Source organism: Psychrobacillus syltrankelensis (assembly GCF_055454035.1).
In genome coordinates, this window is the sequence record NZ_CM144227.1 from 2017995 (window position 1) to 2457500 (window position 439506).

Annotated in this window: 397 protein-coding genes, 7 tRNA genes, 5 rRNA genes, 1 other RNA gene, 10 pseudogenes, 8 riboswitches and 1 other annotated feature (1 of these 429 cut by a window edge); of the genes and pseudogenes, 151 read left to right on the top strand and 269 right to left on the bottom strand. The window is 35.9% G+C overall.

Annotated elements, in window-relative coordinates; translation table 11 throughout:
• Positions 1-100: 100 nt before the first annotated feature.
• The 4 genes from ACTSKG_RS09745 to ACTSKG_RS09760 form a co-directional block, all read right to left on the bottom strand.
• Complete coding sequence (locus tag ACTSKG_RS09745) at positions 101-967, bottom strand: GNAT family N-acetyltransferase (protein ID WP_464754409.1); 867 nt, start codon at positions 965-967, stop codon at positions 101-103.
• 9 nt (positions 968-976) lie between these two features.
• Entirely contained in the window at positions 977-2800 is a 1824-nt protein-coding gene (locus tag ACTSKG_RS09750) for an ABC transporter ATP-binding protein (protein ID WP_464754410.1), read from the bottom strand.
• Positions 2781-4517 (bottom strand): ABC transporter ATP-binding protein, encoded by a 1737-nt coding sequence (locus tag ACTSKG_RS09755; RefSeq protein ID WP_464754411.1) that lies wholly within the window; start codon positions 4515-4517, stop codon positions 2781-2783. Before ACTSKG_RS09755 ends, ACTSKG_RS09750 begins: the two co-directional genes overlap by 20 nt.
• Positions 4518-5695: 1178 nt before the next feature.
• Complete coding sequence (locus tag ACTSKG_RS09760; protein WP_464754412.1) at positions 5696-6622, bottom strand: DMT family transporter; 927 nt, start codon at positions 6620-6622, stop codon at positions 5696-5698.
• Between the two features lie 201 nt (positions 6623-6823).
• Between ACTSKG_RS09760 and ACTSKG_RS09765 the strand changes: the two genes are divergently transcribed.
• Positions 6824-8866: an EAL domain-containing protein gene (locus ACTSKG_RS09765; protein WP_464754413.1), complete on the top strand. Its 2043-nt coding sequence runs from the start codon at positions 6824-6826 to the stop codon at positions 8864-8866.
• Between the two features lie 5 nt (positions 8867-8871).
• Here the strand turns inward: ACTSKG_RS09765 and ACTSKG_RS09770 are convergent, their stop codons facing one another.
• Entirely contained in the window at positions 8872-9321 is a 450-nt protein-coding gene (locus ACTSKG_RS09770; RefSeq protein ID WP_464754414.1) for a threonine/serine exporter family protein, read from the bottom strand.
• An 11-nt stretch (positions 9322-9332) separates the two neighbouring features.
• The gene (locus tag ACTSKG_RS09775) at positions 9333-10085 is read right to left on the bottom strand and encodes a threonine/serine exporter family protein (RefSeq protein WP_464754415.1); all 753 of its coding nucleotides are present in this window, start codon (positions 10083-10085) and stop codon (positions 9333-9335) included.
• A 225-nt stretch (positions 10086-10310) separates the two neighbouring features.
• Here ACTSKG_RS09775 and ACTSKG_RS09780 point away from each other — a divergent pair, with 225 nt between their 5' ends.
• The gene (locus tag ACTSKG_RS09780; protein ID WP_464754416.1) at positions 10311-11771 is read left to right on the top strand and encodes a polysaccharide deacetylase family protein; all 1461 of its coding nucleotides are present in this window, start codon (positions 10311-10313) and stop codon (positions 11769-11771) included.
• A gap of 132 nt (positions 11772-11903) precedes the next feature.
• Here ACTSKG_RS09780 and ACTSKG_RS09785 read toward each other — a convergent pair whose 3' ends face one another.
• The 4 genes from ACTSKG_RS09785 to ACTSKG_RS09800 all read right to left on the bottom strand — a co-directional run bounded on the left by ACTSKG_RS09785 (position 11904) and on the right by ACTSKG_RS09800 (position 18080).
• A complete protein-coding gene (locus tag ACTSKG_RS09785) occupies positions 11904-14012 on the bottom strand; it encodes a beta-propeller domain-containing protein (protein WP_464754417.1) in 2109 nt (702 codons plus the stop codon).
• 220 nt (positions 14013-14232) lie between these two features.
• Entirely contained in the window at positions 14233-15426 is a 1194-nt protein-coding gene (locus ACTSKG_RS09790) for an acyl-CoA dehydrogenase family protein (protein ID WP_464754418.1), read from the bottom strand.
• Positions 15423-16586 carry a saccharopine dehydrogenase family protein gene (locus ACTSKG_RS09795; RefSeq protein ID WP_464754419.1) on the bottom strand — a complete coding sequence of 388 codons (1164 nt, stop codon included), beginning with the start codon at positions 16584-16586 and terminating at the stop codon, positions 15423-15425. Before ACTSKG_RS09795 ends, ACTSKG_RS09790 begins: the two co-directional genes overlap by 4 nt.
• Positions 16587-16601: 15 nt before the next feature.
• Positions 16602-18080: an aldehyde dehydrogenase family protein gene (locus ACTSKG_RS09800; protein WP_464754420.1), complete on the bottom strand. Its 1479-nt coding sequence runs from the start codon at positions 18078-18080 to the stop codon at positions 16602-16604.
• Positions 18081-18248: 168 nt separating this feature from the next.
• On the opposite strand from ACTSKG_RS09800, the gene ACTSKG_RS09805 reads away from it, so the two are divergent.
• The 4 genes from ACTSKG_RS09805 (at position 18249) to metC (ending at position 22309) form a co-directional block, all read left to right on the top strand.
• The gene (locus tag ACTSKG_RS09805) at positions 18249-19046 is read left to right on the top strand and encodes a TIGR00266 family protein (protein ID WP_464754421.1); all 798 of its coding nucleotides are present in this window, start codon (positions 18249-18251) and stop codon (positions 19044-19046) included.
• A gap of 288 nt (positions 19047-19334) precedes the next feature.
• On the top strand, positions 19335-19532 hold the full coding sequence (locus ACTSKG_RS09810) for a hypothetical protein (RefSeq protein ID WP_464754422.1): 198 nt from the start codon (positions 19335-19337) through the stop codon (positions 19530-19532).
• 247 nt (positions 19533-19779) lie between these two features.
• Positions 19780-19885: riboswitch (SAM riboswitch) on the top strand.
• 118 nt (positions 19886-20003) lie between these two features.
• Complete coding sequence (locus ACTSKG_RS09815; RefSeq protein ID WP_464754423.1) at positions 20004-21122, top strand: methionine biosynthesis PLP-dependent protein; 1119 nt, start codon at positions 20004-20006, stop codon at positions 21120-21122.
• The gene (gene metC, locus ACTSKG_RS09820; RefSeq protein WP_464754424.1) at positions 21122-22309 is read left to right on the top strand and encodes a cystathionine beta-lyase; all 1188 of its coding nucleotides are present in this window, start codon (positions 21122-21124) and stop codon (positions 22307-22309) included. The genes ACTSKG_RS09815 and metC overlap by 1 nt, the downstream gene beginning before the upstream one ends.
• Positions 22310-22566: 257 nt before the next feature.
• Here metC and ACTSKG_RS09825 read toward each other — a convergent pair whose 3' ends face one another.
• From ACTSKG_RS09825 to ACTSKG_RS09835, 3 genes are read right to left on the bottom strand one after another with little or no spacing between them, the layout of a single operon-like run.
• Positions 22567-23166, bottom strand: a complete 600-nt coding sequence (locus tag ACTSKG_RS09825; protein WP_464754425.1) for a class D sortase — start codon at positions 23164-23166, stop codon at positions 22567-22569.
• A 15-nt stretch (positions 23167-23181) separates the two neighbouring features.
• Entirely contained in the window at positions 23182-24762 is a 1581-nt protein-coding gene (locus tag ACTSKG_RS09830; RefSeq protein WP_464754426.1) for a hypothetical protein, read from the bottom strand.
• 30 nt (positions 24763-24792) lie between these two features.
• Positions 24793-25848 carry a hypothetical protein gene (locus ACTSKG_RS09835; RefSeq protein ID WP_464754428.1) on the bottom strand — a complete coding sequence of 352 codons (1056 nt, stop codon included), beginning with the start codon at positions 25846-25848 and terminating at the stop codon, positions 24793-24795.
• A 235-nt stretch (positions 25849-26083) separates the two neighbouring features.
• Here ACTSKG_RS09835 and ACTSKG_RS09840 point away from each other — a divergent pair, with 235 nt between their 5' ends.
• Positions 26084-26389, top strand: a complete 306-nt coding sequence (locus tag ACTSKG_RS09840; protein WP_464754430.1) for a hypothetical protein — start codon at positions 26084-26086, stop codon at positions 26387-26389.
• Between the two features lie 61 nt (positions 26390-26450).
• Here the strand turns inward: ACTSKG_RS09840 and ACTSKG_RS09845 are convergent, their stop codons facing one another.
• From ACTSKG_RS09845 to ACTSKG_RS09870, 6 genes and pseudogenes are all read right to left on the bottom strand, one after another.
• Positions 26451-26798, bottom strand: a complete 348-nt coding sequence (locus ACTSKG_RS09845) for a DUF3147 family protein (protein WP_464754431.1) — start codon at positions 26796-26798, stop codon at positions 26451-26453.
• Entirely contained in the window at positions 26786-27208 is a 423-nt protein-coding gene (locus ACTSKG_RS09850) for a MarR family winged helix-turn-helix transcriptional regulator (protein ID WP_464754433.1), read from the bottom strand. The genes ACTSKG_RS09845 and ACTSKG_RS09850 overlap by 13 nt, the downstream gene beginning before the upstream one ends.
• A gap of 143 nt (positions 27209-27351) precedes the next feature.
• Positions 27352-28500 carry an acyl-CoA dehydrogenase family protein gene (locus tag ACTSKG_RS09855; RefSeq protein WP_464754436.1) on the bottom strand — a complete coding sequence of 383 codons (1149 nt, stop codon included), beginning with the start codon at positions 28498-28500 and terminating at the stop codon, positions 27352-27354.
• A 12-nt stretch (positions 28501-28512) separates the two neighbouring features.
• Positions 28513-28777 (bottom strand): annotated as a pseudogene (locus ACTSKG_RS09860) (steroid 3-ketoacyl-CoA thiolase); the annotation flags it as partial.
• A 214-nt stretch (positions 28778-28991) separates the two neighbouring features.
• Positions 28992-29261, bottom strand: a pseudogene (locus ACTSKG_RS09865) (NADPH-dependent oxidoreductase); the annotation flags it as partial.
• A 163-nt stretch (positions 29262-29424) separates the two neighbouring features.
• Positions 29425-30216: a DUF2935 domain-containing protein gene (locus ACTSKG_RS09870; RefSeq protein ID WP_464754438.1), complete on the bottom strand. Its 792-nt coding sequence runs from the start codon at positions 30214-30216 to the stop codon at positions 29425-29427.
• 170 nt (positions 30217-30386) lie between these two features.
• Between ACTSKG_RS09870 and ACTSKG_RS09875 the strand changes: the two genes are divergently transcribed.
• The 4 genes from ACTSKG_RS09875 (at position 30387) to ACTSKG_RS09890 (ending at position 32524) form a co-directional block, all read left to right on the top strand.
• Positions 30387-30605: a spore coat associated protein CotJA gene (locus ACTSKG_RS09875; RefSeq protein ID WP_464754440.1), complete on the top strand. Its 219-nt coding sequence runs from the start codon at positions 30387-30389 to the stop codon at positions 30603-30605.
• The gene (locus ACTSKG_RS09880; RefSeq protein ID WP_464754442.1) at positions 30602-30868 is read left to right on the top strand and encodes a spore coat protein CotJB; all 267 of its coding nucleotides are present in this window, start codon (positions 30602-30604) and stop codon (positions 30866-30868) included. The genes ACTSKG_RS09875 and ACTSKG_RS09880 overlap by 4 nt, the downstream gene beginning before the upstream one ends.
• Positions 30869-30883: 15 nt before the next feature.
• Positions 30884-31453, top strand: coding sequence for a manganese catalase family protein (locus ACTSKG_RS09885; protein WP_464754444.1), 570 nt, complete (start codon positions 30884-30886; stop codon positions 31451-31453).
• Positions 31454-31780: 327 nt separating this feature from the next.
• Positions 31781-32524, top strand: a complete 744-nt coding sequence (locus tag ACTSKG_RS09890; RefSeq protein ID WP_464754445.1) for a polysaccharide deacetylase family protein — start codon at positions 31781-31783, stop codon at positions 32522-32524.
• A gap of 50 nt (positions 32525-32574) precedes the next feature.
• Here the strand turns inward: ACTSKG_RS09890 and ACTSKG_RS09895 are convergent, their stop codons facing one another.
• The 4 genes from ACTSKG_RS09895 to dacB form a co-directional block, all read right to left on the bottom strand.
• A complete protein-coding gene (locus tag ACTSKG_RS09895; protein ID WP_464754447.1) occupies positions 32575-34314 on the bottom strand; it encodes a methyl-accepting chemotaxis protein in 1740 nt (579 codons plus the stop codon).
• Between the two features lie 631 nt (positions 34315-34945).
• The gene (locus tag ACTSKG_RS09900; RefSeq protein ID WP_464754449.1) at positions 34946-37039 is read right to left on the bottom strand and encodes an MMPL family transporter; all 2094 of its coding nucleotides are present in this window, start codon (positions 37037-37039) and stop codon (positions 34946-34948) included.
• A 98-nt stretch (positions 37040-37137) separates the two neighbouring features.
• The gene (locus ACTSKG_RS09905; protein ID WP_464754451.1) at positions 37138-37713 is read right to left on the bottom strand and encodes a TetR/AcrR family transcriptional regulator; all 576 of its coding nucleotides are present in this window, start codon (positions 37711-37713) and stop codon (positions 37138-37140) included.
• Positions 37714-37834: 121 nt separating this feature from the next.
• Positions 37835-39319, bottom strand: a complete 1485-nt coding sequence (gene dacB, locus ACTSKG_RS09910) for a D-alanyl-D-alanine carboxypeptidase/D-alanyl-D-alanine endopeptidase (RefSeq protein ID WP_464754453.1) — start codon at positions 39317-39319, stop codon at positions 37835-37837.
• A gap of 168 nt (positions 39320-39487) precedes the next feature.
• On the opposite strand from dacB, the gene ACTSKG_RS09915 reads away from it, so the two are divergent.
• Entirely contained in the window at positions 39488-40303 is an 816-nt protein-coding gene (locus ACTSKG_RS09915) for a DUF2785 domain-containing protein (protein ID WP_464754455.1), read from the top strand.
• A gap of 43 nt (positions 40304-40346) precedes the next feature.
• On the opposite strand, the gene ACTSKG_RS09920 is transcribed toward ACTSKG_RS09915, so the two are convergent.
• Positions 40347-41597, bottom strand: coding sequence for an erythromycin esterase family protein (locus tag ACTSKG_RS09920; protein WP_464758009.1), 1251 nt, complete (start codon positions 41595-41597; stop codon positions 40347-40349).
• A gap of 178 nt (positions 41598-41775) precedes the next feature.
• Complete coding sequence (locus ACTSKG_RS09925) at positions 41776-42507, bottom strand: class I SAM-dependent DNA methyltransferase (protein ID WP_464754457.1); 732 nt, start codon at positions 42505-42507, stop codon at positions 41776-41778.
• Positions 42508-43244: 737 nt separating this feature from the next.
• Here ACTSKG_RS09925 and ACTSKG_RS09930 point away from each other — a divergent pair.
• On the top strand, positions 43245-43922 hold the full coding sequence (locus ACTSKG_RS09930) for a TVP38/TMEM64 family protein (protein ID WP_464754459.1): 678 nt from the start codon (positions 43245-43247) through the stop codon (positions 43920-43922).
• A gap of 25 nt (positions 43923-43947) precedes the next feature.
• Positions 43948-44685 (top strand): metallophosphoesterase family protein, encoded by a 738-nt coding sequence (locus tag ACTSKG_RS09935; RefSeq protein ID WP_464754461.1) that lies wholly within the window; start codon positions 43948-43950, stop codon positions 44683-44685.
• Between the two features lie 30 nt (positions 44686-44715).
• On the opposite strand, the gene ACTSKG_RS09940 is transcribed toward ACTSKG_RS09935, so the two are convergent.
• The 6 genes from ACTSKG_RS09940 to ACTSKG_RS09965 form a co-directional block, all read right to left on the bottom strand.
• Complete coding sequence (locus ACTSKG_RS09940; RefSeq protein WP_464754463.1) at positions 44716-46095, bottom strand: sensor histidine kinase; 1380 nt, start codon at positions 46093-46095, stop codon at positions 44716-44718.
• Positions 46092-46763: a response regulator transcription factor gene (locus tag ACTSKG_RS09945; RefSeq protein ID WP_464754465.1), complete on the bottom strand. Its 672-nt coding sequence runs from the start codon at positions 46761-46763 to the stop codon at positions 46092-46094. The genes ACTSKG_RS09940 and ACTSKG_RS09945 overlap by 4 nt, the downstream gene beginning before the upstream one ends.
• Positions 46764-46829: 66 nt before the next feature.
• Positions 46830-47354, bottom strand: coding sequence for a hypothetical protein (locus ACTSKG_RS09950; RefSeq protein ID WP_464754467.1), 525 nt, complete (start codon positions 47352-47354; stop codon positions 46830-46832).
• 1 nt (position 47355) lies between these two features.
• Positions 47356-48114, bottom strand: a complete 759-nt coding sequence (locus ACTSKG_RS09955) for an ABC transporter permease (RefSeq protein ID WP_464754469.1) — start codon at positions 48112-48114, stop codon at positions 47356-47358.
• The gene (locus tag ACTSKG_RS09960; RefSeq protein ID WP_464754471.1) at positions 48111-48878 is read right to left on the bottom strand and encodes an ABC transporter ATP-binding protein; all 768 of its coding nucleotides are present in this window, start codon (positions 48876-48878) and stop codon (positions 48111-48113) included. Before ACTSKG_RS09960 ends, ACTSKG_RS09955 begins: the two co-directional genes overlap by 4 nt.
• A 79-nt stretch (positions 48879-48957) precedes the next feature.
• Positions 48958-49614, bottom strand: a complete 657-nt coding sequence (locus ACTSKG_RS09965) for a PepSY domain-containing protein (protein WP_464754473.1) — start codon at positions 49612-49614, stop codon at positions 48958-48960.
• A gap of 196 nt (positions 49615-49810) precedes the next feature.
• Between ACTSKG_RS09965 and ACTSKG_RS09970 the strand changes: the two genes are divergently transcribed.
• Entirely contained in the window at positions 49811-50050 is a 240-nt protein-coding gene (locus ACTSKG_RS09970; RefSeq protein ID WP_464754475.1) for a hypothetical protein, read from the top strand.
• A gap of 62 nt (positions 50051-50112) precedes the next feature.
• Here ACTSKG_RS09970 and ACTSKG_RS09975 read toward each other — a convergent pair whose 3' ends face one another.
• Positions 50113-50610, bottom strand: a complete 498-nt coding sequence (locus ACTSKG_RS09975) for a flavin reductase family protein (protein ID WP_464754477.1) — start codon at positions 50608-50610, stop codon at positions 50113-50115.
• Positions 50611-50760: 150 nt separating this feature from the next.
• Here ACTSKG_RS09975 and ACTSKG_RS09980 point away from each other — a divergent pair, with 150 nt between their 5' ends.
• The gene (locus ACTSKG_RS09980) at positions 50761-51081 is read left to right on the top strand and encodes a YflT domain-containing protein (protein WP_464754479.1); all 321 of its coding nucleotides are present in this window, start codon (positions 50761-50763) and stop codon (positions 51079-51081) included.
• A 174-nt stretch (positions 51082-51255) separates the two neighbouring features.
• Positions 51256-53403, top strand: coding sequence for a type IA DNA topoisomerase (locus tag ACTSKG_RS09985; RefSeq protein ID WP_464754481.1), 2148 nt, complete (start codon positions 51256-51258; stop codon positions 53401-53403).
• Positions 53404-53596: 193 nt separating this feature from the next.
• Here ACTSKG_RS09985 and ACTSKG_RS09990 read toward each other — a convergent pair whose 3' ends face one another.
• Together ACTSKG_RS09990 and ACTSKG_RS09995 are read right to left on the bottom strand one after the other, a co-directional pair.
• Positions 53597-54655, bottom strand: a complete 1059-nt coding sequence (locus ACTSKG_RS09990) for a DmpA family aminopeptidase (protein ID WP_464754483.1) — start codon at positions 54653-54655, stop codon at positions 53597-53599.
• On the bottom strand, positions 54652-56046 hold the full coding sequence (locus tag ACTSKG_RS09995) for a bifunctional metallophosphatase/5'-nucleotidase (protein ID WP_464754484.1): 1395 nt from the start codon (positions 56044-56046) through the stop codon (positions 54652-54654). The genes ACTSKG_RS09990 and ACTSKG_RS09995 overlap by 4 nt, the downstream gene beginning before the upstream one ends.
• Before the next feature lie 371 nt (positions 56047-56417).
• Here ACTSKG_RS09995 and ACTSKG_RS10000 point away from each other — a divergent pair, with 371 nt between their 5' ends.
• Positions 56418-60140, top strand: a complete 3723-nt coding sequence (locus tag ACTSKG_RS10000; protein ID WP_464754485.1) for a DUF6359 domain-containing protein — start codon at positions 56418-56420, stop codon at positions 60138-60140.
• A 69-nt stretch (positions 60141-60209) separates the two neighbouring features.
• Here ACTSKG_RS10000 and ACTSKG_RS10005 read toward each other — a convergent pair whose 3' ends face one another.
• The 3 genes from ACTSKG_RS10005 to ACTSKG_RS10015 all read right to left on the bottom strand — a co-directional run bounded on the left by ACTSKG_RS10005 (position 60210) and on the right by ACTSKG_RS10015 (position 62614).
• Positions 60210-61052 carry a DUF1028 domain-containing protein gene (locus ACTSKG_RS10005; protein WP_464754486.1) on the bottom strand — a complete coding sequence of 281 codons (843 nt, stop codon included), beginning with the start codon at positions 61050-61052 and terminating at the stop codon, positions 60210-60212.
• A gap of 110 nt (positions 61053-61162) precedes the next feature.
• Entirely contained in the window at positions 61163-62017 is an 855-nt protein-coding gene (locus ACTSKG_RS10010) for an MBL fold metallo-hydrolase (protein WP_464754487.1), read from the bottom strand.
• 126 nt (positions 62018-62143) lie between these two features.
• The gene (locus ACTSKG_RS10015; protein WP_464754489.1) at positions 62144-62614 is read right to left on the bottom strand and encodes a DUF2231 domain-containing protein; all 471 of its coding nucleotides are present in this window, start codon (positions 62612-62614) and stop codon (positions 62144-62146) included.
• A 285-nt stretch (positions 62615-62899) separates the two neighbouring features.
• Positions 62900-63124: a binding site (T-box leader), on the top strand.
• A 40-nt stretch (positions 63125-63164) separates the two neighbouring features.
• On the opposite strand from ACTSKG_RS10015, the pseudogene argS reads away from it, so the two are divergent.
• Positions 63165-64828 (top strand): annotated as a pseudogene (argS, locus tag ACTSKG_RS10020) (arginine--tRNA ligase).
• Positions 64829-64992: 164 nt separating this feature from the next.
• Here argS and ACTSKG_RS10025 read toward each other — a convergent pair.
• The 7 genes from ACTSKG_RS10025 to mprF all read right to left on the bottom strand — a co-directional run bounded on the left by ACTSKG_RS10025 (position 64993) and on the right by mprF (position 72131).
• The gene (locus tag ACTSKG_RS10025) at positions 64993-65913 is read right to left on the bottom strand and encodes an exonuclease domain-containing protein (RefSeq protein WP_464754491.1); all 921 of its coding nucleotides are present in this window, start codon (positions 65911-65913) and stop codon (positions 64993-64995) included.
• 115 nt (positions 65914-66028) lie between these two features.
• Entirely contained in the window at positions 66029-66853 is an 825-nt protein-coding gene (locus ACTSKG_RS10030; protein WP_464754493.1) for a YflT domain-containing protein, read from the bottom strand.
• Positions 66854-67281: 428 nt separating this feature from the next.
• The gene (locus tag ACTSKG_RS10035; RefSeq protein ID WP_464754495.1) at positions 67282-68268 is read right to left on the bottom strand and encodes an HAAS signaling domain-containing protein; all 987 of its coding nucleotides are present in this window, start codon (positions 68266-68268) and stop codon (positions 67282-67284) included.
• Positions 68255-68602: a PadR family transcriptional regulator gene (locus ACTSKG_RS10040; RefSeq protein ID WP_464754496.1), complete on the bottom strand. Its 348-nt coding sequence runs from the start codon at positions 68600-68602 to the stop codon at positions 68255-68257. Before ACTSKG_RS10040 ends, ACTSKG_RS10035 begins: the two co-directional genes overlap by 14 nt.
• Before the next feature lie 135 nt (positions 68603-68737).
• Positions 68738-69178: a YusW family protein gene (locus ACTSKG_RS10045; protein ID WP_464754497.1), complete on the bottom strand. Its 441-nt coding sequence runs from the start codon at positions 69176-69178 to the stop codon at positions 68738-68740.
• 72 nt (positions 69179-69250) lie between these two features.
• Positions 69251-69478 (bottom strand): hypothetical protein, encoded by a 228-nt coding sequence (locus tag ACTSKG_RS10050; protein ID WP_464754498.1) that lies wholly within the window; start codon positions 69476-69478, stop codon positions 69251-69253.
• A gap of 76 nt (positions 69479-69554) precedes the next feature.
• A complete protein-coding gene (gene mprF / locus ACTSKG_RS10055) occupies positions 69555-72131 on the bottom strand; it encodes a bifunctional lysylphosphatidylglycerol flippase/synthetase MprF (protein ID WP_464754499.1) in 2577 nt (858 codons plus the stop codon).
• A 137-nt stretch (positions 72132-72268) separates the two neighbouring features.
• Here mprF and ACTSKG_RS10060 point away from each other — a divergent pair, with 137 nt between their 5' ends.
• Positions 72269-72439, top strand: a complete 171-nt coding sequence (locus ACTSKG_RS10060) for a hypothetical protein (protein WP_464754500.1) — start codon at positions 72269-72271, stop codon at positions 72437-72439.
• An 87-nt stretch (positions 72440-72526) separates the two neighbouring features.
• On the opposite strand, the gene ACTSKG_RS10065 is transcribed toward ACTSKG_RS10060, so the two are convergent.
• From ACTSKG_RS10065 to ACTSKG_RS10075, 3 genes are all read right to left on the bottom strand, one after another.
• On the bottom strand, positions 72527-73525 hold the full coding sequence (locus ACTSKG_RS10065) for a YecA family protein (RefSeq protein WP_464754501.1): 999 nt from the start codon (positions 73523-73525) through the stop codon (positions 72527-72529).
• Positions 73526-73790: 265 nt separating this feature from the next.
• Positions 73791-74555, bottom strand: a complete 765-nt coding sequence (locus ACTSKG_RS10070; RefSeq protein ID WP_464754502.1) for a 3-hydroxybutyrate dehydrogenase — start codon at positions 74553-74555, stop codon at positions 73791-73793.
• A 134-nt stretch (positions 74556-74689) separates the two neighbouring features.
• A complete protein-coding gene (locus tag ACTSKG_RS10075; protein ID WP_464754503.1) occupies positions 74690-75064 on the bottom strand; it encodes a hypothetical protein in 375 nt (124 codons plus the stop codon).
• Between the two features lie 324 nt (positions 75065-75388).
• Between ACTSKG_RS10075 and ACTSKG_RS10080 the strand changes: the two genes are divergently transcribed.
• The 6 genes from ACTSKG_RS10080 (at position 75389) to ACTSKG_RS10105 (ending at position 81000) form a co-directional block, all read left to right on the top strand.
• A complete protein-coding gene (locus ACTSKG_RS10080; protein WP_464754504.1) occupies positions 75389-75742 on the top strand; it encodes a hypothetical protein in 354 nt (117 codons plus the stop codon).
• Positions 75743-75842: 100 nt separating this feature from the next.
• Positions 75843-76739, top strand: coding sequence for a DMT family transporter (locus tag ACTSKG_RS10085; RefSeq protein WP_464754505.1), 897 nt, complete (start codon positions 75843-75845; stop codon positions 76737-76739).
• A 75-nt stretch (positions 76740-76814) separates the two neighbouring features.
• On the top strand, positions 76815-77660 hold the full coding sequence (locus tag ACTSKG_RS10090; protein WP_464754506.1) for a class I SAM-dependent methyltransferase: 846 nt from the start codon (positions 76815-76817) through the stop codon (positions 77658-77660).
• Positions 77661-77670: 10 nt separating this feature from the next.
• Positions 77671-77976, top strand: coding sequence for a nucleotide pyrophosphohydrolase (locus ACTSKG_RS10095; protein ID WP_464754507.1), 306 nt, complete (start codon positions 77671-77673; stop codon positions 77974-77976).
• A 158-nt stretch (positions 77977-78134) separates the two neighbouring features.
• Entirely contained in the window at positions 78135-79217 is a 1083-nt protein-coding gene (locus ACTSKG_RS10100) for a hypothetical protein (protein ID WP_464754508.1), read from the top strand.
• Positions 79218-79623: 406 nt separating this feature from the next.
• On the top strand, positions 79624-81000 hold the full coding sequence (locus ACTSKG_RS10105) for a DL-endopeptidase inhibitor IseA family protein (RefSeq protein ID WP_464754509.1): 1377 nt from the start codon (positions 79624-79626) through the stop codon (positions 80998-81000).
• 387 nt (positions 81001-81387) lie between these two features.
• Here the strand turns inward: ACTSKG_RS10105 and ACTSKG_RS10110 are convergent, their stop codons facing one another.
• Together ACTSKG_RS10110 and ACTSKG_RS10115 are read right to left on the bottom strand one after the other, a co-directional pair.
• Positions 81388-82794, bottom strand: coding sequence for a DUF4179 domain-containing protein (locus ACTSKG_RS10110; RefSeq protein ID WP_464754510.1), 1407 nt, complete (start codon positions 82792-82794; stop codon positions 81388-81390).
• A complete protein-coding gene (locus ACTSKG_RS10115) occupies positions 82787-83308 on the bottom strand; it encodes a sigma-70 family RNA polymerase sigma factor (RefSeq protein ID WP_464754511.1) in 522 nt (173 codons plus the stop codon). Before ACTSKG_RS10115 ends, ACTSKG_RS10110 begins: the two co-directional genes overlap by 8 nt.
• A 552-nt stretch (positions 83309-83860) precedes the next feature.
• Between ACTSKG_RS10115 and ACTSKG_RS10120 the strand changes: the two genes are divergently transcribed.
• The 4 genes from ACTSKG_RS10120 (at position 83861) to ACTSKG_RS10135 (ending at position 87778) form a co-directional block, all read left to right on the top strand.
• Positions 83861-84295 (top strand): hypothetical protein, encoded by a 435-nt coding sequence (locus ACTSKG_RS10120; RefSeq protein WP_464754512.1) that lies wholly within the window; start codon positions 83861-83863, stop codon positions 84293-84295.
• Positions 84296-84448: 153 nt separating this feature from the next.
• Entirely contained in the window at positions 84449-85666 is a 1218-nt protein-coding gene (locus ACTSKG_RS10125; RefSeq protein WP_464754513.1) for a histidine kinase dimerization/phospho-acceptor domain-containing protein, read from the top strand.
• A 135-nt stretch (positions 85667-85801) separates the two neighbouring features.
• Entirely contained in the window at positions 85802-87094 is a 1293-nt protein-coding gene (locus tag ACTSKG_RS10130) for an ATP-binding protein (RefSeq protein WP_464754514.1), read from the top strand.
• A gap of 528 nt (positions 87095-87622) precedes the next feature.
• Entirely contained in the window at positions 87623-87778 is a 156-nt protein-coding gene (locus ACTSKG_RS10135) for a YfhD family protein (RefSeq protein WP_464754515.1), read from the top strand.
• 51 nt (positions 87779-87829) lie between these two features.
• Here ACTSKG_RS10135 and ptsP read toward each other — a convergent pair whose 3' ends face one another.
• The 7 genes from ptsP to ACTSKG_RS10170 form a co-directional block, all read right to left on the bottom strand.
• On the bottom strand, positions 87830-89557 hold the full coding sequence (gene ptsP / locus ACTSKG_RS10140; protein WP_464754516.1) for a phosphoenolpyruvate--protein phosphotransferase: 1728 nt from the start codon (positions 89555-89557) through the stop codon (positions 87830-87832).
• Positions 89554-89823 carry a phosphocarrier protein HPr gene (locus ACTSKG_RS10145; protein WP_464754517.1) on the bottom strand — a complete coding sequence of 90 codons (270 nt, stop codon included), beginning with the start codon at positions 89821-89823 and terminating at the stop codon, positions 89554-89556. The genes ptsP and ACTSKG_RS10145 overlap by 4 nt, the downstream gene beginning before the upstream one ends.
• Before the next feature lie 41 nt (positions 89824-89864).
• Entirely contained in the window at positions 89865-91019 is a 1155-nt protein-coding gene (locus ACTSKG_RS10150) for a mannitol-1-phosphate 5-dehydrogenase (protein ID WP_464754518.1), read from the bottom strand.
• A 1-nt stretch (position 91020) separates the two neighbouring features.
• Entirely contained in the window at positions 91021-91458 is a 438-nt protein-coding gene (locus ACTSKG_RS10155; protein WP_464754519.1) for a PTS sugar transporter subunit IIA, read from the bottom strand.
• Between the two features lie 16 nt (positions 91459-91474).
• Positions 91475-93583: a BglG family transcription antiterminator gene (locus ACTSKG_RS10160; RefSeq protein ID WP_464754520.1), complete on the bottom strand. Its 2109-nt coding sequence runs from the start codon at positions 93581-93583 to the stop codon at positions 91475-91477.
• 71 nt (positions 93584-93654) lie between these two features.
• Positions 93655-95019 carry a PTS mannitol transporter subunit IICB gene (locus ACTSKG_RS10165; RefSeq protein WP_464758010.1) on the bottom strand — a complete coding sequence of 455 codons (1365 nt, stop codon included), beginning with the start codon at positions 95017-95019 and terminating at the stop codon, positions 93655-93657.
• 1192 nt (positions 95020-96211) lie between these two features.
• The gene (locus ACTSKG_RS10170) at positions 96212-97198 is read right to left on the bottom strand and encodes a phosphotransferase enzyme family protein (protein ID WP_464754521.1); all 987 of its coding nucleotides are present in this window, start codon (positions 97196-97198) and stop codon (positions 96212-96214) included.
• Positions 97199-97458: 260 nt separating this feature from the next.
• On the opposite strand from ACTSKG_RS10170, the gene ACTSKG_RS10175 reads away from it, so the two are divergent.
• Entirely contained in the window at positions 97459-98382 is a 924-nt protein-coding gene (locus ACTSKG_RS10175) for a S66 peptidase family protein (RefSeq protein ID WP_464754522.1), read from the top strand.
• Positions 98383-99099: 717 nt separating this feature from the next.
• Here ACTSKG_RS10175 and ACTSKG_RS10180 read toward each other — a convergent pair.
• Together ACTSKG_RS10180 and ACTSKG_RS10185 are read right to left on the bottom strand one after the other, a co-directional pair.
• Positions 99100-99519: a pyridoxamine 5'-phosphate oxidase family protein gene (locus ACTSKG_RS10180; protein ID WP_464754523.1), complete on the bottom strand. Its 420-nt coding sequence runs from the start codon at positions 99517-99519 to the stop codon at positions 99100-99102.
• Positions 99520-99597: 78 nt separating this feature from the next.
• Positions 99598-100470: a patatin-like phospholipase family protein gene (locus ACTSKG_RS10185; RefSeq protein WP_464754524.1), complete on the bottom strand. Its 873-nt coding sequence runs from the start codon at positions 100468-100470 to the stop codon at positions 99598-99600.
• A 201-nt stretch (positions 100471-100671) separates the two neighbouring features.
• A riboswitch (cyclic di-AMP (ydaO/yuaA leader) is annotated at positions 100672-100830 on the top strand.
• 6 nt (positions 100831-100836) lie between these two features.
• Between ACTSKG_RS10185 and ACTSKG_RS10190 the strand changes: the two genes are divergently transcribed.
• A complete protein-coding gene (locus tag ACTSKG_RS10190; RefSeq protein ID WP_464754525.1) occupies positions 100837-102663 on the top strand; it encodes an APC family permease in 1827 nt (608 codons plus the stop codon).
• Between the two features lie 148 nt (positions 102664-102811).
• Here the strand turns inward: ACTSKG_RS10190 and ACTSKG_RS10195 are convergent, their stop codons facing one another.
• The 3 genes from ACTSKG_RS10195 to ACTSKG_RS10205 all read right to left on the bottom strand — a co-directional run bounded on the left by ACTSKG_RS10195 (position 102812) and on the right by ACTSKG_RS10205 (position 105087).
• Positions 102812-102991 (bottom strand): hypothetical protein, encoded by a 180-nt coding sequence (locus ACTSKG_RS10195; RefSeq protein ID WP_464754526.1) that lies wholly within the window; start codon positions 102989-102991, stop codon positions 102812-102814.
• A 195-nt stretch (positions 102992-103186) separates the two neighbouring features.
• Entirely contained in the window at positions 103187-104281 is a 1095-nt protein-coding gene (locus ACTSKG_RS10200) for a threonine aldolase family protein (protein ID WP_464754527.1), read from the bottom strand.
• Positions 104282-104373: 92 nt separating this feature from the next.
• Positions 104374-105087, bottom strand: a complete 714-nt coding sequence (locus tag ACTSKG_RS10205; protein ID WP_464754528.1) for a gamma-glutamyl-gamma-aminobutyrate hydrolase family protein — start codon at positions 105085-105087, stop codon at positions 104374-104376.
• A gap of 159 nt (positions 105088-105246) precedes the next feature.
• Here ACTSKG_RS10205 and ACTSKG_RS10210 point away from each other — a divergent pair, with 159 nt between their 5' ends.
• On the top strand, positions 105247-106128 hold the full coding sequence (locus ACTSKG_RS10210) for an SDR family oxidoreductase (RefSeq protein ID WP_464754529.1): 882 nt from the start codon (positions 105247-105249) through the stop codon (positions 106126-106128).
• 35 nt (positions 106129-106163) lie between these two features.
• Here ACTSKG_RS10210 and ACTSKG_RS10215 read toward each other — a convergent pair whose 3' ends face one another.
• From ACTSKG_RS10215 to ACTSKG_RS10230, 4 genes are all read right to left on the bottom strand, one after another.
• On the bottom strand, positions 106164-106763 hold the full coding sequence (locus ACTSKG_RS10215; RefSeq protein ID WP_464754530.1) for a transposase: 600 nt from the start codon (positions 106761-106763) through the stop codon (positions 106164-106166).
• Positions 106764-106943: 180 nt separating this feature from the next.
• Positions 106944-108335, bottom strand: a complete 1392-nt coding sequence (locus ACTSKG_RS10220) for a SpoVR family protein (protein WP_464754532.1) — start codon at positions 108333-108335, stop codon at positions 106944-106946.
• A gap of 18 nt (positions 108336-108353) precedes the next feature.
• Complete coding sequence (gene yhbH / locus ACTSKG_RS10225) at positions 108354-109508, bottom strand: sporulation protein YhbH (RefSeq protein WP_464754533.1); 1155 nt, start codon at positions 109506-109508, stop codon at positions 108354-108356.
• 685 nt (positions 109509-110193) lie between these two features.
• Positions 110194-112089, bottom strand: coding sequence for a PrkA family serine protein kinase (locus tag ACTSKG_RS10230; RefSeq protein ID WP_464754534.1), 1896 nt, complete (start codon positions 112087-112089; stop codon positions 110194-110196).
• 209 nt (positions 112090-112298) lie between these two features.
• Here ACTSKG_RS10230 and ACTSKG_RS10235 point away from each other — a divergent pair, with 209 nt between their 5' ends.
• Positions 112299-112472, top strand: coding sequence for a hypothetical protein (locus ACTSKG_RS10235; protein WP_464754535.1), 174 nt, complete (start codon positions 112299-112301; stop codon positions 112470-112472).
• Positions 112473-113110: 638 nt separating this feature from the next.
• Here ACTSKG_RS10235 and ACTSKG_RS10240 read toward each other — a convergent pair.
• Complete coding sequence (locus ACTSKG_RS10240; RefSeq protein WP_464754536.1) at positions 113111-113998, bottom strand: DUF4349 domain-containing protein; 888 nt, start codon at positions 113996-113998, stop codon at positions 113111-113113.
• Positions 113999-114201: 203 nt separating this feature from the next.
• On the opposite strand from ACTSKG_RS10240, the gene hutU reads away from it, so the two are divergent.
• The 7 genes from hutU to ACTSKG_RS10275 all read left to right on the top strand — a co-directional run bounded on the left by hutU (position 114202) and on the right by ACTSKG_RS10275 (position 121066).
• Complete coding sequence (hutU, locus tag ACTSKG_RS10245) at positions 114202-115869, top strand: urocanate hydratase (protein WP_464754537.1); 1668 nt, start codon at positions 114202-114204, stop codon at positions 115867-115869.
• Between the two features lie 6 nt (positions 115870-115875).
• The gene (gene hutI, locus ACTSKG_RS10250) at positions 115876-117135 is read left to right on the top strand and encodes an imidazolonepropionase (RefSeq protein ID WP_464754538.1); all 1260 of its coding nucleotides are present in this window, start codon (positions 115876-115878) and stop codon (positions 117133-117135) included.
• Positions 117136-117213: 78 nt separating this feature from the next.
• Positions 117214-118722, top strand: a complete 1509-nt coding sequence (gene hutH / locus ACTSKG_RS10255; protein WP_464754539.1) for a histidine ammonia-lyase — start codon at positions 117214-117216, stop codon at positions 118720-118722.
• Between the two features lie 447 nt (positions 118723-119169).
• On the top strand, positions 119170-119505 hold the full coding sequence (locus tag ACTSKG_RS10260) for a L,D-transpeptidase (protein WP_464754540.1): 336 nt from the start codon (positions 119170-119172) through the stop codon (positions 119503-119505).
• 543 nt (positions 119506-120048) lie between these two features.
• A complete protein-coding gene (gene sda, locus ACTSKG_RS10265) occupies positions 120049-120189 on the top strand; it encodes a sporulation histidine kinase inhibitor Sda (RefSeq protein WP_387581315.1) in 141 nt (46 codons plus the stop codon).
• 155 nt (positions 120190-120344) lie between these two features.
• Entirely contained in the window at positions 120345-120788 is a 444-nt protein-coding gene (locus tag ACTSKG_RS10270) for a hypothetical protein (RefSeq protein ID WP_464754541.1), read from the top strand.
• Positions 120776-121066: a DUF2653 family protein gene (locus ACTSKG_RS10275; protein ID WP_464754542.1), complete on the top strand. Its 291-nt coding sequence runs from the start codon at positions 120776-120778 to the stop codon at positions 121064-121066. Before ACTSKG_RS10270 ends, ACTSKG_RS10275 begins: the two co-directional genes overlap by 13 nt.
• 122 nt (positions 121067-121188) lie before the next feature.
• Here the strand turns inward: ACTSKG_RS10275 and ACTSKG_RS10280 are convergent, their stop codons facing one another.
• The 3 genes from ACTSKG_RS10280 to ACTSKG_RS10290 form a co-directional block, all read right to left on the bottom strand.
• On the bottom strand, positions 121189-121395 hold the full coding sequence (locus ACTSKG_RS10280; RefSeq protein ID WP_464754543.1) for a small, acid-soluble spore protein, alpha/beta type: 207 nt from the start codon (positions 121393-121395) through the stop codon (positions 121189-121191).
• Between the two features lie 162 nt (positions 121396-121557).
• Positions 121558-122352 (bottom strand): VLRF1 family aeRF1-type release factor, encoded by a 795-nt coding sequence (locus ACTSKG_RS10285; protein ID WP_464754544.1) that lies wholly within the window; start codon positions 122350-122352, stop codon positions 121558-121560.
• Positions 122353-123706: 1354 nt separating this feature from the next.
• A complete protein-coding gene (locus tag ACTSKG_RS10290) occupies positions 123707-125743 on the bottom strand; it encodes a Na+/H+ antiporter (protein ID WP_464754545.1) in 2037 nt (678 codons plus the stop codon).
• 155 nt (positions 125744-125898) lie between these two features.
• Between ACTSKG_RS10290 and ACTSKG_RS10295 the strand changes: the two genes are divergently transcribed.
• Positions 125899-126261 carry a collagen-like protein gene (locus ACTSKG_RS10295; RefSeq protein ID WP_464754546.1) on the top strand — a complete coding sequence of 121 codons (363 nt, stop codon included), beginning with the start codon at positions 125899-125901 and terminating at the stop codon, positions 126259-126261.
• Positions 126262-127129: 868 nt separating this feature from the next.
• Here the strand turns inward: ACTSKG_RS10295 and cax are convergent.
• The gene (cax, locus tag ACTSKG_RS10300) at positions 127130-128182 is read right to left on the bottom strand and encodes a calcium/proton exchanger (RefSeq protein ID WP_464754547.1); all 1053 of its coding nucleotides are present in this window, start codon (positions 128180-128182) and stop codon (positions 127130-127132) included.
• 127 nt (positions 128183-128309) lie between these two features.
• Here cax and ACTSKG_RS10305 point away from each other — a divergent pair, with 127 nt between their 5' ends.
• The 4 genes from ACTSKG_RS10305 to ACTSKG_RS10320 all read left to right on the top strand — a co-directional run bounded on the left by ACTSKG_RS10305 (position 128310) and on the right by ACTSKG_RS10320 (position 132982).
• Positions 128310-128612, top strand: coding sequence for a YunC family protein (locus tag ACTSKG_RS10305; protein ID WP_464754548.1), 303 nt, complete (start codon positions 128310-128312; stop codon positions 128610-128612).
• 377 nt (positions 128613-128989) lie between these two features.
• Complete coding sequence (locus tag ACTSKG_RS10310; protein ID WP_464754549.1) at positions 128990-129400, top strand: MarR family winged helix-turn-helix transcriptional regulator; 411 nt, start codon at positions 128990-128992, stop codon at positions 129398-129400.
• On the top strand, positions 129393-131117 hold the full coding sequence (locus tag ACTSKG_RS10315; protein ID WP_464754550.1) for an ABC transporter ATP-binding protein: 1725 nt from the start codon (positions 129393-129395) through the stop codon (positions 131115-131117). The genes ACTSKG_RS10310 and ACTSKG_RS10315 overlap by 8 nt, the downstream gene beginning before the upstream one ends.
• A complete protein-coding gene (locus ACTSKG_RS10320) occupies positions 131114-132982 on the top strand; it encodes an ABC transporter ATP-binding protein (RefSeq protein ID WP_464754551.1) in 1869 nt (622 codons plus the stop codon). Before ACTSKG_RS10315 ends, ACTSKG_RS10320 begins: the two co-directional genes overlap by 4 nt.
• Positions 132983-133159: 177 nt before the next feature.
• On the opposite strand, the gene ACTSKG_RS10325 is transcribed toward ACTSKG_RS10320, so the two are convergent.
• The 6 genes and pseudogenes from ACTSKG_RS10325 to shc all read right to left on the bottom strand — a co-directional run bounded on the left by ACTSKG_RS10325 (position 133160) and on the right by shc (position 138367).
• On the bottom strand, positions 133160-134095 hold the full coding sequence (locus tag ACTSKG_RS10325; protein WP_464754552.1) for an SDR family NAD(P)-dependent oxidoreductase: 936 nt from the start codon (positions 134093-134095) through the stop codon (positions 133160-133162).
• A 90-nt stretch (positions 134096-134185) separates the two neighbouring features.
• A complete protein-coding gene (locus ACTSKG_RS10330) occupies positions 134186-134755 on the bottom strand; it encodes a TetR/AcrR family transcriptional regulator (protein WP_464754553.1) in 570 nt (189 codons plus the stop codon).
• Between the two features lie 298 nt (positions 134756-135053).
• Positions 135054-135242 carry a hypothetical protein gene (locus ACTSKG_RS10335; protein ID WP_464754554.1) on the bottom strand — a complete coding sequence of 63 codons (189 nt, stop codon included), beginning with the start codon at positions 135240-135242 and terminating at the stop codon, positions 135054-135056.
• Positions 135243-135389: 147 nt separating this feature from the next.
• Positions 135390-136112 carry a hypothetical protein gene (locus tag ACTSKG_RS10340; RefSeq protein WP_464754555.1) on the bottom strand — a complete coding sequence of 241 codons (723 nt, stop codon included), beginning with the start codon at positions 136110-136112 and terminating at the stop codon, positions 135390-135392.
• A 44-nt stretch (positions 136113-136156) separates the two neighbouring features.
• Positions 136157-136374, bottom strand: a pseudogene (locus ACTSKG_RS10345) (hypothetical protein); the annotation flags it as partial.
• A 70-nt stretch (positions 136375-136444) separates the two neighbouring features.
• Positions 136445-138367, bottom strand: coding sequence for a squalene--hopene cyclase (gene shc, locus ACTSKG_RS10350; protein WP_464754556.1), 1923 nt, complete (start codon positions 138365-138367; stop codon positions 136445-136447).
• A gap of 507 nt (positions 138368-138874) precedes the next feature.
• On the opposite strand from shc, the gene ACTSKG_RS10355 reads away from it, so the two are divergent.
• Positions 138875-139243, top strand: coding sequence for a hypothetical protein (locus tag ACTSKG_RS10355; RefSeq protein ID WP_464754557.1), 369 nt, complete (start codon positions 138875-138877; stop codon positions 139241-139243).
• A gap of 60 nt (positions 139244-139303) precedes the next feature.
• Here the strand turns inward: ACTSKG_RS10355 and ACTSKG_RS10360 are convergent, their stop codons facing one another.
• Positions 139304-139564 (bottom strand): hypothetical protein, encoded by a 261-nt coding sequence (locus ACTSKG_RS10360; RefSeq protein WP_464754558.1) that lies wholly within the window; start codon positions 139562-139564, stop codon positions 139304-139306.
• A gap of 141 nt (positions 139565-139705) precedes the next feature.
• Between ACTSKG_RS10360 and ACTSKG_RS10365 the strand changes: the two genes are divergently transcribed.
• Positions 139706-139927, top strand: coding sequence for a small, acid-soluble spore protein tlp (locus ACTSKG_RS10365; RefSeq protein WP_464754559.1), 222 nt, complete (start codon positions 139706-139708; stop codon positions 139925-139927).
• A 65-nt stretch (positions 139928-139992) separates the two neighbouring features.
• Here the strand turns inward: ACTSKG_RS10365 and ACTSKG_RS10370 are convergent, their stop codons facing one another.
• From ACTSKG_RS10370 to ACTSKG_RS10385, 4 genes are read right to left on the bottom strand one after another with little or no spacing between them, the layout of a single operon-like run.
• Positions 139993-140553, bottom strand: coding sequence for a hypothetical protein (locus ACTSKG_RS10370; RefSeq protein WP_464754560.1), 561 nt, complete (start codon positions 140551-140553; stop codon positions 139993-139995).
• Between the two features lie 37 nt (positions 140554-140590).
• Complete coding sequence (locus ACTSKG_RS10375; protein ID WP_464754561.1) at positions 140591-140896, bottom strand: hypothetical protein; 306 nt, start codon at positions 140894-140896, stop codon at positions 140591-140593.
• Entirely contained in the window at positions 140896-141141 is a 246-nt protein-coding gene (locus ACTSKG_RS10380) for a serine hydrolase (RefSeq protein WP_464754562.1), read from the bottom strand. Before ACTSKG_RS10380 ends, ACTSKG_RS10375 begins: the two co-directional genes overlap by 1 nt.
• 3 nt (positions 141142-141144) lie before the next feature.
• Positions 141145-141519 (bottom strand): hypothetical protein, encoded by a 375-nt coding sequence (locus tag ACTSKG_RS10385; protein ID WP_464754563.1) that lies wholly within the window; start codon positions 141517-141519, stop codon positions 141145-141147.
• Positions 141520-141714: 195 nt separating this feature from the next.
• Here ACTSKG_RS10385 and ACTSKG_RS10390 point away from each other — a divergent pair, with 195 nt between their 5' ends.
• Positions 141715-143880, top strand: a complete 2166-nt coding sequence (locus tag ACTSKG_RS10390; protein WP_464754564.1) for a YhgE/Pip domain-containing protein — start codon at positions 141715-141717, stop codon at positions 143878-143880.
• A gap of 119 nt (positions 143881-143999) precedes the next feature.
• On the opposite strand, the gene ACTSKG_RS10395 is transcribed toward ACTSKG_RS10390, so the two are convergent.
• The gene (locus ACTSKG_RS10395) at positions 144000-144377 is read right to left on the bottom strand and encodes a PH domain-containing protein (RefSeq protein WP_464754565.1); all 378 of its coding nucleotides are present in this window, start codon (positions 144375-144377) and stop codon (positions 144000-144002) included.
• A 705-nt stretch (positions 144378-145082) separates the two neighbouring features.
• On the opposite strand from ACTSKG_RS10395, the gene ACTSKG_RS10400 reads away from it, so the two are divergent.
• Positions 145083-145751 carry a hypothetical protein gene (locus ACTSKG_RS10400; protein ID WP_464758011.1) on the top strand — a complete coding sequence of 223 codons (669 nt, stop codon included), beginning with the start codon at positions 145083-145085 and terminating at the stop codon, positions 145749-145751.
• A gap of 304 nt (positions 145752-146055) precedes the next feature.
• On the opposite strand, the gene ACTSKG_RS10405 is transcribed toward ACTSKG_RS10400, so the two are convergent.
• On the bottom strand, positions 146056-146595 hold the full coding sequence (locus tag ACTSKG_RS10405) for a GNAT family N-acetyltransferase (RefSeq protein WP_464754566.1): 540 nt from the start codon (positions 146593-146595) through the stop codon (positions 146056-146058).
• A 167-nt stretch (positions 146596-146762) separates the two neighbouring features.
• Between ACTSKG_RS10405 and ACTSKG_RS10410 the strand changes: the two genes are divergently transcribed.
• Positions 146763-148256, top strand: coding sequence for an MDR family MFS transporter (locus ACTSKG_RS10410; protein WP_464754567.1), 1494 nt, complete (start codon positions 146763-146765; stop codon positions 148254-148256).
• 55 nt (positions 148257-148311) lie between these two features.
• Here ACTSKG_RS10410 and ACTSKG_RS10415 read toward each other — a convergent pair whose 3' ends face one another.
• A complete protein-coding gene (locus ACTSKG_RS10415; RefSeq protein ID WP_464754568.1) occupies positions 148312-149028 on the bottom strand; it encodes a YqjF family protein in 717 nt (238 codons plus the stop codon).
• Between the two features lie 346 nt (positions 149029-149374).
• Here ACTSKG_RS10415 and qoxA point away from each other — a divergent pair, with 346 nt between their 5' ends.
• The 4 genes from qoxA to qoxD all read left to right on the top strand — a co-directional run bounded on the left by qoxA (position 149375) and on the right by qoxD (position 153226).
• The gene (qoxA, locus tag ACTSKG_RS10420; RefSeq protein ID WP_464754569.1) at positions 149375-150325 is read left to right on the top strand and encodes a cytochrome aa3 quinol oxidase subunit II; all 951 of its coding nucleotides are present in this window, start codon (positions 149375-149377) and stop codon (positions 150323-150325) included.
• 74 nt (positions 150326-150399) lie between these two features.
• On the top strand, positions 150400-152349 hold the full coding sequence (qoxB, locus tag ACTSKG_RS10425) for a cytochrome aa3 quinol oxidase subunit I (RefSeq protein WP_464754570.1): 1950 nt from the start codon (positions 150400-150402) through the stop codon (positions 152347-152349).
• Positions 152346-152942 carry a cytochrome aa3 quinol oxidase subunit III gene (gene qoxC / locus ACTSKG_RS10430; RefSeq protein ID WP_464754571.1) on the top strand — a complete coding sequence of 199 codons (597 nt, stop codon included), beginning with the start codon at positions 152346-152348 and terminating at the stop codon, positions 152940-152942. Before qoxB ends, qoxC begins: the two co-directional genes overlap by 4 nt.
• Before the next feature lie 2 nt (positions 152943-152944).
• Complete coding sequence (qoxD, locus tag ACTSKG_RS10435) at positions 152945-153226, top strand: cytochrome aa3 quinol oxidase subunit IV (protein WP_464754572.1); 282 nt, start codon at positions 152945-152947, stop codon at positions 153224-153226.
• Positions 153227-153270: 44 nt separating this feature from the next.
• Here the strand turns inward: qoxD and ACTSKG_RS10440 are convergent, their stop codons facing one another.
• The 3 genes and pseudogenes from ACTSKG_RS10440 to ACTSKG_RS10450 form a co-directional block, all read right to left on the bottom strand.
• The gene (locus tag ACTSKG_RS10440; protein ID WP_464754573.1) at positions 153271-153486 is read right to left on the bottom strand and encodes a hypothetical protein; all 216 of its coding nucleotides are present in this window, start codon (positions 153484-153486) and stop codon (positions 153271-153273) included.
• A gap of 782 nt (positions 153487-154268) precedes the next feature.
• Positions 154269-154469: pseudogene (locus tag ACTSKG_RS10445) on the bottom strand (hypothetical protein); the annotation flags it as partial.
• Positions 154409-154711, bottom strand: a complete 303-nt coding sequence (locus ACTSKG_RS10450; RefSeq protein ID WP_464758073.1) for a hypothetical protein — start codon at positions 154709-154711, stop codon at positions 154409-154411. The pseudogene ACTSKG_RS10445 and the gene ACTSKG_RS10450, both read right to left, overlap by 61 nt.
• Before the next feature lie 172 nt (positions 154712-154883).
• Here ACTSKG_RS10450 and ACTSKG_RS10455 point away from each other — a divergent pair, with 172 nt between their 5' ends.
• The 3 genes from ACTSKG_RS10455 (at position 154884) to ACTSKG_RS10465 (ending at position 156468) form a co-directional block, all read left to right on the top strand.
• Positions 154884-155261 (top strand): SLAP domain-containing protein, encoded by a 378-nt coding sequence (locus ACTSKG_RS10455; RefSeq protein WP_464754574.1) that lies wholly within the window; start codon positions 154884-154886, stop codon positions 155259-155261.
• Between the two features lie 84 nt (positions 155262-155345).
• On the top strand, positions 155346-155522 hold the full coding sequence (locus tag ACTSKG_RS10460) for a hypothetical protein (protein ID WP_464754575.1): 177 nt from the start codon (positions 155346-155348) through the stop codon (positions 155520-155522).
• A gap of 133 nt (positions 155523-155655) precedes the next feature.
• A complete protein-coding gene (locus ACTSKG_RS10465; RefSeq protein ID WP_464754576.1) occupies positions 155656-156468 on the top strand; it encodes a S1C family serine protease in 813 nt (270 codons plus the stop codon).
• Between the two features lie 295 nt (positions 156469-156763).
• On the opposite strand, the gene rrf (ACTSKG_RS10470) is transcribed toward ACTSKG_RS10465, so the two are convergent.
• The 4 genes from rrf (ACTSKG_RS10470) to ACTSKG_RS10485 all read right to left on the bottom strand — a co-directional run bounded on the left by rrf (ACTSKG_RS10470) (position 156764) and on the right by ACTSKG_RS10485 (position 162553).
• Positions 156764-156879, bottom strand: a 5S ribosomal RNA gene (rrf, locus tag ACTSKG_RS10470).
• Positions 156880-157065: 186 nt separating this feature from the next.
• A 23S ribosomal RNA gene (locus ACTSKG_RS10475) occupies positions 157066-159992 on the bottom strand.
• Between the two features lie 231 nt (positions 159993-160223).
• A 16S ribosomal RNA gene (locus ACTSKG_RS10480) occupies positions 160224-161776 on the bottom strand.
• The 16S, 23S and 5S rRNA genes sit together here, the layout of an rRNA operon.
• Positions 161777-162274: 498 nt before the next feature.
• Positions 162275-162553, bottom strand: a complete 279-nt coding sequence (locus ACTSKG_RS10485) for a hypothetical protein (RefSeq protein WP_464754577.1) — start codon at positions 162551-162553, stop codon at positions 162275-162277.
• A gap of 352 nt (positions 162554-162905) precedes the next feature.
• On the opposite strand from ACTSKG_RS10485, the pseudogene hpaB (ACTSKG_RS10490) reads away from it, so the two are divergent.
• Positions 162906-164361, top strand: a pseudogene (gene hpaB / locus ACTSKG_RS10490) (4-hydroxyphenylacetate 3-monooxygenase, oxygenase component).
• 249 nt (positions 164362-164610) lie between these two features.
• Here the strand turns inward: hpaB (ACTSKG_RS10490) and ACTSKG_RS10495 are convergent.
• From ACTSKG_RS10495 to ACTSKG_RS10510, 4 genes are all read right to left on the bottom strand, one after another.
• Complete coding sequence (locus tag ACTSKG_RS10495; protein ID WP_464754578.1) at positions 164611-165024, bottom strand: VOC family protein; 414 nt, start codon at positions 165022-165024, stop codon at positions 164611-164613.
• Between the two features lie 142 nt (positions 165025-165166).
• Positions 165167-165604, bottom strand: coding sequence for a YybH family protein (locus ACTSKG_RS10500; RefSeq protein WP_464754579.1), 438 nt, complete (start codon positions 165602-165604; stop codon positions 165167-165169).
• Between the two features lie 337 nt (positions 165605-165941).
• Positions 165942-166694 carry a hypothetical protein gene (locus ACTSKG_RS10505; RefSeq protein ID WP_464754580.1) on the bottom strand — a complete coding sequence of 251 codons (753 nt, stop codon included), beginning with the start codon at positions 166692-166694 and terminating at the stop codon, positions 165942-165944.
• 4 nt (positions 166695-166698) lie between these two features.
• Complete coding sequence (locus ACTSKG_RS10510) at positions 166699-170514, bottom strand: AAA domain-containing protein (RefSeq protein WP_464754581.1); 3816 nt, start codon at positions 170512-170514, stop codon at positions 166699-166701.
• Positions 170515-170866: 352 nt separating this feature from the next.
• Here ACTSKG_RS10510 and ACTSKG_RS10515 point away from each other — a divergent pair, with 352 nt between their 5' ends.
• Complete coding sequence (locus tag ACTSKG_RS10515) at positions 170867-171274, top strand: DUF485 domain-containing protein (protein WP_464754582.1); 408 nt, start codon at positions 170867-170869, stop codon at positions 171272-171274.
• Positions 171271-172794 carry a solute symporter family protein gene (locus ACTSKG_RS10520; protein WP_464754583.1) on the top strand — a complete coding sequence of 508 codons (1524 nt, stop codon included), beginning with the start codon at positions 171271-171273 and terminating at the stop codon, positions 172792-172794. Before ACTSKG_RS10515 ends, ACTSKG_RS10520 begins: the two co-directional genes overlap by 4 nt.
• A gap of 40 nt (positions 172795-172834) precedes the next feature.
• Here ACTSKG_RS10520 and gltS read toward each other — a convergent pair whose 3' ends face one another.
• Positions 172835-174022, bottom strand: coding sequence for a sodium/glutamate symporter (gltS, locus tag ACTSKG_RS10525; protein ID WP_464754584.1), 1188 nt, complete (start codon positions 174020-174022; stop codon positions 172835-172837).
• Positions 174019-174990, bottom strand: coding sequence for a formimidoylglutamase (hutG, locus tag ACTSKG_RS10530; protein ID WP_464754585.1), 972 nt, complete (start codon positions 174988-174990; stop codon positions 174019-174021). Before hutG ends, gltS begins: the two co-directional genes overlap by 4 nt.
• Before the next feature lie 119 nt (positions 174991-175109).
• Here hutG and ACTSKG_RS10535 point away from each other — a divergent pair, with 119 nt between their 5' ends.
• Positions 175110-175991, top strand: a complete 882-nt coding sequence (locus ACTSKG_RS10535; protein ID WP_464754586.1) for a LysR family transcriptional regulator — start codon at positions 175110-175112, stop codon at positions 175989-175991.
• 533 nt (positions 175992-176524) lie between these two features.
• Here the strand turns inward: ACTSKG_RS10535 and ssrS are convergent.
• A non-coding RNA gene (gene ssrS, locus ACTSKG_RS10540) (6S RNA) lies at positions 176525-176719 on the bottom strand.
• Positions 176720-176783: 64 nt separating this feature from the next.
• Positions 176784-177311: a YhcN/YlaJ family sporulation lipoprotein gene (locus ACTSKG_RS10545; protein WP_464754587.1), complete on the bottom strand. Its 528-nt coding sequence runs from the start codon at positions 177309-177311 to the stop codon at positions 176784-176786.
• 235 nt (positions 177312-177546) lie between these two features.
• Between ACTSKG_RS10545 and ACTSKG_RS10550 the strand changes: the two genes are divergently transcribed.
• Positions 177547-178479, top strand: coding sequence for an NlpC/P60 family protein (locus tag ACTSKG_RS10550; RefSeq protein WP_464754588.1), 933 nt, complete (start codon positions 177547-177549; stop codon positions 178477-178479).
• Positions 178480-178566: 87 nt separating this feature from the next.
• On the opposite strand, the gene ACTSKG_RS10555 is transcribed toward ACTSKG_RS10550, so the two are convergent.
• The 5 genes from ACTSKG_RS10555 to ACTSKG_RS10575 form a co-directional block, all read right to left on the bottom strand.
• Positions 178567-179955, bottom strand: coding sequence for a UDP-N-acetylmuramoyl-tripeptide--D-alanyl-D-alanine ligase (locus ACTSKG_RS10555; protein ID WP_464754589.1), 1389 nt, complete (start codon positions 179953-179955; stop codon positions 178567-178569).
• A gap of 48 nt (positions 179956-180003) precedes the next feature.
• A complete protein-coding gene (locus tag ACTSKG_RS10560) occupies positions 180004-180774 on the bottom strand; it encodes a YheC/YheD family protein (protein ID WP_464754590.1) in 771 nt (256 codons plus the stop codon).
• Between the two features lie 85 nt (positions 180775-180859).
• Positions 180860-182134, bottom strand: coding sequence for a YheC/YheD family protein (locus tag ACTSKG_RS10565; protein ID WP_464754591.1), 1275 nt, complete (start codon positions 182132-182134; stop codon positions 180860-180862).
• A 119-nt stretch (positions 182135-182253) separates the two neighbouring features.
• On the bottom strand, positions 182254-182439 hold the full coding sequence (locus ACTSKG_RS10570; protein WP_464754592.1) for a hypothetical protein: 186 nt from the start codon (positions 182437-182439) through the stop codon (positions 182254-182256).
• A gap of 381 nt (positions 182440-182820) precedes the next feature.
• Positions 182821-184200, bottom strand: a complete 1380-nt coding sequence (locus ACTSKG_RS10575; protein ID WP_464754593.1) for a Mur ligase family protein — start codon at positions 184198-184200, stop codon at positions 182821-182823.
• A 221-nt stretch (positions 184201-184421) separates the two neighbouring features.
• On the opposite strand from ACTSKG_RS10575, the gene ACTSKG_RS10580 reads away from it, so the two are divergent.
• On the top strand, positions 184422-185648 hold the full coding sequence (locus tag ACTSKG_RS10580) for an ATP-grasp domain-containing protein (RefSeq protein WP_464754594.1): 1227 nt from the start codon (positions 184422-184424) through the stop codon (positions 185646-185648).
• Between the two features lie 95 nt (positions 185649-185743).
• Here the strand turns inward: ACTSKG_RS10580 and ACTSKG_RS10585 are convergent, their stop codons facing one another.
• From ACTSKG_RS10585 to ACTSKG_RS10640, 12 genes are all read right to left on the bottom strand, one after another.
• Positions 185744-187912, bottom strand: coding sequence for a YheC/YheD family protein (locus tag ACTSKG_RS10585; protein WP_464754595.1), 2169 nt, complete (start codon positions 187910-187912; stop codon positions 185744-185746).
• Between the two features lie 859 nt (positions 187913-188771).
• Positions 188772-189215, bottom strand: coding sequence for a hypothetical protein (locus ACTSKG_RS10590; RefSeq protein WP_464754596.1), 444 nt, complete (start codon positions 189213-189215; stop codon positions 188772-188774).
• 84 nt (positions 189216-189299) lie between these two features.
• Complete coding sequence (locus ACTSKG_RS10595) at positions 189300-190523, bottom strand: ATP-grasp domain-containing protein (RefSeq protein WP_464754597.1); 1224 nt, start codon at positions 190521-190523, stop codon at positions 189300-189302.
• Positions 190524-191110: 587 nt separating this feature from the next.
• On the bottom strand, positions 191111-191749 hold the full coding sequence (locus ACTSKG_RS10600) for a hypothetical protein (RefSeq protein WP_464754598.1): 639 nt from the start codon (positions 191747-191749) through the stop codon (positions 191111-191113).
• A 67-nt stretch (positions 191750-191816) separates the two neighbouring features.
• The gene (locus tag ACTSKG_RS10605) at positions 191817-192593 is read right to left on the bottom strand and encodes a sulfite exporter TauE/SafE family protein (protein WP_464754599.1); all 777 of its coding nucleotides are present in this window, start codon (positions 192591-192593) and stop codon (positions 191817-191819) included.
• A gap of 124 nt (positions 192594-192717) precedes the next feature.
• The gene (locus ACTSKG_RS10610; protein WP_464754600.1) at positions 192718-192945 is read right to left on the bottom strand and encodes a sulfurtransferase TusA family protein; all 228 of its coding nucleotides are present in this window, start codon (positions 192943-192945) and stop codon (positions 192718-192720) included.
• A 33-nt stretch (positions 192946-192978) separates the two neighbouring features.
• The gene (locus ACTSKG_RS10615; protein WP_464754601.1) at positions 192979-194106 is read right to left on the bottom strand and encodes an MBL fold metallo-hydrolase; all 1128 of its coding nucleotides are present in this window, start codon (positions 194104-194106) and stop codon (positions 192979-192981) included.
• A gap of 68 nt (positions 194107-194174) precedes the next feature.
• Positions 194175-194570: a DsrE/DsrF/DrsH-like family protein gene (locus ACTSKG_RS10620; RefSeq protein WP_464754602.1), complete on the bottom strand. Its 396-nt coding sequence runs from the start codon at positions 194568-194570 to the stop codon at positions 194175-194177.
• Between the two features lie 17 nt (positions 194571-194587).
• On the bottom strand, positions 194588-195151 hold the full coding sequence (locus ACTSKG_RS10625; protein ID WP_464754603.1) for a sulfurtransferase TusA family protein: 564 nt from the start codon (positions 195149-195151) through the stop codon (positions 194588-194590).
• A 50-nt stretch (positions 195152-195201) separates the two neighbouring features.
• Positions 195202-195498, bottom strand: coding sequence for a rhodanese-like domain-containing protein (locus tag ACTSKG_RS10630; RefSeq protein WP_464754604.1), 297 nt, complete (start codon positions 195496-195498; stop codon positions 195202-195204).
• A 16-nt stretch (positions 195499-195514) separates the two neighbouring features.
• On the bottom strand, positions 195515-195850 hold the full coding sequence (locus ACTSKG_RS10635; RefSeq protein WP_464754605.1) for a rhodanese-like domain-containing protein: 336 nt from the start codon (positions 195848-195850) through the stop codon (positions 195515-195517).
• Positions 195851-195916: 66 nt separating this feature from the next.
• Positions 195917-196174 carry a metal-sensitive transcriptional regulator gene (locus ACTSKG_RS10640; protein ID WP_464754606.1) on the bottom strand — a complete coding sequence of 86 codons (258 nt, stop codon included), beginning with the start codon at positions 196172-196174 and terminating at the stop codon, positions 195917-195919.
• A 262-nt stretch (positions 196175-196436) separates the two neighbouring features.
• Between ACTSKG_RS10640 and ACTSKG_RS10645 the strand changes: the two genes are divergently transcribed.
• Positions 196437-197339, top strand: a complete 903-nt coding sequence (locus tag ACTSKG_RS10645; RefSeq protein ID WP_464754607.1) for a DMT family transporter — start codon at positions 196437-196439, stop codon at positions 197337-197339.
• Positions 197340-197358: 19 nt separating this feature from the next.
• Here the strand turns inward: ACTSKG_RS10645 and ACTSKG_RS10650 are convergent, their stop codons facing one another.
• Positions 197359-197592 carry a hypothetical protein gene (locus tag ACTSKG_RS10650; protein ID WP_464754608.1) on the bottom strand — a complete coding sequence of 78 codons (234 nt, stop codon included), beginning with the start codon at positions 197590-197592 and terminating at the stop codon, positions 197359-197361.
• Positions 197593-197711: 119 nt separating this feature from the next.
• On the opposite strand from ACTSKG_RS10650, the gene ACTSKG_RS10655 reads away from it, so the two are divergent.
• Entirely contained in the window at positions 197712-198341 is a 630-nt protein-coding gene (locus ACTSKG_RS10655; RefSeq protein WP_464754609.1) for an alpha/beta hydrolase, read from the top strand.
• Positions 198342-198629: 288 nt separating this feature from the next.
• Here the strand turns inward: ACTSKG_RS10655 and ACTSKG_RS10660 are convergent, their stop codons facing one another.
• The 7 genes from ACTSKG_RS10660 to ACTSKG_RS10690 form a co-directional block, all read right to left on the bottom strand.
• Positions 198630-199832, bottom strand: coding sequence for an MFS transporter (locus ACTSKG_RS10660; protein ID WP_464754610.1), 1203 nt, complete (start codon positions 199830-199832; stop codon positions 198630-198632).
• A gap of 829 nt (positions 199833-200661) precedes the next feature.
• The gene (locus ACTSKG_RS10665; RefSeq protein ID WP_464754611.1) at positions 200662-201357 is read right to left on the bottom strand and encodes a Type 1 glutamine amidotransferase-like domain-containing protein; all 696 of its coding nucleotides are present in this window, start codon (positions 201355-201357) and stop codon (positions 200662-200664) included.
• Positions 201354-201761, bottom strand: a complete 408-nt coding sequence (locus ACTSKG_RS10670) for a group-specific protein (protein ID WP_464754612.1) — start codon at positions 201759-201761, stop codon at positions 201354-201356. Before ACTSKG_RS10670 ends, ACTSKG_RS10665 begins: the two co-directional genes overlap by 4 nt.
• A 361-nt stretch (positions 201762-202122) precedes the next feature.
• Positions 202123-203544, bottom strand: coding sequence for an NAD-dependent succinate-semialdehyde dehydrogenase (locus tag ACTSKG_RS10675; protein ID WP_464754613.1), 1422 nt, complete (start codon positions 203542-203544; stop codon positions 202123-202125).
• A gap of 35 nt (positions 203545-203579) precedes the next feature.
• The gene (gene mnmH, locus ACTSKG_RS10680) at positions 203580-204617 is read right to left on the bottom strand and encodes a tRNA 2-selenouridine(34) synthase MnmH (protein WP_464754614.1); all 1038 of its coding nucleotides are present in this window, start codon (positions 204615-204617) and stop codon (positions 203580-203582) included.
• 26 nt (positions 204618-204643) lie between these two features.
• Complete coding sequence (gene selD / locus ACTSKG_RS10685) at positions 204644-205693, bottom strand: selenide, water dikinase SelD (RefSeq protein WP_464754615.1); 1050 nt, start codon at positions 205691-205693, stop codon at positions 204644-204646.
• 58 nt (positions 205694-205751) lie between these two features.
• Positions 205752-206792: an AI-2E family transporter gene (locus ACTSKG_RS10690; RefSeq protein WP_464754616.1), complete on the bottom strand. Its 1041-nt coding sequence runs from the start codon at positions 206790-206792 to the stop codon at positions 205752-205754.
• A 283-nt stretch (positions 206793-207075) separates the two neighbouring features.
• Positions 207076-207241, top strand: a riboswitch (M-box (ykoK) riboswitch).
• Between the two features lie 304 nt (positions 207242-207545).
• Between ACTSKG_RS10690 and mgtE the strand changes: the two genes are divergently transcribed.
• Positions 207546-208889 carry a magnesium transporter gene (mgtE, locus tag ACTSKG_RS10695; protein ID WP_464754617.1) on the top strand — a complete coding sequence of 448 codons (1344 nt, stop codon included), beginning with the start codon at positions 207546-207548 and terminating at the stop codon, positions 208887-208889.
• Positions 208890-209158: 269 nt separating this feature from the next.
• Here mgtE and ACTSKG_RS10700 read toward each other — a convergent pair whose 3' ends face one another.
• Together ACTSKG_RS10700 and ACTSKG_RS10705 are read right to left on the bottom strand one after the other, a co-directional pair.
• Positions 209159-209290 (bottom strand): hypothetical protein, encoded by a 132-nt coding sequence (locus tag ACTSKG_RS10700; protein WP_464754618.1) that lies wholly within the window; start codon positions 209288-209290, stop codon positions 209159-209161.
• Positions 209291-209507: 217 nt separating this feature from the next.
• Positions 209508-210164: a YIP1 family protein gene (locus ACTSKG_RS10705; RefSeq protein WP_464754619.1), complete on the bottom strand. Its 657-nt coding sequence runs from the start codon at positions 210162-210164 to the stop codon at positions 209508-209510.
• Positions 210165-210392: 228 nt separating this feature from the next.
• Here ACTSKG_RS10705 and ACTSKG_RS10710 point away from each other — a divergent pair, with 228 nt between their 5' ends.
• Positions 210393-211001, top strand: a complete 609-nt coding sequence (locus tag ACTSKG_RS10710; RefSeq protein WP_464754620.1) for a LysE/ArgO family amino acid transporter — start codon at positions 210393-210395, stop codon at positions 210999-211001.
• A 338-nt stretch (positions 211002-211339) separates the two neighbouring features.
• Here ACTSKG_RS10710 and ACTSKG_RS10715 read toward each other — a convergent pair whose 3' ends face one another.
• The 3 genes from ACTSKG_RS10715 to ACTSKG_RS10725 form a co-directional block, all read right to left on the bottom strand.
• Positions 211340-211597, bottom strand: a complete 258-nt coding sequence (locus ACTSKG_RS10715; RefSeq protein ID WP_464754621.1) for a hypothetical protein — start codon at positions 211595-211597, stop codon at positions 211340-211342.
• Positions 211598-211664: 67 nt separating this feature from the next.
• Positions 211665-212501 carry a TIGR03943 family putative permease subunit gene (locus ACTSKG_RS10720; RefSeq protein WP_464754622.1) on the bottom strand — a complete coding sequence of 279 codons (837 nt, stop codon included), beginning with the start codon at positions 212499-212501 and terminating at the stop codon, positions 211665-211667.
• Between the two features lie 18 nt (positions 212502-212519).
• Positions 212520-213401 (bottom strand): permease, encoded by an 882-nt coding sequence (locus ACTSKG_RS10725; protein ID WP_464754623.1) that lies wholly within the window; start codon positions 213399-213401, stop codon positions 212520-212522.
• A 329-nt stretch (positions 213402-213730) separates the two neighbouring features.
• Here ACTSKG_RS10725 and ACTSKG_RS10730 point away from each other — a divergent pair, with 329 nt between their 5' ends.
• Positions 213731-214990 carry a glycosyl hydrolase family 18 protein gene (locus ACTSKG_RS10730; protein WP_464754624.1) on the top strand — a complete coding sequence of 420 codons (1260 nt, stop codon included), beginning with the start codon at positions 213731-213733 and terminating at the stop codon, positions 214988-214990.
• 266 nt (positions 214991-215256) lie between these two features.
• On the top strand, positions 215257-215856 hold the full coding sequence (locus ACTSKG_RS10735) for a hypothetical protein (protein WP_464754625.1): 600 nt from the start codon (positions 215257-215259) through the stop codon (positions 215854-215856).
• A gap of 764 nt (positions 215857-216620) precedes the next feature.
• On the opposite strand, the gene ACTSKG_RS10740 is transcribed toward ACTSKG_RS10735, so the two are convergent.
• Together ACTSKG_RS10740 and ACTSKG_RS10745 are read right to left on the bottom strand one after the other, a co-directional pair.
• The gene (locus ACTSKG_RS10740; protein ID WP_464754626.1) at positions 216621-218258 is read right to left on the bottom strand and encodes a thiamine pyrophosphate-binding protein; all 1638 of its coding nucleotides are present in this window, start codon (positions 218256-218258) and stop codon (positions 216621-216623) included.
• 30 nt (positions 218259-218288) lie between these two features.
• Positions 218289-221054, bottom strand: a complete 2766-nt coding sequence (locus ACTSKG_RS10745; RefSeq protein ID WP_464754627.1) for a sensor domain-containing phosphodiesterase — start codon at positions 221052-221054, stop codon at positions 218289-218291.
• 481 nt (positions 221055-221535) lie between these two features.
• Here ACTSKG_RS10745 and ACTSKG_RS10750 point away from each other — a divergent pair, with 481 nt between their 5' ends.
• The gene (locus ACTSKG_RS10750) at positions 221536-222189 is read left to right on the top strand and encodes a hypothetical protein (protein WP_464754628.1); all 654 of its coding nucleotides are present in this window, start codon (positions 221536-221538) and stop codon (positions 222187-222189) included.
• A gap of 135 nt (positions 222190-222324) precedes the next feature.
• Here ACTSKG_RS10750 and ACTSKG_RS10755 read toward each other — a convergent pair whose 3' ends face one another.
• The 5 genes from ACTSKG_RS10755 to ACTSKG_RS10775 all read right to left on the bottom strand — a co-directional run bounded on the left by ACTSKG_RS10755 (position 222325) and on the right by ACTSKG_RS10775 (position 225609).
• Positions 222325-222966 carry an SIMPL domain-containing protein gene (locus ACTSKG_RS10755; protein WP_464754629.1) on the bottom strand — a complete coding sequence of 214 codons (642 nt, stop codon included), beginning with the start codon at positions 222964-222966 and terminating at the stop codon, positions 222325-222327.
• Between the two features lie 28 nt (positions 222967-222994).
• Positions 222995-223498, bottom strand: coding sequence for a DMT family transporter (locus ACTSKG_RS10760; RefSeq protein ID WP_464754630.1), 504 nt, complete (start codon positions 223496-223498; stop codon positions 222995-222997).
• A gap of 15 nt (positions 223499-223513) precedes the next feature.
• Positions 223514-224212, bottom strand: a complete 699-nt coding sequence (locus ACTSKG_RS10765) for a Crp/Fnr family transcriptional regulator (RefSeq protein ID WP_464754631.1) — start codon at positions 224210-224212, stop codon at positions 223514-223516.
• A 24-nt stretch (positions 224213-224236) separates the two neighbouring features.
• Positions 224237-224662 (bottom strand): DMT family transporter, encoded by a 426-nt coding sequence (locus ACTSKG_RS10770; RefSeq protein ID WP_464754632.1) that lies wholly within the window; start codon positions 224660-224662, stop codon positions 224237-224239.
• Positions 224663-224826: 164 nt separating this feature from the next.
• Entirely contained in the window at positions 224827-225609 is a 783-nt protein-coding gene (locus ACTSKG_RS10775) for a 3D domain-containing protein (protein ID WP_464754633.1), read from the bottom strand.
• Between the two features lie 220 nt (positions 225610-225829).
• On the opposite strand from ACTSKG_RS10775, the gene ACTSKG_RS10780 reads away from it, so the two are divergent.
• Positions 225830-226195: a DUF2188 domain-containing protein gene (locus ACTSKG_RS10780; RefSeq protein WP_464754634.1), complete on the top strand. Its 366-nt coding sequence runs from the start codon at positions 225830-225832 to the stop codon at positions 226193-226195.
• Positions 226196-226346: 151 nt separating this feature from the next.
• Here the strand turns inward: ACTSKG_RS10780 and ACTSKG_RS10785 are convergent, their stop codons facing one another.
• Both ACTSKG_RS10785 and ACTSKG_RS10790 read right to left on the bottom strand, forming a co-directional pair.
• Entirely contained in the window at positions 226347-227066 is a 720-nt protein-coding gene (locus tag ACTSKG_RS10785; RefSeq protein ID WP_464754635.1) for an alpha/beta fold hydrolase, read from the bottom strand.
• 6 nt (positions 227067-227072) lie between these two features.
• Complete coding sequence (locus ACTSKG_RS10790; RefSeq protein ID WP_464758012.1) at positions 227073-227672, bottom strand: histidine phosphatase family protein; 600 nt, start codon at positions 227670-227672, stop codon at positions 227073-227075.
• 299 nt (positions 227673-227971) lie between these two features.
• On the opposite strand from ACTSKG_RS10790, the pseudogene ACTSKG_RS10795 reads away from it, so the two are divergent.
• A pseudogene (locus tag ACTSKG_RS10795) lies at positions 227972-228238 on the top strand (guanine deaminase); the annotation flags it as partial.
• A complete protein-coding gene (locus ACTSKG_RS10800) occupies positions 228220-228540 on the top strand; it encodes a solute carrier family 23 protein (protein WP_464754636.1) in 321 nt (106 codons plus the stop codon). The pseudogene ACTSKG_RS10795 and the gene ACTSKG_RS10800, both read left to right, overlap by 19 nt.
• A 207-nt stretch (positions 228541-228747) precedes the next feature.
• Here the strand turns inward: ACTSKG_RS10800 and ACTSKG_RS10805 are convergent, their stop codons facing one another.
• The 3 genes from ACTSKG_RS10805 to tlp all read right to left on the bottom strand — a co-directional run bounded on the left by ACTSKG_RS10805 (position 228748) and on the right by tlp (position 231692).
• Positions 228748-229527, bottom strand: a complete 780-nt coding sequence (locus ACTSKG_RS10805) for a YqhG family protein (protein WP_464754637.1) — start codon at positions 229525-229527, stop codon at positions 228748-228750.
• Positions 229528-229538: 11 nt separating this feature from the next.
• Positions 229539-231071, bottom strand: a complete 1533-nt coding sequence (locus ACTSKG_RS10810; RefSeq protein ID WP_464754638.1) for a DEAD/DEAH box helicase — start codon at positions 231069-231071, stop codon at positions 229539-229541.
• A gap of 378 nt (positions 231072-231449) precedes the next feature.
• Entirely contained in the window at positions 231450-231692 is a 243-nt protein-coding gene (tlp, locus tag ACTSKG_RS10815; protein WP_464754639.1) for a small acid-soluble spore protein Tlp, read from the bottom strand.
• Between the two features lie 165 nt (positions 231693-231857).
• On the opposite strand from tlp, the gene ACTSKG_RS10820 reads away from it, so the two are divergent.
• The 10 genes from ACTSKG_RS10820 (at position 231858) to ACTSKG_RS10865 (ending at position 236277) form a co-directional block, all read left to right on the top strand.
• Complete coding sequence (locus ACTSKG_RS10820; RefSeq protein WP_464758013.1) at positions 231858-232496, top strand: hypothetical protein; 639 nt, start codon at positions 231858-231860, stop codon at positions 232494-232496.
• 590 nt (positions 232497-233086) lie between these two features.
• Positions 233087-233179: transfer RNA gene (locus ACTSKG_RS10825), tRNA-Ser, on the top strand.
• 197 nt (positions 233180-233376) lie between these two features.
• Positions 233377-233453 (top strand) — tRNA-Met (locus ACTSKG_RS10830).
• A 3-nt stretch (positions 233454-233456) separates the two neighbouring features.
• A tRNA-Asp gene (locus ACTSKG_RS10835) sits at positions 233457-233532 on the top strand.
• A 255-nt stretch (positions 233533-233787) separates the two neighbouring features.
• Positions 233788-233863 (top strand) — tRNA-Phe (locus ACTSKG_RS10840).
• Positions 233864-233870: 7 nt separating this feature from the next.
• Positions 233871-233941 (top strand) — tRNA-Gly (locus ACTSKG_RS10845).
• Between the two features lie 52 nt (positions 233942-233993).
• A tRNA-Ser gene (locus ACTSKG_RS10850) sits at positions 233994-234084 on the top strand.
• 7 nt (positions 234085-234091) lie between these two features.
• Positions 234092-234163, top strand: a tRNA-Glu gene (locus tag ACTSKG_RS10855).
• 267 nt (positions 234164-234430) lie between these two features.
• The gene (locus ACTSKG_RS10860) at positions 234431-235243 is read left to right on the top strand and encodes an aldo/keto reductase (RefSeq protein WP_464754640.1); all 813 of its coding nucleotides are present in this window, start codon (positions 234431-234433) and stop codon (positions 235241-235243) included.
• A gap of 158 nt (positions 235244-235401) precedes the next feature.
• Positions 235402-236277: a radical SAM/SPASM domain-containing protein gene (locus tag ACTSKG_RS10865; RefSeq protein ID WP_464754641.1), complete on the top strand. Its 876-nt coding sequence runs from the start codon at positions 235402-235404 to the stop codon at positions 236275-236277.
• Between the two features lie 260 nt (positions 236278-236537).
• Here the strand turns inward: ACTSKG_RS10865 and ACTSKG_RS10870 are convergent, their stop codons facing one another.
• Complete coding sequence (locus ACTSKG_RS10870) at positions 236538-236909, bottom strand: hypothetical protein (protein ID WP_464754642.1); 372 nt, start codon at positions 236907-236909, stop codon at positions 236538-236540.
• Between the two features lie 168 nt (positions 236910-237077).
• Between ACTSKG_RS10870 and ACTSKG_RS10875 the strand changes: the two genes are divergently transcribed.
• Positions 237078-237896, top strand: coding sequence for a purine-nucleoside phosphorylase (locus ACTSKG_RS10875; RefSeq protein ID WP_464754643.1), 819 nt, complete (start codon positions 237078-237080; stop codon positions 237894-237896).
• Between the two features lie 234 nt (positions 237897-238130).
• On the opposite strand, the gene ACTSKG_RS10880 is transcribed toward ACTSKG_RS10875, so the two are convergent.
• The 8 genes from ACTSKG_RS10880 to queF all read right to left on the bottom strand — a co-directional run bounded on the left by ACTSKG_RS10880 (position 238131) and on the right by queF (position 245875).
• Complete coding sequence (locus tag ACTSKG_RS10880; protein ID WP_464754644.1) at positions 238131-240278, bottom strand: CocE/NonD family hydrolase; 2148 nt, start codon at positions 240276-240278, stop codon at positions 238131-238133.
• The gene (locus ACTSKG_RS10885; protein ID WP_464754645.1) at positions 240271-241446 is read right to left on the bottom strand and encodes a dipeptidase; all 1176 of its coding nucleotides are present in this window, start codon (positions 241444-241446) and stop codon (positions 240271-240273) included. Before ACTSKG_RS10885 ends, ACTSKG_RS10880 begins: the two co-directional genes overlap by 8 nt.
• Positions 241439-242398 carry an ornithine cyclodeaminase family protein gene (locus ACTSKG_RS10890; protein ID WP_464754646.1) on the bottom strand — a complete coding sequence of 320 codons (960 nt, stop codon included), beginning with the start codon at positions 242396-242398 and terminating at the stop codon, positions 241439-241441. Before ACTSKG_RS10890 ends, ACTSKG_RS10885 begins: the two co-directional genes overlap by 8 nt.
• A 409-nt stretch (positions 242399-242807) precedes the next feature.
• Entirely contained in the window at positions 242808-243347 is a 540-nt protein-coding gene (locus ACTSKG_RS10895; RefSeq protein ID WP_464754647.1) for a VUT family protein, read from the bottom strand.
• A gap of 45 nt (positions 243348-243392) precedes the next feature.
• A complete protein-coding gene (queE, locus tag ACTSKG_RS10900; RefSeq protein WP_464754648.1) occupies positions 243393-244121 on the bottom strand; it encodes a 7-carboxy-7-deazaguanine synthase QueE in 729 nt (242 codons plus the stop codon).
• Positions 244114-244587: a 6-carboxytetrahydropterin synthase QueD gene (gene queD, locus ACTSKG_RS10905; protein ID WP_464754649.1), complete on the bottom strand. Its 474-nt coding sequence runs from the start codon at positions 244585-244587 to the stop codon at positions 244114-244116. The genes queE and queD overlap by 8 nt, the downstream gene beginning before the upstream one ends.
• A gap of 3 nt (positions 244588-244590) precedes the next feature.
• Positions 244591-245250, bottom strand: coding sequence for a 7-cyano-7-deazaguanine synthase QueC (gene queC / locus ACTSKG_RS10910; protein ID WP_464754650.1), 660 nt, complete (start codon positions 245248-245250; stop codon positions 244591-244593).
• A 124-nt stretch (positions 245251-245374) separates the two neighbouring features.
• Positions 245375-245875, bottom strand: coding sequence for a preQ(1) synthase (queF, locus tag ACTSKG_RS10915; RefSeq protein ID WP_387583522.1), 501 nt, complete (start codon positions 245873-245875; stop codon positions 245375-245377).
• A gap of 127 nt (positions 245876-246002) precedes the next feature.
• A riboswitch (PreQ1 riboswitch) is annotated at positions 246003-246049 on the bottom strand.
• A 228-nt stretch (positions 246050-246277) separates the two neighbouring features.
• Here queF and ACTSKG_RS10920 point away from each other — a divergent pair.
• Both ACTSKG_RS10920 and ACTSKG_RS10925 read left to right on the top strand, forming a co-directional pair.
• On the top strand, positions 246278-246400 hold the full coding sequence (locus ACTSKG_RS10920) for a hypothetical protein (RefSeq protein WP_464754651.1): 123 nt from the start codon (positions 246278-246280) through the stop codon (positions 246398-246400).
• A gap of 343 nt (positions 246401-246743) precedes the next feature.
• Positions 246744-247646 carry a DUF899 family protein gene (locus ACTSKG_RS10925; RefSeq protein WP_464754652.1) on the top strand — a complete coding sequence of 301 codons (903 nt, stop codon included), beginning with the start codon at positions 246744-246746 and terminating at the stop codon, positions 247644-247646.
• 56 nt (positions 247647-247702) lie between these two features.
• Here the strand turns inward: ACTSKG_RS10925 and ACTSKG_RS10930 are convergent, their stop codons facing one another.
• From ACTSKG_RS10930 to ACTSKG_RS10945, 4 genes are all read right to left on the bottom strand, one after another.
• Positions 247703-248020 carry an antibiotic biosynthesis monooxygenase family protein gene (locus ACTSKG_RS10930; RefSeq protein WP_464754653.1) on the bottom strand — a complete coding sequence of 106 codons (318 nt, stop codon included), beginning with the start codon at positions 248018-248020 and terminating at the stop codon, positions 247703-247705.
• A gap of 310 nt (positions 248021-248330) precedes the next feature.
• Entirely contained in the window at positions 248331-249980 is a 1650-nt protein-coding gene (locus ACTSKG_RS10935; protein ID WP_464754654.1) for a methyl-accepting chemotaxis protein, read from the bottom strand.
• 19 nt (positions 249981-249999) lie between these two features.
• On the bottom strand, positions 250000-250977 hold the full coding sequence (locus ACTSKG_RS10940) for a BMP family lipoprotein (protein WP_464754655.1): 978 nt from the start codon (positions 250975-250977) through the stop codon (positions 250000-250002).
• A 505-nt stretch (positions 250978-251482) separates the two neighbouring features.
• A complete protein-coding gene (locus ACTSKG_RS10945; protein ID WP_464754656.1) occupies positions 251483-252508 on the bottom strand; it encodes a threonine aldolase family protein in 1026 nt (341 codons plus the stop codon).
• Between the two features lie 410 nt (positions 252509-252918).
• On the opposite strand from ACTSKG_RS10945, the gene ACTSKG_RS10950 reads away from it, so the two are divergent.
• Both ACTSKG_RS10950 and ACTSKG_RS10955 read left to right on the top strand, forming a co-directional pair.
• The gene (locus ACTSKG_RS10950; protein WP_464754657.1) at positions 252919-253065 is read left to right on the top strand and encodes a hypothetical protein; all 147 of its coding nucleotides are present in this window, start codon (positions 252919-252921) and stop codon (positions 253063-253065) included.
• A gap of 242 nt (positions 253066-253307) precedes the next feature.
• Positions 253308-253571 carry a hypothetical protein gene (locus ACTSKG_RS10955; protein ID WP_464754658.1) on the top strand — a complete coding sequence of 88 codons (264 nt, stop codon included), beginning with the start codon at positions 253308-253310 and terminating at the stop codon, positions 253569-253571.
• Positions 253572-254089: 518 nt separating this feature from the next.
• On the opposite strand, the gene ACTSKG_RS10960 is transcribed toward ACTSKG_RS10955, so the two are convergent.
• Positions 254090-255502, bottom strand: coding sequence for a M20 family metallopeptidase (locus tag ACTSKG_RS10960; protein ID WP_464754659.1), 1413 nt, complete (start codon positions 255500-255502; stop codon positions 254090-254092).
• Between the two features lie 74 nt (positions 255503-255576).
• Complete coding sequence (locus tag ACTSKG_RS10965) at positions 255577-257004, bottom strand: YfcC family protein (RefSeq protein ID WP_464754660.1); 1428 nt, start codon at positions 257002-257004, stop codon at positions 255577-255579.
• A gap of 298 nt (positions 257005-257302) precedes the next feature.
• Between ACTSKG_RS10965 and ACTSKG_RS10970 the strand changes: the two genes are divergently transcribed.
• A complete protein-coding gene (locus tag ACTSKG_RS10970; protein WP_464754661.1) occupies positions 257303-258178 on the top strand; it encodes a LysR family transcriptional regulator in 876 nt (291 codons plus the stop codon).
• A 319-nt stretch (positions 258179-258497) separates the two neighbouring features.
• On the opposite strand, the gene ACTSKG_RS10975 is transcribed toward ACTSKG_RS10970, so the two are convergent.
• Positions 258498-258827, bottom strand: a complete 330-nt coding sequence (locus ACTSKG_RS10975; protein WP_464754662.1) for a hypothetical protein — start codon at positions 258825-258827, stop codon at positions 258498-258500.
• 329 nt (positions 258828-259156) lie between these two features.
• Between ACTSKG_RS10975 and ACTSKG_RS10980 the strand changes: the two genes are divergently transcribed.
• A complete protein-coding gene (locus ACTSKG_RS10980) occupies positions 259157-259939 on the top strand; it encodes a hypothetical protein (protein WP_464754663.1) in 783 nt (260 codons plus the stop codon).
• A gap of 438 nt (positions 259940-260377) precedes the next feature.
• Here ACTSKG_RS10980 and ACTSKG_RS10985 read toward each other — a convergent pair whose 3' ends face one another.
• From ACTSKG_RS10985 to ACTSKG_RS10995, 3 genes are read right to left on the bottom strand one after another with little or no spacing between them, the layout of a single operon-like run.
• Entirely contained in the window at positions 260378-260962 is a 585-nt protein-coding gene (locus tag ACTSKG_RS10985; protein ID WP_464754664.1) for a hypothetical protein, read from the bottom strand.
• Entirely contained in the window at positions 260943-261734 is a 792-nt protein-coding gene (locus ACTSKG_RS10990; protein ID WP_464754665.1) for a hypothetical protein, read from the bottom strand. Before ACTSKG_RS10990 ends, ACTSKG_RS10985 begins: the two co-directional genes overlap by 20 nt.
• Before the next feature lie 48 nt (positions 261735-261782).
• Complete coding sequence (locus ACTSKG_RS10995) at positions 261783-262076, bottom strand: hypothetical protein (protein ID WP_464754666.1); 294 nt, start codon at positions 262074-262076, stop codon at positions 261783-261785.
• 289 nt (positions 262077-262365) lie between these two features.
• Between ACTSKG_RS10995 and ACTSKG_RS11000 the strand changes: the two genes are divergently transcribed.
• Entirely contained in the window at positions 262366-262761 is a 396-nt protein-coding gene (locus tag ACTSKG_RS11000) for a (deoxy)nucleoside triphosphate pyrophosphohydrolase (protein ID WP_464754667.1), read from the top strand.
• Positions 262762-262797: 36 nt separating this feature from the next.
• Positions 262798-265683: a DEAD/DEAH box helicase gene (locus ACTSKG_RS11005; protein ID WP_464754668.1), complete on the top strand. Its 2886-nt coding sequence runs from the start codon at positions 262798-262800 to the stop codon at positions 265681-265683.
• Positions 265684-266192: 509 nt separating this feature from the next.
• Here ACTSKG_RS11005 and ACTSKG_RS11010 read toward each other — a convergent pair.
• Entirely contained in the window at positions 266193-267845 is a 1653-nt protein-coding gene (locus ACTSKG_RS11010) for a restriction endonuclease (RefSeq protein ID WP_464754669.1), read from the bottom strand.
• A gap of 616 nt (positions 267846-268461) precedes the next feature.
• Positions 268462-268782 carry a hypothetical protein gene (locus ACTSKG_RS11015; protein WP_464754670.1) on the bottom strand — a complete coding sequence of 107 codons (321 nt, stop codon included), beginning with the start codon at positions 268780-268782 and terminating at the stop codon, positions 268462-268464.
• 299 nt (positions 268783-269081) lie between these two features.
• Here ACTSKG_RS11015 and ACTSKG_RS11020 point away from each other — a divergent pair, with 299 nt between their 5' ends.
• Positions 269082-270629, top strand: coding sequence for a thermonuclease family protein (locus tag ACTSKG_RS11020; RefSeq protein WP_464754671.1), 1548 nt, complete (start codon positions 269082-269084; stop codon positions 270627-270629).
• A gap of 590 nt (positions 270630-271219) precedes the next feature.
• Here ACTSKG_RS11020 and ACTSKG_RS11025 read toward each other — a convergent pair.
• The gene (locus ACTSKG_RS11025) at positions 271220-274381 is read right to left on the bottom strand and encodes a DEAD/DEAH box helicase (protein WP_464754672.1); all 3162 of its coding nucleotides are present in this window, start codon (positions 274379-274381) and stop codon (positions 271220-271222) included.
• Positions 274382-274866: 485 nt separating this feature from the next.
• A complete protein-coding gene (locus tag ACTSKG_RS11030) occupies positions 274867-275859 on the bottom strand; it encodes a VanW family protein (RefSeq protein ID WP_464758014.1) in 993 nt (330 codons plus the stop codon).
• A 189-nt stretch (positions 275860-276048) separates the two neighbouring features.
• On the opposite strand from ACTSKG_RS11030, the gene ACTSKG_RS11035 reads away from it, so the two are divergent.
• Complete coding sequence (locus tag ACTSKG_RS11035; protein WP_464754673.1) at positions 276049-276636, top strand: DUF421 domain-containing protein; 588 nt, start codon at positions 276049-276051, stop codon at positions 276634-276636.
• Positions 276637-277659: 1023 nt separating this feature from the next.
• The gene (locus ACTSKG_RS11040; RefSeq protein ID WP_464754674.1) at positions 277660-278850 is read left to right on the top strand and encodes an MFS transporter; all 1191 of its coding nucleotides are present in this window, start codon (positions 277660-277662) and stop codon (positions 278848-278850) included.
• A gap of 210 nt (positions 278851-279060) precedes the next feature.
• Here the strand turns inward: ACTSKG_RS11040 and ACTSKG_RS11045 are convergent, their stop codons facing one another.
• Positions 279061-282228, bottom strand: a complete 3168-nt coding sequence (locus tag ACTSKG_RS11045) for an ATP-binding cassette domain-containing protein (protein ID WP_464754675.1) — start codon at positions 282226-282228, stop codon at positions 279061-279063.
• Positions 282229-282390: 162 nt separating this feature from the next.
• Positions 282391-283353 (bottom strand): helix-turn-helix transcriptional regulator, encoded by a 963-nt coding sequence (locus tag ACTSKG_RS11050; RefSeq protein WP_464754676.1) that lies wholly within the window; start codon positions 283351-283353, stop codon positions 282391-282393.
• Between the two features lie 110 nt (positions 283354-283463).
• On the opposite strand from ACTSKG_RS11050, the gene ACTSKG_RS11055 reads away from it, so the two are divergent.
• Together ACTSKG_RS11055 and ACTSKG_RS11060 are read left to right on the top strand one after the other, a co-directional pair.
• Positions 283464-283943, top strand: a complete 480-nt coding sequence (locus tag ACTSKG_RS11055; RefSeq protein ID WP_464754677.1) for a GyrI-like domain-containing protein — start codon at positions 283464-283466, stop codon at positions 283941-283943.
• Positions 283930-284427 carry a phage tail protein gene (locus ACTSKG_RS11060; RefSeq protein WP_464754678.1) on the top strand — a complete coding sequence of 166 codons (498 nt, stop codon included), beginning with the start codon at positions 283930-283932 and terminating at the stop codon, positions 284425-284427. Before ACTSKG_RS11055 ends, ACTSKG_RS11060 begins: the two co-directional genes overlap by 14 nt.
• Before the next feature lie 269 nt (positions 284428-284696).
• Here the strand turns inward: ACTSKG_RS11060 and asnB are convergent, their stop codons facing one another.
• The 6 genes from asnB to ACTSKG_RS11090 all read right to left on the bottom strand — a co-directional run bounded on the left by asnB (position 284697) and on the right by ACTSKG_RS11090 (position 293517).
• Entirely contained in the window at positions 284697-286547 is a 1851-nt protein-coding gene (gene asnB, locus ACTSKG_RS11065) for an asparagine synthase (glutamine-hydrolyzing) (protein WP_464754679.1), read from the bottom strand.
• A 48-nt stretch (positions 286548-286595) separates the two neighbouring features.
• Positions 286596-287921 (bottom strand): type I glutamate--ammonia ligase, encoded by a 1326-nt coding sequence (glnA, locus tag ACTSKG_RS11070; RefSeq protein WP_464754680.1) that lies wholly within the window; start codon positions 287919-287921, stop codon positions 286596-286598.
• 36 nt (positions 287922-287957) lie between these two features.
• Entirely contained in the window at positions 287958-288833 is an 876-nt protein-coding gene (gene dapF, locus ACTSKG_RS11075; RefSeq protein ID WP_464754681.1) for a diaminopimelate epimerase, read from the bottom strand.
• Between the two features lie 14 nt (positions 288834-288847).
• On the bottom strand, positions 288848-290089 hold the full coding sequence (locus tag ACTSKG_RS11080) for an LL-diaminopimelate aminotransferase (protein ID WP_464754682.1): 1242 nt from the start codon (positions 290087-290089) through the stop codon (positions 288848-288850).
• A 177-nt stretch (positions 290090-290266) separates the two neighbouring features.
• The gene (locus tag ACTSKG_RS11085) at positions 290267-291055 is read right to left on the bottom strand and encodes an AraC family transcriptional regulator (protein WP_464754683.1); all 789 of its coding nucleotides are present in this window, start codon (positions 291053-291055) and stop codon (positions 290267-290269) included.
• A gap of 413 nt (positions 291056-291468) precedes the next feature.
• Positions 291469-293517, bottom strand: a complete 2049-nt coding sequence (locus ACTSKG_RS11090) for a GAF domain-containing sensor histidine kinase (protein ID WP_464754684.1) — start codon at positions 293515-293517, stop codon at positions 291469-291471.
• Positions 293518-293948: 431 nt separating this feature from the next.
• Between ACTSKG_RS11090 and ACTSKG_RS11095 the strand changes: the two genes are divergently transcribed.
• Complete coding sequence (locus ACTSKG_RS11095) at positions 293949-295313, top strand: TrkH family potassium uptake protein (RefSeq protein ID WP_464758015.1); 1365 nt, start codon at positions 293949-293951, stop codon at positions 295311-295313.
• An 80-nt stretch (positions 295314-295393) separates the two neighbouring features.
• Here ACTSKG_RS11095 and hpaB (ACTSKG_RS11100) read toward each other — a convergent pair whose 3' ends face one another.
• The 11 genes from hpaB (ACTSKG_RS11100) to ACTSKG_RS11150 all read right to left on the bottom strand — a co-directional run bounded on the left by hpaB (ACTSKG_RS11100) (position 295394) and on the right by ACTSKG_RS11150 (position 308032).
• A complete protein-coding gene (gene hpaB, locus ACTSKG_RS11100; protein WP_464754685.1) occupies positions 295394-296827 on the bottom strand; it encodes a 4-hydroxyphenylacetate 3-monooxygenase, oxygenase component in 1434 nt (477 codons plus the stop codon).
• Between the two features lie 118 nt (positions 296828-296945).
• On the bottom strand, positions 296946-297512 hold the full coding sequence (locus ACTSKG_RS11105; RefSeq protein WP_464754686.1) for a permease: 567 nt from the start codon (positions 297510-297512) through the stop codon (positions 296946-296948).
• A 643-nt stretch (positions 297513-298155) separates the two neighbouring features.
• Positions 298156-298833 carry an MBL fold metallo-hydrolase gene (locus tag ACTSKG_RS11110; RefSeq protein WP_464754687.1) on the bottom strand — a complete coding sequence of 226 codons (678 nt, stop codon included), beginning with the start codon at positions 298831-298833 and terminating at the stop codon, positions 298156-298158.
• A gap of 2 nt (positions 298834-298835) precedes the next feature.
• Positions 298836-299465, bottom strand: a complete 630-nt coding sequence (locus ACTSKG_RS11115; RefSeq protein ID WP_464754688.1) for a TetR/AcrR family transcriptional regulator — start codon at positions 299463-299465, stop codon at positions 298836-298838.
• Positions 299466-299581: 116 nt separating this feature from the next.
• Positions 299582-300325 (bottom strand): hypothetical protein, encoded by a 744-nt coding sequence (locus tag ACTSKG_RS11120; RefSeq protein ID WP_464754689.1) that lies wholly within the window; start codon positions 300323-300325, stop codon positions 299582-299584.
• Positions 300326-301030 (bottom strand): hypothetical protein, encoded by a 705-nt coding sequence (locus tag ACTSKG_RS11125; RefSeq protein ID WP_464754690.1) that lies wholly within the window; start codon positions 301028-301030, stop codon positions 300326-300328.
• A 170-nt stretch (positions 301031-301200) separates the two neighbouring features.
• A complete protein-coding gene (locus ACTSKG_RS11130; protein WP_464754691.1) occupies positions 301201-302805 on the bottom strand; it encodes an ABC transporter permease in 1605 nt (534 codons plus the stop codon).
• Positions 302805-303698, bottom strand: coding sequence for an ABC transporter ATP-binding protein (locus ACTSKG_RS11135; protein WP_464754692.1), 894 nt, complete (start codon positions 303696-303698; stop codon positions 302805-302807). The genes ACTSKG_RS11130 and ACTSKG_RS11135 overlap by 1 nt, the downstream gene beginning before the upstream one ends.
• Before the next feature lie 16 nt (positions 303699-303714).
• Positions 303715-304338: a TetR/AcrR family transcriptional regulator gene (locus ACTSKG_RS11140; protein ID WP_464754693.1), complete on the bottom strand. Its 624-nt coding sequence runs from the start codon at positions 304336-304338 to the stop codon at positions 303715-303717.
• Positions 304339-305152: 814 nt separating this feature from the next.
• Positions 305153-306235, bottom strand: coding sequence for a carboxypeptidase-like regulatory domain-containing protein (locus tag ACTSKG_RS11145; RefSeq protein WP_464754694.1), 1083 nt, complete (start codon positions 306233-306235; stop codon positions 305153-305155).
• Positions 306236-306322: 87 nt separating this feature from the next.
• Positions 306323-308032, bottom strand: a complete 1710-nt coding sequence (locus ACTSKG_RS11150) for an outer membrane protein assembly factor BamB family protein (RefSeq protein WP_464754695.1) — start codon at positions 308030-308032, stop codon at positions 306323-306325.
• 195 nt (positions 308033-308227) lie between these two features.
• On the opposite strand from ACTSKG_RS11150, the gene ACTSKG_RS11155 reads away from it, so the two are divergent.
• Together ACTSKG_RS11155 and ACTSKG_RS11160 are read left to right on the top strand one after the other, a co-directional pair.
• Positions 308228-308647, top strand: coding sequence for a cupredoxin domain-containing protein (locus ACTSKG_RS11155; RefSeq protein WP_464754696.1), 420 nt, complete (start codon positions 308228-308230; stop codon positions 308645-308647).
• A 301-nt stretch (positions 308648-308948) separates the two neighbouring features.
• Positions 308949-309428 (top strand): methylated-DNA--[protein]-cysteine S-methyltransferase, encoded by a 480-nt coding sequence (locus ACTSKG_RS11160; RefSeq protein WP_464754697.1) that lies wholly within the window; start codon positions 308949-308951, stop codon positions 309426-309428.
• 292 nt (positions 309429-309720) lie between these two features.
• On the opposite strand, the gene ACTSKG_RS11165 is transcribed toward ACTSKG_RS11160, so the two are convergent.
• The 5 genes from ACTSKG_RS11165 to ACTSKG_RS11185 all read right to left on the bottom strand — a co-directional run bounded on the left by ACTSKG_RS11165 (position 309721) and on the right by ACTSKG_RS11185 (position 316444).
• Positions 309721-311775: a bifunctional diguanylate cyclase/phosphodiesterase gene (locus ACTSKG_RS11165; RefSeq protein WP_464754698.1), complete on the bottom strand. Its 2055-nt coding sequence runs from the start codon at positions 311773-311775 to the stop codon at positions 309721-309723.
• Between the two features lie 283 nt (positions 311776-312058).
• Positions 312059-313285, bottom strand: a complete 1227-nt coding sequence (locus ACTSKG_RS11170; protein ID WP_464754699.1) for a quaternary amine ABC transporter ATP-binding protein — start codon at positions 313283-313285, stop codon at positions 312059-312061.
• Complete coding sequence (locus ACTSKG_RS11175; protein ID WP_464754700.1) at positions 313282-314100, bottom strand: ABC transporter permease; 819 nt, start codon at positions 314098-314100, stop codon at positions 313282-313284. The genes ACTSKG_RS11170 and ACTSKG_RS11175 overlap by 4 nt, the downstream gene beginning before the upstream one ends.
• A 117-nt stretch (positions 314101-314217) precedes the next feature.
• Positions 314218-315213: an ABC transporter substrate-binding protein gene (locus tag ACTSKG_RS11180; protein WP_464754701.1), complete on the bottom strand. Its 996-nt coding sequence runs from the start codon at positions 315211-315213 to the stop codon at positions 314218-314220.
• Positions 315214-315448: 235 nt separating this feature from the next.
• A complete protein-coding gene (locus ACTSKG_RS11185) occupies positions 315449-316444 on the bottom strand; it encodes a 2-hydroxyacid dehydrogenase (RefSeq protein ID WP_464754702.1) in 996 nt (331 codons plus the stop codon).
• Between the two features lie 113 nt (positions 316445-316557).
• Positions 316558-316665, top strand: a riboswitch (TPP riboswitch).
• A 76-nt stretch (positions 316666-316741) separates the two neighbouring features.
• On the opposite strand from ACTSKG_RS11185, the gene ACTSKG_RS11190 reads away from it, so the two are divergent.
• The 6 genes from ACTSKG_RS11190 (at position 316742) to ACTSKG_RS11215 (ending at position 321355) form a co-directional block, all read left to right on the top strand.
• A complete protein-coding gene (locus tag ACTSKG_RS11190) occupies positions 316742-317323 on the top strand; it encodes a YkoF family thiamine/hydroxymethylpyrimidine-binding protein (RefSeq protein ID WP_464754703.1) in 582 nt (193 codons plus the stop codon).
• A 1-nt stretch (position 317324) separates the two neighbouring features.
• Positions 317325-317906 carry an ECF transporter S component gene (locus ACTSKG_RS11195; RefSeq protein WP_464754704.1) on the top strand — a complete coding sequence of 194 codons (582 nt, stop codon included), beginning with the start codon at positions 317325-317327 and terminating at the stop codon, positions 317904-317906.
• Entirely contained in the window at positions 317893-319269 is a 1377-nt protein-coding gene (locus ACTSKG_RS11200) for an ABC transporter ATP-binding protein (RefSeq protein ID WP_464754705.1), read from the top strand. The genes ACTSKG_RS11195 and ACTSKG_RS11200 overlap by 14 nt, the downstream gene beginning before the upstream one ends.
• Positions 319250-320005: an energy-coupling factor transporter transmembrane component T family protein gene (locus ACTSKG_RS11205; protein ID WP_464754706.1), complete on the top strand. Its 756-nt coding sequence runs from the start codon at positions 319250-319252 to the stop codon at positions 320003-320005. Before ACTSKG_RS11200 ends, ACTSKG_RS11205 begins: the two co-directional genes overlap by 20 nt.
• A gap of 35 nt (positions 320006-320040) precedes the next feature.
• The gene (locus ACTSKG_RS11210; RefSeq protein ID WP_464754707.1) at positions 320041-320541 is read left to right on the top strand and encodes a DUF1697 domain-containing protein; all 501 of its coding nucleotides are present in this window, start codon (positions 320041-320043) and stop codon (positions 320539-320541) included.
• A gap of 445 nt (positions 320542-320986) precedes the next feature.
• Complete coding sequence (locus tag ACTSKG_RS11215; protein WP_464754708.1) at positions 320987-321355, top strand: VOC family protein; 369 nt, start codon at positions 320987-320989, stop codon at positions 321353-321355.
• 204 nt (positions 321356-321559) lie between these two features.
• Here ACTSKG_RS11215 and ACTSKG_RS11220 read toward each other — a convergent pair whose 3' ends face one another.
• From ACTSKG_RS11220 to ACTSKG_RS11240, 5 genes are all read right to left on the bottom strand, one after another.
• The gene (locus ACTSKG_RS11220) at positions 321560-322597 is read right to left on the bottom strand and encodes a ribonucleotide-diphosphate reductase subunit beta (protein ID WP_464754709.1); all 1038 of its coding nucleotides are present in this window, start codon (positions 322595-322597) and stop codon (positions 321560-321562) included.
• A gap of 13 nt (positions 322598-322610) precedes the next feature.
• Positions 322611-324836 carry a ribonucleoside-diphosphate reductase subunit alpha gene (locus ACTSKG_RS11225; protein WP_464754710.1) on the bottom strand — a complete coding sequence of 742 codons (2226 nt, stop codon included), beginning with the start codon at positions 324834-324836 and terminating at the stop codon, positions 322611-322613.
• A 278-nt stretch (positions 324837-325114) separates the two neighbouring features.
• Positions 325115-325292, bottom strand: a riboswitch (cobalamin riboswitch).
• Positions 325293-325406: 114 nt separating this feature from the next.
• Positions 325407-326234, bottom strand: coding sequence for an undecaprenyl-diphosphate phosphatase (locus ACTSKG_RS11230; protein ID WP_464754711.1), 828 nt, complete (start codon positions 326232-326234; stop codon positions 325407-325409).
• Between the two features lie 9 nt (positions 326235-326243).
• A complete protein-coding gene (locus ACTSKG_RS11235) occupies positions 326244-326846 on the bottom strand; it encodes a DedA family protein (protein WP_464754712.1) in 603 nt (200 codons plus the stop codon).
• Positions 326846-327934, bottom strand: a complete 1089-nt coding sequence (locus tag ACTSKG_RS11240; RefSeq protein ID WP_464754713.1) for a metallophosphoesterase — start codon at positions 327932-327934, stop codon at positions 326846-326848. Before ACTSKG_RS11240 ends, ACTSKG_RS11235 begins: the two co-directional genes overlap by 1 nt.
• Positions 327935-328096: 162 nt before the next feature.
• Here ACTSKG_RS11240 and ACTSKG_RS11245 point away from each other — a divergent pair, with 162 nt between their 5' ends.
• The 5 genes from ACTSKG_RS11245 (at position 328097) to ACTSKG_RS11265 (ending at position 331566) form a co-directional block, all read left to right on the top strand.
• Entirely contained in the window at positions 328097-328450 is a 354-nt protein-coding gene (locus ACTSKG_RS11245) for a lmo0954 family membrane protein (RefSeq protein WP_464754714.1), read from the top strand.
• A 13-nt stretch (positions 328451-328463) separates the two neighbouring features.
• Entirely contained in the window at positions 328464-329102 is a 639-nt protein-coding gene (locus ACTSKG_RS11250) for a PspA/IM30 family protein (RefSeq protein WP_464754715.1), read from the top strand.
• A gap of 85 nt (positions 329103-329187) precedes the next feature.
• Positions 329188-329889, top strand: a complete 702-nt coding sequence (gene liaF, locus ACTSKG_RS11255) for a cell wall-active antibiotics response protein LiaF (RefSeq protein ID WP_464754716.1) — start codon at positions 329188-329190, stop codon at positions 329887-329889.
• A complete protein-coding gene (locus ACTSKG_RS11260; protein WP_464754717.1) occupies positions 329886-330950 on the top strand; it encodes a sensor histidine kinase in 1065 nt (354 codons plus the stop codon). The genes liaF and ACTSKG_RS11260 overlap by 4 nt, the downstream gene beginning before the upstream one ends.
• Positions 330925-331566, top strand: coding sequence for a response regulator (locus tag ACTSKG_RS11265; RefSeq protein ID WP_464754718.1), 642 nt, complete (start codon positions 330925-330927; stop codon positions 331564-331566). The genes ACTSKG_RS11260 and ACTSKG_RS11265 overlap by 26 nt, the downstream gene beginning before the upstream one ends.
• Positions 331567-331690: 124 nt before the next feature.
• Here ACTSKG_RS11265 and ACTSKG_RS11270 read toward each other — a convergent pair.
• Positions 331691-332149, bottom strand: a pseudogene (locus ACTSKG_RS11270) (M1 family aminopeptidase); the annotation flags it as partial.
• 232 nt (positions 332150-332381) lie between these two features.
• Here ACTSKG_RS11270 and ACTSKG_RS11275 point away from each other — a divergent pair.
• Positions 332382-332645 (top strand): hypothetical protein, encoded by a 264-nt coding sequence (locus tag ACTSKG_RS11275; RefSeq protein ID WP_464754719.1) that lies wholly within the window; start codon positions 332382-332384, stop codon positions 332643-332645.
• A gap of 219 nt (positions 332646-332864) precedes the next feature.
• On the opposite strand, the gene ACTSKG_RS11280 is transcribed toward ACTSKG_RS11275, so the two are convergent.
• On the bottom strand, positions 332865-333374 hold the full coding sequence (locus ACTSKG_RS11280; protein WP_464754720.1) for a shikimate kinase: 510 nt from the start codon (positions 333372-333374) through the stop codon (positions 332865-332867).
• Positions 333375-333377: 3 nt separating this feature from the next.
• The gene (locus tag ACTSKG_RS11285; RefSeq protein ID WP_464754721.1) at positions 333378-333842 is read right to left on the bottom strand and encodes a DinB family protein; all 465 of its coding nucleotides are present in this window, start codon (positions 333840-333842) and stop codon (positions 333378-333380) included.
• 235 nt (positions 333843-334077) lie between these two features.
• On the opposite strand from ACTSKG_RS11285, the gene ACTSKG_RS11290 reads away from it, so the two are divergent.
• Complete coding sequence (locus ACTSKG_RS11290; protein ID WP_464754722.1) at positions 334078-334992, top strand: nuclease-related domain-containing protein; 915 nt, start codon at positions 334078-334080, stop codon at positions 334990-334992.
• Between the two features lie 185 nt (positions 334993-335177).
• Here the strand turns inward: ACTSKG_RS11290 and ACTSKG_RS11295 are convergent, their stop codons facing one another.
• Complete coding sequence (locus ACTSKG_RS11295; protein ID WP_464754723.1) at positions 335178-337289, bottom strand: histidine kinase dimerization/phospho-acceptor domain-containing protein; 2112 nt, start codon at positions 337287-337289, stop codon at positions 335178-335180.
• Positions 337290-337430: 141 nt separating this feature from the next.
• Positions 337431-338123 carry a response regulator transcription factor gene (locus ACTSKG_RS11300; protein ID WP_464754724.1) on the bottom strand — a complete coding sequence of 231 codons (693 nt, stop codon included), beginning with the start codon at positions 338121-338123 and terminating at the stop codon, positions 337431-337433.
• A gap of 286 nt (positions 338124-338409) precedes the next feature.
• Between ACTSKG_RS11300 and ACTSKG_RS11305 the strand changes: the two genes are divergently transcribed.
• A complete protein-coding gene (locus ACTSKG_RS11305) occupies positions 338410-339105 on the top strand; it encodes a BsuPI-related putative proteinase inhibitor (protein WP_464754725.1) in 696 nt (231 codons plus the stop codon).
• Between the two features lie 65 nt (positions 339106-339170).
• Here ACTSKG_RS11305 and ACTSKG_RS11310 read toward each other — a convergent pair whose 3' ends face one another.
• On the bottom strand, positions 339171-340043 hold the full coding sequence (locus ACTSKG_RS11310) for a DMT family transporter (RefSeq protein WP_464754726.1): 873 nt from the start codon (positions 340041-340043) through the stop codon (positions 339171-339173).
• A 103-nt stretch (positions 340044-340146) separates the two neighbouring features.
• On the opposite strand from ACTSKG_RS11310, the gene ACTSKG_RS11315 reads away from it, so the two are divergent.
• Entirely contained in the window at positions 340147-340377 is a 231-nt protein-coding gene (locus ACTSKG_RS11315; protein WP_464754727.1) for an excisionase family DNA-binding protein, read from the top strand.
• A gap of 48 nt (positions 340378-340425) precedes the next feature.
• Here the strand turns inward: ACTSKG_RS11315 and ACTSKG_RS11320 are convergent, their stop codons facing one another.
• Together ACTSKG_RS11320 and ACTSKG_RS11325 are read right to left on the bottom strand one after the other, a co-directional pair.
• Positions 340426-341412, bottom strand: a complete 987-nt coding sequence (locus ACTSKG_RS11320; protein ID WP_464754728.1) for a homoserine dehydrogenase — start codon at positions 341410-341412, stop codon at positions 340426-340428.
• A gap of 129 nt (positions 341413-341541) precedes the next feature.
• Entirely contained in the window at positions 341542-342834 is a 1293-nt protein-coding gene (locus ACTSKG_RS11325) for an O-acetylhomoserine aminocarboxypropyltransferase/cysteine synthase family protein (protein ID WP_464754729.1), read from the bottom strand.
• 119 nt (positions 342835-342953) lie between these two features.
• Positions 342954-343069, bottom strand: a riboswitch (SAM riboswitch).
• A 138-nt stretch (positions 343070-343207) separates the two neighbouring features.
• On the opposite strand from ACTSKG_RS11325, the gene ACTSKG_RS11330 reads away from it, so the two are divergent.
• On the top strand, positions 343208-343852 hold the full coding sequence (locus ACTSKG_RS11330; protein WP_464754730.1) for a glycerol-3-phosphate acyltransferase: 645 nt from the start codon (positions 343208-343210) through the stop codon (positions 343850-343852).
• A 14-nt stretch (positions 343853-343866) separates the two neighbouring features.
• Complete coding sequence (locus tag ACTSKG_RS11335) at positions 343867-344454, top strand: YdcF family protein (RefSeq protein WP_464754731.1); 588 nt, start codon at positions 343867-343869, stop codon at positions 344452-344454.
• 761 nt (positions 344455-345215) lie between these two features.
• Here the strand turns inward: ACTSKG_RS11335 and ACTSKG_RS11340 are convergent.
• From ACTSKG_RS11340 to ACTSKG_RS11350, 3 genes and pseudogenes are all read right to left on the bottom strand, one after another.
• Positions 345216-345569: a GIY-YIG nuclease family protein gene (locus tag ACTSKG_RS11340; RefSeq protein WP_464754732.1), complete on the bottom strand. Its 354-nt coding sequence runs from the start codon at positions 345567-345569 to the stop codon at positions 345216-345218.
• 64 nt (positions 345570-345633) lie between these two features.
• Positions 345634-345921, bottom strand: a pseudogene (locus ACTSKG_RS11345) (DUF2087 domain-containing protein); the annotation flags it as partial.
• A gap of 27 nt (positions 345922-345948) precedes the next feature.
• Positions 345949-346746, bottom strand: coding sequence for a DUF2087 domain-containing protein (locus ACTSKG_RS11350; RefSeq protein WP_464754733.1), 798 nt, complete (start codon positions 346744-346746; stop codon positions 345949-345951).
• Between the two features lie 121 nt (positions 346747-346867).
• Here ACTSKG_RS11350 and ACTSKG_RS11355 point away from each other — a divergent pair, with 121 nt between their 5' ends.
• The 5 genes from ACTSKG_RS11355 to ACTSKG_RS11375 all read left to right on the top strand — a co-directional run bounded on the left by ACTSKG_RS11355 (position 346868) and on the right by ACTSKG_RS11375 (position 351991).
• Positions 346868-348565 carry a M3 family oligoendopeptidase gene (locus ACTSKG_RS11355; RefSeq protein WP_464754734.1) on the top strand — a complete coding sequence of 566 codons (1698 nt, stop codon included), beginning with the start codon at positions 346868-346870 and terminating at the stop codon, positions 348563-348565.
• 17 nt (positions 348566-348582) lie between these two features.
• Positions 348583-348990 (top strand): RDD family protein, encoded by a 408-nt coding sequence (locus tag ACTSKG_RS11360; protein ID WP_464754735.1) that lies wholly within the window; start codon positions 348583-348585, stop codon positions 348988-348990.
• Positions 348991-349108: 118 nt separating this feature from the next.
• Positions 349109-349762: a lysoplasmalogenase gene (locus ACTSKG_RS11365; protein ID WP_464754736.1), complete on the top strand. Its 654-nt coding sequence runs from the start codon at positions 349109-349111 to the stop codon at positions 349760-349762.
• Between the two features lie 36 nt (positions 349763-349798).
• Complete coding sequence (pepT, locus tag ACTSKG_RS11370) at positions 349799-351025, top strand: peptidase T (RefSeq protein WP_464754737.1); 1227 nt, start codon at positions 349799-349801, stop codon at positions 351023-351025.
• A gap of 12 nt (positions 351026-351037) precedes the next feature.
• Positions 351038-351991, top strand: a complete 954-nt coding sequence (locus tag ACTSKG_RS11375; protein WP_464754738.1) for a DMT family transporter — start codon at positions 351038-351040, stop codon at positions 351989-351991.
• A gap of 38 nt (positions 351992-352029) precedes the next feature.
• Here ACTSKG_RS11375 and ACTSKG_RS11380 read toward each other — a convergent pair whose 3' ends face one another.
• Positions 352030-352368 (bottom strand): DUF6054 family protein, encoded by a 339-nt coding sequence (locus tag ACTSKG_RS11380; protein ID WP_464754739.1) that lies wholly within the window; start codon positions 352366-352368, stop codon positions 352030-352032.
• A 115-nt stretch (positions 352369-352483) separates the two neighbouring features.
• On the bottom strand, positions 352484-353677 hold the full coding sequence (locus ACTSKG_RS11385) for an NAD(P)-dependent malic enzyme (protein WP_464754740.1): 1194 nt from the start codon (positions 353675-353677) through the stop codon (positions 352484-352486).
• A gap of 493 nt (positions 353678-354170) precedes the next feature.
• On the opposite strand from ACTSKG_RS11385, the gene ACTSKG_RS11390 reads away from it, so the two are divergent.
• From ACTSKG_RS11390 to ACTSKG_RS11400, 3 genes are all read left to right on the top strand, one after another.
• Complete coding sequence (locus ACTSKG_RS11390; RefSeq protein WP_464754741.1) at positions 354171-354857, top strand: hypothetical protein; 687 nt, start codon at positions 354171-354173, stop codon at positions 354855-354857.
• A gap of 79 nt (positions 354858-354936) precedes the next feature.
• Positions 354937-355251 carry a DUF3243 family protein gene (locus ACTSKG_RS11395; RefSeq protein WP_464754742.1) on the top strand — a complete coding sequence of 105 codons (315 nt, stop codon included), beginning with the start codon at positions 354937-354939 and terminating at the stop codon, positions 355249-355251.
• The gene (locus tag ACTSKG_RS11400) at positions 355241-355450 is read left to right on the top strand and encodes a hypothetical protein (RefSeq protein ID WP_464754743.1); all 210 of its coding nucleotides are present in this window, start codon (positions 355241-355243) and stop codon (positions 355448-355450) included. The genes ACTSKG_RS11395 and ACTSKG_RS11400 overlap by 11 nt, the downstream gene beginning before the upstream one ends.
• A 38-nt stretch (positions 355451-355488) precedes the next feature.
• Here ACTSKG_RS11400 and ACTSKG_RS11405 read toward each other — a convergent pair whose 3' ends face one another.
• From ACTSKG_RS11405 to ACTSKG_RS11425, 5 genes are all read right to left on the bottom strand, one after another.
• Positions 355489-356028 (bottom strand): biotin transporter BioY, encoded by a 540-nt coding sequence (locus tag ACTSKG_RS11405; RefSeq protein WP_464754744.1) that lies wholly within the window; start codon positions 356026-356028, stop codon positions 355489-355491.
• Between the two features lie 63 nt (positions 356029-356091).
• On the bottom strand, positions 356092-356478 hold the full coding sequence (locus ACTSKG_RS11410; protein ID WP_464754745.1) for a DnaJ family domain-containing protein: 387 nt from the start codon (positions 356476-356478) through the stop codon (positions 356092-356094).
• A gap of 12 nt (positions 356479-356490) precedes the next feature.
• Positions 356491-356943, bottom strand: coding sequence for a PH domain-containing protein (locus tag ACTSKG_RS11415; protein ID WP_464754746.1), 453 nt, complete (start codon positions 356941-356943; stop codon positions 356491-356493).
• A 16-nt stretch (positions 356944-356959) separates the two neighbouring features.
• Positions 356960-358048, bottom strand: a complete 1089-nt coding sequence (locus tag ACTSKG_RS11420) for an AI-2E family transporter (RefSeq protein ID WP_464754747.1) — start codon at positions 358046-358048, stop codon at positions 356960-356962.
• A gap of 229 nt (positions 358049-358277) precedes the next feature.
• Complete coding sequence (locus ACTSKG_RS11425) at positions 358278-359714, bottom strand: DEAD/DEAH box helicase (protein ID WP_464754748.1); 1437 nt, start codon at positions 359712-359714, stop codon at positions 358278-358280.
• 173 nt (positions 359715-359887) lie between these two features.
• Between ACTSKG_RS11425 and ACTSKG_RS11430 the strand changes: the two genes are divergently transcribed.
• Positions 359888-360109 carry a DUF2187 family protein gene (locus tag ACTSKG_RS11430; RefSeq protein ID WP_151698452.1) on the top strand — a complete coding sequence of 74 codons (222 nt, stop codon included), beginning with the start codon at positions 359888-359890 and terminating at the stop codon, positions 360107-360109.
• Here the strand turns inward: ACTSKG_RS11430 and recQ are convergent.
• Entirely contained in the window at positions 360094-361860 is a 1767-nt protein-coding gene (recQ, locus tag ACTSKG_RS11435) for a DNA helicase RecQ (RefSeq protein ID WP_464754749.1), read from the bottom strand. The genes ACTSKG_RS11430 and recQ overlap by 16 nt on opposite strands.
• Positions 361861-361898: 38 nt before the next feature.
• Complete coding sequence (locus tag ACTSKG_RS11440; protein WP_464754750.1) at positions 361899-362135, bottom strand: hypothetical protein; 237 nt, start codon at positions 362133-362135, stop codon at positions 361899-361901.
• Between the two features lie 74 nt (positions 362136-362209).
• Between ACTSKG_RS11440 and ACTSKG_RS11445 the strand changes: the two genes are divergently transcribed.
• From ACTSKG_RS11445 to ACTSKG_RS11460, 4 genes are all read left to right on the top strand, one after another.
• Positions 362210-362332, top strand: a complete 123-nt coding sequence (locus ACTSKG_RS11445) for a hypothetical protein (RefSeq protein WP_464754751.1) — start codon at positions 362210-362212, stop codon at positions 362330-362332.
• A 56-nt stretch (positions 362333-362388) separates the two neighbouring features.
• The gene (locus ACTSKG_RS11450; protein ID WP_464758017.1) at positions 362389-363579 is read left to right on the top strand and encodes a class I SAM-dependent rRNA methyltransferase; all 1191 of its coding nucleotides are present in this window, start codon (positions 362389-362391) and stop codon (positions 363577-363579) included.
• A 20-nt stretch (positions 363580-363599) separates the two neighbouring features.
• Positions 363600-363998 (top strand): hypothetical protein, encoded by a 399-nt coding sequence (locus tag ACTSKG_RS11455; RefSeq protein ID WP_464754752.1) that lies wholly within the window; start codon positions 363600-363602, stop codon positions 363996-363998.
• 189 nt (positions 363999-364187) lie between these two features.
• Positions 364188-364529, top strand: a complete 342-nt coding sequence (locus tag ACTSKG_RS11460; protein ID WP_464754753.1) for a zinc ribbon domain-containing protein YjdM — start codon at positions 364188-364190, stop codon at positions 364527-364529.
• Between the two features lie 88 nt (positions 364530-364617).
• On the opposite strand, the gene ACTSKG_RS11465 is transcribed toward ACTSKG_RS11460, so the two are convergent.
• From ACTSKG_RS11465 to ACTSKG_RS11575, 23 genes are all read right to left on the bottom strand, one after another.
• Positions 364618-364926: a CHY zinc finger protein gene (locus tag ACTSKG_RS11465; RefSeq protein ID WP_464754754.1), complete on the bottom strand. Its 309-nt coding sequence runs from the start codon at positions 364924-364926 to the stop codon at positions 364618-364620.
• Positions 364927-365730, bottom strand: coding sequence for an energy-coupling factor transporter transmembrane component T family protein (locus ACTSKG_RS11470; RefSeq protein WP_464754755.1), 804 nt, complete (start codon positions 365728-365730; stop codon positions 364927-364929).
• On the bottom strand, positions 365723-366580 hold the full coding sequence (locus ACTSKG_RS11475; RefSeq protein ID WP_464754756.1) for an ATP-binding cassette domain-containing protein: 858 nt from the start codon (positions 366578-366580) through the stop codon (positions 365723-365725). The genes ACTSKG_RS11470 and ACTSKG_RS11475 overlap by 8 nt, the downstream gene beginning before the upstream one ends.
• Positions 366565-367365 (bottom strand): energy-coupling factor transporter ATPase, encoded by an 801-nt coding sequence (locus tag ACTSKG_RS11480; RefSeq protein WP_464754757.1) that lies wholly within the window; start codon positions 367363-367365, stop codon positions 366565-366567. The genes ACTSKG_RS11475 and ACTSKG_RS11480 overlap by 16 nt, the downstream gene beginning before the upstream one ends.
• 4 nt (positions 367366-367369) lie before the next feature.
• Complete coding sequence (locus ACTSKG_RS11485) at positions 367370-368188, bottom strand: SDR family NAD(P)-dependent oxidoreductase (protein ID WP_464754758.1); 819 nt, start codon at positions 368186-368188, stop codon at positions 367370-367372.
• The gene (locus tag ACTSKG_RS11490; protein ID WP_464754759.1) at positions 368185-368529 is read right to left on the bottom strand and encodes a MaoC family dehydratase; all 345 of its coding nucleotides are present in this window, start codon (positions 368527-368529) and stop codon (positions 368185-368187) included. Before ACTSKG_RS11490 ends, ACTSKG_RS11485 begins: the two co-directional genes overlap by 4 nt.
• Positions 368522-368905 carry an FAS1-like dehydratase domain-containing protein gene (locus tag ACTSKG_RS11495; RefSeq protein WP_464754760.1) on the bottom strand — a complete coding sequence of 128 codons (384 nt, stop codon included), beginning with the start codon at positions 368903-368905 and terminating at the stop codon, positions 368522-368524. Before ACTSKG_RS11495 ends, ACTSKG_RS11490 begins: the two co-directional genes overlap by 8 nt.
• Complete coding sequence (locus tag ACTSKG_RS11500) at positions 368902-370053, bottom strand: thiolase family protein (RefSeq protein WP_464754761.1); 1152 nt, start codon at positions 370051-370053, stop codon at positions 368902-368904. The genes ACTSKG_RS11495 and ACTSKG_RS11500 overlap by 4 nt, the downstream gene beginning before the upstream one ends.
• On the bottom strand, positions 370050-371531 hold the full coding sequence (locus tag ACTSKG_RS11505) for an AMP-binding protein (protein ID WP_464754762.1): 1482 nt from the start codon (positions 371529-371531) through the stop codon (positions 370050-370052). Before ACTSKG_RS11505 ends, ACTSKG_RS11500 begins: the two co-directional genes overlap by 4 nt.
• Positions 371532-371563: 32 nt before the next feature.
• Complete coding sequence (locus ACTSKG_RS11510) at positions 371564-372115, bottom strand: biotin transporter BioY (RefSeq protein ID WP_464754763.1); 552 nt, start codon at positions 372113-372115, stop codon at positions 371564-371566.
• 1322 nt (positions 372116-373437) lie between these two features.
• Positions 373438-374262 (bottom strand): squalene/phytoene synthase family protein, encoded by an 825-nt coding sequence (locus ACTSKG_RS11515; protein ID WP_464754764.1) that lies wholly within the window; start codon positions 374260-374262, stop codon positions 373438-373440.
• A gap of 76 nt (positions 374263-374338) precedes the next feature.
• On the bottom strand, positions 374339-375070 hold the full coding sequence (locus tag ACTSKG_RS11520; RefSeq protein WP_464754765.1) for an SDR family NAD(P)-dependent oxidoreductase: 732 nt from the start codon (positions 375068-375070) through the stop codon (positions 374339-374341).
• 15 nt (positions 375071-375085) lie between these two features.
• Positions 375086-376264: an MFS transporter gene (locus ACTSKG_RS11525; protein WP_464754766.1), complete on the bottom strand. Its 1179-nt coding sequence runs from the start codon at positions 376262-376264 to the stop codon at positions 375086-375088.
• Positions 376265-376330: 66 nt separating this feature from the next.
• Positions 376331-377167, bottom strand: coding sequence for a MerR family transcriptional regulator (locus ACTSKG_RS11530; RefSeq protein WP_464754767.1), 837 nt, complete (start codon positions 377165-377167; stop codon positions 376331-376333).
• A 76-nt stretch (positions 377168-377243) separates the two neighbouring features.
• The gene (locus ACTSKG_RS11535) at positions 377244-378908 is read right to left on the bottom strand and encodes a hypothetical protein (RefSeq protein WP_464754768.1); all 1665 of its coding nucleotides are present in this window, start codon (positions 378906-378908) and stop codon (positions 377244-377246) included.
• 483 nt (positions 378909-379391) lie between these two features.
• Positions 379392-379706 carry a DMT family transporter gene (locus tag ACTSKG_RS11540; protein ID WP_464754769.1) on the bottom strand — a complete coding sequence of 105 codons (315 nt, stop codon included), beginning with the start codon at positions 379704-379706 and terminating at the stop codon, positions 379392-379394.
• On the bottom strand, positions 379706-380047 hold the full coding sequence (locus tag ACTSKG_RS11545; RefSeq protein WP_464754770.1) for a DMT family transporter: 342 nt from the start codon (positions 380045-380047) through the stop codon (positions 379706-379708). Before ACTSKG_RS11545 ends, ACTSKG_RS11540 begins: the two co-directional genes overlap by 1 nt.
• 65 nt (positions 380048-380112) lie before the next feature.
• Positions 380113-380211: riboswitch (guanidine-I (ykkC/yxkD leader) on the bottom strand.
• A 68-nt stretch (positions 380212-380279) separates the two neighbouring features.
• Positions 380280-381506 carry an MFS transporter gene (locus ACTSKG_RS11550; protein WP_464754771.1) on the bottom strand — a complete coding sequence of 409 codons (1227 nt, stop codon included), beginning with the start codon at positions 381504-381506 and terminating at the stop codon, positions 380280-380282.
• Positions 381507-381978: 472 nt separating this feature from the next.
• Positions 381979-383679, bottom strand: coding sequence for a methyl-accepting chemotaxis protein (locus tag ACTSKG_RS11555; RefSeq protein WP_464754772.1), 1701 nt, complete (start codon positions 383677-383679; stop codon positions 381979-381981).
• The gene (locus ACTSKG_RS11560; protein ID WP_464754773.1) at positions 383666-385306 is read right to left on the bottom strand and encodes a pyridoxal phosphate-dependent decarboxylase family protein; all 1641 of its coding nucleotides are present in this window, start codon (positions 385304-385306) and stop codon (positions 383666-383668) included. The genes ACTSKG_RS11555 and ACTSKG_RS11560 overlap by 14 nt, the downstream gene beginning before the upstream one ends.
• Positions 385307-385667: 361 nt before the next feature.
• Entirely contained in the window at positions 385668-386102 is a 435-nt protein-coding gene (locus ACTSKG_RS11565) for a BclA C-terminal domain-containing protein (protein WP_464754774.1), read from the bottom strand.
• 218 nt (positions 386103-386320) lie between these two features.
• Positions 386321-387010, bottom strand: a complete 690-nt coding sequence (locus ACTSKG_RS11570; RefSeq protein ID WP_464754775.1) for a GNAT family N-acetyltransferase — start codon at positions 387008-387010, stop codon at positions 386321-386323.
• 11 nt (positions 387011-387021) lie between these two features.
• A complete protein-coding gene (locus ACTSKG_RS11575; RefSeq protein WP_464754776.1) occupies positions 387022-388134 on the bottom strand; it encodes a mandelate racemase/muconate lactonizing enzyme family protein in 1113 nt (370 codons plus the stop codon).
• A 90-nt stretch (positions 388135-388224) separates the two neighbouring features.
• Between ACTSKG_RS11575 and ACTSKG_RS11580 the strand changes: the two genes are divergently transcribed.
• Positions 388225-389469 (top strand): transcriptional regulator, encoded by a 1245-nt coding sequence (locus ACTSKG_RS11580; protein WP_464754777.1) that lies wholly within the window; start codon positions 388225-388227, stop codon positions 389467-389469.
• A 601-nt stretch (positions 389470-390070) separates the two neighbouring features.
• On the opposite strand, the gene nhaC is transcribed toward ACTSKG_RS11580, so the two are convergent.
• The 4 genes from nhaC to ACTSKG_RS11600 all read right to left on the bottom strand — a co-directional run bounded on the left by nhaC (position 390071) and on the right by ACTSKG_RS11600 (position 395045).
• Entirely contained in the window at positions 390071-391513 is a 1443-nt protein-coding gene (nhaC, locus tag ACTSKG_RS11585) for a Na+/H+ antiporter NhaC (RefSeq protein WP_464754778.1), read from the bottom strand.
• An 88-nt stretch (positions 391514-391601) separates the two neighbouring features.
• A complete protein-coding gene (locus ACTSKG_RS11590; RefSeq protein ID WP_464754779.1) occupies positions 391602-392705 on the bottom strand; it encodes an amidohydrolase in 1104 nt (367 codons plus the stop codon).
• Positions 392706-392729: 24 nt separating this feature from the next.
• A complete protein-coding gene (locus ACTSKG_RS11595) occupies positions 392730-392924 on the bottom strand; it encodes a YwbE family protein (RefSeq protein ID WP_464754780.1) in 195 nt (64 codons plus the stop codon).
• 540 nt (positions 392925-393464) lie between these two features.
• A complete protein-coding gene (locus ACTSKG_RS11600; protein ID WP_464754781.1) occupies positions 393465-395045 on the bottom strand; it encodes a PhoX family protein in 1581 nt (526 codons plus the stop codon).
• 635 nt (positions 395046-395680) lie between these two features.
• Here ACTSKG_RS11600 and ACTSKG_RS11605 point away from each other — a divergent pair.
• The 3 genes from ACTSKG_RS11605 (at position 395681) to ACTSKG_RS11615 (ending at position 397611) form a co-directional block, all read left to right on the top strand.
• The gene (locus ACTSKG_RS11605) at positions 395681-396121 is read left to right on the top strand and encodes a peptidylprolyl isomerase (protein ID WP_464754782.1); all 441 of its coding nucleotides are present in this window, start codon (positions 395681-395683) and stop codon (positions 396119-396121) included.
• A gap of 478 nt (positions 396122-396599) precedes the next feature.
• Positions 396600-396923, top strand: a complete 324-nt coding sequence (locus ACTSKG_RS11610) for a metalloregulator ArsR/SmtB family transcription factor (RefSeq protein ID WP_464754783.1) — start codon at positions 396600-396602, stop codon at positions 396921-396923.
• Positions 396907-397611 (top strand): SRPBCC family protein, encoded by a 705-nt coding sequence (locus ACTSKG_RS11615; protein ID WP_464754784.1) that lies wholly within the window; start codon positions 396907-396909, stop codon positions 397609-397611. Before ACTSKG_RS11610 ends, ACTSKG_RS11615 begins: the two co-directional genes overlap by 17 nt.
• 79 nt (positions 397612-397690) lie before the next feature.
• Here the strand turns inward: ACTSKG_RS11615 and ACTSKG_RS11620 are convergent, their stop codons facing one another.
• The 8 genes from ACTSKG_RS11620 to ACTSKG_RS11655 form a co-directional block, all read right to left on the bottom strand.
• Positions 397691-397924, bottom strand: coding sequence for a hypothetical protein (locus ACTSKG_RS11620; protein WP_464754785.1), 234 nt, complete (start codon positions 397922-397924; stop codon positions 397691-397693).
• Positions 397924-398244, bottom strand: a complete 321-nt coding sequence (locus tag ACTSKG_RS11625) for a YbjQ family protein (RefSeq protein WP_391206314.1) — start codon at positions 398242-398244, stop codon at positions 397924-397926. The genes ACTSKG_RS11620 and ACTSKG_RS11625 overlap by 1 nt, the downstream gene beginning before the upstream one ends.
• Before the next feature lie 105 nt (positions 398245-398349).
• Entirely contained in the window at positions 398350-399456 is a 1107-nt protein-coding gene (locus tag ACTSKG_RS11630) for a DUF1648 domain-containing protein (protein WP_464754786.1), read from the bottom strand.
• The gene (locus ACTSKG_RS11635; protein ID WP_464754787.1) at positions 399453-399842 is read right to left on the bottom strand and encodes a GntR family transcriptional regulator; all 390 of its coding nucleotides are present in this window, start codon (positions 399840-399842) and stop codon (positions 399453-399455) included. Before ACTSKG_RS11635 ends, ACTSKG_RS11630 begins: the two co-directional genes overlap by 4 nt.
• Before the next feature lie 146 nt (positions 399843-399988).
• Positions 399989-400678: an N-acetylmuramoyl-L-alanine amidase family protein gene (locus ACTSKG_RS11640; protein ID WP_464754788.1), complete on the bottom strand. Its 690-nt coding sequence runs from the start codon at positions 400676-400678 to the stop codon at positions 399989-399991.
• A 206-nt stretch (positions 400679-400884) separates the two neighbouring features.
• Complete coding sequence (locus ACTSKG_RS11645) at positions 400885-401364, bottom strand: phage holin family protein (RefSeq protein ID WP_464754789.1); 480 nt, start codon at positions 401362-401364, stop codon at positions 400885-400887.
• A gap of 389 nt (positions 401365-401753) precedes the next feature.
• Positions 401754-402230, bottom strand: a complete 477-nt coding sequence (locus ACTSKG_RS11650) for a sigma-70 family RNA polymerase sigma factor (protein ID WP_464754790.1) — start codon at positions 402228-402230, stop codon at positions 401754-401756.
• Between the two features lie 124 nt (positions 402231-402354).
• Positions 402355-402552 (bottom strand): XtrA/YqaO family protein, encoded by a 198-nt coding sequence (locus tag ACTSKG_RS11655; RefSeq protein ID WP_464754791.1) that lies wholly within the window; start codon positions 402550-402552, stop codon positions 402355-402357.
• 254 nt (positions 402553-402806) lie between these two features.
• Between ACTSKG_RS11655 and ACTSKG_RS11660 the strand changes: the two genes are divergently transcribed.
• From ACTSKG_RS11660 to ACTSKG_RS11675, 4 genes are all read left to right on the top strand, one after another.
• Positions 402807-403151, top strand: coding sequence for a helix-turn-helix domain-containing protein (locus ACTSKG_RS11660; protein WP_464754792.1), 345 nt, complete (start codon positions 402807-402809; stop codon positions 403149-403151).
• 12 nt (positions 403152-403163) lie between these two features.
• Positions 403164-403610 carry an ImmA/IrrE family metallo-endopeptidase gene (locus ACTSKG_RS11665; protein WP_464754793.1) on the top strand — a complete coding sequence of 149 codons (447 nt, stop codon included), beginning with the start codon at positions 403164-403166 and terminating at the stop codon, positions 403608-403610.
• Between the two features lie 305 nt (positions 403611-403915).
• The gene (locus ACTSKG_RS11670) at positions 403916-404149 is read left to right on the top strand and encodes a hypothetical protein (protein WP_464754794.1); all 234 of its coding nucleotides are present in this window, start codon (positions 403916-403918) and stop codon (positions 404147-404149) included.
• Positions 404142-404345: a hypothetical protein gene (locus ACTSKG_RS11675; protein WP_464754795.1), complete on the top strand. Its 204-nt coding sequence runs from the start codon at positions 404142-404144 to the stop codon at positions 404343-404345. Before ACTSKG_RS11670 ends, ACTSKG_RS11675 begins: the two co-directional genes overlap by 8 nt.
• Here the strand turns inward: ACTSKG_RS11675 and ACTSKG_RS11680 are convergent.
• The 3 genes from ACTSKG_RS11680 to trhO all read right to left on the bottom strand — a co-directional run bounded on the left by ACTSKG_RS11680 (position 404335) and on the right by trhO (position 407346).
• A complete protein-coding gene (locus ACTSKG_RS11680; RefSeq protein WP_464754796.1) occupies positions 404335-405639 on the bottom strand; it encodes a D-serine ammonia-lyase in 1305 nt (434 codons plus the stop codon). The genes ACTSKG_RS11675 and ACTSKG_RS11680 overlap by 11 nt on opposite strands.
• Before the next feature lie 16 nt (positions 405640-405655).
• Entirely contained in the window at positions 405656-406102 is a 447-nt protein-coding gene (locus ACTSKG_RS11685; RefSeq protein WP_464754797.1) for a GNAT family N-acetyltransferase, read from the bottom strand.
• 287 nt (positions 406103-406389) lie between these two features.
• Positions 406390-407346: an oxygen-dependent tRNA uridine(34) hydroxylase TrhO gene (trhO, locus tag ACTSKG_RS11690; RefSeq protein WP_464754798.1), complete on the bottom strand. Its 957-nt coding sequence runs from the start codon at positions 407344-407346 to the stop codon at positions 406390-406392.
• Positions 407347-407502: 156 nt separating this feature from the next.
• Here trhO and ACTSKG_RS11695 point away from each other — a divergent pair, with 156 nt between their 5' ends.
• The gene (locus ACTSKG_RS11695; RefSeq protein ID WP_464754799.1) at positions 407503-408372 is read left to right on the top strand and encodes a glycerophosphodiester phosphodiesterase family protein; all 870 of its coding nucleotides are present in this window, start codon (positions 407503-407505) and stop codon (positions 408370-408372) included.
• A 2-nt stretch (positions 408373-408374) separates the two neighbouring features.
• Here the strand turns inward: ACTSKG_RS11695 and ACTSKG_RS11700 are convergent, their stop codons facing one another.
• The 4 genes from ACTSKG_RS11700 to ACTSKG_RS11715 all read right to left on the bottom strand — a co-directional run bounded on the left by ACTSKG_RS11700 (position 408375) and on the right by ACTSKG_RS11715 (position 411613).
• Complete coding sequence (locus tag ACTSKG_RS11700) at positions 408375-408821, bottom strand: YaiI/YqxD family protein (RefSeq protein WP_464754800.1); 447 nt, start codon at positions 408819-408821, stop codon at positions 408375-408377.
• A gap of 88 nt (positions 408822-408909) precedes the next feature.
• Positions 408910-409995 carry an ABC transporter substrate-binding protein gene (locus ACTSKG_RS11705; RefSeq protein ID WP_464754801.1) on the bottom strand — a complete coding sequence of 362 codons (1086 nt, stop codon included), beginning with the start codon at positions 409993-409995 and terminating at the stop codon, positions 408910-408912.
• Positions 409996-410007: 12 nt separating this feature from the next.
• A complete protein-coding gene (locus tag ACTSKG_RS11710; protein WP_464754802.1) occupies positions 410008-410787 on the bottom strand; it encodes an ABC transporter ATP-binding protein in 780 nt (259 codons plus the stop codon).
• Positions 410788-410791: 4 nt separating this feature from the next.
• Positions 410792-411613 (bottom strand): ABC transporter permease, encoded by an 822-nt coding sequence (locus ACTSKG_RS11715; protein WP_464754803.1) that lies wholly within the window; start codon positions 411611-411613, stop codon positions 410792-410794.
• A gap of 129 nt (positions 411614-411742) precedes the next feature.
• Here ACTSKG_RS11715 and ACTSKG_RS11720 point away from each other — a divergent pair, with 129 nt between their 5' ends.
• The 3 genes and pseudogenes from ACTSKG_RS11720 to ACTSKG_RS11730 form a co-directional block, all read left to right on the top strand.
• Positions 411743-413068, top strand: a complete 1326-nt coding sequence (locus tag ACTSKG_RS11720) for a M48 family metallopeptidase (protein ID WP_464754804.1) — start codon at positions 411743-411745, stop codon at positions 413066-413068.
• A 706-nt stretch (positions 413069-413774) separates the two neighbouring features.
• Positions 413775-414446, top strand: coding sequence for a 5'-methylthioadenosine/S-adenosylhomocysteine nucleosidase family protein (locus ACTSKG_RS11725; protein WP_464754805.1), 672 nt, complete (start codon positions 413775-413777; stop codon positions 414444-414446).
• Positions 414447-415408: 962 nt separating this feature from the next.
• A pseudogene (locus tag ACTSKG_RS11730) lies at positions 415409-415609 on the top strand (IS110 family RNA-guided transposase); the annotation flags it as partial.
• Between the two features lie 498 nt (positions 415610-416107).
• On the opposite strand, the gene ACTSKG_RS11735 reads toward ACTSKG_RS11730, so the two are convergent.
• Together ACTSKG_RS11735 and ACTSKG_RS11740 are read right to left on the bottom strand one after the other, a co-directional pair.
• The gene (locus ACTSKG_RS11735) at positions 416108-419188 is read right to left on the bottom strand and encodes an SbcC/MukB-like Walker B domain-containing protein (protein WP_464754806.1); all 3081 of its coding nucleotides are present in this window, start codon (positions 419186-419188) and stop codon (positions 416108-416110) included.
• Positions 419185-420351, bottom strand: a complete 1167-nt coding sequence (locus tag ACTSKG_RS11740) for an exonuclease SbcCD subunit D (RefSeq protein WP_464754807.1) — start codon at positions 420349-420351, stop codon at positions 419185-419187. The genes ACTSKG_RS11735 and ACTSKG_RS11740 overlap by 4 nt, the downstream gene beginning before the upstream one ends.
• Positions 420352-420480: 129 nt before the next feature.
• Here ACTSKG_RS11740 and putP point away from each other — a divergent pair, with 129 nt between their 5' ends.
• The 6 genes from putP (at position 420481) to ACTSKG_RS11770 (ending at position 426833) form a co-directional block, all read left to right on the top strand.
• On the top strand, positions 420481-421965 hold the full coding sequence (gene putP / locus ACTSKG_RS11745) for a sodium/proline symporter PutP (protein WP_464754808.1): 1485 nt from the start codon (positions 420481-420483) through the stop codon (positions 421963-421965).
• 989 nt (positions 421966-422954) lie between these two features.
• Positions 422955-424007 (top strand): Delta(5) desaturase DesA, encoded by a 1053-nt coding sequence (gene desA / locus ACTSKG_RS11750; RefSeq protein ID WP_464754809.1) that lies wholly within the window; start codon positions 422955-422957, stop codon positions 424005-424007.
• Positions 424008-424097: 90 nt separating this feature from the next.
• On the top strand, positions 424098-425228 hold the full coding sequence (locus ACTSKG_RS11755; RefSeq protein WP_464754810.1) for a sensor histidine kinase: 1131 nt from the start codon (positions 424098-424100) through the stop codon (positions 425226-425228).
• A gap of 3 nt (positions 425229-425231) precedes the next feature.
• Positions 425232-425831, top strand: coding sequence for a response regulator (locus ACTSKG_RS11760; protein ID WP_464754811.1), 600 nt, complete (start codon positions 425232-425234; stop codon positions 425829-425831).
• A 121-nt stretch (positions 425832-425952) separates the two neighbouring features.
• Positions 425953-426582, top strand: a complete 630-nt coding sequence (locus ACTSKG_RS11765) for a hypothetical protein (RefSeq protein ID WP_464754812.1) — start codon at positions 425953-425955, stop codon at positions 426580-426582.
• A gap of 62 nt (positions 426583-426644) precedes the next feature.
• Positions 426645-426833 (top strand): CsbD family protein, encoded by a 189-nt coding sequence (locus ACTSKG_RS11770; RefSeq protein ID WP_464754813.1) that lies wholly within the window; start codon positions 426645-426647, stop codon positions 426831-426833.
• A 505-nt stretch (positions 426834-427338) separates the two neighbouring features.
• On the opposite strand, the gene ACTSKG_RS11775 is transcribed toward ACTSKG_RS11770, so the two are convergent.
• From ACTSKG_RS11775 to ACTSKG_RS11805, 7 genes are all read right to left on the bottom strand, one after another.
• Positions 427339-428136, bottom strand: coding sequence for a metallophosphoesterase (locus ACTSKG_RS11775; protein WP_464754814.1), 798 nt, complete (start codon positions 428134-428136; stop codon positions 427339-427341).
• 24 nt (positions 428137-428160) lie between these two features.
• Positions 428161-428784: an NAD(P)-dependent oxidoreductase gene (locus ACTSKG_RS11780; protein WP_464754815.1), complete on the bottom strand. Its 624-nt coding sequence runs from the start codon at positions 428782-428784 to the stop codon at positions 428161-428163.
• 133 nt (positions 428785-428917) lie between these two features.
• Positions 428918-429193 (bottom strand): hypothetical protein, encoded by a 276-nt coding sequence (locus tag ACTSKG_RS11785; RefSeq protein WP_464754816.1) that lies wholly within the window; start codon positions 429191-429193, stop codon positions 428918-428920.
• An 87-nt stretch (positions 429194-429280) separates the two neighbouring features.
• Positions 429281-429985 (bottom strand): CBS domain-containing protein, encoded by a 705-nt coding sequence (locus ACTSKG_RS11790; RefSeq protein WP_464754817.1) that lies wholly within the window; start codon positions 429983-429985, stop codon positions 429281-429283.
• A 93-nt stretch (positions 429986-430078) separates the two neighbouring features.
• The gene (locus tag ACTSKG_RS11795; protein WP_464754818.1) at positions 430079-430861 is read right to left on the bottom strand and encodes an ABC transporter permease; all 783 of its coding nucleotides are present in this window, start codon (positions 430859-430861) and stop codon (positions 430079-430081) included.
• Positions 430858-431760, bottom strand: coding sequence for an ABC transporter ATP-binding protein (locus ACTSKG_RS11800; RefSeq protein ID WP_464754819.1), 903 nt, complete (start codon positions 431758-431760; stop codon positions 430858-430860). The genes ACTSKG_RS11795 and ACTSKG_RS11800 overlap by 4 nt, the downstream gene beginning before the upstream one ends.
• Entirely contained in the window at positions 431757-431954 is a 198-nt protein-coding gene (locus tag ACTSKG_RS11805) for a PLDc N-terminal domain-containing protein (protein ID WP_464754820.1), read from the bottom strand. Before ACTSKG_RS11805 ends, ACTSKG_RS11800 begins: the two co-directional genes overlap by 4 nt.
• Before the next feature lie 160 nt (positions 431955-432114).
• On the opposite strand from ACTSKG_RS11805, the gene ACTSKG_RS11810 reads away from it, so the two are divergent.
• Positions 432115-432687 (top strand): GNAT family N-acetyltransferase, encoded by a 573-nt coding sequence (locus ACTSKG_RS11810; RefSeq protein WP_464754821.1) that lies wholly within the window; start codon positions 432115-432117, stop codon positions 432685-432687.
• 12 nt (positions 432688-432699) lie between these two features.
• Complete coding sequence (locus ACTSKG_RS11815) at positions 432700-433608, top strand: EamA family transporter (protein WP_464754822.1); 909 nt, start codon at positions 432700-432702, stop codon at positions 433606-433608.
• Positions 433609-433965: 357 nt separating this feature from the next.
• On the opposite strand, the gene ACTSKG_RS11820 is transcribed toward ACTSKG_RS11815, so the two are convergent.
• From ACTSKG_RS11820 to ACTSKG_RS11840, 5 genes are all read right to left on the bottom strand, one after another.
• Complete coding sequence (locus tag ACTSKG_RS11820; protein WP_464754823.1) at positions 433966-434865, bottom strand: phosphotransferase enzyme family protein; 900 nt, start codon at positions 434863-434865, stop codon at positions 433966-433968.
• Positions 434866-435242: 377 nt separating this feature from the next.
• Complete coding sequence (locus ACTSKG_RS11825; protein ID WP_464754824.1) at positions 435243-436622, bottom strand: sensor histidine kinase; 1380 nt, start codon at positions 436620-436622, stop codon at positions 435243-435245.
• Positions 436619-437296: a response regulator transcription factor gene (locus ACTSKG_RS11830; protein WP_464754825.1), complete on the bottom strand. Its 678-nt coding sequence runs from the start codon at positions 437294-437296 to the stop codon at positions 436619-436621. The genes ACTSKG_RS11825 and ACTSKG_RS11830 overlap by 4 nt, the downstream gene beginning before the upstream one ends.
• Before the next feature lie 347 nt (positions 437297-437643).
• Positions 437644-437759, bottom strand: a 5S ribosomal RNA gene (gene rrf / locus ACTSKG_RS11835).
• A gap of 95 nt (positions 437760-437854) precedes the next feature.
• A 23S ribosomal RNA gene (locus tag ACTSKG_RS11840) occupies positions 437855-439506 on the bottom strand (it continues 1275 nt past the right edge of the window).

Sequence of the window (439506 nt, forward strand, 5' to 3'; positions counted from 1 at the left end):
AGGAAAGCGGTATGATGCTTGCCCGATAAGCGTTCTCCTAAAGTGGAAATCAACCTGTTCATGCATTCTATAAAATAGTGAAAAGGATGACCACAACTGGTCATCCTTTTCTATAGAAATTCGTATGATTGATCTTCCTAAATCCTGCTTTTTTATAAACAGATAATGCATTTTCATTGTCTGTTTCCACATCTAGATAAACATCCGTCTTGCCTAAATGATGTGCTTCATTTTTCGACCAATTTAATAGACTAGTTGCTATTCCACGACCTCGAGCTTTCTTATGCACTGCTAGTCCCGTCACCCATAATTTATCGGAATCATCCACGATAGCTACGGTACCTACAACTTCGCTGTCTACCTTAACGAGTATTAGCCTTCGATTGGGAGTTTCTGTATTAAAAGCAATCATCTCACTTGCTTCCTCTTCTGTGTCTCCAAATGCGCTTACCAGCACCTCAATCAACTCTGTATCCTGTCCATTATATGGGATGATTTCTTCCTTAGCAAAAGTTTCATTTGCCTCTGCATTTGCATACATTGTTATTTCTGAAAAGTCATGTATATAACCAAATTTCTTTAATAACTGTTGACCCGCTTCCGAATTTTCATATACCATCGCTAGATCTGATTCCGCTCCTCTAAGCTTTAAATTTTTCTCAAGCTCCTTCACTAGCTGTTCACCAATACCTTGCTTTCGAACCTTTGGTAATACAACCGAACTCCATTCGAAATCTAATGTAGCAATTCGATCAATAGCAGTTAACACTCCAACTAGTTTATCTGTTTCATCCTCGTATGCTAATACACAAAATCCTTTTAAATAATATTCGGAAAGTTCATCGATACTTAGTAGTGATGTGTAATTTGCTTTGTCTTCTAAAAATGTTTCTTGCATTAATCCGTTTATTTCATCCATCGTAACTACGTCTAATGGAATTGAAACCGTCATATAAGAAATATGCATAAGTCCTCCTTAAATCCTTGCATTCGTCATCATTTTAAAATATCGACCTTTTTGTTTTAATAAAGCTTCTTGTGAACCCGATTCAATAAGTTTTCCATTCTCCATGACAAAAACAATATCCGCTTTACGAACGGTATTTAATCGATGGGCAATTACAAAGCTCGTTCTACCTTCCATTAATCGTTCGAGTGCTTCCTGAATTTTCAGTTCTGTGACTGTATCAATACTAGACGTTGCCTCATCTAACAAAAGAATTGCAGGATCTGCTACTAGTGCCCGAGCAATCGATAATAACTGTTTTTGACCTTGGCTAATTTCTCCTCCGTCAGCTGTTAATACTGTATCATATCCGTTAGGTAGCTTCATAATAAAGTCATGAGCATTTGCTTCTTTCGCAGCATATAACACTTCGTCATCTGTTGCATTTAATTTCCCATAACGAATATTCTCTCTAACAGTCATTTCAAAGAGAAAAGGATCCTGTAATACGAACGCTGTTTGACTTCTTAATGTATTTCTCGGCATATTATCCATTGGAATACCATCAATTAGTATACGCCCTTCGTTTACTTCATAAAAACGGGCAAGTAGTTGCATTATAGTTGTTTTTCCTGCACCAGTTGCACCGACTAGTGCAGCTGTCTTCCCTGCTTCTACATGGAAGGAAACATGCTGAATTGTTGGACTCTCCTCTTCTTGATTGTATTTAAATGTTACATCCTCAAACGTGACATTCCCTTTAAGTTTATAGTCTTTGTTATCCACTGCTTCATCTAATTCTATTGTTTCATCCATAATTGCAAAAACACGCTCTGCTCCTGCGATTGCTGAGAGTACAGTATTAAATTGGTTGGCTAAGTCATTTAGAGGTCGAGTAAATTGACGGGCATACTCTGTGAATATCACAATTTCCCCAATGGACACCTTACCATAATACGCCAACACACCTCCTCCAGCTGCGACAAAGGTAAAACTTACATTATTTAGCATGTTCATTACTTTGGGAATAAAACCCGAGTAAATAAGTGCCCAAAATCCCGTTCTTTTTAGCCGTTCGCTTTTTACGGAAAACTCTTCCAACATACGACTCTCTTGGGAGAATGCTTTAACAATTCTTTGACCAGAGATCGTTTCTTCAATCATGCCATTTAGTTCACCTACCGCTTGCTGCTGCTCCTTAAACAATTTCGACGTTCGTCTTGTAATCCAACGCATTGCAAAATACATAAATGGAACAATTATAAGCGTGATAGCTGTCAATAATGGACTTAAAAGAAGCATCACTACAGTGGTCCCAACTAACGTTAATATACTTGAAAATACTTGTATAAATGATGAATTCAACGTTTGGCTGACGTTTTCAATATCATTAGTCATCCTACTCATTAGTTCGCCGTGCTGTCTTTTATCAAAGAAAGCTACCGGTAATTTTTGAAGTTTGTTAAATAGACCAGTTCTCAAGCGATAAATTGTCTGTTGCGATATCCCTATCATCCAATAACTTTGTAAATACATTGAAACCGACAAAAAAACATATACCACTACTAGTATTTCGATCATATTCAACAGCCCTGCAAATTGTTCTTTCGTAATATAATTGTCAATTATTATTCCAATCATATAAGGACCAAGTAAGGATAACGCAGAACTTACAACTACTAATAATAGAACAATGATTAATAAAAGTCGTTGCTCGTCTACTAATTTCCAAATACGTGCAAGTACCCCTTTCCAGTCAGAGGCTTTTTCCACTTTCTTCTTAGTACTTTTCTTTAAGTCGTTCTTTGTTACAATAGGTTCATATCCAAAAGGTTTACGAATGAAGTTCAACATGATGGTCACCCTCCTGCTGTGATTCTGCGATTTCTCTATACAAATAAGAGCTCTCCATCAACTCATCGTGTGTGCCATAAGCGGAAACTTGCCCTTCTTCCAGTAAAAGAATTTGGTCCGCTCCCTTAGCAGTTCTAATTTTTTGTGTAATGACAAGCATCGTTGCTTTTTCATTTTCTAACGCTTCCCACAATGCATTTTCTGTAGAAACATCTAGCGCACTTGTACTATCATCTAACAATAAAATCTCCGGCTTACGGACTAATGCTCGCGCAATTGATAGTCTTTGCTTTTGTCCACCCGATAAATTAACACCTTTTTGGCCAACCCTAGTATCATATTGATCTGGGAATTGCTCAATAGAATTGTGTATTTGTGCCTGCTTAGCAGCTTCTTTTAATAATTCTTCCGTTGCAGTTGAGTCACCCCAACCTAAATTTTCTTCAATACTACCTGTAAAAAGGATGGATTGTTGTGGCACAAGTCCTATCACTTGTCTAAGTTCTTTTAATGGCCAATCCTTTACTTCAACCCCGTCTATAAAAATGTTACCTTCCGTTGCATCAAAGAATCGTGGGATTAAGTTAAGCAGTGTAGATTTCCCAGAACCTGTCGCACCCATTATAGCGAGTTTCGAACCAGGTTTAACAGTAAAGGATATATCTTTTAAAACAGGCGCATCTGTTGATGGATATTGAAATGAAACATGTTGAAACTCAATTTCACCTACTCTAGGAATAATACCTGCTGTATTTGTATTTATTTCTTCTATCCCCTCTTCAACTATCAATACTTCCTCCATACGCTCAGCAGAAGCTTTTGCTCGAGAGAAAAAGACGATAATAAAGGAAAACATTGAAAAAGCACCTGTCATACGCATTGCGTAATTAACAATTGCCACAAGTTGCCCCATTTGTGCTCCTCCAGCTTGTATTTCCTTAGCACCAAACCAAAGTACTGCCAATAAACTTACGTTCATTACAAATAGAAGGACAGGTAATATTAACTCCATAATTCTAAATGCCTTCACATTATCCATTTTCAGTACATCCGCGACTCCGGCAAATCTGCTCGACTCAAAGTTGCCACGTAAATACGCTTTTATTAAGCGAACCGCTTGCAAGTTTTCTTGAACTTTTCGAGTTACTCGGTCTACACTTTTTTGTACTTTAGCGAAAAGCTTCATCCCTTTTCTACTCATAAAGTATAGAAATATGACTAAAAAAGGTGCACCAATTACTAAAAACAATGCTAAATATGCATTTACAAAAAAGGACATGATAATACTTCCAACAACTACTAACGGAGCTCGTAACATAATGCGAAGGCCCATGAAAAATAAGTTTTGTGTTATTGTTACATCATTTGTTAATCTTGTTATTAAACTTGCGGATGGAAACTTTAGAAAAGTTGCCATCGTAAACGATTGAATTTTTTTAAAAAGTACTTGGCGTATGTCATATCCATAGCTTTGTACAACATGCGAAGCGATATATGTATTAATAACCCCTGCTAAAAATGCCATCACGGAACAGCCTAGCATAATACTTCCCCAAAAAATAATCGTTTGCTGGTTCTTCGCCAAAATTCCATCATCGATAATTGTTGCTATTAATAATGGCTGAATTAGCTCTACAGAAAGTTCAATAAGCATAAATAATAATGCTATAATGACTAGCCGCTTATATGGTGATAAATAAGCAAAAACTGTTTTCACGTTTATAACACCCCTAGATTCTTCGTGACTCGAATTAATTATTGTTAAACCTATTATGCCATAATTATCCGAAAACTTATAGAAAAAGATGACCCATTGTTTAGGTCATCTCAGATATAGACAATCTTGAAAAGCGTGGAGACAAGGTGCAATAGGTTTGGATAATGATAGAATAATTCCTTTCCTATTCTTTTAAAAGCGGACGAAGATACAATTTCGTCCGCTCAAGACTTCTTTATCATTGGATCCTGTCTATTTTTCTCAAATTACACAGGATTACTGGTATTATTAAGTTTACATGCTCCACTAAAAAGTTAAAAACTGTCATAGAGCGACTAAATGTAAGATGAAAGCTACCAGATTCTACACTGAAAGCAACAAATGCCTTGAAGAAAGCAACCAATTTTATCGTGAGAGCAACCATTTCTCTATGTAAAGAGTTAACTTTATGTGAGATGGCACAAATTAGCGTTAGAAATCCTGTGAAACTAAAAACACAATGAACACGATATTTCAAATACAATCTTTAAGAAAAACCGGGCAAAAAGACTCCCAGTCCTTTCAAGAAGAGTAACATATGAATGTCGTTGCTTTCCGCTAAGGCGGACGCTTTTCGCGGGCAAGGCTTCAGTCTCCTCAGGCCAACACTATGTTGGTCACAAAGGCGTTGCCACACGAGGTGGCGTTCTTAGCCTTTGTTCCTTTGTGCGTTCCTGCGAGGCCATCCGCTTCAATCTACTTGTATACTATTGAAGATGGTTAGTGGCCAGAAGAGATAAAACAACTGTTCAAAAGGAATTAGCTTCCGATGTTTGCAGCGTAGAAAAAAGCCATCTCCGCTTCTTTATCCGTGGATGCAATCTATTTTTTCTCTACTTCCACTTGCCCTATTGATTATTACAAAGGAAATACTAGTTCCTTATTTCGAGAAAGCATCTTCCCTTTCTTATTGCACTGTTGATTGGAGCGGAAGGCGGCGACTCCTAAGGGATTAGCAAGCAAATCAAGACCCTGGACTGAGCAAAGCGAAGGAAGCAGCTTGATGCTTGCCCCTTGGAAAGCGCCCACCTGCAGCGGAAATCAACCTGTTAATGGCATAAAAAGGTTTCGGGAATTTTGACATTCACGAAACCTTTTCTCGTTATTTATTAATTCATCAATAATCATTCAAACTACTATTAACTTATTTTTTTCACAAAAATTATCTTTTTCCACTTAATCTCTCCGGCAATGGAAAGCCATGTTACAAAAGCTAGCATAACAATTACCCCAAAATATTGCCATACTCCAAGTATTTGTCCAAACCAAATCACAGAAATAATCATTGCTGTTAAAGGCTCCATACTGGAAAGAACACTAGTTTCTACTGCTGTTATGTATTTCATACTTGATAAAAAGAGCACAAATGCAATTGTACCGATTAGGATAATGAAACCAATCATCAAATTCACTGGGAACTCTGCCAAGTAACTCCATTCATCTGTTCGCCAAGACTGGGTAACTATTGCTAGAACTACACCACCGACTAACATTCCCCATCCAACAACAATTAGTACTCCCCATTCTTTCATAAGTTTAGCTGGATACACTGTATAAATAGCAAACGTTATACCAACACCCAAACCCCATAGCAATGCTTTAGAACTTATTAATAACTCGTCTATTCTAGCATTAGTCAATAAAAAAAACAGGCCAATAAGTGTACCAATAATCCCGATTACTTGATACTTAGGTGGGAACATCTTACTTTTCCATGATACATACAAAATAATATAGATTGGCCCTACAAATTGTAATAACGTCGCAATGGAAGCATTACTTGCCTCAATTGTGGCTACAAATGTATATTGTGCTCCTAGCATACCAAAAACCCCAAAGACTATTAATTGCTTCCACCAACTTGGTTCTTTCCAAATAGTAAAAATCTTCTTTCCACTCAACTTTAGAAATATTAATATGGATATACCAGCGATTGTTAAACGGATTGTCAAAAAAAATGGGACCGATAACCCACTATTGCTTAATACCCATTCCATCATGGGACCTGACGCACCCCAAAGCATGGCACCTACTATTATTAGTATAATACCTTTCCAGCGTTCCACTTAATATTCACCTCATTCTCATTATTCTAATTTTAACTTAATTAGTATGTAATTCAACGTAAAAAAGACCTTGTTAACACTAAAAATAGTAGATATTTATAACTATTAACATAAAAAAAGTGAATATATTGTTCTATTGTAATGACTAAATTCTCTCTATTCTATATAATTAGTAGAATAATAATGAAAGGGGTCATAGAGATGCATTCTATTGAAGCATTACTAGATTCATGCAGCACTATTTTCAGCCATTTACCTTATCCTACCTTTTTAACAAATAAAGAAGGGGAAATAGTCTGGTGGAGTAGGGAAGCTGAAAAACATTTCGGATATACCTTTGATGATGCAAAATCAGAGCATCCCCCTTTGTTTGATAATAGTCTACAAGGCCATTTTTCTTCCATTTTAGAAAACCAATTACATAACGTGGAGCCTATTCGATATGATTCCGTACTACTTAATCATTCAAACGGTGAACAATCCATGGCTTCTGTTTTAGCAAAGTCATTTACTTTCGAGCATGACCGTTATGTTTTATTTGTTATTGAAACAGATTATATTTCTAATTCAGAAGCAACCTCATTTTTAGAGTTGCAGTTATTGAAAAAAAATCTATCCGAATCATTTATGATTCTTTATTTAGATAAAGAAGGTTTAATTACACATGCAAATTCACATTTTTTAAAGAAAAGTAACTGGACCCCTAAAAGAATTTTAGGAAAATCTTTCTGGCAACTATTTCCGAATACACCTGAGAGTACAATAGTAGCTGACAATATTATGAAAGCCCTTACTAGAGGCGAAAGATTCCATGGTGCAGTGGAGAAAATTACAAAAGACGGAACAAACTACTGGGTAAATCTACTCGCCATTCCTATAACTGACAAGAAAAATAATGCGCTTTATTATTTATTATTGGAAGAGGAAATTACGGAAAAGAAATTATTTCAGTCCCGTTTAGAACAAATAGCTTATGTAGATATGGAAACAGGACTTATGAGCAGACACCGCTTAGAAGGCGTCGTACAAGAATATATTTCAGAAAAAAGGAACTTTTCTTTTGTTTTTATTACAATCGATCAGTTTTATACATTGAAAGAGATATTCAATGATCAAACGGAAGCCGAATTATTAATTGAATTTACTAAAAGATTAAAAGTTTATTTTGAAGAGACAACCATTGCTCGAGTTGGTAGGGATGAATTTGCCCTTCTGACTCCTTTAAGTGATTGGTATATTCAAGGGTTTACAAATTATTTAAAGCAACATCCAATTTATTTAAACAATAAAATCGTTCCAATTACAATTAGTGGAGCAATTACTAAGTATCCAGAAGACCAACAATCCTATATTCACTTAATAAAGGCTTCAAATGCCACTGTTCAGAAGGTTAAGCAAGGTGGTGGTGGCTCTATTGTAAGTCTTTCTCAATCTGATCAAAATAGACTCAGTCGAACGATACAGATTGAAAAACGATTATTAGAAGCTTTAAATCATCAGGATCTTCATGTAATGTACTTACCACAAAAAGATGTACAGACAGGCAAAATCACTTCTGTTGAGGCTCTCGTTCGTTGGGAAGATGAAGTACTAGGTGTAATTTCTCCAGAAGAGCTAATTCCGATAGCCGAAGAAACTGGATTGATTAATGAGATAGGTAATTTTATGCTAGAAAAGTGTTGTGAGCAGGCATCTGTCTGGCAAAGCAAAGGCTTTCCTATTAAGGTTAGCTTCAACTCATCTATACGAGAATTTCGAGATAAAAATATGGTTAAAACAGTACGTAAAATGTTACAGAAATATAATTGTTCGCCAGATACTTTAATAATAGAAATTACAGAAAAATTCGCATTAGAAGCAGAAGCAGAGAAGTCAATTATCCAACAAATGCAAACGTTACAGACGGATGGTGTATCATTTGTGCTCGATGATTTTGGCACTGGCTATGCATCTTTAAGATATTTACAACTTTTGCCGATCAGCCAATTAAAAGTAGACAAATCGTTTATTAACTCCCTGTTGCAACAAGAAAAGTTACAAAGTCTAGTTAAAGGTTTAATACAATTTGGACACTCCTTGAATATTGGAGTAGTGGCAGAGGGAGTTGAAACAGAAGAACAATACACGGTATTAAAGCAAATGGGTTGTGATTCGATTCAAGGTTATTATGTGAGCAAACCTGTTTCAGCAAATGAAATTGAATTCCTATTAAATAAAGAAACAAAAACCGTGAAAAACATTTAAGTTTTTCACGGTTTTAATTTCGGCCTTTTTATCGCCATTAATAGTAACTTCATAATTATTTCAGCAAATACTAAGCCAATTGCTATAGCTCCTGATATCATTAATGCTCGCGATGCATATTGAATAGCTAATCCATAATCTTCTTCCACAATATGACGCATTGCATTATATGCAACCCCGCCTGGAACTAAAGGAATAATTCCGGCTACACTAAAAATAATCATTGGCATTTTAATCCGTTTTGCCATTAAATGAGCAACAAATGCAATTGTAAACGCTCCAGCAAAAGACGATTTGACAGGATCATTTGATAAGTGATCTGTAAAAGAATAGATTAGCCACCCTGTCATTCCAACAAGGCCACAATAAAAAAGGGAGTTTTTCGGAGCATTGAAAACTATTCCAAACGCCGTTGCAGCAATAAAGCTTAATATTCCTTGAAATAGATATGACATAAGTTTCCTCCTTACAATGATAAAATAATTGCAACTCCTGCGCCTATCGCAGATGCTGTAAGAAATGCTTCCGCTCCTTTTGATAACCCTGATACAAAATGCCCTGCCATCAAGTCCCGCACAGCATTTGTAATAAGAAGACCCGGAACAAGCGGCATGACAGATCCAATAATTATTTTGTCTACTTCATTGCCAATTCCATATGCCACAGAGAATGTCGCAATACTACTAATAACTAAAGCGGCTAAAAATTCCGCGAAAAACTTTACTTTTGTTCTTAACTCTAACTTATCGGCTATTGCATAGCCAATCCCCCCCGCAATCATAGCAGTTGGAATATCTAACAGCTTAGCACCAAACAATATTAGAAAAGCCCCTGAGGCAATTGAAGCAGCAATAATTTGAATCCAAAATGGGTACATTTTATGTTCTTCATCAATTTTATTTAACTCTATATATGCAGACTCTAATGATATTTCATCATTAGCCAACTTTCTTGAAACTGCATTTACAAGTGCAATCTTCCCTAAATCTGTGGTTCTATTGTTAACCCTTACTAATCTGGTAGGAAGTGCTCTATTTCCACTGAAAATAATTCCAGTAGGCGTTACAAAGCTTTGCGATTCCGTCAACTTCTGTGATTGAGCCATACGATCCATTGTATCTTCTGCACGGTATGTTTCCGCTCCACTTTCCATCATTAATCGACCTGCGAGTAAGCAGCATTCTACTGCTAAATCATAGTTTGGCGTCAGTTGGAACACCTTCCTTCCTCTGTGTACGATAATCTTATCGAACGCTAGAAATAAAAACAATATAAACTAAAACTTTTTCATACATTCATCCGTCTAATCTTATATAATATAATAAGAAAAACACCAGGCCCTATTTTCCCCAGTTCGAAACGAGCTTTAGGAGGTTTTTACGCCGAGTAACAGGAGTTCCAGGCTCCTGGTTATATTTTCTTGTTTTAAAGAAGGAGAATTACCATGTCCACAAATCCAAGATCCAGAAAAAGAAGTCACTGGATCGACATTATGTTTATTGTTTCTATCATCTTATTAAGTAGTTTAACAGCATTCCTTCTTTTGGTACCTACCTCTTCTGAGAAAGAAAGTAAAGTTTCAGCTAGCCATTCCCCTAAGGCACAGGAAGAAGTAAGCGAAAGCGATTCGGTCTATCCAGGGATTCGTATCATCACGGAAACATCTAACGATATAAATACACCTTTTGCAATTCAATATCCCCAAAGTGATGTTCCAAGTTTCAACAAAATTGTGAAGGGATATACCCAAAATTTAAAAACACTATATTTGGAAGATACAAATTATTTAAGCGAAACAAAAAAGCATACTAAAGGTGAGCTAAATATATCATTTGAAGTTTTCCAAAACACTACTGGTTATTACTCATTTGTCATCCATTCAAGAATATACACGGGAGGAACAAACGGGAGATCCGAAACAAAGATTATTCACTTACATAATCAATCAGGTCACATGCTAACGATAGAGGATCTTCTTGCAAAAAACGAGCAATCGCTAGAGAAGCTTTCCAGTAAAGTGAGGAAGGCAATAACTTCCGATAAACAATTAAGTCCCTATTTACTATTAGAACAATTTGATGAAAAAACAGCTCCAAAATGGGAGAATTTTAATAACTTTGTATTAAATACGGATTCACTTGATTTTTATTATAGTGAATATGCAATAGCATCAGGAGCTGCTGGGGCATCAACAATTTCCATCCCACTCTCTGATTTAGATGATATATTAACTGATGAATATAAACTTCCAGTCGTTAAGGGGAATTCAACACCTACTAATAATGCTCCTGAAAAACAAACTTCTGTTGAAACGGAAACACCAAAAGATGAAGTAACAAAAACACCTTCACCTGGTAAAGTAGTAGCCTTAACATTTGATGATGGGCCTAATCCAGAAACAACAAGAAAAATTTTAGAAACCTTAAAAAAGTATAATGCAAAAGCTACATTTTTTATGCTAGGGAGTAGAGTTTCATTTTACCCTGAGGTAGTGAAAGAAATAAAAGATGCCGGTCATGAATTGGGAAATCATACATGGACACACTCCGATTTAACAAAAGCTACTGTCGGAAAAATAGCATCTGAGATTAATAATACAAGCAATGCAATAGAAAAAGCATCTGGCAGTAAACCTACTGTGTTCCGACCCCCGTATGGAGCTGTTAACAAAACTGTTCGTAGCCAGTCTTCCCTTCCTGTCATTCTGTGGGATGTAGACACATTAGATTGGAAATATAAGGATGCCAAACACTTGCTAGAACATGTGAAAACACATGTAAAAGATGGTTCGATTGTTTTAATGCATGATATCCACGCTTCAACGGCAGATGGCTTGGACGATGTGCTTGCTTATCTACAAGGTGAGGGTTATACGTTTGTGACTGTTTCTGAGTTGAAAAAATAAGTCAGCCAGTAAATTTAAGTGCATCTTGTCTTTACTATTTCCAGGGTGCTTTAGACGAAACACTGACCTACACTATTACCATTCTATTAAAAAAGGATGAGGTCAACTTAAAGGTTGATCTCATCCTTTTTACTAATACGTCAGTTTTCCTATTTTTTCGAAGTTACGTAAGTTGTAACTTGTTATTTCTTTCATGGATATTGTGTAAAGAGAATCCCCAACATAAATCATACGCTGAATGCTAGTTTCCCAATCTTCATATAACTGAGCTGGATTTTTAGATTTTAATAAATTACCTTTTAAAGCAATTCCCTTTTCAGGAGTAATTTCATAAATTAATGAACCTTCTTGTTTAAATTGAGAATATTCTTGTCCGGCACCCTTTTCATATATCGAAACGGGAAAACCATAAAGATTTTTTTCTTCATGTTGGAATAATGCATGGTGATCATACTGAATAGGTGAGTAAGTTCCTTGACCACCAATTACTTTTGCATCCAATTCCTTTGGATTTTTAAGGTCAGTTACATCAAACAACGAGATTTTCATGCCTTCTGTCATAATAAGCGGTTCCTTGCTATCTACTTGTGGTACCGTTTTCGTTTCATATCCAAATCCGATTAGATGGTTTTCATCTAACGGATGTAAATAGTTACTAAAACCAGGAACTTTTAATTCTCCTAATACTTTGGGAGCCGTTGGATTCACTACATCTATGACAAATAATGGATCCGTTTGTTTGAATGTAACCATATATACTTTATCACCCATAAATCTTGCAGAATATACTCTTTCTTTTTTTGCAAGACCTGTTAAAGAACCTACAGTTTTCATTCCATCATCTAGGATAAAAAGATTGTTTTCAGAAGGTTCTTTTTCGTCCCAGGTGTTCCCTTTTGTTGTAACTAAACGGAAATAACCATTATGCTCATCCATTGAAAACTGATTTAATATCGTACCCGTTACTCTACTTGATGCTACAAATTGAATGTTTGTATTATTTAACTCAAATTTAAATACTTTTGTATCCATTTTTCCAGGGTTCCAAATAAATTTTTTCGCAGTCGGTGTAGCATTTTCGTATAAAGTAGAAGTTAAATATAAATTATCTTTAGACATGTATAATTGTTCACTTCCACCTAAGAAACCTTTAGTATTTACTTTATTTCCAGCTGGATTCGTTAAATCTATTGCGGAAACAATACTGTAGCTCCCTTCTAAAGTGTTTGGAAGAATAGAGATACTATTGTAATTCATAGGTCTAGGCTCTTTATCTATTTTAGAGTCATAGATGAACGGACGTAGCTCCGAGTCACTCTTCTCTTCCATCATCCAATACCTTGGATAAACAGATGTAACATAGTAGAGTGTATTATCCGTTAATCTTGCACCGTTCATATAGCCTTCTGTTCCAATCTCTCTTAACAGTTTTGGTGATTTGGGATTTGAAATGTCATATAAGTACACAGTTGTCATCTGATTCCTAGGAGGTAGCGCTATCCTCGCCATGTCTTGAGTACTTTTCAAATCTAACGACTGATATATATTTTTTTGCCCCATAATAATCAATGTTCGATCTGACAATAAAAGCTGAGTAGGATAAAAGTCATCCCCAAATTTTATTTTACTCTCTTCTTTCATATTCTTTGAATCTTCCACATTAATTATCGCTACATTGTTTTCATTAATAGTAAATATACGGGATCCATCTGTTTTTACACTATCCGCTTCATCGACACCTTCCACTTGGTTGTTTGTCGTAGAATAATCACTACTTTTAGCATTTGAAGAGACTCTTTCACTTAAAGTCATTATGTCTTCTGAGACAAATCCGACTCTATCCCCTTGTACTTTTTTCACTAACTGAAAATATGCAGTTAACTCTTCTTTCGATTTGACGGATTGAATCTCTTTAAACACTTTAATAGGAAACTTTGTTTTACCAAATTGATTTTTTACATGTAGGATGTACGATCCTTCTTCAAGTCCTGTTACCACTACAGATTTACCGTCTTTCGAAATACTATGCTTTACATTTACTTTCGTTCCTTGTTGATTAGTTACATACATATCCCCTTTTTCCCACGCATTTTTACTAACAGCCGAAGATAACTTTACTACTAATGGTTGATGTGTCATTATCACTTCTTGTGCACTTACTATCGTTTTTGTTGAAACCAATACACTTACAAAACCGATAATTAAAACTATAGTAATTAGCCAAATACCGCTCTTTTTCATGGTGATCACCCTCTCTATTTCTTTGTTAATCCATTAGACTTAAATTTCTCCAATTGGTTTCACTGCTTCCAGTATTTATTTATATGATTAAGAATTTTCAGTTTTCTAACTATCTTGTAATGTTTTTTTAAATAAAAAATTTAAGCTCTCTTTTCACCTAACTTTAAAAGCTAAACAAGAAAAGGTTTTCCTGAGTTCATACTCTAGGAAAACCTTTTTCTTATTCTTCAAATGGCCATTTCGGTAGCATATGAGAGAGTGTTTTATCTTCTCGATAGCCAAGAACATATTCCGCTTGCATAATTGTATGGATTTCTCTTGTTCCTTCGTAAATCACTGGAGCTTTGGAATTGCGCAAGTATCTTGCTACTGGATATTCGTCTGAATAGCCATAAGCACCGTGTATTTGTACTGCATCATCAGCAGCCTTGTTGGCAAAGTCACAAGCCTGCCATTTTGCTAGAGACGTTTCTCGTGTATTGCGAACTCCTTTATTTTTCAATTCACCGACTCGGTAAACGAGTAATCGGCTCATTTGAAGACCAGCTTCCATCTTTGCAATCATTTGCTGCACAAGTTGGTGTTTACCAATTTCCTTACCGAATGTTTCTCGTTCATGACAGTACTTCACACTTGCCTCTAAGCAAGCTAATGAAAGACCTACTGCCCCAGCTGCTACAGTGAATCGACCATTGTCTAGAGCAGACATAGCAATTTTAAAACCCTCGCCTTCTTTTCCAAGAAGGTTTTCTTTTGGCACTCGCATATTTTCAAAAAATATTTCACCCGTATTTCCTGATTTAATGCCATACTTCCCTTTTATTGCTTTTGAAGAGAAGCCCTCCATTGTACGATCTACAATGAATGCACTGATACCGTGATGTTTTTTCGATTTGTCTGTATAAGCAAACACAAGGAAATGATCAGCAGCATCACATAGTGAAATCCAAGTTTTTTGCCCAGTAATCACATATTCTTCTCCATCAAGCAGGGCCACTGTCGACATAGCAGCCACATCGGATCCTGCTCCTGGTTCCGTTAAGCCAAAAGCTCCTATCTTCTCTCCCTTTGCTTGGGGTATTAAATATTTTTGTTTTTGTTCTTCTGTTCCCCATTGCATAAGAGTCATTGAATTTAGTCCGGTATGCACAGAAACAGCCGTACGAAAAGCAGTGTCTCCTCTTTCGAGCTCCTCACATACAATCGCAAGGGCATTATAGTCCATACCACTTCCGCCGTATTTTTCAGGTACACAAACACCCATCAAACCAAGGTCGGCTAATTGCTTCCAAATACCCTTATCAAATGCGCCTTGTTCTTCCCATTTTGCTATATGCGGAATAATTTCATTATCTACAAACTGCCGAACTGTTTTACGAAGAAGTTTCTGTTCCTCTGTAAATTCAAAGTTCATACGTTAACACCTCTCATAACTGACTCCATAATATTTACTCCTCGAGCGGCCATTTCTTTGATATATAATTCTCCAGGAACTATAAGTTCTGGTGGGAATACCCCTCGTTTGGAGATGACATTATTGCCAATCATTTGTGCTACAACTGAAATGGTGTTGGCTGTTGCTCTTGCCATTGCTGTTGTACCCGAAAGTTTGTCTTTTTTTGTGGCCAATTCGTAATTATACGTTGTATTTTCACCGTCTTTAGTACCAGTTACGATTACTCTCAATAAAACTACGTCTTCTTTATCACCAAGTAATAATTGAGGTGTCAATACTTCTTTTATTACATCGCGGGCTTTAACCATGTTTCCATTTACATTTACTATTGTATTTTTATTTGTTAGTCCTAAATCGACAAGCAATTTAAACTTTTCTGCGTGCCCTTTATAACGAATGGTTTTGTACTCCAGCGTATCAATATTCGGAAAAGATTTTGTTAAGGTAGATGTACCGCCAGCGGTATGAAATGCCTCTAATTCACCATACTCTTCAAAATAAATAGGTTCAATTTCTGATAAAGATTTCACTTCTTGTAATTTCCCATCTCGTATAACATGGGAAGGATCGGTATAATGGTCAAACACTCCTTCTAATGAGAAGACGATATTATATCCAAATATTCCCTCCGGAACAGCGGGAATTCCACCTACATATAAATGAATACCAGAAACGTTATCTAATTTACTTGCGCCGTAACCTGCGAGAATATTAATCATTCCAGGTGCCACTCCTAAATCTGGAATAAGGGTAACACCTTTATCCTTTGCTCTTTTATCGAGTGAGAGCACTGCATCTGTTGCTCCGCCTATATGCCCCCCTAAATCGATGGAATGCACGCCAGCTTCCACTGCAAGCCTAGCAACCTTTTCATTAAACGTATAAAACAAAGCATTAATAACAACATCTACTTTTTGCATTATTTGTAGTATATTCTCATCATCATTTGCATCTAATCTTAAAACTTCCACCTTGGAATTTTGTAACCTCTCTTTAAACAAATTAGCTTGTCCCACATCTAAATCACATAATAAAACTTTTTCCACATTTGGGCTTAATACTAAATCACGAGCTGCTTCTTTCCCCATTAATCCTGCTCCTAATACAGCAACCTTCATGTTGTCATCCCCCTATTATTCTGTGTCTATTTGTGCACGTTGCAGTTTTCCACTGAAGTCTACATAAATGCTCTTCCACTCGGTATATACATCTAGAGCTGCTACTCCACTATCACGGTGTCCATTTCCAGTCCCTTTCGTCCCTCCGAAAGGTAAATGAATTTCTGCTCCTGTTGTACCTGCATTAACATAAACAATTCCTGTGTCCAAATCCCTTTGAGCTCGGAAAATTTTATTTACGTCCCTTGAAAAAATAGAACTTGAAAGACCGAATTTCACACCGTTATTCACCTCTATTGCTTCCTCTAGAGAACTTACCTCTATTAGTGAAACTACTGGCCCAAAAATCTCTTCCTGTGCTATACGCATATTTGGCGTTACATCTGTAAATAGAGTTGGAGCATAATAATTCCCTTCTGCAAGCTTCCCTTCCTCTAATATTTCTCCACCAACAAGTAATTTTGCTCCTTCATCTTGCCCAATCTTTGTGTAAGAATGAATTTTTTCTAATGCATTTTTATTAATTACTGGACCTATCTTTACCGTTTCGTCCAGACCATCTCCAATTGTTAGTTGTTCCATTTGAGTTAGAAGTAAATTCTCTAACTCTTTCTTTACATCTTTATGCACGATTACACGACTACATGCGGTACAACGCTGACCAGCTGTTCCAAATGCACTCCATAAAATCCCTTCAACTGCAAGAGACAAATCTGCATCGTCCATTACAATCACAGCATTTTTCCCACCCATTTCAAGAGATACCTTCTTTAGATGTCGACCGCCAAGCTCCGCAACTTTACGACCTGTTTCTGTTGAACCGGTGAAAGAAATAACTTTTACGTCGGGATGCTCTATCATAGCTGTTCCAACATCGGAACCAGAGCCAAATACAACGTTTGCAACCCCAGCTGGCAATCCTGCTTCTTGAAAGATTTTCGCCATTTCATATGCCATCATTGGTGTTTCAGTTGCCGGCTTCCAAATGAATGTATTTCCTGCAACTATAGCCGGGAATGACTTCCATGTAGCAATCGCAACAGGAAAATTCCAAGGAGTGATTAAACCAACCACTCCAATAGGTGCACGAACACTCATTGCAAATTTATCGGCAAGCTCTGAAGGTGTTGTTTCTCCGAATAAACGACGTCCTTCTCCTGCCATGTAAAATGCCATGTCAATTCCTTCTTGCACCTCTCCACGGCCTTCTTCAATGACTTTACCCATTTCTTTTGTTAACACTTGCGCTAAGTGTTCCTTCTTTTCTTTCATCAATCTACCAATTTCATATAAGTAATCTGCCCGTTTTGGTGCCGGTACTAGTGCCCATTTCTTTTGCGCTTTCACTGCAGCAGCAACCGCTTGATCTACATCGTTTTTAGTTGACATCCGAACTTCCGCCAAATGTTGACCATTTGCAGGATTTACAACAGCTGTGTAATTTACTTCCCCAACTTCTTGCCAATTACCATCGATAAAATTAGTTAACTTCATTTCCCTACCTCTTTTCTATATAGGTGAAAATGCTTCCTTTTTAACTACATTCTCTATTTATTTAATAAAACCCTTTTTAAAAATAGAAAAATTTGAATTTTCAATTTGAAACTTTTTATTACTTTTCTCGTATTATTAAATAAATATTAATTAGGGAGGAAAATATACATGAATAATCATGAAATTGATTTCAAATTACATGGAGATGATATGCAGTTTGTAGAGATTGAATTAGACCCAGGAGAAACTGTAGTTGCTGAAGCAGGTAGCTTAATGATGATGGAAGATGACATTACTATGGAAGCCATTTTTGGTGACGGCTCAAGTTCATTTGATACTGGACTAATGGGAAAATTAATGGGTGCAGGCAAACGTATGTTAACAGGCGAAAGTTTATTTATGACTACATTTACGAATGCCGGTAATGGAAAAAAACATGCTTATTTTGCCTCTCCTTATCCCGGAAAAATAATTCCTATAGATTTAAGTGAATATCGCGGTAAGGTTATTTGTCAAAAAGAAGCTTTTTTAGCTGCAGCAAAAGGTGTTTCTGTTGGAATCGAATTTCAACGTAAGTTAGGTACTGGTTTTTTTGGTGGAGAAGGATTTATCATGCAAAAACTTGAAGGCGACGGTCTTGCTTTTATTCATGCGGGGGGAACTATTCATAAAAAAGAACTACAGCCTGGTGAAGTTTTAAGGGTAGACACTGGTTGTTTAGTAGCGATGACTTCTGACGTAAATTACAATATCGAAATGGTAAAAGGAGTGAAAACTGCTCTTTTTGGAGGAGAAGGTTTGTTTTTCGCTACTCTTCGTGGACCAGGTACTGTATGGATTCAATCGTTACCATTTAGCCGCTTAGCGAGCCGTGTTTTTGCAGCTGCTCCTCAAACACTAGGTAGAGGCTCAAAGGATGAAGGAAGTATCGCTGGTGGATTATTTGACCTTTTAGGAGGAAAATAAATAGTTGTTTAGTGCCACTTTTTATTTACTTCTTAAGAAAAGCCCAAACGTCCTTTAAGTACAAAACCTATTTTCAATCATTTCCGGAGTGCCTTGGATAGTCTTGAGATATATTACTCAGCAAATCTGTTCATGGTCTTAATTTTTTTTGTTTTCTGTAAAAAACTCTTTTATTCTACTTTATTCCGCAAATTGTTTATAAAGAATCGACCTCCTCTTCATATACTAGTGGAAGAACATTTTTCTATGAAAATATTGTTCTTAAGTATAGGAAAGGAGGTGTTAGTAATGAAAGCTTCTTTAGGTATGTGGATTGGTTGGATTGGAATTGTATTAGCAATTGTGGGGTTCTTTTATTATCCTATGATACTTGGTGCTGGTGCGGTTGTCTTAGGATTAGTTGGTTTAACTTCCCCACAAAAATTCCTTGCTTGGATTTCTATAGTACTTGGAGCAATTGCATTCTTCCTTCCGATGCTCCATTAGCTAAATGTTGACTAATAAATCCGCGGCATGTTCGGGACATTTACCGCACATGCCTTTTTTTATATTTCAAGCCTTACCAAAGGACAACCATCTATCTTGACTTATCCCCTTTCCGTCCTTTTCTATTTTGCTCACAGAATGAGTTAATACTTTGAACAAAAATACTTATTAATTTGTCACCTTGTGTTATTATCCATCCCGTGATAAACTATTTTAAATTTAACATTTAGAAAATTTAATATTTTATTTCTTATCAAGAGAGACGGAGGGATTGGCCCGAGGATGTCTCAGCAACCAGCCAAAAGTGGTGTGGTGCTAATTCCAAAAGACGGTCATCGTCTTGAAGATAAGAAGACTAACTTCAGTATTTTTTTGAGGATTCTCTTCTTATTAGAGAATCCTCTTTTTATTTGGGAAGTTTCAGTCCCTGTACGCTTGCGTAATTATTTTAATAGAAGAGGATGAATCTGTATGTCAAAAAATAGTTTAGAAACCCAATTAGCTCAATTAGGAAACCACAGCGATTCGATAACAGGTGCCGTTAACCCGCCAATTTATTTGTCAACTGCTTACATCCATGGTGGTATTGGCCAATCAACAGGATATGATTACACTCGTACTAAAAATCCTACCCGCGCTATTTTAGAAGAAGGTATCGCTAAATTAGAAAGTGGAGATGCAGGTTTTGCCTGTAGCTCTGGTATGGCTGCAATTCAATTAGTATTATCTCTTTTCCGATCTGGTGACGAATTGATTGCTCCAGAAGACCTTTACGGGGGAACGTACCGACTATTTAATCAGTACTCAGTTTCTTACAATATTCATACTACATATGCGAAATTTTCATCCGTAGATGAAGTAAAATCACTTATTACCAAGAACACAAAAGCAATCTTTATTGAAACACCGACAAATCCTTTAATGCAGGAGATCGATATTCAGAAATATGCGGAATTAGCTAAAGAGCATCGATTACTATTAATTGTGGATAATACTTTTTTAACTCCTTACTTTCAACGCCCTATTGAGCTTGGTGCACATATCGTCATTCATAGTGGAACCAAATATATTGGAGGTCATAATGACGTGCTTGCTGGTCTTGTTATAGCAAAAGGGACAGAATTAAGTGAAAAATTATATGCAAATCATAATGCATCTGGCGCAGTGCTTTCCCCATTCGATTCATGGCTACTAATCAGAGGATTAAAGACACTTCATTTACGAATGAACCAGCACGATATAAATGCGAAAAAGATAGTAGAATTTTTGCAAAACGAATCTGCAGTAAAGAATGTATTATATCCCGGAAAAGGCGGTATGCTTTCATTTCGATTACAAAAAAGCGAGTGGGTAGGGCCTTTCCTTGAAAAACTCCAATTAATTGTTTTCGCAGAAAGTCTTGGTGGAGTGGAAAGTTTCATTACATATCCCTCTACTCAAACGCATGCAGATATACCGGAAGAAGAGCGCATAGCCCGTGGTGTAGATAATAGCCTTTTACGTTTCTCAGTTGGTGTTGAAGAAGTCGAGGACTTAATTGCAGACTTGAGACAAGTATTTAATGAACTAGAAAGTGATGTGAGTGAATAATGATCTATTCTAACGAACAGCTAGAGACTAGTTTAATAACAGCTTCCACGAGAGGTTGGTCAGCGAGTAAAATTGGTGCAGTCAATGTTCCTATTTACTTATCTTCTACTTTCCATCAAGGAAATTTTGACGAATTTGGACCATATGATTATAGCCGTTCTGGTAATCCAACAAGAGATGCTTTAGAACGAACTATTGCAGAACTTGAAGACGGAACTCGCGGATTAGCATTTGCTTCCGGCATTGCAGCAATTTCTTCTGCTTTCATGCTTTTATCATCAGGTGATCATATTGTCATTACAGAAGATGTATATGATGGAACTTTTCGATTTGTAACAGAAGTATTGCCCCGTTTTGGAATTGAACATACTTTTGCTGATTTTACAGATGTAAAATCCGTTTCAAATGCCATTCGTTCAAATACTAAATTGATTTATATTGAAACACCATCAAATCCATGTCTTGGAATTACTGATATCGCCAGCATTGTAGCGCTTGCTAAAGCGAATGATTGTCTTACTTTTTTGGACAACACTTTCATGACTCCACTTTATCAACGTCCACTTAATATTGGTGTAGATGTAGTACTACATAGTGCTACCAAGTTTTTATCAGGACATAGTGATATTATCGCAGGTCTTGCTGTAACGAAAGATGAAGAACTAGGAAAACGATTAGCCTACATTCAAAACTCGTTCGGAGCAGTTTTAGGTGCTCAAGATTCCTTTTCATTAATTCAAGGTATCAAAACGTTAGGCGTACGACTTGAAAAATCCTCAGAATCTGCACAGAAAATTGCTACCTATTTAACGCAACATTCCTTAGTAGAAGAAGTTTTTTATCCCGGTTTATCTACACATCCTGGTTGCGAAATTCATGTGAAGCAAGCGAAAAGCCCCGGAGCTGTTCTTTCGTTCCGATTACCTAATCGGGCAGTTGCCAAAGCATTTGTAGAAAGCGTAAAAATACCTGTTTTTGCTGTAAGTCTTGGTGGTGTTGAATCCATCCTATCCCACCCTGCCCAAATGTCACATGCAGCAATGCCGAAAAAAGAACGTGAAAAACGGGGAATTACTGATGGACTACTTCGATTCTCCGTCGGATTAGAGAATGTGGATGATTTGATTGCTGATTTCGACCAAGCTCTTACAATAGCAGAGAAACAAACTTTCCTAAGCCAGCATTAGCATTCTGAAATCTATTAATGGAAAAGAAATTGGCTATAATATGCCATAAATTAGGAATGATGTTAAGGGATAAGTGTATTTCAATGAGAGCAATAAATAGTTTTGGAATTGTTATATATTAAAAGTTGTTAAATGATGGAGCGAGACCAAACTTTGCATCGGAGACCAATTCTATCCTACCCGAAACTAATATCAATAAAAAGTGTGCTCCTCATGAAAGAGTGCACACTTTTTCTTTTCGATTTCCAAAATTCCAATTAATTCTCCACTTTTTTCGCTTGTATGACGAGACGAAACTTATTGGACCTTTTTGGATAGCATGTGACTAAAGAGAGCAAAGAAATTCCCTTTTGTCTTTCTAAAATATCTACATTCTCTGGTTTTACTATTTGAATATTAAATACTTCAAATTGCAAAGTAGTAGTTCTTTTCTCCAATTCAAAGCGATCCCCTATTTGAAGCTCGTTTAACCGATTAAAAAATTGGCCGAAAATATGAGATTGATGGCCTGCGATAGCGGCACTTCCATTTAGTTTCCCTGGTTCATCGAGTCCTGCAATCATACCTAATGCTCGATTTAAATTTTCAGGAGTTGCACCTTCTAGAACTGGTGATTCCAATTGGATAGAGGGAATCTTTAAGATACCTACAACTTCAGTGCTTGATTTTTTCAGTTGTTCCACTTCGACTGAGTTTGCTCCGACATACATTTTTTCACTAGCTGCTTCTGTTTTAATGGATGTAAAGGAGTCCATTAATTCTTTTTGATTTTGCTCATTTCCTATTACTCCATAACTTACGATAAAGAAAATGAGCAACCCTATTCCAATCAGCGAATTGCCTACGTATTTTTTCATTTAAGTAGGCCCCCTTTACGCAAATTTACGTATAGTTACTCCACCCACAAGTAGACATACCGCTAATAGTAACAGCATTATACTATTGAGAAATCCACCTGTTTTCGGTAATGAAGATCCGGTGAAAATTCCAGTATTACTTAATGAATTATTTCCAGATAGACCATTTGAGTTAGCACTGAAACCAACTAAACTATTTTCTTCTTCCGTAGCGCCTACTTCGTTAGTAGTTTCGTCGAAAGTTCCAGTTTTTCCATCATTGGTAGAGTCATTCATATCATCTGTTCCTTGATTCCCTTCGGTGCTCCCTTCTTTATTGTCATCAACCGCCACTGGCCCTTCATTGTTATTTCCTTCTGAAGTTTCATCCGTGCTTTCATCGGGATCATTGTTTGGAGTACTTGGGTTTATTATTGGTGGGGCGGTTAAGTATGATTCTCGTGGAAGAATATTTATACCCACGCTCCCCAATACATTATCTAGTCCTAGAGAAATCGTTTTGTCTTTTTCAGTAGTACCTCCGCTATCTGTGTAACCTTTATTAGTCAATACATCCGCATCAAGCCTACCTATTACATCAGAAATAACGTCTAATTGGAGAACACCTTTCGAAAAGGATTTTGCCTTCTCACTACTCTGACTGTGACGATCTAATATGCCAAGATGAACTTCATTTAGTACCGGTAATTCATTACTTACTAATTCGATAACACCGCTATCATATTTTGTAAAATATCCTTCTTTAATGGATTCTGACAATAAAACATTTATAGCTGTATTACCTAACACTTGATCCGCTAGTTCTGCACCAACAACAGATGATTTATGTTTTTCGAAAGCATCATTTTTCATATTGTTGTTCTCTAGAACATTAAGTTCCAAACCGTCTAAGATAGCATTCTTGGTAGAAAATGCATTCTCAAGTCCTATAGTGAGGAGTTTCGAATTATCAACATATTCCTCATTTGCTTCTTTCTTTTCGCTTTCAAGAATTCCCACATGTAAAGTACCAAGAACAGGTAAATCAGTGATTTTTGCATGTACTCCCTGGTCCTCATGAGAAGAAGTTGTCCCTTCTTGAACCTGTTCCTGTTTTAGTACTCCGATCTCTACATCTTTGACTATTGCTAAATTTTCAAGCTCGATTTCTACAACAGCTTCTTTACTAATTTTTTCTGTGTCTGTCAATGTTTCTTGCTGGTTCATCATATCTACATTGACTTCATCAACTATTAACGAATCTTCTGTAACCATATCAACTAACGCTTTTTCACTTGCAGTCTTAGTTTCAGATTGTGAAAGTACGCTTACTTCCGTATCACCAATTTCTTCATCAATCACAGATGCAGTTACTAGTGCTTCCTTCTTTTCCCCTTCATTTGGAATTTTAATATTAATACTTTCTATTCCAAGTAAATTGTTCACTTCAACGTCCACAATATCAGCCTTATCTGGATTATTATCCAATAGATTCACTTCAATTTGTAATGGAAGATGGGAACCATTACCTTCTGCCGTTACAAAAGATGGTGCTAGAAATAGCATTGTCAAAAAACCAAGAACGGTACAAGTAACATTTTTGCTAATAGTTTTCATTATTTTCTCTCCTTTTTCTTATGATTTTAATCACATATGAAAAAGGAGTGCTTCTGGTGGTTTCCTCAGTGGTGTATGAATCCACTGGATAATTGCATAGCTATTTTTGTGATACCATTTCTTTCTTGCCAATTCTTTTAACATTTCATGAGAAGTCAACAATACAATCGGCATGTCGCCTCCCAAAAGAAAAGACACTCCACTTAATGTTACATTGGAACTTCCAGGAGTAACTGCACTACTTGTAACTACTGCCGTTTGATCCGGTCCTACTGGAAATGTTGTATTAGCAACATTTATCATTTTTTTTGCTTCTACTAATTTTATGAAAGTATTTATTATCTCATTGGTCTTTACCGCATCATTGGAAATATTAACTTCTGAATTTACTGCGTTTTTCTTGGTCAACTTTTCCAGTTTTCTCTCTATCTCAGGTGATTCTGTATTTTCAAAATGAGCTTCAGTCACTTTTGATGCCTTATTATTCTCCCCATCGGGATTCTTTATATGTGAGAAAGTAGGCTCTGATTCAACTAAATATACATTGTTCGATTGTTTCGTTGGAGTCGGTGTTAAAGGAAGTTTCGTGATATTTATTTCTTCAGAAAGAGTATTGTCTAGTTTCTTCTCTTTTACTTTTTCTGCTATATCAATTACAGCTTTGCCTCCCGTATTAACTGTTTTTTGTACCTCCGTAGTTACTTTTCCCACTCTTTTTACAGTTACTTTCAATTCAGAAGTTACAATAGGTACTTTAGGTAGGTTTTCTACTGACTCCTCTACTACATTGACTAAGTTGTTAACGGTGGTATCCGTTGTATTGCTCACTTCTGAAACCACGTGCTCGATAAATGGAATATTTTGCTCTTCAACTTCTGTTACAGGATTTAAACTAGATTGTGAGGGAATAGTTTGATTTATATTCGTTTTAACAGTATCAACAACTTCTTCTGTTGCACTAACAAGTTGAATAATAGTCTCACCTAACAATCCCCGATTACGATCCTTCTCTTCTCCCTTCACTTGAAAAGGAAGCGCCACCAAAAAAATAGTACTAACTATACATGCAATAAAACCTTTCTTCACTTTTTCACCTCCTGTCCATCTATAAATTTTATTTTATTACTTCTATTATCCTATTTTTCTGAATATTAAACTTATTTAACATAGAACTACTTCTCGTCAGTTTCGATCATCAAGTGTTTTAGTGTTGAAATTTTCTTTTAAATTTTTTAAATGTTTTGTTTTGTTTTGTTTTGTTTTGTTTTGTTCTTCAAGGGGAAATAAGGATAGTGAGTAACAATCAAAGGAGGACTACATAATGACAAATCGACAGTATGAACACTCAACAGACGATGTAGTAAAAGAAAATGGAGAATATACTTGCGAAGCTGGAATTACGAAAAAATTATATGAGGGTGATAAATTCCCTTCTTGTCCTGAATCGGAAGTGGCTACTTATTGGAAACATGCAGAAGGACATCATCATAATTCCGGCGAAAAGGTACCCGAATCCGGAAAATATAAGGATAAAGATGGAGATGTAATAGAATTAGAAGCGGGAGCATTATTCCCTAATTGCCCTAAGTCTGGTAATCCAACAACATGGAAACACGATGGAAACTAACACTCACATAGAAAGGTAGGCTCTAGTTAAAATAGACGTGAGCCCGCCTTTACTTTTTTCTCTAAAAGAAATTCCTAACATAGGTAACCGCATAATCTTGTGCAAATAAAAAAATTAACCATCCACAAGTCCCTAATATAATCGATACAAATAGATGAACAGAATTTTGTAATGCGAAATAAATGACTAGTAACATTACAGCTGTAGCTGGAAATCCCCAAAGTACCCCTAATGCAAATTTGCTTAACACCACCGTTTTTTCTCCTTGGACAAATAACCATATAATACTGAGTAGACTTACTAAAGGAAGTGCAGCAATAACTCCACCATAAGACGGAAATCTTCTCGCAACTTCTGTCACAATTCCTATAATAATAGCTGAAATTGCTATCTTCATTAATACATACATTTCTTCGCACCCTCACTTAATAATTCTAATGCCTTTTCTACGATTACTATTTCTTGATCTGATAATTGATCTAACACTGTTTTCAGTTTATTTTCATCTAGACTCGTATTCCTATGTAATATGTTTTTTCCCGATTCCGTTAAACATATAATCACTTTTCTTTGGTCCTCTGGATTCTTTTCTTTAAAGATATATTTTTTAGCCAATAATCTTTTCATATGTTCCGATGCAGTGTTATGTGAAATATGTAAATAGGAAGCCACTTCATTCACTCCAACGTATTGTTTTTTTTCAATAAGCTGAAGTATTCGTACAGCTTGATGGGTTATTTTATCCTCATGTGGGTAATGTAAATTAAAATAAATATCTGTCCAATAATGATTTAGTTTACCTATTAATTGTTCATTCATAGTGCACTCTCCTTTATGTTTTCATTATATCGTATAATACGATATAAATTCAAAAAATTAATCGTAGTTTCGATTTTGTAACAAAAAGACCCCTTTTCCATGTCTTTTAGACAACGAAAAGAGGTCTTACTCTATTTATTCACTTACAATCCTAAATTTTTCGCAATAATCACTTTCATAATTTCATTTGTTCCAGCATATATGGATGCGACGGGAATGTCTCTATATCTTCTGGCAATTTTGTACTCTTCCATATAACCGTATCCACCATGTAATTGCATACACTCTATGGAAACTTCACGAGCAGTTTCTGTCAGCCAATACTTTGCCATCGACACTTTCGTGACAACATCCTTCCCACTAAGATGGTCTTCAATAAGTGACTCAAGAAATGATTTTCCAAGCTCTACTTTTGTCGCCATTTCCGCAATTTTAAATTGTGTATTTTGAAAAGTTGATATGGACTTCCCAAAAGCTTTACGAGATTTTGCATATTCTATTGTTGTTTCAAGCATATCCTCTGATGCAATTTGCGCTGCAAGAGCAACAACTAGTCTTTCTTGTTGCAACTTTTCCATTAAATAACCGAAGCCATGTCCTTCTTCCCCTATTAAATTTGAAGCATGAACACGACAATCTTCAAAATATAATTCTGCTGTGTCTTGAGCATGGAGTCCAACTTTGTCGAGCTTTCTTCCCTTAGTAAAACCAGGTGTACCTTCCTCAACCATTATTAAACTAATTCCTTTATGCTTTGGTTTTATACTCGAATCCGTTTTTACGACAACGAGAAATAGATTTCCATTAATACCATTTGTAATGAATGTCTTTTGGCCATTCACCACATAATAATCACCATCGCGGATAGCGGTCGCTTTAATATTGGCTAAATCAGAACCGGTACCTGGTTCCGTCATCGCAATTGCTGTGATGGTATGGCCAGTCACACAATTTGGGAGCCACCTATGCTTCTGTTCTTTTGAGCAAAACGATTCAATATACGGTACGACAATATCATTGTGCAAGCTAACCCCAACTAAACTAGTACCTACTCTTTCTAATTCTTCAGAAATAATAACATTAAAACTAAAATCTAAACCCAAACCGCCATACTTCTCTTCTACCTGAGGACAAAGGAATCCCATATCCGCAAGCTTCTTCCAAAAAGAAATAGGAATGATCCTTTCTTTTTCCCATGTATGATAATATGGCACTGCTTCTTTTTGAAGAAATTTCCGAAGCGAATCTCGAAACATCTCATGCTCATCTGTTTCAAATCTATACCTTCCCAATGTATATCACTCCTATTCTATTCGTTCAATTATAGTAGCGCACGCCATACCCATTACTTCACATATAGCAAGTAGTCCATATCGACCTCCTGTAAGTTCTAGTCTAATCATCATCGTAACTAGTAATTTCCTTCCGGTTGCACCCAGTGGATGACCAAGTGCAATTGCTCCCCCATCTGGATTCAGCTTTTCCGGATCAGCTCCTATTTCTCTTAGCCCAGGCAAGCGGTACTTTTGCAAATGCTTCATTTACTTCATATGTGTTTATATCAGCAATTATAATTTGCAAATATTCCTTTTCTACGTCCTACCGCTGTTCGATTATATATCCACCACTAAGTAATTATCCTCTCTGGACAGGTCATTTACTGACCTAATTCTTCTTCTAACCTTGATTTTCCTTCTTCAAGAAAAACATCTCCCTCTAAAATCAATGCAAAAAAATGCCTAGATGAACAAAAATTCACCTTGGCATATTCTTATAATTATATTTAAATTTTATTAACTGATTGTTGTTTTAATGCTCCGCCCCAAGCTTTAAGCATAGCCTTTGCATTTGCTGCATGATATTCAGCTGGTTAGAAAACGCTCATATTTTCAAAATCAGTCATAAGGGAGAATGTTAAAGCAGTTCGTACGTCCGCCACCGAAAGCTCTCCGAAGATTAAACGTAGATTTTCATGTGCTTTAGTACCAACTAGGCTACCGCATCCTACAATACCAGCTACTTTATTTGCAACTTCGGGTTTTAAGTAAATCAAGTGCATTTGCGTTTTGCTGCAAAGTCCATCCAGTTAGTAACCTCTTCCGCATTTCGTCTTTGATGTATTCATGATTATTAGCTAGCCACTATGCTTCACATTTAAAATATATTTTAAATACCTGAATTAATTGTAGTAAGGTTTAATTGAAGGTTATAATCATTTACCTTATTTTTTGTAAATAATACGTTTCCTCTCTTGCCATATGATCAGCCATTAAAGGGGTAAAGGTCCCTAACGCTTCCTTTTTAATTCTCATTTCTTCCAATTCCTTTAAAAATACTTTAAAAATCACCATTTCCAATTCAATATCTTCATGGAATTTATCTAATGCTGGAAATCTCTCTACATTCGCACGTAAAAAACCCGCTAGTTCAACTGCTTTTAAATAGAAATCTTCCCAGTCTTTCATAAATTGCTGTCCTTTGTCTTTCAGTTTTTTTTCTACTCTGTCTAAATCTGCATCAATAGCACCCGCATGGCCCGCCGCATCTAGCAGCCAAAGCAAATCATGATGTAAAGGGTGTATTACTGGAACTTCTTGCCCTTGCTCTAAGTAGGTAAACACTCGGATAGCCTCTTCCACTTCGTTCACCATATGACTGATAAAGGATGGTGGTAAGGATATTTTAATATCTCCAATTAAATGATCTTTTATAAGATACAATTTAAACACACGAATTTCTTCACTTGCTATTTTTGCCCGCTGGACTAGCAAGATAAGTTCATCTGTATTTAATGGCTGTTTTGAAGTCATTAATAATTGATCAAAAAGATTAGTAAAAGAACTTGCAGCTTCAATCTTTTCCGTTTCACTAGGAGCTAATGAATCATGAATAAATCTTCCGTGATCTCCTAACACTTGTAACCAAAAATGAAGTTCATACAATGCGGATTCCTGAAATGTTTTTTCCAGTAAAACCCCTCCTTTTCTCTCACTAAAATATATATGCATCCACCTTTAAATTTGTGAAATGGAATAGGCGATTGTATTATACATTTGAATTGTATTGGGCTTTATTTATCAGCTAACATTTTTTTATTTCAATTTATATTATTCCAGTCTGTCCACTTGGTCTCATTTGTGCCCATCCTTCATAGGATAGTCTGAAGGAGTGATTTCAATTGGATCCATCATTGTATCGAGGAAGTTATAAACCTTTTGTATCACCATTGGACCCTTGCCCACCTATTCTAGTGAAGCCTTTTGTTTTACCACCTCAACTCTTTACAAATTTTCAAGCTCCAGGCCTACCGCAAAATTCTCCTGAAGAAGCACTATGGCAAGGTTCTCTTTGGCCACAATTTGTGGATGGATTTTTCCGAGAGGAAGGAATTTCATGAATGCATATGAAGAAAGATTAGACTTGTTAAAAAAAGTACAACAAATGGACTTTGTAGTAGTTGAGTTAACTTTATACACAGATACTCACCAAGATGATTTAGATGCTTTGGAACAATGGAGAGAAGCAATAAAAGAGGCTGCAAGGGTACGAAAACATTATGAAAGCAAATTTGGACCTTTATCATTAATGTCTGCCCCCTCCAAACAAGCAATAGATGTAGGCTGGCGCTGGAATCAATCGCCATGGCCATGGCAACTATGAGAAAGGAGAAATGCAATGTGGGTTTATGAAAAAAAACTGCTCTATCCGGTAGAAGTAACCACTTGTAATCCGATGCTCGCGAGATACATTATGGAACAATACGGTGGTGCGGACGGAGAACTAGCTGCTGCCCTACGATATATGAATCAACGCTACACTGTTCCTGATAAAGTAATTGGCCTTCTTACAGACATATCGACAGAAGAATTCTCTCATCTAGAAATGCTCGCTACAATGATTTATAAGTTAACAAAAGATGCTACACCAGAACAATTACAAAAAGCAGGTTTAGGAGCCCATTTTGTCAACCATGGTCATTCCCTCTTCTATGAAAATGCTAGTGGTGTTCCTTTTACCACCACATATATTCAGTCAAAAGGAGATCCGATCGCCGATCTTTACGAGGATATAGCAGCTGAAGAAAAAGCACGTGCAACCTATCAATGGTTAATAGACATCTCAGATGACCCTGGTATAAACGATGCATTAAGATTTTTAAGAGAAAGAGAAAATATTCACTCCCTCCGATTCCGCGAAGCAGTCGAGCTACTAAAAGACGAAAGGGACCGCAAAAAAATCTTCTAAACGAACCCCAAAAAATAATCCATAAAAAAATCGCATAAACATTACAATAGTGTTACTGGTGCCTGGCACCAGTAACACTATTGTAATAAAAAACGCTTGGTAAGGTGATTATTCCCTATACCGAGCGTTCTTTATTTTTTGGTACATAATTACTCCATTTAAAACTATAAGTACGATACGAGCTTAAAATAATTTTATCCTTAAAAAAACTTTTTTAAAAATAGTATTTGTATATTTTATTGCTCATCAGTGAACAATAACTTCTAAGTTAAAAAGTAAAAAAAAGCCTTCCGCCAAAATAGTAAGGCCAGGGGGAATCAGTCATTCATGAAGTCTTTAAGTATAAAAATTGGAGTATTTCTTATCATATTTTTTTGTATAGCCTACGCTTCTTCTGCAATGGATAGAGGGAGACCTTATTACGAAAAGAAGGGATATGTTCTTTGGGGTATTAAAACGGAGGAAAAAGTCATTGCTCTTACATTCGATGATGGGCCACATTCCGTCTACACTAGGCAAATACTGGATTTACTTGAAGAATACGAGGCAAAAGCTACGTTCTTTGTCATCGGTGAGAGAGCATTAACCTATCCAGACCTCATTCTTCAAATAGGCCATGGCGGCCACGAATTAGCTAACCACACTTATACCCACCCTTATAAAATTACACCTGAAGAGCTCAAAGAGGAATTAAAAAAGACTAATGAAATAATCCACGATATTACCGGTACTTATCCGTTATATTACCGCCCTGTAGGGGGAACATATAATGATCGCATTATTAATACTGCAGTACAAAATGGATACAAAGTAATAATGTGGTCGTGGCATCAAGATACAGAAGATTGGAAAACACCAGGAGTTAAAAAAATCGTATCAAAAGTATTATCTGGGGCTAAACCAGGTGATATCGTATTATTTCATGATGCAGGCGGCGATCGTTCACAAACAGTTAAAGCACTAGAAGAGATTCTTCCAGAACTTAAAAAGCAAGGATACAAATTTGTAACAGTATCCGAACTTTTAGAAATAAATAATATGAACATAAAAAATAGTAGAATAAACCATTAGCTGGTCTAAACTACTATTTTTTAACGCTAACTATATAAAAAGATGGATACCTATTTAAAACGATGAATTAATTCACTTAAGGAGTGTGCTACTTTTTGAAGGTCGCCACTCATTTCTTCCAATGAACCCATTGCAATTGTTTGATCTTCTGTTGAGCTTGCTACTTCCATTGTTTGATTAGTAGCATCACTCGCAAACCCTTTAATATTTTCAAATGCCGCAAGAATTTCCTCAGAACCCGCTGACATTTCTTCCGTAATAGCAGAGGTATCTTGAATCTCTAAATTTATTTGACTAATTGTACTTACAACATGCTCAAGCATTTCTCCAATTTTTTGGACTGCTTCTGTTCCTTCTGTAACTTTGGTAGATGTTGCAATCATCACATGACTAACATCATTAGTAATCTGTTCAAAGTTATCAATAAGTGTTCTAATTTCTTCTGCTGAATTCCTGGATTGTTCAGCTAATTTCTTTACTTCATCTGCTACTACTGCAAACCCTTTTCCTGACTCACCTGCACGCGCTGCTTCAATTGCAGCATTTAGTGCAAGTAAATTGGTTTGTTCAGCTATGCCCGTCATAACATTTGTTATTTCCTGAATTTGTTTGGATTGGCTACCTAGCTCCTCCACTTTTCCTCCAGTTTGATGGACCATTTTTTGAACATCTTTGATTTGCTCCACGACTTTCTTCGATTCTTCATGACCATCTCTAATAAAGATGGTTACGTCATTGGATGTATTAGACATTTCATTTCCAGAGTCAGCAATTTTTTGAATTCCTATGGACATCTGTTCTAGTGCAGTAACGGATTCTTCACTATGATGTAATGACTTTGCACTTCCTGCCGCCAATTCTGCCATACTTTTATTAATTATACGATTAGTATCCATTGTTTTTTCAATGGTCTCAAAGAGTTGAGTTGATGATAATAAAACTTGTGAAGAATGAGTATTCATCACATTCATGACCGAGCTCAATTGCTCATGAGAAGCAATAAACGATTTTGCCAATGCAGATATTTCATTTTCTGAGCGAAACTTAATTCCACTAACTTTTTTGGCAGCTAAACTCCATTTCCCTTCTGCAAAGTCTCCCAAAGCATCACTCACAACAGTCAGAGGAGCCAATGTTCGTTTTGTATATATATAAAATATGGTTGTAAGAACAAGAATAATGACAAGAAATATTACCGCAACAAGCGGGATAGTAGTTTTAAGAAGATTGCTCTGAATTCCTGCGACGTTTTCAGCGTCGATATCAACCGCCAAAATTCCTACAATATCTCCTTTACTATCTCTAATTGGAGAAAACGCAGATAAGTATCTCCCAAACTCAGGATCATTAATAACTTTTGTACTAACCGAATTACCTTTTAAAACGGAACTCACATCTTCAAATGTTGTTCCTGTCGTTTTTTGTCCAATAGTTGCTGCACCTTCTGCTCCTTTTGGATAACCATCGATCATTATTTCAACCGAATTTGCATCTGCTTTTAACGTATATAGATAAAGTACACCTGTGCTATCCAATGCATTAACAAACTGATTTCTTAACTCCCAATATGTATCACTTTCCACTGGTTCATCCATAAACCTCTTATAATTATCTCCATCTACTTTGCTAGCCAAATAATCTGCAGTTGTTACCGCTTGACTTCTAATTGAGTCTTCAACCGTTCTAAGTGTGCTAAAAGTAAACAATGCGGAAACTGCTACAAACAAACATAACATGACAATAATAAGTATTAATGACATCTTTGTACTTAATGATTTTCTCCTCATCATACTAACCCTTCTCTCTAAAAATTCCCCACAATAACTCATCAAATAAATATCTACAGTTTATTATCGGCATATATTATATATTTTTTGAGTTATCAAAATAAAATATTTTTTTAACTTTAACTAGTTACACATAAGAATAGCGCAAGCGTCCTTTAAGTGTTTCTTGTCTTCTCTAATTCCAGAGTACTTTGGACGTAACATTGGCTACACTATTACCGGTGGATTTTGAGGATTTGGAAGTAACTACGTCCCATCCAAATCTCATTTTCAGTCATCTTTTGGCGAATGTTTGTCCGTCGCTCTCTTGGAATTTGTGAGGACATGGTGCGTTCGGTATAGATAATGAAAGATAATATCCTGTCCTACTCTTTTAAATGCGAACGAAGATACAATTTCGTTCGCGACTCGCTACTTTATTGGTATATACTACCTATTTTTTCTCTGGTTCCGCTTGTCCTATAGATAAGCTTGCCCCACTTGCAAGCGTCCGCCTGCAGCAGAAATTACCCTGGTCATCGCATTCCAATTCATATATATTCTCTTAAAATAAGTTACGGGTGCCAGGCACCCGTAACACTTCTGTAACAAAATAGCATGGTACTGGGTTTTTACCCTGGTACCATGCTATTTCTTACTTTTTATCTTTTTCAAATAGGACGATTAAGGAAGGTAGTAGTATCCCTCGAATTAAGAATGTATCTAGGATAATCCCTACCGCTACGATGAATCCAAACACAAACAGTAATTGGATTGGTTGTGTCATAAGTACTGCAAAGGTTGCTGCAAGTAAAATACCTGCTGACGAAATAACCCCACCCGTATTAGCAACCGCAATTTGAACCGCTTCTTTTACAGTGTGCTTTTTACGCTCCTCCAAAAATCTAGAGATTAATATAATATTATAATCAATTCCAAGTGCTACTAAGAAAACAAATGAATACAGTGGTACTCGATTACTTATCGTATCGATGTCAAATAATAAATTAGTTAAGAACATGCCAAGTCCAACTGCTGCTAAGAAAGATAGTAAAATCGTTCCCATCATGTATATTGGCATTTTAAGAGACTTCGTTAAAAAAATTAGCATAATAAAAATTAATATTGTTTCCAACAAAACTATCACGATTAAATCACGATCATTTACCGATCGATCATCCACTTTCGTCGCTGTTTCACCTGCAAAGTAAAGTTTTCCTTTTATATTACTTTCTTGCATAATGTTTTCCGCGTTCTCAACTATATTCTCTAATGCATTCATGGATTCAACCGAATAAGGATTTTCTTCAAAAGTTAATTGATATTGAATAGCATGAACGTCTTCTGAAATTCCTGCTACACGAACTCTATTTACTAAAGCTTGTTTAGAAAGCTTTTCCATTAAATTCTCTTGTTCCTCAGGTGTTATTTCATTCGTTGATTCAAATAGAATCGTCGTTGGAGCTAAATCCCCTTTTTCAAACTTCGCTTCAATGACTTCATATCCTACTCGAGAAGGCATGTCGCTTGGGAAAGATTTGATTGTATCAAATTCATATTTCATATTGAACATATTGAAAGCAGATAGTACTAGAATGACTAATATTGATAGTGCTGCAACAATAGGTTTATTAACAACAAATGTACCAATTTTACTCCACAGCGTATTTGTTTTTATTTCTATATCTCCAAATTTCGGAACTTTTGGCCAAAATGATTTTCTGCCGAAAAGTGTAAACAATGCAGGTACTAACGTAATCGATGCAATCATAACAACAAACATGGTCGTGCCGAATATTGGAGCAAAGTTTCGATAATCACCAAACTTTGAAAAAAACAGGACGAGCATCGCTGCAAGTACGGTTCCGCCTGCATAAAATACAGGTATTCCTGTTTCACGCATCGCCCACTTCATTGCATCATATTTACTTTCATAGTTCTTCAGTTCTTCCCGATATCGAGAAAAAACAAATAACGAATAATCAATAGTTGCAGCAAATAATAAAATAGACATGATGGATGTAGACTGAGTCGCTAATTCTAATCCACCTTTTCCAAACAGACCAAGAATTTGGTTGACTACTTCATATACAAATGCCGTTGCTAACAACGGAATTAATGCTAATAGCGGAGAACGATAAATTACGATTAATAAAATCAACACAATTCCAACTGTAGATAACAGCAATACAATATCTGCTCTTGAAAATAAATTTAATGTATCTACAGCAATTCCCGCTGGACCCGTCATATAAATAGTCATTTTTGTTTGATCTTGGACAATTGTTTTTACCTTCTCTATACCTGCTTCTAGATCTTTTGTATCTAAGGAAGGATCAAAACTTAGCGGAATCACGGCTGTCTTTTTATCTTCTGAGAAAAAGCCAGCAAGAGCTTGCGGTGGAAGACTACTAAAAGGTATCATCTCTTTTAATCCCTGAATATTAGCATCTCTCACTTTATCTAAAGCCTCACCAAGGAGTTCTGTATTTATTTCTCTGTTGTCCGATTGAAGAACGAGAATACCTGGAATATTTTCTGCATCTTTAAAGTGTTCATCTATCTTCTGTTGAGCAATGACAGATTGGGCATCTGCTGGTAAGGAAGCAACACCTGATACTTTGTATTCACTTGCGCTAGGTGCAAACAGCGCTAACAATATAGTAATGGCTACCCATACCCCTAGTGTAATCCACATTCCTTTTTTGGAAGTTACAAAATCTGTTACAAGGCGAATAATCTTCTGCATAATTCACTCTCCTTATTTTTTAAGTGACACTATTGTCACTTTGAACAAAAAAACATAACTGTCTCTTATATTATGTTCAAAAGTGACAGTTATGTCAATTACTCAATCTGGAACATTCCATGACATAATATTTCTTTTATAGAAGCAATCCATTCCTCCTTTGGAATACCGAAATGGTTGGGTATAGCAATTGTTTGAAATATCATTCCTAATATAATTGCTGTAGGTAAATGACTTTTAATCTTTTTTTCTTCTCTACCCAAATCGATTAAACCTTGGAATTGCTTATACATATCCACATGGTATTCGCCTAATTTCAATTTGTTTCCTTCTACTCTTTTTGTCGTGTTGGATGGAATTTGATTTATTATCTCCATTACTTGATGAATATTATTATGTTGGAAAATGAAATCAATCAATAAATCAAATTGAGTTTGAAAATCACCTTCTTTATTGAGTGCATTAATTTCAGTTAGGAAACGATTCATCTCGTACATTAAAAACTCAGAAATTAATTCATCTTTATTTTCGTAATATTTATATATGCTACCTCTCGATACATTTAGAATGGCAGCCAAACGACTGAAGGTAAAAGATTCATACCCTTCATTAACAATCATTGCTTTGGTTGCATTGAATAATTCCTCGTCTGTAAACTTTCTTTCCCTTCCCACTGCGCTCACCTCACTAATTACTTAAGTATAGTACATGCAAACAAATACTTAAACTATCCTTAACAAGCTAAAAATTACAAAAGTGTTACGGGTGCCTGGCACCCGAAACACTCCTGTAATATTACTTGAAATTTGTGATGGCTGTTGCGATTTGGTCGATGACTGGAATAGTGCTCGTTTTTGCATTTTCCGTTAATATCGTAAAAATAAGCGTTTCTCCATCTTTTGTTTTTGCATAACCGGCAAGTGATTTTATATTTTCTAAACTACCTGTTTTAGCTATAATATTCCCTTTTGCTGGAGCCATTTTCAATCTATTTCTTAGTGTTCCTCCTATAAATCGATCAGATTCACCAGCTATTGGAAGGCTTTTCATATACGTGTTATACCAAGGTTCAAAACGGACAACATATAGTAGTTGAGATAATTGATTTGAAGTAGTTTTGTTGGAATAGGACATTCCTGATGCATCTTCAAAATTCCAATAATCGCTATCTAGCCCTATAGCATCTGCATAATCCCGCATCACTTTAAGGCCTGCATCCCAACTCCCTTCTCCGTATTTAACTTTACCCATCTCTTTTGCTAACATTTCCGCATGAGTATTGTTACTTAACTTCATAAAAGGAATAATTAATTCTTTTAGCGGCATAGATTTTCTAGACAATAGTACATGCGCCTTTTCTGGAGTTTTACCTTGAACAACTTTCGAGGAAGTGGCAAACGTAATTCCTTTTTCCGTTAATGATTTTTTAAAAACATCGAGTGCATAGAGAGTTGGATTAGTTACAGAAATCCATTCTTTTGTGCCCAAAGTTCCTATCGGTGAATTCCCTGATACAACAACCTTATTCGTTCCAACTTGCCGAGTTATTTTCAACGTGTTTTTGTTGCCTTTGGGAACTGTTTTAGAATTATTGACTACTTGTAATACACTGGTTATAGGAGTTAACGTTACCTTCGTAGCTTTTCCATTTACTGAAGGTATCGCTTCAACGATAACAGAGCCAGCATCAAAATCATCATTTGGTGAAAGTGTCAATGCAGATATCGGTGCAGCGTAATAGTAAGGCTCATCCTCTGCTAAAATACCAGCAGACAAACGAACCGAGTCAAACCATGTATCATCCCCGACTAAATTTCCTGATACACGTTTTACTCCTTGCTTCACTAATCCTTCTGCAAAATTATCGAACTGTGATTTCAAAAGAGTTGGGTCCCCTTGACCTCTTAGATACAAATTACCATTTAATGTTCCATTTTTCACTTTCCCATTTGTTAAAACAGATGTAGAAAAACGATAATTTTCACCTAGCGTATCTAAGGCAGCTGCTCCAGTTAATAATTTTAGTGAGGATGCTGGAGTAATCTCTTTATCTGCATAATGCTGATACACTACTTCCCCAGTAGAGGCTTTTCGAATAGTCACACTGGTAGAGGCATTCCTCATTCTACTATCCATCATAATATTATTTATCGTATTTTTTAAGTTCGAATAGGAAGCAGCAGCTTCAACGCTAGAATCAACTGTTACAGGTATAAACAGTGCTCCACTTACCATAAAAATAGTAACTATAATTACTAAAAATTTGCGCCAAAATTTCACTTTATACCTCCCATATTACAAAATTAATTAATACTAGTTTAACACGAAATTATTAGATAATACTGTCACTTTAGACAAATTTACAATTTATAACCCAAATTTTAGTTGACCTTTCTTAATTTTTCTTTCATCATTAATACCAATAAATTCATTTTAAGGGAGAAAAATATGTCCAATTTCAAAGACATTCTACAAAGCATTATTTCAGGAGACTTGAAAATTGTTTCATCGGAAGTTTTGAATGAAATGATGATAAATATCGGTTCTACAGACCCAATATTGAGGGATAAACTTATTTACAGCGCTTTTTGGACATTAGTAACAGGAGATCATCTCAGTGAAGAGCAATTGGAATACATAATAAACACACTACTAGAGAACAACTTATTAAAATTAGATTTAAATACTTCCATGAGTGATTCTGTATTCACTCGGTCGTTTACTACACTTTTTTATGCCGCAATATTAGAATACGATTCTACTAAACAAATAATTAGTAAAGATTTAGTACGAAAAGTTATTGATGCAACTCATGAATATATGGGAAAAGAATCAGACTTACGGGGATATGTAGAGAAAAAGGGATGGGCTCATGCTGTTGCACATGGCGCTGACTTATTAGATTCCATTATTAAACATCCAAATGCAACCGAAGATGATGCCGTAAAGATTTTGCACCATATCGAACGTTTTCTTACCATTGCTCATGGCTATCAAGATGATGAAGAAGAACGGTTGGCTCGTGCATTTGTAACACTAACTAAATATCACCTCAGTGAAGATTTCATAGTATCTTGGCTAAAACAATTAGAACAGTTACTTGCAGATAATCGTGCTGCTTCAAATGGTGATTTACAACCGTATTATGCTCAACTAGCATTTAAGAATTTCTTGAAATCCTCTTACTTTTTACTAGAAAAAGAAGCCATTCAGAATAGGATGAAGGAAACAATAAAACGTTTAGTTGTTCAAATGATTTATTAACAATTAAGGCTGCTCCAACATAATTTGAGCAGCCTTTACATTTTTATTCGTCTGTTCCTAAAGGTGAAAGCGCTTTTGTTTGATCGATATAAATAAAAGCATCGTATCGCGACGCTATTTTAGAGGGTACATAATTGCCATATGCTTCATAATCAGGATGATATACGACCCCAATTGCGCGATGACCAATCAACTCATTAAACATTGAACGATTTTTTTCATTAAAAATCAATAGCTTATCAAATGCCCCAGCAGCATATAATGCATCTTCCCAAGAGTCTTTTTTCGCAGGGGGTACATCCATCTGTTTATATGGAGCATCCCATTCATTCGCCGCGATAACAGTACCTCTATGCGTTCCAAATCCAACAGCAAAAACATCTTCAATTTTATTTTGCGATCGAAGAATTTGCCCGACATTCACCATACCTGAAGCAGCCATATCGGTTGCTGAAGCATCTCCTATATGCGTATTATGTTCCCAAATGATTATTTTCGTTTTTTTCCCATGGTAGTCCATTATTTCATTAATCGCCTCTACCATATGCTCATCTCGAATATTCCAGGACAACTCATCACTTCGAACCATTGCGCGATAATATTCTTCCGCATTCCTAGCAACCAGAGCATTTATTTTTAAATTTAAGTCTGCCTCTTTTATGTCACTATAATTTTCCTCTTTAGTACGAATGGTAGTCAGTAGTTTTGACACCTCATCTACACATGCTTCAGAAATGTTAATTGAAGAAATGGCATAAGTTTCGGGATGACGGTTATATGGTTCAAAACAAGAGAATGCTTTTTTAGCATACTCCAATTCAATTCCTTTTGGATTTGTATTACTTAAATATGTAATCACTTCATCTAAGGATTCCCACAAACTATATACATCGATTCCATAGAATCCAACTTTCTCTTTCGTCTCATTTTGTCCATTATGCATCTTTAACCATGTAATAAATTCTGCTATTTCTTCATTTGCCCACATCCAAGTCGGCCACCGCTTAAATGCTTTTAGCACTTCTTCCGCGTTGGTTTGTTCATCCGTGTAGCCTTTAATATATCTATTTATATGCTGCGTCGAAGGCCAATCTCCCTCCACACCAATAAGCGTAAATTCCTTTTCTTCTATTAAACGTTTTGATAATTCTGCACGAACTTTGTAAAACTCAGATGTGCCGTGACTCGCTTCCCCCAAAAGGACAATTTTAGCATCACCAATAGCTTCTATTAAGGTTGTTAAATCTTGTTTTGTTTTGAAAGGTTGAGCATACTTTTTTATAGATTCTTCCATTAAACTCAATGAAAACACTCCTTTTCAATACAGTTTGAGTATTTTTATCCTCATTCATTCAACAATCTCAAATAGATGTAAAAAAGTGATGTCCTGTTTTAAAAAGACTGTAGACAACTCATTTTATAGAGTTTGCCTACAGTCTGATGAAATGATTGTTAAAATCATAGCAATTTCTCTATTTCACACAAGAAAAAGCCAGGACAACGGGAATTCTTTGTCTTCTTTTGAATTCCTCTTCACTGCTAAAATGTTCACGTTTTGGGGTACCTTCCCGTAATTCTACTACTTGGAATCCCACCATTTTTAGAGCACTAAAATAGTGTTCTATTGTACGATGGTGCTTGACAACCACTTCATCTATCCATGGTTCGTTTCGTTCTCCTTCGATAAAATAATCATCCACTACCCAGTTTTCACGTCTTTCCCCTGATTGTTTACTAACAAAACTAGAAGTTGTAAGCGGGTGTTGAACACTAAAAACGAACTTACCATTTTCTTTTAATGCATTATACACATTCGTAAATAATTTTTGGACATCCTCTACGTAATGGATTGCAAAACGTGAGGTTACAATATCAAATTTATTTTTTGGAAAATGAAAAGTCTCCATTGTGTTTAAATGTATTGTTCCATTCATACCCGAGAGATGCTTTTTTGCTGCATCCACCATTTGTTTCGAACCTTCTACACCGTGGTAATACTTTGCACCTTTCACCAATAATTCCTTCCCAAAAGTGGCATCACCACAACCTAAATCTAGAACGTACTGTTCTTGAAAGTTTCCAATAAGTTCATACATAATTGGTCCTTCAATAGCGTTATTAGGACTGTCTTCCCTGCTCCTTCTTTTCATATAATTTGCAAAGAACTCCGATTGGTCATAAACACTTGATCCTCTATATTCCATTATTTTCCCTCTTTTCTTCTATACAAGTCCTTGCTCTATCCAAGAATTAATGCACCTCAAGTAGTCTTCATTCTTGTGTGTATCTTCGTCTTACACATCGTGTACCTGGAGTTAGGAAAAGTAATTTCTCATTCTGTTCCAAATACTTTATAATATCTTCAACAATATTTATGCAATCATCTACACATTGACTTCTCGGAGTACCTACTTTAATTTTCCCAAGCCGATCATATCTTCTCGCTCAATATACTTTTGGATAAGCAATGTAGATAACCATTTTTCACAGTTAATTTTATATTTGAATAAATTTCATAAATAGCATTTAATATTAAATAATTCCTAATTGATTGATTTATTGTTTGGAGCGACAGGCGGCGACTCAAGCGGGATGAGTGATACAGATGAGACTTATACGACGGTGATGGCTCATCGCTCCACCCGTAGCGTACGCCTATAGCGGAAATCATGTTAATTTGTGAAGAACGTTTCATGCTCTAAATTTGAATTTTAAAATAATCCTCTAGATTAAATACAAATATAATGACAAGATCAGATTTATTCTCTTGGAATTATCTAATATTAATTCGTCAAATCACTTTCCAAAATTTTATCAAGTTTAATTTTTCAATAATTGTTCTTTTCAATTTCATTTCGTTTTTTCCTTTCATATGCAATTTTATAGGATTGAATAAACAGCCTTGATATATAATAGTATAAATGGAAAGTACAGGTGACGCATGAAAAAAATTATAAACAATCTCACAAAGAAGCAATGGTTAATATGGGTTGGATTATTACTTTTCGTTCTGTTTATCTTATTAAATAAAGACCTAATTAAATTACTTTTCAACGGAGATTTAGATGCAGTTCAAATTTTTTTAAAGAAAAACATGGGGTATGCACTATTCTTTTTATTTTTAGTTATGTTAATTCAAAATTCTATTACCATATTTCCGTTAATACTTGTTATTACACTTAATATATCGTTGTTTGGTTTTATCAATGGGTTTTTATGGAGCTGGCTTACAAGCATTCTTGCCTCTATCATTGTCTATTGTTGTGTACGCTATATTTTTCAAGAAACAATTAAAGAAAAGTTTCATCCTAAGTTACTCGAAAAATTAGATGCTAATGGTTTTGCTTATGTATTCCAAGCGAGGATCTTCCCCTTTGTCCCAACAAGTTTGGTCAACATTTTAGCTGGGCTAAGTACCATCCGAATTCTTCCCTATTTGCTTGCAACTACAATTGGAAACTTTCTTTATTTTTTTGTGTTGTCTTTAATTCCCGCTGGTATATTTTTTGCCGACTGGAATGAATACGTTATTTGGATAATTATAGTGGTCGCGATCGTACTATATTATTTACTTAAAAAGAAAAAGAAATCTATTAAAAACATGGATACCGCAGATTAGCTGCAACTTTTAGGAGTGGAAACATATGAAACTTGCTATCATCACAGACGTTCACGGCAACGAAATAGCATTAAAAGCAGTTCTTCATGAAATTGATAAGCTTCATGATATTGAAGAGGTGTGGTGTCTTGGGGACATGATTGCGATGGGTCCAGATACAAACGAAGTGCTCAATTTACTGTTTGCACGTCCAGATATTCGTATGATTACGGGCAATCATGATGAAGCTATTTTATCGCTCATTACAGGAGAAGGTCATCCTGATAGTTATAAACATACTCGTGAACATCACAAATGGATTGCTGAACGATTATCCACAGACAATTTTAAGAATCTAAAACAACTACCACGAATGGTAGAAAAACAAATAAATGGTACTCGTATTATGGGAATTCATTATCATATAGAATTAGCTAAGCGCGATGCCCATATAAAGGATGAACCTTTTTACAGTATAATGGAACCATCCTTAGAGAATATGGAGAAAATGTACGCTAATTATCCAGCTGATATTATTTGTTTTGGGCATCATCATCCAGAGCATTTATTTTCCAACGAACACCAAACTTACTTAAATCCTGGTGCACTAGGAGTGTCTAAAGAAAATACTGCTCCTTATGCAATTATTGACTTCTCGCAAATAAAACCAAAAATTAATATTTATCATGCTTCCTACGACAAAAATGCTTTCCTTAAAAAGTTTGATACTTTAAAGGTTCCACAAAGAGAAATCTTGTTTAAGCTTTTTTATGTTGGCGAATAAAATAAAACGAACTACTAAAAGTTTAATCTTCTAGTAGTTCGTTTTTTGATGTAGTTTTGGAAATGTAAGGGTAACAGAGGTACCTTGACCTAACTGACTTTCAATCACTAAACTACCTTTATAAGAATCCATTAACTTTTGAGCAATAGAGAGCCCAATACCATATCCACCTTTTTTCCGATTGCGCGACTTTTCCACTCGATAAAATCGATCTGTAACTTTGGGAACATTCTCTTCTGAAATTCCGATTCCAAAATCTTGAACACTCAATTTCCGCTGACGATAATTTATGTTCACTCTTTTATCATCCTTTGAATACTTTATCGCGTTATCGATTAATATTGTAAGCAGTTGTTCTAAGTGTCCCTCTTTTATTGCTAGAGGGGTGTCATCATATAATTGAAAAGAAAAACCGAACTCAGAGTGTGTAATTTCAAAGTCATTTACAACTTTTTCAATAACCTTTTTTGGATTAATCAAAGGAATCTCAGTATTTATTGTTTTCTCAGAATCGAGTCTAGATAGCTCTAATAAATCTTTCACCAATTTATCCATGCGATCCACTTCTTTCAAGGAAGACGCTAATGATTTATTTAACACTTCCACCTCTTCTTTTCCCCACCTGTTCAACATCATTAAGTTTCCATTCAATACAGATAAAGGGGTTCTTAATTCATGAGAAGCATCTTCCACAAATTGTTTTTGCTGGTTGAAAGAAGTTTCTAATTGATCCATTAGCTCATTAAAGTGGATCGCTAATTCAGAAATTTCGTCTTGTGTAGGTTGAACCTTTACTCTTTCTTCTAAACCGAATTTTTTAATTCTTGCAAGTGTTTTGGAAATATCCTGAATTGGACTAACTATTTGTTTGGAAAGAAAAAGTGCTCCTATTAAACTTAAGAAAACTGCACCAATCCCTGACAAAAACATTACAAATCCAAATTGACTTAAAAGACCATCGAAAATCTCCATGTTTCGTACAATTTCAATTGTCCCTACGAAACTCGTACCAACTAATGGTTCTCGGTAAATAAGCAGACGGTCATCACCCGATTTGATCAACTCAAACTGTTCATTTTGGACTAAATGTGAAGGTATTTGCAATAATTCTTCTTCACTCACCGCCACAATGCTATTCCCGTCTTTATCCAAAATTCGAATTGTCTCTGACTTCTCATTAATGGATTTAACAAACGTTTCATTTTCCTTAATAAGCTGGATAGATAGTTTCTGATTGGAATAGTAGTTTTGAATAGTAGTCATCTTTTTTTCGATAGATTGCTCTTCATAATGAATCATCCAACTGTTTATAACAAAGTACTGCAATATATTATAAGAAACAAACAAACCAATCATAAGCGCAGTTGCCCATAAAACAATCTTCCACTTTAGCTTTAACTTTTTCATCATTTCATCACATAACCTACTCCACGGATAGAGTGGATATAGTTGTTATCATCTATATTAATTTTGTTTCGCAAATATCTTACATACACATCTACCACATTCGTTTCTACCTCTGTTTCATATCCCCATATTTTCTCGAGAATTAGTTCACGCGGAAGGACACGATTTACATTTTTTAAAAATATTAAAAGAAGTTCATATTCTCTCTTTGTCAATGGAATCTCTTCATTACCTTTCATAACTGTTCGTGAAATAGTATCGACTTCAATTTCCTTGAATTTCAAATATTTCACTACATCTTCTTCATGCCGTTCATTTCGGCGAAAAATTACTCGCATCCTTGCTAATAGTTCTTCAATGGAAAAAGGCTTTGACATATAATCGTCTGCTCCAACATCTAAACCCATGACACGGTCCATTACGCTATCTCTTGCAGTAAGCATGATAATCGGTGTTTCTTTCGCCACTCGAATTCTTCTACAAACTTCTATTCCATTTAAGTGAGGAAGCATTAAATCTAAAAGAATAAGATCAAAATGTTGAATTAATGCAGCTTCTAATCCATCTCTACCATCATGTATAACCGTTACATCAAAGCCTTCGTGTTTAAGTTCGAGCTCTAGAAACTCTGTAATACTTTCCTCATCTTCAATAATTAATACTTTTTTCAATGTGAACCCTCCCACGAATTAGGTTATCTACATGTTATCGAACAATGGTAGAACAGACAAATTTCTTTATTTTTTTTTTCTTGTTCTTGCGAAAAATAATAAGAGGAGCAATATTGCTGGCATCGCGATCGATACAATTTGCACAATAAGTGGATCAATTTTCGTATTTCCTAAAATATGCACGGGTATTGACTTACTAGAATGTATTTGTTGATCATCGTCACTACTTACCGTTACATACAACTTATATTTACTTGTATACACAAAACGAATTGGTAATTCAGCTTTTACAGATTGCTGTGGCTTTAAAGTATCCAGTAAAACGGGTACATCTGCACCGTAGTCCTCTAAATTTACTGTCATATGTTTCCCAATATCTGCCATTGTAATGTAAGCCATCGCATTCTTCAGTTCTTTGTTCGACAGATTGGTAATTTCGACTTGCACTGTCGTTTCAAGACCTGGATAATTTTCCACTGCATCGGGTGAAAGGATTTTAATATCAACTGTATCTGATGCAGATACGACTCCACTTGTTTGCATTACTAAAAAAGAGAAGAGGAATGCCAAAGAAATGCATATTTTTTTCATTCTATTCTCCTCCTTTGAGCGTGATTTTATTGTTTGCAAACAACAATATCGCAATACTTATTACTAAGAAGATGATTACCGGTAGTAGATCTACCATCAATACCATGAAGCCGAGGCGATTTACAAAGTAATCCTTTAACGTAAGCATGGATCGTGATAATGGACTAATTGTGTCAACGATATGCGCAAATCCACTTTTTTTCATCGTTGTTGATAAGAACATTGGAATTGCCGTAACTAAAAATAAGACAAACGCTAAAAGTGTAGAACTCTTAGTAGATGAGAGAATTGCAGAAAAGCCTAGAGATAATGCTGAAAATCCAATGACTAATGGAAAACAAATGAAATAGAGAAAGATAATTGCTTTCAAAAATATATCTGTACCCATAGCTAGTGCATAAAAGTATGGAAGAGATAGTAAAGAAATAATGAACCAAAATAAGAGCAAACCGACTAATTTTCCAAAAGTAATTTGCGCTTTAGACAATGGGGATAATAAGAGACTTTCAAGCGTCTCTCTTTCTCTTTCACCTGCATACATATTCGATCCAATAATGATTGTTACTAAAATACTAATACCTAAAACTACTTTCATGAAAGTCATATTTACTTCTACTTGAGCAAGTAAACTTAGTTCTTTCACAGAGACAAAACTTAATGCAAGACCACTAAACAAAATAGTCACAGCAAAATATATCCATAAGCTTTTTTTAGAAAAGACATTTTCTTTTATTTCTTTCCGGATAAGCGCCGTTATCATAGATGCATCTCCTTATCTTCCTGTTCTGTAAGGTAAAAGAATACCTCTTCCAAAGTAATTGGTTCCGTAGTGTCTGCTTTCAATGGTCCATATTTGTTCAAAAGTGAATCTAAATAATCTTCTTCTATTAGATTCCCTTCTTTTACAATAGCCACACGATTACATATTTCGGAGATTTCTTTGAGTAAATGAGAAGTGATGAATATCGTAACTCCATGTTTTTTGTTTAAATCATGTAAAATCATTTGAATATCTTTTTGTCCTTGAGGATCTAAACCAAGTGTAGGTTCGTCTAAAAAAATAAGAACGGGCTCATGAATAATGGTCTTTGCAATACCAATTCGTTGTCGCATCCCTCGAGAATATTGTCCAATAGGAATATTTGCTTTACTTGTCATACCAACTTGATGAAGTACTGTTTCTACTCGCTCTTTTTGTTTACTTTTATCCACTCCATACAGTTGTGCAAAGAATAGTAAATACTCTGCTCCTGTCATCCAGTTATAGTATCCATGTGACTCCGGTAATACACCTATCATTTTTCTAATTTCCCGTTCATTCCGAATAACACTTTTCCCTTGAATTAGAACTTCCCCCGATGTTGGCTTTAATAGACCATCTAGCATACGAATAGTTGTTGTTTTACCAGCACCATTTGGTCCTAAAAAACCATAAATATCTCCTTCTTTTACATGTAAACTTAATCGATTAACCGCGGTGAACCCATTTGGGTATTCCATTGTTAAATCCTTCGTTTGAATCATGTTGTACCTCCTTCTAATTAGTAATTAAAGAAGAAAAGGAAAGGATGGGTCCAACCCACCCTTTCCTAAATAAATAAGATTATTCGTTATCTTCTTGACCTTCGTCTTCATTATCCGCTTCCACTTTTACAATTTTTCCTGAAGCAGCATCCACTTTCACGTCTTTCACATCACCAGAAGCTGTTTTTACTTCAAATCCATAAACTACTACACCATCTTCATCTTCTAGTTCAGATTTATTAACAGTTCCAGGTACTTCTTTTAATGCAATTACTTGTGCCTCATCTGAAGTCAGTTTTGCTTTAGCTTGAAGATCTGCGATATTATCGTCATTTTCTTCACCATCATTTCCTTCTTCAGTACCATTTTCTTCGTCTTTTGCATCATTTTCGACTTTAACAATGTTGCCATTTTCTGCATTAACTTTTACATCATTTACGTCACCAGCGGCTGTTTTAATTTCAAAGCTATAAACTACTACGCCGTCTTCATCTTCTAACTCAGAGTCTTTTACAGTACCTGCCACTTTGTTTAGTGCGATTACTTGTGCCTCATCTAAAGTTAATTTTGCTTTTGCTTGAAGTTCAGTAATATTGTCATCGTCTTTTTGATCTTCCACTTGGTTCGTTACTGGTGCTTTTCCACTCGCAAAAGCAGTAGAAAATAGGCTATTACCTGCAACTGCTCCTCCAATCAGTGTTGCTGCTAAAGCAGGGATAATCATTTTCTTTTTCATCTGTATTCCTCCTAAAAATTATTGTGAAGCTTTCTTACAATCTCTATTTTGACAGGTGCTTATGAAAAGTTACCGAAGCTTTTTTAAGAAATTCATGAAAGTTTAATGAGGAATTTCTCATTTTCTTTTTTTATCCCAGTCCATCTGCCCTCTTTTACATATGCTACTTGGAATGATAAAAAAGGAGTGAAGAAGAATGGTTCAACCATTTCAAGGAGGACAAATGCAACAGGGATATCCTATGCCTTACGGACAACAAGGATATCCGATGTATCAACAACCATACTATCAACAAGGTTATCATGGGTACCCAGTCCAAAATATGACTTATGGTCATTATGGATATCCTGGGCACCATGGTCATCACTGGCAACAAGGCGGCTATCCGGGATATCACGGATATCCTGGGTATCATGGATACCCAATGCCTCGCTAAATCGATTTACAATAATTTAAATGCAAAAAGGATATCTCATGTGGATATCCTTTTTTGATATATTAATTATAAAATTCTTCGGGGATGGCACCAATATTTCTTCTATGATATAACAGAGGATCTTTATCTTCATTTTGAATATCTAGAACTTCACCAATCAAAATTGTATGATCCCCAGCTTCAATTTGTTTAAACACTTTACATTGCAAAGCTGCAAGTGAATTCGTGAGCACAGGCAAATTCAATGACGATTCCTTCCAATCGCATTGACTGAATCGATCCTCTACCTTACTTGAAAATAACGTACATAAATCTCCTTGATCAGCCGACAAAATATTAACGGTGAATTTATCTACTTTTAAAAAATCATTATAAGAATATACTCTTTTGTCAATAGACCATAAGATGAGCAAAGGTTCTAGCGAAACCGATGCGAAGGAATTAACCGTCAATCCCATTGGTTTTCCGTCTTTATTAAAAGCAGTTACAACAGTAACACCTGTGGGATAATTGCCCAGTGCTGCTTTAAATCTTGCTATTTGTTCCATTTTATTTTCCATTTATTCAACTTCCAATCTTTTTTCTTTTAAGCATATCAAAATCATTATATTCTTTCACACTTTTGAATTCTCCTACCATCATTTTGTTTAAATCTTCACAAGGCGGGTAAAGATAGTTAGAACACAAAAAAGAAAAATGGAGGAATTTTAATGACACTCAAATTAACTGTAGAAAATGCCGTACAAGCAAAACAAGAAATAGAGAAACTTGAGACACAGGGATATTCACGAGACAACATTCATATTTTCGCCCATTTCAAAGAAAGATCCGACGATATTAACGACGCTTTAGATACGAAAGACGTTGGTATTAAAGAACAAGGCTTCCTTGATTCCATGAAAAATTTATTTACATCTCGTGGTGATGAACTAAGAAGCAAAATGGAAGCAACTGGTTTATCAAAAGAAGAAGCTGCCGAGGCTGAAAAAGAACTAGATAAGGGCAAATTAGTTATTATTGCTCATAAATGATTTATATTAGATCCCATTCCCAATCTCTAAAGGGAATGGGATTTTTATTTGCGTTTGCTACAATTTTTGCAACAAGCTTAAAAATGCTCTCACATTTATTATTTGATAAATATTAAGAAGTATTGCATGATAATAAGAACGAATGTTTTATTATCACAAAAGAGGTGAAATTTCTTGAAACCAGTAATACTAGCTGAAAAGCCAAGCCAAGCAAAGGCATATGCAGATGCTTTTTCAGTCAAGAAATATGAAGGATACTTGGAAATTAATCCATGTCCAACTTTCCCCGAAGGTGCTTATATAACTTGGGGAATCGGCCATCTTGTTGAGTTAAAAGAACCTAAAGCATACGACCCGAAGTGGGATAAATGGTCCCTTAATAGTTTACCTATTTTGCCAGACCGATATGAATTCCAAGTTACCAAGGGAAAATTCAAACAGTTCACTATTGTGAAAAGGCTAATGAAATCAACTGATACGGTTATAAACGCATGCGACGTGGATCGCGAAGGTTCTAATATTTTCTATAGTATATACAATCAGTCTGGAGCAAGAGGTCAAAAAATTAAACGATTATGGATTAATTCACTTGAAGTAGACGAAGTACGAAAAGGATTTGCTAATTTACAAGATAATCGTAAAGACCTTCTACTATATGAGGAAGCAAAGGCTCGTCAAATAAGTGATTGGTTAGTCGGAATGAATGGTTCTCGCCTTTATTCTCTTTTATTGCAATCACAAGGAATTAAAGATGTTTTTCCGATTGGGCGAGTACAATCACCAACTATTTATTTGATTTATCAACGGCAAATGGAGATTGAGAACTTTGTTTCGGAGCCATTTTATGAAATCGAGGCTACATTTAATGCAGAAAAAGGAACGTATAAGGGGAAAGCAAAGGCAAAGGAACCGAAAAAAGAAATTATTGAAGAACTTCTTTCTAAACATGCTATTCAACCAAATTCGCCAGGAATTATTACTTCCATAGAGAAACAGGATAAGCGCATACCACCACCGCAACTCCATTCCCTATCAACATTGCAAGCAACAGCAAATCGGTTATGGAAAATTAGTCCAGCAAATGTCTTGAAAACAATGCAGGTTCTCTACGAAAAGAAACTTGTTACGTACCCTCGGACGGATTCACGTTACATTACACCTAGTGAGTTCTCTTATCTTGCTGCCAAAGTGACAGACTATCAGCTGCTTATCGGACAGTCGTTTCCTATCAGTTCGCTCACTCCAAAGAAGCGATATGTGGACAGTTCAAAAGTACAAGAGCATTACGCCATCATACCGACGAAAAAGATTCCGTCACAAGCCGTAATTGCTAAATTGTCCAGTATGGAAAGAAACTTATACGAGGAAATCGTCTGCACAACGCTCGCAATGTTTCATAACGACTATTTATATACAGAAACAAAAGTGACTACGGATGTAAATGGATTACCCTTCTTTACAACAGGAAAAACGGAGCGGGATAAAGGTTGGAAAGCATTGTTCGTTCGTTCCTCTAAAGAAAACGAGAAAGAAGAACCAACGTTGCCTTCTTTATGTGAACAGGAAAAGGTAGCGAGTGATATTGCAATAAAAGAAGGTAAGACTATTCCTCCTAAACCTTATACAGAAGGACAACTAATTGCCATGATGAAAACTTGTGGAAAACTTGTGGAGGACAAAGAGGAGACGGAAATTTTAAAAGAAGTAGAAGGTCTTGGAACAGAAGCAACGAGAAGTGGAATTATTGAAACAATTAAACGACATAGCTATATTAATGTAACGAAAAATATTGTATCAATTACTGATAAAGGACGAGTCCTTTGCCAAGCAATTGAAGGGAATCTTCTAGCAAGCCCCTCTATGACAGCAAAATGGGAAACGTATTTGCGAAAGATCGGTAATGGAGAAGGATCACAAGAACGTTTTTTGGGGAGCATTGCTAAATTCATTCATAGCTTATTACAAGAAGTTCCGAATCAATTAAAATTGAAAAATATTGATATAAAACTTATCCCTACTAAAACTTCTAACTCTAAGTATTCCTCATATAAGCAGGAACCAATTGTACCTTGCCCAAAATGTAAGGAGGGTTCAATCGTTGCCCGAAAAGGTTTTTATGGATGCACTAATTATAAAAAAGGTTGTACACAAACCTTTAATGGTTTCTTTTTGAAAAAGAAAATCACTCCTAGTCAGATTAAGCTTCTTTGTACAAAAGGAAAAACAAATGAAATAAAAGGATTCGTTGCAGAAAATGGGCAAACATTTAATGCTAGTCTTTCATTTGTAGAGGGTAAATTAAAGTTAGAGTTTAAAGCATAAGTTTCAATTTACTTTCAAATAAATGGCTAAGAGAGATTAAATATAGTGTAACAGCAACCAAGTAGGTCATGAGAGCAACTAAATAATTTGGAAGAGCAACAGATTTTCCTTTTAAAGCAACCAATGGAAGAACGCAAGAAGAAAATTTCTTCTTGCGTTTTATTCAAGGGATTTATAAGTCAGTTCCGCTTTTTCATTCAAACGGATAAGCATATGCGATATTGCCCATGCGTCCTATAGTTGTTATTGCTTGTGACAAGGAATTTAAAATTGCTTCCTCTGTAGCTTCCACTGCTCCTAGAAAAAGATCATTCATAATCGGATGATCATCCCTTAGTTGCTGCCTTGTTTCAACACTTCCCTCTGAAAAATGCGAAACAAATTGTGCTGTAGAAAAAGCAATGACTATATCTCCGCTGCCATTACTAAAATGACTTCCTGTTCTTCCTAGCCCGATTCCACACCTCTTTGCCAACCGCTTTAACTGTCTACTACTAAGGGGCGCATTCGTCGCGAGAACAATCATAATGGATCCATCTGCTGGCTTTGGAAAAGTTGGGACGTTTGACTTTTCTTTCATTTTATAAAGTGCGGTTAAGAAGTCTTCTTTTCTTCCAAAATTACTTAGAACTAAGCAACCTAATGTATAAGTTACATCCCTATCCTGAACTAGACGCGAAGCGGAACCAATTCCACCTTTGTAACCAAAACAAATCATCCCTTTTCCTGCTCCAACCGCACCTTCTGAGGAGGGATTTGTGGAAGCCTTTTGAATACATTCAATCGCATGCTCAGGTTTAATGACCAGTTTACGAATCGAGTTTAATCTACTGTCATTACATTCTCCTACAACTAAATTGACCGTTCCAGTAGATTCACCAATCTCTACGTTTTGCTCTAACATATACTCCAATGTGCCTTGCGTGACTGCAGGAATTGCAAATGTATTTGTTAGCATAATTGGCGATTCAATTAAACCTAATTCATCCACTTGTACAAGCCCAGTTGTTTTACCAAATCCATTTAATACATAACTTGCACCAACTACTTTTTGCTGAAACAAATTACCGCCATGTGGTAAAATTGCCGTTACACCAGTGCATACATATTCTCCATCTTCTAAAGGATGGTCTAATGTAACATGTCCTACTTTGACACCTTCAACATCGGTAATACAATTCTTTTCTCCAACTGGTAGACGCCCTATTATAATTCCTCTTTGTCTAATTTTTTGCGGTTCATGTTCTTTCATTGAACCACTCCCTCTATAGATGATTCTTTCCATCTATTCACATATGCTTTTTCAAAAAAATCTTTTTTATTAGCATATAGACGAATAACATCTTTTATTTCTTCTGCTAGATATTTTTCATTTCGATTGTTTGCAAGACTTTCATATCCTGAGCCTCTTTGTAAATAATCGGAGCTTGCCACTGTATACCATGTTTCATCTTCTAACAGATTTTCATTCACATAAATTGCTCGTATATGTTTTCCATCATGAACAACTTCTGCTCCTGCTATATGCAATCGACCAACAAATTTCCCTCTGAAGCCCGGTCCTCTTCCATCTGCCAAGCAAATCTGAGAATCTAAGGATTGTTCAATCGCTACCTTTATGTATTTGCCTTTGATTTCAAAAGAAGTAGGATTTAAAGGTGATGGGCATACTTCAATCAATTTTTTCTTAGTCATTTCTTGAAATATTCCTGCATTACAAATTCCACTATTGATAAGTCCTATATCGCAATTCAGCATATCCTTTAAACCATCTGCAATTAAATTAGTTAATGGATTTTCTTCGATAACATCATGCCATAAAGGCTGCTTGAGTGAATAGATTGGTTGGCTAAGTACTTCAATTGCTTTTTCTTTATTTGTTTTTAGTAATTCTAATATGTGCTCGTCTTTTTCCGCATCCTTTGATGAAATTGTTTCTGAATGGAGCAGTTTTACTTCACCTTCTTTAATTTCAAGTTCAAGAATCCCTAAATGTTCCCCGTAATTTCCAGCACTGTTCATGATTATTTTATTAATTACTTTTGCTTCGCTAAAAAGTTTATGATCATGTGCTGAAATAATAATATCAATTTCGGGAATTTCCAATGCGATAGGTTCATCAGCAAATGTTCCAACGTGACTTAAAAGAATACAAATATCATAATTCCCTGCATTTCTTTTTATTTCTTCCACAATGGATTCTTTATAATCCGTCATGTGAATTCCAATACCGTCATTAAACTCACCCATATTAGGAGAAGATCCAGTGATTAATATCCGAAGTCCATTTTTATTCAATATTACGCTTTTGAACACACCATTAATCTGTGTTTTGTCTTTTTTAAATAGATTGTTGCTAATGAAAGGAAAAGAACTATTACTAGCCATATGTTCAAGTGTATCTACCCCATTGAACATTTCATTGTTTCCAATAGTAAGAGCATCATAACCAACAGCTTCTAATAATTCAATTGCAGCAATACCCCGTGTTCCTTGCAACTCAATACTTTTAAAATCAGCAAAATCTCCACCATCTAGTATTAACGTGTGCTCGTCCTTAAATTGCCTAATGAGTGTTGCAACTCTAGAGAAGTTTTCAAAGTTACTATGTACATCGTTCGTATGCAAAATTTTTAGTTTCATCATAATCCTCCAAACATACATTTTTCCATATTATAACACAAACATTACAACCACATTACGGGTGCCAGGCACCCGTAATATGGTTGTAATACGTTGTGATGAAAATTGAGGTTTATGCCATACAAGCCTAAAGAACTATTACATGACCAATTACCTTGTCTTATTTAATTTTTTAAAGATTAATAATTTCATTTGCATTCTTTGTATTCATTCCACTGTAATTATTTTTTCATAGCAGAAAAGTGAAGACCAACTACTTCTTACCTGTTTTTATTTAAATTTTAAAAATTTTACAATTCCTTATTAAAACGGTAATTTTCTTTTGCTATAATCGACAGGCAATATAAAACATAAATCGAGGAGTGTATTAAATGACCAAGAATTGGAAACATGCAATCTGTAAGATAGCTCTATCTTTATTATTAGTAATGTCAGTATTTTTACCTTTTGTTACTGTATCAAATGTACAAGCTGCTGAGCCTATAACGGTTGCCGAGGCAATTGCGAATAATTCTGGTACCTCAACAGTTAAAGGATTCATTGTGGGTACAGCAAGCTCTGGAACTTCCTACGATCAAGAAGCACCTTTTACAGTAAATACAAATATCGGTCTTGCTGATTCTCCTAATGAAACCGATCCGTCAAAAATTTTACCTGTACAATTGCCAACTGGTTCTGTTCGAACAGGTTTAAATTTGGTGGATAATCCTAATTTATTTAAAAGTAAAGTGGCAATCACTGGTGCACTTTCTGCTTATTTCTCGGTGCCAGGCTTAAAAAATGCTAGTGCATTTACAATCATTTCTGAAGGTGAAACACCACCTCCTGCTTCTGAATCTGAAGTAATGGATAATATCGCTGCAGCTCGTGAAGTATCAGATCCAAATAAATTAATAAAAATTAAAGGGACTGTAACAACTGGCACTGGATTCTGGGGAGGGAAAGCATTTTACCTCCAAGACAATACAGCTGGGATTTATGCATTTACATCTAACGCAGATGTAGCTCCTGGAGATATAGTTGAGCTTGAAGGAAAAGTAAGTCCATACGGCGGGGAGCTTCAAATTCAGCCAACTAAAATTACTAAAATTTCTTCAGGAAATGAACTCCCTAAAATACAAGTAATCACGCCTGCAGGAGTAAATGAAGAGACGCAAGGTGAACGAATTCAATTAAACAATGTAAAAATAACAAACCTAATCAAAACAAATGACTTCGGAACATTTGAATTCACTGCAACTCATGAAAACGGTGAATCGGTTATTATTCGGAACGACAACCGAAATGGACTAGATTTCGTTACCTTTGCAAAACTTTATAAAGAAGGTGATTCAGTTAATGTATCTGGTATCTCTTCTAAGTTCAACACAACATACCAAGTAAAAACTCTTGGACTCGAAAGCTTTGACTTAGTAAACAAACCTGCAGTTTATACTGATATCTTACCTGGAACAGTATCTGAAGGAACACAAATCAAATTAATTACACCAATTGAAAATGCTAAAATCTTTTACACACTGGATGGTTCAACTCCGACACCAACAAGTACTAAATACACAGCACCAATAAACTTAATAAAAGATACAACGATTAAAGCAATTGCAGTAAGTGATACCACTTCAGAAGTTTTCTCATTCACTTATAGCGTGCTTAAATCACATGACTTGGTAATAAGAGACATTCAAGGACGAGGACACTTCTCAGAGTACGAAGGAGCAACTGTTCAGAATATAACGGGAGTTGTAACTCACCTTTACAATTCGGCAAACTTTGTTATCCAAGATATCCATCCGGATAATGACAATACAACTTCTGAAGCGATAATTGTCAATAAAGCCGCTAACGGATTCAAAGTTGGTGACTTAGTTACTGTAGCAGGTACGGTGGAAGAATGGTATTACGCAGGGTATTCAGATATGAAAGAAAATGACCTTCCAATCACACGAATTCGTGCAACCTCTGCTGTAAAGACTGGAATCGCAGAACTACCTGCTCCATTAGTAATTGGACAAGATATTTTCCCACCAACTGAAATTATTGACAATGACGGTTTAACATCATTTGATCCACATGAAGATGGTATTGATTTCTGGGAGTCCGTTGAATTAATGAGAATTGCCGTACCAAATGCTAAGGTCGTTGGACCACAAGGGCATGGCGAGATTGTTGTAGTAGCGGAAAACTCTCCAAAGACAACATTCAATGTTCTAGGAGGAATTAATATTTCTCCAAATGATTACAACCCAGAAAGAGTTACGATAGATATTGGCAATGACAAATACGATGCAAAATCTGGCGATTATTTTACTGGAAATATTGTGGGAGTAATGGGCTTTAGTTTCGGAAACTTCAAATTATGGACGAATGAAGCGTCACTTCCTCCAATCACTCGTATCGAAAAGCCAATAGTTGTAACTGATATTAAACCTACCGATGATAAACTAACAGTAGCTTCATACAATATTGAAAATTTCTCTACAAACAAAGAAAATACTCCTGATGAAAAAGTAGAGAAAATCGCGAAATCTTTTGTGGATAACATGAAATCTCCGGACATTATTACATTAGTAGAAGTTCAAGATAATGACGGTCCTATAGAGTCTGGAAAAACAGATGCATCCGCTAGTTATGAGCGCTTAATTGCGGCAATTACCGCTGCTGGTGGACCAGTCTACAAATGGACAGATATTGCTCCTGAGTATAACCAAGACGGTGGACAACCTGGTGGGAACATTCGAGTGGGATACTTATATAATCCACAACGCGTTACATTAGTAGAAGGAACAAAAGGAAGTTCCACAGACAAAGTGGCTTGGGACGAAGAAGGTAATTTAACTTTAAATCCTGGACGCATTCTTGATTTACCACAATCAAACACACGTAAACCGCTTGCAGCCCAATTTGATTTCCAAGGGGAAAAAGTAGTTGTAATCGGAGCACATCTAAACTCTAAGGGTGGAGACCAGCCTTTATTTGGAAAACATCAACCTCCGTTTTTAGGTTCGGAAGCGCAGCGTATTGAACTAGCAACTATGATCAACAACTTTATTAAAAAAGGACAAGCAAAAGATCCTAATCTTAAAATAATTGTTGCTGGAGATATGAATGATTATGAATTCACCCCAACACTTGCCGCTTTAAAAGGTGGAATTTTAACTAATATGGTAGAAAAAGTACCTGCGGGGGAACGTTTCTCTTATTACTATCAAGGAAACAACCAAGTGTTAGATCATATTTTGGTAACAAATAACTTAGCAGATCATACGAAAGTAGACATGATTCATATCAACGCAAACTATATGGACATTCACGGTCGTGCATCTGACCATGATCCAGTTCTGATTCAAGTGGAGTTTAACAAACCTAATACGTATACACTTTCTACTAATAAAACATCGTTGGTATTAGAAGCAGGTCAATCTGAAACTATTAAGCTAACTGAAACAACAACAAAACACGATGGCTCTACTTCCATTAAAGACGTGACATCCGAAGCAACTTATAGTGGATTTGATACAAAAATCCTTTCAGTAGAAAAAGGCATTATTACAGCTAAAGCAGATGGAAAAACCGTAATAACTGCAACTTATGGAGACAGTAAAGCTTCTATCGAAGTTTCTGTGCAATCAGCAAAAGCTGGCGAAGTAATCATAACTTCTGATGCAGTGGATACCTCTAAAGCTGTAATTACGGTAGATGGAGCTGTACTACATGATGCTGGAAACGTTTATATTCGTTTCACAGAAGATGCTGTAAGTAAAATTGATAAGGTAAATAAAGATGTAGTAATTAAACTAATGAATGGTTCATTCACGATTACCGCTGAAAACTTTGATACCCTTGCTACACATGGTGAATTTACACTCCACCTAAATTATCATGTTCCACCTGGATTATTAAAAGAAAAAAATAAGGACAAAATAAAAGACGACCTAAAACTAGAGGATATTGCTTTTCTTGATGGAAACAATAAACAGATAACATCAACTTTTAAAGATTATTTCGTTATCGTTACAGAAGGCAAAAAACAGTCGGTTGAAGGTGCATATTATGATTCAAAATCAAAGAAATGGAAGTTTAAGAATCTAAAATAAGACAAACCCAATTACTACATGAAACAAGATCTGACCGTTTTTAGATGTCAGATCTTGTTTTTAATACATTTATTTTATTCGCATATACTCCACTACTTTTGTATCAATAAAACCTCTTGTTTGTACTCGTTCATCAAAGTTTTCAATAAGGTGGTATGATTGAACTGCATCTAACAAATCATCATGTTCTGTTAACTCACGATTCAAATGACCGTTTTCATATAATAGGTTCTGAAGTTCTATTGCTAGCTCACCTTCTATTGCCACTATATCTTCCGACAATGTTGTCTCAAAATATAGCTGGTGCAATTTTAGCAGTCTGGCTAATTCTTGCACCGGTTCTTCGTGATCGTCCACTCTCAAGTCTATATAACGATCATTATATCCACCATAGCTACCGTTCTCTTTTACGATCAATAATGCGGCAGACTGTTTTCCTCTGCTATCACCACCGGCAATATCTCCTGCATGTAGTGCAGCTAGTAAACGTTCCGCTAAAGATCCTTCTGTTTGTTTAAACGTTGTTTTCATAGCCTCCACAGTATGTTGATCTACTAATATATTTCCTTGAGCAGCAAAGTTCTCTCCTGCAAAGCCACCGGCCCAGTCAAAACAATCCTCGCCAGTGAACGTAATACTCTGCCCACTTGCATCAACAATTCCTACTTGCCTTGAACCAGACTTATCATCATTTTCAACAAGTTCTTTGAGAACATCCTCGGGGGACATTCCTTTTTCCAACATTTGCAGTCCATTTTTCCCATAATCCAAATTTGCCCATGATTGAGTCGCTATTGCCCCTACTCCCGCTTTTGCAAATGGCACAACCGCTCCAACACTTAAAAATTTTGATGCTACCGCTACCCCTAATTCTTTTGTTTGTGGATCAAATCCAACAATAGAAAATGTCATAAACATACCCCTTTCATTTTCATAACTCTACTAATCTATATTGTATCTTTATATTCTGAAAATTAAAAGAAAGGATTCCATTCCTTTTATAAGAATGGAATCCTTAATGGTTAGTTATTTTCTTTCACGTATTTCCCAAAACTAGGCTTGGCGATACGATCAAACTCATTTGCTAATTTATGCAAACTATCCGATAACAAATCTCCAGACATTGGTAAACCATGCCCTGTAATTGCTACTGTTGGATGTAGTTTTTCTAGTGTTTTCACTGAAACCTTTGCTGCCTCCCAGTCTGTTGTAAGATATCTCGGAGGTCCGCTTATTTCTTGCTCTTGCGTTAACACTTTATATAAATATTCTTGTTTTACTGTAACAAATGCATCCCCTGCAATTAGTACTTTATCTTCTTCTCTAAAAAGTGAAACATGCCCTGGTGAGTGACCTGGAGTATGAATCCATCTAAAGCCAGACATATGAGGAATCGAACCATCAGATGGTAAGGCTTGTACATAATTACCTAAATTTATTGGGTCATTCGGAAACATAGAAGAGATTTTAGCGACAAAGCCCCCTTCAACTGTTGGATCAGGTTCAGGATAACTTTTTGCGCCAGTTAAAAAAGGTAATTCTAAATTATGTGCATAAACTTGTATATTCCACTTCTTTACTAATTCAATAATTGCACCAACATGATCAAAGTGACCATGTGTTAAAATAATCGCACTAGGTTTTTTATTTCGACCAAAGCGTTCTTCAATTACTGATATTATTTCATCACTAGAGTGAGGCATGCCAGCATCAACTAAAACGAATTCATTAGAATCAGGATGCCCTACCAAACAAATGTTGACAATTTGTATTGTGTAACTATATACATCCGGCAGTATTTCGATTCCCATACCACTTGCAATCGAAGTAGCAGGAATAAACTTATAATCATCTCCATAAGTAAAAGAATTATCCATAAAACTCCTCTTTTCATTCATCATTATGAATAGCTTCTCACTCTAGAAAAAATTTATACCAAACTTGAAAAAGTAATAGAAAAAGACTTCCTAATATTTAGTAACTAATGGAAGTCTCATCATATTTTACTTTGTAGTTTTATTTGTTATCGTTTGATTTTCATAAACAATTTTTCCGCCTAGATGACCTGTAGTAGCTAATGTAGTTATACCTACAATACTTAATACCACAATTAGAACGGTTATTAACCCATTTCTCACAGCCATGTTTTTAAAAATGTGAAATTTTGTATTTGGATGTTTAAATAAAATTTTTATTACTGCTAACAACCCAAAAGTAATAACTGAAATATTTGCTAGTAATGAATGCAACTCGACGGTATCGTGTAGGGACCTTCCCCAATGTTCAAACGCAAATCCTTCTGCTCCATCTCCTGTAAGTAAACTGAAAACTCCAGTAATCACTCCGATTATAATTAAAAATGTACCAACCTTGTTCCAAAAATCGCTTTTTAGAATTACATTCACAATTTCAATGATGCCGCCTAGAACGAGAAGAGCAATTGGAAAATGAACAATTAAAGGATGTAAAGGCATAAAATCAAGCTCCTTTTAAAAGATATGGCTCTGTTAAACGATAATGCATATAGGCGCTGTGCCAATAGCCTTTCTCAGCTGTAAAAAATAGATGCTTCTACAAAACAACAACCTAATTTTACAGAGCAAAAAAGATATAAGTTCATTATAAAAGACAAAACTGAAATTTTAATGAAAATAGAGTTAAAATGCAGTTTACCACTCTCTTTTGTAAAAAAACAGTTTTTAGGCACTGAAATTAACTAAATTTATTGACAATTGTATTTCTATTTGATAAATTCAAGTACAATATCTTAGATAAAGAGAGTAACAACATCGGGTTATTAAGCGAGCTAGGGATGGTGAGAGCCTAGTTAGGAAGAAGTTGTGAACCGCACTTTAGAGATGCTTTATATGAGATGTATTTATTAATACTTTTCATATAGCCGGTGACTCACCGTTATGGAGAAAGTGGCCTAAAAAATAGGCAATTTGAGTGGTACCGCGGAAGTGCAAGCTTTCGTCTCATTTTTTTGAGACGAAAGCTTTTTTATTTTTAGGAGGCGTTCAGATGAAACAGAAAGTAATAAGTATTCTTCAAAATTTCACCACTGAGTTAATCGAGGAGCATATGATCGAAGTACCTGTATATGATCATTTAGGAGATTACTCTTTACCTTGCTTTTCGTTTGCTAAAAAACAAAAAAAGTCACCATTGTTAATTGCACAAGAACTGGCATCTCAAATTTATGATGAGAACATCGAAAAAGTACAAGCGACGAATGGATACGTAAATATTTTCTTCAAAAGAACATCATTTACTGATACCATCATAAATACAATTCGCAAAGCAGGAAAACAATACGGTTCTACAAATTTAGGAGCAGGCGATGTTGTAACAATTGATATGTCCTCTCCAAACATTGCAAAGCCATTTTCTATGGGCCATTTGAGATCCACAGTAATTGGAAACTCTATTGCATTACTTCTAGAAAAAAGTGGATACCAACCCGTTAAAATCAATCACCTTGGAGACTGGGGTACTCAGTTCGGAAAATTACTTGTAGCTTATCGATTATGGGGAGACAAAACGAAAGTTCAAGATGCTCCCATCCAAACATTATTAGCACTTTATATTCGCTTTCATGAGGAAGCGGATAAGGATGATTCTTTAAATGACCAAGGTAGAGCAGCTTTTAAATCATTAGAAGATGGTGAGGAAGACGCGTTGGAGCTTTGGGAATGGTTTCGAACAGAATCCTTACATGAATTCCATAAAATTTATGACCTACTTGGCGTAACATTTGACTCCTTTCAAGGAGAGGCATATTTCAATGACAAAATGGATCCTATTGTTGAAGATTTATTAAATAAAAACCTGTTAATAGAGTCGGATGGTGCACTGGTAGTTGATGTCGGTGAGAACATTCCGCCATGTTTAATAAAAAAGTCGGATGGCGCAACACTATATGCAACAAGAGATATTACTGCTGCAATTCATCGCAAAAAAAATTATCATTTTAAAAAATCTTTATATATTGTAGGAAATGAACAGAGCTTGCACTTCGTTCAGTTAAAGAGTGTATTGAATAGAATGGGATATGAATGGTCGGAAACTCTTCAACACATTCCTTTCGGATTAATATTAAAAGATGGTAAAAAATTATCAACTAGGAAAGGCAAGATTGTCTTATTAGAAGAAGTGTTGAATGAAGCAATTAAACTAGCGGAGACAATAATAGAAGATAAGAACCCCTCTTTAATAAATAAAAAAGAAGTTGCTAAAAAGTAGGGGTCGGTGCCATTATTTTTAGTGATTTAAAACAACATCGAAAGCATAACATTGATTTTGATTTGAAGAAAATGCTCCAAACAGAAGGAGAAACAGCACCTTATGTTCAATATACTTATGCAAGAGCATGTTCTATTTTAAGAAAAGTTCAAGATGTCAATATCATAGATGTTACTGCGGTAAATGATTTTGAATGGAAAATAATTAAATCACTTCAACAATTCCCTAGCATCGTTAGACGAGCTACAGATGAGTACGATCCTTCGATAGTTGCAAAGTACTCAATAGATTTAGCGCAATTATTTAACTCTTTCTACGGAAATGTTCACATAGTAAACAGTACAAGTGAATTGTCATATCGCATTGCGCTTGTACAGTCTGTAGCTATAGTATTAGAAGAAGCTTTACGACTTTTAGGAATTAAAGCACCAAGTGAAATGTAGCATTTTAATTGTCTACCTGTAAATATCATGTATCTTAACAGAAAAAACGCGAGACACCATTTATTCCCGAGTGCTCTGGACGAAACATTTGCTCTCGTTAGAAAAGAAGACTTCCTATTCGTCTCATAAGAATAGGAAGTCTTTAACTTTATTTAACTAAAATATTAGGAATTGTATCGAACTAATCTTAAAAAGTCTTGTTCTCCGACGATTTCAATTGGTAATCCATGACTAATCATTTCTTCTACTTTCTTCATTTTTGTACTTTTTATACCCTGTACATACTTTACTAAATCATTGTCTCCAACTACTAAAACGTTTGTAGTACTATCAACATTACCCTTACATTGGGCTCCACAATTAACCGCTAGTTGAGCTGCTTGAATCCTAGTCATTGAAACCATTCTCCCCGTGAACACAATATTAGCTCCGTAAAATGGATGCTTTGTATTCGTCATTTTCACTTCGGTTTCTAGAAATTGCATAGATGTATCTTCTTTATTTTGTTTTGAGTGGGTAAGTTGTTTTTTCGTAGGATTTGGGCTACCTATTTTTAGTTTGTGTAGGTTTAATAGTTCTTGTACAGAATTTGTTCTCGTTTTCTGCATAGCCCCTAATGTTATTAAAGCCGCTGCTCGAGCATCTTCCAGAGCATCATGATGCCTTAGGCTAATGCCTAAATAATTCGCCACAGTAGAAAGTTTGTGATTATACAAATTTGTCCAAACTTTCTTTGCGATTTGATAAGAACAACCAAATTGGAAATTAGGGTAAGGTTCATGAAAGTTGGTTAATGATGCACGTAAAACGCTAATATCGAAACTAGCATTATGTGCAATGATTGTTTGATTTTCGACGAACCCTTTAAAATCTGGCCAAAATTCTTCAAATGTTGGAGCACTCATAACCATATCTTCTGTAATACCATGAATTTTTGTATTGTAGTAATGAAACTCACTTAATGGATTAATCAACGTATGTATCTCTTCTTTAATCTTTCCGTCTTTTACTTGCACAATTCCAATGGAGCATACACTCGTCCGTAAACTATTGGCTGTTTCAAAATCAATTGCAATAAAGTCCATTTGTGCTCCTCCTCTTCAATTACTTAGACTTAGATTATCTCATATTCTATCAAACACTCAAAACCCCTTGCAGCTTTTTAATGCTACAAGGGGGTTGTCCATTATATCAGTAAGTTTAATACAGTCTATTCATAGGATTGATATCATCCAGTTGTCTTTCTCTTTCTCGTTTTTCCTCGTATTGCTCCGAAGTTTGGCTTTCTTCCTCCAAAACTTCACTTCCAAATGCAGCTGGCCCTAAGTTAGGATCTATACCTGGAGACTGCGCACCATATTTTTTATCTTCCTCGGTAATACTTTCATCGATTGTCGGTCGATGTTCTTTTACAATCTTATCTTCTTGCGTAGAAAATCCAATATGGTTTTCCTCTTTTGCTAGGTAAGGATCCGTGGCAAATGTCTCTCCTCGAACAAAACGATCTTGTGGTTCATCCAATCTCCCATCTGTTTCATTGACAAATTCATTAGTAGAAGGAGTAAATCCTTGTTCTTTTGAATAGTCACTCAGCAGTTCTTCCTCTCCAGAAAATCGAGATTGGATAACATCTGTTCCAACAGTATTCGTATATTCAATATCATTTTGCTTCTTTCCAAAATTATTATCCGAATGAGTTAAAACATCTGTGTATAGAACGATACTTCCATTTGAAACTTCTTTTGAATATCGTTCTGTTTCCTGATCATTTAAATCTAATTTCCGTAAACCTTCTGTAACTGCATCTTCGCCAGTAAACCAGGATTTAAATGTATCCATAAAAGACCCAGCTTCATGGGTAGAGACATCTGAATGACGATTAAGTGTGTGTAAGTGTGCATTTTCCTTAGATATAACATGAATATCGCTTTCCGCGTATCCTTGCTCTTGCAGGAGTTCCAATTTTTCATACATCTCTTCCTCTGTACGAGCTAACTCAATTCGTCGATTTGATTCAATGTTCATGGTGATTCCTCCTCTTTTCTGTCTTATTTACTGTTTACCCTTGTAAGAACGCTGAAAACCCTTTATATCATTTTTTAATATTTTTGTAATAAATAGATTTAAGAAATAAGCGCCATTTAAGGGCATCTTATCTTCACTAATTCCTAAGTGCTTTGGACGAAACATTGGCTACACTATTACCAGTTTTGGATCGTGAACTGGGTCACTTCATGATCCATTTTTCGTTAACCTTGTGACTGATGTTTGTCCGTGGCCCCTCTTGGAATTTGTGAGGACATGATGCGTTTGGTTTGGATAATTAGAGAAAAAATACTTTCCATTTTTTTAAAAGCTTCCGAAGGTACCATTAATACCGGTTGAATGCAGAAATTATTTTCACGGTAGCTTTCATGAAATATGCGCCAGAAGAGTTGCATCCGCATCTCCTCTTAACTACTAATATTCGCTTTTCTAAAACCTTTAATTACATCAATAAACGCAAATGCTATGAATAGGAAAATAAGTCCTACTGTAAATGAATTTCTCATTTCAAAAGAAGTATTAAACATGCCTTCCAAATAAGCTATAAAATCTAGATTTATCAAACTAGAATTACCCAATAAAACAATTAAAACGATAGAAGATATTACATGTCTAATTAAGTTAAATATTGCTATTCTCATAGTCCATTGACCTGCAATGAATTTATAGCATACTAAAGTAACTTCTACACCGATTGCTACGACGACTATAAACCAATAAGATTGTAAAACTTCTTGATTGAAGGAAGGTAATGTCATTTGTAATTTACCGTGAATATTTTCATATACACCGAGTAACCGTACTGCATTAAAATAAACAGCTGTAAAGATTCCTATTTCCAATAAACTTCCGAATATACTAGATTTAGATATTTTTTTCTCTTTCAAAATAGGAGAAATATTTTTCAAGTCGTCTGGTGTCCACTTTTTTAATGGCAATTCATCTTTTGAAGTATCGGTACGTTCCAAGATTGCAAAGACAAGAGTAATCCAAAAGAATGTCTGTACCGAAGTACTTAGAATTTCAAGTATACCTTTGCCAATAGTAGCAAGAATTATATTGATCTCTGTTTCATTTGCGTTATACGTGAATACACTCTCCGAAAACGAAACTATGAGAGCAATAGTAGCTGCAATCGGTAATATCATTTTCAATAAAGTTACATATACCTCGAAATAACGTGGTCCTATCAAATGCATTGGTCTATCTAAATAGCCGCCCGCAAGAGTAACTGGGCTGCCAAGATTAACAAGTGCTTCTCTCACATCTTCCTCCGAATAATTTTCTGGTAGCATATCCTCAATTGTCGACTGTAACTCAAGTGCAATATCCTTTCTATTCTTTTCAGGAAGTCTACGAGTTACTTCGTGGATATAAATATCAATTAGGTGCATCGCCTTCATCTCCTTTCATTAATGTATAAAGTTCTTTTGACGTTTTTTCCCATTCAGCTTTCAACTGCTCGAAAATTTTAATTCCATATTCGCTCAATACATAATACTTCCGAGGTCTGCTTTCGGTTGTATCCCAGTTGCTTACCACTAGCTCTTGTTTTTCTAATCTTCGAAGCAACGGATATAAAGTACTTTGATCAATTTTAACTTCAGATTTTTCCAACAATTGAACAAGTGAATAGCCGTATTGTGGAGTACGCAACTGGCTGAGTACCGCTAAAGTCAACGTCCCACGTCTTAACTCTGTTACTAGTGAATTTAATAATTTTGTCATTTTCCACCTCGCAATTTATACTATATGACGTACACTATACTTTATACTATGCATCATACACTATTGTTGTTCCTACATCAATTAATTTCATAACAAAAAAGCCAAGTCATGTAATTTAAACACGACTTGGCTGACTTATTTCTTTTTTTTATCTTTATATACTTTGTGTTTTCCATCTGAAAATTCAACCTCTAAGTCGAATTTTGTGTAATCTTCCACATCAAATGCTTTGGATACCTTCTTTAAGACATCGTCTTTGCTCATATCTTTTGATAATTCTATTTTTTTTAACATTGGTTTCATCTCTTCGTATGCTTTATCGCCCTTTAACTTCTTTGGTTCAATTCGATTCACATATTCAGCCTCTATTGTCGAACCTTTTATCTCCATAGAAGCTTCAATTGCATCTTTATGATCTGCTGTATCTACATCTAGATCGAAAGATCGAAAACCAAATTCACTCTTTTCGTCTGCTATTGACGCACTTTTCACTTTTTCTTTATCTCCACAAGCGCCCAGTAATAATGCGATAACTAATAAAGTACATCCATATATCGAGTATTTTTTCATTTTCATGATATCCCCTCGTTGTGTTGTTTTATTGCTAACTAAGGTATATCCATAAAAATAGTTTCGTAAACGATATGATTAATCGGGATAACGTTCTTCACTTGACGAAGTTGATTTTGTTTCACGCTTATGTTCTTCATCTTTTACTTTTTCATTTAACTCTTCTACAGGAATTGGATCGACAGTTTGCATCTCTTCATCTTTATCAAAAATACTTTCCTTTTCCGTTTTTACCAAATCAGGATTATCCAATATTCGTCCTTTTATGTCTTGACGCTCGCGATCTTCCGACGACTTATCCATCATAATTATCGCTCCTTTTCCTATTGTTATCCTTTATTTAACCTCTTTCCTAGACGTTAAACCTCTTTGCAACAATTAGTTAATAAAATCTTGTAAACATAGACCACCATTTTTTTCTTTGGACAGGTCCTGAACGTGCTATGAGCAAAGAGACTTGTGCCATCGTTATTGGCAAGGATGACTTTTTTCGAAGTGCCAAATATTTAGGTTCCCAATGATTTGCATATTTTTCTTTAAACATCTTTAACCCTTTAAAGTGGTAGACTACCTGACCGTATAAGAAAATCTGATAAGCAATTTTCTCAGTTAAGAAAGAATATTTAGATAAACCTACGTTCGCTAAAGGAGCCATTCCTAAATTAAACTTGGAATAATTCTCTTCTTTGTACCATTCAAATAATTTGATAAACAAATAATCCATTGTGGCATTTGGAGCATTCTTTCCATATCTCATCAAATCAACGGAAACCATTTTTCCGCCATCGTATGCAGGCATTATATTACAAAAAGCTATGGTTTTCCCTTCAATATCAGTTACTAAAGCAATTGGAATAGATTTTAGATAGGAGGGATTAAACCATCCTAGAGAAAATCCTTTTTCTTTTCGCCCATCCAACCACTCATCTGAAATTGGTTTTAAACTGGCAATAAACTCATCTGAATGCGGGGGTTGAATTACTTTAAGTTGATACCCTTCCCTCTCCAGTTTATTTTTATTGGCACGCAAATTTTTCATTTTCTTTCCAGCCAACTCAAAGTTAGGAAGATTAACAAAAGCTTCTTCTCCAAGTTTAAAAAACTCATAACCATTTTCATGAAGATAAGGGAACATTTTAGAAGTAACTTGATAATAAACCGGTGTATAGCCATATAAGTTAGCACGATCATAAAATTCTTCCATTGTCCGAAGAATATCTTTTTTCTCCCCTATTAGATCACCTAAAACGATAAGTTTATCAGAATATTTCTGAAAAGTAAGCATCACGGTTTTAGATTTATTCCAATATATATACTTATCATGAAGAAAAATTAAATGCGATAGCACGGTACCACCATATTTTTCGAGATGTTCTTTAATTTCACTTTCATATGTTGTAGATTTTTCAAAAGGAAAATGCCGTGGTTTATTAAGTAAGTATCCTAAGGACATGTAAAGGATTGCAAGAATGATCCCTATAATCGCACTAGTAAATAAATCCGTTGAATCTGTTATGACGTATGGCTGCAATTTTACTGGAATTGTAATAATTGATGACGGTAAGTTAACATACCCAATAAACAAGAATATCCCTAAAATAATTGTAATTCCAATAATATCTACAATTGATTTTCCCCAAGTAGGTACAAAATTTTCTCTATAGAAACGTTTCTTAGACATAAGAAGTATGAGGAAAACAACTAATACAAATGTTGCATCTTCGTAGTCAAACCATTTGGATAAAGAAAAAACTGCTGCAACTACTAAAGCAACTAGGGTTAAATCGTACGCCCATTTCACTCGATATTGAATTCCTCTAGTTAACATTAAGAGAGAAATCCCTAAACCAACCGTAAACTTATGAGAGAAATTCATCACAGGTAAAGCTAAAATTTCGTTTGCCAACTTTACTCTTTCAAGTGCTGCGGGAACTGCTGCAGATAATAATAAAAGAATTCCAGCCAATAAAACAAAAATAGTAACAAACCAATGGCTAATATTTTGCAAAATAATTGTTGGTATTCGATTTAACTTTTGATTTAGTTCTCCCCAGAAATAAAGTAATAATGTAACTGCTCCAAGTAAAGCAGGAATGATAAAATAACTAATTCTATATAAAAGCAATATCAAAAGAGTTGTTTCCGTCGGAACACCAAGTCCTTCCATTCCAAGCAAATACATGAGATCAAAGGAACCTATTCCACCCGGCAACATACTTATAATACCCGCGAAGGATGCCACAATAAAAGTTGCAAACATACTAGTAACCGATACTGAAACCCCTAGAAATTCAGAGATAAGATAAATCAGTAGAAAAGCAAAACTCCACTCCATAAGAGAAATAACAGCTAAAGAAATAATGCTCTGTTTACTAATACGTTCCGGCGCTAAAGTATCCTTCTTCCGTTTTATACTAATTAGTAGGATTGGAAAATATAAAGCAATTCCTACAAGGGCAATGTGTATCCATTTAATTTGAATAAAAATAGGTGTATGAATAATTCCAAGTAATGGTAGCCAGCTTAATATGGACATACCAGATAAGTAAAAGAGAGTAATTAATCCTATTCCTTTTACAAGTGCTTTTTTCTCATAGCCGTGTTGGCCATAAAAAAAAGTTCGAATCATCATTCCTGCGATTCCACCAAAACCTATGAAGTTAGATACAGTGTTAGCCGTCCAAGAATATACTATTGTCTTTTTTATTGGTACATTCATCTTTAAATGTCTTCGCAAAACAAAGTCATATAGAACCATTGGTAACACCGCAAATATTCCTGCAAAAACAATAATAAAAATGTGATTTAAAGATAACTTATTAAAATTATTTTTTAAAAGGGAAAAGTTTAAATTTTTTAATGCTTGATTTGATTCAAAGTAGAATACAACTAGTATTAAAAATGGAAGAATTATTTTAATTAGTCGGGAAAACCACGGAAGCTTCCAAAATTGTCTCATTGTTTATCAACTCGTTTCTATCATATCATTTCCAATTAAGTTTATTTTATCATTAATCTAGTTGTATTGTTTCATTTGAAGTTTATTTTACAACAAACAGGGTAACATACATAACAATAAGAAAGGAGCGATCAATGATGAAAAACAAGCTAGCATTAACAGCTCTTGGGCTAGGCGCAGCATACTTAATGCGAAACAAAGAAGCACGGGAAAAACTGTCTAAGCAATTTGATAATTTTGTCAATACCCCAATAAGAGGGATGAAAGAGGAATATTCATCTGAGCACTTCACACAAAAAAAGAATTAAGTAGTCTAAATTAAAGTATTGCATGAACTGCAAATATAATTCATACAAAAACGCCAAGGAGAAGTTTTCACCTTGGCGTTAATTATTTTATAAAACAACTTTCGTACGGTCATAGTACATAATTAGTTCATTGTAATATTTATTTAAAGATGAAGTGGATACATTAAAATTCTCTGCAATTTCTTTCACTGTCAATTCAAGTGGTTCAAAAAGACCTTTTTCTTGCCCAAAGCGAACTGCCCCAGCAGCTATTGCAACTTCCTTCCGTGCATTTGGTTGTTGTTCGAATAGGTAGTCTTCCACTATTTCTATTAAGTCATTATAGGTACGATTATGTTTTACTAAGAAATCCATAGCAACTTGAAGAACACCAGCTTCAAAGAAAGTATACTCCCCACCTTCATAGCCATTTTCCCCAAGTATGCGCCAAAAATCTATCCCGTTTTCCTTTACAAATTCTTCAACTGATTGCTCATTTTGTGACTTAAATCGTTTTGCAAAATTAGCAAACAATTCTTTATGGTCAGTTGGGAAAAATACTAAGCTAGAAATAGCTAAATAATGTTTTTCTATAAATGTTCCATCAGGTAATATGAAACAATACACATGCATACCAACAGGGATTGGCTTTTCACTTTCACGTCTAAGTTGAATAATCTCATCAGTCAAAATATGCTTTACTGTCATATATGTATCTTCTACGTCAACGACTTCACCGATAAAAACACGTGGTTCATTCCATTGTTCTAATACATTTAGAGTAGAAGGGCGAACTAATTTCTTGCGTTGTTTTTCTAAATAGCCTTCCCAAATCTCTTTTTTATGATGAAAAAAGAATTCATCCATTACAATTGCTTCAACCATTTCTTGATCTAAGTATTGTTTTAAAGGTTTACTCCATATTTTCACTAAGTCCAGATAATCAGATAGGTCTACTCTTTCAGGATACTCATCATAGAAAGTTTGCAATATACGTTCCAACTCTTCTGATTGAACTTCTTCTATTGTAATTACCTCTTTGAATTCACAACATTTCTTAAATTTTTTTCCACTACCGCATGGACAAGGATCATTTCGTCCTACCATTTAAACACGTCCTTTTAATAATAAAGATATCGTTTTAGTCTACCATATATAAATCAGACTTTTAAGGACCGAACGACTTGGTGCATACTTCATAATTTGGCTTTTCTTTATTCCAACTATAAACTTTAACTTTTCAACTAAGAGCTACTAAATTTCAACTAAACCGCACATTTTTCCAACTAAATCTATAGTTAGGCTTCCACCCAATCCATTAAAAAATGCGCTGAAGTCGCTTTATCTCGACAACTGCGCATTTTACATTTTATTATTGAGCTGTATAACCGCCGTCCAAAATAATCGCTTGTCCAGTCATACCTCTTGCAGAATCACTTGCCATGTATAGAGCCAAATCAGTAATCTCCGAAATATCGAGTAATCGCTTTTGCGGTACTAGCGGGTATAAAACCTCTTCCAATACTTGTTCCACTTGAATATTACGAGTTTTTGCTAAATCCTCAAATTGATTTCGTACGAGTGCTGTGTCTACATAACCTGGACAAATTGCATTTACTGTAATACCATCATTTGCAGATTCCAAAGCAGCTACCTTAGTTAATCCTATGACACCATGTTTAGCTGAATTGTAAGCTGCCTTGCCAGCAAATCCAATAACTCCATTAATTGAAGCCATATTAATAATTCTTCCAAAACCTTGGCTCTTCATATAAGGAAATGCATATTTGATGGCAATAAAAGGTGCAGTAAGCATGATTTTCACTAATAACTCAAACTTCTCTGTAGGAAAATCTTCAATCATCGATACATGCTGCATACCTGCATTATTCACGAGAATGTCTATTCTTCCAAAAGTTTCTACAGTGAACTTAATCGCTCTTTGAATGTCCGCTTCTCTCGTTACATCACATACAATTCCTTTAACATTTCCGTTTATTTTAACAATTGCTTTATCAATCACTTCTTGAGACAAGTCGGATATCACTACTTGTGCTCCTGCATTAGAAAATGCCTTTGCAATATCAAATCCGATACCTCGTGCTGCCCCAGTAATAAACAAAACCTTTCCTTCCATTAATAGAACCCTCCTCAAATTTACAAACGAATATGTTGCACACTTTTTTAGTGTATGTGCCTCAATAATCATTGCTTATTCCAACATAATGTTACATCTATTTCCATCTGCAATAGGATTTAGCGCTACAGGCTTTAAAGCCCTCTTTCAATGGAAGAACTACTTTTGAAATATAATAGAAATCTTATCCAAATCGTTTGCAATGATGTTAAACCACTAAATAGCGACACACTAATCAACCAACCAGCTATAATCGAATAAGGCAATAATCTGGAAATTTTACGCTTTGAAAAAATGATGATTAACATGACAGGAATAGAAGCAGCATAAAGATGCCCGTAGAAAAAAAGGAAATCAAGCAAACTAAATCTCGCAAAATGTGTCACAATTAAAAGAAAGATCAATAACAAACCCGAGAATATATACGATTCTTTCCTCATTTGCTGATCAGTCATCGAGATCATGGTTTTTAGCAAACAATAAGTAGAGATGATATAGTCGAATACCATTGTAAACTTTGAAAGCTCCTTCTTTTATGAAAAAGTACAATGGAATAAACATGATTGCAGCAAAAAATACCTTCAAATCTTTGTATCCATTTCATACCACCTAGCCTTGCTATTACAAAGCAACACAAGATGAAAAATAGAGAAACTATAAACGGTATTTTAAATAACAAATCAAATAAGATGGCTGCTCCAACGGCTGTTTTGTTAAGTAGTCATTGACACCTATTCGCAAGAAAGATTGAGCATTTCAAATGATTGATAAGCTGTAACCATAATTATGTTCATTTTATAATTTTACTTCTTTTACCAACTATAATCTAGAGCATGAAATTATCGATATGCACGGAATGCTTTGATATCAATCGAGTAATTCCACCAATTGATCTGTTAGATGCCCATGGAGTAAAAGTTCACTTCGGTTGTGACGGTTTTTATGACTCATGGAGCCCATATGGAACTGGTGATGTATTAGAAAAAGTCACTCGCTATTGCGAGCTGACACGGAAAATTGATGAGAAATCATTGAGAAATGCACTTAAATGGGTAACTGGTGGAGTAGTTGCTTTAAATGAGGACGGAAAAAAGTTTGGCCAGAAGTTCAAGATGATGCAAGTTTTGTATTCTTTGATGCAGCTTCGTCCGCTGAAGTGGTTGCTAGAAAACCGAAAAAACGTATAATAATGGTTAAAGGTGAACTAATTTAGAGTGAAAAGAGAAAGGGTTTATTCCTCTTTCTCTTTTAATTTTTATTTATTGAAAGGAAGATATAAACATAAATATGAAGAAGCAATTGTTTACTTATTTAATACTTATACTCTGTGTCATAGCTTGGGGTAGCAACTTTGTCTTTGGATCAATTTTAGTTGCTATATTTGATCCAAGCATAATTGCATTTTTTAGACTGATATTTATCCTCATTTTCTTGTTTTTCATGACCTATAGAAATATTAACTTTCGGGAATTAACTTTACACAATTACATATGGTTAGGTGTAGCCGGTTTAGTAGGTGTATCGTTGAACCAATGGAGCTTTTACGCAAGCCTACAATATACTGAACCTGTCACAGCAGCACTAATCCTCGCTTTATCGCCAATAGTTACCGCATTACTCTCCTCTTATTACTTTAAGGAAAGAAAGACTTTTCCATTTTGGATTGGCTCATTAATCGCTTTGCTTGGAGTTTGGTTAGTTATAACAAAAGGATCATTACTTATTCCGAGCTTTGGTAGAGGTGAGCTATTAATAAGTATAACAATGCTATCCTTTTCAGTTTTCTTAGTTTTTGTTCAACATTTATCTAAATCGATACATCCTTCTACCATTACCTTATTCAGCAATATTTTTGGACTAATTGGTATACTTCCATTTGTACCTTGGAATAAAACCTACCTTGTCTGGTCTGTTCCATTGTCCTATTGGCTATTACTCATCATAACTGCGATTATTATGCATGGATTATGCACGTTCTTATGGAATAGCTCTATTCAAAAAGTCGGAGCTTCAAAAGCAGCACTTTTATTAAACCTTGAGCCATTTGTTGCAATGATTTTCGGACTTCTGTTGCTAGGAATTACAATTCAACCATTACAACTGGTTGGTGCTTTTGTTATTGTTATCGGTGTTTCTATTTCGCTTCGGACAAAATCAAGTAATTCTCTTTCTTTTTCAGAATAATTTATTATAGTTTTCAAACAACTTATGTAAAAGATCCTTTGCTCAGTGTAAAATAATTTTATAAGGGGTGAAGGAATGACTACTCGAATTATTGAAGAGATTGTTAAGTGCATGCCGCCAAATGAATATGATTCTACTATTCAAAGAGTACAAACAGAACATCGGCTAAAGTTAGTCGATTTTTGGGGTATAAGTGTTGGAAGTAAAGTACTCGAAATCGGTTGTGGTCAAGGCGATACAACGGCCGTATTGGCATATATAGTAGGAGATGAGGGTTTTGTACACGGGATAGATATAGCTTCCCCGGATTACGGGAGTCCTGTTACTATAGGGGATTCTATTAACTTTTTGAAAAACTCATCTTTGGGTAATCGTGTAAAAGTAGATTTTAATGTAAATGTTCTCTCCTCTGAAGTGGATTTTCCCGAAAAGTATTTTGATTTTGTCGTCCTGTCTCATTGCTCTTGGTACTTGAAGTCACCTGAAGAACTCCATGATATATTGAGGAAGATAAAAAAATGGGGAAGTTCATTATGCTTTGCCGAATGGGACACTAGAGTCCAGACAAAAGAACAACTTCCTCACTTCTTGTCAGTTCTGATTCAAGCGCAATATGAGTGTTTTAAAGAAAGTAGCTTATCCAATATTCGAACACTCTTCACGCCAATGGATATAAAAACATTTGCAGAAAGTGCTGGATGGCAAATAGTAGCTGAAAATACCATTGACTCTTCTCAACTACAAGATGGACAATGGGAAATGGAATATGTATTAGCTGATTATAAAAATGAGCTTGAGTGCGCAGAACATTTACCTACAAAATTTAAAGCTTTAATTCAATCGGAGATTCATTTATTAGAAGCTGCAAGCAACCAAGGCAATATTAAATCAATGTCTACTTATACTTTTTTAGCAAAGTGAGGAGAATTTTATGAAAGAACTAACAGAAGAAATACTTAAATTCAATAGTGATCGAGGCTGGGGAAGAAATCACGACGCTCGTAGTCTTGCTATTTCTGTATCTTTAGAAGCAAGTGAACTATTAGAGCACTTTCAATGGGTTTCAGCTGAGGAAGCTATTGAAAAGGATAAACAAGCAATAGTTGACGAAGCAGCTGACGTATTTATTTACCTTCTACAACTTGCAAATGTGTTAAATATTGATTTAAAAGAAGCAGCACAGCAAAAAATGAATAAGAATGGGATAAAATATCCACTAGCTAAACAAATAACGTAATATATGATGGAAAAGTGGTTTAATTTTGTAAAATTTAAAAACAAAATATGTATATTAGTCCAGTTATTATTACTATCTTTAAACAAAAAAATACAATATTCTTAATAAGGCTTACTTAATAAATTATTGTAGGACTAATGAATTTTAGGGGAATCCGTATGAAAAAATTATTGACTATATTGCTGGTATCCGGAATAGTAGGAGCTAGTATTTTTACTCCATCTATCGTGGAAGCAGCCTCTATTTCACAAGCAGAATCGCTCGTAAAAATAGCTGAACAAAATGCTGGTGCCTTGAAATGGCAAATTTCGTATGAACTGACGAAAGAAATAAAAAATCCCGATATGAAAGTATTTAACGCAACAAAGAATTCTTATTTAAAAGCACAGCAAGAAATTGCTAAGCTGAGCGCTAAAGATAAAGTAAAATTAGAAAAACGATTGGAAGATAATGTAGGCATTCATTATCAGCGCGCAATGGGCTATATTGATGCAATCACTTCTGGGAAAAAAATTGTGGATAAAGCAACCCAATTTAATACCCTATATGGAAAGAATCCAACTTCCGATTTAACAGAAAAAAGTTATCACGAATTATCTAGCGAGATTCGAAAACAAGCAACATTACTTTACCGTGTTTACGGGAAATCAACACGAGATGCAATATTAACTAAATATAAGACCCCTGGCGAAAAGGCTCTTCAATCTTCCAAATATGTAATCACAGCGAAGATGCATTTAGATAAATTGGACGATTTGATTACTAAAAAAGCAAACCAAAAAACTGTTGAAGCCTATGTTTCAAATTTCTTTGATTTACTAGATACAATAGACGACGAAGCAATCATAGATGATTTATACGATAAATACCAACAAAGTATTAGAAAGGATTCACACTTCCTTGCGCAAGAAAAAGAAATTGTTGAGTTCTTTAAAAAATCGGACGAATATGTAAACGCTAAAGATCTAGATGCAACATTTAATCTATATAACAAGGAATACCCTGATTATGATTCACTTAAGGAAATGATAGGGTCTGCTTTCAAAGATTACGATGTAAAATACGAGACTTTAAACTTAGAAGTTCATTATATTATAGACGGTATTGCTCTAGTTACACAAAATCAAAAAGCAATTATCGATGAAAAACATACTCTTAAATATACGACTATTTTCCTTTTGGAAAAAGATGAAGCTGGTGACTGGAAATACCTGGACTCATTAGATTTATCTGATATGTAAAACATAGAAGAATATCTACTAACTGCAGTAATACTTGTAGAAATACGGGTAGCTGCAGTTTTTTTATTGCCCATTACCTTCATCCAATAAATCAGAAAATCTTTGAAATAACTCACTTTCCCCCGCAGTAGTATCGTTTTTTAATTATTTTCCAGAAATTATAAAGTAAAGCCTGAATTATTATTAAAGTTCCCCTCTATTTTTTTGTCTTATAGTGTAGCAGTAGTATAAGAAGAAGTCTTGAACGACGTAGGATTGGCACTTTATCTCTTTTAATGAATAATTCTTACCTGTGTTTACTATTTATAAGGGAAGGAAAAAAGATTTTTTTAGTTGTAACGTCAATGTAATTAACGACGTCTAATAAAATATTAGTAATTAAAACAATTTATGGAGGGATTATTGGATGGTTGGAAGTAGTAAAAGGTTTTTGATAACAGGTTTGACTATTATCATGTTGGGCCTCCCCTTTTCGCAAAATGCAGTAGTTTTAGCGAAAGAACAATCGAAAGTTGAACAAACCTCAAAACAAAAAAAGGAATTAACACCAAAACAAGCTCTAAATCTAGCTGTAGAATTTAATAAAGTATCCAATTATATACAGCGTGGTGGAGACTATAAAAAAGATGAATATAGAACATTTTCTTATAATAATAAAACATACCGCTACTTATCTAGCTCAATCGATACGAAAAAAAAGTTAAAAAGCTACTTAGAAAAGGTTTTAGTCCCTTCAGAAGCAGAGCAATTTATTAAAAGTAGAGGAATTATTGAGTATAAAGGCAAATTAGCTCAAGTAGAAGCAGATGGTGGCTCCCTATTACAATGGGAAAAGGCAACAGCTAAATATGTGAAAACCGAAAAGAACTCTATTTATTATCGATTAACCATTCCTGTGTGGAATACTAATGAAAAGCAAGATTTCATCGTTGAATATCAATATTTAAACAATATAGGATGGAAAATTAGTAAAGAGCCTAAACAAGAGAAAAATACAGCTACGACAATTTCTTCAAAATTAGCTGTCGAAATGGCCACAAAATTTAAAGTAGCTTCAAGCTATGTGCAAGCCGGTGGGGAATATGGACCTGGCGAATACAAAACGTTCTTTTTCAACGGAAATACGTATCGTTACTTATCAAGTAAAATTGATACAAAAAATAAATTAAATAACTACTTAACACAATCGATGACACAGTCTGCAGCTGATCAGTTTATAAAAGATCGAGGAATTATTGAATACAATGGAAAGCTTGCACAGATTGAAGCGGATGGTGGTTCTTTAGAGGAATGGACAAAAGCATCTGCAGAGTTCATTAAGACCGATAAAAATACAACATTTTATCGAGTAACTGTTCCTTTCGGAGAGATGAAAGAAAAGCAAATGTATATTGTTGAATATCAATATGTTGAAAAAACTGGTTGGCGAGTTAGCAAGGAGCCATATTGGGATTTGGATATTCCAGGAAATATAAATCCAATTTCAATTCTTTTCAATTACTTACTTGTTGACTCAAAGGTTGCACAAAATCAGTTTTTTCCCTACTCTTCTTTTAATGTAACTGAATTTAAAAAAGGCATTAAAAAAGTCGAATTCATTAAGTTAACAGAAGTCGGAAGAAGTGGTTCCCAAGTAGAATATATCGCATCTATTAATGTGGAGCTTGAAAATAATTATTATGGGCCTCTTATGAGTGGTGAAAATAAGATGTATTTCACTGTTCAACCAACCGGATATATGGAATTTAAAATAGATCAGGTCGGCATTGTGAATATGTATTAAGAAAAACGCAAGTTTCTTTTAAGTGCATTTTGTCTTTACTATTTCCAGGGTGCTTTGGACGAAACATTGGCTACACTATTACTGTAAGAATTTGGCTCGTGAAGTGACTGTGTCACTTCACGAGCCATTTTTTTCGGTAATCTTATGGTGAATGTTTGCCCGTCGCCTTCTTGAAATTTGTAAAGGTATATTGCATTTGTTTTGGATAATTAGAGAATAAATCCTTTCCTATTCTTTTAAAAGCGGACGAAGATGGAATTTCGTCCGCTTAGCGCTTCTTTATGAATGGATACTATCTATTTTTCTATAAGTCCACCAGCTATAATCATATTCACACTGAATCAGTTAAGCCCTAAATCATTATTATCACTGACTCTTATGGAGGATTTAGAAATGACTGTCCGACTTCCAGATTCTCCTTTTCAGAGAATCTTCTGGTATTATTTTTACCTCTACATCCTCTTCAATTCGGGAAGGGTATATATCTAGATCGAATCGTAGTGGATTTGTAAAAGATTCGAATGGAAGTTCGAATTCAAGTTTCTTTTCCATATTAGAAATTTTAGTCAATGAGCCTATTACATAACTCTTAAGATATGGTCTAAGTCCACGTTCGAATATTAAAAATTCTTTTCCATCTGCATCTGAGAATTTTGGGAAAAATGTCAAATCATCATTACTTCGTATCGAAAAACTAACTTTCCCATCCTTCACCTGTAGGTCAGAGAAAATCGATTCAGAAGGTTGTTTCAAAATTTCCTTTGTTTCCGTATCTATTAAAATATAAGCGTCCTCTTTTTCCATTGCTGCAACTTTTCCAAAAGTTAATGTTAATTCCTTTGGATTATGGAAATAAAAACTCTCCATAAGAGGAACTTCCCACTGGTTTCCCTTCGGTAATATTTTAAAAGAATTTCCAGGCATAGCTGACCAAGATCTACCCATTTCGTCAACAAGTTTTAAATTATCAAATGCTCTCGAAAGAAGTTTCATTGAATTATTTGGATCTTCCTCTAACACAACCGTAGTTCTTACTGGATCTACAAATAAATATTTTACCTTTATAAGTTGGCCATCTATTATTACGTCTTTATCCACAACTATATTTTTATCTTCCACATTCATTATTTTGTAGGAAAACGGAATTTTAAAATGTTCAATCTTATCCCCGTTTTTTATTCCTAAACCCCAAGAAGGATCCTTTGAGAATGCTACTCTTTCTATAGTCTCCACTGAACTATAAAAGTCTGTTCCTTCTTTTGGAGTCAAATTCAAAATGTAATTATTTAAATTTACACTATATCGAGGGCTAATTCCTGATGATAATTGAAGATACTTTAATTCTAGAGAGCTCAAATCAATTTCTTTTGAATGTACGGAGTAAAAAATAACCATTCCTTTATCATCTGCAATTACACCATCGAGGGTTACCGTAATACCGTTCTTTTCTTGTGACTTATTTATTGGTTGATAAAAGTCATTTTCTATCGCCGCAGTTAAGCCCCTATCTTGCTGTATGAGCGCAACAACCCGATCCAATCCAGGTATCGATGCAACTTTATTAGCGAAAGCGGGGGAAACACTGATCGATGTGATAAATGAGATGAGAAGAATAGCAGCAATCACTATTGACCACGAACTCCGTTTTATTATTTTCATTCTTTTTAAAGTTCGTTCTTTTTTCGCTTTTTCGAATCCACTTTGAACCGCAATATGGATTTTGTCCATTGGCACATCTACTTTATCGATCGTTTTTTTTCTTTGCTCTAATTTCTTTTCTTCCTCCTCAAACACGTTTAACCTCCCCTTTCTCTTCAAAGTTGTTCCTAAATGCGCGTAATGCCTTATGTAGCCTCGTTTTGATTGTTCCTTCTGGTGTATTCCACATAACGGCAATATCTTTTATTTTGATATCTTCAAAATACTTCAAGTGCAATAATTCTCTTTCGTAATCAGTTAGATTTAGAAGAGCTTCCTCCACTTCTAAAAAAGTGAAATCTTCATTTACTTCTTGCATGCCAATTATTCTTTCCTCCAACACTTCTCTTTTACTTTTCTTAATGACATCCTGGCAATAGTTCATCATAATCCGAATCAGCCATGTTTTAAAATAAGCAGGCTCCTTAACTGTTTTTATACTTCGATATGCCCTATATGTCACCTCTTGGACACCCTCTAGTGCCTCTCCCTCATTTTTTAAATAAGATATAGCTGTTCGGTACAATACTTCCTCATATGAATGAATTAATTCTAAAAATGCACTTTCATCGCCCTTAATTGCTTTTTGTACCAGTTTCTTTTCGTTCAATATTTCACCCCATTTCAATTGCCTCTATCTATTAGACATAAAACTTAAAGAAAAGTTTTAAGAAGATAAAATACATCCACTCTTTCTGCTAATGATGTCAATGCAGTAAAAAACCAGATTCTATTGTCAGAACCTGGTTTTTCTATAAAATCAATCATTAAATCTTCTGCTAGCTTTTCTAAATGTTGGACACTGTTAAAACTCTTGCCGCTTCGATTGCTGCATTAAGCTCTAGCATCTGTTATACAACACAAATATTAAATAAATTATACATAGCACAAATTAAAATAGCTATAGATTAATCTGTTATAAAATATCTCTGTAGAGACAAACTCATTAAAAACAAGATATCCATCAACATAAAAAAATAGAAACAGGATAGGTTACATGCGAATGTTATATGTTTTCTCTATCAAATCTTTTAAAATCTACACTTACCATGGTTAGATTCCACTTAATTATTAAGAAAATATTGCCAAAATTGAAGATATTAAATACAAGTTAGGGTATACTTATAGTATGAGTCCGTGTAAACGTAAAGGAGGTATTCATATGTCAGTCGCTAGCGCAGCATCACAAGTGAACCTAGATTTTCTTATAAATGATTTAGGTCTCCGTCAAGTATCCAATACTTCGGTATTTCGTAAAGGGAATATTTTTGTTATATCACCATCTGTTCAAAACAAATCCAACACATTTGAACTAGGAGAGTCTCTTATAAAAAAATATAATCACGAAGAAGATGAAGGGTATTTACTTATTCGTGTAAAAGATAAGTTCCTAATGGCAAAGCTACATCCTTTCCAAAAAAAAATGATGACTTCTGAAACAGAAAAAAGCACAAAGAGCAAACCTTCTTTTTGGAAATTTAATGTTATTGAGTCCATTATTCCACGAATAGAAAATAATGCAGATCGAGAGTTAATGTATAGAATTCAATCCCCTACTACAAAACAGCTAATTTCTTTTTTCAATAAAGTCGATTAATCCAAAAACACCCCTCTTATTTAAAAATAAGACGGGGTGTTTTTTATCGCTTTTTATAATAGAATATTCAAAATAATTACTTAAAAAAAGATTGTGTATTTCTCCTACTATAGTTACTATTAATTTATAAACATTAGTAGAAGAGGTATAAACTTGGGATTTATAACAAAGCATTTTCTATTTAATCTAACCTTATTAATCATTTTATTTTTCCTTTGTTTTTCGTTATTTAAGAGATTTGATAGCATCCGTTTACACCGGCGAACTGCTCAATTTTATTTTGTAGCTTCTATAATACTGTGTTTCTTATTTCCGTATCATCTAAATGATGAAATAGTGTTAGATTTACGAATTGTTCCTTTTTTGATAGGCAGTCTTTATCTGAGGCTAAGTCCTTTACTTGCTCTTTTACTCATCGCTTGTCGAGCATTCTATGGAATTAATTTTGGGTTCTTTTTAGGACTTATTATTTATCCAAGTCTAAGTATTATTTTTTGGCTCGTATCTCCTTGGTTTTTAAAGCTTCCTGCTACATACCGCATTCTGTTTTCTACAGGAATTACTCTATTAATAAATGCTGGTATTTTAGGTGCTGTGTTATTCCTAACCTCTTCTGGACATACGCTAGATTTGATAGTTGCTCATATTATTATACCCTCACTTGGAGTTGCCATGATTGCTTATATAATTGAAATGGCCGAAAAAAATATTCTGATGCAACAAGAGCTGGTTAGAGCTGAAAAACTAGATGCTATTGAACAAATGGGAGCTGCTATATCACACGAAATTAGGAACCCTTTAACAACTGCTATTGGGTTTGTAGAACTTCTTGATAAAGATTCTCTTGATCATCAAAAAAGGAATCAGTACCTCTCCATTTTAAAAAATGAACTGGATGCTGCCGAAAGAATTATACAAGATTATTTAACTTACTCCAAACCGAAAACTTCAACCATAGAAGCATTAAATATACAGGAAGAACTAACTCATGTTATAAATTTATTGCAGCCTTTAGCTAACTATAATTCAGTAAAAATATCCATGAATTTAATCCCGACAAAGTTAATTGAAGGTGACTATTCAAAATTTCACCAATGTTTTATTAATATAATTAAATATTTTATAGAATGTATGCCAAACGGTGGTGGATTACTAATAGAAACAGTAGATATCGGTACAAACATTATTATTTCCATACAAAATACAGGAAACAGGAAGAACATAAAACAACTACAAAGTACGAGCCATGCAATCACTGTCGCATTTAAAATAGTTCGGACGATGAAAGGTACAATTGATGTTAAAAATAAAATTGGAAATGAGACTGTTATTCAATTTTCCTTTAAGCCAATTAAACCTCATTTAAAGTAAAAAAGATCACATAGGTTTTTGAGATGAAGATAAATAATTTATCTCTTACTGAGATTTTTAGTGCAGTTTTTAAGCTGGCAGCATATAAGGCTAGCCCAAATTAAGTCAATTTTGTTGATGAAAAGAGGTAATCCTTTGGAATTAACTATGCACTTTTTTTTCAACCTATCTTTGTTAGTAGTGTTACTTTTTTTAAGTTTACTATGGGCTGAAAGATTAAATAATATTGGATCTATTCAAGTAGTAGCAACCTTGTATTTTGTCGTTAGTTTCTTTATCAGTTATGCCTTTAGTTACCCTATACACGAAGGTTTCTTATTCGATTTAAAGAACATTCCAATAATCGTTAGCGGACTCTATATGGGATTAGGCCCTTTGTTGGGATTACTTACCATTTGCATAAGGGGATTCTATGGTTTCGACACAGGTTTTTGGGTGACGGCGACACTTTATGGGGTTATTTCTTTTACGTTATGGCGACTATCTCCATCATTTTTAAACCAATCTTCGAATCTTCGAATCCTATTTTCAGTGGCAATAACATTTTTTTTTAGTTTTATACAAACAATCTTGGAATTTATTCATTTACCTTATCCTTCTTATGACTTGTATTTTGCGTTTCTAGTTATCCAGCCATTAGGGGTTGGTATGATTACATATTTTATCGAGGAAATTACCAAAACTATTCAGCTACGCCATCAACTATTAAATACCAAAAGGCTAGAGGCAGTTGAACAAATGGGTGCAGCTATTTCTCATGAGATCCGCAACCCACTAACAGCTGCTATTGGTTTTGTTCAACTCTTGCAACTAGAAAACATATCAGTAGAAAACCGTGTTCAATATCTTTCTATTATAAAAAAAGAACTCAAATCAGCTGAAAAGGTGATTCAAGATTACTTAACTTTTTCCAAGCAAGAAACCCTATTAACTGAATCTCTTATTGTTCATGAAGAACTACAGCAAGCGATTGAACTATTACAACCTAATGCAAATCGAAATTCTGTTCAAATAGTTTCAATCTTTTCAAATGACATTATTATTAATGGTGATAGGCAAAAGTTCCATCAATTTTTAGTAAATATTATAAAAAACGCGATAGAAGCAATGCCTGAAGGAGGTATATTAACTGTTGAAATGGAGTGTGCTCCAACAAATGTTAGTATTCTTATAAAGGATACTGGAGATGGTATGACTTCTGAACAATTGAAACATTTAGGAGAGCCATACTACTCTACAAAAGGAAAAAAAGGTACAGGGCTTGGTATGATGGTTGTGTATAGCATTGTACGTGCCATGAATGGAACGATACATGTAGAAAGCGAAGTTGGAGTTGGCACTACCTTTAAATTCACTTTTAATTCCTCACTAATAATGCCTGAACAAAAAGATGCGGATGAATTTAAAAGAGAGTTTGTAATGAATTGAATCAATTTCATAGTTTAAAATTAGAGCATAAAACACGAACAATATTTAAGTGAAATGTTAAACATGTATCATATACTCTTCATAGATCAGCATGATTTCCGCTATCGGCGGACGCTTTCCGCGGGGTGAGCGATGAGCCATCACCCCCGCATTCGCGTCGTTTGCGATGTCTCATCTGTCTTTAGAGGAACGAAGGCTAAGAGCGCCACATCGTGTGGCAACGCCTTCGTGACCCACATCCTGTTGGCCTCCGTCCGGAGTCGCCGCCTGTCGCTCCAATCAACAAATAATCATTGTTCGTGTTTTAATAATTACATGCTATTTATGAAATTAACTCAATTACACTTTTGTATTATTGTGCCAAGTTGCTTATCGAGCTTGCTCATAGACTCACAAATTTATGTTACTTAAAAATTTGTGAGTAAAATTAATATAAACACAATCGCACTGAGGATTAATCTCGGTGCTTTTTTATGAGTAAAATCTAGTTTTTGCGACATATTAAAAATATGCGAAAGGAGGATTCACATGGGTAGAGATAATAAGCAAGGTAAAAGCAAAAACAAAGATTCACTTCCTCAAACACCGAAAAATCAAAAAATCAAACCAAATGAAGTTCAAGAAGAATTTTCAAGAGAGTTTGCTGAACTTGGGGAAAATGGAACGAAGAAAAAACGCAAATAAATATTAAATCCCACTGGACTACATTTCAGTGGGATTCTTTTTACTTCTCTATTAATCTAATTTCATATTTAACTCTTGTATAACGTATTTCCTAACTTGTTCGGATGTCTGCATATTTAATGCTCTCTCAACAAGTTTTTTCATTTCACTTTGTTTTAATTGATTAATTTGACTTCTAGCTTTTAGCATGGATGGAACACTCATGGAAAACTCATCTAACCCTAGCCCAACTAATAATGGAATTGCAATTGCATCGCCCGCCATTTCACCGCACATACCTACCCACTTTCCTTTTGCATGTGCTGCATCTATAACCATTTTAACTAATCGTAAAATAGCAGGATTATATGGTTGGTATAAATATGAAACTCGTTCGTTCATTCTATCAGCAGCCATTGTATATTGTATTAAATCATTCGTCCCGATACTGAAAAAGTCAACTTCTTGTGCAAATTGATCTGCAAGTACTGCGGTCGAAGGAATTTCTACCATAATACCAATCTCTATATTATCTGCCACAGCAAATCCTTGCTCCTGCATAGATTGTTTTTCTTCTAGCAATAGATGTTTTGCTTCTCGGAATTCTTCTAAAGTTGCAACCATTGGAAACATTATTTTCAAATTTCCAAAACTACTCGCTTTTAATAAGGCACGTAGTTGGGTACGAAATAGGTCTTGTTCAGCTAAACACAGTCGTATCGCTCGATATCCTAGAAATGGATTCATCTCTTCTGGAAGATTTAAATATGGAAGTTGTTTATCTCCACCAATGTCTAAAGTTCGTACGACAACAGGTTTGTTCCCCATACTTTCTAACACTTGTTTATAAGCTCGGAACTGTTCTTCCTCAGAAGGAATGGATTCTCTTTCCATATAAAGAAATTCAGTTCGGTAGAGACCTACCCCTTCCCCTCCATTTTCAATGACACTTTCGACGTCACGTGGTGTTCCAATGTTTGCAGCTATTTCAACCCGTTTACCATCCAATGTGATAGTTTGTTCATTTTTCAGAAACGCCAATTTTTTCTTTTGGTCTTCTAGCTGACTGCGTTTTTCCTCATAAAATGAAATCACATCTTTAGAAGGATTAATTAAAACCTCTCCATTGTCTCCATCAACAATAATAATATCCCCGTTCCTAATTGTTGATGTTGCTTTTGATGTTCCAACAACTGCAGGAATCTCTAGCGTACGGGCCATAATTGCAGAATGGGAAGTACGTCCTCCCATATCTGTTGTAAAACCTTTAGCAAATTGCTTGTTCAATTGTGCCGTTTCCGAAGGAGCTAAGTCCTCCGAAATAATTATTACTTCTTCGTCTATCATTGCAACGTTAGGAATATTAACTCCTAAAAGCTTTGCTATTACTCGCTTTGTTACATCTTGTATATCAGCTGCTCGTTCCCGCATATATTCATTATCTAGCTGTTGAAACATTTCGATTAAAGTATCTGCTGTTTCTTGCAAAGCAGCTTCTGCATTTATCGCTTCTACTTGTATTTTATTTTCTACAGAACTTAGAAGTTCCGGGTCATTTAATACAAGGATATGTGCGTCAAAAATTGAGGCATTTTCTGCTCCTAGATCATTAGCAGCATGTTTTCGTATTTCTTTCAATTCTTGTTCAGCTTCCGTTAATGCTAAGTGAAACCTTGTTATTTCATCTGCGCTGTTGGTAATTGACCTTTTAATGACAGTCAATTTTGGTTCAACTAGCAAAAATGCTTTACCTATTGCTATGCCACTTGAGGCAGCAATTCCTACTATTAGATCATTCATGATTCTATAATTCCTTCGTTTTTAAGAAATTCATCAATATTATTGAGCGCATCCTCTTCGTCTATTCCTTCAGTTATTATTGAAATGGAACCACCTCTAGGAATACCAAGAGACATGACTCCTAAAATAGATTTTAAGTTTACTTTTTTCTCTTTATATTCGATAAAGATATCAGAAGAAAATTTCGTTGCAACTTTCACGAGTCCCGTTGCAGGTCTTGCATGGATCCCAGATTCAGCTACTACCATATACGTATTTGTTTTCAAAATAATCGTCTCCCTTATAATCTAACTCGAAGATAGTTTTTTTATTTCTTAGCGATTTGTTTATATTGTTCGTACACTGCTTCAAATAAATCTGTACCAGCTTTTAATCCTGTAAACGTTTCTATTGCAAACTCTATTCCTTTTTGTTGAATCGTCTCTTGAATTTCTTTTGCTTCTGGGTCTTCCTGATAATCATAATGTAATGCAGAGGCAATACCCCTTGCTAAATAAACAGGTATTTCTCTAAACATATCAACATATTGTGTTGCTGGACGTACAAGCCGATCATTACTTTTAAGCTTGCGCATTGGTGAACGTGCTACCCTTGTAGTATCATCCGATATAAATGGATTTGCAAAGCGACCAATTATTTTTTGAACGTATTTTTCATGTGCTTGTTCATCAAATGAATATTTTGTAGTAAGATACTTGCTTGTTTCTCTTAATACATTTTCAGTCAGTTTTCTAATCTCTACATTCTCAAGTGCCTCGTGCATACTTCTTATACCGGCTAGATAACCAAAATATGCAACAACAGCATGCCCTGTATTTACAGTAAATAACTTCCGTTCTATAAAGGGTTGTAAATCCTGTACAAATGTTATACCTTTCACAGGTGGATTTTCACCTTTTATTTCTGATTCATCTACAACCCACTCATAAAAAGGTTCTACCGTAACGGCTAATTTATCTATGTTTGTTTGGTTTGGAACAATTCGATCTACTGCTGCATTTGGGAAACTAAAATGTACATCAAATAGAGATTTCTCCTCTTCACTTAGCTGTTCATATACTTTTTCTTTTAAAAAAGAACTACCACCAATCATGTTTTCACAAGCGATAATGGTTAGTGGCTCTTTGGATAGTGTAAGTCGTTTTTTTAGTCCGTTTGCTATTAATCCTGCAATAAGCGGAAGTATGTTTGGACCAACTGCTGCGGTTACAAGGTCAGCATTAGCAATTGCTTCTACGACAAGTTCAGGATCCCTTAGGCTGTTTATTGCATGTACATTTTTTACAAGTAACTCTTCGTGATTCTTCTCTGCAAGTTGAACGGTATATTGATTCTTTTCGTTCAGTAAGTCAACAATCTCTCTATTTACATCTACAAAACAAGTGTTATATCCAGACTCATACAATAAACATCCAATAAAACCTCTTCCAATATTCCCAGCCCCAAAATGAACAGCATTCATCTTAGTTCACTCCTTCAAAAAATGAAAGCACTTCTTCTTGTGAAGTAGCATGAACAATTTTTTCGACATTTTCTATTTCGGATACAGCGATTGCAATATTTGATAGAATCTCCAAGTGGTCGTCACCTTTACCAGCAATACCAAAAACTAATTTAACGATATTCCCATCACCAAAATCCACCCCATCTGGAATTTGAATAATGACAATTCCAGATTCTTTTACGTCTTTTTTAGCTTCATCCGTACCATGTGGAATAGCGACAAAGTTTCCCATATACGTTGAAGTTATTTCTTCTCGCTCTAACATTTTTTCTTTATATTCTGGATTAACGTATCCACGGTCTACTAGCATTTGTCCTGCTAACTGGATTGCCTCTTCCTTTGTTGTAAGTTGATGATTTAACATGATGTTTTCCTCTGATAAAATTGGCAATACCATAATCATAACGCCTCCATTATTTTAAATTTCCATCGATAAAATGCTCGAACTTTTCGGCTAAATAAGCTTGTATTCGCAATCCATCTTCGGCTTCAAATAGTTTAATACTCTGTTCATTTTCAATAATAATTGTACTAATTAGGCTAAGTACTTCCAAACCTGGTTCATGAAAAGGTTGTGGTGATAGCAATAGTAATAATGTGTGCACTTCCATCTCACTTCCATCCATCCCTTTCACGATGACAGGCTGTTCCAGTTTATGGATTGTAAAAGATGGTCTGCAAACTTGTTCGATACGAGTGTGATATAAAGCAAGCTTTGTTTCTGGGATACCAATACCACCAAGCGCTTCTCGTGCAAATAATGCTTCCACCACTACAGGAGCTTCTTGAATTATCTGTTGTTCTGCTAACAAATTACATGCATCTACAATACATTCTTTTGTTGAGATTTGATTTTTTGGAGAAGTGAGATGAAAGTTTGTTAAAACTTCCGCTATCGTTCCTGAGAATTGATGAATCTTCTCCATTTTTTTCTTTAACACTTCAACAGTAGAGTAGCTTTCTTTCATAGCGGGAACTGGCTTTTTTATTAACATTTGCCTTCTTGCGTATAATTGTACTTGAGTAATTTCATCTCTTGTCATAAAAGGGCTAACCATCATATACTCCCTAGGAAACGCTTGTAAATAAATCGTTGATATTACCAAATCTCTTTCCGATAAAGAAAGTTCATTTAACTCAAAAATAGAAACATTGATAACTTCTGCAATTTCAGGTATCTCTCGCTGTAACCTAGATGCAAGTAATTTAGAGGTTCCGATACCACTAGAACAAATAATATAAGCTTTTAAATCTCCTTTTCCCAACAAGCCAAGCAGCGCAGATCCAAAATGCATGACTAAGTATCCAATTTCTTCATCAGGAATTACTATAGTTGGAAAGACTTTTTCAGTTGCAACTTTCACTTGTTCAAACAACTCTTCGTAATCTTTTTGAATATTTTTTAATAGTGGATTAAATATACCCATGTTTTGACGAATCCGATAAATTGCTGGCTTTAGGTGAGTAACAAGCCCTTCTAAAAGGGATTCATTATTCATTAACTGATAACCTGTAGCTTTTTCCATCAGCTGAACTAATTTCTTCGCTTGCATATAGGTTTCTAAGTTAGAGGCTTCATGTAAAATACCATCTTGTTGACGGAGCTTTGCACCTTGAAGATGCATCGTTATATAACCTACTTCCGCTTCAGGTATATCAACTTGAAAACTGTCCATTAGCTTATCAATAATTTTCTTGGCAATTGGATATTCCGGTTCAAGTGCTATTTGTTTTAAATACATTTCTTCTATTTGAATGTTTTCTCCTTGCAAAATACGTTCAATCGCTAATGCAAGATGTACTATAAGTCCAACGTAAGAGTTGTCTGTCATAGAAAACGATAGATTCGGATCTAAGTCCTTCATCACGTTTTCTATCTTCACTAATTTTTTACGGTCGACAAGATGCATTAGTCGTTCAGAAATGGGATCATCATGTTTTCCTGATTGTTGATGAATTTGTTCTTTTATAAGGGAAAATAAGCCCTCTTCCTTTAATGTCTTTGCAATCGCATAACTGATTGCCCTACGCTTCGCTTCCTCTGTTCCAGATAGCTCAACACCATATCCTCTTTTTTTCAAAATGGAAAGTTGGAAAGGCTTTAATTGCTCTTCCAGTTTCATCAAATCTGCACTTACGGTTGAGATAGAAACCCCAAGATCTTTTGAAAGCGTAAAAAGTTTAACAGGTTCAGATGATTCATACAACATGGATAGAATCATCGTTTGCCTTTCATCTAATGTGTATTCCCTAAAAGTAAACTCTTCAAGCTGTTTTATTAATTCGAGTTTACCTTTTTCCTGTCCAATAATTTGAACTCCAACCCCTGATTTTCTTATCAATTTAAGCTGATAGGAATTTAAGAGCTCTTCTATTTTGTTCAAATCACGATGAATTGTACGAGAACTCACATCAATTTTCCTTGATAGCTCTTTAATCGTTACTTCATCCAGTTCTACGATTAATGTTTCAATAATCATTTTTTCACGTGCTGAAATATACATGTTAAACACCTCATTCATAACGTTCCAAAATCATTGGCAAAACTCAGCCTATGTTTCGTTTGAAATAGGCCGAGTTCCGTAAGTTTCCATTATTTTTTTAATTGGTTAATTAGCTCATCATATTTCGGGCTATTTAAAAAGTTCTCTACCGAAATATGTTTCGCATGTGGTGATTTTTCTTTTGCACGGTTCGTCAAGTCTTTATGAGTAATAATAACCTCTGCATCCTTTGGAAGGTTACTAATAGAAGTATTTGTTACAGAAATATCTAGACCTGCTTGTTTCATTTTATTTTTTAATATGGAAGCTCCCATTGCACTTGACCCCATGCCTGCATCACATGCAAATATTATATGCTTTACAGCTGATAGTGAATCGTCATGTACTGAGTCTAGACCTTTTGTAGGTTGAATAAACTCAGCTGCTCTACTTTCTTTTCCTTTTAAAGCAGAAGTTTTTTCTGTCGCTTTCGCTAAATCATCTTCACCTGTATCTTTAGAAGATTTTAGAATAATAGAAGCAACAATGAACGACACTGCCGTTGCAACTAGTACTCCAAGTATTACTCCTAAATAATTCCCCTTCGGCGTTAATAGCATAATTGATATAATACTACCTGGTGATGGTGCAGCTGTTAAACCTGCTCCAAATAGTTGTAGTGTAAATACTCCAGATGCTCCCCCTGCGATTGCCGCAACTAATAATAGTGGTCTCATTAAAATGTAAGGGAAGTAAATCTCATGAATTCCGCCTAAGAAATGAATAATTACTGCTCCAGGTGCGGTTTGCTTCGCTATTCCTTTTCCAAAAATCATGTAAGCAAGTAGAATTCCAAGTCCTGGCCCTGGATTTGCTTCTAGTAAAAATAGAATAGATTTACCCGCGCTTGCGGCTTGATCAATTCCTAATGGTCCTAAAATACCATGATTAATCGCATTATTTAAGAACAACACTTTGGCTGGTTCTATGAAAATACTTGCTAATGGTAATAGATTTGCATCAACAATGAATTGAACACCTGATGCAAGCCAGTCCGTAAGTGCATTAACAGCAGGCCCTATCAACTTGTAGGCAACTAATGTTAGTCCTCCACCAATAATTCCTGCTGAAAAGTTATTCACTAGCATTTCAAAGCCTGGTTTAATTTTTCCTTCAATTAAATTATCGAACCATTTTATTGCTATACCACCTAATGGTCCAACAATCATCGCGCCAAGGAACATTGGTATACCGGCCCCAACGATTACCCCCATCGTTACGGTTGCACCAACTACTCCACCTCGTAAACCATGAATTAGACGTCCTCCTGTAAACCCGATTAAGATAGGTAGTAAATATGTAATCATTGGTCCAACTAATTCCGCTAAACTATCATTTGGAATCCAGCCGGTTGGTATAAATAATGCCGTTATAAGACCCCATGCGATGAATGCACCGATATTCGGCATAATCATCCCACTTAGAAAACTACCAACCCGTTGTACTTTTACTTTAAACCCTGAACTTTCCCTCTGCTCATTTGTCACCTTACAATCCCCCTTTTTTGAATGTAAAATAATCGCTTGTTAATGTAATAGTAAAGCGTTTACATTTTATATTCAATTAAATGAAAACGCTATCATGTCTTCTTCATTGTTGCCAAATATACACTTGTTTACGTGCATATGCTTATAAGTCTTTTCATATGATGTTTCTTTTGTTTTTAATACGATAACTCAGAAAACTCTAGCGTCCTTTAAGTGCATCTTGTTTTTACTATTTCCGGAGTGCTTTGGACGAAACATTGACTACACTATTACCGTGGGAATTTTTGTGGATCGTGAAGTGACTGCGTCACTTCACGATCCATTTTTTCAGTAATCTTGTGGCGGGTGTTTGTCCGTCGCCCTCTTGAAATATGTAGAGACATGGTACACTAGACTTGGTTAATGAGAGAATAAATTCTTTCCTATTCTTTTAAAAGCAGACGAAGATGCAATTTCGTCTGCTAAAGCCTTCTTTATCAATGAATACTGCCTATTTTTTTCAAATTTCACAGGATTACTGGTACGATTAAGTTTACATGTTCAACTAAAAAGTTAAAAACTGTCATAGAGCGATAATTGTAAGGTGAAGGCTACAGATTCTACTCTGATAGCAACAAAACCCTTGAAGAAAGCAACCAATCTTCTCGTGAGAGCAACCATTTCTCTATGTAAAGAGTTAACTTTATGTGAGATGGCTCAATTCAGCGTTATACAATCCTGTGAAACAAAAAAAACATGAACACGCTATATCATATACTTTCTTAATCTTTAAGAAAAACGCAAACGTACTTTAAGCACCTGGTCTTTTCTATTTCTCGAGTGCTTTAGACTAAACCTCAACTACACTTTTTTCGGTAATCTTGTAGCGGATGTTTGTCCGTCACCCTCTTAGAATATCTAGAGACACGGCGCCTTAGGTTTGGTTAATGAGAGATTAGATACTTTCCTATGCTTATACGAAGATACAATTTCGTCCGCTAAAGCCTTCTTTATCAATGGATACTATCTATTTTTGCTTTGGTTCCGCTCGTTCCTTATCTTATAAAAAAAACCGCACTGGTAGATGAATCCTCTACCAGTACGATTTTTATTTTTAAACAGAAAAAATCCTTACTATTTATTATTCAAAATTTCCAAAATTTTTTCTAATTTCATCCGTTTTAATTATTATCTTTTCCCGAAGATTTCTCAGCCATGCTGGATAATCCTCCGCACTTCTTTTCTCAGTTGCCCGTAATAGTCTGGCAAATTGATATAGTTTTGCGAATTTAATAAACATAGGAAATTGACTTACAAGTTCTTCATTCAAATCATTTGCAGATCGATATCCTTCTAAAAAAGCTTGAACTCTCCTTTTGGATATTGGATCTTCGCTTTCCAATTCATCCATTAAAGCCGTCACCACGTCTTGAGCAAACCAATGGTACATAGAATCGTCAAAATCGATGACCTCAAAAGTCGAATTCTTTTCATCATAAAATAGATTGTCCAATTGAAAATCATAATGGATTAAACCATACGTATTTTGAGAAAATGGAAGTGTTCGAAAAAAGTTCGAGATGAAATGAAACTCATTAAAAGCGTCTTTTTCTTGTGGATGATGGTCAAGCACATTTTCAATAAATAATAATGTATCCTGCCAACTATTCCTCTTATTATTACTAGGTTCATAATTCATAGACAAGTTATGAAGGATGGCTAATGATCGGCCCCATCGCTCTATTTGAGAGTCAAGTAAGTCTTCCTCATCATCTAATTGAATTCCATTAGCTTTACTGAAAACTACTCCAAAATAAACACCTTCCAAAGTCTCAACAGTTTCAATAAAATTATTATTTAGAGAAGCGACAGGAGATACACAAGGATAACTATTGCTTTTCAAGTATTCCATAAAGTTAAGTTCTGCCTTAATTTGTTCTAAATTATTTTCTTTTTCGAAACTAAAACGCAAAAAGTACTTTTCTCCTTGTCTTTCGAAAGCACAAATAAAGTTTGAACTAGCTCGCCAAAACGTAAGGGTTCCTTCATCATGTTCCCAATTCTGTAGAAGACTTTCTGCTACCTTTAAAGAAGAGAAGCCCGCCTTCATCGTACTCAATTCCATCATTTTTTCTTTTCCTCCCGTTGCTTAGAGAGGAATAAACTTGTTAAGAAACAAGCCCTCTCATTTGCAGTTTATTTTGTAATAGAAGTTCTAACAAAATAAAGTCACCCCTTCCCCATCTCGGCAAAAATGCCTTACTAAATATAACATTACCATAATATTCCGAACTATTTTTATTATATTTTTTATTTGGTCATGCCTTTCAACTCGAAGGAGTAAAATGAAGTATATGAGTACGTTTTAATAGGGAGGAGCAACAAAATTTGGCGACGAAACCAGGTCAATTGAAAGCAGGGGATACTGTTGGAATTGTCACTTTAGGAAGCCCATTAGGTGCAAGTGTCATAAACGAAGGAATTACGACTCTTCGAAATATGGGTTTTAATGTGATACTAGGAGATTATGTATATTCATCGAATGGATTTCTTGCAGGAACAGCTCGACAGAGGGCCTCCGATTTAATGAGAATGTTCATGAATAAGGACGTAAAATGGATCTTACCTACTAGGGGAGGTGTTGGGGTAGCAGACATATTGCCTTTTCTAGATTTTTCAATCATTGCGCGCAATCCAAAAATCATCTCAGGTTATAGTGATATTACAGTGCTACAAAATGTCTTGTACGAATACGCTTCTTTAATCTCTTTCCAGAGTCTCCTACTCCTTGACTTTAATTTAAAAACTCCGGCCTATAATTTTAACCAATTTTTCGCTGCCACATCAACATTAAGTGCTCCTTGGGCAATTAGAAATCCTCCTGAGATCCAATTAGTAAGTAAAGTACCAGGAAACGTTACAGGTCCCATTGTTGGCGGTAATTTAACATCTTTTATAGGTACTTTAGGAACGTCTTATGAAATCAATACAGCGGGAAAAATTTTGGTATTAGAAGAGACTCATGAACCTACCAACACCATTTACAGATATTTACAACATCTTTTTTTAGCTAAGAAGTTCGATGATTGTGTTGGCATCATCATGGGGGATTGTACAAAATGCGTGGATGCTTATGGAAAAACTTATGAGGATTTAATAAATGAGTTCTTAGTTCCTTTAGGAAAACCTTTAATGACTAATCTTGCAACTGCACACGGGAAATATAAAGCTACTATCCCGTTAGGTGCAACACTAAATTTAAATACATATAACAATACATTAACTGTAATGGAACCTGTAGTTAGTCTATGAAAATTGAGTTAGGGTAATAAGAAAAACGCAAGCGCCCTTTAAGTGTATCTTGTCTTACTACTTCCAGAGTGCTTTGGAATACACTTTTTTCGGTAATCTTGTGGCTGATGTTTGTACGTCGCCCTCTTGGTATTTATGAGGACATAATGCGTTTGGTATGGCTAATTAGAGAAAAAATACTCCCCTACTCTTCTAAAAGCTTCCGAAGATACAATCGGGAGCTCTTCACTTCTTTATTAGGAGATGCAACCTACTTTTTCTCTGCTTCCACTTGCCATAGTAGAAACAAAGGAAAATGCCAGTTGATTAATTAGACGAAGCAAATTCTTTCCTTTTTTGGACTGTGGATTGGAACGGCCGTCGTTGACTCTTAGGAGATTAGGAAGCAATTCACTTTTTTAAAAAAAGTTAAAAACTGTCATAGAGCAACTAATTACAAAGTGAAAGCTACAGATTCTATACTAACAGCAACCATTTCTCCATCTATCAAGTTAACTTATAAGAGATAAGAGCAAATCCTTTTACGATTCAATAGAAAGTATTACAAAACACCAGGAAAAGTTGATTATTTTCATACCATTAAAACACACCTCACTGGTGACTGAAGCCAGTGAGGTGTGTTTATGTGCGCAATACACTACATGAAAAGTAAATTAAGTTATACAATGAAGAAAGAATGTTGTTGGATATGTCCTAATCAGTAAAAAATATCCCGTATTAGATTTCTACAACTTGAGGTTCTCCGCCACTTGTGTTCATCACTCGAATTTGTGTTGGGGTTATTTTCAAAATGATTAGATCAGGGTCATCTGGTCCTGTAAACCACCCCTTTAACGCTTTATTCCATACTTTTTCTTTTAAACTTTCCTCATCTGATTCTTCCACTATGCCCTCAATTTCCAAAAAAGAGTCACCCAATCCTTTACCATCATAGCCTAAAAGAATATGGGTGTTCGGATTTTGTTCAACTTCTTCTACTTTATGCGTCTTTTTACTTGTTGCTGTATACATGATGAAATCTTCATTAAAGAAGGTCATATATCGTGAATGCGGTTTATTTTGCTGAATCGTTGCCATCGTTCCGATCATGTTATCATTCAAAATTTTAAGTGCTAACTCTTTTGCTGTTATCGCCATTTTTATTTCTCTCCTTTTGTAACCCTCTTTCTTATTATTCCTTTGCTAAGGCAAAATAAACATTTGCTCTTTGAAAACTTACCATGTTTTTAAAAATTGAATGGCGCACTCTCTTCCTTTTTGAAGTAATGCATTTTTTTCCTCTTGATTTAAATCAAATTGCGTAGCACCATAGTCGTCCACTGGAATAAAAATTATATTTTTTTCATGTCTTCTAGAAATATATCTTTCATCATGTGCATTCTTCATTGTCGAAAAAAGTGCTTCAAATAACTGTAATCCGTTATCTATTTGGAACCCTGGAAGATCCTCGGAACTTGCACTTAACTTGAAACCAAGGACTGGCCGCTCTTTGTTTCCATTATCAAACATCCACATTGGAAAATTACTCAATACTCCACCGTCAACAACAATCGTATCACCAGATCCAACTTTCAATCTAACGGGTTCAAAGAAAAATGGTATACTACAGCTCATTCGTAAAGCTCGAGCTATCGGAAAGCTTGCTTCTGAAATTCCATACTTTCCAAGGTCATCAGGAAGAACAATCATCTTGCCATTCGTTAAATCTGAAGCTACGACCTTCAAAGCTCCTGGCTGTAAATCTGAAAAAGAATATACCCCTTTTAATGCCAATTTTTCTAAGAACCAGTTTTCTAGAACTTTACCTTGGTATAATCCTAGTCGCCAATAAAGACTGATCCACTTCATGAATGGAATCGGAAGTATGGATTTACGTTGATCGAGAAAAGTCATAGCATCTAATTCATCTAGCATTTCTTTTATTTCCTTACTTGAAAATCCGGCCGCAATGAAGGCTGCAAGAATGGCACCTGCACTGGTACCGGCAACACGCTTAAATCGATATCCCTTTTCTTCCAACACTTGATACGCACCTACTAACGCGTAACCTTTTAATCCACCTCCCGAAAACACCCCATCTATTAACATATAAACCTCTCCCTTTTTTCTGTCTCTATTACACTTTAAGAAGGAAGAAAGGTAATTAGAACATAAGTCGACAAACTAATAATTATAGTCAAAAAGCCCATTAACTTTGGGAGCTTAAACGGAATATTCAACTAATCCTAGATTTTTAATTTTGTTATTTACAAGTTGAAATTACAGGAGTATTATTGGGCTCAGTTTTAATTTGCTACATCGCTTAATCCTTATGGAACGGGGAAACCAATCATATGTGATTTGAATGTATTTATGTATCACATGGGGTGAATCCTACAATCGTAGGTAGGGATAATCTTTTGTCCCAAATCCGACAGCTAACCTCGTAAGTGTAAAAAGAAAGGGAGAGAAAGAATGTTATCAGCTGTCAAAAGGTTTTTAATAGGTCGTCCATTAAAATCCTCAGAACTAGGTGAACAAAAGCTTAATAAAACAAAGGCTTTAGCCATACTGTCTTCGGATGCACTTTCGTCCGTTGCATACGGTCCAGAACAGATTTTACTTGTTTTAATGACAGTGAGTACAATTGCCTTTTGGTATTCTATCCCAATAGCCGCAGGAGTGCTTATCTTACTATTCGCGCTAATTTTGTCTTATAGACAAATCATATTTGCCTATCCACATGGTGGAGGTGCTTACATTGTTTCGAAGGAAAACCTTGGTGAGAATGCAGGATTGGTTGCAGGTGGATCTTTATTGGTCGATTACATCTTGACTGTGGCGGTTAGTGTCTCAGCGGGCACAGATGCCATTACTTCTGCAATTCCAAGCTTACATGAGCATAATGTTGTTATCGCAAGTGTGCTCGTTGTGCTCATTACAATATTAAATTTAAGAGGTTTAACCGAGTCCGCTTCGATTCTTGCCTACCCAGTCTATTTATTTGTATTGGCATTGTTTATATTAATTGGAGTTGGATTTTACCATATAATAACTGGAAATGTCTCTCCTGAGTTGCATGCTCCCTTAGGAACTCCAGTTGCGGGTATTAGCTTATTCTTGTTACTTAGAGCCTTTGCATCGGGTAGCTCCGCTTTAACAGGAGTTGAAGCAATTTCTAATGCAATCCCTAACTTTAATCACCCTGCTCCAAACAATGCTGCAAAAACCCTAGCCTTTATGGGCTCTCTACTCGCAGTCATGTTAGTCGGCATAGTCTTTTTGGCTTATTATTATGGTATTTCACCTAAAGTGGAGGAAACTGTGGTTTCACAAATTGCTTCTGTAACTTTTGGAAGAAATTTTATGTATTATTTTATACAGGGAACAACAGCATTAATTCTTGTGCTCGCTGCTAATACAGGGTATTCAGCTTTTCCTCTATTAGCTTTTAACCTTTCTAAGGATCAATATATTCCAAGCATGTTTAAAATGAGAGGAGACCGATTGGGATATTCTAATGGAATTATTACGCTTGGGATCACTTCTATTCTTCTCATTATTATTTTTAAAGGTCAGACCGAACAACTCATTCCACTTTATGCAGTAGGTGTATTTATTCCATTCACCTTATCTCAAACGGGAATGCTTGTGAAATGGTTTCGCGAAAAGCCAAAGAACTGGATTGGAAAATTATTGATTAACTTTATTGGGGCAATTATTAGTTTTACAGTTATGATGATTTTCTTTATTACTAAGTTTGGGCAAGTATGGGCAGTGTTAATATTCGTACCTGTATTGATTTTTATTTTTCACAAAATAAAAAATCACTATAATTCCGTTGGTGAACAATTGAGCATAACTAATAATTGTTCCATAAAACCTATTGAAGGAAATGTAATTATTGTTCCTATCGCAGGGATTACTTACGTAGTCGAGAACTCATTGAATTATGCCAAGTCATTAAACCCAAAACAAATTATTGCCGTTAATGTTTCTTTTGATCGTGAGGAAGAGAAAAGGCTAGTAGAGAAATGGAGTAAATGGCAACCTGATATTAGGCTAGTAACTTTATATTCACAGTACAGAAGCATTAATTACCCATTGGCTAAATTTATCAGTAAAGTGGAGAATAAAGCGTATGAATCTAACTATACAGTAACCGTTTTAATACCCCAATTTATACCAAAAAAAGGTTGGCACAATATTCTTCATAACCAGTCAAGTTTACTTATAAGAACAATTCTTCTTTACAGAAAAGATGTAATTGTAACAACAGTACCTTATCATTTTAAAAAGTAAATTTTAGGTCGATAAACTCTTTTTTGAGTTGGCATTAAAAATCTACAGAATGAGCAGTAAAAAACAAAAGGTTTCTGGAAGATTTTACATCCTTGAAACCTTTTGTTTTTAATTTACTAATAGGATAATGCTCGATGGGTATAAGATTCTATTGATTTAATCGAGATTGATTATTTTGATTCGTGGGTTTATCTTTATTTTCATTATCATTGTTTTTCTTTGCTTTGTTATTTTGACCCTTTACCTCTAGATCATCAGGGCTAAGATCATATCCAAATCCATATTCCTCACGATCCAGTGAATTTTTCTTATTTTTATCTTTCACCATGAGCTTTCACCTCCATGGAGAATAAGTTGTGCAATTAGATAGTTTTTATTCATCGTTGTTTTGAAATACTAATTGGCTTTTCTTTTGTACTCTCGAACCTAGGAATAACTAATAATTATAATCTGAATGAAGATTGTCTGCTGTTAGATTTAATATTGTATACGCTTTTTCCATTGCATATGACTGTCCAGTATATTACTTTAAACTCTTAATCTTTTCATTTAGTAATTGAAATACTTGTTTCACTTTTTCTTTTGGGAGAGTCGCATATTGATCACCTACACTTACTTCGTAACTACATGTTCCCTCTATTGATTCTCTTAAATAACTAGTTAAGCCAACTCCTGTTGAATCATATATTTTAACTAGAATAGACTCCAATTGCTCTTTTGGTATATGAAAATGGACATGAAACATATTAGAAACTGGTTCTAGTGGCATTGTTGAAACTGCATGACATGAATTGAAAAGTTTAGCAAGCTCCTTCGCGTCTTCGAAGTATTGTCTCATTTTTGGTATTCTTTTATCAAAATAATAATCTGAACTTAAAATATAAGGATATAAGCTGATTAAATCCCCACCATGGCGTCTTTTCCACACTTTCGATTCTTCGGTAAAGGATTTATCGCCAGCTAGAATCGCTCCTGCAATTCCACCAATCCCTTTGTAAAAAGATAAATATACACTATCAAAAAGACTGCATACTTCGGCTGCGGACTTTTGATAAAATGGAAGAATTTCAGGTAGTCGTGCACCATCTAAGTGCAGCTTTATTCCTCTATTACGACAGAAATTGGATATTTCTTCAAGCGTTTCGTAATCTGGCAACTGTCCTCCAATCTCACGTTGAGGCAATTCGAGCAACAAACATGCCACTTCATCTTTCATATTCAACACATCATCTAATTCTATTAATCTATTTTGTTCTGCTAACAATACAGGCTCGATCTGATGTAATTGTTTTAATCCATCTTCCTCATGAATCTCTAAATGACATAATGGATGATATGCAACTTTCTTTATACCTTTCTCATCACACCAAATGCGTAATGCGATTTGCTGAGCCATTGTTCCACTTGGGAAAAAGACAGCTGTTTCTTTTCCTAAATAAGATGCAATCTTCGCTTGGAAATCGTCGATAATCTTTCCGTTACCATATACATCACTTTCAATCTGTCCTTCAACCTCTTGTAAAGCATCTTTTAGTATCTGAATATTTCTTTTCCCATGACCCGATATTTGATATGTTGTTTGTTTAAATGCTTGTAATAAAGTATTTGCTTCGCTCATTCCCTCTGTCCCCCGCCATTTTTCTAATAATTACAATAAATCTAATTGTATCGTACAAGAGCAATTTAGAATAGTTTTGGAGCTAAAATTCTTTACTCTTTTCTCTTCAAAGCAGCTTCTATATATGCTTTAAATATACGTTTAGAGGCACTGTCACCATCTATTGCAAACTCTTCCGGATGCCATTGAAAGCCAAATACAAATGAGTGTTTCGTGCTTTCGAGACATTCAATTATTCCATCTGTTGCTGTTGCAGCTACTAGTAGATCTTTCCCTACTTCATTCACAGCTTGGTGATGAAACGAGTTTACTTTAAACTCATCTTCTTTTAGTAATTCAAATAAGCGACTTTCTTTTTCTACCTTAACAGGATGTGATCTATGTACACGTTCTGCATTTTGTAAGTGTTGCATGACAGCCTCTTTACGCTGGGAATGTATGGACTGAAAAAGTGATCCGCCAGTCGCCACATTTAGCATATGTAGACCACGGCAAACACCTAAATATGGTTTATCCATCTCTAGTATTTTTTGTACGAGCATAAACTCCATTTTATCTAGCTTTGGTGTTATTCTTCCGAGTTGTATATGTGGCTCTGTATCGTAATAAGATGGATCGATATCTTCTCCCCCCGTAACAAATAATCCATCAATTTGTTTACATAACGCATCAATATCTTGCTCTGGTATAAGTGGAATTAAGACCGGAATTCCACCTGCCTGAGTAATCGCTTTTCCATAAACAGAAGGCATAAAATAGCTTCCATCCTCTTTAACTTCTACTGTTATACCAATAATCGGTTTCATGTAAATTCTCCGTTCTCATTTTAAGTACATTCAAACTGATATACCCTTTTCTTTTAAAAGAAAAACGAAACTAAAAGTTCCGACAAAAACTTTTTCATAAGTTTGTTTTTGATTAGGAAGGGAACTATATCATTAATGAATATTTAAAGGAGGATCACTATGTCAACAGATAAATATGAAAAAATACACCTAGAGGTTTCTGGTCAGACGCAAAATCAACAACCTGGTATCGAAGAAGAGATGAATCCCGCTCCTATTTTTGACGACAAAAACTATAAAGGATCAGGAAAATTAAATGGAAAAGTAGCACTTATTACAGGTGGAGATAGTGGGATTGGCCGAGCTGTTTCAATTGCTTTTGCTAAAGAAGGGGCAAATGTCGCCTTTGTTTATTTGGATGAAAATGAAGACAAAGATGCAGAAAAAACAGTGAAACTAATAGAAAATTATGGAGTTAAGGCATTGAAAATAAAAACAGACATAAGCGACGATGAAAATTGTCAAAATGTAGTGGACCAAGTCATTGAATCATTTGGGCAAATAAATATATTAGTAAATAATGCAGGTAAACAGTTTCCGACAAAGGATTTTTTGAAAATTACACCTGATCAGTTACAGGAAACGTTTTCGACAAATATTTATTCTATGTTTTACTTAACTCAAGCCGCATTGCCTCATATGAAAAAGGGGGATACCATTGTAAACACTTCTTCTGTTACTGCATATAACGGTTCGCCTGAGCTTATTGACTATTCAGCAACAAAAGGTGCCATTACTACTTTTACTCGATCCCTCGCTCTAAATCTAGCGGAAAAAGGAATTCGAGTGAACGCTGTTGCACCGGGTCCTATATGGACTCCACTTATCCCTGCAACATTCGATAAACAAAAAGTAAAAGAACACGGGGATAATACTCCTGTAGGCAGACGTGGTCAACCCGCGGAAAACGCTCCTGCTTATGTATTTTTAGCATCTCCGGATTCCAGTTATATGACTGGACAAACGATTCATGTGGATGGTGGGGACTTTGTTGGGTCTTGAATAGTGTCCCTTCCCTGTGATACAAGCGGAATTGTTTACTTCACAGGGATGATTTCGGAGTTAGAATCATCCTTCACTTCTTGTTTATGCTCTAGGCAATATCGGCAGTAGCTAGAATTCGTTGGCTCGTAGAATGAGGGCAAAAGATTTTTAAGTACCCCTCTATCTAAAAAAGGAGGAGCGGGTTTTGAATCGTCCCAATAATACGGAAATGAGCTGTATGGGTATTGTTCTAAGTGGTTGATCATAGTTTTTTTAGTGTCGATAGGATTTCTGTGGATGTAGCTGCTAACATTCAATAAACCACGGGGAGAGTTGACTTTTTTGGCAAAAAATCGTTTCTGATAAATTCGACCAATATGGTTATATCGCTTTGAGTAGGAGGTGCTGTATCTTTTATTGATTAGCCCCATAATTTTACTAAGCGATGTTCCTTCTGTTTTTATCAGAATATGATAGTGATTTGTCATAAAACAAAAAGCTAAAATACGGAAAGGGAATCTACTATGAACATGTAGAAATGCACGCATAAGTTCAATCATATCTGTTTTTGCATTTAAAATATTTTGTCTGTTGTTCCATCTCATGATTACATGGTAGTAAGCATTTGGTTGAAAGTTTCTTTTTTTTGTCACAGTTATTTCTTTCTCCTTTCTTCTTTTATTTTCCTTTCAATCAATCTAAACGATTTATATCAAAATGTAAAATGTTGGAAAAATGGAACAATGGCGTTTTGGATAGGAAAAACTAAGTCCCTGTGATACAAACAATTCTGAATTGTTTGTGTCACAGGGACAGTTTAGGATGTTTGGTAGTTACATAATACCTTTAGTAATCTTTTTCCCATCAAATGAATAGAGAGTTAATTTGCCATCTATAATGGTCTCTAAATGCACTGGACGTCCCCATAGTTGATAAATATAAGGTAGCACATTTTCTAGATAGCGCGTATCGAGTTCGGTCCCCTCATAGCCATGTTTTAAATAAAGTTCTCCGTTTCGAGAATAGTCGCCATCTTCCACAACTATATATGGAAAACTTCCATTAACCCTCATAGAAACGAGTTGATCACGTACATTCTCATAATCTTTATCGGTTATTTGATAGTTTCCATTCTTTTTTTCAAACAAATATAGATCCTCAATCTTCACCAAATCTTTTGTTAAATAGTTTCGTAAAAAAGATATATCTGATTCAATTTCTCTCACTTCAAACATTTTCTCCCTACCCGAGTTAGGCTTTACTCCTAGTTTTTTTAGCTCTTCCGTCGGCTGATCATATCTTCTCTCGATGTCCTCAAAAATCTTTAATCCTAAATAATATGGATTGATACTTGTCTGAGAAGGCTGAACAACATTTGCGTTTAATTTTGCGAACTCTACCGTTTCATCAGAGGTTAAATTCATTTCTCTCAAAATACGTTGATGCCAATATGATGCCCAACCTTCATTCATAATCTTTGTCTCTAATTGCGGCCAAAAATACAACATTTCTTCTCGCATCATTGTTAAAATATCACGTTGCCAGTCTTCCAGCTCTCGACTGTATTCTTGAATGAATAACAATAAGTCTTTTTCAGGACTTGGGGGGAACTTCTTTTTCTTAGGGACAACTAATTTCTTTTCCTTTGTTACTTGATCCACACTCCATAAATCATCATATGGTGTTTTACGTAGTGCTTCCACCACTTCTTCTATATCATAGTCAAGTTTAGGTTTAATAATGGAAGGATCAATATGCTCTTGAATAGCGAGTACTGCATCTAAAAAGGTTTCGACCTCTTCTTTTCCATGTATCATTTCATAATCCGCAATTCTTTCTGCAGTTGCGGTCATACTTTCAACCATATCTCTTCTTGTATTTGAAAAGCGTACATTATTTTTAAAAAAGTCACAGTGAGCAAGCACATGTGCAATAATAAGCTTATTTTGAATAAGACTGTTTGTATCCAGTAAAAATGCATAACATGGATTTGAATTAATAACGAGCTCATATATTTGACTTAGGCCAAAGTCATACTGTACCTTCATTTTGTGAAATTGCTTCCCGAAACTCCAGTGCGTGAAGCGTGTCGGCATGCCATATGCACCAAAAGTATAAATAATATCAGCGGGGCAAATTTCATAACGCATTGGATAGTAATCAAGTCCGAAGGCAGATGCAATTTCGGTAATTTCAGCGATTGCATGATGAAGCTTCGTCTCCATTAAATGATTCCCCTCCATTTAATTTGGCACTCTAAAAAGGCTTTTCAATGCTTCATATACGTCTCTATTTTCTTTTAATACATAATAACGAAACTTAGGATTATTTAATTTGTTATACGTGTTCATTAGAGTAGAATATCTACTATGAGCATTAACTTCCCCATATCCAAACATGCTGGAAACTTCCATTAATTCATTAACAAGCTTTATGCATTTCTCATTATCGCTTGTCATATTTTCTCCATCTGAAAAGTGAACAGGATAAATATTGAAACGTGCAGGATTGTACTTTCCATCGATAAGTTCTAATGCTTTTTGATAAGCAGACGAACAAATAGTTCCACCGCTTTCACCTTTCGAAAAAAATGCCTCTTCTGTTACAACTTTTGCTTCTGTATGATGGGCAATGAATTCAATATCCACCTTCTCATATTTGGATCGTAAAAATCTAGTCATCCAGAAAAAGAAACTTCTTGCACAATACTTTTCAAACGCTCCCATAGAACCACTAGTGTCCATCATGGCGAGTACAACTGCTTTTGATTCAGGTTTCGTCACTTCGTCCCACGTTTTGAAACGCAAGTCATCGTTATGGAGTGGTGAAATTTCCGCTTTACCTTTCATTGCATTTCGTTTAATTGCTGTAATAATTGTTCTCTTTTTATCAATATTTCCCATTAGTCCTTTTTTCCGAATATCATTAAATTCTACTTTATCGGTTATAATTTCAGCTTGTTCCTTTTGTTGTAAATTTGGTAATTCCATTTCTTTGAAAAGAATATTTTCTAATTCAGCTATAGTTACTTCTGCTTCATAATAATCTGTCCCTGCCTGATCCCCAGCCTGCTTACCCTTCCCGGGACCACTTTGACCTTCACCTGAATTCCGTGCTAGAACATCTCCTACTTGACTATCGCCATCCCCTTGACCAACATGTTTTGTTTTATCGTAGTTATAACGAATTTTATATTCATCTAATGAACGGATAGGTATTTTAATTACTTGTCGTCCATTCGACATTATAATGCTTTCTTCACTGATCAAATCTGGCAAATTCTCTTTTATCGCTTCTTTTACTTTATCCATATGACGCTGCTGATCTTGATAACCTTTTCTGTGCAAAGACCAATTTTCCTGTGAGATGACATAATGATTTTCATGGTTTTCATTCATTTTCATCAACACCTACCTATTTTTTATCATATGCCAGTAAGACAAAGTTATTGCCAATCTATACAGAAAAACAGACCCATGAAAAATAATTAGTCTTTGCAATTTTGAAGACAAAAAGTTTCGGCAATGTCGAAAATCCATCCAATATTTTGATTTTTTTCTGCTTATTCTTTAGATTTTTGATATCATCGCACTACCCTCTTTTATAAAAATGATGCGAGATCCTTCACGTAGCTTGAAGGAAGGTAAAGGGAGGTTCGTCCTCGGAAAAACGAGTGTCTTTTCCAAACTCGATTTTTTTACATCTATTTGAATCAATTTCATAATTCAAATTTAGAGCATAATAACGAACAATATTGAAGTCAAAAGTATGAATATGTATAATATACTCTTCATAAATCAGCATGATTTCCGCTATAGGCGGACGCTTTCCGCGGGGTGAGCGATGAGCATTACCGCCGCATCCGCGTCGTTTGTAATGGCTCATCTGTCTCACTCATCCCGCTGGAGTCGCCGCCTGTCGCTCCAATCAATAAATTGAGTATTGTTCGTGTTTTAATAATTAAATGCTATTTATGAAATTAACTCATTTGATAAAAAAATGACTGTAGGCAAACTCGATTTTTTCGAGTCTGTCTACAGTCTGACAAAACGGATGAAAAATAATTAGTCTTGTTTTAAATATTTATCTATTTAAAAGGCTACCAACGTAACGCAATAATTCATTAGCTGAAGTGGAATTATATCCGTGTTCATCTATTAATCTAGCAACTACCTCATTCACTTTTTTAAGATGTGCTTCATCCGGTGTTTTGGAAGAAGTCGTAATTTTAACAACGTCTTTTAAATCAGCGAAAAGTTTCTTTTGTATCGCTTCACGTAATCGTTCATGAGAATTATATTCAAATCGCTTTCCTTTTCTAGCGTACGCTGAAAGCCGAATAAGAATTTCCTCTCTAAATGCTTTCTTAGCATTTTCTGAAATTCCTATTTGTTCTTCAATCGATCTCATTAATTTTTCATCTGGATTCATTTCTTCCCCTGTAAGTGGGTCTCTCATTTTATTTTTGTTACAATATGCCTCAACATTATCCAAATAGTTATTCATTAATGATATTGCTGACTCTTCGTAAGAATAAACAAAAGCTTTTTGAACTTCTTTTTTCGCAATTTCATCGTATTCTTTTCTAGCAATCGCTATATAATTCATATATTTTTCGCGATCCTCTTGAGAAATAGATGCGTGTTGATCAAGTCCTTCCTTGAGTGCACGTAAAACATCCAATGCATTAATGGATGGTACGTCTTTACGAATAATAGCGGATGAAATTCTATTGATTACATATCGGGGATCAATCCCATTCATTCCTTCGTTTAAGGATTCTTTCTTTAATTCTGCTACATCAATTTCGTTAAATCCTTCTACATTCTCACCGTCATACAATCTCATCTTCTTCACAATATCAATGCCTTGTTTTTTAGGTACTTCTAATCTTGTTAGGATGGAGAAGATTGCAGCGGCTCTTAGTGCATGCGGTGCAATATGAACATGAGTCATATCACTTTCCTTAATCATTTTTTCATATATCCGTTCCTCTTGACTCACTTTCAGGTTGTAAGGAATTGGCATGACAATAATTCGCGAGTGTAATGCCTCGTTCTTTTTATTGGAAATAAAGGAACGATACTCTGTTTCGTTTGTATGTGCAACAATCAGTTCATCAGCACTAATTAGTGCAAATCTTCCTGCTTTAAAATTCCCCTCCTGAGTTAGAGATAATAAATGCCAAAGAAATTTTTCATCTAATTTGAGCATTTCCTGAAATTCCATTATCCCACGATTCGCTTTATTTAGTTCTCCATCAAAGCGATACGCTCGTGGATCCGATTCTGATCCAAATTCAGCAATAGTTGAAAAATCGATACTACCTGTTAGATCCGCAATATCTTGTGACTTTGGATCAGATGGTGTAAAAGTTCCGATTCCTACTCGTTTGTCTTCTGAAAAAAAGATACGTTCAATCATTACATGTTCTATTCGGCCATCGTATTCTTTTTCAAGTCGCATCGAATTAAGTGGAGATAAACTACCTTCGATTCGAATTCCATACTCCTCTGTAAAATCATTTCGTAAATGATGTGGAATTAAGTGCAAAGGATCCTCATGCATCGGACAACCTTTTATAGCATAAACCGCTCCTTCATCAGTACGCGAGTATTGCTCAAGACCGCGTTTTAACAACGTAACAATGGATGATTTCCCTCCGCTTACAGGTCCCATTAATAAAAGAATTCGCTTGCGAACGTCCAGTCTTTTGGCAGCTGGATGAAAATATTCTTGCACTAATCGTTCAATCGCCATTTCCAGTCCAAATATTTCATTTCCAAAGAAATGGTACATTTTTAGCCCATCTCTCTCCGTTAACCCAGAACTATTAATCATATTATAAACGCGCGAATGTGCCGTTTGGGCAACTTCTGGTCTATCCTTCACAATGGCTAAATACTCCTCGAACGTGCCTTCCCATTTCAGTTTATTCTCTTCTTCACGGTAGCTTTTGACCTTGTTCAAAATATCCATCTTTTCCCTCCATTCAGGGGCGTTGTTTATACATAGTATGAAAGGAGAGAATTTATGATACCTATTACTGCTCGGAAACGCATGCAATCTCCTAGTTTTATTTATTTTAATTTTCTAATAGGTTAAATGTTTATTTATGTCTACATTTGGGGTAAGTATAACTTAAGTAAGAAGAAATGTAAATTTTAACAAAATTGGATGAAATTAAAATGACAATGAAAACATTAGTAGAAGAAAAATGGTGGAAAATCGGAGCAGCAGCAGTTCTTTCGGTAGGTTTATTGGCAGGATGCGGCGATGGTAAAGATGATCCAAATGTAGATGACAATATGAAGCCCGATGTAGACCAACATCTCGATGAAGAGAATAATGACTCTAATTAGTTTTATGAAAAGCTTTTAAGAAAACCGGGCAAAAAGACGCCCGGCCTTTTTAGAAGAGTAACTTAGAAATACCGTTGATCTCCGCTATGGCGGACGCTTTTCGCGGGCATGGCTTCAGTCTCCTCGTCACTGCGTTCCTGTGGGGCCTTCCGCTCATGTACCTGCCGCTTCGCTTTCGGTGCAGAAAACATCTGCTATTCCCGCAGAAGTCGCCGCCTCCGCTTCAATCTACTTAAGTACTACTGGTGATGGAGAGATTTTGTCAGAAGAAATAACAACTGTTCAAAAGGAAATAGCTTCAGATGTTTGCATCGTAAAAAAAAGCCATATCAGCTTCTTTATCCGTGGATGCAACCTATTTTTCTCTATTTCCACTTGCACTATTGATAAACAAAAAAAGTACCAGTTCATTATTTCGACGAAGCATATTATCTTTCTTATTTGCACTGTTGATTGGAGCGGAAGGCGGCGACTCCAAGGGGATTAGCAAGCAAATCAAGACCCTGGACGGAGCGTAGCGAAGGAAGCGGCTTGATGCTTGCCCCCTGGAAAGTGTCCGCCTGAAGAGGAAATCAACCTGTTCTTGGCATAATAATTTATATAATTTCTTATTCTGTAAAAAAGGGGTCTGAACAAGTTCAGAGCCCCTCTTTTTTATTTACACTTCGTCTTCTTCTTTTAATAAACCAATATACCGCAAGCCCGATAACAACTAATAATAGGAGTACTGGTAAATTTCCGACAAGAAACACAATAATTCCAGAGCCAGCAGCTAAAAGCGCATTAGTACTTGTCACAAATTGTTTCTTTGTTTTGTCCCATGTATTTAAATCTTTATTGTCTATTTCAGGAATAATTACACGATTTTCATACATAGTTATCTCTACAGTAGAAAAGGAAGTCTGATTTTCAAGGTATTTTATCTTACCAACTATAACTTCTATCTCTTCTTGAACTGATGCAAGATCAGATGAAATTTTTAATAGATCCTCGGTTTTTTCTGCTTTTTTCATGAACTCAAGCAAACGTTCTTCAACTACTCGTTTCGATTTGATACGAGATGTTAAATCGACATATTGCTCCGTGACGTCTTGCCCAGTTACATTCCGTTCTAAAACTTTGGACGCTACTTCTTCTGCATCTGATAAAATTGTTTCAAAATGCTTTTCTGGAATTCGTACAATCATATTGCTCCTACTCGTCTTATCATCTACCTGGTACACATTCGACTCCACAATATAGCCGCCATATTTCTTCACTTTCTGTTCAATGTTGTTTTGTGCATTCGCTAGATTTTTCACGTTCGTACTTAATATCGCTTTATGAATAATCATTCTCTCAGAGGAAGTTTCTACGCTTTCCTGTTCTGTTATATCTGCCGTACTTTTCGATTCTTCAACCGAGTAGCCTAAAGAGTCGCTCGCTTCCTCTGTTTTGTATTCCTTTCCTATTTCTTTATTTTCACTACAAGCTGTTACTAATCCTAATAAACTGAAAAGAAGTAAATAGAAAATAGGTTTCTTCATTTCCAATTGCCTCCTGTCTTTGAATAAATAGACGATTGAACAAAATAATAGTTACAAAAATCAGAAAGTTCATATGTTATTACTCTACTAGGCTAATGAGTTGTCAAGTTAGCATATGAGAAATTTTTACTTTTTTCACAAAAACACTTAAATATTTTTATAATTCAGTTAGAATAGAAGTAGAATTTAAGGAGGGGTTTTACATGGGGAAAGCAAGCGAGAAAGTTATTCGATACCGTGGGAAAGAATTAAATACGAAAGGCTGGCTTCAAGAAGCAGCACTTAGAATGCTCATGAACAACTTAGATGCGGAAGTAGCGGAACACCCAGATGAACTAGTCGTGTACGGAGGAATTGGAAAGGCTGCGCGGAACTGGGATGCTTTTGACGCAATTGTTGGCTCACTAAAAGAATTAGAAAATGATGAGACATTACTTGTGCAATCCGGTAAACCGGTTGCGGTTTTTAAATCTCATGTAGATGCACCTCGTGTACTTATTGCAAACTCGAACCTAGTTCCTGCTTTTGCAACTTGGGATCATTTTCACGAGCTCGATAAAAAAGGATTAATGATGTATGGACAAATGACTGCTGGTAGTTGGATTTATATTGGCTCACAAGGAATTGTTCAAGGAACATATGAAACTTTCGCAGAACTGGCGAAGCAACACTTTAATGGTTCTTTAAAACACACGATTACACTTACAGCTGGTCTTGGTGGTATGGGAGCTGCTCAACCACTTGCAGTAACTATGAATGGCGGAGTTTGTATCGGCATTGATGTGGACGAGACACGTATTGATCGTCGCATTGAAACTCGTTATACAGATGTGAAAACACATTCTTTAGACGAGGCGATTCAATTAGCGGAAGAAGCAAAGAAAGACGGCAAACCACTATCTATTGGACTAGTTGGGAATGCATCTGATATATTACCAGAAATGATTACACGTGGTTTTATTCCAGATGTTCTAACAGATCAAACTTCTGCACATGACCCGTTAAATGGTTATATCCCTTCACAAATGTCATTGGAAGAAGCTGCTGATTTACGCAATAACGACCCGCTAGAATATGTTAAACGCTCTAAGGCGTCAATGACCACACATGTTCGTGCAATGGTTGACATGATGGATAAAGGTGCAGTGACATTTGACTATGGTAATAATATTCGTCAAGTAGCTAAAGATGAAGGATTTGACCGAGCATTCGACTTCCCTGGATTTGTTCCAGCTTATATTCGCCCTCAGTTCTGTGAAGGTAAAGGTCCATTCCGTTGGGTAGCACTATCGGGTGATCCAGAAGATATTTATAAAACAGACGAAGTTATTTTACGAGAGTTCAGCTATAACACACATTTATGCAACTGGATTAAAATGGCACGTGAAAAAATTCAATTTCAAGGTCTTCCTTCTCGTATATGTTGGTTGGGTTATGGCGAGCGTGCACGTTTCGGAAAAATTATTAATGATATGGTCGCTTCCGGTGAATTAAGTGCACCAATCGTAATTGGTCGTGATCATCTTGATTCTGGATCAGTTGCTTCTCCTAACCGCGAAACAGAAGCAATGAAGGATGGGTCTGATGCAGTAGCTGACTGGCCGATTTTAAATGCGATGATAAACGCAGTCGGTGGCGCAACATGGGTTTCTGTTCACCATGGTGGTGGGGTTGGAATGGGATACTCCCTTCATGCAGGAATGGTAATCGTAGCAGACGGTACGAAAGAAGCAGAAGCAAGATTGGAACGCGTGCTTACTTCCGATCCTGGAATGGGAGTTGTGCGCCACTTCGACGCTGGTTATGAACTTGCAGAAAAAACAGCGCGTGACAAGGGTATCCACATTCCGATGATGAAACAGGAGGACTGAGGAGCAATGACAAAACCTATTTGGATTAAACATGCTTCCCAACTGGTGACACTTGCAAATGAATCTCTTGGTCCACGGGTAAAGGAAGCCATGAGTGAATTATCAATTATTGAGGATGGTAGTATCTGGATTGAAAATGGTATCATCCAAGCGGTTGGAACGACAGATGAACTCCAAGCTAATTATTTTGACCGTATAGATGGAGCTCAAATTGTCGATGCTTCAGGTCATCTCGTAACACCAGGTTTAGTGGATCCACATACACATGTGGCATTTGGTGGAAGTCGCGAGCGCGAGTTTGAAATGCGTCTAGAAGGTTCTACATATATGGATATCATGAATGCCGGTGGTGGAATTCATGCAACAACTAGGATGACACGCGAGGCTACTGAAAATGAACTCGTTGAGCAAACTGCAAAACGATTGGATTCGTTTTTGGCACATGGCGTAACAACCGTAGAAGGCAAAAGTGGATACGGATTGGATCTCGAAACGGAACTCAAACAACTTCGTGTGATGAAAAGGCTACAAGCCGAACATCCAATAGATATCGTTCCTACGTTTATGGGTGCTCACGCTGTTCCAACAGAATTTAAAAATCGTGAGGATGAATACGTTGATTTGATTATTAACGAAATGCTCCCTATCGTTGCTAAGGAAAAACTTGCTCAATTTAATGATGTTTTCTGCGAAGTAGGAGTTTTCACTCCTGAACAATCAGAACGTATTTTAGAGGCAGGAAAACTATATGGACTTATTCCGAAAATACATGCCGATGAAATTGAACCATACCAAGGAGCAGAGCTTGCTGCGAAAGTTGGCGCCATTTCAGCAGAGCATTTGTTGAAAGCATCAGAAGATGGAATACGAGCGATGGCTGAACAAGGCGTTATAGCTTGTTTATTGCCTGCAACAGCACTGTATTTAAGAGAGTCTGCCGCTAAAGGGCGTGCCATGATTGATGCAGGTGTTCCTGTCGCTATTTCTACGGATTGTAATCCTGGCTCTTCTCCAACGACATCGATGCCGCTTGTCATGAATTTGGCTTGTATTTCCATGCGATTAACTCCCGCCGAAAGCCTATGTGCCGCAACTTATAACGCAGCATGCGCGATTCAAATGGAGGATAAGGTTGGATCGTTAGAAGTTGGAAAACAAGCGGATATTGTTTTGTGGAACGTAAAAAATTATCAGGAACTGCAATATTTGTTTGGTGTAAATCATGTAAACACTGTTTGGAAAAAAGGCATTAAAGTAATTGGATAAGATGAAATATTTACAACTTCAATGGCAGATGGATTTCAATAATTTAATTAATTCAAAATAGAAAGAACGTGAATAGAAATGATTTGTTTAAAAGGACATGGACTTACGCTTGAAGATATGCGCGCCATTTTATATCAAAACGAAGAAGTAATGCTGGAAGACAAAGCAGTGGATGCTGTTGAAAAAAGTCGTAAAGCAGTTGAAAAGATAGTTAGAGAACAACGTACAGTTTATGGTATTAATACAGGATTCGGAAAGTTTAGTGATGTTAGTATTGAGGAATCGGATGTTCATGCACTTCAACTTCATCTTATTCGTTCTCATGCATGTGGTATCGGTCAACCTTTTGAAGAAACCGTGTCACGTGCCATGGTTGTTCTTCGATTGAATGCATTGTTAAAAGGATTTTCTGGTATTCGTCTTGAGGTACTTGAAAGACTTGCATACATGGTTAATAACCGAATTCATCCAGTGATTCCACAACAAGGATCATTAGGAGCATCAGGCGACTTAGCTCCTCTCTCCCATTTAGCACTAGTTCTTATCGGTGAAGGTCTTGTTTGGGAAGGAGAAAAACATATTTCTTCTCAAGAAGTATGGGAGAAACATAAGTTAGAGCCGATTGTTCTAGAAGCAAAAGAAGGTCTCGCTCTTATTAACGGTACACAAGCAATGACCGCTCAGGGTGTAGTAAATTGGTTAGAATCAGAAACACTTGCATATCAAAGTGAGTGGATTGCCTCTATGACAATGGAAGCTTTACATGGAATTACGGACGCATTTCATCCCGCTATTCATGAAGCTCGAGGTTATCCAGAGCAAGTGGAAGTGGCGAAACGCATACTTGGTTGGCTTGAGGGAAGTAAACTTATTACGAAACAAGGCGAGAAACGGGTACAAGATGCTTATTCATTACGTTGTATTCCGCAAATTCACGGGGCTAGCTGGCAGGTGTTAGCCTACGTTAAAGAAAAGCTAGAAATTGAAATGAACGCCGCAACCGATAACCCTCTCATTGTTGAAGATGGTGAGCTTGTAATATCTGGCGGAAACTTCCATGGCCAACCAATTGCATTCGCAATGGACTTCTTAAAAATTGGAATAGCCGAACTAGCAAACGTTTCTGAGCGAAGAATCGAGCGATTAGTCAATCCACAATTAAACGAAGGTCTTCCACCATTTTTGAGCCCACAACCAGGGCTACAATCGGGGGCAATGATTTTACAGTATGCAGCAGCAAGCTTAGTATCAGAAAATAAAACACTTGCACATCCAGCATCTGTTGATTCAATACCTTCTTCTGCTAATCAAGAAGACCATGTAAGTATGGGAACAATTGGAGCAAGACATGCCAATCAAATTCTTCAAAATGCACGTCGCGTAATTGCAATCGAAGCACTCTGTGCTATGCAAGGTGTAGAATATCGCGGAATCGATTTAATGTCACCTGCCCTATCTGAGAAGTGGCATAATATGAGGAAATTCATACCATCTATTACTGAAGACCGTGTCTTTAGTATAGACGTCGAGAAATTAAATACTTATCTAAAAGAAGAAACTGCTATTAAAAGAGGGATACACGCATAATATAGAGTTGTCCAACTTGTCCCCATCGGCAAGAGGACAACTCTTTTTATTACAGAGGTGTTACTAGTGCCTGGCACCAGTAACACCTCTGTAATAATTTTTTTGCCTCATAATAAATGTTCCATTGCCGCTAATAACCGCATAACCCCCCTCCGCAGTGACTTCATTTTTTCACAGAAAAAACCGCCAATTCGGCGGTTTTTTATTTACCACATTTGCATGTTCCTGATCCGTTTTTTTTACAATGTTTACATTTCTTATTTGCCAATCACATCGCTCCCTTAGTCGTTTTTAAAGAATATGAGACTACGTGATTGTCCTATACCCCACAAACATACAAGTTTTTCTGAATTCTAGCACCTGTTTTTTTTCTTTTTGAAAGACAACTGGCAAGTGCTTAAGTTTTTCCATATAAATATGACAAGAAAATTATTAGGAGATGTTATTGTGACCCTTTGGATAGATATTTCGGTAAATACTTTTAAACTAAGACTGTATAATGCCAGTGTACTCTTAAAGACTTATCCAATATCAATTGGAAAAGTTTTGACTCCTACTCCGATAGGGAATTATATCATCATTAACAAAGAATTAAACCCAGGCGGACCTTTTGGTGCATTGTGGATGGGTCTTTCCAAACCACATTACGGGATACATGGTACCAACAATCCAGCTTCTATTGGAAAAAAAGTTTCACACGGTTGTATTAGAATGTATAACCATGATGTTCTTGAGCTTTCTTCTTTCGTTCCTACTAGTACCAATGTATATATTCATAAATGAAAATAATCACACTTTCGACAGATTTCACTTACTTTCTACTTGTGGATAAAGTTATGCACATAAAGGAAGCCGTTAAATAAAGAATTGCCTTCAATAAATATACTTTATTCACACATTATCCACTGCTTTTGTTGATAACTATGTAACTTTACTAAATAATTTGTGAGATTAGTTTTTTAGTGAGATAAAAATTTCTATAACATACTTACACCTGTGTAGAAATTCTTCTTTTGATTGCTGAAAATTCTTTTATAAATCAGAATCCACTTTTTTTGTATATGTTTTCAAAAAATGTTTCGACAATTTTTGCAATATCTCTCTCTTGTGGATAACTTTATGCACATTATCCCAAGTGACCTATAGCCATTTAGCTATTTTATAAACAAGTTAATCACATGTTATCCACTAAACACTGTGGATAAACGAACGGTTGTTCCAAACGTAACTATTTGATAGATTAAGATTAGGTTAATAAACTATCAATTTGTTAAATTTGCTTCAAAAAATAAAAATACTTTTGAGAAAGCGGGAGGTGAATTACAGATGAGTAAAATGTCAGATGAATTGTTAATTGAATCCTATGTCACAGCGAAAGAATTAAACCTTTCTCCAGAATTTATTACGTTACTAGAAGATGAAATTCACCGACGCTCTCTTGCTCTTGAACAATATATTCTACAATAAATATTATTAGACAACTTTTAGCCATAAGTATATGAAAAACGAGAATATACGAATACTAAGCGAAACTATTTTAACGTTGTTTCGTATATACTTTATGTAGGAGAGCAATCTCTTATTTAATCTCATCTCATATTACATAATGGAGGGTATATAAAGTGAAAAAATTAGTAGCAGCTTTACTTACAGCAACACTTATATTTTCATCAGTTGGAAGTTTTGTTTTTAACGATCATTCAACGACTGCAGAGGCTAAATCTTATAAGTCCGGAAAGAGAAGTTTTAACACGAATAAAAATAACACTATCAACAATTCGAATATCCAAAAGAAGAAACAACAGGATACTGAATCATCCACAAATAAAACAACAACTAGTAAAGGTGGCTTCACTTCCGGTGGTCTAATGAGAGGATTATTTGTAGGTGGAATTGCCGGTTTATTATTTGGAAGCATGTTTGGAAGTATGGGTGCTTTAGGTTCACTTCTTGGATTTGCTATCAATGCAGCAGCGATTATTTTTATTTTTATTATCATTCGAAAGATATTTAATATCTTTGATAATAAAAAGAAAAAAGAGGAAGCTAACTCATGGAGAAGCTAATCATTCCTGAACAAAACATAATTAATGCAGTTTGTGTCTATATATCACGTTTAAAGCAAACAGAGCCAGAAAACGTTGAGGTAGAACTACTTTATGATGATGACAATGGTTTTACGGCAGAAGCCTATATAAACGGACAAAAAGAGGAATTAAACACATTAAACTTAATTAAAGCCCTTCGCCTTAGTATGGAGGAATTCTTGAATATAGATCCGATTTCCACAGGAGTCGAGCTTTTATTAGACGATGAAGAAGGTATTATCGCAGCAGTTTATTAATTTAAAGTATTTAACCGAGGAAAAAACCTCGGTTTTTTTTATTGAAAATTAGAAAACGTAATGAGACGAACGTAATTATCTACAATTAAATAACCGGTGGCATTTGCCACCGGCCGGATATATTATTGTTGTTGGTTATTTTGATATCCACTCATTTGTGATTGGGCTTGAGCTACTAAACGCTTTGTAATTTCTCCGCCAACGGAACCGTTAGCACGCGCTGTAGCGTCTGCTCCAAGTTGAACACCGAATTCTTGAGCAATTTCATATTTCATTTGGTCAAGTGCTTGTTGAACTCCTGGTACTAAAAGTTGATTGTTATTCGGCATGTCTCTCACCTCCTTGTGAAATTAGAATGCACCATTTTAAACGGTTTATACAAAATAATCATAGGTGAAGTTTGACAATGATTAAAAAGTAAGGTAGGTACTTTGAATTTTGCTTCAAAAATGCGCTGAGCAAGAATTATCTCACTCAGCATTATATACAATTTATTTTTCTAACACTTGATGAACTACTTCATTAGGTTTACTTTTATTTAGATTTTTGTAAATACAACTAGAAGGAAGATCCCTTAAACTCTCAGCAAACGCGTTTGCCATTTCTGCCTCTCCTGCCACATGCAGTTCTCTCCAACCACGCTTTTTCTTTAATTGTTCAATGGTTGTACTCATCCCTTTAAAGAAACTACTTTTATTCACTTTGTACCGTGGATCCAAAACATCGCTTTTACTATCAACTACTGTACGTTTACCTTTTGCATCCACTTTTTTCTTTTCACCCCAAACCTCGGACATCGGATCGTATTTGAAAGTTATGTCATCTCTTACAAAGCCTAATGCTGTATCCAATATGCGTACTTCTCCAAAGCTTGGCATGATAATGCCTGCTTCTGGATATGCTTTATACATGTACTCAAATTGTTCAGTTACCGGATGATCTTCCCAATAGAAGTTTGTCTTTACTGGAACCTGCACATAATGAACAGACCACAATTCGTCATTGGCACTTGCAAAAATAACGACTCCTTTACGAAGTTCTGTTTGATTTTTTTCTTCTAGTTCATTCATAACTTTTTTCTTCATACTATTGAATGCTTCGATTTCATTTTCATCAGAAGCTTCTAAATACTCTCCTATGCGCTTTAATCCGCTTTTTAAATGGATTTTCCAACCACCGTTTAACTGCTCTGAATCACCTGGGTTCGTGTTTAAATACACACTTAATACGGATCTGTCGCTAGAGGTATACTCCTTTAAAACTGTAAGTTCATCGTTTATTTTCATCCTATAACCTCCTTTTTTTCGTACATTTTTAGCATTCCCCCGAATGAAATGGATAGACTTTTTTTAAAAATAAAAAATCAACCAATCCAAAATTGGGAACTTTTCTTGTATATTTTTAAATTATTGCTTTAGCAGCATGTTTATCTATAGAAAATCAATTTTATAATTTAAATTTAGAGCATTATTAAAGTGAAATGTATGATTATGTATAAAATCCTCTTTATAAATCAGCATGATTTCCGCTATAGGCGGACGCTTTCCGCGGGGTGAGCGATGAGCCATTACCGCCGCATTCGCGTCGTTTGTAATGGCTCATCTGTCTCACTCATCCCGCCGGAGTCGCCGCCTGTCGCTTCAATCAATAAATTAAGTATTATTCGTGTTTTAATAATTAAATGCTATTTATGGGTAATCATTTTTTAAGTAATTGAATCATGTTTATTATTCAAATTTAGAGCATAATTAAATTGAAATTTATGACTTTAAATCAGCATGATTTCCGCTATAGGCGGACGCTTTCCGCGGGGTGAGCGATGAGTCATTGCCGCTGCATTCGCGTCGTTTGTAATGGCTCATCTGTCTCACTCATCCCGCCGGAGTCGCCGCCTGTCGCTTCAATCAATAAATTAAGTATTATTCGTGTTTTAATAATTAAATGCTATTTATGGGTAATCATTTTTTAAGTAATTGAATCATGTTTATTATTCTAATTTAGAGCATAATTAAAGTGAAATTTATGACTTTAAATCAGCATGATTTCCGCTTTAGGCGGACGCTTTCCGCGGGGTGAGCGATGAGTCATTACCGCCGCATTCGCGTCGTTTGTAATGGCTCATCTGTCTCACTAATCCCGCCGGAGTCGCCGCCTGTCGCTTCAATCAATAAATTAAGTATTGTTCAAATTTAGAGAATAATTAAAGCAAAATGTATGAAAAATATACTCTTTATTACATTAGCATGATTTCCGCTATAGGCGGACGCTTTCCGCGGGGTGAGCGATGAGCCATTACCGCCGCATTCGCGTCGTTTGTAATGGCTCATCTGTCTCACTCATCCCGCCGGAGTCGCCGCCTGTCGCTTCAATCAATAAATTATTCGTGTTTTAATAATTAGATTCTATTTATGGAATTAACTGATTAAGTTGGAACTTAGAAATATTAAACCAATTTTTAAACCTATTTATCCGAAGTTGGTATGGAGTAATGTCTTTTCCCAAATGAGGTATTAGAAATACGTGAAGGAGCATTACAAAAGACAAAAAACAGTAGCATCAGTACTCTAGCATCTTTAAACAAGATTTGCTTTCTTATCTAAAAAAAGAACTTATCTGAGTATAAAACCCAGATAAGTTTATTTAATGTTTCTGTAAACTAGTTTTTTCCATCCAATATGCTTCTCTAATATTAATCTGTTTACGAAGTGTCCTTGTAACATCCGTTGTGATCTCACCATTTTCGAAAAGGATTTGAACTTCATCTCGTTCAGCCTGAAAAGCTTTATCCTGTAAATCTCTTTTCATTTGAGCATGCTGCTTAGTCTCAGAGGCTTTTTCAGCTAACTTAAAAATCGTAATCATTTCATTATATTCTCCGATAAGCAGTAACGAAACTTCCTCATTTTCTGAGGTCATATTGCTTCTTAAATATTGGATGGCGGCTTTGGCCATATCAACTTTATATTGGATTATTTTTTTATTTATTTCTAAGTGATGTTTATACTTTTTTTTGTTCTTTGGTACGTAAAATTGTGCTAAATTATGCAAACTTCTTCTTGCTATTGTCCAAAAGAATAAGCCTCTATACTGCATTCGATTTGTTACAGCAATACTCATCCGATGAATATGCTCATCCATCAAATAACTAATATCCTTGTCAATTTGACCAGATTCTTTTAATTTTTCGATATAGTTAGCTTCCTCCGAAAGTGCCTTCATTCGTATGTTTGTTTCTATTACTTTCAAACGCTCTGAGTCTGCATTATTTATATATTTAAGCCGATTGCGTATTTGGTTGTACGAAGCAATAACCGATACTGCCGCCACTCGATTTTCATCATTCATTAATTCGCTAATAGCTTTAATGGCAGCATCAACCGTACGAAGTTTTGCAACCCGTACCATTTCTTCTTTCAAAGCTTCTGTATTCCCTTTTTCAGCTACAGCAAGTAGAGGCAAGAATACACTTGCAACTACTAATGTGACCAATATAACTCCAGCTGCAATAAAAATAATAAGTGCTCGATCAGGGAATGGATTCCCATTAGCTAAGAAGTACGGGATAGTAAAGGCACCGGCTAATGTAACTGCTCCCCGAACTCCAGAAATAGTCAGAATGGAAATGAATCTCAGCGTAGGTTTTGGAAGTTGCTGTTTATTCAACCATCCTCCCCACCATGATACATATACCCATATGAATCTAAGGAATAAAAGAGCAGCAGTAATAATCAAGATTAACTTGATCACTTCAAAATTATTAAACAAAGGACTTTCAAATATTTCATTCATGACATTAGGAATTTGTAATCCTAATAACACAAATACTAAACCATTTAAAATATAAATAAGAATAGTCCAGGTACTTCTGGAAACAACTTGAAGCTGCATGGAAGGAGATTGTTCACGATCTCGGTAAATCGCATGAACAATTCCTGCAGCTACTACAGATAATATCCCAGAAAGATGAAAATGTTCGGTAATGTAAAAGATAACAAATGGGGTAAGAAGCTGAATGAGCATATGAAGTGTTACATCTTCCATTCCTAGACGTCTAATAAAAATCTTCAGTCGAATAAAAAGATAAGCTAGAAATGCTCCCCCCACAAATCCCCCAATTGCGATAACTAAAAAGCTCCAACTTGCCTCAGCAAATGAAAAAACACCAGTCACAGTAGCTGCCACAGCAAATTTAAACGCAACTAAACCTGATGCATCATTCATAAGACCTTCGCCTTCGAGTACATGCATAATTGTTTTCGGCATTTTTACTCGACTAGAAATGGCTCCAACTGCGACAACATCCGTTGGCGATAAGATTGCCGCCAGCGCAAAAGCTGCTGATAAGGGAATTGACGGTATAAGCCAATGAATTAAGTATCCAATAACAAATACAGTTAAGAACACTAAACCGAGAGCAAGCATTAGTATCGGTTTTTTTAATTTCCATAAATCATGCCTCGAAACATTTTTTCCATCATAAAATAATAAAGGAGCAATAAATAAAATGAAAAATAACTCCGGATCTATAGGTATGTGAATTCCTAATGGAAGTCCAGCAAGCAAAACTGCTAGTGCAATTTGAATAATCGGTGCAGGTATGTATGGCATAAAATGATTAATGAAATTAGAGAGCCCAATGATTGTTAACAAAAGTAATATGGTTAAAAAAAACTCCATCTTGTATCTCCTTTCATCTCTATCTCTTTAAGTCTAAAGGGATTACATTCTAATTACAAATGAGGCGAATTGAATTTAATAATTTTTATTGACCAAACAATAAGGCATGTTTTACATATACTATTTGGAGTGTGAAATAAAAGGAGGTGCTCATATTGACAAATCACCCATTTTCCTTACCGTATAATCCCGATAATTCTAATCTTCCTTTTGGACAGCCACACTTTCCACTAAGCCAGGTTGAATCCCAAAATACAGAACAAGGCGGTGCACCAACTAGTCCTCCACCTTCTAATATACCTACTAATGGTAAGTCGGGAAATTTTGCTGTTGAACCAGAAGCCTTCAAAAACTGTTTATATCATGATACCTATATTCAACTGGTAAACCGTAATTCATTTTGGTTTCACCCCACTTACATTGACCCCTATGTTACTTCAGGATTTAGATGGAATGGTAATACATGGATTCCTTGGGGAATAGACTTGAATCGAATCGTATCCTTTCAATGTGTTTGATTTTAGAAGCAGAAACGTGCTTTATACTAAACATCTAATACATTATTACTGTTAGATTTAGAGGAGTTGGAAGTGACTGCATCACTTCCAACTCCTCTATTTTCGGTCATCTTGTGGCGGATATTTGTCCGTCGCTCTCTTGCAAATGAATGGACATGGTGTATTGGATTTAAATACTTTCCTATATCCGAAGATACAATTTCGGACGCTACCATGTTCTTTATCAATCTAATCTACCTATTTCCCCTCAATTTCCACTGTTTATTGGAGCGAAGGTAGCTACTCCTAGGGGATTAGCAAGCAAATCAAAACCCTAGACGGAGCTTAGCGAAATTATTTTTTTCGACGAGCTTGCGCAGGAGCAAAATCTTTTCTGCGACGAGCTTTGCGCAGGAGCAAAGTCTTTTCTGCGACGAGCTTTGCGCAGGAGCAAAGGTAGCGGCTTGATGCTTGCCCGACTTACAAGCGTCCACCTTCAGCGGAAATCAACCTGTTCATTATAGAAAAATTTATATACTCGAGTTAATTTCTTAAATAGCATTTAATTATTAAAACATGAACAATACTTAATTTATTGATTGGAGCAACAGGCGGCGACTCCAGACGGAGGCCAACAGGATGTTGGTCACGAAGGCGTTGCCACACGATGTGGCGCTCTTAGCATTCGTTCCTCGGAGACAGATGAGCCATTACAAACGACGCGAATGCGGCGGTGATGGCTCATCGCTCACCCCGCGGAAAGCGTCCGCCTATAGCGGAAATCATGCTGATTTGTGAACAATATATTATACATATTCATACATTTCACATAATATTGTTCGTGTTTTATGTACTAAATTTAAATTATGAAATTGATTCCCTTATTCTTTTAAAAAAGATAAAATCCTATTCCCATTATTAAGTATGCAGCAAAAAGCGTCAGTCCTTCAAACCAGTTAGATTCACCATCATTTGATAAATTAATTACAAGAAGAGCAGCAGTTATCATTGCAACCAATTCAGGTAAAGTGAATACGAGCGCCATCGATTGTGGCATAAACAATGAAATAATAACTAGAACTGGAGCAACGAACATCGCAACTTGCAACGTAGAGCCTACCGCAATCTCTACTGATATATCCATTTTGTCTTTGACCGCCATTGTAATTGCGGAAACATGTTCTGCTGCATTCCCAACAATCGCCACGATAATAACTCCAATGAATAGCTCAGTCCAACCAAACTTTGCACCAAGCATTTCAAACGTATGAACCAATTGCTCAGAGACAAAAGCAACTACTACTGTAGCTAGCAGAAGAATTAAAATAGATTTACCTTTTGTCCATTCTGGTACTTCCGTTTCTATTTTCGGTTGATCAGAAGAAGAAAATATTCCACGATGCGTAACTAATTTAAAAAAGAGGCCCGCAAGGTAAAGAGCGATTAAAACGATTGCAATTCCAACACTTAAACTTAATGTGTCTTGAGGTGTCATTGTCATTGAAAATACTTCCGGAATAACGAACGCCACGATAATAGCGAATATAAGTAAGCCAGAATTGTATCTTGCAGCATGGACACTAAACTTTTGACGTTTAAACTTAATTCCTCCCGCAAAAAAAGAAAGCCCTAACACAAGCAATAAGTTACCTAAAACAGAACCAGTAAGTGAAGCAAGAACAATCCCAATCATTCCTGCCTTCAATGTGAAAATGGAAATAATAAGTTCAACTGCATTTCCAAAAGTTGCATTTAACAATCCGCCAACTCTCGGACCACTAACAATTGCAAGGCTTTCCGTAGCTCGTCCTATATATCCTGAAAGTCCAATAATACTTGCACAACAGAGCAAGAACATGATCATGTCCGACCAATTTAAAAATGCTCCAGCAATAACTAAAGGAACTCCTACAAAAACGAGAATGGCAAACAATTTATTCATAAAACCACCTCACTAAAAAATATACTCTTCCTTATCTTCCCCTTTTCTATAGTAAAAAATCAATTTAACACGTATTTCCTTCTACTTACATAAATTGTAGGGAAAAGAAAAGGAGTGGAGTTGTAAAATGATTCAGATGCAACCTATTTTTATTGATGACCATACTTTTGTTGCCGTTTCGGTTGAGTTACCTAAAACAAACTTGCTTACTGTATCTAATGATACAGGCTACATTATGTGCGGAGCACTAGACGTAGCACTTCTAAACGAAAAATTAAAAGATCGTAAAGTAATTGCAGGTAGAGCTGTTGGCGTTAAGACCATTCAGCAACTTTTAGATGCACCACTAGAGTCAGTCACCTATGAAGCGGAGGAACGAGGAATTACAAAAGGAATGATAGGAAGAGAAGCACTTTTAAAAATGATTTAAGAAATTTTGTGCATTTGGTCTGCACATCCTGAAACATTATTACATTGAAAATTAACCGGAGAGGCAAGTGAATCATCACTTGCCTCTCCTCTTTCCGGTAATGTACATAGTTTTAGATAGTTAGTGACATTAATGTACCCTACGCTTCTAATTCCACTGGACAAAATATTCATATAAAGAGACTCCCTCTAGCTAAATCTCTATCTTCTTGCTTGACTCTACTTCCAAGAAAGAGTAAATTTAAAACACCGTAATTGAACTGTTCCATTTGGAACTATTTTAAATAGGACGAGGTGAGAAAAGTAAATATAAATAGGAAATACAGTGCTAAATCATCGGATTTTTTACATTTGTTTCGACGTGTAAATAGGGAATTGATGCAGTTTGTACATAAAACTGCTTTAGAACATGGCTTAACTGTTCCACAATATTCCCTGCTTATGACAATCGCACCGAATAAGGAAATAACACAAAAAAAATTAGGAGAGATTGTACAAATACCAAAAAGTACTTTGAGTCAATCAGTTGATGGTTTGGTTCAAGCTGGATGGATTGAGCGTGATCCTGTTCCTGATAACAGACGAGAAATGCAACTAATACTTAGTGAAAAAGGGAAAATTTTATATGAAACGATTGCTCAAAAAAAAGGGACCATTCACCAAGTAATTGATTCCGTTTTAAATACACTTACGGAAAAACAATTTGAAGAAATTCAAGCAACCCTTCTCCATATTGCCGATTCTTTAGAAAAAGAAACTAGTACAAAGGGGAACACTCAGAATGATTAAGCTTTTAAAACATCTTACCTTCTATAAGTGGATTATTATTGCAGTTTTTGGTTTAGTTTTTATCCAATCCATGTCAGATCTTTATTTACCGACTTTAATGGCAGATATTATAGATAATGGCGTTGTCGTTGGTGATACACCTTATATTTGGAAAATAGGCGGCTTAATGCTTTTAGTTGCCGCATTTGGAGCAATCGCATCGGTTGTTGCAAGTTTTTATTCGTCCAAAGCAGCAATGGGCCTTGGAAGGGATATTCGACGTAAAGTATTTAAACATGTAGAGCAATTTTCTTTGCAAGACTTTGATGAGTTCGGAACAGCATCTCTTATAACAAGAACTACGAATGATATTACCCAAGTTCAGCAAGTAGTTATTATGATGTTACGAATGGTAATAAGTGCGCCAATCATGTTTGTTGGAGGACTAATTATGGCTGTTTCCAAAGATGCCAAATTGTCTCTCACGCTTGTACTAACTATGCCTATATTAATAGGTGCTGTTTTATTAATACTTTATAAAGGTGTACCACTCTTCAAGATTGTTCAAAAACGACTAGATCGTTTAAATCTTGTATTACGAGAAAACTTAACTGGTATTCGAGTAATTCGAGCGTTCAATCGAGAAAAACAAGAAAAATCACGTCTTCAAGTTGCTAACAAGGAATTGACGGATGTATCCATTAAAGTAAACAAAGTGATGGCATTTTTAATGCCGGTCATGATGCTTGTGATGAATTTAACAGTTGTTGCTGTAATTTGGTTTGGTGGAATTCGCATTGATAGTGCTGCCATGCAAATCGGCGATTTAATGGCATATATACAATACGTTATGCAAATAATGTTCGCACTTGTAATGGCATCTATGATGTTCGTTATGGTCCCTCGTGCCGCAGTATCTGCAAACCGTATTAATGAAGTACTAAACAAAATACCGACTTCTTTAAACGAAGGGTCTAAAAAAGCAAATAAAGAACGAGGAACGCTTGAATTTGATCATGTATCATTTAGCTATCCAGGAGCAGAAGAACCTGCTTTGTCGAATATAAACTTTCAAGCCAAGTCTGGGGAAATTACGGCAATCATTGGGGGTACTGGTGCTGGTAAAACTACACTTGTCAACTTGATTCCCCGTTTTTACGATGTGGCAAGCGGGACAATTCGTGTAAATGGTGTCGATGTTCGTGAATCTTCGCAAGACGAAATACGATCGAAAATTGGTTTTGTTCCACAAAAAGCTCTTCTGTTTTCTGGAACAATTAAAGAAAATATTCGTTTTGGAAAGCAAGATGCTACACAGGAAGAAATCGAACATGCAGCTCGAATTGCTCAGGCGGAAGACTTTATTAGTAGAATGGACGAAGGATTTGATTCTGTCATTGCACAAGGTGGTTCGAATGTATCTGGAGGACAAAAACAACGCTTATCTATTGCAAGAGCTCTTGTCCGAAAGCCTGATATTTACATTTTCGATGATAGCTTTTCAGCACTCGATTTTAAAACAGATGCCAAATTAAGAGCAGCATTGAAAGACGAAACAAAAAATTCGACGGTTGTAATTGTTGCACAACGTGTAAGTACTGTTGTTGACGCCGATCAAATCATCGTACTTGATAAAGGTGAAATTGCAGGAATAGGGACTCATAAAGAACTTCTTGAAAACAATCGGGTATATCGAGAAATCGTTGAATCACAGCTCTCAGAGGAGGAAATCGCATGAGTAAGCATAAGAATTCGCGTCCTCAAGGCGGAAGTCCAATGGGACATGGTGGACCTGGCGGTGGGAACTTAATGATGGGTGGTCAGAAGGCTAAAAATTTTAAAGGGACATTAAAACGTCTTCTTACTTATTTAATGCCCCGTCGTAATCAATTAATTGCTGTTTTTATCGCCGCTATTTTAAGTACGATTTTTTCTATTGTAGGACCCAAAATAATGGGGAATGCGATTACCGAATTATTTAAAGGTGCATACGCAAAAATGACCAAAGTTCCTGGTGCTGCAATCGACTTTACTACAATTGGGAAACTTCTACTTCTATTAGTAGCTTTATATGTTATAAGTAGTTTATTTAGCTATATTCAACAATATATAATGTCGAGTGTTGCGCAGAAAACGGTTTATGATTTACGTGAAGAAGTAAACAATAAACTCGAAAAACTACCGCTTAAATATTATGATGGTCGACCAAACGGTGAAACGTTAAGCCGTGTAACCAATGATATTGATACGATTGGAAGTACACTTCAACAAAGTTTGACGCAGTTTATCACTTCCGTTGTTACCATTGTCGGTATTATTGTAATGATGCTCACGATTAGCCCAATACTTACTTTAATCTCTATTGTGAGTTTGCCATTATCCATGTTTGTGATCCAACCAATATTGAAGAGATCACAAAAACATTTTGCTGACCAACAAAGAACGCTTGGACAGTTAAACGGACACATCGAAGAAATGTATACCGGACATCAAGTGGTTAAAGTTTTTGGACATGAGAAAAAAGCGGTTGCTGAATTTGATGACGTGAATGAGAAGCTGTACGATGCTGGACGAAGAGCACAATTTATATCAGGTATTATAATGCCAATGATGTCTTTCATTGGAAACTTAAGTTATGTCGTGATAAGCGTGGTCGGAGGAATATTAGTTACTCAAAGTGCCATTCTTATCGGTGACATTCAAGCATTTATAACATATACTCGCCAATTTACTCAACCAGTTATGCAAACAGCTAATATTGCTAACATTATACAATCTACAGTAGCCGCAGCAGAACGAGTCTTTGAATTACTTGATGAGCAGGAAGAAGTAGAAGAAGTTACGACAGAACATTTAGCAAGAGCAAAAGGTGCCGTGACTTTTGAGCAGGTTGACTTTGGTTATGAAAATGACTTATTAATCGAAAATATGAATATTAATGTGTTACCAGGTCAAACGGTGGCTATTGTAGGACCAACTGGCGCTGGGAAAACTACGTTAATCAATTTATTGATGAGATTTTACGAACTAAATGGTGGTAAGATCACTATAGATGGTCACGACACTCGAAAAATGTCACGCACGGATCTACGAACAACATTTGGTATGGTTCTTCAAGATACATGGCTCTTTAACGGGACTATTAAAGATAATATCGCATTCGGAAAAGATGGAGCAACAGATAAAGAAATATTTGATGCAGCTAAAACAGCACGCGCAGATCATTTTATCCGTACTTTACCAGAAGGATATGATACCGTCTTAAATGAAGAAGCATCCAATATTTCACAAGGACAAAAACAACTTATCACAATTGCTAGAGCTATTCTTGCAAATCCACCTATTATGATTTTAGATGAAGCTACATCTAGTGTAGATACACGAACGGAATTGCTAATCCAACAAGCGATGAATCGTTTGATGGAAGGACGAACAAGCTTCGTCATCGCTCATCGACTTTCTACTATTAGAGATGCAGACTTAATACTAGTGATGAACCAAGGAAAAGTAATTGAACAAGGAACACATTCGGAACTCCTTGAAGAAAACGGATTCTATGCTGATCTTTATAACAGTCAATTTTCAACAAAAACAGCGATTTAAATACTAAGCTCTGTTAAACAATAATGTTAATATGAAGAAAACAAGACCATCACAATTTGATGGTCTTGTTCAATTAAAAGCCCCTCGTTAGTTTAGGTTCACAATTTCACAAAATCCTTACAAACTAATTATTTGAAATTATAAATCTTCCATGAATTCAAAAGAAAGACAATGCTATTATTGCCTTTTCTTCATCCAAGAAATTGTTTCTTGTATTCCTTTTCTATATGAAGTACGAGGTAAATAGTTAATTTCTTTTTCATACTTCTCTCCACTTAATTGGACTGGATTTTCTGTTAAATACATCATTTCAACCACTTCCTTCATAAAAGGTGAAAAGACTCCCATGAAGCGAATCATTATTTTTGAAACCTTCCGTACCCCTTTTTTGTACCCAGTTATATCACGTATAATGGTAATCAGCTCTTCACCTGTAATAGGGTGAGTTGATGGAATATTCCAGTTCTGATTAAATGTATCCGGTCGTTGAGCTAATTCAACCATAGCTTTTGCACCGTCAAACGTATAGAGAAACTCCCTATTTATTTTAGTGTTACCAACAAAATTTGCTTTTTTATTCTGTATTACGTTTTTTAGAGTTTCGTGGAGCATTGTATTTTCTGCATTTGGTCCATATAAATCAGGCATATGAACTACTAACGCAGGAACATCACTTTCCTTCAATTTATTTTCCATTGCTAGGCGAATTTTCCCCTTTTTAGTGTGTGGCTCCTTTCTCGACTTTTCTGTCACAATCGGCTCAGATTGCCTTCCGTAAGCGTAAATGTTATCTACAAGAGCAATTTTTGCCTGATAATTTTTTGCAACCTTTATCATTATTTCTAGACAGGTAGGATGCATTTTATGCCATTCTTGATAAGGAAAACTGACTGCATGAAATATCACCTCCACCCCTCTTGCTGCCTCCAGCATCTCACTTTCGTTTAATGCATCCCCCGGAAAGATTGTCACATTGGAGTGAGTTTTAAATAGCGATTCTAACTTTTCCTTACTTCTAGAGAAGGCAATAACATGCACATTCCTAGAAACTAATTCACAAACTAATGCATAGCCCATACCACCTGATGCCCCTACTACTAATGCTTTTTTCACCCTTAAATTCCCTCCCTTTAATTAACCAATGGTCAATAAAAACAAATTTTTTTTGCTCTAAATCAAAATATTGACTTAGAGCTTTGATACTTAAGTTAGAGCTTTGAGTATAAAATCTACGTGTACATGAGCAGCCTCTTTTGCTTCCTCAAAACTAAATACATATCCCCGATAATGAGAGACAAAGCCATGTAAGGCTATAAATGCAGAATAAATATCTTTTATCAACAATTTCTTGCTAGATAAAGATTGAACAGACTGAGCAAAATTTTGGTAGCTACGATTGGCAGTTTCCTGAGATAACCCATCTACTTCAGTGTTTCTTATCATAAACATGACTTCATACTGACTTTGGTGGTTTAAACCAAATTCAATAAAACGAAGAAAAATATTATAAAGTTTAGTTGAATTATCCTCATGGCCATTAACAGTATCCTCTAAAACGTTATTCAATTCCAAAAAATATTCCTCTACAATAACATAAAATAATTCTGCTTTATTTTTAAAATGATAATAGATTGCCCCATGACTACAACCGAGTTCTTTAGCGATACTCCGCATAGTTACTTGATGAAATCCCTTTCCGATAAATTGATTTCGTGCTTCATTTATAATCATTTCTCTAGTAAGTTCGTGGGATGTTGGTTTGCGTGGCAACATTGTCTCCTCCATTATTTAACCATTGGTTAATTAAAGTATATGCAAATATTTTAAATGTTGCAACTACTGTAGATTGGAATTTTTTTCTTTTGTTTTAATTATTGAAATTCACTCTTTTTTAAAAATCTTTTCTTAATCAACTAACCTTCCGCATTAGTTTAATAAAGAAAAAGAGCCACCTATGCAGCTCCATGACCTTCAAGTAATTTCAAGTAATGCCTCGTTAGTGAAAGAAGCTGCTGCTGCTGCTCTTGTTGTGCACTCGCTCCTATTTATATAAATAATGTCATAACAATTATTACGATAAAAACCAACGTGAAGAATTTACCTTACCTCTTGTTATAAGAGAGCGCCTTACAAATGCCTCATCTACTTTAGGTTCCTCTAAACATGCTGGTTGAAACCATAAACGAATAGCCTTTTTTGTCCAAATCGAAATAGTATAGAATGCAATGACTACGATAATAAATAAAATTGTTTGAAACATATAATCCCCCTCCTGCCGCGTTAGTCAAAAAGGTTCAAAAAAGTGCGTTTATCCTTCTTGGATCAACGCACCCTTTAGTACTTAAAATCGTTCATTTCCATTCACTAGATCCTTAAATCAGATTAAGTGAATGAATATGAAAAATTACTACTCAGTAGCTCTAAATTCTACTTTCCATCTAGGAATAAAATTAATCTTTTCAGCTTGATACATATTATCTTTGAACATATAAGTAATATGAATTTCACCTAAAGATCCCCCAGCAGGTGCTATTGAAGCATCTACTATAGCTACTAATTTATTTTCAATAACTTTAAACTTAAAAATACTTCCAAAAGCTACATTTTCAAATAGGTGTGATGGAACAATTCCTAGCTCCTCAACGTTAATTTTGGTTGTATTGTTACCAATAGTAATGGTCGCTTCTGTTTTGCTTGCTTTAGTTTTTACATTCTTATTAAGAATAGCCATCGGGTTATCGACAAGTATCTCTAATAAATCTCCATTATTTTCATGAAACACATGAACTTCTTGTATTACTATTCCACTTCCTGTATCTGTTGTTAAAACAATAATTATTTCTTTTTTGCCATCATTATTAATATCACTGTAATAGAGTCCTGGGTAATATGTTGGATTAGTTACATTCAACCATCTTGGAAAAAAGTAGGTATTTCCTTTCACTTTGAGTTTAAAGTTTGTTAAATCAGTTGTTAAATCACCATCTTTTTTTTCAGAAGCATGTAATGTAAGATCAGCTTCCGGTAATTGTCCAACAACCTTTTCTCCTGTAATGGCATCGGTCACCATAGCCATTGAAACTAATATTATTAATAATATTGGCGTCAATTTTATCAAAAAGCTTTTCATAATATTCCTCCACTTTTTGAATAGTATGATAGAAGCTTCTATTGTTATTCATGGATATCCAGTTCTGAAGTATAAAGAAAAAGCTGCCCAAATAAGGCAGCCGGTTCTTCAAATAAATCAACGGTTAGGTTTGTTAGAACACTTGGTCCTAACTTATTTGTTTTGGAATTTGAGAGACGCACATGAACTTCGACATTCTTCATTTCTGCTGTAATTAATCAATTCGTCCAACCCAACTTGATACATTCTCCTCTGGGGTTGGAATACTATCACATTTAGAAGTCTTTAATATATACCGTTTGAACCATAGAATGGTATGTCACCGTTCATACCTATTCGTTCTTGAGAGTGAAGAGGCTTTCATTCGGAAATTTTTTTTGATAATGCGCAAGAGCAAGTAGAGGGAAAATATATCGATAACTATGATAATGAATATAGAAACTTCCAGCCATTCCCTGTCCTTTTGGATAAGATGTTGTCCAGTCATCCTTATCATTATTTTCTAAAATATATTTGATGCCAGATATTATTTCTGGTGTTAGTTCATTTTCAGCAGCAATAAGCGCATCCACTGCCCAGGCTGTATGAGTTAACGTACTGTTTCCTAATGGAACGTACGTTTTCATTTTATCGCTATTACAAGACTCTCCCCATCCGCCATCCGGATTTTGAATATCACGAAGCCATTTGACTGATTTTAGAATAGAAGGATGGTCCGATGATATTCCTGATGCATCAAGCCCGGTTATAGCAGCCCAAGCACCGTAAATATAACATATGCCCCATCGGCCATACCACGATCCATTCGGTTCTTGATGATTGAATAACCAATTTACTCCTAACTTTATAGAGTCGTGACTCTTCTTTAAGTTAGTGAAATTCCCGAAAAACTCCAATGTTCTTCCTGTTAAATCTGCACTTGATGGATCTGCGAGTAAATATTCAGCATCTTCAATTGGAATCATAGACAAAATGCTACTATTCACCCCTTTTTCGAATGATGGCCATCCTCCATCATCATTTTGCATTGTAAATAACCATTGGATTCCTCTTGCCCAAGATGTTTGGAACTTGGTTTTTTTATTAACAGTTTTGCTTATTGACCTTAAGGATGCCGTAGTATCATCAATATCTGGGTTCAGAGTATTTACAATTGAGAAACCCCATCCCCCTGGAAGACTATCTGGATTATGTATGACCCAGTCCCCATATTTATCATGCTGTCGTGTTAATAAAAAATGGTTTGCTTTTTTAATAACGGGATCTAATTCGGAAACACCTGCTTCTTGCATGGCATAACTAATTAAGGAAGTATTCCAAACCGTTGCTGTTGTAAATTGCATATGAGTCTTCCCGTCAATTTTGCATTTCATAGATTTTAATCCATTTACCGCATGAATGATTGTTGGATGATCTTTCTTATATCCAAGGGAAAGCAACGAGAAAATTAGCAGAAATGTCGAGCTAAAGTAACTGTATAAAGTGCCATCTGGTTCAATTCGATCCAGCATATACTGTTTTGTCTTTTCTATCGCAAGTTCCTTAATTGGCTTTGACAAACCAATTAGATCCCCAATTCTCTTTTCAATGGATAAAAGAAAAGGTCTCCATTCATTTGAGAGTGTACTAAATAAATAATCGTTATCCCACGGGTTGTGGTTCATAATATATAAATCTGAAATGTTTGGGCTTTTATTTGTTTTAATTATGTATTTCTTATCAGCGAGAATCATGAGTGGAGCGATATTCGCTCTACCAAAGACAGACAGGTCGAAAAAATTCATTGGAAATACGTGTGGTAGTAGAACAAATTCTGTCGGGATAGTAAAAATTTTTGCCCATGAAAATTGTCCAGTTACTGCCAGCATAACTTTTGTTAGCAAATTACTTTTTTCTATTCCCCCATTTGATAAAATAAACTGCCTTGCTTTTTGTATTCGTACATCATCTTGAGAACAATAGCCGGAATATAGAAGGGCGTAATAAGCTTCAATCGTGGCAGCTACATTACCGTCATCTTCTTCATCATAAAACAGCTTCCAAGCCCCACTATCTTGCTGTTCGCTTAAAATCCGATCTACTAGTTCCGTTATTAATTCTTCATCATCAATAGTTAATGAACGCAATAAAATAATCATATAGGCATCCGTTGTAATACCTGTTTCAAAAGGATAATCCCAAGTTCCTATCTCAGATTGGTCCTTCTGCAAGATGCATATAATTCGTTTAATTTCATCTGATAGTGTACCATTCACAAAACTCGCCCTTCCTATAGCATAATTTCAGTACATCTAAACATATTCGGTTAGTTTTTAAAAAATGCGAGGGTTAATTAAGTATCTATCAAGCTACTTTAGTTATCTAGTTCGACACATGAGAAGTATTCCGACAAGAAGATCTGTTCAGTTATGATTTTAATAAAACATACAAATGAGCCCAAATTCGAATATGAATTGGGATCAGTTTGTTTTTGTTAGGTTGGAAAGCGAAACACAAGAGGTCGGACAATGAAAAAGTAGATTTTGAAATGTAAATTTTCTCTTCTTTATCTTATATTGGTCAGAATAGCGTCCGCTAAACTCCTGCTGGAAAGCGGACTGAACAACGCCTTCAAGTACAATTGGGCCAGGAGGTTCGATGGTTCGTCCGCGGAAACGAGTGTCTTTTTCTAGACTTATCACTGACACTCTTTTTTGTTGTGTATAAACTTTTCATTCTATTTATATACTAAGAAGAAATAGATTCGGTATGGAGGGATGACTTTGAATAAAGTAGAATTTAAACAGTATTTTGATATTGGATATAAAGAAATGATTTTCAAAGCAAATAATGATGAAACAATTATCTGTATAAAAAATACGTACTCAGTGCCTTCCTCGATGATTTCATCTTTTATAATTCATATAAATGGAACATTATTTGAAGAATCAAGATGGGCTTTCTTCTTTAAAGATTTAGTAGAAACTAGAACAAACATTAGAGAAAATGTCTATATTGCGCTAGATAGGTATGAAGTAGATCCAGAATATTTTGATGAAGAAGAATTTATTCAACACTTAATTGATGAGACAACCGAAAAAATAGCAGAAACAGATTTAAATACTACTTTAAATGAAATGGAAGTTTATTAAACTATGTACCAAGACCCATTTCGTTATTAATGAGTCTTTGTATGAAATCTATAGATGAATTTAATGGACCATATTTAATCTTTCTTTATCTTCCTTTAGCTGTTGCTGAAGTGACATGATAGGGTCCAAATCTCCTCTTGTTTGGATGGCCATTTGGACCGATCTTTCTGCGTGTTCAATCATGTCCTGTGCATTTTGAATAAACTGTTCTGTTGGGTTCGTTAGAGCTTGCCCTACAGCAAATGTTACATTATCCACGGAATTGTGCAACCTGGAAATAACATTATCTTCTTTCCAGCTCATTTGAGTATGATCTACCATTGGAATTCCTCCTTAAAATCAATTGTTCGTCTTTACTATGGCAATATCACCTCGTTTTTATTCATTCAAATTTCCCTTAATAGTTTTTATAGTTCTGGGAATAATACTTCTTGCAAGACTTTTTATGAAGGAGGAAACAAAGTGCCAAATACTAGCCAAAGACCAAATGATTTAGCGAACAATAAAGAAAGACTAAAAAAAACAATTAATAATATGGAAGCAGCTGAAGAAGCAATGAATTTTGCAGAAGGAAAAGAACTATCTGCAATCAAAGAGAAAAACGAACGTCGTAAGGATAGCATTGACGTTTTACAGAGAGAAGTAAAAGCTGAAGAGAAATCAAAAATTAATGGTTATATTTAATTTATAAAAAAATACAAAATACCCCATTAGTTCATACAACTCCTGGGGTATTTTCCATCCTTCATTTATTCTTCCACATAAACAAGAGGTATGCTCAATCCCCTTACTTTAGAATTTAAACTTCCTTGAATATTCTTAACAAAACTATTTTGTTTCATCGTTAGCATTTCCCCATCTTTAAATAGAAATTCATAATACGATGTTTCTTTATCCTCTGGTAACTTCTCATAATAAAGTAACTTATCGAGCTCTTTCCAATCATATACCTGATTTTCCCTAGAAAAAAGTGTTCGATAAGAAATTTCATCGTCTGATAAAGTTACATACGATAACGAAGCAATGTAAAAAGTTAAGCTACAAAGAATAAAACAAAGAATTCCAACACTAACTGTCCACTTTCGCACATCATATAACCATAGCAACCCACATCCAAGAACTAGGAAAAACACCCCAACACCAAATGCCACATAATTCTCCCCAGGAACATAAGAAAGCCAAATTCCTCTCTTATCATATAGTGTATAAACAACTGCTAAAGGTACTATTATCAAAAAAACGGGTGACAATAAAGCTATACAAGCTCCTATTGCCATAAAAATATGCCTTGTATCATATCTTCTATACACACCAAAACCACCTTTCTACTCAACTACTCCAAATAATCTATATAATTTCTATAAAATTTTGTATTATTTTTAAAGGTAGTAAACTATTTTCATATATTTCACTCGTGATAATTATGACCATTTCTTTTCTTGGAAAAACAATAATATACTGTCCTCCAAAACCTAGAGCAAAATAATATGTATTTTTCACGGAAAACTCTTGGGCTTTGTCTAACTTATTAACCCACCAATGCATCCCATAATGCCCAATTGACTCATAAGTCTTCAAATTGGGTGTTGTGGACTCATTTATCCAGTCTTCCGAAATAATTCTTTTATTGTTATAGATTCCTTTTTGTAACATTAATCGACCTTTTTCATCATATCTTCCGCTTTTAGGACGAGTCCATCAGCTCCTTTGTTAATCCTCATATTATCTGTGTACCAATGAAATGCATGAATGCCTAACGGTTTAAACAAATATTCATTTGCAAATTCTTCTGTTTTCATATTTGTCGCTCGTTGCAAAACAGCAGACAAAATATGGGAACTACCTGAATTATAGTTCATATGAGTTCCAACGGGGTGTATCAATGGACGATCTAACACAAATTACATTATATTAGGATGAAAAATCATAGGAGAAAAACATTTCCACTCTCCAAATTCAGGAAAATCTAACCCATCAGTCATCGTTATAAGATGATAAAGACTCAGATCCATCTTTCGCTTGTCTGACTGCCACTTAAAAATCTCCGAAAAAAAAGAATGGACAGGCAGATGAATAGATTCTAAATATTGTTTTTCCAATGCAATCCCTATAAGAATAGAAAGCACGCTTTTTGTACAAGAATTAATCTTATGCAATTTATCCCGTTGCTTATTATTTTTATAGTATTCAAAAACATTTTTACCGTGTTGATTTACAAGAAAAGCATTAATCTTTTCCTTCTTCAATTCTTTCAGTAACAATTCAAACTCTATCATATAAAATACCTCTTCTTATACTTTCATTAGATAAGTAAATTTTACACAATTCAAAAAATTCCTCTTTTAATTATATACGGTAATATTTGGGTATTCAACCTTTTTCGATTAGTACCTATTTGTTGGGGTATACTGTGAAATAATTATTCAATATCAATCTTTCTTTCTCGGAGGTGAACCGATATTAAAAACAGTTTGAGTATCTTTAGGACTGACCTTCAAAACATTTGTAGGAACTGGGTAGCCGCTATACTTATCGGTGGTTTAGTTTTTTTACCTTCCCTATATGCATGGCTTAATATTTATGCTTCCTGGGATCCTTATTCTCATACTGATCAACTCCCAGTTGCTATTGTAAATGAGGACATAGGGGCAACAGTTCGCGGAGAAAAATTAAACGTAGGAAATGAACTAGTGAACACATTGAGAAGTAATCACGACATGAAATGGTCCTTCACCTCTCGAAAAATAGCTATTGAAAAAGTAGAATACGGCGATTATTTCGCAGTCCTAATTATTCCTTCCAATTTTTCAGAAAAACTAGCCTCTGTCGCATCTGATAATCCCGAAAAAGCAAATATTGAATACTATGTGAATGAAAAAATTAACTCCATTGCTCCGAAAATAACTGAAAAAGGTGCAAGTGTGATTGTAGAGAAAGTTAGTAGTCAATTCATCTCAACAATCAATGGTATCATTTTTACTCTCTTCAATAATTTAGGAATTGAAATTGGGAAAGACTTGCCCGATATAAGAAAATTTGAAAATTATGTGCTGGAAGTACAAAAAAAATTACCTCATATACATGAATTGCTTACAAGCGCTCAAAATGATTTGGCATCCTCCCAAACCATTATCAAAACAGCACAATCTTTTATGCCACAAGTTAATGAAGTCACAGCTGAGGGTATTAAAACGATTGAAAGTTCCCTAACCTTATTATCCAAAGCACAAAAACGTTTAAACAGTATTGCTCCAGTAATAGAAAATGATTTAGAGAAAATATCAAACATAGCAAAAAATACGAATGAATTTCTTCAGGCAGTCCAAACTGTCAAACCAAATTTTGCAGAGTTGGACAACCTACAGAAGAATCTCGACAATAAGATGAGGATCTCTATTCAAACCATCAATTCCATAGAAGAAGACCTCAATTGGTTAAATAATATAAACTATCCAGAAACCCAAACCTCTATACCAAAAGAACAACAAGAAAAACTGACAGATGCAATCCATAAAACAGCTGATTTAAAAGCATTCTTAAAAGAAATGCAAACGAATACAGGTGCACTAAATGAACTTTTAAAAACTAAAGAGCAACTACCACCAAATACCTTGCTTGACTTACAAGAAATAGCAGAGAACACCTCTATCCAATTAGATGCTTTCATACAAGAATACAAAAAGACCATTGAGCCAACCATTCTAATAGAAATAAATTATGCGAAAAATACATTACTAAACGCAAAAGGTCTTCTTACAAATATCCAGGCCACTTTACCCCAAGTAGAACGAATTTTAGGAAGTACAGATGCCCATTTAAAAGACGGGGAAAAAACTTTAAACCATGTGATTTCACAGTATCCATATATAAGTGATGAAGTGAATAAGTTAGCGGAGAGAATAAGGAAAGTTCAGGGAGAAACTGATATTAATGAAATTGTACGGTTACTTCGAAATAATCCAGAAGCAGAACGTAGTTTTTTTGAGGAACCTATCGTTTTAAATGAAAAAAAGCTTTTTCCTATTGCAAACTATGGCACAGGAATGACCCCTTTCTACACAGTACTTGCTATTTGGGTTGGTTGTTTACTCCTTATTTCACTACTTGCTACAGATGTTAATCTGAAAATTATAAGCAAACGTGAAATGTATTTTGGACGGCTACTAACATTTTCAGCGATTGGTATTCTTCAAGCATTGATTGTGACTGTCGGAGATATTGTCCTATTAGGCGTGGTCATCAAAAATCCATACTGGTTTGTGCTGTTCGGATTCCTAATTAGCTTTGTTTTTATGTCCATTGTATACACACTTGTCTCAGTATTTGGAGATGTGGGAAAAGCTTTTGCAATAGTTATGCTCGTTTTGCAGATTGCAGGATCTGGCGGGACTTACCCAGTAGTATTATTACCTAAGTTTTTTCAATTGATTAATCCATTCTTACCTTTCACTTATGCCGTTAGCTTAATGCGAGAAGCAGTAGGTGGTATGGTTGCGCAGCGAGTCATACAAGATATTTTATTTCTCTTATTAACTGGAATTGTATTTATATTATTTGGCATTTTCCTAAAAGAAAAAGTGAATCGAAAAACAAGAGATTTGCTAAATAAATCAAGAGAATCAGGCTTATTTCATTGAGAGTAACACGCTTTTTAAGCGTCCCTTGTCTACACTATTACCTGGAATTTTGAATCATGAAGTGACTGAGTTACTTCATGATCCATTTTTCCACATAGTATTGTGGAGAATGTTTTTAGTTACTTCAACACATACTGTGCCAGTACACTTTGTACTTTGTATATGTTCAGTGATTTATTGAACTTCTTTTGCACGGGGGTTGGGCTTCCTGAAAGCCAGACTTTTAACTCTGCGTCAAGATCAAATGTTCCTGCAGTTTCAATAGAGAAGTGAACAATACTTTTATAAGGTATGGAATGATACTCCACTTTCTTGCCACTCATTCCTTGTTTATCAATTAATAGTAATCTTTTATCCGTGAAAACAATTAAATCCCGAATAAGTTTATATGCATGCTCTACCTTTTCACTAGTAGCCAGCAGTTCCACCAATTCTTTCTCCACTTTATCTAATTCTAACTCTGAGGCATTTCCCATTAATCCATCAAATAGTCCCATTGTAATTCCTCCTTTTAGTAGACAAAATATTCCGATTAATATACGAGCAATTATACATATTAAATGATGAAACATCCAATTATTTAAGAATAGTGCAATCTCCATTTAAATACAAAACCTATTCCCAATCCTTTCCGGAGGGCTTTGGATAGTCTTGAGCTACATCATTACCGAAAAGAGAGGCAGGTCGTGACTGCCGTCACGACCTGCCTCTCTTTTCGGTAATCTTATGGCTATCGTCTGTCCATCGCTCTCCTCCAAGTTTAGGAATAAGTTTAAACCCTTTTTGGATAATGAAAGAAAAGATTCTTTCTTACTCATACAGGAAACTCCCGAAGATACAATTTCGGGAGTTATTTTAATTCTTTATTTGATGTATGCTTCTTATTTTTCACCAGCGTATTCCTACATAGAAGTTTACCTTTAGTTGATTGGAGTGGAAGGCGACGAATCCTAGGGGATTAACAAGCAAATCAAGACCCTGGACTGAGCACGCGAGGGAGTCGGATTGCCCCCTGTAAAACGTCCACCTGCAGTGGAAATCAACCTGTTTGTGGCCTTATATGCTTTCTTATTCTGTTAAATAAGTATAATCGGTAAGTTTCATATGCATTTTAATCACAATTTTGATTGACTCTGAGTATTCTATCTTATACCCCATTTATGCCAGGGAAATTAGATAAAATAGTAGGAGTGAATAAAAAAGTGTATCCTTACTCAAATATATATTCCCAATCTCCTCATGTAATTGGTTATAGGATTCCATACTCTCAATATACCGCTCCAGTTAGATACTTGTTACAAAAAATGCCATACTCTTATAATAACTACTATATAAGCAAGGCCAGCGTAGATTTTATAAGTATGAATCGACTTCTTTGGATGGAGCATGTCAACTGGACGAGAATGACGATTACAAGCATTGTGTTCCACTTGCCTGATTTACAATTTGTTCAGGAACGACTCTTAAGAAACGCAACCGATTTGGGAAATTGTATCCGCCCATATTATGGCGATAAAATTGCAGATCAATACGCTGCTTTAATAAAGGAGCATCTAGTGTTAGCAGCAGAATTAGTAACAGCTGCCGTTAAAGGAGATACTAAGCAGGCGGATGAAAAAGAAAAGGCCTGGTATAAAAATGCGGATGAAATTTCTACATTTTTAAGCAATATTAACCCTTACTTAGGAATAGAAGATGTTAGAAAAATGTTTTATACCCATTTGGACCTAACAAAATTAGAAGCTGTTTGTATGATTCAGAAAAACTATAAAGAAGATATTGAGGTTTTCGATAAGATTGAAGCGGAAGCCTTAGAAATGTCAGATATGATATCAGAAGGGATTATCATGCAATTCCCTCATAAGTTCTGATGAAAAAGGAGACCAAAATCAATTTCTTGAAACCCCATGTAGGCACTTCGTATAGAAGAACCTACATTTTTTTATCTATGTTAAGTTAGCTAATGTTCATCAGGTCCATAACTTCTTATTTCAAGAATTTACACAATAATTGGATCTACAAGCTTACTATATACCTCTTGATAGGCTGATATACTAAGTAAAACTCACTCTTTCAAGTGGTTGATGTTTGTTAAATGTGAATGATTAGCTCTTGATCATTCGGTATATATGACTAGATTCCAACGCTAGTAGTCAGTATTACGTTCCCTTCTTCTTAACGCATTAATTGATAAACTATCATACAAAATTCCTTATTGTTAGTATAACCTTGTTCATTCACTCTACCTATTTCCACAAAATTGCACTTCTCTAATAGAGAGATAGATGGCCTATTATTCTCCTCCGTATAAGCTTGTATCTTCTCTAAGTTCATAAGTTTAAAACCATATTCAATTACACTTAATAATGATTCTCTCATCAACCCTCGACCTTGATATTCAGGATTAATTCCATAACCTAGTTCCCCACTTTTTTCTTCCTTGTTTAGGTTCCAAATGCTTATAGTTCCCATCACCTTTTTTAATTGTTTATGTTCAAGTGCCCAAACTATCCATTTCTTTTCATTGATACCTTGATCCATCTTTTTCATATAGGCAATGGTATCATCAATATTTCCATCTACTTTTGTATCGGTAAATGTATGCATTTTGGAATCTTTTCTCATGGCATACAAATCATGCGCATCATTTTGCTCTATTCTTCTTAATATAAGATTCTTCGTTTCCAAAATAGGAAAGGATTCGAAATTCATCATATAGACACCGTCTTTCTTAGGTATTATCGGTTAAAATAAGTTAATGCCTCTTCCTTTTCTTTACATTTATTTTATCGGCTTTTCTCCTTACTTTCTTTACTCAGCTATTTAACGGTGGTAAACTACAAAATAGGAATTTAGTACCGTAAAGGGGTGGAGAGTAAAGTATGAAGAATGAAACAAAGGTAAAGCCTGTTATGGCGGCACTATTGTTAGGAATATTTATGGCTTCTTTGGATAACACCATTGTCGCTACAAGTATGGGTTCAATTATTGGCGATTTAGGTGGTATGGACAAATATGTATGGGTTACATCCGCTTACCTAGTTGCAGAGATGGCAGGAATGCCGATATTCGGAAAACTATCCGATATGTACGGTCGAAAGAAATTTTTTATCTTCGGAATAATGTTATTTTTAATCGGCTCGATACTGTGTGGGACTGCCCAATCTATGGTTCAATTGTGTATTTTCCGTGCTATTCAAGGAATTGGTGGTAGTGCACTAATGCCAATTGCTTTCACTATAATTTGGGATGTTGTCCCTAGTGAGTCACGAGGAAAGATGAGTGGGTTATTTGGAGCGGTGTTCGGGTTATCCAGTATAGCAGGGCCTTTATTAGGCTCATTTATTACAGATCATATTCATTGGCGTTGGATTTTTTACATTAACATCCCTATAGGTCTCCTTGCTTTAGGTCTTATCACTTTATTTTACAATGAGTCTAAAACACATACTCGTCAAATTATTGACTGGGCTGGTGCCATATTCCTTGTAAGCTTTTCTGTATCTCTTATGTTCGCACTTGAATTAGGAGGAGATACGTATAGCTGGAGCTCGTGGCAAATTATTTCGTTATTTGCTATATCCGCTGTTTGTTTTGTTGCATTTTTAATCATAGAAAAATACGCGAAAGATCCCATTTTACCATTTGATTTATTTAAAGAACGTTTATATACTACTAGTGTTTTAACCGGAATGTTCTATGGTGGCGTATTTATGGTTTCTACTATTTATATACCGCTCTATATTCAAGGTGTAACAGGTGGAAGTGCTACGAACTCAGGCTTATTACTGTTACCGATGATGGTAACATCTAGTGTAGGAGCAGCCACAGGTGGTGCTTTGGCTAATAAGTTTAGCTATCGATCTATTATGATCATTTCGAGTATTCTCCTTGGAGCTGGGGCAATTTTACTTGGAACTTTAGAGCCTTCCACCCCTCGTTGGATGTTAACTATCTATATGATGATAGTAGGACTTGGTGTTGGTCCTTCCTTTTCGATTCTTGGTATGTCTGCTATTCAAAAAGCTCTTCCTCAACAAAGAGGTAGCGCCAGTTCAACGAGTAGTTTCTTACGCGCTTTAGGAATGACACTTGGAATTACTATTTTTGGCGTAATACAAAGAAATAGTTTTATTTCAGGATTACCAGAGTCATTTAAACAGAATGTTGTTGGCGGAAATAGTCGTGCAATTTTATCTCCTGAATTACGTGCTAAAATTCCTGCAGACGTTTTAAATAGAATTACAGAAGTTTTATCTGACTCTCTTACTACTACATTTTTATGGACACTCGTTCCTCTTGCAGTTGCGTTTGTTTTTATAATCTTAATGAGTAAAGAGAAATTATCTGATTCACAGATGTTTCAGGATAAATAAATTCATCTAAAAACTTAAAAGGTTCCAGAACAAGATTAATTTGTTCTGGAACCTTTTAATTGTTCTCCCTATTTTCCTTTACTGGCGGAAAAAATCTTGCTTTCTTCATGTTAGAATAGTGAGCGATCGGACCATTCACTTTGTAATTACTGTTTAAAAACGATGCCATTGAATTCTTAAATATTGTGCAGGTAACGTTTTGCAAAATCCAAGGTGAATGACTAATATAGACACGAAACAAATGATCTTTCGTTTTAGTCCACAAATAGTACCGCTCCGTCAGCCACCGCTCGAAGGGATTACTTTCAATCGTACCAGGTATGGGTTTAAATGATGTAACAAGTACTTCAAGTACTTCCGGAACTGATTCTCCGTCTCTATATCTACTATGAACTGTAAATGTATTCTTGTCTCGCCTTAAACTTATCTCCGCATAGCGAAAAGGTAAAAATCCTCCCATTCTTGTCAATTTAACAATCAAGGGATTATTCGCATCTAAACTAAAGAAGTATACTCCGACTCTCCCTTGAAATGTGACGTACGTACGAAAGTTAAGCTCTAAAAAAGAACTAAATCCGAGTATAGGAGGAGTGAGTCTTGGCCGATTCCCTTTTACTTTGAAAAATACTAACCCAATCCATGCACTTCCATTATAAAGGTCCAATTCTAGTTCCGAGGGAATATGTTCAAGCAAATCGTCCGGAGAAACTGGCCAATGGAGAAATAAGATATTATTCCATTCTTGCGTCATTATCCACTGTTTGTTATACATAGTTTTCCTTCTTCCTTAAGGATACTGCTAAAAGTATCTCCACTAGATAGCAACTTCAAACTTTCTAGAGATATCCACCATATGGTTTCGAAATACACCTCTTTTTAAAAATCCAAATAATTCCATCTAATATATTTTTAACTATTTTCATGTCAATCTTTCAAACTTATTTACAATTTGGTTAACAAACGTTGAACTTTTGTACATATCTTCATGAACTTTTTGTGAAAGCAGTTTCTTTCCATGGTTTTTAAAAAGATGTGGGAATAAGATAGAGGCAGATTATAAATCATTTGGCTTTCTATTAAATACAACTTTATTAAAATAATTCGAGAGGGGTACAACTATGAGATTAAAAATGAAATGGGCTATATTTACAATGATTCTCACTATAGCCACAGTGCTAACTGGTTGTGAACCATTATTAGTATTAGATCCGAAAGGTCCACAGGCACAAGCACAAGCAGATGACATTATGCTATCTATTTGGATGATGTCTGGTATCGTAATTGTTGTTTTCGCGATATTAATATTTATTCTAATTAAATATCGTGCTTCTAAACAAAGTGAAGATTATGAACCACCACATATTGAAGGAAATCATATTGTGGAAGCAATTTGTGTTGGAATTCCAATTATTATCGTTATTTTTCTGTCCATCGTTTCTGTTAGAAGTAACTATGAAGTAGAGGCAACTCCAATAAAATATGCGGATCAAAAACCATTAGTTGTTTATGCTTCATCTTCCAATTGGAAGTGGCACTTTAGTTATCCAGAAGAGAATATCGAGACTGTTAACTATCTATATATTCCAGCGAACCGTCCTATTGAATTTAAACTTTACTCATATGGACCAATCACTAGCTTCTGGATTCCACAACTTGGTGGTCAAAAATATGCAATGTCAGACATGGTTACTACTTTACACTTAGCAGCTGACGTGGAAGGCGAATTTGATGGACGTAATGCGAACTTCAGTGGTGAAGGATTTGCAAAAAATACTTTCCAGGTTACATCAATGTCCCAAGCTGACTTTGACGACTGGGTAAAAGAAGTGCACGAAACAGCTAAACCACTGACAAAAGAAAAATTTGATGAATTATTAAAACCTGGTCATTTGGGGCGTTCCACATATAATGGAACTCACTTAGAATTCTCACCTGCCCCAGAACACAACCATGGCATGTCTGATATGTCCGATATGTCCGATATGTCCGATTCACATGATCAAGAATCACATAATGAACACAACGAATCAAGTATTTATAGTGAGAAATCCGAACATTCTCACCACTAAATCCTAGTTTACAAGTTTGGCTTTAGCTCATTTTTATGAGTAGCACTATATTTCCCGAAAGGAGTTTCAAAAGTATGGATTTCTTTAAACAATTTGCAGTACCACATCCAAGCTTTTTAATATACGCATCCATGGTCGGCATTGGACTTACTATGGTTGCAATAGTTATAGGAATTACCTATTTTAAAAAATGGGGGTACCTTTGGAGAGAATGGTTAACAACTGTTGACCATAAACGAATTGGTATTATGTATTTGTTATCTGCTCTGTTAATGCTATTCCGAGGCGGCGTAGATGCTATCATGATGCGCGCTCAACTAGCATTACCTGATAACACCCTGCTAGATTCTGAACATTATAACGAAATTTTTACGACACACGGGGTTGTTATGATCCTGTTTATGGCAATGCCGTTTATAATGTTCTTCTTTAATTTCCTAGTTCCATTACAAATCGGGGCTCGTGACGTAGCGTTTCCACGCTTAAATGCAATTAGCTTTTGGTTATTCTTTATGGGGATGGGATTATTCAATCTATCCTTCATTATAGGGGGTTCACCTGACGCGGGATGGACATCTTATTTCCCGCTAGCAGGAAATGAGTTCAGTACATCTGTAGGAACCAACTATTATATGATTGCAATACAAATAGCCGGTCTCGGTACATTAATGACTGGTATTAACTTTATGACGACGATTCTAAAAATGAGAGCACCTGGTATGTCTTTAATGAAAATGCCAATGTTCACATGGTCTGCGTTTATCGCCAATGTCATAATTGTTTTCGCTTTCCCTGTATTAACAGTAGCACTTGCAATGGGAACGATGGATCGACTATTCGGAACAAACTTCTTTACAACCACTAACGGTGGTATGGATATGATGTGGGCTAACTTGTTCTGGGTTTGGGGTCATCCTGAAGTGTATATCTTAATTTTGCCTGCATTTGGTCTTTATAGTGAAATTATATCCACTTTTGCACGCCGTAATTTATATGGTTATAAATCTATGGTTGCATCAATGGTTATTATCTCTCTATTATCATTTTTTGTATGGGCTCACCATTTCTTTACAATGGGTCAAGGTCCAGTATCAAATAGTATTTTCTCGATTACCACAATGGCCATTGCCGTTCCTACCGGAGTTAAGATATTTAACTGGCTATTTACGCTTTGGAAAGGAAAAATTGTATTTACTACCCCAATGCTTTACTCTGTACTCTTCATTCCTTTGTTCACATTAGGTGGAGTTACAGGAGTTATGCTTGCAATGTCTGCAGCTGACTATCAATATCATAATACGATGTTTTTAGTAGCTCACTTCCACAATGTAATCATTCCGGGGGTAGTGTATGCAATGCTCGCAGGTCTCACTTACTATTGGCCAAAATTGTTTGGCTTTATGTTGAATGAAAAAATCGGTAAATGGACAGTTTGGTTACTTTCCATCGGCTTTGTCTTAGCATTTATACCAATGTATATTACTGGTTTAGATGGTCAAGCACGTCGTATGTATACGTATTCCGAATCAACAGGATTTGGTCCGTTGAATATGGTTGCATTTGTTGGTGCGGGCTTGATGGCGGTAGGTTTTGTTTTACTTGTATACAATATTTACTATAGTACGCGCTATGCTTCAAGAAATATTAGTAATGACCCTTGGGATGCACGCTCACTTGAATGGGCAACGCATACACCAGTACCAGAGTATAACTTTGCGATTACACCAAAAGTTAATTCTACTCAAGCATTTTGGGATTCTAAGAAAAATGGTCATGAATTATTTCCAGGTAAACTAGAAAAAATTCATATGCCAAATAATAGTGGATTACCATTCATTATGGGCTGTTTCTTCTTTGTCTTTGGATTTGCAATGGTATTCAGCATCTGGCCAATTGTCATTATTTCGTTAATCGGACTATTAGCTTGTCTAGCTTACCGATCATTTGAGAAAGATCACGGACGATACATCTCCGTAGAAGAAATTGAAGAAACCGAAACAAAATTGCGAGGTGCTAAAAAATGAAGGTAGATAACTCGCTTCCACTGGAATATAGTACGGAAGAAAATAGCTTAAAAGTCTTAGGCTTTTGGATTTTCCTAGGTGCGGAAATAATGCTCTTTGCAACACTTTTCGCAACCTATTTTACAATGGTTCATCGAACAGGCAATGGTCCTACTGGAGCTGAAATCTTTGAAATTACACCTGTATTAATGGAAACAATCTTACTATTAACTAGTAGTTTTACGATCGGCCTTGGAATTCATGCCATGCGTATCGGCAACAAAAAAGCGACGATGGCATTCTTTTTAATCACACTTCTTCTTGGTGCAGGATTTTTAAGCTTCGAAGTCTCTGAGTTTATTCACTACGTTCATGTAGGTGCAACACTACAAACTAGCGGATTTACTGCTATCTTACTAACTACACTAGGAACACATGGATTGCACGTAACATTTGGTTTCTTCTGGGGATTATTTATCCTATTACAGATTAAAAAACGTGGTTTAACTCCTGAAACAGCCAATAAGTCATTTATCTTCTCACTTTATTGGCATTTCTTAGATGTAGTTTGGATTTTCATCTTTAGCTTCATCTACTTGAAAGGAATGATGTAAATATGAAAGAATTATTCCCTTTTAAACAAGTAATGGGCTTTGTCGCTTCGTTAGTTCTTACTGCAGTGGCACTTTTAGTTTACTTTACTAATATGTCATTTGCAGTAGGTATGACAGTTCTTCTCCTAACAGCATTTATACAGGCCGGTCTTCAGCTGGTTGTATTTATGCATGCGGGTGAGACGAATGATAAAAAATCTATCTATGCAAACGTATATTACGGTTTACTTATTGCGCTAGTTACCATTTTCGGAACATTAATGGCAATGGTTTGGGATATGTAAACAGGAACACTAAAAGAGGGCGTCTTTTTAGGCGCTCTCTTTTTTCATTTTCTGGAGTTTGTCACCATTTCTTCTGAAGCAATTAGAAATAAACCAATTAAGAAAATAAAAACAGCTCCCATTACCGTTCCAATACCCACGCCTACAACAGCCTTATAATCGCTTACAAAAACTCCGTACAAGAAGATAGCTATTCCTACAGATAGTAATGTGGCGCCTGCAAATCTTGTAGCATTTAACATATTCTTATATTTTTCCACTTAGACCATCCTCCTTTTTATATATTATTCATCTTGTTCACAAAATTGTCAAATACTCTTTATATTTATATGTATTTTTCTTTGCACACGCAAAAGTAATGGATAATTCAAACTCTTTCAAAAGAATTCTTTTATCTTCATTCGGAGGTTTTTTGACACTATCGTATTGCACCTTTATTAAAATTTAGAAAAAAGATCCAAGACCTTGCATCAAGCGTGTGAGGATAATTATAAATAAACAGGTAAAAAGATGCTCGGTCCTTTTAAGAGGAGTAACTCAGAAATACCGTTGATTTCCGCTGGCGGACGCTTTTCACGAGCATGGCTTCAGTTCAGTCTCCTAGGCCAACAGAATGTTGGTCTTGAAGGCGTTGCCTCTTGGAAGAGGCGTCTTTAGCCTTCCTGTGGGGCCTTCCACTCATGCACCTGCCGCTTCGATTTCGGTACAGAAAACATTTGCTTCGTAAGCTATTTCCTGTTGAACAGTTGTATTCCTTTTCACCAATTTATCAATCTCCAGCAGAGTACTTGTTGAATTGAAGCAGAGGAGGTGTCGAATTCTGCGGGAATAGCTTGATTTGAACGAAAGGTGGCGACTCCTTGCGAAATTAAGATCAGGCCGTGCGCATTGAAGTATGCCGCTTCCTCCACTGTAAAGCCCTGCCTGTAGCGGAAATTAGCTTTTTTCATGATAGATGGTGGTTTTGTGAAAAGTGCACCATGGTAGTTTCTTATCTCAAAAAAAAATTGCTGCATTGTCTATGACTTTGTAGCAACTTCTTTTATTTTCCTGGCGGTAAATCCTCCCCAAAGATGGATATATTTTGTCTATCAGATACAAACTCATGGCCGTTCCACTTTAGTACATTTTCTACGTATCCTAATCCATCTGCATGGTATCTTCCAGCGATTTCTTGAAAAGCTATAAGTTCGTAAGTTCCTTTCCCTGCAAAGTCAATTGGATAAAGATTAGTACTGCCATTAAATCTGTTACACCGTATCCATTTCCTCTTATATGAATGAAAGGGTGCCATTGATTATTCATTATTTTTAAACCCAATAAATAGTTTTGTTCTTTATATGTATATGCTCCAATTAATTCTTCTATATTATCTCCGTCCATATCTGTTACCAATATGGCCGGTCTCTTTTGAGGATGCTGCAATTCCAGTATAATTGCTTCATGAGGTAAAAAGGTCTTTATCATATTCACATATTCTATCATTGTACACCCCTTTAAAAATAGCATATGCTTTGAAAAGAAGGACTACACATAAATTGCAAAATAAGCTTTCTTCCCATACTTTTTTGGTTTATTACCTTTAACAAAGGGACTACGAAACATTACAATACATGTAATTTGAGATGACTTTTTATATTCTGAAGGAGGTTTAACTTTGCAAAAGCTTGATTTTGAACCGTCATGGGATAAAACCTTATCTAGTAAAGATAGAGAAGAAATTAAGAAGATTTTTCTTGAAACAAATAGAGTGGATTTTTCTAATGTTCTGCTTGTTCCAATTAGACAAGCTTTAAATCATAAAAAAGAATTATTAATTACAGTGCTAATCCATAATTTTACTGAAAAAATTATTATTTTTAATAAAAAAAGATTGGCATATGTAGAAAACAGTGAGATCATTGCGGAAAATACTTTCACACTTCCCACTCTTTTTATTCAACCTAAAACTAGTATGCCATGGACTTTTATATTTCCAGTGGACTGTTTTAAGAAGAATTTAACGCTTGAAAATGGTCGTTTAGAGATAATGTAGTTTTTTTATAGTTTGCATACATTAATAATTATTTTCGAACCATGTTAAAAAGGCACCAAAATAGTTTAGATGGGAGGTTATATTTTGACAAGAGATAATCATCAGGGAGCTAGCAATAATAGAGGCTCTATGGCTAAAAATCCAAGTAGTAAGAAAGAAGAGATTTCTCTCGAATTAGCTGAGTTAGGTAATTTAAAACCAAAACGAGGAAAGATGACTCCAAACCAAAGAGAGAAAAGTGAAGAAGAAAAATCATACTAAATTAAACTTTATCAGGTTTGGGCACAATTTCTGTGCCCAAGCCTACATCATTAAAATAATACCAAAACCCAGTACCTATCCAATTGTGTATAATACATGTAGAGAATGTGTTTTACAGTTAGGATGTGTGCGAATGGATCTAAATGAAAAACAGCATAAGGATAAATGGAATTACGAAAATATTGATGAAGAAATAGATGAAGAGTTTTTAGAGTTTGTGTTAGAAGCTCAACGAGAAGCACTTCTTAAAGACGCTCAAGAAAAAACGAGAAGCAAATCTAAACGACCATTTCCAAAATGGATATTCTATTTTATGGCTACCATACTGTTCGTTAATACATTTGCGGCTATCTTTTCAATATATTCAATTCCAGCCATAGAATTCTTAAAGACTTCTGCTAAATTATCATCTCAGGAAGATATTACAAGTTATAAAAAGGCCGTTGTCGTTGTTTTAACAGATGACAGCAAAGGAACCGGCTTTTCCATTTCAAGTGAAGGAAAAATCTTAACAAATTATCATGTCGTAGAAGGACATAAGACCGTGACAGTTGGTTTTCCAGATGATCGTCGTTACAAGGCTAAAGTGGTAGACACATATCCTTCCGTTGATCTTGCGGTATTAGATATAAATGGTGAAGATTTGCCTTATTTAAATTTAGCCGAACAAACGATTTTTGAAGAAGGAGATACCGTTAACTTTATAGGCAATCCACTAAGCTTCACGGGTATCGCAAATGAAGGAAAAATTATAGATTATATCCAGTTAAGCGATTGGGAAGAGCCTGTCGTTATGATGAAAGCCCCAGTTTATCGTGGAAATAGTGGCAGCCCCGTGTTGAATACAAGTGGGAAAGTCATAGGAATAATTTTTGCTACATTGGATCATGATACGTTTGGTAGAGTAGGTTTATTTATACCGATTGACGAATATTACAAACAGTAAAAAGGTACCAATTAAAGCTATGTAAATGACCGCAAGCAGCTCTTTTAGCGGTCATTTTAGGTTTCTATTACCGATGATCTAACAAGCTTTCACCGGGGAAATTCAAGAAAAGTTGAGCAAATAAACAACTTTTTATAAACTTGTCAGAGAGTATGAAGAATCATTATATTTAAAGAATTAACTAAAGTTGTTTAAGGTACAGCGGATTTTTCTTCACCGGAGCATTGACGTAGAACTTAATTTCCTAAACAACAAAAAAGCCGCTACCGATAACTCGGTAACGACTTTTTATAGTGCCTAGCGACGTCCTACTCTCACAGGGGGAAACCCCCAACTACCATCGGCGCTGAAGAGCTTAACTTCCGTGTTCGGTATGGGAACGAGTGTGACCTCTTCGCCATCATCACTAGACTGTTCGGCTTTCAATACACATCGTACTTCTTCGTCAACTTCATTCGTTCGGTCAGTCACGTACTTGAGTACGCTCCTTTCCTCTCTCAATCGTTTCCTCGAATTAATCGTGTCTTGAAACCCTTCTACTAGAGTGCTTGTTCACTCAAAACTGGATAAAAGACATTGATGAATTCAAATTCATATTTGGTTAAGTCCTCGATCGATTAGTATTCGTCAGCTGCACGTGTCGCCACGCTTCCACCCCGAACCTATCTACCTCATCGTCTTTGAGGGATCTTACTTACTTGCGTAATGGGAAATCTCATCTTGAGGGGGGCTTCGTGCTTAGATGCTTTCAGCACTTATCCCGTCCACACATAGCTACCCAGCGATGCTCTTGGCAGAACAACTGGTACACCAGCGGTGTGTCCATCCCGGTCCTCTCGTACTAAGGACAGCTCCTCTCAAATTTCCTACGCCCACGACGGATAGGGACCGAACTGTCTCACGACGTTCTGAACCCAGCTCGCGTACCGCTTTAATGGGCGAACAGCCCAACCCTTGGGACCGACTACAGCCCCAGGATGCGATGAGCCGACATCGAGGTGCCAAACCTCCCCGTCGATGTGGACTCTTGGGGGAGATAAGCCTGTTATCCCCGGGGTAGCTTTTATCCGTTGAGCGATGGCCCTTCCATGCGGAACCACCGGATCACTAAGCCCGTCTTTCGACCCTGCTCGACTTGTAGGTCTCGCAGTCAAGCTCCCTTCTGCCTTTACACTCTTCGAATGATTTCCAACCATTCTGAGGGAACCTTTGGGCGCCTCCGTTACACTTTAGGAGGCGACCGCCCCAGTCAAACTACCCGCCTGACACTGTCTCCTACCCGGGTTACGGGTATGGGTTAGAATTTCAATACAACCAGGGCAGTATCCCACCGACGCCTCCTCCGAAGCTGGCGCTCCGGGCTCTAAGGCTCCTGCCTATCCTGTACAAGTTGCACCAAAATTCAATATCAAGCTATAGTAAAGCTCCACGGGGTCTTTCCGTCCTGTCGCGGGTAACCTGCATCTTCACAGGTACTATAATTTCACCGAGTCTCTCGTTGAGACAGTGCCCAGATCGTTACGCCTTTCGTGCGGGTCGGAACTTACCCGACAAGGAATTTCGCTACCTTAGGACCGTTATAGTTACGGCCGCCGTTTACTGGGGCTTCAATTCGCACCTTCGCTTGCGCTAAGCACTCCTCTTAACCTTCCAGCACCGGGCAGGCGTCAGCCCCTATACTTCACCTTACGGTTTTGCAGAGACCTGTGTTTTTGCTAAACAGTCGCCTGGGCCTATTCACTGCGGCTCTTCTAGGCTATACACCCAAAAGAGCACCCCTTCTCCCGAAGTTACGGGGTCATTTTGCCGAGTTCCTTAACGAGAGTTCTCTCGCTCACCTTAGGATTCTCTCCTCGACTACCTGTGTCGGTTTGCGGTACGGGCACCTATCACCTCGCTAGAGGCTTTTCTTGGCAGTGTGAAATCAGGAACTTCGGACTAAGTCCTCGCCATCACAGCTCAATGTTACAGAGTGCGGATTTGCCTACACTCACACCTTACTGCTTGGACGTGCATAACCAACAGCACGCTTACCCTATCCTTCTGCGTCCCCCATTACTCAAACGGTGGTTTGGTGGTACAGGAATATCAACCTGTTGTCCATCGTCTACGCCTATCGGCCTCGACTTAGGTCCCGACTAACCCTGAGCGGACGAGCCTTCCTCAGGAAACCTTAGTCATACGGTGGATGGGATTCTCACCCATCTTTCGCTACTCATACCGGCATTCTCACTTCTAAGCGCTCCACCAGTCCTTCCGGTCTGACTTCAACGCCCTTAGAACGCTCTCCTACCACTGATACCATAGGTATCAATCCACAGCTTCGGTGATTTGTTTAGCCCCGATACATTTTCGGCGCAGCGTCACTCGACCAGTGAGCTATTACGCACTCTTTAAATGATGGCTGCTTCTAAGCCAACATCCTGGTTGTCTAAGCAACGCCACATCCTTTTCCACTTAACAAATACTTTGGGACCTTAGCTGGTGGTCTGGGCTGTTTCCCTCTTGACTACGGATCTTATCACTCGCAGTCTGACTCCCAAACATAAATCATTGGCATTCGGAGTTTGTCTGAATTCGGTAACCCGGGATGGGCCCCTAGTCCAAACAGTGCTCTACCTCCAAGATTCTAACGTTTGAGGCTAGCCCTAAAGCTATTTCGGAGAGAACCAGCTATCTCCAGGTTCGATTGGAATTTCTCCGCTACCCACACCTCATCCCCGCACTTTTCAACGTGCGTGGGTTCGGACCTCCAGTAAGTGTTACCTTACCTTCATCCTGGACATGGGTAGATCACCTGGTTTCGGGTCTACGACCACATACTCATTCGCCCTATTCAGACTCGCTTTCGCTGCGGCTCCGTCTTCTCAACTTAACCTTGCATGTAATCGTAACTCGCCGGTTCATTCTACAAAAGGCACGCCATCACCCATTAACGGGCTCTGACTACTTGTAGGCACACGGTTTCAGGATCTATTTCACTCCCCTTCCGGGGTGCTTTTCACCTTTCCCTCACGGTACTGGTTCACTATCGGTCACTAGGTAGTATTTAGCCTTGGGAGATGGTCCTCCCAGATTCCGACGGAATTTCACGTGTTCCGCCGTACTCAGGATACACTCAAGAGAGAATGAACTTTTGACTACGGGGCTTTTACCCTATCCTGCGGACCTTTCCAGATCGCTTCGTCTAGCTCATTCCTTTGTAACTCTATATAGAGTGTCCTACAACCCCAAGAGGCAAGCCTCTTGGTTTGGGCTCTTCCCGTTTCGCTCGCCGCTACTCAGGGAATCGATTTTTCTTTCTCTTCCTCCAGGTACTTAGATGTTTCAGTTCCCTGGGTTTGCCACAGATGCGCTATGTATTCACGCAAATGTACTGCTCCATTACGAACAGTGGGTTTCCCCATTCGGAAATCTCCGGATCAAAGCTCACTTACAGCTCCCCGAAGCATATCGGTGTTAGTGCCGTCCTTCTTCGGCTCCTAGTGCCAAGGCATTCACCGTGCGCCCTTATTAACTTAACCTAATTTGGTCCTCCGTGAAAACACGGACTTCCTATAGTAGTTAAAAGTACTACACAAAAAATAATCACAAATGTGATTACAAATTGAATTTCTTGAATTTGTTTCTTTCAATGTCGTTTTATCCAGTTTTCAAAGAACAAGAGTTGAATCTTCATATAAAATGAACATTCAAAACTGAACTGCAAAACGTTAAGATACAGATAAAAATCTGTATTCCGATATTATCCTTAGAAAGGAGGTGATCCAGCCGCACCTTCCGATACGGCTACCTTGTTACGACTTCACCCCAATCATCTGTCCCACCTTCGGCGGCTGGCTCCCGTAAGGGTTACCCCACCGACTTCGGGTGTTACAAACTCTCGTGGTGTGACGGGCGGTGTGTACAAGGCCCGGGAACGTATTCACCGTGGCATGCTGATCCACGATTACTAGCGATTCCGGCTTCATGTAGGCGAGTTGCAGCCTACAATCCGAACTGAGAACGGTTTTATGGGATTAGCTCACCCTCGCGGGGTTGCGACCCTCTGTACCGTCCATTGTAGCACGTGTGTAGCCCAGGTCATAAGGGGCATGATGATTTGACGTCATCCCCACCTTCCTCCGGTTTATCACCGGCAGTCACCTTAGAGTGCCCAACTGAATGCTGGCAACTAAGATCAAGGGTTGCGCTCGTTGCGGGACTTAACCCAACATCTCACGACACGAGCTGACGACAACCATGCACCACCTGTCACCGCTGTCCCCGAAGGGAAAGATCTATCTCTAGAACGGTCAGCGGGATGTCAAGACCTGGTAAGGTTCTTCGCGTTGCTTCGAATTAAACCACATGCTCCACCGCTTGTGCGGGCCCCGTCAATTCCTTTGAGTTTCAGTCTTGCGACCGTACTCCCCAGGCGGAGTGCTTAATGCGTTAGCTGCAGCACTAAGGGGCGGAAACCCCCTAACACTTAGCACTCATCGTTTACGGCGTGGACTACCAGGGTATCTAATCCTGTTTGCTCCCCACGCTTTCGCGCCTCAGCGTCAGTTACAGACCAGAAAGCCGCCTTCGCCACTGGTGTTCCTCCAAATCTCTACGCATTTCACCGCTACACTTGGAATTCCGCTTTCCTCTTCTGTACTCAAGTCCCCCAGTTTCCAATGACCTTCCACGGTTGAGCCGTGGGATTTCACATCAGACTTAAAGGACCGCCTGCGCGCGCTTTACGCCCAATAATTCCGGACAACGCTTGCCACCTACGTATTACCGCGGCTGCTGGCACGTAGTTAGCCGTGGCTTTCTAATGAGGTACCGTCAAGGTACGAGCAGTTACTCTCGTACTTGTTCTTCCCTCACAACAGAGTTTTACGATCCGAAAACCTTCTTCACTCACGCGGCATTGCTCCATCAGACTTTCGTCCATTGTGGAAGATTCCCTACTGCTGCCTCCCGTAGGAGTCTGGGCCGTGTCTCAGTCCCAGTGTGGCCGATCACCCTCTCAGGTCGGCTACGCATCGTCGCCTTGGTGAGCCGTTACCTCACCAACTAGCTAATGCGCCGCGGGCCCATCCTGTAGTGACAGCCGAGACCGTCTTTTAACATTTCCACATGTGAGGAAATGGATTATTCGGTATTAGCCCCGGTTTCCCGGAGTTATCCCAATCTACAGGGCAGGTTGCCCACGTGTTACTCACCCGTCCGCCGCTAAATCAGAAGAAGCAAGCTTCTTCATCATTCGCTCGACTTGCATGTATTAGGCATGCCGCCAGCGTTCGTCCTGAGCCAGGATCAAACTCTCCATAATAGAGAACTTAAAAAGCTCACTTGCACACGAAGTGCTGGCATCGACGTCGCCACACGGATGTGGCGCTTTTAGTCGATGTACTTACTTGCTGGCATCATCATTAAATGATGTCATTTTTGTTTTGCTATCAAACTAACAAGTTAGTCTTTCAAGCTGTATGTCTTAACGTTTTGCATGTTCAGTTTTCAATGTTCATGTAGTGTTTTTTGTCATGTCGTTTTAGCGACTTTATTATCATAACAAACCTCGTTATCGATGTCAACTATTTTTTTGTTTCTTTTTTAAAAAGAAAGTAATTCGAATGACAGGTTATTACTATAACACCCAAAAAACATTATAGCAAGTCTTTTATCGAAATTACTAAAAAAATGTAAGATAATCGTTTCCAAAAACTCGCATTATATAGTAGAAACTCATTTCACTTATTTCTCTCTTATCCGTAACTATAAACTCCCACTCATGTATTTTTTCTCTTCTCTTATCAAATTTCTCTCAAAATTAATAGACTTTCAAGTCAATTTTTTCTTCATATTCCCCAGTTTCAGTCTGCCATTGAATTTCAATATAAGTATGATTTAACTCAGTAACTACTTCGTCTTTAGTTGGAGGATGGTTAGTTGCACCCATCCCAAACGATATAGCGGTTTGGTTTTCTTGAGGATAGCGTTCCCCGCCCTGCCCGCCGAGGTCAGTAATTATCTTATAAGTGACATAGATAAGTTCCTCATCTCCTGTATATTCAATTCCTACTCTATTGTAGAGTTCCCCGCTTTCCAATATTGCCCTTCACCAGTAGCTTAACTGTTTCCTGTCTGGAACAACCTGTTAATAATATGAAGAGTATTAAATATAATAAATTTATTCTATACATGAAATCCTCCTTTCTACTGCACAGTTCCTCATAATATTCCAACTAAATTATTGGGTTATTTTCTATTAATTGTAGCAAAAGTTCCATCCTAACACTCTTTCCTTATTAAACTAACCGCTCTGTTAAAGCAGGAATATTAGCATGCTCTAGTTTCAAAGATTATTTTAGACAGGAGTAATAAATATTGACCTACTTAACTTTTGAACAGCTTAATTGAATATTTATAAATAAATATCAATTGAAATTGGGGAGTGAAACATGGGGGCTATTAATGGAAAAGATTATATTAACCGATTAAATCAACTGAATAATGAAATTTGGTACGACGGTGAAAAAATTGAGGGGTTGCTCTCTGAACACCCTGCCTTCAAGGGACTTATTCAGTCAAAAGCGGCTCTTTATGATTTGCAACATGACCCAAAACTAAAAGATGAGATGACTTTTATTTCCCCAGCATCCGGAGAACTTATCGGCCTTTCCTATTTGCAACCAAAAACGAAAGTTGACTTGAGAAGAAGAAGAAAGATGAGTGAACATTGGGCTAGGTATTCGGGTGGCATCATGGGAAGAAGTCCAGATTATTTGAATACGGTTTTAATGAGCTTTGCCTCTACAGCGCCCTTTTTAAAAAATAAAGATAAATGTTTTCCAAATAACCTGCAAGCATTTTATGAATTGGCAAGGGAAAATGACCTATCGTTTACTCATACCTTTATTTCTCCACAAGTGAATCGTTCTTATATCTATTTTGAAGATAACGATGAGCCAATTGCAGCAAGAGTTATCGGTAAAAATGAAGAAGGAATCATAATTAAAGGCGCCCGTCTTCTCGCTACTCAAGGGGGGTTAGGTTAACAGATGAAGTATTAGTATTTAGCGTTGGTAAATTTCTATTTAACGAAAATGAAGCTTTTGCTTTTTCGATTCCTTCTAATACAAAAGGAATAAAGTTTATTTGTAGGGACACATTCATAGGAGGACAATCCTCTTTTAATCATCCATTAAGCTCGCGTTTCGAAGAAATGGATTCTATCGTTGTCTTTGACAATGTATTAGTACCTTGGAATAGGGTATTTTATTACAACAATGCGGAAGTGGCAGAAACTTTCCCAATTCAAAGCTCTTTCCATCCCTTTACTAAGCACCAAGTATTGAATAGACAAATTGTAAAAACAGAGTTCGTCTTAGGTATCGCTGAGCTTCTTATCGAACGATTAATATTAGTGAGTATCAACATATTCAAGAAAAGATGTCGGAAATTATAATTGGTCTAGAAACAATGAAAGCCTTGTTAGAAAAATCGGAGAATAACGCAAAATTAGATGAATGGGGATATATACGGCCAGAAATTTTCCCGCTTCAAGTTGCCGGTAACATCTTCCCTAAAATATATCCTCGTTTCACTGAAATTATCCAGTTAATCGGAGCTAGTGGAATGATTACATTGCCAACCGAAAAAGCATTTCAATCTATTATTAGAAATGACTTAGATTTCTATCTTCAAGGAGCAACTAAGAACGCAGAGGAACGTGTAAGAATATTTCGTTTAGCATGGGATCTAACAATGAGTTCATTCGGAGCAAGACAAACCCAATATGAGCGATACTTTTTTGGTGACCCGATTCGATTATCAAGCGATTTATATAAGAAATATCCTAAAAATGAATATGTAAAGATAATTAGTAATTTCTTAAATCTAAATAAGGAAGAGTAACGGAAGTTAATTTTTGCTTACTAAATAAAGGTTCGATAATTCCTTTAAAGTCAAAATACTACGCTCAATCTTTTGATATATTGAACGTTATGTTAATTCTATAAGTTCAACCAAAAGGAATGTTATTCCTTCTTGATCAACCACTAGGTTAGTTGAATAAGAAAAGGATTTATACCAAGAATACTTTTCCGTAACAAAAAAGGATCGCCGTAGCAACCCTTTTGAAACTTAAGAACCTGTTATCCTATTTCATTCTTTCGGCATCTTGCTCATATCCATATACAACACATTCCACCGATGACCATCCAAATCAGTAAAACCACATCCATACATCCATCCTTGTATCTCTGAAGGCTTTCCAAACATTGTACCACCAGCTTCTACTGCGTTCTTTGCCATTATGTCTACTTCTTCTCTACTGTCAGCATCAACGGATAGTAATACTTCCGTAGCTTGATTTGTATCAACAATTGCATGACTAGTAAAGCTTTTGAAAGTAGACTCTGGAAAAAGCATGACAGTAGCGTTACTATCCCCGATGATTAACTGTGCTTGATCGCCATTGCCATGTTGTTCATTAACAGAAAATCCAACTTTTCTGTAAAATTCTTTTGATTTATTGATGTCTTTCACTGGCAAGTTAATCCAAAATTGTTTTGGCATCGTTATTTCTCCTTTTTTAGTTCTTTTTTTGTAAGGCTATTGAAATATTTTTTAACAGCATTGTATTACAGTTACTACAAAATATTGGGTTCACTTCTTCTTAGACCAACGCTCTTGTTAGTGAAGCAGGATGGGATCATTCTTACTTTAGGTTAAAAATACCCTTTCCAGTTTCTATATTTATAGGTAATGATGAATGTTCATGAACGATGGACCAAGACTCATTTACTTTTTTTAAACAAAACGTGAATCTATTTGTCATCTGACGAATTACTTCCCCTGATTTGTTTTGAGCGGCAAACTTAACACCACCGTGAACAAAAGCCATATTTGAACTTTCCTCCACATCTAAGTCTATAAAATCTATTTGGAGTAAAACTCCTTCCTCATCTAATTCTGTAAACCATTCATTCACCATTCCCCTCCATTTGGATATACCGATGCTTTCCCAGTTTTCCCAGCAATCGTAAATATGTGTATCAGGCGCGTAGGATGATAAAAATCTCTCAACATCCTTCTCGTAAATGGCAGACTTGTAATTTTCCAAAACCTCTTGAACTTCACTAAATCTAGTCGTCATTAATTCATCCCCTTTATTGTAATCCAAAGTTTATATATATTATTACCTTACTATTCTGTACCTACAACATTTTTCCTTCTTCAACTACTAACTTTTTCTTTTTGTAAATTGCTTGTTCTAACCTCAAATAGTTATTTCATAGTGTTTATCTAAGCGGTTCGGTGCTAGGAAAACTTGATCTATCCTATAAAAAAAGCCTGGAGACAACTCTTTTTTTAGAGTTTGTCAACAGTCTGGTGTGATTTGCAGTGTTTGCACATCTACTTTTGAAATTAATAGAAATCGGTCTCGGTTACCTGTAATTGGTCTCACTCTGCCATTTAGGTAAGTTGAATAGCTAACTAACTAAATAAGTTTTTCGCCATTCTAGACGTTCCTTTTCATTTAATTGGTTTTCCAGTTTTTCGTCCCATCGATCTAACAAGGTATTCCATACTCTAGCGTAGATGATGTCTTCATCTTTGTTATAGAGTATAAATTCTATACAAGGCACATCTTCTATAAACAAATCGGTTGTCGAGACAATTTCTGAAATAACTGTTTGGACGTCTCCCTTTTCCAAATCGTCTGCTTGCAGAACATGAATGATAGACTCGTTTTCAAAAGTTGGTTCTTCATCTAAATAACCTTCTTTTACGTAACGATAAATATCGTACTGTTCCTCGGGAGCATCCTTTAATTCGCCTTTCAAAAATGTTTCATGGCAAGAACTGTATAGCACATTCTGTGTTTCTGCTTCTTGCTCTTCTTCAAATACTCCATCTTTTAATTGTTGGAATCCTTTATCGGTTAATCTATATACGTTCTCACTTTTTTCGATTAGTCGTGTTTTCAACATGATCTCTATTAAATCTTGAATAAAGAGCTGCTCCACTAGTAATAGTTCACTTAGTTTCTCTGCTTTTGCAATTTCCATTTTTTGAAAAGCAATTAGCATCATTTTCATCAGCACATCCATTTTCATCCTTTTCACCGTTGTAAATTCTACCTCCACAGAGTGAATAGGTATACTCCATGTAGCGGAATGCATGATTTTCGCCTTGATGTTTTGTTGTAGTTCTTTTTTTAATCGATTTTCCAAATTACGCATTTTGTTATACCCCTAAACAGACTTTATTAGTTCGTAAACCGTTTTTATTTTTTACAATATTTAGCAATCTAGAATACATTTCTCTTGAGTCTTTTCTTTTTGTACGCTCTGTAAACATGTGGGAACTTCCTACAAGAACTAACAACTCCCTTGCTCGAGAAAGAGCTACATTTAAACGCCGATAATCATTTGCAAATCCAATATCCCCATTGCTGTCCTTGTTATTCCGAACCATACTCAACAAGATGACATCCATCTCCATTCCTTGGAACTTATCAACAGTTCCAGTTCTGAAAGTTAAATGCTGCAAGTTCAGTTCTTGTTGAATCAATCTATCAATTCTCTTTACTTGTTCACCATAAAAACTAATAACTCCTATGCTTTTTCTTTCTTCCTGTTTCATTCTTCCTTCATTTTTAGCAGTTTCTGTTGCTTTATCTAAGTCAATTAATACTTCACGAATTGTATTTAGTTCTGCTTGGTTAAAACGACTTTTTCCGTCTTTGACTTTTTCTTCAAAATAAGAGGGTTCGTTCGGCATATCGATCCATAGAAGATGATCACCTCTTTTTACATAAGTAGAATCTAGTAAATGGTCACGCACAGAATCAGAATCTACTAAACCACATTGCAGGCGATAATTTTCTTCCTCATAAAACGGTGTAATTGTTTCCATAATACTTTCATGCATTCGATATTGAATGGCCAGCATAGTTTTATTGCTTTGTGGTAGATTTTTAAATAGACGTTCAAATAAAGATTCTTTTAATAGCTTTTTCAATTCATCTTTTTCCTCGAAACTATCACTCTCTTCTAAAATTGCTTTGAGTGTTTCATCGAGCGTATCTTCTCCAACTAGAGGAGGAAGCTGATGATGATCTCCTACTAAAATAATCTTCTTCCCTTTTAACATTGGCAAAAGTAATTCAGGTGGCGTGGCTTTCGATACTTCATCAATAATGACGACATCGAAAGTAGGATAATTGTCCATAAACTCTTTTCTAGCGGATGCCACACAAGTTGTCCCAATTACGTTAGCATGTCTCACATAAAGTTTTCGAATTTCATCCAAATCATGATCGTTTGCCTCTTTTAATAAGAAAAACCATTCTTTTTGAAGAGAATGCGTAATCGGTAACAGGTCTATTTCGCGTTTAAGAGACTCTAGCTTTTTTGAGGTAACTTTTAATTCAATTGATGTTTTTTCATGTTCTTCTTCCAGGTTCTGCTCTAATATTTCTTCTAGTAATTTAACTTGTCTTTCCTGCTCTAGACCTTCTGTATTTAATCTTTTGCTTTCCTGTTCTTTTTCTTGAAGTGCCTTTATATTCGTCTCCATTTGTTGAGCAGTTATTTCCGCCTCATCTTTTTTAAACGCTAGTCTGTTTACATATTGTTTAATCGTTTCTTCTGTTTTTTTTAAGCAATTATTTGTATTTTCTTTTTGCTGTATTTCCAATTGTAGACTATGTAGTGGTGGAATATTCTCTACCGCTCCTATTTGTCTCTGAATCTCAACGCTTCTCTCTACTAACAAATCAAGCTTTTCTTTTTGGGTACCGCCATTATCTTTTAGTTCATTTTTGTCTCGTTCCAACTGTAAAAAGGTTTTCTTGATTTGCTCTGCCAGTTCAACTTTAATCGTTTGAAACTTTTTAGTAGATTCTGACTTTGCATTATTCAAAATAATCCCTTGCTTCCAAACAAATTTCTTTCTTACATTCAAACCTTCCAAATATACTTCTAATTTTTCTATGTTTATTTCTCCAGAAGTTAGTAATCGTTTCATACTATCGATGAATTGATGTATTTCTTTCACTGAATAAGAAGAATCAAAAATGACCCCTTGACTACTCACATTATTTTTTACATTTTCTAAAGGTATATGATTCTTTTTTAATAAACCTTCCATGTATCCAATAGCTGATAAAAGTCGTTTATTTAGTTCATCCCAATCCTTAAAAGAACGAATTGTTTCTATTAATCGGTCCAACTCTGTTATTTGTCGTTCTAACATAGGAGATGGAGCTATTTCTTTTTGGTTCATAATACTTTTCAAAGAATCTAATTTGCGAATGGAAGGAATTTCATTATAAAACTGTTCTAAGCAATTTATTTTCATTTGAACTGCTTGATATTCTTGTCTTGTTACATCTACTATAGATTCTAAAGCTCTAATTTCCTCTATAGTTTGCTGATAAAATAACTGAACCCTATTCGTTTCAATTTCTAAAGCTAATTGATTCATTTTTTCTATTAATTCTGTTCTGGGAGGATTAGAGCTGATGAAATGTTCCATCTTGCTAATTTCCATCGTTGTCTCTTCGAAAGTTTTTTCTACAGTCTTTTGTGTATTTTCAAGCTCTTCTCGTTCTTTTTTCAGAAGAACTAAACTTTTTTTAAGGTTTTTTATCTCTTCCATTCTTGAAACGTATTCAAGCTTTGCTGCTTCTTTTTGCTTCACTTTTTCTTCTAATGAAATTAGTTCTTTTTGAAGTGACTGCAATAATTCTTCACAGTTAACTCTTTCATCTTCAAGCTGCTTTGATTGAGTGGATTGAGATTCTATTTCACCATGTAATTCACTTAACGTTTGATTTTTCCAATATTGTCCTACATTTTCTTCTATGAATTTCTTTCCTTCTTCTTCTATACTCTCTGTTCGACCGAACCTTAAAATACGTATGTCTTTATTCGAAAGTAATCTACTGAGGGCATTATCTACAGCTAAATTAGATTGGGAAGCTACTAAGGTACGTAATCCTGCTTTTGCATTCTGTTGGCATATTTCTGAAATTACAGTTGTCTTCCCAGTACCAGGAGGACCTTGAATAACATATAAATCTTTAGCGGACATAGCCCCTATTACAGCTTCTTGTTGGAACTCATTTAACTGATTATGGAATTCTAATTCTTCACGGTTATTGGTTAAACGTATAGTAGGTCGATCCTCAAATAGAATCTTCTCGAGATTAGCATTTGCTGCCAGGCCATTTTGAAGATCTTCAAACCCTTTTCGAAGTCTTCTAATTTGGCTAAGTGTAGCAAAGTTACTAAACACCGCTTCTTTCGATTGGGGGCTGAACTGATTTCTTCTCGCCATTTCCCGAAACCTTGGTTTAAGCTCGATTTCCACAATTCTCTTATTCCGATCAACTTTTAAAACATCACCAATGTCATTTTGAAAACCCTTCAAGGTTACACTAAGACTCTTTATCTTATTCCACTCGTTTCCATTTAAATTGCACCCCACAAGTGTCATTCGATTAAAGTCTTCATTTAAGATTATTTTTGAGTAAGCAGTTGTAATGTCTGCAATATCCGCATTACGCTCTTGAATCTTCAAATACCCTTCCCAACTAGAGATACGTTTCTTTACATATTCAGATCGTTCCTCTGCAATAGGTAATTCACGAATCTTTGTATGTAACTGGATAGGAAAACCTGCCCCATTATTCCGCGCAGTTATGAATTTCAAATTTACCGGTAGACGTCTATTTGTCTGAACTGGAACCTTTGAACCTCTTATGTAAAAGCCCGTTGCAAGCAACCCATCGTTTTGTAGAACGCATTCCATTACCGCAACCTTACCGCTTAACTTTTCTGTTAGTCTCTCATTCTTTTCATTATCAAAGTAAAGGGAAAGAGATATATTCCCATGAGAATTAACCGGACGCTTTTCTATATATATATGAAATGATTCTTCTATTTTAAAAAAGGCATGCTCATCTTTGGACCACTCTAGAATTCCTTTGCGAGCCTTATTTGTAATGATTAGATTGCAACGCATCGTTTCTAAATGGCTTAATTCTTTTCTCATAGACATGCCTCTCCTTAATTTTATATTTTGTTCAACTTATCTATGGTAGCATTTTTCAAGTAAATCTTGAATGTAGAAGTTTTCCACATAAATTTTAATATATTTTAATCAATTCCAAATGCTCAAAATCCGTGACAGGCTCACGCGTTCCGAGAGCGAGGCAGAGCTCCTCGTCACTTCGCTTCCACCAGGTCTCGTCTTTCTCGCTTTTATGAAATAAATTAATTTCCATAAAATATGAATATTTAGTTAATTTAATATTGATATTTCATCCATAGTTTCATATGATTAACATACAGTCAGGAACAGAATATTCCAAATACTGATACAATTTGTAATGGAGGAATGGAAAATGGCTAATAATTTAGAAAGCGTTTTCAACACAGCTAGTCCTCGGGACCTAAAAACTCTTTCAAAGGATGAAGAAGTAAACATTTATCCAAATTCAACTACCGGGATAAATTACAGTGCTATTGCACAAAGTCCCGAGTTCAAAGAATTAAAAAGAAAAAAGAATAGATTTATTTTACCTATCTCCATATTCTTTTTATTATGCTATATTTCCCTCCCCATATTGACCTCATACACTACTGTATTGAATAACAATGCATTCGGTGACGTGGCATGGGTTTGGATTTATGCAATTTCTCTTTTCGTTATGACTTGGGTGCTATGTATGATTTACGTTAGCAAAGCAAATGGCTTTGATAAAGAAGCCAACCAAATTGTTGAGAAGGAAAAGGCTGGTGGCTACGAATGAGTGGAATAGGTTTATCGTTCTTTGTAGGAATTGTGGCATTGACTTTATTTGTAACTTATATAGCTTCTAAACGAACAAACTCTGCAAGTGAGTTTTACACTGCTGGTGGTGGTTTGTCTGGTTGGCAAAACGGTATTGCTATTGCTGGTGATTACCTATCTGCAGCTTCATTTTTAGGAATTGCTGGTGCAATTGCACTTTTCGGATTTGATGGTTTCTTCTATAGTATTGGTTATTTAGTAGCTTACTTGGTTGTGTTATATATTGTGGCAGAACCTTTACGAAACTTAGGTCGCTATACATTAGCAGATATGATTACCGCTCGATTCAATCAAAAGAAAATTCGTGGAGCAGCAGCTATTAGTACAATAACAATTGTTTTGTTCTACATGATTGCGCAACTTGTTGGCGCTGGTGCACTTATACAATTATTATTAGGTATCGATTATTGGATTGCTGTATTAATTGTTGGAGTTATGATGACCATCTATGTTTTATGGGGTGGTATGGCAGCAACTAGTTGGGTACAAATTATTAAAGCTGTACTATTAATGATTGGAACAGTCATTATCTCTTTCTTAGTTTTATGGAAATTCAACTTCAATATCTTGGGTATGTTCACAGAAATGAAGGGTGCAACAGCACACGGTGAAGCTTATTTACATCCTGGTGTTAAATACACGAATGGTTTAGACACTTTATCGATAATGATCGCTTTAGTGTTAGGTACTGCTGGATTGCCACATATATTAATGCGATTCTTTACCGTGAAAGATGCAAAAACGGCACGTAGCTCGGTTGTTTATGCAACATGGATTGTAGGAATTTTCTACGTTTTGACTATTTTCTTAGGTTTTGGTGCAGCAGCATTTGTAAAACCTGAAACAATTATTGCAGCTAATCCAGCTGGAAACATGGCCGCTCCCCTTCTTGCGCAAGCACTAGGTGGTGACATTCTCATGTCGTTCGTGTCAGCTGTTGCTTTCGCAACCATCCTTGCTGTAGTTGCGGGACTAGTATTATCTGGAGCATCTGCATTTGCGCACGATCTTTATGGACAAATCTTCAAAAAAGGAAAAGTAACAGATAAAGAACAAATGAGAGCTGCTCGTGTTGCTGCTGTCGCTGTATCTATATTTTCCATAATCTTAGCATTAGGTGCACAAAGTATGAACGTAGCATTTTTAGTTTCTCTTGCTTTCTGTATTGCTGCAAGCGCGAATTTACCAGTTATAATTTATACAATTTATTGGAAAAATTTCAATACAACTGGAGCTTTAACAGCAATTATTGGTGGTCTTGTTACCGCGCTTGTACTAGTAGTATTAAGCCCAAATTTATGGTCTACCAATGGAGCAATGCTATTTACAGGAGAAGCAATATTCCCATTAACAAATCCTGCGATCATTTCTGTACCAGCTGGGTTCATAGGAGGATGGGTAGGTTCTCTCATCGGCGCTCGTGCTGATCAGAAAAAGTATGCGGAAGTAGATGTCAAAGCAAATATAGGTCTAAAATAAAAATAAGCGAAGAGCTTCGTTAGCTCTTCGCTTTTGTTAATTATTGAAACAAATTAATCGTAGTTATAATGATTGGCATCGCAAACACATCGATAAGGAACGCTCCTACTATCGGAACTACTAAATATGCCTTTTTAGATGGACCAAATCTATCGGTTACAGCTGCCATGTTAGCCATTGCATTTGGTGTTGCACCTAAACCATGACCCGTAAAACCAGCCACCATTACTGCAGCGTCATAATTTTTACCCAACAAACGGAATAAAACAAAAATGCCAAATAGAATAATGAAAATAACTTGAACAAAAACAATTGCAAGAAGTGGTAGTGCTAAATTAGCAACTTCCCAAAGTTTAATACTCATTAAAGCCATCGATAGAAAAATACCTAAAGTAATATCCCCAACTAATCCAATGCTTTGCATATCTACTATTTTAGGGTTTATTTTATCTACAATGTTTCGGACGATCACCGCAACAAACATTGCCCCAACATATCCCGGAAGAACAAATCCTGTTGCCGCAGAGAATAGACTCCCTAAATAAGTTCCGAGTGCCATACAGAAAGTTATAAGTAGTAATTGTGTAAAGAATGTATTTGTTTGGATTGGTTTTTCATTTTCCAAAGGATTAACTACACCCTCATCAGTTTCTGTAGGTTTCAAATCATATTTAGAAATAAGAAATTTCACAACAGGTCCACCTATAAGTCCACCTGCTACCAGACCGAATGTTGCAGCAGCGACCCCGATGGAAAGAGCTGAATTTATTCCAAGGTCTTCAACAGTTTGACCAAAAGCAGTTGCTGCTCCGTGACCACCTTCCATAGAAACGGCACCAGCCATCATACCAATTAGTGGATGCAAGTCGAATAAATAGGCCATTGATACACCAATTGCATTTTGTGCTAGAGCTAAAAATCCGCAAGCTAACCAATAGATTACGAGTAGTTTCCCACCTAATTTAACTAATTTAAAACTAGCACCTAAACCAATTGTCGTGAAAAACGTAAGCATAAATATTCCTTGCAAAGATGTATCTAGTGTTATTTGTAACCACCCCAACGATTTTGCGATTGTAGCGAATACTGCAAATAATAGCCCGCCTACAACAGGAGCAGGAATACAAAATTTATTTAAAAAACCAATTTTTTTCACTAAGTATGTCCCTAGTACTAATAGTGCGATAGACAGAAATATTGTAGTTACTTGATCAAGAGCTAGTGTCATTTAATATTCCTCCCTAAAAATGATGTAATTGCTTCGTTTATTAGATATGCACCAAGCTTTACAGTACGGTTATTTTCATCCATGGAAGGATTAACTTCAGAGATGTCGAAGGATAGTGTCTTTTTATTCGTAGTTACATTTCGGATAATGGATCGTACAACACTTGGATCTAATCCAAATGGAGATGAAGCGCTTACACCTGGCGCAAAAGCAGCATTAAGCACATCTGTGCATAAAGTAATCATTATATAATCTTGTTGGCTAATAAAATCATTGATTCTTGCGTTCACATTATCCATTTCACTTTTATGCATACTTTCTTCCAGAATATAAGTAGCTCCCAATTCATCTGCACGATCAAATAATTCTTGTGTATTTCCGTAACGTTGAATGCCAACTATGAAATAGCTACTATTTTCATCCTGATCTAGTATTTGTTTAAACATCGTGCCAGAAGAAGTTTGCTCATCGTATGAACGCAAGTCAAAATGGGCATCTATATTAATAATCCCTAACTTTGCTTCTTGGCCAATATAATTTCGCACACCAACATAATGTCCGTAAGCGGTTTCATGTCCGCCACCAAGAATAATAGGAGTCATTTTTTCACTCAAAACTTTAGTTACAACTTCTCCCAGCTGTTCTTGTGCTTTTTCTAAATTTTCATCGTTGCATGCAACCGTTCCAATATCTGCAAGATGCTTATCTTCAGGCAATTTCCATGGTAATTTAGCCAATTCTGAACGGAGAGCATTAGGAGCTTTTGCCGCACCTATATTTCCTTTATTTCTACGGACACCTTCTTCACTTTCAAAACCAATAATGACACATGTTTCTCCATTAGTCTTGTAATCCTCTATTTTGGGTAACTGTACTATTTGGTGATATCGAAAACTCGATCTATTTATAAGATGATCAGTACGTCCCGACCAAATACCATCTTTAACTTCGTTTATCAAGCTACTCATCCTTTCTGAACTATTAGAATTTATATTTTCTAAATTATATAGGAACATATTTATAATTTCTAATATATAATTAATATAAAACCATAGTTTTAAACTATAAATGATATGAGGTAATATTTTTGGATCTAAAACAACTTTCATATTTTGTAACGATTGTCGATCAAATGAGTTTTTCTAAAGCAGCTCAAATACTTCACATTTCTCAGCCATCGCTAAGTAATGCAATAAAAAGTTTGGAAAGCGAATTAGGTTTTCAAATTCTTGAACGCAACACAAGAAAAATAGGGATAACAGAAGCAGGACAGATATTATATAAAAGAGCAGTACATCTCTTATTGGAAATGGATATTGTAAAAAAAGAAATGGTTGAAGTAAAACATATTGGAAACGGAGAGTTACAAATTGGAATGATCGAGTCGGTAAAACATTGGATTCCAAAAGTAATTCTTCAATACATTCAGGAATTTCCCGAAGTTTGTATAAAATTGACGGAGGTTTTAAGTGGGAGCGACGTTAAAAACTCTTTAAGAAACTATGAAACACATATGATTATTACAAACCAGTACATTCAAGAAAATGATATAACAACGATTCCTTTGTATCATGAAAAGCTCGTTTTGCTACTACATGTTGACCACCCACTCGTAAATCGCGAATCAATAACATTGAATGATTTGACTGAAGAACCGTTCATTATTAGTAATGAGGGGTTCCAAACGAGGCAAGATGTTCTAAAGGCATTTGAGATGGAAGGAATTAAACCTAACATAAAATATGAGATTGAGCGATTCGAAACGGCTTTAAGTTTGGTACGGGAAAACATTGGTATTACTTTAATACCCGAAAATTATCTACAGGGAACTCAAGATAAATCTATAGTTAAACGATCTATTGATTCAAACGGGGTAGATCGAATTGTGTATTTGACTTTCTTAAAAAATCGTTATGTATCCCCATCAATTCATGCTTTTATTAATAAAACAAATGCATATTTTAGTTAAGTTTGCAAGACTTCTAATGTTTCCATAAGAAAAGCACAAGCGTCCTTTAAGTGCACCTGGTCAGCAACAATTCCCGAGTGCTTTGGACTTAACATTGGCTACACTATTAACGAAGAATCTTATGGAGGATCTGAAGTGACTGCGTCACTTCAGATCCTCTTTTTCGGTAATCTTGTAGCGGATGTTTGTCCGTCGCCCTCTTGAAATATTTAGAGTAATGGTGCATTAGGTCTGGTTAATGAGAAAATAAATCCCTTCCCATTCTTTTAAAAGCGGACGAAGATGCAATTTCGTCCGCTTAAGCCTTCTTTACCTATAGATGCTATCTATATTTTTAGGTTCCGCTTGCCCTCTAGATAAACAATGGAAAGTACTAGTTTATTATTTCTAAGAAGCATAATTTCTTTCTTACTTGCACCGTTGATTAGCAAGAACTCAAGACGAATTGCATTATTCCTTCTGCAGCGGAAATCAACCTTCTAACAGCAAAAAGACCGGCTTCCAATGGAAACCGGTCGTTTATTATTAGTTTTAGGTAAGCCGCCTTTGCCGTACTCTAATAAGAAAGTTTTAAACCACCACTCCTCAAAGTGGGTGTTCGCAAAAGTTATCCTGCTTGTCCTCATTGTCAAAAGAGAATGAAGCATGTCATTCCAACTTCTATATAAAACTCCCTGTTACAGCATAAAGGTTAAAACTTAATATCCATACGTACAATGCAGCCTATGTGAATATAATATACCCATTTTAGCTATTTATCAACGGTAATTGCTTCCACATTGGGAAACATAATTAATGAGCGTCAGGGAATACTCTTTTTATTGTATCGGAGAACTCTTTAAAAAACCCTGCTACTGGTTCATGTGCTCTAATTTTTTGTCCATAATCTTTAAATTGTTTTGCAAGGTCTGGGTTTGTTGACACATATACATTGTTAAAATTAGCATTTGTAGCCCTAGCTTGATCCGCAATCTTAGTATTCAACGCCTCACTATCATTAACGCCTTTTTTAAGTGTCACAGCAACATAGGCATTTTTGTTAGTTACAATAACATTTGCACTTTCCACTTCTTTCATTTCTGTAATTTTGGTAGCAACGTCATCCGCCAATTCCAACTTGTCCGTGTTATTTGGATTTACACCCGTAGTCGTTGCTTCATTAGTGGTTGTAGTTGTTTCATTAGTGCTTGGGGCTGTAGTATTAGATGAACCAACGGGTGTTTCTGTAGTAGGGGTATTATTTGCAGTCTTGTGTGTTCCACACCCCACTAGTGAACTAATTAGAAGCAAAGTAATAGAAATTTGTAGTATTTTACTCAATGAAAAATCCTCCTTTTATCTCAATGAGATTAGCATGACCTATTTTGTCATTTTTATTCATAGGTAAGCTGTAATATTTGTAATCAAACTGTAAATTACATCTTTGAACCTAATAACGCCAAGGACTTAGGTCATCTTAGGTTGTTCAGTGGAATAACTTTCCTCCGAGTTCTTCTACTTTTACATGCTAAAATCGGTGCAAGTAACAAATAAAAAAACTTATTGGAGGTACTCGATGAAAAAACGTTTCGTTGCAACTACATTATCAGTCGTTATCGGTTTTAGTGCGCTAGGGGTTACTCCTTCAGCTATTCATCCCATAAAAGCCTCTGCTGCAACAATTAATATACAAAATAATCAACAAGCAGTAGAAACAAAGGCAAATCAATTAATACAAACTGGGAAAAGTTTAATAGGAAAGTCTACTTACAGCAATTCAGTGTACAAGCCAACTTACCCTTACAAATTTTCATGCGCAAGTTTTCTTATGTACATTTTCGAGAAAAATGGAGTAGATCTTGGGACATACAATGAAGATTATATGATGAAACAAGGTTCTTATGTACCTAGAAGTCAACTACAAAAAGGGGATTTAGTCTTCTTTAGAAGCAAAACAACGGGCACAGATCCAGATCATGTTGCTATGTACATTGGAGACAATAAAGTAATACACATGGCTGACTCTAAACAAAATATTGTCATCTCAGATTTAAATAGCAAACCTTATTACACAGACAATTATGTTACAGCACGTAGAGTATTACCAACTCTACTCCCTTCTAATCCAGCAACTAAAGGGGATAAGGTTGTTACGAAAGCATATAGTTTAATTAATAAAGTTAAAATGGGTAGTGTCAATAATGCATCGTCATTAAATTTTACTGCAACTGGTTTTGTCGACTACGTGTATAAAACAAATGGGGTAAATTTAGGCACATCCAATTTGAAAGATCTAATGAACAAGGGGACAACTGTTTCGCGCGCAAATTTAAAGAAGGGTGATCTGATCTTTTTTAATAGTGTCAAAGGATCAAAAACACCATCGATGGTAGCAATTTATGCTGGCGATTACCGAATCATCATTCCAAATTCAAGTGGAGTTCTATCCAGAGTTTTATTTGTTGATTATTATAACCAACACTATATGACTGCAAAACGTGTTTTGTAAGTTAGTGTTTTATTAAAGTTTCCTAGAATTTAGTCACTTAAAAAGAAGCATTCCTCGTATGTTACGAGAATGCTTCTTTTTCATGTATCAACTATTTTCTTTTAACTTATTTGCAAAGTCAATCATGGAGCGGCTGGACATGGGTCCCTTAATAAGTAAAACTGCTTGGTTGTCTAGCTTTGGTTTTAGAATTTCCATTACACCATTTACATCTTTAAACATATGAACATCCGCTTTCGTTCCATCTTTTATTGCTGTCTTTGCTATTTCTTCTGCCTTACTTCCGATTGTAATCAAAGTATGAATATTTCTTTTTGCAATCAGACTACCGATTTCAGCATGATATTTTTTTTCAAAGTTTCCTAATCTATTAATATCTCCTAGAACTAGAATGACGTTTTTACTTGCACCAATTGAATCTAGTACCTTTAACGCAGCCTCAACAGAAGTTGGATTATTTGTCCACGTATCATCAATAATAGTACTTCCACCTTTTCCAGTAGAAAATTCTAAGTGTCTACCCATATTTTTAAATGTTGCTAGACGTGAGATGGCTCTAGAAATATCCATCCCCATTTCATTTACTGCAGCGATTGCAGCAAGTGCATTGTATACTTGATGTTCTCCATATCCAGGTATAAAGGCTTTATACTCTTTATTTAAATAATTAATATGAAACTTCATGCCATTTTCAGTGAATTGAATATCGGATGCCATAAAATCAGATTTTGAAGTCTTACCGATATAGATGATTTTTCCTTTAAATGAGTGCAAAGGAACTTTTTTAGTATTCGCATCATCTGCATTTATGATTAATGTTCCATCTTTTGTTATACCATCGACTATTTCTGATTTTGCTTTTATATAACCTTCTAGATTTCCACACCCATCTAAATGATGAACACCAATATTAGTGATGATTCCGATGGTTGGCTGATAGATCATACACTGGTGCTTAATATTACCAGTATTACCTAATCCGAGTTCAAACACTGCAGCATTTGTTTTTTCATTGATTCCCATCAAGTATGGAAATGATTGACGAGGCTCATTTTTACTACTGAAGGATGCTTGCACATTCCAATCTTTGCTTAAGATATGTTTTATTATCTCTTTTGTAGTTGTTTTACCACAAGTTCCCGTTATTGCAACAACTGGTATTTGAAACAAATTTCGATAATAATCCATGAATTTCCAATATGCTTGCACTAGACTTTTCACTTTTATGACTGTAGTATCTGATAGAGCATTTTTAAGCTCAGAAGAAGGTTTATCCGAAATTACAAGAGAAGGTCCCTTGTGATTTATTTCATTCCAGTTAACTTCGTCACTTCTGCTAACAAACAGTAACGTGTTTCGCTTTGTAAAATCATGCCGTTTATAATAAATTGCCTCCCTCACATCCCATTGTTCAGAACCACTAATTAATTCACCTTGAAGAAGATTTCGAATATCTTTCACCCATAGTGATTTCATTATTACTCCTCCTTCCTTCCGATTATACAAAGAAAACAAAATGATAAGTTATTCACCATTTTGTAATTTCCTATTTTTAACAATTCTTTTCCAAATGGCTTTATTTTCAAGGCCAGCAAATGCGCTGATACCTGGCGTTGTATTCACTTCGAATAAAATTGGTTTTTTTTCTGTATTTAACCCTAAGTCGATGCCATATTCCCTATTAGGATATTGTGAAGCTATAACTTTAGCAGCTGAAATAGATACTTTTTCTATGCATCCGAGGATTTCTTTCTTTTTCTTCTTATCCATTTGGCAATGTAACGATAATAATTCATCAATTGTTATTATTGTACTGTCTCGATGGTAATTCAGAATACCATTATCAGTAGCTAGCTGTGACCCGATATTTGCATACATGCCACCAATAACCCATTTTCCTTTTAGAAGTTGAACATGAACTCGAATGCTATGAGGGCGTCCATTTGGAGTAAAACTTTGAATACCTTCTTGAACAATATAATTCTCTTGTCTACCAAGCCTCTCAAATGGATGTAGCATTTTGTGAAAATCTTCAATTTTTGTAACGCATTTTGCGATTGGTTCACCTTGTATGGAATAACCGTTAAAACAGTAAGAGTCCCCTTTTTCTTTGTAAACTTTAAAAATTGCTCTACCTTGCCCGGTTCTCTCATGCTTTACATATGCGTAATCATAAGAACTTATAAAGTTCAAAAGATTGATTAGATTGTATTTTTTCGTCTGAGGAATACTCTGTTTTGTGTAGGGATCTTTGCTCAACAACAAATATTGCTCCCATTTTCCTAATTGTTTCATTATATTCACCTCATTTGTTTTTATATTTCTCTAGTTAATTACTTTGCACAAGAGAAGAGATTAATTTTTTCTATTTTTAAGTTTCTCAATCATTATTTTTTTCTTTTTGTTCTTTGAACATAGTTAGATCTGGGACATAATTTCCTTCAATAATCCATACTTTTCCTTTATTTGTTATACCTATATCGAAGCCTATTATTGTTAGTTCTGCATTGCATTTCTCAAGCTGGTTGGCCGCCAATAGACAAATTTTATCTATTTTGGCTTCAATCTTTTCGTTATTTATATTAGAGATAGTTGAATCCTGAATGGCATTTTCTAAAGGTAATAGTTTCTGAGCTGCGTTCGTAACGATAAAATTTTCCCCAGCTACTTTGACTATTTTGTCAGTAACAATCCATTTGGATTCAATCTTACGCGTAATTACCCTTACGTCCATTGGGCACTTATCTATCGTAGCCAATTGTACTTTTTGTTGCACAATATAATCCTTCTTAGAGAGAAAGATATCTTCAATATAACTATAGGTTTCATATGGATTTGTTTTAGTTATATTCCTTATTCCTGAATGAATTTCATAATTGGAAGGATTTTTCCTAGTAATTTGTACAATTCCTAATCCATGCTGCCCATTACAGGGCTTCACAATAATTTCATTAAATCTATTCAAATAATCTCTAAAGGTTACTTCCGTGAGTAAGTTCGTCATTGGCAAAAAAGGTAAAATTGTCTTATTTGCTCTAAGTGTTTGATATTGGTCCCACTTACTTATTGGCGAATGAAGGATTGTATCAGAAATCCATAAGCCCATTTTAGAGTCGAACAAAATTTCAATTACAATCGTATTGTAATTTGGGAATGATTCTCCAAGTTTTTTTGCTGCAATAATGGATGTACTCCTAAATTTCTTTAAATAATACCTATGATAAAACTGACTAAAAACAGAGAAGTCTTCATCATATGATATTGAAACTATGCGCCACTTGGCTAAAGAAGTCTTTCGATGAACTGTAACGATGGATCGATATGGTATAGGGGATTGGCTAGAGGCAGGTTTTCGTGGTTGGATTACATAATATTGTTGGTGTATTTCATAACTATTTATATACTCATAAACTTCTTCCTCAGTAATAACCGTAATTATTTTCTTTAGCGTTCTAATTTTATATTTATTATTTTCGAAAGAAATGATAAATTCACCAGGACCAAAAGATGGTTTTATTACTATAGCTTTATATTTTTCTAAAAAGCAGAATAATGATTTCTTCGAGAAGAGCACTGTTTCAACTAGATAATTACTTATTTTTATTTCTTCCTGCAATATTTTATATTGACTATGCCTACCTCTACTGTACTTCAATCTATACACCTCCTTTAAATATTCATTTTATATATTATTCAGTAAAACAAACTCTCTTTGGTTACTTTTTGAGTTTTATTAAAAGATTTCGGTTGTTACTACCGAGAGTTTCGTTGCTGTCACAGTGACTGACATCTAAAAGCATTAATGGAAATTTGTGCGACAGGAGATGTCGTTTTGAACAAGGAACCAGTTATTACAAAGCTTTGTACATTGTCATTTGCCGCTGAAGCAACTTGATCTTTAAAGACTGCTTCAAATAGAAATTGAACACCATTGATAAGCCCAGTACCTGTAATTGTCACTACACAATTCTGGCCTTCCCTTTTGCAAACAACTGAAGTTATCGCGTTTGCTATAAAAGTGAAGTTATTTATATTTGAAGGTTTCTATCCCTTTATAAATTGTAAGGAAAGAGTTGAAGCTGCAAGTGTCGTAATACACACTTCTTTCAACTTGGTTAGATTGCCTTGAACCGTTCCTGTCTCACCGTCAAATTATTTTCAGTGAAAGCATTTACAGATACTCCACAAGGACATATAGTACCCATTTATATACCACCTTTTCATTAGATTTCTATAAAGTATTACGAAACTTAGTATTGTGTCACATTGTTTGTCCATTTGATTCGTAAAAAAAATATTTTTTATTCCAATGGAACATATTCTCCTTTTTTGTAATAGAAATTACTTCTTCTTTCGCAACTTTGAAGCTAATTCGGTTATGTGTTTGCTGTACATATCGCCTTTTATTAAAATTATTGTATTGGAATCTACTATTTCATTTAATAGATCATAGACGAGAATTGTATTTTTAAATGTATAAACAGGAGAACTTAATCCCATTTTAACCGCATGGTTCGCCATGATACTCGCATGCTCGCCTATCGTTATAAGAACATCTACGCCAATCTGTTGTATTAATTCACCTGCCTGTTCATGAATAATGTATCCCCATGAACCTAAATCTGTAATGGTGCCAATTATCGCTATTTTTTTCTTTTCTTTTCCAATCTCATTTAGTACCTTTAAAGCGGCTTCCAATGAAGTCGTTGTAAGGCTCCATGTATCATCTAAAATGATAGATTCGTTTATACCTTCAATTACTTGAAGCTGCTTACTAAATTTTTTAAATGTCTTTAACTGAATTGCTGCCTCTGGTATTGTAACTCCCATTTCATAGACAGCAGCAACTGCTGCAAGAGCATTGTACACTTGATGTTCTCCAAGTCCTGGTACGAAAACCTGATAATTATCCTGTTCATGCTGAACACTAAAATTCATGCCACCTTGGCTATATTGAATATTACAAGCTCTAAAATCGCAAGAACTATGAGTACCAACTTTGATGATTTTACCCAGAAATTTAGTAGTATCAATTTGCCGTGTATTAATATCTTCTGCATTTATAATAAGTACGCCCATAGGATCAATGATTTTTACCATTTCACCTTTTGCCTGGATATAACCTTCTAGAGTTTTACAATAGTTGAGGTGATGTGCTCCGATGTTCGTAATTATTCCTATTGTCGGTTTAAAATACTCACCTGCATTTAATACGTCTCCCGGAGAACCTACGGCTGTTTCAAAAATAGCAGCTTCCGTGTCTTCTTCTATACTCAGTAGATATTGTAAACAGGCTGTTCGGGAATTATTAGTAAGATTTGTGGAAGCAACTTTTTTATTTGAGGAAAGAATATGTTTAATCATTTCTTTTGTGGTTGTTTTTCCAGAAGTACCTGTAATCGCAACGATCGGGATTTTAAACTGACTGCGATAATAATGAACAAATTTCCAATATGCTTCTTCTAAATTCTCTACTTTGATGACGGTTAGATTTTCTGGTAATTCTCCTTGACTAAAACTCCTATCGGTTGCAAGAACTAAAGGAAAAAATTTTTTTAAACTTTTCCAATCAGTAATTCTTTTGTTTGTAAAAAGGATCGTATTACTGTTCTTTATTTGTTTTAATCGGTAAGCTCCATAATGAATTATTATTTCATCCGAACCTTGTATTAAGTCTCCGGAAATAATTGCTCTAATCTCTCCGACTGTGTGTGGTTTCATTGTAATAATCACACTCCTCTCATAGTTTATAATATGCTTTTTAGCAAAAAGTTGATTGGATAAAATAATATTAAATTTAACTTTTATAGCACTTATAAAAGTGTAGAGATTTTAGAAAGAATTAGGAGCAGCCTCGTGATACATAACCATGTCAAAGCCAAAGCCTGTCATACATATAGAAGGAGTCGTATTTATTTGATTAACATTAAGGAGTGAACCGATTGAAAGCAATTATTTTTATTAGTACGAATAAATCTGGATCCAGCAGAGAAGCCATTAAAGCCGCCGAACGTTTGGGTTACTATACCATTCTCTTTACTAATAAAGAGAAACAAATTCAACAAAGGGAAGCATACACAGAAGTTCATAAGATGATTTTTATAAATACACATAATTTGGAAGATATGAGAGAAGAAGTTTCCAAGTTACTGTTACAAGGTGTTCTTATAAAAAATATTGTCAGTTTTGTAGATCCGTTTGTCCACATTGCATCCGTTCTTTGCGATGAATTCTGCGATAATATTACCTCCTCAAAGGCGATTGAAATAATGGAAGACAAAGAGGAGACAAGAACATTTCTAAAAGATAAAAAATATACACCTAAGTTTTTGTCCATTAAATCGAACGAATCTATTCCTACTGAGAAGATATGCGAGCAATTCCATTTCCCAATTATTGTAAAGTCTCCATTATCAACAGGATCCAAGGACGTTCTTTTAGCTAGAGGAAAAGAACAACTAGAAAAACACATTGAAGATCTTCGGAATAAGAATCCGGACGAAACAATTATGGTTGAAGAATTTATAGACGGAGATCAATATTTAGTTGAGGCACTAGTTTATAATAACAAGCCGTATATTGTTGCAATTATTGAACAAGAAATTACAAAAGGTAAGAGATTCATTATTACAGGATATGGTGTGCTTGCGGATATTCCTCCCACAATCCAATCTGAAATTGAAGAAGTCCTACATTCGATTATCACAGCGTTTGAAATTACGAACGGGGCGTTGCATCTTGAAATCCGACTAAGTAAAAAAGGGTGGAAACTCATTGAGATCAACCCAAGGATTTCCGGAGGTGCCATGAATAAAATGATTCAAGCAGCATTTGGATTTAATTTAGTACTAGAAACATTAAAATTATTTTTAGGAGAGAAGCCAGAAATTTTACCTAGACATAAAAAATATGTTTTTACCAAATACGTTATAGCCACAAAGAAGGGTATATTAGAAAAAGTAACTGGAAAAAAAAGGTCGAAAAATTCACCAGGAGTTGTCGAAGTATATGTAAAACCTAAAAAAGGATCCACTTTAATCCCTCCTTTATCTATGGGACATAGATATGCTTATGTCATTGCAGTCGGGAGCAGTTTGGAAGAGGCCAAAGCCTGTGCTAATAATGCGGCTGGGGAGATTAAGTTCCACATAAAAGATGAAAAAAACTAAGAACACCTTGTTGGTGCTCTTTTTTTATTTTTTCTTTTAAATAAAATAAACCCGAATAAAACCCTAAAAGGGCTTGTTATTCGGGCTTTACATAATTACTCTTTAAAAGTCTGGTCTAAAAACTGGACTGTATCAAACATATTTGTTTTACTTGCCCCTTTAACTAAAATTGTGTCGTCTTTCTTCACAATCTCTTTCAATAATTCATGTAATTCTTCTTTCTTGATGAAATGATAGACATTTTTAGCAGGAAACCCTTTTATTTTTGCTTGATTACCAATTTCTTCTGTTCTATATCCATATGTGATTAATAGATCAATACCTTTTTCATAAACGTATTCTCCTACTTTACGATATTCCTGTTCTCTCAAATCCCCTAATTCTCTCATTTGGCCAACAATTGCTATTTTTCGATGTTTCCCTATGTTGGATAGGACGTCTAATGCAGCCCTTACGCCTTGAGGATGGGAGTGAACGGTATCATCAATTACTGTAATATTATCGCTGCAATTATAAATAGTTAATCGTCTTGGTGGTTTTCTAAATATAAGTCCGGCTTTAATTTCCATTGGTGTGAATCCTAAGTAATCAGCTACAGCAATTGCATTTAAAGCATTATATACATGATGTTCGCCTAAAATAGGAATAAACAAAGTAATTTCTTGTCCTTGGAGTTTCATCTTGAAACTCATTCCGTTTTCTACATACTGAACACCATATGCTCTATAGTTAGCTGGTGATTTTATACCCACAGTCATTATTTTCCCTTTGAAATTCTGAGTCTCCAAATATTTCGAATTATCATCATCTTTATTTATGATAAGAATCCCTTTTTGATCCATTCCATGAATTAATTCTGATTTTGCATGCGCCACTCCTTTTATATCACTATCAAAGTTTCCGACGTGCGCAAGTCCGATATTTGTCACAATACTAATAGTTGGTTTTATGATACTACAATGTTCCGTAATGACTCCAGGATAAGCCATCCCATACTCTAATACTACTGCTTCATGAGTATCATTAATTTCTGCTGCATGTTTTTTCGTGTGCTCTGTTGTATTCCAATAGTCTTTAGACTCAAAAACGTTCCATTTCTTCGATAATATCGATGCTAGGAATGCTTTTGAGGTCGTTTTACCAGCACTTCCTGTTATTGCAATAATCGGTATATTTCCTTTTTCCGTATTTATCCCCTTTTTCATAGTACTAATGGCATTTTTAATTTTTCTTTGGTTTTCTGCTATATACTTTGCATATTGAATAGAATGGATTACTACATCTAGTTCCAAATAAAAAGCTGGAGGACACCCAGGGCGCCAATTTACTTCATAAATCCATATTTTTAAATTCTCATCTAAACCCACATCTATACCAATTTCGTCAATGACCTCTCCATATTTTACCATTTGTAATTTATCTAAATGATTTGCAAGTGACAAAGAAAAATGTTCCAGCATCCGTCTAATATCAAATGCTTCTCCTTTAAATTCTTGTTCTAAAAATGGATCTAAATAAATCGTGAAACCACCGTTATTAATATTTGGAATAATTGAACCGTTTGGAGCAATTCTCGGATAAATAGTGGTGATCACCCATTTTCCTTCCCCATTTTTTTGTACATGTAACCTAAAGTCATAAACTTGACCCGATTTAGTAATGGATTGTATATAGGGCTGAATGATAAAAGTTCCTGATGATAGCTTTTCTTTTAAAAACTCATCTAACTGTTGTTTTGAGTAATATTCACTATCGGCATTCTCCTTGACTTCATAACCTTCTTTGATTTTAGAAATAAAGAAAATTCCTTTTCCTTTTCTACCATCGATTGGCTTAAGTACAACTTTCTGAAAAGAGAATATAAATTTATAGAATGCCTCCACATTCTGCACAACTTCAGAAGGTATTAAAAAGTTTGAAAACTCCTTTCCCTCCTTCAGTCGTTCATTAATGTTCCATTTGTTTCCTATTGAATTTGTTGTAAAGGGAATTTCCTTTTTTAATTTATCCAACGTAGCTTTTGATTTTGCTAATTTTTCAGGACTTCCTGCATTATAGATAACATCCGGAAAGGGCATAACCTTCTCTTTCCAACTTCCATTTTCATAAACTTTGCCTCTAATAGTTCGATTGACGAAATTAACTGTTCCTGGTGAAAAATAAAAAAAGTCGACCCCTTCTGCCTTAGCAACAGCTGCATATGCATAAGACTTGATGACAGTTGTGGGATCTCTACGATGATGTAACATTCCTATTATTGTCATTTAATAATCTCCTTTAATATTTAAACAATTATATAAGTATTAAATTCATTCATTTAGTTTTGAATATGGACAAATGTTCAGTTTTATAAAATTTCAAGTAATTCTTAGGGAATGTCTACATCTTAGACGATTTGTTTCTTTAGCGAGGGGGGACCTTTAAATACATCTTGTCTTCATCGTTTCCAGAGTGCTTTGAACTAAGCATTAGCTCACTATTAACGCTTTAATTTGGCTCTAGAAGTGAATGTGTCACTTCTAGAGCCATTTTCTCGGTTATCATGTGGCGGATGTATATCCGTCGCCTACTTGGAATTTGCGAAGACATGATACGTTTGGTTCGGATAATGAGTGAAATAATACCTTTTCTACTCTTTTTTCCGAAGATACCATTTAGGAAACTCTTCCCTTCAATACCTTTAGATACTACCTATTTTTTTGTTTCCACTTGCCAACTTGCCATATGGATAAATAAAAAAGCATCAGTTTAATTTCGATCAATCATTTTATCTCTCTTGTTTACACTTGTGGATTGTAGTTTAAGTAGTGACTCCGGTTGGGTGAGTGAGAGGGCACTGAAAAAGTCACATTTTTAAAAAAGTAAAAATGAAAAGCAATATTTTCATCACTTTTTAGAGTGTTTGTGGGGATATTAGTCCGATTTGGTAGTAATTAAATCTTCTAAGTTTGACCTTTCATTGGGCTTATAAGTGAGACAGATGAGTTATCACGCGACACGAAAGAACAGTGATGGCTCATCGGGCGGAACGCGTCCAACTGAAACGGAAATCAACCCGTTCATGGTAAAAAAAATTTTAATACTTATTCTGTAAAACTCTATGAATAATTTGGGTGATGCTCCTTACCATTTAGGTTCGATAATTATTTTTCTTTTTAATAACTCCGTGTCTAAAGGTTGAATTGCACCTATCAAAGATAAATCTATTACTTTTCTTGCAGTTGTTTTTTCCAGTCTAACCACATCGTAAATTGATTTTGTATAATTCCCTTCAACATCTAAAGGTCGTAGTAACGTAATTGTTATGCGGCAATTTTTACTATCAATAGACTCGATTCGAAAATACTTTGTTTCAAGATCCCCACCTGTATCTAATTGACTTAAATGGACTCCTTTTTTCGTTACTAAGAAGAAAGGGATTGTATCACTGCCAATTATTTTTTCAAGTAAATTACCAAAGTATTTCGAATGTGAATTTTTTAATAAGTCCTGAAATGATTTTAATTCTATAAGTGCATCACATAAGATGTGTTTACTTTCTTTGTTGCCACCCAATTTACTTTTCAACTCCCTCCTTACTCCTTTGTTCTTATCATATTAAGATTGATGAACTTAGTACGGGTTAAAGACTTGACCACTTCACCCATAGTTTTAAGCTGGTACTAAATAAAATTTTATTTCTTTTGCTGCCGCCAATGCTATAGCCTCTGCCTGCTCCTCTGATTCCGATGCAGCAATGATGCAAGCATAACGATTTCCCATAGAATATGGACTGGTTAGGATTTTACCTTTTAGAGGCTTAATATAAACGTATTTGACCCCATCATGCATTAACGCTAGCTCTTTACCGGTGACTTTGAGTAGTCTGCCTCTTGACCCTATCGTTAGATATCTAGCATACACATGGAATTGTCTTGTTTGTGTAAACGTAGGCTCCTCTCCTAGATACATTTTTAATATTTCTTTTACTAGGTTAATTCCCGTTCCTTCTTCAATGATTCGATTCATTGCGCCTCCTGACATTCGAGGATTAATTTCAATTAGTTTCCATTCACCTTGAACGAGTTTCATCTCTATATGACAAGAGCCATTAGTAAGTCCTATTTGTTCAATGATACTTAAAATAGAAACATATAGTTTTTCATAGTTTTTTGCATTTACTTTTGCAGGAAACTTATAACCATTCACAATAAATCTTCCATTGTACATAACTTCCTGCTCCACTATCCCAACGATTCTAACTTCATTGTTGTAAACAATAATTTCAATTAGATACTGTGGTCCTATTAAAAATTCTTCTATTAATATGGAGCTTTTTGGATGTTTTTTTTGTATAAGCATGATGGCATCCTCAAACATATCCATGGTATCAACAAACAATACATCCTTTGATCCATTTGAATTAGGAGGCTTTATAATTAAAGGGGAAAATGTTTTATACTTTTTTACGAATTCATTTAGGGAATCGTCATTTTTAAAAATTGTATAAGAAGGGGTAATAGGGAGATTTGTTAACTTTTCTCTAACCTTGATTTTATCTTCCATTAAGTATAATGAATCTACGGAAATCTGTGCCAAACATAAGTGATTAGCTATTTTAGCAGCATACGAAACAAATGGATCTACAAAACTAACACATGCACAAATTTGTTTTCCATCTATCTTTAACTTTTCTATCTGGTCAATTACTTCTTTTTCATCCATTAGTTTTTCCATCAAAATAATCTGATTTACTTCTGATAATTCGAGGTTAAACGTAATGAACTTTCTTTTATCTGTTAATAAAACAACCCAGTATCCCATTTCTTTTGCAATAGTAAGAGCTTCTCTACTTGTCCCAAACTCATTACTTCCTATAAAGACGATTGTTTTCATTCCAGTATCCATCCATTCATCTAAATACTCTAATCTCTATAAAATATGCATGTTAAAGCGATTTGCCAATTAATAACGCCTAACATAAGAAAACCTCCAGCGTTTTAAGTGCATCTTGTCCTTTGCATTCTTGAGTACTTTTGGACTAAACATCCACTACACTATTACCGTTAAATTTAGAGGAGTTGGAAGTAACTGTGTCACTTCCAACTCCTCTATTTTCGGTTATCTTAAGGCGGATGTTTGTCCGTCGCTCTCTTGGAATTTGTATGGACATGGTGCATTTTGTTTGGATAATGAGAGATAAAATTCTTTCCTACTCTTTTAAAGGCGTCCGAAGATACAATTTCGGACGCAGCTTCGCTTCTTTATAAGTTGTTACTATCTATATCTTTTTAGTGCAACTAGATTACTTGCTAGTAGGAAGTGAGGTGGCTATGGCAATCTCCCTGTAAAGGAAAGTGAGCCGTTTCATCGATTTCCTCGCTTATTGGAAGCTCCATCTATCACAGTCAAAATATATGGACTTTTTCAGTATCCTCGATACAATTTAGAACGCTCTATTCTTATTATTTAATTAACCGTTCCTATTTTTTCATTAATTCCACTGCTGATTTATAATCAAATCCCCTTCTAAATAAAATGAGAACAGCTCCAAATATGAAAGCTGTAATCATAGTCGTACTAAAAATAGTTTCACGAAGTATTAAATGCAAAATGCAATAAACAAGTAAAAAAGATAAAACTAAATGGATTGTTCCGCTATAATTCAACATAAATAAGGCCATTAGTATAGCAACAATTAATACGAGGACAGTGTCTAGAATGGAAGATTGATTTAATAAAACAATGAGTACTGCAAAACTACTATAAAAACTTATATAAGCTAAAGCTAATGCTCCATTCGAAGGTAACGATTTATGTTTTATTTGACGATAAAATAAATTGAGAATAATCCCCATGACCCCTATATATACACCCGTTCTCCCCCCCGAAAAGTAAAGAATCATCCACGGATGTTTGATGATACTTGAGAATTCAGTAAATACAACGCTTAATTTCCATACTAAAATAAACATAAAAACAAGATCGACTAATTGACTAGAAGTTTCTTTATTAAAATTAATATAAATGACTATTCCTGTTATTACTGCCGCTAAAATAAAAGCAAGCCAAGTTGAAGGAATCGTCAACGAGAATATTCTGTACCATTCCGTTGCACCCAAATTCTCTCTCCACCCCTTTCAATTTAAAATAGCAACCTGAAGCACTGACTACTTCAAGTTGCCACTATTATAGAATATCCATCCAAATTTTTATTGCTGTGAACAAAATAAGCACCGCTAAAATCATTTGAAGTATTTTTGTATTCAAGTGTTTATTCATTTTCACTCCAAGCGGGGCTGCAATTAAACTTGCGATAATTAAAATTACAGCTGGCAAATATTCAACTTGCCCCGTAGTTACCTTTCCAATCGTAGCACCAATGGAAGAAAAAAAGGTAACCGCTAGACTTGTTGCAATCGTCATCCTTGTTGGAATTCTTAATACAACTAGCATAATTGGTACTAATAAGAAGCCACCTCCAGCTCCTACAATTCCTGAGCCAATACCGACAATAAACGCCAAAATCGCAGCAAGCAGTTTATTAAACGTCACTTGTTCTATCGGAACATCATCAACTTTCTTCTTAGGGACAAACATCATAATGGCAGCGATAAGGGCAAGCACACCATAAACGATATTCACACTAGCTTCCGATAAAGCATGTGAGCTGAAGCTACCTACAAAGCTACCTGTTAAAATAGCTGCTCCCATATAAATAATAAGGGATTTATTTAAATAATTGCCTTTTCGGTATGCCCATACACCAGAAACGGATGCAAATAATACTTGAAGTGCACTAATACCAGAAACTTCATGTGCAGTGAAAGCAGTAAATCCTAACAATGGAGGAACGTACAACAGCATCGGGAAATTAATAATTGCTCCACCAATACCAAGCAAACCCGATATAAATGAGCCTACAAAGCCAAGTAAAAAGATGGTGATAATCCATGCTATATCCATAATTTTAAGCTCCTATCTAGGGAAATGGGCAGAAAATCATTGAAACTGCTCCCTTTCTGCGGAAGTGTCACCTATTTCAACGATTTTCTAGTCCTAGCATCCATTTCATATACTCTCTCAATTTTTATGCTTTTTGAATCCAAAATGTTATAACTTCATCTTCTTCAGTATGTTTCAAAATAGTATGACCACCTGAAGCAGCCCAAGCTGGTATGTCAGCTAATGCACCTTTATCTGTAACTTGAACCTCTAATACTTCACCAGATTTAATTCTATCCATCGCCTTTTTCGTATGAACGATTGGCATTGGACAAGCTAATCCTGTAGCATCTATTGCTTTAGTTATTTTCATATTTTACTCTCCTTCATCTTAGATTTTTGACAATTACCGTACTGCACAACGATTTGGCCCTATTTCCATTTCTGTTTGTACTTCTATTGATGGTGCTAATTTCCCCATATTCACTTGACGAATTTCTTGATATGCATTTGGTTGAGGTGGTAAATTGTCTGTTACAATACTACGGAATTCTCCTTCATCATCTATATTTAAACCATGATTTTCAGCGAACAAATCACCTAATCGTTTCGCTACTGTTCCATCCTCATTTAATTCATCAATCATCATAAAGTGTGCAGGTAAAACGATTAACTCTTTTGAGAGCTCACGATATTTACCGTAAAGTGTTTCACGAAGATCCCCAACCCAGTCCTCTGCAAGACCTGCTAGGTCAGGACGTCCAATCGAATCAATAAACAAAATGTCACCTGTTAATAAAAATTTCTCATCTACGATAAAAGACGTTGAGCCAATAGTATGACCTGGTGAATACAACGCTTGGATTGCAATCGTTGTGTTCCCAATTTTTACTACTGTTCCATCTATCAAAGGTGTGTAATCAAACACAACTTCCTCCGCATCTTTTGGAGGTAAATAGTATGTTGCACCTGTTTGTACCGCAATACGACGACCACCTGAAATATGGTCTGCATGTAAATGTGTATCAAATACTTGTGTAATCTCCACTTGTTTACTTGCTGCAAATTTAGTATATACATCAACCATGCGTGTGGCATCAATAACTACTGCTTCCCCATTGGAAATGACCATATACGAAAGACAACCTTTACCTAAACGAACAAATTGATAAAGCTCCCCGCCATTTTCAAGATCACTTATTTTCGCTGGTTCTAAATATTCACTCCAAGATTTCATTCCTCCTTGAAGATATGCAGCTTCTAGTCCCGCTTCGGACAACATTTCTGCTACCATGATGGATGATCCTTCTTTTGCACAGACCACTAGTAAAGGTTTCTCTACTGGAATTTGCAGAAGAATCTCCTCTACCCCATCCAAAAGTTCAAAGTAAGGAATATTTAAATACTCAAATTTATGTCCTTCAATCTTCCACTCTGCAAAAGCATCCACGTTTCGCACATCTAAAATGAATAATTCTTCATTATTAATCACTTTCTTTGCAACTTGTTCTGCTGTCCATTTATTTAAACTCACTTTATTTTACCCCCACAGGTATTATTTTTTCGGTTTTTTTAGAGGGGAATGATTCCCCTCTAAATTGGTTAGAACGTCAGTGTTGGCGATGCATCTTTTGCAAATTCTAAAAATGTAACTGCTCCACCAACTTCAATTCCATCAACGAAATCTTCCTTAGTTAAGCCCATTACATCCATCGTCATTTGACAACCAATAAACTTCACACCTAATTCTTGCGCCATCTCTACTAATTCTGGAATACTTGGAACATTAGCTTTAGCAAATCCTTCTGCAATCGCCTCGCGTCCTTCAGGCATCGGAAGTGCATGAATCCCTTGTTTATGAATTAGATTTAATCCTTCGAATGTGAAAAAGATAGTTACTTCTTTATCGGTTGCTGCTGCTGCTGTTGCGATATTAAATACTTTATACGCGTCAAAAAGGCCACCATTACTTGCGATAATTGCTACTTTGTTTGTCATTGTTTATTCCTCCAAGTTTAGATTGATTTTTTAACTTCACCTGTCCATTGTGTCATGCCAGGTATCACGTTCCATACTTTTGTAAAACCGCTACTCGTTAGCTTTTGCGCTGCTAAATCACTGCGTTTTCCTGTTCGGCAAATTACATAGGTTGCTTGATCTTTTTCTAATTCGTTCATTCGAACTTCCAGCTCACCCATTGGAATAGACTTAGCCCCTTCAATATGTCCAAAAGCATATTCTGCTGCTTCGCGTACATCTAAAATAATGCCGCCTTCTATAGCTTTTGTTGACAATTCTTCTAGTTGAATGATTTGTTCATATAGATTTTCAACAATTTCATCATTAGAACATTTACGGATATAATGCTTTAATACATCTCCTTCTTCAGTTGTCCCAATATATTGATGACCTACTGATTCAGACCATGCTTCAAGATCAGCTTTAGATCCTTTATCTTTCGCTTCTACTTCTAAAATTTGTCCATCTATCAGATTGTTCATTGCTTTTTTGGTTTTCACAATCGGCATCGGACAAGCGAGGCCCTTTGCATCTAACGTAAAATCTGTTTTTAAACTCATTTTCATTCTCCTTTTATACCATCTAGGGTATTATTTAACCGAAAAATTTTTTAGTGGACTTTGCCTTCCCACGCAAGCATACCACCAGTCATATTCGTTACATCAAAACCTTGATCTGCTAAAAATTGTGTAGCTCTTCCGCTTCTACCGCCTGAACGACATACCATAATATAAGGTTTGGTTTTAGACAATTCATTCATTCGAAATTCTAATAAACCTAGCGGGATATGTGTTATACCAGGGATTTTACCGGCAGCTACTTCATCCACTTCACGTACATCAATTATTTGAAAAGCATCTCCATTTGCTAGCTTTTGTTCTACTTCTTTTGCTGTAATTTCTTTCATCTTCTTTGTCCTCCTTTTAATTCCATGCACTCATGCCACCACGGACATTTGTTACATGTTCAAAACCTAATTTTTTTAACTGTTTGCAAGCATTGTTACTGCGCATCCCACTTTGACAAATAACAACGATTTCTTTGTCCTTCGGTAATTTACTAAAGGAAGAACCTAGTGGTATGTTTTTAAACTGTCTAATATTTCGGGATTTATATTCAGCGGGAGTTCTTACATCTACAAATACTTTATCTTGATCGCTCAATATATTTTTTAATTCTGTTGTCGTAATCGTTTTAACACCTTTTGAAGGCATCATCTTCCAAACGAAGAAAGCTACGATTACTACGATAAAAATCATTCCAATTAAATTCCCTCTTCCAAAATACCTGTACAGGTATTATTTTTTCTAAATAGAAAAGCCGTATTAGCGGCTCTTTACAACCAAATTCATTGCTTCTTGGATAGCTGAATTCACCTTCTCTGAATTACCTTCTGCGTTTTGTACGCACTCTAAAAGATTATTACTCACAATCACACCAATAGTACGGTCCGCAGCAGAACGAACTGCCGAGAGCTGTGTAACCACTTCCTTACAATCTTTCCCCTCTTCCATCATACGTAAAATCCCTCGTAATTGCCCTTCTATACGTTTGACACGGTTAATTGTTTTTGCATCATACATCTTGGATGACCTCCTTTCAAAAAGGTTATGGACTTGAAAGTGAACTTACAAGGAACATAATATACCCACGTGGGTATATTGTCAATAAATAAAATTGTTAAGATTACTAAAGTCAATTTCTTTCTACGTTCAATATCTCTATTTGATAGCTGGAATCTGAGTATGATTTTATCAATATATTGTATTCTACTAATTTTTGTTGTAAGATTAGTTGTTTTTATTATGTTTCAAAGTAGTAGAAAGTATGGTGGGAATATTGAATTTGAAAGCATTAATTTTAGCATCTATAACCGTAGTCATTTGGGGATCCACTTTTACCGCTATTAGTTCAGGTTTACATGGTGGATATTCTGCAGGTCATTTAGTATTAGTTCGTTTTATTATCGCATCCTTCCTATTTGGAGTGACAGCTTTGTTACCAGGCGGAAAAATTTCTTTGCCGAAAAAGGAAGATATATTAAAGATTTTACTAATTGGATGGATTGGAATTAGTGTTTATCATATAAGTATTACTTTTGGGCAACTTACTGTTTCTGCAGGAACAACTGGAATGCTAATTGGTTCAGCCCCAATATTTACGACAATCATTGCCGTAATCGTACTAAAAGAACGCTTAGGCACAATAGGTTGGGTTGGTTTAAGTTTGGGATTTATCGGTATTTTGATGATTGCTCTAGGAACCGGTAATTCATCTTCTGGAATTTCAAAAGGTGTATTTTTAGTTCTTCTTGCGGCATTTTCAACAGCTATATTTTTTGTGTTTCAAAAGCCTTTATTGAAAAAATACAATCCAATTGAGTTAACTGCATATTTTACATGGGCTGGTACGTTACCATTTCTCATTTTTATGCCAGGTCTTCTGCAAGAAATTCAACAAGCATCGTTAGAAGCAAGCTTCTCAGCAATTTATTTAGGTATTTTCCCAACTGCTATCGCTTATATTACATGGGCGTCAGCTCTTTCGCTTGGGAATGCGAGTACAGTATCCAACATGTTATACATTGAACCAGTTGTCGCCATTATCGTATCTTGGATATGGCTTCATGAGTTACCTGCACCTATCTCCATTGTCGGAGGGGTTGTTGCTATTTCAAGTGTAATACTTGTAAATATTTATGGAAAAAGAGAAAATATATTAATCAAAAAAAGAATTCAACATCCATAATTAAAGGTACCAGCGTACATTAGTCGTTGGTACCTTTTTTGCTTTTAATAATTCTATGGTATTCGGATATTTGAATTACTCGAACATCTCTTGTATTTAATTCATGATAAATTTCTCTACTATCTCGAAATGAAATATAACTATCTCGTTCACTTTGAATTAGCTCTTCTGCTTTTTCTTGAGATTCCACAAAGATAAACCTTCTAATATAATAATTTTCATCGTAGAAATAAGTCACCTTGAATTCTTTCACAACTTCAATCTCCTAACACATCCATTTTTGTTAGGGTATCCAAAAACTTTCCTTTTATCAGGCATCTCTATTACTTATGATAAAATGAACTTACATAAATTCTGAAAGGAAGAGTATAAATGAAATCACCTTTTACATATAAGCATACAGCGCCGCAAATGGAGGGAGAGCGACCACCTGCCATCTTTTTATTACATGGTATGGGAAGCAATGAAGATGATTTGCCACAACTCGTTAAAGAATTCGAGAAAACCCACCATATTTTTAGTTTACGTGGACCTATTGTTTTTAAACCCGGTTATGCTTTTTTCACAACTGATGCGGATGATAAACCAGATCGTGACGTATTTGATAAAGTGGTCACCTATATTCAATCTTTTATATATGAGGCAATTGAAGAATACAAGCTTAATCCGGACCATTTATACGTACTCGGCTTTAGTCAAGGTGCGATTTTAGCACAAACTTTAGCATTAACGATGGGTAGTGTAATTAGTGGAGTTGTAGCGTTAAGTGGTTATTTACCTGACTTTGTGAAAGCTGAATATAGTAAGCATCCTGTCGAGCATTTAAATATTTTTATTTCACATGGAGAATATGACTACGTGATTCCATCTCAATTAGGATTGGAAAGCAAAAATTACTTTGAGGCACATGGCGCAAATGTGGTGTTCAAAACATATGAAGACGGTCATGGGGTAACATCGGAGAATCTTCAAGATTTGGTTGTATTTTTGAAAGAGAATTAATACATGGCTTGGGACTTTTTATAAGTCCCTTTTTTATTTCGCAAATTCCATTAAATGGTGAATAGAGACAGTTTTATGTCCCTAAGCAAGCGAGCTATCAAAAGAAATGGATTCCGTTTCCAACAAATGGCTAAGGGAGACCAACTAGCATCTCCAAGCAACCAATTTATCACGAGCGCAACCAATTTTACTTCGAAAACAACTAGATTCCCGTGAGAGCAACCAAGCCCAATAGATAATTGATTTCTTCATATGAAAAAAACTCAACCCGTTAGAGAATACGACATTTTATCGTTGATCTTCATTCATTTTTGGAAATCCTTTTAGACAAAGAGCAAGAGTAACTGCTCCCAATAGAAAGAAAGATATTAATCCAATAACACCGTTCCAACCAAATTTTGACCAGAAAACACCACCGGCAGTCCCACCGATACTGGAGCCAAAGTAATAAAAAAACAAATAAAGCGATGAAGCTTGCGCTTTATCATGCTGCGCTCTTTTGCTTACCCACCCACTTGAAATGGAGTGAGCTCCGAAAAATCCAAATGTAAAAACTATAATACCAATAATTTTAATAACTAAACTAATATTAAGCGTAATAAGTGCACCAACATACATAATGCCGATTCCAACAAGCAACATCTTTTGTCTTCCATATCGATCAGCGAGGCTACCTAGCCACGCTGAGCTGAATGTCCCTACTAAATAAATTATAAAAATCCAGCCGACAATCGTCGTACTAAGGGAGTAAGGAGGTCCGAGCAATTTAAAACTAATGTAGTTATATAATGAAACAAAACTCGCCATTAACGTAAAACCAATAACGTACAGACTAAGCATACCTGAATCTTTTAAATGGGCAAGAAGCGAGCTGGTTAGAGCACGTATTTGTAAAGTTCTTGGCTCAAAATGACGGGATCTTGGCAATGCGATTACAAAATAAATGCTAATCGTTAGACTTAATATACCAAGAAAAATCATACCGACTTTCCAACTAAATAAATCCGTCATCGTTCCCATAATAATGCGGCCAGCGAGTCCACCTACAGAGTTTCCACTAATATAAAGTCCCATTGCAATCCCAAGACTCTTTGGCTCTACTTCTTCCCCTAAATAAGCCATTGCAATAGCAGGGAGCCCGGCAAACGTGACTCCCTGCATAACCCGCAAAACAAGAATAACTTCAAAACTAGGAGAAAAAGCAATGAATAGCGTTAATACGGAAGCAGAAAAAATTGAAATAGTCATCAGTCTTTTGCGCCCCCATGCTTCGGAAAGAGATCCAAATATTACAAGGCTTATAGCTAGCGCAAAAGTCGTGAGGGATAACGATAAACTTGCTACAGTAGGGGAAATATGAAATTCTCTCGCAAACTCAGGCAATACCGGCTGTGTGAGATATAAATTAGCAAATGTAATAAACCCAGCAGCAAATAATGCAAAATTTACTTTTTTAAATTCATTTGTTCCTTTTTGAATATACTCCTTCACTAGATCGCCTCTTTATATAAGTAAATGAATGTTTTAGTAATTTTCATTATACCCTTTTCGTCTTAAGAATATAAAAAGTGACTGGAGTAGATGTTACTTTTACTCCAACCAAAGTTAGAGCATAAAACACGAACAATATTAAAGCGAAATGTGAGAATATGTATAATAAACTCTTCATAAATCTGCATGATTCCCACTATCGGCGGACGCTTTCCGCGTTGTGAGCGATGAGCCATCACCGCAGCATTCGCGTCGTTTGTGATTTCTCATCTGTCTCACTCATACCGCTGGAGTCGCCGCCTGTTGCTCAATCAATAAATTAATAATTGTTCTTTTTTTAATAATTAAATGCTATTTGTATCAATTTCATAATTCAAAGTTAGAGCATAAAACACGAACAATATTAAAATGAAATGTAAGAATATGTATCATATACTCTTCATAAATCAGCATGATTTCCGCTATCGGCGGACGCTTTCCGCGGGGTGAGCGATGAGCCATCACCGCCGCATTCGCGTCGTTTGCGATGTCTCATCTGTCTCACAGAGGAACAAAGGCTAAGAGCGCCACATCGTGTGGCAACGCCTTCGTGACCAACATCCTGTTGGCCTCCCGCTGGAGTCACCGCCTGTCGCTCCAATCATAAAATAATCATTGTTCGTGTTTTAATAAATAAATGCTATTTATGAAATTAACTCATTTATAAACGGAACTTCGAAATTTCTTGATTCCTCTCTTGCATAAATACTTATTGTTTTCTCACTTCTAGGTTCAATTCTTCAGTATTCCAAAATTGCTCACGTAATTATACGCTTTTCTCTACACACTGTTAATAAACATTTGAACCTAAATATGTTGTGGATAACTTTACTTCTTGTCCTTTATCCACACGATATCCACTTACTTGTGGACGAGAACTTACCACTGTATGTAATTTTTCATCGATAAAATGTAGAGCAACTCCATCATCTGCAGCATATCCAGCTCCTATAACTTCCTCTTGAATAAGACGTTTATAAGCAGGGCGATAATTTCCCTCTCCATTATAATGTGGACAATGACTCCCCTCTAATAACCCAAGACACTTAATAGGCTCAATCCCATCACCATAGGAATCTGTCACACCTTCTTCAAACCAACAAAGTGAACCCGCACTGAGGCCTGACAAAATTGTTCCGTTTTCATAAGCTGCTCGAATAGCTTTATCCAGTTCCCATTCCTTCCAAAGCGACATCAAGTTCTTCGTGTTTCCCCCACCTACATATAAGATGTCTTGTTCCATTAAAAATCCCTTAATATCCCGAGTATGCGGTTTAAATAACGATAGATGTACTGGCTCACAACCTTCCTTTTGAAAGAAATTATAAAAACGCTCAATATATCCTTCTGCATCGCCACTAGCCGTACCTATAAAGCAGATTTTTGGTCTTTCACTTTTTGATTGCTTCAAAATATACCGATCTAATAAAGGATTTTCAGGCTCCATCGAAAAGCCACCGCCGCCCATACCAATGATTTGTCTCATCTATTATTTACCTCCAATTGGCTATTTTCCTGTATTGCTGAAATAAGTTCGTCAATTGTTCCTGTACAAATGTTCACTTGTGGTAAGTGATAGAACGTACTTGTCGTTTCCATATCCATCGCTTCTCCATGTGGTGAGTAAAGAAATATTTGTTTCTCCAATGCGATAGCCATTCCTAATTCAATATGACTTCCTTTACCACCAGGTAATAAAATAATGGTATAATCAGCGTCTTTTATCGCCTCTTTTTCAAGTGTTCCAATTAGCATTAAATCTTCAAGGTTATTTGCTCGTTCATTTTGTGTCCAGTCATACGTTTGGTTCCACCCTATGACCTGAAGCTTCCTCGCTACTTCTCTCACCTGGTCTTTATTTTGAAAACCTGACCCTACATAAAATTTCATGAATAATCACCTTACTTTTCTCTCTTTTTGTTTATCATAACATGAAAAAAAGACTTGCGATTCAACTATTCTAAATAGTTTGAATGCAAGTCAACAATTTCATGATGGAGACAGAAGCATGCGTTTCTCCAGTTTACTTTTGCCCATCTAGATGCTAAATACTTTGCTGTGGACTAATAAAATTAAGTGAATATGGTAAATCGATCAATCATGTGGATTAATCGATCAATCTCTCGCTAAAATCGATCAATCTCTTGGTCGAATCGATCAATCTCTCGGCAAAATCGATCAATCTTACTTAATCGCTTAAGAAAATACACCGCAAACAGATAGTTCATCTGTGAGCGGTGTATTTACTTACCTATAGACCAAGGGAAACGTATTTTATTTCTAAATATTCATCCATCCCATGGTGGCCACCTTCTCGCCCAAGACCACTTTGCTTAAACCCTCCAAACGGTGCTTGCGGAGTTGATGGAAGACCGTCATTTAATCCAATAATACCGTACTCTAATTTTTCTGTAATACGAATTCCTCTTGATATATTTTCTGTAAAAACATATGCGGCAAGTCCGTATATAGAATTGTTTGCACGAATTATTGCTTCTTCTTCATCCTTGAATGTACTAATTGGAATAACTGGACCAAATGTTTCTTCTTGCATGCATAGCATATCATCCGTTACATTCGTCAAAATGGTTGGTTCAAAGAATAGACCGTCTTTTCTTTTTCCACCCAATATTACTTCTGCTCCTTTTGATGTTGCATCCTCTACATGCTCTTGCGCTTTCCGAACGGCGGATTCATCAATTAGCGGCCCTATTGCCACTCCTGCTTCCAGGCCATTTCCTATTTTCAACTGTTTCGCCTTTTCCGTAAGTAATTCAGTAAATTTATCTGCAATAGATTCCTGAACATACACTCGATTAATACATACACATGTTTGACCAGCATTTCGGAACTTAGCAGCAAGCACATTTTCTGCAGCTTTCTCTAAGTTACAATCTTCCATGATAATCGATGGAGCATGCCCTCCAAGTTCAAGAGATACTTTTTTAACTGTATCTGCTGCACCCTTCATAAGTAACTTCCCTACTTCAGTGGAACCTGTAAATGTCAGCTTTCGAACACGCGTATCTTCAAGCCAAGTATCTCCTATAGCTTTAGAATCTCCTGTAATTACATTTATGACTCCATCGGGAATTCCCGCTTCTTTTGCGAGTTGCACTAGTTTAATAGCAGTGAGAGGTGTTTGCCCCGCTGGTTTAATTACTACAGTACACCCTGCAGCTAGTGCTGGTCCTACTTTTCTAGTAATCATCGCTGCCGGAAAGTTCCAAGGCGTTATCACTGCAACAACTCCTACTGGTTGTTTATGCACAAAAAGTCGTTTATTTTGTTGAGTAGCAGGAATTATTTCTCCATAAATTCGCTTACCCTCTTCTGCATACCAGGATATAAAACCATTTGCATAATTGATTTCCCCACGAGCTTCTGCCAGAGGTTTCCCTTGCTCCTCTGTCATCGTTTTGGCAAGGTCTTCCGTATGTTTCTTAATCAAAATATGCCAATTTTGTATTAACTCACTTCGTTCATAAGCAGACAAAACAGACCATTCCCCATAGGCTTCATATGCCGCTTCAACAGCTTTCACTGCTTCTTTGGTTCCTCCTTTTGGTACAGTCGCAAGTATTTCCCCTGTTGCAGGATTAATCACTTCTAAAACAGATAGATCTTTTCCAATATCTTCTCCATTAATAATCATGTAATATGGCTTTGACATGTAATCACCCTTCCTTTATTACTATATTATTTAATCTAAACTTTTAAAAACTTCATCTCATATAGTATTTTTTGAAAAGCGTCCTCTACATCTAACGCATCGATTATTCGTTTTTGCTGTTCTAGAAAGTGACTTCCTGAATGTTCATATTTTGAATCATAGTAGTACTCGAGTAAAAGCTGAGTTGCAAGAGAAAAATCCTCGTTATCCAAATTACTCTCAATTTGTTTGGCTACTGGTGTGTGAATACGTTTTTTTATTAACTGAAAAGCTTCTTTAAATTTCTCTGGAGATTCCCATGGTCGATAGTCTTCTAATATATTTTGAACCCTTACCTCAATAGGAAGATTAATAAATAATTGCAATCCTTGTTCCTTTTTATCATATAGAAATTGCGGTATACTGACGTTGCCAATTCGTTTACTTTCCCCTTCTATAAAGACGTAGGGTTCATCTCTATAACGTAATACTTCAGTAAGAAGCAGAGAGTCAAATTTTGTCTGGTTGCTTGGATTGAGACCAATTTGACCGAAGATAGATCCTCTATGTCCAGCCATTTCCTCTAGATTAATAACTGGAAATCCATTTTGAGATAATTGTTTTAAAATTGTCGTTTTACCCGATCCTGTGTATCCATTTAATACAATTAGTTTTGGCGTAAATTCTTCCTTCTCTAATTCATGCGCGACCCATTGGCGGTAGGTACGAATACCCCCAGTTAAGCGGTTTACACGAAATCCCATTAAATCTAGTACAGTGGCTGCTGTTTTGCTACGCATTCCTCCACGCCAACAAAAGACAGTAAAAGGGTCTTCTATTCCTTTAAACTCTGCAATAAAAGCTGGTAACTTCTGAGAAAAAATAGATAGTCCTCTTTCACTTGCCTCTTTCGCTCCTACTTGCTTGTAAATTGTTCCTACTTCTGCACGTTCTTCATCGTTAAAAACAGGAATATTAATACTTCCAGGAATGGTAGATTCATTAAATTCCTTAGGTGAGCGCACATCAACTATTAGATGATTTTCTTTTTTGGGAAAAGCTAATATATCAGTTAATGGAATTTCATGAAACAACACTGTCACCTACCTAAACCATTTTTTCACTCTACTATAATACATCCTAAATTATTGTCTATTACTTCACCTATGATTTGTGCATGGACACCTTTTCCTTGAAGTTCTTTAACGAGAAAATTTGCTTCATCGCTAGCAATTGAAATCAAAAGACCACCTGATGTAACTGCATCGCATAAAATCCAGCGATCTATTTGATCAAATGATTCAGAATAACTGACAACCTCTGCTAAATGCATAAAGTTATTTTTCGTTCCACCAGGTACAGAACCAAGTGCCGCCAGTTCTTTCACTCGCGGCAAAATTGGCACTTGATTATAAAAAATTCTTAAGCCAACTCTACTCCCTTTAGCCATTTCCGAAGCATGTCCAAGTAGTCCGAAGCCGGTTATATCAGTGACTGCATGAACATCATAACCCGACATTACTTCTGCGGCCGTCTTATTAAGTGTGGTCATAACCTTTGTCACCTGAGTAATTTCTTCTTCAGACAACAAATTATTTTTAAGCGCGGTTGTGCAAATACCAACGCCAATCGGCTTTGTTAAAATTAGTTGGTCCCCTACTTGTGCACCTGCATTCGTTCTAATTTTATCTGGATGTACAATGCCGGTTACTGCAAGGCCAAATTTCGGTTCCTTGTCATCAATAGAGTGCCCACCTACTAAGGTTACACCCGCTTCTTTAAGTTTGTCTCCAGCACCACGTAGTATTTCTCCTAGAATCCCTTTATCTAACGTCGAAATCGGAAATGCAACGATATTAAGTGCAGTTATCGGCGTTCCGCCCATTGCGTATACATCACTTATAGCATTGGTAGCTGCAATCTGCCCAAAATCATACGGATTATCAACAATTGGAGTGAAAAAGTCAACAGTCTGAACAATTGCTGTTGTATCATTTAGTCGGTAAACACCTGCATCGTCACTCGTATCCAGCCCAACTAACAAGTTGGGATCAGAAATGGAAGTCGGTAAAGAACGTAGTACTTCCTCCAAATCTGCTGGCCCAATTTTACAACCGCAACCTCCTTTTGAACTTAGAGAAGTTAGCTTCACTGAATCGTATTTATTCATATCCAATCATCCTTTCTAAGGTATCTCTAAATAGAAACAAAACGAAAATTAAATACAATTAATCCTTATTTATTTTAGGTGTAGTAACAGGATTTACGATCTCCTTATTTGTCACCTCCAGTACATCTAGTAAAAAAACAAACACTGGTATTCCAACAATTAATCCCCATACACCAAAGTAGTTTTGCGAAAAAAGGAGCACTACGAAAGTATAAAAGACCGGCAAATCTGTTTTTGAAGACATCAGTTTAGGATTCAAAAAATATGCTTCAATAGCATGAATAATTGCAATCGCTATAATCACATAAATAACTTTTATGAATCCTCCAATAGTATAAGCCACTAAACAAAGAGGAATTAGTGAAATAATCACCCCGGCAACCGGAATAAGCCCTAAAAAGAAGACCATAATTGACAATCCAAATATTTGAGGGAACCCTAAAATTATCATTGCAATTAAAGACAAAATGCCGTTGATAATTGCGATAATAAACTGAGCCTCGATTACCTTTCCAAACGTACGGGTAAATTTCTTGCAAAAAAATTCAATCTCATTATAAAAAGGGGCAATCTTGCTATCCTTAAACTTGGCAGTGAATTCTTTTAAACGTGGCTTTTCCAATAAAAAAAATAAACTTAATATCAGCGCTATCAGCACTTGAACGCTAATTTTACTGATATCTGTAAAAGATTTCAGCAGAAAAGAAAAACCATTTTCTAAATAGGCGGTAATCTTATTGGCCGAAATAAAAGTAACTATATAGTTAATCAAAACGCTATCATGTGGCTTTGTATAGAAGGCTGTAACTCGTTTCACAAGTTGACTTACTTCTATTGTGATAATAGGTAAATATTTCACAAGTCCTAATACTAGCAAGCCAACAATCAATGTATACATCAAAGTAACAAGTAGTACTCGTTTCAACCTTACACGTTTCGCCACAAATTCTACGAGTTGATTCATTAAAAACGTAAAAATAAACGTAAGTAAAATTAAATTTATCATACTTTTCACGCTAAACAGGAGTAATACAATTAAACCCAAAATAATAACTCTTTTAACTTCCTTTTTTTGAAAAAATTCTGTAATTCCAGACATTTTGTACATTACTCCCTAATAAATATTTTGATTTAAATCCTTATATTTTTAGTATCACCCCATAGGAAACAGATTACAAGAAATAAAGGGGATTTATAGCATAATTAGTTCTTTATTTTGTTTTTAACCATTTTATTGTATGTTCATATGGACTTGGTAGATAAGTTTCGTTTTCAATTTTCAATGCTTTCAGTGATAAATATAAAGGTACTTTTTGAAATCAAAAACGTTGTTTGACATTTTCAATAAAGTAGCATATATTCAATCTAGTTAAATATCGCTTTAAGTATTCTGTTAGGTGAGGCTCCTGTATAGAGAAACGCTTCTGCCCAAAAATGTCGAAAGACGCCAATGGGTCAACAAGAAAGATCGGATTAAGGTCTTTTTTAACGTAGCTGGTAATAAGTACCTATGCTATACAGTGCTAAAACTCAACGAGGGAAACTGGTGAACACAATATATTGCTGTGCTGTATTATTTTTTTGTATTGAGCAGCTTATACTGTTTTTTTGATATGCAAATCAAGCCTTTATTTCTTCTTGTTGAGAAATAAAGGCTTTTCTTTTGTTTAACGAATATATATAAGTGATAAACATTTATGGAGGTGATGAAGATGGACGAAGAACCGAGTTCGAATAACTTAACTAAATTAAGTAAAACCGGGAAAGGAATAACTTTCAGTCTTCGGCTATCCAGTCACTGAAAATTCCTGTCCTTTCCCGTTTTACTTTAGAGCGAACGGAGGTAAGGGACATGAACCAAAACATGATTCAGGAAATGAAAGATATTTTAAATGATCAAAATAAAGACTTTTTAATAGAGTATGTATCAAGATTTCAGCCTTTTGATATTGCAGAAATATTAAGTGAACTGGAACTTGACGAACAATTAATATTTATTATTACAATTCCTATTCCAATAGGGACAGAAATTCTTGAATATCTGGAGCCAGAATTGCAATATAAAATTTTACATCGTATGAAAGACGGTTTTGCTTCATCATTATTATTAGAAATGTCCAGTGATTCGGTTGTAAACTTGCTATTATCAATTCATCCTCATCAAGCAAAAAAAATGATGGCATTTTTGCCCGATAACTATAGAGAGAAAATTAATACCCTTATGAATTATGAACCAGATACTGCAGGAAGATTAGCAACAGTCGATTATATTGCAGCTCGCATTAACTGGACTGTTGACCAAACTTTGTACCACGTTCGAAAAGTAGGACATGATGCGGAGATAACTTCTTATATTTACGTGTTAGGAAGTCGAGGAGAGTTAACTGGTGTTGTATCTCTAAAAGAAATTATTTTAGCCAAACCAGGAACAAAGTTAGAGGAAATATTGCAAGGAGAGACCATTTCGGTTTCCGTTGATATGCATCAACAAGAAGCAGCTGCTGTTCTATCGAAATACAATTTTGTAGCTATTCCTGTTGTAGCCCTAGACAATAGGATGATTGGAATTATTACTGTTGATGATCTAATCGATGTTATTCATGAAGAAGCAACAGAGGACATTCAAAAGTTAGGCGGAAGTCAACCATTAAACGAGCCTTATTTTAAGAATTCTGTAGGAACTCTTTTTAGAAAAAGAATTGGGTGGTTATTAATCTTGTTCGTTGCGGAAGCATATACAAGCAGCGTATTGAAGCACTATGAGGACACATTGTCTGAGCAAATTGCTTTATCTTTTTTTATACCACTTCTTATTGGAACTGGTGGAAATACAGGCTCACAAACAGTAACAACACTAGTGCGAGCTTTGGCTGTTGGAGAAGTACAGTTCCAGGATATGTTCAAAGTTTTTAAAAAGGAAGTATCAACAGGATTTTTCTTAGGTATTACAATGGCATCTGTTGCGATAGTACGTGCTTTCATTCTAGGAGTTAGCATGAACATAGGTTCAGTTGTTGCCTTATCTGCCTTATTTATTGTTATTTGGGCATCAGTAGTGGCTGCTATTTTACCGATGGTGCTGCATAAATTAAAAATCGATCCAGCCGTTGTATCTGGACCTTTTATTACAACTTTTGTTGATGGAACGGGTCTTATTATTTACTTTACATTGGCAAAGATCATACTTCATCTTTAAAGGACACATGGCCTTCACTATTACCAATATGATATTCTCCTATAAAATCGCTCCTTGGCATAAATAATATGCCGAGGAGCGATTTTTTGTCTAAGTTACAGTAGAGATAGTAATTATATCTTTTACTGTGACATAATAGATTTCATATGCATACCAATCTGCTGTTCTTCGGATTTGCCCGTCTTTTCAAGCGCTTCTACAACACGTTCCACGCGTGGTTTTGACTTAACTTAGCCAACGACACCCAAATAGGTACTGCATCTTTGGTTTCATACCAAGAAGGAGAGATGTAACAATAGGTCCTTGGAAAACAACCAGTACCTGTTGCCAATAATATCTATCCATTGTTTATTTACTTTGGAAAGGTGACCGACCAATTCAGTTCCACCATGATTTAACAAAAGCGGTAAATGCGTTGTATATGGGTTTCCTGATGAGTCGAGTATAAAGTAGCAAACCCGGATTGTGGATAACTTCTTTCATTTCTTCTCATTTTTTTATTTCAAAGTATTTCGGTAAGAACATACTTCTCTCTTGCTTGTAATCACTGTTCTTAGTATAAAAATCTTGTAAAAAAGCTAGCAATTAAAAGCAAAATAAAATCAAACTTCTATATTTTTAGTAAGTAGTCGTTGAAATTATAGAAAATCCAATAATTAACACAACGATAAATACAACGATTCCTATTGTAATAGAAGGAATGATTAATGTTGCAAATCCTTTCCCACTTGAGAACTGATGCACTTCTCCTATTGCTTTGCTTTGAATGACAATCATCCATATAGAGGTAGTTATAGTTATTAATATGGAAATTAAAACCCAAATAATAGACCCTGAATTAAATTCCCACGGATTCATGACAAATAGATTATTTCGAACAAAAATAAATGATAAAATCCAGTACGGTGTCAACCAAATGCTTGGAATTACAACAATACCCATCGTTTGAGCCATCTCTTTATATGTTCCATATCCACCTAGCCATTTTCCTACCCATGTGTAAATAACAGTCGTAAATCCTAAACCGACTAAACCAAGTATTGGGCCAAGCACAATGATACCTATTAATAGTAGCCACAACGAAATATCATAATTCTTACTCCATTCGCCAGCTGCACTTATACCATTCGGAATTCCAGCAATTGCAGCTAATGTAAGAGAATATTTTAAACTTTTGTGATTCAACACATAGCGCACCGTTTTTCTTGTAGAAAGCCAAATAGAAAAAAACGGATTTAATTTTTCTATTTCTTCATATTTCATTTCTTGAGTCACTTTATCCCTCCCGCCTCTTACTAGTTTATTTGACAAACAAAAAAGTATGTTAGAATATTAGATTTTTAAGTATCCAATATAATAATAAGTTACCAAACCAAAAGCACAGAATGATAATATAAGAAGGTAACTCATTAAAAAACACTTATAATTGCTAATTCGACATTTAATGCATTTTTCCCTTTCGAAGATCATTTTTACTAAATAAATTGAAAGAGGTTTTTTTGTATGGAACCTTTTATACATGGTTTATTACTAGCCTTAGGGTTGATATTACCATTAGGCGTTCAGAATCTATTTGTTTTTACTCAAGGAGCTATTCAACCATCCTTTAAAAAAGCATTACCGGCATCCATAACGGCTTCTATCTGTGATACATTGTTAATACTTTTAGCGATTTTAGGTGTGTCTGTTATTGTTATGCAATATGATTGGTTGCGTATTACTTTAATTGGAATCGGTGTTGTTTTTTTAATTTATATGGGGATTGTCACTTGGTTTACCAAATCCACTACATCAACGGATTCGCAAACTGTCCAAATGTCTATTAAAAAGCAAATCTTATTTGCTTTGTCTGTGTCATTGCTAAACCCTCATGCCATTTTAGATACAATTGGCGTCATCGGTTCAAGTTCACTTGTTTACATAGGGACAGAAAAAATTGTATTTACTGTCACATGCATAATTGTGTCCTGGAGCTGGTTTCACGGATTATGTCTTGCTGGTAGGATGATGAAAAAAATAGATACCTCTGGTAAGTTTCTTGGAATATTAAACAAAATTTCTGCAATTATCATTTGGGTTACAGCTTTATATATGGGGTTAACTATAATCTAAGAAAAGCGCAATTGCCCTTTAAGTGCATCTGATCTTCACCAATTCCAGAGTGCTTTGGACGAAACATTAGCTACACTATTACCGAGGGAATTTTTGTGAATGGAGAAGTGACTTCGTCACTTCTCCATTCACTTTTTTCGGTAATCTTGTAGCGGATGTTTGGCCGTCGCCCTCTAAGAATTTGTTAGCACATGATGCGTTTGGTTTGGATAATTAAAGAAAATATATTTTCCTACTCTTTTAAAAGCTTCCGAAGATACAATTTCGGAAGCTATCACTTATTTATCCGTAGATACCACCTATTTTTTTCAGTTTCCACTTCGATAAAAAAAAACGTATTATTTTGACTGTAGCAATTGTTTACAATGTGCATTTATCTGTTCATCATCTAACCCCATACAGTTGTCGAGAGTTTTCGAATTCAATAAAACCTTTTCCACGAAGAATACCGCTAGGAAGCTAATTAATCCATTTTCAAAACGTTTTTTGTTGAAGTGTGGTAAATCCTCTAATTTAATTGCTTGTAAAGTGGAGTGATGATGAGTTACATCCGGTTGCTCCCCTATCGAGATTGATTGAAAACGTTTCTCGAACAATACTTCTTTCAGGTATACAGGAATACTAGTTCCATAAAAATCTCTCCCATCAATACCTAACTACTAATTAATAGCTTCTATATACGTAAGGTTCTTCAGGTTCTTTTATTTTCTCTACCCTATCCATTTTTAAAATAGGAATTGTTTTTTTAAACGGTTGGTAGTATATAGTATCCATCTTACCTTGCACGTCAATCCAATCATCGTTTTGGAACGTTGTACCTTTCGGAAGTTCTAACAGCATTCCGAATACTCCGGAATCCGCAACGCAATGTATAATTCCAAATCGAAATAAAAAGACATCTCCTGTTTCCTTATCTACATAAGTAAAGCCTCTGAAACCAATTGTTTTATCCGTAAAGTAACCTGGGTTTTTGTAGATTGTTTCCATGCCATATAGAAAATCTTCATCCTTTAAAATGATACTGTCTTTGTTTGTATACTTACCAAGCGCCTCTTCATTTATCTCATCATATCCTCCTTGACCATAGAACACGCTACTATCGGGTTCAAGAAATTGATGGACTCCGTATTCGTCCTTACCGTTATACACCTCAAAGTTAAACCCCTTTGCTGCAACAATATTTGAATCTAACGTTGCAATTGGAAGAAATAATGCGGTCAAAATAGGAAAAAGAAAAATCGGGTAGCTAATCCATGATTTCCATCTCTTTCCTTCTTTAGAATGATCTATACCACAATCACATATAGGATCAAAATCTTCTTCATCTTTACCCTCTTTCAAAGTGAAATACATTTGAATGAGCATAAAGAAAAAGAAGATGAAAATAGCGACGAAAGAAAAGGTTGAATATTTTAGATTAATATATTTCGATATATTTCCAGTTGCATGTAAATGTAAAAAAAGAAATGAAAATCCGAGTAAAATCCAACAACGAAGCATTATTAAAGTCCTCCTTTCTTATAAGTTCGTAATAATTATTGATCCTAGGAATACCAAAACGGCTGTATAAATGAATAAGAAAAAAACGAACTTTGTTTTGAATACACCTAGCATCATTAATGTATTTTTAATATCAAACTTAGCACCGAAAACCAAGAAAGCAACTAATGCTCCTGTCGAAAATGTACTTCTAAAAGAAGCTGCTACAAAAGCATCGGCAGAAGAACATAAGGACATAATGTATGCTAATCCCATCATCACAAGTGAAGAAGAATATTCACCGTGTCCTATGGAAGTTAAGACTGATGTCTTCATATAGGTTTGTACAGCCGCCGCTATTAAAGCACCTACTATTAAATATTTTCCTACTGTGAAAAACTCATCCACCATATGCTTCAAAGAACCTAACACTTTTCTTTTCATTGGGATATTTTGCTGCGGAACTTGGTATGTTAACATATGTTTTAATTGCGACTCCTTAAACTGATAAGAGAGAATTACACCCACAACTAAAGCCACGATAAACGATAAACCACCTCTATACAGCACCATTTTCCAACTGTTACCAAAGGCAACATATGTAGAGAACAGCACAACAGGGTTTATGACGGGTCCTGTCAACATAAACGCGATTGCCGCATGGAGAGGAACTCCCTTCGCCATTAATCTCCTTGCAATAGGTATTATCCCACATTCACAAGCAGGGAAAACTGCTCCGAGCGCACTTGCTGATAGCACAGAAAGAAATTTATTTTTTGGAATCACTTTAGCTAGCATTTCATCTGTTACAAAGACTTGTATTAAAGCAGATACAATCACTGCTAACATGATAAAAGGCAATGATTCTATTAATATACTAATGAATATAGTATTAAACTGTAAAAACAATTGACTGTTCATTTTCATTACTCCTATTAAAAACTTGAATATAGATATACTAGTATAGTACGTTCTTTTTTACAATTAATTGTAGGTGGGGAGCGAACCAAATTTATGTTAGTTTGAAAACTCCCTCCACATAACCAAACACTTAGACGTTCGTTAGAGTTTCATGTTCCTGTTTAATATTAAATTCAATTACCGGAGAACAAAATCCACTTTTGTCACCTCGTGTGTCCATTCATCCATCTTCTATCGTTTTTATTTGGATTTTATCGAAAAATTGGTTATGAAGCTATTAAGAATTACATATGTATAAGTGAATAACTAATGGGGAAAGAGGGAGTTCTATGTTTATTTATGTTGTAATAAAGGGGGATTCCTTATTCTCGATTGCAGCAAAATTTCAAATAACAATGGATAGCATTCGTATAATGAATGGATTAAGTACAGATAGCTTGGTACCAGGACAGGATCTGCTTATTCCAACAAATATGTATACAGTTCAACCAGGTGATTCGCTCTATTCTATTGCCCAAATGAGTTTCACTTCTGTCGAAACGTTACGTCTCATAAACGGTCTACATTCAGATACATTAATGGTTGGTACGAAGTTGTATTTACCACCAAGACCTAAATATGGAGCAGTAAATCTTAGTTACATACTGCCCTCAACACCTACTAAAAACAAAGAAATCATACAGAGAGACGCCCCTATAAATACTTTTTTCGGAGTATTTGAGTACCATGTCCTTGCAGATGGAAGTTTAAGCTCTTTGGATGATCGACAACTTATTCGAGTAGCAAGAGAGAATAAAGTAGCACCACTTGCAGTTATTACTAATCTAACATCAACAGGGTTTAGTACCGACATAGCAAATCGTGTTTTAAGTTCACCTGAAACAAAAGCACGATTAATTAATAATATCTACAATCTAATCAAGAACAAAAACTATGCTGGTGTAAACATCGATTTCGAATTGTTACAAGAAGGACAAAGAGATTTATATACTAGTTTTCTGCGTTCATTAAGAGAAAAACTGAAGCCGGAAGGATACTATACCACTGTCGCTATACCAGCTAAAATTAATGATAAACTCCCTTATTTGAAGGCTTATGATTATGGAGGAATTGGCGCCGCTGTTGATATTGTCTTTATTATGGCCTATGATTTTCACGAAGCAACAAGTCTGCCAGGACCTATCGCCCCCATAAAACAGGTAAGACAAACAATCGAATATGCTCTTAAACATATGAAAGCAAATAAAATAATTCTCGGAGTCCAACGTTATGGTTATGATTGGAAGATGCGTGATAGTACCGTCATAGATGCACATGCCGTTTCAGTTTCTTTGGCTATAGAAACAGCCATGAAACATCAAGTTCCAATTCAATATTCTAAAGAATCCCAACAACCTTTTTATCAATATCGAGATGAAACAGGAAAGAAACATATTGTATGGTTTGAAGATTCAAGAGCCAGAGCTCAGAAACTTAAACTGGTCACTGACTACCATTTAAAAGGGATTGGCGAATGGCAGTTGGCGTTCAAGTTTGCACAATCTTATCTCTTAGTAAGTGAATTTTTAAATACCCAAAAAGTACTCTGATATTTGCAATTAACAAAAGTGTGAGATATTCAACTACTCATTAGTTGAATATCTCACTTTTCATTTATAGCTAACTTTCCCCAGTTGTTTACCGCAGCTTATTCCAGTCCCATACCGCTGCGGAAACAGAGCCTATAAACGATTTTCTTACTTATTTACTTTCCTATATCCGTTTTCAAAATTATTAGTTTTTACAAAACCCTTTATGGTACAATTATATTAAACAAGAAAAATTTTCTAAAATTTAAAAGGGGGTATTATTTTTTATGTTAACATCAGAATCGCTTTCAAAAATAGAACAAATGGATAACCACCTTAACTCTTTAGGAAAACAAATTACAGTTTTGGATATTTGTAAGGCTGTAGATCTTTTTTTCGGAATTCCCTTAAAAGGAGTTCCCATTATAAATAAAAGCTTTGTAAACTTAACACCTGAAACTGCAATGGAAAGGTACATGGATCAATACGAACATGAGATGAGTAGTATGGAAATACGTAATATGCTAAATCACATTTTCGGTATAAATTTAGAAGGAATTGATTCATTATCAAAACTTAGAATTTCCTTGTATTCCAAAGGGCAGTGGATTGTTCAAAATGAAAAAGATTTATTTATTATCCATACTGGAAAAAATGATGTGGATGTAAAGGTAATACCTTCGGAATATTTTGCAAAACAAACTGGATCATCCGTGCTACCAAAAGATTTAAAAGATTCATTAGCTAGCCTTGGATTCGACTACGATGATAATATAAAAGGTTCCTATTACTTAAATCCCAATAATGAATCAGTCTCCAATGAATTTAAAAAACAAACAATCGGTTTTATCGTCGGAGTAATTCAAAAACATTATTCTCATCTATAAATAAGAAACCCGCAAGCGTCCTTTAAGTGCATTTTGTCTTCACCGTTTAGTACTTTGGATGAAACATTGGCTACATCATTACCGCTATAATTTGGCTCGGTAATCTTGTAGTGGATGTTTATCCGTCGCCCACTTGGAATTTGCAAAGAAATAGTGCATTTATTTTGGTTAATGAGAGAATAAAGGCTTTCCTATACTTTTAAAAGCGGACGAAGATGCAATTTCGTCCGCTCAGCGCTTCTTTATCAATAGATACTGCCTATTTATAAAGAAGGGAAAAGTTAAAAACTGTCATAGAGCGACTAATTGTAAGGTGAAAGCTACAGATTCTACAGTGACAGCAACCAATCTCGAGACGAAAGCAACCAATTTTATCTTGAAAGCAACCATTTCTACATATAAAGAGTTAACTTTGTGTGAGATAGCGCAAATCAGTGTTAAGAAAAAAACTGTGCTACTAAACACTATGAATACAGGATTTTCAGTAGTCCAATTTTATATACTTATCTTTTAAGAAACCCGCAAGCGTCCTTTAAGTGCATCATGTCTTAACTTTTTTCAGAGTGCTTTGGACAAAACTTCAACTACATTATTACCGTTGGAATTTTTGTGGATCGTGAAGTGCCTGCGTCACTTCACGATCCATTTTTTTCGGTACTCTTGTGGTGGATGTTTGTCCGTTGCCCTCCGGAAATGTGTAGAGACAAGGTACATAAGGTAAAATCCCCTTTTCTATTAGACGAAAAGGGGATTTTTCATTCATATTATTTTCCGAAAGATGACAAGAACTTTACTCGGTCACCCATTGGAGGTACGTTGTTATCAATTAAAGCCACTTCTAAAATAGAAGGTCCATTGTAATTCATTAAGTTACTAACAACTTCTTGAGATAGATCTTCCATTCGATTGATTCTAAAACTCGGAATATTCATAGCTGTAGCCATTGCTGCAATATCGATCGGTTCTTGTTCAAAAGATGGATGTGTACGATTATATTGCAAAGAATGTCCGTGATATACCATTCCTAGACGTGCATTATTCATTACCACAAATAATACAGGGATATTATATTCTTTGGCAGTTAGTATTTCCATCCCATGCATGAAGAAGCAACCATCTCCTGTAATAGCTACGGAAGGACGTTCCGGTTCGGCAAGTTTCGAACCTATTGCTGATCCAATTCCACTACCCATTGCTCCAAAATGTACATTAATATCAAATGTATTGGACTCTAGAACATCCATATGATGAATAACATAAGCCATGAATTCTCCAATATCAATTGAGTATCTAGTGGACTTGGGTAAATATTCTTGTAATTTGAATAATATGTTTTTCGTGTTATATTCTTCGGTATTCCTGTTATTATCTTCCACTTTCTTTTGTGGTGTAATTTTCCTAGAGAATTCATATGTTCTTAATTCTTCTATTAAATAATTTAAGCTCAATTGAATATCTCCTAAAACTGGGATATCAATTGGATATTTTCGATTGAACACAGTCTTATCAAAGTCCATTTGTACAGTAAAACGACCTTTCGTAAGATGCTCATTATAGTTACTTGTTGCTGTTTCGCCTAAGCTTGATCCGACAATTAATAATGATTTAGCATCGCCTTCACTTATTAAACTAGATGCATTTTCATGTGCTGCAAAACCGAATACTCCTGCTAGAAGAGGATGTTCGGTCGGAATTAGCCCTTTAGCTTGTGGTGTTGTAATAATAGGCCAATCCAGTATTTCTGCTAACTCGATTAACTGCTCAACAGAATTCCTAGCTCCTTGCCCTACAAGAATATAGCCGCTTTCTTTTTCCACTAGATTTTTAGCTACTTCCTTAATGACATTCAAATTAGGAATTATCTCTTCTTTGTTTATGAATGAAGGTATTTCAGCCTGTCCACCATCTCCGTGTTGAACATCTATCGGCATTGCAATATGCACAGGTCCTGGTACTCCAGACATCGCAATTTCAGTTGCCTTCACCACTTCATTTAGTAAATCTTTTGAATCTGTCACCGTTACACTATACTTCGTAACTGATTTAAATATCGGATCTGCATCTAGTTCTTGAGAAGCATTTAAACCCATTGTGCTTACAGGAACGCCACCCGTGAAAAATAGGATAGGCAAATGCTCACGCATTGCATTAGCTGCTCCTGTCACTAAATTTGTTCCACCAGGTCCACTACTTCCTATACATACACTAATCTGGTTAGTATATTTAGCATAAGAAGCTGCCATATAGGATGCTGCTCCTTCATGTTTTGTAACAATTGGTGTGATCTCGGGCATGTCATAAAGTTCATTAAAAAATGCATTTACAGAACCTGCTGGAATACCAAAAACATGTTTTACTCCAATACCTTTTAAATACTCTAAAACAGAACGAACAGCCTTCATTAAATTTCCCTCCAGTTATCTAACGATTTACTAGTATTTGTGTAAATATTTCTTAGCAAGCTCATGGGCATCTATTGGCTTACTAAAGTAATAACCTTGCATGATAGAACAGTCTTTTGATAATAGAAATTTTAATTGTTCTTTTGTCTCGACGCCTTCCGCAATCACATTTAAATTCAAATTTTGAGCCAAAGAAATAATGGTATTCGTAATAGCGGCGTCATCATCATCTTTTTCTAAATCTTGAATAAAAGATTTATCAATTTTCAGTGCATCAATTGGAAAGTTTTTCAAATAACCTAATGAAGAATATCCTGTACCAAAATCGTCAATGGCTATTTTCACCCCTAGATCTTTCAATTGCTTCATTTTTTTTATAGTTACTTCTGTATTTTTAATAATTTGGTTTTCTGTTAGTTCTATATGTAAACATTTTGGTGTAAGATCTAATTCTACTAATATATTTTTAATCATTGAAACTAAGTTATCCTCTTCAAACTGACGTCCTGACAAGTTAACGGACATACTCATATACGAATGCCCTTGCATATGCCATTCTTTCAACTGTTTACATGCATGGATTAAAACCCATTTTCCAATAGGAACGATTAACCCGGTTTCTTCAGCAATTGGTATAAAATCTACAGGTGAAATCATACCTTCTGTTGGATGATTCCATCTTAACAATGCTTCCGCTCCAATAATTGCATTCTTTTTACTATCAATTTGAGGCTGATAATAGATAACCAGCTCATCCTTATCTAATGCTTTATATAATGCATTTTCTAACTTAATACTTTCTAGCGTTCGATTATTCATTTCGTTCTCAAAAAAATGAAAATAAGTGCCTGATCTCTCTTTTGATTTATACATAGCGGCATCTGCATTCTTTATCAAATCTTCTGCATTATCTCCATTATCAGGAAACAAACTAATACCAATACTCGTTTTAATATATACTTCATTATCTTTTAAAGTAAACGGCTTGAAAAAGGAATCAGTAACTTGTTTTACTGCTTTAAGGACGTCTTTCTTACTATTAATATTTGGTAAGACAATTGTAAATTCATCGCCACCTTGTCGTGATACGGTAGCTCCTTTTGGAATACTAGCCCTTAATCGATCTGATACACCTCGTAATAGAAGGTCTCCGTAACTATGTCCTAAACTATCATTAATTAATTTGAAACGATCTAAATCTAAATACAATACTGCAACCTTTTTATTATTTGTCTGTGCATCCAGTAGTGCTTGTTTTAGAGTTTCATTTAATCGAATTCTATTAGGTAGATTTGTTAAACTGTCAAAGTAAGCAAGATATTTTATTTCTTCCTCCATTTGCTTGCGTTCGGTTATATCTTTAAAAGTTACAACTTCTCCGTGCACTGTGTTTCCTTCTTTTATTAAAGAAATAACATACTCTACACTTAGACTAGAACCATCTTTTTTAAAAAACTTTTGATTTCCTTCTGAGTATGGTGATAATAGATGTTGGGTTTTATGTCTCTTAAATATAATATGGCAAGGTTTACCTATTAGCTCCCCTGTTTCATATCCCAATATAGATTCGCTGGCGGGATTACAAAATGTAATTTTACCTTCGAGATCAATACCAAAAATTCCATCTCCAGCTGAATTCAATATTAATTCTTTCTCTCGACTAAGTTGTTCTAATTCAGTAACAACACGTTCAAGCTCTTTATGTTTATCAAAAATTTCTGAAGTTCTCTCTTCTATTATTACTTCTTGCTTTTCCATATAGAGTAAGTTCGAAAGTGTGGAAGCTGTAGCATCCGCTATAGATTGCGCAAGCATAATATCTGATTCTGGAAAAACTAGTTCATTTTCTTCTAGTTCTACGATAGCCAATGCTCCTAAAACCTCTCCCATTGCTACTAATGGCAGCATGAACATTCCTCTTATGCCAAAGTATTGACATGCTTCATGATTGGGTCTTTCATCCTCCAATACATTTGGAATAAGCAAAGGTTTTTTTGTCTTTATAACTTCTTGAAATACAGGATCATTTGCAGGTTCAATACGAAACCTATTATGCGTATTCTTCCAATCTTCCTCCGTCCAATCACTATCCCTACTTAAACTTGCTGGCTTAATAGTTTTTTCAACTAAAGGATCTAGGAGGTGAACACCAATGTTATAGTTCTTCAACACTTTCCCAACATAGAAAAAGCATTTGTCTAAAACCTCTTCCATCGTAGAGCACATAGACAGTTCACGTGTAAGGTCTAATAATAATTGCTTTTCTGCGATTAGATTCTCCTTACGTGTCATATTTGTTGCATTTTGTATAGCAACACCAGCCATATTCACATATGCTTCTACGGTTTGAATTTCTGCTTCTGTTAAATTCATTGGAATTCCATAGTCAAACAAAAAAACTAGACCAAATAATTCATTTTCATAAGAAATAGGAAGAACTAATAATGATTTAATTTTAAATCCTTCCACTGCTCTAGGATCAGGTCGATTATCCTTGGATGTATCTGGTATATAAATTGTTTTTTGAGTATCAATTACTTCTTTAGCAAGAAGATCAAATTCAGTCTCAATTACGTGCATATCTAATGTCATTCCATTGATGATCTCTGGCTTCCCAACATATCCTCTAAATCTCCCGTCTGCCTGGGGCAAATAAATCCCTACAGAATCACATTGTACGATTTCCTCAGATATGGCTGTGACTACCTGTTCCAATACTTCACGTAGTTCCAGTTTCGTATTTATTAATTTGGTTATATTAGCGAGACGTGAGTATCTCGTTTGTTCTTTTACCATTCACGACCCCCCATTTCTATCGCTTTAAACATGAATTGTCAAAAAATAAAGATTATGTACCAATCTTAACATCTTAACTTTCTATTTAATATTATTTTCACAGAGAAAATAAAAAAACTTGCTGTTTTTCGACTTTCACCTATGAACTTTAGAAAAGCGCAAGCGTCCTTTAAGTGCATCTTGTCTTCACTAATTCCTGAGTGCTTTGGACGAAACATTGGCTACACTATTAAAGCAGAAAGCGGCGACTCCTAGGAAATAAGAAAGCAAATCAAGATCCTGGCCTTGCGCACAACTCCAACTTAAAGCGGAAATTAGATTTTATCATGGTAGATGGTGGCATTTTTGAACGTGAGCAAATGGTAGTTTCTTATCTTTGAACAAAACCAAATAATGATTCTATATATTTCCTCACAATTAGCGAATAAGTTCATAAAATATAGAATGACTACCATCTGTGATAAAAAGGAGTATGTTAATAATGAAAGAATCGGAGGTACATTTATTTTCCACAGCCTTTGCAAAGAATAACAATCGAAGTCATTTCGTGTCTAATCCATATATAGAACTTTTAGAGGAACAAAAATCACTAAACGTACATTATATGGAATACTTTTCTCAACTAAGCGACTTGTGTCAAACAATTTTAGGCAAGGTGCAGGAGCAAGAAATAGCGTTAAATGCACAAAAAAGAACTCTGAGGATTAATTATTTAAACCTTAGAAATATTTTGATCGAAAATGCTCAGACCACTAAGAAAAATAACTTCGATTTAGGGAAGCTTTCAAATTCTCATAAAATGATAATTGAACAATTGAGGAAACAAAGGGAAGTACTAGATATCATGCATCGAAGGATTGTTAGACAAAAGAATTATCTTAATAATTCTTCCATTACTCAAAACAAAAATATTAAATATTCGTTAGAAAAATATGACTCGTTGGAGAAAATGAACGAAACAATATTGAACAACATAAAGCTACAAAAAGAGGAACAGCAAGATTTCTTCCATAAAATTTTGGAACTATTTAATAATCAAAAAGATGATTTAGTTAATATTTCTGTAAAACCAGTTAATCATTTTGAAGATGTGTCATATCAGCCGGAGGAATCCATTGAAAGTACGGATAATTGAAGCTATTCAAAGGAAACAAGGAAAGCAGGTTGTTCCATTAATATGAACACCCTGCTCTTTTTTAAAAACACCTGTGACTATTCTTACAAAGAAAATCTAAGTTATATACATATATAAGGACTTCCTATTATTTAACTAGTATTGAAACTTAACTCGAACAGTAGCGGTAATCGTCATTTGTCCTTGTTCAATTGGCGTAGTTGAGGTTTCAGCCATGGCAACTGATTTATATAATACAGGACCTGCTTCATTCTCTTCTACAATTTCTATCGGTTGTGAATGCACTGGTAATTTCATTGTCTCAGCTATTGTTTTTGCTTTTGTTTGAGCATTTTGAAGCGCTAAACGGAGAGCTTGTTGATAGGATGTATCTGCGTTTTCAATTTTAAACTGAATTCCTGAAATGCGATTTGCACCATTTTGTACTGCTGTATCAATGACAGTTCCTATTTCCTCGGCATCTCTTATTTTTACAGTTATTGCATTCGTAACTTCATATCCCCTAAAGACTTGTTTCCCTTCAATATAGTCATAGTGCGGATATACATTAAATGCTGCTGTTTGAATATCCTCTTTCGGAATATTAAGCGTCAAAATGGACTGGATTACGTGATTCATGATGTTTGCATTTTCCTTCTGAGCTTCTCTCACATTCGTTCCTTCTGTATTCACTTCTATTTGAAGTTGAACATAGGTGGCTTGTACAGTAACTTTCCCGATTCCAGAAACTGTTATCACTCGTAATGTTGGAAATGACGGTTGATGAACATAGTACATCGGTTTACCCCTTCCGTATTGTGCATATTTACATTCTATGCTTTTTGTCGAGGGAAGTTGTCGCAACAAACTTAGCATTTTTCTTTGACACTAGCTCTTTACCGCCTAGTTTAAAAACGATGATTCCACCGATAATAACTAACACTCCAAATAACTGCTGGAACGTAAAGGGCATTTTCTCAAGACCTAACCAACCTAGAGAATCAAATAGTAACGCAAAGCAAAGCTGTGATGTAAGTACAATAGAAATAGCGTATGTTGGGCCTAGCAATTTGATACTCTGAATCAAACAACTAACGACACCTACTCCGATAATCCCACTAAACCAGTACCAACTTTTCATATTATCCAATATAAACATCCGTTCACCTTCCAAGATGATACCAATTAGGAAGGAAGCCAAAAATCCCATTCCTAATATAAGTGTTGTTGCACTCCAAGGACCTGTTTGTTCATTGACTTTACTATTAAAAATATTTTGCAGGCTCAAGAAAAAACCTCCAATAATTGCTATTGCTAACCCTACAAACATACTCTCAACTCCTCTTCATTCATAAATATTATCATTAGCAAGGATACTTAACCCTTTGCGATCTATTACGTTGATATATTCTTTATTACGCTCAATTAACCCCTCAGCACATAACTGATTAATAACCCGATTAAGATGTCTATAACTTGTTCCAATTAGACCAGCTGCATCTTTTAAATTCTTAATACTGAGCCGTCCCTTAAAATTTGTATTTGATTCGTCAAAGGATATAGACATTAAATAACTGGCTAAACGTACTTCTACTGGATACATCATGTTAAAACTAAAAGAATTATCCTTAATCCGAAATTTTCTTGTAATGATTTTAAGTAAAAACTGCATGAGCGGAGGATAATTCATTCCGTATTTATTTAACCAATCGTAGTGAATTCCAATCATATAAACTGGCGTAACAGCTTCAACTGTATTTATCAATTCAATATTTTGTATGAATTCAATATCTCCAACTATTTCGAGGGGAGATTTAAAAGCAATAATTAGCTTATGTCCTTCCGAAGAGTTCATAAAAATTTTTATTTTCCCTTTCACGAGTATGTACAGATGATTTTGGAGATCCCCTTGTTCACAAATGATTTCTCCTTCATCAAAACTATACAACGACAAATGGGCTAATAATGCCTCGTTAAATACGGATTCAATCTTATGAACTTGCAAATAGTTTTGGAGTTGCTCTCGATCTTCAATTAGTTTCATGAATTTTTCCTCCCCCGCCTTACATTACATCCCTAAAATTACAACACCAGCTACCATCATAGCCATACCAATAAACTGAGGTAACTTCATCTGCTGCTTCGCTACGCCAAACCATCCATTAATATCAATGATAAACGTCAAACTTAGTTGGGCAATTAGAACTGCCGATATAGTAAGTGTAACTCCAATTTGATGAATTGCTGTAATATTACTAAATATAATAACAGCAGCCAGAGCACCACCAGTTAAATATAACGGTTTTACTTGTTTAAACATTTGCCATTTGCCATCTCGTACGAATAGCACAATGATTAAAGCTAATATAAATCCTGTAAGTTGTGTAATAGTCGCCGTCTGCCACGTACCAATATCTTGGCTAATTCGGGCATTAGCTACACCTTGTAAGGTTATAAATGCACCGCCTAATAACGCGAAGAATATCCCTCTCAAATTTCATTTCCCCCATTCGACTTGTTATCTCTATTTAAAGATAGATCCATACGTCTTGGAAAGGACATATGTCCCAGCATTTTACTACACAAAAAAACATGCTCTAAAACAAGTGATTATTGTTTTTAGAGCATGTTATATAGGATAATCTTTTTAATTTAATCTTAATTTATAACTCTTACTTTTACCGTTTTGCGTCCCCAATTAAGTGCGTCTTGTTTAGACTGCATATAAATATCAATTTTATTTCCTTTAATCGATCCACCTGTATCACCAGCAATTGCCTCTCCATATCCTTCAACCCAAACTCGGGAACCAAGTGGTATAACTGTTGGATCCACAGAAATGACTTTTTGGTTCGGATTTGCATGTAAATCTATGCCTGTTGATGTTACTCCCGAACATCCTACACAAGATGCTGTATACGCTGTTGAAGAAACAGTTATCTCTTTTGCTGTAGACTCAGATGGTACTACTGTTTTTGCCACTGGTTTTACAGTTGGTTTTGCTGCTGGTTTAGTTGTATCGGATTGATGAGTCGTAGGTACGGACAATACATTTTTTTTAGGCTGAATTATCTTAGTTTTTGTTCCTTCAAGCACTAATTCATCTCCAGGAAATATTAAATCACTTGTAAGCTGATTGTTATTCATTAAATCACCGACAGATAAATTATGTTCTTTCGCAATTTCCGAAAGTGTATCACCTAAGACAACTTTATATGTATCTGCAGATTCCTCTACCTTTAACTGTTGAGATGGATATATAACCGTTGTATCGAGATTGTTCCAATCTTGTAAATCTTGTACACTTACATTCATTTCTTTAGAAATAGCCCAAAGTGTATCCCCTTTTTCTACCGTGTGAACGCTTGCTGCGGATGCTTGTCCTGTCGCTCCTACTGATAGTGCTGCAATTGCCGTTAGTGCAATAATGTGTTTTTTCATAAGATGAATTTCCTCCTTTTCACTAACAAAACTTAGTTTACCATCCGAAGATGACAACACTATTGCAGAAACATTAGAAGGATATATCAATTAAAAGACAAAATTCGACACAATGATACAATTGTAATATTTCCATTAATTTAAGACTAATAAAGCAAAATTAATCCCAATGTTTAATATATAGAGAAACGGGAAAACGGTTTCTAAGGAGGAGATAGCAATGCCATGGAGTAAAAATGATTATCCTGACTCTATGAAAAACCTAGAACCAGCGGTAAGAGAAAAAGCCATTGAAATTGCAAATGCTTTGTTACGAGAGAATTATGGGGAAGGTCGAGCAATTTCCATAGCCACAGCCCAAGCAAGAAAAGCAATTAATGGGGAGAATAACGATCGTCCCAAATACGAAGTCATCTCGAGGAAGAACGAATGGGCGCTCATCAAATCTGGTGGTGAACGCGCCATTTTCACGGAAGATACAAAAGAAAACATTCTCCAAAAAGCGAAGCCATATGTCAATGATCATAACGGTATTCTCGCAATATATCATGAAGACGGAGACCTTGAAACCACATTATATGAATAAATAATGTGGAAGGTCCCCTAAAGGTATAGCTAAGAGTACCGAAAAAAGCCTATACGAGAAAAGATTGTCAATTAGTAAAAAAACAATTGAAATTGCTCCTTTTTAAAGGGCATTGATAGGCATTAATCCATCTTTAAACCTAACTCCGATGTTATTCAGATTGTTTTATAAACTCTTCCAGCACATCTGTGTATATTTTTGGTTGATTTATATGTACTAAGTGGGCCGCAAATGGAATAATGGCAACATGTACGTTTTTATTTAATCTTGGAAGTAACGTCGCACCAACAGTTTCGTTTTGATTCCCTTCTCCAACTATAAAAAGAACTGGAAAATTAAACTCTTTTAGATCGTTTACATCATCAAACGGATACCATCCTTCATCTCTTCCCATGTATAAAAATTGTTTCCAATCTGATGTATGTAATTGATCGAAATAACTAGTCGCTTCTTGACTAACAAGTACATTCGTCTGTGATTCCACTTCATGTTCATGAATCTCCAACCAATTACTTGGTCTCACTGGCATAATTCCAGAAATAGATAATGTTTTCATTCGCTCTGGATACATCCTGGCAAATTTAATAGCAACTAATGCACCTAAAGAACATCCCACTAAATGAATGGTTTTTAGGTTATGATGATTTATTGTTTCCAATAAATCTATTGCACAATCCTCAAAGAAGTTTTGAATATCATTCGTTTTAGATTGACCATGTCCTCTTAAATCTGGTGAAAAAACTTCATAGTTCTTACTGAAATACTCTCGCTGGAATTCGAAATCAGTTAACCCTGTTTGTAAACCCGTATGCAAGAATACAACTGATTCTCCCTTTCCTAGAATACTTGTATGTAGGATCAAACATTTCACCCCTTTTTAGTTTAAGTGTTCCTGTCTATTTAGAAACCTTATAACTCTCACATTCTCTTTAATCTCCAATAAATGAATACCCGTATCACCTGTTGCATATGCAAAATCACTAGAATTAGGATGTCGAAGAAACGCTTTTAATAAATGCGAGATTAGTCCTCCATGAGAAATAATAGCCACTCTTTCATATTCTTTATAGTCATAAATAATTGTATGAAAAACCCTTTCCGCTCGAAAACGAAATTCCAATTCCGACTCTCCGTCTTCAATTGGTAAATGAACCGGTCTTCCATACTGGGGTAATGGATATTTAATAGCTGCCTCTTCTCTAGAAAGCCCCGCAAGTACACCATTATTAAATTCCATAAGGTCATTTTCTACAATTAATTCACATCCGATGCCTTCTTTTAGTATGGAAGCTGTACTCTTCGCTCTCCTTAAAGGGCTAGTTATAATAACGTCTGGTGGAAAATGGGTTGTCACATAATTAGTCAGCAGTTTTGCTTGATGCTCCCCAAGCTCCGTTAAGGGGAAATCTGCTCTTCCTTCATGTACCCCTAATACATCTGCTTCCGACTGCCCATGTCTAATAATTACTAATTCCAATTGCTTCACTCCAATTCCTCTTTTATATTCTTCAGTCAACACACGTTACCGAAAGTCTACCTCACCTGTAAATCACTACAAATTATACCTAAAATTTAGTAAAAGTTAAATAAGAAATCTAAAAATTACAATAATTAAACTTGTATTGTAATCAAAAAATCTAGTATTTTCTAAAAATATCACAAAACACAAACATTATAAAAAATAATCAAAAATTATACGCTTTTTATATATACTAGACATTTTTTTGATCTATAATAGCCAATAAAATTTCAAAAACGAACATTAAGGTGGAATATATGAAGGAATATACGCGAATTTTTCAAGGAACTGCTTTTACTAGTAAATCATCAAAAGAAGTAGAATTCCTTAATAATCATCTTTTCTGTATTAATAACAACGGAATGATTGAAAAAGTAGTTGCTCCAGAGGATACAGACTATCAAGACTTGCTAGATACTTATCAAGGAAAAGAAAATTTCCATCGTTTAGCTGATGGTCAATATTTCTTACCAGGTTTTGTTGAGTTGCATGTTCATGCCCCGCAATGGGCGCAATCCGGAACAGTGTTTTTATCGCTGCAGGTGCATGGATTGTATTATTTGGTTTTTCAAGTAAATTATCTGCTTTAATCTCTGCGGTTCCATCTGCTGTTATTGGTGGTGTTTTCGTAATCGTTTGTGGTGTGATAGCGATTAGCGGTCTGAAAGTAATAAAAAACGAAAAAATTGGCGAAAAAGAAATGTATGTCATCGCAGTGCCAATGATTTTAACATTAGCTTTAACATTAATACCTAAAGACTTTCTATACTCGTTACCAAAATTCACCTGTAGCAACAGCTGCTATAGCAGCAATCCTATTGAATAGACTATTACCAAAAATACGCAATAATTTTGGTTCAAAAGAAGCGTTAACTACATTGCAGAACATACAGTCATTGCAACATGATGTTTCAATGACCGTATGACCTGTCTTGGGTCCTATCCGACAAGTAATCTTTTCTATTCTCCATATTAGAGGTGAGCTCGATAATGCATCGAAGTAAATCTTCTTTGCTAAATAGAAGTTTCTCATCTATCGCATATAAAATAATCCACCGTTAATAATTTCAATTTTAATTTTTGGTTTGTATTGTTCTTCTAATGCCATTTTCTCCAATTCATAACATTCTGGCTTATTTTCAATACCTTCATAAAAGTGCTCTAGTACTTCCATATCCTTTTTCCATCTACTTTTTGCCTCTTCTGCCCAAGAATGATCATCTTTTTGTATGATATTTTCAATTGCTTCATATAGTCGCTCTAGTCCGCGGACTGGCTTAATAATAAAAGGTAAGTGAAATGCATCTCCGGTCATTATTGCATCAAACTCCACTTGACTCAACGATTCATGGAATCCGTCTATAATCTCCCCTCTTATTAAATTTATCCCTAAAGAATAAACCATTTCTTTCGTTTGGTCGCTATAATACGAAACTTTGTAATTCACCCCCAGCCAAGGGGTTAAAATAACTTTAGTTTCAAGCTCTCCTACCTTCTCAAACATTTGGACAAAGGAACCTAACTCTTTAGTCACCAAAAACAGTTGACTAAGACGAGGGGAACCAAAGTGCACGACTTCCCCCTTAATATCTTCCTTTATTTTATTTTGATCGGTGATTAAAGTTAATTGTGCTGGGCTAGGAACGCCATTTGTACTTTCTAAATACTGCCAATAATAAGGGCGATTCATAATTTTTTTATCCATATCAATTGTTAGTTGGATGGTCATGTAGTGCTCATTATTGTTTAAAATATGGCATTTATTTTCTTCAAAGAACTTTTGTAAATAGCCGTGAACTTGTTGTGGGTACATGTTTATCCTCCTCAAATAGTTTTTTTGAATGCTGATAAAATATCGTCTAACTCACCAACTACTTTTTCAAAAACATCAATTTTCACGTAAAGCAAATCCAATATGTCTTTTTCGATTGTGTTATCAATTGCTAAATTGTATATATGAACGTCATGTTCTTGACCTAAACGGTGAACACGTCCGATACGTTGTTCTAACTTCATCGGGTTCCATGGTAAATCATAATTTATAACATGGTGACAAAATTGAAGGTTAATCCCTTCCCCTCCAGCTTCTGTTGCTATTAATACTTGTGCTTGTTCTTTAAATAAATACTTCATCCAATCTCGTTTACTTTTGTTAAATTGTCCGTTAAAAAGAACGCTTGAAATACCCTTTGAATTTAAGTACCACTGTAAATAAGCTTGACTCGCTTTATATTCAGTAAAAATAATGACCTTATCATTTGCATGAGAAATAATTTCATATACTTTTTCCGCTTTCGAATTTATTTCAAGTGCCATCAACCTTTGAATAATCCCTTCCACGTATTCAATTTCAATTGGTTCAACACAGTTTTGTCGCATTTTGTTTAAAGTCAAATATGTGGCTTCTTTACTGCTACACATTTCCTTTTGCAGCGTAATCATGGAGAAGGCACCTGAAAAAATGGGTGAAACATTTTTTAGATTTAATAATAGATCATAAACTTCTCTTTCTTTTTCAGTAAATTCTATTGGAATAATTTGAACACGACGATTTGTCCATTCAACTTTGGTGTCTTGCCTTCTATTTCTTACCATGACTTGATTAACCAATTCTTTTAAATAATCATCATGCTCTAAATTGTGTTTACTTGCAGAGAAAGCGGATTGGAACGTCTCATAATTCCCTAGATGCCCTGGTTTTAATAAAGATATGAGATAAAATAACTCGAATACATCGTTTTGAATCGGAGTGGCAGTTAACAACAAACAAAACTTCTTCTTCAAGCTTTGAACAAACTCGTAAATTTTTGTTTTATGATTTTTTAGTTTATGTGCTTCATCTATGATAATCATGTCGTATTCCTGCGCATAAATAAGTTCCTTATGTGGGCTTTTTTTCGCCGTATCCATGCTCATGACAACTATATCGTAATAATCTATTGGAGTATTTTTTTTATAAGGAATTGCTGGAATGTAAAATTTATAATTCATTTCTTCTACCCATTGATTGATAAGTGACGCAGGAGCCAATATTAACGCTTTTTTCACAAGTCCACGAATGAGGTATTCCTTCAATATCAAACCAGCTTCAATGGTTTTACCAAGACCAACTTCATCTGCAAGAATTGCCTTTCCGTTCATCCTTTCAATTACCGTTTCAGCCGCTTCCAATTGATGGATTAGAGGAGTTAAATTGGGTAAATATTTCGGAGATTGAAGACCTGTGAAGTTTGTAACCAAGTTAGTTTTCATCACGTCGTAGCTCATATTGTACAGGGTCCAATTTTGCCAAGGCTCCAGATTTTCCAATCTTTTTATGAATCCCTCTTTCCAATCAGTCGACTTTTCAATTATCATAATTATCACCTCATGCCACTTTCTTTTTTATAGTTTGTCCCGAAATAAACTCGCTATGATTATTTTAAAAAAGAAAGGCATGTACTACATTCTGAGCGTTCTTAAAGTGCATCATGTTTTCGATAATTCCGGAGTGCTTTGGAGGAAACATTTGCACCTGCGGTTACTCGTGGCTACACTATTACCGGTGGATTTTGGGAGGAGTTGAAAGTAACAAGGTCAATTTCAACTCCTCATTTTTTTGCCGAATATTTGACCGTTCCCTCCCCTAATTTGTGAGAACATGATGCGTTTGGTTTAAATAATTTGAAAAAATGCCATCAACGCTAGGTTGATGGCATGAAAATTCACATTCTTTCTAAATCTTTTCCAAATATATTAATGATCGCCAGAATAGCCATTTTTGCGTGCTGCAGCTTCATCTAAAATTTCTTGTCTAAAACCTTCCAAACTCTTTTTACGGCGTTCATTTTTTTGTCTCAGTACCTCTTTTTCATTACCATCAAGGAAATCCATGGTTTCTTCAGCAGCTTCCATGTTTCCAATTGTATTTTTCACCATTTCTTGTAGCTTTTCAACATTATCTGATCGATCATCTGGTTTTGGATTGTTTCTTGGCACTTTTATTCCTCCTTCTTTTTAATAAGTCACACAAAATATATCTTCCCCAATCTAATAAAATCTATCCTTTTCTGAAAAATTTAAATAAATAGCATGTTATAAACGTACCAAAATAGGACAACCTAAATGAGGAAAAAAGAAAAAAAGAAAAAAGGCGGTAATGACATGACCATGGAATGGTTTAACAGAGTAACGGGAGAGCTACAGGAAAATTTGGAATCTATTTGTGAAAAGTATGACCAAGTTGGCCATATGAATATCAATCGCGGGTCAAAACATCCGCGAATAGAATTTTTTGTCGGTACCGAAGAAGATGAAAGAGATTACTTTTGCACACTTCTATTCGATCCCTATAATGAAGAGTTTTATGTAGAAAGCTTCGATGTTACTCTCCAACAGCCTACAAGAATAATTTTGGAGGATATTACCGATGTAGTTGAAGCTGTTCATGAAATGTTTCATGAATTTATGGATGAAGTATTTTATGTAGATGAAAATAGCAATGAATATGAAGTTCTTGATGAGGAAGTCACGCTTGAAGAAATAGAAGTAGAATGGGAAACCCCCGAGGTTACAGCTTTTCACATAGAAGATAAGATAGAGGTAACCTATCAATTTGGAAAAGACAGTGCAAACGGAGATGGAGTACTCCGTAGGGTCAGCCGAATTTGGGTAGAAGATAAGGAACTTTTTGAAGATGAAAGCACTTTTTCATTTAAAAAGGAAGAGGTTAATACAATTATTGCGATGATAGCGAGCCATGTAGATAATTTGATTGGGTATGATGAAATCATAAACGACTAAACATTTAAATTTCTTAGCATTAACGAACACATTTCTTGCCTCTTAAAATGTATCAGATAAGAAAATTTATACGAGGTATAATTCAACAAGTAGTTGAATCAATTTCACAATTCAAATCTAGAGATAAAACACGAACGATTTTAAAGTGAAATGCATGAACACGTATAATATCCGCTTCATAAAACAGCATGATTTCCGCTATCGGCGGACGCTTTCCGCGGGGTGAGCGATGAGCCGTCACCGCCGCATTCGCGTCGTTTGCGATGTCTCATCTGTCTCACTCATCCCGCTGGAGTCACCGCCTGTCGCTCCAATCAATAAGTTCAGTATTGTTCGTGTTTTAGTATTTTAATGCTATTTATGAAATTGATTCAGTTACTATCAAAAAAACTAATTTAGAGTTTTATCAGTACCTCCAATAGAATTGGAGGTATATATTTTTTTGGTTAAGAATACAATCAATTAGATAATGAAATTTTTCGTGTTTATCCTTTTTATACTATTTTCAAAAAAAGTATTGCCTTTTTTATGCAAAACAGCTTATAATATATCTTGTCGCTAATAATTATTTAGTAGCTAAACAATATCGTGGAGGAATACCCAAGTCTGGCTGAAGGGATCGGTCTTGAAAACCGACAGGCGGGTCATACCGCGCGGGGGTTCGAATCCCTCTTCCTCCTCCATTTTCAAAAATTATATATACAAAACTACTTTTTTTATGTTAGTTTGTGTTATTATTAATTTTATAAAGTTTGTTATTTTCGCGGGGTGGAGCAAATCGTCAAACGTAGATGACGATTAACACCGATGCAGGCGCAGCCGAAGCAGGTGTCCTACTTTCTTCAAGCGTAGTAGATTTTGTTAGCAAGTATATTATTGTCGCGGGGTGGAGCAGTTCGGTAGCTCGTCGGGCTCATAACCCGAAGGTCACAGGTTCAAATCCTGTCCCCGCAACCAAATGGTCCCGTGGTGTAGCGGTTAACATGCCTGCCTGTCACGCAGGAGATCGCCGGTTCGATCCCGGTCGGGACCGCCATTTTTTAGAGATTTGAGATAAGCGAGAAGGTCGAGGAAGCGATTGAGTGAAGGAAGGAGCGTACAAAAATACGTGACTGATTGAACGAATGAAGCTGACAAAGAGATTCGACGTTTAGCGTAAATCGAATAGAGATTTAGGATAAGCAAACAGATCAAGGAAGCAATTGAGTGAATGCAGGAGCGTACTAAAGTACGTGACTAAATGAACGAGTGCAGCTGACGAAGAGATGTGCCGCTTAGCGTAAATCGAAGAGGCTCAGTAGCTCAGTCGGTAGAGCAAAGGACTGAAAATCCTTGTGTCGGCGGTTCGATTCCGTCCTGAGCCACCATTTTTATGCGGGTGTAGTTTAGTGGTAAAACCTCAGCCTTCCAAGCTGATGATGAGAGTTCGATTCTCTTCACCCGCTTAAACAATTATTTAGCTTTAGTTCCTTCAATGGGCTAAAGCTAATTTTATACGGGGAAGTACTCAAGCGGCTGAAGAGGCGCCCCTGCTAAGGGTGTAGGTCGGGTAACCGGCGCGAGGGTTCAAATCCCTCCTTCTCCGCCAGATGTAAGGCCCCTTGGTCAAGCGGTTAAGACACCGCCCTTTCACGGCGGTAACACGGGTTCGAATCCCGTAGGGGTCATATTTATAAAGAGATTGAGAATCTATAAGGATTCTCGATCTCTTTTTTTGTCTCCCCTTCTCGTTTGTTATTCTTCCAAATTTTTTCTCTTTTCAATTAGAACTTCCCCACTTCTTCTCTTACCTCTTACAATCTAAGTTTTGTTTTTTAAAAAAGACAATTAAACAGTTTCGAACGATTTCTAAAGGCATATTATCAGTAGGTACAACTTATTGGTTTATCAAACTGGCAGATGGTAAAATAAAGTAAAAGGGAGGAGAAATATCTATGGATTTCATTACACTTAGTAACGGCATTAAAATACCACAAATTGGTTTTGGAGTTTGGCGAGTTGATAACGACACAGAAGCGCCGGGTGCAGTTGAAGAAGCTCTTCGTGTAGGTTATCGACATATTGATACTGCAGCCGTTTATAAGAACGAGGAAGGTGTCGCAAAAGGTATCGCCGCTTCTGGTGTAGCGCGTGAGGATATATTCTTGACGTCTAAAATTTGGAATGACGACATCCGTGCTGGGCGTACGAAAGAGGCATTCCAAGAATCATTAGACCGTTTAAATACCGATTACCTTGACCTTTGCTTATTACACTGGCCAGTGGATGGTATTGTAGAAGCGTACCGTGCACTAGTGGAGTTATATGTAGAAGGTAAAGTGAAAGCAATTGGTGTTTCTAACTTCAAGCAACATCATTTGGAACAATTGAAGGAAGCCGGTTTAATGACGCCAATGGTCAACCAAATCGAGTTGCACCCTCAGTTGCCTCAAAAAGACTTCGTAGCATACTTAAAAGGCGAAGGTATTCATGTAGAAGCTTGGAGCCCATTAATGCAAGGGAAATTTATGGAGATCGGCTTATTCCACGACTTGGCGAATAAATATGAAAAAACACCTTCCCAAATCTTACTTCGCTGGCATTTACAATCGGGTCATGTTGCCTTACCAAAATCAGTGACATCAAGTCGTATTCAAGAGAACTTAAACGTATTTGACTTCGAACTTTCTTCGGAAGATCAAGCCGCTATAGATGCAATTGCAACAAATGAACGCATTGGCCCCGATCCAGACGAAATCGAATTTTAATAGCAAATGAGTAAGCCTGACTTCTTTCGAAGGCAGGTTTTTCCATGTATTTATTCTTTCACATCAAAAACCTAAAATAATATCCTCTTGAAGTATGTAATTCTGTTAAAATGAGTGTAGTCATTTTAATAAATCAGAACTGGAACGGTGAATAAACCTTGAAAACATTCAAAAAAATGTATATCGAAATTACAAGTGTCTGTAATCTTGCTTGTAGTTTCTGCCCTCCCACAAGTAGAAAGGCGAATATCATTAAATTAGATGCATTTAATAACATATTAGATCAGATCAAACCTCATACGAAGTATATTTATCTTCATGTTAAAGGGGAGCCTCTTCTCCATCCTCGAATTGATCAATTGCTGGATGCTAGCCACGCTAAAGGATTCAAGGTAAATATAACGACAAACGGTACACTCATCACAAAAAACAGACATAAGTTATTGGGGAAACCAGCGCTTCGCCAAATGAACTTCTCCCTTCATAGTTTTGACGGTCATGAAGGATCGACAAATCGAGAACAATACCTAACTACCATTCTGGATTTTGCCAAAGAAGCTGCGGAACAAGGTGTTATAATATCCTTCCGTTTATGGAATCTTCAACGAGAAAATGCAACGAATGAAGATAAAAGAAGAAACCAAGAGACATTGGAAATCTTGGAAAAAGAATTTGACCTGGATTACAAGATTGAAGAAAAAGTAGTGCCAGGCAGTGGGATTAAAATTGCAGAGCGAATCTATATCAACCAGGATCATGAATTCCAATGGCCAAGTTTACTTGCACCAGAGGATGATGGAAAAGGATTTTGTCATGCCCTTCGCAGTCAAGCAGCCATTCTTGTGGATGGAACCGTTGTCCCTTGTTGTTTAGACGGTGAAGGTGTGATCAATCTCGGGAATATCAATAAAACCTCTTTCTCTGAAATTGTAGAAGGCGAACGAGCAAACGCCCTCTACGACGGGTTTACGCGAAGAGAAGCTGTGGAAGAAATGTGTAGAAAGTGCGGATATAGACAGAGATTTGGGGTTTAAGGATATTTAGAATAATTTTATAAGAAAAATGCTAGCGTCCTTTAAGTGCATCTTGTCAACACCACTTCTCGAGTGCTTTGGACTAAACATTGGCTACACCTTTTATGGAGGATCCGGAAGCGACTATCACTTCCAGATCCTCTTTTTCGGTAATCATGCGACGAATGTTTGTCCGTCGCCCACTTGGAATATTTAGAGACATGATGCATTAGGTTTGGGTAATTAGAGATTAGATACTTTCCTATTCTTTTAAAAGTAGGTTATTGCTCTTTTTTAATCGCCTCGGAATCATAAATAATCCAAGTATGCCCATTCTCGCCAACTGACAATAAATCTTTCTCCAAGTTTATACTTTCTGCTTTGGGTACTTTTAAGAATTCTATGCAATATTGGAGAAACGATTGTTGTTCGCTGTAGAGAGTTTCCCATTCCATTGTTAAATGATTAATTTGTTCCTTTTTAAATTCTAATACAGCTATTAAATTTCGAAATATCTTTGTGTCTTTTTCCGTTAAGCAACCTAAATAGACACCGTATTTAGCCGTCCAGTCGTCGATGTTGCTAGAGTTTCTCTTAATAAGATTTTCATAGGTCTGTCTGGAGAAAAAGTCTATTACATTTGATTTTTCCATAATGCTCTCCACCTCTCAATTTGTTACAACTATACATAGGCTTTATAGAAAGTGTTACTAATCGTTGCTATAAAAGAGACATTTATATAGTTTTCTTTACAATACCCCTTCTCTCCCGTAAAATTTTGTTGTTAACCTGTTTTTTTATGTTTCAAGGAGGAATTATTTATGCACAACATTCAAGATATTTTAGAAGCGAAAGATTTTATTATGAGCAAGACAGATTATCAACCTGTGATTGGACTAATTCTTGGTTCTGGTTTAGGAACACTCGCAGATGAGATTAAGAACCCTGTCCAAATCCCTTATAGCACAATTCCTCACTTCGCAAAGTCAGAAGCTATTGGACATGCGAACGAACTTGTTATTGGAGAATTAAATGGAAAGATCGTAGCGGCTATGAAAGGTCGTTTTCATTATTATGAAGGGTATACTTTAGATGAAGTAACCTTTCCAATACGTGTAATGAAAGCACTAGGTATAGAGAATTTGATTATTACTAATGCATGTGGAGCGGTTAATACAAGCTTTACCCCTGGAGATTTGATGTTAATTACGGATCACCTTAATCTAGTTGGAACTAATCCATTAATGGGGCCAAATAATGATGAATTAGGAACTCGTTTCCCAGATTTATCACAAGTGTATAACAAGGATCTGCGTAATATTGCAACTAAAGTAGCGACCGAACAAAACATACAATTGCAACAAGGCGTATATGCATGGTGGAGTGGACCTGCCTATGAGTCTCCCGCTGAAATCCGTATGATCCGTACATTAGGAGCGGATGCTGTTGGTATGTCGACAGTACCAGAAGCTATTGTTGCGACTCATGCAAGTATGAAAGTACTAGGTATTTCTTGCTTAACGAATATGGCATGTGGAATATTAGATCAGCCATTAAATCACGACGAAGTTATTGAAGTTGCTAGTAAAGTAAGAGTTAAATTTATTGAATTAGTTAAAGGTGTTTTGGGAGAGATTTAATTGTTGATCTGACTTTATTTTAGGCACTGTCCGATTCTAGAAGTAACATCTGATCAATAATAAAGACCGCTTGATGTTAATCCACCAAACAGTTAAATATAATAGTGGGTTCCCTCAAGGAAAATCTACTAACAAATAGGATTAACCCATCCAAATGCAACTTGGATGGGTTACTTTTTATAGTTAGAATTCATACGACTAATGGTGCAAAAGCTCAGTAAACATCAATTCCCTTTACATAAAAATTAGGGGATGCCATTCATTAGATAAAACCGGTAATTTTACATGGCTTGGATACTTTTTTGTATGGTATACACTTTGTTTAACAACCGTTTCCTTTGGATCTTCATAAGGATTTTCTCCGGTGTTCGAATTAGGGAATGCTACAAATTTGCTGGAAGATGTGATTGAGAATCTAATCTTATTTCCTTTTTTAAAGGTATAAGCAATTGGCTGCATGTAAATATTATATTTTTCAACTACTCCTGGTTCCAGTAGTTTTGGATTATCGTAGCCATCTCGATACTTTGCCCGCACAATATAGTTAGAGAGATGAATCGAGTTTCCCGTTTCATCGACTTCACTTAAATTCACTACCCAATCTGTGTCCACTCCTGAGCTCGCGGCGTAAATTTCGGCGGAAAGTTCACCTGCTACTACGACATTTTCTTTCAGAACATCACTTGTATAAACAAGTATATCATTTCGAATTTCATGTTTATTTAATATGTCAGGCTCTCTGTCTCCACTAAACTCAAACGGCTCTTTTGGATTATAAGTAAAATGATCCATTATGGCAGATTCTGCAGTATTATTTTGTAAACAGCCGTCTCCATTGCTTGAATTGGCATTGCCATTACTAGCCAAGTAGAAATTCATCGTAGTAGATTCTTTTGGAGACCAGTCATCTGACTTTCTCCATTCATTATCGCCAACAACATAGTATGTCGCTCTTGGTTCTTTATCGATACCATTTTCTATTCCCTTTAAATATCGATCAAACCACCGGAGCACATTCACATCGTAATCGTAGACTACGGAATTATTGCCGAAATGTAGATTTTTGAGATCTCTTGCTCTATTTGGATTATGCTCCCAAGGACCAAGAACTATTTTCCGGTTCGGTACATCGTGCTTCGTTAACATCCTCCAAGTCTCTGATACGCCGGGACCATCCCCATCGTACCATCCAGAAATCACAAACATTGGGACCTTTACTTGATCCCCTCTTTCAGAATACGTACAATTTCGCCAAAAGTCGTCATACTCCGGATGCTCACTCCAAAGATCCCATGGCTCTGAGTTCTTCCCAATAATTTGTTGAGGAATTTCTTTTATTGGTCTTGCGTCAACTGCTTCCTCCACGCTAACTGCTTCCCCGGCAAATATACTAAAATCAGTTCTAGTACCTACTGATTGAGCTAACGTCCAACTGAGCAACGGCCAAGAACACACGGTTCCACCTCTTCTTACTGTGTCGGTAAAAGGTGAACCTACATTTACTTCATTAACAACTGCTTTCAAGTTGGGATGTCCACTTGTCGCTGCTGCTGTTACAACATAACCTAAGTAAGACGCTCCCCACATCCCAACATTTCCATCTGACCAATCCTGTTTGATAATCCAATCAATCGTATCGCTGCCATCGTCACGTTCATAATAAAACGGTACTAAATTTCCTTCAGAATCCGCACGACCGCGAACATCTTGATTTACCACAGCATAGCCTTTATTGACCCAGCGCATTAATTGTTCTTTCTTTTGATTTCGATCATAACAAGTTCTGATTAAAATGGTCGGCACTTTCGTTAAATCGTCTATTCCCTCTGGAAGATAAACATCCGTAGCCAGTTTCACTCCGTCTCTCATCGGAATTAAATAAGTGCCTAAATCATTAATACCATATGCGGGTTTTGATAGATTTGGGTCGTTGTACACTACTAAAGGTGTTAGTGCTTCGTAACCAGCTTTCACGAGTATTTCCATACCGTTTCGATTTGGGCAAACAAAAGCAATCACTTCTCCATTAACAGTTACAACGTCGACAGCTGTATTGTTTCGAAAAGCCCATACTTGGGATGTTGCTGCTTTGTCTTCAATCGTCGCATCATAAGAAATATGCTTCTTGTAGTAATCCTTATTTTCAAGAAGAACTTCATCACCTGACCAATCAGCTTTTGCGTAAAACTCTAAATTGGAATGAATTTGAAGAATCGGTAAATTCGCTTGAAAATCTTCCGCCAATATATTTTCTTGCATTTGTGTTCTCTGGCGTTTATTAACTTTCGAATGCATTATTTTGTTGTCACAGAATTTAATTTTACCTTCATAGACACCCGCACAATAATAATTGAATATCGTTTCATTTAAATAATTACTCATGCCTATTCCCCCATACCTCTTCGAAAACTCGTAACCAATTTCCACCGATTATCTTTTGAATATCTTCATCCTTATAACCTCTTCTCACTAAACCCCTAGTGAAATTAATAAAATAACTATACTTTTCCAAGCCTGCAACCGTTTCTGTTGATGGACCATCTCCTTTTTTAAATCCTAAAAGAGGAGCAATCTTTTCTTTAAAGTAAACTAACGACCAAGTTACATCACTCATCGGCCAATCAGTTCCAATACCAACGTGATCAATGCCTACCAAGTTAACGATGTAGTCAATATGATCCAATACATGGTTAATTGTCGTAGCATTTGGATCATCGTGCACAAACCACGGCATCGCAAATACTCCAATTACTCCACCTGTTTTCGCGATTGCCACTATTTCTTCATCACTTTTACATCTCATATGGTTAAAAATACTTTCTACTCCTGTATGTGATGAGATTACTGGTTTAGTTGAATAGTTACACGCATCTAATGTTGTTTGCTTTCCACAATGTCCTGTATCTACGACAATACCAAGTTCATTAAGGCGCGCAACAAATTTAACTCCAAAATTGGTAAGCCCCGCATTCGATTGTTCCGCACAACCGGCACCAATATAATTTTGTGTATTATATGTTAGTTGAAGCACCCTCAATCCAAAATCGTGCATTGCATCAAGTAGTTCAAGATTTGTGCCAAGGCCTTCCGTTTCCTGAGCTGTCACAATTCCCGCCTTAACATTATTTTCTTTCGCTCGCTTAATATCATCAGCAAATAGAGCTTTCATTAACCAAGGTAGTTTATCGAATTGCATTTGTACTTCTGCCATACTTGAAATAATACTTTCATGATCTGATAAACTTAATTGTCTATTTGCAGCGGTGATTCCCGATTGGTACCACTCTTCTTTAAATGCTGGAATTTCATTATTTGCTGACATTTTTGCAATAATTTTTCGAGGCATCGCACTATAAGCCATAGGGTCATCTTGAAACGGTTCGCAACTCTTTTTTAATTCCACTGAAATCTCTTCTGAAATTGCTAGCGGTGATAATGGTCCTTGAAATAACAAATCAATAATAATACTATCGTTATGTAGCTTCTTTGCTCTTTCTTCCTCTTTTTTTGTTAATTGGAAATCGAATAGCCCTTTTTGAAAATTAATCATTGAATCTCCCCACTATCTGTTCATATATAAAATTAGCTGCTGCAATATCCTCAATTGCTAATCCTAGCGATTTGTAAATCGTAATATCTGTTTCCGATACCCTGCCTGTACTTTTAGTGATTAATAGTTCACCTATTTCCCCCACAATATGATTGTGCTCTATGACCCCTTCTTTTAATGGAATCAAATAATCACCTGACTCATTTTGCGCAGAATCTACACTGTCGACGTAAAACTTGGATTTTTTGACAAGTTCCGAATCTAATTCCCTATCAGTTGGTTGGCACGCTCCGATTGCATTCACATGAGCACCTTCTTTAACCCAAGCTCCCTTTAAAACTGGTTGCTTGGAAGAAGTGACGGTACAGATGATATCCGCATCAAATGCTGCATCTTTCGCATTACTACATACGGTTATGGTTATATTAAATTTCAGTTCCATTTCTTCCTTAAATAAAGTTGCTGTCTTGGGATTATTACTCCATACTTTCACTAGTTTAATAGGCCTAACTGCTAACATAGCTTCCAAATGTGTTCTTGCTTGCGTTCCTGCTCCCAAAATACATAATATTTCCGCTTTCTCTCTGGCTAATTGATCAGTTGCAAGTGCACTAACAGCAGCGGTTCTAATCGCAGTTATTTCCGAACCATCTACAACCGCCATTAATGTTCCATCCTTTGCATCAAATAGCAATACAACTCCTTGATGTGAGGGCAAACCTTCCTTGTGATTATTAGGAAATACAGTGATTACTTTTGTGCCAATTGTTTCATTTCTTTTTAAATAGCCTGGCATTTGCCCTAATACATTTCCATCCCCTATTGGAAAAACCGAACGTAACACTTGGACTGCTTCCCCGTTAGCTAAATCAATCAAAGCCAATTCCATCACTTGGATACAAGATTTCATCGATAATAAATCATTTACTTCATCTTTGCTAATGAACAACATAACAAGTCCCCCCCAAATTTCAAGAAATTCAAAAACAGTTGTAAAATTAGTTTAACATACAAATAACTCACTCTTTATAATACTCAGATAGTTTATATTCCTAAATAATATGAGTAAGTTTATTATTCAATTTTTCTTTGAGTTGGCTATAAAAATGAAGGGAACTGTAATCATTTGAGGTAAATTACGAAGTTGGATAGAAAAGCTATTTCCTACCCAGGTTATTACATACTAATATTTACTGGAGTTACTAAAAGTCAATCACACTGTTTAGCCTCCTATGGTTCATAAGCCCCCGGGTTATGTTTTTGAGGAAATTTATATACCGATCTGTCTTTAATGTTAAAAACTATCGTATTCCATATAAAAAAGACCTATTCAAAAATCTAAATAGGCCTTTTTAGTAGAATTATTCTGAAATAAGACGTTTTTCCTTACTTACATGAACTTGATTCAAAATCAGTGCACCGAACATTTGAATAATAGTCTTCACAATAATTTGACCAAAAATAGCTGCAGGCACGGCTTCCCAGGGTAGTATATTGGCTCCGAGCGGACTCAAGCCAATTATTACGAAAATGACAGAATCAAGAAATCCTCCTACGATTCCACTGTAAAACACACGCCAAGACATTGGTAGTTTTAAACGTGTATAGATCTCTGTATCAGCTGTTTCAGAGACAACAAATGAAAGTGCAGATGCAGCCACTATCAATAGTGTATCTCCCAGTATGTATGAAGCCAATGCTGATAAGATTAATGCTGTAAAAATAAACAAATACGTCTTTGCTCTGCCATATTTATTTTGCACCAGATCCCGGAAAATGAAGGTCGCTCCAATCAGTAGAGTTCCCATAGGAACAATAAACATTCCAAACTGTAATGGTGCAAATGCTGCAGTTACCACATTAGCGGTGATAATAGATATTACATAAAATAATAATCTCATGTTGTTACTCCTCAAGTAAATTTAAATCAGTTTTGTTGCAGACCACTAAACCCCTCTTTTATTTCCCCAAACAAGGGCATGTAGCTGTGGAAGTACTTTGACATCTCTTAATTCATCATCCGCAATTACCCAGTCTATCAGCTCTTCATATTTTTCTAATAAATGGCCGATCAGCTGTGGATTGTCAGTCGCCGTGATATCATCATTACCGACCTGGAGATAAAAAGGAATCATCGGATATTGGTGGTGAACTTGTTTGGCATATTCATAATCCTCTTGATTAAAAATTACTACTTTGAGGGATATATGCTGCTCTCTATCTCGATTTTTAAGTTTTTCAAAGATATCAGAGAGCATAGAGAAATCCGTAGTCATTCCGGAACTGGGAGGCTTAGGTGAAATCGTCAGTTCATCGATATCAAACAGCCATTCCTGCCATTTGCTTCCCTGTGTCTCAACTCCGATTTTAATATTGTTATCTTTTAAAATCTTAATTAGTGCTTCCAAATTTCGAAGAAGTACCGGATTTCCACCCGAAATCGTGACAAATGAAAAACCATTGCCTCCTAGACGTTTCAACTCAGACCAAATTTCTTCTGCTGTCATTTGGACAATCAGATGCTTGCCGCTGCCATCCCATGTAAACGATGAATCACACCAGGAACAGGAATAGTCACAACCGGCAGTCCGCACAAACATTGTCTTCTGACCCACAACCATTCCCTCTCCTTGAATCGTCGGTCCAAAAATCTCCATTACGGGTACCTTACTCAACTTCCATCCACTCCCGTCTTGCTTCAGCATAACTAGTCGGAGTTTCGTATAGTCTGATAAATTCTACACGCGCCCCATTATTTCGTGGATAATCCAGCAGGACTTCCACCAACTTTTCGTAGATCCAGACAACGATGTTCTCTGCTGTCGTATTCATCGGAGGAAGGGTTTCATTTAAATAACGATGATCCAAATATATCTCTATTTTTTGTTTCCATATTTCTTTTATATCGCCAAAATCAATCATCAAGCCACGTTCATCCGTGTATCCACTCAAACCTAAAACGGCACGATACGTATGGCCATGAAGGTTTTTACATTTCCCCTCATAGTTATGTAAATGATGGGCAGCATCAAAGGTAAATTCCTTACTCACGAGAACACGTTTGGAATGATAGCTCAATTGACTTCTTTGAATATCTTCCTCTATTTTTTGGAGCTTATCGACAATTCTAAAATCAGACATGCCTTAGGACTCCTTCTTGAAGCTTAAATACTCATCAAGCCCTTTTTGGCGCAGTTTACAGGCCGGGCACTCACCACATCCATCTGCAATTACACCGTTATAGCAAGTCAACGTTTTCTCTCGAACAAACTCAAGCGCCCCGAGCTGATTGGCAAGTTCCCATGTCTGTGCTTTGTTCAGCCACATTAGCGGTGTATCAATCACAAAGGTATCGTCCATAGATAAATTTAACGTTACGTTCAAGGATTTAATAAAAACATCACGGCAATCCGGATATCCACTAAAATCCGTTTCACAAACTCCAGTCACGATATGCTTTGCCCCTATTTGGCTTGCTAAAACTCCAGCAAATGAAAGAAAGAGCAGATTTCTTCCTGGAACAAAAGTCGATGGAAGATCACCTTCTTCACCGTCTTCTACTTTTATGTCTTCTCTTGTCAATGCGTTTGGTGCAAGCTGATTCAGAAGCGACATATCAAGAATATGATGCTTGATACCGAGTTCCCTTGCTATCTCTTTCGCACATTCAATTTCAAGGCTATGCCTTTGACCATAATCAAAAGTCACTGCCTCTACCTCTTTAAAACGTTCTTTTGCCCAGAACAGACAAGTCGTGCTGTCCTGACCACCACTAAACACAATAATTGCTTTTTCCTGCTTCATCTGTAAAGACTCCCTTATAACGAGAAAAAAGCAACTTAAAAAAGAATACTTTTCTCTTCTTAGTTTTTTAAAGAGGGTAGCTAAAAACCTCTTCCTTCGCAACGTGGACTATTTAATTCCTCGTTTATCGATTGTCTATTTTTTCTGGGTAAAGATCATGGTTCATCAAACGAAAATTTGCCATCTCTTCGTATTTGGTACCCGGTTTACCATAGTTGCACCATGGATCAATGGAAATCCCTCCACGTGGTGTGAATTTCCCCCAAACCTCTATGTACCTTGGATCAAGTAGCTTAATTAAATCGTCCATGATGATGTTGACGCAATCTTCATGAAAATCACCATGGTTCCTAAAACTAAATAAATATAATTTTAGAGATTTACTTTCTACAATTTTTTTATCCGGTATGTACGAAATATACATCGTTGCAAAATCAGGCTGTTGTGTAATCGGGCATAAACTAGTGAATTCTGGACAATTAAATTTCACGAAATAATCACGATTAGAATGAAGACTATCTACCGACTCCAATACCTCTGGCGCATAATCGAATGAATACTGCGTACCTTGATTACCTAACAATGTTAAATCCTTTAAACCTTCTTCATGACTTCTTCCAGACATAAAAAAACCTCCCATTAAAAAGTTTCCCAACACTTTTCAAAAGAGGTATCTACAAACATTCTATTACAAACTTATAGGATAAAAACAAAAAAAGCCACGTCCAAATATGGACATGGCGAATAGTCATGTATCCATAGTTTTTTATAGAGGGTATGAGCTATGAACCTCTCCCGATTAAGTTCGGGTACTTAACTATAATATAAAAGACTAGTTAAAACGTCAAATAGATATTTATGTAGTGAAGAGAAACTATAAAAGGAATCTATAGTAAATCCAGATATGAGAATTAAGAGGCCTCTAGATTAAAGTAATTCAGATGATAATCTCTTATTTTAAGAAATTATCAATTTTTTTAATATTATCTTCTAAATTTATGTATAAACTCGAAATAGATTGACTATATTGTTAATAGAATACGAGATTCAAGGAGGAATAGAAATGAAAAGTCCAATAGGTTTACCAGAACAATTACCAGAAACATTAGATGAGTTATTGAAGCTATTATTACAAACGGTTGTCGCATAGGAGAGATTATAGATTAATAATAAAACTTGGAAACTTAGAAAAGTAGATATTACTACTTCTGTCAGGTAGTGATATCTACTTATTCATTTTACTCCAACTATACCCCACTCTTTCCTTTGCGAGAACTTCAAATTTAAATCCCCATTGACCATCCTATACCATTAAGAAACTTACTATAAAATATACAAGAAGCAAACATATAAAACACAATCTTTCAGTTGTTCTTGAATGAATCAAACTCTATTTTTCTCTAATATATTTCTACCACAGGAGAATGTTTTATGAAGGATAAAGGATATGTATTATGGAATATGTATAGTATTCGAAAAGGAGCTGAACTCATATGTCATCGTCTGCTTTAAAAAACCAAATTGAAGCACTTCAAAATGAAATTCTTGAGAAGAAGAAAAAACTTTCGGAGCTAAGAATGTCCGTACCAGAAAGAGTTGTTCATAATTACGAATTCACTACATCCACTCATCAACAAACTACCATACGTGAGTTGTTTGGTGACAAGAATGAATTAATTGTCGTTCATAACATGGGAAAAGGTTGTTCTTATTGCACGATGTGGGCGGATGGCATTAATGGTGTGTTTCATCATTTAATTGCTAAAGCTGGCTTCGTTTTAGCTTCTCCAGATACACCTGAAGTGCAAGAGGATTTTTCAGCAAGTCGTAAATGGCAGTTTCCTATGATTTCAACTAAAGAGAGTACTTTTACAGAAGATATGGGCTTCCAAAATGAGAAGCATCACCATCCTGGAGTGTCCACTTTCCGTAAAGATAACGAGGGTAACATTTATTTAATTGCACAAGCACCATTTGGACCTGGCGACGATTTTTGTTTGACTTGGCCATTGTTTGACTTACTTCCATCCGGTTCAAATGATGTTGTTGCTAAACAGAATTTAAACAGTCACTCCCTATTCCAATTAACAAATAATATTGCAGTAGGTGTTAATGATTATCCTAATGCCGTTGAATTCTATGAGAATATTTTAGGAATGAAAAAGGAACGAAGTTTGGAGAATGAGACGAAGTTTTCAATGAGTGGTACAAACTTCTTCATTGAAGAAAGCTCGGAAAACAATACATTCTTTGAATTTGCTGTAGAGGATTTTGAAAAAGCAAAGAATCTTCTATTAGAAAATAGATGTGTCATCACGAAGAAGTTTGAAGAAAAAAGCGTAATGATTGCAGATCCATATGGATTGAAGTTTCATCTGTTTGAAATATCAAAGTGAATTGGTTTTCCCTGTGTCAGACACTAATGAGAATTGTGTTTCACACAGGGACATTTCTAAAAAAACTTGTCTCTTTCTACTTTACTTATTCTAAGTGCGAATCCTGAATACCACTTTTCATAACCTAATTGTTGTGCCACTGCATGTTCAGCATGGTCTTTCCATGCTTTTATAGCGTCCAATGAATCCCAATATGAAACGGTAATTCCCATTTCCGAATCTCTTGCACTTTCAATACCTAAAAACCCTTTTTGAGCTGATCCCAACTCCACCATTTTTTCTGCCATTACCTCGTACCCAGCCGACTCTTTCATTCTCGACGAAAATATTACCGCATAATAAGGGGCTTTAGGCGTTTTTGCAAATTCACTCATACTAATCAACACTTCCTCCTTTTACATGACACTACTATTTTATCATTTTAATTTTATGACTTTCTTGTTTGTTGCACACGGAATCGACTCTATCCCTCCCCAAGGTTCGCAAGTTTTTTTCCTCCGTTTGTAATGCATTTTGCATTTCTAGGCACATTCGTATTAATTCATCTCGATGAAGAGTACTAGATTCTAATAAAAAACAACTATACTACTAATAACATAGTAAGTATTAAACAAAAAAGCATGTTCATCATTTAACCAGAAAAGGTTATTTGGTGACATGCTTTATGATTATTATTATTTGAAGTTAAACAGTAAATCGGGAAACTCTATGTTGTAATTCTTCCGCTAGATTAGCTAAGGACACAGCCGCCGCGGTAACTTCCTCCATTGATGCTAATTGTTCTTCGGATGCGGCACCTACTGAATTGGAGCTATCTGAAGTTACCTTAGCAACAGTGGACATTTCTTTTGCATGAGCAGATACTTGGTTCACTTTAACTTTAATATCATTTGAAATAGTTGAAATATTGCCTACTTGCTCTTTTACTTGTTCTACGGCTACGAGAATATCATTAAATGTGATTTGCGTGTCATGAGCAATATTTAGTCCAGAGCGAACACGATCCTTTACGTCATTGATCGATGCAACCGTTTTTTTCGTGTCACTTTCAATTTCTGTAGCTATACTTGTAATACCTGTAACAGAATGTCTTGTTTGTTCTGCAAGCTTTCTTACCTCATCTGCTACAACTGCAAATCCTTTTCCTGCTTCCCCAGCTCTTGCAGCTTCTATTGCTGCATTTAATGCAAGTAAATTTGTTTGTTCTGCAACGTCTGTTATTAACTTTAATACATGAACTATTTCTTTCGTACGGTCGTTTAGAGTGACAAGTGCATGGTCAGTATACTCTACTGATTCATTTATTAAATTCATCTGCTCTACAGTATCTTTAACAAAGTTTGAACCTTGTTGAGTCTTTTCGTTTGTCGAAAGGGTTAGCTGCAATGCTAATTCTGCTTTTTCCGCTATTTGAGAGATAGCGTTTGAGCTTTCTTCTGCTGATTGTGCTGACTTTTCCGACATAGAAGTTTGTTGTTCTGCTCCTTCTGATACTAATAGAATGGAGGTAGAAATCAATTCAGTCCCCTTCATCGTTTCATCTGCACTTGCCATCAACTCTTCAGCTGAAGCCGCAACTTGATTGGAGCTATCAGAAACATGTGTAATAACGTCTCTTAAATTAATAGTCATCTGTCCAAAGGCATCTTGTAAGGCAGCCACTTCATCGCGCGTATCTACTTTTACATGACTTACCGCTAAGTTTCCATTTGCAATTTCTTCTGCATTTTTTGTAATTCTTCTGATTGGTTGAACAATCCGATTTGTGAAGAAGAAAACGAGTATAATACTTCCTACTAAAAGTAGTACAACTAAAATAATGGAGATGGATACAATTCCATTTATCTTCGTTTGTAAATCTGCTTGCATAGTCGCATATTGTGCCGTGATACTCCTTTTCATCTCAATAACATCATTAGTTAAGCCTTTAGTTCGCAGAGACTGACGCTTAATTTCGGATTGATTTTGAGCTGTAATTGCACTGTTAGATTCATTAAGTATTTCTTCGTATTTATGTGAGATTCGTTTAGATAATTCCTTTTGATCATTACCTGTTAAATCAGGCGATAATTGATCATAAATAGACTTAATAGATGCTAAATCCACCTCGATGTCGTTTTTATTGCTTTCCGAAAGATTTAATGAGTAAGCATTTAAAGACTTTTGAAGGCTTTTTGATGAACTATTTAGTTCTTCTACTGTAACTAAAGTTTGGACAATCTCTTCAGTTGAAGATTTTAAAGCTGATAACTGAATAATGTTGTAGCCAATAATACAGGCAGATAACAATAAAGGGGTAATAGAAATCATTAATATCTTTTGTTTAAGTTTCACTTGTTTATCATCTCACTTCCTACTCATTTACAGTAATAGATCCATTTGTAATATCTTCTTTTAGCTTTTTGAGTGTGTTTTTTTCCGCTGACGAAAGTTCAATAATGCGTATAGGAGCTATATCTACACCAGCTTCTTTTATGCCTAATTCATAATCCTTTTTTGAAATTTTTCCTGTTTCAGCCCATTCTTTTACGGCATTGAATATAGCAACATCAACTTGTTTTAACATAGAAGAAACTACTGCTTTTTCGGCTAAATAAAACTGATCGCTATCTACACCAAATGAATATGTTCCAGCTCGTTGCGATTCTAGTATGACACCTACTCCAGTATATCCTGCAGCTGGATAGATAAAATCTGCTTTAGATAAAATCATCTCTTTCGCTATACTTTCACCTATTTTTTCGTCACCGAAGCTTCCTGCATACTTTGAAAGTACTTGCGCTTCTGGATTAACTTCTTTTACACCTTTTATAAAACCAGTTTCAAACTTTTTAATAATCGGGTTTTCCATTCCACCAACGAATCCAACGACATTACTACTAGTTTTCATGCCTGCTATTGCTCCTATTAAATAGGATGCCTCGTCTTCCTTGAACGTTACATTAATAACGTTTGGTAATTCTGACTTAGCATCGATTAACAAGAAAGTACTATTTGGATATTTTTTTGCAACCGCTTCTAGTGCCTCTTGTATAGCAAAACCTAGCCCAATTATTAGATCATTTTTTTCCGCTACAAGCTGTTCAAGTCCTTCTTCATAGGTTTTAGTATCTTTAATTTCTCGGTAATCGAAAGAAATATTTAATTCGTCTCTAGCTTTTTCAAGTCCAGCAAATCCTAGATCAGAAAAAGACTGATCTCCTAATCCCGCTTCGGAAAGCATTATTCCTATCTTAATTTTGGGGGTTTCTGGGTTTTCATTATCATTAGAACATGCAGATAGTACTGATGCTAAGATCAATATTATACAAATGATAAAATGTTTGCGCATATAACCATTCCTAACTATTTAGTGTTGTCACAAGATTTCTATCGTCTTGAGAATTAAGTTATTAATAGTAAGTGGAATACACGAAATTATAAGATATTTTCGGTGTTTGTCACCATTTTTGTATAAATGACATTCCATCCTTTTCGAGTAGGTCATCTCATCTTGATACACTAGTTCGAAGGAATTCGGAAAGGATTCTTCCCTAAAACCAAAATGCTCCAAAGCCGCACATAAGATTCCGGGTTCTAATACAATTCGGAATTGATAAGTAACATCTGAGTACAATAAAAAAGACCACTTGATGTTTGAGCATCAAATGGCCAATATAATAGCAAAATTATTTTCGCAGGAGCAGGTTCCCTTAAAGGGGGATTGGCTCCTTTAATTCCATCGGGAGTTAGCCAACCACCCTTGAGCTACCTATCTATATGCTTAAATAATACTTTGACTGGCACCTTTTCCTTCTAGTAAGTATAAAGAGGAGTTAAAGGTCAAACCTTTCTATCTATACATTCTTCTTTATTTCCTCAACAAAAGCTCTGACCTCTTCCTCTTTAGTTGCCCATGATGTTACTAATCGAATTGCAGAGTGTGTGGAATCAATTTTTTCCCATACAATAAACGAGTAATTTTTTTGAAGCTCTGCAATAAGTGCGTTCGGTAATATCGGAAAGATTTGATTGGACGGAGAATGAGTCAAAAATGAAAAATGGACATTGTTACATGCTTCTCTAAGGATGGCTGCCATCTTATTCGCATGCTGAGCCAATTCAAAAAACAAATCATCCCGGAACAGCTCATAAAATTGAATACCTAACAGTCTCCCTTTTGCGAGAAGAGCCCCTTTTTGTTTCAAATGAAAACGAAAGTCTTCTTTTAAAGAATTACAGCAAATGACTAACGCCTCTCCTAAAAGGGCACCATTCTTGGTCCCACCAATATAGAAAGCATCCACAAGTGCGGGAATGTCACTTAGCATTAAGTCATTATCATCAGAGCACAGCGCTGACCCAAGTCTTGCTCCATCCATATATAAAATAAGTTTATGCTCTTTACAAAAATCTCTTAAATCTGTCAGTTCACTCTTTTTGTAGATAGAGCCGATTTCTGTCGAATTTGATAGGTAAACCAACTTTGGTTTTACCATATGTTCATCTGTATGTAAGTCCAGAGCTTCTTTTACTAGTGAGGGACTCAGTTTTCCATTTTTTGTTTCTACCGATATGACTTTATGTCCAGTAGCTTCAATTGCCCCTGTTTCATGTGTAAGAATATGACCTGTACTAGCAGCGATTGCCGCTTCATGTGGTCGAAGAAAAGCGGAAATTGCTGTTAAATTTGTTTGGGTTCCGCCTGATAGTAGGTGTATATCAACGTCCTGTCTCCCTAATTTCTCCTTCAAAAGCTCGATTGCTTTTTGAGTAAAGCGATCACCGCCATAGCCTTCTTCTTGTACAAAGTTTGAATCTATTAAAGCCTGTAAGATTCTAGGATGCGCTCCTTCACTGTAATCATTCTTGAAGCTATACATATATATTCCTCCATTCTATTTTCGTGGTGTTCGGTTTGAACTAGATGCCTAATAATATTTCTAATATACTCTCTTTGAAGCTTAAAATCTAATAGACATTCTGTATGGATAAATTCCTTTCTTCATAATTCAGCTTGATTTCCGCTATAAGCGGACGCTTTCCGCGGGGTGAGCGATGAGCCATCACCGCTGGAGCGCCGCCTGTCGCTCCAATCAATATGTTAAGTATTGTTTTTGTTTTAATAATTAAATGCTATTTTATGAAATTAACTCATTTATCATTTTTTAACGATATAATATTCTGAAGAGTAAATTATATATTATTTAAATGGAGGGGAGTATTTGTTAGAGAAATAAATAATAAGATATCTCAATCAGGTAGCAATCTATCTGATCGTTTGGAAGACAAATTGACTGGAGATTTTTTTGGAGGTATTCGATATTTACCTTTTGAAAATGGTCTTAAATATATATTATCAACTGCCCTTTTCAGCAACTCTAAAGTTATTCAAGATTGGTTAGACATTGGAGAAAATGAAGAGTATTCATGGTATTAAAGAAAAATTAGTTTAGAAAAGAGGGAAATATAATCGAGAAGAAAAGCATATTTGCATTGATTATATACTTAATAGTGACGAGCATCTGTCTGTTCTACTTTTTTTATGATACGAAAGAATACGTACGCATAAATTCCCTCACCTACTTTTTACCAATAACTCTATCATTCTTTATTATAACGTGTTGCTATATTTTGTTTATGGTTTTTGGTGATAAAAAAGATAAAGAGGTACTCTTTAAAATGATTGTTTGGTTCATAATTGTATTTGGGAGTATCACTTTGTTATATGAATTCGTCAAACCGAGCTATACCTATGCAGAAGCGAAAGCAATAGTAGAGCAAAAATACAAAGTGAAAGTTATAGATAGTCATTTTACAACCACTTTTGAAATAGAACCTGGCACAAACACTACAGAAGTCTACCGTATGACTGCAATTAAAGATTCAAAAAAAATTGAGTTAATGTTTAATCCGTATACAAAGGAACTAACATTTCTCAAATAAAACTGCTTTAATTCAGCTTGATTTCTGCTATAGGCGGACGCTTTCCGCGGGGTGAGCGATGAGCCATTACCGCCGCATTCGCGTCGTTTGTAATGGCTCATCTGTCTCACTCATCCCGCCGGAGTCGCCGCCTGTCGCTCCAATCAATAAGTTAAGTATTGTTTTTGTTTTAATAATTAAATTCTATTTTATGAAATTAACTCATTAGGAAGATATATAAATAAAAATATGAACTAATGATAGAAATAGTAGAGTAAACCAACAAAAATACACCACTTATCATCAAGTGGTGTCAGGTTGCAAAGAATTTTATAATTTGAAGGTGTTACTTCAGACTGATTGAAAACGCTTGTCAGTCGAGGCGCGCCAGCCCGAGGCAGAAGCGAATAGAACTTAAGTTCATGAGCTTACAACGACGGGCAAGCAACGAAGAATGAAAGCGTTTGTCAACAGTCTGACACCACTTAACATCAAGTGGTGTATGCATAATGCAACAGGATTTGGCTGCCTTTTTCTATTTACATTGTCTGAAGTTTATACTTTTTAATTTCAGGCGGAATGGGTGACACATAGTCTTCACCATTTCGCTGCTCAATTAATTCTAACTTCGCTTTTTCAAGGATATCAGGGTTATACAGGGCTTCAATTGCAGTTGCTGCCATGACTTTACCAGCATGAAGCATTCCCTTATGAGCAATTGAGGTTTTTCCAGTTGAAACCACCTGCCAAGTATGAAGCGGAGTTCCGACTGGTTCACACGCTACCAAACATTGTACGGTAGGGACAATCCAGCTCACATCGCCAACATCCGTTGTTCCTGGCAATACCCCATTGGATGGAATAAATGGATCAATCACATCCGCTAAATCTTTTCCTTCTAGTTCTTTATTGGCCTTAATATCTTCCCTTTTATCTGCCTCAGATAGAGTTGACCGAATTGCCTTCGCAAATTGTATTTCTTTTTCATCATACTGAGGAACGCCTAAGGCAACAAAGTTATCATGCATGACTTTTTCTAATGTATTATTTGGCAAAATATCAGCGGCAGCAGAAGCAAAGTCTATTTCTAATTGTGTTCCGGTCATTAGAGCAGCACCTCTTGCAATATCACAAATGCGTTGATAGATTTCTTCTGTTTGAGATACACGTGGCGCACGGATAAAATATAATACATCTGCCTTTTCTTGAACGACATTTGGTGAAAATCCGCCTGAATTGGTTATAGCGTAATGAACCCTTGCTTCAGGAATAATATGTTCCCGTAAATAGTTTACACCCACATTCATTAGTTCAACTGCATCAAGCGCGCTTCTTCCAAGATGTGGACTAGCAGCAGCATGAGCACTTTTTCCTCTGAATCTATAGGAAACTTCATAACATGCAAGAGATGACATCGACCAAACGGCATTTCGAGACCATGGATGCCAGCATACGGCAAAATCTACATCATCAAATAGCCCCTCTCTTACCATGAAGGTTTTTCCGCTGCCAATTTCTTCTCCGGGACACCCGTAGTAACGGACCGTTCCTTCTAGATTGTTTTCTTCTAAGTAATGACGGATTGCAATTGCAGCTGCTAATGCACCTGTACCAAGTAAGTTATGTCCACAGCCATGCCCATTGCCATTTGTAACTACTGGATTATACTCAGTTTCTCCTCCAACTTGGCTTAGACCAGTCAAGGCATCAAATTCACCTAATATGGCAATAATCGGTTTCCCTGTTCCAAAGCTTCCGATAAAGGCTGTATCGATATTTCCTACTCCTTTTTCAACAGTAAAACCTTCTTCTTCTAAAGTTTTACATAATAATTCTGCTGATTGAAACTCTTCGAAGCCTGTTTCAGCATAACCCCAAATTTGATCACTTACAGAAATCAATTTATGGCGTTTTTCTTCAATAATTTTGGATAGTGCATCACGATAATCCAACTCATTCACCTCTTTAGATAAATATTTTTAACTTTATTTAGCTTAAGTCTCTCACTTCTACAAAATTCTTTTTATTAAAAAGGTCCATAATTAATAGCTTGAGCAATGATTAAAAAGATTATAACTACTACAACCTGAATAATAACATATGGCAATATCCATTTTGCCCATTTGGAATAAGGAATATCTATCATACCAAGACCTGCGAGTAGCACGCCACCAGTAGGAATAATTAAATTAGAAACTCCGCCTCCCATTACAGTAGCAAACGCAGCTGTTTGTCTCGTTACACCGACTAAATCTGCTAACGGTGCCATAATAGGCATAACTAAGGATGCATGTCCGCTTCCAGATGGAACAAGGAAATGGATGAAGAAATTGACAACTGCAATCCCTATGGCTGTTACGCTAGGCGGTAGGCCGTCAAGTAAACCAGAGGAAGTATGTAATATGGTGTCTAATAATTGGCCGGATTTAAGAACAACTAGAATTGTATTTGCAACACCAATAATCATGGCTCCTGGAATCATTTCAGAACAACCTTTTAAAAATGCATCTGTTATTTCATTTCCAGAAAGTTTTCCAATAAGCGCCATAACTATAGCACCTAGTAAGAAAACTCCTACGATTTCACTGATATACCATTCAAGACTAATAACACCATAGATAAGGGCAATAAAGCAGCCTAAAAAGACTAAAAGAGAAATCGCATGCCTTTTACTCAACTTGTAATTGTTTTCAAACTTAATGCTTTCGTTTCGGTTAAACTTCCCGTACACCGCTAATTCCGGATTTTTTTCTATCTTATTCACATGTCTCCAAATGTAGACTACAGACAAAATATAAAAAACAACGTAAATCCCAATACGTAAGCCAATTCCTGAGTACATAGGAAGTTCAGCTACTGTTTGAGCAACTCCAATTGTAAAAGGATTCGTAATTCCTGATGTAAATCCAGCGCCTAGCATCCCAAGAAATACAATTGCAATGCCAGTTAACGCATCAAAGCCTAATGCAATCGCCATCGGAGCAATGATAGCAATATAGACCAAGGAGTCCTCAGCCGATCCAATGAGGGTACCAAGTAATGAAAAAAGTAACACCATAACCGGAATAATCAATTTTTTTCTTGCACCAAATTTTTGCACAGTAAATCTAATTAAAGCATCAATGGATCCTGTAGCTTGCATAATCCCAAGTGCACCGCCAAATAGTAATACAAATAGGATAATCGGAGCGCCGTTTACCATACCTTGGTGAAAAGAATTAAACATGTCCAGTAATCCTACAGGCGTTTTTTCTACGTATTCAAATTTTGTAGGGTCAATTATAGTTCTGCCATTTTCCTCATGTCTCTCATATTGTCCAGCAGGTATCACATAGGTTAGCACAGTAATAGTGGCAATAATTAAAAACATTAGAACATAGGCACTTAATCCGCCTTTTTTCTTTTTTTTCTTTTCAGTGCTTTCTTCTATCTTTAATGGTTTGGAAGTACTCATACTTAACACTCCTTTATAGTTAATGTAAAAAAGCAAAATGTCCTACTATAAATTAACTCTTTAAACAATCTGAGTTGTAATCATCCTTTCAACTTAAATTAAATTTTGGAAATATTTAAACTTGTCAACGCTTTCATTTTATCTTTATTACTGGTCACTGAAATTCCAAAAAGGAATACTTAGTATTATTATTTTAAATATTTTAGTTTTTAATTATATTAAAACAATTCGATTATTGGTATATAATCATTTTATTTAATATAAAGCTTTCAAAATAAACAGGAAAGGTTGTTATTTAGTGGAGATTAGACACCTTCAGACATTTCAAATCGTAGTAGAAGAACAAAATCTAATACAAGCAGCTATGCGTCTTAATTACTCGCAGCCTACTGTTTCAAAACATCTACAACATTTAGAAGATGAGATTGGCCTACCTCTTTTTGAGAAAGTAGAGAATCGAAAAAAATTAACTACAGCTGGTGAAATTCTATATGAGCACGCAAAAAATATTTTAAATGAACTGTTTACTCTACAAAGGAAAATGGAGGAATCTAAAGGGGAAAAACAAATCATTCGTGTTTGTGGGTTAGATGAATTTTGTGACCACTTTTTCCTACCACAAATAGTAAATTTTCAAAAAAAGAACAAAAATGTTTTGATAGAGGTTCATACAATCAATAGTAGTGATGATGCACTGAAAAAGTTAATTCTTAATGAGGTTGATTTTGCTATTATTCATGGAAGACCTTTAAACTCCAACATTTCTCATAAATGCCTTGATAATATCAATTTGGTGCTATTTTCGTCGAGTGAAGTGGCTAATAACCCTTCTAAAATAGAAGATTACCTAACGAAATTTCCTGTTTTGGTTGATCTTAGTGTTCCCTTAATTAAATTTGAAATATTAAAAAATGGAACGCATTTTCCAAATATTATTCACTGTAATAGTGATGAAACGATTAAAAATGGAGTTCTCAAAAGTCCATATCTTGGAGTTATAGGGACTGGCAGAATAAAAAAAGAAATCGAATCAGGAGCTGTTACTATTTTGGAAACGTATTCTTCAAACGTTCCAGTCAAACTCATTGCACTAACAAAGAACTTAAGTAACCCGATTTTTCAAGACTTTTATACTTTGATTAGTAAGGCATATAGTTCGCGAGACAAGAACTAGATAGCAAAACCCTGTGATTCCGAGGCTAGATAACTGCCGACAGATGGACAAGATATTATGCGAGGGCGATGAAAAACTTACGTTCATTCGTTTTAATTGTTTCTCAAACAAGAATAGGCAACTTTCGTTCAAAATTGAACGAAAGTTGCCTATTTCTTTGCATTATTTTTACTCTTTTTCTATCAGAGTGTTAGAATCCTTGTATTCACATATCAAATACAGCCATGGATGATGCTGTATCATACCCATGTTGTTGTATGTCAGGAGCCCATACAATAATAACCAGAATTGCTTCGGTTCCTGGCATTATGCACTAATTTTAACGCCGTGCACCATATTCTTTTTTTATCCTTGATATTTTATAAATTTGATTGCTTACTGGCATTGCTTTAAAACGATTATAAAACATTGGGAGGACAAGACCCACATAATCATCTAAAAATTTGTTTTCCATCCTTTCTTCTATTAGCACTCTATACTTCACCAATGCACTAACAATCAGCTTTTCATTTGGCTCAGACATACTAATTGACTCTATATGTTGGATCATTCTAGTCTTTGACCGCAAAATCTTCTCTACTTTTTTTTCATAGTCTTTCGCATTTTTTACTTCCACTATCATATTTACTACCGTTATTACTTCAATCACTTGTAATCCTCCATGCGCAAATATCTAATACCCTTTACTAATGTTAGCATATTACATCATTATTCTATTGTTAAAGGCGTGACTTTAGATTTCGTCGTACTAATTTTCGATAGAATGGGACCTATGAAGCTAATTAAGCTGATTGTGTGAGCGGAGGTGAAAAAATAGCAAAAACACAAAATAGCATGAATACATTTTTTGTGATACTTCAATATGTTTTCTATTGAGTAGCTATTAAAAATACCCTACACTGAGATTAAATATTTGAATGGAAAATATTTGGAGGTGGAGCTTTTGGATTACAGTTTGTTGGAGCAACATTTAGAAGATTGAAATGGTTTAAAGAATATAACGTAATGCTGCTAAACTCTGATTTGAAAACAGATAAATATGTAATTGAAATTGACAGTATTAATACTGATATTGCATTTATGTTATGCCAAAGTCATATGTATTCAATCTTTTGTGCTTTTCAAGAGTTAGTAAAATCTCATTACTACTCTATGTCCGCTAATTTGGTTGAAAGAGAACTAAGAGACAAGGGAGAAATTGAATGGAGTAATTATTGGAAATATGATATAAAAAATTACCACTTCAGAAATGTAATACCTTATTTTTATTCAATACTAGACTATATAGGAGTTATGATTAACGAATTAAGCAAAGGCCAGCTAATCAAAAATGAAAAACAGGTTTATTTTCACACTATAAAAAATCTATTGTCTGATAGTAACAAAAGAGATTCTTTAGGCTGGTTGTCTAATAAAGATATTAAAATACTAAATGAAATTTTTATCCACATATTCGTTGGTATTAGTAATGAAGAAAAAGAAATATTAAAACACTTTAGAAATACATCAACCCATAGATATCTTGTTGGTATTGACGAAATGACAGTTTTTATCCATAGAGAAAAAGTAACTGAAAAGGACAAACAAATATTTGGTGTAGAGGGAGACTTTAAATATAGCGTCAAAGGAAAACCAAAATTTAAGTTTGATGACTTAGCAATACTTGCAGAAAAATTAATCCACAATTTAGATTTAGTTATATCCAAGTTAGTGGAGTTAGATATTATCAATAATGTTGTAAAATTAAAAAACAGATTTTGACAATGGCAGCAATACTGATTAGTAGTTTGTGATGTAACACCAAGTTAGAAACTACCTATTTTTTTATCCGAATGGAGAATGCAACAGGAATATCGACCAGTTCCAGGAACCCATACATTTTAATAATAAGAATCGCTTAGTTTTCTGGCATCAAACACTATGATACCTATCAATTGCGATACTGAATTCTTTATGTGCGATCCAAAAAAATGATGAAAAAGTGCGACTTGCTTCTTCTCGATACAACAAAAACAACATACGACATAACTGAAAATAAATGCAAATTACGCGAAAATGTCACTTATCTAAAATTATGTCGTATGTCAGTTTTACCATTTAGTATTATTAAGTATTTTAAAAACAACTGCGAGAAATATACGTGTTACAAATCGTTTAGACTCCTGGTACCAAACACTATTTTCGATTTAAACGAAAGGATTATAAATCTAATTGATCGAAACCCTCAAATATCTTACGTCTAATATCTTCAGGGGATTTAACATCGAATAGTGGCATATCGATAGCCACAGCCTTTTCAAATCCATAGTGCTTTTTCTTTGCAAGTCCATTTGAAGTAGATCTCCATGTATTTTCTTTATGTTGAACATCAAAATCATCATTAACAAAAGGATCCCAAAAAGCCCAATGGTCAGATACTGCAGGTAGTCGATTCCAATACGTCTGATCATACTTATATCTCACGATGGACAAAACCGGAATACTTTGCGTATCATCTCCAGTTAAATCGACCATTACTCCATACCAGTTCAATTCCCGAATATCATCGATGCCGGTAGGAGGTGTAGTAGATTTTACATACAGTTTAATAAAATTTTTAATAAACCAGCCACTAAAATCACTATCAGATTTATATCTCATAAATCTTGGAGTGATCGTTACATATCCTAATTCTTCACCAACCCTATCTAATTCACTAAATAAAATACTTAAATTCTCATAGGTTTCCATTAAAATATTCGTTGCTTGAAACACGCTTTCTCCATTATTTGCTATTGAAGACATAAGGCTGCTCCTCTACTAAATGATTTTTTGACCAATTCCAAGTTGAACCAATAATAGTACTCTCATTTTGATAGACATAGGGATCATACTCAATTTTTTGATAGAATATTTTATTTTTAAAACCACTAAAACGAACAAGTCGTTTCACTTTTAATAACTGCTCAACATCATTGAGAATTAATTGCTGAGCCTTTGATATTGCAGTTTGCTTCATTAAGTTAAGTGCAGTGTGCAAATCTTCCCAATTTGCAAAACCAATAGAAACATTTGGAGAAATCTTGTATCTAATATCAAGTTCTTGTTGCACTTGCTTTTGAATAACATAAGGCGATACAAAAATAAGATAGGCTTTCCTATTGAGCGATAATTCTTCAAGCATATGTGAATACTTCGAGAGCTGATGGACACTCTCCTCATAATTTATTGGTTCATTTTCCATAAATTCATCTTCAGAAGAAATTCCACTCGTATATTTCACTTCGATTCCAATAAGGACATCATCAAAATCTATTAATAAATCAATTTCTCCTTTAGTATGCTGAGGCCAAAACTTATAATTGACTTCATAGCCACACTTTGATGACAACATCTTATTCCACTCTACTGTTTCTTTTGCATTACCAAATTGTGTTTGCAACAACACACCTTTTAATCCTTCTTCAAACGGGAGATACCTTATAGCACCAAAGAAATCACCAGTTAACTTGTCTTCTAATCGATCTGATAAATTACTACCCGATTGGGATATCTTCCCTTTTATTTCGCTAATCAATGCAATCTCCTACCTATCTTCTAATATCTTATAATAAGAAACTTTTCTTTAGATATGCAATGCCAGCCACTTCATTAAATATGGTCTGTCATTATTTACTGGTACCTCATACCACTCAGAACAAAGAAAATATTCTTCCCCATATATTTTAAGTGGAACTGAATAATATCTTCTAGGGCTTATTCCTCGAGTTAATGCTGCCCTCTGCAGAAGTTGATATTGAATATCAAAGGTTTCTTTTGAATGTGTATTAGTTTGCATTTTCTCAATTTCTTCTTTTGTTACCTTGCCATCTTCAAGCATCTTCCTAAGGACAGTACGAACAATAACACCTATTTTCATTTCATCGAGTCCATCTATACCCTGTGATTCTATCGATTCAAAAATTTATTCCTATTTTTATTCATTTTTGGTTTTATCGAATTAATTAACTTAGTTTTAATTTAGTGGGTATTATTAGTTTCATCGAAATACAACTTAATGTCCCTACTGTCTTCAAGTTTTCTTATTGTGTTATCTTCTACAATACATTTGTAATCACCTTCATTTAAATAATACAAAAATTAAAGATGCTAATTTTAGAGTAAATCCTTTATGATAGAATCATCAAATATTTTATAGGGTGAGTAAAATGAAAAAGTCAGTCCATGTCGTTGGAGCAATAATTGCAAATGAAAACAAAGAAATTTTCTGTGCACTAAGAGGGCCAGAAATGTCTTTAGCAAACTATTGGGAGTTTCCTGGTGGCAAAATTGAAGTTGGTGAAACACCTCAGCAAGCATTAAAACGTGAAATAGCGGAGGAATTTGATTGTTTGATTGAAGTTGGTGAAAAAGTAGAAGATACCACTTATGAATATGACAAAGTAATCGTTAGACTAGAAACATACAAAGCAAAACTATTACAAGGTACACCGATTGCTTTAGAGCATGCTGATATGAAGTGGGTAAAGCTCGAAAACTTACATAAACTTAATTTCGCACCAGCAGATATTCCAACTGTTGAAAAGATTTCTAAAGAAAAGTAGTTGTTTGGAAAATTTGAATGAAATGAAGTGATTTAAATGGAACAACTGGTTAGCAAAATGAAGAATTCTTTATATAAGGGTTTTATAGATCAGACTAATCCCGTATCGGGACATTTTAAACCAAAGCTACTATCAAATAAATCACATGAGAATGTTTTATCAACACTTCTTCAAGAAATGAAAACATGTGAAACCTTCATTTTTTCAGTTGCCTTTATTACAGAAGGTGGTTTAGCTACATTAAAAACAATGCTCTATGACCTACAGTTAAAAGGAATTAAAGGTCGTATTTTAACATCTACTTTTTTAAACTTTAATCAACCGAAAATGTTTAAAGAATTATTAAAATTTAAAAACGTTGAAGTCCGTTTAACTGGTGTGAAAGGATTTCACTCAAAAGGCTACATATTTGAGCATAAAGACTATTATTCATTAATCGTTGGAAGCTCTAATTTAACGGATAGTGCATTAAAAGCTAATTACGAGTGGAATGTCTTTCTAACTTCTTTAGAAGATGGCGAAATCATCCATCACTTTAAAAACCAATTTGAAGAGGCTTGGAATGAAGCTTTTCCTTTAACCACAGATTGGATTAACAATTACAATCTTAGTTACGAGCAACAACCATTCATTAAACAAGCAGCTTCTAATGTATTTCAGGTCAACGCAGAATATTTAACAAATCCGTTAGCAGATAGCCTAGCTATTCAACCAAATAAAATGCAAACGGCAGCTCTCGAACAATTAAAAACACTTCGAGCAACAGGGGCAGAAAAAGGTCTCATAATCTCAGCTACAGGTACAGGAAAAACGTATTTGTCAGCATTTGATGTGCGAAACTTTGCTCCTAAAAAAATGCTTTTTGTTGTTCACCGAGAACAAATTTTAAAGAAGGCACTTCAAGATTACCGAAAAATATTAGGTGGACATGAAGATGATTTTGGTATTCTTTCAGGTAACTCAAAAGAAGTACATGCTAAGTATTTATTTGCAACTGTTCAAACCTTATCTTCAAACAGACACTTACAACAATTTGCAAAGGATGAATTTGACTACATATTAATAGATGAAGTACATCGTGCAGGTGCAGATTCTTATCTATATATTATTAACTATTTTGAACCCGAATTTTTGCTTGGTATGACGGCTACTCCAGAACGTACGGATAGTTTTAATATTTTTGAACTCTTTGATTACAATATTGCTTACGAAATTCGACTGCAAGCTGCTCTTGAAGAAGAAATGCTTTGCCCATTCCACTACTTTGGTGTGACCGACTTTGAAAAGGATGGCGAAATAATTGATGACGCTTCAACTTTGCAACGTCTCGTGTCAAATGAACGTGTACATCATATTCTGGAAAAAATAAATTACTATGGATATTCCGGAAAGCACGTTCGAGGATTAATGTTCTGTAGTTCGAAGGAAGAGGCCCACGAACTTTCTGCAGCTTTAAATGCTCAAGGAATTAAAACCACTGCTCTTACAGGTGATAATTCTCAGGCGGAACGCGAAGATGCTATTAGTAAATTAAAACAGTACGAATTAGAATATATTTTAACAGTGGATATCTTCAATGAAGGTATTGATATTCCATTTTTAAATCAAATTGTGATGCTGCGCCAAACACAATCAAGCATTATATTCATTCAACAACTTGGTCGCGGCCTGCGAAAACACGATACGAAAGATTACGTGACAATTATTGATTTCATTGGTAACTATAAAAACAACTACTTAATTCCAATTGCTCTTTCTGGCGATCAGTCCATGAATAAAGATAACGTACGTCGCAACACCGTAAACACAGATTATATCCAAGGAATTTCAACTATTAACTTTGAGGAAATTGCGAAGAAACGCATTTTTGATGCTATTAACAACACTAATCTATCAACTTTAAAAATATTAAAGGATTCTTACATGGAAGTGAAAAATCGCCTTGGCAAAATACCAACGATGCATGATTTCATCGAACAAAATTCCTTAGATCCTGAGGTAATTATTAGCTATTCAGATAACTATTATGAATTTCTTTTGAAAATGAAAGAAGAAATGCCAATAATTACAGACTACGAAAAAGGTATTTTAACGATGCTTTCAAAAGAATTTTTAAATGGGAAAAGAATCCATGAAGTTCTATTAGTAGAGGAGCTACTTCAAAATGACTCTATTGAAAAGGACAAGTACATTGTAAAACTAAAAGAGTTTGGCACATTTGCGGACAATGAAACAATTGAATCCGTTGAAAATATATTTGCATTAAAGTTCCATATTACTAATGATCAGAAGATATTTGGTTTCAAACCTATCATCGAGTTACATAATGGCAATTATCGATTTAATGAAGAAATTCAAACAAGCTTGCTTGATCCATTCTATAAATCTTTTTTTAAAGATATCGTAGCTTGTGCACGAATTAAAAACATACAATATGATCCTAGTCGTCAACTTACTCTTTATAAAAAATATTCACGAAGAGATGTTTGCCGCCTATTAAATTGGGCAAAGGATGATTCCTCCACCATATATGGTTATCGAGTGAAGCATGGCACTTGTCCAATTTTCGTGACCTATCATAAAAAAGATGAAGTAGACTCCAGTGTAAATTATGGAGATGAATTTTTATCGGCAGATATATTCCGTTGGTTCACAAGAAGTAAACTAACGCTAGAATCCAATGAAGTAAAAGCTATTTTATCCGCTAAACAAACTGGGCTAAGTATTCACCTATTCACAAAAAAAGATGACGGTGAAGGATTCGACTTTTACTATATGGGGACAACTTCTATTGCAGAAAGCAGTCCTAAAGAAGAAGAGATGTACGATAAAAATGGAAAGATAATCCCTGTAGTGACAATGAATATGGTACTCGAACAACCAGTACAATATGATATCTATCATTATTTGGTAGAAGAATAGTTCAAAAAGATGACTCTTAAGTATATATTCTTAAGGTCATCTTTTTCTTTTCAAACTATCATTCTTAATGATACGGTTCAGCTTAATGTATCTAAATTCGATTTTTATGTTAAGTTGAATCCAAATCACTTAAATATAGTTATTTAATAAAACCACATATAGAAATACTAATTTCTATATCACTGCTGTGTAATGCATAATAATGGTACATAAAAATGCGAGATAACGATGCTGAGAATTGCAAAGAAAAATACATAGTGTTTAGAGCAAGATTTCACGTGGAGAGGTGGGTATAATAGCCTGTTTTAGCTAGAGCTAGATTCTTTGGTTTTCTGGCTTCTAGGCTCATGAATTGTGCCCGCAGAGGCTCCATGTAAAATCAAATTGACCTTTGTATAATACTTTGCAATACTATGTACGTTCCCTTTGCAATTCTCTGCAGTTCTTTTTTGCAATATACAATTGATTTACCTTCAAGCATTAAATATACTTTCTTTTAATACTATTTATTAACCTTCTGAAAGTATTTTTTTGGCTTCCTTAAGGTCAATTTTGGCTTTATGTCCGTGTTTCTCTAACAGGTGTAGGAGATTGCTGCCGTTTAGTAATGTAAGTGGTTTATCTTTTGCGAAGCTATATGCATCTGGTCCATAGTCAGCAGTTGATACCAAGATTCCTTTAGTAGCACCTTCATTGAGAACAGTTCCGTATAAATCTCGAACAGCTGAAACTCCAACTACATTTGTGTATCTCTTTGCCTGGATAACAATCTTGCCACCCCTTATTGGATCAGAATCAAAAGCAATAGCATCAACCCCGCCATCTTTGCTTGCCCTTGTTATTTTCACTTCACTCCCTGATTGATTAAATTCTTTTTCAAAGAGTTCTCTAATTAGGTGCTCAAAATCCTGCCAATCCATTGCTGCTAAGTTATCGGTTTCATCAAGTGAGTCAGCTACATCATACGAAGATACAAAACGTCCATCTTCTCGGTCGATTTTTAGGATCGGAGCTATTGGAGAAAGACTATGCAATTTGCTACTACCTATCCCTTTTAAACTTTTAAAACACTTTTTAGGGTCTACATGGGAAAGTTTTATATCTTCAAATTCTTCTTTTATTGTTTGAATTGATAATATACAGGCATTTACTTCTCTCCCTGTTGCTTTATCTATAGATCTAACCCATCCATTTAAAACAATCGACTGAATTGCCTTAATATCATCTGCTTCAAATAATTCATGAATTGTACGTAAAGTTATTTGATAAAGTAAATTATCATACATTCTATTAAAAACAGATTCAGATAGATAAATTTCTTTGAATTCATCTTTGGTTTGTATATATTTCACTTCTTTTAATGTTGGGATATGTTCAGGAGAGGGTAATGAATACTCTACAATTAGTGTTTTTGTCAATGGATTGTAATCTAGTTCATATTCTTGAGGAAAGCCTTCTGGATAAACAGAATTTGACAACACCATATCACAATACTCAATGATTGATGAAGGAATTCCATTTGCATAACTTACTTTTTGGTTTTCAACTGCTTCATTGTTTTTCTTCTGTTGTTGAAAAAAACTCTTCTCCTCTTTTTCCCACTCTCCCAAAAGCTGTTCATATTTATTTTGATCTTCTTCGTTAGTTTTAGTTATCTCCTCTTTTTTATTTAACCACTCATTGTAATTTTTTTTAAACAATTTACTTACTTCATCAATTTTCTTTTGTTTTTTAGAAGGAAAAAGCATATCAAATAATCCTAGATTAGGCTTATATATATCATCACTTTCTTTGGGTTCTCCTGGAAATTCTAATGCTTTTGGTTTTTGCGGTTTTCTTTTATCAAAAGTAGTATCATCTTTAAGTTTGTCCCAATTAATTCTGTCATCTACGTCAAGTGTATGTGACAGTGTATTTTCAATTATCACAAGTCGTTCAAAAGCCTCATCTGATAGCTGTATTGCCAATGCTTTCTTTTGCTCCTTTTCCAGCGCTGCTTTTTCTCTCGAAACTTTTTGTGCATGTAACTCTTGTTTCTTATCCCACATTTCATCCCAATTTTTTTTTTGCATTTCAGCTTTTTGATTAACAACAAAATAGTCGGAACCTTTAATTACTCTATACTTATTTAACCCTTCGTGCTTTATCTCAATTGCATACATTATCCATTCACTCCTAGTCAAATTTACCTTTTATTATTTATTTTAATTGTATCTCAAAATCAAATAATATTAAATATTCTAAAAACATAAACCGTAATTAATTCTCACATTTTTAAATGGATTGATGCTTTCAAAAGTTAGCTTTAAAGCTTTATAAACTAGGATAATAATGTCAAAATACTTAATTGCACATGGCCAATGAACAAGTAAAGTGAGTAGTAGCCAATAGTAGGTTTTGAACACTATGTTCTTATCAGCTCAGCCGGTGAAGTTTTAGCAAACGTTATTGATTATGACAAAGATGATTATTGCGAAAACAAGTTTGACGAATGGGCTCATCCAGAATGATAAATAAAACTTATTTGCAAGTAATGCTAAATACGTTGGTATCGGTTCTTTAGTCTCCAAATAATTCTTTCAGCTATACTTCCAGAGTGAGTTATATAATCAGTTATTCCTAAGATTATAAAAGCTAGTTTCCTAATTCACCTACGTTCTAATTGCCACAATATATATTAATCGTTTTTGCCTCTTTGCGATTTTATACATACGACTTAATTTAGTCGTATGTCCAAATATCCAAATGTCGAAAAGTTGATCGTTATGTAATTTGAATTCATATTAGAACTTTACCTTTATCGTCTGTTATATCTAATAAGTACTGACAAAACGTTTCAATTATTTCCCTTTCCTCCTTTGGCAACTTCATATATTCTTCCTTATGTTGCTCTGATAATTCTTGCAGTTCCTTGTAACTAACTTCTCTTTCTTGTACAGTACCTTCCATCTCTATTGCCTTTTGCTTCGCATCAGCTAGATTCGTAAAAGCATACGCCATTTCCTCATCTTCTGTGAAGGAAGCTATACCATCTGTATGTTTGTAGTAGTGCTCGCCTATTTGCACAACATAATAAATAACCTCTTTCAGTGAATCCAAAGTGCACCTACTTCTCTTTAAAAATAATTAGTTTTCATTTCTCACAATTTATCCATTATACAATAACTATGTTCAAACTGAAGTGAAGAAAATAATAGGTCCAAAGGTTGAGAAATTTATTCTGACCAATACGTATTGTATTCTATTTAAACTCATATTTCACGATATCCCGAATATCCTCCTTTTCCACATATCCGAAATGCTAAAAAATGGAATTTAAAACCATGTGATTTGCATGCTATAATTCTATTGGTTATTAAGGAAAAAAACAGAAATTCTATAAACAATAGGAGTTACTTATGGGTACAAAAAAAGAGGAAAAACCTTCGACAGAGGATTTAGCAAGAGAGAGAATAGTTACTATATATAGGTACAATAACAAAAAGTTATTACTAGTCTGCAAGGCAGCTATAAAAGGAAAAACAGTTAATCTGTTTGCTGCATTAGATAAAACAGGGATCACTTTATACGAGTATAAGGAGACATATGAAAACAAAGTCAAGCAACTGGAAAACCACAGCTGGGTAGAATGGAACCAGGTCATAATCGATCACTATTTCATTAAGTCCACATTTGGTTTTTCAGGTAATAATAACGGGTCTTTGTCGATTTCATTCACTTCAAATGGCAAAGAAGCACAACAAATAATCACAAACAACACTGATTTAAATATCCAAGTTGTTTCGCGACCATTGTATAGAAAAATATTAGGATTTCGTTCATGGAAGACGTGGAAGATGATTACTGCAATCGCCATGTATGTCGCCATCTTATTTATCATTACTAACGAATTTACATCTGAAAAAATGGACGAAAAATTGGCTAGTTTGGCAATAACATTAGAATCATTAACACTTCTTGGTTTAGTAATCGGTTTAATAAAACCGAAGTATGTTTTACCTTTTTCATCTATTAAAAACAGAAAAAGAATTGGAAAGGTTTATGGTACGCTTCTTTTAGTATTTTTTATTATTAGTCTCATATTCTTACCTGACGCTAAAATTAATCAGGCTCAAATTCCAGATGATGTTGATGGTTCAACTATAACCAAAGAGGAAGATACAAACGAAACCGTTGCACCATCAAAACAGGTGGATAAAGATACTATTAAAGAAAATATTCTTCCTATTTCCTCTAAAACCAAGTTAGTAGAAAAAAAAGAGGAGCCGAGTAGTCCGATAAGTACAGCTTTAACTTCTGCAGTTGTCACTCGCTTCATTGACGGAGATACCATTAAAGTAAAAGTGAATGGTAAAGAAGAGACTGTACGTATGATTCTTGTTGATACACCAGAGACAAAACATCCTAAACTAGGTGTCCAACCATTCGGACCGGAAGCAAGTTCTTTTACAAAAGATGCTTTAACTGGGGAAGAAATAGAACTTGAAAAAGATGTCTCCGATCGCGACAAATATGGACGATTGCTTCGGTATGTGTGGATAGACGGAAAACTTTTCAATAAAACATTAATTGAAAAAGGGCTTGCTCGTGTAGCAGTTTTCCAACCTGATGTGAAGTACATTGACCAATTTAGAGAACTACAACAAAAAGCACAAAAACAAGGTATCGGTATTTGGAGTATCGAAAACTACGCTCAGGAAGATGGTTATCATACAGAAGAGAAAAAATCAGCAACAGCTGAGACTCCAAAATCACAACCCCAACCGAAACAAGAAAAAAAACCAACTACTTCAGGTTCCTGTAATATAAAAGGAAATATTAGCTCCAGTGGAGAAAAAATTTTCCATGTCCCTGGAGGGCAATTTTATGATATTACAGAACCAGAGGCAATGTTTTGTAGTAAAGCTGCAGCACTGGCTGCTGGATACCGAGCATCGAAGAGATAATTTCCTGTAAATTTATACCTCTGTATTTCTATGTCTTCTAGATATTTATACAAAAACAACTCCTCTCTTGTTTCTCGTAGAGAGGAGTTGTAATTTTCATTTTGAAATAATGCCTTTCCTACTAAGCTAGGATAATCAAATCTAATATAATGCCCAAATCGATAAAAAAATACATACACCTGCTAATATAAATAAAATGAGTGAGGTTTTAAGACTCTTTCTGAATTTAATACCATAAGCACAAAAAAAGATAGCAGCAGCTAATTTGGAACAGCTTTGAAAGTAAGCATTATCTGAGAATACTGAACTGCTAAAAATAATTGAGACAAGTAAGGTTGTAAAGATTAGTATTTTAAACCACAAAGGCTCTTTTAAGAATTGCTTAAACATAAACTTTATCCTCTGCATCAGGGTATAACCACCTTCATGGAAATTTTCATTAAAATATATCATATGATATTCCCAACATCATGGATTAATGCCCATTGCCCAATGCATGAAGCAGTTTCAATTTTGACCGGAGTTTTTCTCCTAATTGCAATGCATACATTGATACTCTAAATGACTCTATAGTTAGTACCAGTATTAAATCACTCAATCATCAAAATCTCCCGAATATCCTCCTCACTCATACCAGTCAATACATCCTGACCCGAATGAATAACTTCATCAATAAGACTTTTCTTTTTCTGTTGTAATTCATTTATTTTCTCTTCAATTGTACCCTTTGCTACTAGGCGAATGACGTGGACTTCGTTTTCCTGTCCCATTCGGTGGGCACGGTCTGCTGCTTGTTGCTCAACTGCTGGATTCCACCAAAGATCGTAGAGGATTACTGTATCCGCTCCTGTTAAATTCAAACCAGTACCTCCCGCTTTTAGTGAGATGAGAAATAAATCTCCTTCGCCATTGTTGAAGCGATTGCATAATTCTACTCGATCGGCTGGTGGTGTTTGACCGTCTAAGTAAAAGTAAGATGTTCCCTGGCGAATAAGTTGTCTTCGTATAATACCGAGCATTTGGGTGAATTGTGAAAAGACGAGCACTCTTCTTCCTGACAAACGGCATTCTTCTAGGATTTCCATTAATTGCTCATACTTTGCAGAGCTTCCCTTGTATCCCTCAACAAATAGCCCTGGATGACAGCATAATTGTCGGAGTCTCGTTAAACCAGCTAAAATTTTTATACGATTCCTTTTTAAATCGCCTTTCTTTAAATGCTTCAATGTATCCTCTTTTAATTCCGCTAAATAAGCAGCGTAAAGGCTTTTCTGCTCTACTTGTAACTCCGAAAATTGAATCGTTTCAATTTTATTCGGTAATTCTTTCAGAACGTCCTTTTTCAATCGACGTAATATAAATGGTCGTACACGTTTCGCTATTTCTTCCCGTCTTAATTCGCTAAAGGCTCTTCTATTTGGCAAGAGTCCGGGAAACACAACGTGGAAAATGGACCACAGTTCGTCTAGGGAATTCTCTATCGGAGTTCCAGTCAGTGCAAATCGATATTCTGCTTGAATCATTTTCACTGACCTTGCAGTTTTGGTCATTGGGTTTTTGAAAGCCTGGGCTTCATCCAAGAACAGTGTATGAAAGGACTTCTTGGAGTAAAGTTCAGTATCCATTCTCAATGTCGGATAAGAAGTGATGATGACATCCGCTCCGAGAGATGCTTTCCAATGGGTATTTCTTTCCTCTTTGTTGCCGTCAATGATTTGTGCATTTATATGGGGAGTGAATTTTTCTAGTTCGTTTTTCCAGTTATAAATGAGTGAAGAAGGTGAGACGATCAATACTGGTAATTTACGTACCCGAACTTCTGGTAGCACCGATTCGATGAATGCGATACTTTGCAACGTTTTACCGAGCCCCATATCATCCGCTAGAATTCCTCCGAATTTATATTTCGCTAGTAACTTAAACCATTTAAAACCAACCTTTTGGTAATCACGAAGAACAGTTGTTAGAGTCGGAGGTATAGTTGCATCCAATTTTTCGGGATCATTTAAATTTTTCATTAGCTTTGCAAATTTTTCACCCGGATCGACTAAATAACCTTGCTCCAAAGAATTGATGAGCTGCATCCCTTGGATTAAAGGAACTCGAATTTCTTCCTTAATATTATCGCTAGATAGCCCCATATCTTGCATGAAATTCGCTAATGCCAAAAATTCTGGAGTTTCCAAAGATACCAAATTGCCATTTGGAATTCGATAAAATTTTCTTTTTTCTTCTATAGAAACCATTAGATTTTGGATTTCTTTTTCCGAAATTCCTTTCAAGTCAAATCGGAACTCTAGCCACTCCGTTCGTTCCTTCACTTCCACTTTAATCCTTGGACCTAAATATGCTTTTTGGACACGCATTTTAACGGCTGTCGAGGCATATACTTGAACCCATTTTTCCATGTTTCCCAATATATGATATAAAAAGTGATATTCTGCTTCCTCGTCGTATAAGAAAAATCCACCATCCGTTTGAGTAAAAGAATTTTCTTCGAGCAATTGTATAATTTGCAGTTCCTTCTTACGCTGACGTCTAATTCCAGGATAGTGCGAGAATGTCTCCTCGGTTTCTTCACATGGATTGATAATAAGATGCCCATAATGGAATTCCAAACCTACAAGTAATCGGTGCTTTACTCTGTCTAAGAACATCTTAATCCGAAGCGGAGTTTCCCCCATTCTTTTGGAAATAGATTCCGCTATATCCACATGACCTAGCTTCGTCAAGCCAGGTACAACTTTCTCCATAAAGTGATCTATTTGACTTTCCGAGATGACAAGCACATGTTTTCCGGTCTGGTCCAGCATTTCCTTGAGCTCTGCAAGTCGGTTGCATTCTTCTGGAGGAAGCTTGTACAATTCTCCGTGCAAAAGTGCATAGCTATATGCCTTTAAAACAGTTATTCCCTCTAGCCCATTTACATGCATTTGATAGTCGGTCGTATTTCTCTCATCAAATTCAAAACTTAAAGATAGCTTTGTACCTAAACGCATTCCTTCATAAAGCCCTCCACCTTGCATAAATCTTACCTCTGGTGCTTTTGTTAATAGAGGAAGGAGCTGCTCCCAATCGGAAGCGGAAATGAGTAATAATCCATCTTGCAAGACTACTTTACTTTTCACTCGCTGGCTTTTTATTAGAAATTGAAGGACACTATCCGTTTCTCTTGGAAAGCTGTAAAGCTCCGGTACATACAGCAAGCCTCGAGAATATTCAAACGGTTCTCTTCTCTCTACTGCATCAAGAAACTTTGCAAGTTGTGAGATGGGTTGTAATGCATGTGTACCAGCCCTCATCTGTATCCCGATTGCGTACTCACCGTCACCTTGAAAGACTGGACGGCATGTAAATTCCACATGTAGCGTCTGTCTATTGTCAAAATGTAATTGCTTTCCGGAAGGTTGCATAGGTCTATTTTCAAATAAATCCAGCATTCTCGCAGCTAAATGATTTTCCATCCTTTGCTTCTCTTCGATAGCTAGCATTACAGCTGCAATATGTTGACAGTATGTATGTACAAAACCTATTGGTGGACAAGTGCATGTAGCTACGATTTTCCCATCTTGTCCTGTTTTCAACATGACTTCAAAATCATCAACTGCTTTCACACTAGCCTTAACCACTGGATCATCTGCTTGATAGGAATGAAAATTTACTTTTTCTGCAAGATAATAGGTCTTCCCTTTCTTAAAAGCAGTGACTCCGCATAATTGCTTAATTTTCGTTTCATTCATCGAAAAATTCATTATTTAATCCTTTCTCGATCACTTCGCTTACCTCTGTATCGTTTTAGTTGGTTATATCTTAGCACGTTTGGACAGACAACTACATTTAGATATACTTTTTCAGCAGGAAACTATTAAGTTATGCGCAATATAAAAAACACATCAACTTTATATTTGATATGCTTAGATTGAAGAGTCAAAAGGTATCGCGATAACAAGATTATTTAAACCTTTTGATTTTCTTTTATTTTTCCTACTCATTCTGTAGATTTTTTGAAATTATTTCAGAACACTCCTTGATTAATAGATAGAGGAAAAAGATGCGAGTCTCCTGCGGAAGAACGGACCAGCAAGACCCCGCACGTAGCGTTAAATAGGAAGGAAGGCTAATGGCGCCTCGTCCTGAGGCAACGCCTTCATGACCAACGTCGTGTTGGTCCAGGAGGCTCGATGGTTCGTCCGCGGAAAGCGAGTATCTTTTTCCGACCTCGATTTTTCTTTTATAATTACTCTAAAATATCTTCATATTCCTTCGAAGTTCTTACTTCTATTGTAAGAAAACTTTTACCATAGATTGCTTTTATTAAAAAAGGTGCTTTACTTGTATTTTGAAATCTGAAATCTAATGCACCATATGAAACGGTCGCATCTCTTCCTTTTGGGACGTAACCTATATCTAAAGAGTGATGATGTCTTTCTACATATGTTACCGATAATTGATCTACTACATTAAATAGTGTGGAGGACGTTTGGCAAACCCCTCCCCCTATACCCATAACGAGTTTCTTATTAATTATTTCTGGTGCCGGTTGGTAGCCATTTACTTCGTCTCTCGGACCTGTCAGCTCATTAAAAGAGAAATAATCTCCACTTCCAACAATTACATTATTAATAGCTTTCGCTGAAATCTCTATATTTTTGTTTCTGTTTACATCCGAGGGATTAAAATAAGTTGTATAAGAGGCAATTATTACTTCTTCTAAACGAGGCATGTCTTCAACATTATAATTACTTTCTGTCACATACAAAGGAATTTCAACATCATTGCCAGTAATTGATGCATCAATAATTCTATTCACCAATTCACTTTCTTTTAAAATTATCCTTGGGCTTCCTTTAATAACCTGACCGTCTTCATCCTTTTTATCAAGAACCATTCTTTTGTCATAACCAACTTCTGTTTTTGTACCTCTTGCTAACTCATAAGCTAATTTTTCAATTTCCTTTTTATATGTTTCGAAATCTGTTTCATATCCTAATTCTTGTGGTGAAATAGTTTTAATTATTTCTAGCGTATTTGGATCCACAATATTTACAACTAAAGGCTTCGATTCCTTTTCAGTTTCGTCGGTATGAGTAACCGGATTTTTCGGTTCCTCTATAGGTTGTTCTTGTTCATCAACATTTGGTATTAACTCATCATTGACTGATTTTTCAAGACAACCTGCCAGTCCTATTGAACATAAAAAGACTAGTGCAACAATCCATATTTTCACAATATCGTACTCCCTGCTATAAGGTATTTCCAATTAGATATCTTATTCAGATAGTAATGATAGTGTGAATTAGGAAAAATCTTGAACTAGCTGTACTAATATATCTCTAGGTTTCCCTTTTATCTTTGTCTTTTAAAATTGGTATAAACAAGAAGAAAGTTTCTAATACTATTAAAAAAAAGGTGATTGTTTATGGATTTCAATTTGATTTGGAAGACAGTCCTAATTCTTATAGTTGGATTGATCTTGTTAAAGATTGGTGGAAGAAGGTCAATCTCTCAAATGACTGTCCCCCATACAATTATCATGATTATGCTCGGTACATTGCTGATTCATCCAGTAAAAAGTAAAGGGATATTGTCGACTATTGGAATCAGTTCCATATTAATTCTATCTCTTATCTTAATTGAATTCATTGAATTAAAGTTTAATGGATTGGAATCTATAATTTCTGGTAAAGCCATAATTGTCATTGAAAATGGGGAAATAAATGAAAAAAATTTAAAAAAGCTTAGACTAACGGTCGATAAATTAGAAACGCATCTACGACAATTAGGTATAACGACCATTAGTGACTTAGAGTATGCAACACTGGAGGTAAATGGACAATTAGGTTATACGTTAAAAAAAGAAAAGCAGCCTGCAACCAAAGAGGATATTCAAAATCTTATTCAATTAATTCAAACTGGCCAACTGTCTACAAAAACCGAACAATCAACGGATTCCGAAGAAAATATTTTTACTGAAATAATAACCAAAAAACTCCCACCTAATAATTGACTACAGTTTTTCTTAACTAAAAATGCACATCAATGAATATAACTTTGATGTGCATTTTTAGATTTTCTGTGGAGATAAACTATCTAAATAGACTTAAAATTGATCCAAATTGCCTCATCATATTAACCCCATTTGTTATTGTGCCCACATGGCCCATAATGTTACTAAGATGGTTTGACGCTCTTGGAGGTTGTTGTTGTTGATAAGGGTTAAAGTAGGATTGCTCCTGTCTATTAAAATGGTTAGGATGGAAGAAAGCATTGTCTTGCCTTCTCATTCTATTTGGAGGTCTTCCCCCTTGTCTATAGACTGGCGGGTAAGGTCTCCTTCTAGGATCTGGCTGATTAAATAGCATATCGATTCACCACCTGTCAGGGTTAAACTTTAAAATATTATATGTTTGTATTTTTCAGTAAATTAGACTTTTGAATAAGATATTAAAAATATAATACACTTCTTACATATATATATTGAATTTAATCTAATACACTTAAATAGGCAGATATCACAAGATCCACCTTTACATATACGGCTACCGCGACTTCTCTAAATGAGGGTTTCATTGGTCTTTGCAATTTCATCTAATTTATTGGTATGTAAAATGTTTAGGATATAGTTAATGTTACTCCAAAAAGCAATTGCCCTTTCTATTTCATCCTTAAAGGTGATCAGACCCCTCTAAAAACTTCATTTCCAGCTAATAAATCTGATTTATAGATCCATATCAAGAATGAGCACATCCGTATTTGTTAAACCATAATTCACAACACAGGCATTTTTTGAAGCGGGTCCAATATTCATTTTGAAGGTACTAGCTCCTATGCCGACAATAATTACGACTACACCCTACCTTTTGTCCTCAAACTCTGCTAACGTTGTGACTATTCAATCCGGGCAATCCATTAACATCAGTCTATTTTGATAAGAAATGGTTTTTCTCGCAAAAATATTTTGTGGTATGATGTTTAGGTTGTTTTTCTACCCCTGTGACACATTTGCATTCATCTAAGAAAAGAGGTATTTATGCACTCTACAAAATTATCCAAGCGACATTGGTTGCTCATCTTAACACTTACTTTATTAACATTTGTTCTCGGAACAAGCGAATTTGTTATAGTGGGAATCTTAACTGATATTTCTACAAGCCTTCATATAACAAATGCAAAAGCAGGTACACTAGTTTCTGCGTTTGCGATTACGTTTGCCATCTTCACTCCACTTGTGATGTCAGTAACAAGTCATTTTCCTAAGCGGAAATGGATGTTGTTTTTAATAGGAGTTTTCATGATTCTGAATGCTTTGTGCGTAATTTCATCGAGCTATATCATGCTCCTTGTGCTTCGGATTATAACGGCCATTGTAACAGGAGTATTAATCTCTCTTGCCATGATTGTAGCAAGTGAAACCATGCCGATCGGCAAACGTGGACTTGCTATTTCATTCGTTTTCGGTGGCTTCACACTTGCAAATGTCATTGGAGTGCCAATTGGTACTGTCATCGCTGGATGGTATGGCTGGAATGCCACTTTCATGTTAACTACTTTCTTAGGAGGATTGGCGTTTTTGACATCCTTTTTCGTCTTGCCTAATAAGCTCAGTCAAATACGCAGTTCGATACGGGATCAGTTTTCTTTATTGACCAAACCAAGAATTTTGATGGCTTTTTTCATTCCTGCTCTCGGATTCGGCGCAACCTATACCGTCTTTACGTACCTTGTTCCTATCTTGAAGGGAATGGAAGCACCAAATCAATCAATTAGTTTAATCTTATTTGGTTATGGATTTATCTCGATTTTCAGCAACATCCTCGCCGGGAAAATTGCCAGCCACAATGCAATCGGTCGCCTTCGGTTTGTTTTTCTCATACAGTCAGTAGTTCTAACGAGTTTATTTTGGACTACAAACCATTTTATTTTAGGTCTTGCAAACCTCGGCATGATGTCGTTAATGGCCATCATGTTAACAACATCTACTCAGCTATATTTAATAGACCTTGCCGGAATTTATCAGCCAAAAGCAACCGGACTTGCTGCTTCACTTATGCCTGTGGCAAGCAACGTAGGTATCGCTTTTGGTTCAGCATTAGGTGGAATTGTATACCATCAAGGCAATTTAATGAATGTAACATGGGTTGGTGGGATAGTTGCAGTCTGTGCAAGTCTGCTAACTTTCTTTAGTCATCATTTAGACCAAAAACAAAAGAAACATGCATAAGAGGGAAGGGTATAATTCCTATGATATCTTAAGAAGAACAAGTATCCTTCTATCTCATAATTCAAGAGGTTACAGTTATCTCGAGGTGTTCTTTACCCAACCACTTTTTATAATGAATGAAAAAATTACCCACAAAAAAGGACCGAACAAATTTGTCTATTTGTTCGGTCTTTTATCTATTTTTCCATAAACTAGAATATCTCTCTATCTTTAATTATTTTTATCAAGATATTGATAAACCGCCATCATATCTTGTTTATTCAACTCACGAATACGATTAAAAATTGGAATATGCGCAACAGCATCAAGATTTAATCCAGCAAGAACATCACTAACTTTTCCAGTTAACCATGTTTGCACATCTATGCCCTCGACAACTTCCCTACGCCCTTCAACATTGATGCCAGTTGCATCACAACTAACACATGGAATTGTTAATTTAAATACGCCATCATGCAGATTATCTTCTGATATAACTTTCTTTCCTAGGCAGAATGGACAGGGATGGCTTTTTCTAATTTTATTTATTTGGGTAACTAGTTTTTTGTAGCCAAATGCTTCATAAACATATGTTAGTTTTTTGTATTTTCCATTTGTGAAATACTTATCAATTATGGTTTCTCTCGTTTCAGTAATATTGTCAAAATCACAGATGGTAATCTGATTGTTAATGCTGATTGCCTCGATATTGTCACTAATACTACCCCAGAATGGCAGGGCATTTTGTAAAACTACTTCATAATGAGCAAAGCTCGCTAGCTCAAGTTCAAGCATTTTCAGAGCGACTTGTGTTTCCCTTGGCAATAGGGAGACATCTTCCGTCAAAGCCATATCAATGCCGACGATTTCTTTCACTTTTTCAAGTACTTGTAATTTCCCAACGGTTTTTATGACTTGATCCAAAGGTAGCCCGATTATCTCACGAATATCCGTGTTGCCAAATTTCAACTTTTTATGATGATTGAGCACGGTTCCTTGACAAATTGGACAGGTTATCATTTCTTTTGATTCTTTCATATGCTCTTTAATAATCGATTTCGAAATCGACATATACATCCCAAGTATATTATTAAAACCTTGCCACGTTCTCTGGGTCTTACCTGCTTTATCATAGAATGACTTTTCCCAATAACCGTAAAAAAATGTATGCTTTTCTTCTTCTGTCATGTCATTATAACTTTTACTTATATCCTGACCAAGCTCATTCTTAATCTCATCAAAGATGAATTGTAATTTTGGATATTGATAGTACTTTAAAACCTCCATTACTTCTGGATGCAGTAAGCCATCCCAGAATGGCACGGTTTTGTCCTGAATAACAGTATCAAAATCAAATTTTTCAATCACCCGGCGGCCCGAGCAGCATGGACAATGATTGTCTTGATAATAGAAATCGAAGCTATTCGTATCTTTATTGGTTGGATGAGCTGCTACAATATGATTGATCAAGCCACCAATTTCATAGAGAAAAGTATACTGACTATACAAGTGCCGTTCCAGATCTATGGCTATGACTGGTGCAAGCTTTTCAGATTCGTATTCACCATAAATCAAACGAGCCATTGATGATAAGCTTTTTAAGATACCACCCTTATAGACGTTTTCTGCATTTTTAAAATAGGTAATCTGATTTTCTTTTAAGTAGTTAATTCCATTTTGTTGATTGACCGTTGAAGAAATTTGTAATGGAACAACTCTATCCGAATTGTTTTGCCCGCGATAATAATCATCATGACTGACAACATCCAAATTCTTCACAGGTGCAAACTGTCTTTTACCAAAATCCACAATAAAATCAGAGTTTTCTAGCATATAGGAATTATGTTCAATCATTATCATTGAGACAGTTTCATCTTGCAGAATTACTCTAACACTATCAATGAATTGATTTAAAATATTTTGTGATAAACCCTTTGAAGGCTCGTCAAAAATGAAAAGCGTATGTGGGTTTCTTGAATTAGCAAACAGCTCAGAAACTAAATGAACACATTGAAATTCACCAGTCGATAAAGACTGTGTTTTTCTTTCCAACGTCAAATAACCAAGTCCAAGTTTGATTAATAAGCTTAATCGTTTATGAGCGATGTCTTCATTTGGCAGTTCTTCAATTATATCTTCAATAGAGCGCTGAAAAATATCATCAATATCTTCGCTATATTTTGTTAGCTTCTTTTTAACATCAAGAAAAGTCGCAACGGTTGACCGACTGGTAATCGATTGGTTTCGATCTTGTCCAACCATTACCAATTTGTCTTTAGGATATCGCTTTTTAAAATCTTCGGCTATACACTCATTGACAAGTGTAGATTTCCCACATCCAGACTCACCCGTAAAAGTTACTAGTCTATTTTTGGGAATCTGAATTTCGTCCATTTGAATATTACGACAGTAAAGATCATGAAATTGATAATATTCATTTGGAGTTACCTGATTTCGTTCCCAACTAATTGGTTTTGGCCGTGGGGACTCTTCAACAATTTTCCCGCCGTATTTACCACTACCTGGTCCAAAGAACAATTGCTCATCCGTTATGTCGAGCACCGTGTCCGAATGATCAATAAGCCAAATTTGATTCTTATACCCCAATTGCTTAATCTCTCCTAAAATTTTCAATAGAGTTTGGTGATCAAGACCCACGGAGATTTCATCAATGATAATAACCGTATTTTCACTTGAAGACATAAATTCTGCCAAGTAAAGTCGTGTTAATTCTCCACCTGACAATGTACCCATAATGCGATTTAATGTTAAATAACCGATATTCATATTGATTATATTTTTTAGAATCAGTTGTTTACCTTCACTAATATTTAATACTTCTGCTAGTGAAAAAATAGTTTCGATGCTTAAGTCATTAATATCGGAAATACTCTGTGCTTTATCAAATACTTCAATCTTATATTGTTCAGCTTCTTGACTATAGCGCTTTCCTTTACACTTTTTACATTCGACATTTTTAGTAGTTCCGCGACCCTTACAATCTGGACACCATCCTAATGGATTATTAAATGAAAAAACTTCTGGAGAAAGATTATGTTTTTCAGCAAGTGTTGCACGAATCTCTGTAAAAACGCCAGTATGTGTACCAATTGTAGAACGTGGATTAGAAGAAATTGATGATCTACCTAGAAAAAGTACAAGTGGCATTTCTTCCATATTGATGGCACTGAAATTGGTTTCCATAATATTAGGAAATAAATACTGATATTCAGCCTTTGGCAATAAGGAAACGAGACGCTTCTTTGATTCTTCACCAATTGTTTGACAAAACGTTGTTTTACCAGATCCAGACAAACCAGCAATCCCTAACGATTTATCTACTGGTAGTGCTGCATCTAATTTGTTAATATTGTTCGCAATTAATTGATTTATTTTCATATGTACATCCTTTCCATTTTTGTAAACTTAGTCTTTCCATGTTAGCATAAAACTCTGTCGTAATACGGGATAATATACAATTTATCTTTTCTGGGTGTGCGATTATAAAGGGTAAATGGCAACAACCAAACTCGAAATTATTTGAGTTTTAACAAGCACTGCTTATGGGCAGAATAAGTATAATCTCTCTTGTAAACCTTCTAAGACTTCTTTTGGCACTTCCCTGACCTTGATATCCCCACCTAAGAAAAGTAGCCAATTTGTTAATTCGGTCAATTCTTCGGGATTATTAACATGGACAAAAGTCTTTAGAATGGCTGTTGTTTGGTAAGGATTCGTATAGGAAATAGATACTTTTAATGGATGATATTTTTTGAACTGGGCAATCGCCTTTGGACCAAGTTCAAGAACAAGATTAATTTCTTCTTCCCGCTTACGTAGTTTTTCTAAGATCTTTTTCTTACTTAATCTTTTATTCGCAGGGTATGAGTTGACATCGGTAAGATTGTCGACAGGGAGAATCCTCCTCTTTTCATCCTTTATGTCGAAGCCCTCAATCAGCCAATTGCCTTTTTCGTGATATAGGTGCAAGAGATAAATTGGATAAGAATTTATTACCTCTTCTTCTTTGATGGTAATCAATAAATAGCTATCCAAAAGAAGGATTTGGATGAGTTTTTCTAACATAGGATGGGGCAGGTCTGACAGATCCAGTAGGTCGGGATTATTAGGGTTTGTCCCTTCAAATAGCAAGATTTGATTTAAAAGAACAAGGTCTTCTTGCTGGTTTTCTGAGATGAGGCCAAGTAATTTTTCAGCTAAAGACTGACGACTCTTTAGATAAGGGAGTTGTTGATTTCTTGTTGCCATAAAGGCAATAAAAAGAGCTTTAATCTCATTATCGGTAAAGCGGACAGTGGGTAAGACAGAGTTGTTCATGACAAAATAACCCCCATCCCTTCCAACTTCAGCAACAAGTGGCATTCCCATGGCTTCAACTTCTCGAATATCTCTAATAGCTGTCGAACGAGAGATATTAAATTCTCGCATGATTTCAGAAATTGTAAAGTGTGCGCGGTTGTTGATATACCGCATGATGATATTAATCCTTTCAACTTTTTTCATCGGGACCCCCTAAACAGTATCACTTTTTGACATGATTTAAGGTTATTATAAACTCATCAAGTGAAAAAACATATCATTTGATTAATTTTAAAAAAAGGAAGGTTTTGAATATGGCAGATTATACACTAGAAGAAAAAGACAGTTTTACCGTTTTAGGCATTGGAACTGAACTTAAGAGTAATTACACAGACTATGCTGGGATAACCAAAGAAAAGGCAGATTTTTGGTCGACCGTTCAACAAGATGGAACGCTTGACACTTTAAAAGCCATAGCTACAAATGAATATATTTTCGCCGTGAACGAAGCAGTGAATAACAAGATGATGCATTATGCTGGTGTCATGACGGATGCAACGATACCAGAAGCAACAAGAGTAATCCAATTTCCTAAGGGGGAATACATCGTTGTTAAAGGGGAAGGGAATACAGCTGATGAGTTGAGTAATAAGCTTGCTGGCATTGCCTTTGGTCAAGTCTTGCCAGAATTAAAGGATTTTGCCTATGTTGGTGGGCCAAATACTACGGTTGAGATGGGGCAACGAGACGGCTTAGTATATGGTGAAATGTGGATTCCTGTTGTTAGGAAATAAAGAGATAAAAGGAGAGATAGAATTGTCCTATATCGTTGATTTTAAAAATGTGTCTACGGTTGGTTTAGAGTCTTCACCTGTAGCAGAAGCGCTTGCTGGTTTACGTGCTAATGAAGCCCGTTACTTAATGAACAAATACAATCATGAATTTACGGTTGTACCAGCTAGTGAAAGCCAAGAGACACTTGATTATGTGAACCGAGTTTTGAAAGAACGTGAGATTGAGTTTGCGGCCAAACCTTTAGAAACGTCACTTTTTCAATTGGAAGATATCAGATTTGCCTACGTCTTTTATGAGGATGGTCTTGAGGTTAACGCGATGTATACGATAGATGACGCAAAGAAACGGGCTGTTGGTTTTAAGCTTTCTGAAGGGATGGAAGTACCGAAGGAGTTAGCGGAGAAGTTTAAGTTTGCTAGACAGAAGTCTAAACTAGCTGGAACAATTCGAGGCTCGTATTTTGTAATTAAAGGTGAATATTAAAGTAAGCAAAAGCGCAAGTGGAGGAAACCAGTCATCCTTTGTATTGGTCATTCTTTTCTTCAATTGCATAAGAAAATCCTGCTTGAGCAAAAACAACGATTCATGCAACAAATGTTCATCTAGGCATTCAAATAACAAAACAGCACCTTTCCATCAAATCAGAAGGTGCTGTTACTTTTATTCAAAAATCTGAAACGGTTTTACCTTAACTAGTTCGGTTTTAATCTTTAACTTATATTAAACGTCATACACCTCTTCTTCGGAACATTTTAGTTGTCTATAATGTTAATATTGTATCGATCGAGCCATGTGTTAATTTGAGAGATATTCGCAATCAGTTGTGGACCAGTCATAAGCTGCCCAAACCAAGGAGTTTTGAAAGAGGAGCCATCTGAATCGATGATATCTTGAACCTTTTGCTTTGATAAGATTTCTAATATTGGAGATGATTGATTGTCGAGGATGTTTTTTAACTTAGTCTTCACTAGTTTCAAATATTCAGGATGATGGGTTTTCGGATATGGGCTCTTTTTACGATAAAGAACGTCATTCGGAAGAACTCCTTCTAAAGCCTTTCGCAGTATTCCCTTCTCTCTTCCATTCAACATTTTCATTTCCCAAGGGATGTTCCATGCATATTCAACAAGTCGATGATCCGCAAATGGGACGCGTACTTCTAAGCTAGCCCCCATACTCATTCGATCTTTTCTTTCCAATAATGTAGGCATAAACCAAATCATATTTAAATAAAACATTTCCCTACGGCGTGCTTCAACGGTTGATTCCCCTTCTAATGGAGGAACTTCAGCAATCGTTTCATTGTACCTCTCCATTACATATTCTTTTAAATTGAGCTTCTTTTGCCAATGCGGAAGTAGTAGCTTCTGTCTTTCCTCTTGTGATCTTATCCAGGGAAATCCATTCGCATGTAAAATGTCACCACGATAGAACCATGGATAGCCACCGAAAATTTCATCCGCACATTCACCTGATAAAGCAACTGTATAATCCCGTTTAATTTGTTCACAAAACCATAGTAGGGACGCATCCACATCAGCCATACCAGGCAAATCTCTCATTAATACAGATTTATCCAGAAATTCTACTAATTTCTCATTGTCAATAACAGCTGCATGATGGTTTGTTTTTAAATATTGCTCCATTTTGGTAATCCATGATGCATCTTCATCTGACTGAAAAGAATTCGCTTTAAAATATTGACTATTTTGTTCATAATCAATTGAATATGTGTGAAGCTGACCCCGTCCTTGCTTAATAAAATAATCAGCAGCAATGGCACTAATGGCACTCGAATCGACTCCACCTGACAAAAAGGTACAAACAGGTACATCGGCAACTAACTGACGTTGGACGGCATCTTTTACAAGAAAAGAAACTTGTTCTACTGTTTCATCAAGAGAATGATGGTGTTTTTGACTATTTACATTCCAATAACGCCATTGTTTAAACCCGTTTCGATTAAAGATGAGTGCATGTGCTGGGCGAAGTTCGTGAATGCCTCGAAAGACACCATGACCGGGAGTTCGAGATGGACCTAAGCCGAATATTTCTTTGAGCCCCTCCCGATCTATTTCAGCCTTTATCTTTGGGTGAGCCAGAATTGCCTTGATTTCTGAACCAAATAAAAGCGATTCATTTTCTATATGATAAAAAAGAGGTTTCACACCTAGACGATCTCTTGCGATATAAACCTGTTCCTTGCATTCATCCCAAATAGCGAAGGCAAAAATTCCATTCAAATGTTCTACACACTTTTCACCCCACTCGATATATGCTGTGAGTAGCACTTCTGTATCAGAGTAAGAAAGAAATGAATATCCTCTTTTCAATAATTCCTTCCGAATATCTTCCGTATTATAAAGTTCTCCATTATATATAATCCTATAAGAACACCCGTTTTTTTCCTTTTCCATTGGCTGAGTACCACCAACAGGATCGACAACGGTGAGACGTGTATGTCCGAATGAAGTTTGCTGTGAACTCCATACATTTAAAGCATCTGGACCTCGCTTAGACAAGGTTTCTACCATTTTTTTCACGACGGATTCATGTTGCGTCAAATCATTACGCCAATCTACCCAACCTACTATTCCGCACACTCGACATCACTCTTTCCTTTGAGTATTTTCCCTAGGATGTGACCCCACTTAATACTGTTTCATATATTGCTCACGTTCCCAAGGATGTACAGTCGTTCTAAACATATCCCATTCGATTTCTTTTGCTTCTACAAAATGTTCAAACAAATGGCTTCCTAAAGCATTCGTGATGACTACATTTGTCTTTAGTAATTCGAGAGCCTGCGCCAACGAGGCTGGCAAATCAATAATGCCATGTTCCTTACGTTGCTCTTTAGACATTACATAAATATTTCGGTCTACTGGTTCAGGAGCTGTTACGTTATTTTTTATTCCATCTAATCCTGCAGCTAGTAGGACAGCCATTGCTAGATAAGGATTCGCTGCAGGGTCAACACTACGAACTTCTACACGAGTGCTCAAGCCACGTGAAGCTGGAATACGAATAAGCGGGCTTCTGTTTCTTGCCGACCACGCTACATAACACGGTGCCTCATACCCTGGAACTAACCTTTTATAAGAATTAACAGTCGGATTTGTAACGGCTGTGAAACTTGGTGCATGTTTTAATATTCCTGCCAAAAAGCTTCTTGCGGTATCACTTAATTCCAATACCCCATTTGGATCATAAAAAGTATTCTCTCCTCCTTTAAACAAACTTAGGTTACAGTGCATACCTGAACCATTTATACCGAACAATGGCTTTGGCATAAAAGTTGCCAACAACCCATGTTTACGAGCAATTGTTTTGACAACAAGTTTAAAGGTTTGAATATCATCGCAAGCTTTTACAGCATCCTGATATTTAAAATCGATTTCGTGTTGACCTGGGGCAACCTCATGGTGAGATGCCTCAATTTCAAAGCCCAATTCTTCTAATTCCAATACAATATCACGTCTACAGTTTTCCCCTAGATCGGTTGGCGCAAGGTCGAAATAGCCACCCTGATCATTCAATTCAAGTGTTGGTTCACCTTTGTCGTCCAATTTGAATAAGAAAAATTCTGGCTCAGGACCAAGGTTGAAATTGGTAAACCCTAGCTCCTCCATTTCTTGTAACACTCTTTTTAGGTTCAAACGAGGATCTCCAGCAAATGGAGTTCCATCAGGATGATAAATATCACAGATGAATCGGGCTACCTTTCCCTTTTCTGCAGTCCAAGGAAAAATAACGAACGTATCTAGGTCAGGATATAATAACATATCCGATTCTTCAATTCGCACAAAGCCCTCAATAGATGAGCCATCAAACATCATTTTATTATCTAACGCTTTCGTTAACTGACTTGCAGGAATTTCGACATTTTTTATTGTTCCAAATAAATCAGTAAATTGTAACCGAATGTAAAGCACATTTTGTTCCTTTACCATTTCTAGTATTCTTTCTCTGTTCATACCCTTCCACTCTCCTCGTTGTTTTTTATAACTTTTTTAAGCAGAAATCGAATTATTGAAAATTAATTCACCATGGCAAATATAGGAGGCTTCTCCTCTTTTCCAAACATGACCTTGTTCATCCCAAGTTACTGTCAAATCTCCTCCAGGAAGATGCACAGTTACTGCCTCATTTCGATCAAGCAATTGATTCATAGTAGCAGCAACAACTGCAGCACAAGCACCTGTACCACAAGCCATTGTTATTCCCGATCCTCTTTCCCAAACTCGGTAATCAATTTCCTGACGCCCTCTAATTTGAACAATTCCTACGTTTACCCGATCCGGGAATAGGCTGTCATGTTCTATGACAGGTCCTATTTTCTCTAATGGAACGGCATTCACCTCATCCACAAAGATGATCGCATGCGGATTGCCCATCGAGACGCAGCTCAGATAATACACCTCTCCTCCAAAGGTATGTGGTTCGTTCATTGCGGGAACGAATGGATCACCTCCCATAGGAATCATTCCTTTCAATAGTTTTGGTTCACCCATATCCACGTTAACGTATTGAACAGATTTCATTTTATCCAATTCCACCTCAACGCTGACCACCCCCCCCAATGTTTCAATCGTAAAGCGAGGTTTCGTTGCATACGCATAATCAAATAAAAACTTTGCAACACAGCGCAGGCCATTTCCGCAATTCTTAGCCTCTGAACCATCTTCATTAAAAATTCGCATTTTATAATCAGCCATCTGCGACGGACAGATGAGAATAATCCCATCGGAGCCAATTCCAAAATTCACATCGGAAACTTTTCTTGAAAGCTCTGGATACATCTGTTCTTCCAGTACATTATTCGGATTGCCCAATTGATTAAAAATGACATAATTATTGCCCAATCCATGCATTTTAGTAAAGTTCATCTCTTCAGCCCCCTTTAAAAGATAAATTTGGAAGTACACAGCCTTGTTCTTATATCTTCTAAGATTTGCAGTTCCTCCTCCGCCCCATCCGCCTGAAAGGTCACTGAAAATCGTACATATGGGCCGGCGTCATCCCATGGAACTGTTGAAATTAAATGCTCACTAATTAAATACTGGCTAAATTCCTCTGCTGAATGAAATGCTGGACCTTTTTCTACTGCAATTGGAATTTTTGCATATAAGAAAAAAGAGCCTTTTGGTTTTTTGGCATCAAATCCACACTCCCTCAAAATAGCCAATAAAAGATCATGGCGTCTTGAATATTTCTCAGCTATTTGTTTCGTTATGTCAAGTTGTGATAAAGCATAGGACGCAGCTTTTTGAATCGGAATAAATTGGCCAGAATCACAATTATCCTTCACAGTCGCGATTGCAGAAACAAGTTTGGAGTTACCTGCGATAAAACCGATGCGCCACCCTGTCATATTGAAAGACTTGGATAAAGAATGCAGCTCTATGCCAACCTCTTTCGCCCCTGGAACTGATAAGAAACTAAGCGGTTTTTCACCATCAAATACAAGTGCAGCATAGGCGGCATCATGGATAACAATAAGCTCATGTTTTTTAGCGAAACGTACTATTTCATCGAAAAATTCTCGATTCGCTACAGCACCTGTTGGATTGTTTGGATAGTTTAAGTAGAGTAATTTAGACTTTTTCAATACAGTATCAGACAATGAATCCAATTCTGGAAGAAATAAATTTTCTTCCAAAAGGGGTAAATGTACAACTTCTCCCCCTAGATATTTTGTATGTGTACCTAAAATTGGATAATTTGGTGATGGCATTATTGTTATATCACCTGGATTGATAAATGCTGTTGGAATCATGGCTAATGCTGATTTTGAACCAATAACGTGATTAATCTCTGCTTCTGGATCAAGATCATCTACCCCAAATACTACCTTCATATAAGTCGCTGCAGCTTGCTTAAATTCTCGTATTCCGTTATCAGCATAAAAGCGATTTTCTGTTTTTTTTGCTTCTTCTGCCAATTTTCTAACGACCATATCATGCGCCATGTCATCCGGTTCACCGACACCAAGATCGATTAATGTCTTCCCAGGATTTCTTTGCAATACTTCCCTCTTTGCATTTTTTATTTTTTCAAATTTATAAATTTCATTCTTCATACCAAATTCCGCTCCACCTATTCGGTCTGCAAATAGATGTTGTATATAATCCATTGTTACCATACTGATTCCCCCGTATTTTTTCCTTCTTTATTTCTTTGTTTATTTCATGTTAATACTTTTAGAAGCAAATTTATTTAGAGTTATTGGTGAAATATTTGCACTTTTTGACTTCAAAAAAAGTTGCTACGGGATCTTTATCAAATCCCGTAGCAACCTGTTCTAGAAATATGAAATTTTTCACCTTACTTCTGAGGGGTTTTTACCAGTATATTGCTTAAATTGTCTACTAAAAAAGTGCAAATCATTATAGCCAAGGGCATATGCAGTTTCCGTTACCGTCATCCCGCTAATATGTAGTAAATGTTCCGCACGTTTTATGCGAGAATAGACGATATACGATTTAACTGTATGCCCGATAATTTGTTTAAATTTTTTGGAAAAATACCGCTGGGAAAGATTTGCACGTGTAGATAAACTTTCAATCGTATGTGGTTCTCCTGGGTGTTGCTGGATATAATTAGCTATTTCTAAAATCTTTTCCAATAAGCTATTGCTTGTATCACCCAGCTTCTCTTCCTTTTCCTGTTCTTCTCTTAATAAATGAATAATTAATTGCTTCAAGATTAACTTTCCCTCAATTTCTGCTCCATATGTTTTGACTAAAAACAAACGAATGTATTGAGTTAACAGTGATTCAAAGCCAATCGTATTGTCAAGAATTCGATGTGCGGATGGGATCAATCGAGGTGTTTCAGCTATATCAAAATGAATATAAGTTAATACGAGGGGATCTTGCGGGTTATGTGTTGCTTCTATTTCATCGCCTGGCCTAAACAAAAAACAATGACCCTTCCCTACATGATGTGGCTTATTGTTTAAAAACACAGTACCCTCACCACTCCAAACATAAAATAAATCAAAGTTAGGCATGGGGGTATCTCTTTTCTTCCACTTCCAATTCGGCTCACAATGAATGGTGGCTAATGCTGGTTTCAACAAAAAATCATCTGGATTCAGATAAAGCATTCAATACTCTCCTTTCAAAGATGAGAAAGCTACAGTGTTCGGTGTCAGGCACGAAAACTATCCAGAGGTATTTGGGTTCCTGGCATCGAATGCTAAAAAAGCATTACTTTTTTATGAAACTCCAAAAAACCCCTCTTTTATATTAAATTATACACAAAAAAAGAGTTACTTCTAATAAATTTTAGAAGTAACTTACTTGTGATACGGTTCACTTTTATTAATCCTAAAACTTATGTGGATCTGCCCCACTGATACGAGATTCATTGGTTAGTATGCCATTGCCAAATTCCTAATCGTAGCTTCTAAGTAGTTCATCCAAGCACTTCGTTAAAACAAACTTACCGCCATTAATAAAAACAATTAAAACAGATGGAGTCTGATTTTTATTAAGAAAAATATGAGATCAATAACTTTCAAATTTTAAACTTCACTAAAAAAGTAGTGCCTTCGGATCCAGTTTGAATGTCGATTTCTGCATTATGACGTGCAGCAATGGCATAGCATATACCTAACCCTAAGCCAGTGCCATTATCTTTAGTTGTGTAGAATGGAGTGCCCAATTTCTCTAATACTTCGGGACTAATTCCTTCTCCTTGATCTTTCACTGTAAGAACTACATATTTTTCTGCCTCCATATATGTGCTAATTGTTAGTCTTTTTCCTATGCCCATTGCTTCTAAGCCATTTCGGTATAGGTTTATTATTAATTGCCTTATCTCATTACGATTTAAAAGTAATTCCGGAATGTCTTTCGTATCGAATTGAATAAGTTTGTTTTGATTGAATGTATCAATCTCTATAATTGGTTTAATATCATGGATAATTGAGTTTAGATCTAACATCTGTAAATCGGATATTCTTGTATTGCCCATGGAGAGAAATTCAGTAATGATGGAATTTGCACGGTCCAGTTCTTCTATCATTAGATTAAAGTAATTCGTATGTTTCTCAAATTCTACTTCTTTTCTTAGTAATTGTAAGAATCCTTTTACCGTTGTCATTGGATTCCTAATCTCATGGCTAATACCGGCTGCCATTTGACCGATTAAATCTAAGTTGGATAACCTTCTCAATTCCTTCTCGTATTTCTTTTTCTCATTTATATTTTTAAACAAACAACAGATACCTTCGTCATAAGGGTATGCAACTACTTCGTGCCAATAACCGTCATAAGGTGAAAGCATTTCGAAATGAACTGTAATCCGCTCTGACATCGCACGATGAAGCTCTTTATAAAAGCCCGTGCCTACATTTTTCGGGAATATTTCCCATACATTTTTACCTAATACCTCTTTTACCGTTTTTCCTTGAGGTAAATATTGATATTTATTTATGTAAATAAATTCCCATTCCTTATTCAAAGCAAAGAATCCATCCGTTATTCCTTCTATAACACTTGTCACTTTTTCATTCGCAGCAGCAAGTTCCCTAGTTCGTCCTACTACCATGCTTTCGAGTTGGTCCATGTATAACAAATTGGAAAACGTAGGGGCTGTGGCATCAATAATTGATTGTGCGAGTTGAATTTGAGACTCATCATAATTGATAGCTTTTCCCTCTAATTTGACAATTACTATTACACCTAACACTTCTCCCATTGATACCAATGGAATTATAAGTAGATCGTTCATATCTGTATTAGAACGATGATTTATATTTTTCGTTTTAATGACCATTTGGATCATTTCTTCATAGCTTTCATCAATGCTTATGTTATTTAGAGTTTCCATCCAATCTGCTTCTGTCCAATCGCAGTCTTTACTTAACTTTGTTAATCTAATGGTTGTTTTATCAAATGGATCTAGTAAATGGGCAGAAATATAATCGCTATTTAATATCTTTCCTAAATAGAAGAAACATTTATCGAGGCTTTCCTCTATCGAGGAACACTTCGATAAGTCTCGTGTAACATTAAGTAACAATTGCTTTTCAGCAATAAGGTTTTCCTTTTGCGCTAAATTGTTTGCATTTCGAATTGCTACTGCAGCCATATTCACATAAGCCTCTACACTTTGAATTTCTGAATCTGCTAAGTTCATAGGAGTTGCATAATTAAATAAAAAAACTAAACCAAATAACTCTTGTTCAAACGAAATAGGTAGAGCTAGTATGGATTTAATTTTGAAGGCTTTGATTGGTCCTGGATCCGGCCGACTATCCTTTGATGTATCAGGGATGTAAATGGTTTTTTGGGTCTCAATCACTTCTCTAGCTAATGCGTCTATTTTGGGATCAATTACCTGCGAATCGAGCCTTATACCATTCATAATCTCTGGTTTTCCTGCAGATGCCATGAATGTTCCATCTGGTTGGGGTAAGAAAATTCCAACAGAGCTACATTTAACAATCTCCTCAGAAATAGCCATTGTTACACGATGCAGCACTTCACGTAGTTCTAACTTTGTATTTATAATTTTTGTTATATTTGCAAGCCTAGAATATCTTGACTGCTCCTTAAACATATTAATGATCTCCAATCATAGGCAAAAATTAACATTATAAATTGAAGTTAAAAATTATTACCTATATTCTATTTTTATACTTTTCTCATATTTATTCTTACTATATATATTACAGATATTACATAAAATTTAATAGTAGAATAAATAGACTCGAATAGTGATAACTATTTTAGGGTGTAGACAAAGTCAATTCCGATTGGTATCTCTTCACTTTTCTTAAAAACGCTTGTCAAGAATTTATCAACAGTCGGGATTAGTAATAGCTATTTATAAGGATTATTAAAGGGAAATATTATCTTTCATACTTTATTGAGTTCTAGAAGAGCAATAACCCAATATTCAAATTCCAAAAAGAACAAAAAAATTTCTTTCAAATATACCAGATTTTCTTTATGATAAGGGATATGAAAAAATTGAAGGGATCTGTAATTATGTGGGGAAAAGTAAGAAATAGGCTAGAAAATCTATCACCTGCCCAAGTTATTACAGGCTATTATCTGCTGGCAGTAACAATATCCATACTATTATTTAGTCTCCCGGCCGTTTTTAAACCTGGGGTTCACGTATCTTTTATTGATACGGTCTTCACTGCCGTTACTGTGGTAAGTGACACAGGTTTGACTGTATTTAATATTTCGGAGACATATAGTGTATTCGGCTATTTTGTTATTATGATTGTTTTGCAATTTGCAGGACTTGGAATTATGGCGATCAATACATTTTTTTGGATACTTTTAAGAAAAAAAGTTGGTTTACGCGAACGCCGTCTAATTATGGTTGATCATAATCAATTCGAATTATCGGGGTTAGTACAAATGGTTAAAGAAATTCTTAAAATCATTTTTCTTATTGAGATTTTAGGTGGGCTTATCCTAGGATTGCATTTCTTCAATTATTATTCGACCTGGAAGGATGCTTTACTCCATGGTTTGTTTGCATCCGTAACTGCAACAACAAACGCTGGAATGGATATTACGGGAGAATCACTCGCTCCTTATGCTGGTGACTATTTTGTGCAAATAATAACAATCATTCTAATAATTCTTGGTGCTATCGGATTCCCAGTATTAATTGAAGTGAAGGAATACTTATTTCGGAGAAAGACGGATCATACAAACCCTTTCCGTTTTTCATTATTTACAAAATTGTCGACACTAACATATGGGATTCTTCTCGTTATTGGAACAATTCTTATCCTCATATTTGAATGTCAACATTATTTTAAAGGTCTAACTTGGCATAAAAGTTTCTTTTACGCCTTTTTCCAAGCAGCAACAACGAGAAGTGCTGGGTTAACTACAATGGATATTACTGAGTTTACTATGCCAACACTGTTGGTTATCAGTATTTTCATGTTTATCGGTGGGTCTCCAACCTCTGTCGGGGGAGGAATTCGTACGACGACATTTGCTTTGAATATATTATTTATTTATCATTTTGCTAAAGGAAATCGTAATATCAAAATTTTTAATCGAGAGCTTCACGAAGAGGATATATTGAAATCACTTGCCATCACAATGTTAGCTATTATTATGTGCTTTATATCCGTTGTCGCAATTAGTGTTTTTGATACAAAGCCCCATCTTATTGAAATTGTATTAGAAGTTTGCTCCGCATTTGGTACTGTAGGCTTGTCTATGGGGATTACTCACGACCTTAGCATTTATTCGAAGTGTATTCTTATGGTTTTAATGTTTGTAGGAAGAATCGGCTTAACTTCTTTCTTGTTTATTATTGGTGGTCAGACGAAGAAAACAAAGTATCAATATCCGAAAGAGAGAGTTATTACTGGATAATCAAGTGAACTTTTTTATCATAAATATTCGAGCCCTTAGGAACTCTAATTGCATCATCCAAAGGGCTCTGTGTATTATATTCATTTCAACATATCCTTCACTCTCTGCACATATGGAGCCTTGTTGTATCCGAGGTATAGCTCGCTGGAAAGTCTAATAGGATCGCCAAAGAAAAAGCGTTCGTATAAAGTCTGCCGTGTACCGAAAGAACTCATTGTTAGATCCCATGCTAAACGGAAGATTTTAACGCGATCCTCAGCATTATCGGCTTTCGATTGTAAGTATTGATCTAAATCGTTTCTAATGGATGATTGAAATGAATTTTCGGTTGGGATAGACATTAATCCACTTGCCCCCAAAATCTGAATAATTTCAGTAAACCGTGGATAGACTCGCGGAAAAACATTGATAGCTACTTGTAGTGTTGTAAAGTCTGGTTGCATTAAACCCCATTTATCTATTTCCGCTTCTACTTCAGACTTTATCACCAATGCCTTCATCGTTTCTAAAGCGATAATAATTTCGGAAACCCTTTCCTGAACTTGTTGGTATTGCTTTATATTTATCGTTTCAATAATCGATTGGACAACCCCTAATACAAATTCAGTTTTTACAATTTGTCTTGAAACAACTTGATGTAAGGAAAAGGCTTGAAACGAACTAGTTTTCATAAAATTATTTGACACTGCTACATTGTCATAATAAAACACGCGCTCCCAAGGAACCAATACATTGTCAAATACTACTATCGTATCCATTTCCTCATATCGTGAACTTAAAGGATAGTTAAAGGTTGAATCTCCACCAACAAAGGATTCTCTACATATGAACTTAAGCCCTTTCGTATTACTAGGTATGGAGAAACCAAACCCTTTTTCTTCCTCTATTACACCTCCGGAAGATATTACAAGTATTTCATCCGTTATTCCACCTTGTGTTGCAAGCAACCGTGCACCCTTTACAATGATTCCTTCTTCGTTTCTATCCATCACTTTAGCAGCAATGGGTTCTTCTGATTCCTCGATATAAATAGGTGATCGATTGACTTGGGGATCAATAAATGTATGTGTCATAGATAAATCTTGTTCTCGTGCATATTCATAGAAAGATCGTAAGTTGTCAGGAAAGCAGTTCTTTTTGTCATTCAAAAGATTAGCAGATGATGCAAAGGCCATTAACGCCGTGTTCATATAGTCTGGACTTCTTCCCATAAGACCATGGTTCGATTTAGCCCAATGCTGTACCATTACTCTCTTTTTTACTAAATCCTCTTTTGTTTTGGGCTGTACATAGGACATACCTATAGGCTCAGATGTTAATGGTGAAGGATACGTCATGACATCTTTTAAAACTGTATCATGTTGCATGTCGTACAATGATGCCTGACTTTTCATAATCCCTTTAAACGCAGCGTGTTCTGAAATTTTACCTGTCACAGGCTTACCTTCTATCCAAATATCTGTTTTCAATTGGTCGATTCGATCAATATACTGTTTCCCCGTAATAGCTGGCATACACACACTCCTAATTGGTACAAGCTAATAATTCTGCCTATCTTTTGTTGTATACTATTAATATTTCCTTTCTATTGTTACAAGTTAGTATGCCTTACTTGGAGAAGAAATTTATTAGTTACAGGAAGATGCCGATATACAATGAAAGAATAAGAAAAACAGTCATTGATAAACCAGCTATAATACCTTTTCGTTTATGTGCAGACCCTGCTTTTTTTATGACATTTTGAAAATATAAAAAACAACCTACGGCGATTAATAATGACTCGACTAGAATGCTTCCAGGAATGGTTTCCCATAATCCTAATCCCAGAAGCGGCATATTACCGATATTACCAGGTAAAATCGGCATATCAGGTCGATGAACTATTAGATCAAGAATCCAATGGCTGAATACTACAGCTCCTATAATAATTCCCGATTTTTTCCCCCAAAACCTTTTAGCGAGTAGCGCCGCTAATATGGAAAGAATAAGTGCACCTACTAAAGAATGCGAGTACAAAGCATTAATAACAACATTTCCATATCCACCTTTACCTATTGGTTTTATGGACTCTAAACCAGCCAAATTAAATATAACAAACACAATATCAAGCAATTGTGCGCCAACTATGAGTGACCATAGTGGCGTCTCAGGCGTTTTACTTTTTACTGCAGCCGAAATTCCAAAATGTCCTGCAAACATTTTTACTGACCCCCTAAAGAATATTCAACACTAGTAAACTATTTATGAGCCAGCTTCGTTTCATATGAGAATCTTAAATGAGAAATAATTGCTAGTTGACTTAGCCCCATAAGAAAAACCGGGCAAAAAACCGCCCGGTCCTTTTAAAAATAGTAAGCTGAAATACCTCGATTTCCGCTACGGCGGACGCTTTTCGCGGGCATGGCTTCAGTCTCCTCGTCACTACGTTCCTGCGGGGCCTTCAGCTCATGCTATTCCCGCAGAAGTCGCCGCCTGCGCTCCAATCGACTAGTACTCCGCTTCCGATTAATCATTTTATATAGATAAATGTTTATGGATAAACTAGCAATAGCAATTATCCATTTAATTTGCTATTGATTGAAGCGGAAGGCGGCGACTCCTGCCGGATCAAGTGAGCAAAATGAGACTTCACATCGTACGCGTAGCGACGGTGAAGGCTCATCGCTCACCCGGCGGAAAGCGTCCGCCCTGCAGCGAAAATCAACCTGTTAATGGCCAAAAATTTATATACTTTCATATCTCTTAAGAAAATCTCAAGCGTCCTTAAAGTCCATCTTGTCTTCACCGTTTCCAGAGTGCTTCGGACGAAACATGGGTAAAGACATGATGTAGAAGTTTCAAATTACTTCCCGCCGAGTTTTCTCTCGACAGTTCGAACATAGTCTTCTAATTGATCTGCGGGATTAAACACAGTATTTCCATGACAAACTTCTAAATGTTTTGGTTTCAATAATCCAACGATATCACTGCTTTTTAATGCTTCCTCCATATTAGGTGTAAACATGGGTGGTTGGAGTTTACCATTTTTCGACTTAAACAGATCCCCCGCTAAGAGCACTTGATCTTTCTCATGGTAGTACACAACATGACCAGGGGAATGGCCTGGTGTAAAAAAAGGTTTCAGTCCGCCTACTGATTTCAAGTTTCCGGACTCCTCTTCTAAAAGAGGTTGAGTTAGTTGTTTAGGCAAGTTATTTTCTAATTTCTTTCGTTTTGGATAGAGAGTTTTCCCTTCCAAATAAGGAATCTCTATGCGGTGTGCGTAAACAGGCACTTCATTTTCAGTCAATATTGCTTTCACCGATCCAACATGATCAGAATGTCCATGCGTGAGAAGAATTTGTTTTAGAGGACCAGCGTTTAGTTGTTTCATGAATTTCATGATCCCTTTTGCCATCATTGGCATTCCAGCATCAACTAAAATGATCCCGTCTTCTTCCACAACAACCCATACATGAATTGGGATAATCATCCACGTTTTTAAGCTCCATATATGTTCAGAAATCTGTTTTGCTTTCATCTTCATTTCCCCTTATTTAATTTTTCTTTAAAGCCTAATAAAAGTATTTCAAACGAGAGATCAAATGTAGGGGTCAATCTCTCCATTAAAACGTCAAGTGGTTCATGCTGATACGAATAAGTACTTAATATCCCATTCAAATTGAAATAATAAATACGGGAATAAGCCAATAATTGTTCATTGTTTAGAATAGAGAGGCATTCCTGCATGATTAACTTCATTAGTTCAAAAATTTCAATCCGAAGTTTATTGATCTCTAGTTCTTGCTCTACGTCATCCACTCTTGAAGATTTAGCATTGAAAAAAATTTCGTACATATTACGATGCTTTAAACAAAAGTGAATATATTCAAGACTAATTTTTTTTAGTTTGTCTTCTGCTGCTAATGTATTCCTATTTGAAATTTGATGTAATTGGTCGTGAAGTTCTTTCAAAGAGGGCATAGAAAGCTGGTGGAGCAAGGCTTCCTTATCTTTGAAATACAGATAAATCGTTGTATGTGAACATCCCGCATCCTTAGCAATTTCTCGTATCGTGACTGAGTCATATCCCTTTATAGCGAATAACTTCCCTGCAGATTGCAATATTTGTTTTTTCGTTTCTTCTGAACGTTGCTCTTGTTTATTTGTCATAATTGAATGCACCCATTTCTTAAGAATTACTAACCACCGGTTATATTATAACCAGTGGTTAGTGTTTTGTCAAAAAAATATCCCTAAAAAGGATATTTTATATGTTTAAGTTTTAACTATGGGTATTCAAGTTCCGATTCATCTATAAACATGACATAATCAACCTCCAAATCGCCATACCTGCTGGAACCTCCATTTGAAGAACCTCCTAGAGAGGTTATGCTATCCAATTTATCATATGCATTCCAACCAAAATAAATATCCCGTCGATAATTAAGAAAATTAGAAAATATATTAGATTGATTAACCGAAATATTATTTAATGAATGTATTACGGAAATCCATTCATGTGGAATTTGCATACTGCCAGAAGTATTTCCTGAAAAAGGAATTTCTTTCTCCATCTGTACCCCAGGTTCATAATAATGACTATCCCCTATGATATGGTATCCTCTCTTCTTAATTAGGTACAACTTCATATAGCTCACTTGATCTAGAGAAGGAAAATTCCATAGTAAATGATAGGTGGAAGGATCTTGACTATTTATCTTCCATATTCGCATGTCACCATTTGTAGAAATAAATACAGCTTGCCATTTATGATGTTGCCATTCCCAAAAACTAAGACCGTATTTGTTATCTACCGAAACAAAGGGGACATATACATGCCGCTCGTCAAAGTAGACATTATCTTGAATGACACTCGCATCAGTACCTGGGCTAAAACGATTCATTTCCTTCACCAACTGTTCATTTGTTAAAAAAGGCTCTGGCTTCGAAAAATAAAACCAATAAACGGTGAATGTAGTCAATGAAATCAAGACAATTCCTATTAAACTTAGAAACTTTTTCTTCGTCATTTACTTTCCCTCCTCTAATAGTGATTGATCGGAGTGAAAATAAAATTGCTTTTTTGGCGTTACGATTAAAAGCCCTTTTCCATCGCCTTCTACATAGACGATAGCTCTGAGACCGCTCCCCCATTTAGGTAACGTATTGATAAGCATATATGGAAATCGTTCTTTTCTTTTATTCGGCTCGGTATCCATATAAGTTTCATAATACCAATCGTCACTATAGAACGCTTCTTGCTTTAAACTATGAATGCGCTTTAGTAAGTTTTCTTTCACTAGTTGGCGTTCCTTTGCAGATGGATGAATATTAATAATTGAGGCATTTTCTACATTTGAAATATAGGTTTCTGGTTTATTTTCAGGGAATATTAAAAGATTTAATGGTATAGCAACTAAAGTAGATGACAATAAAATAAAATTAGCAAAAAAGCCCAACCAAGCAAAAGGTCGATACTTCTCCCATCTCTCTTTTTTTCTTTTTAAAAAACCATATAAAATCCATACACCAAGTGGTAGAACTGCAACCTGTATCATTTTATTAAAAACATTCCAATTAACTGAAAAAGAAAAGAGACCTACCAAGATGACAATAATTACTTTCCATAACTTAGGCTTTTCCGAATGCTTTTTATAAAAACGAAAAGCAATAATTCCAACGACAAACCACGCTAAAATAATGGTGATTATTTCAACAATATCGCCATTCCACAAGAAAGTCAGTCCCCCTGTTCATTCATGGTATATCCCTTCTTTCGACATAGCCTTTGATATTACCTTCGTTGGTTCTACTTTTAGGTAAAAGAAGGCATTACCAAAAAGACCACCACTTGATAACACCACATTTTAGTCTATTAAATTATGAAAATAAAATTATAATTCTATTAACCTAAAATATCTCTCCTATTATATGAGATGAATCCTGCTATTGTTAAAACAATTGCTATGATTAACAATACTGTAACCGGCATATAGTCCATTTCATGCACTGGTAATTTTGGAATATGACCATACGGTGAAAGATTGCTCATCCAGTTAGGAAACTGAAGTAACCCTCCTAGATATACAACTATGAATGAATAAACTAAATACAACCACGTAAAACTTGTGAATTGTGGAAGAAATCCTACCAATAATATAGCCAAACCGATCATCGTCCAAATTGCAGGCAAGTAAATCATCCCTGCTTTAAACAGTGTAGTAAAGGAAATAGCATCGTCCATCACTGCTGCACTTGCAGACCATAACCCAACTACCGCCAAATACAGCATCACAAAGCTACTACCAATCGAAATCACAAAATAACTTCCCATTATCTTTGAGCGAGATATCGCACGACTAAGTAAATGCTCCGTATGATTCTTCTTTTCCTCACTTTTCAATTTAAAGATTATCATGAGTGTAGGAATTGTACAGAGCATCGCCATTACCGTCATTAGCATCGGGATGAATTGTTCTATTAATGAAAATCCTTCGACCGGTCTTATTAAAGCTTGCATCATTTCCACGTCTTTGAAAAATGATTCTAAATCACCTAAAACAGATCCATACGAAGCTCCTAAAATGAGCATTCCAATAGCCCAAGCAACTAATCCTGTACGTTGAATTCTTAATGCAAGGCCAAATGGGCTTCTCAAAAAGAGAGTTGCATGAATTTTTCCTGGTCTAGATGGTAGAAATCCTGCTTCTAAGTCTCTGTTAGAATTCAGGTACAGTGCAAAAACTAGTAAAACTAATGCTAAACCTATTAGTAATATTACTGGTGACCAGTAATTGTAAACATAGACTTCCGATTTTAATCCAATTCCTAATGGTGAAAACCAAGAAAGTGTTTCATTACTAACATCTCCTATTGCTCGAATTAAATACGACATTATAAGTACGGCAAAACTTAACCCTATTGTCCCGCGAAAATTCTCCGATAGTTGGGCAAATATAGCAGTAATCCCTGTAAAGATTATTCCCGTTGCCCCTAAAGTGGCTCCGTATAACATGGACCCTTCTAAATCCATACTTTCAATTCCTAGTGCGAACAATCCAAATCCCATTATGAGTGCTAACAAAATATTCGTTCCGCTAACAACTAAGACAGTGGCACTTAAATTCGACAATCGTCCAATAGGTAGAGAGCGGATTAATTCTAACTGTCCATCCTCTTCCTCTGCACGGGTATGTCTTGCTACTAATAAAATACTCATGATAGCAACGGCTATAGCAGTGAAAAGCAACATCTGATGAGCCATCATCGCACCGTTTGTATAGTTATCTAGCCCATTACTATGACCGACCATCGCTTTCATTGCAGGGTTCAACATTGTTTGTGCGATTGCCTGTCTATCCTCAGGAGTTTGGTATAAGTCCTTGAAGGCAGTGGCCGTGCTGAGTGTTATTAATAATAAAACAATAATCCAAATAGGAATCCGCAAACGATTTTGTCGTAATATGAAGCTTGCAAGTATTCCTGTATACTTAAACAGCTGCTTTGACATCAGACTACGCCTCCCACTCCCTCATAATGGCGCATAAATAAGTCTTCTAAAGTAGGGGGTGCACTTTCTAATCTTACAACTCCAAACTGACTAATGTGTCTAATCACTGTATCTAATTGTTCTGAATCTACTTGGAATGAAAGTGCTTGATTGTTTTCTTCTATTGAATAAACACCTTTTAATTCACTTAAACCGATAATTGGTAGCTTTGCTTCGACGAGTAAATTGGTTCGGGTTAAATGTCTTAATTCACTTAATGTACCTGTTTCAATCATTTTACCTTGCCGAATGATCCCTACTTGATCACATAATTTTTCTACTTCGGATAGAATATGACTGGATAGGAGAATACTTTTCCCTTCTTTTTTGGCATCCATTACACATTCTTGGAATACCCTTTCCATTAGTGGATCGAGACCTGATGTTGGCTCATCTAAAATATATAAGTCCGCATCCGATGTGAATGCTGCTATTAATGCAACCTTTTGTCGATTTCCTTTAGAGTAAGTTCTGCATTTTTTGGAAGGGTCTAATTTAAACTTTTCTATCATTTCTTCTCGTCGATTTTTATTTACTGCTCCTCGTAACTTCATGAACAAATCAATTACTTCTCCGCCCGTTAAGTTCGGCCATAAGTTTACATCACCTGGTACATATGCAATCTGTTTATGAATATCCACGGCATCGTTCCAAGCATCTTTGCCAAAAATAGTTGCTCCACCCTTTGTTGCTTTAATCATACCGAGCAACAAACGAATCGTTGTAGATTTACCCGCCCCATTCGGACCAATGAAGCCATATATTTCTCCTTCGTTCACATCTAAACTCACATCATCTAACGCAGTAAATTCCCCAAACCTTTTCGTTAAGTTATTCGTTTGAATGACTGACATGATTTTGACCCTCCCATTATTTATAAAATATGGTTCGCATTACTTTTATATAATCCAAAAACTCTTCCGCATAAGAATCATAGTTTACTGCACTTAAATCTTGCTCTCTCAATTGCCTCTTAATCTCATTTTCATAGCCTTCAATCGACCAACGGATTAAATTAAACGATTTTTGAACGTCTATGCTCTCTTTAAAAAATGTATAATCTATATTGCCATAAATCTTAGCGTATCCCTTTTGGTACAAGACCGCTATACGAGATTTTAAATCCGCATCGATTTGATCATTCAAAACAATAGTGCTTATAAAGTTAATTGCTTCCGGATTTTTCGAAAGAAAATCCATTTTGACCACTACGATTTGCTTCATTCGTTCCAGTAAATCAGGTTCTTTATCATCTATTGCTTCAAAATACTCTTTTTCCACCATTTCAAGACAATATTCTATCAAATACAAATAGAGGTCCAGTTTAGTTTTGAAGTAATAGAAAAGCATTCCTTTTCCAATTCCAGCTTCCTTCACAATTTGATTGGTTGAAGCTTGCTCATAACCTTTTTCCTTAAATTCACTTAAAGCTGCGTCAATAATTCTTTTTTGTTTGTTTTTATCCAAGTTTTCAAATCGCTTTGTAATACCCATTTCCCCCTTACCGTTTTAAGTTTATTCCAGTAACAACAAATATAGACCACTTCGGTCGATTATAGAATAACACTAATCGACAGAAATGGTCTGTTTTTTACTTTTTGATGACATAAGAAAAGCGCAAGTGCCTTTTAATTGCATCTTGTCTTCTATATTTCTAGAGTGCTTTGGGACAAAACATTGGCTACACTTTTTTTGGTAATCTTGAGATGGATGTTTGTCCGTCGCCCTCTTGGAATTTTGGGGCCGACATGATGCGTTTGGTTTGGCTAATTAGAGAAAAAATACTCCCCTACTCTTTTAACAGCTTCCGAAGATATCATTTCGGAAGCTCTTCACTTCTTTATCTTTAGATACTATCTATTTTTTCTCTAGTTCCGCTTGCCATATGGATTAGCAAAAGAAAGTGCCAGTACATTATTTCGACAAAGCATATTTCCTTTCTTATTCAACAACAATTACAGGATGACATAATTACGTTTACTTAAACTATTTCTATCCTCCTCTTAGCGATAGCTGGGCTAAATCTTCTTATTAGGTACTACTTACTTAATTGATTGGAGTGAAAGGTGGCGACTCCAGCGGGATGAGTGAGAAGATGAGCCCTCACAACGAACGCGAAAGCGGCGGTGATGGCTCATCGCTCACCCCGCGGAACGCGTCCACCTGAAACGGAAATCCGCGGTATTATCTTATTCTTTAAAGTACGATGAACACTGGTTTCGCATGGCAATAATATACCTTCTTTTAATAAAAACTAGGCTAAGAAACCCTATGAAAAATGGTTTCTTAGCCTAGTTCTCTTCTTGTATTATTTATCTTTTGGCACGATATTGTTTGGTTCATCTGCGTTAATCTTGATCAATTCAGATGAAAGTGTATCACCAGTAACTACTTTTTCTAACATAAACTTATTAAATTCTGTTTGGAAGAATGTCGGTGATTTTTCCCATTCCACTTTTGGTAAAGTCACAATAAAGGTTCCGTCTTTTTTAGGAATAGAAACAGAATACTTTACTCCTTCAGGTACATTAACACCGATTAAAGTTCCTTTATAAACAGCACCTGGAGCAGTTTTTGTCACTAAAGTAGGAGGAGCATCATTAATGATTGTTCCTTCTGCCGGTAGGGTAACATCTACATTTACACTTAAATCTTCTGGAAACAAGAATGCTTTATATTCCGGCAATGTATATTTTATGTCATTGTAATGCACATAAAAATAATGGTTTTCATCATCTTCTGGAACGTAATCTAAGTAGTACACTCCATTTGCATCACTTGGGTTGGACATAGAGAAACCTTCTACTCCATCTCTTCTTAAGTTAATAGTTGCACCTTTTACAGGATTACCATTAGCATCTTTAATAGTACCACTAACACGATATTTTGCTGGTCCAAATGATGGATATTGTTGACCTTCCGCCATCTCTGCATGTGCATGTACTTCTACGTTTTCTGGATTTTCTTCAGAAGCAACTACTTTATCAATTGTTATTGGGAAATTTACACTTAACTCTTCTTTTAATGCTAATAAATTCTTCGCAGTTTTTTCTCCAATTGACTTACCATCTATAGTAGCTTTATCGACTGATACAACTTTAATACTTTTTAGATCCAACTTACTTCTATCTACATTAAACGTGAATTCTCCGTTTTTATCTGTATCTATTGTTCGTTTGTTGGAGACTTGAACAACTGCACCTACTATCGGTGTCTCTCCAACTAACAGCTTCCCATTTACTTCCTTGTAATGCGAGTGATCTGTATTCCATGAAAGTACCGTCAATTGATTATCACTTAGTTGTAATGTTGCTTCGCCAGCTTCCTTACTACATGCAGAAATTACTAATACTAGTAGCATCGAGAAGAATATCATGAAAACTTTTTTCATATTAATACTCCTTATCGTAAAAAAAGAGCAGAAGGAATCCCCCACTGCTCTTTTTCTTTTTCTTTTTCTTTTTCTTTTTTTCAACTCTTATTTGGAGTGAGGATTTGCGTTTGCACCTTTGCCAGCTTCACCTTGAGTTTTATCTCCACCTAGAGCGAATACGAAGATTTGTGGCTTAGATCCCGCTGAAGTAATCATAATGTATGATTTACCGTCGACTTCGAAAATAGAAGGTGCTGCTGAAATAGATTCACCTGTAGTTTGGAAAGCCCAAACATTTTCACCTGTCGCAGTATCAATAGCATTAATTTTACCACTTAATTCACCGTAGAAAGTTAGACCAGTTGTTGTACTAGTTAATCCACCACGCATTGGTTGTTCAGTTTCAACTTGGTAAGCAATTTTTCCGGTATTTAAGTCAATAGCAGAAATTCTACCAAATCCTTTTATGTTAGCATCTGGAACATATGATGTACCCATTGCTTTTGCACCGAAGAATTCAGACAAATCATTTGTTACTGCTTCTTCTTCATTTTTAGCTGATTTCATAATGCTTGGCTCTTCAATAGAAGGAATAAGCACTAAGTTTAACTTAGGATCAAATGTATCTGGAGCATAGTTTTGTCCACCTAAAACACCAGGGTATACAAGAACTCCTTCTTCTGTTGGTTCTGGATGATCGATTTTACCGAAAGCTACGTTTTTGTAAACAGGTTCACCAGTAGCTGCATCATAAGCAAACCATTCTGAGCCTTTTGTTCCTACAGCAACAAGTTTGCGTTCTTTTCCATCTATTTTTGCATTAAAGATAGACGGGCTATCCGCAGTGTCGTAATCCCAAAGGTCATGAGATTGTTGTTGTTGCGCCCATACCATTTTACCTGTATCCGCTTTAATAGCGATTACTGAGTTTGTATGTGGATTTTCACCAGGACGTTTTGCTCCGTAGAAGTCAGGCGCTGGATTACCAGCAGAAATGTACATTAAACCAGTATCTGGATCAACACTTGGTGGCATCCAAACTGCTCCGCCTCCGCCAAAAAGACCATCAGATAACCAGTCTTCTCCTTTTGGAGGTACTGTCCAGAAAGGTTCATCCCAAGCTGGTGTTAAATCACTAGATTTAAAAGCCATTTCGAATCCACGTACACCGTTATCTCCACCTGAGCTACCGACTAAGATTTTTCCGTCAAAATAAACAGGTGCAGTAGTTTCATAGTATCCATTATCAGTTGTTATTTCTGGGAAGAAATCACTCACATGAACGAAGTCAACCGTTTTCCCAGTTTTTTGGTCAATAGAAACTAAACCAACATCCGCAGTAATCATAAATACTTTACCATCTGCAACAGCAACACCACGGTTAGATGATGGCATACCTGTGCGTTTAATTGTTTCTAGTACTTCTGCTGGAGGAGTCCATTCCCAAATTACATCACCTGTTAAAGCATCAAAAGCAAATACATAGTTGGAACTAGTAGATACATATGCTATTCCGTCTACAATGATTGGAAAGTTTTGGTTACCATTTGGAATATCTTTGTTCAATTCTTTAAACTGTTTACTCCAAACAACACCTAAATCCTTTACATTATCCTTTGTGATTCCTTCGAAAGGTACATGTCTTGTAAGTTGAAGATCATATCCAAAGTTCGAGAAGTTCTTATAGCTAACATCTTCTGATTTTTTATCGTTGTTCTTTTCTTTATCTGTTTTTGACGCATTGTCATCAGAACATGCAGCAAGCATAAGGGAAGCAGCTAATAACGCTGAACCGTATTTTAATATTTTGTTCAATTCAAATAACCTCCTATTGTTTTTTTATTACTCCAATAAGCAATATTACCACTTAAGAACAAAATTTTAAAGTTAAAAGTTTACTTACATTAATTCTTTACATTGAATATTATAACACGAAACCTTTTAGTTGAATTTTTTAAAATATATATCTATAGTTAAATAGTATTTTATAACAAATGGAGGTATAACATAATGAAAAACAAACTATTTAGTCTAGTAATCTTATCCCTACTAGTATTTGCTCTAGCTGCTTGTGGATCAGATAAATCTAGCGAAGATAAAACAACTGAAGGTACTACAACTGACAACACAACTACTTCTGAAGAAGCTACTGTAAAACCTACTGGTAACGTAGTAGAAGCTACTGTAAATGCAAAAAACTTTGAATTTGATGTCAAAGAAATTAAAGCTCATGTTGGCGACACTGTAAAACTTACACTTGTAAATGACGCTGGTGCCCATGGTATTGGTATTGATGAATATAATGTAGATATCAAAGGTGGAGAAACAACTGAATTCGTAGTAGATAAAGCTGGAGAATTTGATTATTACTGCTCTCTTCTTTGTGGTGTAGGACATGATAAAATGGCTGGTAAATTAATCGTAGAATAATTAGTTCTATTGAACTCCAACTCTCAGACTGCAGGCAAACTCGAAAAAATTGAGTTTGCCTGCAGTCTTTTTTATAAAATTAAAAGTAGGAAAATCATTGAAACAGCTTCCTCTCCATATTTACAACGATTTTCTAAAAAGAATACACGCTAGTTTTTCAATGCCATCCTACGCTTCATGCGAGGTCCGCCGGTCATTTTTTCCATTCCCAAAACCTGTTGTCTTTTTTTGTAATTCCGCATTAAAGAATCTTTTAGTTTATAATTAAAACTAAAGAATTTACGAAGACGGAGGTTTTCACATGAGCAAACTTTTTCAAGTTGATTATCCAACCCCTATTGGAGTGTTAGAGATTGTCGGTACGGAAGAAGCAATAAGTTCCATTATGTTTGCCGATCAAGAAGTAGTTACTCATCAGTTGACTAAGGATACTCCTGATGTACTTCAGAATTGCTATCATGAAATGGATGACTATTTTAGTGGTTTACGTCAGGAATTTTCATTCCCCTATATTAATGTAGGTACCGAATTTCAGAAAACTGTTTGGAATGCATTGACAACGATTCCTTATGCGGAAACTGGATCCTATAAGGACATTGCCGTCGCTATTGGAAATGAAAAAGCAATTCGCGCTGTAGGAAGTGCAAATGGTAAAAATAAGCTAAGTATTGTAATTCCTTGTCACCGTATTATTGGTTCAAATGGTAAATTAACTGGTTATGCAGGTGGCCTATGGAGGAAAGAATGGTTGCTTAGTCATGAACAGAGATTTAAGAAGTAAATCTGACTGTTCACTAATAAAAGCGTTTAAGCGATCGTGGGGCTACAAGAAAATAGATTGTATCGATTAGTAAAGTTACACACAACATTTTGTCCATGACTCGCAACATTAAGAGCAATTTTCGCAATATCGGATGAGCTACTCGCAACATTCCGATTCATATGCGCAATAATAAAGAATTGCGTAGCATCCGAAATTGTATCCGCATAAGGAGGGACTTGTCTTTAATTACCCAAACCATGTGCAATATATCTTAAAAAACCGCCTCTCCATAGTGGATAGGCGATTATCTTTAGGCTAGAGTTTTAGCTGTGTGTTCAAATGCGTTATTCCACTCTACTAGTTCATCTGCTTTCATCGGCTTGGCAAAATAGTATCCTTGAATAATTGGATTTTCACAAGTTGTTGCTAAAAAGTCGACTTGTCTCTTCGTTTCGACTCCTTCAAATACAATAGCTAAATCTAGAGATTCCCCTAATGCTATAATTGCTTGAATAATAGACGAATCCTTTTCAGATTGTGGAACATCATCTATAAAAGACTTGTCTATTTTCAATGTAGAAATAGGCATTTTTTTTAAATAGGATAACGACGATACTCCCGTTCCGAAATCATCTAGTGCCACCGAAAAACCTTCTTGACGGAAAGTACTAACTGCTCTCATTGCTTCCTCAATATTTTTAACAAAGCTCGTTTCTGTAATTTCTAGTTCCAACAAATTAGGTTCGAGTTTATATTTATTCAGTTTAGACTTTAAAACATCTAACAAATGATTGGATGTGACATATTGTCCTGGAATATTGATAGCCACTTGGCGAAATGAAATTCCTTCTTTTCTCCACATAGATATTTGGTGACAAACTTTTTCAATAACCCAATTGGTAACTTCAATCATTCGATTATTTTCTTCTAGTATAGGAATAAATACTCCTGGTGATAGAAATCCGTATGTTGGATGTTTCCACCGTAGCAATGTTTCAACTCCAATGATTTTATTGGTAATGATGTTTACTTTTGGTTGGTATACAAGAAAGAGTTCTTCTTCCTCCATCGCCTGTCCAATATCCTCTACGATTTCAAGTCCAAATGCATACGTATGTATAGTCGAATTATAATGGATAATTTCATAATTGTATTCGATAGATGAGTAATTTAACACAGCTTGTGCTTTTGTAAATATATCCATCGATTCTTTCAAATTGTTTGCTCTTGATATAGCACAAACGGCTGGAATATTAATTTCACAGTTATCAATTATAAGAGGTCTGCTCAGATATTCCGCTACATTCTCCATCGCAGTCGATAAATAATTTACACCATCTATATGGTGTGTTAAAAATGCGAAGCGATGTCCATCAATTCGATAAAGCTCTGTCATGGAAGGTACAAGTGTTTTTAATCGTAAGGACAAAAGTTGAATTACCTTGTCACCAAAGTGATAATCAAACTCACGATTTACAAGTTCCAAGTCATGTAAATGCCAAATAGCTAAACTTTGTGGGAACTCCGTTTTTTTTATTTTTTGCTCAAACAAACGGCGATTAGGCAATTTAGTTAGAGCATCATAATAACTCGCTCGATATTCTATATACTTATCCATAATGCTTGATAATAGAAGAAAAATCAAAAGAAATACCATACCAATTGTTACAATCACCACAAATAAGTCCATATTAATTATTTGAAAATTCCCAGGACGAGGTGAATAATTATTAGGAAGATAATATTTAGTTGAGACCATATTAGTATAATAAGTACCGGAAATAGCCACACCTAAGGAAATTGCCATCAATACATGAAGTAGACGACCTTCTAAATAACTTCTTAATTTAAAAAATGAAATACTAGCTAGAAAAGGGATCAATACGGAAATCAATACGGACAAAGCAAATAAGCTATGATTGTACCTATGAATTGCGTCGGTTCTCATTCCTATCATACTTACAAAGTGACATATTGAAATTCCGATTCCGATTATTACACTAAAGGTAAATGTATACCAAATTGATTTTTTTGGTTGATTTGCTAAGTAAAAAGCAAGAAAAGAGGCGACTATTGCCGGTATAATTGAAACAATAGTAGATATATGATGGTAATATACGGCGATAGGTAAGGAAAAAGCAAACGTCCCAACAAGACTCATAGACCATATACCAAATCCCATTGTAATTGAAGCAAACACATACCAAAAGTTCCGATGTATAAAACTATTATTTTGAACACGATTATTCATCAGTAATGCAGTATAAGAAGTAATACATGCAAGAATAATAGAAAGGATAACAGCAGGAAAAGAATATTCTGCTTGTATTTCTATTAAATTAATTTGCAATGGATGATTAAGCAATTTATCACTACCTTTAATAGGGAAATATACTAAAATTATATCATATAACCATTAAATTTTAAGGTAAGTTCACCTAAATTAAAAAGGACTTTCGCATTATTTGCGAAAGTCCTTTTTAATATTATTTTTATTTAGTGAATAAAAAGTCACTCAGTTATCGTAACTATAACAATTTTTATATTAGTATCCGGGTCAATAGGCTTTTTTTATTAACTATTTTTTAACTAAAAGCCATTATTATGAAACTCGTAATTTTTGTATTTTTTTGACTTGAATATTTATTTTATTGTTTTAAATTCCCTATATCATTATCTGCTATTTGTCCTTCTGTATTATCACTTATCAAACTTGCTAATACATGAACACGAAGAATAATTCCCTTAATAGTTAAGTCCTCATCTGTAACAACAATTGGATATTTTGAATCGATTACATATGGAATAATATCTTGTACATATTCGTCCGGTCGAACCGTTTTCACGTCTGTAGACATCACTTCTAGTAACGTCTTTTTCTGCTTAAGCCCATCAATCGCTTGATCAATCGTGATAATTCCTTGCAATTTCCGCTTTCGGTCAGCTACAAATGCACTGGATATTCCATTTTCACGCATTACTTTTGCAGCTACATTCAGTCCATCTTTAAGTGAAACTAAGCCATGGGGTTTCATCATAATATTTTCAGCCTGCAATATTTTAGAACGATCGATGTCTCGGATGAACTCTGAAATGTAATTACTGGCTGGTTTATCTAAAATCTCTTCTGGTGTACCAATTTGCTCTACTTTTCCATTTTTCATAACTGCTACACGATCACCAATTTTAAATGCTTCATTCACATCATGCGTAATAAAAATAATTGTTTTTTGCAGCCTATTTTGTATATCGAGGAGCTCTAACTGCATCTCTCTTCGTATTAACGGATCTAGCGCACTGAAAGGCTCATCCATCAATAATATATCTGGATCGTTTGCAAGCGCTCTGGCTATACCAACACGTTGTCGCATCCCTCCAGAAAGCTCATCAGGATATTGATTTTCGTATCCTTTTAATCCTACTGTTTCTAAATGCTTTTGTGCGATTTTTTGCCTTTCAATTTTGGTCATACCTCGCACTTCTAAACCATACTCAATGTTTTCTAAAACCGTTCGGTGACTAAATAGACCAAAGTGCTGAAATACCATTGCAATTTTTTTCTGACGATAATATTTTAGTTGGTTTTTATTATAACCAACGACGTTTTCTCCATCGACATAAATAGCGCCTGATGTTGGGCGATTCAATAAATTAAGGCAACGGATTAGGGTAGATTTACCACTTCCAGATAGCCCCATAATAACGAAGGTCTCTCCTTCCATAATCTCCATAGATGCATCATAGACTCCTACAGTATGGTTGGTTTTTGCAAGAATCTCTTCTTTAGATACACCACTTTGAATCATTGGAATTACTTTTTTAGGTCTAGGGCCAAATATCTTGGATACATTTTCAATTTTTAGTTTTACTGTCATTCAATATCCCTCCCTTGCTTCTGAATGCGCTTCGCGATTCCACCTGTAATTCGGTCAATAATGATAGCTAAAAATACAATACTAACTCCCGCTTCAAAACCTAGTGCAATATCAATTCGGTTGATCGCAAATAGTACTCGTTCCCCCAGTCCTTGAGCCCCCACCATCGATCCAACAACAGCCATCGCTAGTGCCATCATTGTAGTCTGGTTTACACCTGCCATAATGGTTGGCAATGCTTGTGGAAGCTCCACCTTCATAAGCATTTGTTTTCTAGAAGAACCAAACGATTGGGCAGATTCTATAACCTCTTGGTCAACATTACGTATTCCGAGCTCTGTCAATCGAATAACAGGTGGCAAAGCATAAATAATCGTTGCAATTACTGCTGGAACATTCCCTAATGGAAAGAAGAAAATTACAGGAATTAAGTACACAAAACTTGGCATTGTTTGCATAGCATCTAAAATCGGGCGCATAATTTTTGACATGGTTTTGCTAAACGCCGTCAAAATTCCTGCAGGAATACCAATAACAAGAGAAAGAATAACAGATATTAATACAATCGATATAGTGGTCATCGTCTGTGACCATAAATTAAAAGTACCAATTAGAAACATAAAAAGAGCAAATAGGAGTCCACCGTATAAAGAAGTAAAATACCATCCTAATGAGAATATAACAATAATAAGTAACCACCAAGGGATGGCAAGAAGACCTGTCTCCAAACCTTTAATCATTGAGGACGCAATAACAAATATAAAATCAAAAAAACCATCAAGGTTTACAGCTAAAAAATCAATAAATTTTTCCACACTACTTCCTATTGGTAAACGTATATTAGGAAATTCTTTCATAAGTCTCAGACTGTTAGATTACACAGCCTCTGACACCTCACATTTCTCGGCTAGATTTTTTGTAAACATGACCTATTACTTCAAAGCTGCTTTTACTTTTTGAGCAACTTCATCAGACACCCAAGCTGTCCAAACGTCTTCATGTTCTTCCATCCACCAATGTGCGGCTTCCTCTGGTTCAGCTCCAGTTTCATTCATGTAATTTAGAGCGCTTTCTGTTAACTCACTGCTAGTTTGATATTTACTTAAAAAATCTACAACATCTTTTGCTTGTGTTGGTAAGTCTTTATTCACAGCAATGACGACATCATTTGGAGGAAATTCCGTTCCTTTATTTTCATCCCACACTTTTTTATCATAAGGATTGTCTTCAAGCAGTGTTAAATCATAACTCGCAGTAACCCAAGTTGGGGACCAATAATACCCGACCCAAGGTTTACCTTTTTTATATGCACCCGCTAAATCCGCAACAATTGCAGAATCAGATCCTGGTGCTAAGTAATTATATTGTTTATCTAGCCCGTATGTTTTGAGTTTCGTATCCAAATATTCACTTAGAATCCAACTAGATGGTGCCCCGACAATGCGCCCCTTGCTTTTATCTTCAGGATCCTGAAAAATCTCTGGATACTTCGCTAAGTCTTCTACTGTTTTCAAATCTGGGGCTACTGGTTTAATTCCTCTTTCAGGGTCTCCCTTAATCACGTAAGTTGGAACATATAATCCTTGTGAATTATCATCAAAGTTTGTAGATACTTTAATAACTTTTCCGCTATCAATCGCTTTATCGTAAACATCTTTAATATTATCCGACCATATTTCCATATAGACATTAATATCCCCTTGTTCAAGTGCTTGTATAGTAGCAGCAGTCGTTCCACTTGTGACCTCAGTATCATAACCAAAACCTTTTTCCACTATTAACTGCGCAATACTATTATGTACACGAATGCTATCCCATCCGGCATCGGCAAATTTAATAACCTTTATACTTTCACTACTTGAATCATTACCACACGCAGAAAGCATTAAAAGCGTGCACAAAGAAAAAAACAACACTATTTTTCTCATTTAAACTTCTACCCCTTTTCTCTTTTTATAAAAGACGCACGGCCTTTTCTTTCTTCTATACCCTATTTTGATATAATTAATCATTTAATAGATAATAAGCCTTGAGTTTTTCGTTCTTTGAGTCAGAAATCTATAGTTATAAAGCTAGTTCAAATGATATACCGCTAATCCATATTTGAGCATCAAAAAAGCCCTATGTTGTCTTTTATTTGACAACTAGGGCATTTTCTCAATATTATACTACTCTATTTTTTGGTTCTCTTTCTTCCAAAACTGCTAGAATATCTTCGGCGTTCATTTGCATCATCGCAAGTCTGGTGCGAATAGTAGCACTGCCGATATGTGGTAGGACAGTTACGTTTGGTAACGTTAATAGCGGATGATCTAGTGGCACAGGTTCAACTTCGAATACATCTAGTCCAGCTGCCCAGATTTTATTCGTCGTTAAGGCATTGTATAGGGCTTGTTCGTCAATGACCCCACCGCGAGCTACGTTAATAATAGTTGCTGTATTTTTCATTAGATTCAACTCTCGTTCACCGATTAATCCCTTCGTTTCAGGAGTTAATGGTGTCAACAGAACGATAAAGTCTGATTCCACTAGTAGTGTGTCGAGCTCAGCATAAGTAAATCCGAACTCTATTTCAGCATCCACTTTTCGTGTTCGATTATGATAAAGAACGTTCATATCAAAACCTTTTGCCCTCCTTGCCACTGCTTCACCAATGCGCCCCATTCCAATGATACCAAGGGTTGCACCAAATACATCCATCCCTGTATATTGCATTGGTGACCGTGACTTCCACTGGCCTGCACGAAGATCACGTTCGGCCTCCATAACACGACGAGCAGTTGCTAGAAGTAAAGAGAATGCTAAATCTGCAGTAGTCTCTGTTAAAACTCCTGGGGTATTCGTCACAATTATTCCATTCTCTTTTGCTGCCGCTACATCGATATTATTATATCCAACCCCTAGATTACTAATAACTTTTAGATTTGGTAAACTTTCAATTAGTGCTCGATCCACTTTATCAGAAAGCATTGTCCAAATTGCATGAACATCTTTTGCCTCCGATTGTAATTCCTCATAAGACATTTGCACATCATCACTGTGCCACATCTTTACTTCAAACTTCTCCTTTAATAGGTTCACTACTTCATCTGGCAACTTGCGTGTAATTAATATTTTTTCCAAAATTGCAACCTCCAAATATTCTGATATCTCAAGCATGGACGAAAGAACCTATTTTTGCAACTACATTTACACGGTTTAATTGATAGGGTATACTGAGGGCACATAAAAATCAGATTGTTTTTATAACAGTTTGACAAACTACATACCGTTTTCTGCACTAGGGGTGCCCACTTTGGCTGTGATGAGAGCTTTTTAGCTCCGATCCCTTATTACTCGATCAGGATAATACCTGCGTGAGGAAGTGCGGTGACTTTCCGAATTTTTTTATTGGATAAGTGGCTGCATCTTCACGGATGTAGTCTTTTTTTATGAAAAATTTTAGGAGGTATTATTATGCAATGTGGTTTAAGCCCAATTGTCGGATTTCGTTTTTCCTTGCATCCGATGACCAATGATTTTATTTCAGTTATTAAAGGAGCTCTTCAAGAAACAGACACTTCGAACGTTTGGATGCATACAGATGATGTATCGACCGTGATTCGAGGGAAACAGGTGCATGTTTTCAATGTAGCAAAAGCAATTACACTACATGCCGCTAAGACCGGTGTTCATATTGCATTATCCGGTACCTTCTCTGCTGGTTGTCCTGGAGATTCAGCTGGAGATGTCTATTTAGATAAAGGCGATGAAGTTGCAAATAAAGAAACGACTAAGCAATATGTGTCATCTCAATTTGCACTTTATCCGATGAATAACCCAAATTATATGAATGTTATTTATAGGGAAGTTGAGCGTGCAAAAGAACGAGGTGTTTTCAATGAATCGATGCATTATGCAAGTGGTATTCATGGGGATATTCACGATGTGTTCAAGTTTTATGAAGAGACATTTACACATGCACGTTCTGAGGAACATAAGCATTTAGTGATGACCGTTTCGATGAGTATAAATAGCCCTTCGCACGGAGGTCTTTAATATGTTGAAATCGTGGAAATTAAAAGAAATTGTTCTAATGTCTTTATTTTCAGTCGTGTTTGGGATTGTCTACTTATTGTTCCTTCATGTCGGTAATATTTGGGCAGGATTTATCGGGCCAATTGCCTATGAATGGATTTTTGGTATTTGGTTTATCGTTTCGATTATTTGTATGTATATTATTCGCAAGCCAGGTGCGGCGGTGGTTTCGGAAACAATTGCGGCTGCGATTGAGGTTTTGTTAGGTAATGCGGTTGGTCCTAGATTAATTTTATCAGGTCTCATTCAGGGTTTAGGTGCGGAAGCTGTATTTGCGGCAACGCGCTATAAGCGATTTGATTTGTGGGTGCTGATGCTTGCTGGTGTCGGGTCTTCTGTATTTAGTTTCGTGTACGGCTATTTTTTAGGCGGATTTTCGGTGTATAGCACTGGATATATTGCATTAATGCTCGGGATTCGCATGTTGAGCGGGGCAATGATTGCTGGTGTTGGTGGTAAGACACTGTCTGATAGACTGCTCGTTACTGGCTCCCTTCGAGGATATGCTATTTCACGTCCTAAAAAAGGTGATGTGCGTGCATGATGTCATTCAGTTTGAACGGGTAAGTTTTCGTTATCCAGATGAGGAGAAATGGATATTGAGCGATTTTTCATTTTCTGTTCGGAATGGCGAACGTGTAGTTATTACTGGTCCGAGTGGTTGTGGAAAAACTACGCTGCTATATTTGTGTAATCGTTTGTACCCTGAAAATTGTGATGGTGTTTTGACCGGGACAATAAATTTATTTGGACGAGATAGTGCAAAATTCATTCCCGGGGAAATAAATCACCGAGTGGCAACCGTCTTCCAAGATCCTGATTCTCAGTTTTGTATGCAAACGGTAGAAGAAGAGCTTGCTTTTACATTAGAAAATTTACAAGTTCCACGAGATGAAATGGACGAAAAGATTTACAAAGTGCTCGCTTTAACAGACTTAAGTGATTTTCGACATGCCGTTATTCAACATCTTTCCGGTGGTCAAAAACAACGGATTGCTACTGCTTGTGCACTAATTATGGATCCTCAAATTTTGCTGTTAGATGAACCAATCTCTCATTTAGATCCATTTACCGCAAAAAACTATGTCAAATGGTTGGATCAGTTGCAGAAAAAACAGGGGATGACGATTGTTGCTATTGAACACCGATTGGATTTATGGGGGGACTTTTTCGATAGAAGCATCCCTTTAGCTCCAAATGACAATGCTGTTTCTTCAGTTAAAAGGACAAGTACTAAACAAGTTGAAACTTCACTTGTCGTAAATAAAATAATAGCAAAGCCTTTTGTAAATGAAACCACTTTTGCTTTAAACCGTGGAGAAGTTACTGTTCTTGCTGGTCCAAACGGTAGTGGAAAAACTACTTTGTTGAAAGCATTATGTCGGTTAATACCTTCAAGCGGGACTGTTCAACCTGAGTTTCTAGGATACGTTCCGCAATCACCCGAGTTTTTATTTCTTACGAAAAATGTACGGGATGAAGTAGCTTATGGCGGTGGAAGTGATGTCAATGAGATAATGACTCGGCTAAAACTCTTGCCTATAGCAGACGCACACCCTTTTGCAGTGAGTCACGGTCAAAAGCGTCGAGTAGCCATTGCAGCAATGCTTTGTGATGGGAGAGACGTTATTTTAATGGATGAACCCACTTCTGGTCAGGATGCTATAGCTTTGCTTGAATTATTTCGATTAATTGATGATCGAGCTCGTGAAGGAACAACGTTTTTAATCGTTACCCATGATATGGAATTTGCATATGGTATTGCCGATTCGATTTTATTAATGGATGATGGGCATTTGTCTGGAAAGTTTGAGGCTGATACTGTGTGGAGTAATGAACAACTGCTGCATGACCACCATTTAATTTCTCCGAAAGGATTGTTATGTGATGAAAAATGCTTTGCATAAGATGAATCCTTCGGTAAAGTTTTTATTGATTACAGTTTGTATGTTTACAATGGCTTTCTTTTTTGATCCATGGACGCCACTTGTTTTTTGGGTTGGTGTAATTTTGTTGCAGCTATTGTGTAGCCAGGTTAAATGGAAGAAATGGTTGTTATTCATGCTTCCATTTTTTATTACAGCTTTCGGTTACTTTTGGACAACTATTGTATTCGCGAAAGATCACCTAGGATCGGTTATTTGGTCGTTTGGAACAGTAGAAATTACTAAAATACAAATGGATTATGCATTATCTTTGAGCTTTCGAGTATTAGCATTTTCCAGTTTGTCTCTATTATTTGCATTGACAACAAATCCAGTTACATTCATTTTAAGCTTAATGCAACAATTAAAACTATCACCAAAAATCGCATATGGCGTGATGGTTGGCTATCAATTTTTACCTGTATTAAAAGATGAATTTGTTCATATTCAGCAAGCACATCGTTTAAGAGGAGTAACTAGCAATAAAAATTTCTTACAGCGGCTTCTTGGCATTCGTCGAGTATTAATTCCCATGCTTGCCGGAGCTGTTAGAAAAGCAGAGCGTGCGGCCTTTGCGATGGAGGCAAGGGGGTTTACTGGAGAGCGGCGAAGTAGTTATTTCCTGGTGATTTCTGTCGGAAAAGTGGACGTGGTTATGATAGTTTTATTTTTATTCGTATTAGTTTTAAGCTGTACGAATCAGTTGTGGCTTCGTTAATATAGAAATAGGATATTAACTGAGGAGTGATGAGGATGTCATTTGTTGCTTTACTTCGTGGAATTAATTTAGGCGCGAGGAATAAAGTAGATATGAAGTCATTGAAGGCGCTTTTTGAAGATATGGGCTATGAAAATGTGCAGACTTATATTCAGACGGGGAATGTTATTTTTGATAATGCAGCTTATGATATGTCTGCGATTGAGACCGCGCTTCTTGAAAAATATGGTTTTGAAATACCGGTTATTATTCGGTCTAGAGAAGAGTTGGAAGAGATTCAACAACATCCAATCTTCTTGAAAGATCAAGTATATATTATGTTTTTGGCGCATGAGATTTCGGATGAACAAGATGCATTACTCGGTGAATTAGTTGAGGATGAATTTGTTGTGTGGAATCGTAAAAATATCATTATTAATCTATCGAAAAGTTATCATAAGACCAAATTTACGAATAATTTTTTTGAGAAGAAGCTTGGAATGACATCTACTGCGCGAAACCAGAATACGGTGAATAAAATAGTGTTGAAAATGTGAATGGCATCCGCCTTATAAAGAGGCGGATGCCATTTGGTTGCTTTCATTGGGGAATTGGTTGCTCTCGTGGGTGAGATGGTTGCTCTCACTAGTGAATTAGTTGCTCTTACCGCTGAATTGGTCTCCCTTTGCCATTTATTGGACTACTACTACTGAAATTTAGGTGTAAATTACACGGTATTAATTTAAGAAACCTTTTTCGATCGATTGTTTATGGGATACGACCGATTATACCTATTATTCGACCGATGTTTGGACTAATTCGACCGATTGTGCCTATTATTCGACCGATGTTTGGACTAATTCAACCGATTGTACCTCTTTTTCGACCGATTAAAAGAGATCATAAGTATTTCTAATGTTAAATCATAATTACAATAAAATTTCCAAATGTCCTTCTTTACGATAAGCTTAAACTATTAAGGAATAAGGAGGGGGATTCCCGATGGCATTTATTTTTAAATCAATCGACCATGTTCAACTTGCTGCTCCTAAAGGTTCGGAGTCAGAAGCAAAGAAGTTTTTTGGTGAAATATTAGGTTTTCAAGAAGTAGAAAAGCCAGAGACGTTAAGAAAAAAAGGTGGTGTATGGTTTCAATTCAATAATTACCAAATTCATATAGGTATTGAAGAACCATTTACCCCCGCTAAAAAAGCGCATCCTGCATTTGAAGTTGATAATCTAGATGCACTGAAAATGCATTTAACAAACAATGAAGTTAGCTTCATAGTAGATACCGATTTACCCGGAGCAAATAGAATTTATGTACATGACCCGTTTGGCAACCGGATAGAAATATTAGAATGGATCTAATCATATAAAAGCATCCTTTCATTTAAATGAAAGGATGCGACACTTTTGTTATATGACGATGACAAAAGGGGCTATTCTTCCTTTGGTTGCTCAACTAGTGAAATTGGTTGCTTCCGCGATATTATTAATTGCTTTCACTACCGATGTGGTTGCTCTCGTAAACAATTCCGTCTCCCTAAGCTAACTATTCCCAAAAATAAGATTTTATAGATCATCGAATCCGTTATCTTGTACATTCACTTTTACGTATTGGCGGGACTTTTGCTCGAAGAAGTCGGTTTTTCCTAAGTCTACTTCTTCGTAGGCTTTGATCCATTTCATTGGATTTTTGCGATACTCTGGGAATGGTCGATCATAGCCAAGCTGGTTGCAACGCACATTTGCGTAAAAGTAGATGTATTCTTCGACATCTTCTACATCAAGACCATCTATTTTCTCTCCAATAACTTCACGCGCCCAGTCAACTTCAAGCTGTGCTGCTTCTCGGAAAATGGCTTCTACTTCTTTACCTCGTTCAGGTGTATTGTATTCCGGATATTCCTCCAACAATTCTTGGTAAATCTTTACGAATAAATCGACGTGTAACTGTTCGTCCCGATTAATATAGTTAATCATTGTACTTGTCGCTACCATTTTTTGATGTCTTGCAAGATGATAGAAAAAGGCAAATCCTGAGTAGAAAAATAGTCCTTCTAAAATTACGTCATAAACAATTGAGCGCAGCATGCTGTCCACGTTTGGCTGTTCTGCAAATTCTTCATATCCTTTTAACACAAAGTCGTTTCGTTTTTGCAAAACGGGCTCCGTGCGCCAAAAATCAAACACACGATTTTGCTCATCTTTTGATACTAGACTAGATAACACATAGGAATAGGAGTGATTATGAATCACTTCTTGCTGTGCCAAAATGATCATAAGTGCATTCAAACTAGAATCGGTTAAAAAGTCGGCCACTTTTCCAGCAAAGTCTGTCTGTACACTATCTAAAAGTGCAAGCAATCCAATTATTTTCAAAAATGCATCTCGCTCTGCTTCATTTAACTGAGAGAACTGTTTAATATCATTACTCATATTTATCTCAAAAGGCGTCCAGAAGTTTCCGAGCATTTTTTTATATTTTGGATATGCCCAACTAAAACGTACATCGTCCCAGTTTAATATATTTGAGCTTTGGCCGTTAACAATTCCTGTTGAACGATTCGGTGCTTCTTTATCCATTAATTTTCTTTTTTCTAACTGCATGTAAATTTCCTCCTTAGCTCGAACAAGAATCACAATCAACTAATTCAACCGAAGTAGAACGAACGTAGTAGGTCGTCTTCAGTCCGCTGTTCCAAGCATCTAAGTGTAAATCTAGTAATTCTTTTGCTTTAATTGTATTTTGTACGTATAAATTTAATGAAACACCTTGGTCAATATGACGTTGACGAGCGGCATTTTGTTTTAGAGTCCAGTGTTGATCAATGAAATAGGCGGATTTATAAAACCAAGTCGTTTCCGAATTAAGATCTGGCACAGATACTGGGATTTTGTAATCCTTCTTCTCTTCCGAATATGATTTTTGGAAAATTGGATCGATACTCGCAGTACTTCCAGCTAGTATAGATGTTGATGAATTAGGTGCAACTGCCATTAAGTAGCCGTTACGGATTCCACTTTCGGCAACTTGCTCACGCAGTTCATTCCACGCTTCGCTCTTGTATTGACGTTTTTCAAAATAAGCTCCTGTTTGCCAATCCGACCCTTCAAATAAAGGATATGCCCCTTTCTCTTTCGCAAGCTCTACGGAAGCTTGAATTGTTAAGTAGGCAACTCTTTCATATAATTTGTCTGCGAACTCCACTGCTTCGTCCGTTTCCCATCGGATACTATTTAATGCAAGCAAATGATGCCAACCAAATGTCCCTAGTCCAATCCCACGATATCTAGCGTTCGTACGTTCCGCTTGTGGAATAGGAATCATGTTCAAATCAATCACATTATCGAGCATGCGTACTTGTATTTTAATTAAGCGTTCCAACACATCTTCAGGAACTGCTCGTCCAAGATTGATAGATGACAAGTTACAAACAACAAAATCGCCCGCTTTACGTTTAGTCACAATGACGTCATCTTCTAATTGAATTGATTCAAATGAAGTAGCACTTTGGTTTTGGAATATTTCAGTACATAGATTACTGCTGTACACCATGCCAGCATGCTTGTTTGGATTACTACGATTTACTTCGTCGCGGTAAAACATATATGGCACACCCGTTTCTAGTTGAGAACGCATAATTCGTTTCATCAAGTCAATTGCCGGAACAGTTTCACGAGATAAGCGGCTATCATATACACACTCTTCATATTTCTCTCGGAAGGAGCCTTCTCCCCGTTTTTCATCATAAAAATCCTCTAATGAATAGCCTTTTAATTGACGAACTTCATGTGGATCAAATAAATGCCATTCTTCCCGTTCATTCACTTTTTCCATAAATAAATCTGGTAAGCATACACCTGTAAAAATATCATGTGCACGAAGACGTTCATCCCCGTTATTCAAACGTAAATCTAGGAAAGTGAAAATATCTTTATGCCAAACATCTAGATAAACAGCGATTGCCCCCTGACGCTGACCAAGCTGATCCACGCTTACTGCTGTGTTATTTAATTGTTTAATCCAAGGAAGTACGCCACTTGAAGCGCCAACGAATCCTCGGATATAAGATCCACGACTTCGAACTTTCCCCATATACACACCGATGCCACCACCAAATTTTGATAGTGTCGCGACGTCTGTATTACTATCATAAATTCCTTGAAGACTGTCATTTACCGTGTCTATGAAACAACTAGACAATTGTCCATGAGGCTTCCCTGCATTTGAAAGTGTAGGGGTTGCAACTGTCATATACAAATTACTCATTGCCCAGTAAGATTCCTTAATTTTAACAAGACGGTTTTCTTTCTCATCTTTCATAAGTGTCATTGCAATGATTAGCCAACGTTCTTGTGGAAGTTCCACAATCGATTTATCGAAGTCTTTTGCTACATAACGATCGAGTAATGTTTTTAATCCAATATATGTGAATAAAAAATCTCGTTCTGGCTCAATTATTTCCGCTAATTGTTGTAGCTCCTCCAAAGAATATGCTTCTTTAATACGTTTGTCATACAAACCTTTTGCAACTAATGCTTGTACATTACTTGCAAACTTACTGTAAACTGCTTCTGGTGTTGTTTTTCTATGTACTGCTACTTTTTCATATAAATCAGCTAAATGAATACGAGCTGCAACAAATGTCCAATAAGTTTCTGTTTCATCTAAAAAGCTTAATGCTTCAAGTGACATTGACTTGGACCAAGCAGATGTAGACCCCTCTGGGAACTTTTTCATCCATCTTTCATGTGATTTGATAAGTGGAGCAATATTATCCTCTCCAAATTCTTTTAATAGATTATGTAATACCTCTTGTTTTGTTGTATTTGAAATTATTGTCATGTAAACTCCTCCTCTTTATGTATGTGGTGATTGTACTTGGTTATGTGGTGGTCGACACAGGTTATGTGGCTCTCACCCCAGTTATGTGGTGGTCGACACAAGTTATGCGGTACTCAACACCAATTGCGTGGTGCACACACCTGAAAAACAAAAAAGCGATGACTCAAGCCTCTTCGGCTGAGTCATCGCTCACATTTAAAAAGTAGGAAACAAGAAGACATTTCAATCTGTTGAGAAAGAGTCCTTCGCCCCCACCTCTCAACCCCCGAAGAAAGTGTTGCTTCACCGATGGAGAGGCAGGTCTACTGGCTCGTGTTTCATCCTTCTGTCGACCTTCCCCCGATTGCTCGAAGTGGTTATTTCGACAGTTGTCCACACTTACAGTTGCGGGGACAGCTTCGGCTTTTACCGAATTCCCTTTTAAACCATAAAGGTACCAATTCATCGTTCACATACTATATATTGTGTTTCATGTACTAATATAATCTAACATATTGTGTTTGGTGTTGTACATAGGAACAAAGTCTACATACAAAAGGCAGACATAAAAAATGCCTGCCCACTCTTTTTTTACATATATATGATGATTGCTAGCACTACAGCCAACACGATCCGATAGATCGCAAATGGCACTAATTTGATTCTAGATACCAGTTTTAAGAAAAACTTGATGGAGATAAGGGCGAATACAAATGCACTAATAAATCCTACTGCATAAAATCCAATATCATTCATATTAATTTGTTCCCAGTTTTTCAATACAGAAACTAAACTTGCTCCAGCCATAATAGGAACAGCCATAATGAATGTGAAATCTGCAGCTGTTTTATGACTCATCCCGAATAGTACCCCACCGGAAATGGTTGCTCCTGAGCGAGAGAACCCTGGCCATAAAGAGAGACATTGTACTAAGCCCACTTTAAACGCTTGCCCATACGAAATTTGATCCAAACTAACAATGGAAGGTTTTTTCGGTCCAAACTTATCCGCAACAATCATTAAAATTGCTCCGGCCACAAGACTAATAATTACGTATTCTACGTGAAATAAATAATCATCAATAAAGTTTTTAAAAGCAAATCCTAAAATAACTGCAGGAAGCATTCCGACGATTACATGTAACAAATTGAACTGCTTGCTCGACTGCTCAGTTTCTATTTTATATAGTCCTACTAAACTAAACAATCGTTTCCACATAACCACAACTACCGCTAAAATTGATCCTAACTGTATGACAACTTTAAATGTATTTGCTGAATACATTCCTAAAAATGTTTCTGTTTTTAGCCACATATCATCCACTATTATCATATGACCCGTGGATGAAACAGGTGCAAATTCTGTCATACCTTCTACAAATCCTAATATTAATGCCTTTATTAACTCTAAAAATTCCATAAGATCTCCTTAGTCACGTTTTTTGACATACCACACTAAAAATATAATACCAACTATCGCTAAAATAATATACACTAAATTGGAGTAAATATCCATATACCCTACTATTTCGTTCCAATTTTCTCCAACCGCTGCTCCCACCGAAACTAGCACCGTATTCCAGATTAGAGTCCCTAATGTTGTAAATAAAAGAAATAAGCTAAAGCTCATTTTCGACATCCCCGCAGGAATCGAAATTAGACTTCTAACAAGTGGAACTAATCTTCCAAAAAATACAGCCCAAACACCATATTTTTCAAACCACTTATTTGCTTTTTGAATATCTTTCGTCGTTAGTCGCAAAAGCTTACCGTACTTTTGCACAATTTTCTCCAAACGATTTACATCTAATAGTGAGCCGATCCAATATAAAATAGCTGCTCCACCAACAGAACCAGCAGTTGAAGCAATAACAATCCCTAACCTGGTCATTGTCGTAGTTGTCGTCATAAATCCACCTAGCGTCAAAATAACTTCTGAAGGAATTGGTGGAAAAATATTTTCTATTAATATTAACAAAAATACGCCTAGATAACCAAACTGACTGAGCCAGTCCGAAATCCATGCTTCCATTATACTTTCACGTCCTCTAGTTTAATATGAACAGACCATAGTTCCGATTGACTACCTAAACGAATTGGTGGACCCCAAAATCCAAATCCAGATGAGACGATGGCATGCAGGCTACCTTTTTGTTTATACCCATAATCCAGCTCGAATAACTTCCGTGTGAATAAATGATTTGGCCACATTTGTCCTCTGTGCGTATGACCAGACACGTGAAAATCTACTCCTTCTTTTTCAGGAATAAGCAAATTTGATGGCGTATGATCCATCACAAACCAAGGAAGGTTACGTTGGTTTGGTGCTAATTCGGAAAGCTGCTTTCTTTCTTTATTCGTCAAGTCTTCCCTACCCGTTAAATAAAACGAATCCTCCACTAAAATAGTTTCATCTAATAACATGCGGACATTAGATGCTTCCATCTCTTCCACTAAAAGTGGAATTTTTTTGCCATAGTATTCATGATTTCCGAGTACCCCATATACACCATACGTAGAAGTCAGTTGCTTCATCACTTCGGACATGCCATTTTTAACAAACCAAATTGGATCATCATCCACTAAATCGCCTACTAGTAATATTAAATCTGGTTGTTCTTCGTTTGCTTTTTTCACAAATCTTTTTAAGTGTGTTTTATTGGATAATAAACCAAGATGAAAATCAGATGCTACAACTACTTTTAATAGGGTAAGATTTGAATCCCGTTTAGCCATTCTAATTGAAATTTCACGGACTACTGGCGTATAAGCATTATACGTTCCTATTAAAAAAATAAGCGTAATTAAGATAATAACAATCCAACCTATTACTTTTAACTCACTTGGGAAAATCCACGTTATTAAAGTGGCTAAAGGAAAAAGGATTAGCCCGTACTCCATAATAATCATCCAATAAGATCCCACTATACTAAAAAACCTCAGACTATGATTGATTCTTCCAATGATAAATCCATATGCAATAAGCCCCCATACAATACCAAAGGGCCAGTAATTTATAGGAAAGAATACTTTTAGCCAGGTGACTACTGTCCATCCAAAGTAAAATACAATTGTTGAATATAAGAGGATTGCCAATGTAGCAGCACCATTTTTTTTCATTTTCAGTTCTCCAATTTTTGTATTTTTTATTTAGTATAACAGATTTTATGGGACTACCTCTCTCTAAGCCTCAAGACTGAGGTGAAAATCATGTTCTAGCCCGTTTGGATAAGTTGGTGGAATTGTTAAGCTATGTATACAAACGAGAGGAGGAACACTCACATGAAAAAATTTGGTTTATTAGTACTTGGTATTATCGCAGGAATAGTAGCAATTGCAAGTATAGGAAATCTAATAGGTCTTGCGGTATCTGCGTTGGTCGTTTTCGCGGGGGTACATTTTTACTTGAAAAGCGATTCTACATTTTTAAAAATCTTTTGGGCAATTGCAGGTATTATCGGTTTATTCACAGCAGTTGCAAACATACCTGGTTTCTTTGGAATACTAGCAATCGTTGGTGTTTGGTATGTAGTGAAAAAATGGAACAACCAATCAGTAAGTTTTACGTCACCAATTGTTAAATCCGATGACCCATTTGTAAATTTCGAAAAACAATGGAATGAACTTTCAAAATAAGGAGGAATATAACATGACATCACTATTTAAAAGATTAAAATATTCAGTAGAGGCAGACTTACACAAGCTATTCGATAAGAAAGAAGAGAAAAACCCTATCGCGATGCTCAATCAGTACATTAGAGAAGCCGAGAAACAAACAGAACAGACAGGTAAATGGTTAGAACGCCAAGGAAAATTAAAACAAGAGCTTGAAAAAGAACTTGGTGAAACGATGCAAATGGTTGAAAAACGCAAAAAGCAAGTCGAACTTGCTACCGCTAGTGGAGAAGACGATTTAACAGCATTTGCCCAAGCAGAAGTAGATGCATACAGCGAAAGGACAACAGTATTACAAAATAGTATTCTCCAAACGACAGAAGAGCTTTTCGGTCTAGAACGTAAATACGAAGAGATGAAACATAAAATTAAAGATATGAAAGTACGCCAATTGCAATTAATGGGTAAAGAAAATGTTACACGTGCACATCACCAAATGGATCGCATTCTGCAACCCGAACAAAAAGAAAAGAACTTTGGCACGTTCCAAGAAATGGAGCAATACATTGAACGTCTTGGACAAAAAATAGAAAAAGAACATGAAGTCACTTCTATGGAACAACGTTTAGAAATGTTAGAAAAAAATGCACAACCTAAGGCAGAAATTGTGTAAACTATAGTTAAAGAGGAGAAGGCATTTGTCTTCTCCTTACGTTTTATATAATATACATACTCGCTGGGAAGGAGGAATACCTATTATGAAAGAAAACCAAACAAACAAGCTTGCGTTTTTTCTCATTTGTTTTGTTTTTCTTATGTTCATAGAGGCTACAGTTTTTGGAAATGGAAGCATTGTATTAGTCCTTCTTGGCATTGGTTTAATTTATTTTAGTTTACGAAGACGTGCACGTTTTTTATTCTGGACTGGGTTCATTTTTATTCTTATAGCTATTTTCTCCATGTGGAGTCTACGCCTTTTACTTATTGCTATTATGATATACGTACTTTTTAAACTTTGGAAGAACGAGCCAATTCGTCAAATGATTAGACCATTTGACACAGTTTATAAAGAAACTCCAAATAGCATTATCCAAAACAAGCTATTTTCTGCACAAACTACTCCGTTTAATGCTTATGAATGGCAAGATGTCCACGTGCAAAGTTTCTATGGGGAGCATGTGATTGATGTAACGGAGACCGTTTTACCTAAGGGCACTTCCTTTATTTCCATTCGTCAATCACTTGGAAAAGTAACGATCTATGTTCCATACGAAGTACCTGTCAGAATTCATTATGCAACGATTATCGGAGAAGCGAATATTTTTGGTCGTGGAATCCAACGTTTATGGAATCAATCGGTCGTGTTAAAAGATGGGTATTTAGATGATGTTGATTTCGCATCGGAGCTAGTTATCACTGTGTCCACATGGATTGGGGATATCGAGGTGATTCGTAAATGAAGATATTTTTTGGGCAAGGATTTTCTTTTTTCCTCATTTTGTCAGCCCTTGCTGCGATGCTTTTATATGCACTTTGGGGTTGGCCAAATGACTCAGCGTGGTGGTCATTATTAGAGACTACATTTGCACAAATCCCATTAGGTGTTTGGATTATTATTGTAATTGCATTTATAAGTTTTTCTTTTTCCACAAACACACTGCTAAAAGTACGCGAGCAAGAAAAGAAAATTGAAACAAGCTTAAGGCCATTATTAGAAGCAGAAACATTTATTCCGAGCAAGAAAAAATACGCTTATTCCAAGCGACTACATGTCACAACCGATCAATTAGAGCAGCTCATTTTGACCCAGCGAAAGACATTGCAACGTATTACGAATGAAAAAGCAGAAGCACAAGATAAGCTTATTCAGGAACGAATCGTACAAGAGAGGCAACGCTTGGCAAGAGAGCTGCATGATTCGGTTTCACAGCAACTGTTCGCCGCATCTATGCTCTTATCTACTATGGTAGAAATAGAGGAGTCGCAGCATGGAGAAGCCCCTAAAACCTTGCTTCAAACAGAAAAAATTGTACAACAAGCTCAGTTAGAAATGCGTGCTTTGCTACTCCATTTACGTCCAGCTGCTCTACATGATAAGACGTTGAAGCAAGGGATGGAAGAGTTGCTTGTGGAACTGCAGCAGAAAGTATTCTTTACAATTCGGTACCGATTAGAAGAAGTTTCCTTACCAAAAGGGGCCGAGGATCATTTATTCCGCATTGCACAGGAAACATTATCGAACACATTACGACATGCAAAAGCTACAGAAGTTGACATATTATTCGTAGAACGAGACAATCTCGCTATTTTCCGTGTACAGGATAATGGTATTGGCTTTGATGTCTCAGACGGGAAAACAGGTTCTTACGGCTTAGATAATGTCAAGGAAAGAGCGGTTGAAATAGGTGCTACTTGCAAAGTAGTATCTGTTCCATCACAAGGAACAATCGTTGAAGTGAAGTTGCCGATTGAGAGAAGTAGAGAGGAGCTAGAAAATGATTCGAATATTACTCGCGGATGATCATGAAATGGTGCGTATCGGAGTGTCCGCTTATTTGCAAGCTCAACCTGATATGGAAGTCGTAGCGGAAGCAACGAATGGGCAAGAAGCTGTTGAAATGGCGCTTACACACAAACCAGATATTATTTTAATGGACATGGTCATGCCCATTATGAATGGTGCAGAAGCTACGCGTGAAATTGTGCAAAAGTGGCCGGAAGCTAAAGTCATGATTGTGACAAGTTTTATCGATGACGACAAAGTTTATCCTGCCCTCGAAGCAGGGGCTATAAGTTATTTATTAAAAACTTCAAAAGCCACTCACATCGCAGAAGCTATTCGCAAAACATTAAATGGTGATGCGGTATTAGAGCCAGAAGTGACGAATAAAATGATGAAACGCATGCGCCAAGGTTCCACCATTGAACTACATGAAGACTTAACAGACCGAGAACTCGAGGTGCTGCTACTCATGGCGGAAGGAAAAACTAATCAAGACATAGCAGATACCCTTTTTATTGCATTGAAAACCGCAAAAACACATGTCAGCAACATTCTATCTAAGCTGGAAGTGAGCGACAGAACACAAGCAGTTATTTATGCATTTAAACATCAGCTTGTTCCTTCGAAAAAATAACGTAGCAAATGCAGAGTAAGTTGGGTTATTAGATGTAAAAGAGGATCACCTAATTAAGACTTTTGGTCATCCTCTTCTGACTCAACATTATTTTAATTATTACCAAACTGATCTTGAACAGTACCTATTCATTAATTTCTAACCAACCTTCTAAAAACTCACTATAGTCCTCTTGAAAATAATTATTGAAGAAAACACTAAAAGTATGGCTATCTACATATTTAAATTGAAATTGTTTAAAATATGCTGATAAAAATTTTAATGCTTCTTCTTGACCTCCATGCTCTTTAAAGAAGTCCCTTAATAATATAGGTACTTTACCGTAAATAGTAGAAACGTAACTCTTTCCAAATTCCTCATGAGGAATATTTACAATTTTTTTATTAGACTGATTTGAGGATGTACGGAGTGCACGGTCAAATCCAGTTTTCTCATCCTTATACTTATCAAATAAGTACATAGATGTTAGAAACACAGTTAAACTTTCATCCAACCAGGCGTCCTTATAGGGACTACTTGAAATCATATAATAAAACCATTGATGAGCAATTTCGTGTACAAGTGAATTCTCGTAATATTGCGGGTTGCTCGGGCTATTATTAACATTTGAAAAGTAGGATTACGATTACCTACTAAAGTTTAGTTCATGGGTCAATTATTCGTATATAAATACCTCCAAATGCCATGTCCAACTAGTCATTGCATGATCTACCTTCATGTTAATAGAGATGCTTGCTTATATTTTGTTTGTTCTCTCTAAAAAAATAACGTATGTTAATTGTTCATCATATGCTAATGAAAAGATGGAGTAAAGGATGTTTGTACACATGTTTCCTGAAGATCCAAATGACGAGCGGCCAACTTATTTAGGCTTGACTGTGGGGATAATTGGTGCTGCCATTATTTCCATCGGCTTTATCATTGATACCATTGCCCAGGGTATTGAATTATCTGAAATAAAACGTAAAGATGAGATTGATAGAAAAGCAGGCGGACGGAATATGGAACAATTAAACCAAATCCAAAGAAAGTTGGACTTTTTGTTAAACGAAGTAGATGAATTGAAAAGAAGGGGATGACCTTTATGGAGATGGCATCCTCTTTTTTGATGCTCTCGTTTGGAGGTGGGTTGCTCTCGTATGTGGGTGGATTGCTCTCGTTTGGAGACCGTGTGCTCTCGCATGAGGGGTTTGCTCTCGTTCGAAGGCGGTATGCTCTCGGATGTGAAGGGTTTCCTCTCGTTCAGAGGCGGGATGCGGTATTTTCTTAAATAGAAAGAGGATGATTTGTGATTTGTATCATCCTCTTTCTATTTGTTGTAACCATTTTTCTACCTCTCTATCCGTTACGAAGTGTTGTACTTTATGATTAAATTTTTCGAACTTAATCATAAATGCTGGCTTCATTTGTTCTTCGAAGTATTTATTCCATTTGAACATTCGAATAAAAATAGTGAATGTCGGCTGGTAATTTGCTTTTTCAATTTTTAGAAGCTGACGAATGTATCGTGCAACTATTCGCCAGGATCGTCTTCTAATAGGAATATCTAAAAAGACAATTTGATCTGCTGCTTGCAATCCAGGATCTGTCCAATCTATATGAACACCTTCTATTACCCAATCATCCAGTGCAATTGCATCACGCAACAATTGATCGCGCTCTTCGATTGCATTTCGAATATCTTTTGGAGAATGTCGCTTCCAAACGAAATTATCAGTTTCAAAATGAGGTACTTGAAGTTTTCTTGCAACTTTTCGAGCAAGTGTTGTTTTGCCACTCCCCACAGAACCTATAATATAAATCTTCATACTTTAATCTTGTATGGCACGATTTAATGCATGAATAATTCCAGCGTGGATCCCTTCGTGCCAAACCATAAATTGCACAATTGCTTCAACTGTATTCATCTGATGCATTTTCCCAATTGCCATTGGTTCTGTTAGTTGGTTTTGCATATTATGTTCGAGTACTGCTTTTATTCGTTCAGGTTGTTTTTCTAGTGCGCTTACCAGCTCTTCCATTGTAGGGGGTTCTACTTCCCATTTATCAGGGTTTGTTCCTGAAACAAATAGCGGTAACCACTCAGAATTCACGGGCTCATATGATGGAATTGCACGTTTCGTAAATGACTCCATTGTTGCATATACATGACCTGTATTCCACCGGATTGTATTGTTGAATCCACTTGGCTTTACATCCCAAGCGGCTTCATTACTTTGTTTAATCTTTCCTATAGTATATATTCGTGCGAAGTTTAATTGATTGAAAGTTTCCATTATATCCATCTCCCTTTTGAGTTTTCCAACTATTCTATATTCTAACTATAACATGAAGAATTCCAACTAAATGCTCTAAAATTCCAACTAACCCTTCTTATTTTCCAACTACTCGTTCCGAAACTTGATTATCTCCCAATAAAATGGTATTTTCAATACATTAAAATGTTTCAAAGGAGGAAATTTCATCGATAATAAACGAATAATACCTAAAACTGTACAAGTATATAAACGATTGCTTAACCGTCTACCTAAAGACCAAAGTATCTATCTCGAAATAGAAAAAAAGATTAAAGCAGCAGAAGCAGGATATAGAGGAGAATGCCATGTTGACAATTTCTTAAAACAAGTAACCTTCCCCAAATACTACGCCATCCTAAAAGACCTTCATATCCAAATTAGCCAAAATAATTATTTGCAAATCGATACGCTCATCTTAACCAAAAAGTATATTGCCGTTTTAGAAATCAAAAACATTCGAGGCAAAATATATTTTCAAAGTAACCCTGAGCAACTGATCCGTGAAGTCGATGGTGAGACGACCTCCTTTAAATGTCCCGAACAACAACTAAGAAGACATATCAAAAAATTACAATTCCTCTTACAAACTTTCAAAGTAAATATTCCTATTAAGAGCTTAATAGTGCTAGCATATTCCCAAACACAAGTTGCACTCCCCCCGAAACTCACTAAAATTGTAATGGGTTGCGATATATCAGCTGAACTAGACGACTACAATCAACTTCCTGACACCATCTCAACTGTCAAATTCCATCAAATACTAAAATTTTTAATATCCCATACACATGAATTTATCCCAAACCCTTTAACACAATATTTTTCAATCAACACTCCTCTTATAAGAACTGGTTTGTTTTGTCCTAATTGCCTCATTAAAATGAAAGGGCAAAGTAAATGCCTAAGATGCAAAACTCCCAAAACACTGATGCAAAAACAAGCAATTGAAGATTGGTTTTACCTGGTTAAAAACACCATTTCTAATCGCGAATGTGTTTATTTTTTAGAACTGAAAGACAAGTATGCTGCAAACTACCTATTAAATAAACTAGATCTTCGTCCAGTGAATGACTTCAAATCTCGACACTATGTCTTACAGAGAAATTTTGAAACAAAAAACAACGGTCGCTAACTAATGCGATCGTTTTTTCTTACTTAAATTTCCTATTCCAACTAACTACACTATTATTCCAACTAAGCCTTCAGAATTCCAACTAAAGCATTCATTTTTCCAACTAAACCTCTTAAAATTCCAACTAAACTCATTTTCTCCCAAATAAAAAGCGGGAAACCCTCGTACAGGTTTTCCGCTTTTTACTATACTGTTGCTATTTTTACGGTTACTTTAAATAAGTCTCCGTCTACTTCCATTCGTAAGTTACCTCCGTGTAAATCCACAATGGATTGTGCAATTGCAAGGCCTAGACCTGATCCTTCTGTATGACGAGATGTGTCTGCTCGTTTGAATCGCTCTGTTAATTCGTTGACATCATTGCCGAGTTCATATTTCGCTATATTTTTAATAACGAAAACAGCTTCACCGTCCACTTGATCTAAATTGATATACACTCGAGTGTTTGGGAGTGCATATTTTAATGTGTTGATGATTAAGTTGTCTAGTACTCTCCACCATTTTTGTCCGTCCACATAAGACATGATTGGTTTTGTACCGATTGTCACTCGGTATTCAAGTCCTGATTTATCAATCTCCTCTTGATGCTCGGCGATTGCTTGCTGCAATAATTGAGTTAAATCTACTTTACGTTTATCCAGTTCCATATTGCCTGAAGCCATTTTAGAAACTTCAAATAAGTCTTCAATCAATGTTTTCAAACGCATTGACTTTTTATCTAAAATCGAAATGTAGGATGCTCGCTCTTCATCCGTAATGCTTGGATTTTTTAATAAATCAGTATACGTTATGATCGAAGTTAGTGGTGTACGTAAATCATGACTGACATTGGTGATTAGTTCGGTTTTCAATCTCTCACTTTTTGCTTGTTCGGAATGAGAAGATTTTATTCGGTCACGAAGCTTATTCAAACTCGCTGCATGCTCTGCAATTGGAGATTTCCCTTTTACATCAATTTCATTTCCAATAACACCTCTTGCCATTTTCTCTGTTTTAACGATGATTCGGTTTAAGTAAGACATTCTTGATAATAAAACAATAAGCACTGGAATGCCTATTAATAAAGTTGCCGGAATCCAAACAAGTATAATTGCTGGTTGCAAAAACACGAGCATTGTTCCGAATCCCCAGAAGAACACAACAATTAGCATTATTAACGTTTGAACACCGATGGAACGTTTTAAGAAAAATCCTTGCAAAGATCTTCCCCAACTATATACCAAGCTCTGTTTCCAATTAATCTTATCAAAACCAGATCGGAGCCATTTCCATTGGTACAATGTGAAGCCTGTAAAAAGGACTGCGAAAAGACTTGTGAAAATAGGTAGGTCCCATCCTTTATAGTAAAAAATATTCCTTATTAATTCTTGAGTAGCCATAATAGCTACAAAAATACTTATGAAAAACAAGACTACTCGAACATCTATCGGAAAGCTACTATACTTTTGTTCCCATTCCTCCTGTTGGAATTTATCACTACTTTTTCTCCATAGTAAAACAAAAGCGATGGCAGCTAAAATTCCAGCTATTAGTACTCCATAAAAGAGTCGTTTATTCGTTAAAAAGTATTTGTATTGATATGCCCTGTGTCCACTTAAAATACTATCGGTTGAAATTGCAACTGTTCCTTCAAAACGCGCCCATTGATTCCCCATTAGTTCTTGAACATCCCAAGAGTTATCAACATTTTCATACGTAATTCTCTCTTTTAAATATCCATATTTACTTGAGTACTCTTTATGAAATGCATTTTTTGAAGTTGTATCTCCATTTGTAAATCGCTCGCCTGTTTCCACATTTTTTAGGTCATAGTTAAAGTCATCATTGTTATTCAAGAAGTCATTTTTAGCTCTATCAATTGATTTATAATAAGCGTCAACTTGAGCTTCCTTTTCTAATCGAATCTTTTTTTCTACATAACTATCATCATGAAAATTTTTTGTGATATCCTCTATTTTTTTATTGCGCTCTGCAATTGATGCATCATCGGTACTATTTTCATATTGTGATCTGATAGAATTTAATTGTTCATCCAAATTTCCATATCGATTTCGATATTCCTCAATCTGATCAGCTGTCACTGTTATATTTTTCTTTACCACCTCTTTATCTGGAACCGCTATAACCAGAGGAACAATAGATCTTTCAAATTGGGATAACTCCGCTTGAAAATCATCACTATTAAAGTAACTCGCCCCTATAAAATTGCGGCCATTATCTGTTAGAGTAAAAAGTGCAAACATCGTTATCACTGCCAGTATACTAAGTAAAATATTTTTACCTATAGGTTGCTTCATCCTGCAACTCCCCCTTTCATATTTCGAATAATTTGAATAAAGTTTTGGCTAATTTCAACAACCGGGATCAAATTGACTATGCAATACAACAAACAAATCATGCCACAAATAATTGCAAATAAAGACAAATAGACACTCCATTTACTTGTCGATTTTATAGCCAACGCCCCACACCACCTTTAAGTATCTTGGATTTTTCGGATCTGCTTCAATTTTTTCGCGTATTTTTCTAATATGGACTGCTACTATGTTTTCTGCGTTATAAGCGGGTTCATTCCAAACGCGCTCATATATTTCATTGATAGAAAAAACACGTCCTGCATTGTTCATGAGTAGCTCTGTAATTTTAAATTCAATTGGCGTTAGTTTAACACTCTCCCCTTCAACCGTAAGTTCTTTCGCCTCTTGATTTAAAGTCAGTCCGTCCACTTCTATAACGCGTTGCTGTCCTTGGTATGTCCCTAATTTCGTGTACCGTCTAAGTTGTGATTTTACACGTGCTACCAGCTCCATTGGATGGAAAGGTTTCGTTACATAATCATCTGCTCCAACGGATAATCCGTGAATTTTATCCGAATCCTCCGCCTTTGCACTCAGCATAATAATAGGAATATTTTTTTGCTCTCTTATTTTAAATGTCGCCGCAATCCCGTCCATTTTCGGCATCATAATATCTAACACAATGACATGGACTTCATTTTCTTCTATTAACTGCAATGCTTCTAATCCATTTGCTGCTTTTAGTACGTTATAGCCTTCGTTTTTTAAATAAATTTCAATACCATCTCGAATATCTTGGTCATCGTCCGTTACCAATACCGTAAACTGTGTCATATTCTTACCTCCTTTACATGCGCAATGAGTGCTCCTACATCTTTCTTATGTTTTTATTGTACCCCTCATTTCTTAACATTCCAGCAGTATAAATATGAAGAATTTCTTAAGAAAATCTTTTTTTATAGTAAATAAATGGCTAAGCGAGACCAAAATGCTAGATGAGCAACCAGTTAGATATACAAGCAACTAATTAACTCTTGAAAGCAACCAAATCAAAAAATCAACCTCTAGTGTAACTTTTTATCCAAATAATGGTCTAATACTTAAACAGGAGGTGCAATATATGAGAAGAGCAAAAAGAGTTGCCTGGATTTTACTACTATGTACTCCCCTAATCGTGTTGACGAGCTGTGGAACAAGTAATGTTAGCTCTACAACAGGGAGCGAAGGGAAAGATGAAAATATATCAACTAGACTTGACCTAACAGCGGATGGAGAAGGATCTTTTATTATCAAAAATGAATCAAAAAAGGAAATTGTTCTTACCTCGTCGAGTGGACAGCAAATTGAGTTTCAACTATTGAATGAAGCAAAAGAAATAATGTACACATATTCAGCAAACAAAATGTTTATGCAGGGAATAGTGGAGAATAAACTACAACCGGGGGAAGAGTGGATCATTCCGCTAAATCTCCAATCAGAGCTTGCAGGAGTGCCAGCCGGTACTTATAAGCTGGTTGTTTGGTCAACGGCAGACGGACTTAATGATCTTAAGATTGTGACCACTTATAAGTGGACTGGGGCTTCTACTGAGACACCTAAAAAACTTGTTGTGGAGAAACAAGAAGTTATTTTTATCGGACAACAAGATCTTCATTCTATCGAAGTGGAAAATCTAGAGGGCACAACAGAAGTGATGCGACTATCCGAAGTAGCAGTCCCTTTCTTTGAAGGGTTAGAGAAAGGAAAACATATTTTAGTGGAATATGTAGTGGAAAATGAACAAAAAGTTATTCAATCTGCACAAATAGGGGAATAAAATTATTAAAAGTACTAACCTAATGGAAAGTACTTTTAATTCCTTCTACTTATATGAATAATCTTTTAAGCTATCTTTTTATTTGATTTGCTACCTACCGTTAGAACAACAATACTACCTAGCAATAGCAGTATACCTATCCATGACATTACACCGAACACTTCTCCTACTATAAATACCCCTAGAATGGCAGCTGTAGTTGGTTCCGCCAATGATAGTGTCAACGCCGATGAGGAAGGAATTCTATGTAGACCCCTCGCATATAGCACATACGCAACACTTGTTGTAGCGAGTCCTAAGTAAAAGATGATGCCGATATTTCCTATATCCTTTAACCAGCTAACATCATAAATAAAAAAGAATGGTATAAGAAACAGTGCACTAGTAGAAAAAGTCATCGCGACAGCAGGCATTGTTTCCACTTTTTGCAATAAAGATTTGCTAGTGAGTGTATAAAAGGCGAATATTAGCCCTGCGATAAGTGAGTACAGGATGCCTATAGGATTAATCGTAATTTCTCCTTTATTTAAAAACAAAAACAAACATCCTATAATCGCAAATGAAGTTGATATTCCCCAAATTGTCGTTGGTTTTAACTTTAGAAAGACCCATTCAATGATGCCTGAAAATACAGGTGCACTTCCGATCGCTACTACACTTGCGATTGCAACTCCAGTTAATAAAACCGACGAAAAAAATAATAGCTGAAACAGGGAAATACAAATAGCCGCATATAATGTTTCTTTCCATGGCCATGTTTTAAAATTAATTTTTTTCAATAGAATCATAATTACTAATAAAGAGAAACCACCTACTGTAGAACGTCCAGCACTAATAATAAAAGGATGGGCACTATCCGGTAAAAATGTTTGCGCCGTTCCAGTTGTGCCCCATAAAATTGCACCTAGTAATACACATATATATGGTAAAACAGACACACTTTCTCACTCCTTCTAGAATTCTTTCATTAACTTTCAATATAGCACATATTGAGATAGTAACAATCGTATCTTATACTAATAATGATAGGAGGCATTTACCTTGTATATGACAGTGGAAGAAACTGCAAATTATTTATCAATGCCTATTGAACAAGTAAAACGGTATATTGCGGAAAAAAAGATACGTGCTATTTTCGACGGAGAAGATTATTACGTCAATAGCGCTCAATTTGTAACACATTTACAGCAAGTAGAAGATCTAAAACGCCAAATTGACGAATGGCGAAACACGCCGATTCCAGATGATATTGACGTGAAGGACGAGGATTAATATACAGAAAAAAGGCTTTCTCCAATTTAGGAGAAAGCTCTTTTCATTTTAGATTGTAATCATAAACCCTGCTCGTTTACCAATGATCTCTGCATAATCTTCTACCATGACGCTTGCAGTTGGGTACATTCCTGCTCCAGGTCCAACTAGTGTTAGTGTACCGATATAGTTTGTATCTAGAGCGACCGCATTGTTTACTCCTTCTATTGCATATAAAGGATGGTCTGGACCCACTAGTTGCGGGCCTACGGATGCGAAGAGCTCTCCATTTTCATCTTGCTCAATTTCTGCAACATGGCGATAACGTAACCCTTCTTGTTTTGCTCTTTTTACATCTTCTAACGATATACCATCAATTCCAACTACTCGCACATCATCCCAATTTGGTTGCTTCTTAAATGCAAGTGCACTTAATATCATTAACTTCCTGAATGCATCCTGACCAGAAATATCATTATATGGATCTGCTTCTGCATAGCCAAGATCTTGTGCTTCCTTTAATGCATCATTGAATTGACATTCATTTAGTCGCATTTGAGTCAAAATGTAGTTAGAAGTACCATTTAAAATTCCTTGAATTCTTTTCACTGAATTTACTTGAAGTAAATTTTTCAACGTTTTTATAACAGGGACTCCACCAGCTGTTGTTGCTTCGTACCCAATAAATACACCTCGTGATTTTGCCCGTTCGTGAAGAGGAATACTGTATTTAGAAAACATCACTTTATTTGCCGTAATGACGTGACATCCTTTATCAATCGCTTTACATAAATAGCCATATGCCGGTTCTTCGTTCACAATAGCTTCAAATACAACTTGAAGTCCTGGAATATTAATAATATCCTCAAAATCATCTGTTACAAGTACACCAGGCGTTTGTATTCTTTCTTTCGATAAATTATTTACGAGAATAGCACTAATTTCGATGTCCAATCCCAACGACTTTTTTAGATCTTCTTTTTTTTCATTTACAATGTGATAAATTCCTTGGCCGACTGTTCCGAAACCTAGAATTGCTGCTTTTATTTTTGCCATACTTTCTCCTCCAAATGAATCTGCACAATTGAGCTTCCATATTCATAATCTAATAAAATATCGAATCGTATTTTTCGACTGACTATTTTACATATTGTAGACTATCTTTGCCCAATTAACAACAAAATTCTACCTAGAGAGGACATTTGTACTTCCTATAAGTACTTTATCAAGTGCATTTTGCAAATCTTCTACTGCTTCTAGACCTACCGACAAACGGATTAAGTCCTCTGTAACACCTGATTTCACTAAGTCTTCCTGCGTCAGTTGTTGATGAGTTGTAGAAGCAGGATGAATAATTAATGATTTCGCATCCCCAACATTTGCTACATGCGACCAAATTTCAATATTGTCAATAATATGTCGACCTGCTTCTTTTCCGCCCTTCACCCCAAAAGTTAAAATAGATCCAAAACCATTATTTAAGTATTTTTGTGCAAGATCATAAGATGGGTGATCCTCTAATCCAAGGTAGTTAACCCATTCTACCCCTTCATGATTAGATAAATATTCTGCTATTTTTTGTGCATTTTCATTGTGTTTTGGTACTCGCAAATGAAGTGTTTCTAAACCTTGTAAGAAAGAAAATGCTGCTTCCGGGCTTAAGGAAGGGCCGAAATCACGTAGCAGTTGAACACGGAGTTTAACCGCAAACGCTACGTTTGGAACATCGATTCCATATCGTAAGCCATGATAGGTTACGTCTGGTTCTGTAAATCCAGGGAATCTTTCGGAATCCCAGTTAAAATTCCCTCCATCTACAACTACTCCTCCGATTGTTGTTCCATGTCCGCCAATCCATTTTGTTGCAGAATGGATGACCACATGTGCACCATGTTTAATCGGGTTTGCACCATACGGGCTTGCAAATGTATTATCCACAAGTAAAGGTACCCCTACTTCATTTGCAATTGCAGAAACTTTCTCTACATCAAGTACATTTAAGCTTGGGTTTCCAATAATTTCAGCAAAGAATCCTTTTGTTTTGTCCGTTACTGCTGCACGGAAGTTTTCTGGATCTGTTGAATCGATAAATTTCACTGTAATACCGTAGCGTGGCAATGTATGGGCAAACAAATTAAATGTTCCACCGTATAAGTTTTCCGCTGCTATAATTTCATCTCCTGCTCCTGCAATATTCAAAATGGAAAATGCGATTGCGGCCATTCCAGAAGATAAGGCAACAGCAGCTGTTCCTCCTTCTAGTAGTGCAACTCGTTGTTCAAAGACATCTACTGTCGGGTTAGTAATACGGGAATAAATATTGCCTGCCTCTTTCAATGCGAATAGATTTTGAGCATGCTCCGTGTCACGGAATACGAAAGAAGTTGTTTTGTGAATTGGCACTGCACGTGAACCTGTAACTGGATCTGGTTGTTGACCACCGTGTAAAAGAAGTGTTTCTGGTTGGAAATTTGTCATTTTGAATTCCTCCTGTAAAGTAGTTTAGATGGACGCTTAGGGAGGCGGGAGAGGAGTGTTAGAACAAACAAAAAACCCCTCTTCGCTTAAGAAGAGGGGTGCAGTTTCGCAAGTTCCTCCTCTTATCTTCCAAATTCAGAACTTGAATTTGTAGGATTTAGCACCTTTCCAAGTTCAGAACTTGTTGGTTGCCGGGCATCGTAGGGCCTAGTCCCTCCGCCACTCTTGATAAGAGTATTAGATTTAGTTTTCCATCTTGTTACACAGTATAAGATTCTAGTAATCAATTAGTCAAGTGTTTTATTAAATAATTCTGAAACTTCTTTATTTCTCAAACGTTAAATGTAATAGAGAAATTTTTAGGGGTGTTTTAATGATAATTTGGATTATTTGTGTATTAATTATTAGTTATTTAGTTGGAGCAATTCATGGTTCGAAGGTTGCTCAATTGTTTAGTGGAGTCAATATTAAAAATGAGGGGCTAAAAAATTCAGGTGCATCAAACGCAGCAATTGTACTTGGCATGAAATACGGGATTTTGGTTGCACTAATTGATATTTTGAAAGGGGTAATCGTAATTATCGGTACCCGCTATTTCATGCAGCATTTTGCTTTATTTTCCGATGTTGAACAGGACTTATTACTATATTTAGCGGGAGCTTCGGTTATCTTAGGTCATAATTTCCCTATTTACACTCGGTTTAAAGGTGGAAAAGGAACCGCTTCTATCATCGGCATATTATTTGCTATTTATTGGCCTCTTGGACTAATTGGTCTTTTATTATTAATAGGTACAACTTTTTTAACGGACTATTTATTGATCGGTGTATTTGTTTTTTATTTTGTATTTGTGGGCGGGACTATTTGGTTTTCAGAAGGGTATGCCCCTATTGCAATTGCGAGTTTTTTATTCGTCATGGCATTTGTTTTGCATATCGAAAATTTTCGGCGTTTAGTATCTAAAGAAGAACCAAGAATTTCAGCCTTTTTAAGAAAAAAGAAGCCCTCTATGGAATGAAATGAGTGAATTGAATGAAGAAAAAAATGAGGTGGATTGTGCTTATTCCTATATTTGTCATTGCTTCTGGAGGATTTGGTGTGTGGATGCTTACGAGTAAATGGCTAGCAGAGGGTCTTGAACCTAAAGCAGATGGAACCAATGAGTATGCAATCGTGCTTGGTGCAAAAGTGAAAAAAGGAAATATCCCTTCCCTTGCATTACGTTATCGGTTAGACTCAGCGCTAAAATATGCTACGGAGAATCCACATGTGAAGCTTGTCGTATCTGGTGGACAAGGACAGGATGAAGATATTGAAGAAGCAGTCTTTATGAAGAACTTTCTCTTAGAAAAAGGGATTGCGGATAAACGACTTATTGTAGAAGATAAGTCGACCTCTACTTATGAAAATTTGCTATTTTCTCAAGAATTATTGCCCGAAAATGTGACGTCCGTGACAATAATTACAAGTGACTATCATCTACATCGGGCGAAAATGCTTGCTAAAAAAATTGACTGGGATGCCGATGTCGTGTCAGCAAAAACACCGAAAAGTGTGGAAATGAAATTGCGAATGCGTGAACGAGCCGCGCTCTTGAAGACTTATATTGTTGGGAAATGACTCCGAATTTGTTCGGAGTCATTTTTTATTTGCTTTTGATTAGTTATAAGCTGTCTCTTTACCGCTATTTTTAATGTGGTTAATGATCGATGCATAAAGTTCTGCTACGATCTGAGCACTATGACTATTTAAATGAATCCCATCTAAAGTGAGATTAAGCCCTCTTTTTTTGGATGCTCTCGTATACAGGCCCAGTTCTCTCGTTCGGTTGAGGAATGCTCTCGTAAACTGGCCGAGTTCTCTCGTTCGGTCGAGGAACGCTCTCGTATACTGGCGATTTCCTCTCGTTTTGATGGAATGCTCTCGTATATTGGCCGTGTCCTCTCGTTCGGTTGAGGAATGCTCTCGTATACTGGCGATTTCCTCTCGTTTTGATGGAATGCTCTCGTATATTGGCCGTGTCCTCTCGTTCGGTTGAGGAATGCTCTCGTATACTAGCCGTGTCCTCTCGTTCGGTTGAGGAATGCTCTCGTATACTGGCCGAGTTCTCTCGTTCGGTCGAGGAACGCTCACGTATACAGGCGATTTCCTCTCGTTTTGATGGAATGCTCTCGATATTGGACAAGTCCTCTCGTTCGAATGATGAACGCTCTCGTATTGGACGAGTCCTCTCGTTCGGTTGAGGAGTGCTCTCGTATAATGGCCACGTCCTCTCGTTCAAAAGGAATGCTCTCGCATCTGTAGGGGTTACTTTAGAAAAGTAAAGATTTTAATTTGATTAGGAAATAAAAGGCTTCCTTTGAATGGAAGCCTTTTTAGTATCAATCTTTTTTCGTGTGGTAGCCATTGTCACCATAAGGCTGTAATTTTTCCATCCATTTACCCAATAGTTTTTCTAATTCTTTCTTTTCGTCTACGTATTGATTTTCTGAGTTTTTCAGTATCTCCACCTGTTCTATTTCAAATGCGTCTTTGCCAAATTTTTTCCACTCTTCTTGGAGTATTCGGTTTGTATGAGTACCTGTTTCTAACGTGAATTTCGTTCCGTTTAATGTTTTGAAGTTACGTGTAGATGCGACGAATTTTTTGCCGTTTTGTTTATTAGTGATAACATAAATACCGCCTTCAATTTTTACCTCTCTGTATTCTTGTTTAAGTTCTTTTTTTCGATCCATTTTTCTCCACCCTCTACTATCTATCGCCTTGACGAGATTATATTTTTTTCATGACTGAATGAAGTTAATTTTTCACCCAGTACGCACTACCATCATCTTTTCTGCCTAGAAATCCATACTCAATTAGATAGCGTCTTATTGTGACAAAATCAGCATATAAATCTTTTAGTATTGAATTTATTTCTTTTTCACTATATGTTTTTTCTAGTTCAAATCGTTTGATGATTACATACAATGTTGCTAATTTTAGCTTTTCTTTTTTCGGAAACTTTGATAGTGGCCCATCGACGCCTTCAGGGAAAAATTTCTTTTCTACTTCTTCTAGCTCTTCTTTAGTTATTTTGTATTGATCAACTTTCATTTGTATTAGTCCTCTACTCTATTTTTTTACCCAGTATGCACTGCCATCGTCTTTTCTATTTAAAAACCCATACTCAATTAGATAACGTCTTAATGTGACAAAGTCAGCATATATATTTTTTAGTATTGCATTTATTTCTTTTTCACTATATGTCTTTTCTTGCTCAAATCGTTTGATGATGACACGCAAAGTTGCTAGTTTTTGCTTTTCCTTTTTCGGAAACTTTAGTATTGGTCCATCCACGCCTTCAGGGAAAAATTTCTTTTCTACTTCTTGCTGCTCTTCTGCTGTTATATTGTATCGATCGTCTACCATAGTGGCTGTTTTGTGGAGAGGTAGGAATGTGGGAGCGTGATCATCTTTTTGCTTCAATAACTCCATCATTGTTAAGAACATTTTTGCTTGTCGCTCTTTTTCCTTCAATACAAAACGATGGTTCCGTATAGTAGAACTGGTACCGATATTCAGTTCTGTTTGAATTTCTGCATCACTTTTACCGTCATAAAATAAACGGAGCAAGCTATTTTGATGATCGGTTAATCCCGTAAGTTTTTTATTTAGCCCAATTAGATAATGAAATACAGATCCATGCTCCATCACGATATGTCGTTTCATATAACGTTCCGCTTCAAACAATAAACTTTCAGCAGGATAAATAATTCCTTTTTCAATTTTTTCTCCACATAATAGACAAACAAAAAATTCCTTTTCTTCTATATATCCTGCCTTTAATTGTTCTGTATTCGCATTCCAAAATAATTCTGATATTTCCACTAACCAAACACACCCTTTATTTGTTTGTTGATTTACTAACATATTAAACAATTGTCTAAGAATAGTCAATTGTAAAATTTTAGTTGCAATATATCAGAAAATAATGAACAATGGGAATGAGAACGTTTCGAATTTCGAAGAAACGACCGGGAGGAGAATAAACTTGGTAACATTTAAAGATTACGAATACAAACGACCAAATTTGGAAGAAGACAAAGTAAAGTTCCATGAGGCTTTATCAAAGTTTAAGGAAGCATCTTCAGTAGTGGAGCAAAGTACCGCAATTGCAGAATTAAATGCACTTCGCAATGATTTTTCAACACAAGCTAATTTGGTATATATTCGCGCATCAATCGATACGAATGATGAATATTATCAAAAAGAACGAGATTACTTTGATGAAGTAGGTCCAGAAGTTGAAGAACTCGTAACGGAATATTACAAAGCACTTGTCGCTTCTCCTTTCCGTAATGAATTAGAAGAAAAATGGGGTAGCCAGTTATTTGATCTAGCTGACTTTCAGATTAAAGCCTTTTCTTCCGATGTGATATCTCTTATGCAGAAGGAAAACAAATTGGCCTCTGATTATTCTAAACTTGTCGCTTCCGCACAAGTGGAGTTTAACGGCGAAACATTAACGCTTGCACAGCTTGGACCATATGGTGAATCAACTGATCGAGAAGTCCGAAAGAAAGCAACGGAAGCAAGATTTAATTTCTTCCAGGAGCATGAGGCAAGGTTCGATGATATTTATGATCAACTTGTAAATGTCCGCCATGAAATTGCAACTAAATTAGGATATGAAAATTTTGTGGAGCTTGGATATATTCGTATGAATCGTATCGATTACAATGCGGAGATGGTAAAGAAATTCCGTGATCAAGTACGTGATTTTATCGTTCCAGTCGCTACAAAATTATACGAGCGACAAGCGAAGCGTATCGGGCTAGATGAACTAAAGTTTTATGATGAATCGCTTAAATTCTTAAGTGGAAATGCTACACCACAAGGATCTCCTGAGTGGATTGTGGATAATGGTAAGAAGATGTATGAAGAGTTGTCACCAGAAACTGCAGAATTCTTCCAGTTTATGATAGATCGTGATTTGATGGATCTAGTAGCCAAGAAAGGGAAAGAATCTGGAGGTTATTGTACTTTTATCGACAATTATGACTCACCGTATATTTTCTCAAACTTTAATGGAACATCGGGAGATATTGATGTATTAACACATGAAGCAGGTCATGCATTCCAAGTGTTTACGAGCCGCAATATCGGAATTCCTGAGTACGTTTGGCCTACATTTGAATCATGTGAAATTCACTCGATGAGTATGGAGTTCTTCACATGGCCTTGGATGGAATTATTCTTTAAAGAACAAACCGATAAATATAAGTTTGCACATTTAAGTAGCGGACTTCTATTCTTGCCTTACGGTGTCGCAGTGGACGAATTCCAACACATTGTTTATGAAAATCCCGAAATGACTCCTGCTGAGCGTAAAGCAGCTTGGAAAAAAATTGAGGAAATTTATTTGCCTCATCGTGATTATGAAGGTAATAGTTATTTAGAAGCAGGTGGCTTCTGGCAACGTCAAGGGCATATCTACGCTAGCCCTTTCTATTATATTGATTACACTTTAGCTCAAATTTGTGCATTCCAATTTTGGAAGCGTTCAAGAGAAGATCATGAAGCGGCTTGGAAGGATTATTTACACCTTTGCCAGTTAGGCGGCTCTAAATCTTTTACTAAATTAGTAGCTGATGCAAATTTAATTTCTCCATTTGAAGAAGGTTGTGTAGAATCTGTAATTGGTTCCATTGAAGAATATTTAAATAGTGTGGATGATTCCGCTCTTTAATGAAGGATGTGTGTCAAATGTTGAATCCAGCTGGATTTTGGATAAGATTAGGTGCAAATATTTTAGATGGGCTCATCATAGGAATCCCACTAATGGTTATAAGTTTTATCATTACAGGAGAACTTTCTGAATCCTGGTTCACAGTAATTTGTCAAAGCATCTATGCATTGATTGTGCCTCTTTTATGGTCCGGATATACAATAGGAAAGAAGATAGTGGGTATCCGAATTGTGAAAATAGATGAATCAAATGTAGACTTCTGGACAATGCTAAAACGAGAAATTATTGGCGGTCTTGTGTATACACTTACATTTGGAATAGGCACTATCGTTAGTATATTTATGGTAGCCCTACGAGAAGATAAACGAGCAATTCACGATTTTATCGCAGGAACTTATGTAACTTATAATCCACCTGAATATTGAATTATCCAAGAACAAGCATCTTCAAGTCGGATGCTTGTTCTTTTTATATTCGCATATACTATTGCAGGATATTTTCTACCAATAACGAATATAAAATAAAAGGGGTGTCACTATTTTTATGTGGAACAAGATTATTAGTATTTTTATTGCGGTGATGGCGATCATTTATATTTTCTTCATTCCGGTGGATCCAGTATCGACAAAAATAGTATTTAAACTTATCCCCATGCTATTGATTATTTTACTTGCCTATAAGCAATCTAGTGGAGAGTCCAATAAATATAAAATACTTATTATGACTGGACTATTAATTTGTATGCTTGCAGATGGTTTGATTTATTGGTTTATCGCCGGGCTTATAACATTTTTAATCGGGCATATTTGGTATATTATTGCGTTTCGTCATATTAAAACGTCTACTATTCCAAAATGGGCTGCCATTATTCTTATTTGTTACGGAATTGGGATGGCTTTTTGGATTGCTGGAACTCTTTGGACAAAAGGTGATTTTGTTTTAGCCACTGCTGTCATTCTCTATATTATTGTCATTTTATCAATGGGATGGAATGCATTCCAAACAGCTAATAAATTCGCAATTATTGGTGCCATTTTATTTATGATTTCGGATTCTGTGCTTGCCATTAATCGATTTATTGTAGATATTCCTTTTTCGGATGTCCTTATTATGATTTCCTATTATGTAGCTCAGTTCTTATTTGCATATAGTATTTATGCTCATTATTCCGCAACTCGGAAGAATCTGTTAAAATAAACGTAGGCTTTATAATTTGAAAGGGGATTTATTCTCATGAAAGAAAAATTAATCGAGCGTTTAACTCGCTATGCAAAAATAGATACACAATCGAATGCTGCAAGCCTTACTTGCCCGTCTACAGAGGGTCAATGGGATCTGCTTCATTTACTAGAAAAAGAACTTGCAGAAATCGGTCTAGAAGAAATTACGTTAGATGAAAATGGTTATTTATTTGCTACTTTGCCTTCTAATACAGATAAGGATCTTCCGACAATTGGCTTTTTAGCTCATGTTGATACTGCAACTGATTACACTGGGAAAAATGTAAACCCTCAGCGTATTGATAGCTACGATGGTCAAGATATCACATTGAACGAAAACACAATTATGACTGTGAAGGATTTCCCTGAGCTTAAAAATTATGTTGGTCATACACTTCTTACTACAGATGGTACAACACTATTAGGTGCGGACGATAAAGCCGGAATTGCGATTATTATGACTGCAATGGAATACTTCGTTCAAAATCCAGAAGTGAAACACGGAAAAATACGTGTAGCATTTAATCCCGATGAAGAAATCGGTCGAGGACCACATAAATTCGACGTGGAAAAATTCGGAGCAAAATTTGCCTATACAATGGACGGTGGGCCTCTTGGTGAATTACAATTTGAGAGCTTCAATGCAGCCGGTGTTAAAGTTGTAACAAATGGCACAAGTGTACACCCTGGCTCTGCAAAAGGAAAAATGGTGAACTCCATTGGAATCGCTACGAAATTCCAATCACATATGCCAACAGACGAAGTTCCTGAGAAAACAGATGGTTATGAAGGATTTATCCATTTGATGAATGTTAATGGGGATGTAGAGAAAACAGAACTTAGCTATATAATCCGCGATCATGACCGCGAAAAATTCGAAGAGAAAAAGCAGTTATTCCTGGATACTGCTGAAAAGATTAAAGCAGAATACGGAGAAGGTGCTATTTCTGTTGAGTTAAACGATCAATATTACAATATGGGTGAAAAAATTACACCCGTTATGGAAATTGTAGATGTGGCTAGAGATGTTATGATTTCACTAGATATCGAACCACTTATTATTCCAATTCGTGGTGGTACAGACGGTTCCCAGCTTTCTTTCATGGGTATGCCTACTCCTAACGTGTTTACTGGCGGAGAGAACTATCATGGTAAATACGAATTTGTATCAGTAGATGTTATGGAGAAAGCAACGAACGTTGTAAAGGGTATTATCCAATCATTTGAAAAACAAGCTTAAGTAGGTGTTTTAATGCGTGAAATATTTCTTGGTGTTTTAGCCTCTTTATTTTTTGCTGTAACATTCATACTTAATCGTTCAATGGAAATATCGGGAGGAAGCTGGCTTTGGAGCTCTTCCCTCCGATACTTTTTTATGGTTCCTTTTTTATTTATCATCGTTTATTATCGAAAAGGGTTATCTACTACGTTTAAGGAATTAAAAACCGCCCCTGTTCCATGGTTAGTTTGGAGCTTCGTTGGTTTTGTGTTATTTTACGCACCGCTAACTTTTGCAGCCGCATATGGGCCAGGATGGTTAATATCAGGGATGTGGCAATTTACGATTGTAGCGGGTGTCCTCCTTGCACCATTATTCAAGTTGAAAATCGAGAATCGAATTATTAAACAAAGGATTCCTGTTGTTTCACTTTTTATATCACTTGTCATTTTAATAGGAATTATACTTATACAAATTCCAAATACAGAATCAGTTCGCATTGACATGATCCTTTTGGGGATTCTTCCCGTAATCATTGCGGCATTTGCCTATCCATTAGGAAATCGAAAAATGATGGGGCATTTGGAAGGTAGACTAGATACTTTTCAGCGTGTTTTAGGTATGACCATTGCATCGATGCCTGCTTGGATATTAATGGCTATCTATGCCATTTACGCGGTTGGATTACCTTCGATAGGTCAAGTTATTCAATCTTTAATTGTAGCTGTCAGTTCCGGAGTAATAGCTACTATTTTATTCTTTATGGCAACAGATCGAGTTCGTGACCATCAGGGTAAACTTGCAGCCGTAGAAGCAACTCAGTCAACTGAAATTATTTTTGTTATCATTGGAGAAATGTTTTTACTCCATGTTCCTTTGCCAACCCCAATTGCACTCATAGGGCTTGGAATAATTATTCTAGGAATGTTTTTACATAGCTATTATACGAAAATATTAAATACGAAAGTGGCTTTGAAGACCAAATAATAAAAGGTGCAGAGTTTTGTAGCTCTGCACCTTTTTTCTTAAATAATATATGCTTCTAGTGCTTTTTCCACACTATTTACAAAACTTCCTCCAGCTCCCCAGTCGAAACGGAGAAATACTCCCTGTCCTGCTCCTGATGAAGCAGCATGCACTTTCGTATTATTTTCCAAATTATCGATAGTGATAGTTAGTGAAGCACGATTGCTTGTGCGCATATAGTATTTTTCTAAAACACAAACAATGACTTGATGCTCGCCAACAACGCGTTCATATACATCTACAATTGCTCCGGAAATACTACCTTGTACTATAGACTCATGCAAAATATCTAACGCTTCTTTTGTTGATAATGATACATAAAATTCTCGTACATCCATTTAGATCCCCTCTTTTCTTCTTGTATCTAATTTTACGTTTGACTTGAAGAAAAGTTTCTAACAAAAAAACTTTCTAAAGAGACATTTACTCCTTAGAAAGCTTTTGAACTATTTATTATTTCAATGCTGCTTGAAATAAAATAGAAACACCTGATTCAATTGCGGCGTTACTCACAGCTTGTGACACCACATTCACTACTCTCTCATCAAATACATCCGGAATAATATAATCCTCCGTTAATTCAGCCTCTTTAATAAGAGAAGCAATTGCCTCTACAGCTGCTAGCTTCATCTCTTCGTTTATATCCGTTGCCCTTACATCTAACGCTCCTCGGAAAATTCCCGGAAAAGCTAAAACATTATTCACTTGGTTTGGATGATCGGAACGTCCAGTAGCAATAACTCTTACTCCCCACTCCTTCGCTAAATTATACGCGATTTCCGGTGTTGGATTTGCTAAAGCAAACACAATTGAATCTACATTCATCACATCAATTATCTCTTTGGTTAATAGATTGGCTACTGAGACACCTATAAATATATCTGCACCAACCATTGCATCTTTTAATGATCCCTTTATTCCTAGGGGATTCGTTATACTAGCAATAGACTCTTTTATAGAGTTCATACCCTCTTCACGGCCCTCATAAATAATTCCCGTCGAATCGCACATAATAATTTGCTGATATCCAAGTTGTTGAAGGACCCTTAAAATAGCCATTCCCGCTGCACCAGCACCATTAATCACTACTTTCAATGAATGAATCTCTTTACCGACAAGCTTCACTGCGTTTTGTAGACCTGCGCCAACTACAATAGCTGTACCATGCTGATCATCATGAAATACAGGTATATCTAATTCCTTACGAAGACGATCTTCTATTTCAAAGCAACGTGGGGCAGAAATATCTTCTAGATTTATCGCCCCAAATGTTGGACTCAATGCTTTTACAATTTGCACAATCTCATCTACATTTTTTGTATCTAAACAAACTGGAAAAGCGTCGACATTTGCAAATCTTTTTAACAAAATTCCCTTCCCTTCCATAACTGGTAATGCTGCTTTTGGCCCGATATCACCAAGTCCCAAAACGGCTGTGCCATCCGTCACAACTCCTACTAGATTACCCTTCATTGTGTATTCATAGATGGCAGAAGGATTATTTTTTATTTCCAAACAAGGTTCTGCTACTCCAGGGGAATAAGCTAAACTTAAATCCACCATACTCTCTATAGGAACCTTTGAAACCACTTCCATTTTTCCTTTATAATTTCGATGCATATTTAATGCTTGCGTCTTTAAATCCATCTTCTCAATTCTACCTCCTTAGATTTTCAGCAGCTTCTATCTAGACTATAAGCAAAATTAGGTAATCTATACCCATCAAGCTATATATTCTGAAAATTATAATGATTCATTTCGTTAAAGTCAATTTAGTGAAGACTTGCACAAAACAACTAGTTTCAACATCCTTTTTAGGGGCTGATAACTATATATAGACAGACTTAGGGAATTTTAGCTCTGTTTTCAACAAATGTTGGGGCAGATAAATAATTATGGTTTTTATTAAGAATTTATATTCCCACAAAAAAATCGGCAACCATTAATGGCTACCGAAATACATGTATGCACTGCACTAACTTAACTTTGAGGGGGTTAAGGGTGCGATTGATCAGCTACAATTTGGAGAAAAGTCGCTGGCAAGAATATTCTAACATTAAGAGTATTTCTCTATATGGTAATGATAATCATTTTCATTTAAAATGTCAACAATAATTCAAAAAAATTGTATACTATTCTTATGACAACTTTAACGAACGATCAAATTCGACAACTGAATAATTATAGTGTCTATTTGGAGCCGACTAGTGTACCAATCTTTCATGCCAAAAACGTTGAAAGCTCACTTCCCATTATTAAATTAATTTCCGGAGCTCCAAATGACCCTATTGCAGCATCCTTTTTTATGCGGAGAGTTGGAATGTTTATCTCGATGCAGTTCCATATGATGACAATGTATGATGAAATATGGGATGGTCCTCTTGAGTTCTTACAATTTTTCGCAACTACTGAGTATGGCAATAAGACAATTAGCACGTATGTATCGGGAGAATACTTTCGAGAAGTAAAGGAACATCGTGCGGAAGATATTCAACTTATTTGGGAACATCAATGTTTCTCCATTATCCAGCAGCTTCGAGCACAATGCAGTATATCTCCACTGACACTTTGGGAAAATGTGTTTGGTTATTTATTGTGGCATTACTACGTTTTTTTAGAAAATCCTGTAATTGCTGAACAAGCTAAAATTGATTGGGATTTATTACAAGACGAGAATATATGGAAATCATTTACTGCTAAATCTCATCTGGCTAAATATTTGAGAGGACAACAGCCTTCTAAATTAATGAACACAACAGTCCGTACTACTTGTTGTTTTTCAAAAGATGTTCCTGGATTACAAAGGTGCGGATATTGCCCAAACTAAATTTATCATTTTTCCATGCATGTTTAATCATCCTTTGGGAATAGCTAATAAGAGTCTAATATTAAAGGAGTGAGGAAGCTTGGGAAACAAGATAGATGAACGCGTCGAGAATAAGTTAAATAGTATCGGCACTGAAGAAAAAGAAGAAATATTAAAAAACTTTTCTTCTTTTAAATCCTATTTAGCAGGCAAAGTATCTGCTGGAGAAAAAATGGGCTTAAGTGAAGAGACATTAGCGAAGGCAACTGAAAAAGTAGCTGGTTATTTAGCGAATCATGAAGAACCTCGAAATCGTGAAGAATATCTTTTGCAACAATTATGGATTAGTGGAAACAAAGAAGAGCAACATGCACTAAGCCATATGCTATTGAACCTCGTTAAAAATGAAGGCTAAAGATCGTAAGGATGCTAAAGGTCCATTTTTAGACAATCCAGATGGTGTCCGAACAACGAAAGAAAGTCTATTCGATATGCATAAGGATATGCAAACTGTAGATGCCATTCAAGTCGAAGAACTTAACATGAAAGTGCAAGACGAAAACTACCACCACCACACAAAAAATCGTTCTTTAAGCGAAGAACGATACCCCTAAAAAAAGAATGAGCTCCGAACCACCTCGGAGCTTGTTTTTTATATTAATTTTGCAGCGACTAAACGATTTCTTATGACTACCGCCAACAATGCGGCTACAATCGCCTTTGCAAGATCCGGCAATATAAACGGCATCATTCCCCCTTTAAAAGCACCATTCCAAGGAAGATCCACTACAACTTTTAACCAAACTGTACCAATTAGTAAGATTATAAAAACCGCAATCATATTTGCAACAATTGCTTGTCCTTTCGTATGGCCAAATTTTTCAAGATACCACCCTATAAATAAAGTGGCAGGTATAATTGCAATTAGATATCCACCAGTTGGACCGATGATAATTCCTAAACCACTTTTCATTCCTGCAAATACAGGTATCCCAACTAATCCCATCAGTACATAAATAATCACTGCTAACGTTCCATATTTTTTCCCTAGGATAGTTGCAGTTAGCATGACCGCTATTGTCATTAACGTAAATGGAACTGGTGGAATGATAATCATTATCTGCGCTGCAATGGCAATAATTGCAGCAAATAGCGCAGATACAATCATCATTTTCAATCTTTCATTTCTCATTTTATTTCCCCCTGATTAAAACGAACAACAGTGTCTCTAAGAAAAAGAGACACTGTTTGTATTTTACCATCTATTACTTGCTGCTTCGATTGATTCTAATCTGACCGTTCCTTTTTGCATAGGAGGCGGGCATGATTTATTGTAAGTTATAATCTTTTCGTTTACTTTTGTTACTCGGAATTGTAAATCACTCTTTTGCCCGTTCGCGTATTTATCGGCAATATCTTTTAATTCATCGCGAATCTCATGTTGTAATTTTAACCAATGTGGTTTGAATCCTGCGTCCTTAGCAATTTTTTGAAAGTGCTGAAAGATGTCTCCAGAAAAATATTCATTCGGCAGTGGTTTCCCTGTACCTTTTAAATTATCCATTCCGCCAGTCTTTTCATAATTCCTTAAAATATCTCCGATTAAATCATTACTCGGTTTATTGAAATTTTCATTATCCATTAGCCATTACCCTCATTTCACAATATGAATATGTGGCGCCTTTTCTAATAAAACCTCCAAAAATACTTCTTGATTTTCAGGCGAGATAATAACACTTCCCATTGTCGCTTTTTTATAATGAATCTCTAACGCATCTTTAGAGGAAAGAATTCGGTATCCAACGAGAATATTTGATGTTGGATTCACTTTCGTAATATCCTCAAATGGGATATTACTTCGGAACAATCCACCACGTACAATTAAAGAATTTTCTTTAATCGTGTATACAATATCAAAGGAAACCCATAAAATGAATCCTTCACATAATAGAAAAATTACAGACGTAATCCAAACAGCTTTCATATCTGGCGCTTCCATAATAAACAATTCAATTACTACCGGCAAAAGCGTTGCCAATGCAATTAAGACACTAACCAACACAATTAAGATTATAAAAGTACGATCTCTCTTGGATTTAAACGTCATGCAATCACCTACCTACCTATATAGATTCTGTGGCAGCATCCTTTATTCCTTCCCGATGAGCATAAATGTTTTTTAGTATCGATTTTACTACTGCATAAGTTGGAACACCTAAAATAATTCCCCATAATCCTGCAATATTTCCTGCTGCTAAAATTATCGTAATAACCGTTAATGGATGAATATCTAATGATTTCCCCATTACATTTGGAGTGATGAAATTACTTTCAATTTGTTGTGAGACTAGCATTACAATTACAACATAAATAGCCATTTTCGGCTCTTGAAGGAATCCTATGATTAGTGCGGGAACTAGTGCAATATAAGGACCTAAAAATGGAACTACATTCATCATCATTCCGAATAATGCAAGTAATAGAGAATATTTAAGCCCAATTGCAAAATATCCAATGAACAACATTACACCTACTAAAAAGCTAACGAATAGTTGACCTTGAATATACGACCGCAATGTATCGTCAACATCCGATAATGTTTTTCGAATCCATGTTTTTTTATCTCCTTTAAAAAACTGGGCAACAAAAGGTGCAAATTTTTCGTGATCCTTCAGCATATATACAAGGAAAAACGGCACTAGAACAAGTAAGAATAGTCCTTGGAACACACTTTGAACGAATTTTACTAGTAGAGAACCTGCCACAACAGCAATCGTATCAATCTTTCCAGTTGCTTCTTTTATCGTTTTTTGTATTGACTCCGGTAGATAAGTAAACTTATCTTTTTGAGAAATAGTATATTTAGTAAAGTCCTCTACTTCTTTAACAATTTCCGGCGTATTTTCAACAAGTGAGCTTACTTGTTTTGTAAGAGGTGGACCTACGAGTGCGTAAAATCCCCAACCTATTAGACCAATGACTACGAATATGGAAATGATACTTGACCATCTCGGAAATTTCCTTGACTCTAACCATTTTTGAAGTGGTCTAGCTAAATAAAACAAGACACCACCTATTAATAAGGGCATAAATATTGTTTGTGCAACAATAACCACTGGAGAAAAAATACTTTTTACTTCTCTAAACATAAAAATTATTAACAACGTAAGTAGTACTGCTACCCCTACTTGAAACCAACGCTTATTTACCACCTAATGCTCACATCCTCAAAATTTTCTAATTCTATTATTATTATACGATTCTCATTGATTGAAGTTTCACTCTATCAAGTATCTTACCATTTTTTTATTGTCCAACTAAGTGTAACCTATCCACACTGGCAAGAGAATTATGTGTTTCTCTCCCTGTTTTATGTGGCACTTATCCAAAAGTACTTCCTCTTCCTAAAAAAAATGAAGAAGGCACTTGACCTTCTTCGTTTTATTTATGAGCAATATGCACTTTAAGTAGTTTGCCTTTTACTGTTGTGTTTCGCATCGTTTTTAATACAAGAGGGCCTTTGCCATTTAAGATTTCAACATAAGTGACATTATCTTGAATTGTAATGATACCTATGTCATCAGCGGAAACTCCTTCTATTTTTGCAATTGTTCCTACGAAATCGACTGCGCGAAGTTTCTTTTTCTTGCCGCCGTTGAAATATAATTTAGTGATGTTTGCGTTTAATTGTGCACCTTTTGATTCTTTTACTTCTGGTTGCTCCTGCATTTTCAAATCAAACGCAGCACGACTTTTTGCAACTGCTTCCGCAGAGAACTCCGCTCCTGTAGGAATTTCAAAGCCAATATAATCTTCAATTTCTTTTACAAACTTGTCCTCATGCGGAGTTGCAAGCATAATCGATTTTCCACTACGACCCGCACGTCCTGTTCTACCAGTTCTATGCACATAGCTTTCTTTTTCAAGTGGCACATCATAATGAACAACATGTGTAATGTCTTCAATATCAATTCCACGGGCTGCAACATCTGTGGCAATTAAATAGCGGAAGTCTCCTCTACGGAAATCGTCCATTACTTCAAAGCGGTCTTCCTGCATCATTCCACCATGGATTTTATCTGCCGTATACCCTTTTTCATCTAACACATCCACGAGTTGTTCCACTCGTTCTTTTGTACGACAAAAGATGATGCAACTGTCAGGGTTTTCGATAATTGTTAGTTTTTCGAGGAACGAAAGCTTCAGTTCCTCCCTCACTACATATTTCACATGCTCGATATCTGGAGCATTTTCTTCGGCAGCATCTATCTCAATAGATACAGCTTGCTTCATGTATTTACTACTTAGTTTTTTAATCACATCCGATAAAGTAGCTGAAAATAACATCGTAGTGCGTTCTTTTGGCAATAATTTAATAATTGATTCCACTTGCTCTAAAAAGCCCATATTTAACATTTCATCTGCTTCATCAATGACAAGGTATTCAACTTTAGATACATCAAGTGTTCCTTTTTCGATATGGTCCAGCACTCGTCCTGGTGTGCCTACAACGATATGTGTTTTTTGTTTTAATGCTAATTTTTGTTTGGCAAAAGGTGATTTTCCGTACAAGGCAAGCCCTTTTATTCGCTTATAACGACCAATATTCGTAATGTCTTCTTGTACCTGAACAGCTAATTCTCTTGTAGGTGTGAGCACTAATGCTTGTGGTTTGTTTTCTTCCCAATCGACAAGCTCACATAATGGCGTTGCGAATGAAGCGGTTTTTCCACTACCTGTTTTAGATTTTACAAGAATATCTTGTTTCTGAAGGGCAACCGGAATTACCTTTTGTTGTACTTCTGTTGGCTCTGTGTAGCCTAATTGTTCGATGGCACGTAATATTTTTTCGTCTAAATTTAACTCTTTAAAATGCACTATGCATAATCTCCTCTTTAAATCTTATTTGATCGTTGAATATTCATCATTCTATATGTTTAAAATTGTAGAACTTTCGACAAATAACCTCTTTATCACATTATAACAGGTTAACTATGGTATAATTGATATATCGCTTTTTGCGTGAATAAAACTAGAAAAGAGGTTATCACATGAGTTTCCAACGACAACCAAAAGAAGTTTCTGACTTCGTAGCAGCAAGGTCAATTGATGAAAAGATCTCTTTTACACGTAATGATCACGAAGTTCATGGTACTATTTTCAAAATTTTAGAGCAGTCGGTTATTGTCGAAATTTCTACTGAAGATGCGAAGAAAATTAATGTTCCTTCCAATTTAACAGTAGTATCCCATAAAAATTATACTGTGCTATAACGACTAATTTCCTCGAGAAAAACTTTTCCATATTTCTCTTGTTTATTAGCACCTACACCGTGTACATCTAATAATTCCTCTTCGGTTTGCGGGCGCTTTACACACATATCTTGTAATGTTTTATCTGAGAAAATAACAAATGGTGGTACACCAGCTTCGTCCGCAAGTTTTTTCCGAAGCACCCTTAATCCTTCAAATAATGGATCATTCTTCGCAATTTGTTTTGTTATTGCTACTCCTTTTCGCATCACTTGTCTTTTCCCAAGTAATACATCCTTTCCTGCATCCGATACATAAATGGTCGGCAAGCTTCCATGATTGACTAAAAGTAAACCTTCCGAAATCATAAACTCCATTAGCCCAGAAACTTCTTTTAACGATTTGTTTTTTAATATTCCGTAAGTTGATAGTTTTGTAAATCCAAAATCCATTACTTTTTTGTTTTGCGAACCAGTTAACACTTGAGCAGTAATTGTTTTCCCAAACTTCTGTCCCATTCGAACAACACAAGACAAAATCATTTGCACTTCTTTTGTAACATCAGAAACTTCCCTTGTATCTGTACAATTTCCACATCGACCACATGGCTCTCCATTTGGTTCTCCAAAATAATTTACGATAAATTGTTGTAAACAATTTTCTGTATGGCAATAATCGACCATTCCTTGTAGCTTTTCCAATTCTTGCGGAATTCTTTCACGGTCCAACGCTTGATCAATTAAAAATCTTTGTGTCTGTACATCTTGTGATGCATACAACACGGTACACTCACTTGGTAACCCGTCACGTCCGGCTCTTCCTGCCTCTTGATAATAGCTTTCCATATTTTTAGGCAGTTGATAATGAATGACATATCGTACATTTGATTTATCGATTCCCATACCGAATGCATTCGTTGCAACCATTACTTGCGCTTCATCCGTCAGAAAACGCTCTTGCTCTTTATTACGAAATGCCTCGGGAAGACCTGCATGATATTTTGCAGCGCTTACACCCACCTTTATTAGTAATTCATGTAGAAGATCAACTGTCTTTCTAGTAGCTGCATAAATAATACCTACTTCTTGCGAATTCTTTTTAATAAAGTCTTTCAAAAAACGATTTTTATCTTGTCCTAGCACAACTGAAAAAGATAAATTTGAGCGAGCAAATCCTGTAATCACTGTATTATCTTGTTCAATTTGAAGTATTCGACATATGTCGGCTCGAACATCTGGAGTAGCTGTGGCAGTTAAAGCAAGTACAACTGGGGCTTCCTCAAAAACTTCCTTTAATCGATGAATAGAACGGTAACTCGGTCTAAAATCATGTCCCCATTGGGAAATACAGTGTGCCTCATCTACTGCAATTAATGGCACTTTGACGCGCTTTAATTGACTTAAAAAGCTTTGTGATTCCAATCTTTCAGGTGCAATATACAGTAAACGATAATGCCCATTTTGTACTTCTTCCATCGTTTCCCTTACTTCTTCAGCAGTTAATGTACTATTAATAAAAGCAGCCGGAATCCCTGCCTGTAATAATGTATCTACTTGATCCTTCATAAGTGATATTAATGGTGAAATAACAATTGTCGTGCCTTCCATCAATAAGGAAGGAATTTGATAACAAAGAGATTTACCTCCCCCTGTTGGCATTACACATAAACTTGATTTATTTTCTAACACATAGTTTATAATGGTTTCCTGTCCTTCTCGGAAGGAATCATAACCAAAGTATGTTTGTAATAACTGACGTGCGTTTTCTAACAATTGAGTCACTCCTCCCTTAAGAAAAAAGGGTAAACAGATTACTTTCTGCTTCCCTTCTTGTTGTTTAACATGTTTTTGGTTGGTTTTGGATCTATTTTATCAATATCTGATCCAAGTAGGAAATATCCTATAATGGAGGACACAATTGCTGCACCTGCAATGATTAGGATTTTATTTATAATAGTTACTTCATTATAATCATCTTGGTTTAGAATAAACGTTGCTAGCACAGCAACTACGACCATAATAGGTACGATGACTTTAGATTTCTTCATAGCGAACTTCCTCCCAATACATACGTATAGTATATTGTACCATAAGAATATAGGTAGAGAGGAGCGAACCACATATGGGAACAACAGCTTTTATATTTGCCATTATCGCCTTTGTATTCGCAATCGATGCGACAAATAAATATAACAAACTGGAAAAAAGAGTGAAAAAGCTAGAAAATAATAAAACGAGCGAATAAGTGAGATACTATGAGATAATGAGTAAAAATGATTTTTGAGGATGACTATGACAATGATGAAAAATGAAATAGATGTAAAAGTTAAAGATGCACTTGCACAGGATCTACAAAAAGGAGTTCCTATTCTATTAAAAGATGGGTTTCATGAAGCTGATTCTTTAGAAGAAGGGTCTATTTTGAAATTACAAAATCCTACTGGCAAATTTATAGGAAAAGGCTATGTTGGAATTCAAAATAAAGGGATGGGCTGGCTTCTATCGAAAAATGAAAACGAAAAAATTGATGCATCCTTTTTTCAAAAGAAAATAGCTGCAGCTATCAAGAATCGTGCGGATTACTATAGTAGTAGCGATACGACTGCTTTCCGTGTATTTAACGGAGAAGGCGATGGAATTGGCGGATTGACAATCGACTATTTCGATGGTTTCTATTTATTGAGCTGGTACAGCGAAGGAATATACTCCTTTAAAGAAATGATTTTGGAGGCAATTGACGCATCAGTTTCGTATAAAGGAATTTATGAGAAGAAACGTTTTGATACGAAGGGTCAATATGTGGAAGACGATGATTTCGTAAAAGGGGATCGTGGTGAGTTTCCACTAATCGTGAAGGAAAACGGTCTCAATTTCGCAATCTATTTGAATGACGGAGCAATGGTTGGTGTATTTCTAGACCAGCGAGACGTTCGGAAAAAGATTCGTGATTCTTATTCAAAAGGAAAAACTGTATTGAATACTTTTTCTTATACTGGTGCTTTTTCTGTGTTTGCAGCAGCTGGAGGTGCTGCTAAAACGACCAGTGTCGATCTTGCAAAACGAAGCTTAAGCAAAACAACGGAGCAATTTGAAGTTAACGGAATTAATGTAGAGAAACAAGACATCATCGTAATGGATGTTTTTGATTATTTTAAATATGCCAAGCGAAAAGAATTAGCTTTTGATGTCGTAATCCTTGATCCACCAAGCTTTGCACGCTCAAAGAAATATACATTTAGCTCTGCCAAGGACTATACAAAATTGCTAAGAGATGCAATTGAAATAACCGAGAAAAATGGAGTTATCGTTGCATCTACAAACAACGCTACCTTTGGCATGAAAAAGTTTAAAACATTTGTGGAAAAGGCTTTTAAAGAAAGTAATCGTAAATATACAATTGAAGAGGAATTTTCACTTCCAAGTGATTTTAGAACATCTCCGCTTTTTAAAGAAGGAAATTATTTGAAAGTACTGTTTATACGGACAAAATAATGAAATAGAAAAACGGAGCGATGGGGAAAATTTCATCTGTTTCGTTTTTTATTTTGGAACATACATCTTATTTTTTCGTCCGAATAATTAGATTTAAACAAATTGTGTTTATGCTTGGAGGGGATCACATAATTATCATTGCAATTGTTCTTGCAAGTTTAATTCTTTTTGGAGGCTTATTTCTAGGGTTTATTTTGACTTTAAAAAAGAGCATTAAAAGAAAGCTGATCATTTGGGGACTTATTACCATGTTTATTATTACGCCATTTCTCGGTTGGATCATTAGCATTATTGTTGGTATTATCGAGGGTGATGGATTTGCAGCGGTTGGTATGATGATGTTGTTGTTTCCCCTCTTTTTTGTCATTGGAATAGTTTTATTGATAGTAGGGATTGTTAGAAAAGAAGCCCTTCCATGATTATAAATGTGAATCCATTAGAACTAATCTCTATTGGGTTTTTATTTATGCGCAATTACGTATGCTACCATCTTTCAAAATCCTTAGGAAGTTTGTCAATTCAGATTTACTATGGCACTATAGAAGCATACATAGAAATGCATATATGTCTTAAAGAGAACTTGAACAAACGAACGGAGGAATTGAACTATGTCAGCTTTACCAAATTGCCCAAAATGTAATTCAGAATACACTTACCAGGATGGTAGTCTTTTTGTTTGCCCAGAATGTGCACATGAATGGACTTTAGAGGCAGAAACTACAAATAGTGAAGAACAGAAGATAGTTAAAGATGCAAATGGTAATATCTTAAACGATGGCGATTCAGTAGCCATCATAAAAGACCTTAAAGTAAAGGGAAGTTCATCAACTTTAAAAATTGGTACTAAAGTTAAAAGTATTCGTTTAGTTGACGGCGACCATGATATCGATTGTAAAATTGATGGTTTTGGAGCTATGAAATTAAAATCGGAATTTGTCAAAAAAATATAGGTTTATGTAACGTATATTTCGATACTTAAAAGTAAAACTCCCTAGAAGGAATTCACACACTTCTTGGGAGTATTTATTTTGAAGCAGATCATTCAAAATAAATTGGGTAATGTGCGGTACATCTCTCATTAAAGGCTGCCTCACAATGTGGACAGCTATCCGTTTGCATATACTGATTAATCGTCAATTCCGTATGGCAACTACCACAAAGGATGGCCGATTCGTCAAACTGCTCCTGTGGCCAACGTTCGATATTATGGTCTGCATCTTCTTCATGACATTTGTAGCAAGGATAGTATCGATTGCAGCATTTAAACTTTATGGCGATAATATCTTTTTCCGTATGATAATGTGTACAACGTGTTTCATTGTCCACGACAGCACCATAGACTTTCATCTATATTCCCCCTAACTTTATTAGTACCATTGTTAACGCTAATAAAACGGCGACCGCCCCAACTATGTAATCGATTCGCTGAAATTGCAAAATCTTATATTGAGTTCTTCCCTTGCCTTTTCCATATGCACGCGCGTCAATTGCGTATGTCAGCTGCTCTGCACGTTGGATTGTTGTAAAGAGAAGAGGAATTAATATTGGAATATAAGAAAAAATACGTTTTGGTAGCGATAGTGCCGACATATCATATCCTCTGGCTTTTTGAGCAAGAAGAATCCGATCAAGCTCTTGCAAGATTGTTGGGATAAAACGTATGGCAATGACTATCATTAATGAAAACTGTTCCACTGGCACTTTGAATTTTGACAACGGAGCTAGTAGTTTTTCAAGACCTCTGGCTAATTCAAGAGGCTTTGTCGTTAACGTCAAAACAGAAGCTAATAAGACGAGTAAAATAATTCTCGCGACAAAGCGTATCCCATTTTCTAGCCCTTCTTGGGTCACCTCCATGAATGACCAAGACCAGATGATTGTCCCTTTTGTGAGTAGCACATTATATACAAAGGTAAACGTCAAAATAAATAATAATGGCTTCAGACCTCGTCCAAAAACTTGCAGCGGAACTTTGGATATTAACAATATTCCAACAACAAAAAGACTAGCGACTACATAACTAACCACTGTCTCTAACGTTAGGAAACTCAGCATAATAATAAAGATACTTAAAATTTTCGTCCTTGGATCTAGTCGGTGAAAAACGGAATGCGTCTCCAAATATTGACCTATTAAAACGGTATTAGACATTTAGAAGCCCCCTTGAACTCCAAAGCGGCATAACTTTTTCAAGAATATCATTCTCTCTACAGCTTGCAACTTCAATCTTCTGCCCTGATAATTCCTCCACCAACTTTAGGAACTGTATCGATTCCGGTAGCGACAAACTTAGTTTCTCTAGTAACGATGACTGATCCAAAAATAAATGATTTGTGTCAAATTGTCCTATTAGACGTCCTTCGTGCAATACGATGACTTCATCCGAATATTCAACTACATCTTCCATTCGATGGGATACGAAGATTATAGTCCGGTTTTCTCGTTGCTGCCATTCTTTTAAAAGCTGCAATAGAGTTACTCTGCTGACTGGGTCGAGTCCTGCTGTTGGCTCATCCACAATAAGAAGCTTCGGTTCCGTCATCAGTACAGAAGCAATGGCTATACTGCGCTTTTGTCCCCCACTTAGCTGGAACGGAGCTAATGGAAGCATTTCCTCCGACAAGCCTAATTGCGGTAAAATCTTTAAAATAGCATCTGTTATTTGCTTTTGTGATAAGCCCTGTTGCTTCAGTGAAAAGGCAAGCTCCTTATACACTGTTGTTTCAAATAGCTGATGCTCCGGATATTGAAAAACGAAACCGATTTCCGGAATGACTTTTAATCGTCCTTTGGCATCTTTTTTTACGGACTGCTGATGAATTAAATATTCACCGTCAATGGTGGCAATCAAACCCTTTAACACTTTGACGAAAGTAGACTTCCCAGCCCCTGTTTGACCAATAACGGATATCCACTTACCTTCTTGAATCGTACAACTGACATTCTTCAGAGCCATTTGATGGGCATAGTTCACACATACATTGTTTAATTGATAGACCATTGTGAGCGAATCCCCTCTTTCCAATCTGCACGAATTGGCGTTTCTAATTGGAGTGTTTGATGTAAACGCACTGCAAATGGCAGCTGTAATTGATAATCCTTAACAGATATTGTTTCAAAAAAGGTTAGTGGATCGCCATCAAATCGAAGTCGACCTTTATGTATAAGTAAAATGCGCTCTGCAGATAGCACTTCCTCCATATGATGAGTAATGTGAATAATCGCCATGCCTTGGAGATGCAATTTATGCATTATAGATAGCACCTGTTCCCTTCCCTGCGGATCCAGCATAGAAGTCGCTTCATCGAAAATAATTATTTGTGGTCGCATCGCCAAAATAGCAGCTATTGCTACACGTTGCTTTTGACCACCAGACAGCTGATGCGGCATCGCATCAAGATAATCCTCCATATGAACCGCTTGTAACGCATGATCCATTCGACTACGCATTTCTTCCCTTGGAACGCGAATGTTTTCCAATCCAAAAAGCACCTCATCCATGACGGTTGTGGTGATGGTTTGGTCTTCTGGATTTTGGAAAACAAAACCTATTTGTTGATGGATTTCGGCAAGGTCAACTGGTTTTGACGTGTCTAGTTGTTGGAGTTTTACAGTTCCTTTTTTTGGCAACAATAGTCCATCCATTAGTTTAGCAATGGTGGATTTTCCACTACCATTTGCTCCGACGATTGAGACAAACTCTCCTGCTTTAATCGTAAAGCTAACATCCTCTACAACAGGCTGCCCTTGTTTATAATAAAAATGAACATGTTCAAATGTAAGCATTTAATCACTTCCCTTTTTGATTGCGCCATGTCGTGAAAAAATCTTCTATGCTATCCGCTGAAAATGAAGGAATAGGCTTTTCCCACTTCGTCACCTTTGAACCGTTTACGCCAAAAATTTCACCAGTTAAATCTTCATCTTTCTGCGCAAGTAATGCAACAACAAAACGAGCAACATCATCTGCCTCGCCAATTTGCCAGAATTCCGGAAATGGCTCGTTTTTACTCGCATATTTCTCTTTCACATGTTCTATTACGGGTCTAGTCATATCCGTTAAAGCAGCTGGTGAAATGGCATTTACTCTAATATGATTGCGTTTTAGTTCCTCCGCAAGTGTCCATAGCATACCGAGCACTCCGGCTTTTGCAGCACTATAATTTACTTGTCCAATAGAGCCCGATAATCCAGCAGTAGAAGTCATTAATAGAATATCACCACCACTTTTTTGCATATGTGGGATTACTCTCTGGATGCTATAAAAAGCACCATTCAAATGTACGTCTAGTACAGACTGCCATTCTTCATCCGTCATACGTATACATTTTTGATCATGTAAATTGCCAGCGTTAGGAATCAGCACGTCTATACGACCATATTGAGCCATGACGGCATCAATCATCGCAGTGACTGCGATAGGATCGGCGACATTAGCAAGAAATCCCATTGCCTCCCCACCAGCAAGATGAATTTCTTGAACCACTTCATCGATTAATTTTTGTTTAGTGCCATTTACTACGACCTCATAGTTAGTTTTGGCAAGATGAATAGCTATGCTACGCCCAATACCCCTAGTAGAACCTGTAATGATCGCTACTTTTTTCATTGCTCCAACTCCTTTACTGAAAAAGATCCCGAAGCAATTACGTCGCAAGTATCGGCTGTAACGGTCACCTCGATATTACAGTCACTTGACTTAAAATCAAATATCGCGACAGAATCTACTAGAAGTGACTTTTGAAATTTCATCTTATATTCTTCAATCCATTTAGTTGGATGATCTGCTAAATACAGTGATTGCGCCAACCCCATGAGGTACATGCCATGTGCAATAGGTCGGTTGTATCCAGCCTTTTCTGCAGCTTCCTTGTCTATATGAATGCCAGCCGTGTCTTTGGAAACAGCTGCGTATCGCTTGATAGCTTCAGTAGTAACTATTTTATTCATCCTGTTCACCTACTTGAATTAGTACAGTTTCCGCCGTGACAATAAGGTTTCCTCGGTAGTTACACTCAAGCGTATGTGTAAAAAAAGTAAGCATGCCTTGTTTACCTTCTTTTTTTGCCACCTTCGTTAAGATTAATTCGCAGTCTAATGTCATTCCTTCTATAATGGGAGATTTATATGAAAACTGTTGAGTCCCATGAATCAACGGAGTTCCATTTTTCAGCCAAGGAATATCGAATTCTTGCCAAAAAATAATAGGCATTGTCGCCGGTGCAATCAGTTTGCCATTGATAGTTTGCACAGGAGACTCGATACTTTGAGCATAGCGTGAAATCCACTCATCGGTCATATAAACCTGTTGATGTAGACTTTTCATTCGACTGACTCCACAAGCGTTGCGAGACCTATACCTCCGCCAATACCCAGTGTGGCAATGCCCTTTTTGTATGGATTATGTAACATTTCAGCACATAGACGCGTCATTAACATTGCACCAGATGCGCCAAATGGATGGCCAATTGCTAGTGCACCTCCCCCTCGGTTCACTTTATGTAGTGGAATTTGAAGCTCTTTTAGGGAAGCTAACACTTGTGAAGCAAATGCTTCATTAAATTCCACCACGTCAATATTATCTACAGTAAGTTGTTGACGCTTTAGCACCTTTTGTACAGCGGGAATAGGGCCGATGCCTAAATAATTTGGATCGACACCTGCTGCCTGAGCGTCTACTACGCGCAAAATAGGCTTAAGATTTAGCTCACGGCATTTTTCAAGTGACATTATTAATACAAGAGCAGCCCCATCATTGAGCGGACATGCATTCCCAGCAGTAACGGTACCATGTTCCTGAAAAACAGGTGGTAGCTTTAACAGCTTTTCCATGCTCGTATTAGATCTTGGGCATTCATCTTCTGTAATCCATTCTCCCTTAACCTGAAGAGGTACAATCTCTTGATCAAACCGTCCAGTTTGTTGAGAGTAAGTAGCTTTTTGATGGCTTTCCAAGGAAAATCGATCCTGCTCTTCTCTTGAAATAACATATTTTCTAGCGACATTCTCAGCTGCAATACCCATATCTGGATCACCGTAAGTGCTTGGAGTGAAATGAGCACGTGTATATAACTGCGGGACGCCCATTAAAGTTTGCGGTTTAGCCATTTTCCAAGGTGCACGGCTCGTACTTTCGACACCACCAGCTAAGTAAACCTCTCCAGCACCACTTTGAATTAATCTCGCAGCAATATTAATTGCCTCTAAACCAGAGCCACATTGCCGATCGATTGTAACTCCAGGTACTGTGAAAGGAAGACCTGCTTCTAAAGCTGAAACTCGTGCAATATTGCCTCCTGGCCCAACTACATTGCCAATGATTACATCATCGATTATGTCTTTTGGTAAGTTTACTTCTGCCAAAATATGTTTAATGAGTGGTGCTAATAATTTCTCTGGTTCAAGTGTGCTTAATTTGCCGCCCATCTTTCCTATTGGCGTACGTTTAGCTAAGACAATCACAGCCTCTGTCATACTTTCACCTTCTCCACATAGTCTTTCATCGCCTTGCGTGCCAATTTCCTATTGCCCGTATAGATAAAATGTTCCACTATTATGAGTTGCTTAGGCGCTTTATAGTTTGCTAAATGCTTGCGACAATAATCTTTTATTTCTTTTAATGATAATCGTTGTTGACCATTCCACTTCACAAGTGCCACCACCCGTTCTCCCCAGTATGGATCTGGTACCCCGAGCACCATCACTTCTTGAATAGCTGGAATCTGTAGGAGTACGGATTCTACTTCTTCTGGGAAAATGTTCAGACCACCAGATACGAGCATATTTTTTGCTCGACCTGCCAAATACAAATAGCCATCTTCATCCATATACATATAATCTCCAAGAATAAGCCAACCTTCTCGAAAAACCGCCATCGTTTCCTCCGGCAAATGATGATAACCTAAAAACATCAAGTCACTTCGAACGTAAAGCTGCCCAATAGTTCCATTCGGAACTTCCTGAAATTGTTCGTCCCGAATGGATACCTGAACACCTGAAAAGTGTTTTCCTACAGAATTGGATTTGTTTTCTTCGTAGACATCCAAATAACTGATATAACTCGCTTCGGACGAACCGTAAAACTCGTATAAATTTGCCTCTCCAAATATCTCCTTAGCTCTTCTCTTCGATTCCTTTGACCATTTGGCACCAGAGCTGATTAACGCTTGAATTTGCGTTTGCCCCGGAACAGCCTGTTGCATCATCGATTCAATCATCGTTGGAACGACAAACAAAATGGCATTTGGATTCAGTTTGCAAAGCGTTAATACCTCATGAGCATTAAATTTATGTACGATATGAAAAGTAGCACCATAATATAGACTTTGCATTAAAGCGAATAACGACAAGGACTGAACGAACGGACCTGGAGCTAATATATGTTCCATATTGTCGAATTGGAATGCCTCTACGGTCGCCTCAAAGCTTTTAATCCACGACAAATGTGTACGCATATACCCCTTCGGTATGCCTGTTGTGCCTGAGGTAAAACCGATAAATAGTAATTCACTGGTGTTAACTATTTCAGCAATTGGATTTAAACGAGCTAACCATTTGTCATAGGATCCTGTTTCCTCCTCCGAAAAGGTCAGCGTTTGAATCTCACTGTCCTGCAAAGTTAGATTTGTTGCAAATGCAGGCTCTGCAAAAATCATTTTTGGCTGACATTGTTGTAGGATGGCTCTTACTTCATTTGTACTCCATTTAGGATCTAGAGGAATAGGAATACATCCAGCATAAATAGCACCTAGAAAAACCTCTACAAATTCCATACGATTCGTTGATAATATCGCAATTTTTTCATGCACAAATCCATTTTCTTGCAAACCATGCGCAATTTTTTTCATCGCTAGTACTAATTCCGAATAGGTACGACAATCAGCCCCATCTGTTAAAGCAATTTTGTCTGGCTGCTCTGTTGCATAACGTAATAATGGTTCTGCTAGATTCATCTTTTCCTCACACCTATTTCATCATCTATCTGTTAGTTGTTCAATTTCTGCTCAATCGGACTAACAGGTTTTAGTTGTATAGCAATAATAGCTACGATAATTGCTTTAATTAAATCTCCGGGTAAAAATGCAGTAGCACCCACAAGTCCCGCCCAGACAGATGTATGTGTGATGATGGCCATTACTGGTGCACCAATTAAACTAACAAGTATAACGCCAAAAATAATATTGATAACAATCACTTTCCATACTTTTAGCTTTGTCCATACTTTTTCTATAGCAAATCCGATAAAAAATGCGGCAATTGGCCAGCTTAAAATGTATCCTGCGGACGGTCCTACTAAATATGAAACACCGCCACGTCCTCCTGATAATAAAGGTAAACCTAAAGCGACTAATACGATAAATAAAACCAAGCTAAGTGCACCAGTTTTCTTTCCTAAAAAGCAGCCTGCTAACATAACGCCTAGCGTTTGTGCTGTGATTGGTACTGGGATAAAGCCCAGAGGAATCGGAGGAATCATCCCCAATACTCCTATTAATGCAGCGAATAATGCGGCAAATACCATCTCTTTTGTTGTCATCTTATATTTCTCCTGTCGTTATGTAAAATTATGAAATATTTCTACTAGAAGTCGACATCTATGTATTAAATTTATAATAGCTTGCAATTTTATTTGTGTAAACACTTTTTTATTTTAGGTTAACTCATTTTCACGTTGGTCTTTTCTTTAAGTGCATCTTGCCTTCTCTATTTCTAGAGTGCTTTGGACGAAACATTGGCTACACTATTACCGTTGGATTTTTTGTGGATCGTGAAGTGACTGCGTCACTTCACAATCCATTTTTCGGTAATCTTGTGGCGGATGTTTGTCCGTCGCCCTCTTGGAATTTGTAAGGACATGATGCGTTTTGTTTAGCTAATTAGAGAATTTATACTTTTCTACTCTTTTAAAAGCGGACGAAGATACAATTTCGTCCGCTCAGCGCTTCTTTACCTTAGATTCTACCTATTTTTTCTCTGATTCCGTATGCCATATGGATAAGCAAAAATAAGTGCCAGTTCATTATTTCGAAAACGCATTTTGTCTTTATTATTTGTACCGTTGAATGGAGAGGAAGGTGTAACACCTAGTGGATTAGCGAGCAAATCAAGACCCAGTCCTCTCGCACGGCGAGATTAATTTTTGCGACGAGATTGCGCAGGAGCATATCTTTTCTGAGATGAGAAACCGCAGGAGCAAGGGAAGCGGCTTGATGCATGCCCCCTGGAAAGCGTCCGACTGTAGCGGAGATCGACCTATTCATGTAATAGTATTGAAAAATACTATTAATACTAGATTCATAGAACAAAATTAATAATCTTTCTTTTTTTAAAAATGAGTTAATTATATTTGGTTTCCATTTTATAACTTGAAAAGAAGTGAAATAAGAAGGCATTTTTGTGATGGTGTCGAAATAGTTTACTTAACTGATGTAGAAATATTAGTAGAAAACGTCAGAATTTAAGAAACACTTTTTAGGAGGTTAGAAATTAGAGAAGAACGATAAGGGTATTTTATATTTAAATATGTCCATTGGTACAATAGGTCTTAACCTTCTTGCATTTGGATTTTTAATGTATATCAAAACCAATAGTGATGATATGAATTCTTTCATTGTTTTTATGGGTTCTCCCTTAACAATGATTTACTTAAATTATCTTGAAGCTAAAGCTGGTATAAATAAAAAAGTATTATGGATTAGATCCATCCTATCGATTTTAATGTTGTTAATTATTTTAAGCTTATTTATTTTATAATGCTTTTAAACATGCTCTTGTTGAATATTCACGCTCATCAAATGATAAATAAAACAAAAATCCCATGAAGATACTCATATACCTCCTTGGGATTTTCTATACCTTTTATACCTCAGCTTGTACTTCTTCTACTGTAGCTTCGACTTCAGCACGGGTCATTTTTTCTTTTCCACTCTTTAACGCTTTTAATGTTTTATGTGCAAGTGCGAGTGGTAGCTTGCAAAATAGTACGATACTTTTGCGATTAATACATTTGATGTATTCGTCTGCTTTAGCTAAATTTCCTTCTGCATAGTGGAACATATCTTCACGAGTCCAGCCTTCTGGGAAGAATTGCACGCCTCGTTCGCTATCTTCTTCTTTATTACGCAAAATATTTACCGCTTGAAGACCCCGTCCGTATGCAATCGCAAGGTCACGATCTGTGTCAATGTCGGCATTCCACTTCCATAAATCAGAAAGCATCACTCCCACCAGACCCGCTACATAGTATGTATACTCATCAAGATCTTCTTTCGTTTTCACTTGCCAATTTTTCTCTACCCATTTGGCCATTCCTTCAGCCATTTCACTTGTAGATTGTTTTACTTTCTCTACTAAATCGGTTGGGCAAATGGCAAGCCAGTCTCCCAATCTGAGCGAAACTTCTGGTAGTATTTCTTTAAACGGCTCTACAAGTTGTGCATATTCTTTTGTATCAAAATCGGTAGTTAAAAGCATTTTGCTAGTCGCAAGCAGTAACTGTTGTTTCTCTTTTAATCCTAATGCTTCATGATCCTCTATTTCATCTATTGCACGCATGCATAAATAAGCAGAAGCAACCGCCTTTTTTAGTTTCGGTTCTAAAAAAGTGATTGGAATATAAAACGTTCTACTTGTTTTTTTTAGCATGTCCATTGCTTCTTTTTGTAAAGCTGCTACTTCACGCACAATTAGTCCTCCATTTCACACAAATACTCTATGTACTATTGTATCGGATTTTCGTGAAAAGACAAAATGACTGCCCCTATAAATTACGAAGATCAGTTAGGACATCTACCTTATAAAATTGATCACTTTCGATAAACCTGATTAATTTTTCTGCAACGTCTTTTGTATTGGTCAGCTGTCCAGATTCTTTGTATTCTTTAAAACGTTCTACTGATGGAAATGCACTTGCAGACGATTGGCGAATTGTGTTCTGCATGTTTGTATCAATGATTCCTGGTGCAATAGATACTAATCGCACCCCGTTCGGCTTGTTCGACTCTTCTAAATTTACCGCTTCTGTAAATCTATCTAGCCCTGCTTTTCCAGCACAATAGCTGCTCCAACCATCTAATGCGTTTCGACCAGCTCCAGAAGAAATTTGAACAACTTTTTTCGGCACATTTTTTGTAGTCAATTCACTGATGAAAGCACTTGTTAATACCATCGGAGCTGTCAGATTAACAGCAATACTTTTCGCAATTAGATCGCTGTTTATCTCTCCAGCCATCCCAATCGGTTCAATCGTTCCAGCATTATTGATGAGCGTTAAAGAACTTGCTTCTGAAGATGCTTCTTTTATAATTTCATTCATCATAGCAGAAAGCTTTGAGGTTTCTGTTAAATCCAATAAATAATGATGATAGCGATGATGATCAATACCATTTTCTTTTCGTGCAATTCCATAAACAGTATGTCCAGCTTCTAATAATTGATTAACTAACTCTAAACCTATTCCACTCGTCGTTCCAGTAACAATATAATTGTTCATTTTACCATCCATCCCTTAATTAATTTTTCGCTCTTTCCAAAATAAAGAGATTACAAAGCTAAGTGCAAGCACAAACATTGCTAGGACGTAAGGATAATCGATATTCACGTCAAACAAAATCCCTGCAATGCTAGGGCCTATAATATTTCCTACACTTGTAAATGTGGAGTTTAAACCTCCTACAAACCCTTGCTCATTGCCTGCTATTTTAGATAAATATGTTGTCAACGCAGGGCGTATAATATCAAACATTAGGAAAATGACAAATGTCACCGCTAATATCGACCAGTATGCTGACACTTTAATCATAGCAAATATGAATACAGTCGATACGGCCATACAAATTTGGATCAATCTAATTTCACCTATTTTTCCAACAACCCGATCAAATGATAAAACTTGAGCAATGACGCCTAAAATTCCACTAACTGTAATAATTATAGCAATATCTTTTGGTGTAAATGCAAATTTATGATCGACGAAAAGGGAATAGACAGTTTCAAAAGCCGCCAAGCCAAAACTAGATACAAGAATGATAATCATAGGGATTAAATAAATTGGTTCCAATACTTTACGGAACCCTGATTTTGCTACGAGCTTATCTGTTATCTTCTCTGATATCTCTGGTCTTTTAGGCTCTTTCAGTATGATTAATGAAAAAATAGATCCTAAAAAGCCTAAAACTGCTGCAAAAAAGAAAGGTAATCTTGTTCCATGTTCAGCCAAAAACCCACCAATTCCAGGGCCTATGATAAATCCAGTACTGATAGCCGCAGCAACATAACCCATTGCTTTTGGTCGTTCCCTTAAAGAAGTAATATCTGCAACAAAAGCTGTCACTGCCGGCATAATGAATGCTGCGCTAACCCCACCTAACATTCTAGAAAGATAAAGCATTTTCACATCTTGTCCAAACGCAAAAAGCATTTCAGACAAACCAAAAAGAAGCATACCAATAACAATCATTTTTTTTCGTCCAAACGTGTCTACCCATTTTCCCGCTATCGGGGAAACTAATAATTGAATGAACGCAAAAGCTGCCATTAAGTACCCAATTGTAGTTCCTTCTAGATGCATCTCCCTCATCAATGTTGGAAAAACAGGAATAACTAGTCCTATCCCTAAAAATACAATAAACAAATTCACTAGTACTAAATATATCGTCTTGTTCAAACCACTTTTTTGAATAACCATTTTCAAACTCCTAGCTAAAAATTATGACTTCTGTTTATAAAAATAAACCCTATAGTAACTATAGGGTCAAGTAGCTTGTATTTGTATTTTGAGCTCGACTAAAAATTCATCTTCTTTTGAGGCTGTTGAGTTTATTGGCATCCAAACATCATAAACGACTGGTACTACCTTTATATGATGTTGCTCCAAATAATCAATTAATTTGTTGTAACAAACTTCATATACATCATCTATTAATGCAAACGTGATACTGAGGTAATTCCCTGCTGGCAACGAGCTGATTTCTACCTCCTCAAAATTACTGGATTTATTATCTTTCACAGTATGTGTAAATAAATAATCATAATTAATATCTTCCATGGATTTATACCTTTTTAAACTATATGCCCCGCCATACAATGTATCGAAAACGCTTCCTACGTCTTCCAACACTTTACTTATAAGTCCATATTCCCTGTTAGGTATATCATGTACGCTTATATTCGATGTTCTTATTTTCACTATTTTCTGTTCCGGCATTTTCTTAATACATACAGTCATCTTGTTTGACTCTAAGACAAACGTTTGAATTTGTTCTTTTTTCCGCTGCAATACTTCTTTAGTTTCTAGTAGCCTTTGGAATTCTTGGTCTATTCTATCCTCTTGGTCGGCAAGGTACTTGACCAATTCTTCCGGTCTCAATGTGAGTACCGATTTCACCTCGTCCAACGAAAGACCAAGATACTTTAGAGTTTTAATAATGTCTAAGTAATATAATTGGGTATTTTGGTAATATCTATACTTATTATTTGGATCAATTTCTACCGGCTTAAATAAATTTATTTGATCATAGTATCGTAAAGTTTGAATCGATAAGTTACTTAGTTTGGCCACTTCTCCGATTGTTAAATAATGAACTTTCACGTAATCACTTCCTTGTAGGCTATATTATAAAAGCCATCCTAGAAAACTAGGATAGCTCAACTTATACTCTCTTGTTTTAATTATTCTCAATTCCTTGTATCGTGACCTCTTTAACAGGTAAGAATAGCTCTCCTGTATTTAAGAACTTCACTCGCACACTATCTCCTTCTTGCATATAAACTGCTAGTGGAGCTACTTCAGAAGATACAATATAGCTTTGTTTATTGTCCAACAAAAATGATACTTGTGTGAAGTCACCGACACGTTCCTTGAATACACGTAAAACAGTTCCAATTACAGATTTTTCCTCTGCATTGGAGCTTCCATCAACAGAGCTTCCTCCACGTTGAATCGCAGTTTTATACAACTTCAACGCTTCGTTTGGCGTATTACCGTATACCGATATTTCTGGATTTGCTGCAGATACGATGAAATAGTTTTGTAAGAACCCATTCGAATCCAGTACCGGTGTTAACCAGCTAGCCTCTCCGTAAAAATTGTAGAGAACAGGCATTTCACCCGACCATTTCTTTTCAATAAATTTCTTTTCAATGATTTGAAGTGCACCTTGGGAATCCATATAAGAGTCTTCGAGGTTCCCTGTGTAATAAGTCGCTTTTCCAGTTCGACCATCTGTCAATGAATAGCCAAGCATCGAATCGACGCCTTCTTTTGGACTTGTAAAATCTGTAAAGTAATACATTTTTCCATCTTCACCGAAAATCGGGCTAACATTCGCTTCAGTTCCTTCATCTGAAGGTAGTTTTACATCCTTTTTCCCAACAATACTATTAATAAAACCATGAATATAATTCCCATAATAACTGTTTTGCAAGCTAACAGTTTCTGGTGATACAGCTCCATCAATAAAAGCTGGTACGTCATCTAACTTATAAGAATCTGTTTGACCTGTAGCAGGGTCCACAACAACAATCCCATCCACATCAAAACCATTTCGAGCAGAGATAAACTTCCCATAAGAACGAATATAATAAGGTTTTCCATCCTCATTAATCTCTAATTGAGGCTCTCCGTAAAAAATCTTAGTTGGGTGCATCATTCGCATATGTCTTTCCAAATTTTTATGAAGGAATGAGGATGGTGTGTAACTCATTTCTGCTTTTACAAACTTTGGATTATCAGAAGAATCTGTTGCACTCATCGTAAAATAACCTGGTGTCACATCTCCATTCATCCATTTGAAAAATCCAGAAAATTCAACAGGAGCAATGTATACATATTCATCTTTTACTTTTTGTATTTGTAAATTACCCAGCTCATAGTAACTTGTGTTTGGAACTTGCCCAAATGCTTTTTTCATTTTATTTCGTGCGAACTTAGGCGGTACACTCGCAGGTGTTTTTGTTTCATCAAAAGGTTGAATTTCCACCTGTTCGTTCATTTTAGCAATTTCAAACTTTTCATTTGCATTCCAAACCGGCGCGGACAACATGAAAATAGCAACTGCTAAACTTCCTAAAAATAGTACACCCTTAATTTTTTGCTCTTTCCCTCTTGAAATACTTGTACTAGCAAACGTAGCAAGAACAAGCCAAGGCCATAAAGCTGTCCAGTTACGATCTAAATTCGTCACATAATATATAACCGATAATAAGATAAAAGCTAAAATCGCTAGTCCAATGACAGAAGGCATCGTACCCTTTCCTTTTGCTGTCAATGGTACAACTAATAATGCAGTAAGAACTGCTGCTATTGCTGAAATAATAAAAACAAACGTCATTCAATCATCCTTCTTCCACTTTTTCTACACTCTATTATACGGTTAAAAAGAATAATAGTTTCAAAATTAAATTATGAAAAAAATCCTCTACATATGGGTTTTCTAAAAACAAATATGTAGTTTACGTGATATACTGGATAGAAATATAGAAACCCATATATAAACATATTTGGATACTCAGATATTCAGATACTGCCTTATTTTACTAGAAACTTCCCAATAACAAGTAAGGAGCCAATAACCGGACTTTATATAATCATCATTTTAATGCAATTTATTACTTTGACGAATATTACATTATTTAACGGCGAATGGAACGGTATAGCAATGTGGCTAAATACTGGCTTATTTATTGCCGGAACTGCATTTTATTCATTAAATCGCAAGGAGAAGGTTTCCAAAAGATGACGTAGCTAGATTATAAATCAATGGAAACGATACCTAGGAAACATTCTTTCTAACTAGGTATCCTCCTTTATATACTCACGAAACTAGTTTTAATCCGATTGCTGCACCTAAAACCATTGCTATAAAGACAATTCGTTTCCAATCTTTCGACTCCCCGTATAAAAGCATCCCTAAAATGGCTCCACCAGATGCTCCAATACCGGTCCAAATTGCATAAGCAGTTCCCATAGGAAGTGTTTTCATTGCGTATGCAAGGAATAGGAAACTTCCTCCAAATGCGAGAAATAGCAATAATAGCGATTGCCAATTACGTTCCTTATGGAATTTATTAATCATAGTTACACCGAACATTTCAAATACCCCTGCTAAAATGAGAGAAATCCAAGCCATTATAACTCATCTCCTTCCGATACTTTTTCGTTTGTAACTAACTTCAGCCCAACTACACCTGCTAATAGTAGTAATATCAAAATTATTTTACTTACTTTAAAAGATTCCCCAAACAATAAAATCTCCGAAATGACAGTACCCGCTGTACCCATTCCTACAAAAATCGCATATACAGTTCCTACCGGAAGTTTTTTTCCAGCCATAATCATTAAATAGAAACTAATGATAATAGAAATAACTGTTCCCGCCCAGGTCCAAAAATCACTAGCATGTTTTAAACCAATGACCCAAAAAACTTCAAAAAAAGCAGCAATAAAAACCTTTATCCAATCTTTATTCATCTAAATGACTCCCTCTTTCTACTCTAATATAAACAAAAAAGCCTAAGAGATAACTGTCTAACAGTTTCTCCCAGGCTTTTATCCTTCCGTGACACAGCAAAGCTGTGAGTTTTCTCTTGGTCTCGGACCAACTCTCTCGTTGCGGAACCCTAGAAAACGTTTATATATCTAATTAATTTACATTATACAACTTTTAAAGACTTATTCAAGAAAAAGTAGAACTCATTTAACTTTATCCTACAACGGTTTTAATACCTTTCTCACTTAATCCAAATCCTTTTTTCCAAGAAGTGATTATGAAAATGGAAGCAGTAATTAATAATCCACTGAGGATAACAAAGCAATACACAATTAGACCAGTCGATACCATTCCTGTAAAGATAGCGAGGAGTACAATTCGAAAGAGTAGTCCGATTGATCGAAAAAGACTATCAATTCTTCCTATTATTTCGTTTGGTATCCTGTCCATCAAGAAAGAATTTCTGGCGACTCTTGCTCCACTGTTTCCTATTGCAATAAAGAACATAAGTGATAAGTATACGGGAACATTAGCAAATACGATTAAGGAGATTGCAATTGTGTAAGTAATAACGCAGTATATGATTGTTTTTTCATCCCCAAATTTTCTAGCAATCGTAGGCACGATAATCCCTGCTACTATTGCCCCCATTCCATAAATCATACTTTGAGTGCCATATAAACTTCCAGAAGCTTTTAGCACATCTGTTAAATACACGGGAAATAAGTAATTCGTAATCATTACTCCGATAAATGGCATGACAGAAAAAAACAGAAACAAAAACATAGACGGTCGTTTTAACATATACATTAAACCTTCTGTACCTTTTGACTTGGGGTTTTTTCTAATGTTACTAAGACTTGATTGAGTATACGGCAATTTTAAATAAAAGTAGATTGCAGCACCATAAGTTAGTGCGTCCAGTAGCAATATGTATTGTATATCCCAAATAGATAATAAAATACTTGCTAAGCCTCCAGCAATTACGCTAGAAAGCTGCCCTTGAACTTCCATTGTTCCATTTAATGATTTGTACTGATCTTTGTTAAAGATTTCTTGATTTAACGCGAACATAGTAGGGTAAAAAATGGTGTAATACATACTCCCTATCATGTAAATGAACATATAATGCCAAACTTCATAGGATAATCCCAAAAAACCGATTAATGAAAAAAATAACAATAATACAAAACAAATGATTTCACTCATCAACAGTAATTTCTTTCGAGACATTTTATCAACTAAATTACCGATAAATGGTGTAACGATGAAACTAATAATTGTCATGCATATAGTTACATAACCAAATACCCTATCCCCATTTGCACTTGTCACAAGCATCCATGGTATCGCAATCATGGTTATTCCAGATCCAATAGAGGAGGAAATATTAGCAAAAATAATTAGTCGGAAACGGGAATCGTTATATAAACTTTTCATTGTAGTGTACCCCTTTTAACATGAAGGAACTTCATTAATATTCTTTTTATTTTTACTATAATAGAAAAATCCTATTAAGAATTCAGTCATAGGTCTTGATAAGAACTCATCCAAATTACTGAAATCATTCATAACTATAAATAGGAGGAATAAGAAAAATGCAAGCGTCGTTTAAGTCATTTTGTCTTCACTATTTCTAGAGTGCTTTAGACAAGCATTGGCTACACTTTTTTTCCGAAGACTTTTATGGAGGATCCGGAAGTGACTGCGTCACCTCCAGATCCTTATAAGCACCTAAACAAATCTATCTCCACCTAAAGTAAGTCCATAAGCACCTATCGAATCTATGGCCACCTATAGCTTACCTTACACCCAATTTGTAATAGTGCGAGTGGTTCTTCCCTAGATGTCTCTATATACAAAAAGATTCAATGGTCAAAGTTTGGCCATTGAATCTTTCTTAGTAAAAATATTATAGATCAAATTTTCGAACTGCATCGTGTAATTGTTCAGCCATACTTGCTAAGTTATTTGAAGATGCCGTAATCTCTTCAATACTAGCTGCTTGTTCTTCAGATGCAGCTGCTACGTTTTGGATATTTCCTGATGTTTGAACAGAAATTATACCCACTTGTTCCATCGAACTAGCAATATTACTTACACCTTCGTTCATATTTTCAATTGCATGGTTGACGTCATTCATTTGCTCCGTCAATTCTGTTACAGCAATGGAAATTTCTTTAAATGCGTTGCCTGCTTCATCAAACGTTATGGCGCTATCCTTGACGTTTTCATAACTAAATGCCATTGATTTTACTGCATGTGATGATTCAGCTTTTATTGTTTCAATACGTGTGCTTATTTTATTGGCTGCTTCTCGTGATTGATCTGCCAATTTTCGCACTTCCTCTGCAACAACAGCAAATCCTTTTCCATGTTCACCTGCTCGAGCTGCTTCAATAGAAGCATTTAATGCCAGAAGGTTTGTTTGATCTGTAATTTCAGTTATTAATGAAACGATCTCTCCAATTTCTTGTGTATATTCACTTAAACGTTGAACAACTTCTGAAGTCTCTTGGATTGCTACCGATGTTGTATCCATTTTTTGCACTGCACTGTGAATTGTCTGATTGCCTTTTTTGGCTATTTCTGATGTATTTAATGCTTTAATAGATACACTACTAGTATCTGATGCTACTTGATTCATTTCTGCAGAAATAGATGTAATATTACTTTCCACTTCTTCTATCGCAGATGTCTGTTTATCTGAGCCAACTGCTACTTCTTGCATCGAGGACGTAATTTGTTGAATGGATGCACTAGTTTGTTCAGATCCAGCTGATAATTCAACGGAAGTTGCTGCTACCATCTCCGCATTTTTTCCAATATGAGTGATTAAAGAACGTAAATCATCTGTCATATTGTGAATTCCACGCGATAACTGAGCAATCTCATCCGTTCCTTTAATATCTAATTGTTCTACCGCTAGATTTCCTTTCGCTACTTCATCAACAAAACCATTTATAGCTTTAATCGGATTAGTAATTTTTTTACTTACTATGTAACCAACTAGAGCGCCTAATGCAACAAAAATTAATGTTATACCAATACAAAGCAATAAAATTGTTGATTGTAATTTCGAAATAAAAGATGCATCCATATCTAGACCAAAAATAATATCTGTTCCTTTAAACGGTACAAAAATAGATTTATGAACACCATACTCATCAGTATAAATATCACTAATCTCTACTATATTTTGATCAATTGCAGTATTCATTTTTGGATCAAAAGCGTAAGCTTCATTATGGGAATCTGTTTCACTTAGAGCAACTATATGTTCTTTACCATTGGAACGAGAAAGAACATACACATTTTCAACATTATGTTTTGCTTTAGCATCATTTAATTTGTTTAATAGACTGTTGTACTGTTCATTATCTTCAGAACTATCCGACTTTACAGCTAAATCTGGATCTAGATTATCCACAACATCATTGGATACCAACTTTAATGTTGTTTCAAATTGATCGATAACATAGTTGTTAATAATCATTCTAGATGAACTGAATAAAATGACACTAAAAATAATAGAGAATATGGCTATCGGAATAATAAAACTTAAAATATTTTTATATAACAACGAACTTTTATATTTCTTAAACAGTTTCAAGTTGTGTGGCCTCCAATGTTTCAATTGATTGTTGAAGAGATTCAATCATCGCTGGGATATGTTGCACTTCAGTATATGGTGAAATTGAAAAGAACTTTGCTGCTGCAACAGGAACTAGTTCATCAGAATTGCATACAGCTACCGTGCAAACGCGAGTTGTATCCCCAAAAAATACGTCGTCTCGATGTTTTCCTAACACTTCAAATAACGATGCATTTAAAGTATTGATCTCTTGTACTTGTTCAATGGTATATTTGCCAGACTGCTCACTTTTCCAGTCTAAACCTTTCGAATAGAATCGATATGCTGTAATTGGTCCGATATTTGGTTCATTAACTACCTGTAACGCTGGAATTCTTATAGCTAATAGCTCTCGGAACACTAAGTTAACACGAACGTAATTCGCTAATAGTTGTTGATATCCAGTCTTACCAAATGCTAATAATGCGGCATAAATGGCAATAGAACTACCCATACGTGAGCATTCTAACGTATAGCCTGTATGATATGATCCGTAGCCACGATTACCTACATACGGAGTATCAAAATCTTCAAGGTCTAACAAACCTAAATATTTTCCTTCCTTCACTAAAAACAAACTCGTTAAGTAAGGTGTTTGTCCAAGTTTTTGGAAATCAAAACATAAGCTATCTGCCAAAGAAATATGCTGCATTCGCTCGCGAATATGTTTCAAACTTACAAGTACATCTCGCTCAAAATGCAGTGGGTTATTTGTAAAATCATAATCATTGAAGAAAGCATAGAAACCACCTAAAGCAGAATCCGCATGAATATGGATAGGTTTCAAATCATATTTGTTTTCGAATGTTGTTGCCATTTCTTTAATCGCTTTAACATCATCAATAGCAAAATTATCTGTTGCACCAGTAGTAGCAACAATATACACAGGAATGCCGCCTTTTTCGATTACTTCCGTTAAGCGCATTTTCAAATCTTCCATATCCATAGAATGATCCGCACCTGCTTTGACACGTATTAAATGATTACTTCCGATTCCAACTGCCTCAACAGACTTCAGCAAACTATAATGTGCGTTTTCAGATGCAAAGCAATATAAATTATTTGGAACGCCTTCTTCTTTAGCATGTGGGAATTGTTTTGCTATTGCTATACGCAAACCACTGAACACAGCTCCTTGTCCACCCCACGTTGTATATCCAAAGCTTTCTGTAAAGTCATACCCAACTAATTTTGACATCATCGACACCACTTTGACTTCACTTTCAGCTGCTGCTGGACCATATACATCCCAAAGGTTATTACCATTTAATAACGAATTAGTAAGTTGACCAAGAACACCAGGGATACTTGCCATTGGTAAAACATTTGTTACAAAGTTTCGCGTATGATAAGGATGACCTTTCATTAAGGCAGTCAATTCACCCACTACTTCGTTCATATCCCTACTTTCGGAAGGCACTTCGTAATCTTCCATAATCTCTTTGTAAAAATTTGCTGAGCGTTCTTCCATCGGTCCAAGTGTCGTTTTATTTGGATCCTTTAAATTATCCATTGTAGTTAAAATTTCTTCCACAAACCCTAATAATTGTTGTCTTTGCGCTATATTACCGTCTTCACTTTGAAAAAGCTGTTGTATGTTCTTCATTTGTTCCCCTTTCATAGTGCATATTTACTTTCAATTTTTTTCTTCAATAGTTCATTGTGCTTAACTCTATTATATACATACTTTCCCATAAAAACTATATGTTTCATTAAAAAATTGAGTATTTATATGCATTTAATAGTAAAATAATGTTATTATATTTTGAATAGTGTAAATTTTTTGTTTTGTGTAGGAGATTTAGGAAGATTTAGTTAACCCCACTAATGTTATAAAAAAGTGTTTGCTAAAGGGAACCAGCACATAAAAAATCCTGAAATCAACCTTTTTTGGCTGAAATCAGGATTTCTATTATTTTTCAACAACTACAATTAGATTCTTTCGAGCGTTTCAATGCCCTTCGAAATTAATCTAATTTTTTTATTACAATTGAAGCATTTACGTTTGCTTGTGTTCCACCAATTGGGGTTGCAAGTCCAACTGCTGCAGCTGAAGAATGATTTCGAAGAGTAAGAACATCCCCTGCTCCAATAATGAATATTGCTTGCCCATTGTTTTGTTGCGTTCCAGCACCTGATGCATAAATGGTTCCTGGAACTAGGTTTCCATTTAAAAATAGCGCAAATTGATTCGGTTCTGTACCTGATACGGAGAAAGTAACTTCGTAGATACCTGCATTGGTAATTTGAATCGAAGGTGAGCCGGGAGCATGCAATATTCCAGCCGTGAGCAAACCATTTGTATCAAAATTAACGTCCGCCTCAATCGCAACGGTTTGAGCACTTAAGTTGTAAATGTACGCTAATTCCGATAAACAATTACATGGTATTATTATTCCCAAAAGAATAACCTCCTTTCATTTATAATACGATAGATTATGATTGAGATGGATTCATGGCATGGACAAATATACTAAACAAAAGAATAAATAACTTAATAACGTTCCTTATCCTACAGATTAGTAATGGAATTTTTTATAGCCATACAATTGAACGTGAACATTACAGTCAACAAAAAAACACTTAGTGAATACAAGACACACTAAGTGTTTTTCTCTTTTTATAAATATGTACCTTTTTCCTCATACGTAACGTACCAAATCTCATCTCTTTGCAAGATACTTGTTCCGATCCAACCCTTTGCAATTAGTTGTTGTTGTTTTTCCGTGTCACCCATATTAATTTCCAACACTTCGGTACTGGCTTCACGATCTTCATGGAGCTTTTTATAAAATACGTAGCGAAGCATTTCACCGTATTTCTTTTTCAGAGCACCAATGACCATGCCTTGACTTAGCTTGTCTTTTAAGCTTGCAATGTTAAAAGGTGCAACTGTTGCGCATACATGTGTATATGGTGAAGCATCTAAAAGCTCCATTACGATATTTCCAAGTTTTTTTTGCAAACCAAATCCCCTGTAATTTGGATGAACATTCGTAATTTCTTGATAGACAACTTTGTTTAATTGCTCTGTCTGAAGTCCAATATCATATCCTAGATGATGTTCATCTATCTCCGGTATGGCTAATGCACGGAATGCAATTAGCTCTTCCTCCACAAATACTCCAACCATTAGATGATTTGAGATAGACTCTACGTATTCTTCCTTTGTTAAAGGTGATAAAAAATTATTGTTTGCGATCGTTTCTAAAACTATATCCTGTATTCGAAAAATATCATTTACATCGTCTATTGTTAGTTCGCGTACAACATATTCTTTTTCACCTAGACTTCCTTTCCATTCCTTCATCTGAACACCTCTTACTTTGTAACTTTCGTAGAAAACTCCGTCAGCTCTTGTAAAATTGTTTCATCCACATCTACCCCTAAACCAGCACGTTCGTTTAGTTTAATAAAAGGAACGTCATAATGTAAGTTACCAACGTCTTTTGAGAATTTAAGTGGTCCAGTTAATTCTACACTAGTGAATGCTTTTTTAGAAAATGCAACATGGAAACCTGCCGCGGATCCAATAGAAGACTCAACCATAGATCCAATCTGACATTCGATTCCTGCCATTTCCGCCATATGCGCAAGCTTCATGGCTGGGTAAATACCTCCGCACTTCATAAGTTTAATATTTACTTTATGCGCTGCTTTTTTCTCAATCAGTTCACGCATATCTCGGAATCCTCTTAATCCCTCGTCCATCATAAGAGGGGTGCTTGTTTTTTCTTTCACTTCCACCATTCCGTTAAAATCATCCGCAATGACTGGCTGTTCTAACCAATCGAGGCCAGCATGCTCCAATTGTCGCATTGCTGTAATTGTATTAGCACTGTTTTTCCAACCTTGATTGACATCGACACGAATTGCAATATTATCTCCCACTTTTGCACGTACTTCTTGAATGCGTTGTACGTCGTCTCGCACTTCTGTTCCGACTTTCATTTTAAATGATGAATAGCCTTCTTTTATACGTTTTTCTGCTTCTTCCGCCATCTTTTCAGGTGTTCCGATACTTAAAACATGCGTAATTGGAAATTTTTCATGATAGCGACCGCCAAGTAGTTGATAAACCGGGACACCAAGCTTTTTCCCTACTAAATCGTAGCAGGCAATATCGACTGCAGCTTTTGCTGCTGGTGCTTGATAAACAGCTTTATCCATCATTTCATGTAATCGTTCAAATTCCATTGGATTTTTTCCGATTAACAGAGGTGCTAATGTATTTTTAAGCATTGCGTATGTACTTTCCCACGTTTCTCCCGTTACATGCTCATCCGCAACAGCTTCTCCGTATCCGACTAGCCCATCCTCTGTCGTTATTTTTACAATAATTGAAGGCATATCGTCATAAGTATGGTAGCTAATGATAAACGGTTCTATTAATGGTAATCTTATTGCATAAATATCAATTTCTTTTATTTTCATCTTATTTCCCTACTCTCTTTACAAGTTTTTAATTTCCAGTTATAGTTGTCGTTAAATAGTCGTTTAAAATTTAAAAAAAGAGGTGCACGGATGATCACACGTATTGCCGTCTTAGGATCCAGCAATTTTATCGAGCATTTAAGGCAATTTGAACATGAACTAATTTCTATCCGTCTAGACTATTATATCTATAATACACCCATGGAAGCAATAGATATAGTGTCCAAAGTTAAACCCTGCGATGCTGTGTTTTTTTCCGGCTCCCTTCCATATATTTATGCGAAGGAAGCTAGAGAGAAATTACCTGTTCCTTCTAATTATTTAAGGCAAGATGAAACTGCTATTAGTACTACACTTTTGTCCATTTGCTTTTCTGAGTCTATACCTATCCAAAAGATTTCTATCGACTTAATTGAACCAAGAAGTGTAAATAGTGTTTTGGAGGATATAGCGGAAACGGAACAACATCCATATATGATGCAAATTGATTCTGGTTTTAATTTGCAAGAAGTCGTTTCTTTCCATTCCAAATTGCAAAAAAACGGTGAAACCTCTTTAGCAATTACTAGTATTCACGCAGTTTATCAAGAATTAAAGGAAAAAAATATTTCTGTCATTCGAATGATTGACCCTAAAAGCTCCATTTTAAGAGGAATTGAAGAGACGAAATCCATGGCACTTCTTGCCAAGAGCCAATCCGCTAAAATTGCTGTTGGCTATATACAATTAAACAACAATGCATCGATGTCAGAAGATCTGTTAAAGAAAATTTCAGGATCTATACAAGCAACTGCCGTGTCAGCAGAAGAGAATTTATATGTGTTATATTCTACACAAGGCGACATACAGGAAGCATTGAAAAGCAATACATTAGAAACATGGTTTGAACTCGCTACTTCGCCACTATATATTGCATTTGGATTTGGTAAAACAGTTATAGAGGCAACACAAAATGCTCGTGATGCACTACCCTACGCAACGGAGAATACTGCTTACTTAATAACTGACCAAAAGGAATTGTTAGGGCCTTATCCAAACAATCAAAAACAAGTAAATCTAAAGACAAATGAACCAAAGCTCGCTCTGCTAGCGAAAGATACAACTCTAAGTCCTGCGAATTTATCGAAGGTGATGCAGTTCAGTCGTTTTCATAAATCGACTGAATTTACTGCCTCTGATTTAGAAATCTATTTACAAGTAAGTAGACGTACAACGGAACGAATCTTGAAAAAACTAGTAGATCATGGGTATGCTCGCATTGTAGGTGAAGAAATGACCTACCAACAAGGACGCCCGCGTGCGATTTACGAACTAAATTTCCCGACTTACATGTAAATAAAAAAAGATTGCTAAATCTGTATACTATCCAGGATTTGACTTTTATATAAATAGCTCCAACTTTAAATTGGTCTCGACTTTTTCACACTGGTTGCGAATTCAGTGTATTTGGTCTCGATTTCAACTTAATTGGTCTCGAACTTATGTAGTTGGTCACTATGTGCCATTTAATGTAAAATATTCACCGTCTTTCGCTTTTTAAAAAAGCCGCAAACACCATTTAAGTGCATCTTGTCCTTTGCATTCACGAGCGCTTTGGACTAAACATCCACTACACTATTACCGAATAGCATGAGCCTTGAGCCCCCGCAGGTAGCGAAGCGAACGAGGAGGCTCAAGCCATGTCCGCGGAAAGCGAGCGCCGGAACGGAGAGCAACAACTCGTTGAATGGATTAACTATCTCTAATTTACTTTTTATAGAAATTACTCTTGACTAGAGGTAAGAAAGTGTACACCTGTATCGGAAATTAACCTGTTCATTTATATACTCCCTATTGAAAAGTTGTTAGATCAACGTTTTTAGTTGCTTTTTTTCTTTTAAAAAAGCTGTCCTCCAAGTCGTTTTACTGATCGACTTTTTGGACAGCTTCTTTTTGTTTAAACTTCTATTGTTTCTCTCTTTTGAATTTCTACCATTTCTGCTTGTGAAAGTTTTTGAATCGTAAAGCCAGTTAAAGCATAAATAACAGATATAATTGGCACAACGAAGTTTAAAACTGCATATGGTGCATATTCAAAAGTACCTACACCAAGTGTTCCAAGTATAAATACCCCACATGTATTCCACGGAACAAAGACAGAAGTAAGTGTTCCACCATCCTCTAAAGCTCTTGATAGATTTTTAGATTTAAGACCCATTTTTGTATAGGATTTTGCGAACATACGTGCAGGTACAACAATTGAAATGTATTGTTCTGAACAAGATGCGTTAGTCGCAAAACAAGCAATTAGTGTTGATACGATTAGTGAGCCTGCTGTTTTTGCAGCTTTTAATATTTGATTCATAATGGATTGAAGCATACCCGAATACTCTAAAATACCACCAAATGTCATTGCGACAAGTGTCATTGATACGGTATACATCATCGAATCTAATCCACCACGATTAAATAAATCGTCAACCATAGCATTTCCTGTATCGATAACAAAACCACTTTGAAGTGCTCCGATAGCTTCTGACAAGCTACCACCTTGTACAAACACTTGAGCTAGAGACCCCAGTATAATTCCAACTACAAGTGCTGGTATTGCTGGAACTTTTGTAGCAACAAGTACGATTACTGCAATTGGTATTAATAATAACCATGGAGAGATAACAAAACTTTTCTCCAACATGAAGATTGTTTGTTGAATACTCTCTTGATCAATATTACTATTTTTATATTGTAATCCTAAGATTCCATATACCGTAATGGCGATTAAAAGACCAGGGATGGTTGTATAAAACATGTGACGAATATGTACAAATAAGTCTGTATCAGTTAAGCCCGCTGCTAGATTCGTTGTATCTGATAAAGGCGACATCTTGTCTCCAAAATATGCACCTGAAATAACTGCTCCAGCTATAATTGGTGCTGGTATACCCATGCTTAATCCGATGCCCATTCCTGCTACACCGATTGTTCCCATTGTAGACCATGAACTCCCAATAGCTAACGAAACAACTCCGCAAATAATACAAATTGTTACTAAGAAAAGTGCTGGTGTAATAATTTTTAGGCCATAATATATCATTGTGGCTACGACTCCGCCACCAATCCAAGCTCCTATTGTTAGGCCTACTAAAATAATAATTACTACTGCTGGTAATGCTAGTTTAATCCCCTTATACATCATTTCTTCAATGTCATTCCACTTAAATCCGTGCTTCCAAGCAACTAATGCTGCAACAGATGTACCAATTATTAATGGAATATGTGGGCCTTGATCCAAACCAACTACCGCTACAATCATACTTCCGATCATAACTATTAGAGGTATTATAGCCCAAATTAGAGACATCTCTTTTTTTGTAACTTTTTTGCTTTTGTTTTCCTCCATACCATTTCCCCCTTTGCACTATTACGGCAATTAAATTGACGTTTAATAGTCGCTAATAGAGTTATGATAAAGCCAAAATGGTTGCTCGTCAATCCTTTTTAGAAATATTTGAAAGCGTTTGCGCAATTACTTTGGCACCAATAAACAATGAGTTATGATTAAATGTCATATTCGGGTGATGTAATCCAGGCGCAAGATCCGAACCAATCCCAATCATTGCAGCTTTTACTTCTGGATGTCTAATCGTATAAAAATGAAAATCATCACTTCCTGATGTAATCACTTCTTCTGCGAGATTCTCAGTACCTACAACTTCCACAATCCCTTGTCTTGCGATTGCAGTTGCTTCCATTGAAACCTCTGCCCCTGGTGTGATATCCTGCCATTCCCACTCAATTTCTATATCAAATAGATTTTGTAATGCTTCTAAGTCTTTTTCTATTTGGTCTTTCATTTTAAATAATATGTCATTTTTTGCAGCTCTAGCATCGATTGAAAATGTTGCAGTACCTGGAATGATATTTGCATTTTCTCCACCTGCTTGTATTTTTGTAAGTTTTGCAGAATACGCTTCAAATGGTGAGAAATATAGGTTTTTTAAAGCCTGATGAATTGCTACTGTCACATCAATTGCATTTTTACCTTGATGTGGACGTGCACCGTGCGCATCAATTCCTTTAATTTGACCTTCCAAGAACATTGCCGCTCCGTGATGAATTGCTGGAGATACTTTTCCGAATGGAAGCTCTTCAATTGGTCGTAAATGTACACCGAATAGATGAGTTACATCTTCAAGTGCTCCTCTATCAATCATCGAATTTGCTCCGTTACCTTTTTCTTCAGCAGGCTGGAATATAAAGCGGATACGTTTGTTCAGTTTTTCATTTTTTATTAGCAATAAAGCTCCCAATACCATCGAAATATTGGCATCATGTCCACATGAGTGATTTGCACGAAATACTCCATCAACTTCTTGCCAAAGTGCATCTATATCTGCACGAACTGCAATGACTTCTTCTCCTTCTCCAATTTCTGCTAGTAGACCTGTTACATCGTCAAAACGACGATACGGCACTTGAAGCTCGTCCAATATTTCTGCAATTTTGTTCGTTGTTTCGTGTTCTTTCCAGCTCACTTCTGGATGTTCATGAAAATGATTAAACCATTGTAATATTTGCGATTCTGTTTGCATATAACTTACACTCCTTTTTTCAAATTACCCTATAATTTCACAAATCCTACCTACTTGTCCATCCGTTAATCGCACTTTTATGCCATGTGGATGAAAGGACGAATTCGTTAATAAGTCCTTTACAATACCTTTTGTTTTTTCACCTGTTCGTTGGTCTTTTTTCAATATGATATATACTTCTAGTCCAGGTTTAACATCTTTTCTATTTTGTCCATTCATATGGATTCACCTCTTTTTGTATCGTACCACTTTCGTGCTATACATACACCATTTTGTAAAACCAACACTTTAATATGTATCTTTATTTTTTCTATGCAATATAAGGTTCATCATATATTCAGGACAATTTTTGTTCTAAACAATGGTAACAAAAAATAGGGCACTGAAAAAGTGTCATTCTAATAGTTTGCAAATAAATTATTAATAGCTACTTCACGGATTTAGCGCTTTGGCATTCGCTTTCCGTGTGAGTCTCATGCTCCTACGGTTACTCTTCGCAAAAAATATTTGCCGCCGCACTAAATCCTTTTAGTAGGTAATAAAAATGAGCAAGTAACTAGAAAAAGTTTAAATTGAAGTTTTTCAGCGATCTCTCATGGTTAGAATGGATCTGTTTTCACTGAAGGTAGTCAATAATACATAACGTTTTGATGATTCGAGGTTTTATCCTCTTAGTTTCCTTATGGGACTGACTTTCTTAGTAGGATATAAAACTGATGCGTTTAAACTTATGTTTCTAATTCACTTAAAATAAATCCTTTATTGTCTTGTAATCGCAACTACGGATGGTCTTGGAATATCACCAAATGGCCACCTACTAGTAGGATTATTAACATCTACACTCTCTTCACCCGGATGCTGGACAGACATAAAAAGTGTTTCACCATCAGGAGCCAGCCATGTCCCAGTTAATTCCGCCTCTACTGGTGCAGATGCAAATTGCATTGCTTTACCACGGTAAGGCCCTTCTGTCGGAATCATATATAATCCGTTGTTAAGGAATGGTCTATACGCTCCTTTATTGATCTTATCAGAAGCGATATCAGTGCAGACCCATAAATTTCCTGATTGGTCAAACATTAAGTTATCTGGACAGGCAAAACCACTTTGCGGACCTCCAGCTATAAAAATTTCATATCCAAATGAGGTACTCTCATGGTTATTGTCTTCTGGGAACATGCGATATATCTGCCCATAATAGTTTCCGTGCTCTATATTATTTGTGAAAGCAATAAAAACAGAGCCATCTCGGGGATGAATTTCAATATCCTCCGGACGATCTAGAGGGGTTCCCCCTACGAGTTTTGCGGCATCTCGCGTGTTGACCAACACTTCCCCCTGTGTTTTGTACTTATCTCTTAATTTAGGTGTCTTATTAAGGTCAAGAGCAATCCACTTATTTGCCCCCATATCCGCTACAAATAGTGTTCCTTTTTCAAGGAGACTACTATTCTGAGTCCCTATTTCAGGTCGATAAACGTCATCACTTACAAATTTATAAATGCACTGATCATTGGTATCATCACCACTATATACGACCACCCTACCAGATTTCCCAAGTGTCATCACTGCATTCTCGTGCGCGAACCTACCGAGCATTGAATGTTTTTTAGGGGTGGATTTAGGATCATAAGGGTCAATTTCAACCACCCATCCATAATGAGTAGGATTTAACGCTGGAACCCCTGGTGTCTTCGACCAATCCTGAACTATCTCTGCATAATTTTCTTCTCCAGAAAAAGCCGTATTCCAAAGTGTTTTTCCACCCGAACAGTTGGCAAATGTACCGATGACTTGAGTAACCCCACCAACTTCTCTATCCCCTTTAGCAGGTCCAGTTAAATTTATTGGCGTATTGGCAGTAATTCTCCGATTAAATTGAGAGTCTTTGACAATTGACCACTTTCCTTCTATTCCTTTTCGGATGTGAATGACTGATCCGCCAAGGTTATATTTTTCCACAGCAATTTGCTGCGGTGACCTTTTTGGTCCGTTCGGTTCTTCCTTGTAACCACTGACGAAAATGCTAAGATTTCCAATGTACTCATGATTGACCCAAAGGAGTCCTTCATTTGGGTCATTTCCAAAATAACAGGTGAAATCATTATTAAACCCGAATCTTTCACCATTCCCTAAATCCTGTCCCCAAGTCGCTACAATATCGTACTTGTAGCCTACAGGAAGAATAAGCTGATCTAGCGTTGAATGTCCGATTGGACTAAACTGTGAGAACCTGTTCCTACAAAACTTCCCAAAACCAAGCGCCTGCGGAACGTATGGATATTGTTCATATATATTTCTGACACACTGCTGATAATAGGGTTTATAATAATATGTCAAAACTAAACTCCCTTTCTCAAAATACTTATACGTAATCGATTATATATATGAGCAACGATAAAAATTTATTTCTTAAAACCAAATTCTAATGGGGAAATTGGGATGCTGAATGAGTATCTCGTATCATCATTGTTTTTGTAACAGCCACTAATTAAATCAACTGTCATTTCTCCATTAACCAAGGCACTGGGAGGGCATTTTATCAGCAAATGAGCAGTTCTTCCCTTACTTATAGATTATCTTTTAATAAAATTCCCTTTTTTATTTATCATTTCTATTGTTGTTACGATGGAGTATGCTGAAAATGCTTTACACGTATATTTGCACACTCTTTTAAACGAATCCTAATTTTAATCGTCCGATAACTACTTTTCGTTTTAGGTACACCATGATAGTCTTTGTTCTGTTAAACAGTCAGTGTATTTATTCTCAAAATCAATGTTTTTTTGGTCATGTACTGAAGAATTAGAAGTAAAAGTAGTAGATTCAATGTTGAAAGTTTATCAAGTAGTGGTCTTTTTGGGGGCAGTTCTTCATGAATGCACATCAAACTCTTGGGCTGCAACTGTTTTTGGAAAATACACAAAACACATGCTATACTAGTGAAGGATTTATTTGAAAAAGGAGTGTTTTAAATGTCGAAAAAAGGATATATTTTAATGGATTCTGGGGATAAAATCGAATTTGATTTATTTCCAAATGAAGCACCAAACACAGTAGCAAACTTTGAAGAACTAGCAAACACAGGATTTTATAACGGTGTAGTTTTCCACCGTGTTATTCCTGGTTTTGTAAGTCAAGGTGGCGACCCAACTGGTACAGGTATGGGTGGAAGCGGTAAAACAATTAAATGTGAAACTGCAGGCAACCCACACAAACACGAAGCTGGTAGCCTTTCAATGGCTCATGCTGGTAAAGATACAGGCTCTAGCCAGTTCTTTATCGTGCACGAACCACAAGGACATTTAAATGGTGTTCATACTGTTTTTGGTAAAGTAACAAGTGGTCTTGAAGTAGCAAAAGCTATGAAAAACGGCGCTAAAATGGAAAAAGTAGAAGTATTCGACGCAGAATAAAAATGACTATTTGCCGCTTCCTTCAATAGAAGAAGCGGTTAGATTAAAAACAAAAGGTTTCTTGAATGTCATAATTCTTGAAGCCTTTTAATTTTTCATTCATTTTCTCTAATCATTTTTTAGATGCTTTTACATGATTGTGGAACATTCCTTGATTTGTAGCGAAAGACCCCGAAGGAATCAGAACAGAAGTTGCAATTTCTTGTGTTGTTTGGTGAAGCGTCCGCTCGACTCCTGCGGGAAAGCGGAGTAATCGAGACCCAACAGGAGCGAGCGATGAGAGGCTCGATTCTTCGTCCGCGGAAAACGAGCGGTAAGCTTCGGAAAACAAGTAATAGCATGCCATAAATGAAAAGCAGTTTCCAAAAGACTTGCCGCTTCCTCAATAAAGGGAAGTGGTTTTTTTACACTTTACAATTAACTGAATATTTAATATTATTATCATATAACCAAAAGGTTATATGATTCGGAGGCTTTTATGACGGATATTTATCGGGCAATTACAGACCCAATACGTAGAAAAATACTAACTTCATTGTCCAATAAAGAATTAACACAATCCGATATTGTGGCTCTTTTTGCTATCTCTCAACCTGCTATAAAGAAGCATCTTTCCATTCTACTAGAGGAAAATTTGATAGCAGAGAGAAGAGATGGAAAGTACTGTGTCTATCGATTAAAGACAGATGTATTTAAACTTCATTATCAAAAAGTTCAAGATGACCTTGGCAATATTCTAGAAAATAATTTAGGAAGACTAAAAAACTATTTAGAGGAGGAAAATAGTGGAGAAAACAATTAATTCAGTGAAGAAAGAAATTTTTATCAAGGCTTCTCCAGAAAAAGTTTGGAGAGCTTTGACGATTTGTGAGGAACGAAACAAATGGGAAACGAGAAACTGTGAGCTTGACATTAAAACAGGCGGTAAGGTTAGTCTCGATTATGGCTGGGGCGTTAGTTACGTCGGAATCATTTTAGAATTGGAAGAAAACCAAAAGTTGATGCTTCAAGGGGAAGATGGTGATTTAACTATTTGGACAATTAGCCCTCAAAATCAAGGCTCTTTAGTATGTATAGAGTATACGGGTTCTTGGGCAGGAGATATTGGTTTAATGCAAATGGAAAATATGTTATTTGGGACATATCAATTTATGCTGAACTTAAAAAGTGTATTTGAAGACAATATTGATTTACGAACGAATTTTTGGAAGAGTTGGATCGGTGTTTTGTATCGAACATCCAGATTGGATGAGGTATCGGGAACAAAAGTCGTGAAAGTCGAACCGAATACACCAGCAGATACTTATATTTTAGTAGGAGATTTCATTACACATGTAAATGATTCTGCTATATACTCTTATGATGATGCTGAAAAAATCATTTCAGAATTTGGTCCAGGAAAAGAAATAAGTATTGATATAAATCGTAACGGATCTCCACATACATTCACCTTGAAAACAGTACCTTTTGGGCAAACTAAGACGTCTTAAACTATACAAGAAAAGCAGCTTCCGAATCTATGGAAACTGCTTTTTGTTATGTGGCGTTAAGAAAAGTATCTATTAGTCGCTACTTTTCATTTTTATAAAAACGCTCACCTGTCTTGGAATTATAATAAACTCTTGTTTTCTCACCCGTAACAGGGTCCAAATTAACTTCATTTGTTTGCTCAAAACCTTTAGGAACTTCTTTTCCATGATTGCGTTTAAATCGTTTGTCATAAATAAAATATCCAAGCAGAATACAAACGAGAACTGCTATAATCTGTACAATATAGACGCCTATTACAACTATGGTTGCCATTATAGTTTCTCTACAACTACCGCTGTTCCGTAGGCCACAATCTCACTCATATTTTTACCAATTTCACCTGAATCATATCGCATCATGACAATCGCATTGGCATTCATCTGGTTAGCGTTTTTAATCATACGATCCATAGCTTCTTTTCTCGAATCTTCTAGCATAGCGGTATATTGCTTGATTTCTCCGCCTACTAATCCTTTTAAGCTTGCCATAATATCCCCGCCAAGTCCTCTACTTCTTACAATTAGACCAAATGCCGGGCCTTTTACTTCAACGATTTTATAGCCTTCAATTTTTTCTGTTGTTACTACTAACACATTAATCGCCTCCAGGTTTTATTTTAATTGGTTTCTTATTATATTTTCCCCATTCTTATAGAAAGGTAACAATCATCCGAAGAGGTCAAATATAAGCATTATAACTTATAAACTAAATGCAATTACTAAAATGATGATAATTGGTAAAAATAGAACAAACCAGCTGAGTGGTCGACCATAATTGATTGTCCAACCAACTCCAAATCGTTTTTCAACGAAAATACTTGGATCGTCTTTATTAATGTAAATCAATCCGCCTTTCCAGTACTTATCATCGTCTACTGCAATTTTATCTTCTACACTAGAACTTGTTCCTCCTACTTTCAATCGTGATCCGCTTTGCCCAACCTTCACTGTATAAATACCTACCCCAACAAAAGTTATCACTAAAAAGGCTAGTGGAAGCGTGAACATAATCCATGGAGATGCAATTTCGGGATGAATCGTCTGTAAATGCAAATACCCCATCAAAAACGTTGTAATTAACGTGATGAATAATGCAAACCAGCTTGTATATTTACGAAACGCAAGTTGCTGTGCAACGGAAGTTTTTTTATTTGAAGGATTAATCTTAGCGCCAGAAAACTTCATCCCTTCACTCATCATGAGGAACATTCCTTGCATCACTAGCAAAATTAGCGGCATCGAAATAACACTGAAATACGTTTTTTCACTAAATGCATCGGGTTGTCCGGAAGGTCCCCAATGTGTAGGAATCATATTCGGCATTTCTTGATATTTCATAAATGTATACACGATAAGACCAATAGTAACAATCATCGGAATGATAAATACGATTCGCGGTACTAAACGAAGCTTTTCTTGAAATTGCAGATCAACTACGCGTACTTCATTTTTTCCTGTTGTCCATCCTTGTTCTGCTTTTAGTTTCTTCACTCGAATATGCATGATGAAATAGTAGCCGATGCTAATAAAAAGAGACGTAAATTGAACTCCTACACTTACAAGAGCTAGTGTTTCTTCATTCGGTTTTTGTGTAATTGACCAAAATAGATACCCTATTAAAATGACAAACCCTGTTATCAGAACAACACTCATATACCTTTTTTTCCAATATACAATAGTTTTTTCCTTTGTATATTGTTCTGGTACATATACGCCAAAAACTTCAGTTTGCTTCAAAAATTTTGGTGTAAATGCTTGTAGTACAGTAATAAATAAAAGAATAAATCCAAATAAGAAGATAATCATTTTTCCCCCTCCTTAATGTTTCGAATGAGCTCATGAACCATTTCTACCATTTCTTCTTCGGAAAGCTTTAATACTAACCCCTCTGCTAGTAGTGGTCTTATTTGATCTGCTATTTGTTGTCTTTGGTTCGCAGATGCTTTAGATATTCCATTTGGTTGTATAATAACGCCAGATTTTGCGACAATTTGTATGAACTCTTTTTCCTCTAGATAATGATATGCTTTATTCACTGTATGCATATTCATTCCAAGATCTGCTGCAAATGCTCTAACAGATGGTAAAGAGTCCCCAGGTTTTAATTCCCCTCTTACCATTCCTTCAATTAATTGCTGAGCTAGTTGTAAATAGATTGGCACAGTGGAATTAGTTTGTATTTCTATAAACATGACTACCTCCTATTCACGTTTGTTCTACCAATAATATAACACATTTTGTTCTATATGTGATAGAGCATGAAGAGAAGAATTCTAATTATTTTTGCTAATCCAACAAAAAAACCCTACCCACCTAAGTGAGCAGGGCTAATTATTACTTATTTCACTCTCAACACTTGCCCTATTCGAATTGTATAATTGGCATCCAGTCCATTCCAATCCTTAATTTGTTGTATAGTGCTTCCATAAGCCTGACTTAGCGAATAAACAGTGTCCCCGCTTAGTACAGTATGATAAACTGCTGTACTTTTTTTGGGGAGATTGAAGCACTTCGCAATTCCATTCGCATGACCTCGAGCAAGTGATTCAATGAAGGATGCTGTTTTCAACTTTGCTGCATCATTCGCATTATCAATAAACCCATTCTCCGTCAAAATAGCTGGCATATTGGATTCACGTAGCATATGGAAGTTTTCCTGTTTCTTGCCCCGATCAGTATAGTTTACAAGGTTTAATATTTCTGTATGAATTGTACTTTGATAGGTTGTAGTAGGTGCACCAACACCAGGATAAACATAATCCTCATAGCCTGTCCCACCGCCTGCATTAATGTGAACCGAAAGGAGGAAATCTGCCCCCCAAGCGTTAGCTGCATTAGTACGTTCAGGCAATGACAAAGTCTGATCCCCAGTTCGACTCATTAAAATACTTACATTGTTATACTCAGCAAGCAAAATTTCTTTCGTTCTATTAGCAATTTGCAATGTTAGATTTTTCTCCTGTAAACCATTTCCTACTGCCCCTGAATCCGTCCCACCATGTCCTGCATCAATAAATACTTTTACCATAATTATCACCTCATATTAGTTTTGTATTGCTAGAATAGAATGCTTGCTTGAACGCCATTGAATATCACATTACAATCACCTCCTCAAAAGAAAAAGCCGCCCGAAGGCAGCATATTTTGGTTAGAAATAATTCATTGCTAGTTGACTTACACCTAATAATTTCTTTTCCGATTTCTGTGCTTGGAAGATTCTAATGCGCTTTTAAATCATTCGTCTTTAAAATCTTTTTTGTGTTTGGACGAATGTGAAATCTTTGTTTCAATTTCTTCTTTCACCCATTCGGTTAACTTAACTAATAGCCATTCTGGGACCCACTGTCCCCAGCCAGCCCTGATTGAGTTAGCAGTCATTGATTGAATTAATTGATATAAAACTCCAAAAGATAAAGTTCCAAAGAATACACCGGGCACTCCCGTAATCATATCCATGAGATGCCCTCCGGCTGGTAGCATTAATATAAATAAAGTACGAAAAATGCCATCAATTCCGTATTTACTTGCGTATGTATTATCTTTTTTGGCTGATCGAGTGCCTGAAATCCAATCCATGACATTAAAAAAGGTAAGAGTGGTCATTGTATAAATAACGACTTCACCTTTACCATAAAAAAATTCAAATATAGGAATGAATAATGCTCCAAACAGCAATGTAAAAAATTTATCCACAGAAAATAACCATTTTTCCATTTCTTCACCTCTTTTAATTTCAATACTAGGAAATGCGCAAGCGCCCTTTAGTTGCATATGGTCTTCACCGTTACTAGAGTGCTTTGGACGAACATGGGCTACACTATTACTGTTAGAATTATGGATCGAAAATTGACTGCGTCACTTTTCATTCTGTAATCTTGTTGCGAATGTTTGTCCGTCGCCCTCTTAGAATTTGAAGATATTATCCATTTAGTTTGGATAATGAAAGATAATACCCTGCCCTACTCTTTTAAATGCGCCCGAAGATACAATTTCGGACGCTGCTCCGCTTCTCTATCCATCGATACTGCCTGTTTTTCTTAACTCAACAATGCTAATGCGAATATACTCTTCACTACTAGGTGGGTAGATACGTCAAGTGTACGTCAAGAAACGAGCATTTTGACTTTATCCTTTGCACGATCAATATATTGCTGTACTGTTCGCTTCTTTAAATTCAATTCCTCTGCAATTTCTGTGAGGCTCATACCATATGCCATATGCATCAAATAGCATTGTCTTTCTCTATGAGACAACTCAACTAATATATTTATTATTTGATTTTTCTGTTCTTCACTTAACACACTTTCCTTTTTATCCAATTCAATAGTTGGAAATAAATCCATGTCCAATAATGCTCGGCGCTGATATATAGATCTTTTATCCACCCCATGTAGATTACCTGGTCGTCTACCTTTCTTCATCCATTCAAGGGCATAGGACATATCTTCAATCATGCTATTGATAATTTTGAGATCTGCATTGTCTTTAGGATTCGTTGTATCTAATTTATCTTTTAAATGCTCCAGTTCTTTTTTATGATACGAATACTCTTGAATTAATTTATCAGCCCAGTTCAACATTATAATTACCTCTCATTCTCTTATTTTTTTCTAAATAAAAAGAGGACAACAAATGACTCAGCAATAACACTGAAATCGTTTGTTGTCCTCCAGATGACTGGTGGGACTTTGTTTTTTATACAATTTAAAACTCTTCTCCTTCATTCCATTTAACACGTACTACTTTTCCTTGATGTGTCTTAATTGTTGTATCAGCAAAATGAGGTAACTCTGTTAATTTTGCTTTCCCTTTACTCAATACTATTACACAGGGCATTGGCAATTCTGTTGTATTGAGATATAAGATTCCTTGGGAGTCTATTTCTAATTCCTTCATTCTCATGAGAGTCCCTCCTAATTAATTGGTTTGGACGGTTATTTCGTTTTTAGAAATGATATAAGTATCTACTGAATTTTCCTTAAACGGAATTTTAATAAAATATTATTTCAATTAGTTCCGTTTATGGAACAACATTAGCATATTATTATTTTAGATTTATGTCAATGATTATTTCCAAAAACGGAACTAAGAGTTGCACTTTCGGAAATTAAGTAATAGTATATTACTTATAGATACTACTTAAGGAGATAACAACAGTGAATAATTTCGGCGCACTATTAAGAGAGCTTAGATTGAACAGAGAACTAACAATTGAACAATTAGTAGATTCTTTAAACGCTAAATACGGGAGTAAAATTAGTAAAAGCTCAATAAGCCGTTGGGAAAATGGAGAAGCTGATCCTAAATTGGAGTTCGTTCGGTTACTTGCAGATTTTTTTAAAGTTCCAGGACAATACTTTTTAGGTGAAGTAAATCCAGAGAGAGCAGATGAGAAAAAAAATATCGAAACTATCGCGGCCCACATTGATGATGATGTAACAGAGGAAGAAATGAAAGATATTAAAAAGTATATTGAGTTTATTAAATCGCAGCGCGGTTAATGAGGTGTTTAAATGACATATGATCGACTGATGATGGAATACCCACATATTAAAATAATTGAAAAGGTATTACCTAAGGGGCTACCGGGGTTATATTATGATAACGTAATTGAAATTGATATATTTAAAAACAAATATGAGAAGCATTGTATATTAGCAGAAGAGCTTGGTCATTACGAAACAACTTACGGCGATATTACTGAGTTAAATGATTTGAGAAGTATCAAACTGGAGCAAATTGCACGTAGATGGGGTTATGAAAAAATTGTTTCTTTGGACCAGTTAATTGATTGTTATGTAATGGGCCAAACTACATTAGAGGAAATGTGCACTAACCTTGAAATCACTCCGGAATACTTAAAAAGTGTGATCGATTATTATATCGAGAAATATGGTCTTTTTAAGGTACACAAAGAATATAAGATTACTTTTGATCCACTGGATATTAAAAAATTATAAAATAATTAGGAGAGACACTAGTAGCTGAATGTTATGTAGTAACTCCAAGTATTTATTTGCCTTCTAATTCTTTCATGAAAGTTTCGTACATTACTTTAACTACCAATACTTTCATATAAAAATCTCCTCCGCCCTTACTATTTTAAACTTTCCCCTGACGAAAGATTAAATAGTCCCTAAAGTCAAGTAGACATTTAGGGACTATTAATTGCTCTAAATACAACCATTATTGTCTAGCCAATTAGTTAGTATGTTTGGGTTAATTTCATAAATAGCATTTAATTATTAAAACCAAATAATATTTTTTGTCAATTGGAGCAATATGCGGCGGTGATGGCTCATCGCTCATCCCGCGGAAAGCGTCCGCCGATAGCGGAAATCACGCTGATTTAATAAGAGTATATAATTACATATTCTCACATTTAACTTTAGTATTGTTCGTGTTTTATAATCCAATTTTTAATTATGAAATTGAATCGTTTATTAACTTTTTATTTGTTATACTACATATAATTAAAGGAGTGATAAATAATGGTTGATATATTGGTGTTTTCCATTTTTCCCATAATCATATTAGGTTCACTTGGTTTGGGAGCATATGCTATGGTAAAAGAATATCAAGTAAAACAGAAAAAATTAGACATCGAAATGATGAAACTTGAAAACGAAGCATTTTTATTAATAGAAAAGAAACAAGAACTACTGGAAGAGTCAAAAAATCAATCTAATAGTTAAGATATTGTTTTCCCTTTTCATAATAAGCTACCTTCTCATGTTCAGGAACCATACCTCCTCCAGTTGCCCATACAATATGTGTAGCATTCTTTAGGTTAAACCCTTTTTCAGCTAGATGAATAGGTCCTGTCATACCAGCAAGTGCAGATGGTTCTAGCTGAATTTTTTCTGTATCTACTAAAAGTGTTAGTAATCGATACATCGTTTCGTCACTTATTGTGTAGCTACCATCTATTAACTGTTCTAATGTTTTGCCTACAAATCCAGATGGTCGCCCAACTGCTAGCCCATCCGCATCTGTTTTATTGTCTAACCCTATATCACTTACAGCTATTTTTTCATGCAATCCTGTCATAAGGCCAAGTAGCATGCAAGGAGAGTGTGTCGGTTCTGCGAAAAAGCAATGGACATGATCTCCAAATAATAACTTCAAGCCGAATGCAACACCACCTGGACCGCCACCAACTCCGCAAGGTAAATAAACAAATAAGGGATTTTTCTCATCTACTTTTTTCCCTTGCTGCTCCAACTGTTTTTTCAATCTACTTGCCGCAACTGCATATCCAACAAATAGATCTGTTGAATTTTCATCGTCGATAAAAAAGCATGTCGAATCTTTTTCTGCTTGCTTTCTACCTTCTTCTACGGCAATGCTATAGTCCGAAGCGTATTCGATAACTTTTACACCTTTTGCACGAAGCATGTCTTTTTTCCATTGTTTCGCATCGCTAGACATATGGACTGTCACCTGAAAACCAAGCTTTGCACTCATAATCCCAATACTTAAGCCTAAGTTTCCCGTTGAACCAACTGCAATAGAATAGCCTGAAAAAAACTGTTTTAGCTCTTTATTTGAAAGAACCGCGTAATTATCCGTCTCCTTCAACAACCCTTTTTGAATTGCTAAAGTCTCCGCAATTTTAAGCACTTCATAAATGCCACCTCTTGCTTTAATGGACCCTGAAATCGGTAAAGCATTATCGCATTTTAAAAGTAGCTCCCCATCAAAGTCAGTTTGGAATATTTTTTTCATTGCAGATGCCATTACAGGAATAGCAACAATGGGAGACTCAATAACACCTTTTGCTTCCGCTGTCTCTGGAAAAGCAATTTGTAAATAAGATGCAAAGCGATCTAATCGATCGCTAGCATCTCGCACCATTTCATTTGTGACGGTTATTTTTTTTATTGCTTCTTCAGCGTTTAATAGATTCGGATTCATCCAAATAACTTCTTCGGTATTTTGCATATTTTTTATTAAAGGAAATTTCTCTAATAGTTGTTGATTGTTCATTTGTGTCATTCCTTTTCTATTCTAAACTCATTACATGGGTAGTGTCAGGTGATCGTTCCTCAAATGCAAATCCATTGGCACGATAAAAGGCATCCGCTTTAGCAGATTCAGTTTTCGTTGTAATTTCTTTAAACTGTCCTTTCGCATCTTCGGATATGGCTTTACAAAGCTCGCTTCCGATACCTTTTCTACGATGTTCTGGTAAAGTATAAAAACGATGTAGTCGAGCAGATTGTTCCCCCGGACCCGTTATGTTTCGATTTAATCCACCAATAGCTACTAACTCGTGGTCTTCCCAAACTCCGTATAGAGCCTCACCTTGTTCACTAAACCTATTCGTCCCATCCTCATATTCTGATGCTAGTCTCGATACGAATCGATATCCTTCTTTTTCGCTTTCTTGAATTAGTTTGGTTACGTCGACTTCTTTCAAATCTGAAATTTTCTTCACTTCGATTGCCATATACGTTCCCCCATTCTATTGTTAAAAACGAACTCTAGTTAAACTTCGCTACAAGCACGTAAATTCCCTTTATTACAGAATTGTTACTGGTGCCAGGCACCAGTAACAATTCTGTAATAAAATAATGTATGCAGTAGGCTTCAGAGTTAATATAAAACGTACAATGTGAATACAATAAGCCCATACTGGATAGACGGTGGTATTTGAGATGTTAGCTAGTTTAGTTTTGTTCTCATTAAAGCACAAAAATCCCACGCTATTTAAGTAGCGTGGGATTTCAGTGATTCTTATACAGTTTCTTTAATAGTAGCTAATCTTGCTTCTACTTCTTCTTCGGATAAGTTATGTTCTACAATATAGCGGTTGCGTGGGTGTACGCGGCATTCATCTGAACAGCTACGTAAATATTTGTGTTCGTTTTCTTCTGAACATAGAATCTTGTCATTACAATCAGGATTTGCACAGTTTACATAGCGTTCACACGGCTCACCAGAGAAGTGATCTTTTCCAACTACTACATGCTCCACTTGGTTGATTGGAACAGCAATACGCTCATCAAATACATACATTTGTCCGTCCCATAGTTGTCCACGAACTTCTGGATCTTTTCCGTAAGTTGCAATACCACCGTGTAGTTGCCCAACGTCTTCAAAGCCTTCACGAACTAACCAGCCCGAGAATTTTTCGCAACGAATTCCACCTGTACAATAAGTTAGCACTTTTTTACCTTCGAACATTTCTTTATTCTCAAGCATCCATTCAGGTAAATCGCGGAAGTTTCGGATATCTGGGCGGATTGCCCCTCGGAAGTGCCCTAGGTCAAATTCATAGTCATTACGAGCATCGATTACTATTGTATCTTCTGCTTGCATTTGTTCAAAGAACTCTTTTGGTGAAAGATATTTCCCAGTCAATTCATTTGGATTAATGTCCTCTTCTAACCCTAAATGAACAATTTCTTGCTTAGGACGTACATGCATTTTTTTAAATGCGTGTCCTTCTGCTTCATCTATTTTGTACACCATGTCTTCGAAACGTTTGTCCGCTTTCATCATGTTCATATATGCTTCGGTTTGTTCAACTGTTCCCGAGCATGTGCCGTTAATTCCTTCGTTTGATACTAAAATACGCCCTTTTAACCCAAGTTCTTTACAAGCAGCAAGGTGATCTTGTGCAAATGTTACTGGATCTTCAATTGGGACATATTTATAGTAAAGTAATACTCTGTATGCATGTGTGTCCATTTTTTACTCCACCTTTATTAAATTTTGTCCATTCGATTTAATATATCAAAAATGTGGGCATTTGTTAAATAGATAGTTTTCTTTTTATTATCAAAAAACGCAGAGGTAATAGAAAATCTAGAAGTAAAATACATTATTATATTGAAAGGGGTTTTTATGCGAAGGTTATTCATTATTCCAACATGTTTCCTTTTAATGATTGGATGTTTTGGCAATGAAAAAAGTATAGAGCCTCTTTCCGCAGAGAGTTTCATAATCATTGCACATCGAGGTGCTTCTACATACGCGCCTGAGCATACCATTCTTGCTTACGAAATTGCACAGCAATCAGATGCAGATTATATTGAAATTGATTTACAAATGACCAAAGATGGAGAACTAGTTGCTATGCATGATGAAAAAGTAGATCGTACTACAGACGGTAAAGGTTTTGTAAAAGAGTATACTTTAGAAGAATTGAAGCAATTAAATGCGGGAAGATGGTTTAATGACAACTATCCTAATTTAGCTAATATTGAATACAAATATTTAAGCGTCCCTTCATTGGACGAAATTTTCTCTTACTTTGGAAACAGTGTGAATTACTATATTGAAATGAAATCCCCTGGTATATATGAAGACATGGAAGAAAAGTTAGTTGCACTTATAAAAAAACATAAGCTAATTTATGTAGATAAGGAATTTCCAAAAGTCGTAATTGAATCTTTTAATGGCAGTAGTTTACTAAAAGTTCATGAACTTGAGCCTAAACTTCCTCTTATCCAGTTATTTAGTTTCAAAGAGGAAGCGGCCCTTTCCATACAGGATTATAAACGTTTAAATACTTATGCAAGTGGTATTGGGGTGAACATTAGCTCAGTCGATAAAGATTTTATTCAGGAGGTTAAACTAAACGGTTTGCAAATTCATCTTTATTCCATTTCAAGTGAGATAGAAATGAAACAAGCAATAAATTTACAAGCAAATGGTGCTTATACAAATAATCCTGAGATGGGAATAAGAGTACGTACTCAGCTAGAACAATGATTTTAGTTATTTAATGCATGCTCACATAACCTCTGAAAATGCATTTCAAACTTTTCATTATCTTCCTTTTGACGCTTTCTAGGACCTTTTAAACGCCCACCAGCTTGCCTAATTTTTTTGGATATATGACGGCTATTTAAAAGCTGATCTATATTTTCAGGTGTATACCAACGTCCATTCTGATCTATTGCAAAACCTTTTTTAGCTAATACCATTGCAGCTAGACCGTAATCTTGCGTAACAACAATGTCTCCTTTATTCACTCTATTTACTAATACAAAATCGACTGCGTCCGCACCTTTTGATACCATAATCGTTTCCGCACCTTCACGTTGCATATAATGTGCTGTGTCACATAGCAATGTCACCTTTAGTCCAAAATTTTTTGCTATTTCAATTGTTAAGTCTACTACCGGACATCCATCTGCATCTACTAAAACACTTACCATCCTATGCACCTCATTTAACATTCGATATTTCTCCATTGTATCCTATAATGCTCATTTTATAAAAAAACGTCCAATGTTTATTGGACGTTTATTTCTTATATTTCCCTAGAATTTTTACTGCTTTTTCTGTAATCGATGTATCCACTGCTTTATCAAAGTCTACGTCTCCACTAATTGCGCCGTTTTCTTTATATGCATTATACTGCTTTATAACATCGTCTAAAAACATTTTTCCATCTGGATCAAGACCTGTAACAAATACTTTCTCCCATAAAGCTGGATCTTTTAAAGCTGTGTGCTTTGTCATAATATCTATAATTTCCGCTTTTCCTTCCCCTTTAACGAAGGCGTCATTATAATCCCGTACTCCTTTTAAATATGCCGTCATGAAGCGCAAAGAAACATTTTTTTCATCATTCATAAATTGAGGTGATCCTAATACCATTGCAATTTGTGATTCTGGAGCGTAATCTGTAGTGTCCCCAAAGCGAACATGAAATCCATTTTCTATACCTTTAGCAATAAGTGGCTCAATTTGAAGAGCTGCATCAACCGAACCATTTTCAATTGCACCTAACATACTTCCAAAATCGCCAAGTAGCACAAACTCTACATCCTCATTAGTAAGTCCAGCATGCTTTAGCATTTCCCAGTAAATGTACTCGTCAATTGAATTTTTGGAAGAAACTGCGATACGTTTGCCTTTAAAGTCTTTATATTCCTTAATTTTATCTTTCATTTCGTTTCCAATAACAAATGAAAAATAGGATTTCCCAGGTACATTATGCCCCTTATCTGCAATAATTTTCACATCTATTCCTTGTGCTATCGCATTAAAGAACGACGCTGTCGATACTCCTCCTGCAATATCTACATCACCAGATGCAAGGGCCGGTAACATTTCATCACTATTTCCAAACTGAGCAAATTCCACTTCAATATTATAGTCAGCAAAATACCCCTTTTCTTTTGCTATATAAAAGCCTGCTCCCGATGCCGCTCCATCCTCTGCGATAACGACTTTCACTTTCTTTTCAAGTGGAGCCAAGTCGCCGGAAGGATTCTTTTTGTTTACTACATCGTCCATACCATTCGTACTTACTTTTTCTTTGGAAGAACACGCACCTAATACTAAAACAATCGATGCGAGTAAAATCAACCAACGTTTCTTCACAAATTTCCTCCCTTATCTTCTTGATCGCTGTACTTCTTGTTGCAAATGATTCCAAATAGTTATAAATTGCTCAGCCATCTTCGTATTTGCTCTTACTTGTTCCATCGTTCTTGGCCTTGGTACAGGTACAGTGATCTCTTTTATAATTTCTCCTGGATGTGCACTCATTAAAACGATACGATCACTCAATAACAATGCTTCATCAATGCTATGGGTAATAAATAACACAGTCTTCCTTGTTTCAGACCAAATGGAAAGCAGTTCATCTTGTAAAATAAATTTATTTTGTTCGTCTAACGCTGCAAATGGTTCATCCATGAGCAAAATTTCGGGGTCATTTGCAAATGCTCTAGCAATGCTAATTCTTTGCTTCATCCCCCCTGAAAGCTCTTTAGGGTAAAGTTTGGAAAATTTACTTAAGCCTACTTTCCGCAAATAATAATCTGTTTGCTTTTGAACAAAATCCTTGGGCAAATGCCGCATTTTAAGCCCAAACGCAACGTTCTCCTCCACTGTTAACCAAGGAATAACCCCTTTTTCTTGGAATACCATCGATTGTAGTGGCCTTTCTTTCGTATCGGAGTCAATTGTAAATGTACCTGAGCTTGGTAATTCTAAGCCTGCTAATATTCGTAGTAGGGTTGTTTTCCCGCAGCCACTTGGTCCTACTAAACAGACGAATTCACCTTCTTTTATTTGAAGTGACACATTTTTGACTGCCGTTACACTGTTGTTTTTCTTATAAAATACTTTTGTTAAATTCTCTATAGAAATTTTCACAATTTCACTCAACTACTCACCTCCATGGGACGATTTTCTTTTGCAGCCCACGTAAGAAAAGGGAAAACAGAAAACCAAAGGATGAAATGAGTACTAAACCAACAAACATTTCCTTTAACATAAATGCTTTATAAGAGGTCCATATTAAGTACCCAATTCCAGAAGTTGCTCCCATCATTTCTGCAGCAACAATTGTGAGTAATGCAATCGCCTGCCCCATCTGAATTCCTTCTAGCATTACAGGGAGGGCACCCGGCAAAGCTATTTTAAAGAAAAAATCATTCGGACTCGCTCCGTAATTTTTTGCTACATCTAAATGTACTTTTTCAATATTTAATACACCAGCAACAGTATTAATGACAACTGGGAAAAATACGCTTCCTGCAATCGTTACTACTTTTGAAAAGTCACCAATTCCAAAGAGGATAATAATGATTGGCATTAGAGCTAGGGTAGGTATTGGCATGAAGGCCATTACAATGGGGGAGATAAAATGTCTAATTGGTGCATACAACCCCATTAATAAACCAATGATTACTCCTGGGATCACACCTAATAAAAAACCTACTGCAATTCTATATAAAGATACCGATATATGGGTCCATAACAATCCGGTAGCTGCTAGATCGAAAAATGTAGATATTATCGCTGAAGGTGGTGGGAAAAATCGAATATCAAGGATACCGGTTCTAGAACAGACCTCCCATAGTAACAGAATGAATATTGGAGAGATAATCGTTAGTAGTTGTTTTGCCCGTTCTTTTACTTGTTGTTTCTTCCATTCCTGATGTTCCGTTTCATAAGGATCATAACGTATGACCCCTTTTTCATCGCGCATTTTTCACCACCTCTTGTAAAAATAATATGTACTATGGGGGAAATGTGTGAAAGGCATAAATATTTCAAGTTGACTACTATCACACCATTTGTTAGATTAATTAAGTATTTCTAGAGGGGGAAACTAATATTGTCGTCCAAAGAGTTAAGATCTAATAGAGAGATGCTCTATTTTGTATTGAGCATTATTTTTAGTTTACTATTGTACATATTAACGGTTACTTCATTATTTGATATTGCAATCTTTCTAATAATTGGCGTTGTACTATTATTTGCAAATGCCATTATATTAGGTTCTATCCGTGGTAATGGAATACGTATTAGTGAGAAGCAGTTTCCAGATGTATATGATAGAGTAGTAAATTTGTCTACTCAAATGGGAATAAAGAAGGTTCCTGATGTATTCGTTATTCATTCGGAGGGTGTATTAAATGCATTTGCAACAAGGTTTTTTGGAAGAAACATGGTTGTTATTTATTCGGAAGTATTCGAACTTGCTCGACAACACGGTGACGCGGAGTTAGATTTTATCATTGCTCATGAGCTTTCTCATGTGAAGCGTAGACATGTATGGAAAAGTATATTAATCATGCCTGCCCAATTTATTCCTTTTCTTTCTCAAGCATATAGTCGTTCATGCGAATATACTTGTGACACTGAAGCAGCTTATTATATACAAAATGGTGTAGCCGCAAAACAAGCACTTACAATTCTCGGTGTTGGGAAAAAGTTATATAAAGAAGTAAATGAGGATGCCTATCTAGAACAAATCAATACTGAATCGAATGTCGCAGTCTGGTTGAGCGAGGTATTATCAAGCCACCCTCTGCTACCAAAAAGAATACAGGCAGTTGGTAAGTTTATGCAGGTAGAAGGAACACCTAAGTATTATTCAAACCCAACAAAAATTTCACTTGGCATAGGTGGATTACTTGGAATTTTCTTTACGGTGGCTATTGTAGTTACTGTTCTTTTTACTGCCGGTACATCTGCCAATGCAAATTTTTTCTCTGAAAGAATTTTAGATGAAGTATTAACAAGGTATTCCTTCCTTTCAACAGACACCTCACAAACACCTTTAATGGAAGCAGTTTCAGATGCAGATGAGAAGAAAGTAAAAGAGCTTATCGGCAGCGGGGTAAATCTAGAAGAACAAGACTCAGAGAAAACTACCGCACTTCTTTGGGCAGTATATAATAACGATGATTCTATTGTAGAGTTATTGTTAGATGCGGGAGCTAACCCAAACACTTTCGATGATTACTCGAATGCATTAACCGCTGCATTATATAACGAAAATTATAATATAGCATCTCTTCTTTATGAACATAGTGCAGATCCTTCAATCTTGGACTCTGAAGGTGATTCTGGCTTTAACATGCTTGATGTTGACAATGAAGAAGATTTTTTATCATCGCTTCAAAATTATAAAAAGAAAATCCCTAGTCCCCTTTAGTGCATCTTGTTGTTCTAAGAGTGCTGATCGTTAGAGTAAGAGAGGAGGTTGGGACAAAACTCTCCACAAAAATAAATAGCCCCGAAAATTTTACGACCAGTAAAGTTTTCGGGGCTTCTATTGAAATTTACCTGTAGTTGTTTTCCGGTACGGCGGACGCTTTCCGGGGGCACGGCTTCAATCTCCTCGTCGCTTTGCTCCTGCGGGGCTTTCAGCTCGCGCTGTTCCCCCAGGAGTCGCCGCCTTCACTTCAAACAACTAGAAAAGAAAGGCTTCTAACATAAAAATCTGATTGAAAAGTCAAATCAAATGTATGAAGAGCTTCTTCAAAATGAAATCACCCCAGAAATCGAAGGTTGAACAAGAAATCGGGATTTCTTTAATTGCAGTAAATTTGCTAAATATGTGCTAAGAGGGTAATCTCTTGAAGACGTATTTCCAAAAATGAAGTAAAAAACGTGAAATCGAGTTACCGATTTCACGTTTTTTTAATTGGCTATGTTAAAGGGAAGGGTTGTTTTTAGTATTGTTTGTGAAATGTTACACTTAAACTAACGGTACAGTTTAGTAAAAAAAGGATATTTGCATATTAATAACTAATTGTTAATGAACAGAGTAAAGAAGGAGAGTTAAGTGATAAAAAATGAATTCAAACCGTGTATAGACATTCAATGGTGACAAATTTTATTTGTAGGGTGATAAGTCGATGATAGGAATAAGTATTGCAACGAAGTGGGAATATGAAGCGGCACTGGAATACTTTGGCATAAAAAATAACGAACGTTTCGGTTATCCATATGGCGAGTATTTCATAAGAACAATTAATGATACTGAACTTGTTTTTTATAGTACAGGTGTAAGAAAAGTAAATGGTGTTGGTGGTAATCAGTATATGATTTCTAAATTTAATTTAACTAAAGTAATCGTTGCTGGAACATGTGCAGGAATAGATGAGAAGTTCAGTAATTTGGATATTTTTGTACCCGATAAAGCCGTTCAATATGATTGTACAGTAAAAGAAATTGAGCCTTTTATTAAACAATCCTTCATAGTCGATATTGATTTATCAAAATATGGAAATGATTTTTATACAGGAACAATTGGCACCGCTGATAAAGCAGTAGTTATGTGGAAGGACTATTTAGAACTTAAAGAAAACGAAATAACAATAGCCGATACAGAAGCGGGTGCAATTGCTTATATCTGTAAGAAGAATGATGTTGAATGTATTATTATTAAAGGAATATCTGATTTTCCAACAGATGAAAGAAACTCTGATAAATTCGAATCGAACATTGAACAAATTAATGTTTATTTAGAAAACACACCCAAAGTTATGAACAAAATATTTGGCAAGTATTTAAAAAGATTTATTTGAATCAATTTTATAATTCAAAGTTAGAACATAAAACACGAACAATATTAAAGTGAAATGAGAGAATATGTATAATACACTCTTCATATATCCGTATGGTTCCCGCTATCGGCGGACGCTTTCCGCGGGGTGAGCGATGAGCCATCACCGCCGCATTCGCGTCGTTTGCGATGTCTCATCTGTCTCACAGAGGAACAAAGGCTAAGAGCGCCACATCGTGTGGCAACGCCTTCGTGACCAACATCCTGTTGGCCTCCCGCTGGAGTCGCCGCCTGTCGCTCCAATCAATAAAATAATCATAGTTCGTGTTTTAATAATTACATGCTATTTATGAAATTAACTTATTTAAATAAATTTAAAGTTAATAGAAAGATTATGATGTTGATGAAACTTGTCTTTTATTGAACTATTGTTTTCCGTTAGTTCCAAATCCATTATTTTTTGTGCTTACGGTAAATATATTGTATGACCATTACACATATCCCCATTATAATAAAGGCAGGAAAGTTGTGGCTGAATACTTTACTTGCAGATAAAAATGGTGCATGGACATAAAAGATAACTCAACTCTTATTAAGCTAAAGGGTGCGTTAGTCAAAAACAACCTCAAAGTAAAATGAGCCTGGAGATACGTTTTCCAGCTCATTTTTTTATGTGTATTATTAAATCAACCTCTACCTTTAACATAGCCTTTTAATTTATAGACTAGTTATGTCCCAGCAACCTTTTTCTGTAATCTTAATGCGAATGTTTATCTTCATTCTATTCTTTTTATAGAGTTCTAGGATATATGGCTTTGCGTTTCTTTTTTAATTAATACCCTTAATTTTTTGTTAGATTTTTGAAGAATTCTCTTACTTGAGATAATTTCAGCATTTAATTATTAAAACACGAATGATATTTATTTATTGATTGAAGCGGCAGGCGGTGATAGCTCATGGCTTACCCAGCGGAAACATACTAACATTATAATGTCGATGACTTCGCAGCGAAAAAATTCCCGAAATCAAATTGTAGATTATTATGATCAACTAAAAAAGCAACCTCAGAGTAAGCATCATAAGGTTGCGGTAATCGCATGTGTGAATAAGTTCCTGAAAGTCGCATTTCACCTTATTCAACACGATATCCTATATGATTACGAATCCACCAAAGTTAGTTCGTAACAGGATAGTCCAACTATAGCACAGAAGACCTTGCGAAAAAACAGAAATTCGTTAGGTCTGTTTGGCATGCAAATTAGAAGGAAAAAATCCTAATAGAGTAATTAATTTTAAAGGTGATTATTGATAAGTCCCCTTTTTTAGTGTTCATTGTTGCTTGGAGTGCAGGCACTCGACTCCTGCGGGAATAGCAGATGTTTTCCTGCACCGAAAGCGAAGCGGCAGGTGCATGTGCTTTGAGACCCCGCAGGTAGCGAAGCGAACGAGGAGGCTCAAGCCATGCCCGCGGAAAGCGAGCGCCGGAACGGAAAGCACCAACTCGTTGAATTGATTACTATCTTTAATTTACTTTTTATAGAAATTACTCTTGACTAGAGATAAGAAAGCGTCTGCCTATAGTGGAAATCATGCTGATTTATGAAGAGTATATTATACATATTCTCATATTTCATTTTAATATTGTTCGTGTTTTATTATTTAACTTTAAATTATGAAATTGATTCACTTAATAACAAATTTCGTCTTACTATAACCTGCTTTTTGTTTCTCTACTTCCAAAATTGCAGGTATTGCAGCCTTCAACTCCGATACATGAGATATTACGCCAATCATGCGACCTGATCTTTGTAAATCAATTAATGTATCAATTGCTTTATTTAAAGATTCTTCATCTAGGGAACCGAAGCCCTCATCGATAAACATCGTATCAATTCGAATGCTTCCTTGGAAACTTTGAATTACGTCTGCCATACCAAGTGCAAGACATAGAGATGCATTGAACTTTTCACCACCAGATAGTGTTTTCACGTCTCTCATTTGACCGGTGTAAGCGTCGTATACATCTAAACCAAGACCACTTTGTTTACCATGTGTTTCTTGCCGTTCACTTCTTATTAAATAATACTGTCCACCTGATAAATGCTTGAGTCGTTCATTGGCTGCTTGTACAATTTGTTCTAAATATTCGATTTGCACATACCGTTCAAACGATATTTTAGAATGATTTTGACCTCTAAGCATCTCATACAAATCAATAATTATACTTAATTGCTGCTCTAATTTAGAAATTCGGGAACTTGAAGATGTAATTTTTTCTTCTAATTCTAGCCCTGCTTTTTCATATCCCTTAGAGCTGTTCATCATTTGTAATGCTTCTTCATAGGCAACTTTTAGTTTAACCAGCTCTTCTGCTAAAGGAGCTAATTCCACTTTAGTTTTATTAACAAGCTTCTCCTGTGCTTCTTTTACTTGCTCTTTAAGCGTATGAAGTGTTTGGAAGTAAAGGTTGCACTGCTCCTTTAAAGTTTCTCTTTTAAGTTCAGGCATTTTTGCCTCAGTGAACAACTCTATCGTATCGAAGCCTGCTTTTTTTAATGCCTCTATCAATTGTACATACGCTTTTTCTCTTTTTACCTGGGCTTCTTGTGCTCCTTCTGCAGCATGCTCTAGTGTAAAGAGCGCTTTTGTAAAAGCTTCTGTCGCAGACTTTTGTTCTTTTTGTACTTGATCCCAACTATTTTCTAACTGTTCCTTATACTTTGTTGCATTTGTTATTTGATCTCTTAGTTCTTGTAATGTCGATATGTTTGCTGGAATGGATGCTTTTTTAGATTCAAAAACTGCTTTTGCTTGCTCTAACAAGCTTTTTTGTAGTTGATAGAAATTCCCCGCTTCCACTTTATTCTGCTCCAACTTTTCTAAATTTAGGACACTTTCTTTATATGGTGCTCTTAGGCCAACTAACTTGTCTTTTTCAAAACGAAGTCTACTTACCTCTTGTTCAAGTTCTTCAACGTCTCTTTTAAGAAGATCGACTTCCTGAATAGATAATTGGAGTTCCTCAATTCGTACAAACATCTTATCTAGCGTTTCTTGTGCTGTTTCTCTTTTGGACCGTGCTTTTAAGAAACTTGACTCTTGCTTATTTAGCTCACTTTTTAAATTTTGCAGATCTTCTTGATTTACAGCATGAGCTTGTATTTCCGGACTTTCTCCTTTATGTTCCTTACTTCCGCAAACCGGGCAAGCTTCTCCTGCTACAAGTTTGGAAGCAAGGATGCTTGCTTGGTTATTCATCCATTTATTTTCTTCTTCTTTATAAACTTGTTGCATTTCTTGAAAAAGTCTTTTTCGTTTTGCTTCTTCTTCTTTTAAGACTTGTAAATGCTTCTCAGTCATTATAAATTCTTGTATTAAATTATGTTTTGTTTGCAAGTAAGCAAGCTGTTGTACTTGGTTGTCTAAAGGTTCTACTTGTTCTTCTAGCATTTCTATTGCTTCTTTTAAGGATGTACATTTCTTTTTTTCTTCTAAGAATAGGTTCGTTCTTGTTATTACTTCATTGTTTAATTCTTCGGTTCTCATTTCTAAACCGTTCATTTCCATTCTTTTTGTTTCTAGTTCTTCAAATAGTGGTAGTAATGTCTTTAACTGCGTAAGGGTCTCGACGCTTTTTTCCCGAGCTTCTTTTCTATTTGCTTCAATTGTATATGCAATTTCCACTTTTTTAACCGTTTCTTCTGCTGCTATTACTTTTGATTGCGCCATATTAAGCAGCGCAGATTTATTACTGGCTTCTTGTTTCAATTCTGTATAATAGCCTTCTACTGTTTCAATAGTACTCGCTCGTTCTGCAGCTTCTAGTCTATTTTGCTTGTCGGCATATTCCGTTGCTTGTTCTAAGAGGTTTTTCAGTCTTTGCTCTTTTTCTTCCAACTCTATAAAACGGAGATTTATCGCTTTCGCTTCATGATAAGTTGCTAGTTTGGTCGCGTGTTTATCATATGCTTCCTTGTAGGCAAGCTCATCTGTTTGTATCTTATCTTTGTAAAAAATGGTTTCTTCTTTTAATGCTTCTACTAGCTGATACGTATTAAAACTACTAGACTCAATCAATTCAAATACACTAGACTCCCGAATTGGAAATGAAGCTAGTATTTGCTCTGTATAACTATTTCGGGCTAACTCTTCTTTTTTCAATTCAGCTTCTGCAATGAGCTTTTTATCCTTCAATTTCTCGTTAAACATTTTATAAGGCTCTGTCTTGAAAATTTTACGTAAAATAGCTTCTTTGTTTTCCGTTTGAGAAGTTAGTAGTTTTCTAAACTCACCTTGGGGGAGCATTACTATTTGGCTAAATTGATCTTGCGTTAGCCCAATAATTTCTTCTACCTTTTTGTTTATTTCAGATACAATTTGTCTATCCACAACTGGTGTTTCCCCTGAATCCATCATCTCAAAAAATTCGTATCTTTCTCCTGTTGCGCTTTTGTTTCCTTTTTTGATATGAGAAAGTTGTCGTAAAATCCGGTACACACGATTATGCATTTCAAATGTTAGTTCCACAGATGTATGGATCTCATCCGTTGCAAAATCACTACGCATCATTTTTGTATCTTTTCGATCTTCTCCGCTCCCATATCCATATAATGCAAAGCATATCCCATCGAATATAGTCGTTTTTCCAGCACCAGTTGCACCTGAAATAACGAATAATCGATTTTGTCGTAACTCTGTAAAGTCAATTGTTTCAGTGGATTTGTACGGACCAAATGCAGTCATTTTTAGCTGAAGTGGCTTCATGCTTTGATCCCTCCCTCACGTTCTTCTATCATTAAATTCTCCAACACTTCTTTAAACAATTTTTCCGTTTCTTCAGTCGGTTCTTTTCCGCTAACTTCCGTATAAAATGCTTGGAATAGCGTAAAATCATCCGTTTTCCGGCGACTTAATTGTTCCTTTTCTCCTAACAAAGTAGTGGGGTAAAATGCCTTTCGTTCCACATGCATCGCATTTGGATATACTGTTCTTACTTGCTCCATTGGTGATAGGATTGGCGTTTTATCGAGTAACTTTACAAATACAAAGTCTTCACTTATTGGCAATTGTAAAATGTCTTCCATATAGCCTTCCACTGTTCTCATATCACGATTAGGTTTCAGTAATCGTTTTTCGATAGTGACATTTCCTACCTTATCTAAATCAACTATATAAAATCCTTTTTTATGATGTTCTTCTGAAATGGAATATTTCATTGGTGAGCCTGCATACCGAATCGTTTCATTCAATACATAATGTGCTTGATGAAGGTGTCCAAGTGCCGTGTAGTGAAAGTGTTTAAACAATCCAGCTTCCACATACTCTGCCCCACCAATAGCAAGTGGTCGTTCAGATTCGCTCGTGTTTTCCTCCTGCTCACCATGTGGAGTAACAAATGCATGTCCAACAAACACATGTCTTTTCGTCGGATCTAGATCCTTTTCGATTTCCTCTACAATTCTTCTCATTGCTTCTTGGTGACTAGTCACTGTTTCATCGTCAAACAGATGACGTACTTGAGAAGGATCTGCATATGGAATTAAATGAAAATATACTTCTCCAAATTCATCTTGTAATATAACGGGTTTTAACTCTTTATTTAATTGACCTACTATATGAAGTCCTGTTTCTTTCATTAGCATTCTGCCAAAATTTAGACGACCCGGACTATCATGATTTCCAGCAATACTAAATACAGGTGTATTTCTCTTTAATATTATTTCATCTAATATTTCATCTAATAAGTTTACAGCTTCTGTAGGTGGAACTGCACGATCATACAAATCACCAGAAATAATAACCGCATCTGGCTTTTCTATATCAATCGCTTCCAAAAATTGATTTAACACATAGCGTTGTTCTTCCGTCATGTATACACCTTGCACAATTTTTCCTAAATGCCAATCTGCAGTATGAAAAAATTTCAATGGAAAAGCCCCTTTCTTAATTTGATAACTCTATTTTATCATTAGAAAGTCTTTTAAAATCAAATATCTAAATAATTAAGTGCATCTAATTATTTGAAATGCTATGATAAATATGGGAGGAGGATGTTTATGTCATCAGAAACTTATCAACTTACAGCCATAATTATTTATATGGTCGCAATGCTAGTTATCGGTTGGTATTCGTATAAAAAAACTGCGAATTTAACTGATTACATGTTAGGTGGACGCTCACTAGGTCCAGCGGTTACCGCATTAAGTGCAGGAGCTGCAGATATGTCAGGTTGGTTATTAATGGGATTACCTGGAGCAATTTATCTTTCAGGTATGGGACAAGCTTGGATTGCAATCGGACTTACAATTGGTGCGTATTTAAACTGGTTATTCGTTGCACCAAGACTACGGGTGTATACACAAGTATCCAATGATTCTATTACAATTCCGAGTTATTTAGAAAGCCGTTTAAAACAATCATCTCGTTTATTACGTATTGCTTCAGGTCTAATTATTTTACTATTTTTCACGTTTTACGTATCTTCAGGGATGGTAGCAGGTGGAGTATTCTTTGAGAGCTCTTTTGGACTTGATTATCACACAGGTCTTTTAGTTGTATCTGCAGTAGTTGTCGCATACACACTTTTTGGAGGATTTTTGGCGGTTAGTTATACAGATTTCCTTCAAGGTCTTTTAATGTTCCTTGCATTAATATGTGTACCTATTTTCGGGGTATTTTTGACAGGAGGATTGGGTGAGACAGTAGCTACAATTAAATCCGTGGACCCAAAACATTTAAGTCTTTTCGCTGGAACCACTTTCCTTGGTATTATTTCTGCAGCTGCTTGGGGTCTTGGTTATTTTGGTCAGCCTCATATTATCGTTCGCTTTATGGCAATAAGTTCTGTAAAGGAAACGAAACAAGCACGCCGAATCGGTATCGGTTGGATGATTTTAAGTTTAGTAGGGGCAACTGCCACTGCGTTAGTAGGCGTAGCATACTTTGCGCAAAATCCTGGTGCCACTTTAACAAGTCCTGAAGCAGTATTTATTGCTCTAGGACAAATCATATTCCATCCATTTATCGCAGGTCTTGTACTTGCAGCAGTTTTAGCAGCAATTATGAGTACAATTTCTTCGCAACTAATCGTAACTTCTTCAGCTTTAATAGAAGATTTATACAAAGCAATTATTAAAACAGATGCATCTGATCGAACATATGTAAACTATGGACGTATTGCTGTTCTTCTCGTTTCTGTCATTGCTGCTGTTCTAGCTTGGGGCGAACATAAAACAATCCTAAAGTTAGTATCGTTCGCATGGGCAGGTTTCGGAGCGGCATTTGGTCCAGTAATTTTACTTACTCTTTACTGGAGAAAAATCACTTCAGCTGGTGCTTTATCTGGAATGGTTGTAGGAGCTATAACTGTTGTAATATGGGGATCAATTGAGTCTCTTTCAACTAAATTGTACGAAATCGTTCCTGGTTTCATCCTTTGTTTGATTGTAACAGTTCTTGTTAGTTTACTAACTTACAAACCAAACCCTGAAATCGAAAAAGAATTTGATGAAACTTTACGTTTATTGAAGCGTGATCGTTAATAATAATTTTGAGCTGGCCGATTTTCGTTCAGCTTTTTTTTAAAGAGATAGTATATAAATTTTTGTGCCATGAATCTAGTATTCATGGTATTTTTCATTACTATTACATGAACAGGTGATCTCCGCTCCAATCAACAGTCCTAAGAAAAAAATGTGCTTCGTCCAATTTATGAATTGATGTAATTTCTTGTGCTTATCAAGGCACGCGGAAACGGAGAAAAGAATCTCTCATAAAGATAACGTCTTCCCGAATTTATCGCTCTGGTATTCGCTTTCCGCTTGGCGAGCAACGAGCCTTCATGACGAGGCGCCGTTAGCCTTCCTTCCCATTTAACTTCGTGCGTGGTCTAATACTGCCGTGCTATCTCCTTATGAGTAGTAAAGAGAGATAGTGATGGAACCTATAGAAAGCTTAAAGCAATAAATGGTACACTCCAAGATAAAAGCTATTTTGCGATTCTCGTTGCTGACTTTGCAATTTGTAGCCTCTATCTTGCGAATATGCCTATAAGGTTAAGGGTAATGGCAAGAATGTTGCCCATAATCTTTAACCTAAGGTTCACATCTAAGTGCACCAAGCGTTTGCGCTTATATTAGTTGTTTGGAGAAGCGTCCGCTCGACTCCTGCGGGAAAGCGGAGTAATCGAGACCCCACAGGAGCAGAGCGACGAGGAGGCTCGATACTTCGCCAGCGGAAAGCGAGCGGTAAGCTTCGGAAAACAACTGAGTGGAGACCCCTGTGCTCTAAAAGGGCGCTTGCGCTTTTCTTAGTAACTGTTCAGTCGTTCCCAAAAATAATATGCTTCGTCAAATTAGCGATACTTTTATTTTATTTTAGAAGAATTACAAATCCGGGGACCTATTTTTACTTACGTACTAAACGTCCTATATGACACTTGTCATGTTTATGACTTGACGTTTATGCCTACTCCTAAAATCAGATTCTCTTTATAGTTATAGTAATAGTTCTTTTTAGGAGGAATAACATAGTGAGCAGAGAAAAAACACTTGAATTGCGAAAAAAAATAAAACCATTTGAAAACTCCGAGTTGAAAAAGAGTATTTTTCAAATTATAAATACGATACCACCATTCTTTATCCTTTGGTTCTTAGCTTACTTAAGTTTAGATATTTCGGTTTGGTTGACAGTTGCTCTTTCTATCGTTGCTTCAGGATTTGTCGTTCGTATTTTCATTATATTTCATGATTGTACGCACGGATCTTTCTTTAAAAATAAGAAAGCAAATAGCATTACAGGTACCGTTACTGGAATCATTACTATGTTCGCTTATGAAAAATGGAAACGCGAACATAATATTCACCATGCTTCAAGTGGAAATTTAGATAAACGCGGTGTCGGTGATATATGGATGATGACTGTGGATGAATATGTACAGGCATCACCGATTAAACGACTTTCTTATCGATTGTATCGTAATCCAATCGTTATGTTCGGTTTAGGACCAGCGTTATTGTATTTAGTAGCTAATCGAGTTAACCGTAAGGATGCTCGTGCTAAAGAACGTAACAACACATATTTAATAAATGTATCAATCGTTGTTCTATATTCACTTATGATTTGGTTAATTGGATGGCAAGCATTTTTAATCATACAAGGTACAATTCTTTTTGTCGCTGGTTCATTTGGTATTTGGTTATTCTATGTGCAGCATCAATTTGAGGATTCTTATTTTGAAGATGAATCTGAATGGGATTATGTAAAAGCTGCAGTTGAAGGAAGTTCATATTACAAGTTACCGATCGTATTACAATGGTTAACTGGTAATATTGGTTTTCACCATGTGCATCATTTAAGCCCAAGGGTTCCCAACTACAATTTGGAAAAAGCGCATGAATCAACTCCGCCTTTACAAAAGGCAACAACTATTAATCTTAGAACTAGCTTACAGTCTATTCACTTCCGCCTATTTGACGATAAAAACAAAAACTTTGTAAGCTTTAAAGAGATTAAGCATTTACTTAAGAATTCTAAAAATGCAGTAAAAATTAATGCTAAAAGTACAAGTCTTGAAGGAAAATAAACTTTTGGAAAAACCATTCCTATTTAGACAGGAATGGTTTTTCCTATATAATAGGATGAAAAGAGTGCGACCAAAATAGAGGTGTAACAATTGACAAAATGGTATCAAGTTTTTCCTAAGTATCCGTGGCTGAGTATTTATGCATGGATTGTTTTCTGTGTTTTTCCTTTCTTCTTTATTTTCAAGTCTTCTAGCTTATTTGAAATTATTTTTGGTTTGATTTTATTGCTATTATTTTTTGTCGTTTATCGTTTTTCCTATACTTCCAGCGGGTTGCTCCTTTATATATTTGTTTTTGTCGAAATCTCCATTAGTGTAACGATGACTTTTCTATATGGATATATCTATTTCTCCATCTTTTTATCTTTTTTTATCGGAAATATTCAGCAACGAGCAAGTTTTTTTGTTATTTATAGTATTCATTTGGTAGCAATGATTGTAGTAGTTATCATTGGCTTTTTTACTCAAATGAACCTTTTCCTTTCGCATTTACCTTACCTAATTATTTGTTTAATCGGGGTTATTTTATTGCCATTCAACACATATAACCGAAACAAACGAGAAGTATTAGAAGGACAGCTAGAGGATGCCCAAAATCGAATCTCCCAATATATAATTATAGAAGAAAGAGAACGTATTGCACGTGATTTACATGATACTCTTGGACAGAAACTTTCCCTTATTGGTCTAAAAAGTGATTTAGCTAGTAGACTAATCGAATTAAATCCGGAAGCTGCCAAAAATGAAATCAATGATATAAATCAAACCGCTCGATCTGTCCTAAAAGAAGTCCGTGAACTTGTAACTAATATGAGAGGTACTAAGCTAGAGGATGAATTATTTCGTGTGAAACAAATCCTTCTTGCAGCACAAATTACGTATAAAATGAGTGGTACTCCTAAGCTAGTGAAAACCCCTCTGCTCGTAGAAAACGTACTGAGTATGTGCTTAAAAGAAGCTATCACAAACGTTGTAAAACATAGTAACGCTACTTTTTGTTCTATTACGATCAAACAATCTGCGAAGGAAACCTTACTCAAAGTACATGATAATGGTATTGGTTTAGATTTGAAAAAAGACTGGTCCAACAGCCACGGCCTTCGAGGAATTAAAGAACGATTAGAATTCGTAAATGGTAGTTTAGATATTCAACTTAAAAATGGAACGACCCTTAATATTCGCGTGCCTAATGTAATTCAACAGACAAGACAGGAGGAATAATGAATGATTCGAATTGTGATTGCAGAAGATCAAAGAATGGTGCTTGGTGCCCTTGGTTCTCTATTAGATTTAGAAGAGGATATGGAGGTTGTCGGGAAAGCTAATAACGGAGAGGAAGCTCTTCAGTTAATCCATCAGTTGCAACCTGATATTTGTATTATGGACATTGAAATGCCTGTTAAAAGTGGGTTGGATGCTGCAGATGAATTAAAGGATGAAAAATGCAAAGTCATTATCTTAACTACTTTTGCTAGATCCGGCTATTTTGAACGTGCTCGAAAAGCTGGAGTAAGTGGGTATTTACTGAAGGATAGTCCAAGTGAAGAGCTTGCTAATTCGATTCGTATTATTATGGACGGTAGACGTATTTATGCTCCCGAATTAGTTGATATTGCATATGAAGGAGATAATCCTTTAACCGACCGAGAGAGTCAAGTGCTTGAGTTGATTGCTGATGGAAAAAACACAAAAGAAATTGCGAGTGAGCTCTACATTACTACCGGAACTGTTCGTAACTATATTTCTGTCATACTAGATAAATTAGATGTAGGCAACCGAATCGAGGCAATTGCACGATTTAAAGAAAAAGGTTGGTTTAAATAATTTTTCATTCTCATTCTGCTTAATGGTAAAACCTTTAAGCAGTTTTTTTATTTTCCCTAGTTTCCTAAAGGTGAAAAGAATATACATAAGTTTTAACAGTAATTCTGTAAAGGAGTGAACAATGCATATGCATAAAAGGGAGATACAAAAAAAGTACTTACTCATTATCCCTCTTATAATAATTTTAGGTGCTGGATTGATGTTTTTTAGCACTCAAACAGATGAAGGAATTGCCTTAATTAAAAAAACTAGAGATATCTTTGTTCCATATAAACAAGTTTCAATAAACGTTGAAGGTAATAATGAAATAACAGATGTAATTTTTCAAGAAGGGAAAGAGGCGGAATATGTTATTTATATTGATGAAGAGAGATACAAATTCACGAGGGGCGAAAAATCAGATGTAATTACAACAAAGGAACCTCTCGAAGAAAAATACCCGGAAGTTTCCATGACTATTGAGCAATTTAAACATAAATCGCCACAAGAAATGTTGGACATTTTGGAAACTAAACTTGCTGTTGAATATACGAAGATTTCGGTAACCGAATCCGTAACAGAGCCAGTAGAAGGCTTTATGTTGCATGGCATTAGCGGATCCAAATGGAATAGCCCCGTTACAAATGTATACGTGATTGATAATAAAAATGGCGGAAGCTTTGTTATTACAGAAAAGTACTTCCTAGAAGCATCGGAAGGTCATGGAGCAAGATTCAACTCCATGCTTAAGCAGTTTAAAATTATAGAATAAGTTTCATAACTCCTCAAACGGGTAAACAAATAATAGAACAATAATTTAGAGGAGGAATATAAATGAGTGGATTATCTGACAAAGTAAAAGGAGCAGTAAATAAAGCAAAAGGAGAAACAAAAGATCAAATTGGTAATGCAACCGGCGATACAAAGTTACAAGCGAAAGGTAAATTCGATAAGTTAAAAGGCGAAACCCAAGAAAAGATCGGAGAAGCAAAAGACCATTTCCACAATGACCATAAAGAGTGATGATAAGAAAAGCGCAAGTGCATCTTGTCTTCACCGTTTCCAGAGTACTTTTGGAAAACATCAGCTACACTATTACCGTTAGAATTATGGACCTTAGAAGTGATTGTGTCACTTCTAAGGTCCATTTTTTCTGTAATCTTTTGACAGATGTTTATCCGTGGCCACTTAGAGTTTGTGAAAACATAATGCGTTTGGTTCGGATAATGAAATATAATTTCCTGTCCTACTCTTTTAAAGGCTTCCTAAAAATAAAATTTCTGCCGCTCCGTTTTTTTATCAACAAATTCTGCCTATGTCCACTTGCTCTATCTATAAACAAATGAAGTAAGTTCAATTATTTCAAAAAAGCATATTTTCTTTCTTAATTGCAACTGTTGATTGGAGCGTAGCGGCGTTGTTGGCTCATTGCTCACCCCGCAGAACGCGCCTGGCTAAAACGGAAATCAACCTGATTATTTTTCATCGGCATATGCTCTCTTCAATATAAAATTGCGGAGAGCTTTTCTTATTTAGCTTGTAAGACTACAACTACTAGCTCAGGTGTATTGAATACTCTAAAAGGAATAACACTATTTCCAAGACCTCTACTTACTATCATTTTTGTATCCTTCTCTTCATACAAACCTGCCGTATACTTTGGAAATAACCCTTGTCCTGGTGCTACTAACCCTCCCAAACCTGGGATACGAAACTGACCACCATGCGCATGCCCTGAAAAAACAACATCTAATTTATTGTCTACATAATCTTGAAAGGTTTCTGGTCGATGAGAAAGTACTAAAGTAAAATCTTCTGTTTTCTTAAACTTTCTTAGTGCATCTTTGACAGATACTCCGCTTAATGGATCCTCAATTCCAATTATCTTTATACTCTCGCCATTTTTTTCTAGTATCTGCTCATTATTAGATAATATAATCACACCTAAGTTAGAAAGCTCTGTTTTAATATGATCCACATCATTAGTAGCGATTTCATGATTACCTGTCACATAATAAATAGGAGCATATGATACAATTTGCTCTACTACTTCTAAACTGTTTTTTAAATCATATCGGTTACTATCTATTAAATCTCCTGTAATAAAAATTAAATCTGGATTTTCATCCTTCACTTTCTTCACAAGCTTTGATTGATGTTTTCCAAATGTTGCATCATGTAAATCGGAAATTTGCACTATCTTCAACCCGTTAAAACTAGCGGGGATTTTATTTGACTCCACTGTAATCTCAGTTGTTTTAATAGTCTTATTTCCGGTATATAGTATTGCCGCTATCACTATTATTACTACTATCCACTTTTTCATTTATTTTCTCCTAAATTATAGATCTCATTCTGGACTCATAATTCCAACTCGGTAACCAATATATTTACTTTCAATAAGTTCTTTAAACGCAAATAAAGCAGTATCTCCTGTTGTACTTTTTGTAGCACCAACAGGCAACTTATCTCGTTCGATGATATAGGCTTTCGTTGCAACACCAGTAGGCAAATACGTTGGACAAACAATCGTCCAGTCTAATGTCGATTCTTTTAACATCTCATATACTTTATGATGTTCTTTCGCTGCAACGTTTGATTTACGTTTTGATTCCGATGACTCATATCGAAGAAGATTTTGATCTACACGACTCGTTAAAATACCTGCCGTCCCAATAGTGACGACTCGTTTGATTTTTTGTTTCTCCATAATAGAAATAATATGTTCTAACGCATCTGTTAATACAGTCGTTTGATCGGTCCCTAGAGCACTCATGACTGCATCTACACCTTCTAGTGCTTTTTCTACATCTGAAAATACTCTTGCATCACCTTGTATTAAGGTTAAATTAGGATGGGCTTGGAGCTTTTCAGGAGCTCGCACGAGTGCTGTTACTTCGTCATTATTTTCAAGTAATAATGTCAGGATGTTTTTTCCTACACGACCTGTCGCCCCGAGTAAAGCAATTTTCATAAGAAACAGCTCCTTTTACATTATTATACCAAGATGTTTTATCTTCCACGAAAATAAAAAGTATTTCTGTAGATAACTACAGAAATACTTTTTAATGTCGATAATTGTTATTTCCGGGGAAATAGTTTTAGTTTTAATTCATAAAGTTATAGAATAACGCAAACATAGCCCCATAAAAAATAATTACCAAGACAATGCTAATTGCCATCCATATAAGTGATGCTCGTGCGTAATTGCGTCGAGGATCTGCATTTCCAAAACCCCAAACAAAGAGCATTACAATGTTTACGATAGGTATAATCATAATAAGCATTGTGATTAGCCACTCACCTACTGACATTTCACTTGCTGTTTTATGAACAACGTTATTTTGATATTCTTGTGTTTGTACCGATTCGTTTGATTCCACAATAAGTCCCCTTTTCCCACTATATATCTCATTTCCATTTTACTTGAAAACTCCTGAGAATAGTCCTTATTTCGGAAATTTTATTTATTATTTTATCCTCATCATACTCATAGGCGTAATAATCCCTATTAGTTTTACATTTGGCTTACCATCTTCCGTTATAAGAAGGGCTTCCAAACGTCTTCCCCTAGTTATTCCATTTCTAAAAATTTCTAATGCTTCATACACAGATGCATGTTGCTCAATAAATTGATGGTTCTCTTTACTATTTTCAAGAGCAAGTATCTCGCCTAATGTTGTCTTTTTTCTAGAAAAGGATTCCGAATCTACTGTACTTGCAAGCCACGTTGTAATTCCCACTGGTGTGATAAGTCCTTTAAATTCTATTCCATCATACACGGGGAACTGGTTATATTTTTTGTCCTTAATCACTTTCAATGCATAACTCAAAGTATCTGTTCTTTGAAATGTCGTTACTCTCGCTTGAAATATATTCCCAACAGTAATAGGTTTAGTAAGAGCAACTTCTATCTCTTCCATTTTTAACACCACATCTTCATGTGGCTCTGCAATAGCATACTCGGTAGAGGTGCGATGATGAACAATTGCATTTCTAAGATCGCCGTATTCGCGCAAATCTGCCTCATATCTTCTAATAATCGCATTCTTTTTTTTCGCAATGTCAATTAATCGAAAAAAGGCAAGATGATCCTGTGATCCTATTATTTCCTTCATCAATTGGTCTATTCGATTATAAGCTATTATAAATCGATCTGAATTGCGAACTGTCATCTCTTCTCACCTCGATTTCACTTAGTATACTGTCTTTGTTCAAATCCGCTGAAATTATTCTCTGCTCAAGTTGTCACGATTAGATAAGTGAAGTTATATTTTCGACTTCGAAACATTCTTTTTAGCAAAATAAATTGCTCCCGCAAGAAGTACGACTATTGCTAATAGAGTAATACTCATACTCCAAATAAATGGCTTCATATCGATATTATCATTTAATAATAGCCCTGCATACATCGGAAGCTTCCAAGGAAAAATAGTCCAATATTTCCCGATTAAAGCATCGACAATTTGCACAAATAACACAAGGACAAGAGAAATAGCAGAAGCAATTCCTGTCGAAAACGCTGCGCTTGAAAACAAAATAATACTAATGACAAATAGTAACCATAAAATATAAGTTCCTAGGAATCCCAAAAACGCACCGGCATCGACTGCTCCAAAAAGGACATACGTATAGAATAAATTTGCTAATAACCCAAGTACCACGCTACCAATTACCAGGATGCACATGATAACTAATTTACTATACACATAACTGGAGTATCGTATTGGTCGAACGTATAGAAGCGTTGCTGTGCCATTTTTTCGCTCCCTTGCAATTATTCCAGCAAATCCAAGTACTACGACGAGCATTCCAATAAACTGATATTGACTAATCGTTGACATAACTACCTGTTCTGGGGCTAGTTCGGGGAACCGAAAAACTGTTCCCTCTGGCATATTACCTACTGTACTTAATATTTGAGGTAAATAATAATTCGTTAATGGCTCAGAGATACCAAATAGTATAAATACTAAAGGAATCCACAAGATTTTAAAATTTCGTACATTTTCACGCCACTCTTTTTGGAATAAAACAGAAAAATTATTCATCCTTTATTCACCACCTGTAAAAATATTTCCTCTAAACTAGCAGATGCCCGTTCTATTTTCGACAAGTTTAAATTGCTGTTCGCAAGGATGTGCAGTATTTCATTCATCTCAGGTTTTGCGTTTTCTATATGAATAAAAGCAATGGAGCCTTCTTGTCTTGCTGACCAAGGTGAGATTTCTACAAATTCAGCTGCTTCATCACTAGTAGAAAAATACATTTTGTAAACAGGATTAGCATACTTTTCACGAACTTCTTTCATAGAGCCTTGTTCAACTAACTTCCCATTTCTTAAGAACAATAATTGATCCGTCATTTCTTCCGCATCATTTAAAATATGAGTAGAATACAAAATAGTAGTTGTCTCCTGCAATTCTTTCAATAAATTCATAATTTCTCTTCTGCCAATTGGATCCAAAGCAGACACTGGTTCATCTAGTAAAAGCAAAGCTGGCTTATGAACAATTGCTTGTGCTAGGCCCAACCTTTGTTTCATTCCTCCTGAAAAAGTACCTATCTTTTTCTTTTTAGCATTTCCAAGCCCTACAAATTCGAGCGTCTTTTCTGATTCTAGTTTTGCAATTTTAGTATCTACTCCACTTAACTTCGCAGCCATCTCAGTAAATTCAAGTGCTGTTAGCCATGAGTAAAATTGTGGATACTGCGGAAGGAAACCTATTACTTTTCGGAAATCTCCCGTTATTTCCCCATCCATTTCAATAGTTCCATTCGTTTGTTTTAAAAGTCCTGCAAGCATAGACAAGGTAGTTGTTTTTCCTGCTCCATTCGGTCCGATTAATGCAGTTGCCGTGTTTTTGTTTAAAGAAAAAGTTATATTATCTACCGCTTTTTCATTTCCATATTCTTTTGTAAGTCCTTGCATATGAAGTAAAGTTTTCATTCATTTTTTCTCCCAACGATGAAGTATATAATTGATCCAATTATATTCGCAAAAAGAATAATAAGCGCCCACATCCACTTAGGTCCGTTCGTATTCTTTACACGGATTAGGTCAACAATAGCAACAATAATTATGATAAGTTCGATAATCGCAAGTGGTAAAATGAGCATCCACGGTACTGATTCAAAATTCATTGTAACTCCCCCTTTGTTTTGATAATTCTATTCTACTACATATAGAACAGAAAAGATTCAAAAACCTTTAAAAAATTTAAAGTTTTTTGGTGCTCCTGGAGGTGAAATAATAAACATTAACCTGGTTATGTTATAATAAAACGTTGGAAGGTGAATAAAAATGGAGATATTAATTAGAAATGCACGGAAAGAAGACGCAGCCGGAGCAGTTCCACTTATTATGGAAGCCATTGGGGACATCTCGATGCAAATGACAGGCGAAACAGAAGAAACAGAAATCACAAAAGAATTTGTCCAATTATTTACTAAGACAGACAATCGACATTCCTATTTACATACCTATATTGCGGAAATGGAAGGAAAAGTTGCGGGAGTCCTTGTGTTTTATTCTGCAGAGGAAGCGGTTATACTAGATGCGAACTTAGAGAAATATCTTTCGAATAAAAAAGGTTCCCCAATCAAAATCGATTCAGAAACATTACCTGGGGAATGGTATATAGATACGGTAGTAGTTGATCCTACATTTCGAGGACATGGTATTGGTACAAAGCTTTTGACATATGCAGAACAGTTAGTGAAAAACTTTGGTGGTGGAAAACTCTCCTTAAACGTAGAAACTAAAAAATATTCTGCAATTCGCTTGTATAATCGGCTAGGATTTGGTACTGTATGTCCTTGGACAATTATTGGTCAGACCTTTCATCATATGGTGAAGACGGTTCACGCCGATTAAAGGAGAATTTTTATGAAATTATGGATTTATCCCCTTATGGTTGTTTTTGCAGCAAGCTGTTATGGGACTTTATCGACGATGGTGAAACTTGCAATTAGGGACGGCTATACAGCCTCTGAAGCAGTTTCGAGTCAATATATTATGGGTTTTCTTTTGGCTTTAGTTATATATTTGGTGACACAACGAAAGCTTCCCCGTTTACACGGTGGATTTAAAATAATTTTATTAGCTGGTATTTTTACTGCTACTACAGGTATTGTATATGGACAAGCACTGATCTACTTACCAGCTTCTCTAGCAGTCGTTATGTTATTTCAATTCACATGGGTTGGTACGCTAATCGATTGTATTTTGAGAAAACGGTTACCGACAAGACCAGAAGTCATTTCGCTTATTATTTTATTTATCGGAACCATTTTAGCAGCTGGTGTACTTGATGTCGATTTGAGTGGTATTGACTGGAGAGGCTGGGTATATGGGTTTGCTGCTGCGGTTTCATTCTCTATTAATATGAATGTCAATACGAAGCAAGTGAAAGGAATGAATACGACCACTCGTCTACTCCTTGTTTCTTTTATCGCTGCCGTAATGATTGCTATCTTCCAAACACCTGAAATTGCATGGAATGGAAAACTGTTTATGGAACCACTGTTGTTCTATGGACTAGCTCTTGGCCTACTTGGCATTATTGCTCCAATTTACTTGTTTGTAATTGCTGTACCGAAAGTGGGAGGTGCTATGTCATCCATTTTAAGTGCTATGGAATTACCAGTAGCTGTTATTGTTTCGGTTATCGTCTTAAGTGAGGCACTATCAGGGTTACAAATTATTGGTATAGTCGTTATTTTACTTGGCATGTGTATACCAACCGTCGCTAGTATTTTGAAAAGTAAAAAACGACAGACAACCTTAGGTAAATAAATTAAGAAAAACTCTAGCTTCCTTTAAGTGCATACTATTTCCAGAGTGCTTTGGACGAAGAATTCTATGGAGGATCTGGAAGTGACTTTATCGCTTCCAGATTCTCTTTTTTTTCAGTAATCTTGTGGCGGATATTTGTCCGTCGTCCTCTTGAAATATATAGAGACAAGGTGCATAAGGTTTGTTTAATGAGAGAAGAAATCCTGTCTTACATTATTAAAAGCGGACGAAGATACAATTTCGTCCGCTTAACGCTTCTTTATCGATGGATGCCACTTATTTTTCTCTAGTATCACCTGTCTATAATGGTAACCCATTATACTTATAAACTTCGCATACAAAATCACCATAAAATAGTTATACATAAATTGAAAAATCCGTAATTCCTGCATATGGCATTTGGTTCTTAATTTTTTCCTCTAAATCTTGCAAAGTATACTTCTGCCATTCTTCTAAGTTGGACAAATCCCACTTTCGAATAAATAATTGATATAAAAAAATCTCTCTCAGTTTTAGGAAAATAGGAATTTGTTTAATAGTATTCTCATGAAGTAGATTTTCTAATTGATAACCCATAAAGAAATGACTCAAAAATGTCTCATTGAAATTATCTGTATTGCTATTGTAAGCATTATGTTGCCAGTGTGCATGATAGAAAGATACCGCGATATCTTGAGCATACCAATTATAAGAACATTCATCGAAGTCAATCGTAGTTATAGTATTTTCGTTGGTAATGATTAGGTTACCTTGATGAAAATCATTATGAATCAGTCCAAATGTATCTGGCGAATACTTATATGTACATAGTTTTATCATTAAATGATCGTATTTCTCCCTTACCCAAGGAAGTAAACCCCCATTTATACGAAAAACATCTGGATTTTCAACTGTCCATACAGGTCGATTTATTTTATCAACCCTATATTGTTTGGATAGCGCATGCATTCTTCCTAATACCCTTCCCCACTGTTCAAATGTCTTTACATTCCAATGAAGTTCGTTGGTAACATCTATTTCATCCCCCTTAATAAATTCAAAACTCGTTTTTACTCTTCCATCTTCATATCCTACAGTCATTTCTGGCTTTGGCATAACGACTCCATGCTTATGTAAAAAATTCATCCATTCAATTTCCTGCAAAACCATTTCTTTTGTTTTCTTTTTATCCGAAATCCTAACAACTCTTCCCTCTTCCTCAAGATGAAATATATCATTATGAAATCCCCCGTCCAACCTGATACGCTTTTCTGTCATCCTGTTTTCCCCCTCCAATATCTATTCGAATATGTCTATAGAATACTTTATCACAAGATTTATTCAACCAAAGTAAAAATGAAGACATCTAACAGATGTCCTCAGCATTTACAGTTCTATTCATTTTTCTTTAATATAATCGTAAACTCTACTTTTCTTGCTTATTAAGCCAAATTATCTTTACTTATAATTGGTAATAAAAGAGGTCGTAATTCTCTCCCTTATTTCTAAAATCCTTTGAATTTCCTCATCGAAAGCACCTTTTTTGTTTTCAATAACAACTATTAAAGGAATTCCTTCCTTACTAACAAAGTTTTTTTCAATTTATCCGCTTTTACTTATAGGGGTAACTATACGAGTTAAAGATGAACTGATATTTAAGGCTTATTTAATCGGATAACTACTTTTGTTCCATGAGGCTCTATATTATCAAATGATAGTAGCCCGTTATGTACCTCTATAACCTCTTTTACAATCGCCAGGCCTAGACCACTTCCCTCAATTTGTGTGGAACGTGCAGTATCTTCTCGGTAAAAACGCTCTGTCCATTGCTTATAATCTGTGTTTTTATTACCAATTCCTGTGTCTTGTATCGTAACAAACACATATTGCCCCGATTCTATCAGTGAAACTTGTATTTCACCAGGGGAATAGTTGTATTTAATCGCATTTGAAATGAGATTTTCCCAAACATACTCCAACATCTCTCTGTCTCCTAATATTTCTACATTTTTTAGTTGCAAATTAATAGAAATATCTTTTTCATTCACTAACCATCGAAACTTCTGAATAACTTGTTTTAACTGCTCGTCTAAGTGGTAAGTTTCTTTCACTGTCCGATTATTTGCTTGATCAAACGAAGTAAGAACTAACAATTGCTTCATTACACTGGATAAACGCTTCGCCTCTTTTTGAATGATTGATGTATATTTCAAATGTTCCTCTTCATTTAACTTCTGGCTTTCAAGTAATGTAGCATAACCCTGTATATTTAATAAAGGCGTTTGGAAGTCATGGGACACTCTGGAGATAAATTCCTTTTTGTACCGATCACTTGCTTCCAGTTGCTTCGTCATATTTCGAAAGCTATCCGCTAATTGGCCAATTTCATCGCGCTGATAAACTGGTATAGGTACTTGGAAATCTTCATTTGCAATTTTATTTGTCGCAATCGTTAATTTGGTTAATGGATCAATCATTCTCTTTGCTACGATTAACATTGCAATCACACTAATAACAATCATTGCTCCAGCAAGGCCACCTAATAGTAAATGGATCTCATTAAATAGAAATTTAATATTAGGTCTTTGAAAAAGCGCATACTTTTTATTTTCAAATGTAAATGGTACCCCAACCGTATTCGTTAACTCATTAGAAAAAAAACCCGTAATAAACGTTTCTTTTGGAAACTCACGCATCCCATGATACGTTTTCCCATTCAAAACACTTTCTACTACAGAATCACTAATAGTCTTAGCTCGGAATTCACCACCATAAGTACTCTCTTTGCCATCTTCACTTTGGATATATATTTGATAGCCTGTATCCCCAATCATTTGTAGAAGGGGCTCTAGATTCTTTATATGAGATGATTCAATGAGTTGGACAATTGATTGAGCAATTAGTACATTTTTCTCATCATTTTTTTCTTTTAAATTTTGATGATAAAACGTATTCACAATCATAAATCCGATTGTCCCACTTGCAAACATAATGAGAAGCGTCATCCATAAAAATTTGCTATACAGAGTTTTCATACGCGGGTTCCTTCCAACTTATAACCGATTCCACGAACTGTAGTAATTTGACTATCTACTTTCATTTTATTGAATCGTTCCCGTATCCGTTTAATATGCACACTTAATGTTTGTTCGTCACCCTCGAAATCAATTCCCCATACTGCTTCTATTAATTGGTCACGTGTAAAAACTTGATTCGGCTTGGATGCTAGTTTTGAAAGTAATTCAAATTCTTTTAAAGGTAGAACTAATAGCTCCTCCCCAATTTGTACTTCAAAACTCTTTCTATTAATTAACATATTTCCTACCTGTATATTGGCATCACTTGTTTTGTCAAATCTTCTTAAAATTGCTCGGATACGAAATAACAACTCTTTTGGCTCAAATGGTTTTACTAAATAATCGTCAGAACCAGCTAAATAACCTTTTTCTTTATCTTCTAATCTTCCTTTCGCGGTTAGTAATAATACAGGAATGTCATATTGCTCACGAATGAGTCTGGTTAATGTTAAACCATCCATTTCCGGCATCATCACATCGACTATCGCTAAATCAGGTATTTCCTTCTCAATTAAGGATAAGCCTTCTATTCCATTCGTTGCTTTTATGACATGGTAGCCTGTCTTCGATAAATAAATTGATATTAAATCTAACGTATGTACATCATCATCTACTGCTAATATTACAACCACTGTTACCCTCCTTTTTTCGTATTGATACTTCATATTGTGGATGTTTCTATACAATTCAGCAAGTAAAAGCATATGTAGGAGAGGTTTGAGTTGGCGATAAGTAGATTAGGACTTCATCAGCTATTACTAAAATTATCTTCTTTTATCAAGAAGAAATACGGTAATGGAAGACTAATTGCACATATAAGGGCAACAAAATCGAATTTAAAAGTGAGTCTATCTTCCTTGTTGCCTCGAACTCTTTGTTCCTCTATTTTCTCGCAACACGCTTCCCTTTGCCTTCGGATATTTTATATAATAAATAGAAAAAAGCCGCTACCGATAACTCGGTAACGACTTTTTATAGTGCCTAGCGACGTCCTACTCTCACAGGGGGAAACCCCCAACTACCATCGGCGCTGAAGAGCTTAACTTCCGTGTTCGGTATGGGAACGGGTGTGACCTCTTCGCCATCATCACTAGACTGTTTGGCTTTCAATACACTGCGCATTGAAACCCTCTTAGAGTGCTTGTTCACTCAAAACTGGATAAAAGACATTGATGAATTCAAATTCATATTTGGTTAAGTCCTCGATCGATTAGTATTCGTCAGCTGCACGTGTCGCCACGCTTCCACCCCGAACCTATCTACCTCATCGTCTTTGAGGGATCTTACTTACTTGCGTAATGGGAAATCTCATCTTGAGGGGGGCTTCGTGCTTAGATGCTTTCAGCACTTATCCCGTCCACACATAGCTACCCAGCGATGCTCTTGGCAGAACAACTGGTACACCAGCGGTGTGTCCATCCCGGTCCTCTCGTACTAAGGACAGCTCCTCTCAAATTTCCTACGCCCACGACGGATAGGGACCGAACTGTCTCACGACGTTCTGAACCCAGCTCGCGTACCGCTTTAATGGGCGAACAGCCCAACCCTTGGGACCGACTACAGCCCCAGGATGCGATGAGCCGACATCGAGGTGCCAAACCTCCCCGTCGATGTGGACTCTTGGGGAGATAAGCCTGTTATCCCCGGGGTAGCTTTTATCCGTTGAGCGATGGCCCTTCCATGCGGAACCACCGGATCACTAAGCCCGTCTTTCGACCCTGCTCGACTTGTAGGTCTCGCAGTCAAGCTCCCTTCTGCCTTTACACTCTTCGAATGATTTCCAACCATTCTGAGGGAACCTTTGGGCGCCTCCGTTACACTTTAGGAGGCGACCGCCCCAGTCAAACTACCCGCCTGACACTGTCTCCTACCCGGGTTACGGGTATGGGTTAGAATTTCAATACAACCAGGGCAGTATCCCACCGACGCCTCCTCCGAAGCTGGCGCTCCGGGCTCTAAGGCTCCTGCCTATCCTGTACAAGTTGCACCAAAATTCAATATCAAGCTATAGTAAAGCTCCACGGGGTCTTTCCGTCCTGTCGCGGGTAACCTGCATCTTCACAGGTACTATAATTTCACCGAGTCTCTCGTTGAGACAGTGCCCAGATCGTTACGCCTTTCGTGCGGGTCGGAACTTACCCGACAAGGAATTTCGCTACCTTAGGACCGTTATAGTTACGGCCGCCGTTTACTGGGGCTTCAATTCGCACCTTCGCTTGCGCTAAGCACTCCTCTTAACCTTCCAGCACCGGGCAGGCGTCAGCCCCTATACTTCACCTTACGGTTTTGCAGAGACCTGTGTTTTTGCTAAACAGTCGCCTGGGCCTATTCACTGCGGCTCTTCTAGGCTATACACCCAAAAGAGCACCCCTTCTCCCGAAGTTACGGGGTCATTTTGCCGAGTTCCTTAACGAGAGTTCTCTCGCTCACCTTAGGATTCTCTCCTCGACTACCTGTGTCGGTTTGCGGTACGGGCACCTATCACCTCGCTAGAGGCTTTTCTTGGCAGTGTGAAATCAGGAACTTCGGACTAAGTCCTCGCCATCACAGCTCAATGTTACAGAGTGCGGATTTGCCTACACTCACACCTTACTGCTTGGACGTGCATAACCAACAGCACGCTTACCCTATCCTTCTGCGTCCCCCCATTACTCAAACGGTGGTTTGGTGGTACAGGAATATCAACCTGTTGTCCATCGTCTACGCCTATCGGCCTCGACTTAGGTCCCGACTAACCCTGAGCGGACGAGCCTTCCTCAGGAAACCTTAGTCATACGGTGGATGGGATTCTCACCCATCTTTCGCTACTCATACCGGCATTCTCACTTCTAAGCGCTCCACC

Coding starts and splice junctions, on each gene's coding strand:
- ACTSKG_RS10690 (WP_464754616.1), bottom strand. CDS start 206,792: ATGTCTGGAATTACAGAATTTTTTCAAAAAAAGGAAGTTAAAAGAGTT.
- liaF (WP_464754716.1), top strand. CDS start 329,188: ATGAAAGAAAACCAAACAAACAAGCTTGCGTTTTTTCTCATTTGTTTT.
- ACTSKG_RS11190 (WP_464754703.1), top strand. CDS start 316,742: ATGCAATGTGGTTTAAGCCCAATTGTCGGATTTCGTTTTTCCTTGCAT.
- ACTSKG_RS11410 (WP_464754745.1), bottom strand. CDS start 356,478: ATGGATAATGAAAATTTCAATAAACCGAGTAATGATTTAATCGGAGAT.
- ACTSKG_RS11725 (WP_464754805.1), top strand. CDS start 413,775: ATGATAGGAATAAGTATTGCAACGAAGTGGGAATATGAAGCGGCACTG.
- ACTSKG_RS11390 (WP_464754741.1), top strand. CDS start 354,171: ATGACAACTTTAACGAACGATCAAATTCGACAACTGAATAATTATAGT.
- ACTSKG_RS11145 (WP_464754694.1), bottom strand. CDS start 306,235: ATGAAAAAAGTTTTCATGATATTCTTCTCGATGCTACTAGTATTAGTA.
- qoxD (WP_464754572.1), top strand. CDS start 152,945: ATGAAAGAATTATTCCCTTTTAAACAAGTAATGGGCTTTGTCGCTTCG.
- ACTSKG_RS10930 (WP_464754653.1), bottom strand. CDS start 248,020: ATGAGTGAATTTGCAAAAACGCCTAAAGCCCCTTATTATGCGGTAATA.
- ACTSKG_RS11775 (WP_464754814.1), bottom strand. CDS start 428,136: ATGAAAAAGTGGATAGTAGTAATAATAGTGATAGCGGCAATACTATAT.
- ACTSKG_RS11675 (WP_464754795.1), top strand. CDS start 404,142: ATGGTTGATATATTGGTGTTTTCCATTTTTCCCATAATCATATTAGGT.
- ACTSKG_RS11550 (WP_464754771.1), bottom strand. CDS start 381,506: ATGAAAAGTTTATATAACGATTCCCGTTTCCGACTAATTATTTTTGCT.
- ACTSKG_RS11220 (WP_464754709.1), bottom strand. CDS start 322,597: ATGCAGTTAGAAAAAAGAAAATTAATGGATAAAGAAGCACCGAATCGT.
- ACTSKG_RS10605 (WP_464754599.1), bottom strand. CDS start 192,593: ATGGATATAGCATGGATTATCACCATCTTTTTACTTGGCTTTGTAGGC.
- ACTSKG_RS09955 (WP_464754469.1), bottom strand. CDS start 48,114: ATGATAACGGCGCTTATCCGGAAAGAAATAAAAGAAAATGTCTTTTCT.
- ACTSKG_RS11205 (WP_464754706.1), top strand. CDS start 319,250: ATGAAAAATGCTTTGCATAAGATGAATCCTTCGGTAAAGTTTTTATTG.
- ACTSKG_RS11095 (WP_464758015.1), top strand. CDS start 293,949: ATGTGGGGAAAAGTAAGAAATAGGCTAGAAAATCTATCACCTGCCCAA.
- ACTSKG_RS10050 (WP_464754498.1), bottom strand. CDS start 69,478: ATGATGGATAAGTCGTCGGAAGATCGCGAGCGTCAAGACATAAAAGGA.
- ACTSKG_RS11140 (WP_464754693.1), bottom strand. CDS start 304,338: ATGGGTATTACAAAGCGATTTGAAAACTTGGATAAAAACAAACAAAAA.
- ACTSKG_RS11700 (WP_464754800.1), bottom strand. CDS start 408,821: ATGGTAAGTGTTTTAGTAGATGCAGATGGATGTCCGGTAGTAGACTTA.
- ACTSKG_RS10760 (WP_464754630.1), bottom strand. CDS start 223,498: ATGTTTGTAGGGTTAGCAATAGCAATTATTGGAGGTTTTTTCTTGAGC.
- ACTSKG_RS09965 (WP_464754473.1), bottom strand. CDS start 49,614: ATGAAAAAGAAAATGATTATCCCTGCTTTAGCAGCAACACTGATTGGA.
- ACTSKG_RS11380 (WP_464754739.1), bottom strand. CDS start 352,368: ATGGATGTACGAGAATTTTATGTATCATTATCAACAAAAGAAGCGTTA.
- ACTSKG_RS11210 (WP_464754707.1), top strand. CDS start 320,041: ATGTCATTTGTTGCTTTACTTCGTGGAATTAATTTAGGCGCGAGGAAT.
- ACTSKG_RS11795 (WP_464754818.1), bottom strand. CDS start 430,861: ATGAATAATTTTTCTGTTTTATTCCAAAAAGAGTGGCGTGAAAATGTA.
- ACTSKG_RS11810 (WP_464754821.1), top strand. CDS start 432,115: ATGGAGATATTAATTAGAAATGCACGGAAAGAAGACGCAGCCGGAGCA.
- ACTSKG_RS09915 (WP_464754455.1), top strand. CDS start 39,488: ATGTCCAATTTCAAAGACATTCTACAAAGCATTATTTCAGGAGACTTG.
- ACTSKG_RS11695 (WP_464754799.1), top strand. CDS start 407,503: ATGCGAAGGTTATTCATTATTCCAACATGTTTCCTTTTAATGATTGGA.
- ACTSKG_RS11000 (WP_464754667.1), top strand. CDS start 262,366: ATGAAAAAGTCAGTCCATGTCGTTGGAGCAATAATTGCAAATGAAAAC.
- ACTSKG_RS09890 (WP_464754445.1), top strand. CDS start 31,781: ATGAAGTCTTTAAGTATAAAAATTGGAGTATTTCTTATCATATTTTTT.
- ACTSKG_RS09785 (WP_464754417.1), bottom strand. CDS start 14,012: ATGAAAAAGAGCGGTATTTGGCTAATTACTATAGTTTTAATTATCGGT.
- ACTSKG_RS10995 (WP_464754666.1), bottom strand. CDS start 262,076: ATGAAAATAGGTGTTATTGTTCGTACTGTCCTTAGGAAGATGCTTGAA.
- ACTSKG_RS11320 (WP_464754728.1), bottom strand. CDS start 341,412: ATGGCAAAAATAAAAGCAGCAATTCTAGGTTTCGGAACAGTCGGCCAA.
- ACTSKG_RS10090 (WP_464754506.1), top strand. CDS start 76,815: ATGACTACTCGAATTATTGAAGAGATTGTTAAGTGCATGCCGCCAAAT.
- cax (WP_464754547.1), bottom strand. CDS start 128,182: ATGAATAAATTGTTTGCCATTCTCGTTTTTGTAGGAGTTCCTTTAGTT.
- ACTSKG_RS10925 (WP_464754652.1), top strand. CDS start 246,744: ATGTCATCGTCTGCTTTAAAAAACCAAATTGAAGCACTTCAAAATGAA.
- ACTSKG_RS10820 (WP_464758013.1), top strand. CDS start 231,858: ATGACCATGGAATGGTTTAACAGAGTAACGGGAGAGCTACAGGAAAAT.
- ACTSKG_RS10035 (WP_464754495.1), bottom strand. CDS start 68,268: ATGCACCTAATTGATATTTATATCCACGAAGTAACTCGTAGACTTCCT.
- ACTSKG_RS10315 (WP_464754550.1), top strand. CDS start 129,393: ATGATTAAGCTTTTAAAACATCTTACCTTCTATAAGTGGATTATTATT.
- ACTSKG_RS10495 (WP_464754578.1), bottom strand. CDS start 165,024: ATGCCAAAACAATTTTGGATTAACTTGCCAGTGAAAGACATCAATAAA.
- ACTSKG_RS11640 (WP_464754788.1), bottom strand. CDS start 400,678: ATGGTAAAAGTATTTATTGATGCAGGACATGGTGGGACGGATTCAGGG.
- ACTSKG_RS11440 (WP_464754750.1), bottom strand. CDS start 362,135: ATGAAGAAATCTAAAGTCATCGTACCTATTATGGTCGTAGTTGCTGTG.
- ACTSKG_RS11260 (WP_464754717.1), top strand. CDS start 329,886: ATGAAGATATTTTTTGGGCAAGGATTTTCTTTTTTCCTCATTTTGTCA.
- ACTSKG_RS11385 (WP_464754740.1), bottom strand. CDS start 353,677: ATGGATTTAAAGACGCAAGCATTAAATATGCATCGAAATTATAAAGGA.
- ACTSKG_RS10230 (WP_464754534.1), bottom strand. CDS start 112,089: ATGGATATTTTGAACAAGGTCAAAAGCTACCGTGAAGAAGAGAATAAA.
- ACTSKG_RS11455 (WP_464754752.1), top strand. CDS start 363,600: ATGGGGAAAATTTCATCTGTTTCGTTTTTTATTTTGGAACATACATCT.
- ACTSKG_RS11130 (WP_464754691.1), bottom strand. CDS start 302,805: ATGTCAAAGCAGCTGTTTAAGTATACAGGAATACTTGCAAGCTTCATA.
- ACTSKG_RS10275 (WP_464754542.1), top strand. CDS start 120,776: ATGGAGAAGCTAATCATTCCTGAACAAAACATAATTAATGCAGTTTGT.
- ACTSKG_RS10860 (WP_464754640.1), top strand. CDS start 234,431: ATGGATTTCATTACACTTAGTAACGGCATTAAAATACCACAAATTGGT.
- ACTSKG_RS11085 (WP_464754683.1), bottom strand. CDS start 291,055: ATGCTTTATCTGAATCCAGATGATTTTTTGTTGAAACCAGCATTAGCC.
- ACTSKG_RS09995 (WP_464754484.1), bottom strand. CDS start 56,046: ATGAAACTAAAAATTTTGCATACGAACGATGTACATAGTAACTTTGAA.
- ACTSKG_RS10620 (WP_464754602.1), bottom strand. CDS start 194,570: ATGACAAACAAAGTAGCAATTATCGCAAGTAATGGTGGCCTTTTTGAC.
- ACTSKG_RS11570 (WP_464754775.1), bottom strand. CDS start 387,010: ATGAAGGAATGGAAAGGAAGTCTAGGTGAAAAAGAATATGTTGTACGC.
- hutI (WP_464754538.1), top strand. CDS start 115,876: ATGACAAAACCTATTTGGATTAAACATGCTTCCCAACTGGTGACACTT.
- ACTSKG_RS09845 (WP_464754431.1), bottom strand. CDS start 26,798: ATGTATGTATTAATGAAGATAGCAATTTCAGCTATTATTATAGGAATT.
- ACTSKG_RS10205 (WP_464754528.1), bottom strand. CDS start 105,087: ATGAAACCGATTATTGGTATAACAGTAGAAGTTAAAGAGGATGGAAGC.
- ACTSKG_RS09780 (WP_464754416.1), top strand. CDS start 10,311: ATGTCCACAAATCCAAGATCCAGAAAAAGAAGTCACTGGATCGACATT.
- ACTSKG_RS10395 (WP_464754565.1), bottom strand. CDS start 144,377: ATGGGACTATTTGATGGATTAATGGGAAATGCCTCAGAGTTAGAATTA.
- ACTSKG_RS10740 (WP_464754626.1), bottom strand. CDS start 218,258: ATGAAGGCTGTTCGTTCTGTTTTAGAGTATTTAAAAGGTATTGGAGTA.
- ACTSKG_RS10065 (WP_464754501.1), bottom strand. CDS start 73,525: ATGGTAGGACGAAATGATCCTTGTCCATGCGGTAGTGGAAAAAAATTT.
- ACTSKG_RS11020 (WP_464754671.1), top strand. CDS start 269,082: ATGGGTACAAAAAAAGAGGAAAAACCTTCGACAGAGGATTTAGCAAGA.
- ACTSKG_RS10725 (WP_464754623.1), bottom strand. CDS start 213,401: ATGAACAGTCAATTGTTTTTACAGTTTAATACTATATTCATTAGTATA.
- ACTSKG_RS11340 (WP_464754732.1), bottom strand. CDS start 345,569: ATGGATCGAAAAAAAGAACTTAAACAAGAATACAGAGAGGTAAAAATT.
- ACTSKG_RS10655 (WP_464754609.1), top strand. CDS start 197,712: ATGAAATCACCTTTTACATATAAGCATACAGCGCCGCAAATGGAGGGA.
- ACTSKG_RS11465 (WP_464754754.1), bottom strand. CDS start 364,926: ATGAAAGTCTATGGTGCTGTCGTGGACAATGAAACACGTTGTACACAT.
- ACTSKG_RS11500 (WP_464754761.1), bottom strand. CDS start 370,053: ATGACAGAGGCTGTGATTGTCTTAGCTAAACGTACGCCAATAGGAAAG.
- ACTSKG_RS10195 (WP_464754526.1), bottom strand. CDS start 102,991: ATGGTGAAAGATAAAAATAAGAAAAATTCACTGGATCGTGAGGAATAT.
- ACTSKG_RS11715 (WP_464754803.1), bottom strand. CDS start 411,613: ATGCGCGATGAAAAAGGGGTCATACGTTATGATCCTTATGAAACGGAA.
- ACTSKG_RS10410 (WP_464754567.1), top strand. CDS start 146,763: ATGAAGAATGAAACAAAGGTAAAGCCTGTTATGGCGGCACTATTGTTA.
- ACTSKG_RS10750 (WP_464754628.1), top strand. CDS start 221,536: ATGAAAGAATCGGAGGTACATTTATTTTCCACAGCCTTTGCAAAGAAT.
- ACTSKG_RS11595 (WP_464754780.1), bottom strand. CDS start 392,924: ATGAATGGACAAAATAGAAAAGATGTTAAACCTGGACTAGAAGTATAT.
- ACTSKG_RS09920 (WP_464758009.1), bottom strand. CDS start 41,597: ATGGAAGAATCTATAAAAAAGTATGCTCAACCTTTCAAAACAAAACAA.
- ACTSKG_RS09770 (WP_464754414.1), bottom strand. CDS start 9,321: ATGTCATATCTATTTCAAGGAATATTAAGCTTTATTGCTGCAACGGCG.
- ACTSKG_RS11495 (WP_464754760.1), bottom strand. CDS start 368,905: ATGAAAAGTCTACATCAACAGGTTTATATGACCGATGAGTGGATTTCA.
- ACTSKG_RS09790 (WP_464754418.1), bottom strand. CDS start 15,426: ATGAACTTTGAATTTACAGAGGAACAGAAACTTCTTCGTAAAACAGTT.
- hutH (WP_464754539.1), top strand. CDS start 117,214: ATGATTTGTTTAAAAGGACATGGACTTACGCTTGAAGATATGCGCGCC.
- ACTSKG_RS11405 (WP_464754744.1), bottom strand. CDS start 356,028: ATGAGAAATGAAAGATTGAAAATGATGATTGTATCTGCGCTATTTGCT.
- ACTSKG_RS10180 (WP_464754523.1), bottom strand. CDS start 99,519: ATGGCGATAACAGCAAAAGAGTTAGCACTTAAAATTTTGAATGATAAC.
- ACTSKG_RS09900 (WP_464754449.1), bottom strand. CDS start 37,039: ATGCAGAAGATTATTCGCCTTGTAACAGATTTTGTAACTTCCAAAAAA.
- ACTSKG_RS11245 (WP_464754714.1), top strand. CDS start 328,097: ATGAAAAAATTTGGTTTATTAGTACTTGGTATTATCGCAGGAATAGTA.
- ACTSKG_RS10120 (WP_464754512.1), top strand. CDS start 83,861: ATGTCAGTCGCTAGCGCAGCATCACAAGTGAACCTAGATTTTCTTATA.
- ACTSKG_RS10800 (WP_464754636.1), top strand. CDS start 228,220: ATGGGCGCAATCCGGAACAGTGTTTTTATCGCTGCAGGTGCATGGATT.
- ACTSKG_RS09930 (WP_464754459.1), top strand. CDS start 43,245: ATGAAAAAAATTATAAACAATCTCACAAAGAAGCAATGGTTAATATGG.
- ACTSKG_RS11035 (WP_464754673.1), top strand. CDS start 276,049: ATGGATTTCAATTTGATTTGGAAGACAGTCCTAATTCTTATAGTTGGA.
- ACTSKG_RS10220 (WP_464754532.1), bottom strand. CDS start 108,335: ATGGAGACGAAGCTTCATCATGCAATCGCTGAAATTACCGAAATTGCA.
- ACTSKG_RS10135 (WP_464754515.1), top strand. CDS start 87,623: ATGGGTAGAGATAATAAGCAAGGTAAAAGCAAAAACAAAGATTCACTT.
- qoxC (WP_464754571.1), top strand. CDS start 152,346: ATGAAGGTAGATAACTCGCTTCCACTGGAATATAGTACGGAAGAAAAT.
- ACTSKG_RS11375 (WP_464754738.1), top strand. CDS start 351,038: ATGCGTGAAATATTTCTTGGTGTTTTAGCCTCTTTATTTTTTGCTGTA.
- ACTSKG_RS10025 (WP_464754491.1), bottom strand. CDS start 65,913: ATGGACTTTATTGCAATTGATTTTGAAACAGCCAATAGTTTACGGACG.
- ACTSKG_RS11055 (WP_464754677.1), top strand. CDS start 283,464: ATGGCAGATTATACACTAGAAGAAAAAGACAGTTTTACCGTTTTAGGC.
- ACTSKG_RS10595 (WP_464754597.1), bottom strand. CDS start 190,523: ATGAAAACAATCGTCTTTATAGGAAGTAATGAGTTTGGGACAAGTAGA.
- ACTSKG_RS11650 (WP_464754790.1), bottom strand. CDS start 402,230: ATGTTGAACTGGGCTGATAAATTAATTCAAGAGTATTCGTATCATAAA.
- ACTSKG_RS09795 (WP_464754419.1), bottom strand. CDS start 16,586: ATGAAGGTTGCTGTATTAGGAGCAGGATTAATGGGGAAAGAAGCAGCT.
- ACTSKG_RS10940 (WP_464754655.1), bottom strand. CDS start 250,977: ATGCGCAAACATTTTATCATTTGTATAATATTGATCTTAGCATCAGTA.
- ACTSKG_RS11535 (WP_464754768.1), bottom strand. CDS start 378,908: ATGACGTTTGTTTTTATTATTTCAGCAATAGCAGCAGTTCTTACTGCA.
- ACTSKG_RS11090 (WP_464754684.1), bottom strand. CDS start 293,517: ATGTTTAAGGAGCAGTCAAGATATTCTAGGCTTGCAAATATAACAAAA.
- ACTSKG_RS09885 (WP_464754444.1), top strand. CDS start 30,884: ATGTGGGTTTATGAAAAAAAACTGCTCTATCCGGTAGAAGTAACCACT.
- ACTSKG_RS10880 (WP_464754644.1), bottom strand. CDS start 240,278: ATGAGTAATTATTTAAATGAAACGATATTCAATTATTATTGTGCGGGT.
- ACTSKG_RS11215 (WP_464754708.1), top strand. CDS start 320,987: ATGGCATTTATTTTTAAATCAATCGACCATGTTCAACTTGCTGCTCCT.
- ACTSKG_RS10500 (WP_464754579.1), bottom strand. CDS start 165,604: ATGACGACTAGATTTAGTGAAGTTCAAGAGGTTTTGGAAAATTACAAG.
- ACTSKG_RS10240 (WP_464754536.1), bottom strand. CDS start 113,998: ATGAAGAAACCTATTTTCTATTTACTTCTTTTCAGTTTATTAGGATTA.
- ACTSKG_RS09870 (WP_464754438.1), bottom strand. CDS start 30,216: ATGCATATATATTTTAGTGAGAGAAAAGGAGGGGTTTTACTGGAAAAA.
- ACTSKG_RS09880 (WP_464754442.1), top strand. CDS start 30,602: ATGAATGCATATGAAGAAAGATTAGACTTGTTAAAAAAAGTACAACAA.
- ACTSKG_RS11135 (WP_464754692.1), bottom strand. CDS start 303,698: ATGTCAGTCATTCAAACGAATAACTTAACGAAAAGGTTTGGGGAATTT.
- ACTSKG_RS11605 (WP_464754782.1), top strand. CDS start 395,681: ATGTCGAAAAAAGGATATATTTTAATGGATTCTGGGGATAAAATCGAA.
- ACTSKG_RS11685 (WP_464754797.1), bottom strand. CDS start 406,102: ATGGCAATCGAAGTGAAGAAAATTTCAGATTTGAAAGAAGTCGACGTA.
- ACTSKG_RS11235 (WP_464754712.1), bottom strand. CDS start 326,846: ATGGAAGCATGGATTTCGGACTGGCTCAGTCAGTTTGGTTATCTAGGC.
- ACTSKG_RS10340 (WP_464754555.1), bottom strand. CDS start 136,112: ATGAAAAGCTTTTTGATAAAATTGACGCCAATATTATTAATAATATTA.
- hpaB (WP_464754685.1), bottom strand. CDS start 296,827: ATGCCAGCTATTACGGGGAAACAGTATATTGATCGAATCGACCAATTG.
- ACTSKG_RS11610 (WP_464754783.1), top strand. CDS start 396,600: ATGACGGATATTTATCGGGCAATTACAGACCCAATACGTAGAAAAATA.
- ACTSKG_RS09815 (WP_464754423.1), top strand. CDS start 20,004: ATGTCAAAAAATAGTTTAGAAACCCAATTAGCTCAATTAGGAAACCAC.
- ACTSKG_RS11005 (WP_464754668.1), top strand. CDS start 262,798: ATGGAACAACTGGTTAGCAAAATGAAGAATTCTTTATATAAGGGTTTT.
- ACTSKG_RS11430 (WP_151698452.1), top strand. CDS start 359,888: ATGAGTTTCCAACGACAACCAAAAGAAGTTTCTGACTTCGTAGCAGCA.
- ACTSKG_RS10675 (WP_464754613.1), bottom strand. CDS start 203,544: ATGTCAAAGCCATATTACATGATTATTAATGGAGAAGATATTGGAAAA.
- ACTSKG_RS09750 (WP_464754410.1), bottom strand. CDS start 2,800: ATGTTGAACTTCATTCGTAAACCTTTTGGATATGAACCTATTGTAACA.
- ACTSKG_RS11050 (WP_464754676.1), bottom strand. CDS start 283,353: ATGAAAAAAGTTGAAAGGATTAATATCATCATGCGGTATATCAACAAC.
- ACTSKG_RS10965 (WP_464754660.1), bottom strand. CDS start 257,004: ATGAGTACTTCCAAACCATTAAAGATAGAAGAAAGCACTGAAAAGAAA.
- hutU (WP_464754537.1), top strand. CDS start 114,202: ATGGGGAAAGCAAGCGAGAAAGTTATTCGATACCGTGGGAAAGAATTA.
- ACTSKG_RS11360 (WP_464754735.1), top strand. CDS start 348,583: ATGTTGAATCCAGCTGGATTTTGGATAAGATTAGGTGCAAATATTTTA.
- ACTSKG_RS10320 (WP_464754551.1), top strand. CDS start 131,114: ATGAGTAAGCATAAGAATTCGCGTCCTCAAGGCGGAAGTCCAATGGGA.
- ACTSKG_RS11225 (WP_464754710.1), bottom strand. CDS start 324,836: ATGACAATAATTTCAAATACAACAAAACAAGAGGTATTACATAATCTA.
- ACTSKG_RS10285 (WP_464754544.1), bottom strand. CDS start 122,352: ATGAAAATAAACGATGAACTTACAGTTTTAAAGGAGTATACCTCTAGC.
- ACTSKG_RS09925 (WP_464754457.1), bottom strand. CDS start 42,507: ATGGAATATAGAGGATCAAGTGTTTATGACCAATCGGAGTTCTTTGCA.
- ACTSKG_RS10710 (WP_464754620.1), top strand. CDS start 210,393: ATGGAACCTTTTATACATGGTTTATTACTAGCCTTAGGGTTGATATTA.
- ACTSKG_RS11560 (WP_464754773.1), bottom strand. CDS start 385,306: ATGAAGAACATACAACAGCTTTTTCAAAGTGAAGACGGTAATATAGCG.
- qoxB (WP_464754570.1), top strand. CDS start 150,400: ATGGATTTCTTTAAACAATTTGCAGTACCACATCCAAGCTTTTTAATA.
- ACTSKG_RS11480 (WP_464754757.1), bottom strand. CDS start 367,365: ATGCTTACATTTGAACATGTTCATTTTTATTATAAACAAGGGCAGCCT.
- ACTSKG_RS10775 (WP_464754633.1), bottom strand. CDS start 225,609: ATGAAAAAACACATTATTGCACTAACGGCAATTGCAGCACTATCAGTA.
- ACTSKG_RS09980 (WP_464754479.1), top strand. CDS start 50,761: ATGACACTCAAATTAACTGTAGAAAATGCCGTACAAGCAAAACAAGAA.
- ACTSKG_RS11505 (WP_464754762.1), bottom strand. CDS start 371,531: ATGAATCTAGCAGAACCATTATTACGTTATGCAACAGAGCAGCCAGAC.
- ACTSKG_RS10635 (WP_464754605.1), bottom strand. CDS start 195,850: ATGATTTTTATCGTAGTAATCGTAGCTTTCTTCGTTTGGAAGATGATG.
- ACTSKG_RS11525 (WP_464754766.1), bottom strand. CDS start 376,264: ATGGTTATTCAAAAAAGTGGTTTGAACAAGACGATATATTTAGTACTA.
- ACTSKG_RS10885 (WP_464754645.1), bottom strand. CDS start 241,446: ATGATTAATTTTCAAAAAGGGCTATTCGATTTCCAATTAACAAAAAAA.
- ACTSKG_RS10610 (WP_464754600.1), bottom strand. CDS start 192,945: ATGAAAATAACTAAAGCAATAGATGCTACAGGATTAGCTTGTCCAATG.
- ACTSKG_RS11790 (WP_464754817.1), bottom strand. CDS start 429,985: ATGACAGTTCGCAATTCAGATCGATTTATAATAGCTTATAATCGAATA.
- ACTSKG_RS10735 (WP_464754625.1), top strand. CDS start 215,257: ATGTTAACATCAGAATCGCTTTCAAAAATAGAACAAATGGATAACCAC.
- ACTSKG_RS11040 (WP_464754674.1), top strand. CDS start 277,660: ATGCACTCTACAAAATTATCCAAGCGACATTGGTTGCTCATCTTAACA.
- ACTSKG_RS11120 (WP_464754689.1), bottom strand. CDS start 300,325: ATGACGAAGAAAAAGTTTCTAAGTTTAATAGGAATTGTCTTGATTTCA.
- ACTSKG_RS10810 (WP_464754638.1), bottom strand. CDS start 231,071: ATGATAATTGAAAAGTCGACTGATTGGAAAGAGGGATTCATAAAAAGA.
- ACTSKG_RS11590 (WP_464754779.1), bottom strand. CDS start 392,705: ATGCAAACAGAATCGCAAATATTACAATGGTTTAATCATTTTCATGAA.
- ACTSKG_RS11185 (WP_464754702.1), bottom strand. CDS start 316,444: ATGCTTGAGATATCAGAATATTTGGAGGTTGCAATTTTGGAAAAAATA.
- ACTSKG_RS09825 (WP_464754425.1), bottom strand. CDS start 23,166: ATGAAAAAATACGTAGGCAATTCGCTGATTGGAATAGGGTTGCTCATT.
- ACTSKG_RS11300 (WP_464754724.1), bottom strand. CDS start 338,123: ATGACACAGTTTACGGTATTGGTAACGGACGATGACCAAGATATTCGA.
- pepT (WP_464754737.1), top strand. CDS start 349,799: ATGAAAGAAAAATTAATCGAGCGTTTAACTCGCTATGCAAAAATAGAT.
- ACTSKG_RS10720 (WP_464754622.1), bottom strand. CDS start 212,501: ATGCTTCGTTGTTGGATTTTACTCGGATTTTCATTTCTTTTTTTACAT.
- ACTSKG_RS11620 (WP_464754785.1), bottom strand. CDS start 397,924: ATGGCAACCATAGTTGTAATAGGCGTCTATATTGTACAGATTATAGCA.
- ACTSKG_RS10870 (WP_464754642.1), bottom strand. CDS start 236,909: ATGGAAAAATCAAATGTAATAGACTTTTTCTCCAGACAGACCTATGAA.
- ACTSKG_RS11325 (WP_464754729.1), bottom strand. CDS start 342,834: ATGACAAATTTCCAACCAGAAACACTTCTTTTACACGGTGGTCAACAA.
- ACTSKG_RS11180 (WP_464754701.1), bottom strand. CDS start 315,213: ATGAGAAAAATAGTGTTGTTTTTTTCTTTGTGCACGCTTTTAATGCTT.
- ACTSKG_RS11025 (WP_464754672.1), bottom strand. CDS start 274,381: ATGAATTTTTCGATGAATGAAACGAAAATTAAGCAATTATGCGGAGTC.
- ACTSKG_RS11485 (WP_464754758.1), bottom strand. CDS start 368,188: ATGAAAAAAGTAGCGATCATTACAGGTTCTACTAGGGGTATTGGGCGT.
- ACTSKG_RS10730 (WP_464754624.1), top strand. CDS start 213,731: ATGTTTATTTATGTTGTAATAAAGGGGGATTCCTTATTCTCGATTGCA.
- ACTSKG_RS11780 (WP_464754815.1), bottom strand. CDS start 428,784: ATGAAAATTGCTTTACTCGGGGCGACAGGTCGTGTAGGAAAAAACATC.
- ACTSKG_RS09940 (WP_464754463.1), bottom strand. CDS start 46,095: ATGATGAAAAAGTTAAAGCTAAAGTGGAAGATTGTTTTATGGGCAACT.
- ACTSKG_RS11330 (WP_464754730.1), top strand. CDS start 343,208: ATGATAATTTGGATTATTTGTGTATTAATTATTAGTTATTTAGTTGGA.
- ACTSKG_RS10100 (WP_464754508.1), top strand. CDS start 78,135: ATGAAAAAATTATTGACTATATTGCTGGTATCCGGAATAGTAGGAGCT.
- ACTSKG_RS10450 (WP_464758073.1), bottom strand. CDS start 154,711: ATGATAGAATATGTGAATATGATAAAGACCTTTTTACCTCATGAAGCA.
- selD (WP_464754615.1), bottom strand. CDS start 205,693: ATGAATAAATACGATTCAGTGAAGCTAACTTCTCTAAGTTCAAAAGGA.
- ACTSKG_RS10040 (WP_464754496.1), bottom strand. CDS start 68,602: ATGACAAAATTATTAAATTCACTAGTAACAGAGTTAAGACGTGGGACG.
- ACTSKG_RS10875 (WP_464754643.1), top strand. CDS start 237,078: ATGCACAACATTCAAGATATTTTAGAAGCGAAAGATTTTATTATGAGC.
- ACTSKG_RS09800 (WP_464754420.1), bottom strand. CDS start 18,080: ATGAAGTTAACTAATTTTATCGATGGTAATTGGCAAGAAGTTGGGGAA.
- ACTSKG_RS10165 (WP_464758010.1), bottom strand. CDS start 95,019: ATGATTATGCCGAATATCGGTGCATTCATCGCATGGGGTCTTATAACG.
- ACTSKG_RS11305 (WP_464754725.1), top strand. CDS start 338,410: ATGAGAAGAGCAAAAAGAGTTGCCTGGATTTTACTACTATGTACTCCC.
- ACTSKG_RS10330 (WP_464754553.1), bottom strand. CDS start 134,755: ATGTTGCCACGCAAACCAACATCCCACGAACTTACTAGAGAAATGATT.
- ACTSKG_RS10190 (WP_464754525.1), top strand. CDS start 100,837: ATGTTATCAGCTGTCAAAAGGTTTTTAATAGGTCGTCCATTAAAATCC.
- ACTSKG_RS09850 (WP_464754433.1), bottom strand. CDS start 27,208: ATGAATGAACAATTAATAGGTAAACTAAATCATTATTGGACAGATATT.
- ACTSKG_RS11665 (WP_464754793.1), top strand. CDS start 403,164: ATGACATATGATCGACTGATGATGGAATACCCACATATTAAAATAATT.
- ACTSKG_RS10625 (WP_464754603.1), bottom strand. CDS start 195,151: ATGAGTTTAAAAACAGATTTTACGTTAGATGCAAAGGGCCTCGCTTGT.
- yhbH (WP_464754533.1), bottom strand. CDS start 109,508: ATGAATGAAAACCATGAAAATCATTATGTCATCTCACAGGAAAATTGG.
- ACTSKG_RS11170 (WP_464754699.1), bottom strand. CDS start 313,285: ATGACAGTAAAACTAAAAATTGAAAATGTATCCAAGATATTTGGCCCT.
- ACTSKG_RS10150 (WP_464754518.1), bottom strand. CDS start 91,019: ATGAATGCTGTTCATTTTGGGGCTGGGAATATTGGAAGAGGTTTTATT.
- ACTSKG_RS10890 (WP_464754646.1), bottom strand. CDS start 242,398: ATGTTGTTCATTAGCAAAGATGAAGTAAATGATTTATTATCGATGAAA.
- ACTSKG_RS11285 (WP_464754721.1), bottom strand. CDS start 333,842: ATGGAAACTTTCAATCAATTAAACTTCGCACGAATATATACTATAGGA.
- ACTSKG_RS10640 (WP_464754606.1), bottom strand. CDS start 196,174: ATGTATGATGCAAAAACAATTAACCGTGTCAAACGTATAGAAGGGCAA.
- ACTSKG_RS11280 (WP_464754720.1), bottom strand. CDS start 333,374: ATGAAGATTTATATTATAGGTTCTGTGGGGAGTGGCAAAACAACACTT.
- ACTSKG_RS10515 (WP_464754582.1), top strand. CDS start 170,867: ATGGCTAATAATTTAGAAAGCGTTTTCAACACAGCTAGTCCTCGGGAC.
- ACTSKG_RS10575 (WP_464754593.1), bottom strand. CDS start 184,200: ATGAAACCACACACAGTCGGAGAGATTAGAGCAATTATTTCCGGAGAC.
- ACTSKG_RS10560 (WP_464754590.1), bottom strand. CDS start 180,774: ATGAAACAATTAGGAAAATGGGAGCAATATTTGTTGTTGAGCAAAGAT.
- ACTSKG_RS09950 (WP_464754467.1), bottom strand. CDS start 47,354: ATGAAAAAAATATGCATTTCTTTGGCATTCCTCTTCTCTTTTTTAGTA.
- ACTSKG_RS10520 (WP_464754583.1), top strand. CDS start 171,271: ATGAGTGGAATAGGTTTATCGTTCTTTGTAGGAATTGTGGCATTGACT.
- ACTSKG_RS11335 (WP_464754731.1), top strand. CDS start 343,867: ATGAAGAAAAAAATGAGGTGGATTGTGCTTATTCCTATATTTGTCATT.
- ACTSKG_RS11655 (WP_464754791.1), bottom strand. CDS start 402,552: ATGAGAATGAAGGAATTAGAAATAGACTCCCAAGGAATCTTATATCTC.
- ACTSKG_RS09745 (WP_464754409.1), bottom strand. CDS start 967: ATGCATATTTCTTATATGACGGTTTCAATTCCATTAGACGTAGTTACG.
- ACTSKG_RS10505 (WP_464754580.1), bottom strand. CDS start 166,694: ATGCGTAATTTGGAAAATCGATTAAAAAAAGAACTACAACAAAACATC.
- dapF (WP_464754681.1), bottom strand. CDS start 288,833: ATGAACTTTACTAAAATGCATGGATTGGGCAATAATTATGTCATTTTT.
- ACTSKG_RS11825 (WP_464754824.1), bottom strand. CDS start 436,622: ATGAAAACTCTGTATAGCAAATTTTTATGGATGACGCTTCTCATTATG.
- ACTSKG_RS10045 (WP_464754497.1), bottom strand. CDS start 69,178: ATGAAAATGAAAAAATACTCGATATATGGATGTACTTTATTAGTTATC.
- ACTSKG_RS11645 (WP_464754789.1), bottom strand. CDS start 401,364: ATGGAAAAATGGTTATTTTCTGTGGATAAATTTTTTACATTGCTGTTT.
- ACTSKG_RS10000 (WP_464754485.1), top strand. CDS start 56,418: ATGACCAAGAATTGGAAACATGCAATCTGTAAGATAGCTCTATCTTTA.
- queD (WP_464754649.1), bottom strand. CDS start 244,587: ATGTCTGATTTTAGAATTGTCGATAAGCTCCAAAAAATAGAGGAAGAT.
- ACTSKG_RS10670 (WP_464754612.1), bottom strand. CDS start 201,761: ATGAAATTTTATGTAGGGTCAGGTTTTCAAAATAAAGACCAGGTGAGA.
- ACTSKG_RS10105 (WP_464754509.1), top strand. CDS start 79,624: ATGGTTGGAAGTAGTAAAAGGTTTTTGATAACAGGTTTGACTATTATC.
- ACTSKG_RS10405 (WP_464754566.1), bottom strand. CDS start 146,595: ATGATGAATTTCGAATCCTTTCCTATTTTGGAAACGAAGAATCTTATA.
- ACTSKG_RS10305 (WP_464754548.1), top strand. CDS start 128,310: ATGATTCAGATGCAACCTATTTTTATTGATGACCATACTTTTGTTGCC.
- ACTSKG_RS10985 (WP_464754664.1), bottom strand. CDS start 260,962: ATGTCTTCAATAGCAAATAATGGAGAAAGCGTGTTTCAAGCAACGAAT.
- ACTSKG_RS09840 (WP_464754430.1), top strand. CDS start 26,084: ATGACAAATCGACAGTATGAACACTCAACAGACGATGTAGTAAAAGAA.
- qoxA (WP_464754569.1), top strand. CDS start 149,375: ATGAGATTAAAAATGAAATGGGCTATATTTACAATGATTCTCACTATA.
- ACTSKG_RS10510 (WP_464754581.1), bottom strand. CDS start 170,514: ATGAGAAAAGAATTAAGCCATTTAGAAACGATGCGTTGCAATCTAATC.
- ACTSKG_RS10585 (WP_464754595.1), bottom strand. CDS start 187,912: ATGACAATAATAGGAATGTTACATCATCGTAGAGATCCCACAACTGTC.
- ACTSKG_RS11635 (WP_464754787.1), bottom strand. CDS start 399,842: ATGTTTATAGAAATACAAACTAATTCCACTGTGCCAATCTATTTACAA.
- ACTSKG_RS11295 (WP_464754723.1), bottom strand. CDS start 337,289: ATGAAGCAACCTATAGGTAAAAATATTTTACTTAGTATACTGGCAGTG.
- ACTSKG_RS11045 (WP_464754675.1), bottom strand. CDS start 282,228: ATGAAAATAAATCAATTAATTGCGAACAATATTAACAAATTAGATGCA.
- queF (WP_387583522.1), bottom strand. CDS start 245,875: ATGTCTGGAAGAAGTCATGAAGAAGGTTTAAAGGATTTAACATTGTTA.
- ACTSKG_RS09975 (WP_464754477.1), bottom strand. CDS start 50,610: ATGGAAAATAAAATGGAACAAATAGCAAGATTTAAAGCAGCACTGGGC.
- ACTSKG_RS10290 (WP_464754545.1), bottom strand. CDS start 125,743: ATGGAGTTTTTTTTAACCATATTACTTTTGTTAACAATCATTGGGCTC.
- ACTSKG_RS10155 (WP_464754519.1), bottom strand. CDS start 91,458: ATGGTATTGCCAATTTTATCAGAGGAAAACATCATGTTAAATCATCAA.
- ACTSKG_RS11445 (WP_464754751.1), top strand. CDS start 362,210: ATGGGAACAACAGCTTTTATATTTGCCATTATCGCCTTTGTATTCGCA.
- ACTSKG_RS10060 (WP_464754500.1), top strand. CDS start 72,269: ATGAAAAACAAGCTAGCATTAACAGCTCTTGGGCTAGGCGCAGCATAC.
- ACTSKG_RS10070 (WP_464754502.1), bottom strand. CDS start 74,555: ATGGAAGGAAAGGTTTTGTTTATTACTGGGGCAGCACGAGGTATCGGA.
- ACTSKG_RS11490 (WP_464754759.1), bottom strand. CDS start 368,529: ATGAATAAAATAGTTACTACTGAAGCTATCAAGCGATACGCAGCTGTT.
- ACTSKG_RS09805 (WP_464754421.1), top strand. CDS start 18,249: ATGAATAATCATGAAATTGATTTCAAATTACATGGAGATGATATGCAG.
- glnA (WP_464754680.1), bottom strand. CDS start 287,921: ATGAACAGAGAAAGAATACTAGAAATGGTAAAGGAACAAAATGTGCTT.
- ACTSKG_RS11820 (WP_464754823.1), bottom strand. CDS start 434,865: ATGACAGAAAAGCGTATCAGGTTGGACGGGGGATTTCATAATGATATA.
- ACTSKG_RS10755 (WP_464754629.1), bottom strand. CDS start 222,966: ATGTACTATGTTCATCAACCGTCATTTCCAACATTACGAGTGATAACA.
- ACTSKG_RS10095 (WP_464754507.1), top strand. CDS start 77,671: ATGAAAGAACTAACAGAAGAAATACTTAAATTCAATAGTGATCGAGGC.
- ACTSKG_RS11460 (WP_464754753.1), top strand. CDS start 364,188: ATGTCAGCTTTACCAAATTGCCCAAAATGTAATTCAGAATACACTTAC.
- queC (WP_464754650.1), bottom strand. CDS start 245,250: ATGAAGCAGGAAAAAGCAATTATTGTGTTTAGTGGTGGTCAGGACAGC.
- ACTSKG_RS11760 (WP_464754811.1), top strand. CDS start 425,232: ATGATTCGAATTGTGATTGCAGAAGATCAAAGAATGGTGCTTGGTGCC.
- ACTSKG_RS10310 (WP_464754549.1), top strand. CDS start 128,990: ATGCAGTTTGTACATAAAACTGCTTTAGAACATGGCTTAACTGTTCCA.
- ACTSKG_RS11630 (WP_464754786.1), bottom strand. CDS start 399,456: ATGATTATCTTCTTATTTGGATTTATTCTTTTATTTATTACTGTACTA.
- ACTSKG_RS10630 (WP_464754604.1), bottom strand. CDS start 195,498: ATGAAAGAAATTACAGCAAAAGAAGTAGAACAAAAGCTAGCAAATGGA.
- metC (WP_464754424.1), top strand. CDS start 21,122: ATGATCTATTCTAACGAACAGCTAGAGACTAGTTTAATAACAGCTTCC.
- ACTSKG_RS10665 (WP_464754611.1), bottom strand. CDS start 201,357: ATGAGACAAATCATTGGTATGGGCGGCGGTGGCTTTTCGATGGAGCCT.
- ACTSKG_RS09960 (WP_464754471.1), bottom strand. CDS start 48,878: ATGATTCAAACGAAGGATTTAACAATGGAATACCCAAATGGGTTCACC.
- ACTSKG_RS10210 (WP_464754529.1), top strand. CDS start 105,247: ATGTCAACAGATAAATATGAAAAAATACACCTAGAGGTTTCTGGTCAG.
- ACTSKG_RS11240 (WP_464754713.1), bottom strand. CDS start 327,934: ATGAAAAAAAATGGTGCTGCTACATTGGCAATCCTCTTATATTCAACA.
- ACTSKG_RS11155 (WP_464754696.1), top strand. CDS start 308,228: ATGAAAAACAAACTATTTAGTCTAGTAATCTTATCCCTACTAGTATTT.
- ACTSKG_RS10465 (WP_464754576.1), top strand. CDS start 155,656: ATGGATCTAAATGAAAAACAGCATAAGGATAAATGGAATTACGAAAAT.
- ACTSKG_RS11580 (WP_464754777.1), top strand. CDS start 388,225: ATGATCACACGTATTGCCGTCTTAGGATCCAGCAATTTTATCGAGCAT.
- ACTSKG_RS10550 (WP_464754588.1), top strand. CDS start 177,547: ATGAAAAAACGTTTCGTTGCAACTACATTATCAGTCGTTATCGGTTTT.
- ACTSKG_RS11265 (WP_464754718.1), top strand. CDS start 330,925: ATGATTCGAATATTACTCGCGGATGATCATGAAATGGTGCGTATCGGA.
- ACTSKG_RS11540 (WP_464754769.1), bottom strand. CDS start 379,706: ATGGCTTGGATTTCTCTCATTTTAGCAGGGGTATTTGAAATGTTCGGT.
- ACTSKG_RS10160 (WP_464754520.1), bottom strand. CDS start 93,583: ATGAATGAGGTGTTTAACATGTATATTTCAGCACGTGAAAAAATGATT.
- ACTSKG_RS11400 (WP_464754743.1), top strand. CDS start 355,241: ATGAAGGCTAAAGATCGTAAGGATGCTAAAGGTCCATTTTTAGACAAT.
- ACTSKG_RS11680 (WP_464754796.1), bottom strand. CDS start 405,639: ATGAACAATCAACAACTATTAGAGAAATTTCCTTTAATAAAAAATATG.
- ACTSKG_RS10745 (WP_464754627.1), bottom strand. CDS start 221,054: ATGGTAAAAGAACAAACGAGATACTCACGTCTCGCTAATATAACCAAA.
- ACTSKG_RS10075 (WP_464754503.1), bottom strand. CDS start 75,064: ATGGTATTCGACTATATCATCTCTACTTATTGTTTGCTAAAAACCATG.
- ACTSKG_RS10030 (WP_464754493.1), bottom strand. CDS start 66,853: ATGAACATTGAATCAAATCGACGAATTGAGTTAGCTCGTACAGAGGAA.
- ACTSKG_RS11110 (WP_464754687.1), bottom strand. CDS start 298,833: ATGAAAGCAAAACAGATTTCTGAACATATATGGAGCTTAAAAACGTGG.
- ACTSKG_RS10005 (WP_464754486.1), bottom strand. CDS start 61,052: ATGACATTTTCTATTGTTGGATTTGATCCACAAACAAAAGAATTAGGG.
- ACTSKG_RS09765 (WP_464754413.1), top strand. CDS start 6,824: ATGCATTCTATTGAAGCATTACTAGATTCATGCAGCACTATTTTCAGC.
- ACTSKG_RS10235 (WP_464754535.1), top strand. CDS start 112,299: ATGACAATGAAAACATTAGTAGAAGAAAAATGGTGGAAAATCGGAGCA.
- ACTSKG_RS11450 (WP_464758017.1), top strand. CDS start 362,389: ATGAAAAATGAAATAGATGTAAAAGTTAAAGATGCACTTGCACAGGAT.
- ACTSKG_RS11365 (WP_464754736.1), top strand. CDS start 349,109: ATGTGGAACAAGATTATTAGTATTTTTATTGCGGTGATGGCGATCATT.
- ACTSKG_RS11770 (WP_464754813.1), top strand. CDS start 426,645: ATGAGTGGATTATCTGACAAAGTAAAAGGAGCAGTAAATAAAGCAAAA.
- ACTSKG_RS11805 (WP_464754820.1), bottom strand. CDS start 431,954: ATGAATTTTGAATCAGTACCGTGGATGCTCATTTTACCACTTGCGATT.
- ACTSKG_RS10385 (WP_464754563.1), bottom strand. CDS start 141,519: ATGATAGAGTTTGAATTGTTACTGAAAGAATTGAAGAAGGAAAAGATT.
- ACTSKG_RS10895 (WP_464754647.1), bottom strand. CDS start 243,347: ATGAGATTATTATTTTATGTAATATCTATTATCACCGCTAATGTGGTA.
- ACTSKG_RS10170 (WP_464754521.1), bottom strand. CDS start 97,198: ATGATGGAATTGAGTACGATGAAGGCGGGCTTCTCTTCTTTAAAGGTA.
- ACTSKG_RS11160 (WP_464754697.1), top strand. CDS start 308,949: ATGAGCAAACTTTTTCAAGTTGATTATCCAACCCCTATTGGAGTGTTA.
- ACTSKG_RS11275 (WP_464754719.1), top strand. CDS start 332,382: ATGTTTGTACACATGTTTCCTGAAGATCCAAATGACGAGCGGCCAACT.
- ACTSKG_RS09810 (WP_464754422.1), top strand. CDS start 19,335: ATGAAAGCTTCTTTAGGTATGTGGATTGGTTGGATTGGAATTGTATTA.
- ACTSKG_RS11200 (WP_464754705.1), top strand. CDS start 317,893: ATGTGCGTGCATGATGTCATTCAGTTTGAACGGGTAAGTTTTCGTTAT.
- ACTSKG_RS11735 (WP_464754806.1), bottom strand. CDS start 419,188: ATGAAGCCACTTCAGCTAAAAATGACTGCATTTGGTCCGTACAAATCC.
- ACTSKG_RS10375 (WP_464754561.1), bottom strand. CDS start 140,896: ATGTTACAAAAAGGAATCTATAACAATAAAAGAATTATTTCGGAAGAC.
- putP (WP_464754808.1), top strand. CDS start 420,481: ATGTCATCAGAAACTTATCAACTTACAGCCATAATTATTTATATGGTC.
- ACTSKG_RS10015 (WP_464754489.1), bottom strand. CDS start 62,614: ATGCCTTTACATCCTTTAATTGTTCATTTTCCAATTGCTCTTCTCGTT.
- ACTSKG_RS10080 (WP_464754504.1), top strand. CDS start 75,389: ATGAAATTATCGATATGCACGGAATGCTTTGATATCAATCGAGTAATT.
- ACTSKG_RS10360 (WP_464754558.1), bottom strand. CDS start 139,564: ATGGTAGATCATACTCAAATGAGCTGGAAAGAAGATAATGTTATTTCC.
- ACTSKG_RS11115 (WP_464754688.1), bottom strand. CDS start 299,465: ATGACAAATAAACAAGAGCAACGTTCAGAAGAAACGAAAAAACAAATA.
- ACTSKG_RS10780 (WP_464754634.1), top strand. CDS start 225,830: ATGCCATGGAGTAAAAATGATTATCCTGACTCTATGAAAAACCTAGAA.
- gltS (WP_464754584.1), bottom strand. CDS start 174,022: ATGACACTAGCTCTTGATCAAGTAACTACAATATTTCTGTCTATCGCA.
- ACTSKG_RS10200 (WP_464754527.1), bottom strand. CDS start 104,281: ATGAGCGAAGCAAATACTTTATTACAAGCATTTAAACAAACAACATAT.
- ACTSKG_RS11510 (WP_464754763.1), bottom strand. CDS start 372,115: ATGACAACAAAAGAGATGGTATTTGCCGCATTATTCGCTGCATTAATA.
- ACTSKG_RS09935 (WP_464754461.1), top strand. CDS start 43,948: ATGAAACTTGCTATCATCACAGACGTTCACGGCAACGAAATAGCATTA.
- ACTSKG_RS10280 (WP_464754543.1), bottom strand. CDS start 121,395: ATGCCGAATAACAATCAACTTTTAGTACCAGGAGTTCAACAAGCACTT.
- ACTSKG_RS10185 (WP_464754524.1), bottom strand. CDS start 100,470: ATGTTAATAGATGGGGTGTTTTCGGGAGGTGGATTAAAAGGTTACGCG.
- ACTSKG_RS11520 (WP_464754765.1), bottom strand. CDS start 375,070: ATGAACAATTATATTGTTACTGGAACGACGAGTGGAATAGGTTTAGAG.
- ACTSKG_RS11470 (WP_464754755.1), bottom strand. CDS start 365,730: ATGTCTAATACCGTTTTAATAGGTCAATATTTGGAGACGCATTCCGTT.
- ACTSKG_RS11105 (WP_464754686.1), bottom strand. CDS start 297,512: ATGTTTGCAGGACATTTTGGAATTTCGGCTGCAGTAAAAAGTAAAACG.
- mprF (WP_464754499.1), bottom strand. CDS start 72,131: ATGAGACAATTTTGGAAGCTTCCGTGGTTTTCCCGACTAATTAAAATA.
- ACTSKG_RS11765 (WP_464754812.1), top strand. CDS start 425,953: ATGCATATGCATAAAAGGGAGATACAAAAAAAGTACTTACTCATTATC.
- mgtE (WP_464754617.1), top strand. CDS start 207,546: ATGAACCAAAACATGATTCAGGAAATGAAAGATATTTTAAATGATCAA.
- ACTSKG_RS09895 (WP_464754447.1), bottom strand. CDS start 34,314: ATGATGAGGAGAAAATCATTAAGTACAAAGATGTCATTAATACTTATT.
- ACTSKG_RS11010 (WP_464754669.1), bottom strand. CDS start 267,845: ATGTATGCAATTGAGATAAAGCACGAAGGGTTAAATAAGTATAGAGTA.
- ACTSKG_RS11475 (WP_464754756.1), bottom strand. CDS start 366,580: ATGGTCTATCAATTAAACAATGTATGTGTGAACTATGCCCATCAAATG.
- ACTSKG_RS10010 (WP_464754487.1), bottom strand. CDS start 62,017: ATGGATAATTCTTTTACTTATGGAGATGATTATAAGTTTATTCCTGCT.
- ACTSKG_RS10085 (WP_464754505.1), top strand. CDS start 75,843: ATGAAGAAGCAATTGTTTACTTATTTAATACTTATACTCTGTGTCATA.
- hutG (WP_464754585.1), bottom strand. CDS start 174,990: ATGAGTAGCTTGATAAACGAAGTTAAAGATGGTATTTGGTCGGGACGT.
- ACTSKG_RS09990 (WP_464754483.1), bottom strand. CDS start 54,655: ATGAAAGAACATGAACCGCAAAAAATTAGACAAAGAGGAATTATAATA.
- ACTSKG_RS10335 (WP_464754554.1), bottom strand. CDS start 135,242: ATGTTTCAAACAATTTTATTTATTATCGTAGTCATTGCATTCTATACT.
- ACTSKG_RS10805 (WP_464754637.1), bottom strand. CDS start 229,527: ATGTACCCACAACAAGTTCACGGCTATTTACAAAAGTTCTTTGAAGAA.
- nhaC (WP_464754778.1), bottom strand. CDS start 391,513: ATGGAGGAAAACAAAAGCAAAAAAGTTACAAAAAAAGAGATGTCTCTA.
- ACTSKG_RS10945 (WP_464754656.1), bottom strand. CDS start 252,508: ATGTATAGCTTCAAGAATGATTACAGTGAAGGAGCGCATCCTAGAATC.
- ACTSKG_RS09830 (WP_464754426.1), bottom strand. CDS start 24,762: ATGAAAACTATTAGCAAAAATGTTACTTGTACCGTTCTTGGTTTTTTG.
- ACTSKG_RS10955 (WP_464754658.1), top strand. CDS start 253,308: ATGATTGTTTGGTTCATAATTGTATTTGGGAGTATCACTTTGTTATAT.
- ACTSKG_RS11250 (WP_464754715.1), top strand. CDS start 328,464: ATGACATCACTATTTAAAAGATTAAAATATTCAGTAGAGGCAGACTTA.
- ACTSKG_RS10415 (WP_464754568.1), bottom strand. CDS start 149,028: ATGTATAACAAACAGTGGATAATGACGCAAGAATGGAATAATATCTTA.
- ACTSKG_RS11350 (WP_464754733.1), bottom strand. CDS start 346,746: ATGTTAGTAAATCAACAAACAAATAAAGGGTGTGTTTGGTTAGTGGAA.
- ACTSKG_RS11415 (WP_464754746.1), bottom strand. CDS start 356,943: ATGACGTTTAAATCCAAGAGAGATCGTACTTTTATAATCTTAATTGTG.
- ACTSKG_RS09970 (WP_464754475.1), top strand. CDS start 49,811: ATGGTTCAACCATTTCAAGGAGGACAAATGCAACAGGGATATCCTATG.
- ACTSKG_RS10765 (WP_464754631.1), bottom strand. CDS start 224,212: ATGAAACTAATTGAAGATCGAGAGCAACTCCAAAACTATTTGCAAGTT.
- ACTSKG_RS11230 (WP_464754711.1), bottom strand. CDS start 326,234: ATGGAATTTTTAGAGTTAATAAAGGCATTAATATTAGGATTTGTAGAA.
- trhO (WP_464754798.1), bottom strand. CDS start 407,346: ATGGACACACATGCATACAGAGTATTACTTTACTATAAATATGTCCCA.
- ACTSKG_RS11545 (WP_464754770.1), bottom strand. CDS start 380,047: ATGAATAAAGATTGGATAAAGGTTTTTATTGCTGCTTTTTTTGAAGTT.
- ACTSKG_RS11195 (WP_464754704.1), top strand. CDS start 317,325: ATGTTGAAATCGTGGAAATTAAAAGAAATTGTTCTAATGTCTTTATTT.
- ptsP (WP_464754516.1), bottom strand. CDS start 89,557: ATGAATGATCTAATAGTAGGAATTGCTGCCTCAAGTGGCATAGCAATA.
- ACTSKG_RS11575 (WP_464754776.1), bottom strand. CDS start 388,134: ATGAAAATAAAAGAAATTGATATTTATGCAATAAGATTACCATTAATA.
- ACTSKG_RS10555 (WP_464754589.1), bottom strand. CDS start 179,955: ATGAAATCACTATGGGTGAAAGATATTCGAAATCTTCTTCAAGGTGAA.
- ACTSKG_RS11080 (WP_464754682.1), bottom strand. CDS start 290,089: ATGGTAACAATGGATTATATACAACATCTATTTGCAGACCGAATAGGT.
- ACTSKG_RS11800 (WP_464754819.1), bottom strand. CDS start 431,760: ATGAAAACTTTACTTCATATGCAAGGACTTACAAAAGAATATGGAAAT.
- sda (WP_387581315.1), top strand. CDS start 120,049: ATGAGTAAAATGTCAGATGAATTGTTAATTGAATCCTATGTCACAGCG.
- ACTSKG_RS11815 (WP_464754822.1), top strand. CDS start 432,700: ATGAAATTATGGATTTATCCCCTTATGGTTGTTTTTGCAGCAAGCTGT.